Origin of the sequence: Micromonospora sp. NPDC049081 (genome assembly GCF_040648835.1) — a bacterium.
Taxonomy (GTDB): domain Bacteria; phylum Actinomycetota; class Actinomycetes; order Mycobacteriales; family Micromonosporaceae; genus Micromonospora; species Micromonospora antibiotica.
Window position 1 is genome coordinate 1 of the sequence record NZ_JBEZEK010000002.1, and the last position, 374,135, is coordinate 374,135.

Genomic DNA, 374,135 nt, shown 5'->3' on the forward strand with positions numbered 1-374,135 from the left:
CGCAACCAACGCGCCAAACCGAAAACGTCATTCGCCACCGGCTCCAAGATCCGCCACCCGGATTACCCGTTCAAGGCTGCGTGACGAGGCACTAGCCGCTTCTCGTGCGAGACGTCAGGTAGCCGGCGCAACGGCGGAACTCGCCGGATCACGCTCGCGGCGGACATCGACCGCCGCACGTGCCGCTCAGTCACGCCACGAAAGTTGGTCGCGAGTGCGACGCCGAGGAGGCACATGGCAGCGCTCATGGCGGCGCCCGCCAGGACTCGCCAGGTCTCCATCTGATCCCCTTCGATGAGGCTGGGACGATTATCGACCCGGTTCGGCGGGGGCGTGTCGCGCGGGGAACCGGGTGCAGGCGGCAAGTGTGGCATCGTCGTACGCCTTGGCGCGCGGCCACCGTCTGCCGTGCGGATCGCCGGCCTCCGCCGTCCGGACCCGCCGGATGATCCCGCTTGGCCCTTCCGCAGCGATGAGCGCGAGAACTGCCGGCCAATCTGCCAGGGCGAACTGGTCCACGATGCGGCTGGCCCCGTCACTGAGTAAGACAGCACCCCTGAGTCCCGAGACGGGCAGGCTCCCAGTCAGCGCTTCCGCCGCCACCCTCGGGTCGTCGGCAGCGACCCAGAAGCCGCCGGGCTGGTTGCGGTGGGCGCGGAGGGCTTCGATGTATTCGCGGAGCGCTTGGTCGTGTTCGGGGCTCCCGTTCGGGGTGGCGTCCATCGCGGCGCGGTAGCGGCTGCCGACGGCGTCCACCCGCCCGTCGGTGATCACCTCGGGAACGTCCCCGGCGTGGTCGAGGACCAGCACGGAGTCGGCGAGCGCGAGGTAATCGGCGCGGTCGTCGTCGGTCCGAAAGATGGTGACGGTCGCTGACGGACTGCTCGGGTCGCTGATGTGGCAGGTGTCCCGGTGCGCGTCGGCAACCTGTGCGATCGCCTGACCGAGGATGGCGGTGAGGTCCTGGCCGTCGTCGGCCGCCAGTTGGCCGAGCAGCGCCCCGCCGAGCCGGCGGGTGTACCAGGCGACACCGTGCAAACAGGTCGAGGTTGTGCCGGCCAGCCCGGCCCCGTCGAGCAGGACGACGGCATTCGGTACGGCACCGACGAAGTCCTCGTTCGGCTGGTCGGGCTTGACTGGGCTGGTTGCCATGGTGACCTGCATCGGCGTCCTCCGTGCGGTTCAGGGGGCGATGATCCGTGGCGTCGGTGACCGGCTCCGGGTCGGTGACCCATGAGACTGGGCAGGCCCATCCGGACCACCCGAGGTACGAGGATCGCCGGTCGATGTGACGTGCGGGTTATCCGATTTCGGTGGACTGTCGCCGGGTCAGGGTGACCCCGGCGAGCACCAGGGCGATACCGGCCACGATCGCGGTCGTGACGGCCTCGCGGAGGATCACCCAGCCGAGGATCACGGCGACGACGGGCAGCAGGTAGGTGACCACCGAGGCGGCGGTCGGCCCCTCGTCGTCGATGATGCGGTAGTTCAGGACATAGGCGGCCCCGGTGCCGAGTACCCCGAGGACGAGCAGGCTCGCCACCGCGTCGATCCGCCACACCGGCGACTCCAACCCGGCGAACGGCAGCGCCGGGACCAGAAGCACGGTGGCCGCGCCGAGCTGAGCGGCCGACAGCATGAGCGGCGGGATTCCGCGCCCGGTCAGGAAGCGGCCCATGTAGACGTAGCCAAGCCCGTAGCTGGCGGCTGCGGCGAGGCAGGCAAGGCCGCCCCAACTGGCGATCTCGCTCGCGGATTCCCACGGCGAGAAGATGACCACGACGCCGAGGAACCCGAGGGCGAAGCCGGCGGCCTTCTTGACGGTGACGGCCCGGTCGACGCCGACGAGGAATGCCAGCAGCAGCGTCCACAGCGGTGTGGTCGCGTTCAGCACCCCCGCCACGTTGGACCCGATCGTCTCCTCCGCGATGCTGAAAAGCAGGTACGGCACGGCGTTGGCGACCAGGGCCGCGACGAACAGGTGACCCCACAGCTGCCCCTGCCTCGGAAAGCGGAGTCCCCGGGACAGCGCGATCGGGGTCAGGACCAGGAAGCCGAGCAGGAGCCGGGCGAACACGATCTGTACCGGGTTGAAGCCGCGCAACGCGAGCTTGATCCAGAGGAAGCCGGAACCCCACAGCAGCGCGAGACCGGCCACCCGGGCGATACCTGCCCGGGTGACCCGCCGGTGGTCAGTCCTCAATGGGCTTCCCGTAACTCAGGCCGTTCACGTCGGCTGGGATGACGGGCCGCGTAATGAGGGCGTCCCCGAACTTGTGGTGCCGTGCAGAAGCCTCAAGCGGTAGCCGTGCGATCGAGGACCACTCGTACATCTGCCGGTCTCGGTGCATGTCGATGACGTCGACGTGGGTGATCCGGACGGCGGCGGGCCGGGGCTCGGTCGCCGTGACGGCCTGGACGTAGGGCGCGGCCGGACCATCGGTGGTCAGGTAGGCGACGCTGACGTGCGGGCGGTACCGGCGGGGATCTTCGGGGACGTTCTCGTCGCCGAGCACGTGACCGAGGGCAGCCCGGGTGGTGGCGCGAAGCTCCTGGACGGCTTCGGCGGGAGTTGCCGGCATGACGATGGCCTCGTCAGCGACGATGGCCGCACTGAACTCGACATCGACCGGACCCAGACGGACGAGCTGCTTCCTGGCCTCCTCGATGATCGCGGCCAGGGTGTCGTCGGCAACCTCGTCGGTGAAGCCGATGCCCTGCATGGTGAGGTGCAGCCACTGATCCGGAATGAGAGTCAGGGAAGGTGCCGCGCTCAGTGCCGACCGGTAACAGTCAGCCAGTCGGTACAGCTCGGGTTGATCCGTGAAGGTGACGTGGAAGGCGTAGAAGCGCCGGCCGACGCGCCAGCCGGGTCGCCACCACCAGTGGTCACGGACCCGATCGGCGTGCTGCCCGGGTGGAAGGTCGGTGAGCGCCACGGCCCACTCCTGTCAGAGCTGCTGGGACAACAGGTACGGCACGGCATTGGCGACCAGGGTCACCACGCACAGGTGAAAACCTCAGTAGCACGAGACCGGCATCCGGGCGATGCCCGGCTGATGAGCTGGCGGTCAGTCTTCGACGGGCATCTCGTAGTCCAGGCCGTTCACGTCGGCGCGCATGACGAACCGGGTCACCTCGAAGGCTCGTCCATCACCATCGAGACTCGTGTGCAGCAACTCGATCACGGGTACGCCCGGCGGGATCGAGAGCCCCTTCACCTCTTCCGGTGTCGGCATCCGGGCGCTCACCTCCTCCCGGATGCGCGCGATCGGGTAACCCAGATCCTCGAACCGCTGGTAGATGCTGCCTCGGCCGAGCTTCTTCTCGGTCGCCAGCGGTGATCCCTCGACCACCGTGGTCGGGATGTAGGTCACGCCGACCTGCATGGGCTCTTCGTCGGCGAAGTACCAGTTCTCCCGCCGGATGACCTCCTGGCCGGCGTCGAGCCCCAGCCGCTGGGCGACCTCGGCTGGCGGCTGCACGGTGGTCACCGACCGGCACTCCGTGTGCGGGGTCCGTCCCTGCCGCTCAACCTCGATGCGGAACGGCGAAAGTCCCGTCTCGTTCCGCGCCCGGCGGGAGTACCGGTCCCGACCCATCCTCATCAGCGGACGCCGCAGGCGTACGAACACGCCTCGGCCGTGCTGCGCCTGGGCAAGGCCCTCGGCCTGCAAGATGCCCAACGCCTCCCGGGCGGTGTTGCGGGCCGTGGCGTATCTGGCTGCCAGATCGCGTTCGGAAGGTAGTTGGTCGCCGTCGCCGAGGTCACCGCGCATGATCGCGGCCCGTAGTTCCTCGGCGATGCGGCGGCTCGGAGGCTGCCGCTCCTGCTGGTCACTCATCGGATCACCACTCCTCAAGGTGGTACCCAGGCTAGCGCAACTGGCTCAAGCCAGCTATTGACAGTCTGCCACCCTTCATCGAAGCTGGCTTAAGCCAGTTGCCGCCAATGTCGGTCCTGTCGTGAGCCGGTCTTGGACTCAGGTCGTTCGGAGGGCCAGGCCATGCCGCTGGCAGCCAAGCAACCCGGGGTCCTCGCCCCGTTGCCTGTGGAGGTGTGATGTCCGGCACTGATCGTCGATGTGGTTGGTTCTCGTCCTGGCGGTCTCGAAGGCGCTCACCGTCGCGCCCCGGCCGTCACAGCGCCCCGACGGGCCCGCCCAACGCCGCTGCCCTGCCCACGCCGTGGTGGTCGGTCGAGGTGACCCGCGAACTGCCCACCCTGCGGTGTGCCCCGCTGCTGACGGTGGGCCAGGCACGTCGGGGTAACGGTGGGCGGTGGCGGCGGTGACCCGTACCAGTAAGCCGACCACCACCCACCCGCCGTGGTGTACCCCCGAGCGCTGCGGTTTCCTGGTCCCGCCGGTGATGCCGCACATGGCCCGCCGGCACCCGGGGCCCGATGCTGCGGGTCGGTGAGAGTCGGGCGAGTGGCCTCGTCGTCACGTACCTCATCAGCGCGGAAGTCCCGGGTGCGCCGCTCGTCGGGGTGCACGCGACCTGCCGGGCCGGCAACGCCTGGGCCGAGTTGTCGCTGCCCCAGGCCGCCGAGCTTGCGGACCAGTTGCGCGACCTGCTGACCCAGGCCGCCGACCAGGACGACCCGGGCTGGGGTGACGGTGGCCCGCCGGGGGCCGGTCGGGTCGCCGGTCCGGGTGACGGCCGTCCGGGGGCCGGCGATGAGTGAGGGTGGTCGACCGGTCGTCTGTCCGGTGTGGTGCCGGGGGTGTGGGCCGAACGACCCGATGCACCGGGGGTTCCTCGCCACCGTGGGGCGGGAGCGGACCGGCTGGGTGAGCCTGCAACTGCTCGTCGACCGGTTCGTCCGGCGCGAGGCGGCGATCAAGCTCGACGCGACCCGGTACGGCGCCACCCAGGCCGTGTTGCTGTCGCTCGGGCAGGTCGACCGGCTCATCGAGGAGCTGACCCAGGCGCGTCGGCTGATGCGGGCACCGGGTGGCCGGGCGGGGGAGGGGCGGTGATCGTCGGCCCGCAGGGTCGGGCGCCGGCGGTGTCGGCGAGGATCGCGGGATGTCCGACGACCGCTTCATGCGCATCCACAGCCCCGAGTTCCAGGCGATGGCCGCGAGGGTGCTGCGGGCCACCGAGCTGACCTCCCGGCTGAACGTGCTGCCCTTCGCCGACGAGGCCGGCCGGGCGGAGCTGTTGGCGCAGCTCCTCGGCCGGCCGCTGCCGGCGCGGGTCACCATCTATCCGCCGTTCTACACCGATCACGGTCTCAATCTGGAGATCGCGGAGCGGGTGTTCATCAACCAGAACTGCACGTTCCTCGACTATGCCGGCATCCGGCTCGGCGAGGGCGTCATGGTCGGCCCGAAGGCCACCTTCATCACCCTCGGCCACCCGGTCGACCCCGTGCAGCGGCGGGAGTGGCTGACCGGTGCGCCCATCGACGTGGCGGAGAACGTCTGGATCGGGGCCGGCGCGACGATCCTCCCCGGCGTCCGCATCGGCCGGGACGCCGTGGTGGCGGCCGGCGCGGTGGTCGCCGACGACATCCCGCCCGCAACCCTGGTCACCGGTCCCAAAGCGACGGTACGCCGCCAGTGGTGACCCCCACCCGCCTTGCCGGTGGGCCGGGGTGACCTCACCCGCCTCGCCCGGGGGCCGGTGTGGCGGTATTCAGGCTGGCCGGATACCGCTACGTCGTCTCCCCCGAGTCGATCGTGCGTCCCGCTCCGCCCGGTGCCGTCGGTTCCGTCACGCAGCCCGTCGCGGCCGGGTCGGTCAGCGGCCGTCGCGGTCGGGCCGCGCCGACTCCGGCGTGGCCTCGTGGCCGGGCATGCCGTGGGTACGCCGCCGCTGCTTCATCTCCGCCTCGTAGAGGTGCCGCCGGCCGCCGGCCAGCGTGTCCCGGGCGTACCGTTCGATCTCCTGGAACGTGGCGTAGTAGCCGTCGTCGAACTCCTCCACGATCTGGAAGGTCCACCGGCCGGGCAGCAGGTTGCGCCCCAGCAGCTCGTGTTCGACCCGGTCGGCCACGTCGTCGTGCCCGGCCCCGCGCAGCAACTCCACCACCTGGTCCAGGGTGAGATCCGCGCCGCCGACGAGCTGGTGCGCGGAGTAGAGGTGCCCGCGCACCCGGTGGATCGTCTCCAGCGCCTCACTCAGCTTGCCCAACGCCTCGACCGTCGCGTCGTCGACTCCCGCCGGCCGCGCGTGCTCCTCGTCCATCGCACCGTTCTGACCTGCCATAACCCCCGACATACCCCCAAACCTCCCCAGGTATCCCCTGGTCCCGGTGCGAGTAGCACGGCCGGGTGGAGTCGCCGGCGGCCGGAACACCACGGACGTCGAGGCGGCAACTCGGCTGACGGCGGTGGCTCAGTCGTTCTCCGCTGTGCCGCCGATCAGCCGCTGCGCTTCGGCGACGACGTCCGCATCGACTCCCGCAGCCGCATCGTCCGGGTACGGCTGCCCGTCGTGGACGACGGCCTCGACGATCTCGTACGCGTACTCAAGGTCGATGAGCCCGGCCGCCAGCGGAGTCCCGTCCCGGGTGATGAACCCGTACGCCCAGGAGGTGAGGGCGCGGGCGGTGATCGTCCGGTCGAGCAACCGGCGGGCCATGATCCGGACGGCTTCGTCCTCACCCGCCCGGCTGCCCTGCGGGAAGAAGGTCAGCGAGAGTTCCGCCAGCGCATCGCCGAGCCACCGACGCAGTTCGTCGCTCTCGCTGCCCGGAGTGGGCGAAATGCCGGCCAGGATCCGGAGTGTCGGGGTGTCCACACCGGCCACCAGGCAGTCGCAGGCGGCCCCGATCACCCCGGCCGGCGTGCCCGACCCGACGCTCCACAGGACGGCGGCCTCCTGGAGGCGGGTCAACGCATCGTCGGGTCGCATCGGCACATGGTCCGCTGTCCGGCCGACGATGTCTCGGGGATAACGCCCACGACAACCCGTCGCACCGTTCGCGGTCGCGCGGTGGCGCGGCTTCCCGGCCGAGCGGTGACCCGGCCGAGCGGTGACCCGGCCGAGCGGTGACCCGGCCGAGCGGTGACCCGGCCGAGCGGTGACCCGGCCGGGCGGTGGTCCGGCCGAGCGGTGGCGCGGCCGGGCGGTGGTCCGGCCGTACCCTCAGTCCGCCAGTCGGAACGCCAGCTGCGTCTGCCACGTGCTCCGGTCCGGGTCGTCGTCCGGGCCGAGGTGGAAGATTTCCAGCCGGCAGCCCCAGCGCTCACCCGCTGCGGTGTCGCTGACGTCCCAGCGCAACCCGTTGCGCTCCGCCCACTCCAGGAACGCCCCGGTCACCGCGACCAGTTCGTCGGGGTCGCCGACGTGGGTGGTGGTGAGGTAGCGGCCGGCCGGCAGCACGCCGGTCCGCATGGGCGTCTCGACCGTGATCTGCGCGTCGGCCGGGACCGGTACGCCCGCCTCGACCTCAAGCTCCCGCGCCATGTCGATCACGTGGTAGCGCAGGAAGTCCGGGCCGGCCGGGGTGATCCCCTGCGCCGCCAGCCAGCCGAACAGGTCCGACAGGGCATCCGTGGCATCGCCGATGGTCCCCATCGTCACCGTGCGTCGGATCCCCACGTAGGGCTGGACCGCCCGTTCCTCGATCACCGGCGTCACCGGGGTCTGCGATGTCATGGATTCACGACACCATCGGGGTGCGACATCACGGGGTCCGACCGCCTCTGGCGGGTGTTTCGCCTGCTCGCGCCGGCTCGCCACCGTTAGCGCGTTTTGTCGTTGATCTGGTGCGGAGTCCGTCGACTCCCGACAGGCCGCTTCCGTACCTGACGAAATGAGCTATGGTGATCGATGTGACGGTTCCGGGAGCAGTCGTCGCGACCCTCGAATACGACGGTCGCCCTGCCGCCCGGGCAACGGCCCCGCGCCGTTAAAGATCGGGTTTGCGTCGATAGTGACATTGGGCGATTCGTGGAGGCTGTTACCCGTCCTGGTGCCGCTGATCTGGCACGGGGAGGTGACGGCGGTGGTCCGAACGGCGGAACCTCTCCGCTGCTCGGACCAGCGCCGCTCTCCCCGCTTTTCTGGGTACCCGAGGTGTGGCACGATCGTGGAACCTCCACCATCCCCCGTGAACACTCTCTCGACAGGAGCAATCATGTCTGGTCGAAGGCTGGGCCGGCTGTTTGGCTCGCTCCTCGTGCTCGCCACCATCCTCGGTGGACTCGCCGTAGCCGGCGTCCAGTCCATCGACGGCAGCGCGCAAATGGCGGACGTCGTCTGGACGATGGGCGGCGCGCGCTAAGCCCCCGCGTCGTCCCCGCTCCCGGTGTCCTGGGGGTGACGTCTCTCAGGGAGAGGGTGGCGCATGGCCAGCCGAGATCAGCGGCGTAAGTCCACCGAACGCGCCTGGTTCATCACCGCCCCCTTAGCCTTGCTGGCCATCGTCTTCAGCACCGCGATCGGTGTCCTGCTTCCCGAGTTCGGGGAGTGGGGCCTGGCGTTCGTGCTCTTCGTGGCGATGACGGGGATCAGCATCCCGGTTCTCAACGTGATCGTCCGACGGCAGTCGGTCGGGGTGACGTTGACCGAGGTGCCCCTCGTCGTCGCGCTCTTCTTCCTGCCACCGTTGACGGTGGTGCTGATCTACACGCTCTCCGTGCTGATCTGGAGCGCGTCGCACCGGTTCGCTCCGGCCAAGCTGTGGTTCAACGTCGCGAAAGCGGCGGCGGCCACCTCGCTGGCCGGGCTGCTCCTGCTGGCCCTGCCCCCGATCGAGGGGGTCGGGCCGGGCACCTGGGGCAGCCTGTTCCTGGCGGTCAACACCATCACCCTGGTCAGCCTGCTCTCGGTGGCCGGGGTGCACGTACTGCTCCAGGGCTGGCAGGCCGGCCGGGAGGCGCTGCGTACCGCGCCGTCGGTCTTCCTCACCACCTCCATCAACGCCTCGGTCGGCCTGCTCGTCCTGATCGCGTTGAAGACCACCTGGTGGTCGGCGCTGCTGCTGGCCGCGTTGTTCGCGGCATTGTTCCAGGTCTACCGCTCCTACTCGCAGTTCTTCCGGCAGCACCGCACCCTCACCGGCATGTACGACCTGACCCGGTTGCTCACCAACAGCGCCGAGGGGGCGATCGCCGACATCCTCCTGGACCGGGTACGGGGCCTGATGCAGGCCGAGTACGCCACCCTCTGGCTGCCCGCCCAGCGACGGCACCCCGAGGTGCTGCTGACCGCCCGGGTCGACACCCCGGGCCTGCTCGACGTCGCACCCACCCCGACGGTCTTCCGGGAACAGGCCCGTGAGCTGGGCAAGACGCTGTCCATCGGCCGGCTGCTCGGCGACGACACCGCACTGCGTCGTGAGGTGGGCGCCCAGCAGGTCAAGGACGCCATCGTGGTGCCGTTGCGGTCCGGCCAGGCGGTGATCGGCACCCTGGAGGTGACCAACCGGCTCAGCGACATCGGCCACTTCACCACGAGCGACATCCCCGTCTTCGAGACCGTCGCCGCGCACGCCGCCGTCGCCCTGGAGAATTCCCGGTTGGTCGACCGGCTGCGGCACGACGCCTACCACGACGCGCTGACCGGCCTGCCCAACCGGCGGCGGATCACCGCCGCGCTGGCCGAGGCGGTCAAGATCCGCGCGCCGGGCGAGGTGGTCGCCGTGCTGCTCTTCGACGTGGACGGGCTGCGGCAGGTCAACGAGTCGTTGGGGCACGCGGCGGGGGACAAGGTCCTCGTCGAGGTGGCCGAGCGCCTGCGCGCCTGCGCCCCGTCGTCGGCCCTGGTGGGTCGGGCCGGTGGCGACGAGTTCCTGGTGACGCTGCGGTTGGAGAACGCCGAGGCGGCCCTGGAGTTGGCCGGCCAGCTCCGCGAGCAGATCCGCGACGAGATGGTCTTCGACGCGCTCACCCTCGACGTGGACACCGCCGTCGGGGTGACCGTGCATCCGGATCACGGCAGTGACGCCGCCGTGCTGCTGCAACGGGTCGACCTGGCGGCCACCGCGGCCAAGGCGGTGCCGGGCAGCGTGCAGCTGTTCAACCCGGCGCTGGAGTCGCGGTCGCTGCGCCGGCTCGGGCTCGCCGGTGACCTGCGTCGCGCCCTCGACGAGGGGGAGCTGGAGGTCTACTTCCAGCCGAAGGTGACCCTGCGGGACCGTCGCCTGCTCGGGGTGGAGTGCCTGGCCCGCTGGGAGCACCCGGCGCACGGCACGGTCTCCCCGGAGGACTTCGTCGCGGTGGCCGAGCACACCGGCCAGCTGGGTCGGCTCACCGAGTTCGTCCTACGCGAGGGGCTGCGCCGCAGCCGGGACTGGAGCCACACCGGGCAGCCGCTGGCGGTGGCGGTCAACATCGCCGCCCGTTCGCTGACCGACCGGCACTTCCCGGACCGGGTGGGGGAGCTGCTGACCGAGTACGGCGTCCCGCCGCAGCTGCTGACCGTCGAGATCCCGGAGGCGGCGGTGCTGGACGGCACCGAGCGGCCCATCCCCACCCTGCGCCGGCTGCGGGACCTCGGCGTCCGGCTGGCGGTCGACGACTTCGGCACCGGCAACTCGTCGCTGGCCCAGCTGCGCCGGCTGCCGGTGCACGAGGTGAAGGTCGACCAGTCGTTCGTGCAGGGCATGGCGACCGACCCCGGGGACCTGGCGATCGTCAACGCGGTGGTGTCGCTGTCCCAGCAGTTCGGCCTGTCCGTGGTGGCCGAGGGGGTGGAGAGCGAGCTGACCCTCGAACTCCTCCAGGACATCGGCTGCGAGATCGGGCAGGGCTTCCTGTTCAGCCGGCCGCTGCCGTACGAGCGGTTGGAGGCCTGGTTCGGTGCCCAGGCGGACCAGGAGGCGACCGGCGCGGATGAGCTGCCGAGGCTCCGCGTAGTGCCCTGAGCTGTGCCGACGCGGTATCGGGGGATCCCATTTCACCCCCGGCGCGGTGCCGTGTAATGTATCCCCTGCGCGACGCCCTCCGGGGTGATCGGGTAGGCCCCCTTAGCTCAGTCGGCAGAGCGTCTCCATGGTAAGGAGAAGGTCTACGGTTCGATTCCGTAAGGGGGCTCAGAGGGTCCTTTGGGACCCGCCTCGGCGGTGTAGCTCAGATGGCAGAGCAAGCGGCTCATAATCGCTGTGTCGCCGGTTCAATTCCGGCCACCGCTACTCTCGTCCTCCGGGCTCATCCCGGTGGTGAGTGGGACGGGCGCCACAGGCGCCCGCTTTGCGTGTCCAGGCATCGTCCGCGTAGGCTGATGCGCTGTAGTTGATATCCGTAGCGAGGAAGGCACTCCGCCGTGGCGAAGGCGACCGATGTCCGGCCGAAGATCACTTTGGCGTGTGTGGAGTGCAAAGAGCGCAACTACATCACGCGTAAGAACCGCCGTAACGACCCGGACCGCATCGAGCTGAAGAAGTTCTGCCCCCGGGACGGCAAGCACACGGTCCACCGCGAGACCCGCTGACCCTCGGCCGGCCACCGGCCGGCCCGGTCCGCAAGCGATCACCCCGGACGCCGATCCGCACGGATGGCGCGGCCTTCACAGCCGCCTGCCCGTACGGGTCGGCGTTCGTGCGTCCCGTGTAGGTTCGGCGGCATGTCCCTGGACCCGTCCTTCGTCGGCCGGACGTATCCGCCGACCGCCCCCTACCAGGTGGGCCGAGAAAAGATCCGCGAGTTCGCCACCGCCATCGGAGCGACCGAGCCGGCCCACCACGACCCGGCGGCGGCCCGTGCCCTCGGCCACCCGGACGTGGTCGCCCCGCCCACCTTCCCGGTCCTGATCACCATGGCCGCCAGCCAGCAGATCGTCGATGATCCGGCGCTCGGGGTCGACTACAGCCGGGTGGTCCACGGCGACCAGCGCTTCGCGTACACCCGGCCGGTGGTGGCCGGGGACGAGCTGGTCTGCGTGAACACCATCGAGGAGATCAGCAACCGGGGTGGGCACGCCTTCCTGACCACCCGCACCGACGTGACCACCTCGGCCGGTGAGCCGGTGGTCGCCGTCTGGTCCAAGCTCGTCGTACGTGGGGAGTCCTGACGTGGAACTGTCGACCCGGACGTTCCGGGTGACCCGGGCGGACCTGGTCCGCTACGCGGGCGCCTCGGGCGACTTCAACCCGATCCACTGGAACGACCGGACCGCCACCAGGGTGGGTCTGCCCGGGGTGATCGCCCACGGCATGTTCACCATGGCGCTGGTCGGTCGGGCGGTCACCGAGTGGGCCGGCGCACCCGACGCGGTGGTCGAGTTCGGGGTGCGCTTCACCCGGCCGGTGGTCGTCCCGGACGACGACGAGGGCACCGAGATCACCGTGGACGCGGTGGTCAAGGAGGTCACCGAAGCCGGGCTGACCAGGCTCGATGTGACCGCCCGGTGCGGTGCGGAGAAGATCCTCTCGCAGGCGCGGGCGGTCGTGCGGACGGCCGGCTGACGGCCTGTCGAAACGTACCGGGCGGGACCGGTTGGGAAAGTCGGGGCGCTACCCGTACACTGGTCCGCCGTGGGGCAAGTGACCCCTGCCCGGCCGTGCAGGTCGGGTGGGGAGAGCGTTGCCGCACAGGGGTGTAGCTCAATTGGCAGAGCAGCGGTCTCCAAAACCGCAGGCTGCAGGTTCAAGTCCTGTCACCCCTGCGCCTCAGGCCTGACCGTTCCCGTGGGTCGCGCCGCCGCAAGGCGGCGTCCGGCCCGTGGTGGTGGCATCGGCGGGGTGGTTCCGGGGCGACCCGGGGCCCTTCGTCCGGTCCGCCGGCCGCGGCCCGTCGCGGGACGGTTGGTCCGGCCGGCGTGACCAGCGCCGCGTACGCCTCCCGGCGTACGAACCGACATCCCGCGACGGAGGGCGAAGTGGCCGAGAGCAAGCGGCGCGGCGAGGACGCCGGCGACGACGGTCTGCGCGACGAGCGCGACGAGGTCGTCGACGAGGTGACCGCCGACAACGACGCCCCCGACGACGACGCCACCGACGCGGACGAGCCGGTATCCCGGGGCGGCACCGCGACCCGGTCGCGGACCCGTGCGGGTGCTGCCGACAGCAAGCCGAAGACCCGGTCCGAGACCGACCGGGTGGGGCCGTTCGCCCGCATCGCGCGTTTCTTCCGCGAGGTCGTCGCCGAGCTGCGTAAGGTCATCTGGCCGACCCGCAAGGAACTGCTGACCTACACCGCCGTGGTGGTCACCTTCGTCGCGGTGATGCTGACGATCGTGGGCCTTCTCGACTTCGCCTTCGCGAAGGGCGTGCTGTGGGTCTTCGGCAGCCCCAGCTGACCGGCCGACTGAGCCGATAGTGACGGAAGTGAGCAAGCGTGCCTGAGTACGACGAGACCGCCGGGACCACGGACGACCAGTCCACGGTCGCGACGGCGGCGAGTGACGAGTCGGTCGAGGCCGCCAGCGAGCCGGAGTTCCCGACCACGGAGCCCGAGCCGGACGAGGACTACGACCCGGTCGCCGAGCTGCGCCAGAAGCTGCGCTACGCGCCCGGCGACTGGTACGTGGTGCACTCGTACGCCGGTTACGAGAACAAGGTCAAGACCAACCTCGAGACCCGGATCACCTCCCTCGACATGGAGGAGTTCATCTACCAGGTCGAGGTGCCGACCCGGGAAGAGGTCGAGGTCAAGAACGGCAAGCGTTCCCAGATCCAGGCCAAGGTCTTCCCCGGTTACATCCTGGTCCGGATGGAGCTGACCGCGGAGTCCTACTCGTGTGTGCGCAACACGCCGGGGGTCACCGGCTTCGTGGGGGCGACCGACCGGGCCGACCGGCCGGCACCGTTGAGCCTCGACGAGGTGCTCAAGTGGCTGGCTCCGGCGGTGGAGACCGAGCAGAAGAAGGCCAAGCCCGAGATCAGGGTCCTCGACTTCGAGGTGGGCGACTCGGTCACCGTCACCGACGGGGCGTTCGCCTCGCTGCCGGCGACGATCAGCGAGATCAACGCCGACCAGCAGAAGCTCAAGGTGCTGGTGTCGATCTTCGGCCGGGAGACCCCGGTCGAGCTGAACTTCAACCAGGTCGCCAAGATCTGACGACGTTCGTCGCCGGCGGTGGGGCAGCAGCCCGCCGCCGGCGACGTCGTTACCCCCCGGCGCGGACCTCGGCGCGGGGCGCTGTCGGGCGCTGCGCTACTCTTGAACGTCGCTGTGGTACCGCGCTGACCGTGCGCGCCCGTGGCCGGCACCTTTCCCAGTTCCAAGCCCCAGGAAGTGACATGCCTCCGAAGAAGAAGCTCGTCAAGACGTTCACGCTTCAGCTGAAGGCGGGCCAGGCGACTCCGGCTCCGCCGGTGGGCCCCGCGCTCGGTCAGCACGGCGTGAACATCATGGAGTTCTGCAAGTCCTACAACGCGCAGACCGAGGCCCAGCGGGGCGACATCGTCCCCGCCGAGATCAGCGTGTACGAGGACCGGTCCTTCACCTTCGTCCTGAAGACCCCGCCCGCCGCCCGGCTGCTGCTCAAGGCCGCCGGCGTCGACAAGGGTTCCGGTGTGCCGCAGAGCCAGAAGGTCGGCTCGGTGAGCCAGGCCCAGGTGCGCGAGATCGCCGAGAAGAAGATGGTCGACCTCAACGCCAACGACATCGACCAGGCTGCGAAGATCATCGCCGGCACCGCCCGGTCGATGGGCATCGTCGTCAACGACTGACCCCGGTCGGTCCCCAAGATCAGTTCGTGGGAGGGCGCGCGTCACCCGCGGCCCGCCAGAGACCACAGGAGTAACCCGAGATGCAGCGCAGCAAGACGTACCGCAAGGCCGCCGAGGCGGTCGACAAGTCGAAGCTCTACACCCCGGCCGAGGCGGTCAAGCTCGCCAAGGACACCACCAGCGCCAAGTTCGACGCCACGGTCGAGGTCGCCATGCGCCTCGGCGTCGACCCCCGCAAGGCGGACCAGATGGTCCGCGGCGTGGTCAACCTGCCGCACGGCACCGGTAAGACCGCCCGCGTGATCGTCTTCGCCGCCGGCGCGAAGGCCGAGGAGGCCGTCGCCGCCGGTGCCGACGAGGTGGGCACGGACGAGCTGGTCGCCCGGATCCAGGGCGGTTGGCTGGACTTCGACGCGGCGATCGCCACTCCGGACCAGATGGCCAAGATCGGCCGGATCGCGCGGATCCTGGGCCCGCGCGGCCTGATGCCGAACCCGAAGACCGGCACGGTGACCATGGACGTCACCAAGGCCGTCTCGGACATCAAGGGCGGCAAGATCACCTTCCGGGTGGACAAGCACTCCAACCTCCACCTGATCATCGGCAAGGCCTCGTTCTCCGAGACCCAGCTGATCGACAACTACGCGGCGGTGCTCGACGAGGTCCTGCGCGCCAAGCCGTCCGCGGCCAAGGGCAAGTACCTCAAGAAGGTCACCCTGGCCACCACCATGGGTCCGGGTGTCCCGGTCGACCCGAACGTGGTGAAGAACCTCCAGGAGACCGGCGCCGAGGGCTGAGCCCGGCTTCTCCCGCGAAGGGCCCCGCCACGGACAGTGGCGGGGCCCTTCCGCATGTCGCACTGTGGCAGGCTCCTCCCATGCGACTGGAGGACGTCCGGCTTCGATACGGCCGGAGCGGCCCGTGGGTGCTGCGCGGCGTCACGGCCCGGCTCGACCCGGGCGAGGTGGCGGTGGTGCTCGGCCGCAACGGGGCCGGCAAGTCGACCCTGCTGCAACTCTGCGCGGGGGTGCTGCGGCCGGCCCGGGGCCGGGTGGTCGACCGGCCCCGGCACGTCGGCTGGGTGCCCGAGCGGTTCCCCGCCGACCAGCCCTGCACGGTGACCCGCTATCTGACCGCCATGGGCCGGGTCGCCGGCCTCGGCCGGGCCGACACCGACCGGGCCGTCGACCGGTGGACCGACCGGTTGGGGCTGACCCCGTTCCGCGAGGTCCGCCTGCCCGACCTGTCCAAGGGCACCGCGCAGAAGGTGGGCCTGGCTCAGGCGATGCTGCGCACCCCGGGCCTGCTGGTGCTCGACGAGCCCTGGGAGGGGCTGGACTCGGCCGCCCGGGGCCTGGTCCCCGAGCTGATCGACGAGGTGCTGGCCGACGGGGGAGCGGTCCTGGTCAGTGACCACCGCGGCGAGACGGTCCGGCTCCCCGGCGCCCGGCACTGGACGGTGGCCGACGGACTGGTCACCGAGGAGGCGGCCACCGGCGATGCGGCCGTCGCCGTGGTCGAGGTCGCGGTGCCGGCCGCGCGGGTGGCCGGCACCGTCGCCCGGTTGCGCGCCGACGGCCACCACATCCTGCGGGTACGCGAATCCGCCACCCCGCCCACGCCGGTGCTCGTGCCGCCCACACCCGTCCCGTCCTCGTCGGTGGCTGACCCGTCTCCGGGGCGGCCCGGGGCCCCGGCCACCGGTGGGCCTGCGGGGGCGGCGGAGCCGTCGGTGGGCGTCCCGCCTCCTGACTCCGGGTCGACAGTCGACCCGGCGCGCAGTGGCCGGCCCGGGGAGGTGGCCCGGTGAGCGCGCTGGTCCGGATGCGGCTGGCCGGCTTCCTGCGTACCGGACGGGCGCTGGCACCGGTGCTGGCCGGCCTACTCGCCCTCGGCATCCTCTACGGCGGCGGCCGGGCCCGGCCGGCGGAGGCGTACGGCGTCAGCGCCGTCGTGCTCTTTCCGGTGCTGGCCTGGCAGGCCAAGATCCTGCTGGACGTCGAACCGGACGTGCAGCGCCGGCTGGCCATGGTGTCGGTGGGGCCGGCCCGTGAGTGGATCGCCGGGCTGCTCGCGGCCCTGGTCGCCGGGGTGGGCACGGTGCTGGTGGCGTTGGGATTCCCGTGGCTGGTCGGCGGGGTGACCACGCCGGGCCCGGGTGACCTGCCGGTGGTGGCGGCGCTGGCGCTCGGGCTCTGGGCCCACCTGCTCGCCCTGCTGCCGGCGGTGGCCCTGGGCGCGCTGGCGAGCCGGGCGCTGACCCGCACCGCCGGCTACGGCGTCGCGGTGCTCGCGGTGGGTGCGGTCGGCACCCTGGCACTGGGCCTGCGCGGCTCGGTGGCGCCCTGGCTGGTGCCGCCGGTGCTGACCATCGCCCGGGCGCTCGCCGGTTCCCTGCCGGCCGGCACCGCCCTGCTGCTCTCCGGCTGGGCGCTCGCCTGGGCCGGGGTGGCGCTGACCGGCTACGCCTGGTGGCGGCGGACCCGCCCCTGACCCGGACCTGGAGGCAGCGGTCCCCTGACCGTCCGCCGACCACCCACCCGTCGCGACCTGATGTGGCGGGGCCCGATCTGGTCCGATCCGGGCCGGCGTGGCATGGCTTCACTTGGTCTGTCGCGGCCTGACGTGGCGGGGCCGGATCTGGTCCGATCCGGCCCGGCGTGTCATGGCTCCGCCTGGTCCGACGCGGCCTGACGTGGCGGGGCCGGATCTGGTCCGATCTGGCCGGGCTGTGTCATGGCTCCGCCTGGTCCGATGCGACCTGATGGGGCGGGGCGGGGCCCGATCGGGTCCGGCGTGGCATGGCTTCACCTGGCCGACGCGACCTGACGTGGCTGGGGTCGGCGCGGCCCTGTCCCGATCCGGCTCGACGTGGCCTGACGTGGTTGGCTCGGCCCGGCCTTCTCCTGATCCGGCTCGGTCTGGTCGGGCCGTTGCTGCTCGACCTCGCACTGTTCCCGACCTCCGGCAACAGTCGTGGGCCGCCAAGATCGTGCTCGATCCTGGTTGTAGTGGCCTCAGCGCCGCGCGAGACCACTACAACCAGGAAGCTGCACGATCTTGGCGCTGGCGCTGGCGCTGGCGCTGGCGCTGGCGCTGGCGCTGGGGTGGGTGCCGGGCCGGCCGGGCTGGGGCTGAGGGCCGGGCTGGGGCGAGAGGGTGGGGCGAGAGGGCGGGTGGGGGCGATTTGGCGATGGGTGGACGTGTCGCGTAACCTGGGCCGGTAGTTCCACCCAGAGACCGCTGGTCACCGTGCTTTGGCACGGTCGAAGGCTCCGCGACGACGGGCGACCCGCGCAGGGCGGTAAGCGTAATACGGTTCCTCACCGTGGTCTGCCGACCATGGTGATCGGTCCGGTCCTCGCCCCGCGCGCCCTGCGCCGGGGCTTTTTCGTTGTCGTGACGCCTTCGGCGCCGTCGCAGGGCCTTGTGCTCCCCGACGGCGACCAGCTCCGAGTAACGAGAGAGGAGGGACATGGCGGACAAGCCGATCCGGGCCGACAAGGCCACGGCCGTCGCTGAGCTGACCGAGAGCTTCCGTACCTCGGGCGCTGCGGTGCTCACCGAGTACCGTGGTCTGACGGTTTCCCAGCTCACCCAGCTGCGGCGCTCGCTCGGCAAGGAGACCACCTACACGGTCGCGAAGAACACGCTGGCAAAGCGTGCCGCGACCGAGGCGGGCATCTCCGGCCTCGACGAGCTGTTCACCGGTCCTACCGCGCTGACTTTCGTTTCGGGCGACGTCGTCGAGGCGGCGAAGGGTCTTCGCGACTTCGCGAAGGCCAACCCGAAGCTCGTCATCAAGGGCGGTGTCTTCGAGGGCAAGGCCATTTCCGCGGCCGAGGTCACGAAGCTCGCCGACCTGGAGTCCCGTGAGGTGCTGCTGGCCAAGCTGGCCGGCGCGATGAAGGGCAACCTGAGCAAGGCCGCGGCCCTGTTCCAGGCACCGCTCTCCAAGGCCGCCCGTGCGGCGGCCGCCCTGGCGGACAAGAAGCGCGAGCAGGAGGGCGCCGAGGCGGCCTGAGGCCCTCCCGGCGCACCACGTTCTTAATTTTCATTGCGAGAAAGGACGCCAGACATGGCGAAGCTCAGCACCGACGAGCTGCTCGACGCGTTCAAGGAGATGACGCTGATCGAGCTCTCTGAGTTCGTGAAGCAGTTCGAGGAGACCTTCGAGGTCACCGCCGCCGCCCCGGTCGCGGTTGCCGCTGCCGGTGGTGCCGGTGGCGCCGCCGCCGCTCCGGTCGAGGAGGAGAAGGACGAGTTCGACGTCGTCCTCGAGGCCGACGGTGGCAAGAAGATCCAGGTCATCAAGGTCGTGCGTGAGCTGACCGGCCTGGGCCTCAAGGAGGCCAAGGACGCGGTTGAGGCCGCCCCGAAGGCGATCCTGGAGAAGGTCAACAAGGAGACCGCCGAGAAGGCCAAGGCCAAGCTCGAGGGCGAAGGCGCCAAGGTCACCCTCAAGTGACCTGAGGTCGGCCTCGGGTCGACCTCGGCGGGGGCCGGCTCACGTGAGCCGTGGCACACCGCAAACTGAACGGGCGGTGATCCGACAACGGATCACCGCCCGTCATGCTTGGTGACTCCGGGTATCAGTGGCGTGAGCAGGGTGTTCGCACCCGGTGCGTGATGCGGTGGCGGCGCTGGCGGGTAGCCCGTCCGTGGGAAACCCGCCGAGCAGCCGGAAGCAGGCTCTTGACGTGGCCCCGACCTGCCAGGCACGCTGACACCAGCAAGACCTTCCGCGCTTGCGACGGCCATCTCTTGGGTATTGGCTGCGGCAGTACCAGCAGCCGCTGCATCCGAGCGGCCCGACAGGAACTCGCGTTCCGAGCGGCCGGTGCGACCCCGGTTTTCCGGGGTGCCGAGGCACGTTCCGCGACGACCTGCGGGATGGGCTGGACAGCGGTTAGCCTCTCGGCTACACTGCTAGTTTGCGCTGCCTTCCGACTTGACCCCTGCTCGGAAATGTCCGGTTACGGATATTTCTGGTGGGGTCATTGGAGTGCACGCGTACCAGCCGTTCTGCAGCACCGGTCCTCGGAAGGACGCATCTTGGCAGCTTCCCGCCCTGCGAAGACCAGTCGTACGTCGAGCGCTTTCGCTCCCCGCCGAGTTTCTTTCGGCAGGATCACCGAACACCTCGAGGTCCCCAACCTCCTTGCCATCCAGAACGAGTCCTTCGACTGGCTCGTCGGCAACGAGGCTTGGCAGGGCCGGTCGGCGGACGACCCGCACGCACGCTCGGGTCTCGCGGAAATCCTCGACGAGATCAGTCCCATTGAGGACTTCTCCGGCACCATGTCGCTGTCCTTCTCGGCACCGCGCTTCGACGAGGTCAAGGCCTCGATCGAGGAGTGCAAGGAGAAGGACCTGACCTACTGCGCCCCGCTGTTCGTGACGGCGGAGTTCACCAACAACACCACCGGCGAGATCAAGAGCCAGACGGTGTTCATGGGTGACTTCCCGATGATGACGCCCAAGGGCACCTTCATCATCAACGGCACCGAGCGCGTCGTGGTCAGCCAGCTCGTCCGGTCTCCGGGCGTGTACTTCTCCAAGGAGCCGGACAAGACCTCCGACCGCGACCTCTCCAGCGTCAAGGTCATCCCCAGCCGGGGTGCCTGGCTGGAGTTCGACATCGACAAGCGCGACACGGTCGGCGTCCGCATCGACCGTAAGCGCCGGCAGGCCGTCACGGTCCTGCTCAAGGCCATCGGTTGGTCCGCCGAGCAGATCCGCGAGAAGTTCGGCTGGTCCGAGCTGATGATGACCACGCTCGAGAAGGACCACATCGCCGGCCAGGACGAGGCCCTGCTCGACATCTACCGCAAGCTCCGCCCTGGCGAGCCGCCGACCCGCGAGAACGCCCAGACCCTGCTCGACAACCTCTTCTTCAACCCGAAGCGGTACGACGTCGCCAAGGTCGGGCGCTACAAGTTCAACAAGAAGCTCGAGCTGAGCGTGCCGATCACCACGGGCACGCTCACCGAGGACGACGTCGTCGCCACCGTGGAGTACCTCTGCCGGCTGCACGCCGGTGAGGACGGCTACGAGGCCGACGACATCGACCACTTCGGCAACCGTCGCCTGCGTACCGTGGGCGAGCTGATCCAGAACCAGGTCCGGGTCGGTCTCTCCCGGATGGAGCGGGTCGTCCGCGAGCGGATGACCACCCAGGACGTCGAGGCGATCACGCCGCAGACCCTGATCAACATCCGCCCGGTGGTGGCGGCGATCAAGGAGTTCTTCGGTACGTCGCAGCTGTCCCAGTTCATGGACCAGACCAACCCGCTGGCGGGCCTGACCCACCGGCGGCGGCTGAGCGCGCTCGGCCCGGGTGGTCTGTCCCGGGAGCGGGCCGGCTTCGAGGTCCGTGACGTGCACCCGTCCCACTACGGCCGGATGTGCCCGATCGAGACGCCGGAAGGCCCGAACATCGGCCTGATCGGCGCGCTGTCCACCTTCGCCCGGGTCAACCCGTTCGGCTTCATCGAGACGCCGTACCGGAAGGTCGTCGAGGGTCGGGTCACCGACCAGATCGACTACCTGACCGCGGACGAGGAGGACCGGTTCGTCAAGGCGCAGGCCAACGCGCCGCTCAAGGCGGACGGCACGTTCGCCGAGGACCGGGTGCTGTGTCGCCGTAAGGGTGGCGAGACCGAGGACGTGGTCCCCGGTGCCGTCGACTACATGGACGTGTCGCCGCGGCAGATGACCTCGGTCGCGACCGCGATGATCCCGTTCCTGGAGCACGACGACGCCAACCGCGCGCTGATGGGCGCCAACATGCAGCGTCAGGCGGTGCCGCTGGTCAAGGCGGAGTCGCCGCTGGTGGGCACCGGCATGGAATACCGTGCCGCGGTCGACGCCGGTGACGTGGTGGTGGCCGAGGTCGGTGGCATGATCGAGGATCTCTGCGCCGACTACATCACCATCCACCAGGACGACGGCCACCGCCGGACGTACCTGCTGCACAAGTTCCGCCGCTCCAACGCCGGCTCCTGCGTCAACCAGAAGCCGGTCGTCTTCGAGGGCGACCGCGTCGAGGCCGGCCAGGTCATCGCCGACGGTCCGTGCACCGACGAGGGCGAGATGGCGCTCGGACGCAACCTGCTGGTGGCGTTCATGTGCTGGGAGGGCCACAACTACGAGGACGCGATCATCCTGTCGCAGCGCCTCGTGCAGCAGGACGTGCTCACCTCGATCCACATCGAGGAGCACGAGGTCGACGCCCGGGACACCAAGCTCGGCCCGGAGGAGATCACCCGGGACATCCCGAACGTCAGCGAGGAGATGCTCGCCGACCTCGACGAGCGCGGCATCATCCGGATCGGCGCGGAGGTCGTCCCCGGCGACATCCTGGTCGGCAAGGTCACGCCGAAGGGCGAGACCGAGTTGACCCCGGAGGAGCGGCTGCTCCGCGCGATCTTCGGTGAGAAGGCGCGTGAGGTCCGGGACACCTCGCTGAAGGTGCCGCACGGCGAGACCGGCACGGTCATCGGGGTGCGGACCTTCTCCCGCGAGGACGGCGACGAGTTGCCGCCGGGCGTCAACGAGCTGGTCCGGGTGTACGTCGCCCAGAAGCGCAAGATCCAGGACGGCGACAAGCTCGCCGGCCGGCACGGCAACAAGGGTGTCATCTCGAAGATCCTGCCGATCGAGGACATGCCGTTCCTGGAGGACGGCACCCCGGTCGACATCGTGCTGAACCCGCTGGGTGTGCCGTCCCGGATGAACATCGGCCAGGTCCTGGAGACCCACCTCGGGTGGGTGGCCAAGACGGGCTGGAGCGTGGACGGCGACGACACCGACTGGAAGCGTCAGCTCCGGTCGATCGAGGCGCACGAGTCCGAGCCGGACACCAACGTGGCCACGCCGGTCTTCGACGGTGCCCGCGAGGAGGAGATCTCCGGTCTGCTCTCGTCGACCCTGCCCAACCGGGACGGCAAGCAGCTGATCGGTTCCTCCGGCAAGGCGCAGCTGTTCGACGGTCGTTCCGGCGAGCCGCTGCCCGACCCGATCGCGGTCGGTTACATCTACATCCTGAAGCTCAACCACCTGGTCGACGACAAGATCCACGCGCGTTCGACCGGTCCGTACTCGATGATCACGCAGCAGCCGCTGGGTGGTAAGGCGCAGTTCGGTGGCCAGCGTTTCGGTGAGATGGAGTGCTGGGCCATGCAGGCGTACGGCGCCGCCTACGCCCTGCAGGAACTGCTGACCATCAAGTCCGACGACGTCCTGGGCCGGGTCAAGGTCTACGAGGCGATCGTCAAGGGCGAGAACATCCCCGAGCCGGGCATCCCGGAGTCGTTCAAGGTGTTGCTCAAGGAGCTCCAGTCGCTGTGCCTGAACGTCGAGGTGCTCAGCAGCGACGGGGTGGCCCTGGAGATGCGCGAGACCGACGACGAGGTGTTCCGGGCCGCGGAGGAGCTGGGCATCGACCTGTCCCGGCGCGAGCCGAGCTCGGTCGAAGAGGTGTAGGTGGTGGCGGTGGGGGTCGGCCGATTCGTTCGGGCGGTCAGGCGTGAGTCCGACGTGAGTCGGCCGGCCCCCACCCCCGCCCGTGATCTAGCTGTACAGACGACGACATAGGGGACATAGTGCTCGACGTCAACTTCTTCGACGAGCTGCGTATCGGCCTCGCGACCGCGGATGACATCCGCCAGTGGTCGCACGGTGAGGTCAAGAAGCCTGAGACGATCAACTACCGCACCCTCAAGCCGGAGAAGGACGGGCTCTTCTGCGAGAAGATCTTCGGCCCTCAGCGGGACTGGGAGTGCTACTGCGGTAAGTACAAGCGGGTCCGGTTCAAGGGCATCATCTGTGAGCGCTGTGGCGTCGAGGTGACCCGGTCCAAGGTCCGCCGTGAGCGGATGGGGCACATCGAGCTGGCCGCTCCGGTGACCCACATCTGGTACTTCAAGGGCGTCCCGAGCCGGCTGGGCTACCTGCTGGACCTCGCCCCCAAGGACCTCGAAAAGATCATCTACTTCGCCTCGTACGTCGTGACGAGCGTGGACGCCGAGGCGCGTCACCGCGACCTCTCGACGATCGAGAACGAGATCCTCGCCGAGAAGCGGCAGTCCGAGAACAGCCGCGACTCGGAGATCGAGAAGCGGGCCGCGAAGCTCGAGGCCGACCTGGCCGAGCTGGAGGCCGAGGGTGCCAAGGCGGACGTCCGGCGCAAGGTCAAGGAGGGCGGAGAGCGCGAGATGCGCCAGATCCGCGACCGGGCCCAGCGCGAGATCGACCGCCTCGACGAGGTCCTGGACACCTTCCGCAAGCTCGACTCGAAGCAGTTGGTCACCGACGAGCTGCTCTACCGCGAGCTGCGTGACCGGTTCGGCGAGTACTTCACCGGCGGCATGGGTGCCGAGGCCATCAAGGCGCTGGTCCAGAACATGGACCTCGACGCCGAGGCCGAGAGCCTGCGCGAGACCATCCGCTCCGGCAAGGGCCAGCGCAAGATCCGCGCGCTCAAGCGGCTGAAGGTCGTCGCGGCGTTCCTGAACACCCGCAACTCGCCGCTGGGCATGGTGCTGGACTGCGTCCCGGTCATCCCGCCGGACCTGCGCCCGATGGTGCAGCTCGACGGTGGCCGCTTCGCGACCTCCGACCTCAACGACCTGTACCGCCGTGTGATCAACCGGAACAACCGGCTCAAGCGGCTGATCGACCTCGGCGCCCCCGAGATCATCGTCAACAACGAGAAGCGGATGCTCCAGGAGGCCGTCGACGCGTTGTTCGACAACGGCCGTCGGGGCCGGCCGGTCACCGGTCCGGGTAACCGCCCGCTCAAGTCGCTGTCCGACATGCTCAAGGGCAAGCAGGGCCGGTTCCGGCAGAACCTGCTCGGCAAGCGCGTCGACTACTCCGGCCGTTCGGTCATCGTGGTCGGCCCCAAGCTGAAGCTGCACCAGTGCGGCCTGCCCAAGCAGATGGCGCTGGAGCTGTTCAAGCCGTTCGTGATGAAGCGGCTGGTCGACCTCAACCACGCGCAGAACATCAAGTCCGCCAAGCGGATGGTCGAGCGGCAGCGCCCGGTCGTGTGGGACGTGCTGGAAGAGGTCATCGGCGAGCACCCGGTGCTGCTCAACCGCGCGCCGACCCTGCACCGTCTGGGTATCCAGGCGTTCGAGCCGCAGCTGGTCGAGGGCAAAGCGATCCAGATCCACCCGCTGGTCTGCACCGCGTTCAACGCCGACTTCGACGGTGACCAGATGGCGGTGCACGTGCCGCTGTCGGCCGAGGCCCAGGCCGAGGCGCGGATCCTGATGCTGTCGTCGAACAACATCCTCAAGCCGGCCGACGGCAAGCCGGTCACCATGCCCACCCAGGACATGGTCATCGGTCTCTACCACCTCACCCACCTGACCCCGGGTGGCATCGGTGAGGGCCGGGCGTTCAGCTCGGACGCCGAGGCGCGGATGGCCTTCGACGCGGGTGAGCTGCACCTGCAGACCCCGGTCAAGATCCGGTTGCGGGACGTGATCGGTGTCGACAACGGCAACGGCGGCGAGCCCTGGGTCGCCCCCGAGGGCTGGGTCGAGGGTCAGCCGCTGACCGTGGAGACCACGCTGGGTCGGGTCCTGTTCAACGAGACGCTGCCGCAGGGCTACCGGTTCGTGAACTACGAGATCCGCAAGGGCCAGCTCTCCGCGATCGTCAACGACCTCGCCGAGCGCTTCCCGAAGGTGGCGCTGGCCGCCACCCTGGACGGGCTCAAGGAGGCCGGCTTCCACTGGGCCACCTGGTCCGGCGTCACCATCGGCATGGAGGACGTCATCGCGCCGCCGCGCAAGGCGGAGATCCTGGCGAAGTACGAGGCGGAAGCCGACCGGATCGACAAGCAGTACCAGCGTGGTCTGATGACCGCCGAGGAGCGTCGCGGCGAACTCATCGAGATCTGGACCAAGGCGACCAACGAGGTCGCCAAGGAGATGGACACCGCGCTGCCGCAGGAGAACCCGCTGTGGAAGATGATCAACTCGGGTGCCCGCGGTAACCTGCTCCAGCTCCGGCAGATCGCGGCGATCCGTGGTCTGGTGGCCAACCCGAAGGGCGAGATCATCCCGCGGCCGATCAAGGCCAGCTACCGGGAGGGTCTGTCCGTGCTGGAGTACTTCATCTCCACCCACGGTGCCCGTAAGGGTCTGGCCGACACCGCGCTGCGTACCGCCGACTCGGGTTACCTGACCCGTCGTCTGGTGGACGTCTCGCAGGACGTGATCATCCGCGAGGAGGACTGCGGCACCGACCGGGCGATCCCGATGCAGATCGGCGAGCGTCTGGAGGGTGGCCGGCTGGTCGTGCACGAGCACGCCGAGACCAGCGTGCACGCCCGTACCCTGGCCGACGACATCAAGGGGCCGGACGGCACCGTGGTGGCCCACCGGGGTCAGGACATCAACTCGATCGGGGTCGACAAGATCGTCGCCGCCGGGGTGGAGACGGTCCGGGTGCGCAGCGTGCTCACCTGCGAGTCGAAGCTGGGCGTCTGCGGTGCGTGCTACGGCCGCTCGCTGCCGACCGGCAAGACCGTGGACGTCGGCGAGGCGGTCGGCATCATCGCCGCCCAGTCGATCGGTGAGCCGGGTACCCAGCTGACGATGCGTACCTTCCACACCGGTGGCGTCGCGGGTGAGGACATCACCCAGGGTCTGCCGCGTGTGCAGGAGATCTTCGAGGCCCGGATCCCGAAGGGCAAGGCGCCCATCGCCGACACCCCGGGTCGGGTCCGGATCGAGGACGGCGAGCGGTCCCGCAAGATCATCGTGGTGCCCGACGACGGCAGCGAGGAGATCGTCTACGACAAGATCTCCAAGCGGGTCCGGCTGCGGACCCACGACGGGGACCACGTCGCGGTCGGCGAGAAGCTCACCGAGGGCACCATCGACCCGCACGAGCTGCTGCGGATCATGGGTCCGCGGGCGGTCCAGGTCCACCTGACCCAGGAGGTCCAGGAGGTCTACCGCTCGCAGGGTGTGCTCATCCACGACAAGCACATCGAGATCATCATCCGCCAGATGCTCAAGCGGGTGACGGTCATCGACTCCGGCTCGACCGAGTTCCTGCCGGGCGTGCTGGTCGACCGGGCGCTGTTCGAGTCGGAGAACCGCCGGCTCGTCGGCGAGGGTGGCGAGCCCGCCGCCGGTCGTCCGGTGCTGATGGGTATCACCAAGGCCTCGCTGGCCACCGACTCCTGGCTCTCGGCGGCCTCCTTCCAGGAGACCACCCGGGTGCTGACCGACGCGGCGATCAACTCGCGCAGCGACTCGCTGGTCGGCCTCAAGGAGAACGTGATCATCGGTAAGCTCATCCCGGCCGGTACCGGCATCAGCAAGTACCGCAACGTCCGGGTCGAGCCGACCGAGGAGGCGAAGGCCAAGGTCTACTCGATGACCGGCTACCCGGAGACCGACTACGGCTTCGGGCCGGCCAGCGGCCAGGCAGTTCCGCTGGACGACTTCGACTTCGGGTCGTACCGCTGAGCAAGCTCTGACGAAGGCCCCCGGCAGCACGCCGGGGGCCTTCGTCGTTTCCGGGGCCCGGCGGGACCCGCCATCGGGGCCGGGCCCGCCGGGGGAGTGCCCGGTACGACCGTCGGCCGGGCATGATGGTGGGCATGACGACCGCTGCGGGGCAGGTGCCGGTGGCGCACCAGCCGCCACGTCATCCACTCGACCCCGACCCGGTGCGCGCCACGAAGGCGCGGGCCGTCTTCGCGCTCGGGTTGATCGGGGCGTTGACCGGGCTCTTCGTCGGTGGGGTGGTGCCCGCCACGATCGCCCTCCAGTTGGCCCGGCAGGCCCGCCGGGAGGCGTACGCCTCGGGTGGTTTCCTCACCGGCGCGGCCTGGCTGCGGCGGGGGGAGCGGTTGGCCTGGGCGGGCCTGGTGCTGGTCGCGGTCGCGGTGGTGACACTGGTGGTGATCGGTGTGGTCCGGTTGGCCGGGTCCCCCTACGGGCAGGACTTCGCGCCGAACGTCGACTGACCCGTCGGGGTGATGATCCGGCAGGGGGCACCCGCGGTGCGCGGCGGCGGTAGCCTGGCCGGTGTCCGTCGCGTGACGGTGGACCCCACATCGCGACAGGAGGACCCCGTGACGGAACCGGCGCCGCCGTCGGGAGGCGACCCGGGCGGACCGCCCGCCGGCTCCCCGGGTCCCGGCAACGACTCCGGGGCACCCGACCGGCCCGATCCGTGGGCCGCCGGCCCCTGGGGGGCACCGTCGCTCCCCGGGCCCGTCCACGGCACCGGAATCCCGCCGGAGGCCGCTCCGATCGGGTACGCCCCTCCGCCGGCCCAGCCGGCCCCCTCCGCCGCCGGGCCGTTTCCGGCAGTTGACGGATCACTGCGGGGCCCGCTGCCTTACCCACCGCCGGGCGGGGCCTACCCGGGGCCGGGTGGGTCGTATCCCGGGGCGGGGTCGTCGGGGATGCCGCCCGGGTCGTACCCGGGACAGCCGGCCGGGGCGGGCTGGCCGGCGCCCTCGGGACACCGACCCGGGCCGCTGCCCCCACCACCACCGGACGCCCCGCGCCCCCCTAAGCGGGTCGAACCGGTCCCCGGCACACCCTTCGCGGTGGTCCACCTCGACGTTCCGGCGGTCACCTCCGGCCCGGCGGTGGGGTCGCTGATCGCCGGGGTGGTGTCGATCCTGGTGTCGTTCCTGGTGATCTGCTTCGGGGTCGGTGGGGCGCAGCTCGGCGGGGCCTGGGCGGCCGGCGCGTTCACCGTGCCCGGCGCGCTGGCCGGCGCGGCGGCGATCGTCGCCGGGTTGCTGGCCCGTCGGCAGATCCGTCGGGCCGCGCCACCGCCGGCGGTGCGGTTCACCGGTCGGGGCCTGGCCACGGCCGGGATCAGTTGTGGCGGGGTGGGGCTGGTGCTCAGCCTGCTGGGGTTGGGGCTGGCGTTGCTGGTGCAGCTGGCGTGACCCCCGTCGCCCGGGGGTGACGGGCTGCGGCACGCGGCAGCCGGTACACTGGAGGTCCTAGGGGCCCGCCACGGGCGAGCAGCCAGGGCGTACGGCGTGGCCGACGGGGATCTGAGACCCGGCGGACCAGCCCGTTTTGACCTGCGAGGCTGTGGTAGGTACTCTTTCCCCTTGCGCCCGGGCATGCCCGGGCAACTCGTGCGTGCGCGGGATCCGGATCGGTCCGGAGATCACGCGGCCGTACGACACAGCCCAGGACCCGGCGTGCGGACGACCACGCGCCGGTGACAGAAATCCGGTGCGCGCGCGAGCGACCGCGCTGGAACCGTGAATCGGGCGACACGCCCGACCGCGGGTGCCGGGACTTCCGTGAGGTGGTCCCGGTCGGAATGTAGGAGAGTCGGCCATCAGGTCGGCTAACGAGCAGACGGCGCGGTCGCGTGAGCGGCCGAAGGGAGCGGAGAAACCCGGTGCCCACCATTCAGCAGCTGGTCCGAAAGGGCCGCCAGGCCAAGACGACCAAGACCAAGACCCCGGCGCTGAAGGGATCCCCTCAGCGGCGCGGTGTGTGCACCCGCGTGTACACCACCACCCCCAAGAAGCCGAACTCGGCGCTCCGCAAGGTCGCTCGTGTCAAGCTCAGCAGCCAGATCGAGGTGACCGCCTACATCCCGGGCGTGGGTCACAACCTGCAGGAGCACTCGATCGTGCTCGTCCGCGGCGGCCGGGTGAAGGACCTCCCCGGCGTGCGTTACAAGATCGTCCGCGGTTCGCTGGACACCCAGGGTGTCCGCAACCGCAAGCAGGCGCGCAGCCGTTACGGCGCGAAGAAGGAGAAGAGCTGACATGCCGCGTAAGGGACCCGCTCCGCGGAAGCCGCTGGTCGCTGACCCGGTGTACAACTCGCCTCTGGTCACCCAGCTGGTCAACAAGATCCTGATGCGCGGTAAGCGTCAGCTCGCCGAGCGCATCGTGTACGCGGCCCTGGAGGGCTGCCGCGAGAAGAGCGGCACCGACCCGGTCGTCACCCTCAAGCGGGCGATGGACAACGTCAAGCCGACCCTGGAGGTGCGCAGCCGCCGGGTCGGTGGCGCCACCTACCAGGTGCCGGTCGAGGTCCGCCCGGCCCGCGCGACCACCCTCGGTCTGCGCTGGCTGGTGACCTACTCCAAGGCCCGCCGCGAAAAGACCATGATCGAGCGGCTGATGAACGAGCTGCTGGACGCGAGCAACGGTCTGGGTGCCGCCGTCAAGCGGCGCGAGGACACCCACAAGATGGCGGAGTCCAACAAGGCCTTCGCGCACTACCGCTGGTAACAGCCTGGTTCCGGCGCCGGACCGGCGCCGGAACCGCCATCGGTCGAGTCGAGACGACGATAAGTAGGGATTGAAGTGGCCGCCGCAGACGCGCTCGCCAACGTACGCAACATCGGCATCATGGCGCACATCGATGCCGGTAAGACCACGACCACCGAGCGGATCCTGTTCTACACCGGTATCACCTACAAGATCGGTGAGGTCCACGAGGGCGCTGCCGTCATGGACTGGATGGAGCAGGAGCAGGAGCGTGGCATCACGATCACCTCCGCTGCCACCAAGTGTGAGTGGAAGGGCCACACGATCCAGATCATCGACACGCCCGGTCACGTCGACTTCACGGTCGAGGTCGAGCGGTCGCTGCGGGTGCTGGATGGTGCGGTCGCGGTCTACGACGGCGTGGCCGGCGTGGAGCCGCAGACGGAGAACGTCTGGCGGCAGGCCGACAAGTACCACGTCCCGCGGATGTGCTTCGTCAACAAGCTCGACCGTACGGGCGCGGACTTCTTCCGCTGCGTGCAGATGATGATCGACCGGCTCAACGCCACCCCGCTGGTGCTCCAGATCCCGATCGGGCTCGAGGGCGACCACATCGGTGTCGTCGACCTGATCGGCATGCGCGCCCTCACCTGGCGCGGGGAGACCCAGAAGGGTGAGGACTACGCGATCGAGGAGATCCCGGCCGACCTGGCCGACTCCGCGGCCGAGTGGCGCGAGAAGCTGATGGAGACCCTGGCCGACGTCGACGACGCGGTGATGGAGAAGTACCTGGAGGGCGAGGAGATCTCCGTCGAGGAGATCAAGGCCGCCATCCGGCGGGCCACCATCGCCAGCAAGGCCAACCCGGTGCTGTGCGGCTCGGCGTTCAAGAACAAGGGCGTGCAGCCCATGCTCGACGCCGTGGTCGACTTCCTGCCGTCGCCGCTGGACGTCCCGGCGATCGAGGGTACGGCCACCGACGGCGAGACCCCGATGGTGCGTAAGCCGTCGAAGAACGAGCCGTTCTCCGGTCTGGCCTTCAAGATCCAGACGGACAAGCACCTCGGCAAGCTCACCTACGTCCGGGTCTACTCCGGCCTGCTCGAGTCCGGCTCCCAGGTGGTCAACTCCACCAAGGACCGCAAGGAGCGGATCGGCAAGATCTACCAGATGCACGCCAACAAGCGGGAAGAGCGTCCGTCGGCGCAGGCCGGCGACATCATCGCGGTGCAGGGTCTCAAGCAGACCACCACCGGCGACACGCTCTCCGACCCGGCGAACCCGGTGATCCTGGAGTCGATGACCTTCCCGGAGCCGGTCATCTCGGTGGCGATCGAGCCGAAGACCAAGTCCGACCAGGAGAAGCTCGGCACCGCGATCCAGCGGCTGGCCGAGGAGGACCCGACCTTCCGGGTCCGGCTCGACGAGGAGACCGGCCAGACGGTCATCTCCGGCATGGGCGAGCTGCACCTGGACATCCTGGTCGACCGGATGCGCCGCGAGTTCAACGTCGAGGCCAACGTCGGCAAGCCGCAGGTGGCGTACCGCGAGACCATCCGCCGCAAGGTGGAGAAGGTCGAGTACACGCACAAGAAGCAGACCGGTGGCTCCGGCCAGTACGCCCGCGTCATCGTGAGCATCGAGCCGCTGCCGCTGGACAACGAGTCGCCGACCTACGAGTTCGCCAACGCGGTCAGCGGTGGTCGTATCCCGCGGGAGTTCATCCCGTCGGTCGACGCCGGTGCGCAGGACGCCATGCAGTACGGCATCCTCGCTGGCTTCCCGCTGGTCGGCGTCAAGCTGACCCTGCTGGACGGCCAGTACCACGAGGTCGACTCGTCGGAAATGGCATTCAAGATCGCCGGCTCGATGGTGATGAAGGACGCGGCCCGCAAGGCCGACCCGGCATTGCTCGAGCCGATGATGGCCGTTGAGGTCACCACTCCCGAGGAGAACATGGGTGACGTCATCGGCGACCTCAACTCCCGCCGCGGCATCATCCAGGCGATGGAGGAGCGCAGTGGCGCCCGCATCGTGAGGGCCCTGGTGCCGTTGTCGGAGATGTTCGGCTACGTCGGCGACCTGCGGTCGAAGACCCAGGGCCGGGCTAGCTACAGCATGCAGTTCGACTCCTACGCCGAGGTTCCGCAGAGCGTGGCGAAGGAGATCATCGCCAAGGCGACGGGTGAGTGACGCTCATCCGCTGCTGATCCGGTGAGTCGGGGCAGGTCGCGGGCGGGAATCCCGTCCGCGACCACCTCGGTCGGGTTGGATGAATCCGGGCCTGTAGGCTTCATCGCCGCAGAACCCACCAAGCTCTCCGGCCGCAGGCCGGAAAGGCTGTCGACAGAGTCCTAAGCGCCGTCCGGCGCGCCGGGGCGCGAACCAAGAAGTCCACAGGAGGACACCAGTGGCGAAGGCTAAGTTCGAGCGGACTAAGCCGCACGTCAACATCGGCACCATTGGTCACATCGACCACGGTAAGACGACGCTGACGGCGGCCATCACCAAGGTCCTGCACGACCAGTACCCGGACCTCAACCCGTACACGCCGTTCGACGAGATCGACAAGGCGCCGGAGGAGAAGGCCCGCGGTATCACGATCTCGATCGCACACGTCGAGTACCAGACCGAGGCGCGGCACTACGCGCACGTCGACTGCCCCGGGCACGCCGACTACATCAAGAACATGATCACCGGTGCCGCGCAGATGGACGGCGCGATCCTGGTGGTCGCGGCGACCGACGGCCCGATGCCGCAGACCCGCGAGCACGTGCTGCTGGCCCGTCAGGTCGGTGTGCCGTACATCGTCGTGGCGCTCAACAAGAGCGACATGGTCGACGACGAGGAGCTCCTGGAGCTCGTCGAGCTTGAGGTCCGCGAGCTGCTGTCGGCGCAGGAGTACCCGGGTGACGACCTGCCGGTCGTCCGGGTCTCGGCGCTGAAGGCCCTCGAGGGTGACCCCGAGTGGACCGGTCGCCTGCTGGAGCTGATGAACGCGGTCGACACCGCGATCCCGCAGCCCGAGCGTGAGACCGAGAAGCCGTTCCTGATGCCGATCGAGGACGTCTTCACGATCACCGGTCGTGGCACGGTCGTCACCGGTCGCGCCGAGCGCGGCATCCTCAAGCCGAACGAGGAGGTGGAGATCGTCGGCATCCGCGAGAAGTCGCAGAAGACGGTCTGCACCGGCATCGAGATGTTCCGCAAGCTGCTCGACGAGGCCCGCGCGGGCGAGAACGTCGGTCTGCTGCTGCGTGGCATCAAGCGCGAGGACGTCGAGCGCGGCATGGTGGTCGTCAAGCCGGGCACCAGCACCCCGCACACGGAGTTCGAGGCGACGGTCTACATCCTCTCCAAGGAGGAGGGCGGCCGGCACACCCCGTTCTTCCAGAACTACCGTCCGCAGTTCTACTTCCGGACCACGGACGTCACCGGTGTCGTCACCCTCCCCGAGGGCACCGAGATGGTCATGCCGGGCGACAACACCACGATGGCCGTGAAGCTCATCCAGCCCATCGCGATGGAGGACAACCTCAAGTTCGCGATCCGCGAGGGTGGTCGTACGGTCGGCGCGGGTCGCGTCACCAAGATCATCAAGTGAACTAGGTAACCCCGATTAGCGTTGCCGCCGGTCGTGCGGCATACTGGTCAGGTTGCGTAACGACGGTTAGTCGCCCGTGTCCGGCGTAAGTTGGACCTCCGGGACACTGACAATCGCGCGTAGGGTGGTTGATCGCCCCTGGCGGTCAACCACCCTCGCACGGCGTCCAGATCGCTGTGATGCGATCGGCGTCCAGACCCACCGGGTGACCAGATAGCTGCTCCGGAGACCCGGGGCGGAGCCTGGTCCGAGGGCGCGACACGCCCGACCGCGGGGGTCGGCGAAGCGGTCCTGTGCCAGCCGGTACAGGCACCCGCAACACAGCGGCATCGAGAGAAGGAACAGAAGCCACCATGGCGGGACAGAAGATCCGCATCCGGCTCAAGGCCTATGACCACGAGGTCGTCGACTCCTCGGCGCGGAAGATCGTCGAGACGGTGACGCGCACCGGGGCGCAGGTCGCGGGCCCGGTGCCGCTGCCCACGGAGATCAACCGTTTCTGCGTCATCCGCTCGCCGCACAAGTACAAGGACTCGCGCGAGCACTTCGAGATGCGTACGCACAAGCGGCTGATCGACATCATCGACCCGACCCCGAAGACGGTCGACTCGCTCATGCGCCTCGACCTGCCGGCTGGCGTCGACATCGAGATCAAGCTGTAGGGACCGGACAAATGGACAGGCAAGTCAAGGGGATCCTGGGCGCCAAGCTCGGTATGACCCAGGTCTGGGACAACAACAAGGTTGTGCCCGTGACCGTGGTTCAGGCCGGCCCGTGCGTCGTCAGCCAGGTGCGTAGCGCCGAGAAGGACGGTTACTCCGCGGTCCAGCTCGCCTACGGCACGATCGACCCGCGTAAGGCCAAGAAGCCGCTCGCCGGGCACTACGCCAAGGCGGACGTGGCGCCGCGCCGGCACATCGTCGAGCTGCGCACCTCGAACGCCGCGGACTACTCGCTGGGCCAGGAGGTCACGGTCGAGGAGTTCCCGGTCGGCGTGACCATCGACGTCACCGGCAAGACCAAGGGCAAGGGCTACGCCGGCCCGATGAAGCGGCACGGCTTCCACGGCCTGCGCGCCAGCCACGGTGTCGAGCGTAAGCACCGCTCGCCGGGCTCCATCGGCGCCTGCGCGACCCCGGGTCGCGTCTTCAAGGGCACCCGGATGGCGGGCCGGATGGGTGGCGTGCGCTACACCGTCCAGAACCTGACCGTCCAGGCGGTCGACACCGAGAACAACCTCCTGCTCGTCCGTGGTGCCATCCCCGGCCCCAAGGGCGCGCTGGTCCTGGTCCGCACCGCGGCCAAGACGAAGGTGAAGAAGGGCGGTGTGGCCAAGTGACCACCGTTGACGTCCGCAACGCCGAAGGCACCACGAGCGGCTCCGTCGAGCTGCCCGCCGACATCTTCGACGTCCAGGCCAACATCGCGCTGATGCACCAGGTCGTGGTGGCTCAGCTCGCGGCGGCCCGGCAGGGCACCCACAAGGTCAAGACCCGCGGCGAGGTCGCCGGTGGCGGCAAGAAGCCGTACAAGCAGAAGGGCACCGGTCGGGCCCGGCAGGGCTCGATCCGCGCGCCGCAGTTCGCCGGCGGTGGCGTGGTCCACGGCCCGACGCCGCGCGACTACAGCCAGCGGACCCCGAAGAAGATGAAGGCCGCCGCCCTGCGTGGCGCCCTCTCCGACCGGGCCCGCGCCGGCCAGGTGCACGTCGTCGAGGCGTTCGTCTCGGGCGAGAAGCCGTCGACCAAGGCGGCCCTGGCGACGCTGGCCAAGCTGACCGAGGCCCGTCGGGTCCTGGTCGTGCTGAGCAGCACCGACGAGCTGAACTGGGTGTCGCTGCGCAACGAGCCGCGGGTGCACCTGATCGAGTCCGGCCAGCTCAACACGTACGACGTGCTGGTGGCCGACGACGTGGTCTTCACCAAGGACGCCCTGGACGAGTTCCTGGGCGTGCCCGCGGAGGACGGCCCTGCGGCCGAGTCCGCCGCCGAGACCACCGAGGAGGGTGGCAAGTGAGCACGATCGCCGACCCGCGGGACATCATCGTCGCGCCGGTCGTCTCGGAGAAGAGCTACAGCGAGCTGAACCGAAACTGGTACACCTTCCTGGTGCACCCGGACGCGAACAAGACCGAGATCAAGATCGCTATCCAGCAGATCTTCAACGTCCGCGTCCTGACGGTCAACACGCTCAACCGCCAGGGCAAGCGCAAGCGCACCAAGACCGGCTTCGGTCAGCGCAAGGCGACCAAGCGGGCGATCGTGAAGCTGGCTGACGGTGACCGTATCGAGGCCTTCGGCGGCCCGGTCAGCTGAGGGGTGTAGACAATGGCTATCCGTAAGTACAAGCCGACGACGCCGGGCCGACGCGGCTCCAGCGTCGCCGACTTCGCCGAGATCACCCGGTCCACGCCGGAGAAGTCCCTGCTGGCTCCGCTGCCCAAGAAGGGTGGCCGCAACGCCCACGGCCGGATCACCACCCGGCACCACGGCGGCGGTCACAAGCGGCAGTACCGCCTGATCGACTTCAAGCGGGTCGACAAGGACGGCGTGCCGGCGAAGGTCGCGCACATCGAGTACGACCCGAACCGCACCGCGCGCATCGCGCTGCTGCACTACGCCGACGGCGAGAAGCGCTACATCCTCGCGCCGAAGGACATGAAGCAGGGCGACCGGGTCGAGTCCGGTCCGGGCGCCGACATCAAGCCGGGCAACAACCTGCCGCTGCGCAACATCCCGGTCGGTACCACCATCCACAACGTGGAGCTGCGTCCGGGCGGCGGCGCCAAGCTGGCCCGTTCGGCCGGCGTCGGCATCCAGCTGCTCGGCCGGGAGGGCGTCTACGCGACCCTGCGGATGCCGTCCGGTGAGATCCGGCGGGTCGACGTGCGCTGCCGCGCCAGCATCGGCGAGATCGGCAACGCCGACCAGTCGAACATCAACTGGGGCAAGGCCGGCCGGATGCGCTGGAAGGGCAAGCGCCCGACCGTCCGTGGTGTCGCGATGAACCCGGTCGACCACCCGCACGGTGGTGGTGAGGGTAAGACCTCCGGTGGTCGTCACCCGGTGAACCCGCAGGGTAAGCCCGAGGGCCGCACCCGTCGTAAGGGCCAGCCGAGCGACCGGCTGATCGTCCGCCGCCGCTACGCCACGCGTAAGCGCGGCTGAGGGAGATAGAGCATGCCTCGCAGCCTGAAGAAGGGCCCGTTCATCGACGACCACCTGCTCAAGAAGGTGGAGACGCAGAACGACAAGGGCTCGAAGAACGTCATCAAGACCTGGTCGCGCCGCTCGACGATCATCCCCGAGATGCTCGGGCACACGATCGCCGTGCACGACGGACGCAAGCACGTCCCGGTGTTCGTGACCGAGGCCATGGTCGGGCACAAGCTCGGCGAGTTCGCGCTGACCCGCACGTTCAAGGGTCACGAGAAGGACGACCGGAAGAGCCGCCGGCGCTGACGCCGCGGGCATACGGATAGAGGAACAAGGGGTTACAGCGATGCCAGGAAAGGGCGACGCTCCGGTGCTTCCGGGCGCGCGGGCGGTTGCGCGACACGTGCGCATCTCGCCGATGAAGGCGCGCCGGGTGGTCAACCTCGTCCGCGGCCTGCCCGCGAAGGAGGCGCTCACGGTGCTGCAGTTCGCGCCGCAGGCGGCGAGTGAGCAGGTGTACAAGGTGCTCGCGAGCGCGATCGCCAACGCGGAGAACAACGAGCGGCTGGACCCCGACGCGCTGCTCGTCAGCGAGGCGTTCGTCGACGAGGGCCCGACGATGAAGCGGTTCCGGCCGCGGGCGCAGGGCCGGGCGTACCGGATCCGCAAGCGCACCTGCCACATCACCGTGGCGGTCGAGGCGGTCGCGCCGGCCGCGCCGAAGAAGTCCGCGGCGAAGAAGGCGGCACCGGCGCAGCAGGCCGAGCCCGCGGCGACCGAAAGTAAGACGGAGGGTGCCGAGTAATGGGTCAGAAGGTTCACCCCACTGGATTCCGGCTCGGCATCTCGACCGACTGGAAGTCCCGCTGGTTCGCGGACAAGCTCTACAAGGACTACATCGGCGAGGACGTCAAGATCCGCCGGATGATGTCCAAGGGGCTCGAGCGCGCCGGCATCTCCAAGGTCGACATCGAGCGCACCCGGGACCGCGTCCGGGTCGACATCCACACCGCCCGGCCGGGCATCGTCATCGGCCGTAAGGGTGCGGAGGCCGACCGGATCCGCGGCGAGCTGGAGAAGCTCACCGGCAAGCAGGTGCAGCTGAACATCATCGAGGTGAAGAACCCCGAGTCGGACGCGCAGCTGGTCGCCCAGGGTGTCGCCGAGCAGCTCTCCAGCCGGGTCAGCTTCCGTCGGGCCATGCGCAAGTCGATGCAGTCGGCGATGAAGAACCCCGTCTGCAAGGGCATCCGGGTGCAGGTCTCGGGCCGCCTCGGTGGCGCCGAGATGAGCCGCACGGAGTTCTACCGCGAGGGTCGGGTCCCGCTGCACACGCTGCGGGCCAACATCGAGTACGGCTTCTTCGAGGCCCGTACCACCTTCGGCCGGATCGGCGTGAAGGTCTGGATCTACAAGGGCGACGCCGTCCCGGGCCGGGAGGCCCCGGCCGAGGCCGGTCCGTCCCGCCCGCGTCGTGGTGAGCGTGGCGACCGGCCCGAGCGGCCGCGTCGTGGCCGGTCGGGTTCGTCCGGTACGACCGCCGGCGGTACCGAGGCCGGCCGGGCTGCCGCGACCACCATCGCGCAGCAGGCCGAGACGCCGAGTGGCGAGCCCGTCGACAGTTCCGCTGTCGCCGCGGCCGCCACCCAGCCGGCAGAAACGCAGCAGGAGGGCTGACAGATGCTGATGCCGCGCAAGCCCCCGAAGGGCTTCCGCAAGCCGCACCACCCGGACCGCCACGGCGCGTCCAAGGGCGGTAACCGGGTGGTGTTCGGCGAGTTCGGGATCCAGGCTCTCGAGCCGGCGTACGTGACGAACCGGCAGATCGAGTCGGCACGTATCGCCATGACCCGGCACATCAAGCGTGGTGGCAAGGTCTGGATCACGGTCTTCCCGGACCAGGCCCTCACCAAGAAGCCGGCCGAGACCCGGATGGGTTCCGGTAAGGGCTCGCCCGAGTGGTGGGTCGCGAACGTCAAGCCGGGGCGGGTGCTCTTCGAGATGTCCTTCCCCAACGAGCAGATCGCGCGAGAGGCGATGCGTCGCGCGATCCACAAGCTCCCGATGAAGTGCCGCATTGTTACGCGCGAAGTGGGTGAATCCTGATGGCAGCGGGCGTCAAGCCTTCCGAGCTGCGTGAGCTCTCCGAGGAGGAGCTGCTCACGAAGCTGCGCGAGGCCAAGGCGGAGCTGTTCAACCTCCGCGTGCAGGCCGCCACCGGTCAGCTGGACAACAACCGGCGGTTGCAGGTCATCCGTCGGGAGATCGCCCGGATCTACACGATCATGCGTGAGCGCGAGCTGGGTCTCTCGGCCGCGCCGACTGAGGTGACTGCATCATGAGCGAGACCGAGAACACCACCGCCGACGTGCGGGCCCGCCGTAAGGTTCGTGAGGGCCTGGTGGTCAGCGACAAGATGGACAAGACCGTCGTGGTCGAGGTCGAGGACCGCGTCAAGCACGCGTTGTACGGCAAGATCATGCGTCGTACCCGCAAGCTGAAGGTGCACGACGAGCCGAACGCCGCCGGCATCGGCGACCGGGTCCTGATCATGGAGACCCGGCCGCTGTCCGCCACCAAGCGTTGGCGCATCGTGGAGATCCTCGAGAAGGCCAAGTAGCGAAGGCTCGAGCTCGGCCGGTTTCGGTCGGGCGCAGGTTCCGCCAGGCTCCGGCCGCCCTCGACGGGCGGCCGGAGAACCGGCAGACATAGGAGATAGACGTGATTCAGCAGGAGTCGCGACTGCGCGTCGCCGACAACACGGGTGCCCGGGAGATCCTGTGCATCCGGGTTCTCGGTGGCTCCGGTCGGCGCTACGCGAGCATCGGCGACGTCATCGTGGCCACCGTCAAGGACGCGATCCCGGGTGCCGGTGTGAAGAAGGGCGACGTCGTCAAGGCCGTCGTCGTCCGCACCGCCAAGGAGAAGCGGCGGCCGGACGGCTCGTACATCCGTTTCGACGAGAACGCCGCCGTCATCATCAAGGACGGCGGGGACCCGCGCGGGACCCGCATCTTCGGCCCGGTGGGTCGTGAGCTGCGGGACAAGCGGTTCATGAAGATCATTTCCCTCGCGCCGGAGGTGTTGTGACCGTGAAGGTCAAGAAGGGCGACACGGTCATCGTCATCGCCGGCAAGGACAAGGGTGCCAAGGGTAAGGTCATCGCGGCCTACCCACGGCAGGACAAGGTCCTCGTCGAAGGCGTGAACCGGGTCAAGAAGCACACCCGTATCAGCACCACCCAGCGTGGCGCCAAGACCGGTGGCATCGTCACCCAGGAGGCCCCGATCCACGTCTCGAACGTGCAGGTCCTGGACTCCGACGGGAAGCCGACCCGGGTCGGTTACCGCTTCGACGACAACGGCCAGAAGGTCCGCATCGCGCGTAGCACCGGTAAGGACCTGTGATGACCACGGCTACCGAAACCAAGACCCTGCCGCGCCTCAAGGAGCGGTACCGCAACGAGATCGTGGCCAAGCTGCAGGAGCAGCACAACTTCGGCAACCCCATGCAGGTGCCGCGGTTGGTCAAGATCGTCGTCAACATGGGCGTCGGCGAGGCCGCCCGCGACGCCAAGCTGATCGACGGCGCCGTGCGCGACCTGGCCACGATCACCGGCCAGAAGCCGCAGGTGCGGCGGGCCACCAAGTCGATCGCGCAGTTCAAGCTGCGTGAGGGCATGCCGATCGGCGCGAAGGTGACCCTGCGCGGCGACCGGATGTGGGAGTTCCTGGACCGGCTGCTGTCGATCGCGCTGCCGCGTATCCGTGACTTCCGCGGCCTCGACGGACGCAAGCTGGACGGGCACGGCAACTACACGTTCGGCCTGACCGAGCAGTCGGTGTTCCACGAGATCGACCAGGACCGGATCGATCGCCAGCGGGGCATGGACATCACGGTGGTCACGACCGCCACGACCGACGACGAGGGCCGGGCGCTGCTCAAGCTCCTGGGCTTCCCGTTCAAGGAGAACTGAGATGGCCAAGAAGGCGCTGATCCTCAAGGCCGCCGCGAAGCCGAAGTTCTCGGTTCGCGCGTACACCCGCTGCCAGCGGTGCGGGCGTCCGAAGGCGGTCTACCGCAAGTTCGGTCTCTGCCGGGTGTGCATCCGGGAGATGGCCCACCGCGGTGAGCTGCCCGGCGTGTCCAAGGCTTCCTGGTAATAGCCCGGCGCGCTTCGCGCGTCAGCTGAACTGTCTCTTCGCCGTAGGCCCCGGGCCGTGCCCGGGGAACCCCGGCGAGAAAGGTTGACGAATTTCATGACGATGACCGACCCGATCGCAGACATGCTCACGCGTCTGCGTAACGCCAACCAGGCGTACCACGACCGGGTGACGATGCCCTACTCGAAGATCAAGGCGAACATCGCCGAGGTCCTCAAGGCCGAGGGTTACATCGCCACCTGGTTGGTCGAGGAGCCCGAAGAGGGTGCCGTCGGCAAGCGACTGGTCGTCGAGCTGAAGTACGGCCAGAACCGGGAGCGGAGCCTGGCCGGCATCAAGCGCGTGTCCAAGCCCGGTCTCCGGGTGTACGCCAAGTCGGACGGGCTCCCGCGGGTGCTCGGCGGGCTGGGCGTGGCGATCATTTCGACGTCCCAGGGGCTGCTCACCGACCGGCAGGCCCGCAAGCGGAGCGTTGGCGGGGAAGTCCTCGCCTTCGTCTGGTAACGGGAGACAGGTAGAAATGTCGCGTATTGGACGTAAGTCGATCCCGGTGCCTTCCGGCGTCGACATCACGATCGAGGGCCAGACCGTCAAGGTCAAGGGCCCCAAGGGCGAGCTGTCGCACACGCTCGCCGAGCCGATCAAGGCGGAGCGGGGCGAGGACGGCCAGTTGCACGTCAACCGGCCGAACGACGAGCGCAAGGCCAAGGAACTGCACGGCCTGAGCCGTACCCTGGTCGCCAACATGATCGTCGGCGTGACCGAGGGCTACCGCAAGAGCCTGGAGATCGCCGGCACCGGTTACCGGGTCACGGCCAAGGGCAAGGACCTCGAGTTCGCGCTCGGGTTCTCGCACCCGGTGCTGGTCCCCGCGCCGGACGGCATCACCTTCACGGTGGAGCGGCCGACCCTGTTCCACGTGGCCGGCATCGACAAGCAGCAGGTCGGTGAGGTCGCCGCCAACATCCGGAAGATCCGCCCGCCGGAGCCCTACAAGGGCAAGGGCGTCAAGTACCAGGGCGAGGTCATCCGCCGCAAGGCCGGAAAGGCAGGTAAGAAGTGAGCGCCACGCTGCTCAAGCGCCGCCGCGGCGTCGCCGCCAAGCGCGCCGTCGGCCGTGCGCGTCGACACTTCCGGGTCCGCAAGAACGTCAGCGGCACCGCCGAGCGTCCCCGCCTGGTGGTCACCCGCTCCCTGCGGCACATCGTCGCCCAGATCGTCGACGACACCAAGGGTCACACCCTGGCGTCGGCCTCGACCCTGGACGCGTCGCTGCGCGGTACGGACGGCGACAAGAGCGCCCTGGCCGGCAAGGTCGGCGGTCTGCTCGCCGAGCGGGCCAAGGCGGCCGGTGTGTCCAAGGTCGTCTTCGACCGCGGTGGCAACCGGTACGCGGGGCGGGTCGCCGCGCTTGCCGACGCCGCCCGCGAAGCCGGGCTCGAGTTCTAGAAACCCCGTCACGAGAGATAAGGAAGGCTGCTGATGCCAGGTCAACAGCGCCGTGGCGGCGGGTCCGGTGGCAACGAGGGTGGTCGCCGCGACAACCGCCGTGAGGGCGGCCGCGGAAACGCGCCCGTCGAGAAGACCCCGCACCTCGAGCGGGTCGTCGCGATCAACCGCGTCGCCAAGGTCGTGAAGGGTGGTCGTCGCTTCAGCTTCACCGCCCTGGTGATCGTGGGCGACGGCGACGGCACGGTCGGCGTGGGCTACGGGAAGGCCAAGGAGGTGCCCGCGGCGATCGCCAAGGGCGTCGAGGAGGCCAAGAAGCACTTCTTCAAGGTGCCGCGGATCGGTCAGTCGATCCCGCACCCGATCCAGGGTGAGGCCGCGGCCGGCGTCGTGCTGCTCAAGCCGGCGTCCGCCGGTACCGGTGTCATCGCCGGTGGCCCGGTGCGTGCCGTGCTGGAGTGCGCGGGCATCCACGACGTGCTCTCCAAGAGCCTCGGCTCGTCCAACCCCATCAACATCGTGCACGCCACGGTGGCGGCGCTGAAGGGGCTCGAGTCCCCGGAGGCCGTCGCGGCCCGTCGTGGCCTGCCGGTCGAGGACGTCGCGCCGGCCGCCATGCTGGCGTCGCGGGCGGGGGTGGCGTCCTGATGGCACGCCTGAAGGTCACCCAGCTCCGGTCCGCGATCGGGCGTAAGCAGAACCAGCGGCACTCGCTGCGTTCGCTCGGCCTGAAGCGGATCAACGACGTGGTGGTCAAGGAGGACCGTCCCGAGATTCGGGGCATGATCTTCGCGGTCAGCCACCTCGTGAAGGTCGAGGAGGTCGAGTAATGACGATCAAGGTTCACCACCTGCGTCCGGCCCCGGGCGCCAAGACCGCGAAGACCCGGGTGGGTCGCGGTGAGGGTTCCAAGGGCAAGACCGCCGGTCGCGGCACCAAGGGCTCCAAGGCCCGTAAGAACATCTCGGCGGCGTTCGAGGGTGGGCAGATGCCCATCCACATGCGCCTGCCGAAGATGAAGGGCTTCAAGAACAAGTTCAAGGTCGTCTTCCAGGTGGTCAACCTGGACCGGCTCGCCGAACTGTTCCCCAACGGCGGCCAGGTCGGCCCGCTGGAGCTGGTCGAGGCCGGCGCGGTCCGCAAGGGCCACCCGGTCAAGATCCTCGGCACCGGCGATCTCGGCGGGGTGACCCTCCAGGTGTCGGCGCAGGCGTTCAGCGCGTCGGCCAAGGAGAAGATCACCGCCGCCGGCGGCTCGGTCACCGAGCTGTAGGACAGGCAAACCAGGGCGCCCGCTCAGTTCTCCGTAACTGGGCGGGCGCCCTGGTCTCCCCGGAGCCTGTGCGCCGGGTAACATCGGATTCGGTTTATGTAGCCGGGCACACCTGCCCGGAGCGGGATCGGGCTGTTAGAGTCCCTTCCCAGCCATGGATATCGGGCACTCGCCCGGCACCCACCCCGACCCGCCAGGGACCACCACCGGGCGGCCCGCGCGCAGGAGGAAGAAGTTGCTGTCCGCCTTTCTCAGTGCGTTCCGTACGCCTGACCTGCGCAAGAAGCTGCTGTTCACAGTAGGCATCATCGCGGTCTACCGGCTCGGCGCCACTCTGCCCAGCCCCGGCGTCTCGTACGGCAACGTGCAGAAGTGTCTCGACAGTCTGCAGGGCCAGAACACGGGCGTGCTCAACCTGCTCGACCTGTTCTCCGGCGGCGCGCTGTTGCAGCTCTCGGTCTTCGCGCTGGGCATCATGCCCTACATCACCGCGTCGATCATCCTGCAACTGCTGACAGTGGTCATCCCCCGGCTGGAGCAGCTCCGCAAGGAGGGCCAGGCCGGCCAGGCGAAGATCACCCAGTACACCCGCTACCTGACCCTCGGCCTGGGCATCCTCCAGTCGTCGGCGTTCGTGGCGCTGGCCCGTTCCGGCCAGCTGTTCCAGAACCGCTGCGACCAGTTCCCGATCGTGCCCGAGGGCACCGGCATCCCGGACTGGCTGACCCTCAGCATCCTGGTCATGACGATGACCGCCGGCACCGGCATGGTGATGTGGCTCGGCGAGCTGATCACCGACCGGGGCGTCGGCAACGGCATGTCCGTCCTGATCTTCACCTCGATCGCGGCCCGGCTCCCCAGCGAGGGCTGGAAGATCAAGACCAACGAGGGCTGGGGCAAGTTCGCCCTGGTGCTCGCCCTGGTCCTGGTGGTCATCACCGCGGTCTGCTTCATCGAGCAGGCGCAGCGCCGCATCCCGGTGCAGTACGCCAAGCGGATGATCGGCCGGCGGATGTACGGCGGCACCTCCACCTACATCCCGCTCAAGGTGAACCAGGCCGGTGTCATCCCGGTCATCTTCGCCTCGTCGCTGCTCTACCTGCCGCAGCTGGCGCTCCAGTTCTTCGACCAGACCGACCCGGGGAAGACCCAGGCCTGGATCCAGAACAACATCGTGCAGGCCGACGCGCCGCTGCACATCGTGATCTACTTCCTGCTGATCATCTTCTTCACGTACTTCTACGTCTCGATCACGTTCAACCCGACCGAGGTCGCGGACAACATGAAGAAGTACGGCGGCTTCGTGCCGGGCATCCGCCCTGGCAAGCCGACCGCCGACTACCTCGACTTCATCCTCAGCCGGATCACCCTGCCGGGCGCGCTCTACCTGGGCATCGTGGCGGTCCTGCCGAACTTCTTCTTCATCTGGCTGAACAGCCAGCAGTTCCAGAACTTCCCGTTCGGCGGCACCGCTGTGCTCATCATGGTCGGCGTCGGTCTGGAGACCGTGAAGCAGATCGAGAGCCAACTCATGCAGCGGAACTACGAAGGGTTCCTGCGGTAGATGCGACTCGTTCTGGTTGGCCCGCCGGGCGCGGGCAAGGGCACACAGGCGGAGTTCATCGCCGCACACCTCTCGGTGCCGAAGATCTCCACCGGTGACATCTTCCGGGCCAACGTCTCCCAGGGGACGCCCCTGGGGGTCGAGGCGAAGCGGTACATGGACGCGGGCAAGCTGGTTCCGGACGAGGTGACCATCAACATGGTCCGGGACCGGCTCGCCGAGCCGGACGCCTCCGAGGGTTTCCTGCTCGACGGCTTCCCGCGCACCACGCCGCAGGCCGCCGCGCTGGACAAGCTCCTCGCCGACCTGGGCACCGCCCTGGATCTGGTGCTGGAGCTGGTGGTCGACGACGACGAGGTGATCCGGCGGCTTTCCGGCCGGCGCACCTGCCGGGGTTGCGGCAAGATCTGGCACGTCGAGTTCGACGCCACCACCAAGGACGGCATCTGCGACCGGTGCGGCGCCGAGCTGTTCCAGCGCGACGACGACAAGCCGGAGACCATCGCGGCCCGCCTGCGGGAGTACGCCGACAAGACCGCGCCGCTGGTCGACTACTACGGCGCCCAGAACAAGCTGGTCGGGATCGACGCCACCGGCCCGGTGGAGGACGTCACCGTCCGTGCCATCGACGCGCTGCGCTCGTACGGCGGCTGACCGCCCGCCGCAGCCCGGCGGATAGAGTGCGAACAGCGGGGTACGCCACGTGCCCCGCTGTTTCGCTGTGTAATCGGCAACGAAAGGTGACTGCTCCATGCGCCGTGCCCAGCTGGACATCCAGCTGAAGACCCCTGACCAGATCCAGAAGATGCGCGCCGCCGGCCTGGTGGTCGCCGAGGCCCTGCGTCGGATGAGCGCGGCAGTCGCCCCCGGGGTCAGTACGGCCGACCTCGACGCGATCGCCGAGGCGACCATCCGGGAGGCGGGCGCGGTCCCCTCGTTCAAGGGCTACCACGGCTTTCCCGCCTCGATCTGCTCGTCGGTCAACGAGCAGGTGGTGCACGCGATCCCGGCAGCGGACCAGGTGCTCCGGGAGGGCGACCTGATCTCGATCGACTGCGGCGCGGTGCTGGACGGCTGGCACGGCGACGCGGCGGTCACCGTCGGGGTGGGCGAGGTCGACCCGGCGCTGCTGAAGATGGCGTCGGTCGCTGAGGACGCCATGTGGGCCGGGATCGCCGCCGCCGCCCGGGGTGCCGCGAACGGCCGGGGCCGGCTCACCGACATCTCGCACGCCGTCGAGACCGCGGTCCGCCGGGGTGGCCGGTACGGCATCGTCGAGGGCTACGGCGGCCACGGCATCGGCACCGAGATGCACCAGGACCCGCACGTGCTCAACCACGGCCGCCCCGGCAAGGGTCCCCGGCTGGTGCCGGGCATGGCGTTGGCGATCGAGCCGATGATCACGATGGGTTCCCCACGTACCGTCGAGTTGTCCGACGGGTGGACGGTGGTCACCCGGGACCGGTCGATGGCGGTGCACGTCGAGCACTCGATGGCGCTGCTGGAGGACGGGGTCTGGGTGCTGACCGCGTTCGACGGCGGACGGGCGCGGCTCGGCGACCTGGTGACCGCCCGGCAGCCTGCCGATTCCCCGGCCACCTGACCGGTCATCACGCCTCTCCGCCCTGCGCCTCTCCGCCCTGCGGGCCCCTGAGTAAGGCCCGCTGAGGAGCGTCCGGGCCGGCCCCCTGCCGGGCGCTGTCAGCCTTGTCCGCGCCCCCTCGTCGCCGACCCGGTCGGGGCGAGTCCGGATGAGGGTGTCCGGACGGCGCGGTGCCGAGCTGTGCTCGTCTCGGCGGTTCACGCCGCCGTGGTCCGTCTGCGGAGGGCAGCTGCCGAACCAGGGGTCGCACCGCCGCCGTCCGCCGCTGCCGCCGTCCGCTGCCGCTGCCGCTGCCGCTGCCGCTGCCGCCGTCCGCTGCCGCTGCCGCTGCCGCCGTCCGCTGCCGCTGCCGCTGCCGCTGCCGCCGTCCGCTGCCGCTGCCGCTGCCGCTGCCGCCGTCCGCTGCCGCTGCCGCTGTCCGCTGCTGCCGCCATCCGCTGCCGCTGCGCGAAGCGTGGCCGGCTGTCGTACCGGGCCCGACGGGCCGGTGCCAGTTGACTACCCCGGGTCCTTTCGAGCTGATGGCGTTGACGACTCAACCGTCGGTAGGGGTAAGCACATGAATGTCGAGTGGCAGCCTGAGCAGGGGGAGGACCTCTCGGCGGCGGTCCCTTCCTGACCGAGCCCCTCCTGACCGAGGTGGGGGTGCTGGCTGAATCGCTGATGTCATCAGGTCGAAAGGGCCGAGAACAGATGCGGTGGGGGAGGGCGGTCACCGGTGGGCGGACGGGCAGCCCCTCGAGTCGAGAGTCGGGCGGCCCGTCGACCGCATGGGGTCGCTACCGGAGGAACCGCCCGGTAGCAGCGGTCGCGCTGGCCGGTGCCGGTGCGGGCGTCGTAGCCGGATGAGCGTCCAGCTGGCCGTGGCCGTGGTGGTGGCCGTGGCCGTGGCCGTCGTGGCTGTGGGTGTGGGTGTGGTGACGGTGGCGGGGCCGTGGTGGCGGGGCCGTGGTGGTGGTCTTGGCGGTGGTGATGGCCGTGGCGGTGGTGGCCGAGGTGGTGACTTTGGTGGTGGTGGCGGGGCGGTGGCGGTGCCCGAGGTGGTGGTCTTGGCGGCGGTCGCGGGGTGGTGGCGGTGTGGCCTCTGGTCCGGCAGCCGACCTGTGGCCCGGTGGGCGGTGACGGTTCGGCGGCGGTGGACCCGTGGTGTCATGCTTGCCGGCATGGAGAGGCGGGCCGGCATGCAGGAGCGGGACCGGATGCGGGCGGCGGACACCGACCGGGAGGCGACGGCGGAACGGCTCCGGGTCGCCCTGGAGGAGGGTCGGCTCGACCTGCACGAGTACGACGAACGCCTGCAACAGACGTACGGGGCGAAGACCTACGCGGAACTGGACACCGTCCTGGCTGATCTGCCGGCACCGGCGTCCGCGCAGCGCTCCGCACTGGCCCCGCTCGACCCGCTCAGCCCGCAGGCCCCGCTCGGCTCGCAGGCCCCGCCGGTGTCCGGTTCCGGGGCGTCGGTGCCCGACCGGGAGGTGACGCCGGAGCCGCCGGTGACCGGGGGCACCGCAGTAGGTGAGCCGGTACCTGTGGGTGTCGGCTCCCGCCGGTGGCCGGTCGAGGTGTGGGTGCCCTGGCTGCGGGTGGCGGCCCTGCTCACCGTGATCTGGGCGATCTCCTCGGTCGGCAGCCGGGAACTGCTGTTCTACTGGCCGGCATGGGCGCTCGGCCCGTGGGGGGTTCTGCTGCTCCTGCGTACCACTGGCGGGTTCGCCGGCGGTGCTCCCGCCCGGCGGGACCGCCGGCGGGTGGCGCGCGACACGCGGCGGCGCAAGCGCCGCGAGTAGCGCCGCAACGACCGCCGACCGCCGGGCGTTGCGTGGGAGGGTGTGCCCAGTTTCGTCCGGTTGGGTGACACCCCTGGTGGCCGGTTTGGCGACCACCAGTGGGCGGGCGTACACTTTCAGATCGGCGCACAGCGTCCACTCCGGCATGCCCACCCCGCGCTTCGGTGGGAGCCCGGAGCCGCGGCTGGCGCGGGCCCCCGATGACCATCGGGAGGTCCGTGTAAGGCGTTGTGGGCCGTCCGGAGCAACCGACGTCAGGACAGCGGAGTACATGCCGAAAAAAGACGGAGCCATCGAGATCGAGGGTCGGGTCATCGAGCCTCTGCCGAACGCAATGTTCCGGGTGGAGCTCGCGAACGGCCACAAGGTGCTGGCTCACATCAGCGGCAAGATGCGGCAGCACTACATCCGCATCCTGCCGGAGGACCGGGTCGTCGTCGAACTCTCGCCGTACGACCTGACCCGCGGGCGCATCGTCTACCGCTACAAGTAAGCCTGACGGCGGCCGGGAAGTCCCCGTGTCCGTCTTCGACGTCCGGAGTCGCGGTCATCGCGTCGCCGGGCCAGATGGGAAGTAAGGCAACCGTGAAGGTCAAGCCGAGCGTCAAGAGGATCTGCAACAAGTGCCGGGTTATCCGCCGGCACGGCCGGGTCATGGTGATCTGCACCGACCCGCGCCACAAGCAGCGTCAGGGCTGATCCGATTCCGCCGTCCGTGACGAACGGAGGGCGGCGGACCGGTCCGGGTCGCGCAGATCCGACGACAACACGTCACCAGCTCGTCCCAGCCGCGGAACGTACGCATGCGTACCTTCTCGTGGCCAACCCCCGGTCGGAGGCCGGGGCCCGCTCGGGCAGCGGCCGTTCGGTCGCCGGCGCACACCGCGTCGGAGTCGGACAGGTCGGTAGCGGGGTGGGACGGGTCCACACCTCCGCCACACATCACGAGGAGTACGCCCGCACATGGCACGTCTAGTCGGCGTGGATCTCCCCCGCGAAAAGCGGATGGAGATCGCGCTCACCTACATCTTCGGGGTCGGTCGCACCCGTGCCCAGGAGACGCTCGCTGCTACCGGCATCTCGCCGGACAAGCGCGCTCGGGACCTCACGGACGAGGAGCTGGTCCAGCTCCGCGACCACATCGAGTCGAACTACAAGGTTGAAGGCGACCTGCGCCGCGAGGTCGCCGCTGACATCCGCCGCAAGGTCGAGATCGGCTGCTACGCCGGCATCCGGCACCGCCGGGGCCTGCCCGTGCGTGGCCAGCGGACGCGGACCAACGCCCGCACCCGCAAGGGCCCGAAGCGGACCGTGGCCGGCAAGAAGAAGCCCGGCAAGAAGTAATTTCCCAGCCGGGATTCAGGCGAAGAGCCAGCAGTCGATCGAGAACCCATACAGGAGCGCAGAAGACTTATGCCACCTAAGGCTCGTGCCGGAGCCGCAGTCAAGAAGGTCCGGCGCAAGGAACGCAAGAACGTCGCCCACGGGCAGGCGCACATCAAGAGCACGTTCAACAACACCATCGTGTCCATCACGGACCCGACCGGTGCGGTCATCTCCTGGGCCTCCGCGGGCCAGGTTGGCTTCAAGGGCTCCCGCAAGTCGACCCCGTTCGCCGCGCAGCTGGCCGCCGAGGCCGCCGCGCGTCGGGCGATGGAGCACGGCATGCGCAAGGTCGACGTGTTCGTCAAGGGCCCCGGCTCCGGCCGGGAAACCGCCATCCGCTCGCTGCAGGCCGTCGGGCTGGAGGTCGGCCAGATCGCCGACGTCACCCCGCAGCCGCACAACGGGTGCCGTCCGCCGAAGCGTCGCCGGGTCTGAGAGGTTAGAGAGAGATGGCTCGTTACACCGGTGCTGACTGCCGCCGTTGCCGGCGGGAGAAGATGAAGCTGTTCCTCAAGGGCAGCAAGTGCGATGGCCCGAAGTGCCCGTTCGAGTCCCGGCCGTTCCCGCCCGGGCAGCACGGCCGTGGCCGCACGAAGGAGACGGAGTACCTGCTCCAGCTCCGTGAGAAGCAGAAGGCGCGTCGGGTCTACGGCGTGCTGGAGAAGCAGTTCCGCGGGTACTACGAGGAGGCCGTGGCCAAGCAGGCCAAGACCGGTGAGGTCCTCCTGCAGATCCTCGAGTCGCGCCTCGACAACGTGGTCTACCGGGCCGGTTACGCGCACTCGCGGGACATGGCCCGCCAGCTTGTCAAGCACGGTCACTTCACCGTGAACGGCAAGAAGGTCGACATCCCGTCGTACCGCGTCAAGGAGCACGACATCATCGAGGTCCGGGGCAAGAGCAAGGAGCTCACCCCGTTCATCGTGGCGCAGGCCCAGGCCGGCTCGAAGACCGTTCCGGCGTGGCTGGAGGCGATCCCGAGCCAGATGAAGGTCCTGGTGCACTCGCTCCCGGCCCGTCAGGTGATCGACACCCAGGTCCAGGAGCAGCTGATCGTCGAGCTCTACTCCAAGTAGGGCCCGTTGCGGTGGCCCGTCCTGCGGGGCGGGCCACCGGAACAGTTCGTGTCGTGGACGTCATATAGCGGGCGTCCCGGAAGAGAAGAGAAAAGATGCTCATCAGCCAGCGACCGTCTCTCTCCGAAGAGTCGATCAACGAGACCCGTTCCCGGTTCACCATCGAGCCGCTGGAGCCCGGCTTCGGCTACACCCTGGGTAACTCGCTGCGGCGTACGCTGCTGTCGTCCATCCCGGGTGCCGCGGTCACCTCGATCAAGATCGACGGTGTGCTGCACGAGTTCACCACGATCCCCGGGGTCAAGGAGGACGTGGTCGAGCTCGTCATGAACATCAAGGAGCTCTGCGTCAGCTCCGAGCACGACGAGCCGGTCAGCATGTACCTGCGCAAGCAGGGTCCGGGCGACGTCACCGCAGGCGACATCCAGCCCCCGGCCGGTGTCTCGGTGCACAACCCCGACCTCAAGCTCGCCACCCTCAACGGCAAGGGCCGGCTCGACATGGAGCTGACCGTCGAGCGGGGTCGCGGCTATGTGACGGCGGCGCAGAACAAGCAGGCCGGTGCCGAGATCGGCCGGATCCCGGTCGACTCGATCTACTCGCCGGTGCTCAAGGTGACGTACCGCGTCGAGGCGACCCGCGTCGAGCAGCGGACCGACTTCGACCGGCTGATCATCGACGTCGAGACCAAGCCGTCGATGGGTCCGCGTACCGCGCTGGCCTCCGCCGGTTCGACGCTGGTGGAGCTGTTCGGGTTGGCCCGGGAGCTGGACGAGACCGCCGAGGGCATCGACATCGGGCCGTCCCCGCAGGACGCCCAGCTGGCGGCGGACCTGGCCCTGCCGATCGAGGAGCTGGACCTCACGGTCCGTTCCTACAACTGCCTCAAGCGCGAGGGCATCAACTCCGTTGGTGAGCTGATCGGGCGTACCGAGGCCGACCTCCTCGACATCCGCAACTTCGGTCAGAAGTCGATCGACGAGGTCAAGATGAAGCTCGCCGGGATGGGTCTGGGGCTGAAGGACTCGGCCCCGAACTTCGACCCGGCACACGTCGTGGACGCCTTCGGCGAGGCCGACTACGACACCGACGACTATCGCGAGACCGAGCAGCTCTAGTCCGCGCTGCCGCCACACCTGAGGAGCACCAAGCATGCCCACGCCCACCAAGGGCCCCCGCCTCGGCGGCAGCCCCGCGCACGAGCGGCTGATGCTGGCCAACCTGGCCACCGCGCTGTTCCAGCACGGCAAGATCCAGACCACCGAGACGAAGGCCCGGCGGCTGCGTCCGCTGGCCGAGCAGCTCATCACCAAGGCCAAGCGGGGCGACCTCGCCTCGCGGCGGCGGGTGCTGGGCGTCGTCAAGGACAAGGACGTGGTCTACTCCCTGTTCGACCAGATCGCGCCCCGGTACGCCAACCGCAACGGTGGCTACACCCGGATCGTGAAGACCGGCCCGCGCAAGGGTGACGCCGCTCCCATGGCGATCATCGAGCTGGTGGAGGAGCTTCAGGTCGCCGAGCCCAAGGCGAACAAGAAGACCGCCGCCCGCAAGGCCGCCCAGCAGGACAAGGTCGAGGCGCTCGCCCCGGCCGAGGAGACCCCGGCGGCCCCGGCCGACCAGGACTCCGAGGCGCCGGTCTCGGCGTCCGGTGACACCGCCGCCGCCCGCGAGGACAGCGACGAGGCTACCGAGACCGAGGCCACCGAGAAGAAGGCCTGAGCAACGGCAGCACCGTCGGGCCCGGCATCCCTTCCTGGGGTGCCGGGCCCGACGTCGTGAACGGGAGGTACGAGGTGGACGAGCGGATCCGGCTGCGGCTGGACGTCTCGTACGACGGCACCGACTTCTCCGGCTGGGCGGTCCAACCGACCCGGCGCACCGTGGCCGGGGTGCTGGTGGAGACGCTGGACCTGGTGCTCGGGGCGGGTGCCGTCACCGGGTTGACGGTGGCCGGGCGGACCGACGCCGGGGTGCACGCCACCGGGCAGGTCTGCCACCTCGACGTGCCCGTCGTCGTCTGGGCGGAGCACCGGGGGCGGCTGTTGCGCCGGCTGGCCCGGCTGCTCCCCGGTGACGTGCGGGTCCGGGCGATGACCGAGGTGCCCGTCGAGTTCGACGCCCGCTTCTCGGCGACCTTCCGCCGGTACGAGTACCGGGTGACCGACGCACCGTGGGGTGTCGAGCCGTTGCGGCGTCGGGACACCCTCGCCTGGCCCCGACCGTTGGACCTGGGCGCCCTGAACGTCGCGGCGGCCGGGCTGGTGGGGGAGCACGACTTCGCGGCGTACTGCCGGCGCAAGGAGAACGCCACCACCCTGCGTGAGGTGACCCGGCTGGACTGGCGGCGGGACCCGGACGGCATCCTGGTCGCCACCGTGCAGGCCGACGCGTTCTGCCAGGCGATGGTGCGCAGCCTGGTGGGGGCGATGCTGACCGCCGGGGACGGTCGACGCCCGGTCGGGTGGCCGGCGGGGCTGCTGGCCCGGCGGGAACGCTCCAGCGAGGTGACGGTCGCGCCGGCGCACGGGTTGACCCTGGTGGCCGTCGGCTATCCACACGACCCGGCCGAGTACGCCGACCGCGCCGACCGTACCCGCCGGTTGCGGCTCCCCGTCCAGTCCTGAGGCCGGGGGACGGTCGGGTCCCGGGCGGCGGGATCCCCGTTTCCTCCGGGCCGGGTACGACGCAGGCCCGGCCGCGACGGCCGGGCCTGCGTCGGTGGTCGTCAGTCGCCGGGCAGTTCGTCGGTGTCCGGGTCGCCGGCGCGGGGGGTCGCGGTGGGGGTGGGGGTCTTCCGGTTCCCGGCGTGCGGGGTGGCCGAGGGGCTGGTGGCCTTGGCGGTGGGTTGGTCGACGCTGACGCCGGCTGCCCGGCGGTCCAGGACGCCCTTGTCGAGGTGCAGTTCGACCAGGTCGTAGATGATCTCGCGGACGGTCTGGTCGCCGGCCGGGACGGCACCGGCGTCGTCCCTGGTCACCAGGCAGTAGGCGACGTAGTGGCCGCGCACCTGCCAGGCGACGCGGGCGGCGGCGGTGGCGACCGACTCGGTGTCCTCCCCGGCGGGCATGCCCCGGAACCGGCCGCGCCGGTCGTCGAGCAGGGGGCGGATCCGGTCCCGGACGCGTTGCGCGGTGGCCAGGTCGGTCAGGTTGAGCAGGCCGACGGTGACCAGGTGGTCCTCGTCGGGGGAGCGCAGGGTGGCCCGGACCACCTGGCTGCACCCGAGGGTGACCAGCAGGTCGGCTATCTCGCCGGTGGCCGCGACGGCGCAGCTGGCGTTCGACTGGGTCTTGAGCACCTGGTATTCGTGCCGGTCGACGCCGATGACCAGCTTGCTGCCGGGGAAGACCTCCTTGGCGGTCAACGGCTGCCGGTCGACCTCCCGGGAGTCCAGTGGCCCGTCGGCCTGGTCGTCGGGGGTGGCGGTGCCCGGTGCCGTCGGCGCGGCCTGCCCGTTCGGCGACGTGTCGTCGGTCGGGGTGCGGTCGATGAGCAGGACGGCCCCGCCGAGCCCGCAGAGGCCGAGCAGCATCAGCACGGCGGCCCCGCCGACGACGATCTGCCAGCCGCGGCCACCCCGGCGGCCCCGGCCGTCGCCGGAGCGGCGGGACCTGGCGCGGTCCGGTGCGGACGTCGCGCCGGGCACCTGGACGGCGGACCGGATCGGGACGGGGTCGACCGTCGGCGGGGCCGGTTGGTTGACCCGGGGCAGCGACGGTGCCGGGAAGCGGGACGGGGAGGGCCCGGCCGCCGTGGTCGGCGGGGGCTGGAACAGCGGCAGGTCCGCGTCGGGCCGCGGGTTCTCCTCGAATGCGTCCTCAGCGGACTCGTACCGATATACCATGTCGCCCAGAGTAGGGTTCATTGCCCCTTTAGGGGGTAATAACCGGAAATACGGTCTGCGGCGCGTCGGGTGAGGACGCCGGCCGACGGCAGCCCCGCTCCGGACCGGTGGAACAATGCCCCGGTGACCGGCGACCACTACTTCACCGCGGAGCCCAGCGCCCCGGCCCACCCCCGCGAGGTGGAGTTCCACGTCGCCGGGCGCGACTACGCACTCGCCTCCGCCAGCGGGGTCTTCTCCGCCACCCGGCTCGACCCCGGCACCGCCGTCCTGCTGCGCAAGGCCGACCTGCCGACCGCCGCCACCGGTGGCCACCTGCTCGACATCGGCTCCGGGTTCGGCCCGATCAGCTGCGTGCTGGCCGACCTCGCGCCGACCGCCACCGTCTGGGCGGTCGACGTCAACGAACGGGCCCGCGCGCTGACCGCCGCGAACGCCGCCCGCATCGACGCCGCCGACCGGGTCCACGCGGTCACCCCCGACGAGGTGCCGGCCGACGTCACCTTCACCCAGGTCTGGTCCAACCCGCCGATCCACATCGGCAAACCCGAACTGCACGGACTGCTGCGCCGCTGGCTGCCCCGGCTCGCCCCGGACGGCGTCGGCTGGCTGGTCGTGGCCCGCCACCTGGGCGGCGACTCGCTGCACCGCTGGCTGCTCGACGAGGGCTTCGCGGTGACCCGGCACGCCAGCCAGAAGGGCTACCGGGTGCTGCGGGTCACCCGGTAATCCGGTGTCGTCCGGGCCCACGCCTCGGGCAGGATGCCCGCGTGGGATACGTGGACGTGGCAGCGGTCGGGCACATCCTCCCGGACGGTCGGGAACTCTTCGCCGACGTGTCGTTCCGGGTCGGTGAGGGGGCCAAGGTCGCCCTGGTCGGGCCGAACGGCGCCGGCAAGACGACGCTGCTGAGGATGGTCGCCGGGGACCTGCCGGTGCGCACCGGCGCGGTCGCCCGGGCCGGCGGGCTCGGCGTGATGCGGCAGTTCATCGGCATGATCGGTGACGACTCGACGCTGGCCGACCTGGCCCTGTCGCTGGCTCCGCCGGCGCTGCGCGACGCCGGCCGCCGGCTCGTCGACACCGAACAGGCCATGCGCGCCGCCGAGCTGCGCGGCAAGTACAGCACCGCAGCCGGCAAGGCCCAGCTGGCGTACGCGGACGCGCTGGCCGCCTGGGGCGAGGCCGGCGGGTACGACGCCGAGGTGCTCTTCGACACCGTCACCACCACCGTGCTCGACCTGCCCTGGGACGCGTCCCGGGACCGCCCGGTGCGGACCCTGTCCGGTGGCCAGCAGAAGCGCTTCGCCCTGGAGCTGCTGCTGCGGGGCACCGACGAGGTGCTGCTGCTCGACGAGCCGGACAACTTCCTCGACGTGCCCGGTAAACGTTGGCTGGAGCAACGGCTGCGCGAGTCCACCAAGTCGGTGCTGTACGTCTCGCACGACCGGGAGCTGCTGGCCCGTACCGCCGACCGGGTGGTCGCCGTCGAGGGGGGCAGCGCCTGGGTGCACCCGGGGAGCTTCGCCAGCTGGCACGAGGCCCGCACCGCCCGGCACGCCCGCCTCGACGAGTTGCGCCGCCGCTGGGACGAGGAGCACCAGAAGCTGCGTGAGCTGATGCTGATGTACAAGCAGAAAGCCGCGTACAACGACGGGCTCGCCTCCCGCTACCAGGCGGCGCAGACCCGGCTGCGCAAGTTCGAGGAGGCCGGGCCGCCACCCGTACCGCCGAAGGACCAGGACATCCGGATGCAGCTGGCCGGCGGGCGGACCGGCAAGCGCGCGGTGATCTGCGAGCAGCTGGAGCTGGACGGCCTGACCTACCCCTTCGACCTGGAGCTGTGGTACGGCGACCGGGTGGCGGTGCTCGGGGCCAACGGCACCGGCAAGTCGCACTTCCTGCGCCTGCTGGCCCGGGGCGGCACCGACCCCGACCCGGCCAACGGCCCGGTCGACGGGGCCGCCGCGCTGGCCCCGGTGGCACACGGCGGGGTGGTCCGGCTGGGTGCCCGGGTCCGCCCGGGGCACTTCTCGCAGACCCACGACCGGCCGGAGCTGATGGCCAAGACCCTGGTCGAGGCGCTGTGGCGGGGCGACGAGCACCGGGCCGGAATGGACCGGCACGCGGCGATGGCGGCGCTGAGCCGCTACGAGCTGGCCGGCCAGGGCGACCAGCGCTTCGGCACCCTGTCCGGCGGCCAGCAGGCCCGGTTCCTGGTGCTGCTGCTGGAGCTGTCCGGGGCGACCCTGCTGCTGCTCGACGAGCCGACCGACAACCTCGACCTGGCCTCGGCCGAGGCGTTGGAGGCGGGACTGGCCGCGTTCGCCGGGACGGTCGTCGCGGTCACCCACGACCGCTGGTTCACCCGCTCGTTCGACCGGTTCGTGCTGTTCCGGGGGGACGGTGAGGTGGTGGAGACCCCGGAGCCGGTCTGGGACGTGGGCTGAGTCACCCACGCGGACCGTGAGGTGCCGACCCCGGCCGGTCGTCGGGCGGGGTCGGGGCCGGTCCGGGCGGCATAGGGTGGATCTCGTGACTGAGATGACCTACCGCCGGTTGGGCGACTCCGGGCTCGTGGTGTCCGTGGTCGGCATCGGCTGCAACAACTTCGGCCGCAAGCTCGACATCGACGGCACCCGGGCGGTGGTCGACGCCGCGCTCGACGCCGGGATCACCTTCTTCGACACCGCCGACATCTACGGCGAGCCCCCGGGGGGTTCCGAGGAACTGCTCGGGCAGGCCCTCAAGGGCCGCCGGGACGACGTGGTGCTGGCCACCAAGTTCGGCATGTCGATGGGCGGGCGCAACGGCCGCGACTTCGGGGTACGCGGGTCCCGGCGGTACGTGGTGCGGGCTGTCGAGGCGTCGCTGCGCCGGCTCGGCACCGACCACATCGACCTGTACCAGCTGCACGAACCCGACCCGGACACCCCGATCGACGAGACGCTCGCCGCGCTGGACGACCTGGTCCGCGCCGGCAAGGTGCGCTACCTGGGCAACTCCAACTTCTCCGGTTGGCAGATCGCCGACGCCGACTGGACGGCGAAGACCCGGGGGCTGACCCGGTTCGTCAGTGCGCAGAACCACTACAACCTGCTCCACCGCGACGCCGAGGTCGAGATCATTCCGGCCTGCGAGCGGTTCGGCCTGGGCCTGCTGCCGTTCTTCCCGCTCGCCAACGGGCTGCTCACCGGCAAGTACCGGCGGGACACCGCCCCACCCGCCGGCAGCCGCCTCTCCGGCGGTGGCCGGTACGCCGAGCGGCTCGCCGCGGCCCGCTGGGACACCATCGAGGCGCTGGAGACGTTTGCGGCGCAGCGGGGGCTGACGCTGCTCCAGGTGGCCATCGGCGGGCTGGCCGCCCGACCGGCGGTGGCCTCCGTCATCGCCGGGGCCACCACCGCCGAGCAGGTCCGGGCGAACGCCGCCGCCGGCACCTGGCAGCCCACCGACGACGACCTCGACGCCCTGGACGCCCTGCTCTGACCGATCCGGGTCGGACGCGGTCGGGCCCGGACACCGGTGAGGTGTCCGGGCCCGATTCGGTCCTGCCCGGGGTGGGTGCCCGGCCGGCCGTCAGCCGCCCAGGCCGGCCGGGTGGTCCCCGGGTCCGGGGACGGCCCGACGGCGACGCCACCACAGCAGCGCCACCCCCGTGACGGCGACCACCGCCAGCCCGCCGACCAGCCACGACCACCGCCCGACGCCGGCCGTCTCCGGCCCGGCCGCCGGGCGCGCGGCGGCGACCGGCGACGGCGACTGGGCCGCCCGGGCCTGCACCTGCGCGGTCGCCGTGCTCTGGTAGGGGGCGGGGGCGCGGACCGTCACCCGCCAGTCGCCGGGGGAGAGCAACGGGCCGCTGCTGTAGAAGCCCTGCCCTTCCCCGGACGGCTCGATCTGCACCGGCCCGGCCGTCCGGCCACCCTCACCCTCGGCGGTCACGGTGAGCCGGACCGGCTGGTCCAGCCGGTGCCCGTCGGCGTACACGGCCATCACGGTCACCCCACCGGCGCCGTCACCGGCCACCGTCAGCTTGACCTTTCCGCCGTGCGCCGCCGCCGGACCCGCCGGCAGGGTCACCAGGGCCGCCACGACCAGCGCGGCGAGGGCTCTCAAGGTACGCATCGACGTCTCCCTTGCGATGTGGAGGGGCCGCCCCCACCGTCGGTGTCGACGGTGGGAGCGGCCCCGTGGTGCTCCTTACAGCGAACCGCCCTTGGCGATCCGGGTGGGGTCGGCACCGAGCCGGCCGGCCCCGTTGACCGACTTGTTGTCGTTCGCCTTGACGCCGGCCTTGGTGGCCGCGCCACCGAGCCGGACGATCATGGCGTCGGCGTCCCGGACCAGCACGTCCCGCACGTCGGTGTCGGTCACCACCGCGGGGTCGGTGGCCAACGCCTTGAAGGCGGTCAACTGCTGCACCGCCCGCTTGTCGTTGCCCGCCGCCTCGGACTCCCGTACCGCGTCCAGCTTGTTGGACAGCTGACGGTGCGCCTTGGTGGAGAGTCGTCCGGTCGCCTTGAACCGGTCCAGCAGGTTCTGCATGTCCCGGAACGAGGTGGTGACGAAGAACCGGACCGTCGAGGTGGTGGAGTTGCCCGCCTTGTCGGTCGCGGTCACCGTCAGCTCGTGCAGGCCGAGCGGCAGCTCGTACAGCGCCTGCAGGGTGCCGCTGGCGTACGCCCGGCCGTCCAGCACGCCGGAGGTCGTCTTGATGCCGGAGGTCGGGTCGACCGCCTGCCACGAGATCCGGACGTCCTGGCTGTCACCGTAGAGCTGGCCGTCGGCGATGCCGGAGACCAGCAGCGTCGGCTTGGCGCCGTCGATCTTGACGACCGCCGACTTCAGCGCCTCGACGTTGCCGGCGGCGTCGGTGGCCCGGTACAGCAGCTCGTGCGTGCCGTCCCCGGTCACCTCCACCGGCGTGGTGTACGCCGTCCAGGCGCCACCGTCGAGCGACCACTCCAGCTTCTTGACCCCGGAACCGGCGTCGGTGGAGGTGATGACCACCGGGACGGTGCCGTTGTGCCAGCCGTCGTCGTTGGCCGGGGCGAACGACGACGAGCTGACCGGCGCGGTGGCGTCGATCTTCACGGCGACCTTCTTCGTCGCCTCCACGTTGCCGGCCGCGTCGGTCGACCGGAACCGCACCTCGTGGGTGCCGTCCCCGCTGACCTGCACCGGCTCGGTGTACGCGGTCCACGTGGTGGCCCCGTCGAGCTGGTACTCGGTGCTCGCCACCCCGCTACCGCCGGCCTCGTCGGCCGCCGCCAGCGTCACGGTGACCGGGCCGGTGTGCCAACCCTCGGTCGGGGTGCCGGAGACGGTGGCCGTGGTCACCGGGGCGGTCGTGTCGGCCGCCCTGGTGGAGAGCCGGAAGTAGTCGAACGAGGCCGTCTTCGAGGTGACCGCGTTCGCACCGAGGGTGAACAGACCGATCTTCGGGGTGGCCCCGACGGCGGTGTTCGTCACCGTCTCGAACGTGGTCCACTCCTGCCCGTCCGCCGAGTACGACGCGGTGAAGGTGTCACCGGCGCGGGCGAGGCGCAGGTACCACACCCCCGAGGTCAGGTTGGAGACCTGGGGCTGCGGGTTCTGCGTCACCCCGGCGAGTTCGCCACGGAACTCGATCCGCCGGGAGACCGCCTGCCCGGCCTGGTTGTCCACGATGTAGTCCAACTTGACGTAGTTGTCGTCGTCGGCGTGGACGATCAGACCGGCCTGCTGGTACTGCTCGGCCAGGGCACTGCCGTCGACCTTCGTCTCCAGGGTCCAGTCACCGCTCGGCGCGGTCTGGAGGATGAAGTTCTTCGGCCCGGTGTTGCTGGTGCCGTAGATGTCACCGGACGGCACGTCGATCTTCAGCGCACCGTCGACCACCCGGTAACCGGCCGGGTCCTCACGGAGCACCGCGTTCCACCGGCACTTGTCGAGCGTGGTGCCGGTGAACTCGTCCGACGGGGTGACCGGGCCGGCCGGGGCGTCCGGCGAGACCAGGAACGAGTCGAACACCGCGTCCACCACCGGGGCGGTGGTGCCACCGTTGAGGGCGAGCAGGCCGATGCGCGGGTTGGTGATGCCGGCCAGCGCGGCGGACCGGCCGACCGGGGTGAACGTGACACCGTCGGTCGAGAACTGCGCGGTCAGGTTGGTGCCGTCGCTGATCAGCCGCAGCCAGATGGTGTCACCGGCCGGGGCGGCCACGGCGTCGGCCGCGTCGTTACGCGGAGTCCCGGCGGTCTCCCGGATGAACTCCACCTTGCGCGAACCGCCGTAGAGCAGGTCCACCTTGGCGTAGTTGTCGTCGTCGCCGTAGATCAGCAGGCCGGCCTGCTGGTAGTCGGCGGTGACGGGCACGGTGACCTTCGTGGTGGCCTGCCAGGCCCCGCTGGGTGCGGGCTGGAGCACCAGGTTGGTCGCGTCGTTACGGGAGCCGTACAGGTCACCCGAGGAGGTGGGCAGCCGCAGCGCCCCACCGGAGACCGAGTAGAGCTGGTTCTCCCGGACCACCGTCCAGCGGTCCTTGTCCAGGGTGTTGCCGGTGAACTCGTCCGACCGCGCGCCGAGGCAGGAGTTGGTCGGCGCGTCCACCTTGACCGGGACGGTCGCGTAGGACTTCGCACCCCGGTTGTCCGTCACCGTCAGGGTGGCGGTGAAGGTGCCCGGGGTGGTGTAGGTGTGGGTGGCGTTCAGGGTCGTCGCCGTCCCGCCGTCACCGAAGTCCCAGGCGTACGTCAGCGGGGTGTCACCCTCGGTGTCGGTGGCCGTGCCGGTGAAGGTCACGGTGACCGGCGCGGTGCCGGTCGCCGGGGTGGCGGTGGCCGTCACCTGCGGCGGCGCGTTGTCGGTGACGCCCCGGCCGATGAAGTCCATCCAGTTGACGTTGAACAGCGAACCCGCGCCACCGGCCGGGTCCTTGGCGACGAAGTACAGCGAGCCCTCCGCACCGGCCGTCACCGGCGCGGTCACGTCGACGAACTGCTGCCAGCCGCCCGTGCTCGGCACGGTGGCCGTGGCCACCACCGGTCCGTCGACGGCACCGGCGTGCACGTCGATCCGACCGCCCTGGACCTCGGAGGCCACCCGGAACCGGATCTGCTCGACCCCGGTCAGGTTGGCCGGTACGAGCGACCACCAGTCGCCGTCCTCGATGAAGCCGATGTTCTGGCCGCCACCGGCGGGGTCGGTGGTGGTCTCCTTCTGCACGCCCGGGTCACCGCCGCCGGTGCTGCCCGGGGCCCGCCCGGTGGCCGTGTAGTACTCGGCCTGCTTGCGCTTGGGCTGGAGGATCTCGATCGCCCGACCGGTCAGCGGGCCGGCGCCGCCGGTGCCGCCGTCGTCGGTGTAGGTGGCCTCGAAGACCGCGAAGACGTTGGCCTCCGCGCCGTGACCCGACGCCAGCGAGGTCTGCACGGTGCCGGTGCAGCCGGTGTGCTGCTCCAGCGGGTGGGCGTGCTCGTCGTGGCCGAGCAGCACCTGCAGCTGCACCCGGTCACAGTCGACGGTGCCGTCCTCCGGGTCGGTCACCTTGATCGTGTACTTGACCTGGTCGCCCCACTCGAAGAAACCGCCGCTGGGCGGGAACTCGATGGTCACCGTCGGGGCGGTGTTGCCGACCGTCACCGGCACGTTCGCCACGGCCGTACGGCCCTTGGGGTTGGTGACGGTGAGCTGCGCGGTGTAGTCGCCGGCCGCGGTGTAGGTGTGGGTGGGGTTCGCCTCGGTGGAGGTCTGCCCGTCACCGAACTTCCACGCGTAGGTCAGCGTGCCGCCGTCCGGGTCACGGGACCCGGCGCTGGAGAAGTTCACGGTCAGCGGCGCGGCCCCGGAGGTGGGGTCGGCGCTGGCCTCGGCGATGGGGGCGCGGTCACCGGCGGTGTAGTCGATCCGGTAGATCCCGGAGTCGTCGTTGTTGCCGCCGAAGCCGGTGCCCCACTCGATCATGTAGAGCGCGCCGTCCGGACCGAACTCGAAGTCCATCGGGCGGATCATCGGCATGCCGGTGAGCAGCTGGTTGATGTCGATCAGCGTCTTGCCGTCCGTGCTGACCTGCATCGTGTACATCTTCGACTGGTTCCACTCGCCGAGCAGCGCCTTGCCGTCGTAGTACGCCGGCCACTTGCGGCTCGACGTGCTGTCGGCGTCGTACCGGTAGACCGGGCCGCCCATCGGGGCGCCGCCGCCGCCGATCTCGGGGAAGCGCGGGTCGCCGGCGTAGCCGTAGTCCACCGTCGCCGCGATGGCCGGCGGCAGGTTGGTCAGGCCGGTGTTGTTGGGCGAGTCGTTGACCGGTGCGGCGCAGTCGAACTTCGCCCCGCTCGGCCCGGACGGGAAGGTGTAGTCGTTGTACGCCTTGTTGTTGCCGGTGCAGTACGGCCAGCCGTAGTTGCCGGCGGTGGCGACGATGTTCCACTCCACCAGGCCCTCGGGGCCCCGGTTCGGGTTGGCCGTCGAGGCGTCCGGCCCGTAGTCGGCGACGTAGAGGGTGTCGGTCTTCTGGTCGACGCCGATCCGGAACGGGTTACGGAAGCCCATGCCGAAGATCTCGGGACGGGTCTTCGCGGTGCCCGGGGCGAACAGGTTGCCCGCCGGGATCGTGTAGGTGCCGTCGTCCTCCGGGTGCACCCGGATCACCTTGCCGCGCAGGTCGTTGGTGTTGCCGGCGCTGCGCTGCGCGTCGTAGTCCTGCCGACCGGCCCGCTCGTCGATCGGGGTGAAGGCGCTCGACTCGAACGGGTTGGTGTTGTCGCCGGTGGCCAGGTAGAGGTTGCCCTGCGAGTCGAAGGTCATGCTGCCGCCGGCGTGGCAGCAGGTGTTGCGCTGCGTGTCGACCTGGAGGATGACCTTCTCGGTGGCCTTGTCGATGGTGTCACCGTTGACGGTGAACCGGGACAGGTAGTTGCGCGGGGCGCCACCGGCCGGTGCGTAGTACAGGTAGATCCACTTGTTGGTGGCGAAGTCCGGGTCGAGGCGCAGCCCGAGCAGGCCGTCCTCGTTGCCGGTGAAGACGTCCAGCCGGGTCGCGGTGACCGTGTTGCCGGTGTCCGGCTTCACGATCTGCACCCGGCCGTCGCGCTCGGCGTAGAACACCCGGCCGTCCGGAGCGATGTCCAGCTCCATCGGGTTGTTGGTGTTGCTGTCGAGGGTGACCTTCTCGAAGTTCGAGGTCTTGGAGGCGCCGCAGTCGGCGTTCTCGACGCCGGCCGCGGTGCGGATGCCGCCGAGCAGGTGGCTGAGGAACTCCGGCTCGGTGTACGACGCCTGGGTGTGGCCGCCGCCGGTGTACCAGGACCGACCGCCGTCGTAGTCCTGGCACCAGGCGGTGGGGTGGTCGGCGCCCATCGCGCCGGCACCCGGGCTGTAGGACTTCTCGTCCAGGCTGGCCAGCACGTGCACCTTGGAGCGCGGGTTGGTGCGGAAGTTGTACCACTCGTCGAACCGGGACCAGCGGTCCGGCAGGTCGGCGGTCGACGGGTGCGCGTGGTCCTCGACCTTGACGGTGGCCTGCTGGTTGGCGGGGTGGCCGGAGAAGTACGCGCCGACCAGGTTGCCGTACCAGGCCCAGTCGTACTCGGTGTCGGAGGCGGCGTGCACGCCGGCGTAGCCGCCGCCGGCCTTGATGTAGCGCTCGAACGCGGCCTGCTGGGTGGCGTCGAGGACGTCACCGGTGGTGGAGAGCCAGATCACCGCCTGGTATTTCGCCAGGTTGGTGTCGTTGAAGGCGGCTCCGTCCTCGGTGGTGTCGACGGTGAACCCGTTGTCGGTGCCGAGCTTCTGGATCGCGGCGATGCCGGCCGGGATGGCGTCGTGCCGGAAGCCGGCGGTCTTGGAGAAGACCAGGACCGAGAAGGGGTCGGCGGCGGCTGCCGCCGGTGCCGGTGCGGCCTGTGGCTGGGCCGCCGCGACGGGAGCGGCCTGGGCGGCGGTGCCGCCGATCAGGCCGCTGGCGAGTAGGGAGAGGGCCAGTAGACCGGCACCCAGTGGGCCGCGACGGGCGCGGCGATGGCGGGATGGAGACACTCCATGCTCCTTTTGTCCGTGCTGGACAGTGGTGGGGGCATGGGGACGACTCGCCGCAGACCGTCCCCGGTCGGATCGGTGTGGGCCCGCCGAGGTCCGCACCAGTGGCGATCAGGTGCGGGCCACGCCGAGGCTCCGCACCGGAATAATGTCGATCGGTTGAACAAATTAGCGCCGCTGGATTGGTTTCCGGCAAGGCATGAGCATGTAACGATTCGGTATCGGCGACTCGCTTTTCCGGCTTATGTGGATACAAGCCCACAGCCGTACGCATCGATGGTCCTGGATCAATCTAACACCCCTTGGCGGATCAGCGGATCTGTCGTACGGTCACAGGCACGTGACCCACGGGAGCCCGGTACACCGGGCTGAGAGGGGGGCTGAGAGCCCCCGACCGTCGAACCTGATCCGGGTAATGCCGGCGCAGGGAGGAGAGTTGCCGTGCCGTCCCTCGGCCGACTGCATCTGATCACCGACACCCGCCCCGGGTGCGACCCGCTCGCCGTCGTACGGGCCGCCCTCCCGGTGGCCCGCGCCGACCTCGTCGTCCAGGTCCGGGTGACCGACGACACCACCGACCGGCAGGCGTACGACCTGGCCCGACGGGTACGCGCGCTCTGCGTGCCGTACGAGGCGACCTGCCTGGTCAACGACCGGCTGCACGTCGCCCTCGCGGTGGACGCCCACGGCGGCCACGTCGGCGCGGACGACCTGCCCGTCGCGGCGGCCCGCCGGGTCCTCGGCCCAGCCGCCGTGCTCGGCGCGACCGCCCGGGAACCGGACGCCGCCGCCCGGGCCGTCGCCGCCGGGGCCAGCTACCTGGGCGTCGGCCCGTGCCACCCCACCGCCACCAAAACCGGCCTGCCCGACCCGATCGGCCCCGCCGGCATCCACGCCGTCGTCGCCGCCGTCGCCGTGCCGGTGATCGCCATCGGCGGGGTCACCGCCGCCACCGTGCCGGCGCTGCGCGCCGCCGGGGCGTACGGCGTGGCGGTGGTCGGGGCGCTGTCCACCGCCGCCGACCCGGGCCGGGCCACCGCCGAACTGATCGCGGCACTGACGTGCTGACCCGGCCCGACGTCGCCATCGTGGGCGCGGGGCCGGTCGGATTGGCGATCGCCTGGCGCTGCGCCACCCGGGGCCTGCGGGTGACCGTGCACGACCCGGCCCCCGGCTCCGGCGCGTCCCGGGTCGCCGCCGGGATGCTCGCTCCGGTCGCCGAGGCGTACTTCGGGGAACGGGAACTGACCGGGCTGCTCACCGCGTCCGCCGCCCGCTGGCCGGGTTTCGCCGCCGAACTGACCGAAGCCACCGGAACGGAGTTCGGCTACCGCACCGACGGCACCCTCGTCGTCGGGCTGACCGGGGACGACCTGGCCGAGGCACGCCGGCTCTGGTCGTACCAGCAGGGGTTGGGGCTGCCGATCAGCGCGCTGCGCCCGTCGCAGCTGCGGGACCGCGAACCGGCGCTGACCCCCCGGCTGCGCGGCGGCGCGGTCGCCCCCGGCGACCACCAGGTCGACCCGCGCCGGCTGGTCGACGCGCTACGGGTCGCCGCCGAGCGGGCCGGCGCGACCCTGCTGCCCGGCGCGGTGACCCGACTGGCCGAGGTGGACGCGCCCGTCGTCGTGGTCGCCGCCGGCTGCGGCGCCGCCGCGCTGACCGGGCTGCCGGTCCGCCCGGTCAAGGGCCAGGTGCTGCGGCTGCGCGCGCCCGACCACCGCCCGCCCGGCTTCCGGCACGTCATCCGGGGGTACGCCGATGGCGAGTCGGTCTACCTCGTCCCCCGCGACGACGGCGAGGTGGTGCTCGGGGCGACCGTCGAGGAACGCACCGACACCGAGGTGACCACCGGGGCGGTGCTGCGGCTGCTCCGCGCCGCCGTCGACCTCGTCCCCGAACTCGCCGAGTACGCGCTGACCGAGGCCACCGCCGGGCTGCGCCCCGGCACCCCGGACAACGCGCCGATCCTCGGCCCGCTGCCCGACCGGCCCGGCGTGCTCGCCGCCACCGGCCACCACCGGCACGGCATCGTGCTCACCCCGGTCACCGCCGACCTGATCACCGACCTGATCGTCACCGGTCAGCCGGACCCACTGCTCACCCCCTTCACCGCCGACCGGTTCCACTGAGGAGGAAGACGTGCGACTGATCGTCAACGGCGTCGGACGCGAGCTGACCGGCGGCACGACCGTCGCGGACCTGGTCGCCACGGTCACCGGGCAGCGGCGCGGAATCGCCGTCGCGGTCAACGGCGAGGTGGTCCCCCGGGGCGGCTGGCCCGCCACCGAGCTGCGCGACGGCGACCGGGTCGAGGTGCTCAGCGCCGCCCAGGGCGGGTGACCCGGATGCCCCTCACCATCGCCGGACAGACCTTCACCTCCCGGCTCATCCTCGGCACCGGCGGCGCGGCCAACCTGCACGTGCTGGAACAGGCGATCCGGGCCTCCGGCACCGAACTGGTCACCCTCGCCCTGCGCCGGGTCGACACCGCCCCCGGCACCGCCGGTGGCCTGCTCGACCTGCTCGACCGGTGCGCGGTGCGGCTGCTGCCCAACACCGCCGGCTGCTACACCGCCGCCGAGGCGGTCAAGGTCGCCCGGCTGGCCCGGGAGGCGTTCGACACCGACTGGGTCAAGCTGGAGGTGATCGGCGACGAACGCACCCTGCTCCCCGACGGGGTGGAGCTGCTGCGGGCCGCCGAGGAACTCGTCGCCGACGGCTTCGTCGTGCTGCCGTACACCTCCGACGACCCGGTGCTGGCCCGCCGGCTGGCCGACGTCGGCTGCGCGGCGGTGATGCCGGCCGGTGCGCCGATCGGTTCCGGACTGGGCATCACCAACCCGCACCACATCCGGCTCATCCGGCAGAGCGTCGACGTGCCGGTGATCCTCGACGCCGGGATCGGCACCGCCTCCGACGCGGCGCTCGCCATGGAACTGGGCTGCGACGGGGTGCTGCTGGCCAGCGCCGTCACCCGGGCCGCCGACCCGACGGCGATGGCCACCGCCATGCGGTACGGCGTACGGGCCGGACGGCTCGCGTACAACGCCGGGCGGATACCCCGCCGCTTCCACGCCCTCGCCTCCACCCCCGACGACGGAAGACCCGACCTGTGACCCGCCCGGCCGCCCCACCCCTCCTCCGGCCGGCCGGGGTGGTGCTGCTGACCGACCGGCTGGTGGCGCGCGGCGACCTCGTCGACGTGGTCGCGGGGGCGGTACGCGGTGGGGTGCGGTGGGTGGTGCTGCGGGAGAGGGACCTGCCCCGTGCCGAGCGGGCCGCCCTCGCCGTCGACCTGCGGGCCGTCCTGGCGCAGGCCGGCGGCACCCTGATCGTGGCCGGCCCCGACCCGCTCGACGACGGCTCCGACGGCTCCGACCCGCCCGGCCCGGACCCGGGTGGTGCCGGTGGGGCGGTGCATCTGGCAGCAGCCGGGCCGTACCCGCCGCCGGCCGTGCGGCTCGTCGGTCGGTCCTGTCACGACCCGGCCGAGCTGGCCCGGCTCAGCACCGAGCACTACGTGACGCTCTCGCCGGTCTGGACCACCCGCAGCAAACCCGGCTACGGCCCACCCCTGCACCCGGACGGGCTTCGCCGGTTGGTCCGGCTCAGTCCGGTGCCCGTCCTCGCCCTGGGCGGTATCGAGACGCCGCAGCAGGTGACGGCCTGTGTCGAGGCGGGTGCGGTCGGGGTGGCGGTGCTCGGCGCGATCATGCGGGCCGCCGACCCGACCGAGGTCGCCGCGACCCTCACCGGTGTCTTCGCCCCGCGCCCGACGGACCGCACCCCGATCAGCGACACGTGGCCCGAGGAGGGGACATGACACCGACGACAGTGCTCACCATCGCCGGTTCCGACTCCGGCGGCGGCGCCGGCATCCAGGCCGACCTGAAGGTCTTCGCCGCCCTCGGCGCGTACGGCACCAGCGTGCTGACCGCCGTCACCGCACAGAACACCCGGGGCGTGGACGCCGTGCTGCCGTTGCCCCCGCGCACCGTCACCGAACAGCTCGACAGCGTGCTCGGCGACTTCGCGGTCCGGGCGGTGAAGACCGGGATGCTCGGTACCCCGGCGGTCGCCGACGCGGTGGCCGAGGCGGCGAAGGCGGGCCGGCTGCCGCACCTCGTCGTCGACCCGGTGCTCGTCGCCACCAGCGGACACCGGCTCGGGGTGGTCGCGGCCGTCGAGCGGCTGCTGCCGTACGCCCGGGTGGCGACGCCGAACTGCGCGGAGGCCGCCGCCCTCACCGGACGCCCGGTGACCACGGTCGAGGAGATGGTCGCCGCGGCGCAGACCCTGGCGGCCGGCGGCCCCGAGTACGTGGTGGTCACCGGCGGCGACGTCGACGCGGCCGGCGAGTCGGTCGACGTGCTGGCCGGCGGCGGAACGACCACCCTGCTGCGCGCCCCCCGGGTGGACACCCGGCACAGCCACGGCACCGGCTGTTCGTTCTCGGCGGCGATCGCCGTCCGGCTGGCCGCCGGTGACCCGGTGCCCGTCGCGGTCGCCACCGCCAAGGAGTACGTCACCCGCGCGCTGACCGGCGCGCGGGGTTGGGAACTGGGCGCGGGACGCGGCCCGCTGGACCACTTCGGCTGGTCCCGATGACCAACAGGGAGGCTGTCATGCAGGCACGTCGCAAGGTCTACGTCGAGGGGTCCCGGCCGGACGTCCGGGTGCCGTTCGCCGAGGTGGAGCTGGCCGGGGACAACCCGCCGCTGCGCCTCTACGACACCTCCGGCCCCGGCTCGGACCCGGAGGTGGGGCTGCCGCCGCTGCGCGGACCATGGATCGCCGAGCGGGGCGACGTCGCGCCGGTTCGGGGCGCCGGCACCCCGCTGGCCGGCGTCGACGCCAGGCGACCCACCCAGCTCTGGTACGCCCGCGCCGGGGTGGTCACCCCGGAGATGGAGTTCGTGGCGATCCGGGAAGGGCTGCCGCCGGAGCTGGTGCGCGACGAGATCGCCGCCGGCCGGGCGGTGCTGCCACTCAACGTCAACCACCCCGAGTGCGAGCCGGCGATCATCGGCAAGGCGTTCCTGGTGAAGGTCAACGCCAACATCGGCACCTCGGCGGTGACCTCGTCGGTCGCCGAGGAGGTGGAGAAGCTGACCTGGGCCACCCGGTGGGGCGCGGACACCGTGATGGACCTGTCGACCGGCAAGCGGATCCACGAGACCCGGGAGGCGATCGTCCGCAACTCGCCGGTGCCGATCGGCACCGTGCCGATCTACCAGGCGCTGGAGAAGGTCGGTGGCGACCCGGTCAAGCTGAGCTGGGAGGTGTTCCGGGAGACCGTCATCGAGCAGGCCGAGCAGGGCGTCGACTACATGACGGTGCACGCGGGGGTGCTGCTGCCGTACGTGCCGCTGGCCGTCGACCGGGTCACCGGGATCGTCTCCCGGGGCGGCTCGATCATGGCGGCCTGGTGCCTGGCGCACCACGAGGAGAACTTCCTCTACACCAACTTCCGCGAGCTGTGCGCGATCCTCGCCCGCTACGACGTGACGTTCTCCCTCGGCGACGGCCTGCGCCCCGGCTCGATCGCCGACGCCAACGACGAGGCCCAGTTCGCCGAGCTGCGCACCCTGGGCGAGCTGACCCGGATCGCCTGGGAGTACGACGTGCAGGTGATGATCGAAGGCCCCGGCCACGTGCCGATGCACAAGATCAAGGAGAACGTGGACCTCCAGCAGGAGTGGTGCCACGAGGCCCCGTTCTACACCCTCGGCCCGCTGACCACCGACATCGCCCCCGCGTACGACCACATCACCTCGGCGATCGGGGCTGCGATGATCGGCATGTACGGCACCGCCATGCTGTGCTACGTCACCCCGAAGGAACACCTCGGCCTGCCCGACCGGGACGACGTGAAGGCCGGCGTGATCGCGTACAAGATCGCCGCACACGCGGCCGACCTGGCCAAGGGGCACCCCGGCGCGCAGGCCTGGGACGACGCGCTGTCCAAGGCGCGGTTCGAGTTCCGCTGGGAAGACCAGTTCAACCTGTCACTCGACCCGGAGACGGCCCGCTCCTACCACGACGCGACCCTCCCGGCGGAGCCGGCGAAGACAGCCCACTTCTGCTCCATGTGCGGCCCGAAGTTCTGCTCCATGAAGATCACCCAGGAGCTGAAGGAGTACGCCGCCCAGGGCATGCAGAACAAGTCAGCCGAATTCCGCTCCACCGGCAACCGCGTCTACCTCCCCCTCGCCTGACTCCCGCCCCCGCCCCCGCCCCCGCCCCCGCTCCGTCTCCGCCCCGCCCCGGCCCTCGCCCCCTGCCCCGTCCCCCCCGCCCCGACCCCGGGCCCGGTGATCAAGAAGTTTGCGTCACGGGACGGCCGGAACTTGACGTAAACCTCTTGATCACCGGGGCGGGGCGGGACGGGACGGGGGTGGGGGTGGGGCGAGGCGGCGGGGGTGGGATGAGGGGGGTTAGTCGTGGTGGTGGTGGCGGCCGCTGGTGCGTAGGGAGCGGCGGCCGCTCTCCCGTTCCGGTTCGTTGTCGGCGAGGGGCTTGCTCAGGCCGGCGACCCAGTCGACGTACTCGTCGTCGGCCGTCGCCGGCTCCGCGGGAGGATCGCCTGCCGACTCACCCTCGGGTGACCGGTTCCGTCGGAACAGTCCTCGTCTGCCCTTGGCCCGTCCGGCTGGCTGCTGACCGTCGCCGCCGCTCTGAGTTGGGCTGGCGGGAGCCGCACCGGGGGAGGTGTCGTCCACCGGCGCGGTGCTGCGGGAGCTGTCTCCTTCCCACCGGAGGCTGACCGGCCCCGGGGGCTCTGTGCGCTCGGTGGTGTCCGGTTCGGGAAACGGCAGGGAGGCCCGGGCTGGTTCCGGGCGGGGGGAGCCGGCCGCGCCACCCGTACCGCTGAGGTCTGGTAGTTGGTGGCGGGGGCGCGGCATGCTCTCGACACCGTCCGGTGGGACGTGCCGCGTTGCGCCCCTCGCCGGGCCCGCTTCGGCGGCCGTCGCATCGGGACGGACACCGCCCGGCCCGGCGACGCCCGGGCGGTCGGACGCGGTGCTGCCCGTCCCGCTGCGGCCCTGTCGGGTGGGCTGCGGCCCGGTGCTTTCCAGCCCACCGCTGGCGGGCCGGGTGTGGCGAGATTCGGTGACGGCCGGTCGGTCCGTCTCCGCGCTGCCGCTGCGGGTCGCTGGATCGGGCGCTTGCTGACCGGTCTCGGCCACCGGGACGACGGCGGGACGGGTCCGGCTGGTCCGCTTCGCCCGTGGCCTGGGCGCGGCTTCGGATTCGTCTCCCGTGGCCGGTCCGGTCGCCTTGCGCTGCTTCGCCGCGGTGGGTGCGGTCTGGCTGGTCTCGGCCCGCGTCGACCTGGCGGGGGCCGGTTCGACCCTGGGCGGTTCGATCCTGGCCGGTTCGATCCTGGCCGGTTCGATCCTGGCCGGTTCGATCCTGGCCGGTTCGACCCGGGGCGGCTCGGTCGGAGTCGGCCCGGTCTGTGTCAGCCGGCCCGGAGCCGCTCCGGCCCGAGTCGGCTCGCTCGACGTCTCCTCGGTCAGCGTCGGTTCGGTCCGAGCCGGCCCGGTCGGGGTCACCCTGCTCTGGGCGGGCCCGGTCGGGGTCGGCTCGGTCGGGATCGGCCTGGTCGGGGTCGAGCCGATCCGGGACGGTCCGCCCGGGGTCGGGGCGGGGCGGGTCGCCGGCCGGTCGGTGACGGTAGCGGCGGGATCCGGCCAGTCCCAGTGGGCGGGGGTGCGGCCGACGCCCGGCGGCTCGGGGTCGAAGGCCCGTGCGGCGGCGCTCAGCTCCACCGTGACCGCCTCGTCCGAGCCGGTTCCGGCCGCGCTGCCGATCCCGGTCGTGCTGCGTGTCCCGGTCGTGGTGCCGGTCCCGGTCGTGGTGCCGGTCCCGGTCGGGCCGGTTGCCGGGGAGACGGCCCCGGTCGGGTCGGGCCGGGGCGGGTCGGGGGCGGTGGGCAGGGGCGCGAGGATGTCGGTCGGCTCGATCGCCGCGTCGTCGCCCGCGTCGTCGGCGGTGCCGGCGGCCGGTCGGGCGGGCAGCAGCGGCCAACGCAGCAGCGTGGCGGCGACCGAGCCGAGCGCACCGGTGGCGACCGCGATCACCGCGGCGTAGTAGGGGGCGAGCTGGTAGCGGTCCACCGGGTCGCCCGGCCCGGCGGTGAGGTAGGCGAAGGCGAGCAGCACCGGGCCGGCCGCCCCGGCGGCCCCGCCGATGAGCGGGACGTGCCCCCGCCGCCGGGCCAGCCCACCGGTCACCGCGCCGGCCACGAGCGCGACCACGGGCAGCAGCAGCATCGCCAGCCACGGTGCCCGGTCCGGGCCGAGCCAGGCCGGCTCCAGTACCCCCAGGCGTACGGTGCGCAGCGGGTCGGTGGAGAGCACGCCCGGTGCGGCCGAGACGAGCGCGACCAACCAGACCGCCCCGCCCATCAGTGCGACGTTCCAGCCCAGCGGGGGGCGCAGCAGGACGGCCGAGGCGGCAGCCGCACCGACCACCGCCCCGGCGACCGCGCAGATACCGACCGCCCAGACCGGGTCGACGGCGCTCAGCTCGGCGGCCCGGGCGGGTTGCATGCACAGCGGGGCGACGACCAGCGCGCCGAGCGCGGCGGCCCCGGAGATCGCCAGCTGTACGGGGGTGTCCTGCGGCAGCCCTTCACGGCGGACGAGCCGGCCGGTGAGGACCGCGCCGACCACGGCGGCGGTCACCGCGAACCAGCCCACCCAGGCGAGCTGGGCCGGCCACCGGTTGACGTCGGTGAAGTCGCCGGTGAGTCGGACGATGCCGAAGCCGTACGCGATGCCGAGCTGGCCGGCCCCGGCCAACATGCTCACCCCGAGTGCGGTGAGCAGCAGTCTGCCCCACGTCCGAAAGGCCATGTCGCGCACGTTACGGCCCGGTGCGCCCGATCGCCACTGTGGCGCGGCGCGGCCGGGACCAGCTGTTACCCAAGCGCTACCAGCGACTACTTGAGTTCCACCAGGCGGGCCAGGTAGGTCGTGTCCCCGACATTGGTGAGCATGTGGACGGCACCAGGGTCCCGGTAGACCACCCCGCCGGTGGGCTCGTCGGCGTCGATCCGGGTCCCGTCGATCGTCTGCACCACGTTCTTCGCGCCCTCGATCGCCACCACCAGGTACGGGTGGTCGTGCCGGTGCAGCGGCTGCCGCTCACCCGGGGCGAGCCGGATGTGCCACACCCGGACCCGGTCGTTCTCGAAGACGATCTCCTGGCCGACCGGGCCGAGTTCGAGGTCGTGGGTCACGTCGGTCATCGGGTTCCGTCCAGTTGGGGGAGCACCTCGGCGGCGATGAGCTCCAGGTGGTCGAGGTCGTCGAGTTCGATCAACCGCAGGTGGACCCGGGTGGCCCCGATCGCGGCGAACTCGCCGATCCGGTCGACCAGTTGGGCGGGGGAGCCGACCACCGGGTCCTCCGGCGGCAGGGCGCTCTTGACGTGCAGCGGTGCGGCCCGGCGCTGGGCTTCGGCATCGGTACGCCCGATCGCCACCACGATCCCGGCGGAGAGCACCAGCGGTGCCCGTCCCGACCCGGTCCGGCCGGTCCGGTCGCACGCCTCCCGTACCCGGTCGTACGCCTCGGCGGTCTCCTCGACCGACTTGAACGGCATGTTGAACTCGTCGGCGTACCGGGCGGCGAGGTCGGGGGTGCGTTTCGGGCCCCGGCCGCCGATGATGATCGGCGGGCCGGGCTGCTGGACCGGCTTGGGTAGGGCGGGGGCGTCGACGAGCTGGTAGTGCTCGCCGGCCCAGCTGTAGGTCTCGCCGACGGGGGTGCGCCACAGCCCGGTGACGATCTCCAGCTGCTCGGCGAGCCGGTCGAAGCGTTCGCTGACCTTGGGGAAGGGGATGCCGTACGCGGTGTGTTCCCGTTCGTACCAGCCGGCGCCGATGCCCAGCTCGACCCGGCCGCCGCTCATCTGGTCGACCTGGGCGACCATCACGGCCAGCGGGCCGGGCAGCCGGAAGGTGGCCGAGGTGACCAGGGTGCCGAGCCGGATGCGGGAGGTTTCGCGGGCGAGTGCGGCCAGGGTCAGCCAGGCGTCGGTGGGGCCGGGCAGCCCGGGTTCGTCGCCCATCGCCCGGTAGTGGTCGGCCCGGAGGAACCCGTCGAAGCCGCCGGCCTCGCAGAGCTGGGCGAACCGGAGCTGGTCGTCGTAGCTGGCGCCCCGGTGCGGCTCGGTGAAGATCGCCACTCGCACGGTCATCGTCCCTCCACCCCGGCGGTCGCCGGTGTCTCCCGTTCCATCAGCAGTTCGTGCAGGTCGGCGCTGACCCGGGCGACGTCGGCCAGGTGGGCGTTGCGGCCGAGGGTGCGGGGCCGGGGGATGTCCACGTCGACGATCTTGCGGATCCGCCCGGGGCGGGGGCTGAGCACGACCACCCGGTCGGCGAGCAGCACCGCCTCGTCGATGGAGTGGGTGACGAAGACGACGGTCGCCCCGGTCTCCATGTGCACCCGTTGCAGTTCGCCGGAGAGTTCCTCCCGGGTGAGCGCGTCCAGGGCGGAGAAGGGCTCGTCCATCAGCATCACCCGGGGTTCGCCGATCAGCGACCGGCACAGCGACACCCGCTGCTGCATGCCACCGGAGAGTTCGTGCGGCAGCCGCTTCTCGAAGCCGGCCAGGCCGGAGAGTTCCAGCAGTTGGCGGGCGCGTTCGCGGTGCTTGGCGCGGCTCCAGCCGAAGATCTCGGCCGGCAGCAGCACGTTGTCGAGCACCGTGCGCCAGGGGAGCAGGGCGGGTTTCTGGAAGAGCATCGCGACGTCCCGGCGGGGCCGGGTGATCGGGCTGCCGGCGACGGTGATCTCGCCGCTGCTGACGGGCAGCAACCCGGCGATCATCCTGAGTAGAGTGGACTTGCCGCAACCGGAGCGGCCGAGCACGGCGACGAACTCGCCCTCGGCCACGTCGAGGTCGATCCCGCGCAGCGCCTCCACCCGCCCGGAACGGCCGTCGAAGGTACGCGACACATCGGACAGTCTGATCATCGCCGTCGGTCTCCCCTGAGTCGGCGGTCAGGAATCCGACAAGGATATCCCCAGCGTGCCGGCCGCTCACCGTCCGGGGTGGAGTCGAGTTGTTTCCGTTCCGCAACCCGATCCGCCTGGTGTGGTGACGGTAAGTGTCTCGTACGCTGTGCCAGCGAAGAGTCCCTTCACGACGGCTGCGTCGGCGCCCCCTCACGCCGTCCCGCCGGAACGACAACCCCCTCCGGGCACACCGCCCGGTCGGAAAGGACATGGTGCACAGATGACAAGGCTGACCCGCACGGTCGCCGCGGCCACCCTGGCCACCGCCCTCGCTCTGGTATCCGCCTGCAGTGGCGGGTCCGACTCGGCGGACGCAAAGACCGGCGACGGCAAGTCGCTGGAGAAGGTGACCTACCTCACCTCGTTCGGCAACTTCGGTCGCGACTCGTACGCCTGGGTGGCGAAGGACAAGGGCTTCTTCAAGGAGGCCGGCTTCGAGGTGGAGATCAAGCCCGGTCAGGGCACCGGCGCGGTCATCCAGACCATCGTCGGCGGCCAGGCCGACTTCGGTCCGATCGACCTGACCGGCGGCCTGCTCCAGGTCGGCAACGGGGTGGCCAAGGACTTCGTGGCGGTCGCCGCGATCCAGCAGCGCACCATGGCCGCCATCGTCTCGGTCGAGGGCAAGAACATCGCCACGCCGAAGGACCTGGAGGGCAAGAAGCTCGCCGACACCCCCGGCTCCGTCGTGCGCAACCTCTTCCCGACGTACGCCCGGATGGCCGGGGTGGACTACAACAAGGTCACCTGGGTCAACGGTGACGCGCAGACCCTGATGGGCACGCTGGCCTCCGGCCAGGTCGACGGCATCGGCCAGTTCGTCGTCGGTCAGCCGACCGTCGAGGCGGTCACCAAGAAGAAGCCCGTCGTGCTGCCGTACAGCAACGTGATGCAGGACCTCTACGGCAACGCGCTGATCACCTCCAGCAAGATCGCCAAGGAGAACCCGGAGAAGGTGAAGAAGTTCACCGCCGCGCTGCTCAAGGGCCTTGAGTACGCCCTGGCCCACCCGCAGGAGGCGGCCGACATCCTGAAGAAGAACGTGGACACCACCAACCCGGCCGCCGCCGCTGCCGAGTTGCAGCTGATGGCCGGCTACGTGCGTTCCAGCAACTCCGGCACGGCGATCGGCACGCTGGACAGCGACCGGGTCGCCAAGAGCATCGCGATCCTCCAGGGCGCCGGCGCGCTCAAGTCGAACATCACCCCGGACCAGATCATCGACTTCAACCTCGTCCCGAAGGCCTGATCGACGCCGAGGTGCCACGGGGGTGCGACCCAGCGGGACGACCGGTGGGCGCACCCCCGTTCGCGTGCCGGCCAGCGTGCCGGCAGGAGAGGAGGATCCTGTGACGGACTCGATCCGGACCCGTCCCGTACCCGGGTCGGCCGGACCGCCGACCCCCACGGCTCAGGCCGCGCCCCCACCGCGCGCCCGGTCACCCTGGTCCCGGGTACGCCCGGCGGCGGTCGGCCTGCCGCTGGCCGGCCTGGTGGTCACGGTGGCCGTCTGGTGGGTGGTCACCTCCGGGCTGCACCTGGTGCACCCGTCGTCCCTGCCGCCACCGCAGGCGGTCTGGACGTCCCTGACCGTATCGGCGGACGTGCTCTTCCCGGCGCTGGGCACGACGACCCTGATGACGGTCCTCGGTTTCCTGCTGTCGACGGTCGCCGGGGTGCTGATCGGGATGGCGCTGGCCGCCTCCCGGCGGGCCGAGCGGATGTTCGCCCCGCTGCTGGTGGCGATCAACGCGGTGCCCAAGATCGCGCTGGGGCCGCTGCTGGTGGTCTCGGTCGGCTGGGGTTCGAAGCCGATCCTGACCATGGTGTTCCTGCTCTGCTTCTTTCCGATCGTGCTCTCCACCGCCACCGGGCTGACCACCACCCCGGCGGACCTGGCCGAGCTGGCCCGGTCGCTGAACGCCTCCTGGTGGCAGTCGTTCCGCAAGGTGCGGTTCCCGGCCGCCCTGCCGCAGATCTTCGTCGGGCTGAAGGTGGCGATGCCGCTGGCCGCGATCGGCGCGGTGATCGGGGAGTTCTACTCCGACAAGCCGGGCCTGGGGTACCAGATCCTCCAGTACAACGGGGTCGGCGACACCGCCACGGCCTGGGCGGCGATCGTGCTGATCGCGGCGATGAGCATCCTGCTCTATTCGGCGTTGTCGCTGGTCGAGCGGCTGGCCCTGCCCTGGGTCCGGGCCACCACCTCGGCCCGCTGACCCCCGCAGCCACCCGACCCGAAGCACCGACGGGCCGACCCCACCCGGGGCCGGCCCGTCGGTCGGGGGCGGTCAGCTCGCCAGCCGCCACCGGCCGCCCCGGGCCACCAGCGTGGTCAGCGCCTGCGGCATCAGCCCGGAGTGGTTGTCCGGGGTCATCCGGATCGGCCCGGACAGGCCGTCCAACTGGGACGTCTCCAGCACGTCCCGCAGGCCGTCCCGGTTGACCCGGCCACTCGGGCCGCCGGCCCGTACCGCCGAGTCGGCGATCAGCTGGACGGCGTCGGCGGCGAACGACGAGAGGCCGTTGTAGCCGCCGAACCGGGCCGTGTAGTCCTGGAACCACTGCCGGCGGGCGGCCTTGGCCGGGGTGGTGGCGATGACGTCGTCGATCACCATGGTCTGGGTGAAGATCAGGGTGGCCCGCTCGGTGGCCCGGCCGGAGCCGCCCAGGAAGAGGTCACCGGCTGCGGCGGCGTCGAGGAAGAGCGACCCGGAGTAACCGGACTGGTCGGCGGCGGTGGCGGCGAGGGTGGCCTGCTCCGGCGGGGTCCAGATGACCAGCCCGGTGGGGTCCCGGTCGACCAGCCGGCGAACCGGTGCGGCGAGTTCGGTGTCGGTGGTGCGTACCGCCTCGGCGCGGACCCGCTTGATGCCGACCTTGCGGAACTCGCCCTCCAGCGCGGTCAGTCCCTCGCGGCCGTAGTCGTCGTCGCTGTGCAGGATGCCGACCTCGGTGATCCCGCGCCGCCGCAGTTCGGCGGTGAGCGCGGCGGCGCTGTCGCCCGCGTTCGGCGCGAGCTTGAACACGTACCGGCGTTCGGGGACGGGGCTGGCGACCGCGCCCGACGGCGCGAGTGCGATCGTCGGCACCTTCCGTTCGTTGATGGTGCGCGCGGCGCCGACGGCGCATTCGTTGCAGCCGCCCATGATGATGGCGTTGACCGTGGAGTCGTTGCTGAAGTCGCCGATGTTGCGCAGCGACTCGTTGGCGTCGGACCGGTTGTCCTTGACCACCAGTTTGATCTTCCGGGAGCCCAGGGCGCCGGAGGAGTTCAACTGCTCGACCTTCAGATCCAGGGCGCGCTGGTACGCCTTGCCGACCGGCGCGGCGACGCCGGAGAGTTCGAGATCGGCGGCGATCGTGATCGGGCTGTCGTCCTCCTCTGTCGCGCCGAACGAGCAGCCGGTGAGCGTGGTGGCCAGCACGGCCGATGCGAGCGCCACGATGGTCGCGGAGCGGATGGGGCTCAACTCAGTCCTCCAGGTGCGGCGCGGGACGGACCCGGTCACCGCCGCTAGTCCGTCCTCAGTGGAGAAACGGGATTGTGTGCCGTACGGTGTGCGCGAAAGCCTGCAAAACCTTGCCAATGCCGGGGCGTGCGGTCAAGCGCGGATGCTGTCGGCGGTTTCGGGACGCGAATCTCACATTGTGGGGACATCAGATATTTACCCATGCTCACTCATCAGAGGCGTACGAACACTCTGGAGTGACATGCCCTGTTCAGGGGTGGCCTGCTAAGCAGGGAAAACGGTGATCAGCATGCTGGTCGACCGATTCCTGTCCGAACGCGGCTTCCCAAACAGGATCTTCTCTGATGAAATCGCGGCCGTGCCGCGCGTGGCGCTGTCCGTCGCACCAGGCGCGGGTCGGCGGGTCAGGCGTGTGGAAGATACGACGGAGGCGATGTCGTGAGCACCGGACCGACGACCCTGCCCGAGCCAGGCGAAAGCGCCGGAACCGAACGGGAGCGCCGACTGCCCCGGCTTCGGGATGCGCGGATTCGTTCCAAACTCGCCCTCATTCTGGTCGTACCGGTCGCAGCGGTCATCGCACTGGCGACAATCCGACTCGTCTCCACTACCGAGGGTGCGGTCGACGCCACCCAGATCCGTTCGCTGACCGCGCTCTCCATCGACGTTTCGGCGCTCACGCAGGATCTGCACAAGGAGCGGATGGCCGCCGCCGGTTACCTGGCCAACCCGCAGCTGCTCCCGGACGACTACAACCTGCGGGTCCGGGCCACCGGTGAGCGGATCAACGCCTACCGGGCCGAGCGGGCCGACCTCGGTGAGGTCCCGGCCGCCGTGCGGGACCGGCTCAAGGTGATCGACGACCACCTGCGCACGCTCGACGCGACCCGGCAGGAGGTGCTCGACCGCCGGCAGATGCCCGTCGCCGAGGCCACCCTGCGGTACGGCGTGATCCTCACCGACCTGGTCTCGTACGGCGACACCCTGGCCCAGCTGGCCGGCCAGGAGAGTCTCGCGGACGCACGCCGCGCGGTGGCCGCGTTCAGCCGGGCCAAGTCCGCCGTCGCCGAGGAGGAGGCGGTCGCCTACACCGCGCTGGTCAGCGGACGCCTCGACGAGGAGCAGTTCTCCTCGTTCGTGGCGACCCTGACCAGTCAGCAGGAGGCACTGCTCGGCTTCTCCCTCGCCGCCGACCCCACCCAACGTGCGCTGGTCTTCAGCGCGGTCTCCGGTGACGCCGTCGGCCTCGCCGACCGGGTGGCCGCCGACATCACCCGCTCGGTCGGCCAGCGCAGCCCGATCAGCGCCGGTGACGCCAGCGCCGCGATCGGCGCGGTCAACGACCTGATGCGGTGGACCGAGATCCAGCTCCAGGAGACCCTCCTCGCCCGCTCCGAGCAGGCCCGCAGCGACGTCATCCAGCAGGCCGTCATCGAGACGGTGCTGGTGCTGCTCACCCTGATCGTCGCGATCACCCTCGCCGTGGTGCTGGCCCGCTCGCTCAACCACTCGCTGCGCCGGCTGCGGGAGGGCGCCCTCTCGGTGGCCAACCACGACCTGCCGGACGCGGTCAAGCGGTTGCAGAACATGGGCAGCGTCGGCGACGGCGGGGTCGAGGAGATCGTCCGCCAGGTGCGGGACCCGATCCGGTTGACCAACCGGGACGAGGTCGGCCAGGTGGCCCTGGCGTTCAACGTGGTCCACCGGGAGGCCGTCCGGGTCGCCGCCGAGCAGGCGGCGCTGCGGACCAGCGTCTCGGCGATGTTCCTCAACCTGGCCCGCCGCAGTCAGACCCTGGTCGATCGGATGATCGGCGAACTGGACGCGATCGAGCGCGGCGAGGAGGACCCGAAGCGGCTCGCCCAGCTCTTCGAGCTGGACCACCTCGCCACCCGGATGCGCCGCAACGACGAGAACCTGCTCGTGCTGGCCGGTGCCGACTCGGCCGTGCCGCGCCGCGACGACGCGCTGCTGGTCGACGTGCTGCGCGCCGCCCAGTCCGAGGTGGAGCTCTACAACCGGATCGAGTTCGGCACCGTCGACACCGACATCTCGGTCGCCGCCCACGCCGTCAACGACGTGGTACGCCTCGTCGCCGAGCTGCTGGACAACGCCACCCGCTTCTCGCCGCCGACCACCACCGTCGTCGCCGACGGCCGGCGGATCCGCGACTACGTGCTGATCCAGATCGAGGACCGGGGACTCGGCCTCACCGACGAGCAGCTCGACTCGCTCAACCGCCGCCTCGCCGCCCCGCCGACCGTGGACGTGGCCGCCTTCCGGCTGATGGGTCTGGCCGTGGTCAGCCGGCTGGCCAGCCGCTACGGCGTCCGGGTGGAGCTGCGCCGCAACGTCGAAGGCGGCACCGTCGCCCAGGTGACGCTGCCCAACGCCACCGTGGTCCTGCCCGCCCACCGGGGCCGCGACCAGGCGGTCAGCCGCCCGCGCCAGCCGCTCGCGGTCGAGCAGCCGTCGCCCGCGTCGTCCGGCATCGGCGGTGCCTTCAGCGGTGCCCGCAGCGCGGCGGCGACGCTGAACGACCAGTGGCGCACCGCCCCACCGGCGCCCGCGCCGTGGCAGCCGCCGGTGGACTCCCGGGAGACCGCCCCCGCCGTGCAGTTCGGCGGCCCGGTCTCCGCCCCACCGTTCGCGCCGGTCCCCGCCCCGTCGGCCGACTCCGGGTTCGGGGCCTTCTCGGCCGGCAGCCCGACGGTGGCGAACCCGACCATCGACCCGCTGCCCCGTCGGGCCGCGCCGGGCGAGTCCGCCCCGGTGCTCCCGGTCGGCCCGGTCGCCGGTGCCACGCCCGCCCCGACGGAGTCCTACGGTGCGCCGGCCATGCCGTTCGCCGGTGCCCCGGCGGCGGCTCCGTACGCCGGTGCCCCGGCGGCCGCCCCGTACGCCGGTGCGCCCGCCGCCACCCCGTACGCGGGTGCTCCGGCGGCCACCCCGTTCGCCCCGGCCGCCGCCGCGGCGGCGTTCGCCCCGGCGGCCCAGCCGGCCGCGTACGCCGCACCGGCCGCCCAGCCGTACACCGCACCGGCCGCGTCCTACACCCCGCCGGCACCGGCCGCACCGGTGGTCGCCCGCCCGGACCGGCCGGCCGACTCGCCGATCTTCCGGGAGATGGAGGCGGTGTGGTTCCGGTCGCACGGCGACGACGCCACCGCGATCTTCACCCGGCCCCGCTTCGACGAGGAACCGCCGGCCGCACCGCCACGGTCCAACGGCGCGAGCAAGCCGACCCGCCCGCCGCTGCCCACCCGGGTACCGACGGCACCCACCGCCGCCGGCACCCCGACCGTCACACCCGCCCCGGCTGCCCCGCAAGCGCCCGCCGCCACCGGACCCGTACCGCCGGCCCCCACCGCGGCGTCCACGTTCGGCACCACCGCGCCGGCCGCCCCCACCGCGGCGTCGACATTCGGCACCACCCCGCCGGCCGCGCCCGAGGCCCCGGCAGGCCCACCGGCCGCCGACGCCGACGCCTGGCGGACAGCGGCCGACGAGGGCTGGACCCGGGCCAGCCAGGCGGCCGAACCGGCCAACGCCGGCACCACCCGTTCCGGCCTGCCGAAGCGGGTGCCGCAGGCGCAGCTCGTCCCCGGCGGGATCGAGCCGAAGGAGGGCCGGGACCGCAGCCGCCGCACCCCCGACGAAGTACGCGGCCTGCTCTCGGCCTACCACCGCGGCGTGCAGCGCGGACGCACCGCAGGCGCGGACCTCAACAGCACCTCGACCAAGGAGACGAACCGATGAACAGGCCAGCTGCCATGCAGGACATGGGTTGGCTGCTCACCAACTTCGCCGACAGCGTGGCGGGCATCGCCCACGTGGTGGCGGTGTCCGCGGATGGGCTGCTGCTCGCCTCCTCGCGGGACCTGCCCACCGACCGGGCCGACCAGCTCGCCGCGATCACCTCCGGCGTGGTGAGTCTGACCGAGGGTGCCGCCCGGATGTTCAGCGCGGGCGGGGTGCTGCAGACAGTGATCGAGATGGACAGCGGTTACCTGTTCCTCATGTCGATCAGCGACGGTTCGTCGATGGCGGTGCTCGCCGCCCGCAGCTGTGACGTGGGTCAGGTCGGCTACGAGATGGCGTTGCTGGTCGAACGGGTGGGTGCGGCGTTGGTGCCGCTGCCCCGGGACGCCGTGCGTTCGTAGCACCGGTGAGGCCGGGCGCGACCGCGTCCGGCCGGAGGGACGACGCATCCGGGCCGGACCCGGGCGGAAGGAGGTGATCGCGGCATGGACCCCCGACGGGACCCGCGCGGGGCGTTGGTGCGTCCGTACGCGGTCACCCGGGGCCGCACCGAGCCGAGCCGGGACATCGCACTGGAGGCGGTGCTCACCTCCAGTGCGACCCAGGTGGCCGAGTCCCGCTTCGCCGGCCACGACAAGTACCGGATCGCCACCGTCTGCGAGGGCCGGGCGCAGTCGCTGGCGGAGATCGCCGCTTACACCCGGATGCCGTTGGGCGTCGCCCGGGTGCTGGTCGCCGACCTGGTCGCCGACGGTCTGCTCACGCTACACACTGCCGCTCCCGCCGAGGGGTTCGAGGAGCGAATGGAAATCCTTGGAAGGGTGCTAAGTGGACTTCGCAGGCTATGACCCCGTCGGGTCGCGCCAGAGCCGGGGAATCGTCTCCGCGAAGATCGTGGTCGCGGGCGGCTTCGGCGTGGGCAAGACGACCCTGGTCGGGGCGATCTCCGAGATCACTCCGCTGACCACAGAGGCGCTGATGACCGCCGCCGGCGTCGGCATCGACGATCCGTCGAAGGTGCCCGGCAAGGAGACCACCACGGTCGCCATGGACTTCGGCCGGATCACCATGGCGCAGGACCTGATCCTGTACCTGTTCGGCACCCCCGGGCAGACCCGCTTCTGGTTCATGTGGGACGAGATCATCCGGGGTGCGGTGGGTGCCGCCGTGCTGGTGGACACCCGGCGGATCACCGACGCCTTCGCCCCGTTGGACTACTTCGAGAACCGCAAACTCCCGTACGTGGTGGCGCTGAACCGGTTCGACGGCTCGGACCTGTACGAGCCGGACGAGGTCCGCGAGGCGTTGGCCATCTCGGCGGACGTGCCGCTGGTGATGTGCGACGCCCGGGACCGGGAGTCGGTCAAGCAGGTCCTGGTGACGGTGGTGGAGCACGCCATGCTCCGGCTCCAGGCCGAGCACGGCCGGGGCTTCCCGACGCCGGTGGGCTGAGCGCGGACGGTCACCGGTGGTGACGGCGCAGCCTCCGGGCCGGGGCGTCACCACCGGTGGTCCGCTGCCGGCTCACTCCACCCGGAGCCGGTAGCCGCGCTTGACCACGGTCTGCACCACCCGGGGTGCCCGCAGCCCCACCCGCAGCCGGGCCACCGCCATCTCCACCGCGTGCTCGTCGGCCCCCCGGGGCAGCGTGCGCAGCAGTTCGGTCCGGGACAGCACCCGACCGGGCTGGGCGGCGAGCGCCCGCAGCACCGCCATCGGCGCGGGTGCCAGGGGCCGCAGCTCCCCGTCGATGACGGCGGCGTGCCCACGCAGGGTCAGCAGGTGCCCGGCCGCCTTGACCGTGACGGTTCGGCGGGGCAGTTCGTCCACGATGGTACGGACCAGCGCGCCGAGCCGGGCCCGGGTCGGTGCGCTGACCGGCACGCCCCGCCGCACCAGCGGTTCGGCGGTGACCGCGCCGACGCAGCTGACCAGCACGTCGCCCCGCAACGCGGCCAGCACCGTCTCGGTACGGTCCCCGGCGGCGCGCAGCAGCGCCTCCGCCGCCGGGGCGGAGGTGAAGGTGACGGCGTCGACCAGCCGGCCGGCGACGAGGTCGATCAGCCGGTGCAGCGGGGCCGGGTCGGTCGGTGGGGCCCACCGGTAGACGGGCACCTCGATCACGGTGGCCCCGGCGGCCTCCAGGGCCTCGGTGCACTCCGGTTGCCGGTCGCCGTGCAGTTGCATGGCGATCACCTGCCCGGCCACCCCACGTCGGCACAGGTGCTCGACCACCTCCTCGCAGCTCTCCGAGGCTGGCGACCACTGGTCGTGCAGGCCGGCGGCCCGGATCGCGCCGCGTGCCTTGGGGCCCCGGGCCACCACGTAGGCCCGGGACAGCACGTTCTTGAGCGGCTCGGCCAGCCCCCAGCCCTCGGCCGCCTCCAACCAGCCGCGCATCCCGATGCCGGTGTTGGCCATCAGCACGTCCGGTGGCCGGTCCAGGCAGGCCCGGGTGGCGTCCCGCAGGTCGGTGTCGTCGGCCAGCGGCACGATCCGCAGGGCCGGGGCGAGCACCACCCGGGCACCGCGCCGTTCCAGCAACGCGGCCAACTCGTCGCGTCGCCGGTCGGCGGTCACCCCGATGGTGAAGCCGGCCAGTTCGTCCCGCATCACTCCTCCTGTCGCAGCCGCACCTCGACCAGGCCGTCCCGGCAGCGGACGTCGTACCGGGGCAGGGTCACCCCGGGCAGGTCCAGGCACAGCCCGGTTCGCAGGTCGTACACCTGCTTGTGCAGGGGGGAGGCGACGGTGGGCACCCCGCCCCGGCTGCCGACGATGCCCCGCGACATCACGTACGCGCCGCTGAGCGGGTCGAGGTTGTCGACCGCGAACAGCTCGTCGTCGGTACGGAAGATGGCCACCTGGACGCCGTCGACCAGGGCGGCGACGCCGCGCTCGGGTTCCAGCCTCTCCAGTGGGCAGACCGGGGCCCAGCCGATGGTGACGGTGTCGCTCATCGCCGCACCTCCGGCAGGCCGAGGACGACGGGCTGGCGACGCCGGGTGGGTGCCCCGGCGGGGGCGGCGGCCCCGTCCGGTGGTGCGGCCCCGGCGGCGACGGGACCGCGTGTCGGTACCGGCTGGCCGCGTTCCACGGCGAAGGTGATCGACGGGTCCGGCACCTCGGGGGCGTTGACGAAGGAGGTGAACCGGCGCAGCCGTTCCGGGTCGTCGAGCACGTCGCGCCACTCGTCGGAGTAGGACGTGACGTGCCGGGCCATCGCCGCGTCGAGTTCGGCGCAGAGCCCCAGCGAGTCGTCGACGATCACCGAGCGCAGGTGTTCGAGGCCGCCGTCCATCGCCTCGATCCAGGCGGAGGTGCGTTGCAGCCGGTCGGCGGTGCGAACGTAGAACATCAGGAACCTGTCGATCAGGGTGATCAGCTCGTCGGTGGTCAGGTCGGTGGCGAACAGGTCGGCGTGCCGGGGCCGGAAACCGCCGTTGCCGCCGAGGTAGAGGTTCCACCCGGTGTCGGTGGCGATGATGCCGAAGTCCTTGCTGCGGGCCTCGGCGCACTCCCGGGCGCAGCCGGAGACGGCGGACTTGAGCTTGTGCGGGGCCCGCAACCCCCGGTAACGCAGTTCCAGCGCGACGGCCAGGCCGACCGAGTCCTGCACCCCGTAGCGGCACCAGGTCTCGCCGACGCAGGACTTCACCGTGCGCAGCGCCTTGCCGTACGCGTGGCCGGACTCGAAGCCGGCGTCGACCAGCCGCCGCCAGATCTGCGGGAGCTGCTCGACCCGCGCGCCGAACAGGTCGATGCGCTGCCCGCCGGTGATCTTGGTGTAGAGCTGGAAGTCGCGGGCCACCTCACCGATCACGATCAGCTTGTCCGGGGTGATCTCGCCGCCCGGGATCCGGGGCACCACCGAGTAGCTGCCGTCGCGTTGCAGGTTGGCCAGGAAGTGGTCGTTGGTGTCCTGCAACGACGCCTGCTCGCCGTCGAGCACGTGCCCGGTGCCCAGCGACGCGAGGATCGAGGCCACCACCGGCTTGCAGACGTCGCAGCCCCGGCCCCGGCCGTGCTCGGCGACGAGCTGCGAGAACGTCCGGATGCCGCGCACCCGGACGATGTCGAACAACTCCTGCCGGCTGGCGTCGAAGTGCTCGCACAGCGCCGTGGACTGCTGCACCCCGGCCGCGTCGAGCAACTGCTTGAGCATCGGCACGCAGGAGCCGCAGCTCGTCCCGGCCCGGGTGCACGCCTTCAACGCCGGCACGTCGCACGCCCCGCCGGCGATCGCCGCGTCGATGTCGTCGCGGGTCACCGCGTTGCAGGAGCAGACCTGCGCCGCACCGGGCAGCGCGGTCACCCCGCCGCCGCCCTCGCCGGCCGGGGCCAGCAGCGTCAACGGGGGAGCGGGCAGCGGCCCGCCGACGCTGGCCCGCAACGTCGGGTAGGCGGTCGCGTCCCCGACCAGCACCCCGCCGAGCAGCGTCCGCGCGTCGTCGGAGAGGACCAGCTTCGCGTACGAGCGGGTGACCGGGTCGGTGAACGTGACGTCCAGGCAGCCGGGGGTGGTGCCGTGGGCGTCACCGAACGAGGCCACGTCGACGCCGAGCAGCTTGAGCTTGGTGGCGCTGTCCGCGCCGGGGAAGGTGGCCGCGCCGCCGAGCAGCCGGTCGGCCACCACCTCGGCCATCGCGTAGCCGGGGGCGACCAGGCCGTGGCAGGTGCCGTCGACGGCCGCGCACTCGCCGACCGCCCAGATCCGCTCGTCGTCGCTGCGGCAGCTCCCGTCGACCAGCACCCCGCCCCGGGGGCCGAGGCCCAGCCCGGCGGCGCGGGCCAGCTCGTCGCGGGGCCGGATGCCGGCGGCCACCACCACCAGGTCGGCGTCGACCGTGCCGCCGTCGGAGAGGTCCAACGCGGCGACCGTGCCCGTCGGGCCGGGCCGCAGCGCGGTGGTGCCCACCCCGAGGTGGGTGGTGACGCCCAGCTCCTCGACGTAACGCCGCAGCATCGCGCCGCCCGCCTCGTCGACCTGCACCGGCATCAGCCGGGGGGCGAACTCCACCACGTGGGTGCGCAGCCCCAGCAGCCGCAGCGCGTTGGCGGCCTCCAGACCGAGCAGGCCGCCGCCGATCACCGCCCCGGTCACCCGGCCCCGGGCGTGCTCCCGGATCGCCTCCAGGTCGTCCAGGGTGCGGTAGACGAAGACGCCCGGCAGGTCCGTGCCGGCCACCGGCGGGACGAACGGGTACGACCCGGTGGCCAGCACCAGCGCGTCGTACGGGTGCTCCCCGGTCGCGGTGGTCACCACCCGCCGGTCCCGGTCGATCCCGGTGACCGGCTCGCCGAGGTGCAGCCGCACCCCCTCGTCGGGGGTGTGCAGGTTGAGCTCCTCGGCGGACACCCCGTCGAAGAACGCCGACAGTCGCACCCGGTCGTACGCCGGGCGGGGTTCCTCGGCGAGCACCGTCACCTGCCAGCGCCGGTCGTGGTCGCGGGCGCGCAGCGCCTCGACGAACCGTTGGCCGACCATGCCGTTGCCGACGACGACCAATCGTCCACCGGTCATCGGGTCACCTCCTCGTGGTGTCATCACGGTCATCGGGTCGTCCCCACCGAGTCCACCTCGGACAGCCAGCCGACGATGCCCTCGACGGCCTGCCGGCAGCCTCCGCAGCCGGTCCCGGCCCGGGTCGCGGCGACCACCGCGTCGACGGTCCGGGCGCCGGAGCGCCAGCAGCGCACCAGGGTGCCCTTGTCGACGTCGTTGCACTGGCAGACGGTCACCGCGTCCGGCATCAGCGCCGGGGAGGCGGCGGGTGTCGCGGGGGCGCTGCCGAGCGACCGGCCGAGCAGCAGCGCCCGCCGGTCGGTGGGGACCGGGGCGCCCCGGTCGAAGAGCTGCACGACCGTGCCGACGGCCGGGTTGTCACCGAGCAGGATCGCCCCGGTCAGCCGGTCGTGGTGGATGCGCAGCCGGGCGTACGTTCCGCGGGCCGGGTCGGCGAAGGTCAACTCCTCGCCGGGGCCGCCCGTCGGGTCGCCCATCGCGGCCAGGTCGATCCCGGCGGCCTTGAGCCGGGTCACCACCGGGCGGGGCCGGTAGCGGGCCGCCGGGTCCTCGCCGGTGAGCAGCCGGGCCACCACCCGGGCCTGTGCCCAGGCGGGTGCGACGAGCCCGGTCGGGCCGCCGGTGCGGGCGCAGTCGCCGATCGCCGAGATCGACTCGTCGTCGGTGCGTAGCCGGTCGTCGACCAGCACCCCCCGGTCGACGGCCAGCCCGGCGGCGGTGGCGAGGTCGGTGTCGGGGCGCACCCCGCAGGAGAGCACCAGCAGGTCGGCGTGCAGGGTGGTGCCGTCGGCCAGGTCGAGGCGGACCCCGTCGTCGTCGGTGGCCAACCCGGTCGCCGGCACCCCCCGTCGGGTGGTGACGCCGAGCGTGGCGAGCGTGGCGGCGAGCACCTCCCCGGCGGCCGGGTCGAGCTGGCGTTCCATCAGGTGCGGGTGGGGGTGCACCACGGTCACCGCCAACCCCCGGGCGGCCAGGCCGCGCGCCGCTTCCAGGCCGAGCAGCCCACCGCCGAGCACCAGCGCGGTGCGGGCGGTGCGGGCGGTGGCGAGGATGCGGCGGCAGTCGGCCAGGGTGCGGAAGACGGCGACCCGGGGTGGTAGGGCGGCCGGGTCGAGGCCGGGCAGCGGGGGCACCACGGCCCGGCTGCCGGTGGCGAGGACCAGGTGGTCGTAGTCGATCCGGTCGCCGTCGGTGGTGTGCACCGTCCGGGTGGCCCGGTGGATCGCGGCGGCCACCACCCCGGTCCGCACGTCGGTGCCCTGCCCGGCGACCTCGGCCAGCTCGACGTCGGGCTCGTCGACCTTGCCGGCCAGCAGCGTGGAGAGCATGATCCGGTTGTACGCCCGGTGCGGTTCCGCCCCGAGCACGGTGACCTTCCGGTCGCCGTTGCGGGCGTGCAGCTCGGTGGCGAGCCGGGCGCCGGCCATCCCGTATCCGACGATCACGATCTGCCCGGTCATGCCCGCTCCACCCGGACCGCGCAGATCTTGAACTCGGGCATCCCGGAGACCGGGTCGAGGGCGTCGTTGGTGACCGAGTTGGCGCGCGCCGCCCCGGGCCAGTGGAACGGGGCGAAGACGGTGTCGGGTCGGATGGTCGGGCTGAGCCGGGCCGGTGCCCGCAGCTCACCCCGGCGGGAGGCGACCCGGACCTCGTCGCCCTCGGCCACCCCGAGCCGGTCGGCCAGGTCGGGGTGCAGCTCGACGAAGCCGTGCGGGGCGGCCCGGTGCAGCGCGGCCACCCGCCGGGTCTGCGCGCCGGACTGGTACTGGGCCAGCACCCGCCCGGTGGTGAAGTGCAGCGGGTAGTCGGCGCAGACCTCCTCGGCCGCCGGCCGGTGCTGCACGGCGTGGAACCGGGCCCGGCCGCTGGGGGTGGGGAAGGTGTCGGCGAAGAGCCGGGGGGAGTCCGGCCCGTCCGGGTCGGGGCACGGCCAGAAGACCCCGTCGGCGGATTCGATCCGGTCCCAGCTGACCCCGGCGTAGTCGGCGACGCCCCCGGCGGAGGCCCGCCGCAGCTCGGCGAAGACGACCCTCGGGTCGGTCGGGAACCGGTCCGGCGCGGTACGCGGGGCCGGGACGTGGTCCGGAGGGGTGCGCGGGGCCGGGACGGTGGGCCGGGTGGTCGTCGGGGTGGTCGGGGCCGGGCCGTCCGGCGTCGTCGCCGGGACCGGTGCGTCGTCGAGGCGGGCCGCGAGCTCGGCGAGGACGGTCAGGTCGGTGCGGACGCCGGGGGGCGGTGGGCGCAGCGCCCGGCGGCGCAGCACCCGACCCTCCAGGTTGGTCATCGTGCCGTCCTCCTCGGCCCACTGGGCCACCGGCAGCACCACGTCGGCCAGCTCGGCCGTCTCGGAGCGCAGGAAGTCGGCCACCACCAGCAGGTCCAGCCCGCGCAGCCGGGACTCGACCCGGGCCGCCCGGGGCGCGGAGACCACCGGGTTGGAGCCGAAGACCAGCAGTGCCCGGGGGCCGTCGGGGGTGCCGAGCGAGTCGAGCAGTTGGTAGGCCGGCACCCCGGGGCCGGGCAGTTCGGCGGGGTCGACTCCCCAGACCCCGGCGACGTGGGCGCGGGCCGCCGGGTCGTCGATCTTGCGGTAGCCGGGGAGCTGGTCGGACTTCTGGCCGTGCTCGCGTCCACCCTGGCCGTTGCCCTGACCGGTGAGGCAGCCGTAGCCGGAGTGGGGGCGGCCGGGCAGGCCGAGGGCGAGGGCGAGATTGACGTACGCGCTGACGGTGTCGACGCCCTTGGCGTGCTGTTCGGCGCCCCGGGCGGTGAGGATCATCGCCGAGTCGGCGGTGCCGAGCGCGCGGGCGGTCGCCTCCAGGTCGGCCACCGGCACCCCGGAGAGCCGTTCCACCTCGGCCGGCCAGTACCCCGCGACGGTACGGCGTACCGCGTCGAAGCCCTCGGTGCGGGTGGCGACGTACTCCCGGTCGATCAGCCCTTCGGTGAGCGCGATGTGCAGCAGCGCGTTGGCGACCGCGAGATCGGTGCCGGGCAGCGGTTGCAGGTGCAGGTCGGCCTGGCGGGCGGTGGCGGTGAGCCGGGGGTCGACCACGATCAGCCGGCCGCCCCGGGCCCGCTGGTCGGTCACGTGGCGCATCAGCGGCGGCATGGTCTCGGCCGGGTTCGCCCCGACCAGCAGCAGGGTTCCGGTGCGGCCCAGGTCGGTCAGCGGGAACGGCAGCCCCCGGTCGACGCCGAAGGCGCGCAGTCCGGCCGCCGCGGCGGAGGACATGCACCACCGGCCGTTGTAGTCGATGTGCCGGGTCCGCAGCGCCACCCGGGCGAACTTGCCGAGGGCGTACGCCTTCTCGTTGGTGAGCCCGCCGCCGCCGAAGACCGCGACCGCGTCCCGGCCGTGGGCCCGCTGGATGGTGCGCAGCCCGTCGGCGATCCGGTCCAGCGCGACGTCCCAGCTGGCCGGGCGCAGCGTGCCGGACGGGTCGCGGACCAGCGGGGTGGTCAACCGGTCGGGGTGGTCGAGCAGTTCGGCGGCGGTCCAGCCCTTCTGGCACAGCCCGCCGCGGTTGGTGGGGAACTCCCGGGGCCGGACCTCGATCCGGCCGTCGGTGTCCCGCAGGATCATGCCGCACTGGAGCGCGCAGTACGGGCAGTGCGTTTCCGTCTCCCGGGGCGGGGGCCCCGTTCGTGTCGCGGCGCGTGCACCGTCTGTCATGTCCGCAAAGCGTGCCGCCGGGCGGTTTCCGACCGGGGTCCCTTCTGTTTCGGTCCTGTCAAGAGCGGTTCACACCGCACGGGGGCAGGGGGCCGGTCGGTGGGGTCTATAATGTGAGACAAGTTTCTTAATATGTGAGAGGGGTGGATCGTGGACGTGACGGCGGCCTTCGATGCGGTGGCAGGTTCCTACGACGGGGCCCGCCGTCGGCTCGTCCCCTGCTTCGACGACTTCTACGGCACCGCCGTCGAGGTGGCCGCCCCACCGCTGCGGGCCGCGCTCGCCGCCGGGCGTACCCCCGAGGTGCTCGACCTGGGCGCCGGCACCGGACTGCTCTCCCTGCTGCTCACCGCGGCGCTGCCCGGGGTGCGGGTGACCCTGGTCGACGGGGCCGCGCGGATGCTCGCGGTGGCCGCCGACGGGCTGGCCGCCCGGGGGGTGGCGCACCGGACCGTCGTGGCCGACCTGGCCGACCCGCTCCCCGCCGGCCGCTACGACGCGGTGGTCTCCGCCCTGGCCGTGCACCACCTCGACGACGACGGCAAGCGCGCCCTCTACCGGCGGGCGGCCGACGCGCTCGTCCCCGGCGGGGTGTTCGTCAACGCCGAGCAGGTGGCCGGCCCCACCCCGACCCTGGACCGCCGCTACGACGACGTCTGGCTGGCCCAGATTGCCGCGCGCGGCTCGGACGCCGACGAGATCGCCGCCGCCCGGGAACGGATGCGGCACGACCGCCCGGCGTCGGTGACCGACCAGTGCCGGTGGCTGGTCGACGCCGGCCTGGTCGACGTGGACTGCTTCTACAAGGCGTGGCGGTTCGCGGTCTTCGGCGGTCGCCGTCCCGCCTGACCCGGACCCCTGCGGCGGGCGGGCCGGGCGATGGCACCCGGCGGTTTGTCGGGTTGGTCGAGGTGGGCGAACGGAACGACCGGCGGTCATACCAGGAGTAGGATCGCAGGCATGACTGCCAAGGTGACCCTCTCGTTCTCCGACGAGACGATCGAGGAGGCCCGCCGGTTCGCCAAGCGGGAAGGGCTCTCCCTCTCCGCCTGGATGGACCAGGCCGCCCGGGAGAAGGCGCTGCGGGAGGTCTTCACCGCCCACGCCGAGGCGGTCGGGCGGGCCGGGCTCGACCTGGAGTCCGCCGCCCTCGCCGACGCCCGCGAGGTGGGCATGGTCGCCGACGTGCTCTTCGGCGGTCGCCCGCGTGCTGCGTAGGGGAGAGGTCTGGCGCATCGAGGGCGCCCGGGAACGGCTCGGCCTGGTGATCAGCTCCGACGTCTACAACTCTACCGACGTGCCGATCGTGATCGTCGCCGAGGTGGTCGAGACCGCCCTGCTGCGCGACTCCCCGCTCGCCGTGCCGATGGGTGCCAACGTGGTGATGCCCGACCGGCTGTCGGCGCCGATGAAGAAGTGGTTCACCGAGTGCGTGGACGTCGCCGACACCGAGACCATGCAGCGGGTGGCCCGCGCACTGCGCATCCTCCAGGAGCTGTGACCCGCCCCGGCGGGAGCGGCGACCCAGCGCAACGGTGGGCCCCTCACCACCGGTTCCCGGTCGACGTGCGGTCTCCGTTTCCGGCCCGACCCACGTGGGGCACCGCCGGGAAACCGACCCTGCCTAGCGTCCTGCTCACATCGACGAGGAGGAGTCGCCGTGAGCACGCTCGCCAGCAGCAGTAACGCCGCCGCCGATCCACCGGCCGCCACCACCGACCCGCTGGCCGCCGCCACGGTCGGTCCGCCGGGCGACACCGACGTCCCGCCGACCGCCGACGCGGCTGCCACCGCCGCCGGACCCGACCGGCCCGCCGGGCGGCGGCACCGGATCGACGACTGGCGACCCGAGGACCCGACCTTCTGGCAGACGACCGGAGCGCCGATCGCCCGCCGCAACCTCTGGGTGTCGATCTTCGCCGAGCACGTCGGCTTCTCGGTGTGGAGCCTCTGGTCGGTCACCGTGCTCTTCCTCGGCCCGGCGTACGGCATCGACCCGGCGGGGAAGTTCCTGCTCACCGCCGTACCGGCCGCGCTGGGGGCGGTGCTGCGACTGCCGTACACCCTGGCGGTGGCGCGCTTCGGCGGGCGGAACTGGACCATCGTCAGCGCGCTGCTGCTGCTGGTGCCGGCGGTGCCGATGGCGCTGCTGCTGGAGCCGGGTGTGTCGTACACCACGCTGATGGTGCTGGCCTGCCTGACCGGGGTCGGCGGCGGCAACTTCGCCTCGTCGATGGCGAACATCAACCTGTTCTTCCCGGACCGGCTCAAGGGTCGCGCACTCGGGCTCAACGCCGGGGGCGGCAACCTCGGCGTGCCGGCGGTGCAACTGGTCGGGCTGGCGGTGCTGGCCACCGCCGGGGCCGCGTACCCCCGGCTGGTGCCGGCGGTGTACCTGCCGCTGATCGTGCTGGCCGCGCTCGCCGCCGCCCGCTGGCTGGACAACATCCCGGACGCCCACAACGAACCCGGCGCGTTGCGGGAGGCCGCCCGCGACCGGCACACCTGGGTGATGTCCCTGCTCTACATCGGCACCTTCGGCTCGTTCATCGGTTTCGGCTTCGCCTTCGGCCAGGTGCTCCAGCTCCAGTTCGCCGAGCGGTTCCCCACCCCGGTCGACGCGGCCTGGCTGACCTTCCTCGGGCCGCTGATCGGTTCGTTGATCCGACCGTTCGGCGGTCAGCTCGCCGACCGGCTGGGCGGGGCCCGGGTGACGTTCTGGAACTTCGTCGCGATGGCCGTCGGCGCCGGCCTGGTGCTCTACGCCGCCCGGGAGCAGTCGTTCCCGCTCTACCTCGTCGGGTTCCTGGCGTTGTTCGTCTTCTCCGGCATCGGCAACGGGTCGACCTACAAGATGATCCCGGCGATCTTCCGGGTCCGGGCGGCGGCCGAGGCGGAGCTGACCGGCGACCCGGTCGCGGCGCAGCGCCGGGCCCGGCGACGCTCCGGGGCGCTGATCGGCATCGCCGGGGCGGTCGGCGCCTCGGGCGGGGTGCTGGTGAACGTGGCCTTCCGGCAGTCGTTCCTCACCTCGGGCAACGCGGACGCCGCCTACCTGGCCTTCATCGGCTGGTACGCGCTCTGCTTCGTGGTGACCTGGGTGGTCTACCTGCGGCCCGGCCCGGGTAAGCTGATCGGCGTGTGACCCTGGTCATCCGCCGAAACCGCAGGCCACGCCGGCCGACCCCCCGTTTTGACCAGCAGACCGGGCGCCGGGTATCGTTGCCTGCTGTTGTACGACATCCAGAGGCGTGCCGCTCAGGTACGCTTGGTCGTTCGTGCGCGCTGGTCCGGCCGGGAAGCCTCTGGTCACCTCGGCGCGCGACCCCAGACCGACGACGAGACAAGGTAGACCTGTGCGTACGTACAGCCCGAAGCCGGGTGAGATCGAGCGTCAGTGGCACGTTATCGACGCCTCTGATGTCGTGCTGGGCCGCCTGGCCACCCACGCCGCCACGCTGCTGCGCGGCAAGCACAAGCCGACTTTCGCGCCGCACGTCGACACGGGCGACTTCGTCGTCATCGTGAACGCGGGCAAGGTGGCGCTGACCGGCAACAAGCGGCAGACCAAGGTCGCCTACCGGCACTCCGGTTACCCGGGCGGCCTCAAGCAGATCGGCTACGAGGAGCTGCTGACCAAGCGGCCCGAGCGGGCCATCGAGCTGGCCGTGAAGGGGATGCTCCCGCACAACAAGCTCGGCCGTCAGCTGATCAAGAAGCTGAAGGTCTACGCCGGTGCCGAGCACCCGCACCTGGCGCAGCAGCCGGTGCCGTTCGAGATCAAGCAGATCGCGCAGTGAGCGAGGGCGAAGGAAACAGCATGACCGACATCACCGAGACCGAGGTTGCCCCGGAAGCCCCTGAGGCCACCGAGGCGCCCGCGCCCGTCGCCCGCGCGCCTCGTGGTGACCGGCCGATCCAGACCGTGGGCCGCCGCAAGGAGGCCATCGTCCGGGTCCGTATCGTCCCCGGCACCGGCAAGATCACCTGCAACGGCCAGGAGCTCGAGTCGTACTTCCCGAGCAAGGTGCACCAGCAGCTCATCAAGGACCCGCTGGTCACCGCCGAGAAGCTGGAGCAGTTCGACGTCATCGCCAACCTGCGTGGCGGCGGCACCACCGGCCAGGCCGGGGCGCTGCGGCTGGGCATCGCCCGTGCGCTGATCGTCAACGAGCCGGACGACCGCCCGGCGCTGAAGAAGGCCGGCTTCCTGACCCGGGACGCCCGGGTCAAGGAGAGCAAGAAGTACGGTCTCAAGAAGGCCCGTAAGGCGCCTCAGTACTCGAAGCGCTGATCACCACCAGCGCGTTGTACTTCTGACGGACGGCCGGGTCCGCCTCCTCTCCACGGGGAGGTGGCCCGGCCGTTTCCGTTTCTCCACTCATCGCAGGTGCACCGGAGGTTCGCGGGTATGGGGCGGTTGTTCGGCACGGACGGCGTACGCGGGCGGGCGAACGTGGATCTCACCCCGGAGTTGGCGCTCGCGGTGGCGGTGGCCGCCGCGCACACGCTGGCCGAGTCGGACCGCAGCCACCCGCCCCTGGCGGTGGTCGGGCGGGACACCCGGGCCAGCGGCGAGATGCTGGAGGCCGCCGTGGTCGCCGGGCTCACCAGCGCCGGGGCCAGCGTGGTCCGGGTCGGCGTGCTGCCCACCCCGGCCGTGGCGTTCCTGACCGCCGAGGCCAAGGCCGACCTGGGCGTGATGCTGTCCGCCTCGCACAACCCGATGCCGGACAACGGGATCAAGCTGTTCGCCGCCGGTGGGCACAAGCTGCCCGACGAGATCGAGTTGCGGATCGAGGCGGCCGTCGAGGCGAACGCCACCACCGCCTGGGACCGTCCGGTCGGCGCGGGGGTCGGCCGGGTGCACGACCTGCTCGACGGTGCCGACCACTACGTGCAGCACCTCGTCGGTACCGTGCCGCACCCTCTCGACGGCATCAAGGTCGTGGTCGACTGCGCCAACGGCGCAGCCGCCGAGGTCGCCCCGGTGGCCTACCGGGAGGCCGGCGCCGAGGTCATCGCGATCCACGCCGAACCGGACGGCCTCAACATCAACGACGAGTGCGGCTCCAACCACCTCGACAGCCTGCGGGCCGCCGTGGTCGAGCACGGCGCACACCTGGGCCTCGCCCACGACGGCGACGCCGACCGCTGCGTGGCGGTCGACGCCACCGGCACGGAGGTCGACGGCGACGAACTGATGGCGATCCTCGCGCTGGCCCTGCGCGACGCCGGTGAGCTGACCCAGGACACCCTGGTCGCCACCGTGATGAGCAACCTCGGCCTGCGGCTGGCCATGTCCGCGCAGGGCATCCGGCTGGTCGAGACCAAGGTCGGCGACCGGTACGTGCTGGAGGAGCTGCGCGCCTCCGGCCTCGCCCTCGGCGGCGAGCAGAGCGGCCACCTCGTCATGCCCGCGCACGCCACCACCGGCGACGGGGTCCTCACCGGCCTGCACCTGATGGCCCGGATGGCCGCCACCGGCCGGTCCCTGGCCGAGTTGGCCTCGGTGGTCACCAAGCTGCCGCAGGTGCTGATCAACGTGCCGGTCGGCGACCGCACCGCCGGTGCCACCGCACCCACCGTCAAGGCCGAGGTCGAACGGGCCGAGGCGGAGTTGGGGGAGACCGGCCGGGTGCTGCTACGGCCGTCGGGCACCGAACCGTTGGTCCGGGTGATGGTCGAGGCCGGCACCGAGGAGACCGCCCGGTCGGTGGCCGAACGGATCGCCGCCCAGGTCAGCGCCGCCAGCCCCGCCAACTGACCGTCCCCGTTCCGGGCGGGTCCCGCCTGGTCCACCCCTCGTTGTGCTGCCGACGTCGCCGGTGGGCCCGGGGAGCGCCCCCGGTGGCTGCCCCACCGCGTGCCCACCGGTTGTGCCGGTGCCGGCTGACCCTGCTGGCGGGCGCGACGATGCCGGCCCGCGCGGGTGGTCAGCGGGCGTCGGACGCCTGTCCCGCGCGGGTGGTCAGCGGGGGTCGGACAGGGCGCGTAGCCGGGCGACCGCCTCGGTCAGCACCTCGGGACGCTTGCAGAAGGCGAACCGGACCAACCGCCGGCCGGCCTCCGCGTCGTCGTAGAAGACCTGGGTGGGCACCGCCACCACACCGCAGCGTTCCGGCAGGGACCGGCAGAACTCCAACCCGTCCCGACCGCCGAGGCCGGTGATGTCGGCGGTGACGAAGTACGTCCCCTCCGGGGTGAGCACCGCGAAACCGGCGTCGGTCAGGCCACCGATCAGCAGGTCCCGCTGCCGTTGGAGGCTGTCACGGAAACCGGTGTAGTAGTCGTCGGGCAGGGCCAGCGCCACGGCGACCGCCGGTTGCAGCGGTGCCGCGTTGACGAAGGTGAGGAACTGCTTGACCCGCAGCACCGCCGACACCAGCGGGGCGGGGCCACTGACCCAGCCCACCTTCCAGCCGGTGCAGGAGAACGTCTTGCCGGCCGACGAGATGCGCAGGGTGCGTTCCCACATCCCCGGCAGGGTGGCCAGCGGCAGGTGCGCGGCGGAGGCGTCGGTGAAGACGAGGTGCTCGTACACCTCGTCGGTGACCGCGTACACGTCGTGCTCCCGGCAGAGGTCGGCGAGCAGGGCCAGCTCCGGCGCGGTGAACACCTTCCCGGTCGGGTTGTGCGGGGAGTTCAGCAGCACCAGCCGGGTACGCGGCCCGAACGCAGCCCGCAGCTCGGCGGGGTCGAGGGCGTACCGGCCGTCGTCGCCGGGGCGCAGCGTCACCGGCCGTCGTACCGCCCCGGCGAGGGCGATCGACGCCGCGTACGAGTCGTAGTAGGGCTCGAAGCAGATCACCTCGTCGCCCGGCTCGCAGAGCGCGAGGATGCTCGCGGCGATCGCCTCGGTGGCCCCGGCGGTGACGATCACCTCGCCGTCCGGGTCGTAGTCCAGCGCCCAGAACCGCCGTTGGTGCGCGGCGACGGCAGCGCGCAGGGCGGGAATGCCGGGGCCCGGCGGGTACTGGTTGTGCCCGGAGCGCAGCGCCTCGGCGGCGGCGGCCAGCATCTCCGGCGGCCCGTCGGTGTCCGGGAAGCCCTGGCCCAGGTTGACCGCACCGGTCCGGACGGCGAGCGCGGACATCTCCGCGAACACCGTCGTCCCGAACGGACGCATCCGGGTCACCAGCGGGTCCACATCGGTCGACGTCGTCACGCCCGTCAGCCTACGGCCCCCGACCACCCCTGCCACCGGGTCCGGTCGCCGCCTTTCTTCCCCCGACGGGGTCTTTCCCTGGTCCGGCGGGTCAGCGGACCCGGTTGGCGTGGCACTGCACCTGCCAGTCGTCCGGGCCGGCCACGTCGGTGACCCGGGGTCGGGTGCCGACGGTGGTGGTGCACCGGAACCCGCCCGGGTTGCCGCCGGAGCGGGTGGCGCTGACCAGCACCCGGTTCGGATCGTCGACACGCAGCGTCATCCGCCAGGGCAGCCGCACCTTGTCCTGTCGGATGAAGTAGCCGTCCCCGTCATAGAACTGGAGGTCGACGGAGCCGGTCCCGGTCACCTCGTACGTCACCGGGTACCGGCCGGGGCCGTCGGCCGGCGCGGTGGCGGGCGCGGGCGGCTGGAGCGGCTGCGGCGGGCTCCAGCTCGGCTCGGGTTCGTCGTCGTAGTAACCGTTGTCGTAGGGCTCCGCGGTTGCCGCGTCCGGCCCGGAGCTGCCCAGCAGGCGACCTCCCCCGCAGAAGCAGGCGCAGACGACGAGGACGAGCACCACGACCACGGCGGCAACGATGCCCACCACCGCACCGGTGCCGGTGGAGCTCCGCCCGCCCGGCGACGGGTGGGCTGGATAGGCGAACGGCGGCGGATACCCCGGCGGTGGCCAGCCGGGACCGGGTGGCCCGCCCGGCATTCCCGGGGTCGTGCCGGGCCACCCGGTGGGCGGGCCGCCGGGCAGCCCGGGGGCCGCGCCGGGCCAACCGGTGGGTCCGGGGGCCGGACCGGGCCAGCCGGTGGGTCCCGGCGTCGGACCGGGCCAACCGGTGGGCGGGGGTGTGCCGGGCCAGCCGGGAGCGGGTGCGCCGGCAGGGTCGATCGGCGGGTCGGGAGGGACCGGCCCGGCGGGCGGGCTGCCGGCAGTCGGACCGCCGGGCCACGGGTCGGGGGCCGCCCAGGGCTGCGGGACCGCGAACGGGTCCGGTGGAGTCCAGGGGGAAGGGCCGGGCGACGGGTCGTTGGACGCCGCCGGGGGCGGGTCGCTGGGCGGGGGCGGGGGATCGCTGGGGGGTGGCGCGTCGGACATGGCGGCTCCGGGACGGAAGTGGAGGAAAGGGGCGAGCGGGCCGTCCCAGGGACGTTCCAGGGGTCGCCGAGAGACTCTCGTACCGCCGGGCCACTCGCAACCCCGTCCGGTCGGCCGGGTGCGCCGGTAGTCCGATTGCCGCCCGTCACCGACCGATCGCTCAAATTCGGTGATTGATTACCCGACTTCCGCGCACGCGAGGTGAGCAAAACTGGGTTAGGCTGCGAACCATGTGTGGAATCGTGGGTTACGCCGGCGCACGTCCGGCGCTCGGCATCGTGCTCGACGGATTGCGGCGGCTGGAATACCGGGGCTACGACTCGGCCGGGGTCGCGATCGTCTGCGACGACGAGCTGCTCACCGAGAAGAAGGCCGGCAAGCTGGCCAACCTGGAGAAGGTCCTGTCCGAGCGGGCCGCCACCAACCCGGACGACTGCGCCGCCAGCCCGGTCGGCATCGGCGACGGCACCACCGGCATCGGGCACACCCGGTGGGCCACCCACGGCGGCCCGACCGACCGTAACGCCCATCCGCACCTGGCCCCCGACGGCCGGGTCGCCGTGATCCACAACGGCATCATCGAGAACTTCGCCAAGCTCCGCGCCGAGCTGGAGGACGACGGCGTCCAGTTCACCAGCGACACCGACACCGAGTGTGCCGCCCATCTGCTCTCCCACGCGCTCGCCGAGTTGCGGGCGGCCGGCGGGACCGACAGCCCGCAACTGCTCGCCGCCGCGATGCGGGTGGTGTGCCGGCGGTTGGAGGGCGCGTTCACCCTGCTCGCCGTCGACGCCGCCATTCCGGGTGCGGTGGTCGGCGCCCGGCGCAACTCGCCGCTGGTGGTGGGCCGGGGCGAGGGGGAGAACTACCTGGCCAGTGACGTGGCGGCGTTCATCGAGCACACCCGCGAGGCGGTCGAGCTGGGGCAGGACCAACTCGTCCTGATCACCGCCGACGGCATCGAGATCACCGACTTCGACGGTCAGCCGGCCACCGGCAAGGACTTCCACATCGACTGGGACTCCTCGGCCGCCGAGAAGGGCGGCTACGACTGGTTCATGCTCAAGGAGATCGAGGAGCAGCCGCAGGCCATCGCGGACACCCTGCTCGGCCGGCTCACCGAGACCGGCGAGATCGCCCTCGACGAGGTGCGCCTCAGCGACCAGGACCTGCGCGACGTCGACAAGATCTTCATCGTCGCCTGCGGCACCGCCTACCACTCCGGCATGGTCGCCAAGTACGCCATCGAGCACTGGACCCGGATCCCCTGTGAGGTGGAGCTGGCCAGCGAGTTCCGCTACCGCGACCCGGTGCTCGACCGGTCCACCCTGATCGTGGTGATCTCGCAGTCCGGCGAGACGATGGACACCCTGATGGCGCTGCGGCACGCCAAGGAGCAGAAGGCCCGGGTGCTGGCCATCTGCAACACCAACGGCTCCACCATCCCGCGCGAGTCCGACGCGGTGCTCTACACCCACGGCGGCCCGGAGATCGCCGTCGCCTCCACCAAGGCGTTCCTCACCCAGCTGGTCGCCTGCTATCTGATCGGGCTGCACCTGGCCCAGGTACGCGGGATCAAGTTCGCCGACGAGGTCGGCGCGGTGGTGGCCCAGCTCCAGGAGATGCCGGGCAAGCTGCGGGAGCTGCTGGGCCGGATCGAGCCGGTGCGGGAGCTGGCCCGGGAACTGAAGTCCGAGCCGACGGTGCTGTTCATCGGTCGGCACGTCGGCTACCCGGTGGCCCTGGAGGGTGCGCTCAAGCTCAAGGAGCTGGCGTACATGCACGCCGAGGGGTTCGCCGCCGGTGAGCTGAAGCACGGGCCGATCGCCCTGATCGACCAGGGCACCCCGGTGATCTGCGTGGTGCCGTCCCCGGTCGGCCGGGGCATGCTGCACGACAAGATCGTCTCCAACATCCAGGAGGTCCGGGCCCGGGGTGCGCGGACCATCGTGATCGCCGAGGAGGGCGACGAGGCGGTGGTGCGTTACGCCGACCACCTGATCTATGTGCCGCGTACGCCGACCCTGCTCGCACCGCTGGTCACCACCGTGCCGTTGCAGGTGTTCGCGGCCGAGATCGCCGCTGCCCGGGGCCACGACGTCGACCAGCCGCGCAACCTGGCGAAGTCGGTCACCGTCGAGTAGGTGACCCCGCGCCACCGACGGTGGCCCGGTCACCGGCCGAGCACGATCCGGGCCATCCCGTCCAGAGCCGGGTTGCCGGGCTCCCAGTAGCCGGTGTGGCCGTACCGGCCGCTGGGGAAGGTCCGGCCACCGAAACCCGGATCGCTCGGGTCGTGCCCGAACCACAGTTGGTGGTCGTCGGGGCGTAGCAGGGAGGCGGTGCTGGCCAGCGGCGAGGCGGCCAGCACCGCCCGGCCGGCCAGCTCCCGGGGCGGCTCGACCAGCCTGATCACGTCGTCGCCGGCGGTGCTCGACCAGACCTGCTGCGGTGGCAGGCCGAGCGCCCCGGCCCGGTCCACCCCCACTCCGGGTGAGCCGACGAAGGCCAGCGCGTCGGCGGCCAGCCCGTGGTCCCGGGCGGCGCTGCCCACCACCAGTGAGCCGTAACTGTGCCCGAGCACAGTCTGCCGGGCCGGGGGCCCGTCGTGGGTGGCGCGCAACCCTTCCTGGAAACGGTGCAGCGCCGGACCGGCGTCCCGGGCCTGGGTCGACGAGGACGCCTCGGGCAGGAAGTCGGGGGCGTCGTAGTCCAGCCAGAGCACCGCCGCCGTCTCCGCACCGGGGGCGATGGCGGCGCACCTGGCCTGCACCCGGGCGGCCCGGCCCAGCTCACCGGGGACGTCGGCGAGGTCGCTGGTCATCCCCGGCACGTAGGTGAGCACCCGGCCGGCCCGGTCCGGATTGCCCAGCGCGACGATCGCCCGGCCGTCACCGCGCGGGTCGAGCCCGAGCAGGTAGGCCCGGGGCGGTGAGGTGGCGGCCAGCCGACCGGCGAGCCCGTCCAGGACGGCCAACGCCGCATCGATCCGCCGCCGACCGCGCCCGCCCGGCGTCGCCCGGCGGGCGGTCAGCAGCGCCTCCCGGTGGCCGGCCAGCAGCAGCCGGTTCGCCTGGTCCCGGGCCGAGGTCGGCACCCCGTCGCGCGGGCCGATCCGGGTCGGCTCGTGCAGCACCAGCCAGCGCCGCTGGGCCGGGGTGAGGGTGGCCCACCAGGCCCGGACCGTCGCCGCAGTGGCGTCGTCGGCCGGTCGGCCCGGTGGTGGCCGCTCGACCCAGCCGGTGCGGGCCGCTCCGGACAGCTCGGCCAGCCGGGAGGCCGCCTCCCGGTCGGCCGCGTCGGCCAGCGCGAGCGCCTCCCGCAGCGCCGCCGCCACCTGCCCCACCGCCACGGGCGAGCCCACCCCGCCACCCCCGCCGCCGCCTGCGCCCGCCGCCCCGTTGCCGCCCCCGGCACCCGCGCCGCCGCCGGCGGCGCTCCCACCGGCGCGGGGGTCCGGGGCCGGACCACGGGCCTGGCCCCCCGCGCCGACGCCACCGCCCGTCGGAGAAGGGCGGGCACCCACCCCGACCGGGAGCTCACCCGCCTCGGGGCCGCGCCAGAGCAGGGGTGCCGCCCGGACGCCGCCGTGCCGGTCCACCGCCACGCCGGTGCGGTCGGCCAGCGCCACCGCCTCGGCGAGCCGGGCCTTCGCCACCCGGAGCCGACCGGCGAACTCGGCGAGCACCTGGTCGACCTCGACCAGCGCCGGCAGGATGGTGGCCAGTTCCGACCGGAGCCCGTCGAGCCGCCCACCGGCCGCTGTCGCCGCCCCGCCGGACCAGCCCGCCCGCAACGCCGCGGCCCGGTCGGCCAGCCCGGCCCGTCGCCGCCCGACCGGTGCGTCCACCCCGCGCCAGGCCACCCCCGCCGCGTCCCAGTCACCCGGGGAGGCGGACCAGAGTTGGGCGTACCCGATCATCGGGGTCGGCCGACCAGTCGCCCGGCGGCCCGGTCGTCGGCCGCCGTGTACGCCTCGGCGGCGGCGCGCAGGGCCGCGCCGGCCTCCGCCACCCGGACGCCGAGCGCCCCGTGCCACGCGTGCACCGCCGACTCCAGCCCGGCCAGGGCGGAGCCGGCCCGCCACCCCGGTGCGGACAGCACCAGGCCGGGTCGGCCCGCCAACCCCTGGGCCAGCGCGTACGCCTCGTCGGCCAACCCACCGGCCGCCACCCGCAGCACCGACAGGTCGACCTCCACCGGCTCGTTCGTCACCCGCCCGCCTCCTCCACCCCCGTGGTCGGTCCCGCCGCCCGACTGCCGCACCGACGCTAGGTGGACGGGCAACCGGTGGACCTGCCCTGTGGACGACGGGCGGCGGTCGTACCCCCGGGTTGTCCACAGGTCTTGCCCGGGGCGTCACCGGTGGCTAATCTGCCGCCCGGCCGCCGGTAGGGTGATCTCGGCCACGACGGAGCCGGGACGTGGGTCGAACCGGCCGTCCCTCCGCGACGGGACACCGTGGCCGGGAAGACGGCCGGCGGCAGGGACGGGGACGGCATGAGACCGGTGTGGCGGGTGTCGGACGTACGTGCGGCGGAGGCCGGCCTGATGGCCACCCTCCCGCCCGGGACGCTGATGCAGCGGGCGGCGGCCGGGCTGGCCCGGCGTTGCGCCCTGCTGCTCGCCGGCCGGGGCGGGGTCTACGGCGCGCGGGTGCTGGTGCTGGCCGGTTCCGGCGACAACGGCGGCGACGCGCTGTACGCGGGCGAGCGGCTGGCCCGGCGCGGCGCGCAGGTCGCCGTGCTGGCCACCGCCCCCGGCCGGACGCACGCCGACGGGCTGGCGGCGCTGCGGGCCGCCGGTGGCCGGCTGGTCGACGCCCCACCGCCCACCGTCGACCTGGTGCTCGACGGGATCGTCGGGATCGGGGGCAGCGGTGGGCTGCGGCAGGCCGCTGACGACCTCGTCGCCGGCCTGCCCGCGCTGCGGGGACGCGACGGCGGCCGGGCCACGGTCGTCGCGGTGGACGTGCCCAGCGGGGTGGCGGTGGACACCGGGGACGTGCCGACGGACGGGTCCGGTCGGCCCCGCGCCGTCCGGGCCGACGTGACGGTGGCGTTCGGAGCGCTCAAACCCGCCCTGGTGGTCGGCCCGGCGGCCCCGCTCGCCGGTCAGGTCGAGCTGGTCGACATCGGGCTCGGGCCGTGGTTGCGCGGCACCCCCGCATCGTGGGTGACCGAATGGTCGGACGTGCGCGACTGGTGGCCCCGCACCGGGGCGTCCTCGGAGAAGTACAGCCGGGGCGTGGTCGGGGTGGCCACCGGGTCGCGGACCTACCCGGGGGCGGCGGTGCTCTCGGTGGGTGGCGCGCTGGCCGGCCCCACCGGGCTGGTCCGGTACGCCGGTGGCGCCCGGGGCGAGGTGGTCCGGCAGCACCCGTCGGTGATCGCCACCGACCGGGTCGCCGGGGCCGGCCGGGTGCAGACCTGGGTCTGCGGCTCCGGCCTGGGCACCGACGAGCAGGCCGGGGCGGAGCTGCGCGCGGTGCTGGCCGCGCCGGTGCCGGTGGTGCTCGACGCCGACGCGTTGACCCTGCTGGTGGACGGTTCGCTCGCCGGCCGGCTGCGTAACCGGGACGCCCCGATCGTGGTCACCCCGCACGACCGGGAGTTCCGCCGGCTCTCCGGGGAGGAGCCGGGGGCCGACCGGGTCGCCGCCGCGCTGCGGCTGGCCGCCTGGATGAACGCGACGGTGCTGCTCAAGGGGGACCGCACGGTCGTCGGCACGCCCGACGGCCGGGCGTACGTCAACCCGACCGGCAGCCCCGCGCTGGCCACCGGGGGCACCGGGGACGTGCTGGCCGGGTTGCTCGGTTCGCTGCTCGCCGCCGGGCTGGCCCCGGAACGGGCGGCGGTCGTCGCGGCGTACCTGCACGGGCTGGCCGGTCGGGAGGCGGCCCGGGGTGGCCCGGTGACCGCGCCGGACGTGGTGGCCGCGTTGCGCCCGGTGGTGGCCCCGCTGCTCTGACCGGCCCGGGTCGGCGTCCACCGGCCGGTGATCAGCGACGCCAGTAGGCTGGGCGCATGTGGCAGGCCGAGGTACGCGTCGATCTGGACGCGATCCGTGCAAACGTGACCCGACTCCGGTCGGGCACCAGCGCCGAGCTGATGGCGGTGGTGAAGGGCGACGGGTACGGCCACGGCATGGTCCCGTCGGCGCGGGCCGCGCTCGACGCGGGGGCGGACTGGCTGGGGGTGTGCACCCTCGACGAGGCGTTGACCCTGCGCCGGGCCGGGATCACCGTGCCGGTGCTGGCCTGGCTGCTCGACCCGGGGCTGCCCCTGCACGAGGGGGTGGCGGCCGGGGTGGACCTGGCCGCCGCGAGCCTGTCCCAGCTCGACGAGATGGTCGCGGCGGGCCGGGCCGCCGACCGGCCCGCCCGGCTGCACCTCAAGATCGATACCGGCCTGTCCCGGGGTGGCGCCACCGTCGCCGACTGGCCGACCCTGCTGGAGGCCGCCGCGAAGGCCCAGGCCGACGGCCTGGTCGAGGTCGTCGGCGTGTGGAGCCACTTCGTGTACGCGGACTCGCCCGGCCACCCCACCACCGACCGGCAGCTGGCGGTGTTCCACGAGGGGCTGGCCATGGTCGACCGGGCCGGCCTGCGCCCGCGTTACCGGCACCTGGCCAACTCGGCGGCCACCCTGACCCGACCCGACACCCACTTCGACCTGGTCCGGCCCGGGATCGCCGTGTACGGGCTGTCACCGATCGCCGGGCAGCAGTTCGGGTTGCGTCGGGCGATGACCGCGCGGGCCCGGGTGATGCTCACCAAACGGGTCCCCGCCGGCACCGGCGTGTCCTACGGGCACACCTACACCACCGAGGGGGAGGCGAACCTGGCGGTGGTGCCGCTCGGCTACGCCGACGGGGTGCCCCGGCACGCCTCCAACGTCGGCCCGGTGCAACTCGGCGGGAAACGACGCACCATCTCCGGCCGGGTCTGCATGGACCAGTTCGTGCTCGACTGCGGTGCCGACGAGGTGGCCGCCGGTGACGTGGCGACCCTGTTCGGCAGCGGCGACGACGGGATGCCCACCGCCGACGACTGGGCCGAGGCGGTCGGCACGATCAACTACGAGATCGTCACCCGGTTCGGCGGGGTCCGGGTGCCCCGGATCTACGACGGGGAGCGACCGTGAGCGCGGTCAGCCGGTTCCGGGTGCCCCGGCCGAGGACCGCCGCCGGGAAGGTGGCCGGCGTGGTCGGGGCCGCGGTCGGGGTGGCCGCCGCCGGGCTGGCCGCCGGGGTGGCCACCGAACGCGCCCTGGTCCGCCGGCTCAAGGCCGACCCCGCCGACCCGTACGCGGGGGAGGACTTCGGCGCGCAGCGCTACGACGAGGCGTACCGGCTGGAGTTGCCGGACGGCACCGACATCCACGTCGAGGTGGTCGAGCCGACCCGGCCGGTGCCGGGGCACCCGACGGTGGTGCTGGTGCACGGCTTCTGCCTGGACATGGGGACGTTCCACTTCCAACGTCAACTGCTCGCCGAGCGGGGCGACTACCGGGTCGTCGCGTACGACCAGCCGGGGCACGGCCGGTCGGGTCGGCTGGAGAGCGGCGAGTACGACCTCGCCGCGCTCGGGCACACCCTGCGCCGGGTGATCGACCGGACCGCCCCGGAGGGGCCGTTGGTGCTGGTCGGGCACTCGATGGGCGGGATGACCATCATGGCGTTCGCCGAGGCGTACCCGGAGTTCTTCGGTGACCGGGTGGTCGGCACGGTGCTGATGGCCACGTCGGGCGGGTTGCTCGCCGAGACGAAGCTGGTCGCGCCCGCGCTGCTCGGCCGGGTCGGCTCGCCGGTGCTGTTCATGATGAGCACCACCACCCGGTACGGCGGGCTCGTCATCGACCGGGCCCGGAAGTCCACCTCCAACGTGGCCTGGCTGCTGACCCGCCGGTACGGCTTCGGCACCCCGAAACCGAGCCCGGCCCTGGTGTCGTACGTGGAGCGGATGAACTCCCGCACGTCGGCCGACACGGTGACCCGCTACCTGCGGACCCTGGCCACCCACTCCCGGTTCCCGGCACTGGCCGCGCTGAGCGGCACACCGGTGCTGGTCGTGGTGGGCGACAAGGACATGATCACGCCGGTGGTCCACTCGGACGAGATCGTCCGTCGGCTGCCGCACGCCGAATACCTGAAGATCCGAGACAGCGGGCACGTGGTGATGCTGGAACACGCCGACGAGGTCAACGCCGCGCTGGAACGCTTCCTGGAGGCGCTGTGAACTGGCCCGTCGTCCCTGCGCCGGTCGCCGGCGGACCGGACCGACCCGGGGTGGCCCGGTGACCGTACGCGTCACGCTACCCACGGTCGACGACACGCACGCCTTCGGCCGGCGGCTCGCCGGGGTGCTGCGCGCCGGTGACCTGCTGCTGCTCACCGGCCCGTTGGGGGCCGGCAAGACCGCGCTCACCCAGGGCCTCGGAGCCGGCCTGGGGGTACGCGGCGACGTCACCTCGCCGACCTTCGTGATCGCCCGGGTGCACCGGCCCGACCCGGCACGCGGCGGCACGGTGGCCCTGGTGCACGCCGACGCGTACCGGTTGGGTGACGCGACCGACCCGCGCGCCGAGATCGACGACCTGGACCTCGACGCCTCGGTGGACGACTCGGTGACCGTGGTCGAGTGGGGCGAAGGGCTGGTCGAGCAGCTCGCCGACGCCCACCTGCGGGTCCGTATCGACCGGCGCGACGACGACACCCGGGTGGTCGAGTTGGAGCCGGTGGGCGGGGACTGGTCGCGACGGTTGACCGCGCTGGGCTGACCGGCTCGGGAAGGGCCGCCCTGCGCCGAGGGCTGTCGTACCCGCTGCCTAGAGTGCCGTGGACTTCGTTGTGAAAGGTTGCCGATGCCCGACGACACCCCCACCCTCGACCTGCTGTCGCTGCTGCCGCAGGAGTGGCGTGCCGTGCTCACCCCGCACCTGGACCCGGCCCGGACGGCGGCGCTGGCCGAGTTCGTCGCCCACGAGTACGCCACCCAGACCGTCTTTCCGCCGCTGGACGATCTCTTCTCGGCCTACCGGCTGTGCGGTCCGCAGCAGTGCCGGGTGCTGATCCTCGGCCAGGACCCCTACCACAAGGCGGGGCAGGCGCACGGGTTGAGCTTCAGCGTCCGCGAGGGGGTGTCCGTGCCGCCGTCGTTGCGCAACGTCTTCAAGGAGTTGAGCGAGGACCTCGGTGTGCCCAAGCCGCGCAGCGGCAACCTGGACGGCTGGGCGGCGCAGGGTGTGCTGCTGCTCAACGCGGTGCTCACCGTCCGGCAGGCCAGCCCCGGTTCGCACGCGAACAAGGGGTGGGAGGAGTTCACCGACGCGACGATCCGGGCCCTGGACGCCCGGGACGAGCCGGTGGTCTTCCTGCTCTGGGGCGGCTACGCCCGCAAGAAGGCCGCCCTGGTCACCAACTCCCGGCACGTCGTGCTGGAGGCCGGCCACCCGAGCCCGATGAACCCGCGCGGCTTCCTCGGCAGCCGCCCGTTCAGCGCCACCAACAAGGCCCTCGCCGACGCGGGTGCGCCTCCGATCGACTGGGAGCGCACGGCCGGCTGACCCACGCCGACACCGTCCCACCGCGCGCCGCCGGCTGACGTCGGCGGCGCGCGGTGGCGGCGTTCAGTGGCGGCGATGCGGTGGCCACGTGCGGTGGCTTCGTTTGGTGGCCGCGTGCGGTGGCGGCGTGTGGTGGGGCGGGTGCGGCGCTCGGCATCGTCGGCGCGGTGCTCACCGCCCGGTCCGAGCGGTCGGGCCGATGTCCGGGGTACGCCCGTCGACCGCACGTTGCCGGTGCCGGCGCAGCAACGCGGCGGCCCGCGGGTCGGTCAGCTCCACGGCGACCAGCGGGACCACCCGGTAGCTGCGCTCCCCGTGCCGCACCTCGATGGCCTCCGGGAACTCGTCGCACATCTGGGCGCGGATCTCGCCGTACCGGGTCATCCAGTGGTGCTCACCCGGCTCCTCCGGTTCCAGGTAGAGGCCACCGAACTCACCCCACCTGGCGTTCCAGCGCTGTCCGTAGGCGACGGTCAGCCAGGCGGTGAACCGGGCGGAGTCGCGCCACCGCACGGCGATCTCGACCGCGTCGACGGGTACGGGCGCGCCCTGGAGCAGCGCGGCGGTGCTGCCGGTCAGCAGGTGGGGTAGCTCGCCCAACCGGTCGAGCAGCCGGTCCAGCCCCAACTCGTCGAGCCGGTCGGCGGGTGACCGCCCGGCCAGTGCGTCCATCTCGGCGTCGAGGTGGCTGTCGAGCTGCTCGACGGTGACGGCGAGTTGCCGGCCGAGGGCGGCGAAGAGGCGCTCCACCAGCGGGATGGCCGGCACCCTTTCCCCGCGCTCGATGCGGGCCACCGCGCTCTGGCTCACCCCGGCCCGATCCGCCAGTTGCCGCTGGGTGAGCCGTTGGACATGGCGTTCCCGCCGCAGGATGGCGGCGATATCCGTGGCGAGGCGACTACTCTCAGGCATCTCCGCATGATGATGTGCCGACAGTGCGTGGTATGCCTGTGCGTCATGAATATGACGCACAGGCATACCACTGTGCCTCAGTTACAACACCCCGCTGCCGCGCCCCCGCCGGCCGCCGCTGCCCGCCGCGCCCCCGCCGGCCGCCCGCCGCCGCGCTGCCCGCCGCCCACTGCCTGCCGCCCCCGCTGGCGTGCCGCGTGCCGCTCGTCGGCCGGCTGGCCGGCCGCCCCGCTGCTCTTCGGCCGCGATTACGCAGCCGTCCGCCGCTCCTCGGCCCGCTGCCCTGCCGCCCCGCCCGCAAGACCGTCGGGTGGGACGGTCCGGCCGTGAACCTGGGCTGGGGGCGAGGGGCGGGGGCGAGTGGTGGGGCCGAGTGGTGGGGCCGAGGGGCGGGCGGGGTGTGGGCGGACGGCGCGGGCGGACGGCTAGGCTGGCTTACCGTGCTCGTACTGGTGGTGGACTCCTCGACCCCCGCGGTCACCGCGGCGCTGGTCGAGGTCACGGCGGACGGCGTCGCGCTGCGGGCGTACCGGTGCACGATCGACGCCCGGGCCCACGGTGAGCTACTCGCCCCGCAGGTCGAGGCGGTGCTCACCGACGTCGACGCGCGACCGGGTGACCTCGGCGCGATCGTCGCCGGGCTCGGCCCCGGTCCCTTCACCGGGCTGCGGGTCGGCCTGGTCACCGCCGCCACCATGGGCCAGGTGCTCGGCATCCCCACGTACGGCGTCTGCTCACTCGACGGCATCGCCCACCCCACCACCCCGACCACCACGGCGGATGCGTCGCCCGGCCACGCCGTGTCCGGTAAGGCCGAAGCCAGCAGCGCCACGGCCGGACAGGCCACAGCCGGCGACGCCACGGCCGGACAGGCCACAGCCGGCGACGCCACGGCCGGACAGGTCGGAGCCGGCGGGGCGACGGTCGGCGACGCGACGGCGGGGGAGCGGCGGGTGCTGGTCGCCGCCGACGCCCGGCGCAAGGAGGTCTACTGGGCGGTCTACGACGGCGACGGCCAGCGGATCGTCGGGCCGGAGGTGGACGCCCCGGCGGTCGCCGCCGCCCGGGCCCGGGAGTTGGCCGTGACCGTCGCGGCCGGCGACGGTGCCCACCGCTACGCCGACGTGCTCGGCCTGCCGCTGCGCGCCGAACCCCGCTACCCCGACGCCGTCGCGCTGGTGACCCTGGCCGCCGCACGGATCCGGGCGGGTGCCCCCGGCGAGACGCTCACCCCGTTGTATCTGCGCCGCCCGGACGCGGTCGCGGCGACCAGCCGCAAGTCGGTGCTGCCGTGACGGTACGCATCGACCGGTTCCGCTGGTGGCACGTCGCCGAGGTGCTGCCGATCGAGGAGGACCTGTTCGGTGCCGAGCAGTGGTCGCCGGCGATGTTCTGGAACGAGTTGGCCAGCGGCCACTACTACCGGGTCGCCCTGGACACCGACGGGTCGTTGCTGGGCTACGCGGGTCTGACCGTCGACCCGGACGGCGAGTCGTGGGTGCAGAACATCGCGGTCCGCCGGGACGCCCAGCGGCGCGGGATCGGCCGGGCGCTGCTGGTGGACCTGCTCGCCGAGGCGGCCCGGCGCGGGATCGACAGTGTCCTGCTGGAGGTGGCCGTCGACAACGCCCCCGCCCAGCGGCTCTACGCGACGTACGGGTTCGAACCGATCGGCGTACGGCGGGGCTACTACCAACCGAGCAACACCGACGCGCTGGTCATGCGGCGTGACGCGGAACCGGCCGCAGACGGGACGGACCATGGCTGACGAACCGCTGATCCTCGGCATCGAGACCTCGTGCGACGAGACCGGGGTGGGCATCGTGCGCGGGCACACCCTGCTCGCCGACGCGCTCGCCTCCAGTGTGGACGAACACGCCCGGTTCGGTGGGGTGGTGCCCGAGGTGGCCAGCCGGGCACACCTGGAGGCCATCGTGCCGACCATGGACCGGGCGCTGCGCGAGGCGGGGGTGACCATCGCCGACATCGACGCGATCGCGGTCACCTCCGGGCCCGGCCTGGCCGGTGCCCTGCTGGTCGGGGTGGCCGCTGCCAAGGGTTACGCGCTGGCCGCCGAGAAACCGGTGTACGGGGTGAACCACCTGGCCGCGCACGTCGCCGTGGACACCCTGGAGCACGGCCCGCTGCCCGCCCCGGCGATCGCGATGCTGGTCTCCGGTGGGCACTCCTCGCTGCTGCTCGTCGACGACCTGGCCCGGGGGGTGACCCCGCTGGGCGCGACCATCGACGACGCGGCCGGGGAGGCGTTCGACAAGGTGGCCCGGCTGCTCGGCCTGCCCTTCCCGGGTGGCCCGTACATCGACCGGGAGGCGCGGTCCGGCGACCCGGCGTCGATCGCCTTCCCGCGCGGCCTCACCGCCGCCAAGGATCTCGCCGCCCACCGGTACGACTTCTCCTTCTCGGGACTGAAGACGGCGGTGGCCCGCTGGGTGGAGGGTCGGCGGCGCTCCGGTGAGCCGGTGCCGGTGGCCGACGTGGCCGCGTCGTTCCAGGAGGCGGTCTGCGACGTGCTCACCGGCAAGGCCCTCGCCGCGTGCCGGGCACACGGGGTGGACACTTTGGTCATCGGCGGGGGAGTGGCGGCGAACTCACGGCTGCGGTCGATGGCCGAGCAGCGGGCGCAGCGGTACGGCATCCGGGTCCGGGTGCCCCGGCCGGGGTTGTGTACCGACAACGGGGCGATGGTCGCCGCACTCGGGTCGCACCTGGTGGCCGCCGGGGTACGCCCGAGCCGGCTGGACCTGCCCGCCGACTCGGCGTTGCCACTGACCACGGTCAGCGTGTGACGGGAGGGGCGACGTGATCGTACGGATGTGGGAGGCGCGGGCCGAGTCGTACGGCTTCGCCGACCTGATCACCTGGGTGTGCGAGACGGCGTTGCCGGAGTTCGAGCACGATCCGCTGCACCTGTCCAGTGAGGTCTTCTCGTCCACCGATCACCGGGTGGTGGTCATCTCGAAGTGGCGCAGCAACCCCCGCGCGTTGCCTGATCCGCCGGCCACCCTGGTCGCCCGTCCCCCGCACTCGTGGGATTTCACCCAGGTCGACCGCTGACCGACCGCCCCGAACCCGGTGCGCCCGGACAGCCGACCGCCGCGAACCCGGTGCGCCCGGAAATCGGCCGCCGCGGCCGGAAAATCGGCCGCCCCGGCCCGGACAGCCCGACGGCCCGCCGGCGGTGGTGCCGCCTGCGGGCCGTCGGGTCAGGTGCGTGGGGTCAACTGCGGCGGGTGATCCGCCAGGTGGCGTAGCCGCCCGCGCCGAGCGCGAGCAGGAAGACCGCCCAGACGACGGTGGTGCTGATCGCGACCGACGGGCCGGCGGCCCCGGCCTGGGCGGCGGCGACCAGCGAGTCCTGCTGCGCGGCCGGGATCGCGGCCGGCGGCATCTGCTGCCAGCGGACCAGGCCGGTGCTCTCCAGCATGGCCATGTGGTCGTTGACGAACTTGTTGGCCTCGTCGGCGAGCTTGCGGACGGTGTTGTCCCGGGTGCTGGCCCGGACCGCGCCGATCACCGGGAAGATCTTGCCGTGGGCCACCCGGAGCCGGGTCACGAAGATCTGGTCGAACTGAGCACCGGAGGCGTTCTGCATCTCGGTCAGCCACCCCTTCTGCTCGGTGGTGGGGTCGCTCGGCAGCGTCGCGCCCAGCTTGTTGGCGGCCTGCACCACCAGTTCGTCGAGAACGCCGTGCTGCCGGGCGATCTCCGCGCCGACCTCCCGTACCCGCGCGGACTGGCCCTTGTCGGCGGCCATCGTGCCGGCCGGCATCTCCCACAGGCCGGCCAGTCGAACGCCGTTGAGCAGCGCCACGTCGGCGGCGTTCATCTGGACGCCGGGAGCGGCGACGGCCATGCCGGGTAGCACGACCAGCCCGGCCAGGAAGGTGACGACCAACACCGCCACCCGGTGGGTCCGGTGCCCTCGCCGACGACGTACGGAATCCAGCGATGCCATGCTGCGGTGCCTCCTCGATCCGGGCCGACCTGTCCTGCCGGGCAGCGACCCGCCGGCTGCCCGTCCGTCCACTGGTACGGACTGTCGGGCCGATCAGTTCACCGGGTGGCGCACGAGTCGGGAGGTATCCGTTCAGGCGGCGTCGAGCGGGTCGGCGAGGAGCCGTTCGAAGGCCAGCTCGGCCGCGCCGATCAAGGCCGCGTCGTCACCGAGTTTGGGGGTACGCAGCCGGACGTGTTCCAGGCAGGCGGGCAGCCCGGTCTCGTTGAGCCGGCTGCGGACCTGGGCGGCGGCGGCGAGGTAGAGGTCCCGCATGGTGCCACCGAAGATGACCATCTCGGGGTTGAAGATGTTGACCAGGTTCGCCACGCCGAAGCCGAGCCAGTCACCGGCGTGCCGTACGGCGGTCTGGGCGCGGGCGTCACCCCGGTCGGCGGCGTCGAACACGGCCAGCAGCGCGTCGCGGCCCCGGGCCTCGGCGCGGCCGGCGGCCCGCAGCAGCCCGTACTCGCCGATCTGGGTCTCCCAGCAGCCCCGTGAGCCGCACTCGCAGGGGGTGCCGTCACGCACCACGACCATGTGACCGACCTCGCCGCCGTAGCCACCGTGGCCGGTCAGCCGGCGGCCTCCGGCGATGATGCCGGCACCGACGCCGACGTCCCCGTAGAGGTAGATGACGTTGTCGCAGCCGGCGGCGACGCCCCGGGCGTGTTCGGCGAAGGCGGCGACGTCGGCCACGTTGCCGACCGTGACCGGCAACTCCACGCCCACCTCGGCGGCGAGCGCCGCACCGATCGGCTCGTCCACCCACCCGGTGGTAGGGCCGAGCCGGACCAGCCCGTCGGCCTTGCGGACCATGCCGCAGACGGCGACCCCGGCGCCGACGCAGACCGACCCGGGTGCCACCCGTTCCCGCATCTGCTTGAGCGCGCCGGCCAGCATCGGGGCGGTCTCCGCGGCGTCCAGGTCACGCGGCCGGTCCAGCTCACGGCGGTCGAGCACCTCGCCGCCGAGACCGACCCGCGCGGCCCGCAGCCGGTCCACCTCGATCGAGTACGCGTACGCGTAGACCCGGGCCGACTCGGGCCGGACGACCAGTGAGGGTCGTCCGGCCCGGCCGGTCTCCTTGGGCGTGCCCTCGCTGACCAGCCCGGCGCCGGCCAGGTCGGAGGTGAGCGCGCCGATGGTGCTGCGGTTGAGGCCGAGGGCGGTGGTGAGTTCCGCGCGGGAGGTGGCGCCGTGCACGTGGACGTGCCGGAGCAGGGCCCCGAGGTTCTGCCGCCGGATCTCGTCCTGGCTCGGTCCTACCCGCATCGTTGGTGGCACCCCATGTCCCGCCGGTGGCGTACGCGGATCAGCGGGTGCCGGAGGCGGAGGCGCGGCGGCGCGACAGCGCGTCCACGCTGGCCGCGAGGAGCAGCACCACGCCGGTGACGACGTACTTCACCCCGGCGCTGTAGCCCATCAGGCCCATGCCGTTGTCGATGACGGCGACCACCGCGCCACCGAGCACGGCGTCGAGGACCCGGCCCTTGCCGCCGAAGAGGCTGGTGCCGCCGATCACCGCTGCGCCGACAGCGTAGAGCAGCACGTTGCTGCCGCCGGTGTTCGGGTCCACCGAGTTGGCCCGGCTGGCCGCGACGATGCCGCCGATGGCCGCCATGGACGAGCAGATCACGAAGACCGAGATGCGGATCTTGTCGACGTTGATGCCGGCCCGGCGGGCGGCCTCCTTGTTGCCGCCGACGGCGTAGACGTGCCGGCCGTAGCTGGTGCGCTGGAGCACGAAGGTCCAGACGATCAGCAGCACCGCGATGACCGGCACCACGATCGGCACGCCCTTGAGCGAGTTGATCAGGACGTTGCGGCTGCGTTCCTGGTTGAGGATGTAGACCGCGATGCCGAGGATCAGGGTCAGCCCGCCGATGCGGGCGAGCACCACCGCCATCGGGTCGGTGGTCAGGCCCCGGGACAGCCGCTTGCGGTGGCGCAGCAGTTGCACGGCCGCGTACCCGCCGATGGCGATGGCGGCCAGCGCCCAGCCGAGGGTGGGCGGCAGGTTGCGGTTGGCGATCGCCACCAGCACCTCGTCGTTGACCGAGATGTTGGCGCCCCCGCTGATCAGCATCAGCACGATGCCCTGGAAGGCGAGGAAGCCGGCCAGGGTGACCACGAAGGACGGGATGCCGATCTTGGCGACCAGGAAGCCGAGCACGGTGCCGATGACCACGCCGGTGAGGATCGCGGCGAGCACCGCCACGTACCAGGGGTAGCCGGCCTTGGTGGCGACGTTGGCCAGGACGGCCGCGCAGACCCCGCTGGCGAAGCCGGCCGAGAGGTCGATCTCGCCGAGCAGCAGGACGAAGACCAGCCCCATGGCGATCAGGGTGACCGCCGCGCCCTGGGTGAACAGGTTGGCGAAGTTGCCGGCGGTGAGGAACGACGGCCGCATGACCGAGAAGACCGTGCAGAGCACGATCAGCCCGAGTACGGCGGGCAGCGCGCCGATGTCGCCGCCGCGTACCCGGCCCCAGTAGCCGCGGAGGTGGCTGCCGACGGTAGGCGGTGGCGTGACCGCCGCCGGGCCTTCCTTGCGCACGGCGGTGGTGGTCATCGAACGCCTCCTGCAGTGGTGTCGGCGGGTCCTGCGCCGTTGCCGGCGGTGACCGGCTCGCCGGTCAGACCGAGATTGCCGGAACGACCGGCGGTGATCAACTCGACGACCTGTGAGTGGGTGATGTCGGTGGTCTTCACCTGGGCGACCATCTGGCCGAGGTAGAGCGCGGCGACCCGGTCGGACACGGCGAAGACGTCGTTCATGTTGTGGGAGATCAGCACCACGGCCAGCCCGTTGTCGGCCAGCCGGCGGACCAGTTCGAGCACCTGGGCGGTCTGGGCGACGCCCAGCGCGGCGGTCGGCTCGTCGAGAATGACCAGTTTGCTGTTCCAGAGCACCGCCTTGGCGATGGCGACGGTCTGCCGCTGCCCGCCGGAGAGGCTGGAGACGTGCTGGCGCAGCGACTTCACGGTCCGTACGGAGAGCCCGGCCAGGGTTTCCGCGGCCATCTGCTCCATGGTCGGCTCGTCGAGCACCAGCCCGCTGTGCTTCTCCCGGCCGAGGAACATGTTCTGCACGATGTCGAGGTTGTCGCAGAGCGCGAGGTCCTGGTAGACGACCTCGATGCCGAGTGTGGCGGCGTCGCGGGGGCTGTTGATGCTCACCGGTCGGCCGTCGAAGAGGAACTCACCGGCGTCGGCCGGGTAGATGCCGCTGATGCACTTGACCAGCGTGGACTTGCCGGCGCCGTTGTCGCCGACCAGTGCGGTCACCTCTCCGGCGTGGGCGGCGAGGGCGACGTCGCGCAGGACCTGGACGGGACCGAAGCTCTTGTCGATCCCGCGCAGTTCCAGCAGGGGGGTCGCGGACACGGGGGTCTCCTTCGTACGGAGGGAAGATCTCGGGACCCGTCCGGCGGCGAGCGCCGCCCGGCACGAGGTTCCGTGCCGGGCGGCGTCGCGTCGGCGGGGTACGACGCTCGTCGTACGGGTCAGCTGATGCCGTTGGCGGTGCAGAGCGCGGCGTACGCGCCGGTGCAGAGCTTGGCCTTGTCGACGTAGCCGTCGGCCACGACGTCCTTGACGGTCGACTTGTCGATCGCCTTCGGCTCCAGCAGCACGGACGGGACGTCCCGGCCGCTCTCCGGGTCCTTGACGGTCTGCCCGGTCTCCTTGCGCTCGCCCTTCGCCACGGCGATGGCCAGCTCGGCGGCCGCGTCGGCCTCCTTCTTGACGGCCTTGTAGACGGTCATGCACTGGTCACCGGCGAGGATGTTCTGCAGGCCGGTCACGTCGGCGTCCTGGCCGGTCACCGGGACCTTGCCGTTGAGCTTGTTCTTCTTGAGCACCGAGATGGCCGCGTTGCCGAGGCCGTCGTTGGCGGAGAGCACACCGTCGATCTTGCCGCCGGTCTGGGTGAGCATCTGCTCGAAGATGGTGGCACCCTGCGCCGGGTCCCAGTCCGGGACGGCCTGGTCGGGGCCCTTGGTGTATTCCTTCGACTCGAACTTCGGCTTGAGCACCGAGTCGTAGCCGTTCTTGAACAGGGTGGCGTTGTTGTCGGTCGGCGAGCCGTTGAGGTAGGCGACCGTCGGGTTCTTGACGCCCTTCTCGGTCAGGCACTTGGCCAGGCCCTCGCCCTGGAGCTTGCCGACGGCCTCGTTGTCGAAGCTGACGTAGTACTGCGCGGAGCCGCCCAGGGTGAGCCGGTCGTAGTCGATCGTCGCGACGCCCTGCGACTTCGCCTTGTCCAGCACGGCCTTGCCGGTGCCGGAGTCCAGGTTGACGATCATCAGGGTGGTGACGCCACCGGTGATCATCTGGTCGGCGATGGTCTGGAAGGCGTTCTTGTCGTTCTGCGCGTTCTGGATGTCCGACTCGACGCCGGCGGCGTCGAACGCCTCCTTGAGGAACCGGCGGTCGGCCGTCTCCCAGCGGGCGGAGGACTTGCTGTCCGGCAGGATCACGCCGATCTTCGGCTTCTTGGCGGCGCTGCCGCCGGTGTCGTTGCTGCTGGAGTCGTCGCCACAGGCGGCCATGCTGCCGGTGGCGAGCAGGCCGACGGCGGCGAAGGTGAGGAAGCCCTTGCGCATGTCTGCACGGGTCCTTTCGAGGGTGGGGGAAGGAGTGGTCGGTGTTTTGTTGTGTCCGGCAACGTATTCCCGCTCACATCTCGGGCGCAAGACTGCCGAGGTCAGAAGTTTGTTGGGGGCGGTAACAATTCAGCAACGCGGTTGTCACCCGCAGGACACCCGTCCCGCAATCACGCTGCGTGTCCGGTCTGCGACCGCCCAGTCGGGGCTGGTCAGCGGGTGGCGATCCGCGCGGTACCGGCCCCGGTGAGGGCGACCAGATCGGTCGGGGCGAGCTGGAGCTGCAACCCCCGGCGACCCGCCGAGACATAGACGGTCTCGTGGTCCAGCGCGGAGACGTCCACCACCGTCGGCAACCGTCGCCGCTGACCGAGCGGACTGATCCCGCCCCGCACGTACCCGGTGCTCCGTTCGGCGACGGCCCGGTCGGCCAACGCGGCCCGTTTGCCACCGACCGCCGCCGACAGCGCCTTGAGGTCCAGCTCGCTGGTGACCGGGACGACCGCCACCGTCAGCGCCCCGTCCACCTCGGCGACGAGGGTCTTGAACACCCGCTGCGGTGGCACCCCGAGCGCCGCCGCGACCAGCGCGCCGTAGTGGGGCGCATCCGGGGAGACGTCGTACGGATGGATGCTGTGGGTGATCTTCTGCCTGGTCAGCAGCGCCGTCGCCGCGGTGGACCGTCCCGCCATGCGGTCACGCTAGCCCGGCCCGGCCCCGTCCGCGACCGGTCGACCGACCAGCACCGTCGGTGCCCCGGCGACCCGGGTCAGCACCAGGCTGGCCGGGTTCTCCCCGCTCAGCCGCAGGTCCCGGCGCAGCTGTTCGGGCACCAGCGCCGAGCCCCGCTTGAGGATCTCGACCCGGCCGACCCGGCGCTCCCGCAGCAGTGCGCGCAGCCGCTTCAGCGAGAACGGCAACACGTCGACGATCTCCAGGCACCGGCCGAACGGGGTCGGCCGCGGGGCGTCGGCATAGAGGTAGGCGATGCTCGGATCGGCAAGCGTCGCGTCGAGCGTGCCGGCCAGCTCCGCGACCAGGTGCGCCCGGACCACCGCCGGGTCCGGGTCGTACAGGTAGCGCCGCACCGGTCCGACCGTGGCCTCGGCCGCACCGGTGCCGGTCAGCTGGTGGACGGCGACCGGATCGCGGTCGGCGGTACGGCAGGTGGGAGAACCGTCCGCCGGGCGGTGCCGGTCGGCGGTCCCCGCCCTCAGCACGGTCGCCCGGCGGGGCACCTCGGCGAGCGGGCCGCCCCAGAGGGCCGCCTCGACCAGGTCCCCGTCGACGCTGACCCACTCCGCCTCGGCCCCGGCCGGGATCAACGCGTGGTCGACGCCGGGGGCCACCTTCACCACCGTGTGCGGCACCCGGCCGGCCAGCCCGGTGACGAAGTCCCACGGCGGCGAGTAGGCGTTCGGGTCGAAGATCCGTCGTCCGGTGCCGGCCCGCCGCCGGGCCGGATCGCAGAAGACCGCGTCGACCCGGGTCACGTCGAACGCCGTCGCGTCGCCGCACTCGACGGTGAACCGCCCGGCCAGGCCGGCCGCCTCGGCGTTCGCGGCGGCCAGCGCGGCGGTGACCGGGTCGGCCTCCACCCCGTACACCCGGATGCCGGCGCGGGCGGCGGCGAGCGCGTCGGCGCCGAGGCCACAGCCCAGGTCGGCGAGGGTGCGCACCCCGGCGGCGGCGAGCCGCCCGGCCCGCCGGTCGGCGACGACCCGACGGGTGGCCTGCTCCAGGCCGGGGCGGGTGAGGAACATCCCGGCCGCCTCGGGGCCGAACTTGCCGACCGCCCGGCGACGCAGCTCGGCCTGGGTCAGCGCGGCGGCGGCCAGCCCGGGGGGCACCCCACGCGACCGCAGCGCCGCCGCCGCGACCAGCGGGTCGCCGCCGGCCACCTCGGTCGCCGCGGCGAGCACGACCGACCCCTCGGGGGTACGCAGCGCGGCGAACTGGTCGAGATCCACGCCCTCATTGTCCGGCCCGGCCGGCGGGCCGACTCGGTCGGGCCGGTGTCGCGGCCTCCGGGCGGTGTCGCGGCCTCCGGCCGGTGTCCGCACCGCCGGACCGCCGCCGTCGGGTCGGGCACCGCCCGGTCGACACGAAGGGCGGCGGATTGGCACTCTCCTTGACGGAGTGCTAGCCGAGGAATAACCTGCGATTAGCACTCTCACCCTGAGGGTGCCAGCGTCCGGACCACCTGGTCCGGGTGCTGAACGCCAGGCGGACCGGCACCCGCGACGACGGCCCCGCCCGGTGGCATGTGGCAGATTGACGCTGGTCGGACTCTCGGCCGGCAACGAAACCAAGTACCCCAGGAGGGTATGCCCGTGACTACCGCGACCAAGGTTGCGATCAAGCCGCTCGAGGACCGCATCGTGGTCCAGGCGAACGAGGCTGAGACCACCACGGCGTCGGGCATCGTGATCCCCGACACCGCCAAGGAGAAGCCGCAGGAGGGCACCGTCCTCGCCGTCGGCCCGGGCCGGATCGACGACAAGGGCAACCGCGTGCCGCTCGACGTCAAGGTCGGCGACACCGTTCTCTACTCGAAGTACGGCGGCACCGAGATCAAGTACGCCGGCGAGGAGTACCTGGTGCTCTCCGCCCGCGACGTTCTCGCGGTCATCGAGAAGTAACCAACCGATTCCAGTGTCGTCGCCCCGGTCCGGCTCGCCGGGCCGGGGCGACGACGCTTCGAAGGGACATTCATGGCGAAGATCCTGAGCTTCTCGGACGACGCCCGACACCTGCTGGAGCACGGTGTCAACGCCCTCGCGGACACGGTCAAGGTCACCCTCGGCCCGCGCGGGCGCAACGTCGTCCTGGACAAGAAATTCGGTGCGCCGACGATCACCAACGATGGTGTGACCATCGCCAAGGAGATCGAGCTCACCAACCCGTACGAGAACCTCGGCGCGCAGCTGGTCAAGGAGGTGGCGACGAAGACCAACGACGTCGCCGGCGACGGGACCACCACCGCGACCGTGCTGGCCCAGGCGATGGTGCGCGAGGGTCTGCGCAACGTGGCCGCCGGGGCCAACCCGACCGGCCTCAAGCGGGGTGTCGACGCGGCGGCCACCAAGGTCTCCGAGGCGCTGCTCGGCCGGGCCGTCGAGGTGGCCGACAAGGAGTCGATCGCGCACGTGGCGACGATCTCCGCGCAGGACGCCACCATCGGCGAGCTGATCGCCGAGGCGATGGAGCGGGTCGGCCGCGACGGTGTCATCACCGTCGAGGAGGGCTCCACCCTCACCACCGAGCTGGAGGTGACCGAGGGTCTCCAGTTCGACAAGGGCTTCATCTCGCCCAACTTCGTCACCGACTCCGAGTCGCAGGAGTCGGTGCTGGACGACCCGTACATCCTCATCACCACGCAGAAGATCTCGGCGATCGAGGAGCTGCTGCCGCTGCTGGAGAAGGTCCTCCAGAACAGCAAGCCGCTGCTGATCGTCGCCGAGGACGTCGACGGCCAGGCGCTGTCGACCCTGGTGGTCAACGCGATCCGCAAGACCATCAAGGTCTGCGCGGTCAAGGCCCCGGGCTTCGGCGACCGCCGCAAGGCGATGCTGCAGGACATGGCGATCCTGACCGGCGCCGAGCTGGTCGCCCCGGAGCTGGGCTACCGCCTCGACCAGGTCGGCCTGGAGGCGCTCGGCACCGCCCGGCGCGTCGTGGTCGACAAGGAGAACACCACCGTCATCGACGGCGGCGGCCAGTCCGCCGAGGTCGCCGACCGGGTCGCCCAGATCCGCAAGGAGATCGAGGCGTCCGACTCCGACTGGGACCGGGAGAAGCTGGCCGAGCGGCTGGCGAAGCTCTCCGGTGGCATCGCGGTCATCAAGGCGGGCGCGGCGACCGAGGTCGAGATGAAGGAGCGCAAGCACCGCATCGAGGACGCGATCGCCGCGACCAAGGCCGCGGTCGAGGAGGGTACGGTTCCCGGCGGCGGCGCCGCGCTGGCCCAGATCCGTTCGGTGCTCGACGACGACCTGGGCCTGACCGGTGACGAGAAGGTGGGTGTCTCGATCGTGCGCAAGTCGCTGGTCGAGCCGCTGCGCTGGATCGCCCAGAACGCCGGCCACGACGGTTACGTGGTGGTCGAGAAGGTCGCGGGCAAGGAGTGGGGCCACGGCCTCGACGCCGCCAAGGGCGAGTACGTCGACCTGGTCAAGTCCGGCATCATCGACCCGGTGAAGGTGACCCGTAACGCGGTCACCAACGCCGCCTCGATCGCCGGTCTGCTGCTGACCACCGAGAGCCTCGTGGTGGAGAAGCCGGAGCAGCCGGAGCCGGCCGCCGCCGGTGGGCACGGCCACGGCCACGGTCACGGCCACCAGCACGGCCCGGGTTTCTGACCCGGTAGTACGCCTGTTCAGGGCGCACCGTCGTACCTCGGCGGTGCGCCCTGACGCGTCCGGGGGCGGCTGCTTACGGATCGGTGACGTGGTTGGCGGCCGGCCCGGTCGATCGACGACACTGGCCGGATGAGCACCACCCCCCGCGGCTTCGCCGCACTGGCCGGGGTCACCGCCGCCGTGGTGGCCATCGGTGTCGCCGAGCCGGTCGCCGTCCTCACCGGCCCACGTTCCGCCCCGCTGATCGCGGTCGGCGGGGTGGTGGTCGACACGGTCCCCGAGCCGCTCAAGCAGTTCGCCATCGACGTCTTCGGCCGGTACGACAAGATCGCCCTGTTGGTGGGTACGGCGGTGCTGCTGGCGGCGTTCGCCGCCGGGATCGGTGTGCTCGCCGCCCGCCGGCTGGCCGTGGGGCTGTTGGGCATCACGGTGTTCGCCGGTCTCGGTGCCGCCGCCGCGCTCACCCGGGCCGGCGCGGACGCCGCCGACACCCTTCCGGCCCTGCTCGGCGGAGGGCTGGGTGCGCTGGTGCTCTGGGCGTTCGTGGCCGGCCCGTGGCAGCTCGACCCCTGGCCCTGGCAGCCACCCACCGCCCTGCCATCCGCCGCGCTGCCACCCACCGCGCTCCCGTCCACCCCGCCGGCCCACCCCGCGCCGGCTCCTTCCGGTGAGCCGGCTCCGTCCGGGCCGTCCCCGGCGGCGGAGGTGTCCCCGTCCCCGGCCGCAGGGGGGCCCGCAGCCGTCGGGTCGTCCGCCACGTCGATGGGTGAGCCGACCCCGGGGCCTGCGGTGGAGCGGTCCGTCGTGCCGGGCGATCCGGCCCCGGCCGCCGGGCCACCGGCCGGCTGGGAACCGTTGGAGTCGACCGACCCCGAGTCCCGGCGGCGGTTCCTGCGGGGGGCCGGCCTGCTGGCGGGCACGGCGACCGTGGTGGGGCTGGGCGGGCACTGGCTCGCCGGGCGGCGGGGGGTCTCGGCGGCCCGGGAGGCGGTCGCGTTGCCCACCCCGTCGGCGGCGGCGCCTACGGTGCCGGCCGGCGCGGACCTGTCGCTGGCCCAGCTCGCCCCCTACACCACGCCGAACGGTGGCTTCTACCGGATCGACACGGCGCTGGTGGTGCCGCAGGTCGATCCGGAGACCTGGCGGTTGCGCATCCACGGCCGGGTACGCAAGCCGATCGAGCTGACCTTCGCCGAGCTGCTCGCCCGCCCGATGGTGGAGCGCTACGTCACCCTCGCCTGCGTCTCCAACGAGGTGGGCGGGGACCTGATCGGCAACGCCCGCTGGCTGGGCGTCCCGATCAGGGAACTGCTCGACGAGGCGGAACCGGAGGAGGGGGCCGACCAGGTGGTCGGCCGCTCGGTCGACGGCTGGACCTGCGGTACCCCGACGGCGGTGCTGCGCGACGGCCGGGACGCCCTGCTGGCGGTGGGGATGAACGGCGAGCCGCTGCCCGTCGAGCACGGGTTCCCGGTGCGGATGGTGGTGCCGGGCCTCTACGGGTACGTGTCGGCCTGCAAGTGGGTCACCGAGTTGGAGTTGACCAGCTTCGCCGACTTCGACGCGTACTGGGTGCCACGTGGCTGGTCGGCGCAGGGGCCGGTGAAGACCCAGTCGAGGATCGACACCCCCCGCCCGCGCAACCGGCTGACCGCCGGTGAGGTGGTGGTGGCCGGGGTGGCCTGGGCGCAGCACCGGGGGATCGCCCGGGTCGAGGTACGGGTGGACGGCGGCGCGTGGCAGGAGGCGACCCTCGCCCCGGCGGTGTCGGTGGACACCTGGGTGCAGTGGTCGTGGCGGTGGCCGGCGACCCCGGGTGAGCACACCCTCCAGGTGCGGGCGACCGACCGGGACGGCGAGACCCAGACCCCGCTGGCCGCCCCGGTGGCCCCGGACGGCGCCACCGGTTGGCACAGTGTCACAGTCACCGTCCGCTGATTCCGTACCACCTCTCGGTCATCAGTCCTGATCGATATGTTGATTACCGGAAAATCCTCCGTGGTGTCGAGGGTTGAGGCTGTGGGAGCGCTCCCGTAACATCCCTGATGCGACTGTTAACGTTCACCTAACAACGACCACCACCAATGTGCACGTTCCGTCCTGTCAGGAGGGTGTTTTATGTCCAGATCCAGATCGGCCAATGTCGGCCTGATCTCGGCCGGTGTCGCGTTGCTGGCGTCGGCATCGATCGTCACCGCGTTGCCCGCAGGCGCGGCGGCGGCGGGATGCTCGGTGAACTACGCCGTCTCCTCGGAGTGGGGTGGCGGCTTCGGGGCCAACGTCGCCATCACCAACCTGGGTGACGCGCTGAGCAGTTGGACGCTGACCTGGTCCTTCGCCTCCGGGCAGTCGGTGACCCAGGCGTGGAACGCGACCGTGACGCAGAGCGGCTCGGCGGTGACCGCCAAGAACGTCAGCTACAACGGCGCGATCCCGACCAACGGCTCGGTGTCGTTCGGCTTCAACGGCGCGTGGACGTCCAGCAACCCCGTCCCGACGAGCTTCGCGCTCAACGGGGTGGCCTGCAACGGTGGCCCGAACCCGACCACCCCGCCGCCGACCACGCCGCCCCCCACGACCCCGCCGCCGACCACGCCGCCCCCCACGACCCCGCCGCCGACCACGCCTCCGCCGACCACCCCGCCGCCGGGCAACTGCTCCCTGCCGACGTCCTACCGCTGGTCGTCGACCGGTCCGCTGGCGCAGCCGAAGTCCGGCTGGGCGTCGCTCAAGGACTTCACCATCGCCCCCTACCAGGGCAAGCAGTTGGTGTACGCCACCACCCACAGCAGTAGCGCCACCGGTGGCTGGGGCTCGATGAACTTCGGCCTGGTCGACAACCTCAACCAGCTCGCCACGGCCCCCCAGAACACCATGAGCCAGAGCACCGTCGCGCCGTCGTTGTTCTACTTCGCGCCGAAGAACATCTGGATCCTCGCCCACCAGTGGGGCCCGACGTCGTTCTCGTACCGCACGTCGACCAACCCGGCCAACGCCAACGGCTGGTCGGCCGCGCAGACCCTGTCGACCGCGAAGATCACCGACTCCGGCACCGGCGTGATCGACCAGACGATCATCGGCGACGACCAGAACATGTACCTGTTCTTCGCCGGTGACAACGGCAAAATCTACCGCCAGATCATGCCGATCGGGAACTTCCCGGGCAGCTTCGGCTCCAGCTACACGACGATCATGAGTGACACCTCGGAGAACATCTTCGAGGCGCCGCAGGTCTACAAGGTCGCGGGCCGCAACCAGTACCTGATGATCATCGAGGCCAGGACCAGCGGCTGGGAGCGCTACTTCCGCTCGTTCACGGCGACCAGCCTGAGCGGCACCTGGACGCCGAACGCGACGACCTACAACAACCCGTTCGCGGGCAAGGCCAACAGCGGTGCCACCTGGACCAACGACATCAGTCACGGTGAGCTGCTGCGCACCAGCGCGGACCAGACGAACACGATCGACCCGTGCAACCTGCAGCTGCTGTACCAGGGCCGCGCCACGAACTCGGGCGGTGACTACGGCCTCCTGCCGTACCGGCCGGGTCTGCTGACCCTGCAGCGCTGACGGCGTGACGCAGGGGGGACCCCGCTGTTCCTGACTCCCGCGACCGGTGGCGTATGCCGCACCGGGTGAGCCGTAGGACGGCTCGGCAGTGGGATCGGGTGGAATGAGGGGCGGGTCCGGCGATGCCGGGCCCGCCCCGCTCTTCGTGCATGTCGGCCGGCCCGGCGTCGGGACCAGGGGCCGGGGAAACGACGAGGCCGCGCTCCGGAGATCGGAGTGCGGCCTCGTCGAGGTGTGGTGGGTCGGTCAGGCGATCTTGTGCTGGGCCGGTACGGCGGTCTTGTGCGGAGCGCCGAGGCGGGCCTCCATCCGGGCGATGTCCACCCGGGTCTGCCGGCGGTCGGCCAGGTCCTCCCAGCCGAGGGCGAGCAGCCGCAGCCGCTCCGACTCGCTGAGCCCACCCCAGACGCCGTACGGCTCGCGTACCGCGAGGGCGTGGGCGGCGCACTCGGCCCGCACCGGGCAGGCCTGGCAGACGGACTTGGCGCCGGACTCCCGGCGCAGCCGCGAAGAACCGCGCTCGCCGTCCGGGTGGAAGAACTGGGCGCTGTCGCGGCCCCGGCAGGCACCGAGACGCTGCCAGTCCCACAGGTCGACGATGGGTCCGGGCAGTCTGCGTACGTTCGACATCAGCACCCCTCCTCCCGCGCGGCACCGCGGAGATCCTCGTTGAACCGGTGTCCGGGCTGTGGTCCGCGCTGCGTACCGCCTTCCGGCCTGGAGCATCGGTACCCGAACCCGCGTCGACTCACACGTGATGAGATCGAAAACCCGAGCCGACTGCGGCCTATGACCCAAATGTCGGAAAAGTTCAGAGGATTGCCCGGAACCTCCTCCCCGGTGGACCCCGTCATGGTCTGCTCGTGTCCGGAGAGGAGACCACCGTGCGTACCGTTCTCGTATGCGTCCGGACACCGGCCGCCGCGCAGCAGTTGACCAATGCGGCGTCGCGACTCGGCCTGGCCGCGGTCGTCCGGACGGCCGTCTCCGATCCCGAGGTGATGCTGCGCCTCGCCGAACGCCCGGTCGACGTGGTGCTCGCCGACACGGCGCTCACCCGGCCGGACAGCGCCGGTTTCGTCCGCCGGGTGCTGGCCCGCGCACCGCAGGCCGCGGTGCTGCTGCTCGGCGTCGAGGAGTCGGAGGCCGCAGCGGCCACCATCAGCGCCGGGGCGCGCGGCCTGATCCAGGGTGCCGACCACGACCTGACCAGCGCGGTGGCCAAGGCACTGCTGCTGCTCTCCGCACCCGGCCGGCCCGCCCGGCACCGGGTCGCCGACCCCGCCCGGGACACCGCGGCGGTCGGTGCACCACCCCGACCCACCACCGGCCGTACGCCGACGGCAGGCTGGTCGCAGGCGGCGGCCGAGGGGCCGCCCGGAGCGCCGTCGGTGGTGCCCGTGCAGCGCGGTGACGACGAGGTCGACGAGGAACCGGAGACCGGCCCGGTCGAGGCGGGCCCGGCCGGTGGGGTATCCCGGCCGGCCCCCGGCGCGCGCGGCGGGCGGACCTCGGTCGGGCTGACCGAGCGTGAACTCCAGGTGCTGCTCGGCATGGCCGAGGGTAAGAGCAACGCGGAGATCGGCCGGGAGTTGTTCGTCTCGGAGGACACCGTCAAGACCCACGCCCGACGGCTGTTCCGCAAGCTCGGTGCCCGGGACCGGGCGCACGCGGTGGCCGCCGGCTTCCGCGCCGGCCTGGTCGCCTGAGCCGGCGCATCGGCCTGGTCGTCAGACCGTCGTGCCGCCTGGGCGTCGTGCCGGCCTGGTCGTCAGAGTGCCGGCCTGGGTGCCTGGGCGTCCGTCGTGCCGGTCAGTCGTCCGGGTCGGGGTCGTCGTCGCCGGTGGACTCGGTGAGCGTGTCGTGCACCCCGTCGGCGTAGCCACGGGCGTAGTCCCAGGTGACGTAGTGGTCCGGGTCGGGGTCGTAGGCCGGCTCGTGCACCCGGGGGCGACCCGAGCTGAGCAGGTGACGCAGGTTGCCCCGGAGCAGGTCCCAGTCGAAGTAGTGCGGCTCGCGGCAGTCCTCGCACTCGATGACCAACCCGCGTACCCCGATCGGGGCCAGCAGGGCCTGGTAGATCTCCAGGTCGGCGAGGTCTTCCAGCACGTCCTGCCGCTCGACCTCGGTCAGCGGGTCGAGCGGGGCGTCGTCGCCCGGATCGTCCAGCCCCGCAGCCGGATCGGCCGGGTCGCCGTTGAACGGGTCGATGGGCTCGTCGTGCACCCCCTCACCGTAGACCCAACCCCCGCCGCACGCGCCCCCCGGCGGTCGCTGTGGCCTCGCCGACGCCGGCCGGTCGCCGACGAGGGCCGCCCAGCTCAGTGGGTACGATGAGACGACTCGCCGTCACCCCGGCGTGCGCCGGTGCCGCGCGCGCCGCCTCGCTGAATCCCGTCCGAGCAGCTCAGGGGAGCAATCGTGGAGAATTCGCCCAGCACCGATCTTCCGGCCGGCGTCGACAGCGGCGAGTGGGGCGGCCACCTGCCGGAGCTGCCCGCCGGGTCGGCGCGGGTGGTGCCGCTCGGGCTGACCTTCGACGACGTGCTGCTCCAGCCGGGCGAGTCGGACGTGGTGCCCAGCCGGGTGAACACCCGCACCCGGCTCACCCGCAACGTCGAGTTGACCATCCCGCTGCTGTCCAGCGCGATGGACACCGTCACCGAGGCCCGGATGGCGATCGCCATGGCCCGGCAGGGCGGCATCGGCGTGCTGCACCGCAATCTGTCCCTGGAGGACCAGGCGCTCCAGGTCGACCTGGTCAAGCGCTCCGAGTCCGGCATGATCACCAACCCGGTGACGGCCAGCCCCGAGGACACCCTGCGCGAGGTCGACGAGCTGTGCGGTCGCTACCGCATCTCCGGCGTGCCGGTGGTCGACGGCGACGGTCAGCTGGTCGGCATCGTCACCAACCGGGACATGCGCTTCGTCTCCGACCCGGCCACCCCGGTCCACGCGATCATGACCCGGACGCCGCTGGTCACCGCCCCGGTCGGGGTGAGCAAGGACGACGCGCTGGCGCTGCTACGCCAGCACAAGGTCGAGAAGCTGCCGATCGTGGACGACTCGGGGCGGCTGCGCGGCCTGATCACCGTGAAGGACTTCACCAAGAGCGAGCAGTACCCGGAGGCCACCAAGGACGACGCCGGCCGGCTGCGGGTCGCCGCCGCCATCGGGGTCGGCGAGGACGCCTACAAGCGGGCCCGCACCCTGGTCGACGCGGGCGTCGACGTGCTGATCGTGGACACCGCGCACGGTCACCAGCGGGCCGTGCTGGACATGGTCCGCCGGCTCAAGGCCGACGTCACGATCGACATCGTGGGCGGCAACGTGGCCACGTACGCCGGGGCGAAGGCCCTGGTCGACGCCGGTGCCGACGGCGTCAAGGTGGGTGTCGGCCCGGGGGCCATCTGCACCACCCGGATCGTCGCCGGGGTCGGCGTGCCGCAGGTGACCGCGATCATGGAGGCGGCCCGCGCCGCCCGTCCGGCCGGCGTCCCGGTGATCGGCGACGGTGGCATCCAGTATTCCGGCGACATCGCCAAGGCCCTGGTGGCCGGTGCCGACTCGGTGATGCTCGGCAGCCTGCTGGCCGGTTGTGAGGAGAGCCCCGGCGAGCTGATCTTCGTCAACGGCAAGCAGTTCAAGGCGTACCGGGGGATGGGGTCGCTGGGCGCGATGCAGTCCCGGGGCCAGGCCAAGTCGTACAGCAAGGACCGCTACTTCCAGCAGGACGTGCTCAGCGACGACAAGCTGGTCCCGGAGGGCGTGGAGGGTCAGGTGCCCTACCGGGGGCCGCTGTCCCGGGTGGCCCACCAGTTGGTCGGTGGGCTGCGGCTGGCGATGGGGTACGCCGGTGCGGAGAACATCCCCGACCTGCACCACCGGGGCCAGCTCATCCGGATCACCGCGGCCGGGCTCAAGGAGAGCCACCCGCACGACATCCAGATGACCGTCGAAGCCCCCAACTACCACACCCGCTGACCCACCACCCCAACCACCTGGAGTCCCTCATGCGTGACGTGGTCGAGATCGGGCTGGGCAAGACCGCGCAGCGCGGTTACCACCTGGACGACATCGCCATCGTGCCCAGCCGCCGGACCAGGGACGTCGACGACGTCTCCACCGGCTGGCAGCTCGACGCCTACCAGTTCGACATCCCCTGTGTCGGCCACCCGTCGGACGCCACCATGAGCCCGGCCTCGGCGGTCCGGCTCGGTCAGCTCGGCGGCCTGGGCGTGCTCAACGTCGAGGGCCTGTGGACCCGGTACGAGAACCCGGCCAAGGTCCTGGAGGAGCTGGCCGGTCTGGGCGAGGACGCCCGGGCCACCAAGCGGCTCCAGGAGGTCTACGCCGAGCCGATCCGCCCCGACCTGATCGCCGAGCGGGTCCGTGAGCTGCGGGCCGGTGGCAGCACGGTGGCCGTCCGGGTCTCCCCGCAGCACACCCTGGCGTTGGCCCCGGTGATCCTGGACGCGGGCGTCGACATCCTGGTCATCCAGGGCACCATCGTCTCGGCCGAGCACGTCTCGACCACCGACGAACCGCTGAACCTCAAGGAGTTCATCGCCGACCTCGACCTTCCGGTGGTCGTCGGCGGTTGCACCGACTACAAGACGGCGCTGCACCTGATGCGTACCGGTGCGGCCGGGGTGATCGTCGGCATCGGCGGCGACGACTGGTCGACCAGCGAGTCGGTGCTCGGCATCCGGGTGCCGATGGCCACCGCGATCGCCGACGCCGCCGCGGCCCGCCGCGACTACCTCGACGAGACCGGTGGACGCTACGTGCACCTCATCGCCGACGGTGACATGCAGACCTCCGGCGACATCGCCAAGGCGCTCGGCTGCGGCGCGGACGCGGTGATGCTCGGTGAGCCGCTGTCGCTGTGCGAGGAGGCCCCGGCCGGCGGGGCGTGGTGGCACTCGGCGGCCAGCCACCCGTCGCTGCCGCGCGGTGCCTTCGAGGTGGCCGGTGAGCCGCTCGGCTCGATGGAGCGGCTGCTCTTCGGCCCGGCCGACGAGCCGGACGGCCAGCTCAACCTCTTCGGCGGGCTGCGTCGGGCGATGGCCAAGTGCGGCTACCGCGACCTCAAGGAGTTCCAGAAGGTCGGCCTGGTCCTCGACCGCTGACCCGCCAGGCACTACGGCCGGCCGGCCCCGGTGTGGGCCCGGCCGGCCGTCGCGGCCCGTCTCGCCGTCGGGTCCGGCGTGCGGCACTGCCGTCGGGTCCGCCGTTCGACCCGCCGGCCGGTCCTGCCCGGGTCTGCCGTTCGGCCCTGCCGTGGGGCCGCCGACCCGCCCTGCCGTCGGTCCGTCGTTCGGCGCGCACGGGGTCGACCCGCTCGGTAGGCTGCGCGCACGGCGGGGCGGCGAACGGGGGACGAAGGTGGCCATGAGCCGGAACCGGCGCGGCCTCGCGCTGCTGGTGACCGTGGCGCTCGCCCTGGCCGGCTGCACGGCCGACCCGAAGCCCCGGCAGTCCCGGTCCGCCCCGACCCCCGGTGCGACCCCGAGCGTGACCCCCGGCCCCGCCGGCGTCGGCGACCCCTACTTCCCGACCGCCGGCAACAGCGGTTACGACGTCGAGCGGTACACCCTCAAGGTCCGCTACGACCCCGCCGGCGACGAGTTGCGCGGCACCACCACCGTGCGGGCCAGGGCCACCGCCGACCTGCCCCTGTTCCACCTCGACCTGGCCGGCCTGACGGTCCGCCGGGTCACCGTGGACGGCACCCCGGCCCGGCACGCCCGCGAGGGAGCCGAGCTGGTGGTCACCCCGGGCACGCCGGTCCGGTCCGGGGCGGCGTTCACCGTCGAGGTCGGCTACGACGGGCAGCCGGTGCCGCTGCCCAACGAGACGATCGGTGAGGGGGGCTGGCTGCACACCGCCGACGGGGCGATCGCGCTCGGCCAGCCCGAGTCGGCGAGCAGCTGGTTCCCGGTGAACGACCACCCCTCCGACAAGGCCGCCTACGACTTCGAGATCACCGTGCCCAAGGGGCTGGTCGCGGTCGCCAACGGGGTGCCGCAGGGGCAACGCCCGGCGGCGGGTGGCTGGACCACCTGGCGCTGGTCCGAGGCGACCCCGATGGCGAGTTACCTGAGCACGGTGGTGATCGGGAAGTACCGCACCAGCACCGGCGAACACCGGGGCCGACCGGTGTTCAACGCGGTCGCCGCCAGCCTGCCCCGGGGTGCCGCCGACGAGTCGATCGCCGGCACCCTGGCGGTCGCCGACTACCTGGAGACCGTCTTCGGGCCGTACCCGTTCGGGGCGTACGGCGGGGTGGTGGTCGACGAGCCCCGGATCAGGTACGCGTTGGAGACGCAGAGCCGGCCGGTCTACTCGGCCAACTTCTTCCGCACCGGCGAGAACACCGGGGTGGTCGCCCACGAGATCGCCCACCAGTGGTTCGGCGACAGCGTCTCGGTGGCCCGCTGGGAGGACATCTGGCTCAACGAGGGGCTCGCCACGTACGCCGAGTGGCTCTGGGCCGAGCACCAGGGCCGGGAGACCGCGCAGGCCGCCTTCGAGCAGCAGTACGCCGCGTCCGACGACCAGGTCTGGCGGGTGCCGCCGGCCGCGCCCGGGGTGACCAACCTGTTCAGCGAGTCGGTCTACCAGCGGGGCGGGATGACCGTGCACGCGTTGCGGGTGACGATCGGCGACGAGGCGTTCTTCCGGCTGCTGAAGACCTGGGCGGCGGAGAAGCGCAACGGCAACGCCACCACCGCCGAGTTCGTGGCGACCGCCGAGCGGGTCAGCGGGCAGCAGCTCGACGACCTCTTCGCCACCTGGCTGTACGGCACCGAACGCCCCGCGACCCCCACCCGCCGCTGACCGGCTGCGGCCGGGTCCGCCCGCCCGACCCGCACCAGGTCAGTTCTTCACCCGCAGTTCGGGGTGGGCGTCGAGGTAGGTTTCGGCCTTGCCGGCCTTGAGCGCGGGCAAGAAGCCCTTGCCGACGCTGGTGAGCTGCTCACCCCGGTAGCTGCTGCCCTTGCCCACCCCGTCGCCGGGCAGCCCGACCAGGGTGATCCGGTCGGCGCTCATCCCACCCAGCGCGTACGCCAGGTCGACGATGCGCGGGCCGCCGGCATAGACCAGGGTGTCGCCGAGCGCCGCCACCACCTGGTCCACCCGGTCGGGTTCCCGGGCCAGGTTCTCGCTGAGGATCTTGGCGGCCAGCGCCCGGAGGAGTTGCTGCTGGTGCCGCTGTCGGGCGTAGTCGCCGCCGGTGATGTAGCGCTGCCGGGCGTAGTCCAGCGCCTGCCAGCCGTTGAGGTGCCGCTCGCCCTTCTCGTAGACCATCTGCGGGCCGGTGTAGCCGCCCCCACCGGGGGCCGGGTCGCGGTACTTGCCGTCCGGTCGGCGGTGCAGGGAGGGGACCCGCTGGTCGACGTAGAGGTCCACCCCGCCGAGGGTGTCGACCAGCCGGTCGAAGCCGTTGAAGGTGATCACCGCACCGGCGTCGAAGCGCAGCCCGGTGTACCCGGTGACGGTGCTGCGCAGCAGCTCGTACCCCTGGGCGGCGCTCGGGTTCTTGGGCTTGCCCGGCACCCGGCTGCCGTAGCTCATGGCGTGGGTGAGCTTGGTCCGGCCGCCCCGGTAGCCCGACTTGGGGAACGCCGGGATGTCGACCACCAGGTCGCGGGGGAGCGAGAAGAGGTACGCCCGGTCCAGCCCGGCCGGCACGTGCAGGATCAGCACCGAGTCGCCGTGCGGTTCCCAACCGGGCACGCTGACCCGGGTGTCCACCCCGACCAGCAGCAGGTTGAGCGGGCCGGTGATGGCCGCGCCGGGGGGCGGGGTCGGGCTGGGGGTGGGGCTCGGCGTGGGGCTGGCGGTCGTGGCGACCGGTCCGGCCGTACGCCGTGGCCCGTCGTCGCGGACCTGCCGGGTCACCACCAGGGCGACCACCGCCACCAGTACGACACCGACCAGGGCGGCCAGCCCCCACACCCATCGTGGGCGTCCCGTTCCGGTTTCCTGAGTCATCGCTCGCCACCCCCGTCTGCACAACGCGTCGACCGGCCCCCCGGGTTGCGGGCGTCGATCGGCGACGGTGAGCATGATCGCGCGAAATCCGGCACTGGCGCGATGGCTACCCGCCGGTAATGATGCGTTCATGCGGTACGACGTGCTCGTCATCGGCTCCGGCTTCGGCGGCAGCGTCACCGCGCTGCGGCTGGCCGAGAAGGGCTACACCGTCGGCGTGCTGGAGGCGGGTCGGCGGTTCGCCGACGACGAGTTCCCGCAGACCTCCTGGCGGCTGCGCCGGTTCCTCTGGGCACCCCGGCTCGGCTGCTACGGGCTGCAACGGCTCACCCTGCTCCGCCCGGCCGACCGGAAGCACGGCGGCGGTGTGCTGGTGCTCTCCGGCGCCGGGGTGGGCGGCGGCTCCCTGGTCTACGCGAACACCCTCTACCAGCCGCCGGACGCCTTCTACACCGATCCGCAGTGGCGCGACGTCACCGACTGGCGGGCCGAACTCGCCCCCCACTACGACCAGGCCGCCCGGATGCTCGGGGTCACCACGTACCCCCGGCACACCGGCGCGGACCGGGCGATGCGGGCGGTGGCCGAGCGGATGGGGGTGGGGCACACCTTCGGGCCCACCCCGGTGGGGGTGCACCTCGGCCACCCCGGTCGACGCGTGGCGGACCCGTACTTCGGCGGGGCGGGCCCGGAGCGTACCGGCTGCACGCACTGCGGTTCGTGCATGACCGGCTGCCGGCACGGTGCCAAGAACACCCTGGTCAAGAACTACCTGTGGCTGGCCGAACGGCTCGGCGCGCGGGTCCACCCGCTGACCACGGTCACCGCCGTCCAGCCGGCCGCCGACGGCGGCTACCGGGTGCACACCGTACGGACCGGCGCCTGGCTGCGGCGGCGACGCCAGGTGTTCCGGGCCGACCAGGTGGTCTTCGCGGCCGGTGCGCTCGGCACCCAACGGCTGCTGCACGAGATGAAGCAGACCGGTGCGCTGCCCCACCTGTCGGACCGCCTCGGCGAGCTGACCCGCACCAACTCGGAGGCGATCCTCGGCGCGTCGGTCGGCTGGCGGCAGGCCCGGCTGCGGGGGCTGGACTTCACCGACGGGGTGGCGATCACCAGCTCGTTCCACCCCGACCCGCAGACCCACGTCGAGCCGGTCCGCTACGGCCGGGGCGCCAACGCGATGGGGCTGCTCCAGTCGTTGCTGGTCGACGGTGGCCCGCACCGGCTCCGGCGTTGGCTGGTCGGCCTGGCCCGGCACCCGGGGCAGGCCGTCCGGATGCTCTCGGTGCGGCACTGGTCCGAGCGGACGGTCATCGCGTTGGTGATGCAGTCGGTCGACAACTCGCTGACCACCCGCTGGCGGCAGGGGTGGCTGGGCCGGCGGCGGCTGGTCTCCGGGCCGGGGCACGGCACCCCGAACCCGACCTGGATCCCGGCCGGCAACCGGGCCGCCCGACTGCTCGCCGAGGAGATCGGCGGCACCCCCGGCGGGGCGCTCACCGAACCGTTCGACATCCCGATGACCGCGCACATCCTCGGCGGTGCGGTGATCGGGGTCACCCCGGCCGACGGGGTGATCGACCCGTGGCACCGGGTGCACGGCCATCCGGGACTGCACGTGGTCGACGGGGCGGCGGTCTCGGCGAACCTCGGGGTGAACCCGTCGCTGACGATCACCGCGCAGGCGGAACGGGCCATGTCGTACTGGCCGAACAAGGGTGAACCGGACCCGCGGCCGCCGCTCGGGTCGGCGTACACCCGGGTGGGTGCGGTGGTGCCGCGGCACCCGGCGGTCCCGGCGGACGCCCCCGGCGCGCTGCGTCACGGGCCGCGCTGACCGGGTGCGGCACGCCCGGGGGCGGCCCGTGCCCGGGGCGGGTGTGACTGTCGGTAGGCTTTGCCCACATGAGCACGCCTCGCCCCGTCCTCGTGGTGGACTTCGGAGCCCAGTACGCCCAGCTCATCGCGCGCCGGGTGCGCGAGGCGAAGGTCTACTCGGAGATCGTCCCGCACTCCATGCCGGTCGCCGAGATGCTGGCGAAGGACCCGGCCGCGATCATCCTGTCCGGCGGCCCGTCCAGTGTCTACGCCCCGGACGCCCCGCAGATCGACGCCGGGCTGTTCGACGCGGGCGTGCCGGTCTTCGGCATCTGCTACGGCTTCCAGGCGATGGCCCAGGCGCTCGGCGGCACGGTCGCCCGGACCGGCAACCGGGAGTACGGCGGCACCCCGCTGCGTCCCCGGCTGCTCGACCCGGGTGTGCTGCTGCGGGACCTGCCGGCGGACCTGCCGGTCTGGATGAGCCACGGTGACGCGGTGACCGAGGCCCCCGCCGGGTTCACGGTGACCGCCGAGTCGGCGGGTGCCCCGGTCGCCGCCTTCGAGGACCTGGCCGGTCGGCGGGCCGGTGTGCAGTTCCACCCGGAGGTGGGGCACACCGCGCAGGGGCAGGAGATGCTCCGCCGCTTCCTCTACGACATCGCCGGCATCGCGCCAACCTGGACCCCGCAGAACATCATCGACGAGCAGGTGGCCCGGATCCGGGCCCAGGTCGGCGACAAGGAGGTCATCTGCGGCCTGTCCGGCGGGGTGGACTCGGCGGTCGCCGCCGCGCTGGTCCACGAGGCGGTGGGGGACCAGCTCACCTGCGTCTTCGTCGACCACGGCCTGCTGCGCGCCGGTGAGGCCGAGCAGGTGGAGAAGGACTACGTGGCGGCCACCGGCATCAAGCTGAAGGTGGTCGACGCGGCCGACCGGTTCCTCGGCGCGTTGGCCGGGGTGACCGACCCGGAGCAGAAGCGGAAGATCATCGGCCGGGAGTTCATCCGGGTCTTCGAGGCCGCCGCCCGGGAGATCGCCGCCCACGGCGACGTCGAGTTCCTGGTGCAGGGCACCCTCTACCCGGACGTGGTCGAGTCCGGTGGCGGCACCGGCACCGCCAACATCAAGAGCCACCACAACGTCGGCGGCCTGCCGGAGGATCTGAAGTTCGCCCTGGTCGAGCCGCTGCGCACGCTGTTCAAGGACGAGGTCCGGGCGCTCGGGCTCCAGTTGGGCCTGCCCGAGGCGATGGTGTGGCGGCACCCGTTCCCGGGGCCGGGCCTGGCCATCCGGATCATCGGCGCGGTCGACCGCGAGCGCCTCGACCTGCTGCGCCACGCCGACCTGATCGCCCGGGAGGAGCTGACGGCAGCCGGCCTGGACCGGGGTGTCTGGCAGTTCCCGGTGGTGCTCCTGGCCGACGTGCGCAGCGTCGGGGTGCAGGGTGACGGGCGCAGCTACGGGCATCCCGTGGTGCTGCGCCCGGTCTCCAGCGAGGACGCGATGACCGCCGACTGGTCCCGGCTGCCCTACGAGGTGGTGGCCCGGATCTCCACCCGGATCACCAACGAGGTCGCCGAGGTCAACCGGGTGGTCCTGGACGTGACCAGCAAGCCGCCGGGCACCATCGAGTGGGAGTGAGCCGGGCTCAGCCGGCCGTCGGCGGGGTCGTCGGCGGCTGCGGCCCGGTCGCCGGCCCGCCCGGCTGATACCCGACCGCCGGCCCGCCCGGCTGCGGCCCGGTGGTCGGACCGTCCCGCTGCGGCCAGGTGGTCGGCCCGCCCGGCTGGGGTCCGGTGGTCGGGGCCGTCGGCTGCGGCCAGGTGGTCGGAGCCGTCGTCGCCGGCTGCGCCGCCGGGTCGGTCGGGTGCGGCCAGGCCGGTGCGCCGGCCGGCTCCTCGGGCATCAGGAACCACATGATCGGGTACGCCAGCGCGGCCAGACCGCCGGTGACCAGGGTCGCGACCGCGAACAACACCCGGACCAGGGTGGGGTCGACGGCGAAGTAGCGGCCGAGACCGCTGGCGACGCCGGCCACCATCCGGTCGGTGGTCGGCCGGCGGAGCTGCTTGTACGGGGCGTGAGGGGTGCTCGTCGAAGTCATGTCTCCACGGTCCGCGCCGACCACCCCGACGACCTCGGTGACTGCCCCGATCCCTACCCTGATCGATCCCCGAGGGGCCAGCCCTGAGTCAGGAATCCGACTCTTTTCCGCACTGGTAACGCGACCCGGGGAGAATTTGGCCCCGTGACCACCTTGCTGGAGCCGCTCCGCAGGATCGCGGCATATGCAGTCTGTGCTGATTCAATCGGCCGAGTGTTACTGGTCCGCGCATCGGAGCGCTCCGGCACCCCCGGCGTATGGTCCCTGCCCGGCGGGGCGGTCGACCACGGCGAGGACCCGAACCACACCGTCGTCCGGGAGACCGCCGCCGAGACCGGCCTCTCGGTCGCCGTCGCCGGCCTGGCGGACGTGCTGGCCGACATGCGCGCGCTGCCCGAGCGCCGCATCACCATCCACACCGACCGCCTGATCTACCAGGTGTCGGTGCGCGGCGGCACCCTCACCGACCGGGTCGACCGCTCCACCGACCTGGCCCGCTGGTACACCCTCGACGAGGCACGGGAGCTGCCGCTGCGGGCCTTCACCGCCCGTGCCCTCGGGCTGCCGGCGTCCTCCGCCGACGTGGTCCCCGACGAGGCCCCCGAGTTCCCCTCCTTTTACGCCGTCCCCGGCCCGGACGGGCTGCACCGGGCGCAGCGCTTCGCCGCGTACGCGGTGGCCACCGACCCGGCGGGTCGGGTGCTGCTCACCCGGGTCTCCGACGGCTACCCGGGCGCGGGCTGCTGGCACCTGCCCGGCGGCGGCACCGACTACGGCGAGCAGCCGGGCGCGGCGCTGATCCGGGAACTGGTCGAGGAGACCGGGCAGACGGGGCGACTGGTCGAGCTGCTCGGGGTGGCCAGCCACCGCGACGCCGCCTCGCTCGGCCCGGAGGGCTACCCGATCGACTGGCACGGCGTACGGGCCTTCTACCGGGTGATGGTCGACCAGCCCGCCCCGCCCACCGTCACCGACGTGGGCGGCTCCACCTGCGAGGCCCGCTGGTTCGGCCGCGAGGAGTTGGGCGCCCTGCCCACCGACCGGCTCACCGAGGTCACCGCCGAGGCGGTCCAGGCCGCCCGCCTCACCGCCTGACCGGCTGCCCCCGTCGCACCGGCCGGACAGGCCGGCGCGACGGCACCCACCCCGCTCGGGCGACCGCTAGCCTCATGATCGACGGGGCGGACCGCGGGCGGGGGAGTACACGTGCAGGAGCGACGACGGATCGCGGCGTACGGCTGGTGTGCGGACGACACCGGCCGGGTGCTGCTGGTGCGCGGGGCCGCAGCTGATCCGGCACCGGGGCTCTGGCGGCTGCCCGGTGGGGGTGTGGCGCACGCGGAGCATCCGGCCGACACGGTGGTCCGCCGGTTCGCCGGGGAGACCGGGCTGGGCGTCGCCGTCGGCGGGTTGCGCGCCGCCGTCGCCGACCTGTCCACCCGCCGTCTCGGCGCGGTCGAGGTGTCGGTGCACACCGACCGGTTGGTGTTTCACGTCACGGTCCCCGATGGTCAGCCGTCGCACGGTGACCGGACGACCGCCGACGGTCCCGCCGAACTGGCCTGGTGCACCCCGCAGCAGGCCGCCACGCTGCCGCTGATGCCGTTCACCGCCGAACTGTTCGGCCTGCCCACCCGGCCCGTCGCCGGACCGCCTGGAGCGCCACCACCTCCGCCCGCTGCCGGACCACCGACCGGGCCGGCCCCGTCGGGTTCACCGGCCGGGTCGGGGTCGGCGGAAGAGGAGGGGTCGGCGGAAGGGGCGTCCGCCGGGGCTGACGCCACTGCTGACCGACGGCAGCGGTTCGCCGCGTACGGGCTGGTCACCGACCCCGACGGACGGGTGCTGCTCACGATGATCGCGCCCGGCTATCCGGGTGCCGGTCGGTGGCACCTGCCCGGTGGCGGCACCGATCACGGTGAGCAACCGGTTGACGGTCTGTTACGGGAGTTGGTGGAGGAGTCGGGTCAGCGGGGCCGGATCGACCGACTGATGCTGGCCGACAATCTGCACAATCCGGTCGCGTTGGGTCCGGAAGGGCGTCCCTTGGACTGGCACGGAGTGCGGGTGATCTATCGGGTGCTGGTCGACGAGCCCACCGATCCGGTGGTCACCGAGGCGGCCGGCGGATCGACGCAGGCCGCCGCCTGGTTCACGTCTGCCAAGCTCAGCGGCCTGATGATGACCGACGTCGCGGAGTTGGCCACCGGGCGGACGGTCGGATGACGGTCGCTCGCCGAGCCGACTGTGGGGTGCTCCGGTAAAGTCGGCACTGCGGTTGGCGAAGAAAACGGGCGATGAGGCCCGAGATGGGAATAAGCGAGCGGTTTGCGCGGTTAAGAGTAGTTACCAGTACCGCCGGCAGCTATCGCCAACCACCACGCCGCTGTGCAATGGTGTACTCCGCTCGAACGGCTGCCGGGCCAAGAGCGGTCCGGCACGAGACAGCCGGACACCCGCCCACACGGGCGGCCAGCCGATCCGGTGATGGAGGAAAACGTGCCGAGAGCCCCATGGCGCCGGCGTCGTACGACTGACAGTCCGCGCCCCGCAGGGCGTCGCTGGGCGGGCCGGTTGCGCCGCAGCAGCACATTCGCCCGCCAGGTGCTGCTGGTCCGGGTGGGTCGCCGGGATGGCGACCAGCTCAACGGCACCGACCTGGTTCTTCCCGAGCACCGCGTCGACCGGCAGCGTCGCCGTTACGGTTTCGACCGTCGCGGGGTCACCCTCGACCGTGCCGAGATCGCGGCGGTCGCCCCGGTCAGCCCGGCCCTCAGCCCCGCCGCGCCGGTCGACGAGTCGCCCGCGATGGCGATCCCGCTGCTCCCCGGCGCGCGTACCCCCGCCCGCCGGATGAAGTTCGCGCTGGTCAACGCCTGCACCCTGGCCAGCCTGGTGCTCGGCATCAACGCCATCTTCGTCGCCATGAACGGCCAGACCCGGATCGCAGCACTCCTGCTGATCGCCTGCGTCATCTTCGACGGCCTCGACGGCGCGCTCGCCCGCAAGTTCGGCGTGGCCAGCCCGTTCGGCGCCCAGATGGACTCGCTGGCCGACATGTGCTCGTTCGGCCTCGCCGCCCCGGTGGTGGTCTACGCCGCACTGGCCGGATCGGCCCCCACCGCCGCCGCGGCGGTCGCGGCCGCCCTCGTCGCGTCCTGCGCCGCGATCCGGCTCGCCCGGTTCAACGTCTCGCCCAAGGACGGCCGGTTCTTCTGCGGTGTGCCCACCACGATGGCGGCGGCGGTGCTCGCCCTCACCGTGGCCATCGGGCTGCCGCTGCCGGCGAGCGTGCAGATCGGCGGGGTGGCGCTGCTGGCCTTCGCGATGGTCTCCAGCTTCCCGTACGCCAAGCTGGCCCGGCTGGTGAAACTGCCGCCGTGGCTGTGGCTGGCCCCGGCCGTCGGCGCGCTTGTCGACATCCGGCTCACCTTCGCCCTCGTGGTGGTGGGCTACCTGGTCAGCGGTCCGCTGCTCTGGCTGCACCAGCGCCGCACCGCCTGACCCGTCCACAGTTACGCAACAGGGGCGCCGCGACCGCGGCGCCCCTGTTCGCGTTCGTGTCGACTCAGCTCCAGCGGGCGATGACCGAGGAACCGCCGACCACCTTGTCGCCGGGGCCGACCAGCGGGGTGGCGGCGTCGGCCGGCAGGTAGACGTCGGTGCGGGAGCCGAAACGGATCAGCCCGAACCGCTCCCCCCGGGCCAGCAGCGCCCCCACCGGTGCCCGCTGCACGATCCGGCGGGCGATCAGCCCGGTCCGCTGCGCCACCACCACCGTGCCGTGCGCGGTGTCCAGCACCGTGTAGGCGGCGACGTTGTGCTCGGCGTCCGGCTTCATGGCGTTGACGAAGCCGCCGTCGGCGACGAAGTAGTCGACCACCTTGCCCGCCACGGGGGAGCGGTTGACGTGCACGTCCAGCACCGACAGGAAGACCGCGATCCGCAGCCACTCACCGTCGCCGAACCGTTCGTCGTGCAGCCGCTGCACCGACAGCACCTGACCGTCGGCGGCGGCGACCACCGCGGACGGGTCCTCCGGCACGTCCCGCTGCGGGTCCCGGAAGAACGCGGCCACCGGGGCGGCAGCCAGCGCCGGCACCAGCCACAGCTTCGACTTCGGCCGGACGACCCGGGCGACGGCGGCCAGGCCGAGCGCGATGCCGGCCGCGGCGACCCCGTTCGAGTCGATGTGCATGCCCCGGGTCAGCGGCACGCTCGACGGCCGGTACGCCGGGGCCAGCTGGGCGGCCGAGGCGGCGGCGGCCGGGGTGAACCGCAGGTGGTGCACCCGTACCGGCGGGGAGTTACGCAGCACCAGGTCGGTGCGGACGCCGTGCAGCACCCCGATCCGGTCCAGTTCGGCGGCGGCCCCGTCGGTGCGGAACACCGGTGCGGCGACGCTGAGCACCGCGCCGTCGGTCAGGTACTTGGTGAGCCCGTCGACGACGTCGCGGGTCTCCTCGTCGGTGCCGGTGAACGGCTCGGCGGCGATGACCAGCTCGGCGGCGTCCGCCTCGGCGAGGGAGTCGACCACCCGGACCCGGTCGGCGACCCAGCGGCCCTGGGCCGTCACGTGCTCACGCAGCGTGGCGGCGTCGGTCGTCGCGGCCGGCACGACGGTCAACGTGTCGCCCGGCAGCAGCGCGTCGATCGCCGCGGCGAGGGCCGCGGCCCCGGGGGCCGCACCCACCAGCAGGGCTGCCTTCGGGTCGTTGCGTCGGGCGAGTTCGGCGACGAGGGTACGGGCGGCACGCTCGCCGATGCGGACCGGACCGGATGGACCGGAGGGGCGCACGGCGGGGAACTGGGTCATGTCGGGCGGGCTCCTGACGGGGTAGAGACGGACGTCGCGGCGGGACCGCCTCGGACGCCCGGACGAGGCGCATCCGGGCCGGTGCCGGGGCACCTGGTGCGCGGGCACCGGCGGAGCCCGACGACGTGGCGCGTGCCGGCGGAGGCGGGATCTCCCCGGCCAGCATACGAGCCGTCGGACGCCGCCCGCACCGGTGCGGTCAGCTGGACGCCCCGGGTGGGCCGGTGACCGGGGGGTCCACCAGGTCGCCGGACGGCCGCCGAGAAGTGTCCTGGTCGTCGGACCGGGCCGCCGGTTCGTGTTCGCGCCGGTGGTCCGAGCCGTGCTGTCGGCCCGGCTCGCGCGCCGGGTCGCCGAGGTGCAGCTCGGCGGTGTCCCGCCAGCCGGCGCGTTCGTCGTCCCCGCCCGCCGGGCCGGTCGGCGCGCTGCTCACCGAGCTGCCCGGGGTGCTGCTCACCGGGCCGGCCGGCGTGGCGCTCACCCGGCCGGCCGGCGTGAGGGCCGGCTCGCCGTCGGCCGGCGGGACCGGGCGGTCCGGGGTGCGGGCCGAGCGCACCGCCCCGACCAGCCCGAGCACTCCGATGAGCACCAGCGCGCCGGCCAGGAACCAGCCCACCGCGGGCAGGGCCAGCCCGAGGATCTGGGCGAGCAGCCACCAGAGGGAGAGCCCGACGAAGAGCAGCCCGAAGACGAACGACACCAGATCGGTGCGATGGCCCTTCACCGGATCACCTCCAGATTGCCCGCGTTGACGTGGACGGTGAGCCGCAGCGTGCCGCCGCCGGCCCCGTCCGGGCCCAGGTCGGTGACCTGGCGGCCCTGCCCCTCCAGCCCCGAGCTGCGCCGGCCGAAGACGGTGGCCTCCCCGGCCTTGACGTTCGTCACGGCCGTGACGTCCACGTTCGGCGGCACCACGATGGTGGCCTCCCCGAAGTTGACCACCACGGTCAGGTCGGTGTCCCGCTTGTCGAAGTCCACCGCACGCAGGTCCAGGGTCGCGTCACCGAAGCTGTTCTCGTAGCGGTCGGCCAGCTCCTGGTAACTGGTCGGGGCCCAGGTGACCGCCCCGTCGACACCCCGGACCCGGTCGTAGGACTCGGCGACCGTGGCGACACCGAGAGCGGCGGCGGCGACCAGGCCGAGGGCGATCAGCCAGCGGGCCCGGCCGAACCAGGTGCCGACGAGCAGCCCGAACCCGATGGTGGCGAGCACCGCCGCGAAGTAGCCGGCGGCGCCGATCGGGAAGACGTCCAGCAGGTCCAGGATGGCGACCACGCCGAGGGCCAGGAAGATCAGTGAGAAGGTCGCGGCACCCAGCGCCGACCGTTCCTTCGGTTTCTTCGGCGGTTTGACCCGGGGTGCGGGCGGCGGCGGTGGGGGAGGGCCCCCGGCGTACGGGCCGTGGGGCGCGAACGGCGGCCGGTAGCCCGTACCGGTGGGTGGGACGGTCACCGGCGCGGCGGCGGGCACACCGGTCAGCGGTGGCCGGGGCGGCCAGGCCGGTGCCTCCGCCCGGGTCGCCGCCAGCTCCATCGGCGCGGCCGGTGGCCAGGCCGGTAGCGGTGCGGTACGGGTCTGCGCCGGCCAGCCGGCCGGTTCGCCGGTGCGGGCCGCCGGCCACCCCGCGGGTTGCCCGCCACGATCCGACGGGAACGGGGGGGCCGGCGGGGCGGGTGCCACCGGGGCGAAGGGGGCCGGCCAGCCGACCGGGGGGACCGGTCCGGGCGGGGCGGCCGGGCCGGGCGGTGGACCGGCGGCAGCCGGCACGCCGGGGCGGCTCTCCCGGTTGAGCAGCAGCGCACCACCGATGAGGATGGCCGCGCCCAGCAGCACCGCCCGGAACGCGTCGGTGACGATGTAACCGAAGCCCACCGCGACCGTGATGGTCAACAGGATCACGGTGATCGGGGACATGCTCGACCGGCCCCGGCCCAGCATCGACTCCAGCGGCGAGGCGCTGTCCCCCTCGCCCGGGATGATCAGCCAGGCGGCCACGTAGACCAGGATGCCGACCCCGCCGAAGAACCCGAGCACCGCGAGGAGCACCCGCCACAGCACCGGGTCGGTGTTGGTGGCCCGGCCGATGGCCGCGCAGACCCCGGCCAGGTAGCGGCCGTCACGGGGCCGGACCAGGCCGTACCGTGAGGTGAAGCTGGCGCCTCCGGACGGTGGGGGATACCCCCCGGGCGGTTGCGGCGTGTCGTCGCCCCCCGTGGGCGACGGGGACGCCGGGGGTGGCCCGGCGGCGGAGCCGGGCGGCGGCATACCACCCGGTGCGGCCACCTGAGGGTACGGCGGCGGGGCAGGGTCCTCGGTCATGACTCGATCCTGCGGGGTCGCCGGGCCGAGTCGCCTCCGGAACCGACCCTGACCCCACCCTGAGATCCCGGTGGGCGGATGTCCGGGGCGTCCCCGTGGTCGGTGCCGTCGTCCCCGTGTGACGATCGGAGCGGCACCACACTCCGGGGTGTCCGTCCGCCACCCACCGTGACCAGGGAGCCTCCGATCAGCGTCGTGACCCCGCCGCCGCGCCTCTACCGGGCGCCCGAGCACCGGCTGGCCGCCGGTGTGGCCGCCGGCATCGCCGACCATCTCGGCATCTCGGTGCTGCGGGTACGCGTCGCCTTCATGGTGCTGCTCGGGCTCAGCGGACTGGGGCTGCTGCTGTACGCGGCGTTCTGGGCGGTGGTGCCGCTGCGGCCGGGTGACACCGCGACCCCGCCCCGGCGGGACCCCGGGCAGCTGCTGCCGTTCGTGGCGATCGGCCTCGGTGTGCTGCTGGTCCAGGTGCTGGTCTTCGACTCGGTCGGCGCGGCGGGCACCGCCGGTTGGCTGGTGGCGATCATCGCGGTCGGTGCCGGGGTGATCTGGCACCAGTCCGCGCCGGAGCGCCGCCGGCAGTGGAGCGGGTCGATGCCGGTGCCGTGGCTCGGCGCGGTGGTGGAGGAGAGCGACCGGCGGGCCTTCGTGCTCCGCTTCGCCGGGGGCGCGGTGCTGGTCGCCGTGGGCATCATCGGTGTGGCGGCGGTCTACTCGCCGGTGCAGAACCTCGACGCGGTGGTCAACGGGGTGATCTTCGCGTTGGTCGGGCTGGTCGGCGTCGGGGTGGTGGCCGCCCCGGTGCTGTGGCGCACGTGGAACCAGCTCCGCTCGGAGCGGGAGGGGCGCATCCGCGAGCAGGAGCGTGCCGAACTGGCCGCCATGGTGCACGACCAGGTGCTGCACACCCTGGCCCTGATCCAGCGCAACGCCAGCGACGTCAAGACGGTGCAGCGGCTCGCCCGGGGCCAGGAGCGGTCGTTGCGCAACTGGCTCTACAAGCCGACCGCCTCGCCGACCGAACGGTTCGCGGCAGCGCTCGAACAGGCCGCCGCCGAGGTGGAGGACACCTTCGCGATCACCGTCGAGGCGGTGGTGGTGGGTGACCGGGAGACCGACGAACGGGTCGGGGCGCTGGTCGCGGCGGCCCGGGAGGCGCTTGTCAACGCGGCCCGCCATGCCGGGGTGCAGACGGTGTCGCTCTACGCCGAGGTCGAGCCGGAGCAGGTGAGCGTCTTCGTCCGGGACCGGGGCAAGGGCTTCGACCCGGATACGGTGGAGGATCACCGGCACGGCGTCCGAGGGTCGATCATCGGGCGGATGAAGCGGCACGGTGGCCGGGCGGAGATCCGTTCCGAGCCCGGGGAGGGGACGGAGGTCCGGTTGATGCTGCCGATCACCGGCACCGGCTCCACGGCGGAAAGGGACAGCTGAGATGGCGGAGCAGTCGATGGAACCGGGTTCGGACGCCCCGACCCGGGTGGAGCGGTTGCGGGTCTTCCTGGTCGACGACCACGCCATGTTCCGGGCCGGGGTCCGGGCCGAGCTGGGCGCGCACGTCGAGGTGGTCGGGGAGGCGAGCACGGTGGCCGAGGCGGTCGCCCGGATCGCCGCGACCGGGCCGGAAGTGGTGCTGCTCGACGTGCACATGCCCGACGGTGGGGGTCGGGCGGTGCTGGAGGCGATGCGCCGTAGCCACCCGCAGGTGAAGTTCCTGGCGCTGAGCGTGTCCGACGCCGCCGAGGACGTGATCGGGCTGATCCGGGCGGGTGCCCGGGGCTACGTGACCAAGACCATCTCCCCGGACGAGCTGACCGACGCGATCCGCCGGGTGGCCGACGGGGACGCCGTGTTCAGCCCCCGGCTGGCCGGGTTCGTGCTGGACGCCTTCGCGGCCCGGCCGGACGCCCCGGTCGCCGACCCCGAGCTGGACCAGCTCACCAACCGCGAGCGCGAGGTGCTGCGCCTACTCGCCCGGGGGTACGCGTACAAGGAGATCGCCAAGGAGCTGTTCATCTCGATCAAGACGGTCGAGACGCACGTGTCGAACGTGCTGCGCAAGCTCCAGATGTCCAACCGGTACGAGTTGTCCCGCTGGGCGGCGGACCGACGACTCGTCTGAGACCTCCCATTCCGGGAGCATCGCCCCAGGGCTGACAAGAGATCAATTCGTGTCGCATAATGCCCCGTCGCCTTCGCGCGTGCGGGTGGTGTCACGACCCCGCCCGGGGGCGACGCACACCGGCCCGCCGGGAGCGGGCCCACCCCTGGGGAGAGGTGCACGGAACTGATGTTCGGACAACGAGGACGACGCTGGGCGGGTATCGCCACGGCGCTCGTCACCGGTGGCGCGCTGGTGCTCGTCGCAGCCGGTCCGGCCGCCGCCGAGCCGGCGACGAAGGGCGTGGCGCGGGCGGTGCCGGGTACCGGCGTCATGCTGAAGCTGGACGGTCGGGCGCAGAAGACCTCGGCGCTGGCCCTGGAGTTGAAGGACGGCACCGTGCCGGTCTTCTGCATCGACTTCCACACCCCGGTGGCCCGCGACGGCGAGTACGCCGAGGGCACCTGGGGCGAGTCGGAGGTGAAGAACCTCGGGCGGGTGCAGTGGGTGCTCACCCACGGCTACCCCAACGCCGACCGGGCGAAGCTGCTCGCCGCCGCCGGGGCCACCCTGCCCGCCGGGCTGCCCGACTCCCGGCGTGACACGCTGCTCTACTTCGGCACCCAGACGGCTGTCTGGCACTTCAGTGACGGCGTCACCCTGGGCGACTGGGAGCGGGGGCTGACCGCCGCCGCCGAGTACGACGTGATCCGCCGGGTGCACGACTACCTGGTGCGCAACGCCACCGACCAGCCGGAGCCGAAGGCCGAGCTGAGCCTGGACCCGGCGTCGGCCACCGCGACCACCGGCGGGCGTGCCGGGCCGTTCACGGTGCACGGGCCGGCGGGGGAGATCGCGCTGAAGGTCGAGGGTGGCCGTGCCGTCGACGCCGAGGGGCGTCCGGTCGGTACGACCACCAACGGTGGCCGGTTCTGGCTGACCGCAACCGCCGCCGGTCGGGTCACCGTGACGGTCTCCGCGCCGGACTCGGTCTCCTTCGGTCGGGTCTTCCTCTTCTCCGGCGGCAAGAACGCCAAGCAGAAGCTGATCCTGGGTGGCAGCACCGGCACCTCGGTGAACGCCGACGCGGCAGCGAGTTTCGCCGCCGCCCCCGCCTCGCCGTCGCCGTCGGCCACCCCGTCCGGGTCGCCGTCGCCGTCCCCCTCGGCCGCGTCGCCGTCGCCGTCGGCCACCCCGGTCGACTCCTCGTCGCCGGCCAGCCCGGCACCGTCGACCTCGCCCGCCAGCAACGGTGGCGGGCTGCCGTTGACCGGTTCGCCGGTCGCGCTGGCCGCCCTGGCGGGGCTGGCGTTGCTGGCCTTCGGCGCGGTGGCCGTGCTGCTGGTCCGTCGTCGCAAGGTCCACTTCACCGTCTGACGTACGGCTCCCTGCGGCCCCGGCACCCGACGGTGCCGGGGCCGGCTGTTTACCGGTCACCCCTGCGGGGGCCCCGAGACCCGGTGGCGTGGGGGCGGTGTGGCGGAGGGGCCGGTCGTCGGCGGGCGGCGGCCGGCAGTCACCTGCGGTGCAGGTGTGTCGACTGTCTTCGGCCGGCTGGCTGGGACTGTGCTCCGGCTGGCCGAAGCCGCCCTCAGCCGGACGGGCAGAAAGCGGTGACGCCCGGTGGAGGTCGGAGCACGCCAACCGGACGGCGGCAAAGCTCACACTGCTGACCCTGCGGTCACCACCCGGTCGAGCGGACTTGCTGTCTTACCTGCTCAGAGCGGTACGACCAGGGCATCTCATGATCTTTTCTCAAGTATCGGCAACACGGCAGGCAACTAACGGCTTGATAACGGCACCTTCACGTAATGGGCCGGTGGGTGTCACAGTGGCAGCACCTCACCCCCGATGTGAGGCACCCGTGTGTCCCGGCCGACCACGTCGCCGCTGCCTCCGGCACGGATCGTGGTCGTCGAGCCTGCCCGGGAGCCGAGTGCGGGGGTGTGGTGGCCCGGCGGATCGGTACCCCTGGGGTGTCCCGATTTCTCTGCGGTAACCGGTGATCTGTAACACATGATCGCCGTGCGGTGTCACCCCCCAACGTGCGTGAAACCCACGACGGAACCAGGTTAGAAAGAGGAGGCCCCTCGGAATGAGAGTCTCGAAGCGGGCGAGCGGCGCCATTGCGATGGGTGCGGCGTTCGCGCTCATCGCGTCCGGCTGCTCCAGCGGTAACGACGACGAAGGCAGCAGCGGCGCCAGCAGCTCGGACGGGGCCATCGTCGTCGACGGCACCGAGCCGGAGAACCCCCTGGTTCCGGCGAACACCACCGAGACCGGTGGCGGCAAGATCATCGACTGGCTCTGGACCGGTCTGGTCGAGTACCCCAACAACGGTGGTGCGCCGCAGAACGCGCTGGCCGAGTCGATCGAGACGACCGACTCCAAGGTCTACAAGATCAAGATCAAGCAGAACACGAAGTTCCACGACGGCACCGTCGTCAAGGCCAAGAACTTCGTGGACGCCTGGAACTGGGGCGCGTACTCGCCGAACGGCGCGCAGAACGCCAGCTTCTTCGCCGACATCGCCGGCTTCGAGGACGTCAACACCTCCGACCCGGACGGTGACGGCCCGAAGAAGGCGCCCGAGCCCAAGGCCAAGGAGATGTCCGGCCTCAAGGTCGTCGACGACTGGAACTTCGAGGTCACGCTCGCCGCGCCGACCGCCGTGTTCCCGACCAAGCTCGGCTACAGCACCTTCATGCCGCTGCCGGACGCCTTCTTCTCGCAGGGCGCCGAGGCCTTCGGCAAGAAGCCGATCGGCAACGGCCCGGTCAGCTTCGTCTCGTGGGAGAACAACGTCGCGATCAAGCTGACGCGGTTCGACGACTACAACCTGCGCGACAAGATGAAGATCAAGGACGTCAACGTCAAGATCTACCAGGACGACACGGCGGCCTACAACGACCTGGTCTCCAACAACCTGGACTTCCAGCAGCAGGTTCCGGTCTCCTCGCTGGCCGGCGACAAGTGGAAGGCCGACCTGGCCGACCGGGCGATCCCGTCGACCACGCCGTCCACCGGCATCATCGCGTTCCCGATCTACGACAAGCGCTTCCAGAACCCGAAGCTGCGCAAGGCGATCTCGCTGTCGATCAACCGGCAGGAGATCACCGACAAGATCTTCTTCGGTAACCGCAAGCCGGCCGACAGCTGGGCCAACCCGCTGACCCCGGGTGCCAAGCCGGGCAACTGCACCGCCTGCCAGTTCAAGCCGGACGAGGCCAAGGCCCTGCTGGCCGAGGCCGGTGGCTTCACCGGGCAGCTGAAGATGTACTACAACGCCGACGCCAGCCACAAGGACTGGATGGAGGCCGTCGCCGGGCAGGTCAAGAACACCCTGGGTATCGACGCGGTCGCCGTCGGTGTGCCGACCTTCGCGGTCTTCCGGCAGAACATCAACGCCCACAAGATGGACGGTGCCTACCGTGCCGGTTGGCAGCAGGACTACCCGGACGTGGAGAACTGGGTCAACCCGCTCTACGTGACCGGTGGCTCCTCGAACGACGGTCTCTACAGCAACCCCGAGGTGGACGCCCTGTCCAAGCAGGCCAGCTCCGCCCCGAGCCTGGAGGCCTCGCACGAGCTGTTCGCCAAGGCGGTCGAGAAGATCGACCAGGACGTTCCGTCGATGCCGATCTACTTCGGTGGCCAGCAGTCCGGTCACTCCGAGAAGATCAAGAAGATGGAGCTGACCAACGTCGGCGAGCTCGACATCACCTCCGTCGAGCTCTGATCCGTTCGGTCTGACCCCGGGTCGGGCTCGCCTACCGGTGAGCCCGACCCGGGGCCGTTCCGCGAGTGCGTGCACCCCACCCCTCGCCACGTTGTCGCCACCCGTGTCGGCCGCACCCCCGCCCCCGGCACACCCCTTGTCAGGAGGACCACCCCATGGGCCGTTATCTGGTGAGACGGCTGCTCCAACTCGTCCCGGTCTTCATCGGGACGACGCTGATGATCTACCTGCTGGTGTGGAAGGTCCCCGGGGACCCGTTCGCCGGCAAGTGCGGTGACCGTGGCTGTCCGGACAACTACCGGGCCATGATGACCGAGAAGTTCCAGCTGGATCAGCCCTGGTTCGTGCAGTACGCCACCTACATGAAGAACCTCCTGCAAGGCGACTTCGGGACCACCTGGTCGGGGCGCGACGTCGGCGAGATCATCGCCACCGCGTACCCGAACACCCTCAAGCTGGCCCTGGTGGCCCTGGTCATCGAGGGTGTCATCGGTCTCACCGCCGGTGTGCTCACCGGCCTGCGCCGCAACGGCTTCCTGGACAACCTGGTCCTCGTCTCCACGCTCTTCCTGATCGCGCTGCCGGTCTTCGTGGTCGGCTTCGTGCTCCAGTGGTTCTTCGGTGTGAAGCTCGGCATCGTCAAGCCGACCGTCTCCAACGAGATGCGGATCACCGAACTGCTCCTACCGGGCTTCGTGCTGGGTAGCGCGTCGATGGCGTACATCGCCCGGGTGTCACGCACCAGCATCGCGGAGAACCGCCGGGCCGACTACGTGCGTACCGCGATCGCCAAGGGGCTGCCGATGCGCCGGGTGGTCGGTATCCACCTGCTGCGCAACTCGCTGATCCCGGTGGTGACCCTGCTCGGCACCGACCTCGGCGCCCTGATGGGTGGCGCGATCATCACCGAGGGCATCTTCGGCATCAACGGCATCGGCCGCACCGTGCTGCGGGCGATCGTCACCAAGGAGAGCGCTACCGTTGTCTCCATCGTGGTCGTGCTGGTGCTCGTCTACCTGGTGATGAATCTGCTGGTGGACCTGCTCTACGCCGCACTGGACCCGAGGATCCGCTATGAGTGAGCGCAGCAGCGAACGAATCGTCATTGCAGTGTGCGCGGGCAACCAGGCCGGCGCCGAGCGCAGCGAGGTGCAGGCATGAGCGACCCGAGTGCCGCTTCGATCGTGAGCACGCCCCGTCCCGAGCAGTTGACCGAGGCAAGCTCCCCGGCCACCGTCGGCCCGACGGGCAAGAAGGAGAAGCCGCGCAGCCTGCTCGGCGACGCCTGGATCGACCTGCGCCGCAAGCCGCTGTTCTGGATCTCCGCCATCTTCATCGTGCTCTTCGTGGTGATGTCGGCCTTCCCGTCGCTGTTCACCTCCGGTGACCCGGACGCCACCGCGCTCTCCCGCAGCCGGCTCGAGCCCTCCGGCGACGCGTGGTTCGGCTACGACGTGCTCGGGCGGGACGTCTACGCCCGGGTGATCTACGGCGCCAACGCCTCGATCGTGGTCTCGCTGCTCTCCACGATCGGCACCCTGCTGATCGGCGGGGCGGTCGGCATCATCGCGGGCTACAAGGGCGGCTGGGTCGACGGCCTGCTCTCCCGGATCACCGACATCTTCTTCGGCCTGCCGTTCGTGCTCGGCGCGATCGTCATCCTCACCACGTTCAACGGTGCCGGCTCCAACAACGGCGAGTGGGAGATCAAGTTCCTGGTGATCGGCTCGCTGGTGCTGCTGAGCTGGCCGGTGGTGATGCGGCTGATGCGCTCCTCGGTGCTCGCCACCAAGGAGGCCGACTACATCGTGGCGGCCCGCGCGATGGGTGCCAGCACCGGCCGGATCATCTTCAAGCACCTGCTGCCGAACTGCCTGGCGCCGCTGCTGGTCTACGGGACGATCATGATCGGCTCCTTCATCGGCGCCGAGGCCACCCTGTCCTTCCTGGGTATCGGCCTGCAGAGCCCGGTGGTCTCCTGGGGCATCATGATCAATGAAGCGCAGAACTACCTCCGGGTCTCGCCCTTCCTGCTCTTCTTCCCCTCCGCGTTCCTCGTCACCGCCGTGCTGAGCTTCGTCATGCTCGGCGAGGCGGTCCGCGAGGCCCTCGACCCGAAGCTCCGATAGGGGAGACTGAGTTGTCCGACATTCTCGTGTCCGAGCAGTCCGCGCCCGGCGCCGACGGGTCCGGTCGCCCCTCCGGCCGGCTGCTCGAGGTCGACGACCTGCGGGTGGAGTTCCGCACCCGGGACGGCGTCGCCAAGGTCATCAACGGAGTGACGTACCACGTCGACGCGGGGGAGACCCTCGCCGTGCTCGGCGAGTCCGGCTCCGGTAAGAGCGTCACCGCGCAGACCATCATGGGCATCCTGGACATGCCGCCCGGCTTCGTCACCGGCGGTCAGGTCCGCTTCCACGGCAAGGACATGCTCACCATGTCCGCCGAGGAACGTCGCCGCATCCGTGGCGAGGGCATCGCGATGATCTTCCAGGACTCGCTCTCCGCCCTGAACCCGGTCTTCACCGTCGGGTTCCAGATCGCCGAGCAGTTCCGGGTCCGGCGCGGGATGAGCCGTTCCGACGCCAAGAAGCGCGCGATCGAGATGCTCGACCAGGTCAAGATCCCGAACGCCAAGGGCCGGTTCAGCAACTACCCGCACCAGTTCTCCGGCGGTATGCGGCAGCGCGCGATGATCGCGATGTCGCTGGCGCTCGACCCCGAGGTGCTGATCGCCGACGAGCCGACCACCGCGCTGGACGTGACCGTGCAGGCCCAGATCATGGACCTGCTCGGTGAACTCCAGCGGGAACGCCGGATGGGCATGATCCTGATCACCCACGATCTCGGCGTGGTCGCCGACGTCGCGGACCGGATCGCGGTCATGTACGCCGGCCGGATCGTCGAGGAAGCCGACGTCTACGACCTGTACGCCAAGCCGGCGCACCCGTACACGCTCGGCCTGCTCAACTCGATCCCCCGGCTGGACGAGAAGGGGCAGCAGCTCCGCACCATCAAGGGCCTCCCGCCGAACCTGATGAACATCCCGCCGGGCTGCCCGTTCAACCCGCGCTGCCCCATGGCGCAGCCGGTGTGCCGGGAGACCGTCCCCCCGCTGTTGCAGATCGGCACCGGTCGGGCCAGCGCCTGCCACTTCGCCGAGGAGCTGGTGAACCGTGACTGACAACATCATCGAAGTCCGTGACCTGGTCAAGCACTACCCGGTCACCCGGGGCATCGTGTTCAAGAAGACCATCGGCCAGGTCAAGGCCGTCGACGGCGTCTCGTTCGACCTCAAGGCCGGGGAGACGCTGGGCGTGGTCGGCGAGTCGGGCTGCGGCAAGTCGACGCTGAGCCGGGTCCTGATGAACCTGGAGAAGCCCACCGCAGGCACGGTGCACTACAAGGGCCAGGACATCGCCAAGCTCTCCGGTGGCGCGCTGCGGCGGCTGCGCCGGCAGATCCAGCTGGTGATGCAGGACCCGTACACCTCGCTGAACCCGCGGATGACCGTCGGTGACCTGATCGGTGAGCCGTTCGAGATCCACTCGGAGGTCGCGCCGCGGGGCAGCCGCCGGGACAAGGTCAAGGAACTGCTCGACCTGGTCGGCCTCAACCCGGAGCACATCAACCGGTACCCGCACCAGTTCTCCGGCGGTCAGCGGCAACGCATCGGCATCGCCCGGGCGCTCGCCCTGCGCCCCGAGGTGATCGTCTGCGACGAGCCGGTCTCCGCCCTGGACGTCTCGATCCAGGCCCAGGTGATGAACCTGCTGGAGAAGCTCCAGAACGAGCTGGGCCTGTCGTACGTGTTCATCGCGCACGACCTGTCGGTGGTCCGGCACCTGTCGGACCGGGTCGCGGTGATGTACCTCGGCAAGATCGTGGAGATCGGCACCGAGGACGAGATCTACGAGCGGCCGACCCACCCGTACACCCAGGCGCTGCTGTCGGCGGTGCCGGTGCCGGACCCGACGCTGCGGGAGAACAAGGCGATCATCCGGCTCACCGGTGACGTCCCGTCGCCGATCAGCCCGCCGTCGGGCTGCCGGTTCCGCACCCGGTGCTGGAAGGCGCAGGACCTCTGCGCCGAGCAGCCGCCGCTGCTGGAGATCCGCCCCGGCTCGGACCACCCGAGCGCCTGCCACTTCGCCGAGAAGCGGGAGATCGTCGCCACGCACGACGCGTGAGCCACACCCGGGCCGCCTGCCACCGTCACCCCGACGGCGGCAGGCGGTTCGTCGTTACCGGCCCGTGGTCCGGCAGCTCCACCCCCAACACCCGGGCGGTCCGCCCTTCCGCAACGCCTGGCGGTCCGCCCTTACAGCGGGCCGCGCCCCGCCCGCAGCAGCAACAGCGCGAGTTGGGTACCGTCGGCCCCCAACTCGGTGCGGAAGCGCTCCAGGATCTCGCGCTCCCGGGAGAGCACCAGCCGGGTGCCCCCGGAGGCCATCCGGGTCACCCCGACCTCCTGGGAGAGCGCCGCCCGTTCCTGCCAGAGCGCGATCAGCGTCCGGTCGATCTCGTCGATCCGTTCCCTGATCGCCACGATCCGCTCGGCCGCCGCCGTGTCACCGGTGCCGGTACGGGCGGCAGCGGCTCCGGTCGGGTCGGTCTCCGTGGGATCGGCCCCGGCCGGCTCGTCGTGCCGCGCGGGGCCACCGCTGGACTCCACCACGTCAGTCATCATCGTCGTACCCCTCGGGTCTCGGGCCCGGTGTTCGGATCCCGGGACGAAAAAGCCCCGGGCTCTCCGAGCCCGGGGCTTTCGTAGGTCCTGTCGATCAGGCGCGACCCACGGCTGCCGGACTCCCGGTGCCGTAGTAAAAGAAGAACCGCCGCTCGATCACGTCGTCGAGTATGCCGACCGGAAGCCGGTCCGCGCAAGCAGTCCCCGGCCACCGGGTGCGACCGTGTCCCCCGCCGACGGGATCGGGCCGGGCCCCCGTCGGCGCGCGGACGCGCCGACGGGAAGCCCGGCCCTCGGATCAGCCCAACCGGGTGATGCGGTCCGCCGCCGTGGGGGCGACCGGCTCCCCGGCACCCAGGTACGCCACCAGGGCGTCCACGTCGAAACCGGGCGCCGTGGTCCGGCCGGCGCCACCCGCCAGCTCGGTGAACCCGTCCCCGCCGTTGGCGAGGAAGTCGTTCGTGGTGACCCGGAAGCTGGCCGCCGGGTCGACCGGGGTGCCGTTCAGGGCCAGCGCGCTGACCCGCGAGCCGGCCGGGGCGGTGCTGTCGTACGAGTAGGTCAGCCCGGCCGACGGCTGGAGGATGCGCTGGGTGGTCTGCCCCTTGAAGCCGACGAACTGCTGCTCCAGCACGTCCTTGAGCTGCGCGCCGGTGAACGTCTGGGTGACCACCAGGTTGTTGAACGGCTGCACGGTGAACGCCTCGCCGTAGGTCACCTCGCCCGGCGCCTCACCACCGGCCGACGCCGCGTACGACAGGGAGGCCCGAACGCCACCCGGGTTCATCAGCGCGAGCTGCGCCCCGTCGCCCTTCGTGTACGCCAGCTGCGCGTCGGCGATCACGTCACCCATCGGGCTCTCCCCGTTGGGCCGGGCGTCCCGGACGATGTCCGCGCTGATCTTCCCGACCACCCGGTTGGCGATCGGGGCGACCGCCGTGCGGTACTTGTCGGCCAGCGTCTTCGCGCCCGCGTCGACCAGGGCCGGGTTCTTGGCGAACACCCCGCCGGTCTGCTGCCAGGTCCCGTCGGCGTTGCGCACGCCGTTCTCCACGATCACGTTCTTCGCGGTGATGCCGGTGAACCGGCCGGTCCGCCGGTCCAGCGAGTAGTCGATGTCGGTGACCAGTTGGCCGTTGTTGCCGGCGCTGGTGACCACGCTCGGCTTGCCCGAGGAGTTCGGCAGCGAGCAGGAGTAGAAGCGGTGGGTGTGCCCGGAGACCACCACGCCGAACTCCGGCCGCAGGCCCTTGACGATGTCGACGATCGGGCCGGAGAAGTTGGCGCAGTCGGAGACGCCCGGGGTGGCCGGCGGCGCGGACTGCGCGCCGCCCTCGTGCACCAGCAGCACCATCGCCTTGACACCGAAGAGCTTGAGCAGGCCGCCCCACTTGTTGGCGGTCTGCACCTCGTCGGTGAAGGTGACGTCCTTGATGCCGGCCGGGTTGACGATGCCCGGGGTGCCCTCCAGGGTGACCCCGACGAAGCCGACCGGCACGCCGCCGACGAACTTCACGTCGATCGGGGGCAGGATCGGCAGCTTGGTCTTCTTGTTGATGGTGTTGGCGGCGAGGTAGGTGAACTTCGCGCCGGCGAAGCCGTCGCCGTCCTGGCAGCCGTCGACCGGATGGCAGCCGCCCTTGTCGATCCGGAGCAGCTCCTTGACGCCCTCGTCGAACTCGTGGTTGCCGACCGAGCTGACGTCCAGGCCGATCTGGTTCATCAGCTCGATGGTGGGCTCGTCGTGGAAGGCGGCGCTGACCAGCGGGGTGGCCCCGATCAGGTCGCCGGCGCCGACGGTGGTGGTGACCCGGCCCTCGGCCTTCGCCTCGGCCCGCAGCTTCTTCAGCCAGGTGGCCAGGTATTCCACCCCGCCGGCCGGGGTGCCGTTGACGGTCGCGCCGCTGCCGCCGGGCGGGTCGATCGCGCCGTGGAAGTCGTTGTAGCTGAGGAACTGGCCCTTGACCTCACCACCCGTCGCGGTGGCGTACGAGACGGCGACCGGGGCGAGGCCGGCCCCGGGGGCGGCGTCGGCCGGCGGCGTGGTGGTGCGGCCGGTGCTGGGCAGGCTGGCCACGACGGCCAGGGCGAGGACCGGCGCGGCGAGGTGACGCAGCACGGCCCGACCGCGCGAGCGCGGTTGACTCATGGTTGTTCTCCCAAGTCGTCTACGGGGGAGCAGGCGGGGATTTCCCGGGTCATCGTCGCGCCTCGGGACCCAAGATGCCAGTGGGGCCACCGTGACAGGTTCGTCTCAGTCCGGTCGGGGCGGTCGCCGGGGCCACGGGGGAGCTGCGGCAGATGGACCGTGACGGTTGGCCGGCGGGGGTACGGCATCCGGTCGGGCGTGCGCGGGCGGGAAGTGTCCGGCCGACGGCATAGACTCGCCGTGCGATGCATCCTCTCTTCGACATCCCCGCGTCCCCGCCCGCGCCCGAGCCCGCGTCGGTCCCGCCGCGCCGGCCCGGCCCCGCCCGCCGCCTCGATCCGCAGGACCTGGTGGAGGGCCTGAACGGTCCCCAGCGGGACGCGGTCACCCACTCCGGTTCGCCGCTGCTGATCGTGGCCGGGGCCGGCTCCGGCAAGACCCGGGTGCTCACCCACCGGATCGCCTACCTGCTCGCCGCGCGGGACGTCCACCCCGGCGAGATCATCGCGATCACCTTCACCAACAAGGCCGCCGGTGAGATGAAGGAACGGGTGACCCACCTGGTCGGCCCGCGCGCCCGGCTGATGTGGGTGTCGACGTTCCACTCCGCCTGCGTGCGCATCCTGCGCGCCGAGCACGAGCACGCCGGTTTGAAGTCGACCTTCTCCATCTACGACGCCGACGACTCCCGCCGGCTGATGCAACTGGTCGCCCGGGAGCTGGATCTCGACCCGAAGCGCTACCCGGCCCGGGGGCTCGCCGCCCAGGTGTCCAACCTGAAGAACGAGCTGACCGACCCGGAGGAGTTCGCCGGCCGGGCCACGGGCCCCAACGAGCGGGCGCTCGCCGAGGCGTACACCCTCTACCAGCGGCGGCTGCGGGAGGCGCACGCGCTGGACTTCGACGACCTGATCATGACGTCGGTGCACCTGCTCCAGTCGCACCCGCACGTCGCGGAGAGCTACCGCCGCCGGTTCCGGCACGTCCTGGTCGACGAGTACCAGGACACCAACCACGCGCAGTACACCCTGATCAAGGAGCTGGTCGCCGGCACCGAGGGGATCGCGCCGGCCGAGCTGTGCGTGGTCGGCGACGCCGACCAGTCGATCTACGCGTTCCGGGGCGCGACGATCCGCAACATCCTGGAGTTCGAACGGGACTTCACCGACGCCCGGACGATCCTGCTGGAGCAGAACTACCGCTCCACCCAGACCATCCTCAACGCGGCCAACGCGGTGATCGACCGGAACACCTCCCGCAAGCCCAAGCGGCTGTGGAGCGACGCCGGGGCCGGTGAGCAGATCGTCGGCTACGTCGCCGACACCGAGCACGCCGAGGCCGACTGGGTGGGCCGGGAGGTCGACCGGCTGGTCGACGCGGGGGAGACCCGCCCCGGCGACGTGGCCGTCTTCTACCGCACCAACGCCCAGTCCCGGGTCTTCGAGGAGGTGTTCATCCGGGTCGGCCTGCCCTACAAGGTGGTCGGCGGGGTGCGCTTCTACGAACGCAAGGAGGTCCGCGACGCGCTGGCCTACCTGCGCGCGGTGGTCAACGACGACGACACGGTCAGCCTCCGCCGGGTGCTGAACACCCCACGTCGGGGCATCGGCGACCGGGCCGAGGCGTGCGTCGAGGCGCTCTCCAGCCGGGACCGGATCTCCTTCGGCGCGGCGCTGCGCCGGGCCCGGGAGGCACCGGGCATCTCCACCCGGGCCGCCAACTCCATCGCCGAGTTCGTCGCGCTCCTCGACGGTGCCCGCGAGCTGGCCGAGGAGGGCACCCCGGAGGAGGTGCTGGAGGCGCTGCTGACCCGGTCGGGCTACCTGACCGAGCTGGAGGAGAGCCTCGACCCGCAGGACGCCGGCCGGGTCGACAACCTCCAGGAACTGGTCAGCGTCGCCCGGGAGTACACCGAGCGGATCGAGGCGCTGGGCGAGGACGGTGAGCGGGCCACCCTCGCCGGTTTCCTGGAGCAGGTGGCGCTGGTCGCCGACGCCGACCAGATCCCCTCCGACGACCCCGACCACCAGGGGGTCGTCACCCTGATGACCCTGCACACCGCCAAGGGCCTGGAATTCCCGGTGGTGTTCCTGACCGGCCTGGAGGACGGCGTCTTCCCCCACCTGCGGTCACTGGGCGACACCCGGGAGTTGGAGGAGGAGCGGCGGCTGGCGTACGTGGGCATCACCCGGGCCCGGCAGCGGCTCTACCTGTCCCGGGCGGTCACCCGTTCGGCCTGGGGGCAGCCGTCGTACAACCCGCCGTCGCGCTTCCTGGAGGAGCTGCCGCCGGAGCTGGTCCGCTGGGAGCGCACCGAGGGGACGTACACCTCGTGGGCCGGTGGGGGCGGCGGCGTCGGGGGGCGTGCGGACCGCGTGCCCGGCGGGCGTGGCGGCTTCACCGGGGGCACGCCGAGGGCGACGGAGCTGGCGAAACGGCTCGGGGTCGACGCCAGTCGGCTGGCCACCGCCAGCGAGCTGCCGCAGGGGCCGAAGGTGTCGGCCGGTGACCGGGTCAACCACCAGCGCTACGGCCTGGGGCGGGTGCTCGCGGTCGAGGGCCACGGGCCGAGCGCCCGCGCGCAGATCGACTTCGGCGACCAGACCATGTGGCTGGTGCTGCGGCACGCCCCGCTCGACAAGCTCTGAGGCGACGGCGAAGGGCCCGGCCCGGCAGCACGCCGGGCCGGGCCCTTCGCCGTCGCGGCTCAGCAGGCCACGTCGATGCCCCGGGCGCGCAGGAACGGCGCCGGGTCGATCTGGTTCCACATCTGCCCCTGGTGCACCTCGAAGTGCAGGTGGGGGCCGGTGGAGTCACCGGTGGAGCCCTCGTAGCCGAGCACCTCGCCGACGCCGACCCGGTCGCCGACGGCGACCTTCACGCTGCTCTGGTGGGCGTAGTGGGTCAGGTAGCCGTTGCCGTGGTCGACGAAGACCGAGATGCCGTAGCCGTCGCCGACGTCGCCGGCCTTGACCACGGTGCCGGCCGCGGCGGCGTGGATCGGGGTACCGGCCGGCATGGCGAAGTCGATTCCGGCGTGCAGGGCGCCCCCGCGCTGCCCGTAGCAGGAGGTGATCCCGGCCCCCGCCATGGGGATCACCCAGGACGACTTCGGTTTGGGAGCGGTGGTCTTCCTGGCGACGGCCTTCGGCTTCGCGGTGACCTTCGGCTTGGCCTTCGGCTTCCGCGTCGGGGCGGCCGTCGGGGTGGGACTGGCGCTGGTGGGGGTCGGCACGGCGCTGGGGCTGGCCGGGGCGGTCGACTCCCGGGTGGACCGGTCGGCACGGTCGGCGGCGTCGGCACGGGCCTGTGCGTCGAGCGCGACGGCGGCCGGCTCGGGGGCGTCGTCCCGGTCGAGGGCGGCCGTGGCGGTCCCGGCCAGGCCGAGGCCGACCAGGGCGACCACGCCGACGGCGAGGGCGCGTGCGCCGCGTGGGTGACGCCGCCGGTGCCGGATCACGGCGGCGGAGATCCGCGCGTTGCGGGTGATGCTGGCAGTGCGGGTGGTGCTGTCGGTGGTGCTGTCGTTGTCTTCCTGCACGGCGGACCTTCACACACTCAGGGGATTCGGACCGGACCATCCTGGGTGTCGGAGCGCGCCGGGACGGGAACCGGTACCGGCGGGTAGCCCCGACCGTCCCGGAGGGCTGCCCGGCTATGTCCCGTCGGGGTGTCGTCTGCCCCGTTGACCGGGCCGGGTCGCCAGTGTCGTCGGTCACATCGCGGTGTGTGACGCAGCAGACTTACCCGCACGCGAAACCGCCCGGATCCGTAGATCCGGGCGGTCAACAGGCGTCACGCAGGGTCAGGAGGCGGCTTTCTCGGTGTAGTACGCCTCGACCTGTAGCTTGATGTCCACTCCGCGCTCCTGGAGCCACGGCACCGGGTCGAGGGGCTGGCCCTTGACGTGGACCTCCAGGTGCAGGTGCGCGCCGTACGAGTGGCCGGTGTTGCCGACCAGGCCGAGCTGGTCGCCCGCCTTGACCTGCTGGCCCTCGTGCACGCTCACCGCGGAGGAGTGACCGTAGATGGCCTCGCTGCCGTCGGCGTGCTGGACGATCACCGCGTAGCCGTAACCGCCGAACCAGCCGGCCTTGGTGACCGTGCCGGAGTGGATGGCCACGTACGGGGTGCCCTCCGGCGCGACCAGGTCGATGCCGGTGTGCAGCTTGCCCCACCGCATGCCGTACGGGGAGTTGAAGTCGTAGCCCTGCATGGGCAGCAGCCACGGGTCCTGCTCGTCGACGCCCGCCGCGGTGTCCCGGGCGTTGTCGCGGGTGGCCCGGTCGGCGGCGTCGGCCCGCGCGGCGGCGTCCTGGCTGGTGATCGAGGCCTGCCGGAGCTCGTCGAGAACCGACGGGCTGACGCTCTTGGCGTCCGGCATCGCCCCCGCGCCGAGCGCGACGATCCCGGCACCGACGAACGCGGTGGTGACGACCGCCGCGTAGCGGCTCCGTGGGGGGGTTGGTACACGGCGGCGGCCGCGATATCTATCGGGCTCAGACGACAGGCGCTGGCGCACGCACACCCTCCGTTGTCGGGGATCCGATGCAATCTCCGACCGTTCGGTGCAGCTGATCGAACGGTCGTAGATCGCGTCATCACCCGTCCGTGGACCTGATGACAACCGTGGACACGTTAGCCCTCCACCGCTCCGGTCACAAGCGTAGGCACCGAAGCGGCGATTCCTTCTGTCCCTTTCCGTCCCTCATTGTCATAGCTCCAGACGCCGGACGGCTGTCCCTCTTCCTGCCCGTTCGTCGCGCACCGTGACCGTTCGGCGGAGGCGTCCGGCTTCCGGGTCGCCGGTCGGCACGGTAGGGGTCCGGCCCGGGTTCTCCACCCCGGGTCGGTCGGGTTACCGTTCGTTCAGCTGGTAGCCGCGGAGCCGTGAAGGGTGTGCGCTGATGAACTCTCGTATCCGGGTAGTCGTCGCGAAGCCGGGCCTCGACGGCCACGACCGGGGCGCGAAGGTGGTGGCGCGTGCGCTGCGTGACGCGGGCATGGAGGTCATCTACACCGGCCTGCACCAGACCCCGGAGCAGATCGTCGAGACCGCCATCCAGGAGGACGCCGACGCGGTCGGCCTCTCGGTGCTCTCCGGTGCGCACATGACGCTCTTCCGCCGGGTGCTGGAGCTGCTCGCCGAGCGGGACGCGCGGGACATCGTCGTCTTCGGCGGCGGCATCATCCCCGACGCCGATCTCCCCGAGCTGGTGGAGCTGGGCGTCAAGAAGATCTTCACGCCGGGTGCGACCACCCAGTCGATCGTGGAGTGGGTACGGGCCAACGTGGCCCAGCCGGTGGGCTGACCACCCGGGTGCGCCGCACCCCTTCGTACGCCGACGGTGGTGTGCCGGTTTCCGGTCGCCGCCGTTTTCGTCGTGCCGTGACCCCGACGGCGGTGTGCTCCCCGCGGTGGTGTGATCCCGGCGGTGGTGTGATCCCCGGGGGCGGTGTGGCCCGGCCGGGGCGGCGGATCGGGAGTCATCCGAATCCGGGCAGGGTGAAGGGCCGGACGCACCCCTCACACGCCCGGCCCTTCTATGCACGATGCCCCGCCGCCACCCCTCGACCGACAGGGCATCGGCCGCTCCCGTCTTCGCGCTGACCAGCGCTCCGACATCAGACTCAACGACGCCCGTACGGTGGGGTTACGCGTTGCTTGGGACAACCTGTGGACCAATTTGTGTCACCGGCGAGTCGCCGGCGGCGCGCTGTGCATTACCGCACACCGCGCACCCGCTCGGTTGCCGCCGGTGCCCACCTCGCTAGGCTGCGGCCAATGGCCTGTTTCAACTGATGACAGGCGTCAACGGAGTTTCACAACGCTGGCGGCGGCGCGACGGCGCGCCGCGGAGACGGGACGGGACGCGCAATCGTGGACCTGTACGAGTACCAGGGGCGGGACCTGTTCGAGCGGCACGGCTTGCCCGTGCTCGCCGGCGGCGTCGCCACGACCCCGGAGGAGGCCCGCGCGATCGCCGAACGCCTCGGCGGTCGGGTGGTCGTCAAGGCGCAGGTGAAGGTCGGTGGCCGTGGCAAGGCCGGCGGCGTCAAGCTGGCCGAGGGCGCCGACGAGACGGTGGCCAGGGCCACCGACATCCTCGGCATGGACATCAAGGGTCACACCGTCCACAAGGTCATGATCACGGTGACCGCGGACGTGGCCGAGGAGTACTACTTCTCCTACCTGCTCGACCGGGCGAACCGCACCTTCCTCTGCATCGCCAGCGTGGCCGGCGGTATGGACATCGAGCAGGTCGCCGCCGAGACCCCCGACAAGGTGGTCAAGGCCCCGATCGACGCGGTCGAGGGCGTGGACGAGGCGAAGGCCCGGGAGATCGTCGCCGCGGCCGGGTTCCCGGCCGAGGTCGCCGACCAGGTCGTCGCGGTCGCGGTCGGGCTGTGGAAGGCGTTCGTCGCCGAGGACGCCACCCTGGTCGAGGTGAACCCGCTGGCCAAGACGGGCGACGGCACGATGCTGCTGCTCGACGCCAAGATCACGCTGGACGAGAACGCCGGTTTCCGGCACCCGGACCACGAGGCGCTGGTCGACCAGGCCGCGGTGGACCCGCTGGAGCAGGCCGCCAAGGAGAAGGACCTCAACTACGTCAAGCTCGACGGCGAGGTCGGCATCATCGGCAACGGCGCGGGTCTGGTCATGTCCACCCTCGACGTGGTGGCCTACGCGGGCGAGCGGCACGGCAACGTCAAGCCGGCCAACTTCCTCGACATCGGCGGCGGCGCGAGCGCCGCGGTGATGGCCAACGGTCTGGAGATCGTGCTGTCCGACCCGTCGGTTCGCAGCGTCTTCGTCAACGTCTTCGGCGGCATCACCGCCTGCGACGAGGTCGCCAACGGCATCATCCAGGCGCTGGCCCTGCTGGAGGAACGCGGCGAGAAGGTCACCAAGCCGCTCGTCGTCCGGCTTGACGGCAACAACGCGGAGGCCGGTCGGGCGATCCTCGACGGCGCCGGCAACCCGCTCGTGCAGCGGGTCGACACCATGGACGGCGCGGCCGAGCGGGCCGCCGAGCTGGCAGCTGCGGGGGTCTGACGATGGCGATCTGGCTGACCAAGGAGTCCAAGGTCATCGTGCAGGGGATGACCGGTTCCGAGGGTTCCAAGCACACCCGGCGGATGCTCGCCGCCGGCACCAACGTCGTCGGCGGGGTCAACCCGCGCAAGGCCGGCACCACCGTCGACTTCGACGGCACCGAGCTGCCGGTCTTCGCCTCCGTCGCGGACGCGATGCGGGAGACCGGGGCGGACGTCACGGTGATCTTCGTACCGCCGCAGTTCACCAAGGGCGCGGTGGTCGAGGCGATCGACGCGCAGATCCCGCTCGCCGTGGTGATCACCGAGGGCGTGCCGGTGCACGACACCGCCTCGTTCTGGGCGTACAACGTGGCCAAGGGGGAGCAGACCCGGATCATCGGGCCGAACTGCCCCGGCATCGCCTCGCCCGGCGCGTCCAACGCCGGCATCATCCCGGCCGACATCACCGGCTCCGGCCGGATCGGCCTGGTCAGCAAGAGCGGCACGCTGACCTACCAGATGATGTACGAGCTGCGCGACATCGGCTTTTCCACCTGCGTCGGCATCGGTGGCGACCCGATCATCGGGACCACCCACATCGACGCGCTCGCCGCGTTCGAGGCCGACCCGGAGACCGACGCGATCGTCATGATCGGCGAGATCGGCGGCGACGCCGAGGAGCGGGCCGCCGACTTCATCAAGGACAACGTCACCAAGCCGGTGGTCGGCTACATCGCCGGCTTCACCGCGCCCCCGGGCAAGACCATGGGGCACGCCGGCGCGATCATCTCCGGCTCGGCGGGCACCGCCGAGGCCAAGCAGCAGGCGCTGGAGGCGGTCGGGGTCAAGGTCGGCAAGACCCCGACCGAGACCGCCAAGCTGATGCGGGAGCTGATGTCCGGCCGCTGAGCCGTGGGCTGCACCAGCCCGAACGAGCGATGCACAGCTGAAGGGGGCGACCGGAGACGGTCGGCCCCTTCAGTTGTTCCAGAGCGGGTAGTTCCCGCTGGCCCGCCAGATCGCGGTGCCGATGATGTTGATCACGCCGAACGCGATGGCCAGGTAACCGAGCAGCGGCGACTGACCGTACCGCTTGGCGTCGCGGATCGACAGGTAACCGAAGACGATGCCCAGGATGCCGCAGCAGATCAGGCCGAGGACGATGCCGAGCACCCCCCAGAGCGTGGTGCGGTCCCGCCCGGCCGCAGCCGGTGGCGGTGGGTACGGAGCATTCACGGCTTCCTCCGGGCGATCGGTGCCGCGACTTCGGTCGCGTCCCTGCGCCGAGGCTAGACCGGATCGGGGGCCCATGGCGGTGGATCACGGAACTCGCCGGAGCCGGGCGGCCCCGGCGGGCAGCCACCACCGGCGCGGCGTGCCAGAGTAGACCCGATGTCCTCGATCACCCCTGATCAGCCCCGCCGTCCCAGCGGTGCCCGTGCCGGCGGCCGGCCGCCGGGCCGTGCCGGTGGTGCCCGGGTGCCCGCCCCCCGTCGGCCGGAGCAGCCCGGACGCTCCCGGGCGCCGTTGCCGGTCGCCGCCGGGGTGGCCGCCGCCGGTGCCGCCGTCACCTCCTATCTGCCGGTGGCGGTGGTGCTCGGGCTGGCCCAGTTCACCGAGGACGCCGGCTCGGTGGTCGGTGCGCTGCGGGCCGGGCTCGCCGGTTGGCTGCTCGGCCACGGGGTGCCGCTGGGGACCACCGCCGGCCCGATCGGCCTCGTCCCGCTGGCGCTCTCGGTGTTCGCGTGCTGGCGGCTGAGCCGGGCCGGGGTGCACGCCAGCCGGGCGGTCGGCGCGCGCGGCGGCCGGTCCCCCCGGCAGGCGGCCACCGTCGCCGTCGCGGTCGGCATCGGGTACGCCCTGTTCGGCGTCCTGGCCGCGCTGCTGGTCGACAGCACCGGCCTGCGGGTCTCCCCGGTCCGGTCCGGGCTGACCCTGCTGCTCTTCGGCACGGTGGCGGCCCTGGTCGGGGCGGCACGCACCACCGGCGTGGCCGGCCTGCTGGCCGAGCGTGCGCCGGCGGTGCTGCGCGACGGTGTCCGTACCGGCCTGGTCGCCGCTCTGCTGCTGCTCGGGGCGGGTGCCGTGGCGGCCGGCCTGGCGGTGGCGACCGGCGGGGGAGACGCCGCCGACCTGATCGGGGCCTACCGGACCGGGGTGGCCGGGCAGGCCGGCATCACCCTGGTCAGCCTGGCCTACGCACCGAACGCCACCGTCTGGTCCACCGCCTACCTGCTCGGCCCCGGGTTCGCCGTCGGCACCGGCACGGCGATCCGCCTCAGCGAGGTGTCCGTCGGATCGCTGCCGGCCGTACCGCTGCTCGCCGGCCTGCCCAGCGGCCCGGTCGACGGGCTCGGTGCGGCGCTGCTGGCGGTGCCGGTGCTGGCCGGCATGACGGCGGGTTGGCTGCTCGGCCGCCGGCTGCTCCGCCCGGACCCCGACGACCGGGCCGGGCCGGACTGGCCGGCGCTGCTCGGCCCGGCGGCGCTCGCCGGGCCGGTGGTCGGCCTGGTCGTCGGGCTCGCCGCGGTGGCCTCCGGCGGATCGCTCGGCGGCGGCCGGCTGGCCGAGATCGGCCCGGTGCCGTGGCAGGTGGCGGCAGTGGCCACCGCCGTGGTCGCGGTCGGCGCGCTGCTCGGGGCCGCTGCCGCCAAGGTGCTCGACCGTCCGTCGTCGGCCCGCCCACCCGCCCGGCCGCGGTCGCCCGTCACCCGCCCCCGGCCGGCTGCGGACCGGCCGGGCCCGGCCGAGGACCGGTCGCGTACGGGCCGGGACCGCCCCCGATCAGCCGCCGACCGGCCGCCCCGCCCGGTCGTCGACTGAGCATCCGCTCCTGCCGGCTGCACCGCGCCGCGCACCCTGCTGCCGGCCGCGCGGTCCGGCCGGCCTGGCCGGGTCGACCTCGCCGTCTCGTGCCGGCCCGGCGGTCTGGGCCGGCCGTCTCGTTCCGGCCCGGCGGTCTGGCCTGGCCGTCTCGTTCCGGCCCGCCGGTCTCGCGGTGCTGCCGGTGTACGGCGAGGGGCGCCCCGGACGGTGCCGGGACGCCCCTCGATGTCGCGCCCGGTCAGGGCGAGGTGGGCAGCGTGAAGCTGCCGATGAGGTTGAGCAGCAGCAGCAGGATGCCGAGCCCGACCGCGATCGCGCCGCAGATCAGGCCGGCCTTGGCCTGACCGGCGTTGCTGGCCAGACCCTGGTTGGCCTTCTGCATCCCCAGCCAACCGGTGATCACCGCGCCGATGCCGAGCGGGATGCCCAGGAAGAGGCAGCAGAGCAGCGGAAGCGACGCGATGCCGAGGATCAGCGACACCAGGCCGAGGGTGTTCTGCTGCCCCTGCGGCGCCGGATAGCCGGCCCCCGGATAGGAGGCCGCCGCGGCGTACGGCTGCTGCCCGTAGGGGTCCTTGTGGACGGGCTGGCCGTACGGGTCCGGCTGGAAGGGCTGCTCGTACGGCTGGCCCGAGGTGGGCTGGGGGCCGTACGGGTCGTGCGGGGGCTGCCCGTACTGCGGAGGCTGTCCGTACTGGGGCTGCTCGCCGTACGGTGCCGCCGGTTGCTGCCCGTACGGTGCCTGCGGCGCGGCGTACGGGTCCTGCGGCTGGCCCGAGACGGGCTGCTGCCCGTACGGATCGTGCGGGGGCTGCTGGCCGTACGGGTCGTGGCCGGGGTTTCCGGGCTGCATCTCGGCTGCTCCTCAGTCGTGGGCCGTCAGTAGCTGCTGGTGCTGCTGCCGTCGATCGCACCCATCACACCACCGAAGATGCAGCACAGCAGCACGATGACGAGCCACACACCACCGATGATGAAGGCCAGCTTCGACCACTTCTTGGACTCGCGGGCGGCGGCCTCGGCACCCGCGTAGTCGCCCTGCTGCAGGGCCGGGTTGACCTTGGATGCGTTGATGATGGCGGGGATCGCCAGCGGCCAGAAGAAGAAGATGGCCACGATCGACGGGGTCATGTTGTTGTTGATCGGCTGCTGCGGGTTGGGGTAGCCGGGCTGCATCTGTGGTACTCCTCGTTCACGTCGGTACGGCGTCCGTACCTGATCATTGGCTATGGGGTGCGGTGGCGGGCGCGGCCCGGCCACCGGGCGACCGGCAGCGTACCGTGTCCGGGCGACACGCGTGATCACCCGAAACGTCGCCGCCCGCAGGATGGGCGTGCCGACCTGCCCGCTAGGGTGGCCGGGTGACCGAGCCTGCGCCCGTCGCCCGCCTCGTCGTCCTCGTCTCCGGCTCCGGCAGCAACCTCCAGGCGCTGCTGGACGCCGCCGCCGACCCCGGCTACGGGGCCCGGGTGGTGGCCGTCGGTGCCGACCGGGACGGCATCGTCGGGCTGGACCGCGCCGCCGCCGCCGGGGTGCCGACCTTCGTCGACCGGGTGAAGGACCACCCCACCCGCGCCGACTGGGACAAGGCCCTCACCGCGCACGTCGCCGAGCACCGGCCCGACCTGGTGATCTCCGCCGGTTTCCTGAAGTTGGTCGGGCCGCAGTTCCTGGCGGCGTTCGGCGACCGCTACCTCAACACGCACAACACGCTGCTGCCGGCGTTCCCCGGCATCCACGGCCCCCGGGACGCGCTCGCCTACGGCGTCAAGGTCACCGGGGCCACCCTCTTCTTCGTCGACGCCGGGATGGACACCGGCCCGATCGTCGCGCAGGTCGCGGTGCCGGTCCTCGACGACGACGACGAGGAGACGCTCACCGAGCGCATCAAGCAAGCCGAGCGCCGCCAGCTCGTCGAGCAGGTCGGTCGCCTGGTCCGTGCAGGTTGGACGATCACCGGAAGAAAGGTCACCGTTCCGTGAGTGCCCCGCAGGACTCCCGCCGCCCGATCAGGCGGGCACTGGTCAGCGTCTACGACAAGAGTGGTCTGGTCGAGCTGGCCCGCGCGTTGCACGGGGCCGGGGTGGAGATCGTCTCGACCGGTTCCACCGCCTCGACGATCTCCGGCGCGGGCGTGCCGGTGACCCCGGTCGAGCAGGTGACCGGCTTCCCCGAGATCCTCGACGGCCGGGTCAAGACCCTGCATCCCAAGATCCACGGCGGTCTCCTGGCCGACCTGCGCAAGGACTCGCACGGCGCGCAGCTCGACGAGCACGGCATCGCCGGCATCGACGTCCTGGTCTCCAACCTCTACCCGTTCCAGGAGACCGTCGCCTCCGGCGCGTCGGCGGACGAGTGCGTCGAGCAGATCGACATCGGTGGGCCGGCGATGGTCCGGGCCGCCGCCAAGAACCACGCCTCGGTGGCCGTGGTGACCGACCCGGCCGCGTACCCGGCGCTGGTCGCCGCGCTGGCCGAGGGCGGTTTCACGCTGGCCCAGCGGCGGGCGCTCGCGGCCCGCGCGTTCGCCGACATCGCCGAGTACGACGTCGCGGTCGCCGACTGGTTCGCCGGCACCGCCGCCCCCGCCGAGGACGGCTGGCCGCACTTCGCCGGGCTGGCCCTGCGCCGGCAGGCGACGCTGCGCTACGGCGAGAACCCGCACCAGGGCGCCGCCGTCTACGCCGACCCGGGCAGCCCGCCGGGGCTGGCCCAGGCCGAGCAGTTGCACGGCAAGGAGATGTCCTACAACAACTACGTCGACGCGGACGCCGCCTGGCGGGCCGCGAACGACTTCCCCGACCAGCCGGCGGTGGCGGTCATCAAGCACGCCAACCCGTGCGGCATCGCCGTCGGCGCGGACGTCGCCGAGGCGCACCGCAAGGCCCACGCCTGCGACCCGGTCTCCGCGTTCGGCGGGGTGATCGCCGTCAACCGGCCGGTCTCGGTGGAGCTGGCCGGGCAGGTCGCGGAGATCTTCACCGAGGTGCTGGTGGCACCGGACTTCGAGCCCGGCGCGGTGGAGATCCTCCAGGGCAAGAAGAACATCCGGCTGCTGCGCGCCCCGGCCTTCGCCCCGCTGCCGGCCGAGTGGCGGCAGGTCACCGGTGGTGTCCTCGTGCAGCAGCGGGACCGGATCGACGCCGAGGGCGACGACCCGGCCAACTGGAAGCTGGCCACCGGCGAGGCCGCCGACGAGGCGACCCTGCGGGACCTGGTGCTGGCCTGGCGGGCGGTCCGCGCGGTGAAGAGCAACGCGATCCTGCTGGCCCGCGACGGCGCGTCGGTCGGGGTGGGGATGGGTCAGGTCAACCGGGTCGACTCGGCCCGGCTGGCGGTCAGCCGGGCCGGTGCGGAGCGGGCCCGGGGTTCCGTCGCCGCCTCGGACGCCTTCTTCCCGTTCGCCGACGGCGCGCAGATCCTGATCGACGCCGGGGTGAAGGCGATCGTCCAGCCCGGCGGGTCGATCCGCGACGAGGACACCATCGCCGCCTGCCAGCAGGCCGGCGTCACCATGTACCTCACCGCCACCCGGCACTTCTTCCACTGATCCACCCCGGCCGGGCGGGCCGCTGCTCCACCCCGGCCGGGCGGGCCGCCACCGGCCGGCCCGGCGTACCGCCTGCGTGATCACATACGGCCGAGCGGCACCCGGTGTGTGCTCGGCCGTAGGTGTCCGCACGGCGCGGTGACCGGTGGTCAGGCCCCGCCCGGCGGGTCGCGTAGGGCGGCGAAGTGGCAGGCGCTGGGGTGGGGGTCGGCGGGCCGGGGGACGGTCGGCGGGTCCTCCCGGGCGCAGATGTCCTCGGCTTTCCAGCAGCGGGTGCGGAAGTGGCAGCCGGACGGCGGGTCGGCCGGGCTGGGCACGTCGCCGGTCAGCCGGATGATGCCGGTGGCGTCGCGGGCAGCCGGGTCGGGCACCGGCACCGCGGACAGCAGCGCCTGGGTGTACGGGTGGGTGGCCCGTTCGTAGATCTCCTCCTCGGTGCCGATCTCGACGATCCGGCCCAGGTACATCACCGCCACCCGGTCGCAGATGTGCCGGACCACCGACAGGTCGTGCGCGATGAACACGTACGACAGGCCCAGCTCGTCCTGGAGTTGCCCCAACAGGTTGATGACCTGGGCCTGGATCGAGACGTCCAGGGCGGAGACCGGCTCGTCGCAGACGATCACCTCGGGGCGCAGGGCGAGCGCCCGGGCGATGCCGATGCGTTGCCGCTGACCGCCGGAGAACTGGTGCGGGTAGCGGTTGACGTGCTCGGGGTTCAGCCCGACCAGGTCCAGCAACTCCTGCACCCGGCCGCGTTTGCTGCCCTTGGGTGCGGCGTCGGGGTGGATGTCGAACGGCTCGCCGATGATGTCGCCCACCGTCATCCGGGGGTTCAGCGAGGTGTACGGGTCCTGCATCACCATCTGCATGTTGCGCCGCAGCCGGCGCAGTTCGCCCCCGGAGGCGGAGAGCAGGTCGCGGCCCTCCAGGGTGGCCCGGCCGGAGGTCGGCGTCTCCAGCCGCATCAGCAGCCGGGCGAGGGTCGACTTGCCGCAGCCGGACTCGCCGACGATGCCGAGTGTCTCGCCCCGGCGCAGCACGAAACTGACCCCGTCGACCGCCCGGACCGCGCCGACCTGCCGTTGGAAGAGCACGCCCCGGGTGATCGGGAAGTGTTTGACCAGGTCGTCGACGGCGAGGATGGTCTCGCCCCGGACCTTGGCCGGGCTAGCGGGCGCGGTCATCGTGGACCTCCTGCGCGAAGTGGCACGCGCTGGTCCGGCCGTCGGCGAGGACCAGGTCGTCCGGCACCACGTCCACGCAGACCTGCTGCACGTACGGGCATCGGGGGTGGAACGGGCAGCCGGTGGGGATCCGCATCAGGTTCGGTGGCAGTCCCCGGATCGTGGCCAGCTCCCGGCCGCGCACGTCCAGCCGGGGAATCGAGGCCAGCAACCCCTTGGTGTACGGGTGGGCCGGTGCCCGGTACAACGCGTGGACGTCGGCGTGCTCGACGATCCGGCCGGCGTACATGACGGCGATCCGGTCCGCGACGCCGGCCACCACCCCCAGGTCGTGGGTGATCAGGATCATCGCCATGTCGAGGTCGCGCCGCAGGTCGGCCAGCAGGTCCATGATCTGGGCCTGCACGGTGACGTCGAGGGCGGTGGTCGGTTCGTCGGCGATCAGCACCTTCGGGTCCAGCGCCAGCGCCATGGCGATCATGACGCGTTGCCGCATCCCGCCGGAGAACTGGTGCGGGTGGTCGCCGAGCCGCCCGGCCGCCCCGGGGATGCGTACGAGGTCCATCAGTTCGACGGTCCGCCGTCGGGCGTCGGCGCGGGACATCCCGTCCCGGTGCCGCAGCGTCTCGCCGATCTGCCAGCCGACCGGGAAGACCGGGTTCAACGCCGACAGGGCGTCCTGGAAGATCATCGCGATCTCCTTGCCGCGTACCTGCCGGCGTTGCTCCTCGGGCAGGGTGAGCAGATCGCGGCCCCGGTAGCGGATCTGCCCGGAACGGATCACCGCGGGTGGGGTGTCCAGGATGCCCATGACCGCCTGGGCGGTGACCGACTTGCCGGAGCCGGACTCACCGAGCACGGCCAGCGTCTCGCCCGGGTCCAGGTGGTAGGAGACCCCGTTGATCACCTTGGCCACCCCCTCGCCGGTGCGGAACTCGACGTGCAGGTCCCGTACCTCCAGCAGGTGACCGCCGGGCGGGGTGGGTGAGGCCGGCGTGGGCCGGACCGCGGACTCGGTCACCGGATCTGCCTCTCGCTCGCGACTGCGGGACCCGCTGCGGGCGTGCGGGGCGTGGGCGCCGGGCCCGTTGCGGGCGGGGGCGCTGTGGCCGGCACGGGCGTGCGGGGCGTGGGTGCCGGGCCCGTTGCGGGCGTGCGGGGTGGGGGCGCTGTGGCCGGCACGGTGCTCACCGCAGCTTCGGGTCGAAGGCGTCGCGGATCGCGTCGCCCAGCATGATGAAGGCCAGCACGGTCAGCGCGAGGAAGGCGGACGGGACGACCAGCGGGGTCGCCGACTCGCGCATGTGCACCCGGCCGGCGTCGATCTCGATGCCCCAGGAGATGGTGGGCGCCTTCAGTCCGATGCCCAGGAAGCTCAGGGTCGCCTCGGCGGCGATGAACGAACCGAGCGCGATGGTCAGCACCACGATCGCCGGGGCGAGCGCGTTGGGCAGGATGTGCCGCCACATGATCCGGCCGTCGCCCGCGCCGAGCATCCGGGCGGCGGCGACGTAGTCCTGCTCCTTGGCGGTGATCACCGAGGAGCGCACCACCCGGGCGGCGGTGGTCCAACCGAGCACCGCCAACACGAAGATCACCGCGAACAGCCGGACCGTGTCGCTGCTGGTGCTGACCCGCTTGAGCAGCACGATCGCGGCGAGCAGCAGCGGGATGCCGAGCACGATGTCGATCACCCGGGAGAGCACCGCGTCGACCCAGCGGCCGAAGTAGCCGGCCACCATCCCGACGACCAGCGCGATGATCCCGGTGAGCAGCGCGGAGAGCGCGCCCACCAGCAGCGAGGCGCGGGCCCCGTAGACCGCCCGGGCGTACGTGTCGCAGCCCTGGAAGTCGTACCCGAAGATGGCCCCGCCGGACGCCCCGGCGTGCTGGCGGGACAGCACGCAGTCGCGCGGGTCGTTGGCGGTGAACAGCGACGGCACGGCGGCCATCGCGGCGACCAGCACGACCAGCACCAGACTTATCCAGAAGACCGGCTTGCGGCGCAGCTCACGCCAGGCGTCCCCGGCCAGGCTGCGGGGTTTCTGCGGTACGCCGACCCGGTCGGGGGTGCCGGGCTCACCGGAGACCCCCCGGCGGGCGGACTGGTCCTCCGTCGCCGCCACCGTCTCGAAGTCGCTCATGCCCGTACCTCGTCGCGCTCACTCATAGCGGATCCTTGGATCGAGTACGGCGTACAGGACGTCCACCACCAGGTTGGCGACGAGGTAGACGACGACGAGCACGCTGACGATGCCCACCACCAGCGGGCCGTCCTCGGTGCGGATGCCCCGGAACAGGTTGAAGCCCACCCCCGGGATGTTGAACACGCCCTCGGTGATGATCGCGCCGCTCATCAGGTTGCCCAGCTCGACGCCGAGGAAGGTGATCACGGGGATGAGCGAGTTACGCAGTACGTGCACCCCGATGATCCGCCGCCGGACCAGCCCCTTCGACCGGGCGGTGCGGACGTAGTCGGCGCGCAGGTTCTCGGCGACCGAGGTCCGGGTCAGCCGCAGCGCGGTGGCCAGCGACAGCGAGCCGAGCACGATGCCGGGCAGCAGCAGGGCCCACAGGTCGGGGTCGGCGCCGGCGGTCGGGGGGAAGATCGGCCAGCGGACGCCGAGCAGGTACTGCGCGAGCGGGGCCAGCACGATGGTGGGGATGCCCAGCACCAGCAGGGTCAGCACCAGCGTGGCGTTGTCGAAGAGGCTGGCCCGACGGATGCCGGCGAGCACCCCGGCGGTGACCCCGAACAGGATCGTCACGGCCATCGCGATCACGGCCAGCTTGACGGTGACCGGCCAGGCGGCGGCGAGGATGTCCCCGATCGACCGGCCGGTCAGTGACTGGCCGAGGTCACCCTGGAGCAGGTTCTTGAGGTAGTCGAGGTAGCGGTAGAAGAAGCCGCCGATCCCGGTCCGGTCGAGGTGGAACTTCTCCGTGAGGTACGCCCGCTGGGCCGGGGTGACCGGCCGTTCGCCGGCCAGCGCCTGGATCGGGTCGCCCTGGCCGGCGAACATCAGGGCGTACACGATCAGCGTGGTCCCGAAGAAGGCGAGGACCATCTGGAGCAGACGCCGCAGAACGAAGCGGAACATACTGTGCAGTCTTGCTGATAAGGGGCGGGGACGGAGGCGGGTCGGGCCACCGTCCACCGATGACCCGACCCGTTGCTCCCGTCGGCGGCCCCGTTGCCGCCGACGTACCCTGCACGTGCCGGTCGGCCGTTCGCCGCCGCCGCGCCTTCATCTGCCGGCGGCCGTTCGCGGCCGACGCCCCTTCACCTGCCGGCGGCCGTTCGTGCCGCCCGGACTAGCTGACCGCCTCGATCTTCAGCAGGTCGATCCGGTCGAAGAGGTCCATCTGGACGTTCTTCACCTTGGTCGAGTGGCCGAAGTTGTTCTGGCCGTAGCGCAGCGGGATCACCGGCAGGTCCTTGGCCAGCAGGTCCTCCGCCGCCTGGTACTTCGCGATCGCGGCCTCCTCGTTCGGGGCCTTGGCGCCCTCGACGAGCAGCTTGTCGAACTCCGGGTTGCTGTAGCCGTAGTAGTTCGACGAACCGTTCGTGCTGTACAGCGGGCCGAGGTAGTTCTCCATCGACGGGTAGTCCATCACCCAGCCCATCCGGAACAGCCCCACCGGCTGCTTCGCCTTGACCTTGGTCAGCAGGTCGGCGAACTTGGGCTCGGCGGTGCCGACGCACTCCACGCCCAGGTTGGCCTTGAGCTGGTTGCAGGTCGCGTCGATCCAGTCCTTGTGCCCGCCGTCGCCGTTGTACGACAGCTCGATCTTCTTCGGGCCGCCGGCCGCCTCGTACGCCGACTTCGCCTTGGCCGGATCGAACTCGCCGGCCGCGCCGATGGTGTTCTCCCGGTAGCCCGCGACCACCGGCGAGACGAACGAGCGGGCCGGCTGCTGCGAGTCCTTGAAGATCGACTTGGTGATCTCGTCCCGGTCGATCGCCATCGAGATGGCCTTGCGCACCTCGGGCTTGCTGAACTCCTTCTGGAAGGTCGGGAAGGCCAGCACCTGCAACGACGACGCCGGGCTCTGCTGGAACCGGTCGCCCAGGTCGGTCGCGGCGGTCGACAGGTTCTCGGTCGGGATCGTCTTGATCACGTCGAGGTTGTCCGACAGCACGTCCGCGTACGCGGCGGTGGGCTGCTGGTAGATCCGGAACTCGACCCCACCCACCTTCGGCTGCTCGCCGGGGAAGGCGTCGTAGCGCTCCACCTCGACCTTGGCGTCGTGCTGCCAGGAGCCCTTCATCCGGAACGGGCCCTGCCCGATCGGGGCCTGCTCGTAGCCCTCCTTCAGCGTGCCGGGCCCCGAGAAGGCGGCCTTCGGCAGCGGGTAGAAGGCGGTGTACCCGAGCATCGTCTTGAACTCGCTGTACGGCTCGGTCAGCGTGACGGTGAAGGTCAGGTCGTCGACCTTCTTCAGCCCGGACAGCCGCTCGGCGGCCGGCTTGTCGCCCTGCAGGTCGGCGTACCCGGCGATCTTCTCGAAGAAGTAGCTGGAGTTCTGCCCGTTGGGGGCGTACGCGCCGTAGTTCCAGGCGTCGAGGTAGTTGTCGGCGGTGACCTTCTCGCCGTTGTGGAAGGTGTAGCCGTCCTTGAGCTTGACCGTCCAGACCCTGTTGTCCGACGAGGTGACCGACTCGGCCGCCACCTCGTAGGGCTTGTTGGCCTCGTCGTAGTCGACCAGCGGGCTGAACAGGGCGGCGAGCACCTGCGAACCGCTGGTCTCGTTGGTGTTGGTCGGCACCAGGTGCTGCGGCTCGGCGATCTCGATCCGCACGGCCGCGTTGGGGTCGGACTGACCGGTTCCGCTGCCGCCGCCCGAGCCGCAGGCCGCCAGGCCCAGGGTCACCGCGAGCGGGAGAGCGGTCCAGGCAGCAAGCCTGCGCACACGCATGGGGGTCTCCTCATCTCATTACGTAGCGCAGCCGGACCCGGCGCTGGGTGACTCTGCGCAACGTCCGGCAACGGTAGGCCGGGATCGGCCCGACGACAACGGAAGCGTTGCGAACGGATAACGGACCACCGGCAATGGCCTTGCGGTTGCTCTGCTCGCCTGATATCAGGGAGCAGCGATTTTAGCTGCTCAATATGGGCGTGGAGAGGGCGTCGGATGCCTGCGGATGGTCTAGCGGTCGCCGTGGGGGATTACGCGTCGCCTGTCCGGCCCGCAGTCGATGTGGGGTCTTCCGTCCGCCACGACGTCGTGGCCTGCCCCACTTTGGGTGACACAAAGTGACCATTGGCACGTAACTTAAAGTGACGGCTGCCCCGTCGCCGGCTCGCCGTCCGCCGGCCGTGAGACGATCTGGTCGTGACGGCGATCATCCTGGACGGCAAGGCGACCGCAGCCAAGATCAAGGACGAACTGCGGGTACGGGTCAAGGCGTTGGCCGAGCGAGGGGTCACCCCCGGCCTGGGCACCGTCCTGGTCGGCGCGGACCCCGGCTCGGAGGCGTACGTCAACGGCAAGCACCGCGACTGCGCCGAGGTGGGCATCGCCTCGATCCGCCGGGAGCTGCCCGCCGACGCCACCCAGCAGCAGCTCGACGACGTGCTCACCGAGCTGAACGCCGACCCGGGCTGCCACGGCTACATCGTCCAGCTGCCACTGCCGGCGCACCTCGACACCCAGCGGGCCCTGGAGCTGATCGACCCCGACAAGGACGCCGACGGCCTGCACCCGGTGAACCTGGGCCGGCTGGTGCTCGGCTACGACGGCCCACTGCCCTGCACCCCGCGCGGCATCGTCGAGCTGCTCCGCCGGTACGACGTGCCGCTGCGCGGTGCCAACGTCGCCCTGGTCGGCCGGGGCAACACCGTCGGCCGGCCGCTCGGCCTGCTGCTCAACCGGCGCAGCGAGAACGCGACCGTCACCCTGTGCCACACCGGCACCCTCGACCTCGCCGCCCACACCCGCGCCGCCGACATCGTCATCGTCGCCGCCGGGGTGCCCGGTCTGCTCACCGCCGACATGGTCACCCCGGGCACCACGGTGGTCGACGTCGGCATCACCCGGGTGATCGGCGACGACGGCAAGGGTCGCTACACCGGCGACGTGGACCCGGAGGTGGCCCAGGTCGCCGCCCGGCTCGCGCCGATGCCGGGAGGCGTCGGGCCGATGACCCGGGCCATGCTGCTCACCAACGTCGTCGAACGCGCCGAACGCGGCTGACCTCCCCTGCGGCGCTGTGGCTCCCCCGCTGCTGCCGGCTGGCCTCCTCTGCCGGCTGGCCGCGCCTGCCGGCTGACCTCCCCTGCTAGGGCACCATGGGGCAGGTCCGCAACCGGATGTGGACCGAGGCGCTCGCCGCTGGCCAGCTGTCCCGCTGGACAGCCAGCTTTCCCCGCTCGGCGGTTGACTCCCCGCTGCCGGCTGACCTCCTCTGCTCGGCCGCCGGTTGTCCCGCTGGTCGGCCGGTTGTCCCGCTGGGGTGGCCGGCCTTCCCCCGCTTGGCGGTTGACTCCCCAGCGCGGCGGCGGGTGTTCCCTGCTGGGCGGGGTGGTCTGCCCTGCGCGGCGGTGGCGCACGCCTGCGCTACCGGGACGCTCCGCCGCAGGTGCCGCCGCCCACCGCGTACCCCGTCGGGAACCGGGCGGTGGTGACGTTGGCCCCATCCCGGGGATGGTCGCCGCCCCTGGCCCGAACGGTGCCACGTTGACTGTTACGGTCGGGAAAACCGACTGGTAGCAGGGGAGTGGGACGACCATGGGTAAGAAGGTCACTGTCGTCGGGGCCGGGTTCTACGGCTCCACCACCGCACAGCGCCTGGCCGAGTACGACGTCTTCGACACCGTCGTGATCACCGACATCGTGGAGGGCAAGCCGGCGGGTCTCGCGCTGGACCTCAACCAGTCCCGCGCGATCGAGGGCTTCGAGACCAAGGTCGTCGGTGCCACCACCGGCCCCAACGGCGAGGGCTACGAGGCCATCGAGGGCTCGGACGTCGTGGTGATCACCGCGGGTCTGCCCCGTAAGCCGGGCATGAGCCGGATGGACCTGCTGGAGACCAACGCCAAGATCGTGCGGCAGGTCGCCGAGAACGTCGCCAAGTACGCCCCGAACGCCGTCGTCATCGTGGTGTCCAACCCGCTCGACGAGATGACCGCGCTCGCCCAGCTCGCCACCCAGTTCCCCAAGAACCGGGTGCTCGGCCAGGCCGGCATGCTCGACAGCGCCCGGTTCACCAACTTCGTCGCCGAGGCCCTCGACGTACCGGTGAAGTCGGTCAAGACGCTGACCCTCGGCTCGCACGGCGACACCATGGTCCCGGTGCCGTCGCAGAGCACCGTCAACGGCAAGCCGCTGCGCGACGCGATGCCCGCCGAGCAGATCGAGGAGCTGGTCGTCAAGACCCGCAACGGTGGCGCCGAGGTCGTCGCGCTGCTCAAGACCGGTTCGGCGTACTACGCCCCGTCCGCCGCCGCCGCCCGGATGGCACGGGCCGTGGCCGAGGACTCCGGCGCGGTCATGCCGGTCTGCGCCTGGGTCGACGGCGAGTACGGCATCTCCGGGGTCTACCTGGGCGTCGAGGCCGAGATCGGCGCGGAGGGCGTGAAGCGGGTCGTCGAGACCGACCTGGACGCCGACGAGCTGGCCAGCCTCAAGGAGGCCGCCGAGGCCGTCCGCGCCAAGCAGGCCGACGTGGCCAGCATGTGATCCGCTGAACCATCCGCCGCAGGGGCGGGACGGCTTCCGCCGTCCCGCCCCTGCGCCGTCCCCACCCCGCCCCGTCCCGCCGGTCCCCGCCCCGGTGATCAAGAGGTTTGGGTCAGGAAATCGCCCTGACGTGACCCAAACCTCTTGATCGCCGCCGACGGGTGCCCGGCTCCGGTGGTGATCAAGAGGTTTGGGTCAGGAAATCGCCCCGGCATGACCGAAACCTCTTGATCACCGGGGCGGGGCGAGGCGGGGCGGGCGGGAGGGGAGGGGTGCGGGGTGGGGGCGTGGGGCGGGGTGGCTCCGATCAGCGTCTGGGTGGCGTGGGGGCGGGCGGGGTGGGCGGGTGGGGGGTGAAGGGGGCGGTGAGGTGGGGGGTGGCCAGGAGGGTGGGGGTGGAGGTGGTGGCGAGCTGGTCGAGCAGGGTGGTGCGGGAGTCCCGGGCGGTGGTCGGGTCCGCCTCGTGGGCGTAGGCCAGCTCCGGGTTGATCAGCTGCACCACGTGCACCAGCAGGTCGCCGGTGAACAGGATCCGGTCGTCGCCGGTGTCGACCAGCACGCACTGGTGGCCGGGGGTGTGCCCGGGGGTGGGCAGCAGGCGTACCCCGGGGGTGAGGGTGGTGTCGCCGTCGACCACGCGGAGCTGGCCGGCGGCGCGCAACGGCGCGATCAGACCGGCCGGCAGTCCCGGGTTGATGCTCTCCACGGCGGCCAGTTCGGCCCGCTGGAGCAGGTAGGTCGCGTTGCGGAAGTAGGGCCGGCCCGGGGTGCCGGTCACCGCCCAGCCGATGTGGTCGCTGTGCAGGTGGGTGAGGATCACGGTGTGTACGTCGGCCGGGTCGATGCCGGCGGCGGCCAGTTCGGCCGGCAGTCGGCCGGGGACCGGTGCCCAGCTCGCGGCGGGCGAGTCGGCTGGTCCGATGCCGGCGTCGATCAGGGTCACCGGCCCGTCCCCGACGCGCAGCGCGAAGGCGCGGAACGGCAGCCACCAGCCGCCGTCGTCGGTGACCGAACCGGGTTCGCGCCGGTCCGCCTCGCGCCAGTGTGCGGCGGTGGCTCCGGGGAATGCCTGCGTCCGGGGCTGGAAGAACGGTCCCTCACCGTCGGTGAGGGCGGTGACCGTGATAGACCCGAGGGTGCGGCTCAGTGGCATCCGGTGATGGTGCCAGGGTCCGCCCCGGCCCACGCGGTGATTTTGGCCGTCCGGGGCCGCCGGGTCGAGGCCGGCTCGGTGCCGTGAACCGGTTTCCAGTACGCTCGTACTGCTTGAGCACGTGTCCCCCGAGAGGAGCGCCGGCCGATGGCGAAGATCAAGGTAAACAACCCGGTCGTAGAGCTCGACGGCGACGAGATGACCCGGATCATCTGGAAGCAGATCCGGGAGCAGCTGATCCTGCCCTACCTCGACGTCGACCTGCACTACTACGACCTGTCGATCCAGCACCGGGACGCCACCGACGACCAGGTGACCATCGACGCCGCGAACGCCATCAAGGAGCACGGCGTCGGCGTCAAGTGCGCCACCATCACCCCGGACGAGGCCCGGGTGGAGGAGTTCGGCCTCAAGAAGATGTGGCGGTCGCCGAACGGCACCATCCGTAACATCCTCGGCGGCGTGGTCTTCCGCGAGCCGATCATCATGTCGAACGTGCCCCGGCTGGTCCCCGGCTGGACCAAGCCGATCATCATCGGCCGGCACGCCCACGGCGACCAGTACAAGGCCACCGACTTCGTGGTCCCCGGCCCGGGCACGGTGACCATCACCTACACCCCGGCCGACGGCGGCACCCCGATGGAGATGGAGGTCGCCAACTTCCCCGGCGGCGGCATCGCCATGGGCATGTACAACTACGACGAGTCGATCCGGGACTTCGCCCGCGCCTCGTTCCGGTACGGCCTGGACCGGGGCTACCCGGTCTACCTGTCCACCAAGAACACCATCCTCAAGGCGTACGACGGCCGGTTCAAGGACCTCTTCGCCGAGGTGTTCGAGAACGAGTTCAAGGACGAGTTCGCCGCCGCCGGCATCACCTACGAGCACCGGCTCATCGACGACATGGTCGCCGCCGCGCTCAAGTGGGAGGGCGGCTACGTCTGGGCCTGCAAGAACTACGACGGTGACGTGCAGTCCGACACCGTCGCGCAGGGCTTCGGCTCGCTCGGCCTGATGACCTCCGTGCTGCTCTCCCCGGACGGTCGTACCGTCGAGGCGGAGGCCGCGCACGGCACGGTCACCCGGCACTACCGGCAGTACCAGAAGGGCGAGAAGACCTCGACCAACCCGATCGCCTCGATCTACGCCTGGACCCGGGGCCTGGCCCACCGGGGCAAGCTGGACGGCACCCCGGCGGTCACCGAGTTCGCCGACACCCTGGAGCAGGTCATCGTCGACACCGTCGAGTCCGGCCAGATGACCAAGGACCTCGCGCTGCTCATCTCGCGCGACGCCCCGTGGCAGAGCACCGACGAGTTCATGAACACCCTCGACGAGAACCTGGCGCGCAGGCTCAGCGCCTGACCCTCGCCCGTACCCACGGAACCCGTCGGCGGACCGCCGACGGGTTCCGTCGTCTGCGGCCAGGCGGCGCGCACCGCCGGCACCGGTGCGCCAGAAGGTCGGCAGCACCGGCAGCACAGCACCGGCCCCGGCGGTCGGCGGCCCCGGCGGCACCGGCACTGGCACCGGCCCCGGCAGCACCGGTCCCGGCGGCCTGCGGTCGGGGGCACCGGCGGTGCCACCCGTCCGGGTGACGGCGGCGTCACCGGTCGGGGAAGAGGTCGTTGAGCCGGGTGGACGTGGTGCCAGTCGCGTCCAGGGAGCACGTCGGTCACCGCACGGCACCAGTGCCGATCGACAAGCCTCCCGGGCTGTCGAGCACAGCCAGCCGTCCCTTCCCCGCGGGGGGCCCGTCCCGGGCCCCCCGCGTCCTGCTGTGCGGGGTCGGCCGGCGGGCAGGGGTGCGGGGTCAGCCGGCGCGCAGGAGCTCGGCGGCGCGCTCGGGGGCGATGTCGTTGATGAAGACCCCCATGCCCGACTCGGAGCCGGCCAGGTACTTCAGTTTGTCCTTCGCCCGGCGGATGGTGAACAGCTGCAGGTGCAGGTGGCCCAGCTCCCGGTCGATCCGCACCGGCGCCTGGTGCCAGGCCGCGATGTACGGCATGGGCAGGTCGAACAGCCCGTCGAAGCGGCGTAGCACGTCAAGATAGAGCGGGCCGAACGCGTCCCGTTCGGCGTCGTCGAGCGCCGGGATGTCCGGCACCGGCCGGTGCGGCGCGACGTGCACCTCGAACGGCCAGCGGGCCGCCGCCGGCACGTACGCCGTCCAGTGGTCGTTGGCCGCGACCACCCGGTCCCCGGCGGCGCGCTCGGTGGCGAGCACGTCGGCGTAGAGGTTGCCGCCGCCGGTGCGCTCCGCGTGCCGGCGGGCCGCCGCGAGCAGCGACCGGGTACGCGGTGTGACGAACGGGTACGCGTAGATCTGGCCGTGCGGGTGGTGCAGGGTGACGCCGATCTCCACCCCCCGGTTCTCGAAGCAGAACACCTGCTCCACCCCGGGCAGCGCGCCGACCGCCGTGGTCCGGTCGGCCAGCGCGTCCAGCACCAGCCGGACCCGGGCGGGGGAGAGGCTGGCGAAGGACGCCTGGTGGTCGTCGGTGAAGCAGACCACCTCGCAGCGTCCCTGGCCTGGGCGGACCGGGGTGAACCCGGTGATCTCGGCCGGCTCGTCGGCGATCCGTTGGCTCAGCGAGGGGAACCGGTTCTCGAAGACCGCCACGTCGTAGTCGGGGGCGGGGATCTCGCTGTGCCGGTCGCCCCGGGACGGGCACAGCGGGCACTGGTCGGCCGGGGGGAGGAAGGTCCGGGTCTGCCGGTGCACCGCCACCGCCACCCACTCGTCGGTGAGCGGGTCGTACCGTAGCTGGGAGGCTGGCGGAGGTGGGGGCAGCTCCCGCTGGTCCGGCTGGTCCCGGACGGCGTCGTCCCGCTCGTCGAAGTAGATCAGCTCGCGGCCGTCGGCCAGCTCGATCGCCGTACGCTTCACCGCGTCGTCTCCTGCCCGGTCGCCCGGCCCGTGCCTGTCACGATCACCAGCTCGCCCACCTTCTCGTCGATCACCCGGCGCGCTTCGGGGGCCAACCGGTCGTCGCTGACCAGCACGTCGGCGGCGCCCAGGCCGACGATGGAGGAGATGCCCACGGTGCCCCACTTGGTGTGGTCGGCGAGGACGACCAGCCGGTCGGCGGCCTCCACCAGGGCCCGGTCGGTCTCCGCCTCCATCAGGTTGGGGGTGGTGAAACCGGCCCGCTCGGTGATCCCGTGTACGCCGAGGAAGAGCAGGTCCAGGTGCAGCGACCGGATGGCCTCCACGGCCAGCGGGCCGACCAGCGCGTCGGACGGGGTGCGTACCCCGCCGGTCAGCACCACGGTCTGGTCGGGGCGGCCGGCGGTGTGCAGGATCTCGGCCACCGGCAGCGAGTTGGTCACCACGGTCAGCCCGGCGACGTCGACCAGGCGGCGGGCCAGCTCGGCGGTGGTGGTGCCGGCGGAGAGGGCGATCGCCGCACCGGGCCGGACCAGTTCGGCCGCGTGACCGGCGATGGCGGCCTTCTCGGCGGACTGCCGGACGGACTTGGCGTGGAAGCCCGGTTCGTCGGTCGAGCCGGGGCCGGTGGTGGTGGCCCCGCCGTGCACCTTGGCCAGCAGCCCCTGGTCGTGCAGGGTGTCCAGGTCGCGCCGGATGGTCATGTCGGAGACACCGAACTCGGCGGCCAGCTCGGTGACCCGTACGCCACCGGCGGTCCGGACCCGGTCGAGGATCGTCGCCTGTCGCTGCCGTGCCAGCATCCGCCGCACCTCCCCGCATACCTGCACGCGCTCAAACGTGTTCAAACAAGATTGAACACTAGCGCGCAGCAGGCAGCGGCGGAAGTGGAACCCCCGAGGTCAGGCGGACGGCAGGCGCGGCTCCACCCAGCCGGTCTCGGTGAGGTGGTTCATCACCGCCTGCACCGCCTCCTCGATGCTCTGGCCGGTGGTGTCGACCACCAGATCGGCATCGGTCGGCGTCTCGTACGGATCGTCGATGCCGGTCATCCCGGTGAGCAGGCCGGCCCGGGCCCGGGCGTACAGCCCCTTGCGGTCGCGCTGCTCACAGACCTCCAACGGGGTGGCCACGTGCACCAGCAGGAACCCCGCCCCGGCGGACCGGGCCATCTCCCGCACGGCGGCCCGCGCCTGGGCGTACGGGGCGATCGGGCAGCAGATGCCCACCCCCCGGTGCCTGGCGATCTCGGCCGCCACCCAGCCGATCCGCCGGACGTTGGCGTCCCGGTCGGCCCGGCTGAAGGTCAACCCGGCCGACAACTCCCGGCGCACCACGTCGCCGTCGAGCAGGGTGATCGTGCGCTCGCCCTGCTCACGGAGCAGATCGGCCAGCCCCCGGGCGATGGTGGACTTGCCGGAACCGGAGAGCCCGGTCAGGAAGACCACCAGCCCCCGGTGCCGGCGCGGCGGGCGGGCCCGGGCGAGCTCCTTGGCCACCGCCGGCGGGGTGTGCCACTCGGGCAGCGGGAACCCCCGGTCGAGCAGGTCGTCGATCTCCGCCTCGCTCAGCGCCAGCTTGCGGTTACGCGGGGGGATGTCGTCCCGCCAGCGCCACTGGCCGTCCCGGCTGTCGTAGGCCAGCTCGCGGGGGACCAGCACCCGCAGCCCCGCCCCGGAGAGCATGGCGCCGGTGGAGAGGAGGTGGGTCACCCCGTACGCGGCGGAGATCCTCGCCCGCAACAGGGCGTCGCTGATCTCGTCGGCGCGGCGGGGCAGCGGCACCGCGACCAGGGTCGCCGGGGGCATCCGGTCCCGGGCGGCGAAAACGCTGCGGACCAGGGCCTCGGTGGGCAGCCCACCCGCGCCGTCCTCGCCGACCGGGATCATCACCAGCAGGTGCGCGCCGAGGGTACGGGCGGCGTGCGCGATCTGCGCCAGCTGCGGCCGGTGCAGCGGCCGGTCGGCGATCACCCCGAGCACCCGTCCCGGGGGCAGCAGCGGCCGGATCTCCTCCGGACCCCGGCGCAGCCGCTGGAACGGGCCGTGCCCGCCGTCGCCGAGCCGGCGGACCGGGCCGCCCAGCCCGGCCACACCCTCGCGGACCGGCCAGACGTCGGTCACCTCAAGGGCCGCCACCGGGGCGCCCTCGCCGTCGGTGAGCACCAGCGTCCGCCGGCCCGGGTCGGCCTGGTCCAGCCCGTCGGCGACGGCGGTGGGCACCTGGAGGGTCACCGGGACCGGCCAGGAGGTGCCGTCGGCCAGCCGACCGCGACGCTGCAGCGAGGCCAGGTCGGCGCGGGTCATGAAGCCGGCCAGCGGGGTGTACGCCCCGCTCAGCAGCAACTCCAGATCGGCCAGCTCACCGGGGCGCGGCGCGTACGCGGGGGCATCCCGCAGCACGTCCTCGGGCAGCACTGAACCGTTGCTCATCCGTACCCCTCACTCGCTGGCCGGATCACAGTTTCTCAGTCGGCCGGCGATCGGTCGAGAGCGCCACTCCACTGCCGACCCGGAAGTGGATCAACGGGGGAGGGTGTCGACCGGTCGATGAGCGAGGTCAACCCACCGGAACCAGGGGTGCGGCACCGAACGAGACGGCGAATCTCTGACACCAGATCGCGACACTCGTCAGCCCGGCGGGGTCGGTGCCGGACGGGATGGCGTACGCCTGGTCGCCCTTGTTGCCCTTGAGTCGGCCCAGCTCCACCCGGCGGCCGTCGTCGAACACGCCCCAGCCGGCCCGGCCGGTGCGGACCGGCTGGTCGGTCAGCCAGACCTTCAGGTCGGGGCCGTTGGAGGTGTCCAACCCGACCAGTTCCAGCCGGTGCCCCCCGTCTGCGGTACGGACGATCCGGGCGGTGCCCGAGGTGTCGTGTTCATGACTGACGAACTCTCCCCGGCTGACCACCACCGGCCGGGTGCTGGTGGGGCTACCGGCGGGGGTGCCGGTGGCCGGGGTGGTCGGCGTGGTCCCGGCGGGGGTGGTCCCGGTGGGCGTGCCGCCGGGGGCGTCGGTCGGGGGGGTGCCGGCCGGGGCGGCGTCCACCTCGGAGAGCTGTTCGTCGACCTGGTTGTCGGTCACCACCTTCCAGGGTTGGAACCAGTACAGGCCGAAGGCGGCCCCGACGCCGAGAACGGCGACGGCGACCCAGGTCAGCGGGGCACGGAACAGACGACGGGACATGCTGCCCAGTCTCTCCGGACCACGGCGGCCCGGCACCGCCCAGCGCCGTTACGAAAGCCTTACCGCCCCGGCTGTGCGGACAGCGCCCCGGCCGTGCGGACAGCGCCTCGGCCGGCCGAGGCCGGGGCGCAGGTCGGGGCAGGGAATCAGGGGCGACCCCGGGCGATTCCGGATACCCGCCAGGGTGCCGCCTCCCTAGGCTGGCGGCGTGACACTGATCGCGACCGAGTCGCTGACCAAGACGTACGGGGGCCGGGTCACCGCGTTGACCGACCTCACCGTCGCGGTCGAGCCGGGGATCATCGGGCTGGTCGGCGCCAACGGCGCCGGCAAGTCGACCCTGATAAAGATCCTGCTGGGCCTGCTCCCGCCGACCAGCGGGCGGGTCTCCGTGCTCGACCTCGACCCCACCACCGACCCGGCGGCGGTCCGCGCCCGGGTCGGCTACATGCCGGAGCACGAGGCGCTCCCACCCGACCTGTCCGCCGCCGAACTCGTCACCCACCTCGGGCGGATGAGCGGCCTACCCCGGACGGTGGCCCGCGAGCGCGCCTCCGAGACGCTGCGGCACGTCGGCCTCTACGAGGAGCGGTACCGGCCGGTGGGCGGCTACTCCACCGGGATGAAGCAGCGGGTCAAGCTCGCCCAGGCCCTGGTGCACGACCCGGACCTGCTGCTGCTCGACGAGCCCACCAACGGCCTCGACCCGGCCGGCCGGGACGCCATGCTCGCCCTGGTCCACCGGATCGGCACCGAGTTCGGCATCTCCGTGCTGGTCTGCTCGCACCTGCTCGGCGAGGTGGAGCGGATCTGCGACACCCTGATCGCCATTGACGGTGGGCGGCTCCTGCGCGCCGACCGGATCGACGCGATGACCTCGGCCACCGACCTGCTCGCCGTCGAGGTCAGCGAGGGCACCGACCAGCTGGCCGGCCGGCTCGCCGCGCTCGACCTGCCGGTGACCCGCGACGGCCGGATGCTCCTCGTCCCGCTGGTCGACGAGCGCACGTACGACCTGATCCTCGGCGTGGTCGCCGAGCTGGACCTGCCGCTGCACCGGCTGGACCAGCGCCGGCACCGGGTGGCCGAACTCTTCGCCCCGAGGGAGCCCAGCAATGCCTGAGCCGACCGGCGTCATCCACGACATCGGCTACCAGCGGTACACCGGCCCGAGGCTGGGCCGCCGGCACGTCTTCGGCGCGCTCTACGGGCACGGCCTGCGGACCGTCTTCGGGTTGGGCCGCAGCGCCAAGGCGAAGATCTTCCCCTGGCTGGTCGTCGGCATCGTGACCGTGGTGGCCGCGGGCCTTACCGCCGTCCGTAGCCAGCTCGGCGAGGTGGTGATGACGTACGCCCAGTTCGCCGACGCGATGAGCTGGCTGGTCATCTTCTTCGTCGCGGTGGCCGCCCCCGAGCTGGTCTCCCGGGACCTGCGCAGCGGCGTGCTCCCGCTCTACTTCTCCCGCCCGCTGCCGCGCGACGACTACGCGCTGGCCAAGCTGCTCTCCCTGGTCAGCGCGATCTGGCTGCTGTTGGGCGGGCCGCAGCTGGTGATGTTCCTGGGGGCGGCGTTCACCACCCCCGACGGCCTGCGCGGGACCTGGAACGAGCTGCTGGACCTGCTGCCCGGGTTGCTCTACGCCGGGCTGTGGGCGGTGGTCTTCGCCTCGATCGGTCTGCTGGTCGCCTCGCTCACCGGCAAGCGGGCCTTCGCCGCCGGTGGGATCGTGGCGGTCTTCCTGATGACCACCCCGGTCGTCGGCGTGCTGTCGATCCTGCCGTCCCGCGCGGTCAACGAGCTGGCCCTCCTGGCCTCGCCGTCGACCCTGGTGCAGGGGGTCGGCTCGTGGGCGTTGCAGGACCTGCTCTACCCGGGCGCCGGCACCGGCCCGCCGATCGGCAGCTTCGGCCCGGTCTACGCGGTCGTCGCCGTACTGCTGGTCTCCGCCTGCACCGCCCTGCTGCTGCTGCGATACCGGAAGGTGGCCGCCCGATGACCACACTCGACACCGACGCCCGACCGGCGGTCACCACCAGCACCCTGGATCTCGTCGGGGTCTCCCGCTGGTACGGGAACGTGGTGGCGGTCAACGACGTCACCATGCGGCTGGGCCCCGGGGTGACCGGCCTGCTCGGCCCCAACGGCGCCGGCAAGACCACCCTGCTGCACATGATGGCCGGCTTCCTCGCCCCGTCCCGGGGCACGCTCACCCTCGACGGCGAGTCGACCTGGCGCAATCCCGGTGTCTACCGGCAGCTCGGGCTGGTCAGCGAGCGGGAGGCGGTGCACTCCTTCCTCACCGCCAAGGAGTTCGTGCTGGCCAGTGCGAAGCTGCACCGGCTGCCCGACCCGCAGGCCGCGGCCCGCCGGGCGATCGAGCTGGTCGAGATGACCGACGCTCAGGACCGCCGGATCGGCACGTACTCCAAGGGGATGCGGCAACGTACCCGGGTGGCCGCCGCGCTGGTGCACGACCCGCAGGTGCTGCTGCTCGACGAGCCGTTCAACGGGATGGACCCGCGCCAGCGGCTGCACATGATGGGTCTGCTGCACTCCCTCGGCGACGCCGGGCGGACGATCCTGTTCAGCTCGCACATCCTGGAGGAGGTCGAGCAGGTCTCCGGCACGGTGCAGGTGATGGTGGCCGGCCGGTTGGCCGCCTCGGGCGACTTCCGGACCATCCGCCGGCTGATGACCAACCGACCGCACGTCTTCGCGGTCCGCTCCACCGACGACCGGGCGCTGGCCGTGGCGCTGATGGCCGACCCGTCGGTCACCGGCGTCGAGCTGGACAAGACCGGCCTGACCGTACGGGCCGGCGACTACGGCGCGTTCACCCGGGCGCTGCCCAAGATCGCGCTCGCCCGGCAGATCCGGGTCCGGCAGTTGACCCCCGAGGACGAGTCCCTGGAGAGCGTCTTCTCCTACCTGGTGGAGGCCTGATGTCGACCGTTTCCTGGATCACCGCGCGTGGGCTCTTCGGCCGTCGCCGGTTCCTCATGCTGCTGCCGCTGCCGGCGGTGCTGGTGCTGCTCGCCGTGCTCTGCCGGTCGCTCGGGGTCGACCCGGGCGAGTGGGCGTCGCCGGTGCTGGTCGGCCTCGGTCTGGCCGTGGTGCTGCCGGTGGTGGCGCTCATCGTCGGCACCGGCGTGCTGGGTGCGGAGATCGACGACGGCACCGTGGTGCACATCCTGACCAAGCCGATGCCGCGCTGGCAGATCGTGCTGCCGAAACTCGCGGTGGCCGCCGGGGTCAGCGCGGTCACCGTCGCCGTGCCGCTCTACGTCGCGGGCGTGCTCGCCGACTCGGTACGCCTCGGCCTGGCCCTCGCCGCCGCTTCGGCGCTGGGTGCGCTGGCCTACTCGGCGCTGTTCCTGGCGCTCAGCCTGGTCACCCGGCGGCCGGTGCTGCTCGGCCTGGTGTACGTGCTGATCTGGGAGGGGCTGCTGGGCAACTTCGTCAGCGGCACCAGGGTGCTGTCGATCCAGCAGTGGGTGATCGCCCTGGCCGACCGGATGGCCCCCACGGCACTGCTGTCGACGACCGTCTCGGTGCCGGTGGCGGTCGTGTTGATCGCCCTGGTGAGCGTCGGCTTCACCGTCCTGGCGATCGACCGGCTCCGCTCCTTCAGCGTCGCCGGAGAAACCAGCTGACCCGGTCCGGCCGGACCGGACGATGACCGGTCGACACCGTTGCGCAGATGTGGCGGTACCCGGTTGCATGGGTACCGCCACATCGGCGATCCGGCACCGACCCGCCTCAGAAGGCGCTGGCGATGACGAGTTCGGGGGTGCGGTCGGGGAGCAGGTCGAGGGTGGTGATCCGGCCGGCGGCGCGCACGTCGTCGGCGATCAGGGTGAGCTGGTCGAGCAGGGCCGCCGGGCCCAACGCCTCGGCCAGCGGGATCTCCGCCCGCATCGACAGCTTGCGGTCGGACTTGGCCCGGCGGATCTGGGCCAGGGCGTCCCCGGCCAGCCGGAGCAGGGCCGGGTCACCGGTGCCGGTGATGGCCCGGTCCACCTCGTACGTGGTGGGCCAGGTCGCCCGGTGCACCGAGCCGTACCGCCACCACGACCAGACCTCCTCGGTCACGTACGGCAGCACCGGGGCGAAGAGCCGTAGCTGCACCGACAGGGCGGTGGCGAGTGCCGCCCGGGCCGAGTCGGCACCCGGCCCGGTGCCGTAGGCGCGTTCCTTCACCAACTCGATGTAGTCGTCGCAGAACCGCCAGAAGAACGCCTCGGTGGCCTGTAGGGCGGTCGTGTGGTCGTACCCGTCGAAGGCGGTCGTCGCGGTGGTGACCACGGCGGACAGTTCGGCGAGCATGGCGGTGTCCAGCGGGGTGGTCGCCGGGGCGCGCAGGGCGTCGCCGGCACCGAGGCCGAGCGCGAACTTCGACGCGTTGAGCAGTTTGGTGGCCAGTCGCCGCCCCACCTTGATCTGCGCCGGGTCGAAGGCCAGGTCCATCCCGGGGCGGCCGTTGGCCGCCCAGTAGCGGACCGCGTCCGACCCGTGCTGCTCCAGCAGCGCCATCGGGGTGACGACGTTCCCCTTGGACTTGGACATCTTCTTGCGGTCCGGGTCGAGGATCCAGCCGGACAACACCGCGTCCTGCCAGGGCAGCACCCCGTGTTCCAGGTGGGCGCGGACCACGGTGGCGAAGAGCCAGGTCCGGATGATCTCCTGCCCCTGCGGGCGCAGGTCCATCGGGAAGATCCGGTCGAACAACTCCGGGTCGGTCTCCCAGCCGCCGACGATCTGCGGGGTCAACGACGAGGTGGCCCAGGTGTCCAACACGTCCGGGTCGCCGACGAAACCGCCCGGCACACCGCGCTGCGATTCGTCGTAGCCGGGCGGCGGTTCGCTGGACGGGTCGATCGGCAACGACGCTTCGTCCGGTGTGAGAGGGTTGGCGTGGTCCGGCTCGCCAACGGCGTCGAGCCGGTACCACACCGGCACCGGCACCCCGAAGAAGCGCTGCCGGCTGACCAGCCAGTCACCGGTCAGCCCACCCACCCAGTGCGCGTAGCGGTGCCCCATGTGCTCCGGCGCCCAGCGCAGCTCGTCACCCCGGGCCAGCAGCTCCGCCCGCAGTCCGGCGTCCCGGCCGCCGTTGCGCAGATACCACTGCCGGGTCGAGACGATCTCCAACGGCCGGTCGCCGCGTTCGTAGAACTTCACCGGATGGGTGATCTCGCGCGGCTCGCCGACCAGGTCACCGGCCTCGCGCAGCAGCTCAACCAGGGCCCGGCGGGCGGCGTTGACCGGCTGCCCGGCCAACGCCGCGTAGGGGGCCGCCGGCACGTCGGCCGGTGGCTCGGCCAGCAGCCGACCGTCCCGGCCGATCACCACCCGGGTCCCCAGGTCGAGGTCCCGCCACCAGGTCACGTCGGTCAGGTCACCGAACGTGCACACCATCGCGACGCCGGTGCCCTTCGCCGGGTCCGCCAGCGGGTGCGCGCGCACCGGCACCTCCACCCCGAACACGGGGGTACGCACCGTTGCGCCCACCAGGTCGGCGTACCGCTCGTCGTCGGGGTGGCAGACCAGCGCCACACACGCCGGCAGCAGCTCCGGCCGGGTGGTGTCGATCAGCACCTCCCGCCCGCCCGGCCCGGTGAACCGCAGCCGGTGGTACGCCCCCGGGCGCTCCCGGTCCTCCAGCTCCGCCTGCGCCACGGCGGTGCCGAACCCGACGTCCCACAGCGTCGGCGCCTCCGCCTGGTACGCCTCATCCCGGGCCAGGTTGCGCAGGAACATCCGCTGCGAGGTGGCCCGCGCCGCCCGCCCGATCGTGGTGTACGTCAGCGACCAGTCCACGGACAGCCCGAGCCGCCGCCAGAGCGCCTCGAAGACCTGCTCGTCGTCGGCGGTCAACCGTTCGCACAGCTCGACGAAGTTGCGTCGGGAGATCGGCGTCGGCTCCCGGCGTCGGGCCTCGGTGACCGGGGCGTCGGGCGGCTGCCACGCCGGGTCGTACGGCAGGGACGGGTCGCAGCGCACCCCGTAGACGTTCTGCACCCGGCGTTCGGTGGGCAGGCCGTTGTCGTCCCACCCCATCGGGTAGAACACGTTGCGACCGCGCATCCGCTGGAACCGGGCCACCGTGTCGGTGTGCGTGTACGAGAAGACGTGCCCCATGTGCAGCTCGCCGGATACGGTCGGCGGCGGGGTGTCGATGGAGTACACGTCGTCGCCGCGACCGTGCCGACGCGGGGTTCCCGCCGGCCCGCGACCCGCTACGGTCGCCTTCTCCCGGTCGAATGCGTACGTGCCCTCCTCCTGCCAGCGGTGCGCCCAGTGCTCCTCGATGCCGTCCAGGGTGGGACGTTCGGGCACACCGGCGCGGGCCGTCCTCGCCGTATCAGTCATCGGTCGATCGTAGGCAGCCTGTGACCTCCCGCCCACCGGCTTTACCCGGCGTGCCGGCCGCCCTGCACCGGGTGGCCGGAACCCGTGTCAGGGCACCGTATCCGGTCGTGGCTGTCTCTCTCGGCGTCGGGCGATCTTGCTGGCGCTTCCGTGCTGAGGCGCGGGCGTCGGACGACGCCCGGTAGTGACGGTGCCGGGTTCGGGCGGCGGCCTGTCGAGCCGGCTGGTCAGACGAGTCCTCCTGAGGAGGCGCGCACAGCGACTTCCGCCGGCTCCGGAGTTCCGCTCCGGAGCCGGCGGAAGTTGTGCCGCTGACCTTCAGCGTCAGTTCAGGAACTGCCAGGTCTGATTCGTGGCGGGCGGGCTCGCACACGCGAACTGGGCGGCCAACGCGCCGTTAGCGGTACTTGCCCCCGAGATTCCCAGGCACAGTCCGCTTCCTCGGTTCTGAAGTCGGAACCACGTCTGCGTGCTGTCGGTCCACAGAACCTTCCAGTCCTGGTTGTAGCCGCTGCCCGGGGCCGCGATGATCGCCGCCGCTCCGGAGGCGGTGCTGGCACCGTCGATTCCCATGTTTCTGGTCGGGTTCGCGGAGTAATTCTGTAAGCTGATCCAGCTGCCATCGTTGATGATGTACCACCGCTGTACGCCGGTGCCCGCGTCGGACTGCTGAACGACCTTGGTCCCGGCGGTAAAGCTGCCATTTTGCGGCTGCAGCAGTTTGAGGGACTTCCTGTTCTGCAGCTTGAAAGGGTTGGCGGCGGCGGCGACGTCAACGTTCGCAGGTGTCACGCTGTCCGGTGAACCGGCACCGTCGGGTGCCGCGTGGGCGGTGACCGGCATGATTACGGTTGCGATTGCGGTTGCTGCGGTCATGGTGGCAGCAGCCACGGCCTTACTGACCCTGTCACGCATCGCTGTTCTCCCCTGTGTCGCGACTCGGTTCCTGTAAATGATCTGATCGAAGGGCTGCCAGACCGTCCATGCGCTACCGCGCCGAGGTAGGCAATTGACGCTCGGTCCGGCCGAACAGAGCCAGTCTGTTCGGCCGGACCGGACGAGCGGGCACAACTAGAAGGCGGTGAAGGACCACGTCTGGTTGATTGCGTTGGCGCAGGTGTAGATGGCGGCCCTCGCGCCGGCGGCGGTGCTGGCGCCGTCGATTCCTAGGCACATCGAGGTGTTCTTGCGGTTCCTGAGATAGAAGAACGTGTCGTCGATTTGCGACACGACCCAGTCTTGGTCGGTGCTGGAGGAGGGGTTGACGATGACCGCCGACGTGTCGGAGGCGGTGCTGGCGCCCGAGGTTCCCAGGTTCCGGACTACGCCGTAGTTCTGGAGGGTGACGTACCCGGAGTCGTCGATCAGGATCCAGCCCTGCAGAGAACTGCTGCTGCTGTTCTGCTGGCGGACGACGGCGTTGTTGGCGGTACTGCTGGCCTGCAGGAACTTGGAGGACTTCTTGTTTCTTACCCCGAACGGAACTGCGGCCAGCGACTGCGACGGGGACACGACCGACGAAATCGGTATCGCTGCCCTGTCGTCGGCCTTTGCCTGCGCGGCTGCCGGGCTGACCGCAATGGCCAGCGCTGCGGTCACAGCCGCTGAGACTGTTGCCCTGATTAATTTGTTACGCACGGTGACTCCTCCCCGTAGTCACTCGGCTGCCCCGAGTGATCCCTTGACAGCGAGAGTGCCAGACGAATCACTCTCATGCAATAGGAATCAACCAATGTTCCGGCGATGATCTCGAGATCGCTGGATGAGTTGTCAACTGGAACCAGCGGGTGGTGTCAGGGCATTCGTAAGGGTGAGATATGACCCGTCCAGTGTCTTGACCACGAACGTTCACGGTGTTGAATGACGTGCCGTGCGGCCAGGCGGCGTCGTGGGATTCAGGCTGTGGTGGTGGCAGATCCGGTACGCGTGTGACGGCTGAGTGATCGGGAAGATCGGCAGCTGCTCAGAATTAACCGAGGTGCCGGTTCACCAATCCGACTACGTCGGGTCACGGCCGTGCTCGCGTCGCGTTCAGGCAGAGCGATCCTCATGTCGAGGATACGCCCAACACAAATTCGTCAGGAGCTCTAAGCAGGTAGTCTCTTCCAGTGGAGAGGCATTGCGGTTAGGACCCTTCTGAACTGGACTGGTCAGGGGTCGTCAGGAAAGCGGCGGGCACGCCTGCGCTGATCAACCGGTGACGTGCCCGGTCCACCGAGGTGGGTGCCCAGTCCGGGTACGTAAGCAAATACAGTAACTGTTGCGCCGCGTCTCGGTTGACCCGAGCCGCAGCGATCGATGCTTCGACAGTGCCCGTTGCCATCTCCCAGTCCCCTTCGGCCGCGCTGAGGGCCGCGCTTGCGTGCGCCGGCCGCGTTGTAACCGCGAGGGCCAGCGCGATGATGGCGACCAGGCTGCCGGCGACGGAGAGGACGGGCAGCAGCCACATGGGCGCGGTAGGCCAGTAGGAGCCGGGCGTGAGGGCGCTGTGTACCGTGGCGATCGGGCCGCTGGTGTCGGCGTGTGAGCGCAGCACACGCCCGAGGTTGAGGTACAGAGCCACGGCAGGTGCCGCCAGAACAATCAGGGCAGTGGCGGTCAGCGCCGTCACTGTTGCTCGGTGCACGGAATTCGCTTGATGAATCCTGCGTGCCATCGTCGCAGCGGACAGCCATCCGGTGATCAGCCCGAGGACTGCGCCGGTGAGGGCAAGGGTAGGTACGGCCGGCGAGTTGGCGGCCCAGGCAGACAGCCTCACGATGCCGCCGTCGGCAACGAAACTGCCGCTGACCTCGAGCACCAGCCCTTGCGACTCGGCAGTGAAGCGGGAGTACCGACTCGGGAGGTGGGTGATGGTCTTGTCGCCCGGATAGAGCACGCTCGCCTGGTCATCGACGACAACGACCGGTGAGACTGACCAGCCCGCCACTGCGTAGCGCTGCTGCGCCTGAGCGGCATCCCAACCGGTGTCGATCCGCATGTCGGCAGCGACCACCGGTGCCGCGTGCGGCGACGTCTTACGCGACACGACCGGCGTCTCGTCGATGCCGGTAGCCCGTTGACTGAGCTCGGCCAGCCCTGCCGTGTCGGGAAGTTCGGCCAGGCTTCGGTTGCCCAGCCATGAGCCGGCTGCTGCACCGAAGGCCCCCAGCAGTACCGCGACGAGCACCACTGCCGCCACCGTGACGGCACGGCGATTCGGAAGCGCAAACCACCGGCGCGCCCGCCTCGCGAACAGACGCGCACCGCCAGCGGCGGTGGACCAGGAGGTGTTCATTCGTCAACTCCTACCGCACGCTCTGTCTTACCGGGCAGCCTGCCCGGCATGCCCCAAAGAGTACGTATGCCCAGACATTGCGTCCATGAGGCGCTGCTTGGGCGGCAGACAGATGCGCCACGGACTCATTCGCCAACCGGGCCGAGTCCTACGCCGGCCGCTGAGGTCAGGGGCCGGCGTAGGACCGCGATCGGCTGACCGCTCCAGCCGGTCAGACGTGGACTCAGTCTGTCGTCGGGGTGGTGGCGGTGTGGTTCTGGCGACAGACCCCGCAGTAAGACACCGAGTTCACCACGAAGGAGAAGGATCCCCGGTCCTGCCCCGGGCTGACCGCCGCCGCCGCTCCGCCCGGATTCTCGCAGCGGTTCTGGTTGGCGCTCAGGGTCAGGCTGGTGCCATTGCTCATGGACCGCGTTCCGGTCGGCATGTTGACGCACCAAACGGACGTGCCCGTGGGGGCGGTGTTCTGAATCAGGGATCCGGAGAAGTTCGTGCCGGTCCAGTTGCAGAACCGCCCCGAGCCGCATCGAGCCAGCGCAGAGCTTGCGTCGGCCTGGGCGGCTCCTGGAACAGCCAGCATGAGCGGGGTCGTGGCGGCGACCGCGAGCGCGGCAAACAGCATCCTGGTCTTGGTCATGTCTGTCCCTTCGACGGTGGGCCGAGGGGCACGACGGCCATGCAGGCAAGGCACCATCTTGGTGATCCTCAAAAACGCGCCCCCGCTTAGGATCACACCTGGTAGCTGAACGATAACTTTCAATGACGGTGAGGGGCAAGGATCGGGTGCGATAATTTTGCAACTTCCATCGAAGTCCGAACACCCGTCTCCTGCGCGGCTTGACCGCGACGGCTGGCCGTCGACCCGGATGGTCCTTCGATGATGTCGTAGCCGGCGGTGGTCCGCTGACGCACCACGCACAGCAGACCTTCGTGCACGACGTCAGCGCACCGCAGACCGGCGGGCCCCGGCGTACGCCGCGTTCAGGGTGACGACGCGTTGCTGCGGCTCTGCCGCAGCATAGGGCGAGCGGGGTCTATGCCTTCTCAAGCACGATCAAGTGGTACTCCAGCCAGCGTCGCGACAATCCGTGTTGCAACGCTGATCCGCCGATCATGTTGGCCCAGAACGGCCTCTCGACAAGACGGTTGCGAACCCGTGGAACCACGGAGGCCGCGCCCACGACCACATTGATCAACCGGTCGCGGGGACGACCGAGGCGCAGGTACGACGTGAGATCCAGGTCTTCCACCATGCGCAGGCCAGCGCTCTCCGACATGGCGGCCAGCTCGGCTACGGTGTGCAAACTGCCGATACGCCAACCGGCGCGGAACTGGTCCAGACAACGATCGCGCGCGGCAAGACCACGATCCTTGTCGGTCATCCAGTCGTCGCACAGGATAAGGCGACCGCCGGGACGCAGCCTGTCCACGAGAGACGGGATCAGATTTTCCAGAGAGGGCGAGTGTACGACCGCCTCAACGGCGACCATGGCGTCATAGTGTGGCTCTGCGGGTAGTTCCGCAAAGTCGGCGCAGATCACTTGACAGCGCTCGGTCAGCCCGGCACGAGCGAACCGCTTTTCAGCGATCTCGGCCTGTACCCGACTGATCGTCACTCCAGATACAGATCCGTCCAGTTCGCGGGCCAGGCCGACCATGGTCGCACCGACGCCACAGCCGAGGTCGAGCAACCTTGCGCCTTCGGCGGGCACGTACCCGCGCAAGCGCTCGGTCATCAAACGGTTGACGGTGTCTGCCGCCTCCGCCGCGCCCGCGACACCGGGCATCCACACCCCGCGGTGGATGGCGTCACTGCCCGGGCTCTCGGCAACCAGCAGGAAGCGACGGGTGTTGTCGTCGTAGTAGTCGGCAACGCGATCAACATGCCCAGCCGCAGCGTTCGTGGATGTCGAACTCATCGCGGCAAGTTAGCACGCTGACCCGACCACTCGGACGTGCCGCCGTGCCCGGGTCGGGCACGGTGACCCGCCGGCCTACCGGTTCGGGAAGGCCGGCCGGACCCGCCGCCTACCGGTTCGACGAGCCGGCGGGCGGGGCGAGCAGCGGTCCCTGGGTGGCGACCTGGAAGCCCAGCCCGGTGCGGTCGTTGACCCGGTCGAGGATCACCGAGACCGGCGCGTAGGTGTTCTGCTCGTCCGGGTTGGTGCAGGGACCCTCACCGGGGTCGCCGTTGTGCAGGATGCCCAGCGCCCGCCCGTTGGACTCGGTGAACAGCGGGCCGCCGCTGTCACCCGGCCGGGCGCACACCCGCACGTCGATGCCGCCACTGGCCTTGCCGATGACCTCGCCGCAGCGGGTGCCCGGCAGGTAACCGGCCCCGGCGCCCGAGTCGACGTACTGCTCGCCGGCCTTCGGGGTGTACGCCGAGCCGGTGGCGCAGACCACCCAGCCGGCCTGTACGGCGGAGTACGCGGTGACGCCGGTGATCGGCACGTCGTGGCTGCCCTTGCTGGCGCAGGCCGGGTTGTCGGCCACGCACCAGTAGTTGACCAGGCTCGGGGCGTTGCCCACGGTCCGCCTCGGGTACGCCCAGCGGGTGCTGGCCCCCTTGGCGTAGGGCAGGACCGCGTAGTCGTTGGGGAAATCGTTCTCGGCCAGCACCGGGTTGGTCGACTCCAGGCCCACCGGCACCTTCGGCCCGAGGAACTGGTGCCAGGTGTCGTCGACGCGCTGGTGCCGGCCGCCGACCACACAGTGCCCGGCGGTCAGCACGTAGTACCGCCCCGACTTCGCCCGGACGTTGAAGCCGGTGGTGCAGCCGCCGACGGTGCCGTCGTCGCGGGGCACGTCGAGCCGGATTCCGCCGCGCATCGGCGCCTGCGCGCAGTAGCGCGGGTCGCACGCCTTGGGGATCGTGCCCTCGTCGAACCGGGCCCGGGTCCGGGCCGGCACCCCGGCCGCGTCGAGCGCGCCGGCCAGCCGGGCGTCGTCGGCGGGCACCCCGTCGCCGGTGAGCACCAGCACCTCGTTGGCCCGCTCGTCGACCAGCACGTCCTGACCGGCGGTGACGCCCAGCGCCCCGGCCACCCGGGTCGCCGCCGCGTCCAGGTCGCGCCGCGAGTACCGGACCGGCACGACGGTGACGTGCCGGGCGTCCGGCAGACCGGCGACCGTCTCGGTGACCCGGACCGGGTCGGTGGCGGCGATGGTGAGCACCCCGCCGCCGGCCTGGTCCAGCCACATCCCGGCGTAGGAGTCGGGGAAACGGGCGGCGAGGGTGTCGGCCAGCGGCGCGGACAGTTCCTGGAGGGCCAGCCGGCGGGCGGCCTCGCCCGGGGCGACCCGGTAACGGTTGCTCAGGTAGCTCACCGAGGCGGGGGCGGCCTGCGCGACCTGGTCGGCCGGGCGGGTCACCACCGGCGCCGGGCGTGCTGCGGCCGGCGCCGCCGCCCGGCCGGCCGTGTCGGCGCGGGCCGACGTGCGGACCTCCCCGGCGACCGGAACCGTCCCCGCCGACCAGGTGCCCCCGGTCGCGCCGGTGGCCGCACCGGCATCCCGGTCCACGGCCAACGCCACGCCTGTCGTCCCCATCGTGCTCAGCGCCAATGCCGCTGCCAGCACCACTCGTCCACGGATCCGCACGCCGCAACCTCCCCGTATGCCGGCGATGTGATCGGCCCCGCCGCACCCGACCGGGCGGACCGGTGGAAACGGGGGCGAGGCCCATCGATGCGGGCAGAGTCTAGTCGTCCCACGGTCACCGGGCTGCCCCACCCGGCCGGGTCAGACCAGGGAATCACGCCACTGCCGGTGCAGCGCGGCGTACCGGCCACCGGTGGTGGCGAGGTGGGCCGGTGGGCCGTCCTCGACGATCCGTCCGCAGTCGATGACCAGCACCCGGTCGGCGGTCTCCACCGTGGAGAGCCGGTGCGCGATCACCAGCGCGGTGCGGTCGCGCAGCACGGTGGCCAGCGCCCGCTGCACCAACCGCTCGGTCGGCACGTCCAGCGACGACGTGGCCTCGTCGAGGATCAGCACCCGGGGGTCGGCCAGGAACGCGCGGGCGAACGCGACGAGCTGCCGCTGCCCGGCGGAGAGCCGGCCGCCGCGCCGGTGCACCTCGGTGGCGTACCCGTCGGGTAGGGCGGCGATGAAGTCGTGCGCACCGATCGCCCGCGCCGCCGCCTGTACCGCCGCGTCGGTGGCGTCCGGCCGCCCGAACCGGATGTTCTCCGCCACCGACCCGCCGAACAGGTGGTTCTCCTGGGTCACCAGCACCACCGCGCGCCGCAGCTCGGCGTCGGACAGGTCCCGCAGGTCGACGCCGTCCAGTTCGACCGTGCCGGCGTCCGGGTCGTGGAACCGGGCGAGCAGCTTCGCCACCGTCGACTTGCCGGCACCGGTCGGGCCGATCAGCGCGACCGTCTGCCCGGCCGGCACGACCAGGTCCAACCCGGTCAGGATCGGCGTCTGCGGCAGGTAGCCGAAGGACACCGCGTGGAACGTCACCGCACCCCGGCCCGGCCCGACCGGCAACGGCACCGGCGACGCCGGTTCGGGCACCCCGGGCTGCTCGTCCAGCACCCCGGCGAGCTTCTCCAGGGCGGCGGTCGCCGACTGGAGGGAGTTGTAGAACTGGCTCAGCTCCTGCATGGGCTCGAAGAACCGGCGCAGATAGAGCAGGAACGCGGCGAGTACCCCGACCTCGGTGGCACCGCCCAGTACCCGCCAACCGCCGTACCCGAGCACCAGCGCCACGGTCACGTTGCCGATCACCTTGATCCCCGGCGAGTAGGTGGCGATCAGCCGGAAGCCGTGCAGGCTGGTCCGCCGGTACTCGTCGTTGACCGTCACGAAGATCTGCTGGTTGCGCGGCTCACGCCGGAACGCCTGCACCGCACGGATGCCGCGCAGCGACTCCACGAAGTGGACGATCACCAGTGCCACCGCCTCCCGGCTGTGCCGGTAGGCCCGGGCCGAGGCCCGGGCGAACCAGCGGGACAGCCAGAACAGGAACGGGAACGCCAGCAGGGTCACCGCCGCCAGCGGCAGGTCCAGCCAGAGCAGGATGGCGGCGACCGACAGCACCGACAGCGCGGCGGCGACCAGGGTGTCGATCCCCCCGTCGACCAGTTCGGCGATGGAGTCCACGTCACTGGTGAGCCGGGACACCACCCGACCCGAGGTGTACCGCTCGTGGAACCCGACCGAGAGGGTCAGCAGGTGGCCGTACACCCGCTGGCGCAGGTCGAGCAGGACGGCCTGGCCGATCCGGGCGGAGCGGGTGAGGTAGCTGCGCCGGGCGACGTACTCGGTGACGGCCGCGACGGCGAACGCGCCCGCGACGGCCGCCAACGGGCCCGGGTCGCCGGCCCGCAGCGGCGGCACCGCCCGGTCGATACCGAGCATGACCAGGTACGGACCGGCCATCGCGGCGGCGTTCTGGGCCAGCAGCAGGGCCACCGCCACGCCCAACGGGCGGCGGTGCGGACGGAGCAGGTCCCGCAGCAGCGCCCGACTGCGACCCCGCAGCCGGACCACCGCCTCGGGGGAGTCGTCCTCGGCGCGGCTGCGGTCGGCGTCCGGGTCGGTGGCCCGGCCCCGCCAGTGCGACAACGCGGTGCCGGGCTGGCCGTCGTCACCGGCCGGGGGGTGCTGCCGCGGTGGTCGACGGCTCACGAACGCACCAGGCCCGGTGCCGGCGAGGGTTCGGCGGCGAGCACCGCACGGTACGCCGGCACCGTGGCCAGCAGTTCGGAGTGCCGGCCGACGGCGGTGATCCGCCCCCCGTCGAGCAGCGCCACCCGGTCGGCCAGCGCGACGGTCGACGGCCGGTGCACCACGAGCAGCGCGGTGGTGTCCCGCAGCACCCGGCGCAACGCCGCTTCGACCAGCGCCTCGGTCTGCACGTCCAGGGCGGAGAGCGGGTCGTCGAGGACCAGCAGCGCCGGCCGGCCGAGCACCGCGCGGGCCAGTGCCAACCGTTGCCGCTGCCCGCCGGAGAGCGACAGGCCCTGCTCGCCCACCCGGGTCGCCAACCCCCACGGCAGGTCGTACGCGAAGTCGGCCTGGGCCAGCGCCAACGCGGCCCGGACCTCGTCGCCGGTGGCGTCCGGGCAGCCCAGGGTGAGGTTCTCCCAGACCGACATGGAGAACAGGGTCGGCTCCTCGAAGGCCACCCCGACCAGCCGGCGCAGCGCGTCCAGGCGTACCCCCCGCAGGTCGTGCCCGTCCAGGGTGATCCGGCCGCCGGTCACGTCGTACAGCCGGGGGACCAGGGAGAGCAGGGTGCTCTTGCCGCAGCCGGTCGCCCCGACGAGGGCCAGCGTCTCGCCCGGCTCGACGGTCAGCTCGATCTCCCGCAGCACCGGTTCGGCGCTGCCCGGGTAGCGGAACGACACCCCCTCGAAGCGGAGCCGGCCGCGCACCGCCGGCCGGGTCAGCGCGACCGCGTCCGGGGCGTCCACGATCGACGGCGGGGTGTCCAGCACCTCGTGGATGCGGTCCGCGGCGGTCGCCGCCTCCTGCCCGTTGGCGATGATCCAGCCGAGCGACTGCACCGGCCAGATCAGCATGAGCTGGAGGCTGACGAACGCGACCAGTTCCCCGATGGTCAACGTGCCCCGGGCGACAAGCGTCGCGCCGCCGACCAGGGTCGCCCCCAGGGTCAGGTTGGGCACCAGGTCGAACAGGGCCGACGCGCGGGCCAGCAGGGCGCCCTTGCCGACGCCGGTGTCGTGCAGCGCGCGGGCCCGCCGGGCGAACCGGTCGGCCAGCTCCGGCCCCCGCCCGTACGCCTTCATGGTGCGCAGCCCCTGCGCGGTCTCCTCGACCAGGGTGGCCACGTCGCCCTGCTGGTCCTGCATCCGCCGCGACGCCGTGTGGTAGTGCCGGCCGAACCGGCGGCTGATCAGGAACAGCGGCACCGCGCTGGCGGCCACCAGCAGCCCCAGCGGCCCGTGCAGCCGGAGCAGAAGGACCACCACGGCGACGTAGGTGACCACGTTGAGCACCAGGAACAGCAGGCCGAAGGAGAGGAACCGGCGCAGCACCGACAGGTCGCTGATCGCCCGGGAGAGCAGCTGCCCGGACTGCCAGCGGTCGTGGAAGCCGGCCGGCAGGCGTTGCAGGTGGGCGTAGAGGTCGGCACGGATGGTCGCCTCCATGCCGACCGAGGACGACGACTGGCTCCACCGCCGGATGAAGATCAGCACCGCCTCGACCAGCCCGAGCAGCAGGGCCAGCCCGCCGAGGCGGAGCAGCCCCGCCGGGTCGTGCCGGGCGATCGGCCCGTCCACCACCCGCTGCGCCACCAGGGGTACGGCGAGACCCGCCCCCGTCGCGGCCAGCGCGGCCAGCAGCAACAGCACGTACGCGGCGGCGTACGGGCGCAGGTAGCGGCGCAGCCGCCAGAGGTTGCGCAGCGGAGGGACCCGGCCGTCCGCCCTCGGGATGGCCGGGTCGCCGTCGCGCTGCGCAGGCACTACCCGACGGTAGCGTCGATCCGCGTCGATGCCGCTGTCAGGTTGCCGTCAGCCGGCGCTCGTGCCCGAGCAACCACTTCTTCACCGGCAGCCCGTACCGGTAGCCGCCGAGGGTCCCGTCGGTGCGCAGCACCCGGTGACAGGGGACGAAGAGGGCGGCGGCGTTACGGGCACAGGCGGCGGCGGCCGCCCGGACCGCGGCGGGCCGGCCGGCCAGCGCGGCGTACCCGGTGTAGGTGATCGGCTCACCGGGCTTGACGTCGCGCAGCACGGTCCAGGCGTGGGTCTGGAACGCGCCGCCGCTCTGCTGCCGTACCGGCACCCCGTCGATCGCGGTCAGGTCCCCGTCGAGGTAGGCGCGGACGGCGGCGGTCACCGGCCCGAGGTCGGCGTACGGCTCCAGGGGGCCACGCAGGCTCGGGTGCACCAACGGCAGCAGGCTCTGCGGGTCGGTGGTGAACCCGGCGGCCCGGACCGCGCCGTCCGGGTCGACCAGCACGCTGAGCGGGCCGGCCGGGGTGTCCATGGTGGTGGTGCCGATGGTGGTGGTGCCGATGGTGGTCATGCCGCTCTCCAGAGTCTGATCGCCGCGTACGACCGCCAGGGCCGCCAACGGTCGGCGTACGCGTCCAGGGTGGTGGGGGTGTGGGGCAGGCCGAGGGCGGCGGCGCCCCGGCGTATCGCGAGGTCGGTGGGGAGCAGCACGTCGGGGTCGCCGAGAGCCCGCATGGCCAGGTAACCGGCCGTCCACGGGCCGATCCCGGGCAGTGCGGTCAACCGCCGTACCGTCTCGGCCCGGTCCCCGCCCGGTTCCAGGTCGATCTCCCCGGCGGCGACCGCCCGGGCCAGCGCCCGGATCGTCTCCCGTCGGGCGACCGGCATCCCGAACGCCGCATCCGGCAACCCCAGCACCTCCTCCGCCCCCGGAACCCCCCACACCCCCCACCCCCCACTGCCCGCCCCGCCCGCCCCGCCGCCCCCGCCCGCCCCGCCGTCCCCGCCCGTCTCGGCGGGGTGATCAAGAGGTTTGCGTCGCGGGGAAGCGCTCTCCGTGACGCAAACCTCTTGATCACCGGGGCCGGGACCGGGGCCGGGGGTGGGGCTGGGGGTGGGGTGGGTTAGGAGGCGGGTGAGGGTGGTGCGGGCGGCGGGGAGGGAGACCTGCTGGCCGACGATGGCGCGCAGGGCCAACTCGAAGCCGTCCACCGACCGGGGCACACGGACCCCGGGTTCGGCGGCGACGACCCCGGCCAGGGCCGGGTCGGCGGCCAGTGTCTGGTCGATCGCCTCCGGGTCGGCGTCCAGGTCGAACAGACGCCGGCACCGGGCCACCGCCGGGGCCAGGTCCCGCAGGTCGGCCAGCCGCAGCGTCGCCACGACGTGTCCGCGCGTCGGCGTCAACGCGACCTCCGCCGGGCCGTGCGGCAGCCGCAACCCCCTGCGGTACGTCCCGTCGCGCACCTCCTCCAGGCCGGGCAGCACCCGGGCGGCGAGGTACTCCAGCAGGGCAGCGGCGTGCAGCGGCGGCCGGTACGCCAACCGGAGCGTGATCGTGCCCGCCCCGCCCGGTGCCGGTTGGCTGCCCCGCCCGGTACGCAGTTGCGACGGCACCGTCCCGTACACCTCGCGGACGGTGTCGTTGAACTGCCGCACACTGCCGAAGCCGGCTGCGAACGCCACCTCCGCCAGGCCCAGTCCGGTGGTCTCGATCAGCGTCCGTGCGGTCTGTGCCCGTTGCGCCCGGGCCAGCGCCAACGGGCCGGCACCCAACTCCGCCCGGAGCATCCGGTGCAGGTGCCGCTCGGTGTAGCCCAGCCGGGCGGCCAGCCCCGGCACGCCGTCCCGGTCGACCACCCCGTCGGCGATCAGCCGCATGGCCCGACCCACCACGTCGGCGCGGACGTCCCACTGCGGGGAACCGGGCGCGGCGTCCGGCCGGCACCGGCGGCAGGCCCGTAGCCCGGCCCCCTGCGCGGCGGCGGCCGACGGGAAGAACCGGACGTTGCGCCGTTGCGGCGTCATCGCCGGACACGACGGCCGGCAGTAGATCCCGGTCGACGTGACGCCGGTGTAGAACCAGCCGTCGAACCGCTGGTCACGGCTGTCCACGGCCCGGTAGCACCGTTCAAAGTCCAACTCCACGCCACCGATCATGCCCGCAGCTCAGCGGCGGTGGCTCGCGGGAATCGGACCTGAGCGTGCCCGGCCCGGCGGTGGGCCGGTGGCGGCCACATTCGCGCCGACCGGGCTGAGGGGGCGTGCCGGGCCCGGCGGTGGGCCGGTGGCGGCCACATTCGCGCCGACCGGGCTGAGGGGGTGGCCCGACCGGGTTGAGGGGGCGGCCCGGCGCGAGGGCGGGCGACCCCGCCGGCCGACAGCAGTCAGTCGACGGCCGGCAGGGTCGCCGTGCGTCAGTTCCCCGTCGTCGGGCCGGCCGGCCGGCCGGCCCGTGGGCCCTCGTCGACGGGCGGTGCGGTGCGGGCGGGGACCGGTGCGGCGGGGACCCGGCCGGTCCGGGGCTGGTCGACGGGGGGTGCGGTGCGGGCCGGTGCGGGCATCCCGGGTGCTGCCGGTGCGGCGGTCCGGGCCGGTGCGGGCATCCCGGGTGCCGCCGGTGCGGCGGTGCGGGCCGGGACGGGTGCGCCCGGTTCGGCGGTCCGGCCGGTCAGCGGTGGCCGGTCGACGGGCGGTGCGGTCCGGTCCGGGGCGGGGACCGGCGCGGCCGGCCCCCTGCTCGGCGTCGAGGCCGGTACGGCGGGCGGGGCGTCCCCGCGACCGCTGGCGGCCATCGCGAGCGGGGCGGCGATCAGCACGGCGGCGACGGCACCCACGGCGCTCATCGTCACGGTGGCGCGGCGTCGGGTGCGGGCCCGGTGTTCCGCGCGGGTCAACTGGTCGTGCACTGTCGGTGCCTCCTCGGCAAGGTCGGTGAGGGTGGCGCGGATGAGGTCCTCGATGGGCGTGGTCACCGCCGTACCTCCAGCAGTTCGATGTCCGGCAGGAGTTGCCGCAACCGGGCCACGGCCCGGTGGGTGCGGCTGCGTACGGTGCCGACCGAGCAGCCGAGCGCGGCGGCCACCTGGGTCTCGGTCAGGTCCTCGTAGTAGCGCAGGACCACGACCGTGCGCTGGGCCGCCGGCAGCGCGCGCAGCGCGGCCCGCATCGCCAGGCGTACGTCGGTGCCGCCGAACGGGTCGGGACCGGCCCGTTCGGCGGCACCGGTGAGCAACGTCTCCCGGTACCGGCGCAGTCGCCGCCACCAGCTGACCTGCTCCCGGTACATGACCGCGCGCAGGTAACCCTCCGGGTCGGTGTGACGCAGGTCGCGCCACTTCGGAATGGTCCTGGCCAGCGCCGACTGGAACAGGTCCTCGGCGGTGTGCCGGTCCCCGGTGAGCAGGTACGCGACCCGCATCAGGGCCGGCGTCCGGCTGGCCACGAACTCGGCCAGCCGGGCCCGGTCGTCCTCGTCCACCCGCCCTCCCCGATGTTGGCTGTCACCGATACAGACGCCCCAGCCCGGCGCAGCTATCCCGGGATCCGCGGGGAGTTTCCCGCGGCAAAGTGTCGGTAGTGGTCGGTAGCGTCCCGGCACCAACTCCAGAAGGGTGCGGCGATGGCGAGCGTGACCGGGCGGGGCGACCCTCGGTCAGGGCGGGCGCGGCCGGACGAGGCCGCCGCGCAGGGCCTCTACGACCGGATGCGGGTGGTCGCGCCGGCCGCCTTCGGTGCGATCGAGCGGGACCGGGCCGACGACCCGGCGCGGCCGTTCGCCGACACCGCGTGCGGTCGGCTGGCCGGGTCCCTCGACGCGGCCGGCCTGCGGGCGCTGGGCATGTGGGCGCACCACTGGTGCATGCGGTTCTACGACGACGACACCCGGGTCGGCCGGCGGCTGGTCCGGGAGATCGCCGGTCGGCGGGGGCTGGGCTGGACGGCCGACGAGGTCCACTGGATGCTCGGTGAGTCCGAGCGGGCCGGCCCGACCGCGCGGGACCGGTTCACCCTGCCGCTCGCGGCGGCGGGTGAGTTGCCCGGGGTGACCGACGGCGGGGCGGGCTGGCGTCTCGCCGGGTGATCCGGGTCGGTGACCGCAGCGGCGGCGCGACCCGCCGGGCGGCGGTTGCCGGGGGTCGGGGTGGCCGGGGCCGGCGGTGGCGCAGGATGGGAGCGGGAGTCAGCCAGCGAGAGGACCAGGATGCCCGCCGTTCAACCGACGATCGTCGCCACCAGCATGGGTTTCACCAGCCGTAACCGGGGGCCCCTGGATGCCGTCCCCGGGCCGGTCTTCGACCTGATGGCCGAGTTGGCGCAGGTCGACGAGCCGAGGATCTGCTATCTCAACCAGGCCGTCGGCGACCAGCCCACCTCGTTGACGATCTTCCACGGCGCGTTCGCCGGTACCCGTTACCGCCCGTCGCACCTGGCGCTGTTTCCGATGCCCAACGTCGAAGCCGTCCGGGCCCACCTGCTCGGCCAGGACATCATCTGGGTCGGTGGCGGCAGCGTGGCCAACCTGTGCGCGGTGTGGCGGGTGCACGGCCTGCCGGAGATCCTGCGCGAGTGCTGGGAGGCCGGGGTGGTGCTCGGTGGGGTCTCCGCGGGCTCGATCTGCTGGCACGTCGGCGGGCCCACCGACAGCTTCGGGCGGCAGTTGCGCGCCTACACCGACGGCCTGGGCTGGTTGCCGTACGGCAACGGGGTGCACTACGACAGTGAGGCGCAGCGCCGGCCGCTGCTGCACCGGTTGGTCGCCGACGGCACCCTGCCGGCCAGCCACTGCACCGACGACGGGGTGGGGTTGGTCTACCGGGGCACCCGGCTGGCCGAGGCGGTCGCCGACCGGCCCGGCGTGGCCGCGTACGAGGTGGTGCCGGACGGTGCGGGTGGGGTGCGGGAGACCCGGATCGAGCCCCGGCTGCTGACCGCCTGAGCGTCTCCGACGGGCCTGCCTGCCGGGTACCGGGGGCCGACGGCGTAAGCTGGCCCGTCGTGAGTCTCACCATCGGCATCGTCGGCCTGCCCAACGTCGGCAAGAGCACCCTGTTCAACGCGCTGACCAAGAACGACGTGCTCGCGGCGAACTACCCGTTCGCCACCATCGAGCCCAACGTCGGGGTGGTGGGGCTGCCGGACGGGCGGCTCGACAAGCTCGCGGAGATCTTCTCGTCGCAGAAGGTGCTGCCCGCGCCGGTGTCGTTCGTCGACATCGCCGGTCTGGTCCGGGGGGCGTCGAAGGGGCAGGGCCGGGGCAACGCGTTCCTGGCGAACATCCGGGACGCCTCGGCCATCTGTCAGGTGGTGCGGGCCTTCTCCGACCCGAACGTGGTGCACGTCGACGGCAAGGTCTCGCCGGCCGACGACATCGAGACGATCAACACGGAGCTGATCCTCGCCGACCTGCAGACCCTGGAGAAGGCGCTGCCCCGGCTGGAGAAGGAGGCCAAGCTCCGCAAGGACCGGGCCGCCGCCGTGACCGCCGCGAAGCAGGCCGTCGAGGTGCTCGACGGCGGCACCACCCTGTACGCGGGGGCTGCCGCCGCCAAGATCGAGCTGGAGCACCTGCGGGAGTTGCACCTGCTCACCACCAAGCCGTTCCTCTACGTCTTCAACGTCGACGAGGCGGAGTTGGCCAACGCCGCCTTCCTCGACGAGTTGCGCGCGCTGGTGGCCCCCGCCGAGGCGGTGTTCATGGACGCCAAGATCGAATCCGAGCTGGTGGACCTGCCCGAGGAGGAGGCCCGCGAGCTGCTGGAGTCCATCGGGCAGTCCGAGCCGGGGCTGAACCAGCTCGTCCGGGTCGGCTTCCGCACGCTCGGGCTCCAGACGTACCTCACGGCGGGGCCGAAGGAGGCGCGGGCCTGGACGGTGCCCGTCGGCGCGACCGCCCCGGAGGCCGCCGGGGTGATCCACAGCGACTTCCAGCGCGGCTTCATCAAGGCCGAAGTGGTCTCCTACGGCGACCTGGTCGCGGCCGGTTCGATGGCGGCGGCGAAGGCCGCCGGCAAGGTCCGGATCGAGGGCAAGGAGTACGTCATGCAGGACGGCGACGTGGTGGAGTTCCGCTTCAACGTCTGATTCCGGTCCACCGTCTGCCGCATCGGATCGGTTCGCCCGGCGGTGGTAACACCGTGGTATGGTCGATCGATGGCGAGGACGAAGAAGGTCACGATCACGCTGCCGGCAGAGCTGCTGGAGAGCATGAAGACGCACACCGACAACGTCTCCGGCTACCTCACCGAGCTGGCCGAGCGGGCCGAGCGGCGCAGACTTCTCCGGGAGGAGTTGGATCGCTACCAAGGCGACCTCGGGGCGTTCACTGACGAGGAGATGGCCGCGGCTCGGGCGCTCCTGCACGGGACCGAGGAGACCGGGCGTGCGGCGTGAGCCTTGAGTCGCTGGTGCTCGACTCGCAGGGCTTCTCAGGGTGGATCGACCAGGATCGAAAGGTGATGCGCCTACTGGAGCAGGCGGAGCGGGACGGGGTCGATCTCGCCATGTCGGCGGCCACGATCATCGAGGTCTCCCACTCCGGTGTGGACATCGCGCGGCTGAACTGGCTGCTGTCCCGGATCCGGGTGGAGGCGGTGACGAAGGAGAGTGCCCGTCGCAGTGCTGCGCTGCTGAAGGCGGCAGGGCTGCACGGGCACAGGTACGCCATCGACGCCATGGTCGCCGAGGTGGCGCTACGGCTACCCGCACCGGTGGCGCTCCTGACATCCGATGTCGACGACATGGTCAAGCTGTGCGGGCGGCAGGTTCGGACCATAGCGCTGTAGGTGGGTCACGAAGGTCGCGACGGTGCGTCAAGTCGTTGACCGGCGACGCCGACCGGGGTGAGCCGCGCGTCACCCCGTTGCGGGCAGCGGGCCCGGGCGGTGCGGGCCTACCGTGACGGCGTGGCGTTGCGACTGGAACCGATGACCGACGAGCAGTACCTCCGCTACCGGGAACACGCCGAGGAGGACTACGCGCGCAACATCGCCGCCTCCGGGGCGATGCCGTTGCCGGAGGCGCGGGAGAAGGCCCGGCAGGACTTCCAGGGCCTGCTGCCCGACGGCCTGGCCACCGAGGGGCACCGGCTCTGGACGGCGTACGACGACGACGTCGAGGTCGGTCGGCTCTGGCTGCACCTGGAGCAGAGGTCCGACGGCCTGCACGCCTTCGGCTACGACTTCGCGGTGCGCGAGGAGTTGCGCCGCCGGGGCCACGGTCGGGCGATCATCGAGGCCGCCGAGCGGCTCTGCCGGGAGTTGGGGGTGGTCGCCATCGGGCTGAACGTCTTCGGCTTCAACACCGGCGCGCGGGCCCTCTACGAGCAGATGGGCTTCGAGGTCACCGCCATCCGCATGATCAAACGGCTCTGACACCCCGCCCCCGGGTCGCAGCGCCCGGCTGGGCGACACACCCGTCGGGCCGGTGCGCACGACGGGGGCCGGGGATTGGATTCGCCCGCCCCGGGGTCGGGACGGATGCCCCGACCCCGGCCGGTCCACCCCTCAGCGGCGGTAGACCGAGACGTGCGATCGGCTGTCGTCGCCGAACGGGTGCCGGTGCCAGTCGGCGTACCGGGCGACGAGCCGCAGTCCGGCCTGTTCGGCCAGCTCGTCGATCTGTTCCGGCCAGCGGTAGTGCATCGCGAACGGTTCCAGGTGCACCCCGTCGCGGTCGAAGGTGATCGTCTGCCGGATGAAGGTCTGTGCGGCCCGGTCGTACTGGTGCAGCCGGATGGTGGCGGAGTCCTCGGTCACCGCCCGCATCTGTACCTGCTCGTCCCGGTCGAAGTTGGCCGGGTCGGGCACGAACGCCTCGACGACGAACTCGCCACCGGGGGCCAGCACCCGGGCCACGTTGCGGAAGCAGTCCTGCTGCCGCTGCGCGCGCACCAGGTTGAACAGGGTGTTGAACACCAGGTAGACCAGCTGGTACGGACCCGTGACGGGCACGTCGGCCAGGTCGCCGACGGTGACCGGGATGCCGTCTCCGCCGGGCTTGGCACGCAGCTTCGCCACCATCTCCGGTGACGCCTCGACCCCGTCGACGGGTACGCCCCGGGCGGCGAGCGGCAACGCCACCCGGCCCGTCCCGATGGCGAGTTCCAGCACCCGTCCGCCGTCGGCCCGACCGGCGAGGAAGTCCACCGCCGGTGCCGGGTCGGGGTTGCCGGGGCTGTCGTACCTGTCGGCCCACATCCTGCCGAAGTGGCCCGGGTCGTCGAACACCGACATCAGCGGCCCCCTTCCCCGGGCCGGACCGCTCTGTCGTTACCGGCGCTGAGCCGTGCCGGCACTGCCGTGTCGCTGGTGGTCATGAAGCCTCGATTTCCGCTGTCGGAGGATGGTCGGCGCCTGGGTGGACCCCGTCACGTACGACATGTCGTCAGCTCCTTCCGGTCGGCTTCACGGCCAGCCAAGCAGCGGCCCGTCAGTGGGGCAACCCGGTTTCCGGCGGGCGGGCCAGGTCCAGCGTCCAGTGCCGGGTACGGATCACCTGCTCGTTGAACTCGACGTCCTCCTCGCCGCGCGGGGTGAATCCGAGTGCCCGGCAGATCCCGTTGGACGGGCCGTTGGTGACGGCCGGGAAGGCGTGCACGGTGTCCCACCGTCGCTCGGCCCGGGCCTGGTCGAGCAGCGCGCGGACGCCCCGCTTGGCCAGGCCCCGGCCCTGGAACTCGGGCAGCACCATCCAGCCGATCTCGGCGGCCGTCCCGTCGTCCGGCGCGGGCCGCCAGAGGGTGACGGTCCCGGCGACGGCGTCGTCCACCACGATCATCTTGATCAGGGCGGTGCCGTCGGCGGCCAACCGGGCGTCCCGGCGGACCTGCCGGGTCACGTGGGCCGGCGGCAGCGGCCCGCCGAGTTCGGCCATCATCACCGGGTCGCAGCGCATCCGCAGGTACGCCTCGACGTCGGTGGCCAGCACGTCACGCAGGAACACGCCGCACCTGCCCCCGCCGGCCACAGTGGAGAGTCGTCCGCATGGGCCGAGTATTCCAGGGACCGCCCGGTCCGGGGGTCGGGCGGAGCGGGGTGGGCACCCGTCGGCGGCGCGGCGGGCGGGGCGGGCCGGCGGGCGGGTCGGTGGCCGGCAGGGCGGGGGCGGTCAGGAGATGTAGTGCAGGATCACGTTGTGCACGTGGTGGCTCTTCTGCGCCCCCCGGAACTCCACCTCGTAGGTGTGGGTGCCGACGTGCACCGCGATCGAGCCGGTGGAGAAGAACTCCCCGCCCCACGACTTGTTGCTCACCACGCTCACGCTGGTGATCTTGGAGTACGGGATGCTGGTGATCGCGAACTTCTTCCCCACGAATGACCGGTCCTGGATGATCACCCGCCGGTCGGTCAGGCCGATGAACCCGGTGCCGGTGCCGACGGCGTCGTAGACGGCGATGATCTGTTCCCCGTCGAGCAGTCCACTGCGGATCTGGTTGAACTGCTCCTTGCGGTCGTACGTCGCATTTGCCATGGAATCCACGGTAGGAGGTGCCCGCCAGCGTCGGCGGTTGCCCGCCGGTTGGCCCCGTCGACTAGTCTCCCCATGCCTGGCCAGACGCGGGCGACGGGGGAGGGAAGCGGCGTGACCAGCGAGCATTCCGAGGCGCAACCCACCGACGAGGCCCGGCCGGAGCCCTCGGCGGCACCGACCGGTGGCGCGGACGCGGCTGCGCCCCGCCGGGCGGGCACCACCGACGTGCCCGACTGGGAGCCGTGGCCGCAGCGGCCGCCCACCCGGGGCCGGCTGAACCGGATGGCCGTCGTCACCCTCGTGTTCGGCCTGCTCGGCGGGGTGCTCGCGCCGGTCACCGCCGTGTTCGCGCTGCGACGGATCAGGCGCGAGGGCGAGCGGGGGAAGGCTCTGGTGACCGCCGGGCTGGTGCTTCTCGGCGGCTGGGTGCTGGCCGGCCTGGTGGCGTGGGGCGTCACGGCGACCGGCACCGACCCGGACACCGGGCTGCGGGGGCTGCGGGTGGGGGACTGCTTCCGGGTGCCCACCGGGGCCACCGCCAGCCGTACCGCACCCGAGCAGGTCACCCGGGTCGGCTGTGACGCGCCCCACAACGCCGAGTACGTCGACGACTTCCCGGCGTACGAACGCTCCGCCGACGAGCGTTACCCCGGCGCGGCGGTGCTCTCCCAGCGGGCGGAGACGCTCTGCCGGCAGCGCCAGCGCAGCTACGTGGTGGACCCGCTGGGGTTGCCCGCCGAGGTGCGGTTGAGCTGGTACCTGCCGACCCGGGTCGACTGGTCCACCGATCCCACCATCACCTGCTATCTGACCTCACCGACCCAGCTGTCCCGCCCGCTGCGGATGGACGGTACGGTGCTCGACCCGGCGCAGCTCGGCTACCTGCTGGCCAGCCGGGACTGGACCGAGGCGCGGGCCGCCCTGGTGGCCGGCGGGTCGACCAGCACCCCGGCGACGTTGCGTGACGCGGTCCGCCGGGCCGAGGCCACCCACACCGACATGTGGTTCCGGTTGCGCCGGGAACCCTGGCCGGAGGCGGTCCGACCGGCGATGGAGCGGCTGCTCACCGAGATGGAGCAGGACGAGCCGGCCTGGCGGGACGCCGACGGCGAGCCCGACCGGGGCAGGCTGCTCCAGATCGTGGCGCAGGCGGGGCAGCACCCGGACCCGGCCACCGAGCTCGCCGTACGCCAGGCCCTCCGGTTGCCCACCGCGCAGGGTGAACCGATGCGGTGACCGTCACCGAAGGTGTCGAGTTGACCACTCGGTGGGGGTGGGTCGGACGTTCCGGGGAGCTGGCCGGCCGCTGATCGGCCCTAGGCTGAGGCGGGTGGCGACGGTGCGGTGACGGACGGGGGCCGACGATGACGGGGGTGACCGGGGGCGTGCTGCCGTCGGACGGGTGCCCGCCGTCGCGGGGCGCTCAGTCCGCCGTCACCGCACGGTACGCGTCCTCGATGCGGGCGGCGAGCAGCACCTCACCGTCGGTGAGTGGCTCGCCGTCGCCGTGGCCGACCCGGATGCGCGTCTCGGTGTCCTGCCGGCTGATGTCCGGTCGCAACCGCAACGCGTCCGCGACGACCTTGACCCGCTCGGTCAGCTCCGCGTGCTGGGAGTCGTCTATCACCAGAGTGCGGCGGATCTGCTCACCGTCACGGGTCCACCCGTGCAGGAGCGTGAGGGCGTCACTGAGATAGTCGTGCTTGGTTCGGCTGGTGAACAGCGCGCGCATCACCGCACCTCCCAGGCGCCGTTGCCGGCTTGTGGCCAAATCGTCGCCGTCCCGTGTCCTCGTGGTGTTAACAGTCTGTCGACCTGACGGCGGTGTGTCCACGCCCACACTTCCGTCTCTTATTGGCCTACCGGTCGAGGACGGTACCCAAACCGACGATTGATCTGGCACGCTGGACGCCCGTGCAGACCGAACGGTGTAGCGGTGACGGGCAGACCGACCGGCGTGAGCCGCGGGTGGTCGTGGGTGCGGCGATCATCTCCGCGGGGCGGGTGCTCGCCTGTGCGCGCACCGCGCCCCCCGAGGTCGCCGGGCTGTTCGAGTTTCCCGGCGGCAAGGTCGAGCCGGGCGAGAGCGAGACGGCCGCGCTGATCCGCGAGTGCGCCGAGGAGTTGGCCGTCCGGGTGGCGATCGGCGACCGGATCGGCCGGGACGTCCGGATGGCCCACGGCCGGTCGGTTTTGAAGGTGTACGCGGCCCGCCTGTTGCACGGCGACCAGCCGCGCGCGCTGGAACACTCCGCGCTGCGCTGGCTCGCCGCCGGTGAGCTGGACAGCGTCACCTGGCTTCCCGCCGACGCGCCGATCGTCGCCGCCCTCCGCCCGCTGCTGGCCGCCGACTGACGGGTCGGCCACCCGGGTGCGGACGGCGACGGGGGCCGCGGCTTGCGCCGCGACCCCCGTCGTCTGTCGTGCCCGTTGCGGGCCCACCGGGTGGCGTCAGTGCCGGTCGCCCTCGCCTGCCGGCTTGTCGTCCTGGCTCGGGTGGGCGAAGTTGAGGTGCTCCGGCGGCAGCGGGAAGGTGACGTCGTCACCGAACGGCGACGGGGCCGCCGCCCGGTCGAAGGTCAGCTCCGTCAGCGGGAGCCTGCCCCGGTCGTCGACCGCCGGCATCGTCGGATGTGGGACCTCACGGTGCCAGTTCACACCCTGCTGCGCCTGGGCCTCCGCGGCCGGGTCGCCGGAACCGCCGGCGTGCGAGTGGACCCCGGTCTGACGAGCGCCGCTGTGCACCACGGACCCCTTTCCCGCGCTGTTCGCGGTGCTCTGGGGCGTCTCGCCCCGACGGAAGATCTTGCTACCGAGCCATACCAGGGGATCGTACCTGCGGTCGACGACCCGTTCCTTCATGGGGATGATCCCGTTATCGGTGATCTTGATGTGCTCGGGGCAGACCTCCGTGCAGCACTTGGTGATGTTGCAGAAGCCGAGCCCCTGCTCCTGCTGCGCGTACTGCTTGCGGTCGGTCTTCGCGTCCAACGGGTGCATGTCCAGCTCGGCGGCCCGGATGAAGAACCGGGGGCCGGAGAAGGCCGGCTTGTTCTCCTCGTGGTCGCGGATCACGTGGCACACGTTCTGGCACAGGAAGCACTCGATGCACTTGCGGAACTCCTGCGAGCGCTCCACGTCGACCTGCTGCATCCGGTACTCGCCCGGGGCCAGGTCGGCCGGCGGGGCGAAGGCCGGCGTCTCCCGCGCCTTTTCGTAGTTGAACGAGACGTCCGTGACCAGGTCCCGGATCACCGGGAAGGTCCGCAGCGGGGTGACCGTGACGGTCTCCGACTCCTCGAACGTCGACATCCGGGTCATGCAGCTCAGCCGGGGCTTGCCGTTGATCTCCATCGAGCAGGAGCCGCACTTGCCCGCCTTGCAGTTCCACCGGCAGGCCAGGTCCGGCGCCTCGGTGGCCTGGAGCCGGTGGATGACGTCGAGGACGACCTCGCCCTCGTTCACCTCGACCGAGTAGTCCTGGAGGTCACCGCCGGTCTCGTCGCCCCGCCAGATGCGGAACTCCCTCTTGCTTCCCATCAGTTCGCCTCCTCGGTGAGGGCGTCGAAGTCGGCCAGCTCCTCGTCGGTCAGATACTTGGCCAGCTCGGTCCGGTCGAAGAGACCGATCAACTCGGCCCGCATCTTCGGCAGCGGCTTGTGCTCCAGCCGGACCGTGTCGCCGTCCAGGGCGCAGACCAGGTTGACCCGACGCCAGCTCGGATCCATAGTCGGGAAGTCCTCGCGGGTGTGCCCGCCACGCGACTCCTGCCGCTCCAGCGCCGCCTTCGCGGTGCACTCCGAGACGACCAGCATGTTGCGCAGGTCCAACGCCAGGTGCCAGCCCGGGTTGTAGCGCCGGCCGCCGGCCGCGCTCACCTTCGCCACCCGCTCGCGCAGCTCGGTCAGCCTGTGCAGCGCGTCGACCAGCTCGCCCTCCCGGCGGATGATCCCGACCAGATCCCCCATCACCGCCTGGAGGTCCTGCTGCAGGGTGTACGGGTTCTCCCCGGTGTCCCGCTGCAACGGCGCCAGCGCCGCCTCCACGGCGGTCTCCACCGCACCCACCGGCACCTTCGGCCGCGAGGTCAGCTGATCGGTGTACGACGCCGCGTGCCCGCCCGCCCGCTTGCCGAAGACCAGCAGGTCGGACAGGGAGTTGCCACCCAACCGGTTGGAGCCGTGCATGCCACCGGACACCTCACCGGCGGCGAACAGCCCCTGCACGGTGCCGTACGCGGCCCCCGAGTCCGGGTCCACCTCGACGCCGCCCATCACGTAGTGGCAGGTCGGCCCGACCTCCATCGGCTCGGCCGTGATGTCGACGTCGGCCAGCTCCTTGAACTGGTGGTACATCGACGGCAGCCGGCGACGGATCTCGTCGGCCGAACGCCGGGAGGCGATGTCCAGGTAGACACCGCCGGCCGGCGTACCCCGACCGGCCTTGACCTCGCTGTTGATCGCGCGGGCGACCTCGTCGCGGGGGAGCAGCTCCGGCGGGCGTCGGTTGTTGTCCGGGTCGGTGTACCAGCGGTCCGCCTCCTCCTCGGTCTCCGCGTACTGCTTGCGGAAGACGTCGGGGACGTAGTCGAACATGAACCGCTTGCCGTCGGAGTTCTTCAGCACCCCGCCGTCACCACGCACCGACTCGGTGACCAGGATGCCCTTCACCGAGGGCGGCCAGACCATGCCGGTCGGGTGGAACTGGAGGAACTCCATGTTGATCAGCGTGGCCCCGGCGCGCAGGGCCAACGCGTGCCCGTCCCCGGTGTACTCCCAGGAGTTCGAGGTGACCTTGTAGGACCGGCCGACGCCACCGGTTGCCAGCACCACCGCCGGGGCCTCGAACAGGATGAACTCCCCGGACTCCCGGTAGTAGCCGAACGCCCCGGCCACCCGGTCCCCGTCGAGCAGCAGCTCGGTGATCGTGGTCTCGGAGAAGACCTTGATCCGGGCCTCGTAGTCGCCGAGGTCGCGCTTGTCCTCCTGCTGGAGGGAGACGATCTTCTGCTGGAGGGTACGGATCAGCTCCAGGCCGGTCCGGTCACCGACGTGCGCCAGCCGGGGGTACTCGTGCCCACCGAAGTTGCGCTGGGAGATCTTGCCGTCCTTGGTCCGGTCGAAGAGCGCCCCGTACGTCTCCAGCTCCCAGATCCGCTGCGGCGACTCCTTCGCGTGCAGCTCGGCCATCCGGAAGTTGTTGAGGAACTTGCCGCCGCGCATGGTGTCGCGGAAGTGCACCTGCCAGTTGTCCCGGCTGTTCACGTTCCCCATCGCTGCCGCCGCGCCGCCCTCGGCCATCACGGTGTGCGCCTTGCCGAAGAGCGACTTGGAGATGATCGCGGTCTTCTTGCCGGCGAGCCGGGCCTCGATCGCCGCGCGCAGGCCGGCGCCGCCGGCCCCGATCACGACGACGTCGTAGTGGTGTCGTTCGATGCGAGTGGTAGTGGTCATGTCGCCGCGCCCTCTAGTTGATGAACCGCAGGTCGGTGAACCAGCCGGCGGCGATGGCCATCACGTAGAAGTCGGTGAAGGCCAGCGTGCCGAGGGTGATCCAGGCGAGCTGCATGTGCCGGGTGTTCAGCTTGGACACGAACGTCCAGGCCCGGTACCGCACCGGGTGCGCGGAGAAGTGCTTCAACCGGCCGCCGATGATGTGCCGGCAGGAGTGGCAGGAGATCGTGTACGCCCACAGCATCACCACGTTGACCAGCAGGACGATATTGCCCAGCCCGAAGCCGAAGCCCTCTGGCGAATGGAAGGCCAGGACCGCGTCCCAGGTGTTGATCAGCGAGATGATCGCGGCGGCGTAGAAGAAGTAGCGGTGCAGGTTCTGCCCCAGCAGCGGGAACCGGGTCTCCCCGGAGTAGGACTTGTGCCCGTCCGGCACCGCGCAGGCCGGCGGCGACAACCAGAACGACCGGTAGTACGCCTTGCGGTAGTAGTAGCAGGTCAACCGGAACAGCAGCAGGAACGGCAGGGTCAGCGCCGCGTCCGGGATGATCCACCAGCCGGGCAGGAGAGTGCCGAAGTGCGAGGAACCCTCGACACACCGGTCGGTCACACAGGGGGAGTAGAACGGCGTCAGGTAGTGGTACTGGTCCACCCAGTACCACTTGTGCATGAACACCCGGACGGTCGCGTACGCCACCCAGGCGCTGAGCCCGACGACGGTGATCAGGGGGGCGAACCACCAGCGGTCGGTCCGCAACGTCTTCGCCGCGATGGCGGCGCGCGCCCGCGCACCCCGCGGCTTCGTTGCCGTTGATGTCATTCGAGTCGTCTTCCTGACGGGACGGGCCCTCGCGGGCGGGCGGTTCACGTTCCGTGCCGGTCAGTGGACCGGCCGGACCGTGTCCACTGCCGCGTCGTGCGCAAGCAGGCGACCACGCCGGGACATCGGCGCAGCTAAGTGACACACGTTACGCCGATCATCACGGTCGGGCCGCGCAACGCAGTGTCCCGTGTGTCCCGCACCTTGGAAAGACCCGGACCGTGATCAATCCTGACCGGTTGCGGCCAACCGGCCACACCCCCCGGCGGACCAGCGGGAACCGGTCAGCCCGAGGCGCCACCGGTGAAGTTCCACGAGGCCAGCCGCAGCGGTGGCCCCTCCCACCAGTCGCCGTCGGTGCGGTCCGGTTGGCGGACCGGCCGCCGGCCGAGGCCGAGCACCGTGCCCGGCCCCAACGCCCGGGGGTACGACTCGGTGAAGCGGAAGTTCCGCACCGCCCGCACCGGCACGCCGTCCTCCACCAGCCACACCCCGTTGCGGGTCAACCCGGTGATCACCAGGCTCAACGGGTCGAGCACCCGGGTGTACCAGAAGTCGCTGACCAGCAGCCCCCGGGTCATGGGGGCGACCAGCGCGGCGGTGTCCGCATCCACCACCGCCCCCGGCACCGGGCCGCCGGTCGGGTCGCCGTCTGTCGCCGGGTCCACCGCCCCGCCGGTCGGGCCGCCCTCGGGTGCCCCGAGTAACCGCAGGTTGCTGGGGACCGGGCCGAAGGTGGACCCGTCGGGCGTCCCGTGCCCGGTCGACGTCGTGCCCGCCGCGGCGGCGCTGCGCCGGTCGTGGGCAACCGCACGGGTGGTGCCCGCCTCGACCAGGGTGAGCGCCCGACGCGGGGTGCCCTCCAGGTCGAACGGCAGCGTGCCGGTCGGGTCGTCGACCAGGGTCACCGCCGGATCGAACTGGGCGGTGCCGGGGCGGGCGAACGACTGACGTTCGAGGTACCGCTTGCCGTTGAAACCGGACCAGGCGAGATTCTGCAACAGGTCGGCCACGGCGGCCGGTTCGAGGACCACCTCGTACCGGCCCGGGGGCAGCTCGACCGGGTCGGCGGCGGCCCGTGCCTTCGCCGCCGCCCGGACCCCCAGGAGCGTGCCGTCCACCTCGTCGAGGCGACCGGCGCAGAGCCGGGCCACCCCGTCCGCGCCGCCCGTGCGGGCGATGCCGTCCATCGCCGCCTCGGTGGTGCGCCCCTGCGCCGACTGGCCGGCCGAGTTGGCGAACGCCCCCGACCGGTAGGAGGTGCGGCAGTAGCCGGCCGCCTCCAGCCCGCCCACCGCGTCGACGAAGGCCCGGACCCGGTCGGCGCGGTCCGCCGGCTCGGCGTAGGCGGTCGCCTCGTCGAGCAGGCCGTTGGAGTGCACCGCCGACGGTGGGGTCAGCCCCGGCCAGGCCGGGTCGGGCGGGCAGAGCCGGGCCGCGGCGAGGGTCCGCCCGACCAGGGCGCGCAGCCCGTCCGGGTCGACCAGGCTGCCGCCACCGGTGGCCGTGCGGCCGTCGACGTGCACCCGCAGCCGCACCGTCACCTGAGACTCGGCGACGTTCTGGTGGATGAACGAGTTGGCGAACCGGGTCAGCGCCAGGTCGTGCCGGACGACGATGGCCTCGGCCTCGGCGGCCGGCCCGGCGAGCTGGTGGACCAGCTCCACCACCCGGGCGGCGACGTCCAGCTCGGTCGCCCCGGCGTCCCGCAGGCCGGTCATGCCCGCACCCCCACCCGGACGCCCCGGAACCGGGCCGGCGCGGCCGGATGGCCGGTGTGCCCGATCTGGCCGGGCTGGCCCTTGCCGCAGTTCGGGGTGCCCCACGGGACGATCTCGGAGGAGAGCATGTCCATCGACCGCCAGAACAGCGGCCCGATGCCGGTGTAGGTGGGGTTGCGCAGCATCCGGCCGCGCCGGCCGTTGCGCACCTCCCAGGCGATCTCGCAGCCGAACTGGAAGTTGAGCCGCCGGTCGTCGATCGACCAGGACCGGTTGACGTCCATCAGCACCCCGTCGTCGGTCGCCGCGATGATCTCGTCGAGGGTGTGCGGGCCGGGTTCCAGGCCCACGTTGGTCATCCGCACCATCGGCAGCCGGGCCCAGCCGTCGGCGCGTACGCTGCCGCCGTGGTCCAGGCCGGCGACGGCGGCCGAGTCCCGGCCGGCGAGCACCCCGACCCAGCGGCCCTCGCGTACCGCGTCGCGTTTGACCGCCGGGGAGCCCTCGTCGTCGAAGCCGAAGCTGCCCAGCGCGCCGGGGATCGTCGGGTCGATGGTGATGTTCATCAGCTCGGAGCCGTAGCGCAGCGAGCCGAGCTGGGCCAGGTCGAGCCAGGAGGTGCCGGCGAACGCCGCCTCCCAGCCGAGGATGCGGTCCAGCTCGATGGCGTGCCCGACCGACTCGTGGATCTGCAACGCGAGCTGCTCGTCGCCGAGGATCAGGTCGGTCTCGCCGGCCGGGCACTGCGGGGCGGTGAGCAGCGCCCGGGACTCGTCGGCGATCTGAGCGGCGTGCCCGGTCAGATCCAGTGACTCGACCAGCTCCCAGCCGGTGGTGCCGTACTGGCCCCGGTAGCTCGGCCAGGAGCGGCGCTGGGTCTCGTGCTCGCCGATCGAGGTGGCCGAGATGCCGCCGCCGCACTCGCGGATGTGCTGGTCGATGCGGTGCCCCTCGCTGGAGACGAACCACTTGCGGGTGTCCCAGACCTGGTAGAGCCCCTGGGCCAGGTCGGCACCCTGCCCACGGGCCGCCTCGGTGGCCCGGACCAGCAGGTCACCCTTGTCGGACAGGGCCACCCCGAGCGGGTCGACGGCGCAGTCGGAGGCCCAGCTCGCCACCACCGGCTCGGCCGGGGTCAGCGTGATCGGTGGGCCGGGCACCCGGGCGCTTGCGGCGGCGACCTGCGCGGCCCGCCGGCCGGCTTCGCGCGCCGCCGCGTCGGACAGCTCGGGTACGGCGTGGAAGCCCCACCCCGACCCGACCAGCGCGCGCACCCCCAGGCCGAGGCTCTCGTCCTGGGTCAGCTCCTCGATGTCGCCGTTGCGCGCGGACATCGACTCGTAGCGCAGGTGCATCACCCGGGCGTCGGCATACCGGGCACCCGCGTCGAGGGCGGCCTGCACGGCGGCGGCTGCGGCATCGAACTCGGTCATGGACCGACCCTAGGCCAGCCCACCGACATCCGTCAGGGCACCAGATGCTCGGGGCGGATCGTGGCCTGCACCGGCTCAAGCAGGCGCAGGGTTTCTCCGCGTTTGGTGGCGGAGTGTTCCGTGTAGTGGCGGCCCCGCCGACGGTAGAGGCGTAGCGCGCCGGTCTTCTGCTCCACCAGCAGGTACCACTCGATGCCGGCTGCCGCGTAGTAGTGCATCTTCAGGACCTTGTCGGTGGACGCGTTGCTCGGCGAGATGATCTCGCAGATGAGGTGCACTTCATCTGCCTCGATCATGAGCACGTCCAGATTCACCGGATCGGTGATGATGAGGTCGGGGATGGGGATGCGGCCGGGCCGGAGTCGAACGTTCACCGCCTCCAGCAGTTCCAGGCCGACCTTCTCGGCCGCCGGTTCGAGTATGTTGCCCAGTTTGCGCGAGATGCGCTGGTGGCGGGGGGTGGGGGCTGGGGTCACGTGGAGGCTCCCGTCGAAGAGTTCGACGCGTTGGGACGTCTCATCGAGGGAGAGGTACTCCTCTTCGGTCCACGGTCCGTCGTGGCCGAACATCGCTGCGGTCATGGTCGGTCACCTCCACCTCGTGTCGCCGGGCATCCTCCATCGGGCACCAGGGCCATGGTCGCACCCCGGGTGCGACCGGCGGGTGACGACACCGCACGGCGACGCGGAGCCGCGACGATGACGGCCGCGCTACTTCGGGCGGGGCGGGGGCGGCCGAGGGTGCGCGGTGGGGTCATCGGGTCGTTACGCTGTGGTCCGCTGTCAGCTCACGGTCCGTAGCTTATTTTCAGCCTTGGCTCTTTGTTGTAGGTTCCCTACAACCCGAGGGAGGCGGTCGTGGACAGTCCGCAAGCAGCGCCGGCCGGCCCGCCGGACGCCGGCCCGGCCGTGCCGGGGCAGCGCGGAGGACGTCGCCCGGTCGAGTCGGGGCAGCGCGTCGACGACGAGCCGTACCTGCGGGTGGACGACCTACGGGTGCGGTTCGACACCGCCGACGGTGTGGTGCGCGCGGTCGACGGGGTGTCCTTCACCGTCCGGCGCGGCCGGACGCTCGGCATCGTCGGCGAGTCGGGCTCCGGCAAGAGCGTCACCTCGCTGGCCGTCCTCGGCCTGCACGACCCCCGGCGCAGCACCGTCACCGGCAGGATCACCGTCGGCGGCCGGCAGCTCGTCGGCCTCCCCGAGGACCGGATACGCCGGCTGCGCGGCCGGGACGTGGCGATGATCTTCCAGGACCCGCTCTCCGCGCTGCACCCCTACTACACCGTGGGGCGGCAGATCGCCGAGGCGTACCGGGTGCACCACCCCCGGGCGGGGCGGCGGGCGGCACGGACCCGTGCCGTGGACATGCTCGACCGGGTGGGCATCCCTCAGCCGGCCCGCCGCTACGACCAGTACCCGCACGAGTTCTCCGGCGGCATGCGGCAGCGGGCGATGATCGCGATGGCGCTGGTCAACGACCCGGCGCTGATCATCGCCGACGAGCCGACCACCGCCCTGGACGTGACGGTGCAGGCGCAGATCCTCGACCTGCTCGCCGACCTCCAGGCCGAGTTCCACACCGCGATCGTCCTGATCACCCACGACCTGGGAGTGGTCGCCCAGGTCACCGACGACGTGCTGGTCATGTACGCCGGTCGGGTGGTCGAGCAGGGCAGCGCGACACAGGTGCTCCGCCGGGCGCAGCACCCGTACACCTGGGGATTGCTCTCCAGCGTGCCGTCGCTGCACGGCGACCCGGACGCGGACCTGGTGCCCATCCCCGGCAACCCGCCCTCCCTGATCCACCTGCCCCCCGGCTGCGCGTTCCACCCGCGCTGCCGGTACGCCGGCGACCGCTCCCGCGCCGAGGTGCCGCGCCTCGTCCCGACCGGCGCGGACGGCCATCTGGTCGCCTGCCACCTGCCCCCCGACGAGCGCACCCGCCTGGCGGCCGGGGCGTTGAGCGAGAGGCGGCTGCCATGAGCGCGAGGAACGTAGCGCAGCGGAGTCCCGCAGTCGCGGGCGAGAGGTGGCTGCCATGAGCGCGAGGAACGTAGCGCAGCGGAGTCCCGCAGTCGCGGGCGAGAGGTGGCTGCCATGAACGCGGCCGAGCCGTTGTTGCGGGTGCGGGGGTTGACCAAGCACTTCCCGGTACGCAGCGGCCTGCGGTCCCGGGGGCTGGTGCGGGCCGTCGACGGGCTCGACTTCGACGTGCGACCCGGCGAGACGTTGGGCCTGGTGGGGGAGTCCGGCTGCGGCAAGAGCACCACCGGCCGGCTGCTGGTCCGGCTGCTGGAGCCGACCGCCGGGACGATCGAGTTCGCCGGCCGGGACATCACCCACGCCCGTCGGCGTGAGCTGCGCCCGCTGCGGCAGGACCTCCAGATCATCTTCCAGGACCCGTACGCCTCGCTGAACCCCCGGCACACCGTCGGGCGGATCGTGGCGATGCCGTTGCAGGTTAACGGGATCGACCCACCCGGCGGGGTGAAGGCGCGGGTCCGGGAACTGCTGGAACTGGTCGGGCTCAATCCGGAGCACTACAACCGGTACCCGCACGAGTTCTCCGGTGGGCAGCGGCAACGGATCGGGATCGCCCGCGCGCTGGCCCTGCGACCCAGGCTGATCGTCGCCGACGAGCCGGTCTCCGCCCTCGACGTCTCGATCCAGGCACAGGTGGTGAACCTGCTGCGGGACCTGCAACGCGACCTCGGCCTGGCGTTCGTGTTCATCGCGCACGACCTGGCCGTGGTGCGGCACTTCTGCCAGCGGGTCGCGGTGATGTACCTGGGCCGGATCGTGGAGATCGGCGACCGGGACGACATCTACCAGCGACCCCGGCACCCGTACACCCGGGCGTTGCTGTCGGCGATCCCGGACGTGGGCGCGCTCGGGCCGGCCGGGCGGATCAGGTTGACCGGGGAGGTGCCGACGCCGCTGGACCCGCCGTCGGGGTGCCGGTTCCGTACCCGGTGCCCCCGGGCGCAGGAGGTGTGCGCCCGTGAGGAGCCGACGCTGGTGACCCGCGACGACGCCCGGCAGGCGGCCGCCTGCCACTTCCCGGAGGCCGGACCGCCGACCCCGCCCCACCCGGACGCGGCCGGGCCGGGCGGTGCCGTCGTGGACGCGACGCCTGCGGGCGGCGGTGCGGGCCGGCTGGACGGGAACGCCGGGGAGGTGGCGCGATGAGTGTGTCCCCGGTCGATCCGGCGGCGCTGGCCGAAGCCGAGACCGGGACGGGGCCGGGTGGCGACCGGTCCGGGTCCGGGTTCGTCGGACGCTCGCCCGGCCAGCTCGCCTGGGCCCGGCTGCGGCGCGACCGGACCGGGCTGGTCAGCGGTGCGATGCTGGTCTTCTTCGTGCTGGTGGCGCTCGCCGTCCCGCTGATCGAGTGGGCGTACGGGGTCGGCCCCCGGGAGCAGTTCCAGTCCCGGTTGGACGGGTTCGGGATGCCGCTCGGTTATGCCGGCGGGGTGACCGGGGAGCACTGGTTCGGGCTGGAGCCGGGGCTGGGCCGGGACATCTTCATCCGGCTGGTGCACGGGCTGCGTACCTCACTGTTCATCGCCGTGGCGGCGGCGGTGACCACGGCGGTGATCGGTGTCGTGCTGGGCACCGTCGCCGGCTACCTGGGCGGCTGGGTGGACGCGGTGGTCAACTGGGTCACCGACCTGACCCTGGCGATGCCGTTCCTGATCATCGCGTTGGCGTTGACGCCGACCCTCGCGCTGCGCTTCTACGGCCAGCGGGACGAGGTGCCGGCCGCGTTCCAGATCGGGGTGCTGATCGCCGTCTTCGCGTTGTTCGGCTGGACGAGCACCGCCCGGCTGGTGCGCGGGCAGGTGATCGCGCTGCGCGAGCGGGAGTTCGTGGAGGCGGCGCGGGCCAGCGGCGCGGGGCTGGGACACATGCTGTTCCGGCAACTGCTGCCCAACCTCTGGGCGCCGATCCTGGTGTCCTTCTCGCTGGCGGTGCCGGCGTACGTCACCGGCGAGGCGGCGTTGTCGTTCATCGGGGTCGGGCTGACCGACGCGACCCCGAGCTTCGGCCGGATGATCTACCGCAGCCTGGACTACCTCCAGACCGACCCGGCGTACGTCTTCTTCCCCGGCGTCACGATCTTCGCGCTCGTGTTCGCCTTCAACCTCTTCGGTGACGCGTTGCGCGACGCACTCGACCCGAAGTCGTCCCGGTAGGAGGGTGCGGCGGTGGCGCGGTTCCTGGTCAAGCGGCTCTTCTCGGCGACGTTGACGCTCTTCGCGGTCAGCGTGCTCAGCTTCCTGATGTTCTTCGCCCTGCCCCGGGACCCGGTCACCGGCATGTGCCCGAAGAACTGCAACCCGGAACGGTTGGAACGGGTCCGTCAGGAGTTGGGCCTGCGCGACCCGCTGATCAGCCAGTACGCCGGCTACATGAAGGGCATCGTCGCCGGCCGGGACCTCGGCAGCGCGCAGGGCGGCCGGTGCGACGCCCCCTGCCTGGGCTGGTCGTACGTGTCCAACGAGGCCGTCACCGACACCATCGCCCGGGTGCTGCCGGTGACGTTGAGCATCGTCGTCCCGGCGGCGGTCCTGTGGCTGCTGCTCGGGGTAGGCCTGGGTGTGGTGTCGGCGCTACGCCGAGGCACCTGGCTGGACCGGGCGGCGATCGGCTTCTCACTGGCCGGGGCGTCGTTGCAGCTGTACTTCGTGGGGGCGGTGCTGCTGCTGGTGTTCGTCTACACGCTGCGGTGGCTGCCGGTGCCCAGCTACACGCCGCTGCTGGACGACCCGGTCAGGTGGGCCAGTGGCCTGGTGCTGGCCTGGCTGGCGCTGGCGTTCCTCTTCTCCGCCATCTACGCCCGGCTGTCCCGGGCGCAGATGCTGGAGACGCTGTCCGAGGACTTCGTCCGCACCGCGCGGGCCAAGGGCCTGTCCCAACCCACGGTGTACGGCCGGCACGCGCTGCGCGCGGCGATCACCCCGGTGGTGACCATCGCCGGCCTGGACGTCGGCGGCGCGCTCGGCGGCACGGTGATCACCGAGACCACCTTCGGCCTCAACGGCATGGGGCGCACGGCGGTCGACGCGGTGCGCGCCGGTGACCTGCCCACCATCATGGCGACCGTGCTGATCGCGGCGGTCTTCGTGGTGCTGGCGAACGTGCTGGTGGACCTGCTGTACGCGGCGATCGACCCCCGGGTACGGCTGCGCTGAGCCGGCGGGCGGCCTGTCGGGTGCAGCGCACCCGGCCCGCCGGGCGACAAGAGTTGTCGACATCTGTTAGACAGTCCGAAGTTTTTCTTCTTGACGATCCTCGGGACGTCGGCGTTCACGCCCGACGGTGACGGGGTGGAGGAGGTAGGAATGCGACCACGCGCAGCAGCCGCCGCAGGCGGCGCGATCGCCCTGGTGGTGGCGTTGGGGGCCTGCTCGGAGAACACGGGCGAAGGCACCACCGTGGACACCGACCGGCAGCAGACCGGGGTTATCGCCACCGACCCGAAGGACTCGCAGGGCCCCGCCGCCGAGGTGGCCGGCGCGGCGAAGGGCGGCACCTTCACCGTCATCCGGGAGACGCCCATCTCCCACCTGGACCCGCAGCGGACGTACTCCTTCGCCGGGCTGATGGCCAACCCGCTCTTCGCCCGCTACCTGACCACCTGGAAGGACGACGGCAAGGGTGGCCTGGTCCTGGTCGGTGACCTGGCGCAGACCCCCGGCAACAACGTCAACAGCGACTGCCGGGTCTGGGAGTTCACCGTCAAGGACGGGGTCAAGTTCGAGGACGGCAGCCCGATCACGTCCAAGGAGATCGCGTACGGCATCGCCCGCTCCTTCGACCCCGACCTGACGGGCGGCCCCACCTACCTGCAGGAGTGGCTGGCCGACAGCCCGCAGTACGACACGAAGTGGGACTTCGCGAAGAACAAGACGTCGCTGCCGCCGGGCCTGACCACCCCGGACGCCAAGACGGTGCGGTTCGAGTTCGCCAAGCCCCGCTGCGACCTGCCGTTCGCGGTCTCGCTGCCAACGACCGCGCCACTGCGGCCGGACCGGGACACCGGGGTCAACCTGGACCAGAAGCCGTTCTCCTCCGGACCGTACAAGATCGCTAAGAACCAAGCCGGGGTGCAACTCACCCTGGACCGCAACCCGCACTGGGACGCCGCCACCGACCCGGTCCGCCACCAGTACCCGGACCAGTTCGTCTGGACCTTCGGGCCGACCCCCGACGCGGCCGTCAACCGGGTGATCGCCGACAACGGCACCGACCAGAGCGCGCTGGCCTGGAACTACGTGCCCGCCTCGCTGGTCGCCCGGGTCGCCCAGGACCAGGCCCTCAAGGCGCGGAGCATCCTGTCCCCGACGCCGAGCGCCAACCAGTTGGTGATCAACAACCAGCGGGTGACCGACCTCGCGGTCCGGCGGGCGCTCAACTACGCCATCGACCGGGACGGCCTGGTCAAGGCCCTCGGTGGGCAGACCGTCGCCCAGCCGATGACCACCCTGATGCCGCCGTCCACCATCGGCTACCAGGCGTACGACGCCTACCCGGCCGGCGCCAACGGCGACGTCGACAAGGCCAAGGAGTTGCTCGGCGGGAAAACCCCGGAGCTGGTCCTCGGTGTCGCCGACAGCGCCACCGAACAGCAGATCGGCACCCAGCTCAAGGGCAACCTGGAACGCGCCGGCTTCAAGATCACTGTGCGGAACATCCCGGACGACGCGAAGCTCGACGAGATCAAGAAGAAGAACAACCCGTGGGACCTCTACATCGGCAACTGGGCCGCCGACTGGCCCAGCGGCGCGTCGATCCTGCCGGTGCTCTACGACGGCCGCACCATCAAGGCCGAGGGCAACAGCAACCAGGCGTACTTCAACGACCCGGCGGTCAACGCCGAGATCGACCGCATCCAGGCGATGCCCCCGGCCGACCAGGGCCCCGAATGGGGCAAGCTCGACCGGCGGATCATGACGGAGTACGCCCCGGTGGTGCCGCTCTTCGTCGACGTGGCCTACACGGTCCACGGGTCCAAGGCGGGCGGGGTCTTCATCTCCAGCGTCTTCGGCTACCCCTCCTTCGTCAACGCCCACGTCAAGCAGTGACGTCACACTGAGCCGGGCGGGCGCCCTCCCGACCCTGGTCGGGGGTCGCCTCGCCCGGCTCAAGATCGTGCTGGAACCAGGATGTAGTGGCCTCGGAATCGCACGATCCCCCTACATCCTGGTTCCAGCACGATCTTGCGGGTTCCCGGGTTCCCGGGTTCCCCGGTTCCGCGGGGCGCCTTCGCTGACGTCGGCATGGTCGCCCGTACCGGCGCATCCACCGTGGCCGTCGGTGACGTAGGACGCCCTGTCGCCGAGCAGCACCGTGCCGGAGGCCACGAACGTCTCCCTCGGTAGTCGGCCCGCGCCGACAGCAGTACGAGCCCTGGTGCTGTTACCCACGATCACCCCCCACACCCCACCCCCACCCCACCCGACCCCGGTGATCAAGAGGTATGCGTCAGATTTCGGCCGTGGGATGACGCAAACCTCTTGATCAACGGGGTCGGGGGCCGCCGACGAGGCGGACAGCACCGCCGCCGGTACGGGGCGCTGATCCGGCAAGCGGTGCGGGGGAATTCGTGTCGGCTTTACCTCTCCGTGTTGAGGCGGTCGCCCTTGATGCGGTCGCCGGCCGGACTGGCCGGGCGATTTCAGGGAGGCTGAGAAGAACGTCGGGAAAGCCCTCACCGTCACCGTCGACCGGGTCGGCTCCGCCACCCGTGCCGACCGTCGGGCAGAGGCGCAAATCGATTGACCGTCGGTTGGTCGGTCGGGAGAGTGCAGGGCATGGACCCGACGTCGCGTGCCAACCGGACCGCCTGGGAACTGGCCCATCAGGAGCGGGTCTGGGCCAACGACCAGATGGCGGCCGAGGCGGCGGCCGGCGTCACGCTCATCGCCAGTGAACGCGCGCTGCTCCGGGACATCCTGGCGACCCGACCGCTGGTGGTCCATCCGCAGAGCGGCAACGGTCAGGACGACATCGCCCTGGTCGACGCCGGTGCCCGGATGGTGATCGGCGTCGACTACAGCGAGCACGCGATCCACGGCGCGCGGGGGCGCGCCGATCACCTCGGTGCCGCCTGTCACTACCTGCTCGGGACGGTCCCCGGCGTGCCGCTGCGTGACGGCAGCGTCGACCTCGTCTACACCGGCAAGGGCGCGCTGATCTGGATGCCCGACATCGACGCCTGGGCCGCGGAGATGGCCCGGCTGCTGCGCCCCGGCGGCCACCTGTTCGTCCACGACGGTCACCCGGCCACCGACCTGTGGACCTGGGACCTGGACGAGCCGCGCATCCGACCCGACCGCAGCTACTTCGGCCGCTCGTTCGTGTGCGCCGACGACAGTTTCCCGGCCCACGGGGCGGTGATGTGGCAGTGGACGCTCGGCCGGACCGTCACCGCCGTGGTCACCGCCGGCCTGGAGATCCGGCAGCTCGACGAGTACGCGGAGCCGTTCTGGCGGATGGGCGACGTCGACGCGGCGGCCTTCCGGGGCCGCCTGCCGAACGCGTTCGCCCTGCTGGCCCGCCGCCCCACCGCCCGCTGACCCGCCCGGCCGGCCGGCGACCCGCACCGCCCTACCGCCCGCTGACTCGCTGTCCGCTGACCCGCCCCGCTGCCCGCTGACCCGCCCTGCCGCCCGCTGACCCGCCCAGCCGGCGGCCCAGGCGACCCCGGCGCGATCCGGCGGGACGGTCCGGCGTCGGCTCAGGTCAGGTGGGTACGGAGGAAGTCGAGTTCCAGGCGGAGCAGGCGTTCGGACAGCCCACCGGCGGCCATGTGGGTGGCCCCGGTCAGCGGCAGCACCGCGTGCGGCCGGCCGGTCGACAGCAGTGCCGCCGACAGCCGCAGGGTGTGCGCGGCGACCACGTTGTCGTCGACCATCCCGTGCACCAGCAGCAGCGGGCGGGCCGGCTCGCCGGGATGCAGCGGCTCCGCCGCCAGCTCCACCAGCGAGTGGTGCCCGTACACGTCGATGCCGTCGTCGGGCAGGCCCAGGTAACGCTCGCTGTACGCGGTGTCGTACAGCGTCCAGTCGGTGACCGGGGCGCCGGCGATGCCGCACCGGAACAGCTCCGGGTGGCGTAGCACGGCCAACCCGGCCAGCCAGCCGCCGAACGACCAGCCCCGGATCGCCACCCGGTCGAGGTCCAGGTCGGGGTGCTTGCCGGCGAGCGCGGTCAACGCGTCCACCTGGTCGGTCAGGATCACGTCGGCCACCCGCCGGTGGATGGCCTTCTCGAACGACGGTGCCACGCCCGGCGTACCCCGGTTGTCGATGGTGACCACGGCGAACCCGCAGTCCGCCCACCACTGCCGTTCCAGCCACGCCGACCGGGCGGCCACCACCTCCTGGTGGCCGGGGCCGCCGTAGATGTCCAGCAGCACCGGCAGCCGGGTGCCCTTGACGTGCTCGGTCGGGTAGAGCACCGCCGACGGTAACCGGCGGTCGGTCACCCGGACCAGCATCGGCCGGGGCGCCGCCGACGGGGTCGCCGCCAGCGACCGTAGCCGGGCCACCTCCCGGTCGCCGCGCCACACCGACCAGCTCGTCCCGGCCTCGTCCAGCGAGGCGGTGCCGACCACCAGGGTGTCCCCGCCGACCGCCGCCGTGTGCCAGCCGGGGGTGCTGCTCATCCGGCGGGCGTCCACCCCACCACCGATCACGGTACGCACCCGGTAGAGGTGCCGTTGGCTCGGTTCGCCCTCGCTCGCCTCCACCAGCAGGTCGGCCGGCCCGGGACCGGTGGGCAGCCGGCCCACCACCCGTCGCACGTACAGCGAGGGCGGGGTGAGCAGGGTGCCGTCGGCGAACAGGCAGCGGGCGTCGTACCCGTCGTGGGCCAGCTCGCCGCCGACCAGCACCCGGCCGTCCGGCAGGTGCGCCGGGGTGCCCGGGATAGGCTCCACCCAGCGCGGGTCGGCCAGCTCCGCGTGCACCTGCGTCTCGCCGGTACGCGGGTCCACCGCCAGCACCAGGCCGTGCTGCTGCGACCGGCGCAGCACCGTGATCAGCGGGTTGCCGTCGGCCCAGTCGACCGACGCCAGGTACGGGTAGGTCTCCCGGTCCCAGTGCACGTCGACCCAGCCGTCGTCCAGGTCGAGCAGGTGCAGGCTGACCTCCGCGTTCGGCCCACCCGCCCGGGGGTACGCGACGGTGGTCGGCGGGGTCGCCGGGTCCGCCGGGTCGTGCAGGTGCCAGCGGGGCAGCCGGGACTCGTCGACCCGGGCGGCGAGCACCATCCGCCCGTCCGGGGCCCACCAGTAACCCCGGAACCGGCCGAACTCCTCCGCCGCCACGTGCTCGGCGAGCCCCCAGCTCACCCCACCGTCCTCGCCGGCCAGCAGGGAGTCGGTGCCGTCCGGGGCGACCACCCGCAGCTCGCCCCGGCGTACCCCGTCGGCGGTGTCGGTCACGTAGGCCACCCGCTGACCGGTCGGGTCGGGACGCGGGTCGATCACCGGGCCGACGGTGCTCACCTCGATCACGTCGCCGTGCACCAGATCGGCCCGGAACAGCCGGCCGGCCAGCGCGAACACCGCCACCCGGCCCGCCCCGTCCAGGGCGTACGAGCCGATGCCGGCGGTGCTGAGTCGGCGTCGTTCGCGCAACGCCCGCTCGCCGGGGGCCAGCGCCACCGGGTCGGCGTCGTCGCCGAGCAGCACGGCCGGGTCGGCGACCAGGCGTTCCTCGGCGGAGGCGGTCTCCAGCGCCCAGAGCGCGTCGGCCGGGTCCTCCGGGCCGCCCGAGCGGAGGAAGACCACCCGGGAACCGTCACCGGTCACGGACACGGCACGCGGCGCCCCGTGGCTGAACCGACGGGTACGGGCGGCCAGCTCGGGAAAGTCCACAACCCGGATCGTAGAGCGGTGCCGGGCGTGATGTGGCCGACCTGGGTGGACGCGTACGCCCCGGCGCGGACGGACCGCCGGTTAGAGTGACCGTCGTGACGACGCTGCCCGACCGACGCCTGCTGCTGGTCCACGCGCATCCCGACGACGAGTCCATCGGCACCGGGTCGACGATGGCGCACTACGCCGCCGACGGCGCCCACGTCACGCTGGTGACCTGCACTCTCGGCGAGGAAGGCGAGATCCACGTGCCGGAGCTGGCGCAGCTCGCCGCCGCCGAGGCCGACCAGCTCGGCGGCTTCCGGATCGGGGAGCTGGCCGCCGCCTGCGCCGCGCTCGGCGTCACCGACCACCGCTTCCTCGGCGGCGCGGGCCGCTACCGGGACTCGGGCATGATGGGGCTGGCCACCAACGAGCACCCCCGGGCGTTCTGGGCGGCCGACCTCGACGTGGCCGCCGGTCAGCTCCTGGACGTCATCCGGGAGATCCGCCCGCAGGTCATGGTCACCTACGACCCGAACGGCTTCTACGGGCACCCGGACCACATCCAGGCGCACCGGGTGACGATGCGGGCACACGAGCTGGCCGCCGCGGAGGGCATCGCCCCGGCCAAGGTCTACTGGACGGCGCTGCCCCGCAGCGTCCTGGAGGCCGGCATGAGCCACTTCACCGAGTCCTCGGACAACCCGTTCGCGGGCATCGACAGCGTCGACGAACTGCCCTTCGGCACCCCGGACGACCAGATCGCCGCCCGGATCGACGCCACCGACCAACACGCCGCCAAAGAGGCGGCGATGCGGGCGCACGGCACCCAGATCCCCGCCAACTCCTGGTTGTACGCGATCGCCGGCAACTTCGGCGCCGAGTTCATGGGCGTGGAGTTCTTCACCCTGGCGGTGGGGGAACCCGGCCCGGCCGGTGGACCGAACGGCTGGGAGAGTGACCTCTTCGCCGGGATCGACACGACCTCGTCGGGCTCGTCCGCCGGCCGGACCGACCCGGCTGCCGGTCAGCCGGTGGCGGCGGCACGTCGGCCGGAACAGGCGTCCCCGGTGGGGGGCGGGCCGGCCTCGGCGATGGCCGGACCCCGGTGACGCTGCCCGCCACGCCGATGCCGGTCGTCGAGGAGGAGACCGCCGCCGTCCCGCCGCCACCCGGCCCGACGGTACGCCTGTTCGACGTCGTGCTGCGGCTGGTCGGCGGGCTGGTCGCCGTGGTCGGCGGGGTGCTCACCGCCCTGATCGGCCTGCTGCTGTCCACCGTCCGGGTCGGCGGGCAGCTGATCGGGGTGTCGGTGGTGGTCACCATCCTGGGGGCGATCGCGGTGAGCTGGTTCGCGTACGCCACGGTCGGCCGCAAGTGGGCGGTGGCGTTGCCGGCCCTGCCGTGGTTCGTGCTGATGGCGGTGGCAGCGGTCCGTACCGCCGAGGGTGACCTGCTGGTCGCCGGGGACAACTGGGTCGGGCTGGCGATGATCACCACCGGGGCGATGACGTTCGCGGTGATGGCGTTCCGGCAGATCCTCAGCCCGCAGCCGCGCCGCCACGACGGGTGATGACGGCACACAGCCGACGGTGGTAGATATTCCTGCCAGGAGCCCCGTCGACGCGGCGGGCGGTGTGGCAGGAGGCGTGTGATGAGAGATCGGTGGCGGGCTGTCGGCGTACTCGCGGCGGCATTGTTCGCGGTCAACGTGGTGGCCCGGGTGATCATCAAGCTCGGCTTCGACGGGAACGACACTGCCGCCGACCGGGTCTCGCTGGGCATGTTCATCGTGGTCGGACTGGTGCTGGCCGGGGTGGTCTTCGTCTGGGGCCGGGTCGTGCCGGCGGCGCGTTGGGGGGCCGACGTGGCCGCCGCGGTGGCGGTGGCGCTGCTGCTGACCGTGCTCGTCGGCCCGCTGCTGGTCGGCAACGATCCGTTCGGTGGGGGAGCGGGGCTCTTCTTCGCCCAGATCTGGCTCTATCTCGCCGCCGCGGCGGCCGGCGTGGCGATCGGCTACCTGGTGCTCATCGCCCTCGGCCGCGACCACCGCTCCCGCCAGCTCCAGCGGTACGCCGAGCGTAACGTGGGCAAGCCCCGCCGGGTGGTCCGCCGCTGACCCACCCGCCCGGGGTGGGTCAGGTGGGAGGGGCGACGCGGGTGAGGTAGGTGTGGTGGGTGGTGAAGCCGAGCTTGCGGTAGAGCGAGACCGCCTCGATGTTGCGCTGTTCCACCTGGAGGAAGGCGTGGGTCGCGCCCTCGGCCGTGCCCCAGTCGGCCAGCGCCCGGATCACCCGGGCGGCCAGCCCCTGCCGGCGTGCCTGCGGGGCCACCTCGATCAGGCTGAGCCCCAGCCAGCGGCCCTGCCCGGTGACCGTGCCCCGGCCCGTCGCCAGCAGCGCGCCGTCGGCGTACACCTGGGCGAAGCGGACCTGGGCCACGGCGGTCAGGATGTGCCGGGCGGAGTCCGGCAGGCCGCCCTTGCGGCCGGCGGCGACCGCGAGCCACTCCTCGGACGGCACGCCGGTGAGGGCGACCGCCGCACCGCCGGCCGGGCCTTGCGGGGTGGGAGCGGGGGGCGGCTCCGCCGGCCGCAGCGTGGCCAGCGGGACGGTCTGCACCAGGGTCAGCGGCCGGGCGGTCCAGCCCCGGGCGTCCAGTTCGGCGCCGACCGGCACGGCCAGTGGCAACGGCGTGTTGACCATGGCGGGTTGGCCGTGTTCGGCGTACCAGCGTTCGATCGCGTCGATCGCCGCCGGCAGCGGGCGGTCCGGGTCGCCGACCGGCAGCGCCGAATTGGCCCGGCCGGTCCAGCCGTCGGCGGAGCGCAGCAGCCAGTCGCCGAGCCGGGCGCGTACCGGTGCCGGCCACGCCTCGTCGGCGGCGAGTTCCAGTTCGACGACGGCCGAGGCGGTGGGCCGGCGGGTGGGGGGCACCCGCTTGGCCCGGTGCACCTCGGCCACCGGCACCCGGAGCCGGCCCTGGGCGGTGGCGATGGTGAGATGAGTCTCGCTCAGCTCGACCAGCTCGCCGAGGGCGTCCGAAAAGAGGGGCCGGCCCTCGCGAATCCCCACAATGCGGCGAACCACGATCCGGTGTCCCACATCCTGCTGTCGGAGCACGATCGACCTCCTCCCCGGCGAGATACTAGGCTCTTAGCGTCGCGGGTGATCGCGACGAGTCTGCGGAGGAGAAGACCGGTGACCTACATCATCGCCGAGCCGTGCGTGGATGTGCTCGACAAGGCATGCATCGAGGAATGCCCGGTCGACTGCATTTACGAGGGCAACCGGATGCTCTACATCCACCCTGACGAATGCGTCGACTGTGGTGCCTGTGAGCCGGTCTGCCCGGTGGAGGCCATCTTCTACGAGGACGACGTCCCGGAGCAGTGGAAGGACTACACCGGGGCCAACTACGAGTTCTTCGAGGACCTGGGCTCGCCGGGCGGTGCGTCGAAGATCGGCAAGGTGGAGAAGGACGCGACGTTCGTCGCCGGCCAGCCGCCGCGCGGCGAGGGCCACTGAACCGGCCGGCAGCCGGGACACCGGGCCCGCCGGCTGCGGTGCCGGGCTCGCCGGCCGGGCCGGCAGCGGTGCCGGCCGGCCCCGGGTCGGTGGTGCCGGCCGGTGGCGTGTCGGGGTCGTCGGCCGGGTCCGCGTCGGGCCCGGCCCGGCCCGGTCCGGTGTCGGCGCGGTTGCCCGAGTTCACCTGGGACACGCTGGACGCCGCGGCCGCCCTGGCCGCGGCGCACCCGGACGGCCTGATCAACCTATCCATGGGCACGCCGGTCGACCCGGTGCCCCCGGTGATCCGGCAGGCGCTGGCGGACGCCGCCGACGCGCCGGGCTACCCGCTGACGGCGGGCACCCCGGCGCTACGCGACGCCATCGCCGGCTGGGTGGCGCGCGCCTGCGGTGCGGCTGCCGACGGGCTCGGGGTGCTGCCGACGATCGGGTCCAAGGAACTGGTCGCCTGGCTGCCCACCCTGCTCGGGATCGGCCCCGGCGACGTGGTCGTGGTGCCGTCGGTCGCCTATCCGACATATGAGGACGGGGCCCGGCTGGCCGGCGCCACCACCGTCCGCGCCGACTCGCTGACCGCGGTCGGCCCCACCTCCCGGGTACGCCTGGTCTGGGTCAACTCGCCCGGCAACCCGACCGGTCGGGTGCTGCCCGCCGCCCACCTGCGCAAGGTGGTCGACTGGGCCCGGGAGCGTGGTGCCGTGGTGGCCAGCGACGAGTGCTACCTGCCGCTGGGCTGGACGGCCGACGCCGCGCCGGTGTCGGTGCTCGCGCCGGAGGTCTGCGGCGGGTCGTACGACTCGGTGCTGGCGGTGCACTCGCTGTCCAAGCGGTCCAACCTGGCCGGCTACCGGGCCGGGTTCGTCGCCGGTGACCCGGCGCTCGTCGCCGAGCTGCTGAAGATTCGCAAGCACGCCGGTATGATCGTCCCGGCTCCGGTGCAGGCCGCGATGGTCGCCGCGCTGGCCGACCAGGCGCACGCCGACGAGCAGCGGGAACGCTACCGGGCCCGGCGGGAGACACTGCTCGCCGCGTTCACCGGGGCGGGCTTCCGGGTGGACCACTCCGAGGCGGGCCTCTACCTCTGGGTCACCCGCGACGAGGACTGCTGGGACACCGTCGACCGGCTGGCCCGACGGGGCATCCTGGTCGCCGCCGGGGCCTTCTACGGCCCGGCCGGGCAGCGGCACGTCCGGGTGGCGTTGACCGGGTCGGACGCGCACGTCGCGGCGGTCGCCCAGCGGCTCGCCCAGCCGTAGGGGCGGCTGCGGTGGGTGACGAGGTGGGCCGGCCCCGGGTCGCCGTGGTCGGCACCGGCCTGATCGGCGGTTCGATCCTGCTGCGGCTGCACGAGGCGGGTACGCCGGTGGCCGGCTGGGACCCGGACCCGGCGACCCGGGCCGAGGGCCGCCGTCGGGGCCTCACCTTCCCCGACGAACTGGCCGACGCGGTCCGGGACCGGGACGTGGTGTTCCTCGGTGGTCCCCTGCCGAGTCTGCCGCAGACCCTGCTCACCGTGGCCGGGCTGACCGACGACCGGTGTGTCGTCACCGACGTGGGCAGCACCAAGGCGGCCGTCGCCGGGTTCGCCGGGGCGCACGGGCTGACCGGCCGGTTCGTCCCCGGCCACCCGATGGCCGGCACCGAACGGGCCGGGCTGACGGCCGCGCTGGCGGGCCTCTTCGTCGACGCGGCCTGGGTGCTCTGCCCGAGCGTCGACGGGTTGGTGCCGTTCCGGACGCTGGTCGGGCTCATCGTCGACGTCTTCGCCGCGCACGTCGTACCGATGTCGCCGGGGGTGCACGACTCCGTGGTGGCGCTCTCCTCCCACGTACCGCACCTGCTGGCCGGCAGCCTGGCCGGGGCCGCCGCCGACTCGGCGGTGCGGGACGCGGTGGTCCGGCTCGCGGCAGGCAGCTTCCGTGACGGCACCCGGGTCGCGACGACCCCGGCCCGGCGTACCGCCGACATGCTGCTGGCCAACCGGGAGCAGGTGCTGCGGCAGTTGGCCGAGGTGCGGGCGGCGCTCGACGGGCTGACCGAGGCGGTCCGCGCCGACGACCTGCCCGCGCTGGTGGCGCACTACGAGCGGGCCCGGACGGTACGGCTGCCGCCGGGCGACGTGCGACCCGTCCACCGGCGGTTCGCCCTCGCCGGGGACCCGGCGCAGGAGTTGGCGTTCGTCCGGTCGGTGGGTGAGTCCGGCGGGCACCTCACCGGTTGCACGGTGGCGGGGGAGTCGGTGACATACACCGGTCTGCGGCCCGCCGAGGCCCCGGCCTGACCGCGCGGAAACCGGCGGCGGTCCGGTTGCGCCGTTAGGGTGGGTGCGTGGCGGACGGACCGGTGGTGGCGGTACGCGGTGAGGCGTACCGGGAGGTGGCACCCGAGCTGGCCCGGTTCGAGGTGACGGCGACGGCCCGGGAACGGGACCGTCAGGTCGCCCTGACCCGGCTCGCCGAGCGGGCCGCCGCCGTCCGGGTGCTGCTCGACGAGCACGAGCCGGCGGTGGACCGTCGGGAGGCCGGGGAGCTGCGGGTGCGACCCGAGACGAACCGGTCCGGTGAGCGGGTCGTCGGCTACCTGGGCAGCGTCTCCACCACGGTCACCGTCACCGACTTCGGCTCCCTGGCCGAGCTGATGCTGCGGCTGGCCGAGCTGGACCACGTCGAGGTGGCCGGCCCCTGGTGGTCGCTGCGGCCGGACAGCCCGGCCCACCGGGAGGCCCGGCACGAGGCGATCGCCGACGCGTTGCGCCGGGCCCGGGAGTACGCCGAGGCGCTCGGTGCCCGGGTGACCGCCCTGCTGGAGCTGGCCGACACCGACGAGGGGTTCGCCGGGGGTGGGGCGATGTACGCCCGCCAGGACCGGATGGCCGGCTCACCGGAGCTGGAACTCGACCCCCGCCCGCAGTCGGTGCACGCGGTGGTGCGGGCCCGGTTCACCATCAGCGAGCCGGTCCTGACCTGATGCCCGAGGCGCGTCCGTTCTCCCTCGACGACCTGGTGGCCCGGGCCCGGTCGCTGGCCGACGCCGGCCCCCGGCAGCTGCTGGGCGTCGCCGGTGCGCCCGGGGCGGGCAAGTCCACGCTGGCCGAGCGGATCGTCGCGGCGGTCGGCCCGACCGCCCGGCTGGTGCCGATGGACGGTTTCCACCTCGCCCAGGCGGAGCTGGTCCGGCTGGGCCGGGCCGACCGCAAGGGCGCGGTCGACACCTTCGACGCCAACGGGTACGTGTCGTTGCTGCGCCGGTTGCACCGGTTGGAGCCGACCGCCGTGTACGCGCCGCTGTTCCGCCGTGATCTGGAGGAGCCGGTGGCCGGGGCGGTGGAGGTGCCGCCCTCGGTCCGGCTGGTGGTGACCGAGGGCAACTATCTGCTGCTCGACGATCCCCCCTGGGACGAGGTGCGGTCGTTGCTGCACGAGGCGTGGTTCCTCGACCTGGACGCCGAGCTGCGGTTGCGTCGGTTGGTGGCGCGGCACGTGGCGTACGGGCGGTCGCCGGAGGCGGCGCACACCTGGGCGTACGGCAGCGACGAGGCGAACGCCGCCCTGGTGGCGGGCACCGCCGACCGGGCCGACCTGGTGATCCGGTCAACCGACCCGCGGTGACGGGACGGTACGCCGCAGCAGCCGGGCCACCAGGGTCCGTTCCCGGTGGAACTCCAACGCCTCCGGGTAGCCGCCGTGGTTGCGGATCGGCGGGTCGGCGACCTCGCCTCCGCTGGGGTGCAGGGCCTCCGGGTCGGTCACCGGGACGTCCCGTTCCCCGGCGCTGATCCGCCAGCCGAGCGGGTCGGTGTCGCGCCAGAAGTTGGTCCACGCGACGTGACCGGCGGGCCAGGTCAGGCTGTCGGCGAGGACCCGGAGCCGGGCCGGTCCGAAGTAGGCGGGGAAGATCCGTCCGTAGAGCCGGGTGAGCTGGCAGCCGTACGACAGGAACCAGATGCGTCGCCGCCACCGGGCCGGCAGTTGGAGCAGTGTCGCCGCGCAGATCACCGCGCCCTGGCTGTGCCCGGAGAGGATCACCCCGTCCATCCGACGGGGGTCGTGCTCGGTGAGCGCCAGGATGCCGGCGATCCGGGTCTGCAACTCGGGGACGGCCCGTTCCGCATAGCTGGGCGGGGCGAGCGGGTGCGCGGCGCGCGGCCAGAACGTGCCGATGTCCCAGAGCACCCCGACGCTGCGCCGGACGGTGTCGTTGCGGTAGACGAGCAGACCCAGGCCGGCGACGACCAGGGGGAGCCAGCCCAGCATGGTGTCGCCGAGGTCTGCGGCGGCTCGTACCAGGCCGGACCAGCCTGACGCGCCGGCCGGTGCGGGGCGGGTACGGGTGAGCGCGGCCACGCAGGACAGGGCCACCAGCACCGCCGCGACGGTGGCGTAGCAGCCGATCAGCCGTACCGCGTGTTCGCCGACGAGTCGGTGCAGCGCGCGGAACCTGCTGACGTCCCGGCAGCGGCGCAGGTCGTGCGCGGAGAGGTCCCGCCGGCGGGCGGTGAGCCGGGTGTACTCGGCGCGGCGTAGCCGGCGGAAGAGCATCCCGGCGTGGATCAGCGTGCCGAGCAGGGCGGCGGTTGCGACGGTGAAGGCCAGGCCGGCCCAGATCACCGGCAGCGGCGGCACGATCGGCGACAACCCGCTGGGTGAGGCGGGACCGTCGAGCCGGTCGGTGACCCAGTAGAGCAGGCCGGCGCAGTAGGCGATGGCCATCATCCAGCCGAAGCCGGCGATCACGGCGGCCCCCCGACCGCCCCAGGCCATGTCGGTGTGCGCGCCGAGCGGTTGCTGGTCGGCGTCGCTGCCGGTGCGGGGCAGCAGCAGACCGGTGGCGGCGACCGCGACGGCCGGTGCGGCGAGCATCCAGATCCGCAGGCCGTCGGGGGCGGTGGGGAGGCCGGACAGCCAACCGTCGCGCCAGGCCATCCCGAGGGGCAGCAGCACGCCGACGGTGCCGGGGACGAGCAGGGCGCGTCGTCCGGACCGGGCGACGGTGCCGATGGCCATCAGCAGCAGCACCTGGTAGGTGGCGAGCCAGGCGACGAGCCCGTCGTAGCCGGGCAGGGAGTGGTCGGTGAGGCAGCCGGCGAGGCTCGGGTCACTGGCGCATCCGGCCGGTGGGCGCCACTGCGCCAGCGGGCTGCCGGCGGGGCCGTCCGGCAGCAGCAGGAGGGTGAAGGTGCCGACCAGCGCGACGCCGGTGAGCACGCCGACGGCGATGCTCCACGCGCCGAGCGGGGTGGCCCCGCTGCGCCGGGTCAGCCAGGGTCGGCCCACCGCCACGACCGCGATCGCCACGACCGCGACCAGGGCGGCGACGGTCGGGGCGGCGACCACGGCCCGGACGCCCCGGGCCGGGTCCATCACCAGCACCGCGCCGACGGGTACCGCGGCGGCGAGCGCCGCGCCGACGCACAGGTGCAGGACGGCGGCGCGGCGCAGCTGGCCCTCCCCGCCCCAGAAGGTGGGGTCCTGCAACGGGTTGGCCAGGGCGGGCGGGGTGGGGTGTTCGCAGTGGTCCGCCAGCGGGGAGCGGGGTTCGGCGGGCATCTCGGCCTCGTACTGGTAGGTGCGCCAGGCGACGACGCCGAGCACCAGCAGCATGGCCAGCGGCACCAGCAGGCCGGCGGCGAGCGCGTGGGCGTCCGCGCGCCACCAGCCCCGACCGAGGAACTCCCACGAGCCGGGCAGTCGCCGCAGGCACTCGTGGTCGACGCACTGCCAGGCGATCAGGTCGACTCCGATGCCGGCGGCGGCGAGCACCAGGGTGCCGGTGAGGCTGAGGCAGAACAGCCGGATCAGCCAGGCGGTGATGCCGGAGCGGCTGCCCCAGCGTTCGGTGTCCGGGTCGGGTGGGATGCCGGGGCGGGCGTACAGGGCGACGTTGGCCAGGGTGAACGGCAGCAGCAGCGTCCACAGGGCCCGTTCGACGTCGCGTGCGGTCCGCGCCCCCGAGGTCAACTGCCCCCAGCTGTACGCCTCGACGACGACCGGGTCGTCCGGGGCGGAGTCGCTGGCGCGGTAGAAGCCCGTGACGTTACCGCCGGAGACGAGTCGGGGCGGCTGGCCGACACCGGTCGGGTCGGTGGGCAGACCGAGGATCTGGTCGGGCGGGGTGTTCGACACGCCGTGCACCCGGAGTTCGAGTACGCGCTCGGCCATCGGTGCTCCCTGGTGACGTCGTCACTACCCAGAGTGCATCGGATTTCCTGATTCGCCCACCGATCTGTCCGGTGTTTTCGCAGCTCAACCTGCTATTTCAGGGTACGGATCACGCGTGCTGGGTTACCCACGGCGACCACGTTGGCCGGTAGGTCGCGGGTGACCACCGCGCCGGCCCCGACCACCGTGTTCGCCCCGATGGTCACTCCGGCGAGGACGATCACCCCGCCGCCGAGCCAGACGTTGTCGCCGATGGTGATCGGCTGGGCGGACTCCCACTTGGCCCGGCGGGGCTCCGCCTCGACCGGGTGGGTGGCGGTGAGCAGCTGCACGTTGGGTCCGATCTGGACGTCCGCGCCGATGGTGATCCGGGCCACGTCGAGCAGGACCGCGTTGAAGTTGACGAAGCTGCGGGCCCCGAGGTGGGTCTGCCAGCCGTAGTCGCAGTGCAGCGGCGGACGTACCCAGGCGTCCTCGCCGACGCTGCCGAGCAGGTCGCGCAGGGCGGCGAGCCGGTCCTGCGGGTCGTCGGCGGCGCTGCGGTTGAAGCGTTCGGTGAGCCGCGCCGCGCGGTTCAGGTCGGCGATGATCTCGGGCTCGTTCGCGATGTACGGCTCGCCGGCGAGCATGCGTTCCCTCATGGACCTCACCAGGTCATGGTCACCGGTCGGTCGTCCCCGGGGCGGGAAGTGGGTCGGTCCTGTCGCAGCAATGTGTCCGGACGGTCATCATTCGGCCTTCTATTTGCATACCGAGTATGTAATTCTAGGCGTCGATGTGACTCCGGTCATGAAACGCTCCAGAAGGAGGATCCGTTGCACGGAAGCAGAAGAACCGCGGCCGGCGGGTTGGTGCTCGCCCTGGCTCTCGGTCTGCCGGCGACGGGCGCGAACGCCGCCCCGGCCGCCCCGCCCGCGCCCCGGCCCACCACGCCGGCCGCCGGCTCCACCACGGTCACCCTGATCACCGGGGACCAGGTCACCGTCACCCGCACCGGTGGCGCCGCCGTGCGCCCCGGCGACGGCCGCAAGCACCAGCAGTTCCTGGTCCGCCGCGAACACGGCCACCTCAACGTGGTGCCCCGCGACGCGCTGCCGCTGCTGCGCTCGGGCCAGGTCGACCGACGGCTGTTCGACGTCACCGCGCTGATCGCCGCCCGCTACGACGACGCCCACCGGGACAATCTGCCACTGCTGGTGTCGTACCGCTCGGAGCAGTCCCGGCGTGGCGCGACCGCGCTGCCCGGCACCCGGGTGACCCGCGAGCTCCCGGCGATCCAGGGCGCGGCCCTGACCGCCGGCAAGTCCTCAGCCGGCGCGGTCTGGTCCACGCTCACCGGTGCCGGCAGTGCCCGACTCGGCGCGGCAGGGGGCGTCGAGCGGATCTGGTTGGACGGTCGTCGCGCACTCTCCCTCGACCACAGCGTGCCCCAGATCGGTGCGCCGACCGCCTGGGCGGCCGGTTACACCGGCAAGGGGGTGACCGTCGCGGTGCTGGACACCGGCGTCGACGCCACCCACCCGGACCTGGCCGGCAAGGTGAGCGAGGCACGCAACTTCAGCGACACGCCGGACCAGAAGGACACCGTCGGGCACGGCACCCACGTCGCGTCCACCATCGCCGGCAGCGGTGCCGCCTCCGGTGGGAAGTACAAGGGCGTCGCGCCGGACGCGAAGCTCCTCGACGGCAAGGTCTGCGAGGAGTTCGGCTGCGCCGAGTCGTCGATCCTGGCCGGCATGCAGTGGGCCACTGTCGACAAGAAGGCCGCCGTGGTCAACCTCAGCCTCGGCGGCACGGACACCCCGGAGGTCGACCCGCTGGAGGAGGCCGTCCAGACGCTGACCGCCCAGACCGGCAGCCTCTTCGTCATCGCCGCCGGCAACGACGGCCGGGACGGCTCGGTCGGCTCACCGGGCACCGCGGACGCCGCGCTCACCGTCGGCGCGGTCGACCGGGACGACGAACTGGCCGACTTTTCCAGCCGGGGTCCCCGGGTCGGTGACGACGCGCTCAAGCCCGACATCACCGCACCCGGCGTCGACATCGTGGCCGCCCGCTCCGTCGACGGCCAGATCGGTGACCCGGTGGGGACGCAGTACGTCGCACTCTCCGGCACCTCGATGGCCACCCCGCACGTCGCCGGCTCGGTGGCGTTGCTGGCCCAGCAGCACCCCGGCTGGAAGGCCGGGCAGCTCAAGGCGACCCTGATGGCCGCCGCCAAGCCGCACCCCACGCAGACCGCGTACGAGCAGGGCGCGGGTCGGGTGGACCTGACCCGGGCGATCACCGAGCAGGTCACCACCGACCCGGTCAGCGTCTCGTTCGGCCGGGCCCTCTGGCCGCACGGCGACGACGCCCCGATCACCCGGACCGTCGCCTGGCACAACGCCGGGACGGCCCCGGTCACCCTCGACCTGACCCTTGAGGTACAGGGACCGGGCGGGAAGGCCGCGCCGGCCGGCATGTTCACCCTCGGCGTCAACCGGATCACCGTCCCGGCCGGCGGTCGGGCCGAGACCACCGTCACCGCCGACACCCGACTCGGTGTCGACGGCTACTGGACCGGTCGGGTGGTGGCCCGGTCGGGGTCCACCGTCGCGGTGACCCCACTGGCCGTGCACCGGGAGGTGGAGAGCTACACCGTCACGCTCACCCACCTCGACCGCAGCGGAAAGCCCGGCGGCGACTACTCGACCACCCTGGCCGACCTCACCAGGTACGACCTGGTGGACGTCACCGACTTCGACGGCGTCGCCGAGGTCCGGGTCCCCAAGGGCAGGTACGGGCTGAGCAGCGTCTTCTTCGAGCCGGGGCCGGACGAGCAGTCGGACGGGCTGGCCCTGCTCGCCCAGCCGGAGCTGGTGGTCGACGGCGACACGGCGGTCACCATCGACCTGCGCAAGGCCAAGCCGGTGCGGATGACCGTCCCGCAGGCCGACGCGAAGGTCGCCCTGGTCGACGTCAGCGCCAACTTCCTCACCCCCGACGGCGGCAGCTTCGGCTCCGGCATCGTCTCCTTCGACACCTTCGACGGACTGTCCACCGGGCAGCTCGGCAAGGCGGTGTCGGCCGACGAGTTCGTCGCCACCGTCAACAGCCAGTGGGCCGACCTCGAAGCCGAGCACAGCCCCTACCTGTACGCGCTGGCCGAGACCATCCCGGGCAGGCTGCCCAGCGGTTTCGTCCGCGACTACCGCAAGCGTGACCTGGCCACGGTGGTGCACAGGTTCCGTGACCCGTACCCGAAGATGGAAGCCGAGCGGCTGGTCTTCCCGGACAACGGCTACAACACCGGCGGCTGGGCCGTCGGGCTCGCCACCGACGTGCCCGGTCAGCGGGTCGAGCACTACAGCACCAAGGGTGTGCGCTGGGACTCCGAACTGGACTTCGGTACCCGGACCGAGGATGGCTGGCTGGACCTCCAGGCGATCCTCCTGAGCCGGTCCGCCGCCTACCAGGCTGGCCGCCGGGTCACCGAGACCTGGGGGGCCGCGCCGCTCGGGCCGTCCCTGCCCACCCCACGCTGGCCGGAGGAGAGCGTCACCCGGGTCGGGGACACCATCCTGGTGAGCGTGGCACTGCACAGTGACGCGGCCGGGCACATCGGGGTGTCGCTCAACGACACCGCCCGTACCGTCCTGTGGCGCAACGGCAAGCTGGTGGAGGAGCTCGACACCTCGGGGTACGGCGAGTTCACCGTGCCGAAGGGGGACGCCGACTACAAGCTGACCGTCGGGGCCAAGCGGAACCTCACCGACCTCAGCACCGAGGTGGAGGCGAGCTGGACCTTCCGCTCGGGGCACGTGGCGGGTGACACGCCGAAGCGGCTGCAGCTGTCGGAGATCCGGTTCACCCCGCGGCTGAACGCCGACAACACCGCCCCGGCCGGGCAGGTCTTCGCCGTGCCGGTCCAGGTGCGGCGGCAGGAGGGCGCCGGCACCGCCAAGCTGGCGAAGCTCAGCGTCGACGTGTCGTACGACGGCGGGAAGACCTGGCGGCGGGCGACCGTGGTGAAGGTGCCGGGCCAGGGCACGGTGGCGCTGGTCAAGCATCCGGCCGGTGCCGGGTACGCGTCCCTGCGGGCGACCGCCCGGGACACCGACGGCAACACCGCGAGCACCCGGATCATCCAGGCGTACCGCCTGAAGTGACCCGACGTCCGGGCCCGCGACGGTGACGTCGCGGGCCCGGACCCGTGCGCGCACCGACGGCGGCCCGCACGCCGCCGGGCGGCTCAGTCGTCGGCGTGCCGGGCCGCTCGGTTGTTGGGGTTTCGGGCGGCCCGGTCGTCGGCGTTTCGGGCGGCCCGGTCGTCGGCGTTTCGGGCGGTTCAGTCGTTGGCGTGCAGGGCGGCGTTCAGCTCGATGCCCCGACCCGTGCGCGGCTTCGCCTCCAACGCGCCGGTCACCGAGTTACGCCAGAACAGCAGCCCGTCGACGCCGGACAGCTCACGGGCCTTGACCACCCGGCCGTCCGGCAGGGTGATCTTGGAGGCGGCGGTGATGTAGCAGCCGGCCTCGACCACGCAGTCGTCGCCGAGCGAGATGCCGACCCCGGCGTTCGCGCCGACCAGGCTCCGCTCACCGATGCGGACCCGGTCGGTGCCGCCACCGGAGAGGGTCCCCATGATCGACGCGCCGCCGCCGATGTCGGAGCCGTCACCGACCACCACACCCTGCACGATCCGGCCCTCGACCATCGAGGTGCCCAGCGTGCCGGCGTTGAAGTTGACGAAGCCCTCCTGCATCACGGTGGTGCCGGCGGCCAGGTGCGCGCCGAGCCGGACCCGGTCCGCGTCCGCGATCCGCACCCCGGCGGGCACCACGTAGTCGGTCATCCGGGGGAACTTGTCCACCCCGTACACGGCCAGGTGGCGGCCGGCGGCCCGCTCGATCACCCGCAGCTCGTCGACCCGCTCCGGCGGGCACGGCCCGGCCGAGGTCCAGGCCACGTTGGCCAGTTTGCCGAAGATGCCGTCGAGGTTCAGCTCGTTGGGCCGCACCAGGCGGTGGGAGAGCAGGTGCAGCCGCAGGTACGCGTCGGCGGCGTCCTTGATCGGCTCGTCCAGCGCGCCGATCACGGTGACCACCTGCACCGTACGCAGACCCGGCAGGGCCCGCTCGCCGATCGCGCCGGGTGGCAGGTCGAGCACGTCGGCCTGGTCCTCGCCGGGGACCAGCGGCAGCTCACCCAGGCCCAGCTTGCCGGTCGGGTACCAGGTGTCGAGCACCTGCTCGGCGGCGGTCACGGTGGCCACGCCGATTCCCCAGGCGGATTGGGACGTCACTGTTCTACCCTCTCGTTCGCGGCTGCGGGGCCGGTGGGCTCACCCCTCGCGCCCACCGTTCAGGACGGTACCGTGCGAACCATGGAGAACCCGCTTACCCCCGAGGTCCTGGCCGATCCGGTGGCGCTGACCCGTGCCCTGGTCGACATCGAGTCCGTCTCCCTCGACGAGAAGGCGATCGCCGACTGCGTCGAGGAGGTGCTGCGCCGGGTGCCGCACCTGAGCACCTTCCGGCACGGCAACACGGTGATGGCGCGCACGGACCTCGGCCGGGACTCCCGGGTGGTGCTCGCCGGGCACCTGGACACGGTGCCCCTCAACGACAACTTCCCGTCGACCATGCGCGGCGACCTGATGTACGGCTGCGGCACCTCCGACATGAAGTCCGGGGTGGCCTTCGCGCTGCACCTGGCGGTGACCCTGCCCGACCCCCGCTACGACGTGACGTACCTGTTCTACGAGGCCGAGGAGATCGAGTCCCGGTACAACGGGCTCACCCTGGTCGGTGGGGCGCACCCGGAGTGGCTCCAGGCCGACTTCGCGGTGCTGCTGGAGCCGACGTACGGCATCGTCGAGGTCGGCTGTCAGGGCACCATGCGGGCGGTCGTCACCCTGCACGGCGAGCGGGCCCACGCGGCCCGGTCCTGGCGTGGGGTGAACGCCATCCACGGGGCGGGCGAGGTGCTGCGCCGGCTCTCGACGTACGAGGCGCGGCGGGTCACCATCGACGGCTGCGACTTCCGTGAGGGCCTGAACGCGGTGCGGATCGGTGGCGGGGTGGCCGGCAACGTCGTCCCCGACCGCTGCGAGATCGAGATCAACTACCGGTTCGCCCCGGACCGCGACCCGGCGGCAGCCGAGGCGCACCTGCGCGAAGTGCTCGCCGGCTACGAGTTGACGGTCACCGACGCGGCGGCCGGCGCACTCCCCGGCCTCAAGGCCCCGGTGGCCCAGGAGTTCCTGGCTGCGGTGGGTTCGGCCCCGAGGGGCAAGCTGGGCTGGACGGACGTCGCCCGGTTCGCGGCGATGGGCATCCCGGCACTGAACTTCGGCCCGGGCGACCCCAACCTGGCCCACCACAAGGACGAGCACGTCGAACTGACCAAGATCCGCGACGGCGCCGCCACCCTCCACCGCTGGCTGACCCCCGCCTAACCCACCCCACCCCACCCCAACCCCCCACCCCCACCCACCCCGCGCCCCGCCCACGCCCCGGCTCGGCCCGGTGATCAAGAGGTTTGCGTCACGGGGAGCGCTCTCCCGGCCCGCAAACTTCTTGATCACCAGCCGCAAACCTCTTGATCACCAATGCGGGGGAGGGGTGCGGGTGGGGTGTGGGCGGGCCCGGGGGTGGGGGATGCATGGTGAGGCCCCGGGGTCGGGGACCGCCGGGGCCGTGGTGGGGGCTGGGTGGGTGAGGCTCGGGGTGAGGCTGATTGGGTGGGGCTGGTGGGGTGAGGCTGGGTGGCTGGGGCTGGTGGGGTGTGAGGCTGATTGGGTGGGGCGCGGGGTGGGGCTGGTGGGTCGGGTGGTGGGTGTCAGACGGTGGTGAGGCGGGGATTGTCGGGTTCGGTGGGCTCGACGGGCTGGGCAGCGGGTTCCACCGGCACCTCCAGCTGTCGGGCGCGGCGGCGCTCGGCCACCACCTCGTTGATCCGTCGCTGCATCTGCCGACGGATACGCATCCGCTCGTTGTTGCTGATCACGCTTGCTCCTCCCCCGAAGGCGCGCGCCGGGCCATACCCGGTATGTGAATAGTAAGACGTACGGGCGACAGAATTAGTTGCCCATGATCGCGAACTTTTTCTCCGACCTGTCGGCCGGCACCGCCCTGACGTGCGCCTCCACTACGGTGGCTGTCATGAGTCAGACCAACGGGCGGCGGCCGGGCCGCGATCCGGAGCGGCACCGGGGAGCGGTCACGCTGCGCCGTGGCGCGATCCCCACCAGCACCGCTGACCAGCGGTTGTTGGACTCCCGGGGGCGCAGCGACTGGAAAACCAAGGACGCCTGGCGGGCGCTGCGGATCCTCGCCGAGTTCGTCGAGGGCTTCGACACGCTGGCCGACCTGCCGCCCGCGGTGAGTGTCTTCGGCTCCGCGCGTAGTAAACCCGACAGTCCGGAGTGCCGGCTGGCCGAGGAGTTGGGGGCCGGCCTCGCCCGGGCCGGTTACGCGGTGATCACCGGCGGTGGCCCCGGAGTGATGGAGGCGGCCAACCGGGGTGCCAGCGAAGCCGGGGGCCTCTCCGTCGGGCTGGGCATCGAACTTCCCTTCGAGCAGGGGCTCAACGACTGGGTCGACCTGGCCATCGACTTCCGCTACTTTTTCGCCCGCAAGACCATGTTCGTCAAGTACGCCCAGGCGTTCGTCGTGCTACCCGGCGGCTTCGGCACCATGGACGAGCTGTTCGAGGCGCTCACCCTGGTGCAGACCGGCAAGGTGACCCGCTTCCCGGTGGTGCTGATGGGCACCGACTACTGGCGGGGGCTGCTCGACTGGCTGCGGGACAGCATGGCCGCCGAGGGCAAGATCGGCCCGGTGGACCTGGAGCTGATCTGTCTCACCGACGACGTCGACGCGGCGGTACGGCACATCGTCGAGGCCGAGGCGGCCCTCGCCGTCGACCAGGAGGCGGTACGCGAGGAGGCGGTCGCCCGGACCGCCGCCGACCAACAGGCCGCCCGCCGGGCCGCCGCCGTCGCAGACGCCACCGACGCGAAGCCCGACACCCCCGCGTCGAGCAGTCCCGCGTCCGGCAGTCCCGCGTCGGGTAGCCACCCGTCAAGCAGTCCCGCGTCGGGCAGCCACCCGTCCGGCAGTCCGACGTCGAGCAGCCACCCGTCGGGCAGCCACGCGTCCGGCAGTCCGACGTCGAGCAGCGCCGATTCCGGTAGCCCGCCGCCAGGCAGCCCCGCGTCCGGTCAGGCCGGGCCGGGTGAGCCGGGATCCGGTGAGTCAGGGTCCGGTGGGTCGGGGTCCGGGGCGGGCCGGGGTGTCATCGACGGTCGGGAGGGCTGAGCCGGTGGCGGCGATCTGTGTCTTCTGTGCGTCCTCCCGTACCCTCGACCAGCGCTGGTTGGATCTGGCGGCCGAGACCGGCGCGGAGCTGGCCCGGCGCGGGCATACGCTGGTCAGTGGCGGCGGCTGCGTCGGCATGATGGGCGCCCTCGTCGACGGGGCGCGGGCGGCCGGTGGGCGCACCGTCGGGGTGATCCCGCAGGCGCTGGTGGACCTGGAGGTCGCCGACCTGGCCTCGGACGAACTGCTCGTCACCGACGGCATGGCCAGCCGCAAGACCGTCATGATCGAGAAGTCGGACGCGTTCCTCACCCTGCCCGGCGGACTGGGCACCCTGGACGAGCTGTTCGAGGTCTGGACCACCGCCACCCTGGCCATGCACACCAAGCCGATGGTGCTGGTCGACACCGACGGCTTCTACCGTCCGCTGCTCGACTGGCTGGGCACCATCACCGACCAGACCTTCCTCAAGCCGGCCGGCCTGGACCTGCTCACTGTCGCCCCCACCGTCTCGACCGCGCTGGACGCCCTGGAGTCCCGACTGCCCTGACCCCCACCCGTCGTCGGGGCCGGGCGGTGCGGGTCCGGACCGGGTGGCCGGCACCGACTTCCGACCGCCGGCCACCGGTCGGGCCCGGGCGGGGTGGTGCGGTGGGTGGTGTCGTACCCGCGTGGTGGGATGTGGGGGTGCAGGGGTACCGGCTGGTGCGCCGACCTGCCGGATCGGGCCCGGAAGGCGGCCGGTCCGCCGCGAGCGTCCGGGGGGACGGTCGGCACGGCGGGGCGACCGTGGGCCCGGATCGGGCCGGGTCAGGCGTCGAGGGGGAGCCGCGGCCCGGGGGGTCGGCGGGCGATGCCGCGTACCCACGGGGGGAGCTGCGGCCCCGGGCAACGGCGAGTGGGGCCACCCACCTGCCGGCGCGTCGGCCCGATCCGCTCCAGGCGGAGGTCGTGGCGCACACCGCCGGGCCGATGCTGGTCCTCGGCGGGCCGGGCACCGGCAAGACCGGCACCCTGGTCGAGGCGGTCGCCGCCCGGGTCACCGAGGGGGTCGACCCGGAGCGCCTGCTGGTGCTCACCTTCAGCCGTCGGCAGGCCACCGGGCTGCGGCACCGGATCGAGGCCCGGATCGCCGCCGACGGCCACCGGGTGCTGCGCGAGCCGCTGGTGCGCACCTTCCCGGCGTACGCCTTCGGCCTGCTGCGCCGGGCCGCCGCCGAACGCGGCGAGCCGTCCCCCCGGCTGCTCACCGGCCCCGAGCAGGATCTGATCATCCGGGAGCTGCTGGACGTCGTCGGCACCGAACCCGACGACGACCCGGTCGGTTGGCCGGACGACCTGCTCCCCGCCCTGCGTACCCGGGCGTTCGCCGGCCAGCTGCGTGACCTGCTGATGCGGGCCGCCGAACGCGGCGTCGGGCCGGTCGAGCTGGCCCGGCTGGGGGAGAAGCTGGGCCGCACCGACTGGCCGGCCGCCGCCCGGTTCCTCCGGGAGTACGTCGCCGTCCTCGCGCTGCGCGACGTCAGCAACCGGGGCTCCGTGGCGTACGACCCGGCCGAGCTGGTGCGGGCGGCCACCGGCATGCTCCTCGACGATCCGGAGCTGCTGGAGGCCGAGCGTCGCCGGCTGGCTCACGTCTACGTCGACGAACTGGCCGACACCGACCCGGCCCAGCAGGACCTGCTGGCCGTCCTGGCCGGTGGTGGCCGTTCCCTGGTGGCCTTCGCCGATCCGGACTCCTCCACGTACGCCTTCCGGGGTGCCGACCCGGCCGTGGTGACCGCCTTCCCGCACCGGTTCCGGACGGCCTCCGGGGCCCCGGCGGCGCAGGTCACCCTGACCACCTCCTACCGGGCGGGTGCGGTGCTGCTCGGGGCCACCGGTCGCCTGGCCCGGCGGTTGCGCGGGCCGGCCGGGCACCGGCGGCTGCGACCGCTGCCCGACGCGCCACCCGGCAGCGTGCAGGTGCGTACCTTCCGTTCGGCCACCAGCGAGGCCGCCTGGCTGGCCCACGCGCTGCGCTCCGCCCACCTGCTCGACGGGGTGCCCTGGTCGGCGATGGCGGTGCTGGTCCGCTCGACGCACCTGCACCTGCCGGCGCTGCGGCGGGCACTGCACGCCGCCGGGGTGCCCACCGTCGTGCACGGCGAGGACCTGCCGCTGCACCTGCAACCCGCGGTCGCCCCGCTGCTGCTCCTGCTGCGCTGCGCGCTCGAACCGGCCCGGCTGGACGAGGAGTCCGCGGTCGCCCTGCTGCACTCGCCGCTGGGCGGGGCCGACCCGCTGGCCGAGCGGCGGCTGCGGCAGGGGTTGCGGGCGCTCGCCCTGGCCCGGGGCGACCGGCGGCCCTCCGGCGAGCTGATCGTCGAGGCGCTGGCCGACCCGGCGGAGCTGGCCGGCATCGAACGCCGCTGGGTCGAGCCGGCCCGGACGGTGGCGGAGCTGCTCGCCACCGCGCGGACGGCGGCGGCGGTGCCCGGGGCCACCGCCGAGGACGTGCTCTGGGCGGTGTGGGACGCCACCGGGCTCGCCGAACGCTGGGCGGGGGCGATCAACCGGGGCCGGGAGGCCACCGGGGAGCACGAGACCGCCCAGCGTTGGCGGGCCGAGGCCGCCGACCGGGACCTCGACGCGGTGCTGGTGCTCTTCGACGCGGCGGCCCGGTTCGTCGACCGGCTGCCCGGCGCGCGTACCGAGGTCTTCCTCGACCACGTCCTCGGCCAGGACCTGCCGGCGGACACCCTGGCGGCCAGCGCCGACCGGGGTGAGGCGGTCCGCCTGCTCACCGCGCACGCCGCCAAGGGACTGGAGTGGGATCTGGTCGCGGTGGCCGGCGTGCAGGAGGGCGTCTGGCCCGACCTGCGGCTGCGCGGCAGCCTGCTCGGCTCCGAACGGCTGGTCGACGTGCTGGTCGGCCGGGCGGACGGCACCGGCACCCGGGCCGGCTTGGTCGGGCAGACCTCCGCCCTGCTCGACGAGGAACGCCGGCTGTTCCACGTGGCGGTGACCCGGGCCCGGCGTCGGCTGCTGGTCACCGCCGTCGCCTCGGCGGCCGTCGGTGGCGACGACCACGAGGAGCAGCCCAGCCGCTTCCTGCACGAACTCGGCGTCACCGGCCAGTACGGAGACGGCCCGGCGGGAGACGGCCCCACCGGAAACGGCCCGACCCCGATCTCCCCCGACGGCGGCCCCACCCCGCCCGGCCCCGCTACCCCGCCCGCCGCCGTCGGTGGCGGCCAGAGATCCTGGCGGGAAACGGCCCCCGGAGGGGCGCTCTCCCCTCAAGATCTGCTGGCTGCCCACAGCGGCGCGACCGGTGGGGGCGACGTGGGAGACGCGGCGGCCCAGCGGGAACCGGGTCAACCGGCCGACGGTGGGCCGGGTCGGTCATCCGACGGGGAGCCCGGGGAGGCGGGCGAGGACCTGCCCGGAAGCCCGGGTGAGAACCTGCCCGGCGGGCCGGATGAGGACCCGGCCGGGGAACCGGGGGAGGGACCGGCCCGGGAGCTGCCCGTCGGGCGGCCACCCCGGGCGCTCACCCTCTCCGCGCTGGTGGCTGAGCTGCGTACCGCAGTCGTCGATCCGGCGGCGTCGGTGGCCCGGCGGCGCGCGGCGGCGGCCGAACTGGCCCGGCTGGCCGCCGCCGGCATCCCCGGCGCGCACCCGGACGACTGGTGGGGGCTGCGCAGCCTCTCCGACGACCGGCCGCTGGCCGACGAGGGCGAACCGGTCCGGGTCACCCCGTCGGGGATGGAGAGCGCGCTGCGGTGCAGCCTGCGCTGGCTGCTCGAACGACACGGCGGCAGCGGGCCGGCCAGCGCCGCCCAGGGCGTCGGCAACCTGGTGCACGCCGCCGCGATGCTGGCCGAGGACGCCAGCGCCGACCGCACGGCCCTGCTGGAGTACGTGGCCGCCCGGTTCGACGCGATCGAGTTGGCGGCCCGGTGGATGGTCGGCCCGGAACGGGAACGCGCCGAGGCCATGGTGGACAAGCTGCTGCGCTGGCTGGCCGGCAACCCGCGCCGGCTGCTCGCCATCGAACACGAGTTCGCGGTCCGCCTCGACGACCCGACGCGTCCGATCGAGCTGACCGGCCGGGTCGACCGGCTGGAGGTCGACGCCGACGGCCGGCTCGTGGTGATCGACCTCAAGACCGGCAAGTCGACGATGGTCACCGAGCGGGAGGTGGCCGAGCATCCGCAGCTCGGGGCGTACCAGGCGGCGGTGGAGGCGGGCGGGTTCGCCGAGTTCGGCGACGAGGCCGGGGGCGCGGCGCTGGTGCAGCTCGGCACCGGGGCGAAGGACGCCCGCGAGCAGACCCAGGCCGCCGCCGGGCAGGGCCCCGAGGCCGGCTGGGCCACCGCCCTGGTCCGGCGCACCGCCGATACGATGGCCGCCTCGACCTTCGCCGCCGTCGCCAACGCGAAGTGCCGGGTCTGCCCGGTGCGGACCAGCTGCCCGGTCTCCGGTCAGGGCCGGCAGGTCGTCGAGCCGCCGGCCACCGGCGAGCACCGGGCGGGCGGGGAGTGAACGTGTCGGCCGCGCCACCGACGACCGGGCGGCCGGGGCCGTGGTGTGCGACGAGGGGAGAGCGGTGACCCAGCCGACCCTGTTCAGCGCCGCCGCCCCCGCGCCCCGCGCCGCCGACGCCGGGCCGCGCTACACGCCGGTGGAGCTGGCCCGGCTGCTCCGGCTGCCCGCCCCCACCGCCGAACAGGCCGCGATCATCGCGGCACCGGTCGCGCCGCTGCTGGTGGTGGCGGGTGCCGGTTCGGGCAAGACCGAGACGATGGCCGCCCGGGTGGTCTGGCTGGTCGCCAACTCCTACGTCCGCCCGGAGCAGATCCTCGGGCTGACCTTCACCCGCAAGGCGGCCGGTGAGTTGGCGCACCGGGTGCGGACCCGGCTCGACCAGTTGGTGCGGCGGCTCGGGCGGCGGGCCCGCAACCCGCTCGACGATCCGCTGGCCGGCGAGCCCACCGTCTCCACCTACCACTCGTACGCCGGGCGGATCGTCACCGAGCACGGGCTGCGGGCCGGCTACGAGCCGACCACCCGGCTGCTCACCGAGGCGTCCCGGTGGCAGCTCGTCGACCTGCTGGTGCGCAACTACGACGGCGACATGTCCGAGGTCGACCGGATGCCGAGCACCATCACCGACGCCGTGCTCGCGCTGGCCGGCGAGTTGGACGAGCACCTGGTCGACCCGGACACCCTGGCCGCCTGGACGGGCCGGTTCTTCGCCGAGGTGCAGTCCCACCCGGGCCGGGTCTACGCCGACGTCCGCAAGGCCCTCCAGCTGCAACGCACCCGGCTGAAGCTGCTGCCGCTGGTGCGGGCGTACGCCCGGCGCAAGGACGACTTCGAGGCGATGGACTTCGCCGACCAGCTCGCCCGTGCCGCCCGGGTGGCCCGGGACCACCCGGCGGTCGGCGCGGTCGAGCGGGACCGTTTCCGGGTGGTGCTGCTCGACGAGTACCAGGACACCAGCCACGCCCAGGTGGTGCTGCTCAACCACCTCTTCGGCGGCGGTCACCCGGTCACCGCCGTCGGCGACCCCTGCCAGTCGATCTACGGGTGGCGGGGGGCCAGCGCCGGCACGCTGGACCGGTTCCCCACCGACTTCGCCCGCGCCGACGGTGCCCCCGCCGAGGCGATGAGCCTCACCACCAGCTGGCGTAACCGGCCGGAGATCCTCGGCGTGGCCAACGCGCTGTCGGTGCCGCTGCGGGCCGCCGGCGCCCGGGTGCCGGAGCTGCACGCCGCGCTGAGCGTCCGCGACCCGATCCCGCACCGCAGCCCGCGCGGCCGGGCCGCCGGCACCGTGCACTGCGCGCTGCTGCCCACGTACGTCGACGAGGCGGACTGGATCGCCGACAGTGTGCTCGCCGCCTGGCGGGGGGCGGCCCGGATGCCCGGTGCGCTGCCCGAGCACATCCCGGTGCCGCAGCGCCCCGCCACCGCCGTGCTGGTCCGGCTGCGCAGCCAGATCCCGGCGATCGAGGCCGCCCTGCGGGCCCGGGGGCTGCCGGTCGAGGTGGTCGGCCTGGGCGGGCTGCTGGACACCCCTGAGGTACGGGACGTGGTCTGCACCCTGCGGGTGCTCGCCGACCCGACCGACGGTGCGGCGCTGCTGCGGCTGCTCACCGGGGCGCGCTGGCGGATCGGGCCGCGTGACCTGGTCGCCCTGCACCGGCGGGCGCGGGTCATCGCCCGGGCCCGCCGGGAGTTGACCGGCGACGACGGGCCGGAGATCGTCGTGGACACCCTCGACGAGGCGACCCTGGTGGAGGCGCTGGCCGACCTGGGGCCGGCGCAGACGTACTCGGCGGAGGGCTACGCGCGGCTGCGGTCGTACGGGATGGAGCTGGCCCTGCTGCGCTACCGGCTGGACCAGACGCTGCCGGAGCTGATCGCGGACGTGGAACGCACCATCGGGCTGGACGTCGAGGTGGCGGTCCGGGCCGGCCGGGACGGCACCGGCGACGCCGGACTGGCCCGGGGGCACCTGGACGCGCTCGGTGACGTGGCGGCCAGGTTCAGCGGCGAGACCCCGGCGGCGACGCTCGCCGGTTTCCTGGCCTACCTGGCCGCCGCCGAGGACGAGGAACGTGGGCTGTCCCCGGGCGAGGTGGAGGTGGTGGAGGGCGCGGTGCAGGTGCTCACCGCACACGCCGCCAAGGGCCTGGAGTGGGACGTCGTGGCGGTCGCCGGGCTGACCCGGGGCAGCTGGCCCGGGCAGGTCCGCAACTCCGACCACTGGCTGGGTGGGCTCGGGGTGCTGCCGTTCCCGTTGCGCGGCGACGCCGACGGGTTGCCCACGCTCGACCTGACCGAGGTGATAGACCAGCGCGGGGTGGCCCGGGCGGTGTCCGACTTCACCGACGCCTGGCGGGCCCACGACGAGCGTGAGGAACGCCGGCTGGCGTACGTGGCGGTGACCCGGCCTCGGCGGCTGCTGCTCTGCTCCGGCTACTGGTGGGGGGAGGGGACCAAACGGTTCCGGGGCCCGTCGGTGCTGCTCCGCGAGGTGTACGACGCCTGCCTGGCCGGTGGGGACGGCCTGCTGGTCGACGAGTGGACGCCCGAGCCGGCCGGTGACGCGGTCAACCCGACCAACGAGGTGGTGCTGCGGGCGGAGTGGCCGGCCGACCCGCTGGGCCCCCGCCGGCCGGCGTTGACCGAGGCGGCTGCCCTGGTCCGTCGGTTCCTCGCCGACCCCGACGCGGCCCGCCGCGATCCCGCGCCCGCCGTGGCGCCCGGCGACCCGCAGGCGGTGGCCCCGCAGGTGACGGCCCCCCAGGCGGTGTCTCCGCAGGTGACGGCCCCCCAGGTGGTGGTCCCGCCTCCCACGGGCACGCCGGCGGCGGGCAGGGGGGCGGCTGGTCCGGAGGCGGCGGGTCCGGAGCCCGATCCGGAGGTGGCGCGGTGGCGGCGGGAGGCGGATCTGCTCCTGGCCGAGCGGGCGGAGCTGCTGCGGCAGGCCGAGGCGGTGGAGGTGGTGCTACCCGGGCACCTGTCGGTCACCCAGTTGGTGGCGCTGCGCCGGGACCCGGCGCAGCTGGCCCGTACGCTGCGCCGGCCGATGCCGGCCCCGCCCAGCCCGTACGCCCGGCGGGGTACCGCCTTCCACGCGTGGCTGGAGGCCCGCTTCGGGGCCGACCGGCTGCTCGACGTGGACGAGTTGCCGGGTGCGGCCGACGCGGACGCCGCCCCCGACGCGGCGCTGGCCGAACTCCAGGAGCGCTTCCTGGCCAGCGAGTGGGCCGACCGGGTGCCGGTGGAGGTGGAGGTGCCGTTCGCCACGGTGCTGGCCGGCGTGGTGGTGCGGGGCCGGATGGACGCCGTGTTCACCCGCCCCGGCGGCCGGTACGACGTGGTCGACTGGAAGACCGGCCGGCAGCCGACCGGCGTTGAGGCCGAGGTGGTCGCGGTGCAGCTGGCCGTGTACCGGCTGGCCTGGGCGGAGCTGGCCGGGGTGCCGGTGGACCGGGTTGGGGCGGCCTTCCACTACGTCCGGGAGGGGGTGACGGTGCGGCCGGCGGACCTGCTGGACGCCGACGGGCTGACCACGATCATCGCCGGGTTGCCGGAAAATCCGGTGGGGGGTGGCGCTCCCGAAGATCCGTGGTAGGTTGTTCTTGTTGCAGTTTTGGTTTCCAGAGACTCTGTGTGCGCCTGGCGGATTGTGGCCCCAGGCGCTCTTTGTTGTGTCCGGAGCTCTCCGGGCGGGGCGACCAAAAACAACAGGCGATTCGCGCATCCCGCGCGGGGCGCTCCTCTTCGGGCCCGCAACAGGTGCGGGTTCGACGTTCCGTCAAGGAGACGAAACAGATGGCAATTGGCACCGTCAAGTGGTTCAACGCTGACAAGGGCTTCGGCTTCATCACCCCGGACGGCGGCGGCGCCGACGTCTTCGCCCACTTCTCGGCGATCCAGTCCTCCGGCTACCGGAGCCTGGACGAGAACCAGCGGGTCGAGTTCGAGGTGACCCAGGGCCAGAAGGGCCCGCAGGCGGAGAACATCCGCCCGCTCTGATCTTCGGATCGTCCGTAACACCCACCGGGTCCTCCGGACCCGGTGACGGACCGGTCCGCCGCGCCGCCCCCCGCTCCGGCGGGACGCGGCGTGCTGCGGCGGACCGGCCCGTACCCCATCGGTTCGTGCTTGTGAGTCTTCGACGGACTGCTCCGTCGGAGACCGCGCCGAGTCTCGGCGCCCTCCCTCGACACGTGCCGCGTCGAGGAAGGCATTCCGCATGACCATGACCATTCCCACCTTCGCCGCGACCGGCCTCGCGCCGGCGCTGCTCGCCGAGCTGACCAAGCAGGGCATCACCGAGCCGTTCCCGATCCAGACGGCCACCCTGCCGGACTCGCTGGCCGGCCGGGACGTGCTCGGCCGGGGCCGCACCGGCTCGGGCAAGACCCTCGCCTTCGGGCTCCCGCTGCTGCACCGCACCGCCGGTCACCGGGCCCGCCCGGGTCGCCCGCTCGCCCTGGTGCTGGTCCCCACCCGTGAGCTGGCCGCCCAGGTCACCACGGCACTCACCCCGTACGCCCGGGCGCTGGGGTTGCGCTGCGCCACCGTGGTCGGCGGGCTCTCCCTCCAGCGGCAGGCGGACGCCCTGCGCGCCGGTGCCGAGGTGCTGGTGGCCACCCCCGGCCGGCTGCACGACCTGATCAACCGGGGCGACGCCCGCCTCGACCAGGTCGCCATCACCGTGCTGGACGAGGCCGACCAGATGGCCGACATGGGCTTCCTGCCGCAGGTGACCAAGCTGCTGGAGCAGGTCGCCCCGAACGGGCAGCGGATGCTCTTCTCGGCCACCCTGGACGGCGGGGTGGACCGCCTCGTCCGCCGGTTCCTCAGCAACCCGGTGTCGCACTCGGTGGACCCGGGCACCGCCACGGTGACCGCGATGACCCACCACGTGCTGCACGTCGACGCGGTCGACAAGCCCACCGCGCTCACCCAGATCGCCGCCCGCGAGGGCCGCACCATCCTGTTCATGGCGACGAAGCACCGGGCCGACCGGATGGCCCGCCAGCTGCTAGCCAAGGGCGTCCGCGCTGCGGCGCTGCACGGCGGGAAGTCCCAGCCGCAGCGCACCCGGATCCTGGAGCAGTTCCGCACCGGCCAGGTGACCGCGCTGGTCGCCACCGACGTGGCGGCCCGGGGCATCCACGTCGACGGTCTGGACATGGTGGTCAACGTGGACCCGCCGACCGAGGCGAAGGACTACCTGCACCGGGGTGGTCGTACCGCCCGCGCCGGTGAGGCCGGTCAGGTGGTCACCCTGGTCCTGCCGGAGCAGCGTCGGGACGTCTCCCGGCTGATGAGCGTGGCCGGCATCAAGCCGCAGTCCACCCAGGTACGCCTCGGCGACGGAGCGCTGGCCCGGGTGACCGGGGCCCGTGAGCCGTCGGGTGTGCCGGTGACGATCGTCGCCCCGACGCCCACCCCGGCCGCCCGGCCGCGTGCCGCTGTCGGTGGCGGCACCGGTGGCGGTGGCGGTGGCGAGGGTGGTCGGTCGCACCGGGCGTCGGGCCGGTCCCGTCGACCGCGTCGCCCCCGTACCGCCTGACCGACCGGTCCCGCCCGACCCGGGCCGTCCGCCGGGCTTGGTCACGTTCGACTCAGCCGGGCCGTTGTTGCGGTGTCATCGTGTCGACGATGCCGCATATCGGCCCGGCTGAGTCGATCGTGCTTTCGGGCCGGGTGAGGGTCGGGTGCCGCCGACCGGTGGACGGTGCGGGGTCGGGCGGAGACCCTCGGTGATCATGGTGGCGGGTGGGTCGGTTTGCCGGCTCTATTGCGTCCGATCGGTGACTGTTCCACCGTGCCCGGCTGGTCGAAGCTTGCTCGCGGGGGAAGAACCGGCCGGCACGGTCGGGCACGGGAGGGGTGACCATGGGGGGCGACGTCGAGTCGGGAGCGGGACGCGAGCTGATGGTGGTGTTAGCCGTGGCCGGTGCCGGGCTCCTGCTCGCCATGGTCGCGGCGTTCGCGCCCTGGCACCCGAGGCCGGGGCGGACCGCCCCGGCCGGGCTGGTCGAGTTGCACAGCCCTGACGAAGGGCGCCCGCCGACGGTCGAGCTGACCGCCGGCTGAGTCGACCCTGCGGGGGCCGTGGGGCCCGCGGGGCCGGGTGCCCGTCCGACCGTCGGATCCTGGGGGGTCGACGGTCGGACGGACACCCCGGACCAGCGGTTCGCAGGCGGTCAGCGGGTCGGCTGCCGTGAGCGATCGAACGGCGCGGCTTGTCGGGTGTCTTCGCGGCCGAACGGTGCGGCTTGTCGGGTGTCTTCGCGGCCGAACGGTGCGGTCGGGTCGGGTGTCGTCAGCGGCCGAACGGCGCCGCGTCCGGACCCTGCCCGCAGGCGGGCCGGCCGGCATCACCGGTCGAACCGGTTCAGCGGCTGGGCGTCGGCAGTGGGGCCGGGGCATGCTCCTGGCGGACCAGCAGGTCGGTCAGGGTGGTCTGGTCGACCACCACGGCGATCGCGCCGTCCACGGCGAGCCAGACGTCGCGCAGGCCGGTCGCCACCCCGTGGTAGCCGGCGTCCTCGGCGGGCAGCCCGCGGACGGTGGTCAGTGATCCACCGACGGCACGCAGCACGTCCCCGACGCTGATCTGCGAGGCGGGTCGGGTCAGCGCGTAGCCGCCCTCGGTGCCCCGGTGACTGTGCAGCAGACCCGCGCGGCGCAGGTCGAGCAGGATGCCCTGAAGGAAGCTCAGCGGAATACCCTGCGCCTGCGCCAGGCACGCCGCCTTGACGAGTTCACCGCCACCGCCACGGCTCCCACCGCCGCCACCGGGGCTGCCACGGTCGCGGCCACCCCCGGACCGGTCGCCGCTGTCAGCCCGGTCGCCGCCCCCGGGCCGGCCGTCCCCGAACCGGTCGCCGCTGTCAGGCCGGCCGCTGCCGCCCTCGGGCCCGCCGCCGCCCTCGGGTCGGCCGGGTCCATCCGTGGAGTGGGTGGTCTCGCCGTCGCCGGACGCGGCGACGGCGAGCATGGCCCGGAGCGCATAGTCACTGCGCGCGGAGATGTACACGTCACTGACCAGCCTGGTCCAGTACGCCCCAGCGGCGGCGGATCGCCCGGTCGGCCGCCCCGAACGCGGCGTCGACCACCAGCCCGACGACCAGGATGACGATCATCGTGGCGAGCAGCCAGGGCGCGTCGGACAACTCCCGTGAGTAGGTGAGCTGGGCACCCAGGGACGTCTGTGAGATGCCGACCACCAGCAGCTCACCGGCCATCAGGCTGCGCCAGGAGAAGGCCCAGCCCTGTTTGAGCCCGGCGACGATGGCGGGCAGCGCGGCCGGCGCGATGACGTACCGGTAGAGGTTCAGCCCCCGGGCGCCGAGGTTGCGGCCGGCCCGGACCAGCAGCGGCGGCACGTAGTCGACGCCGCTGATCACCCCGTTGGCGATGGACGGCGCGGCGCCGAGCACCACCACGAAGAAGATCGCCTTCTCGCTCAGCTCGAACAGCAGGATGGCCAGCGGGAACCAGGCGATCGACGGCATCGTCTGCAACGCGGTGATCATCGAGCCGATCGCCGCCCGGAGCACCTTGGACCGGGCCACCGCCAGGCCGACCAGCAGGCCGACCGCGACCGAGAAGACATAGCCGAGCGCGGCCCGTTGCAGGGTGGTGGCGAGACCGTCCCAGAGTTGCCGCCCGCTGGCCTGCCGGGCCAGTTCCTCGGCGACGGTGACCGGGCCGGGCAGCGAGTACGGCGGCTTCCAGCCGCTCCACACCACCACCTGCCACAACCCGATGGCGATGGCGAGCGCGGCGAGCTTGGGCCAGGTGGACGCCCAGAGCCGGGCCCCCCGGGAGACCTCCTTGTCGCGACCGGCGATCTCCAGCGCGTCCAGCCCGGAGATCTCCGCGTCGGTGCGGGCCGAGCCGGTCAGGGTGTCACTTGCCATGGCGGCCCACCTCGGTACGGAGTCGGTCGGTGACCTCGGAGGCGATCGCGGCCACCTCGGGGGAGTCGATACGCCGGGGGCGGGACACGTTCACCTCCGTGGACCAGATGATCCGGCCGGGCCTGCTGCTGAGCAGGATGATCCGGTCGGCGAGCCGGGCCGCCTCCCGGACGTTGTGCGTCACGAACAGCACGGTGAGCTGCCGCTCGGCCCAGATCCGTTCCAGCTCGTCGTGCAGGATGTCCCGGGTCATCGCGTCGAGCGCGCCGAATGGCTCGTCCATCAGCAGGACCGGGGTGTCCAGGGCGAGGGTGCGGGCCAGGGCGACCCGCTGCCGCATGCCGCCGGACAGCTCGTGCGGCCGTTTGCGGCCGAAGTCGGACAGGTGGACGGTGCTCAGCAGCTCGGCCACCCGCTCCCGACGCTCGGCCCGGGGCAGCCCGCGCAGCTTCAACGGCACCTCGACGTTGGCCTCGACGGTCAGCCACGGGAAGAGCGCCGGCTCCTGGAACATCAGGCCGGGGTGGGCGTCGTCGGCCACCGTGATGGTGCCGCCCTGCGCGCGGTCCAGCCCGGCGACGAGGTTGAGCAGGGTGCTCTTGCCGCAGCCGGACGCGCCGACGAGGCAGACGAACTCGCCGGGACGGACGTCGAGGCTGACCCCGTCCAGGGCGAGGACGGCGTTCGTCCCGCGCCCGTACACCTTGGTCACGCCGGAGAGCGCGACCGCGGCGGTCGCGCTCTGCGGCGGTGTCGTGGTCGACGTCACGGCTGGGTGACCTCGGCCTGGCCCTGCGTCTTGAGCACCTCGTTGAGGTACTTCAGGTCGTAGAGTCCGTTCAGGTCGACCGGCTGGGTCAGCTCGACGGCGACGGCGTGGTCCAGCCCGGTCTTGAGCGAGGACGCGATCGGGTCGTTGGTGAACAGCAGGGTGGGCCACGCCTGCTTGATCAGCTTGAGGTCCAGCGGCTTGCCGGTGATCTTGCCGATGTGGTCGGAGATGGCCTGCTGGGCCTCGTCCGGCTTGGTGTTGACGAAGTCGTTCGCCGCGACCTGCCCCTCGACCAGCTTCTTCACCGCGTCGGGGTGGGCCTTGAGGAACTTGGTGGAGACGATCAGGTTGGTGATGACGAACTTCTTGTCCGGCCAGAGGTCCCGCTCGTCGACGAGGACCTTGCCGCCCGCGTTGACCAGCCGGGAGACGAACGGCTCGGGCACCCACGCGCCGTCGATCGAGCCGCTGGAGAAGGTCTCCACCGTCTGGGCGTTCTCCTGCGGGACGATCTTGACGTCGCCGCCGCCCTCCTTGGTGGTCTTGAGGCCCTTCTCCTTGAGCCAGTAGCGGATGGCGACGTCCTGGGTGTTGCCGAGCTGCGGGGTGGCGATCTTCTTGCCGCGCAGCTGGTCGACCGAGGTGATCCCGGGCTTGACCACCAGGGCGACCCCGCCGGAGGCGGCGCCGGAGATGACCCGGACGGCCTCGCCCTTGGACTTGGAGAACGCGTTCACCGTCGGGTTCGGGCCGATGTACGTGGCGTCGAGCGCGCCGGAGAAGATCGCCTCGATGGCGGCCGGGCCGGCGTTGAACGTCTTGGTCTCCAGCTTGACGTCGCCCAGCTTCTCCGCGAAGAGGCCCTTCTCGACGCCGACCACGGCCGGGGCGTGCGTGATGTTGGGGAAGTAGCCCAGCCGCAGCGTGACGGGGCCGGAGTCGCCGCCGGCGCTGTCGTCGTCGCCGCACGCGGCGGTGGTGCCCATCGCGGCCACGCCGACGGCGGCGAGGGTGGCGAGGGAGATCAGCCGACGGAAGGGGAGCCGTCTCATCATCTGTCCAATCCGCAGTATTCCTATTTAGTTGGTAGGAAGAGTGGGCCAGGGGTCCATCGACGTCAAGCACCGTCCACATCATGGGATGTCGGGTCTCAGATATTCCTGGTTTTCCTACCTTCTTGATAGGTTTAGCTGCCCCCGGCGAGGCAGACCGGGCGGGACACGGCGAGAGGGCGGCCGACATGACCTTCCACTGGTTCCTCCCCACCTCCGGCGACGGCGACCAGGTCGGTGCGGCCACCGTCACCGCCGGTGCGGCCCGGCACGCGCGGGCCGCCACCATCGGATATCTGACCGAGGTGGCCCGGGCCGCCGAGGCGGGCGGGTTCAGCGCACTGCTCACCCCCGTCGGCTCCGGCTGCCCCGACCCGTGGATCGTCTGCGCGGCGGTCACCCAGCACACCGAACGGATCGGGCTGCTGGTCGCCGTCCGCGCCGGCTTCGCCCTGCCGACCCTGGTCGCCCAGCAGGCCGAGGCGTTCCAGGCGGTCTCCGGGGGTCGGCTCGCGCTGAACGTCGTCACCGGCGGCGACCCCACCGAGCAGCGGGCGTACGGCGACTTCCTCGACCACGACGCGCGCTACGCCCGTACCGGGGAGTTCATCGAGGTGCTCCGCCGCTCCTGGCGCGGCGGCCCGTTCGACTTCGCCGGTGAGCACTACCGGATCGACGGCGGTGGGCTCGCCAGCCCGCTGGCCGACCCGCCCCCGGTCTACCTCGGCGGCGCGTCCCCGGCCGCCGAGGCGGTCGCCGCCCGGCAGGCCGACACGTACCTGATGTGGGGCGAGCCACCGGCGGCGATCGCCACCCGGGTGGCCCGGGTCCGCGCCCGCGCCGCCGAGCAGGGCCGCACCCTGCGTACGGGGCTGCGGCTGCACGTCATCGCCCGGCACACCACCGCCGAGGCGTGGGCCGAGGCCGACCGGCTGCGGGCCGGGATGAGCCCGGAGCGGATCGCCGCCGCCCAGGCCCGGTTCGGCCGGATGGACTCCGTCGGCCAGGCCCGGATGACCGCGCTGCACGGCGGCGGCAGCGGACGCCTCGCCGTCGCGACGAACCTGTGGGCCGGCATCGGCCTGGTCCGCGAGGGTGCGGGCACCGCCCTGGTCGGCAGCTACGCCGAGGTCGCCGCCCGGCTCGACGAGTACGCCCACAGCGGCGTCGACGAGTTCATCCTCTCCGGCTGGCCGCACCGGGAGGAGGCGGAACGGGTCGGCGCGGAGGTGCTGCCCCGGGTCACCGCCCTGCCCGTCGCGGTGTCGTACTGAGACGCGGGTCGCGGACGGCCGTGCCGCCGCTGGCGACACGCTAGGGTCGATCACGTGCCGACCCGGAGAGCGAGAATTCCAGCGACGAAATACCCGGTCGAGCGGTTCACCCTCGACAACGGCCTACGGGTGGTGCTCACCCCGGACCGCAGCGCCCCGGTGATCGGCGTGGCGGTCGTCTACGACGTCGGCATCCGCTCCGAGCCGCAGGGGCGTACCGGCTTCGCCCACCTCTTCGAGCACCTGATGTTCCAGGGCTCGGAGAACCTGGAGAAGCTTGCCCACTTCCGGCACGTGCAGGGTGCCGGCGGCACCTTCAACGGCTCCACCCACCTGGACTACACCGACTACTACGAGACGCTTCCCGGCAACGCCCTGGAACGGGCGCTGTTCCTGGAGGCCGACCGGATGCGCGGCCCCCGGCTGACCGAGGAGAACCTGCGCAACCAGGTCGACGTGGTCAAGGAGGAGATCCGGGTCAACGTGCTCAACCGGCCGTACGGCGGGTTCCCCTGGCTGACCCTGCCGCCGGTCATGTTCGACACCTTCCCCAACGCGCACGACGGTTACGGCTCCTTCGACGACCTGGAGTCCGCCACCGTCGCCGACGCCGCCGACTTCTTCCGCCGCTACTACGCCAGCGGCAACGCCGTCCTGGCGGTCAGCGGGGACATCGACGTCGCGGAGGCGACCACGCTCGTCGAACGGCACTTCGGTGACGTGCCGGCCCGACCCGCCCCGGAGCGTCCGGACTTCACCGAGCCGGACCTGACCGTCGAGCGGCGTACCTCGTACACCGATCAGCTGGCCCCGTTGCCGGCGGTGGCCTCGGCGTGGCGGGTGCCCGACCCGGTCGTCGACTTCGCCGGCTACCTGCCCTACGTGGTGCTCGCCGAGGTGCTCACCGACGGGGACGCGTCCCGGTTGGTGGAGCGGATGGTGCAGCGCGACCGCAGCGTCACCGGCCTCGGCGGCTACCTCGGCTTCATGGGTGACCCGTTCGACGTCCGCGACCCCACCGCACTGCTGCTCCAGGCGCACCTGCCGCCCGGCGGCGACGTGGACAAGGCGTTGCGCACGATCGACGAGGAACTGGACCGGCTGGCCACCGACGGGCTGACCGACGGCGAGCTGGCCCGTACCCAGGCGCGGATGGCCACCCACCTGCTGCGGGACACCGACGCGGTGCTCGGCCGGGCGCTGCGGATGGCGGTGCTGGAACAGCAGCGCGGCGAGCCGGGCCTGCTCAACGACCTGCCCCGGCTGGTCGGCGAGGTCACCGAGGACCAGGTCCGCGCCGCCGCCGCCACCCTGCGCCCGGAGCGCCGCGCCTCCATCGAGGTCATCCCAGGAGGTGCCAAATGACCAGCGTCTCCCGGGCGCTACCGGCGCTCGGTCCGACCCGGCGGCTCAAGCTGCCCAAGCAGGCCGAGCGCAGGCTTCCCAACGGGCTCACCGTGCTCGCGGTACGCCGGCCCGCCGTCCCCCTGGTCGAGTTGCGGCTGTGGATGCCGTTCGGCCGGACCCACCTGGCCCGGGGGGCGATGCTCGCCGAGACCGTGCTGGCCGGCACCGGCACCCTCACCGCCACCCAGATCGCCGCCGAGTTGCAGAAGGTCGGCGGTGGGCTGTCCGCCGGGGCCGACCCGGACCGGCTGATGCTCTCCGGTGCGGGTCTGGTCACCGGGTTGGACCGGATGCTGGAGATCCTGGCGGACGTGCTGACCGACGCCAGCTACCCGGCCGACTGGGTGCAGACCGAGCGGGACCGACTGGTGGACCGGATCCAGGTGGCGCAGAGCCAGCCGGCCCACCTGGCCCGCACCGCGCTGCTGCGGCGGATCTACGGCCGGCACCCGTACGCGGTGCAGACCCCGGAACCGGACCAGGTCCGCGCGGTCCGTCCGGCGGCGCTGCGCCGGCTGCACGCCGAGCGGGTGCACCCGGCCGAGGCGGTGCTGGTGCTGGTCGGCGACGTGCAGCCGGAACGCGCGTTGGACGCGGCGGAGAAGGCCCTGGCCGGCTGGACCGGGGACAGCCGGGGTGCCGCCCTGCCGCCGGCACCCCCGCTGGAACCCGGTCCGCTGCTGCTGGTGGACCGGCCCGGTTCGGTGCAGTCGTCGCTGCGGATCGCGCTGCCGGCGGTGCCCCGCACCCACCCGGACCACGCCGCGCTGCAACTGGCCAATCTGATCTTCGGCGGTTACTTCTCGTCCCGCTGGACGGAGAACATCCGGGAGGACAAGGGGTACACCTACGGCCCGCACTCGTCGGTCGAGCACTCGGTGGCCGGGTCGGTGCTGGTCGCCGGGGCCGAGGTGGCCACCGAGGTGACCGGCCCGGCCCTGCTGGAGACGACGTACGAGCTGGGCCGGCTGGCCTCGGTGCCGCCCGGGGTGGACGAGTTGGAGCAGGCCCGCCAGTACGCCCTGGGCACCCTCCAGCTCGGCATCTCCACCCAGGCCGGGCTGGCCGCGTTGACCAGCGCGTACGCGGGCAGCGGGCTGCGCCTGGACTTCCTCGCCGAGCACGCCGCCCGGCTGGCGAAGGCCACCGTCGAGGACGTCGCCGAGGCGGGTGCCCGGTATCTTGCCCCGGCGCGGGCGGTCGTGGTGGTGCTCGGTGACGCCGAGCGGGTCGCCGGACCACTGTCCGCCCTCACCCCGGTGCGGACGGAGTCGGCGTGAGCGGGGAGGCCGCGCCCCCGCTGGCCCGGTCCACGTTGGACCGGGCGGCGCACCGGCGTACCGACCCGCAGTGGTTGGCGCAGGCGTGGCAGCGGGCCCGGGTGCTGGTGTTGGACTCGACCCGGGACGGGCGGGCGCTGGTGCACACCGAGGCGAACCCGCCGGTGCTGGTGCTGCGGGAAGCCGCCGAGGTCGGCCCGCCGGGGGAGGCGTACCCGCTCTTCCTGGGGGTGGAGCCCGACGGGGTGCCGGTCTTCGCGGTGGACGCCCCGCTCCCCGACCTGCCAGGCACCCGGGCGGCCAACCTGCGGGAGATCGGCCACCTGCTCGACGACCGGGACGCGGGGATCTTCACCACGGCGCTCGCCCTGGTCAACTGGCACCTGGGGCACGGCTGGTCACCCCGGTCGGGGCACCGGACCGAGGTCGCCGAGGGCGGCTGGACCCGGGTGGGCACGGATGGCCAGCGGATGTGGCCGCGGACCGACCCGGCGATGATCGTCCTGGTGCACGACGGGGTGGGGGGACCTGACGGTCGCTGTCTGCTCGGCAACAACGCCACCTGGCCGCGTACCCCGGGGCAGCGGCGGTTCTCCTGTCTCGCCGGCTACGTGGAGCCGGGGGAGTCGGCGGAGGCGGCCGTGCTGCGCGAGGTCCGCGAGGAGGTCGGCGTCGGGGTCGAGCGGATCACGTACGCGGGCAGCCAGGCCTGGCCGTTTCCGGGCTCGCTGATGCTGGGCTACCTGGCCGAGGCGGACCCCCGGGAGCCGGTGCGGGTCGACCCGACGGAGATCGCGTACGCCCGGTGGTTCACCCGGCGGGACATCGGCGCGGTGCTGGCCGGTCGGGCGGTGGACGCCGGGGACGGCGACCGGGTGCTCCTGCCGCCGCCGTCGTCGATCGCCCTCTTCCTGATCCACCGCTGGCTCGACGGGCACTGCTGACCGGTCGGGTGCCGTGCCGACGCCGTGCGGGTCTGCCGACGGAGGTCGGTCAGCCGGGCGGGTGTCGCCTGCGGGAGCGTCGGCCCGGTTCGTCGAGCGGAAGCACCTTGACCCGCTGCCGGCCGGCGCGGACCGCGCCCACCGTGGACAGGGCGCGGGCCAGCAGCAGGGCAGCGTCCCGGTCCTCGGCGTGGACGGTCTGCCGGCGGAACTCCGGGGTGGTGGTTTCGTTGCGTAGGCAGCCCCCGCCGGCCCAGGCGGCGGCGAGGTCGATGTCGGCGGCGGTGCGGATGTCGGTACGAACGATCAGGAAACGCATGGCTGTCTCCGGACGGACCGCGGGTGGCCGGTACGTGGTGGAACTTCCACGTCACTGAATCGTCATGTTACGCCCGCGCGGGGTCCCAGCAAGTGAAACGCGGCGATCGACCGGGTCCCTGTCCGATCATCCGATGCCTGGTCAGACCGGTTGCCGTCGGGGGATGACGGGTTCGGGGACGCCGGACGACGGTGGGGCCGCCGGCAATCCTGCCGACGGCCCCACCCTGAGCGACCGGGATCAGTCCAGTGCGAACTGTCCGTTCTTGGTGCCAGCGAGGAAGCCGAGCCAGCCGGCCCTCGGGAACAGCAGCACCGGGCCGTTCGGGTCCTTGCTGTCCCGCAGCGCCACCTCGACCGTCGCGGTACGCAGGTGGGCGACCTCCACACAGTTGGAGGTCTGGCTGCGGGTGCTCTTGTGCCAGCGCGCGTCGGCGGGCACGGTCTGGATCTCGTTCATGGTTCTGCTCCTGCTTTCTGGAACTGCCTCGACGGAACGAGCGGCGGTCGCCCGGCCCCGGCGGATCGGTGTGGGTCACCGTTCCGTCAGGCGCCCCGGTTGCCGGCGGCGTTGGGCCGGCGCTGCTGTCGGTCCCGGAGCCACCACGGACGAGGCCGCCGTGTCGGTCAGCCGTCCCGTTGCCGCGAAGAGCCAGGTAAGGGTGTCCGATGCGGAGAGCGCCGCCGAGCAGAGCCACTCAAATGCCACTTTATAGCGATTTACCGTGGATACCTCGGTCGACATGACGTCGATGAAGCCTCCTTCGATCGCCAACGTCTCCGGATCCTGCGAATCGGCGAACCGGTAGAGCGAGAAGGCCGTCGGTGGCAGGTAGAACTCCCCGATCCGGGTGTCCCGCAGCAGCAGGTGCAGGGTCACGTTCGGCAGCATGGCCAGCTCGCAGAGGTGGGCGAGCTGCTCCCGCAGCACTTCCGGCGGGCAGGCCCGCCGGCCCAGCGCCGCCTCCTCCAACACCGCCGTGTACCGGGGTCCGTCCGCCCGGTCCAACAGGGACTGCCGGCCCAGCCGGGCCTTGACCTCGGTCTCCGGGTCGTCCCCGGGCGGCTCCGCCGACTCGGCGGCGGCGGCTTCGGCCGAGAGGATCCGCAGCCGGGCGTACCCCTCGGTCTGCAGGAGCCCCGGCACCAGGACCGGGTTGTACTCACGGATCTGGGCGCACCCCGCCTCCAGCTCCGCCCAGCCCAACTGCTGCTGCGTCATCACCGGGTACGACTTGCGCCAGGCACGCATGTCGCCGGCCTCGTCGGTGATGGCGAGCAGTTCGTGGCGCAGGTCGGCGGTGGCGCCGTAGAGGTCGAGCAGGACGCTGACGTCCTCCGGGTCGGGCCGGCTGCGGCCGTTCTCCAGCCGGGAGAGTTTCGACGCCGACGCCCAGCCGATCCGGTCGATCACCTGGTCACCGGTGAGTCCCGCCGCCTCGCGCAGGCGGCGCAGGTCATTGCCGAGCCTGCGTCGGCGCAGGATCGGACTCGGTACGGCTGGAGGCACGGTGTCCTCGATTCCGTCGACCGTCGCGAGGCGCGGCGGTAACTGTATGAAATTCGCCCCCCACGGTCAGTATGGACGTCGCGACCGGCGTCGGAGGTCCCGACGAGGGCGTGTCTTGCGTCAAAAAGAGGACTGTGGAACGTGCCGGCCGAGCCCGGGGACGACGTCGTCCCAGCTGGCGGCAGTTCCCCCGTACGCGTCCACCGGACGCCACCCCCCGCCGGAGGGAACCCCATGCGCACCGTCCTGCGCCGCCCCGACTTCCGACTGCTCTTCGTCGCCCTGCTGGCCAGCATGGCGGCCGAGTCGCTGCTGCTGCTCGCCCTCGCCATCTGGGTCAAGGATCTGACCGGCTCCGACGGGCTGGCCGGCGCGACCATCTTCGCGATCATCGCGCCGATGATCCTGGCCCCGCTGATCGGTTGGGTCGTCGACCGCTACCGTCGCCGACCGTTCTTCGTGATCGCCAACCTGGGCACGGCGCTGGTGCTCAGCCCGCTCTTCCTGGTCCGCGACCGGGCCGACGTCTGGATCATCTACGTGGTGGCCGCCTGCTACGGGTTGTCCTACCTGACGTTGCACGCGACCCTGAGCGGGCTGCTTCGCCAGATCGTGCCGAGCGAACTGCTGGCCGACGCGAACGGGGCGTTGCAGACCGTCCGGCAGGGCCTGCGCCTGGGCGGCCCGCTGGCCGGGGCGGCCCTGTACGCGGCGGTCGGCGGCTGGCTGCTGACCAGCCTGGCGATGACCGGCTTCGTGGTCGCCGCCGCCGTGGTGGGGCTGCTGCGGGTGACCGAGCACGCGCCCGCCACCGCCACCCTGCGGTGGCCGGCGGAGTTGGGCGCCGGGCTGCGCCACCTCACCCACGAGGCGGCCCTGCGCCGGGCCCTGCTCGGGTACGGGATGGGCTCACTCGTGATGGGCTTCACCGAATCACTGATCTTCGCGTACGTCGACCAGGGACTACGCCGGGACGCCGCCTTCGTCGGGGTGCTGATCACCGTGCAGGGGATCGGGGGCCTGGTGGGCGGCCTGCTCTCACCGACGGTCGTGCGTCGGGTCGGCGAACTGGGGGCGCTCGCCGCCGGGGTGACCCTGTTCGGTCCGGCCGCACTGGCCCTGGCCTGGCCGGACCTGCGCCTCGGGGTGCTGGCCCTGCTGCTCGCCGGGCTGTCTCTGCCACTGACCATGGTCGGGCTGACCACCCTGGTCCAGCGGCGTACCCCGCCGGGACTGCTCGGTCGGGTCACCGCGGCCTCCGAGGCGCTGGTCAGTGGGCCGCAGGCGGTCTCCATCGGGACGGGGGCGCTGCTGGTCGGCGTGTTCGACTACCGACTGCTCTTCGTCCTGGTCGGGGTGGTCACCACGGTCGCCGGCCTCTGGCTCTGGCAGGGTCGCCGACTCACCCCGCCACGGCTGCCCGCCCCGCCGACGCCGGTCCCGCCCGCCCCGGTCCCGTCCACACCGGTCCCGCCCACACCCCCGACGCCGGTCCCGCCCACACCGGCCGCCCACATCCCGGCACCCCGCCGGCCGCTGCCCGATCCCACCATCCACCGGCTCCCCGGTCGGTGACCCCGCAACTGCGGGGAGCGGCCGGCCCGGTGGGGCCGGCCGCTCCCCGCGGCGGGTCGACGGGGTCAGCCCGTGATCGTGGCCAGGTGCTGCTTGACCTGGGTGATGGAGGGGTTGGTCAGGGCACTGCCGTCGGCGAAGCGCAGCGTCGGGACGGTCTGGTTGCCACCGTTGACCTTCATCACGAAGTCGGCGGCCTTCGGGTCCTGCTCGATGTCGACCACCTCGTACCCGATGCCTTCCCGGTCCAGCTGCGACTTCAGCCGGTGGCAGTAGCCGCACCACGGGGTGGAATACATGGTCAACATCGTCGGATCCTCCACGGTTCGCCGCGCCCCGGCCCGGTCAGGCCAGGCTGACCGGTACAACACCGGCCGGAGCTGAGATGATTCCTCGCTGTGGTGGTTCACTCAGCGGAGTCGGTCCTCGCCGGGCTGGATCCGGAGCAGCGGTCGGCGGTGACCGCCCCGGCCGGCCCGGTCTGCATCCTGGCCGGGGCCGGCACCGGCAAGACCCGCGCGGTCACCTCCCGGATCGCCCACCGGGTGCTGACCGGGGAGATCGTCGGACGACACGTGCTGGCGGTCACCTTCACCGCACGGGCCGCCGCCGAGATGCGGGCCCGACTCACCGGGCTCGGGGTGCCCGGGGTGCAGGCGCGGACGTTCCACGCGGCGGCGCTGCGTCAGGTGCGCTACTTCGCGCCCCGGCTGCTGTCCGGCCGGGCCATGCCGGAACTGCTGGACAGCAAGGTCCGGGTGGTCACCCTGGCGGCCGCGAAGGTCGGCCTGCGGGCCGACCGGGCCGCCGCCCGGGACCTGTCCGGTGAGATCGAGTGGGCCAAGTCGTCGCTGGTCGAGCCGGGGGACTACGTGGTCGCCGCCGCCCGGGCGCTGCGCGAGACGCCGTACGAGCCGGCGACGGTGGCCGAGGTCTTCACCGCGTACGAACGGTTGAAGCGGTCCTCCGGAGTGATCGACTTCGAGGACATGCTGCGGGCCGCGGTGTGGGGCATCGAGGAGCACCCGGACGTCGCCGAGCAGGTACGCGGCCAGTACCGGCACTTCGTCGTCGACGAGTACCAGGACGTCAACCCGCTCCAGCAGCGGCTGCTCGACGCCTGGCTGGGCGGCCGGGACGACGTGACAGTGGTCGGGGACGCCAGCCAGACGATCTACTCGTTCACCGGGGCCACCTCGGCGTACCTGATCGACTTCCCGCGTCGGCACCGGGCGGCCACGGTGGTCCGGCTGGTGCGTGACTACCGGTCCACCCCGCAGGTCGTCGGGTTGGCCAACGCGGTGATCGGGCAGGCCCGGGGCACCGAGGCGCGGCTGCGGCTGGAGCTGCACGGCCAGCGCCCGCCCGGCCCCGAACCGGAGCTGCGGATCTTCACCGACGAGCCGGCCGAGGCGACCGCGGTGGCGGCCCGCTGCCGGACCCTGGTCGACGCGGGCACCCCGGCGAAGGAGATCGCCGTGCTGTTTCGCACCAACGCCCAGTCGGAGGCGTACGAGAAGGCGTTGACCGAGGTCGGCGTCCCGTACGTGGTGCAGGGGGCGGAGCGGTTCTTCGAGCGTGCCGAGGTACGCCAGGCGATGGTGGCGTTGCGGGCCGCCACCCGGTCGATCCCGGGCGACACCCCGCTGCCGATCGCCGTCCGGGAGGCGTTGACCGCGGTCGGCTGGGCCCCCGACGCCGCCCCGCCCGGTGGTGCCGCCCGGGAGCGCTGGGAGGCCCTCGCCGCCCTGGTCCAGCTCGCCGAGGAGTACGCGGCCAGCCCCGAGGTGCTGCCGATCGGCGAGGCGGCGACGGTGGAACGTCAGGCGACCCTGGCGGACTTCAACGACGAGTTGGCCCGGCGGGCCGCCCAGCAGCACGTGCCGACGGTGGACGGGGTGACCCTGGCCTCCCTGCACTCGGCCAAGGGGCTGGAGTGGGACGCGGTGTTCCTGGTCGGCCTCTCCGAAGGCACCCTGCCCACCTCGTACGCGCGTACCCCGGAGCAGGTCGAGGAGGAGCGGCGGCTGCTCTACGTCGGGATCACCCGGGCCCGGCAGTGGCTCTGGCTGTCGTACGCCTCGGCCCGCTCGCCCGGTGGTCGGGCCCGCCGGCCGTCGCGGTTCCTGCCCCAGCTGGACCGGACCGGTGGGGGCGAGCGGGCCGGTGCGGGCCGGTCGGGCGGGGTGGCCGGGGCGAAACGGGCGGTGGAACGTCGGCGGACCCAGGTGGTGTCCTGCCGGATCTGCGGCGCGACCCTGCTCGCCGGGGCGGACCGCAAACTGGGCCGCTGCCCGACCTGCCCGTCGGACATTGACGAGAATCTTTACGAGCGGTTGGGTGACTGGCGGGCCCGGGTGGCCGGGGCGCAGCGGGTCCCGGCGTACGTGGTCTTCACCGACGCCACCCTGGTCGCGCTGGCCGAACGGCGACCGGGCCGGATCGAGGAGCTGATCGCCATCGCCGGCATCGGCCCCCGCAAACTCGGCCTGTACGGCGAGGCGGTGCTGGCGTTGGTGGCGGGCGCGACGGTCGACGAGATCGGCCCGGAGAAAACTCTCGAAATCTCGTCGTAAATTCGTTTGCCCTCGCCCCGTGGCGAGGAATAGCCTCAGGACGCACCTCGGGAGCAGCGCCATTACGGCTGCTCACGGGGGCTGAGTCCGAATCGGTACGAGGAACGTGAGGGAGGTGGCAACCGTGGAGATCATCACTTATGAGCGTCCGGCGGCGATGCCAGCTGCCTTCGCTCCGCTGTCGGCTGTCCGGGTGGCCCTTGCTTCTCCGCGACCGTCGAACCCGCAGGTGCACCAGGTCTCGGTTCAGGCCGAGCTGAACCTGACTGTTGCACCCACTGCGGGAGCCGAGGGGACCAGTGGCTTCACGGGTCTGGGCATTGATGTCGCTAAGCAGCGCATGGATGTCCGCGGCGTTCCACCTCGAGGTAGACCGGTCTGACACTCAGACCACCGGCTCACCTCGAGGCCGCGGAACCCGCTCACCGGGATCCGCGGCCTCAGTTTTTTGCCCGTCGAAGTACGTCGGAATTGCGATCCACGAGATCGAAGTGAGAGAGAGGTGACCGGGAGATGAGTCTGGCGTTGGCCCCCCTCGACGTGAGCGTCGAGCTGGAGGCGAACCTGCCCTGCCGGAAGTTCGACCCCGACCTGTGGTTCTCCGACTCGCCCACCGACCTGGAGCTGGCCAAGTCGCTCTGCGGGGACTGCCCGCTGCGCGTCGAGTGCCTGGCCGGTGCGGTCGAGCGGGCCGAGCCCTGGGGCGTCTGGGGCGGCGAGATCTTCGAGCGTGGCGCGGTCGTCCCGCGTAAGCGGCCCCGGGGCCGTCCGCGCAAGGAGGACCTCGCCCGTGACGCGGCCCTTCAGGTCGAGGCCGAGGCGCGGATGGCGGCCAGTGGTGTGGCCACCTCGCGCAGTGCGGTCCGGCTGGCAGCCTGACCTACCCGATCCGTTCCACCCACCCGCCGATGACCATCGGCCGCGAGAAAGTTGACCACGATGCTGCACCTGCCGAACGGAACCGAGATGCAACTACTCCACGAAGCGTTGTCCCGGGCTCGAATGCGCCAGCCTCAGGCCGGTCGTACCACCACGAGCACTGAGGCGCACCGTTCTGCCCGTACCGTCGCGATGAGCAGCCGGAGCCAGTCGGCTCGCGACCTGGGCGTTCTCTAGGACCACCTGCGATACGCGGGGGCGGTGACCGGGTTCCGGTCACCGCCCCCGCGTCGTCCGTCGGCCGGGCCGGCCCGCCGCCGCGCGTCGGTCAGGCCACCGGGGCGAAACCGGGCAGCCAGCGCTCCAGGATGCCCCGGTAGGGCGCCTTCGCCTCCAACTGGCAGAGCACCCCGATCGAGCCCAGCGTCACCCGGTGGATGAGCAGGTACGACGGCGGCAGGTTGAGCTGCCGGCTGAGCTGGAAGGCGGGCGACTTCGGGCTGGCCAGCCGGGTCGCCTCGGCGCGGAGCCAGGCCCGGGTGAACCGGAACTCCTCCTGCGCCACCGGGTCCAGCATGGGCCGGATGTAGTCCAGCAGCGCCTGCGCGTCGATCGGCTCGGTCGCCTTGACGAAGCCTTCCTCGCGTAACCCGGCGACGACCGCGTCGGCGTCGCCACGCAGCGACAACCCGAGCAACCGGCCGATCGGCTCCGGGGTGCCCTCGGGCATCCGGGCCACCGCGCCGAAGTCGATCACACCGAGCCGGCCGTCGGGCAGCAACCGGAAGTTGCCCGGGTGCGGGTCGGCGTGCAGCAGCCCGGCCCGGGGCGGGGCGGACAGGTGCAGGGTCGCCATCAGCCGACCGGCGGAGTTGCGCTGCTCGTCGGTGCCCTCCCGGATGATGTCCGCGAGCGGTGTCCCCTCGATCCACTCGGTGACCAGGACCCGGGGCGAGGCGGAGAGCACCGCCGGGATGAAGATCTCCGGGTCGTCGGCGTACGCGGCGGCGAAGGCGCGCTGGGACTCGGCCTCCAGCTCGTAGTCCAACTCCTCGGTGATCCGCTCCCGCAGTTCGGCCAGGAGCGGCTTGACGTCCAGGCCGGGTTGGATGGCCCGGAACATCCCGCCCAGCCGGGAGAGCTGCTTGAGGTCGGCGAGCAGCGCGTCCCCCGCACCCGGGTACTGGATCTTGACGGCGGCGGACCGGGACACCCCGGTCTCCGGGTCCCGCCACACCGCCCGGTGCACCTGGCCGATGCTGGCCGCCGCGGCCGGGGTGTCGTCGAACTCCACGAACCGGTCCCGCCAGTCCGGCCCGAGCTGCTCCGCGAGCACCTTGTGCACGCTCGCCACCGGCAGCGGTGGGGCGGCCTCCTGGAGCTTGGTCAACGCCTGCCGGTAGGGCGCGGCGATCTCGTCAGGCAACGCCGCCTCGAACACCGACAACGCCTGGCCGAACTTCATCGCCCCGCCTTTGAGCTGCCCGAGGACGCTGAACAGCTGCTCGGCGGTGCGTTGTTGGATCTCGGCGGAGATGACGTCGGAGGCGATGCCGGTGACGCGCTTACCCATCCCGAGGACGGTCCGACCGGCGAAGCCGAGCGGCAGAGCGGCGAGCTTGGCGGTCCGGGACACGGCGCGGCGCGGGATGTCGGTCACCTGGCCATTGTTACCGACTTCCCGGCCCCGCTGCTGCTCCAAGCTGGGCTGGGTCGGCGCATACCCCATTCCGCGGGCCCGGTGGGACTCCCATCGCGCTCCCACCCGTCACTCCGGGCGGCCGGGGCCGGAGCAGGAACAGCCGGGGTGCGGGGCCCAGGCCCGACGTCGGAACCGGCCGGCCGACCCGATCTCCACCGCGCAGCCCACCGTCTCCGGGGTGCCCCCGTCGACCTGGGCCAGGGCCTCGGCGACCGCATAGCCGACGGCGCTGAGCAGGGTGGCCGTGCCGCAGGACCGGTCGGCCGGGCCGGTGGCGAGCTGCGCGGCCAGGCCCGGCCAGCCCGGGTCGCGATCGGTGCGGTGCAGATCCAGGCAGTGCAGGCAGGGGCCCACCGGTGGCCGGACCAGGGGACCGACCACCGGCACCCCCTCCCGGAGGGTGAGCAGCAGGTGCGGTTGGCGACGGCGGGCGTACCCGGTGGCGAGCAGGTCCGTCGGGCGGTCCGTGCCGAGGTGCACCACCAGGGCGACCGGGCGTCGGCCGGCCGGGTGGGTCCGGGTGCCCGGGGCGGTGCGGGCGACGGCGTCCCGGACCGCCTCGGTGAGCGGTCGCCCCACGTCGGTCGCGGCCAACCCGGACCCGACCAGGTCGACCGGGTCCACCGGGCCGGTCAGCTCGGCCGCCACGTGCCCGACACCGGCCTGGGCCAGGGCCACGGCGACCGGTGCGCCGAGTCGGCCGGCCCCGGCCACCACCACCCGGGCGGCGCGTCGTCGGCGGAGCACCTGGGCAGGGGTGCCGGGCAGGGCGGGCGCGGCCAGGGCGAGTGCTGCGGCCTCCGCGGCGAGCCGGAGCCGGTCCGGGCCGGTCAGCTCCCGGGGGAGCAGGGTGTGCGCCGGTACGACCAGCCCGGCCGCGTGCAGCGTGTCGATCAACCCGCGCGCCTGGCCGGGGTCGACCTGGGCGTGCACCGCGTCCGCGAGGACGCCGCGGACGCTCCGGGTGCCGTCGAGCAGGTCGAGTAGCCGGGTGACCCGCGAATCGGTCACTTCCAGCAGCACGGCCCGACCCGGGTTCAACCCCAGTTGCAGGGTGTGCCGGTCGCGCCAGAGCCGGGTCAGACCCGGCACCAGTACGGGGCGGAGCAGTGCAGCGTCGCTGGGTGCGGGAGGAGAGGGGGCCACGATGACGAATCGTGACCGAATCCCTGCGGTGAGTCGATCGTTGTCCACAGGTGCGCAGCGCCAGATCCAGCGTTGTCCACAGGAGTCGGCGGGTTATCCACAGCTCACCGCGCGTCATGTCGGGCAGCTGACAGATCGCCCGGCGGGTGAGCGGGCGGCGGCTGTGGGCCGGCCGTCCGGCGGGCGCCGCCCTCCGATCGGCGGGCGTCGTCGCGGATCGGTCGGCCGGCTCGTCTTCGTGGGCTGGCTGGACGTGCCGGAGGGGCGGCCGACCGGCCGCCCCTCCCGCGTCGTACCCGTACGGGTCAGACCTTGGCCTTGCCCAGGATGCGGTTCACTGTTGTGCCGCACACCGGACACTTGCCCTTGGCCATGTTCATCCCGGTCTTCGAGACCTCGACGTGCCCCTCGAAGTCCCGCTTCTCCTTGCACTTCACGCAGTAACCGTTGTAGGTCTGGGCCTGGTCGGCCACGGTAGCCTCCTCGTCTCGTCCGCCGGGCACGTCGGTCCGGCGGTTCTCCCGGCGGCGGGCCACGCGGGGCGCGGCGCCGGGTCCTTCTCCGCGGCCACCCACGTGACCGCCGGTTGGCGGACCCTACCCAGCTCTGGGCGGTTCCATGTCAGCTGTGCATCGACACTGTGAGCAAGTCGACGTCGAGAGTGTGCATCCCGAAATAGGCGGGATAAGTGAGTTTGCCGGGGACACGCCGTGTGGAGTGCCAGGGGAGGTCCCCCGGACGGGGGTGCGGCGACGCTACCGGAGCTGATCAACTACGGTGGAGGTCGCGCCCGGTGGGGGGTGGTCGGTCTCGCCACGAAGGGTGACGAGGGTCCAGTCTCATGGTCACCACCAGTTTTTTTCGGACTCCTTACTACTAACCCCCATTTTCTGGGCGCGTGTCGGGGTGTTGACCCTTGCGGACCCCTGGTCAGTACGCATTAGCTTTCCCTCGTGGCAGGAAACCACGGCTGCGCGGCCCACTGATGGCGGCGCGGAAGCCAGTCGTCGAGGTACGGCGCAGTCAGCGCCGGCGACGGACGGTGTCCGCCTACCGGGACGGCGAACGGGTCGTGGTGCTCATCCCGGACCAGTTCTCCCGCGCCGAGGAGAGCGAGTGGGTCGACCGGATGCTCGCCCGGCTCGCCGCCCGGGAGGGCCGGTTGGCCCGCAACGACAACGAGCTGCTCGACCGGGCCCTCCGCCTGATCAACCTGTACCTGTCCGACCAGGGCGGAGAGACCCTGCCGGCCAGCGTCCGGTGGGTCACCAACCAGAACGGCCGATGGGGGTCCTGCACCCCCGCCGACCGGACCATCCGGATCTCGCACCGGCTCCAGGACATGCCCGAGTGGGTGCTCGACTACGTGCTGCTGCACGAGTTGGCGCACCTCATCGTGCCGAGCCACAACGCCCGCTTCTGGGCCCTGGTCGGCCGGTACGCCAAGACCGAACGGGCCCGGGGCTACCTGGAGGGTGTGGCCGCCGCCTCGGCCGTCCCGGTGGCCGGCTGACCGCCACCCCCGTCGACCGTCCGGCCGTGGGTCGATCGACTCCTCCAGGTGCAGATCGACTCGTCCGGGTGCAGGTAGCGGGGTCCGCCGGGCGTCGACGCCACCACTTCGGCCCACAGGAGTCGATCACCCACAGGGTGCCCACTACAGTCGGGGAATGCTCCGACGGGTGGTGGTGGCGTTGCTCGCTCCGGTCGCCTGGTCGCCGCCCGGCGTCGAGCTGACGCGCTGGCGTACCGCGCTGGCCGAGGACGTGGTGGACCTGTTCGCCACCCTCGCCGAGGTGGAGACCGCGCTCGCGGTCACCCCGGCCGACCGCTGGCTGGCCGACGCGGTGCGCTGGCCCGACACCCCCGTGTACGAGGTGCCCGAGCCGACCGTCGACGCCGTGCTGGCCGCCCTCGACGGGTACGACCAGGCTGCCGTGGTCGCCGCCGACGCCCCCGACCTGCCGGGGCTCACCCTCGGCAAGCTGCTCCGACCGCTGACCAGTCGACCCGTCGCCGTCGCTCCGGTCGAGGGCGGCGGCCCCGGGCTGCTCGGCGTGGCGTGCCGGTTACCCGTACCCGGCTGGCTGCCGGCGCTGGACCTGGACGCCGACGGGCCGGCGGACCTGCGGCGCGCGGCGCCCGCCCCGACCGACGTGGCGGTCACCCCCGGCTGGCACCGGCTGCGCGGCCCGGCCGACCTGGCCGCCCTCGACCCGGCCGTCGAGGGCTGGGAGGCGACCCGCGCCCTGCTCTCCGGCCACCGCACCTGACCGGCCACCGCACCTGACCGGCCACCGCACCTGACGGCCAACGGCGACCGGCCGGGCCTGCCCGGGGAACGGGCGGGTCCGGCCGGTGTCGCGGCTGGTCCGCAGCGGTCAGGGCCGGTCGGTGTCGCCGTCGGTGTCGTCGGGGCGGGGACGGTTGCCCGGCGCCTGCTCCTCGGGGCCGCCGGGGGCGGTGAAGTCGAAGGTGGCCAGCTCGTCGTCGAGATCCGTCGAGGTGGTCGCGAAGGCCACCGGGTCGGCGAAGTCCGCGTCCGACGGGAGCAGGTCGGGGTGGCCCCAGACCGCGTCCCGGCCGGCGATGCCCCGGTGCTCGGTCAGCGCCGCCCAGAGCGCCGACGCCTCCCGCAGCCGGCGCGGCCGCAGCTCCAGGCCGACCAGCGCGGCGAAGGTCTGCTCGGCCGGCCCGCCGGCCGCCCGGCGGCGACGGAACGCCTCGCCGAGGCGGACCACGTTGGGCAGCCGGTCGGCCGCCGCGCTGTCCACCACGTGGCAGACCCAGCCCTCGACCAGCGCGAGCGCCGTCTCCAACCGGGCCAGGGACGCCTTCTGCGCCGGGGTGTCCTCCGGGGTGAAGATCCCCTCCAGGGCGATCGCCTGCATCGACTCCGGGTCGGTCGGGTCGACCCGGCCCATCGCCTCCTCGATCGCCTCCCGGTTGACCCGGATGCCCGACGCGTAGTTCTCCACCGCGGTCAGCACGTGCCCGCGCAGCCACGGGACGTGCTCGAAGAGCCGCTGGTGGGCCGCCTCGCGCAGGGCCACGTAGAGGCGTACCTCGTCCTCGGGCAGCTCCAGGCCCTCGCCGTACACCCGGATGTTGGCCGGGATCAGCGCGGCGGTGCCGGCCGGGCCGAGCGGCAGGCCGATGTCGCCGGCGGAGAGCACCTCGGCGGCGAGCTGCCCGAGGGCCTGACCGAGCTGGCCGCCGAAGAGCGCGCCACCCAGGGTGGCGACCATCGACTGCATCGGGCCGAGCTGGGCGCGGGCCTCCGGCGGGACCAGGTCACCCATCGCGCCGACCATCCGGCTGGCGACCGGGTCGCAGAGCTTGCGCCAGACGTCGAGCGTCTTGTAGATCCACTCGTTGCGGTTCCACGCCACGGAGAGGCGGATGCCGGTCGGCCAGGCCGACGCCGGCTCCAGCCAGAGGTCGGCCAGCCGCAGCGCCTCCTCCACCGCGTGCCGCTCGTAGGGTGAGGCCATCGGGTCACCCGTGGCCGCGAGCTGGCTGGCGGCCACCTGGCGGGCCAGGTCCCAGTTGACCGGCCCGCTGCCCGGCGCGGAGAGCAGGTGCTGCAACTGCGACATGAACTGCTGCATCTGCGCGGGATCGTTGGGGTCTGGTGGTTGCCCACCCGGGAGCGCGAAACCGAACGGAATATCAGGCACGACGTCTACGGTACGCGCGCCGCGCCCCTGGTAGCCGCCGTCGGCGTTGCGCTGAGGGCGAAGTCCGCCGTAGCCTGCCGGACCCGCCGCCCCCGGTCGGTACGCTCTGCCGCATGAGACGTCGTGGCGTGACCGTCCTCCTCGGTGCTCTGCTCACCACCCTGCTGAGCATCGGCGTGCTCGGCGCGCCCATCCCGTACGTGGTGCTCGGCCCCGGGCCGACGGTGAACACCCTCGGCACCTCCGACGGCCGGGAGGTCATCCAGGTCACCGGCCGGGAGACGTCCACCTCCGCCGGTCAGCTCCGGATGACCACGGTCGGCGTGCAGCCGACGGTGAAGTTGCGTGCCGCGATCGTCGGTTGGCTGTCGAAGGACGAGGCGGTGGTCCCCCGGGAACTGGTCTACCCGCCGGGCGAGTCGCAGGAGGAGGTCGAGAAGCGCAACGCCGAGGACTTCCAGAACTCGCAGAGCAGCGCCGAGACCGCCGCGCTGGTCAAGCTCGGCTACCCGGTCGAGGTGGTGGCGAAGGAGGTCGCCGCGGACGGGCCGGCGGCCGGCGCGCTCAAGGCCGGCGACGTGGTCACCACCGTCGACGGCGCGAAGGTCACCTCGGCGTCCCGGCTGGTCGAGCTGGTCCGGGGCAAGCCCGCCGGCACCGCGCTGACCATCGGGTACGTCCGCGACGGCGCCCCCGGCACCGCCACCGTGACCAGCCGGGAGTCCGACGGTCGACCCCGGATCGGGGTGGTCCCCGACCAGCGGCAGCCGCACCCGTTCACCCTGAAGATCGACCTGAAGGACATCGGTGGTCCGAGCGCCGGACTGATGTTCGCCCTCGGCATCATCGACAAGCTCAAGCCCGAGGACCTGACCGGTGGGAAGGTCATCGCCGGCACCGGCACCATCGACGACGAGGGTCGGGTCGGCCCGATCGGCGGCATCGCCCAGAAGCTGGTCGGGGCGAAGAAGGCCGGGGCCAAGGCGTTCCTGGTGCCCGCCGACAACTGTGCCGAGGCGGTCCGCAACCCGCAGCCCGGCCTGCCCATGCTCAAGGTCGGTTCGCTGGACGAGGCATTGACCGCGTTGGACGCCCTGCGCGCCGGTGCGGAGCCGGCCCGCTGCTGAGGGCGGGCACGCCGGACCGGCCGGGCACGACCTGACCCGTGACGTTCAGGAACACCCCGTACTCTGGGTGCCTGTCCGGAGCCGATCACATCGAGCGTGCGGAGCCAAACAGTGGCCATGCGTAGCAGCCCCCTGCCGAGGATGAGTCGGCGCGGACGCGTCACCATCGGCGTCCTGGTCGGGGTGTTCCTCCTGTTCACCCTTCTGGGCTGGGGGGTGCAGGCGTGGACCGACTGGCTCTGGTTCGACGAGGTCCGCTACACCCAGGTCTTCACCGGTGTGCTGCTGACCCGGACGCTGCTCTTCCTGACCGTCGGGCTGGGCCTGGCCGCGTTCGTCGGCGGCAACCTGTGGCTGGCGTACCGGCTGCGGCCGACGTTGCGCCCACACTCGCTGGAGCAGGCCACCCTCGAGCGGTACCGGATGCTGCTCGCCCCCCGGATCGGCACCTGGATCAGCCTGACCGCCGTGGTGCTCGGCCTGTTCGCCGGGCTCTCCGCGCAGGGCCGCTGGACCCAGTGGCTGCTGTTCCGCAACGGTGGCGACTTCGGCGTCAAGGACCCGGAGTTCGGCATCGACGTCGGCTTCTACGTCTTCCAGTTGCCGTTCTGGCGTTACCTGCTCGGGGTCGGCTTCACCGCCGTGGTGCTGGCCCTGATCGGCGCGCTGGCGGTGCACTACATCTTCGGCGGGGTGCGCCTGCAGGGCGTCGGCGACCGGATGACAGGCGCCGCGCGGGCCCACCTGAGCACGCTGGTCGCGGTCTTCGTCCTGCTCAAGGCCATCGCGTACGTGCTGGACCGGCGGGCCATGCTGCTGGAGTACAACGAGGGCGCCAAGCTGTACGGCGCGGGCTACGCCGACGTCAACGCGTTGCTGCCGGCGAAGGAGATCCTGGCGTACATCTCGGTGGTGGTGGCGATCGCCATCATCGTCTTCTCCAATGCGGTGATGCGGAACCTGGTCTGGCCGGGCATCTCGCTGGCCCTGCTCGGGGTCTCCGCCGTCGCGATCGGCGGCATCTACCCGTGGGCGGTGCAGACCTTCGAGGTCAAGCCGAGCGCCCGGGACAAGGAGGCCCCGTACATCCAGCGCAGTATCGACGCCACCCGGGCCGCGTTCGACATATCCGAGGTGCAGACCAAGGGGTACGCGGCCAGCAACCTGGTGCCCCCGCCCAGCCTCGCCACGGACACCTCGGTGGTGCCGAACGTCCGGCTGCTCGACCCGCAGCTGGTCTCCGAGACGTACACCCAGCTCCAGCAGGTCCGGGGGTTCTACGACTTCGGTCCCAAGCTGGACATCGACCGCTACTCGGTGGAGAACAAGACCTCCGACTACGTGGTCGGGGTCCGGGAGATCAACTACGGCGAGCTGACCGACCAGCAGAACAACTGGATCAACCGGCACACCGTCTACACCCACGGCTACGGCCTGGTCGCGGCCCCGGCCAACCAGGTGGTCTGCGGCGGGCAGCCGTACTTCGTCTCCGGCTTCCTCGGCGAGAAGGCCCAGGAGGCGTGCTCCTCGCAGGCCGAGCAGATCCCGGCCAGCCAGCCGCGGATCTACTACGGCGAGCGGATGCAGGCCGACGACTACGCCATCGTCGGGCAGACCGAGAAGGGCAAGAACGCAGAGTTCGACCGGCCCACCCCGACCACCGGCGGCGAGCAGTACTACACCTACACCGGTGAGGGCGGCGTCGAGATCGGCTCGTTCACCAGGCGGCTGCTCTACTCGATCAAGGAGCAGGAGACGAACTTCCTGCTCTCCGAGGCGGTCAACGACAACTCCAAGCTGCTGTACGTGCGTAACCCCCGGGACCGGGTGGAGAAGGTCGCCCCGTTCCTCACCCTGGACGGCGACCCGTACCCGGCGGTGGTGGGCGGCAAGGTCCAGTGGATCATCGACGGTTACACCACGGCGGCGACCTACCCGTACGCCGAGCGGATCAACCTCCAGCAGGAGACCACCGACGAGCTGACCAACCGGGGCACCTTCCAGCTGGCCCGGGAGAACGTCAACTACATGCGCAACTCGGTGAAGGCCACCGTCGACGCGTACGACGGCACGGTCCGCCTCTACGAGTTCGACGACGGCGACCCGGTGCTCAAGGCGTGGAACAAGGCGTTCGGTGGCGACCTGGTGCTGCCGAAGACCGAGATCCCGGCCGACCTGGCCGCGCACTTCCGCTACCCGGCCGACATGTTCAAGGTGCAGCGCAACCTGCTCACCAAGTTCCACGTCACCAACCCCGGCGACTTCTACTCCGGCCAGGACTTCTGGCAGGTGCCCAACGTGCCGGACGCGCCGGACAGCGGGCAGAAGCAGCCGCCGTACTACCTGTTCACCCAGTTCCCCAACCAGGACGCCCCCCGGTTCCAGCTGACCTCGGCGGTCACCCCGAACGGCCGGCAGAACCTCGCCGCGCTGATCTCCGGGTCGTACGTCGACGGGCAGCCGAAGCTGGAGGTGCTGGAGCTACCCGACCAGACCCGGATCTCCGGCCCGGTGCAGGTGCACCAGCAGATGACCAACAACGCGACCATCCGGACCGAGCTGAACCTGCTCTCCTCCAACCAGGCCCAGGTGCAGTACGGCAACCTGCTGTCGTTGCCGTTCGCCGACGGGATGCTCTACGTCGAGCCGGTCTACGTCAAGAGCAACCAGCAGGACGCGTACCCGCTGTTGCAGAAGGTGCTCCTGTCCTACGGCGACGGCGGCTCGTACGTGGTCCTGGCCAACAACGTCAGCGACGGCATCAAACAGCTCGTCGAACAGGGCAAACGGGCCGGGCAGGGGAGCACCCCGCCGCCGAGCGGCGAGACGCCACCCCCGCCGACCTCCCCTTCGGCGTCGCCGTCGGCCTCACCCTCGGCCGGGGCGGGCAGCCCACCGCCCAGCGGTGACCTGGCTGCCGCCGCCCAGCGGGTCCAGACGGCGATCGCCGAGGTCAAGGCCGCGCAGGCGTCCGGTGACTTCGAGCGGTACGGCCGGGCGTTGAAGGCGCTGGACGAGGCGATCACCGCTTTCCAGCAGGCTCAGCAGGGCAACCCGGCGGCTCCGTCCGGCGGCAACCCACCCGCCACGCCGGCACCGTCCTCCGGCGGCTGACCCACCCGCTCCCGCGTCGACGGGCCCCACGATCCGAGTCGGGATCGGGGGCCCGTCGTCGTTGCGGCCGGTCGCCCCGCCGCCGGCGACGCCGCTGCCCGTCCCCGGCGCAGGTGGTACGCGACGCGGAGGGCGACGGGCCGGTGTCGGTCGAGCTGCGCCGGGCCTGATCCGCAGGGCCCACGGTGACCCGTCCGGGGCCGTTTTGCGGGCCCGGGGGTCGGTGCGCTACGGTTAACCAGGCGACGCGGGGTGGAGCAGCTCGGTAGCTCGCTGGGCTCATAACCCAGAGGTCGCAGGTTCAAATCCTGTCCCCGCTACTGTTCGACAGGCCCCGGAGTTTCTTCTCCGGGGCCTGTCGTTTTCTCTATGCGGGTTCCCTCGTCGACCCACCGGTCTGTGGTTCTTCCACCGGTTCTGCTGGGCCGTTTCCGGCTTCCCTCGTTCGTTTGCGGGTTCCTCGTTCGTTTCCGGGTTCACGAAGTTGCCCCTCGGGGGTGGGCAGCCCGATCAGATTGCGTTTACGCGCATCCTCATCGGCATGTCGTCTCTCCAACGGCAATCTGATCCCGCTGCCCGGTGACCGTGCCCTGACAGCCCTGACAGCCCTGACAGCCCTGACAGCCCTGACAGCCGTGGAGCCGTGGTGCGGCGTGGTGGGCGGGGGTGAGCTGGGCGGATGGCGGATTGGGGGGCCGGCTGATCTCCGTCTGGCGGGTGGGTTAAGCTTATCTAGCCGACGCGGGGTGGAGCAGCTCGGTAGCTCGCTGGGCTCATAACCCAGAGGTCGCAGGTTCAAATCCTGTCCCCGCTACTGTTACGACAGGCCCCGGAGTTTACCCTCCGGGGCCTGTCGCCGTCTGTGGCCCGTCTCCGGCGACCCGCCCGTCGCCTCCGGCACCCCGGCCCAGCCCTCAGGCCCAGCTCAGCCCCGGGCGGAGCGGGCAGCGGCCGGTGGAGGTGGCAGCGGCGGGCGGAGCTCAGCCCCGGGCGGAGCGGGCAGCGGCCGGGTGGGCGGGTGCTTCGGGGTGCCGGACTTGCTCTCCTCGGTCAGGATGAGGGCATGTCTACTGGGATCAACAAGTCAACTGCCGTGACGTGGTGGGGCCGGCTGAGCGCGGTGTTCGGCGCGGTCGTCCTCTCGGTCTTCGTGCCGGTGGCCGCGTGGGCGTCCACAGGCACCGGCGAACTGGTGGTGGAGGCCGCCCGTCGCCGGTCGAGGGGCGGTGGATTCGGCGTCATCGGGCTGCTCTGCTGCCTGGTGGTGGTCGGCGGCATCGTCCTGCTGGTGGTCCTGCTGATGCGCAACCGCCGCAGCCGTCCGCCGCGCTGATCCGTCACCGGGCCAGGCGGCCCTGACCCGTCACCGGGCCAGGGCCGCCTGGGCCCGGGCCATGAACTGGGTCGTCGCCGCCCGCGCCCCGGAGCGCCCCGCGCGGATGCTCCGGGCCGCCTCGGTGAGCAGGTCACGCACCTCGCCGTGCCCCTTCGGCGGCGGTTCGGGTGCCGGGCCCACCTGCTGGCGCAGCGCCTCACCGAGGGCGGCGACCTGCTCGGCCAGCGGATCGTCGATGGTCTGGACCACCGCCTGCCGCACAGTCAGGCTGGCCGGCAGCCCCCGTTCCACGCCGAGTAGCCGGCCCACCTCCACGCTGCTGGTCAGGAAGTCGACCACGTCCGCCACCACCTGCGGATGACGGGTGCCCCGGAACCCGGCCCAGTACATCGACGCCCGGTCCCACTGGGCGGCCCGGGGGCCGGGGAAGCCGACCAGGGCCAACTCGTCGTCGCAGTAACGCTGAAGCTCGGGAAACTGGTGGGACCAGGCGAACGACGCGGCGGTGTGCCCGGTGACGACCAGTTGCCGGGCCGGCTCGCCGCCGTCGGCCCGGTCGACCAGCGCTGCCGCCGGAGTGGCCTGCTGGCTGCGGGCCCGTTCCCAGAACTCGAACCAGTCCAGCAGCGCCGCCGAGCCGAAACCCAACTGGCGTCCCTGGTAGAACTTGGTGCCCAGGCCACGCAGCCAGAGCCACAGTGCGCGGTGGTCGCCCGACGGGTCCATCGAGCCGGCGACCCGGCCGCCGCCGGCCCGGGTCACCCGGGCCGCCCAGCTCAGGTAGTCGGCCCAGGTCATCGCGGTGGTCGGCTCGGGCTCCCCGAGCCGGCGGAGCAGAGCGCGGTTGAACACCACGGCGGCGTGGGTCTGCGCGGCCGGCACGCCGTAGACCCGGTCGTCGATCTTCCCGTAGTCCACCAGGCCGGGCGGCAGGGTGTTCAGGTTGATCCGGCCGTCGTCGACGTAGCCGCCGAGGTCCAGGAGGATGCCGCGCTGGGCGTACTCGCCGAGCATCGAGTCGTCGATCTGGAACAGGTCGGGCACGTTACCGCCGCTGGCCTGGGTGGCGAGCCGGTCGTAGTAGCCGCCCTGCCCCTGCCAGGTCACCCGGAAGGTGACCAGCGGGTTGCGGGCCGAATAGAGCCGCAGGGCCCGTTCGGTGGCCTCCGCCCGCTTGGTGCCGCCGTACCAGAAGACGGACAGCTCCACCGGGCCGTCCTGCACCGGTGACTCCTCCTCGACGCCGCACCCGCTGAGTCCGCCGGTGGCCAGCACCGGCAGCCCGAGCAGTGCACCGAGCAGCCGCCGGCGGGCCGGGTCGATGCCGGGTCGGGGCAGCGGGGGACGCACAGCGGGCAACGGGTGCTCCTGGGAAGGGGGGCCGGTAGCCGGATCATTCACGCAGGTGGCGCAGGTGGGTGTCAACGGGGGGTCGGCCTGCCGGCCGCTCCGGCTCCGGGTGGGTGCACCGGCGGGCCGGGCACCCGTGGTGTACTAGGGCGCGTGGAACTTCTGCACTCGGGCAAGGTCCGGGACGTCTACACCGACGGCGACGACATGATCCTGGTCGCCTCCGACCGGATCTCCGTCTACGACGTGGTGCTACCCACCCCGATCCCGGACAAGGGTCGGCTGCTCACCGCCCTGTCGCTCTGGTGGTTCGAGCAACTCGCCGACCTGGTGCCGAACCACGTCATCTCCGCCACCGAGGTGCCCGCCGAGTTCGCCGGTCGGGCGATCCGCTGCCGCCGGCTGGACATGGTGCCCGTCGAGTGCGTCGCCCGCGGTTACCTGACCGGCGGTGGCCGCACGGAGTACGAGCGCACCGGCGCGGTCTCCGGCGTGCCGCTGCCGCGCGGCCTGGTCGAGGCGTCGATCCTGCCGGAGCCGATCTTCACCCCGTCGACCAAAGCGCCGGCCGGGGAGCACGACGAGCCGATCACCTTCGCCGAGGTGGTGGACAAGGTGGGTGCCGAGACCGCCGAGCGGCTGCGCCAGATCACCCTCGACGTCTACCGGCGGGGCGCGGAACTCGCCGCCGACCGGGGCATCCTGGTCGCCGACACCAAGATCGAACTGGGCTGGGCGGCGGACGGCACCCTGGTCCTCGGCGACGAGGTGCTCACCTCCGACTCGTCCCGCTACTGGCCGGCCGAGTCGTACCAGCCGGGTCGCACCCAGTTCTCCTACGACAAGCAGTACGTCCGGGACTGGGCGACCAGCAGCGGCTGGAACAAGCAGCCCCCCGCGCCCGAGGTCCCGGCCGACGTGGTCGAGGCGACCCGGGCCCGCTACGTCGACGTCTACGAGCGGCTCACCGGCGAACGCTGGTCCTGACCCACCGTTCCCGGCCGGCGCTGCACGGGCCGGCCGGGAACAGGGTCAGTTGCCGCCCAGGGCGGTCTTCGGCTCGGCCCGGTAGGAACGGTCCTCGGCCTGCTTGCCGAGCACACCGCCACCCGGGGTCTCCACGCTGAACGCCTGCTCGTCGGTGACGATCCCCGGGCCGTCGCGGCCCTCGTCCCGGTCGTCGTGCCGCGCGGCGGTGGCCCGCCGGGGAGCCAGCTCCGGCGGCACCGGCTGCCCGCCCCGTGCCGGTCGGGGTGCCGGCCCGGCCGACGGGCGACCCCGCAACGCGCCCGGCACCTCCTCCAGCCGGGACACCCGCCCGCCGGACGGTGGCGCGGCCGGCGCGTCCAGCACCGGTGCGGTCGCCTCCGACCGGCCGTCGGCCAGCCACTCGCCGCCCGAGGCCGCCGGACGTGCCACGTCGCCCCGGTCACGTCGCTTCGACCGGGGCGTCCCCGGCACCGCGACACTCCTGGCCGGGCTGCCCAGCACGGACGGGGTGGTGCCCGGCCGGGTCGCCGCAGCGGCGTCGCCGGCCCGTTCCCCGGTGGCGCGGCCACCGCCAGCCGCCCGTCGACCCTCCGGACGACGGCTGTGCAACACCGGTGCGGTGGTCTCACCGGCCGGCCGGCCGAACAGGTCGGCGTCGCCGGCACCCGGGCGGACTGACCCGCGTCGCGCCTCGTCCTCCCCCTGCTCGGTGCCGGGCCGGCGGGTGCCCGGCGAGTGCGGCGCCCCCGTCGTCGAAGGGCCGCCGGCACCCCGTACCCCCGGCGGTGGGGTCGCCGCCGACGGGGCACCGGGCCGGCGAAGCCCGCCCGGCGGCGCGGCCCGGCCGCCCGTCGGCGGCGGGGTGGCGTTCGCGCCGGGGGAACGCAACGACGCCTGGGGCGGCTCGGTGACTCCCGGCGCTCCGGCACCACCGCGCAGCACCCCGCTGCGCAACCCACCCCGCTCACCGGTGAGCCCGTCCAGACCCGGCGGCCGGGCCAGCCCGGCCCGGCCCACCCCGGCGGCGTTGGCATTGGCGTTCACGCCGCTCAACCCGGGTGAACCGGTGGGCAGGCCGGGTGGCGGCGCGACCAGCGGCGGTGCCACCACCGGCGGCGGCGTCACGGCGGGACCCGCCCGCCCGTCGGTGCCGGGCGTCGGGACCGGCGCCCCGGTCTCCGGCGGCGGCCTGAGGGTGTCCAGCACCTGCCGGGCCAACTGATCCGGATCGGTCGGGGTGGGCCGGGGCACCGCCCGCACCGGAGTCGGGGGCTGGTTCGTCCCGCCGGGCGGACGCACACCGGGCGGCCCCACCGGCGGCGGCACGCCGACCGGCCCGCGCCACGGCGGGTGACCGACCGGGTTGAGCACCGCGTCCATCGGGAAGAACGGCGGACCGTGCCCGCCGCTGACCTTGCTCAACGTCTCGACGTAGTCGTCGGCGGTACGTCGGGCCAACTCCTGCGCCCGGCGGTTGAACTCCTGCTGTTTCTCCTGCACCGCCTCGGCCTCGGCCGCCTGGATGCCCTTCTCGCCGTCGTACAGGCCCAGGGTGAAGCCCTGCTTGAAACCCTCGGAGAACTGCGTCCAGCCGTCGGAGTTCTTCGCGTCGTCGAGGGCCTCCCGGTATTGCGTCCAGAGCCGCTCCATCTCCGCCCGGGAGTCGCGGGCGATGCCGACCATCGCCCGCAGCGCGGTCACGTTGTGCTGGGCCGCGTCCATCCACTCGTCGAGGTACGCCAGCGTCTTGCCCGGCCCCGCCTTGAGGAACGCGTCACGGGCCTGCGGGGACTTCCAGTGCTCGTCGTGCAGGGTCCGGCTGGCCGACAACAACTGCTGGTGGATGCTCTGCAACAGGTTGTAGGCGTTCTGCCACTGGTCGGCCAGCGCCGAGATGTCCTCCGGGTGCTGCCCCAGCACCTGCTGGCGGACCGCCTCGATGGTGGCCCCGCCCTCGCCGCCCGGTGCCGGGGTGAACTTCAGGTCCGGGTTCTCCGGCGGCATGACGTACCGGGTGCCCTCGCCGCGCGGGCCACCGTGCGCGTACGTGGCCTGGGCACCCCAGTAGTCGGCCATGGTGTCCTCCCCGGGCTCAGATGCCGTAGTCGTGCTGCTTGATCTCGTCCAGCGCCCGCTTGGCGGGGGATTCGGTCAGCTCGGCCGGGTCCACGCCCTCGGTGTCCTGACCGATGTGCAGCTCCTGCGTGACGGTGCCCTTGCCGTCGGTCGTGGTGACCGTGTGCGTGCCGTCGGCGTGCTGCGCGTCTACCCGGGTGGCGGTCGGCTTGTCTGCGGCGTCGAGCTGCTCGCTGGTCACCGTGTGACCGCCGTCGACGCCGTACGACGTGGTCTCCCGACTGCCGCCGGTGCGCCGGCCCTCGGCGTCGGTGTTGGTGGTGGTGACCACCGTCGAGTTGCCGGTGACGACCGTGGTCGTCCGGCTGGTGCTGCTGTCGAGCACCTTGCCGGTGGCGTCGGCCGTGGTGGTGACCGTCTCGGTGCCCACGCCACCGGGCAACGACCGCTGCACGATGGTGCGCACCACGCCGCCGGGGCCGAGCGCGGTGAAGGTGATGCTGCCGTCCGGGGCGACCCGGGGCTGGCCCTGGTCGACGAACTGCTCGGGGGTCGGCGCGGCGTTGGCCTGACCGCTCGACACCGTTTCGAGGTACTGGTCCCACCAGGTCTTGCCGGAGACGAACGGCGGTAGCCCGGCCGGACGTGGCGCGTCGGCCTCGCCGAAGGCGAACCGGACCGCGTCCAGCGAGGCCGCCGACCAGCCGTCGGTGTTGGCGTAGGCGTCCGCCACCGTCTGCGCGGCCATGCCGATGTTGGTCAGCGCCGCACCCAGGTAGGTCAGGTACTGCTGGAACTCGGCGTAGTTCAGGGTGAGCTGGGTGCGGACGTAGACGCCCTCGGGTAGCGCGGCGCCCTCCCAGGCGCGGTGCGGCAACTGGCCGAGCTGGCTCAACCGGCCACCGTGGCTCTGCAGGTTCTCCTGGATGACGACCATGTTCTTGCCGTAGTCGACCAGCCCGTCCGGATCGACGTCGACGGGTTTCTGATCGCCCAGCCAGTCGGTGCGGGTGTTCTGTTCGGTCTCGTACCGGTACGGGTTGCTGCCGCCCGTGCCGTCGTCCTCGGCCACCGAACCTCCCCTGGTGCGGCGGGCCCCCGCCCGAGTGTCACCGGAAAACGCCCCGAGCGTAACCGCTGCCGACCACCGCCGGGACCCGGTATCGCCGCTGTCACCACCCCGACCAGCCACTCTGGACGTAGTGAGGTAGCCCGATTCGTTACGGGGCGCTACCGTCAGGGTCGGCCACGACGGCCACCACCATCAAGGGGACGCTTCCCTGACCGGGGGGCGCAAGCAGAGGAGCGGGTGAGTCCACCTTGACCGACACTCCTGGACTGGGTCAGGTTCACGCCACCCAGGATCAGCTGAACCAGATGGCGACGCGCTGCAACGACACCGGAGAGGGCCTCGCGCTGGGCATGGCACGGCTCATCGAGCGGGTGCAGGCCCTGGGCGGCAGCGGCATGCGCGGCTCGGCCAACAACGCGCTTCAGGACGTCTCCGTGCAGCTCAACGACGGCCTCAAGAAGATCATCTCGGCGCTCGACGAGTTGTCCGGCAAGATGACCAGCGCCGCCACCCAGTACGGCATGAACGACGAGGACGCCGCGACCGAGATCCGCCAGGCCGCCGCCGAGACCGGCGACGCCAGCGTGATGAGCATCCTGCGCGGCTGACGCCGCCGGTATCCGCCGCGGCCGTGTCGACCCTCCCGGGCGGCCCGTGCCGCTGTGACCAGCGAAAGGTGACCTTCCAGTGAGCAGTCCCATCACCTACAACTTCGCCCAGATCTCCGACGTGGCCACCGCCATCGGCACCTACCAGGGCCAGATGGACGGCAGCCTCCAGGACCTCTACACCCAGTTCACCCAGCTCTTCGCGCAGGACTGGCAGGGACCGGCGGGGCAGGCGTGCGACGAGGCCCGGCAGAAGTGGAACCAGGGCGCCACCGAGATCAAGGAGGCGCTGACCCGGGTCGGCGTGAAGCTCGGTGCGTCGGCCGAGCGGATGCAGCAGGTCGACCAGCAGATCGCCGCCGGCATGTGACCGTCCGGTCCGACGCCCTCCCGGCCGGAGGGCGTCGGACCGGCGGGGCGGCCGGGGCCGGGTCGGCCCGGTTAGGCTGCCCGGCGGAAGGGACCTCGGGGGAGGGACGATGGAGGAACGACCGAACTTCGGCGCGTTGACCGCCATGATCGGTGACCTCAAGAAGGCCTGGTCCGGAATGGACGACGTGCAGCGTCGGATGCTCCGGGTGACCGGCACGGCCTGGTCGGACGACCGCACCGTCAAGGCGGTCGTCGGCCCCCGGGGGCACCTGCTGGAGCTGGACATCGACCCCCGGGTGTTCCGCAACCCCAACTCCAAGGCGCTGGCCGCCACCATCGTGGCGACCGTCCGGCTCGCCGTGGAGGACGCCGCCGAGCAGTCCAAGGAGATCCTCGACGGCAGCATCGCCCCCGACCTGCGGCGGATGGCCCCCGGTGGGGCCCAGCTGGAGAAGCTGCTGCACAGCCACGACGCCGACGTGCGCCTGAAGGGGGACGACGATGAGTAGCTTCGTCGAGATCAGGACGAGCGTCGCCGACATCCTCGGCATCGCCAACCGGCTCCGGATCAACGGGCAGTCGATGTCCACCGCGATGGACGGCAAGCTCGGCGCGATCACCACGCTGGAGGCCGCGCCCGGGACGCTGCCGCGCGACGAGTTCACCGAGGAGTTCCTCAAGACGTACCACAAGTCGGTCGAGGTCTCCGGCGGTGGTGGGCAGCAGATGAACGAGGCGATCAAGGCCACCGTGCCCAAGCTCGGCGAGGCGATGGACAAGCTCGGCGCGTACGTGGCCGACGCCATGTGGAGCTACACCGGCACCGACGACGACAACGCCACCGACATCGACCGGGCCGGTGGCCGGCGCTGACCCGAGGCGGCCGGCCGGGGGACCCGACGGTGCCGGGGAGGACCCCGCGTGAGCGAGAGTGACCACGCCCTCGCCGAGATCCTGGAGTGGTTCTCCGACCTCGAAGCCGCCATCCCGGGCGTCCGCTCCACCGTCGGTGAGATCCTCATCGGCAAGATCCCCGAGTCGGACATCGACGCCGTCTATGAGCTTTCCGACGCCTGGGGTGCCGCGACGCAGGAACTCGCCGCCTTCTACGAGGAGGCGGTGCACGCCGCCGACGGCATCCTGACCAACTGGAGCGGCGACGGGGCCGCCGAGGTGTTCACCCGGGAATGGTTGTCCTACCTGGAGTCGCTCGCCGGCACGGTCGACACCCTCGCGTCCATGGAGGAGGCGGTACAGAGCTTCGGCCTCCAGGTCGAGCTGATGAAGTTCATGGCCCTGCTCGGCCTGATCATGCTCGCCGTCTCGCTGTTCATGCTGGTCGCCGCCGCCATCCCGTCGCTCGGCCTGTCCACCGCCGGCATCCCGGGGGCGTTCGCCGCCTGCCGCGCCGCGATCGGGGCCGCCGCCACCAACGCCGTACGGGCCATCGGCAGCATCTCCGTCCGCGCCGCCCTCGCCGAGGTGACCGCGCTGCTGACCCGTACCCTGCCGACGCTCGTGCGGACCCAGTTGCCGAACCTGGTCCGCACCCAGGTCCCCCGGCTGGTCACCACCCAGCTGCCGCGCTTCGCGCGGACCCAGGTCCCCGCCTTCGTCCGGCAGACCCTGCCGACGGTGATCCGGCAGGGTGCCGGCACCCTGGCCCGCAACACCCTGCCGCGCAACGTCATCGCCCGGTCGGTCGCCGACCGGATGGCCGGTCAGTGGCTGCGCGGCGTCACCAACCGGGAACTGCTGCGTCAACTCGGCCGGGAGGCCGGGCTGGAATCCCGACGGCTGGCCGGGCGGAGCCTGCTCGCCGCCCGCAACCAGCTCGCCCGGGAGATCGAGGAACAGTTGCTGCGCAAGTTCGGTGCCCGGGTCGGCACCGACCTCGCCACCCGTGGCGGCGTACGCCTGGCCGGCACCGAGGCGTTCGAGCAGCTCAGCCGGGCCACCCTGAGCCAGTACGCGACCCGTGAGATCGCCACCACCACCTTCGGCCGGGAGCTGACGAAGTACCTGGGTCAGCGGGTGGCGTTCGGGGCGGGATTCATGGGCGGCGGCAACCTGCTGGGCCAGATGTACCAGATCGCCGGGGGCGAACGGGCCAGCCTCGACCTCGGTCAGCTCGGCGTCTCCACCGTCCAGGGTGGGCTGTTCGGGGCGTCCATGTTCGGCGGTATCCCCGGCCACGTCATCGGCGGTGGGGTCACCGGCGCCCTGGTGACCGGTGCGACCGACGCCGCGCAGGGGAAGTTCGACCTGCAGAACATGTTGCACGGCGGCGCGGAGGGGGCCAAGGCCGGCGTCATCTTCGGCGCGCAGAACAAACTGGACACCGTCCGGGTCGGCGGGACGAACCTGCGGATCGGGCGCGACGTGATGGTGCTGCCCGAGGGAATGGCCGCCGTCGACCGGGCCGCCGGCCTGCGGGTCACCTACAGCGAGCGGGGCGCGGTCTGGGCCCACGTCGACGGCGACGGCCAACGGCTCGACGGCGGGGCGATCGCCGCCGACGGCACCGTGCTCGCCCGCGACGGCGTCCGGTCGCCCGACCCGACGGTGGTCGACGGCGACGGGCCCACCCCCGGCGGCCCGGGTGGCCCGCACCCGCCGCGACCCGAGCTGCCCCCGGCCGACCTGCCGCAACGCACCGACCTGGTGGGCGGCACCGGAGGCGGGGACGGCGGCGGCCCGCGCCAGCCCGCCCACCCGACTCCGGTACGCAGCCCGGAGGCGGGGGCCCGCCTCGCCGACCCGGCCCGCCCGTCTGTGGACCCGGCCCGGCCGTCTGCCGACGTGGTGCGGCCCGGGGCTGAGCGGACGCCTGGCGAGTGGTCCCGCCCGGGTGGCGACCGGGTGGTGGGGGAGTCGACCCCGCCGACCGGCGAGCGGGCGGCCGGTGAACCGGCGACCCGGTCGACGCTGCCCGACACCGCGCCGCCGCACGGTCCCGTCGACGGCGGTCCCACCCACCCCGACAGCCCGCCGCCCGGCCGCGACGTCGACCCCGGCGGCCGCGACCCCGCGTCGCCCGCCCGCGACGTCGAGCCGGTCCGCCGTGACGCCGACCCGGGACACCGCGACGCCGAGCCTGTCCGGGCCGACACCCGCCCGGACCACTCCCGCCCCGGGGACCGCCCGGCCACCGCCCGGCACCCGCAGGACCGGCCCCCCGAGGATCGTGGGGCGGAGAACCGGTGGCCCGAGGAGCAGGACGCGCAGACCGGGGCCTCGATCCGTCCCCGGGTCGCGCCCGGCCGGACCGGAGAGGACCTGGACAACTCGTGGCCGAGAAGAACCGGTGATGGCGATTCTGGTGGACTTCGAACTGGTCCGGAAGGACAGTCGGGAGGTCGAGTACAGCTTCGGCTACCCGGAGAAGGACCGTCGGCTGGTCATCCAGAAGGCGTCCCGGGAGGGGCAGGTGCTGGACGGGCCGGCGGACATGCAATACCGGAAGGCGTACGGCAAGATCCTGCGGATGCAGGCCGAGGCGGCGAGCTGGCCGCCGGGGGGCAGCTACGCGGCGTAGCGCAGGGACACGTCCCGGTCGAGCTGGTACCGGCCGGGTCGCACCCGATCGGGCCCTCGGTGCCGTTGCCCGAGGTGGTGCGGTCGACGTTCGACGGGCACGTCGGTCAGCTGCTGGCCGGCCGGGACGCCGGGCCGGTGGACCAGCCGCACCGGGCCAGCTGGGACGAGTCGTCCCGGCTGCTCACCGTCGAGTACCCGGACGGGTTGCGGGTCGGGGTGGTGCTCCAGGTCAACTCGGCGCTGCCACCCGGGCAACCGGTGGTGCTGCGGCCGGGAATGACGGTCGAGCACGGGCAGTGGGTGCAGCGGGACCCGGCCGGGGTCGTCCTGCCGGAGCACCTGCCGGCCGACCCGGCCGCACGGGCCGCCTTCGTCGACCGGCAACTCGGCGACGCCTGGCGCACCCTGCACCACGAGATCCACCAGGTGCTCGACCGCCCCGTCGATCCCGGCCGGTCCGGCGTACCGGCGGACGGCGTGGTGGCGGACGGCGTGCCGACGGACGGCGTACCGGACGGGGGACGGGACGGGGCGACGTCGCCGGACGGGCCGACGCGACCCGGACCGGTGCGGACGCCGCCGGAGCCGTCGCTCGCGGCGCTGGAGGCACCGGTGCGGCCCGACCCGCCGGTGCTGGACGCCGACGCGGTCGGTTTCCGGGACGCCGCCGCCCCCGCGCCGGCACCGCCGACGCCGCTGACCCCGGACACCGTGCGCGGCCTGCTCGCCGGCGACCCGGCGACCCCCGGGCAACTGCGGGACTGGGCCCGGGAACACCTCGCGGTGCGCCAGCAGGACGGCTCCTACCTGCCGCGCAGCCAGGCGGAGACCGACGCCGTGGTGGCCCGGCTGCGCGCGGAGACGACCGCGCTGGTCGCGCAGCGGACCCCGGCCGACCCGAACGCCACACCGCCCGCCGTCCCACCTCGGGTGGGCGACGAGTTGCCGATCAGCCAGGAACTCGCGCCGAGCGGCAACTTCCCCGCCCACCGCACCCGGACCGGCGCGGAGCTGCCCGAGCAGGTGCACGAGCTGGTGGGCAGGGCCAAGGAGCACCTGCTGGCCCGGTACCCGCAGGCGGCGGTCGCCGGCCGGCTCGCCGACCTCGACGCGGTGGCCGGGCAGGCCGACCGGTTGCAGGCGGCCGCCGACCGGGCCCGCGACGGCGGCCCGCTCGGTGACGTCGTCCGGGAGGTACGCGCGCTGAGCCGGGCGGTCGACGGGTACGCCGACCGCTACCGCGACTGGCGGGACTTCTCCCGGGGCGGGGAACACGCCGACCCTGGCTGGCGGGACCTGGACGGGGTGGATCCGCTCAACTCCGTCGAGATGGCGCACCGGGTGGTCAGCGTGGACCCGGTCACCCACCGGTTCCACGTCATCGACCAGGCGATCGCGGTGGCGAAGATCGGTGACGTGCTCGGGCCGGCGTTCGAGCGGCACGCGGCCGACACCTTCGACCGCGTCATCCCGAAGGCCCCCGACTCCGCCCGCGCCCTGGTGCCGGCCGAGGCGTACACGCCCGCCCTCGAACAGTGGATCGCGCAGGGCGCGCGGGGCGGTTTCGACTCCCGGCACGGACTGACCTTCGTCGCCGCCGAGGACGGCGGGCGACCGCGACCGATCAGCGCCCTCGCCGCGACCGTGCTGCACGAGGGCATGCACCGCCTCCAACCGAACCCGGACCACATCGGGGCGCACCTGCTCGAAGCGGTGGCCGAGGGCCGGCTTCCGCGTGCCGCGCGGGACGCCGCCCTGGTCGGCCTGCGCTTCGAGGGCGAGTTCCAGGCGTTCACCGTGCAGCAGCAGTTCCTGCGGGGACTCGCCGGATTCCGGTCGACCGACCATGCCTCGGACCCGCGCCTGCCGCGTTCCGACGGCTACCGGTCGCTGGCCGACCTCACCCCCCGGGAGCTCCAGGAGTACGTCGCCAGCCGCTACGTCGCGCCCTCCAGCCGGTCGGCGCTCTCGCCGGACATGCTCCGGCGGCTCGCCGAGCTGCCACCGGAGAGCTTCGTGGAACGGGCCCGGCATGCCATTGAGGAGGCCACCCACCCACTCGCGGAGCAGCGACGACAGGGCACCCTCCACGGCCCGATGAGCCGCGACGTCGCCGAACGGTACGGCCTCGACCTGGACACCCTGGGCAGGGAACAGGCGGGACGGGTGGAGCCGCCGCTCCGCGACCGGGGCGGCCCCGCCCCGACCGTCCCCCCGGATTCCGCCGGACCGCCGCCGCTCGCGGAGTGGGGTCCCGGGAGCCCGGCGGACCGTCCCGGGTTCCGACCGTCCGATCCGGTTCCCGAACGGCCCCGGGGTGGGCTGCGGCGCATGGTCGACCGGGTCGCCGGTGTGTTCCAGACGGCGGAGGCCCCGCAGGCGCGGCCCTGGGGCGACGATCCGCAGGACGCTCCGGTCGACCGGCAGCCTCCCGGTGACCCGCGACCCTGGGCGTCCGACGGACCCTGGTCGCCGGGGGAGGTCGGGCCTGCCCGGGGTGGGCCCCGGCCGCCCGTCCCGGCGGTGGACGCCGCCACCCTGCTGCGGGCCGAGGAACGGCGGTACGCGCTGGAGGAACTGCGCGCCGCGACGGACCCGATCGACCAGGCACGGCTCCGGGCGGAGCTGGACCGGTTCGACGCCGACCTCGCCCGGCGCGGTTACCCCGTCCACCAGCTGGAACCGGTCCCCGAGGCCGCCCGGCCGCAGGACGGGCCGTCCGTCGACGGACGCGACCACTCCCGTCACGACGAGCTCTGGACCGACCGCCGGTGGCGGCAGGAGGACCGCCGACCCTCGCTGGACGAACTGCTCCCCTCCTCCGACGAGGAGGTGGCGGCCTGGTCGGATGTCGTCCGCGCGGAGGTCGCCGCCCAGTTGGACGGGCGTGAGTTCGCCGGCCTGCGGCTCCGCCTCGACCTAGCCGACGAGTACAGCGTCAGTGTGCACCAGGACCAGGTGATCGTCCGGGCCGACATCGTCGATCCGGAACACGGCAGCGTCGGGCGGGTCGTGCGGGCGTTCCACCGCGACCACGACGGCAGTCTCTTCGTGGAGCACACCTCGCTGCGGCTCGCGGAGAGCGTGCAGGGCAGGGGCTTCGCCCGGGAATGGAACGCCTACCTGGAGGACTGGTACCGGGAATCGGGCGTGCAGCGGATCGAGGTGCACGCCGCCTCCACCGTCGGCGGGTACGCGTGGGCGCGCGACGGGTACGACTGGGCGCCGGACACCGGGCACCGGGCGAACGCCGTGCTGGACCGGCTCCGGGCCGAACTGCGCGAGGTGGACGCCGACATCGCGCTGGCCGGCCGCTCCACCGACGGCCCCGTCGACCCCGACCGGCTCCGGGCGCGGTACGGCACCACCGATGCGCAGCGGGTGCTCGCCGAGGCGTACCGGCAGCGGGAGGCGGGACGGGAGATCCTGGACCGGGCGGCCCGGCACCCCTTCGGCAGCAGCCGGTATCCGACCCCGTTCGAGATCAGCCAGGCCGGCTGGGGCGAGCACCACCGGGGGCGGGACGCCTCGTGGATCGGCAAGCGGGCCCTGCTCGGCGCGGACTGGAAGGGCGTCAAGCCGGTCAGCGACACCGGCCCGCTGCACCCCCGCTCGGCGTACACCGTCGGGTTGCCCCGGGTGCCCGACCCGTCGGCGATCCACGGCCTGCTCAGCGGCGGCCATCCGCCGGTCACCGCGGCCCGCGTCCCCGACGCGCAGTTCCACGGGTACGGCCGGGAAACCCCCGAGCCGGAGCTGGTGCGGCAGCTCGGCGACGACGCCCTGCGGCAGACCATGGGCCGGTTGCCGGCCGACAGCCCGCTGCGGGACGTACGGCTGGAGTTGACCGCCGTGCCGGCGGACGCGCTGCCCGACGGCGCGGTGGCCCGGTCGGTGCCGGTCGACGCGGCCGGCCGGGACCTGCCGCACGGCACCGTCCCGCCGGACGGGGGCGGGTGGCGGATCGAACTGTCCGACCGGGCGGCGGACGTCACCGTGGCGCGGGCCGTCGCCCACGAGGCCGCCGAGCTGACCGCGATCAGCGAGCGGGCGGCCGGTGGGCTGGACCCGTTCGCCCCGGACGCGTTGACCCCCGGGGCGCTGGCCGACGGCGTCGGCCTGAGCCCGCACGACCTGGGCCGGCTGGCCGAGGCGGAGGTGCTGGCCGACCTGCTGCACGACCCGGCGCAGGCGGCGTACGCCCGCACCGAACTGCGGGCCCTACGCGACCATCTCGGGCTGCACCCGGACGATCCGGGCCTGGCGGCCCGGCTGCGGTTGCTCGACGGGCGGCTGAGCGACGCCGGCCGGGAGGCGCTCGTCGGCGCCGACCCGCCGGCCCGGACTCCGACGCTGCGGATGCTCGGCTTCGCCGAGGGGGTCGCCCCCGGCGGGACGGTGCACCGGGTGGCCGAGGCCCTCGGTGGGCGCGGCGACGAGCTGAGGATCCGGGTGCCGGGGGCGCAGTCGTCCACGCCGGCCCCCGGGGTGCGGGTGTTCGGCGCGGATCCCGTCCCGGGCGTCACCGGGCCGCTGAGCCCGCTGCTGCGCCCGGACGGGCTGCCCGGCGACGTGGACGTGCTGGTCGGCCACGGGCAGACGGCGGGCATCGCGGACGTCCGGCGGGACGCCTACCCGGACGCCACTGTCGTGCAGCTCCTCGACCGGGTGCCGACCGACCCGGAACACCTGCGGGTGCTGTCCCGGGCGGACCTGGTGGTGGCCGTCGGCCCGGACGTGGCGGACGGGCTGCGGCAGGGACTGACCGGGCTGGGCGGGCGGATGCCGGAGATCCGCGAGGTGACGCCGGGGTTCGTGCCCCGCCCGGTGCCGCCCGCCGGTGACGGCCCCGGCGCAGGCCCGAGGCTCCTGGTGTACGACGGCGACTCGGCCGCCCACCGCCAGGCCGCCCGGGTGGTGGCCGAGTTGCGGTCCCGGGGTCTGGACGGTGCCCGGCTGGTGGTGACCAGTGTGGAGTCCGACCCCGGCGTGCGGCAGGTGCTGAGCCGGGAGCTGAGCACGCTCGCCGGCACGTTCGTGGAGGTCCGTGCGCTGCCGACGGAGGCGGAAGCGGTCACCGCGACGTTCCACGCGGCGGACGTCGTGCTGGCGTCGTCCCGGGGCGACGGCTACGACCCCGGGTTCGTCCTCGCCGCCGAACACGGCGTCCCCGTCCTGGTCGACGGCGCGACCGGTGCCGGCCGGCTGCTCACCGACCCCGACCGGGTCCCGGCCGGCCTGGGTCGGGACTCCGTGGTCGACGAACCCCGGTCCGCCCCCACCGCCTGGGCGGACCGCGTCCAGGGGCTGACCGACCACGCCGTCGCCGGCCGCGAGCGCGCGCTGGAGCTGCGGGGGCACCTCACCGGACGGTTCGGGCCGGAGGTGACCGCGCAGGTCGTGCACGACGGTCTGGCGGCGGCCGGGGTGCGGGCCGGCCGGGTCGCCGACGGCGACTGGTTCGGCGAACTCTCCCCGTACGAGGTGGTGCGTCGGAACCCGGCCCCGACCGGGGAGACCGCCGGGCGGCTGCGGGTGATGACCACCTGCACCGAGTGGCACTCGAAGCTCGGCGGGGTGCCGACGGCCAACCGGGAGCTGACCGAGGCGTTCGCGGCGGCCGGGGCGCAGGTGCACGCGCGGGTGTCCGCGGTCGACCCGGACCAGCCGGAACTGGTCCGGGAACGCGTCGCCGACAACCTGGAGGTGACGGGCGTACGGCCGGTGTGGGGGGTGCTGGACGCCAAGGGCCTGCCCGACACGAGGGCGCTGCTGATGCTCTTCGAGAACCTGCCGCCCGAGGTGGACGTCGTGGTCGGCCACTCGCGGTTCAGCGGTGGCGTGGCCCGGCTGCTGGTGGAGCAGCTCTACCCCGGGGCCCGCTACGTCCACGTGCTGCACACCGCGCCGGAGGTGCTCGACGGTCTGCGGGGCAACCCGGGTGAGGGCCTGGGACACGCCGAGACGGAACGTCGCCTGATGGCCGGTGCCGACCTGGTGACCGGGTTGGGTCCGCTGCTCGGTCAGGAGGCGGCCCGGCTGGCCGGGGAGGGGACGGCCCACCCGCCCCGTACCCACGAGATCGTCTCGGACATGCCCCGCCTGCCGGGCGAGCCGGCCGTCCGGCCGGCCGACAAGGTGGGCTTCGACCTGGTCGTCCAGGGTCGCGCCACCGACCCGATCAAGGGCATCGACTTCGCCGCGAAGCTGATCCGTCACCTGCGTGCCGAGGGGGTCGACGTCCGGCTCACCGTGCGCGGTGCGCCCCCCGCCGACGTGGCGGCGCAGACCGAACGGCTCGCCCACCTCGCCGGGACCGGGATCCGGGTGCTGCCGTTCGTGAAACCGGGCAGCCCGGAGCTGATGACCGACCTGTACACCGCCGACCTGGTGCTGATGCCGTCGATCCACGAGGGCTTCGGCCTGGTGGCCAGTGAGGCCGCCCGGGCCGGGGTGCCCGTGCTGGTCGGGGAGGGCACCGGCGCGGGACTGTTCTTCGGCGACCCGAGGTACGTGCCGGCCGCCCTGGGCGAGGCGGCCACGGTACGGGACGGGGTCACCGTCGCCGCGTGGCGGAGCGGACTCGCGGCGATCACCCGCCCGGACGGCACGGTGGACCCGGCGGACCAGCGGGCGCTGCTGGACCGGGTGGCCGACGAGCGGGTCCCGGTGTGGGCCGGGCACGTGCGGCGGCTCCTGGGCGAGCTGTCGACCCAGCGTGACCGGGCGCTCGACCTGCGCCGCTACCTCGACGCCAGGTATCCGCCGGGCAACGCGGCCCGGGAGCTGCTGGAGGTGTTGACACGCCCGACGGAAGCCGGGTCCCGCCCGGGGCCGGTGTCCCGCCCGGACGCCGGGTCCCGTCCGGATGCCGGGTCCGGCCCTGAGTCCGCCGGCACCGGGTCCGGGCACGACGGCGACGCCGACGCGCCGACGCCCGACGTGCCGTCTCCCGACGTCGACCGTCCGGCGTCGGGCCGCTAGCGTGGGACGGAGCCGACCGGCCGACCGTGCAGGTGTCGACGAGGGAGGGGCGCAGCCTGATGACCGACGCTGATCCGGACCGGGACACCGCCGTACACCTGCTCTGCCAGTACGACCACGGGCCGGCCGGCGACGGGCCCGGCGTACGGCGGCCCATCGGGCTGGCCGAGGCGGCCGACCTGTGGCGGCGGGCCCTGGAGTCCGGCCGGGCGGCCGAGTCGACGGTGGACGCGCCGGAGGAGGGCGACGACGTGATCGCCTTCTCGACCGCGCGGGCGCACGTGGTGGCGGCCCTGCTGGAGGAGTTCGCGGCCCGGGTCGAGCCCGGTAGGTCCACGCCGGCGGTGCGGGCCGACGATTCGCTGGCGGAGCTGGCGACCCAGCTCGCCCGGCACCTTGAGTCGGGCACCGGTCACTGAAGGGGACGTGGTGATGAGCGACGACGACCTGACCGTCCCGGTCCCACCGGCCGACCCCACCCGGGAGCTGCTGATCTGGCCCGACTACCAGCGGGACGCCGGCGGTCGTACGACGGCGCGAAGGGTCGGGCTCGACGAGCAGGCCGCCCGGTGGCGGGCGACTGTCGACGCGGGACGCCCGACCGAGGAACGGCTCGGTCGGGCCGCCCCCGGGCTGGTGTCGATGTCGAGCGCCCGTGGCTTGGTCGTCGCGGCGATGCTGCGGGAGTTGGCGGCCAGGGTCCGGCCCGGATTCAGCTGTGGCCCGGTCCGCTCCGACGGCTCGCTCAGCGCGCTGGCCCGCGAGCTGGCCGACGACCTGCGTCGCCGTACCGACCGATGACCCCGGCCGGTGACGGGCCCGACCGGTGGCGGACGGCGGAGCCGGTTCCCCGACCGGACGGGACCCCGTACGGCGAGGGGGGCGTGATCCTGCTGCCGGCGCCGCGTACCCGCGACGAGGCCGAGGTCTACCTCGACCTGCACCCCTGCCCGCGCTGCGGCTCGATGGAGACCGCCTGGCGGGACGGGCCCGTGACGGTCCGGTCGCGGCGGGCCCACCGGTACGCCGGCCCCTGCGCCGACTGCGGCGACAGCCGGGAGTTCCTGTTCGAGGTGTCCGGGGATGACGACGGACCGGCCGCGCCGGGGCCAGGCCCGAGGACCCGGTTCGGTGGGGACCGGCCCTCCCTGCTGCTCGATCCCGGCGAGTGGATGCTCGTCGCCGACTGGTGTGTCGAGGCGTGGTCGTCGTCGGACGCCGGGGGGGACGACACCGGGGCGGCGGACTCACTGTGGACCGCCGTGGCCGCGATCGAGGAGGTGCGCAAGTTCCTCCCGGCCGACGCCGACGCCGTGCCCGAGTCGGTGTTCTGGTCGGTGCGGGGCCGTACGGTCTACTACCGGGAACCCGGCCGGTTCCGGCGTCGCCGGTTGCAGGTCCTGTTGGACCTCTACCTCAACCGGATGCCCTGGGTGCCGTCGTGACCGGGGCGTCCGCCGCCGGGCGCACCGGCCTACCGATCGACCCCAGCCAGGTACGGAGGAGTGGATGGACACCCAACGGGTGATCGACATGCTCGAACGTGCCGTCTTCACCGCCGACGAACGGGTGAGGCGGACGTTCGGCGGGCCGGCCCTGCTGGGGGTGGAGACGGCCCAGATGGGCTACGAGGCGCGGCCGGCGGACTGGGCGGTGGCGCGGGAGAGCTGGGTCGACGAGGTGATCGAGGTGGTCGGCACGAACGGTGCCGTGACCACCACCGTCGGCCTGCTGTTCCCCCGTGCCGGTGCGGGTCTGGTGTTGAATTCGCCGGCCACGATGGCGGCGCTGGGCCGACGGGTAGGGGTGGACCTCGATCCGGTGGCGTACGCCGAACTGCTCGCCGTCCTCTACTCCGGCGCGACGCTCGACGGCCGGTTCGGGTACGCGTTCTCCGCGACCCCCGGGTTCCCGCCGGGCTGGTTGATCCGCGACCCGGACCACTTCCGCACCGCTTTTCCGGTGCCGTCGGCACCCCCGGTCGGGCCCCCGACGTTCGCCGGTCGGGCCGACGGAAGCTGGACGCTGCGCTTCTGGTCGCACGACTACCACCTGTTGGAGGCGCTGGCGGCGGCGGTCGACGTCCACGAGTGGGAGGTGACCGGTGGCCCGGCCGGACCGGCGTCCTGGTCACGCCGGACGGTCGGCACCCGACTGCCGCTCGCCTGAACGACGACGACGGCGGTGACACCGGTAGGACGCGGTGAACCCGGCAGGGCGCCGCGCGGGCCGACTCCTGGCGGGTCGGGTGGCAGAATGACGTGCGCCGACGGCCGGATGGGGAGGTTGCTGGTGGACACGGAGTGGACGACCGGGGCGCTCCAGCGGTACGTGCTGGCCTCCGACGAGGCCACCGGACAGGTGTGGGTGGGCCCCGAGTCGGTCACCGTGAAGACCGACCGGTTCCGTTACCGGGCCCGGCCGGCACAGTGGGCGGTCGTCGACGCGGACTGGCTGGCCGAGGCGGTCCGGGTGGTGGCGGCACGGCAACCCATGTTCGTCACCCATGGCCTGCTGCGCACCACGTCGGGCGGGACGCTGCACCTCAACCGGCCCGGGGTGATGGCCGAGCTGGGCCGCCGGGTGGGTGCCGGGCTGGAGCCGTCGGCGTACGCGGAGCTGCTGGGTGAGCTGTACTCGGCGTGGACGATCGACGGCTCGGTGGTGCGCCCCTTCTCGGTGACCGAGGGCACCCGCGCCGGCTGGCTGATCCGTGACCCCGACCATTTCACCCAGGTGCTCGCGGTGCCGGACGCACCGCCGGTGATGCCCCCGACCTTCGTGCCCGACCCGGACGGGGGCTGGACCTTGCGGTTCTTCTCACACAACCACTACCTGTTGGAGATCCGCTCCGCGGTGGACGTGTACCGGTGGACGGTGACGGGTGGACCGGACCGGGCGGCGACCTGGGTCCGGGAGACGGTCGCCGAGCGGGTGGAGCGTCCGCTGCCGTGACCGGTCGGAGCGCCGGCAGCGGCCGGCCGGCAGAGACCAGCCCCGGCCCGTCGGTCCGGGCGGGCGGTCCGCCCGGTGGCGGACGGCATCCGGAGGTGACCCGATGGCGATGACCGACGACCCGGAGCGGCAACGTCGGCTGCGCGCGCTGGCCGACCTGCACGCCCGGTGGCAGGCCACGCACCAGGTGGACGACGTCGACTTCACCCCCGAGGGCGCCGACTCGGCGCAGCGTCGGTCACCGTCGGCACAGGCGCAGCGCGAGTACATGCGCCAGGCCCGGGAGATCATGGGCCTCGACCCGGACACCGGCCACTACCGGGACACCGAGTGACACTGCTGCCCGCCGTCCGGACCCGGGACGAGGTCGACCTCTACCTGGAGCTGCACCCGTGCGGCCGGTGCGGGTCGATGGAGGCCGCCTGGACCGCGACGGCGACGACGCGGGAGTCCCGACCGGCGTACCGGTACTCCGGTCGGTGCGCCGAATGCCACGAGCAGCGCGAGTTCCTCTTCGCCCTGCCCGAGGGGCGGACGGCACCCGCCGACGCCGGTCCGCACCCCCGCAGCAGGTTCGGCGGCCCGCAGCCGTCCGCCCTACTCGACCCCGGTGAGTGGCTGCTCGTCGCCGACTGGTGCGGGGAGGCGGCGGAGGTGGCCGAGCGGCAGGGCGACGACGCCGAGGCGGCGGACCTGCGGTGGACCGCCGTGGCCGCCCTGGAGGAGGTCCGTAAGTTCCTGCCTGAGACCGGCGACGCGGTGCCGGAGGCGGCCTTCTGGTCGACCCGGGGGCGGACGGTCTACCAGCGGGAGCCGGGGCGGTTCCGTCGTCGCCGGATCGAGGTGGTCCGGGACTTCCACCTCGACCACATGCCGTGGAGCCCGGCGTGACGCCGCTGGCCGCGCGCTCCACCCACGAGGCCCACCTCTACATGGACCTGCAACCGTGCGGCTGCGGGCAGGGGCGCTTCCCGCGCGCCTCCACCGTGCTCACCCTGCCCGACGGCGACCTGGCCCGCCGCTACACCGGCGCGTGCCAGGGGTGCGGCGCGGCCCGCGAGTTCCTGTTCCGGCTGCCCGCCGGGCCCGTCGACGTCGAGGAGGGCTTCCGGTACGGCGGCCCGGAGCCGTCCCGGCTGATCGACGCCGGGGAGTGGCTGTGGGTGGCCGAGCAGCACGCCCGGGCGGTGCCGGCCGGGGCGCGGACCCTGCCGGAGGCGGACCGTCGGCGGTGCCGGTCCCGGCTGACCGCCGCCGTCGCCGCGCTCGACGAGGTGGTGAAGTTCGTGCCGCCCGGCGGGGCCCGGGTGCCGTTCACGGCGGTCTGGACGGCGCTGGGCCGCACCGTCTACCAGCGGGAACCGGGGCGCTTCCGGGCCGGTCGGCTGGCCGCGGTGCGGTCGGCGTACGTGGGGGCGCTGCGCCGCCTGGGCTGAGCCGTCGGGGTGGAGGCGGTCAGTCGGCGGTGCCGCCCGACGGCCGCGCGGGGGTGGGGGCGCTGCCAGCCGACAGGTTCGCCACGCACGTCGGGGAGATGCTGGTCTGGTCCTGCACGAGCCGGTCGCCGAGCAGGATCGTGCAGTGCAACGTCGGGATCCCGCCGGCGTACGCCAACCGCTCGTCGACCCCCGGGCGGACCTGCGGCGTCGCCGACACCCACACCCGTTCGACGTCGGGATAGCGCAGGGTCACCGCGTGGGACCAGGCCCAGGTCAGGCTGGTGGCGGACTGTGTCTTCAGCGCGCTGTGTCCCCAGGTGACCGCCATCCCGAACAGCCCACCCCGGCCGCCGACCACCTCGACGGTGAGCGTGACGACGTACTCCACCGGGGCCGGTGCGGGGGCGGGCGACGGGCCGGCGGAACAACCGGCCACAGTGGCGGCCACAGCGGCGACAGCGGCGACAGCGGCGACACGTCGCATGGAACCTCCTGCGCAACGGCGGCGGACGGCGACCGGCCCGTAGCCTAGCGTGCGCCCGCTGCGGGTCCCGCCCGCCGGTGGGACATCGCTAGGCTCAGGTCGGCACCGGGCAGGGAGGAGACCCGTCGTGGACGAGTCGTGGCAGCCGGCCAACGACACCGAACGGGCGTTGCTGCGCGCGGCGCGCGACGACGACCGCACCGGGTTCTTCCGCATCCTCACCCGGGCCGAGCTGTTCCTGCCGCAGTTGCGTGCCGACGACCCGGCCGACGGCGGTCAGCGGTTCGTCACGATGGACCTCTTCGGACAGCCGTTCCTGCCCGTGTTCACCTCGCTGGAGTCGATGGTGCCGCAGGTCGCCGGGGTCGCCGACGCGTACACGGTGACCGGGTACGACGAGCTGTGCGAGCGGTGGCCGGTGGCCGGGTGGCGGCTGGCGGTCAACCCGGGCACCCCGCTGGACGCGTACCTGCCGGTGGAGGCGGTCCGGGCGGCGGCGGACGGGGAGCTGGCGGTGCCCGCCGGGGCGGAGCTGCTCACCGAGCTGGCCGAGGCGGCGGCTGACGACGAGATCGCCGCCGCGACGGCCGACGGGTCGGACGATCCGGCTGCTGCCCCCGCCCCACCGGCACCCGCCCCGGGCCCGGCGGACGAGCCGGACACCGCCGCGCTGTTGCGGGACGCGGCCGAGCGGGGCGACTCCGTCGGTTACCTGGATGCGCTGCTCGACGCGCTGGTGGTGCTCCCCACCGGTGCCCCGGTGCCCGACCCGGCCCTACTGGTCGACCCGGACTTCCCGTGGCGTGCGGTCGACGCGGGGGAGACGCCGGTGATCGAGGTGTTCACCGCCCCGGAACGTTTCGCACGGGCCTACCCGGACGGCACGCCGAGCCTGCGGGCCACGATGGCCGCCCTGCTCACCGTCTGGCCGCCGGGGTACGCCCTGGCCGTCGACCCGGACTCCCCGGCCGGCATCACCGTCCCCGCCGACCAGGTGCCGTTCCTCCTGCTCTGGCCCACCCCCGACGGGACGGGCCCCGACGAGGTCACCCGCGCCGGGGCCGCCACCGACGACCCGGACTCCGCCGGGGCCGTCGCCGGGCGGCCGGCCGATGCCGGGTGGGGCCGGTGAGCGGGGCGACGCTGATCCCCGGTGCCCGGTACGCCTTCGGGGTGGTCCATCCGGTCGCGCCGATGCTGCGGGTCCGCTACCGGCAGGGGGTGCCGGTCGACCCGTACGGCTTTCCGGACTGGACGCCGTACGCGCGGGCGGTGGTCGAGCTGCCGCCACTGCCGCCGGGCATCGGGGTGGACGCGGCCCGGGTGTTGGACGTGCTCACCGCCAACCTGGCCGTACCCGACCCGGCCGACCCGGACGCGTCCGGGCGTACCCCGGCGGGGTGGGTCTGGGCGCATCTGGCACGCAGCCGGCGGGTGGCGCTGGTGCCGGCGGAGTTGCACGTGGCGCTGCGGCACCTGGGCGGGGTGGGCACCGGCGACGCCGACCCCCGGCGGCGCGGGCTGCCGGTGGAGACTGCCGAGCCGCCGCCGCTGCGGTTCGCCGAACGGCTCAGCCCACCGGCGGTGGCCCGCGTCGAGCAGCGGCTCGGCTGCGCCCTGCCGGCCGGCTACCGGGACTTCCTGGCCCGCACCAACGGTGGCTGGCCGGACTGGCCGGCGGTGCACCCCCGGTTCGGCTTCGTGGTCGACCAGCCGCTGTTCGGGGTGGCCCGCGCGGACCGGATGCAGGACCTGTGCCACGCCAACGCCTGGTTCACCGACCGGTTCACCGCCGACTGGCTGGCGGTCGGGCACGTGCAGGGTGGGCTGCTCGCCGTCCGGGTGGCCGGCGGCGACGAGGGGTCGTTCTGGTACTGGGACGACGACGACCCCCGGGCCCGCGACGACGACACCGCCGCCGACGTCGGCAACCGGCTGCTGCACCGCTGCGCCGACAGCTTCGGCGTCTTCTGGCACGCCCTGCGGGCGGTCCCGGGTCCGCTGCGTGACCTGGCCGTGGAGGCGGTGGCCGGGGGGCGGGTGACCCGGGTCGAGGACGAGCGGACCGGGTCGGCGTTGCCGCCGGCCCGCCGGCGGCCGGCGGCGTGAGGCCGGGACGGAGGAACACATGACGGGGTACGGACGGCGCGGGCGACAGCCGGACGCCCCGCAGGCACGGGGCCGGACGGTCATCGCCGACCCGCACCGGTCGGGTGGTCCGGCGACCGACGGCGTGACCCGGTCGGGTGGTCCGGTGGCCGGCAGGCCGGCGACGGGCGGCCCGGCCCGGGCGGGCCGGCGTCGGGTGGCGGGTGGGGTGGTCGTCGGGCTCGCCGCCGGACTGCTGGCCGGGCCGGTGCCGCCCGCCGCGGCGGCACCCGACTGTGCGCAGGCCGGTGGGCAGGTCGCCGCGCCGTCCTGGGCCCAGCAGGTGCTCGCCCCGGAACAGGTGTGGCCGTTCAGCCAGGGTGCCGGGGTCACCGTCGCGGTGCTCGGCTCCGGAGTGGACGGTGACCACCCGCAGTTGCGGGGTCGGGTCGAGCCCGGCTACGACGCGGTCCGGGGCAGCGGCCGGGCCGACACCGACTGCACCGGCCAGGGCACCCGGGTGGCCGGGCTGATCGTCGCCCGGCAGGCCGGCCCGTCGCCGTTCGCGGGGCTCGCGCCGAGCGCCCGGGTGCTGCCGGTACGGGTGGTCGACGACCGGGCGTTCGGTGCCGCCCCGGTCGACCCGGGGGTGCTGGCCCGGGGCATCGACTGGGCCGTCGACCGGGGTGCCCGGGTGGTCGCGGTGACCGTGGCCGCCGACCGGGACAGTGCGGCCCTGCGGACGTCGGTGCGGCGGGCCGTCGTCCGGGGTGTGCTGGTGGTGGGTGCCAGCGGCGACCGGGGCGGGGACGGTAACCCGGTGTCCTACCCGGCCGGCTACCCGGAGGTCCTCGCCGTCGGGGCGATCGGCCCGGACGGGCGGCGGTGGCCGAAATCGCAGTACGGGCCGTACCTGGACCTGGTCGCGCCGGGCGTCGCCGTCACCACCACCCAGCGCGGCAGCGGGCTGGTCGAGGCCGCCGACGGCACCGCGTTGGCGTGCGGGTTCGTGGCCGCTGCGGTCGCCCTCACCCTGGCCAAGCGGGGCGGTGCGCCGCGCAGCGAACTGGTCCGGCTGTTGACGGTGACGGCGGTCCCCGGCGCCGACCGCGCCGAGTACGGCCACGGCACGGTCAACCCGTACGGGGCGCTCAACGACCAACTGTTGCCGCAGGCCAGACCCGCCCCGCTGCCCCGGTTCCGGCCTGCCGTCGACCGGCCCGACCCGGCGCTGCGGGAGAGCCGGCGGATCGCGCTGGCCGGTGCCGTGCTCGCCCTCGGCACCGTCCTGGTGATCTGTGCGGTCGCACTGACCCTGCCCAGGGTGCGCCGCCGCCGGTGGCGGGCCGCCGTCGCGCCGGCACCCGCCCGGTCGGCGCAGCCCACCGAACCGGGCCCCCCGGTGCAGCTCTTCGACGACCCGGAACCCGGCCCCGGCCGATGAACACCGCCCGCAGTTCAGGGCCGTGCCCGGCCGGGGCGGGCCGCCCGGGACAGCGGTCGGGCGGGCCGGTACGCCCGGTGGGGTCGGTCAGCCCCCGACGGTGACCGGGGCGGGACGGACCGCGCCCCGTGGGTCCAGGGTCGGGCCGGTCGGGACCAGCATGGTCAGGCTCGGCGGCACCACCAACGCACCCTCCGCGGGGTAGCCGAGCAGGCGCAACGCCTCGGCCGACGGCACCGCGTACCGGATGCCCAGGTCGGTGACGATGCTGTAGGCCCCGGGGCTGCCGAGCAGCTTCAGCACGGTGACCCGGCCGGCGGGGGCGGCGATCCGGTCGGCGAGCGGGACGCCGTCCGGGGAGACGGATCCGGTCGGCGCGGCCCGGTCCGCGCCGGGCAGCGTGCCGCCCACGGTCAGCGCCGGCGGGGTGCCGGCGTCGGAGGTGGCGGCACAGAGCTGCTGGCCCTGCTCCGGGCCGAGCAGCTTCGGTGGGGTGGCGGGCGGCTGGCCCCGGTCCGCCGGGCGGGGTAGCTGCCCGCTCTTCGGCAGGGCCGTGACCGCGGAGACGGCGACCGGCGCCGGTTGCCGCCCCGACTGGCCGGTCTGGATGGCCTGCTGCACCGGGGTGATCGGGGCGACCCCGTCGGTGAGCACCAGGTAGTGCTGCGGGCCGGAAGCGGTCTGGGTGACCAGCACGTCACCGTTGCGGCGGCCGGGCACCTCCCGGGACGGGTCGTCCCGGTCGGCGACGGGCAGGGCGGCGAGGTCGACCCCGGCGGGCAGCGCGTTCAGCCAGGCGGTGCCGACGGGGGTCGGGGTGACCGCCCCGAACAGGGCGGGCACGACCACCCGGGAACCCTGCACCAGGTGCCGGCGGCCGTGCCAGACCAGGTAGTTCATGCCCAGCGTGGCGTCCTTGACGAGCAGCCCGTCGTCGCCGACGCCCCGCCCGTCGACCGGGCGGGCGGCCAGCGCCAGGGTCACCGTGTCGGTGGTGCGGCCGGTGTCGTCGGTCGCCGGGGCGGAGCAGACCGTCCACGGCAGACCCGCCTGCCGGTCCGCTGCCGGCAGCGAGGCCGGGGCGTTCGGGATGCCCATCGTCACACCCCGGGGGACCGCGCTGAGGGTGCTGCTGGAGACGCGTACCACGGGGGTGCCGGGGCGACCGGTGGCCAGCAACGCGGAGGCGTAGTTGAGCGTCGGGTGCAGCCGGCCGTCCAGATAGACGTAGGTGGCGCCGGTCTCCTTCTCGACCACCACCGAGCCGGGCTTGCGCCAACTGTCCCCGCCGACCTTGGTGAGCAACCCGTAGATGCCCACCCCGGCGGCGACCAGGACGGCCACCATCAGGCCGCCGAACAACGCGCCGATGCCCCGACGCAGCGGCGACTGCTGCGGGTCGGTCTCGCGCATCACGAACGCGGACATCACCCGCTGGGTCATGAACTGGTAGGACTGGAGCTGGTCGCGGCGGGTCGTCATCGTCGCCTCACCCGCCGATCGAGGCGAACATCCCCCGGATCGCCCCGAACAGGCCGATGACCGCGCAGGCCAGCGGAATCAACGCCATGATGGCGATCACGTCGGCGATGTCGGCGGCCCGGCCCAGATAGGGTGACGGCCGGCGACGGCTGTAGAGCAGGCCGACGACCAGGGTCACCGCCGCCACGGCGACCACACCGAGCCCGATCAGCATCCGGTCACCGCCCGACGTGGTGGCCAGCAGCGCGGCGACGGTCAGCGCCGACAGCCCCGACAGGCCACTGACCAGCAGCGGCACCCGCTGCGCGGCGGTCGGGAACAGCCGCCCGCGCAGCAGCAGCGCACCGGCACCGCAGAGCGCCAGCAACACGCCGGCCGGGGTGCGGTCCTCGGTCAGCAGGAACGCGATGGCGAGCGCGCCGCAGACCGACGCGGACAGCAGCATCCCGGTTAGCAGCTCGGTGGCCCGCGCCACCGTCACGAAGACCCTCGCCCGCTCGGGCACCGGCCGGTCCTTGAGGATCTCCTCCGGCCGGTCGGGCAGCTCCGGCACCGGCAGCCTGCCCAACCAACCGGCGATCAACGGGTAACCGGGCAGCAGACCGATCACGGTGGTCAACGTCGCCGCCGCCGCCCCGGCGGGGGAGACCCCGCCGTAGCAGAGCAGCGCGGCCAGCACGCCGGTCAGGCCGGCGGCAGCCCCGGCCATGAACAGCCGCTGCACCCCGCCCACCGCCGCGTACCCGGCGATGCCGAAGACCAGCAGGGCGGCGGAGCCGAGTAGCAGGCTCGGTGCGCCCAGGTCGACGATCCGCACCCCGTCCGGGGCGGCGAGCAACGCCCCGCCGAGCAGGGCGTAGGGCAGGCCGGCGGCGGCGACCACGGCACCGGCGGTCGCGTCGGGCACGGCCCGCGACAGCACCGGCCCGGCGACCGCCAGCAGCGCCGCGACCCCCAGCGCCAGCAGGCCCGGGGCCCGCCACGGCGAGCCGACCGCGAGCAGGGCGAACAGCCCGAATCCGAGCAGCGCGGCGGTCACCGTCAACCCGGCCCGCCGGGTGGCGTCGTTGCTCCACGACCGACCGGTCCGGCGCGCGCCGCTGGCGATCACCTCGACCACGTCGTCGTACGCCAGCTCGGGCCATTCGTCGCGGCCCGGCGTGAGGTGCAGCAGCTCGCCGTCGCGGACGCCCTGCACGGCGAGGTTGCGGGTGGCCTCCAACAGGGTGCCGGTGGCGCGTCGGAGCACCCAGCCGCCCTGCTGCTCACCGACGTCGCCGAGACCCTCCCCGGCATGCCGGAGCAGGTGCGGCAACAACTCCCCGACGAGCATGCCGTTGGGCAACGCCACGTCCATCCGCCGCTGGGGAGCGGCGATCGTCACCCTGGCCAGACTGAGACCGCCCGGGGCCGTCACGCTGGTCACCTCCCCGTGTGCCACGCGTCCGCGCGGTCGCCTCCTGGGCCCTCCGCGGCGGTCAAGGTAGCACGGCGGGGCCGCCCGTCGGGGGGTCCGGCCGACGGGCGGACGGCGGTCCCTGCCAGGGGCGACCGGTCGATAGAGTGGGCCGCCGGTGACCTATGTGGTGGGAGGTACGGGGGAGATGTCGTCGTTGGTGGTCGTCAAGCGTCCACCCCGCCGGCCGGCACCCCCGCTGCCGACCGGGGAGGTGCTGCTCGACCCGCCGCCGGAGGTGCCGGCAGCCGGCGGCCGGGGCTGGACCCGGATGCTGATGATCCTGCCGATGGCGGCCGGTGCCGCGGCGATGGGCCTGATGATGGGCATGCAGCGCGGTGGCGTGATGACCTATGTGGTCGGTGGCATGTACGGGGTCTCCATCCTCGGCATGATCGCGGTGATGGTGGTCAACCAGTCCGGGCCGGGCAAACGCGAGATGATCGAGGCACGCCGGCAGTACCTGCGCCGCCTCACCCAGCTGCGGGCCCAGGTCCGCAACACGGTCCGCCAGCAGCGGGAGGCCATCCACTACCGGCATCCCGACCCGGACTCGCTCTGGTCCACGGTGACCAGTGGCCGGCTGTGGGAGCGTCGGCGGGGCGACGCCGACTTCAGCGTGGTCCGCATCGGGCTCGGCCCGCAGGAGGTCGCCACCCCGCTGATCCCGCCGCAGACCCGCCCGGTGGACGAGTTGGAGCCGCTGTGTGCGGTGGCGCTGCGCCGGTTCGTCGCCACCTACTCGGTGGTGCCCGACCTGCCGGTGGCGATCGCCCTGCGCGACTTCTCCCACGTCCACCTGCGCGGGGCCGACGACGCCGTACGCGGGCTGGTCCGCGCGGTGGTGGCCCAGTTGACCACCTTCCACGCCCCCGACGACCTGCTGGTCGCGCTCTGCGTCGACCCCGACCGCCGGGCCGGGTGGGAGTGGGCGAAGTGGCTGCCGCACGCCCAGCACCCGACGAAACTCGACGCGGTCGGGCCGATCCGGCTCTTCGCCCCGACCGTGGTGGCGCTGGAGGCGATGCTCGTCGACGTGCTCGCCAACCGGCCGCGCTTCGACCCGTCGGCGACGGCGACCGTCGCGCCGTACGTGCTGGTGGTGATCGACGGCGGGCAGGTCGCCGGCTCCGACCACCTGATGACCGAGGGCGGGGTCGCCGGGGTGACCCTGCTGGACCTCACCGGTCACCCCCCGCGCCTGCTCGACGAGGCCTCCGTGGTGCTCGACGTCGCCGAGGACGGCACCATCTCGGGCACCACGATGGACGGCAGCACCCGGGTCGGCCGGGCCGACACCCTCGATCCGGCCCGGGCCGAGGTGCTGGCCCGGGAGTTGTCCCCGCTGCGGCTGTCCGCCGCGTCGTACGCCGACCAGCCGACCGTCGCCGCCGACCTGGGGTTGGCCGACCTGCTCGGCCTCGGTGACCCCTACGAGCTGGACCTGGCGACCGCCTGGGGCAGCCGGCCCAACCGCAGTCGGTTGCGGGTGCCGATCGGGGTCAACGAGAACGGCCGGCCGATCGAGCTGGATCTCAAGGAGTCCGCCCAGGAGGGGATGGGCCCGCACGGGCTGCTCGTCGGCGCGACCGGCTCGGGCAAGAGCGAGCTGCTGCGGACGCTGGTGCTGGCGCTGACCGTCACGCACAGCCCGGAGATCCTCAACCTGGTGCTTGTCGACTTCAAGGGCGGTGCGACCTTCGCCGCGCTGGACCGGTTGCCGCACACCAGTGCCGTGATCACCAACCTGGCCGACGAGTTGTTCCTGGTCGACCGGATGCTCGGGGCGATCCAGGGCGAGATCACCCGTCGGCAGGAGCTGCTGCGTCGGGCCGGCAACTACGCCTCGCAGCGCGACTACGAGCGGGCCCGCGCGGCCGGGGTGCCGCTCGCCCCGCTGCCCAGCCTGCTGATCGTGGTGGACGAGTTCAGTGAGCTGCTCAGCGCCCGCCCGGACTTCATCGACATGTTCGTGCAGATCGGCCGGGTGGGCCGGTCGCTGGGCATGCACCTGCTGCTGGCCTCGCAGCGGCTGGAGGAGGGGCGGCTGCGGGGCCTGGAGACGCACCTGTCGTACCGGCTGGGGTTGCGGACGTTCTCCTCGATGGAGTCCCGCGCGGTACTCGGGGTGGCCGACGCGTACGAGCTGCCCCGCTCACCGGGGCACGGCTACCTCAAGGCCGGCACCGAGGGGCTGATCCGGTTCAAGGCCGCGTACGTCTCGGGGGCGGTCCGGCAGCACGGCGGGGTGCCCACCGTCGGTGGCCGGCTGATCGATCCGGTGCGCGACTACACCACCGACTACGTCCCGCTCGCCACCGACGACGAGCCGGACGAGCCCACCCGGGACCCGGTCGACGAGCATGTCGGGGAGAGCCTGCTCGACGTGCTGGTGGCGCGGATGCAGGGGCACGGGCCGGCCGCCCACCAGGTCTGGTTGCCGCCGCTGGAGGAGCCGCCCACCCTCGACGCGCTGCTGCCACCGGTGCAGGTGTCCCCGGTGCGGGGCCTGACGATCGCCGCCGAGGACCGGCACGGCGCACTGCACGGTGTCGCCGGCATCGTCGACAAACCGTTGGAGCAGCGCCGCGACCCGCTCTGGCTGGACCTGGCCGGGGCGGCCGGCAACGTGATGGTGGTGGGCGCACCGCAGGCCGGCAAGAGCAACCTGCTGCGTACCCTGGTCACCAGCCTGGCCCTGGGCAACACCCCGCGCGAGGCGCAGTTCTACTGCCTCGACTTCGGCGGCGGCACCCTGGCCGCGCTGGCCGGCCTGCCGCACGTCGGCGGGGTGGCGAGCCGGCGTGAGGTGGACAAGGTCCGGCGGACCATCGCCGAGCTGCACGGGTTGATGCAGGCCCGGGACGCGTTGTTCACCACGCACGCGGTGGAGGGCGCGGCGGCCTACCGGCGGGCCCGCCGGGAGGGCCGTTTCCAGGAGGACCCGTTCGGTGACGTGTTCCTGGTGGTGGACGGCTGGGCGGCGCTGCGGGCCGAGTTCGAGGACCTGGAACCCCTGGTCACCGAGCTGGCGAATCGGGGGCTCGGCTACGGCATCCACATCCTGGCCGCCACGAACCGGTGGATGGACGTCCGCCCGGCGGTGCGCGACATGTTCGGTGCCAAGGTGGAGCTGCGTCTCGGCGAGCCGGCCGACTCGGTGATCAACCGGCGGGCCGCGGTGAACGTGCCGGAGCAGCACGGCCACGGGCTCACCCCCGACGGCCTGCACTTCCTCGCCGGCCTGCCCCGCCTCGACGGCCGGCCCGTGGTCGACGACCTGCCGGACGCGCTGGCCGACCTGGTCAGGCAGGTGCAGCAGCACTGGACGTCGGCGGGTGCCCCGGCGGTGCGGCTGCTCCCCGCCGAACTGCCTTTCGAGGCGTTGCCCGCCGCGCAGGGCGGCCTGATCCCGATCGGCATCGCCGAGACCGACCTCCAGCCGGTACGCCTCGACTTCACCGCCGAGCCGCACCTGCTGCTCTTCGGGGACGTCGAGTGCGGCAAGAGCACCTTCCTGCGGGGGCTGGCCCGCAGCATCGTCGAGGGCAACGACCCGGCGCAGGCCCGGATCATCCTGGTCGACTTCCGGCGTAGCCTGCTCGGCGCGGTGGACTCCGAGCACCTGATCGGCTACGGCACCTCCCCGCAGGTCACCGCCGACCTGGTCAAGCAGGTGTCCACGGTGATGGGGGAGCGGTTGCCGGGGCGGGACGTCACCGCCGAGCAGCTGCGCGACCGCAGCTGGTGGAAGGGTCCGGAGCTCTACCTGCTGGTCGACGACTACGACCTGGTGGCCGGGGCGGCGGTCAACCCGCTCGCGCCGCTGCTGGAGTACCTGCCGCAGGCCCGCGACATCGGCCTGCACCTGGTGCTGACCCGACGGATCGGCGGTGCCGGACGGGCCATGTTCGACCCGATGATCGGGCGGATCAGGGAACTGGCCTCCCCGGGCATCATGATGTCCGGGCCGCGGGAGGAGGGCGCGCTGTTCGGCACCGTCAGGCCGCAGCGGCTGCCCGCCGGCCGGGGTTGGCTGTTCACCCGTCGCCACGGTGCCCAACTCGTCCAGCTCCCCCTGGTGCCGCCCCAGGTCAGCTGACCTGGGGCGGCCCACCTTCCCGGGGCGCGACGGGACGCACGAGGACGCGTTGCCGCTCCTCGTGACGCACGGGCCGGCCGGGGCGGCCAGGCGACCCGCCGTGGTCGTCACCCGGGTTACGCTGCGGTGGTGAGCCGGCGCGAGCGGTACCGGGTCGAGTTGCGGGTGTCCGACCCCGCGCGGTGGCCGGCATATCTGCGGGAGCATTCGGGGCTGCCCGGGCCACGGGCCAACCTTGAGCTCGCCCAGGCCGTCGCCGACGAGGGCGGGCCCGCCTCGTTCGACCACCTGATCGGCACCGACGACGAGTATCTGGTGTTCTGCGGGGTGCTCGGTCTGGGTCGTCTGCTGGCGGCCGACGGGCGGGCCCCCAGACGCATCGAGGCACGCCTGCACGACCACGCCACCGACCCCCGCTGGCGGGTACGCGAGGCGGTGGCCCTGGCGTTGCAGCGGCTCGGCGACGCCGACCTGCCGCGCCTGCTCGACCTCGGCACGGCGTGGGTCGGGGACCCGCACCCGCTGGTCCGGCGGGCGGCCGTCGCGGCCGTCTGCGAACCGCGGCTGCTGACCCACCCGGAGGCCGCCGCCCGCGCCGTCGCCCTGTGCGACCGGGCGACGGCGGGGCTGGCCGCGCTGCCGTCCGGCCGTCGCCGCGACGACGACGTCCGGGCCCTGCGTCAGGCGTTGGGTTACTGCTGGAGTGTCGCGGTGGCTGCCGATCCGGCTGTCGGCCTGCCGCTGTTCCGGGCGCTGGCCGGCGTCGACGACGGCGACGTGGCCTGGATCGTCCGGGAGAACAGCCGGAAGAAGCGCCTGGCCGGGCTGCTCGTCAGCGGCGGGGTGCGCCCAGCAGGTGCTGCTCGACCGACGTCTGGCTGATCCACAGGTGCCGGTCCGTGCCGCCACCGACCAGGGTGAGCATGTCGTCGGCCATCACCTGGAGGAACCGGCCGCTGTCCGGGGGCAGCCGCAGCGCCCGCTGCGCCGTCGCCGACTCGTCGGCGGAGAGCCGTTGCAGCACGCAGAGATCGCTGTCGTGCAGGGCGGGCGCGGTGCCGGCATCGAGCCGCCGCAACACGGTCAGCTCGGCCTGCCACACCCCGGGGGACGCCGTCCCGGACGCGGTCGGGTCGGGGGACGTCGACCCGGGTGTGGTCGGGGCGGTCGCGCCGGGCGGTAGGTCGCGGACGATCAGGACGGGCTGCTGGGCGGTGCCGGCGGTGGGCAGCGGGCGGCCGTCGGCGTGTATCTCGACCCGGTCGGCGGTCCGGCCGAGCGCCGCCGTGCCGAATCCGGCCCAGCCGGCCGGGTCGGCGGTGAGCACGACGACCCGGGCCCCCAGGGCCAGCGCCCGGAAGGCGACGAGCTGCCCCGCCCACACCCCGCCGACCAGGGTCACCCGGGTCGGTTCCGGGCGGAACAGCCGGATCGTGACCGCTGCCCGGCGGCGGTCCGCCCCGAGCACCAGACCGGCCGGCAGCGGGGTGGGGCTGAGCCGGGCGAGGGCCGCCGGGGAGACCGCGTGGGTGCCGATCCGCAGCCGGGGCAGCCGCCCGGACGGCCCGCCACGGCCGGGGACGTCCTCGGCCCCGAGGCCGCGGGCCGGCGGTGGCCCCGGTGGAGCGGGTGGATGGCTTTCCGGGGCGGCCAGCGGACTGGCGAGGGCCCGGGTCAGCGGGTCGGCGGTGGCCAGCGCGGTGGCGGTGGCGGTGCCGGCCGCGTCGGCGTCGCCACCGGTCCGGGCGCCTGAGGCACCCAGCACCGGTGCGTCCGCAGCGACCGGCGGTGCGGTGACCTGCGGTGCGGTGACCGGAGTTGGTGCGGCGGCAGCGGCGACCGGTCCGCCCGGGTACGCCCCGGCAGCCGCCGGCCCCGGGCGGTACGCCCCACCGGCCTGACCCGGGGAGCGAGGTCCACCGGTCGAATCCCGCGGATACGACCCCTCGGCCGGGCCCTGCGGGTACGGCTCACCGGCCGGCTCCGCCGGGTACGGCTCACCGGCCGGCTCCCGGTACGGCCCGGCCGGCCGGACCGGGGACGCGCCGAAGGTGGCCGGCACCGTCGTGCGTCGTTCGTCATCCGGTCCGGTCATCCCGCGCCACCCCCCGTCGGTGCCGACGCGTACACCGCCGGGCCGTGTTCGCCGTCGAGGGGGAAGAGTTCCCCGCCCGCCTGCCGTACCCCGTCGACGGCCGGCCCGCACAGCTGCGGCAGCAGCTCCGTCGGCCCGGTGACGCGGACCAGCCCCCGCAGGTCGAGATCCTCCCCCGGCCCGTTGGAGGCGGCCGTCAACGACACCGTCACCAGCGAGGCGGGCAGGGTCTCCAGCCAGCCGAGCATGGCCGCCGCCCGGTCGACGGGTGGCCAGCGGCGGATCCAGAACGAGCGGTGCGCGAGCGGGCCGCAGTGCCACGCCGACCACTCCTCGCGGACCGGGGTCGCGCCGAGCGGGACGCCCGGGGTGAACCCACAGGACCGGCCGACGGCGGCGAGCAGGCCGTGGGCGTCCAGCAAACGGTGTTCGACCCCGCACCGGCGCAGTGACCTGCCGACCTGGCGGGCCAGCGCGGCCACCACCGACGGGGCGATCCCCAGGTCGACCGCGTAGTCGCCGATCGCCTCGGCCAGCGCGCGGGCGTCCAGCCGGACCGCCACCCAGGTCGCCCGCGCCCCCGGGACCGGACCGCCGTCGAGGCCGGCCAGCAACTGCCGGTAGGACTCCCGGGCCGGGGCGGTCGGGTCGTCATCCGGCCCGCCGGCCGGGACGGTGCTGGTCACCACCTGGAGCACGGCGCCCGGCTGCCCGGACTCGGCCAGTGCGGTGGCCAGCACGTCCAGCGGCAGGCCGCCCGGCGGGTCACCGGTCGGCCCGGACCGGTCGACGGCGGCCACCGCGAACCAGCCGGCGTCGTCGCGGGCCACCCCGATCCGGGTCCCGTCGGCCAGCGCCACGGTGCCCACCGACAGGCCGGGGGCGAGTCGTTGCAGGGCGTCCAACCCCGGGTCGGCGGCCACCGGCACCGCCGCGGCGGCCCGCCGCCGGTGGTGCCGGGCCAGCGACCGCTGCTCCAGCCACCAGCGGCCCCGCGAGCGCAGGAACACCACGGTCAGCAGGAGTACGCCGCAGAGCGCGGCGACGACCAGCACCGGCATGCCGAACAGTCCACTGGCGAGGACGCCGATCAGCACCGCCTCCACCAGGAGCAGTTGCAGGACGTGCAGCTCACCGATCCGGCCGGGACGGCGACGGGGGGCCAGGTGCAGGCGGGCGTCGGAGTGTTCCGGCCGGAGGGTGGTGTGTCCCGGTCGTGGTGCTCCGGTCATCTCCGGCTGCCCCCCAGACGCCTCGACCCGTGTGGCCCACCCACGGTGGGCCGCCCTCATCATAGGAACCCGCCGCCGCCACCCGGGGCCCGTGGGGTCGGCGGCCGGGCACCCGCCGCCGGGCCGCCGAGGCGGCCGGTCCGTTGCGGGTCGACTCGTCCGCGGGCCGGCTCGTGGCGGGCCCGGTCCGATCCGGTCCACAGTCGACCACGGGGTCGAGGGCGGAGTCTTCCAGGGCCGGGAATTGGGCGGCCTGTCAGTTCACCCGGAAACCGATCCGGGGGTCGGCGGTCACCCCGGCCCGGTACGCGGCCACCGCCGGCCGGTCCGAGTCGATGACCCAGTCGCCGGAGCCCTTCTGGTTGAAGTAGACGAACCCCAGCAGGTCGGGTCGTTTCCGCATCGCGGTGAAGAGTTCGTCGACCGCGCGGCGGCGCATCGTGCCCGGCTCGGCCCCGGTCTCCACGATCAGCAGTGGTCGGGCGGTGAACTTGCGGACCTGCCTGATGGTGGGTGCGAAGAGGTCGTCGAAGGTCTGCTCGCCGCGTCGGGTGAAGTAGCCGTCGACGCCGACCCAGTCCACGTACGCGTCGCCGGGGTAGAGCGGGGCGAGCTTCACCGAGGGGACCGGGTTGATCACGTTCGGGGTCCAGGTCCAGATGACGTTCGTGGCGTCGGCGCGGGCGAAGACGGCGTGGATGTGCCGCCAGGCGGCGACGAAGTCCTTGGCCGTGTTGTCGTGCGCGCCCCAGGAGTACCAGTGGCCGTTCATCTCGTGTGCGATGGTGAGCGCCACCGGCAGGTTGAGCCGGCGTACCGCGACGGCGAACTCCACCAGGTACGGGTCGTGCCGCCCGGCCGCGATGTCCTTGAGTTTCGCCTTGAAGGGTTCCCAGCGGACGATCGGCAGTGCGCCGTACTGGTGGACGCGGCGGACCTCGGCGGCGGCGAACTCGTCGTCGAAGCTCTCGTAGATGGTGATGATGTTGGGCTTGCTGCCGACCAGGTCGGCGAACCGGTCGACCCGGCTCATGTCCTGCGGCGCCCCGCTCAGCGCCACCCCCAGGTAGCGGCCCTGCGGTTGCACCAGCGGCCGGACGTCGTACGCCGGGGGCGGGCCGGTGGGGGAGGGCGACGCGCTGGGTCCGGTGGCGAACCGGGCCGGGCGGCTGGCCGGGGCGGGCGCGAGCGCGGCGTAGCCGAAGACCCCGATCACGAACATCGTCACGATGGTGAACAGTTGGCGGGAGGTCACCGGGAACGCTCCGGCCGGATGTCCCGCGCCGGCTTCACCAGCAGCGCCTGCAACGCGACGGCCAGGTAGAACGCTCCCCCGAGGAAGGCCGGCGCGAAGGTCCACAGCTGGTCGGTGATCATCCGGTGGGCTGCCAGGCCGGTCCACAGTGCGCCACTGCCCGCCGTGCAGACGGCCATTCCCCACCACAGTCGACCCGTCCTGTTCTTCCGTCCCGTGCCGCCGGTGGGCTGCCAGCCCATGCTCTGCCCGCGCAGCAGGTCCCAGATCGCGAAGGCGTGCGACCAGCCGTAGACCATCTTGACGGTCCACGCCTCCACCCGGTAGGCGCACCGGTGCCAGAGCGGGAACACCACCAGGTTGTAGATCAGGCTGGGCACGATCCACAGGTAGTTGGCCGGGGCCACCGACTGCGGGAACCAGGCCAGCAGCACGATCGGCACCAGCGGCCCGACGAAGGTGAACAGCGCCGTGTGCAGGTAGTAGCAGAACCCGGAGAGGTACGACAGCCGGGTGCGCAGCCGCATCCGGGTGTTCCAGAACTTCGTCGACCCGAGCAGGCTCATCGACCCGGCGCACCAGCGGTACTGCTGGGTGAAGAACGAGTTGACGTCGGCCGGGCACAACCCGGTGGCGAGCGGCACCGGCAGGTAGCGCAGCCGCCAGCCACGCCGCCGCATGTCGAACCCGGTGTGGACGTCCTCGGAGTGCTCGATCAGCGTGGAACCGCCGATCGCGTCGAGCGCCTCCCGACGGTAGAGCGCGCAGCTGCCGACGCAGATCGCCGCCTCGTGGTGCTGCCGGGACACCTGCACCATCCGGTAGAACAGCTCCTGCACCGCCCCGGCCCCGCGTTCCAGCCAGCCCTGGCCGGCGTGCACCCGGAAGTACTGCGGGGACTGCACGATCCCGAGATCCGGCTCGGCGGCCAGGTAGGGCACCATCTCGTCGAGCATGTCGTGCCGGGGGGTGAAGTCGGCGTCGAGCACCAGGATGTGCTCGCCCAGCGTGCGCTGGTACGCGTACCGCATGTTGCCGGCCTTCTTGTACCAGCCCCGGTTGGGGCGGCGCTGGTAGACGAAGCCGAAGGCGAGCGCCATCGCCTCCCGCTCGTCGGTGGCCGAGTCGTCGAGCACGTAGACGTGCACCCGGCCCGGGTAGTGGTCGACCATCCGGCTGACGTGCTCCCAGGTGTTGCGCAGCACCTCGGTCGCCTCGCCGCACACCGGCAGGAACACGTCGACCGACGGGTGGACGGCCGGCCGGAAGTCGCGGACCAGCCGTCGGTGCCGGTCCAGGTCGAAGCCGGGCGTGCCGATGTTCACCGTCGCGGAGATCAGGTAGTAGAGGACGGTGAAGCCGAACAGCGGCAGCAGCGCCAGCAGCCAGGGTGCCATCCGGACGAAGAGCAACTGGCTGGTGAGCAGCCCGGTGAAGCTGACGAACGAGGCGATCATCAGCACCGGTAGCCGGCGGTGCCGGTAGGCGGCCTTCTCGTCGTCGTCCGGCGGCAACGGCAGCGCCGGGTCGACGGTCGTCGGGCGGCCCAGCGCCGCCGGTGCCACCACCTGCCGCGCCGTCGGCGCCCGTGGCGTCGGCACCGCCGCCGGTTCGCGGCCGGCCGGCACCACCGCCGGTGTCCGGGCCGCCGGTATCCGGCCACCCGGCACCGCCGTCGGTTCGCGGGGCGTCGGCACCGCCGCCGGCCGACCCGGCTCGCCCGCCCGTCCCGGCCACGCCGGGGGCACCGGCCCCCGCTGCGGAACCGCCGGCCGCTGCGGGGGCACCGCCGACCCCTGTCGGGCGGCTGCCGGGCCGACCGGTGTGGCGTCGGGCTGCGCTGCCGGGCCGCGCCGGGTCGTGGGGCGGCGCTGCGGTGCCGGCGGGCCGTGCTGCGGTGCCGGCGGGCCGGCCTGTGGTGCCGGGCCGCGCTGTGGTGCCGGCGGGCCGGGGCGGGCCGGCGGCACCGGGCGGTGGAACTCCGTCGTCTCGTCGGTGCGGCCCCCGCCGGCCCGGGTGCTCACTTCGTCACCTCGGGTTTGCGCACCAGCAGCCCGATGCTGAAGCCCCGGACCCGCCAGGTGCGCTCGACGGCGTACGGCTTGAGCGCGGCCTCCTTCGCCGCCCCGATCCGCTGCACCGGGTTGTCGAACGCCCCCTTACGGACGATCCACACCCGCTCCGGGCGACCCAGGCACACCGGGACGTCCCGGTCGGCGCACTCCCGCGCGCCCAGCGTGCCCTGCCGGCGGGCCGGTACGGTCATCAGCACGTCCCGGGGTCGCCAGCTCTCGTCGACGTACCGGTTCACCGCGTCCCGGCTGGTGCGCTGGTCACCGGCGTCGAACGGGCCGTACACCAGGATGTCGCCGGGGCGTGCGTGCGCCCGCAACACGGCGGCGATGTCCTTGGTGCCCTGGCTGTGGCCGGTGACCCCACGGATCTCCACCTGCGCCGGGATGCCGAGCAACCCGACCGCCAGCATCGCGGCGGTGCCACGCAGCAGCGAGCTGCGGCGCAGGGCCAACGAAGCGACCAGCGCCCAGGCCGGCACCGTGAACAGCAGGTAGCGGGGCAGCCAGAGCGGGGTGAGCTGGGCGGCGACCAGCAGGCCCAGGGCGGGCAGCACCAGCCAGGTGGTGGCCACCGCCGACCGCTCCCGCATCGACATGCCGAGGAAGGCCAGGGCGAGCACCGCACCGGCGAGCAGCGGCCCGCCGAACAGCGCCTCCGGGGTGTCGACCAGGCGGTCCAGGGTGACCGGCGGAATCCAGTTGATCTGGGTGCCGGTCTGTTGGCGGCCGAACCAGAGCACCGGCAGGACCGGCAGCACGCCGGCCGCCGCCGCGCCGAGCCAGCCGACGAGGGAACGCCGTCGCTGCGCGCCCCGCCAGGCCACCACCGCGTGCGCGGCGAGCAGCAGCAACCCGACCAGGTGCAGCAGCCCCAGCAACGCCACCACGGCGGAATATCCCAGGTAGCGCAGGAACCGGGGGCGCTCCAGCAGCCGGATCAGCAGCAGGGTGGCCAGCGCGGCGGCGCACACCGCGAACGCGTACGGCCGGGCCTCCTGGGCGTACCGGGAGGTGGTCGGCAGCACCGCGAACAGCAGGCCGGCGACCAGCCCGACCCGTAGCCCGCCGATCCGCAGGCCGATCGCGGCGACCAGGCCGGCCGCCGCCGTCATGGCCAGCAGCGACGGCACCCGCAGCGCGACGTCGGAGCTGCCGGCCAGCGCCACCCACCCGCGCAGCAGCAGGTAGTACGGGCCGATGGAGGCGTCGACGTTACGCAGCACCGCGACGAAGTCGTCGAACCCGACGGTCACCATGCCCCAGGTGGCCAGCTCGTCCTCCCACAGGCCGGGCCGGTTCAACCCGATCCCGCCGAGGACGGCGACGACGGCCATCGGCAACAGCCGGGCCAGGTGACGCAGCCAGGGCGCGTCCAGCGGCTCCGGCGGGGCCGGCTGGTCGGCCTCGGTGGGCCGCCACGGGGCGGCCGGCTCGGGTGGCGCGTCGCGGACCCGGACGATCAGGGCGGTCGGCGCGTCGCTGCGGGCACCGGTGCCCCCGGTGGGCGACATCCCGGTCACCGGGTGGCGGCGAGCAGGTCGTCCAGGACGAGGGTGCGCAGGTCGTCCCGGCTCGGCATCCGGCCCAGCGCACGCAGCCGACCGGACTGCGCCTTGCGCATCCCCTCCAGCAGCTTGCGGGCCTCCCGGGCGTTGCCGAAGTTCTGGTCCCGTTCGATCTGGCCGAACCATTCCAGCAGGCCGTCGGCCAGCCCGTCGGCGAGCAGGTACTCGTCGTTGCGGGCGATCCGCCCGACGATGTCGACCAACTGGACCGGGCTGTAGTTCTCGAACTCCAACGTCTTGGCGAACCGGGAGGCCAGCCCGGAGTTGGCGTCCAGGAAGGCGGCCATCTCGGTGGTGTAACCGGCGACGATCACCGCCACCTGCTCGCGGTGGTCCTCCATCAGCTTGACCAGGGTGTCGATGGCCTCCTGGCCGAAGTCGCCGCCGGCACCACCGGCCCGGGACAGGGTGTACGCCTCGTCGATGAACAGCACCCCGCCCAGCGCCTCGGTGAACACCGACGAGGTCTTCTCGGCGGTGTGCCCGATGTACTGGCCGACCAGGTCCCGCCGGGACACCTCCCGGAACTGGCCGTTGGGCAGCACCCCGAGCGCCTTGAGCAGCTGCCCGTAGACCCGGGCCACTGTCGTCTTGCCGGTGCCCGGGGCGCCCGTGAAGATCAGGTGGTGGCTCACCGCGCCCACCGGCAGGCCGGCGTTGCGCCGCCACTCGTTGACCTGGATCTCGTCGATCAGCGAGCGCACCTCGGCCTTCACCCCGGCCAGGCCGATCATCGAGTCCAGCTCGGCGAGCAGCTCCTCGACCTTGTGCTCGTCCTGCCCGACCGGGCCGCCGCCCGCGCTCACCCCGGCCAACGGTCGCCCGCCCGCCTCGGCCGCCCGGAACACGGTGGTCGACCCCTCGGCGAGCCGGACGCCCGGAGCGGCGGTCCGCTCGGTGTGGCTGCCCTCGATCGTCCCACCGCAGCCCCGGCCGACGTCGATGCCGACTCCCCGGGTGTCGTGCACCCAGCAGTCCACGATGGTGGGGCTGCTCTGCAACGCCACCACGATCCCGGCGTCGCCGGTGCCGGAGACGTCGCAACGCTCGATGGTGGGCCGGGCCGCCTGGTAGACGTACACACCCCGGAAGCCGGTGTTGCCGACGGTGCAGTTGCGGATGGTCGGGTCGGCACCGAGGCGCACGATGATCCCGTCGTCGGTGACGTCCCGGATCTCGCACTGCTCGACCGTGCCGCCCGCGTCGGAGACGACCAGCCCGTGCTGTCCACCGGTGACGGTCATCTCCACGGCCTCGATCCGGGCCCCGTCGCGGACCGACACGGCTGCGGCGTAGCCCGCGTTGGCCTGGCACTTCTCCATCCGGAGCCGACCGCCGACGGCGTCCACGGCCGGGTGGTCGGCGGCCTGGATGACCAGCCCCTGCAACAGCACCTCACCACCGTCGCAGGCCACCGTCGGTCGACCGGTGGCCCGACCGTCCACGGTGACCGAACCGGCCTCACCGGCGGCCACCAGGCGGACCCGTCGGCCGGTCAACCGGAGCGCCTCGGGGTAGACGCCGGGCTCGATCGAGACGACCGCGTCGTCCGGCGCGATCTCCAGCGCGTCCGTGATGGTCGGACAGGCACCGGGTCGGTCAGGGGAGACAGTCAGCATGCGCACCATGGTCCCGCTCGGTCGTGGAAGGACGGACCGGTTCGTCGTCGACGTCCGGTCGAAGGGTACCGGTCGAGTGGGGGTGGTCTCGCCCCCGCGTCAGATGGTGAAGGTGGCCTCGCGCACCGAGGCGGCCACCTTGCGTACCTCGTCCGCACGGTCCAGGGGGGCGGTCATCCGCAGCACCAGCTGCCTGTCGATCGCGTCCTCCGGCACGCTGCGCCAGTAGGAGAGGTAGACCAGGCCGTAGCGGGACGCGCCGTCCACCCGGGCGGTCTCGGCCCAGGTGGTGAACTCGCCACTGCGTACCCACTGCAACCCCCATGCCTCCTCCTGCCGGCGCAGCGCGGTGCGGCGCTCGTCGGTGCAGAGCCGGGGGCACTGCCGGACGACCAGGTCGCCACCGATGATCGACCCGTCGGCGGCCGGGACGCCGCACCGGTAGTGCGCCGAACCGCTGGTGCGACCGGCCTCGGTGCAGCTCCACCCGGTGGGCACCCGGAAGCTGAAGTCGACCCCGGCCAGGCCAGTGATCTCCCGGGTCGGGTCGGTGGCGGCGAAGGTCGGCGCCCCGGTCGGCCAACCGCCGCCGACCGGTGGTTCCACGCCCGGCTGACGCGGCGGTGTGCCCGGTAGCCCCAGGTCGACGCTCGGGGTCGGTGCCGCCGTGGCGGCGACGGTCGTCGGGTCGTCGGCGGACCACCTCGCGACGCCGAACCCGCCGGCCGCGCCGATCGCCGTCGCGCCCACCGCCACCAGCGCCAACCACCAGCCGGTACGCCCCCGGCCGCGGGCCGCGCCCGACGGGTAGGCCCCCGGGTACCCGGCCGGCGCGGGTCGGGGCGCGACCGGTGGCTGCGGGTAGGGCACCAGGGCTGCCCGCTGCCCGGCCGGCACCCCCTGCTGCGGCGTCGTCCGGGGCTGGGCCGGCGGTTGCGGGGCCGGCCGGGCGGCGGGCGAGGTCGGCCCCGACGACCGGGGTACGCCGGCCGGGGTCGCGGTGCCGTCGGTGACCGGCTCGGCGGAGGCGGCCACAGCCGTCGCCGGGCGTGACCCGTCCACCGGGGAACCGGTCGCACCACCGTCGGCACGCCCGGCCGGCGGGCCGGTCACCGGTGCCGCGCCGGCCGCCGGGCTCACCGGGGCGGTCGCACCGGGCGGGCCGGGCCGCTGCGGCCCGACCCCGGCCGGGTGCTCCCCGGCCGGGACGAGGCGCTGGCCGAGGGCGAGGAAGACGTGCGCGGCCCCCGCGCCCTGCTCGGCGGCGCAGGCCACCCAGGGGACCGGTCCGGTGTGGTTGGCCCCGGTGATCGGCAGGCCGTCGGACCGGGCCAGCGTGTTGGCCGCAGCGGCGAACGCCTCCCGCCAGCCGCCCTCGGCGGCGGCCGGCGCGAGCACGGCCACGGTGAACGGCCGCTCGGCGGTGTCCCGCGCGGCCCACACCTCGCCCAGCTCGCACGAACTGAGCTTGCGGTGCAGCGCGTACGGACCGACTGTCTGCATGTGGCATCCCCCCGGCCGATCGTATCGGTCGGGGCGTCGGGAACCGATCGACCGGCGGGTCGCCGCGGGGGTCAGTCGACCCAGTCGAGCGTGCGGGCGACCGCCTTGCGCCACCGGCCCAGTTCGCGCTGCCGGTCCGCCGGGTCCATCCGGGACTCCCACTGCGCGTCGGAACGCCACTGGGCGCGCAGGGTGGCCAGATCCGGCCAGTAGCCGACCGCCAGGCCGGCCGCGTACGCCGCGCCGAGGCAGGTGGTCTCGGTGATCCGGGAGCGGACCACCGGCACCGCCAGCACGTCGGCGAGGAACTGCATCAGCAGCCCGTTGGCGGTCATCCCACCGTCCACCCGCAACCGGCGCAACGCCACGTCGGAGTCGGCGTTCATCGCGTCGACCACCTCGCGGGTCTGCCAGGCCGACGCCTCCAGCGCCGCCCGGGCCAGGTGCCCCTTGGTGATGTAACCGGTCAGCCCGGCGATCACCCCCCGGGCGTCGGGACGCCAGTGCGGCGCGAACAACCCGGAGAAGGCGGGCACCACGTAACAGCCGCCATTGTCGTCCACGCTGGCGGCCAGCTCCTCGATCTCGGCCGCCGACGAGATCAACCCGAGGTTGTCCCGCAACCACTGCACCAGCGAACCGGTCACCGCGATCGCCCCCTCCAGGGCGTACGCGGCCGGCTGGCCGTCGATCCGGTAGGCCACCGTGGTCAGCAGGCCGTGGGTGGACGGCACCGGGCTGGCCCCGGTGTTGAGCAGCAGGAAGCTGCCGGTGCCGTAGGTGCACTTCGCCTCGCCGGGCTGGAAACAGGTCTGCCCGAACAGGGCGGCCTGCTGGTCGCCGAGCGCACTGGCCACCGGCACCCCGGCGAGCACCCCGTGGGCCGTCCCGTAGACCTCCGCCGAGCTGCGGATCTGCGGCAGCACCCCGGCCGGTACGCCCAGCGCGTCGAGCAGCTCCGGGTCCCAGTCGAGGGTCTCCAGGTCCATCAGCATGGTCCGGCTGGCGTTGGTCACGTCGGTGACGTGCCGGCCGGTCAGCTTCCAGATCAACCAGCTGTCCATGGTGCCGAAGAGCACCTCGCCCCGCTCGGCACGCCCGCGCAGCCCGTCGACGTTGTCCAGCAGCCAGCGCAGCTTCGGGCCGGCGAAGTAGGTGGCCAGGGTGAGGCCGGTCCGGGCCCGCAGCTTCTCCTCGCCGTACGACCCGGCCAGGTCGCGCAGCTGCGGGCCGGTGCGGGTGTCCTGCCAGACGACGGCGTTGGCGACCGGCCGGCCGGTCGCCCGGTCCCAGACGACGGTGGTCTCCCGCTGGTTGGTGATGCCGACGGCGGCCAACCCGTCGGGGCCGGTGCCGGCGGCGGCCAGCGCGTCACGGACCACCTGTTCGACGTTGGCCCAGATCTCCTCGGCGTCGTGCTCCACCCAGCCGGGCCGGGGGAAGATCTGCCGGTGCTCGCGTTGGGCGACGGCGACGATCCCACCGGCCCGGTCGAAGACGATGCAGCGCGACGAGGTGGTGCCCTGGTCGATGGCGGCGACGTACTCTCCGGTCATTTCGGCACCGTACCGGCCGGGTGCGCTCCGGAGAACCACGGTGGCTCCGTACGATCTCCAGACGTGCGCGACATCGCCGTGTTCAGTGGAACCGCCCATCCCGACCTCGCCGCCGAGATCTGTGCCCACCTGGGGGTGCCGCTGCACCCGGTGCGGGTGTCCCGGTTCGCCAACGACTGCCTTGAGGTGCAGTTGCAGGCGAACTGCCGGGAGCGGGACGTCTTCCTGATCCAGCCCCTGGTGCCGCCCGTCCAGGAGAACCTGGTCGAGCTGCTGCTCATGATCGACGCGGCCCGGGGGGCGTCGGCCGGTCGGATCACCGTGGTGCTGCCGCACTACGCGTACGCCCGGTCGGACAAGAAGGACGCCCCGCGCATCTCGATCGGGGCCCGGCTGGTGGCCGACCTGCTCACCTCGGCCGGCGCCCAGCGGGTGCTGGCGATGACCCTGCACTCGCCGCAGGTGCACGGTTTCTTCAGCGTCCCGGTCGACCACCTGCACGCCCTGCGGGAGCTGGCCGCCCACTTCCGGGGGGACGACCTGGGCAACACGGTGGTGGTCTCGCCGGACCTGGGTAACGCGAAGGAGGCTGCGGCGTTCGCCCGGATGCTCGGCACCCCCGTCGCGGCGGGGGCCAAGCAGCGGTTCAGCGACGACCGGGTCACCATCAGCACGGTGATCGGTGAGGTGACCGACCGGGACGTGATCGTGCTGGACGACGAGATCGCCAAGGGCAGCACGGTGATCGAGCTGATCGCCCACCTGCGGGAGCGCAACGTCCGGTCGATCCGGCTGGCCTGCACCCACGGCCTGTTCTCCAGCGGCGCGTTGGAGCGGCTCAGCGCCACCGAGGGGGTGCGCGAGATCGTCTGCACCAACACGGTGCCGATCCCGCCGGAGAAGCGGGTGCCGGAGTTGACGGTGCTCTCGGTGGCCCCGGCGCTGGCCGAGGCGATGCGGCGGATCCACAACGGCGAGTCGGTCAGCGCCCTGTTCGGCTGACCGGCCCGGCGGCCGGCCCCGGGTGTGGCTCTGCGCGTCCGGCCCAGCTCAGCCCGGGCGGAGGGCCGCCCGGTGGGGTCAGTTGGCGGCGGCGCTGATCCGGACCGTGGTGCCGGCCGCGCCGCTCTCGACCTCCATCGCGTCGCTGAGCTCCCGGGCCAGCCACAGCCCCCAGCCGCCGGCGGTGTCCGGGGCCGGCCGGCTGCGGTCGTCGAGCTGTTGTTCACTCATGCCGTTGCCGTGGTCGGCGACCTCGCAGACCAGCTCGCCGGGGCGTCGCCAGAGCCGCAGCCAGCCCTGACCGCCGCCGTGGCGGACGGCATTGGTGATCAGCTCGTTGACCGCCAGCACGAAGTCGTCGAGGCGTTGGCCGGACAGCCCGGCGGCGTGCGCGCAGGAGCTGACCGAGTGTCTCAGCTCGGTCACCTGCGCCTGGTCGAACGCCTCGGCGATGAGAAGGGAAGGTTCGATGGGCACCACCGTACGCGGTGTGGGAAGTTCTGCGTTCGTCATGGGCCCTGTCCCGGCAGCGATCTCGGAGTCTTTCGCGCTGTTTCTACCGTACGTCAGGGTTGTCCGTGCCGCACCGGCCGGCCCGGCGGGTCACCGGGGTGGCTGTGGCATGGTGACGCCCATGCCGTCGTCTCCGCCGGGTGGTTTCGAGGTCCCGCTCTGGCGCTCCGTCGCGGTCTTCCGCTTCGCCTCGCTGGCGTACGTCGGGCTGCTGGTCCTGCGCGACGCCGACCGGTACGCCCACCCGGTCGCCGCCGGTGGCGTACTCCTGGTGATGCTGGCCTGGTCCGGGGTGACCGCGGTCGGCTACGCCCGGCCGGCCAACCGGGGCTGGCCGCTGCTCCTGGCCGACCTCGGTGTGGTCCTGTCGATCCTGGCCGTCACGCCGTGGGTGGTGGGCCGTCCGGCGCTGGCGTCGGGGGTGCCGGCCCTGGCCGTGGCCTGGCTGGCCGGGCCGGTGCTGGCCTGGGCGGTGTCCGGCGGACGGCGGCGCGGCACGGTGGCCGCCCTGCTGGTCGGCGGCACGGACCTGGCCACCCGGGGCCGGGTCGGCCCGTCCTCGCTGACCGGGGTGACCCTGCTGCTGCTCGCCGGGGTGGTGGTGGGGCACGTGGCCCGGTTGGCGGTGACCGCCGAGCAGCGGTTGCAGCGGGCGGTGGAGCTGGAGGCGGCGACCCGGGAACGGGAGCGGCTGGCCCGCGACATCCACGACTCGGTGCTCCAGGTGCTGGCGTTGGTCCAGCGGCGCGGGGCACACCTGGACGGGGAGGCCGGTGAGCTGGCCCGGCTCGCCGGTCAGCAGGAGGTGGCGCTGCGCGCGTTGATCTCCGGTGCGCCGCCGACCTCCCCCGCCGACCCGGTGGGCGAGGTGGACCTGCGCTCCCTGCTGGCCGGGTACGCCTCGGCGGCGGTGCAGGTCTCCGCCCCGGCCACCCCCGTGCCGCTGCCCGCCCCGGTGGCCCTGGAGGTGGCCGCCGCGACGGCGGCGGCGCTGGACAACGTGCGGCGGCACGCCGACGGGCGGGCCTGGGTGCTGGTCGAGGACGAGGGGGAGACGGTGACCGTGTCGGTCCGCGACGCCGGTCCGGGCATCCCGCAGGGGCGGCTGGCCGAGGCGGCCAGGCAGGGGCGGCTGGGGGTGGCCCAGGCCATCCGTGGTCGGATAGCCGATCTCGGGGGCGAGACGCGGATCGTCTCGACGCCGGGGGAGGGCACCGAACTCGAACTGATGGTGCCGAGGAGGAACCGATGACCGGGACCCGGGTGATGGTGGTCGACGACCACCCGATGTGGCGGGAGGGGGTGGCCCGGGACCTCACCGAGGCCGGCCACCTGGTGGTGGCGACCAGCGGCGAGGGCCGCCAGGCGGTCCGGGTGGCCGCCGCCGCCCGACCCGACCTGGTGGTGCTCGACCTCCAGTTGCCGGACATCTCCGGGGTGGAGGTGATCCAGGGGCTGCGCGCCGCGCTGCCCCGGGTGCGGGTGCTGATGTTGTCGGCCAGCGGCGAGCAGCAGGGCGTCCTGGACGCGGTGAAGGCCGGGGCCACCGGTTACCTGCTGAAGTCGGCGGGTCCGGCGGAGTTCCTGGACGCGGTGCGCCGCACGGCGGCCGGTGAGCCGGTCTTCACCCCCGGACTGGCCGGCCTGGTGCTGGGTGAGTACCGGCGGCTCGCCGCCGACCCGCCGTCGGCCGGCGGTTCGGCCGACGGCGGACACGACGCGGCACCCCGGCTCACCGAACGGGAGACCGAGGTGCTGCGGCTGGTGGCGAAGGGGCTGTCCTACAAGCAGATCGCCGGGCGGCTCGGGTTGTCGCACCGCACCGTGCAGAACCACGTGCAGAACACGCTGGGCAAGCTCCAACTGCACAACCGGGTGGAGCTGACCCGCTACGCGATCGAGCGGGGCCTGGACGACTGATCAGTGCGGTCCTGGGCGACTGAGCAGTGCGGGGCCTGAACGGTCGGGGCAGTGCGGGGTTGGGCGACTGAGCAGTGCGGGCCGGGACGGCCGGGGTCAGTGCGCCTCGGGCGGCCGGGTCTCGTGGATGGCCAGTTCCTCGGCGCTCGCGCCGCCGCCGGCCGCACCCGCGTCGTACGCGATGCTGTCGGTCTCCTGGTCGGTGCGGGCGCCCTCGTCCGGTTCGACCAGGCGGCCCACCTGGGCGTCGGCGACCGTGCCGAGCTGACCGTGGTCATAGAGCGAGACCGGGGAGTTCGGGTCCGAGGTGGGGCCCGGGTTCAGCACGTCGGCGTCGAGTTGGGCCTGCGCGGCGGCCTCCTCGTTCTCCGCCTCGGCGGCGATGTCCGGGTCGACCGGGCCGGCGAGCGGGTCGTCGGCCCGCCGTTCGTACTGCTCGCGGGCGAGCTTGTAGTCCAACGACTCGCCGTCGAGCTGCTCGTCGGCGGTGGTGCCGAAGTGGTCGACCGCGACCGGGGTCCGGTCGCCGGGCAGCTGGGCCGGGTCCGGGCCGTCGGCCTCCCGGCCGGTCAGCACGTCGTCGTTGGCGGTCGAGTCGTCGTCGGCGGTGTCGGGCAGGCCGAGCGCCTCGGGGTCGGACACGGGGGTCGGGAACTCGTCGTCGCGCATGGCTGAGCACTACCCACTGGCGGGGGCCGGGTAACCGGGTCCCGCTCCCCGGATCGGGACGAAAATGCAGAAATCAGTCGTGATGCCAGGATGACTCGTCCTCGGTGTGCAACACGCACCAGATCACCTTGCCGTCCGGGAGCAGGGTGCTGCCCCAGCGGCGGGCCACCGTGTCGATGAGCAGCAGGCCCCGGCCGCCGGCCGAGGTGAGCGGGGCCAACCCCGCATACCTCGGCTGCTGCCGGGAGTGGTCCCGGACGGCCACGTGCAGGGTGCCGCCCTCCGGGGCCAACCGCAGCGTCATCGGGGTCGCCGCGTGCGCCACCACGTTGTTGACCAGCTCGGTGACCGCGATGCAGGCCGGTTCGGCCAGCTCCGGCACGCCCCACCGGGCGCAGCCGTCGGTCACCAGTTCCCGGGCCCGCCGGGCCGCACCGACCGCCGGGGCCAACTCCTCGGTCAGCACCGCCGCCATCGGCGTGCGGGCCAGTGCGGCCGTCGCCCCGTCGCGGGTGGCGTGGACCGCCAGCTCCCCGCTGACCGTCCCGGCCGGGTCGACCACCAGCAGGTCGGCCGCCGGCCAGTCGCGCACCGTCCGTCGTACCTCAGCCAGCAGGCGGTCGACGGTGGGCCCGGCGGACCGCAGCCCCGACACGTCGACCACGATCGGGCCGGGCCGGTCACCGAGCCGGGCGAGCAGGGCGTCGCGGACCCGGTCGTGGTCGGCCGGTTCGAGCACCCCGCTGAGCCACACCACCGCCGACGAGTCGTCGACGGCCACCCGGCACCCCACCGCTGGTGGAGGGGCCGTCCCGGGGGGACCGGCCCCCGGGCGACGGGTCGGCGGCAGGTCGGAGCGGCTCATCGTCGTCCCGCCCGGTCGGGCCCGGCGGCGACGCCCGGCGTGCCCACGGCGACGTCGTGTCGGGGGACGGGGTACGCCGGGCTGGCGTCGATCCCGCCCGGAGCGTCGGGGACCAGCATGGTGGCCTCGACGGGGATGCGGGTCAGCGGCATCTCTGGTCGGTACCCCCGGGGCGGCCGGGTCATGCCGGGGGACGTCGACTGATCGTGCGGCGCCACCCGTCGGGCCGGCCGACGGGTGGCGGTGCCGCCCACAACCGCCCACCAGCCGCTGACCGCTTCCGATCTGCGAGGTTTCGGCTCGTGGGACCCCGGTTAATGGGACGCTCTGACCGGAGACCACCCTCGCAGATCGCATGGAGGTGCACCATGCGCGTCGGCCTCGTCTGCGCGCACGCCGGGCCGTCCCGGTCCGCAGCAGAACCACCCGTCGGTACCCACGAGCACGTCGCCCGGGTCGCCGGCGAACTGGCCGCACGCGGCCACGACGTCCGGGTGTACGAGCGCCGCGACGATCCCGCCCTGCCGGCGAGCGTCGAGGTCGACGGCTACCGGGTGCAACGGGTGCCCGTCGGCCCGGCGCAGCCCACCGCCACCGCCGACCTGGTCCCGTACGTCCCCGAGTTGGGCCGCTGGCTGGCCGAGCACTGGGCCGGGGAGTGGGCACCCGAGGTGGTGCACGGGCACTACTGGATCGGTGGCCTGGCCGCCGCGCACGCCGTCCGCGAAACGGACATCCCGGTGGTGCAGACCTTCCATTCGCTCGGCGTCGAACAACGCCGTCACCTCGGCCACCAGTACGACGGCCCGGATGAGCGGATCCCCCTGGAGCGGGCCCTCACCCGGGCGGTGGACGTCGCCGTGGCCCAGTGCAACGCCGAGGTCGACGAGCTGACCCGGATGGGGCTGCAACGGACCTCGGTGGCGATGGTGCCGACCGGCGTGGACGTCGAGCGGTTCCACCCCGACGGCGAGGCCGCCCCCCGCGAGCAGCGGGCCCGGATCCTCTCCGTCGGCGGGCTCTCCCCCGGGCACGGGCAGGACGACCTGATCCGGGCGATGCGGCTGGTCGGCGACGCGGAGCTGGTGATCGCCGGGGGGCCGCCGGCCGACCAGTTGGCCACCCACGCGGAGGCCCGTCGACTGCGGGAACTGGCCGAGCGCACCGGGGTCGCCGACCAGGTCACGCTGGTCGGCGCGGTGCCGCACGACCAGTTGGCGACCTGGTACCGCTCCGCCGACGTGGTGGCCTGCACCCCGCACTACTCCTGTGCGGGGCGGGTGTCGCTGGAGGCGATGGCCTGCGGGGTGCCGGTGGTCGGCTACGCCGTGGGCGGGATCGCCGACGCGGTGGTCGACGAGGTCACCGGCCGGCTGGTGCCCCCCGGCGACGTCCGCACGCTGGGCATGACGCTGCGCCGCCTGCTCGCCGACAACCCGGGCCGGTTCGCGTACGGGCACGCCGCGGTGGACCGGGTGCGGTGCAGCTACACCTGGGAACGGACGGCCGGCGCGCTGGAGCGGCTCTACGAGCGGGTGGTGGGCCGGCGTACCCCGGTCGAGGTGCCCGACGTGGTGCCGGTCGGGGGTGACGTCGACCCGTTGGTCGAGGAGGGTGCCGCGACGGTGGCCGAGGCCGACACGGACGCCCCGGTCAAGGGCGCGACCGCCGGCCCGGTCGGCGTCTGACCGGGCCGGGCGATCCGGACGGTCATGACTTCGGGCCGTCGTGGTTTCCGGACGGTCGTGACTTCGGGGCCGTCTTGGTTTCCGGGCCGTGGTGGTTTCGGGGCCGTCGTGGTCCCCGGGCGGTCGTGGTCCGGTCGTGGTTTCCGGGCCGTCCGGTCAGACGCGGGGGACCGCGCCGACCATGGCGCGTTCCCGGGGGCGGGTCACCGTGTGGTGGTGCTGCGGTGCGGCGTACCGGGTGAGCCCGATCACCGAGGCGAGGGTGATCAGGAAGCCGACGGCGGCCAGCCACTCCCGGCCCGGCCAGATCTTGTCGTTGAGCAGCAGCAGACCGACGATCGCGGCGGGCACCGCACCGGCGGCGTCCATCGCGGCGACGGCGGCCGTCGTGGAGCCCCGCTGCATCGCCAGCCCGAGCAGCAGTTGACCCACCAGTGAGTGGGCGATCAGCAGGTAGAGCAGCGGGTCACGGACGAACTCCTCGGCCGACGGGGCGGAGGCCAACGGGCGGGCGGCCACCGCGGCGGCGGAGAACGCCAGCCCGGCCAGGGAACCGAGCGCCACCGAACCGGGCGCCCCGTGCAGGCGTACCGCGAAGAAGCCGAGCAGCCCGATCCCGCCGAGCGCCACCGCCAGGGCGACCAGGCCGGCGGTGCCGAGCCCCTTGGAGGGGGCCGGCTGGGCGGAGAGCACCAGCGCGGTGATCCCGGCGAAGAGCAGCACCAGCAGCGCCACCTCGGCGGCGGGCAGCCGCCACTTGAGCACCACCACCCCCAGCAGGGCGGTCACCCCCAGCCCCGCCGCCACGCTCGCCTGGACCAGGAACAACGGCAGGTCGCGGCGGGCCAGGAAGGCCAGCACGAAGCCGGTCACCTGGCAGAGCAACCCGATCAGGTACGTCCGGTGCCCGGCCAGCCGCAGCAGCAGCCCCGGGTCGAAGGTGTGGTGCACGGTCGTCCGGGCGGCGGCCACCGACTGGAGCATGTTGGCGAAGCCGTACGCGACGATCATCGCCGCGAGGAAGCACCAGCCGGAGGACACCACCAGGCGAGAATAGAGGGCTGTTGGCCTCAGCGCTCGGTCGGCCGACCCAGCCGGGACAGGACGTCGGCGTGCAGCGGACCGTTGGTGGCGATCGCACTGATCTCACCGGACACGCTTCCACCAGGGGCGGGAGTGCCGTCCAGGGTGGTGATGGTGCCCCCGGCGGCGGTCACGATCGGCACCAGCGCGGCAATGTCCCAGAGCGACAATTCCGGCTCCACCATCACGTCCAGTGCCCCCTCGGCCAGCAACATGTAGCCGTAGAAGTCGCCGTAGGCGCGGCTGCGCCAGGTGTCGCGCATCAACTGGAGCACCGCGTCCAGCCGGCCGGCCGCCTCCCACCCCGTGAGCGACGAGTAGCAGAAGCTGGCGTCGGCGAGGTCGCGTACCCCGGAGACCCGGATCGGCTCGCCGGAGGCGGCGTCCGGTCCGGCGTACGCGCCCAGGCCGGGGGCACCCCACCAGCGTCGGCCCAGCGCCGGGGCGGAGACCAGCCCGACCACCGGCCGGTCCCCCTCCAGCAGGGCGATCAGGGTGGCCCAGACCGGCACACCCCGGACGAAGTTCTTGGTGCCGTCGATCGGGTCGATCACCCACCGCCGGTCGTGCGGGCCGGTGGCCGGCTGCTCGCCGTACTCCTCGCCGAGCAGCCCGTCGTCCGGCCGCTGGTCGGCCAGCAGCGCCCGGATCTCCCGCTCCACCGAGGTGTCCGCGTCGGAGACGGGAGTCAGGTCCGGCTTCGCCGTCACCCGCAGATCGAGCGCCCGGAACCGGCTCATCGAGATGGCGTCGGCAGCATCCGCGAGCCGATGAGCAAGATCAACATCCCCCACATACCCCGTCACCCCAAAACCCTAACCCCCTCCCCGCCCCCTCCCACTCCCACCTCCCCTCCCACTCCCACCCCTCCCGCCCCGGTGATCAAGAGGTTTGCGTCATGGGAGGGCTCCGGGATGACGTAAACCTCTTGATCACCTGACGCAAACCTCTTGATCACCGGGGTGGGGGAGGGGGCCGGGCAGCGAGGCGAGACGGTGGGGCGGGGCGGGAGAGGAGTCCCGGGCGGCGAGGCCGGGGCGGGGTGGGGTGGTGTGGGCGGTGAGGCGGTGAGGCGGTGAGGCCGGGGGCGGTGAGGGGGAGGGGGCGGTGAGAGGGCTGGGTGGGGAGGGGTGGGGTGGCTGTGGTCGGGGAGGGGTGGGGTGGGGTGGCTGTGGTCGGGGAGGGGTCAGACGGGGGTGATCGCGAGGTCGGTGACCTGGTCGTCCTTGAGGCCGAACACGAACGCGAAGGACAGGGGCCCGCCGGGGAACTCCCCGTCCCCGGAGGCCACCAGCCGGTCGTCGACGAACGAGGTCGGCGTGATCACGATCTTCGGGTTGATCAGGTGCACCTGGATCCACTCGCGGATCGCGGACTCGCCGGTGTAGGCCGTCCCGTCGTCGTGCACGGTGGCCCCGTCGGCGAAGACCGCGGCCAGCGCGTTCGGGTCGTGGGCGTTGGTGGCGGCGACGAAGTTCTCGACGGCCTGGGGAAGGGCGACGGTGTCCATCTCTGCTCTCCGGTCTTCTCGGGTTGCCGGGGCGCGGGTGCGTCCGGCGTGTTCCTGTGGCGGGTCGGCGGCACGGTGATGCTGCGGGTGCCGTCCCGCCACGGGCCGTGCGGCACGGTGATGCTGCGGGTGTCGTCCCGCCGCAGGCCGTGCGGCATGGTGATCAGTCCAGGTGCGGGGTGACGGTCGGCGAGGGCCCCGTCGGTTCGGTGTGTGTGGTGACCCGGTCCGCCCCGGCGCGGCTCCGCGCGTTCGCGGCAAGGCCGACTTCCGACGGTTGCCGACGCGGCCCTGTCAGCAGGCTCCGCGCGGCTCCTGTCGGCAGGCTCCTCCGACGCGGCCCTGTGGGCAGGCTCCGACGCGGTCTCAGTCGGCAGGCTCAGAAGTCCGCCGAGCGCGAGAGCTTCTCGTTCGCGCGCAGTTCCGTGAGGGCGTTCTCGTGCATCGCGACGACGGCGTCGTAGCCGGAGTTGCCGAGCACGATCCGGTGCGGCGGGACGGGCGCGGCCATCGCGTCGATCACGGCCTGGACGCCGCGTGCGGGGTCGCCCTCCTGCCTGCCGTTGTGGTCAACGAATGCCGCCTTGACGCCCTCGACCAGCGGCACGTAGGCGTCGACGGTCTCGTTGACGGGTTCGTCCTGGAAGCCGGCGAAGGCGTTGGTGCGGAATGCTCCAGGTTCTACGAGGAGCACGCGTACCCCGAACTGTTCGACTTCGTGGCGCAGCGTCTCCGACAGTCCTTCGAGGGCGAACTTCGCCGCGGAGTAGTAGCCGAATCCTGGTGCGCTGACGAGGCCCGCCACCGACGACATGTTCACGATCCAGCCGTCGCCGCGTGCCCGCATGCCGGGCAGGGCCGCGCGGATCACCTCGACCACGGCGAACAGGTTGAGGTCGAACGTGCGGCGGATCGTCGTGTCGGGGGTGCCCTCGACCGAGCCGAACCAGCCGCGACCCGCGTTGTTGACCAGCACGTCGATCCCGCCGAACCGCTCCTCCGTCGTGCGGACCGCCGCCCGCACCTGCTCGGCATCGGTGACGTCGAGCGGGAGTACGAGCACCCGGGCACCGTACGGTTCGGCCCATTCTCGCAGTTCGGAGGGGCGGCGGGAGGTCACCGCCACCTGGTCGCCCTGCTTCAGTGCGGCCTCGGCATAGAACAGGCCGAACCCTCCTGGCGTGCCACCGGTGATGAACCACGTTCTCATGGACTTCTCCTTTCGCTACAGGGGCCAATGTAGCGCTACATGCGCTAATGTAGCAACCATGCAGAACGCACGGGATCGACTCCTGCTCGCCACGGCGGAGTTGCTGGAGAGCGGCGGCACGGTGTCCACGAGGGCGGTGTGCGAACGCGCCGGGGTGCAGGCCCCGACGCTCTACCACCACTTCGGCAGCAAGCAGGGCCTGATCGACGCCGTGGTCAACCACGGCTTCACCCAGTACACGGCGGTCGAGAGCTCCGGCGACCCGCTGGGCGACCTGCGGGAGGGCTGGGACCGCCACGTACGGTTCGGGCTGGAGCACCCGTCGTTCTACGGGCTGCTCTACGGCCGGGCCGAACCGGGAAGGCCCTGCGCCGTCACCGCTCCCGCGCACGCCGCGCTGCGCGAGCGGCTCACCGGCGCCGCCGCCCAGGGCATGCTCAAGGTGCCGGCGGCCGACGCCGCCGAACAGGTGCTCGCCGCCAACGTCGGCATCACGCTCACCTTGATCAGCCAGCCGGAGCCGGACTTCGGGCTGTCCGAACGCGTCCGCGAGGCCGCGCTGGCCGGGGTCCTGCACACCCCCTCCGCCGATGCCCCCGCCACCCGGGCGAGCGCCGCACTGACGTTGCGCGCACTGGTCGGCGACGACCCGGGCGACCTCACCCCTGGCGAACGGGCGCTGCTCGGCGAGCTGCTGGACCGCCTGGCCCGCTAGGTCAGGAGCCGGCCAGCGGATCGCCGGGGTTGCGCTCCACCTCGCGGGGGTCGCCCTCGCCGGCCCGGGAGGCCAGCAGGCGACGGTACGAGGCCAGTCGGCGCTGGTCGGCCTTGCCGGCGGTGACCCAGGCGTCCAGGGCGCAGTCCGCCTCGTCCGGGGTGTGCGGGCAGTTGGGCGGGCAGTCCACCGTTCCCTCGACCAGGTCGGGGAAGCCGTGCAGCAGGCTCTCGGCCGAGACGTGGGCCAGCCCGAAGCTGCGGATGCCCGGGGTGTCCACGATCCAGCCCGGGTCCCCGTCGCCGCCGGGGGTCCGGGGCAGCCGCAGCGCCACTGCGCTGGTGGAGGTGTGCCGGCCCCGGCCGATCGCGCTGACCACGCCGACCGCCCGCAGCGCGTCCGGCACCAGCCGGTTGACCAGCGTCGACTTGCCCACCCCGGAGTGCCCCACCAGCACCGACACCCGGCCGGCGAGCAGGGCGCGCAGTGCGTCGAGGTCGGAGTCGGGCCGGACCAGCACGTACGGCAGTTCCAGCTCGGTGTAGTAGCCGACCACCTGTTCGGGGCCGGCCAGGTCGGCTTTGGTCAGGCAGAGCAGCGGCTCGATGTCGGCGTCGTACGCGGCGACGAGGCACCGGTCGATGAACCCGGTGCGGGGTGGCGGGTCGGCCAGCGCGCTGACGATCACCAGCTGGTCGGCATTGGCGACCACCACCCGTTCCAGCCGCCCCTCGGCGGTGTTCTCGTCGTCGTCGGCGGTGCGCCGCAGCACCGAGCGCCGTTCGGTGATCCGGACGATCCGGGCCAGCGCCCCGTCGGTACCGGAGACGTCGCCGACCAGGCTCACCCGGTCACCGACCACCACCGACTTGCGGCCCAGTTCGCGGGCCCGCATGGCGGTGATCGCGGCACCGTCGGGGGCGTCGGGGAGTACGCAGGTGTACCGGCCCCGGTCGACGGCGATGACGAACCCGTCGACCGCGTCGTCGTGTCGGGGGCGGGTACGGGTACGGGGACGTGAGGACCGGCCGGGCCGGACCCGTACGTCGTCCTCGTCGTACTCCCGTCGTTTGGTCGTCAGGACCTGCCCCCTCCGCCGTCAGCTCTTGCCGGTCACCATCGCCGACCATAGTGCCGGGAATTCCGGCATGGTCTTGGAGGTGCATGCCACGTCGTCGACCTCGATGCCTGCGACGGCGAGCCCGGCCACCGCGGCGGCGTGCGCCATCCGGTGGTCGGCGTAGGTGCGGAAGGCTCCCCCGTGCAGTGGCCGGGGTCGGATCTCCAGCCCGTCGGCGGTTTCGGTCAGGTCGGCGCCGAGCCCGGTGAACTCCCGGGCCAGGGCGGCGAGCCGGTCGGTCTCGTGCCCCCGGATGTGCCCGATGCCGGTGAAGGTCGACGGCGAGTCGGCCAGCATGGCCAGTGCGGTCAGCGCCGGGGTCAGCTCGCTGACGTCGGACAGGTCGGCGGTCAGCCCGTGCACGGTGCCGGTGCCGCGGACGGTCAGCCCGGCGGTGGTCAGGGTGACCTCGCCGCCCATCCGGTGCAGCAGCGAGCGGAGCTGTTCGACCGGCTGGACGCTGTTGTGCGGCCAGCCCTGCAACGTGACCTCACCGCCGGTGACCAGGGCGGCGGCGAAGAAGGGGACCGCGCCGGAGAGGTCGGGCTCGATCTCCCAGCTCCGGCCGGCGAGCGGCCCCGGCTCGACCACCCAGACGTCGGGGACGCTGTCGTCGACGGCTGCCCCGGCGGCCCGCAGCATCTGCACCGTCATCCGCAGGTGCGGCGCGGACGGCACCGGTGGGCCCTGGTGCCGGACCACCACGCCCCGGTCGAAACGTGCCCCGGCGAGCAGCAGGCCGGAGACGAGCTGGCTGGAGGCGGAGGCGTCGATCACCACTTCGCCACCGGCGACCCCACCGGTGCCCTGCACCACCAGGGGGAGGCTGCCGGTCTCGGGCGCGTCGATCCGGACGCCGAGGGAGCGCAGCGCGCCGATCAGCGGGCCGAGCGGCCGGACCCGGGCCTGCGGGTCGCCGTCGAAGGTGACCTGCCCTTCGGCGAGGCCGGCGACCGGTGGGACGAACCGCATCACCGTGCCGGCGAGGCCGACGTCGACGTGGGCCGGGCCGACGAGCCGGTGCGGCCGGACCAGCCAGCGGTCGTCGTCGGAGACGGAGACGTGCGCGCCCATCGCGCGCAGCCCGCCCGCCATGAGTTCGGTGTCGCGGGCCCGTAGCGGCCCGTGCAGCGTCGACGGGCCGCCGGCCAGCGCGCTGAGCACCAGGGCGCGGGCGGTCATCGACTTGGAGCCGGGTAGGCGCAGCGTCGCGGTGACCGGGTCACTGGCGGTCGGCGCGGCCCAGGGTTGTTGCGGACGGGTGGCGGTCAGGTTTCCCACGGTCACATTCTGCCAACCCGGCGACGATTTCGAGCCGACCGTCCGGCTGACTCCCGGTTGGCGGGACAACCCACGACGGGGCGGGGCGTTAGCGTATGCGGCATGTGCGGCAGGTATGCGACGACCCGCAGCGCCGGGGACCTGAGCGCCGTCTTCGAGTCGTACGACGACACCGAGGGTCGGCTCGGGCCGGACCACAACGTCGCGCCGACCGATTCGGTGCCGGTGGTCCGGGTCGACGCCGAGCAGGGGCGGGTGCTGTCGGTCGGCCGCTGGGGCCTGGTGCCGCACTGGGCGAAGTCGGCCGCCGGCGCGGCCCGCATGATCAACGCGCGGGCCGAGACGGTCGCCACCAGCCGGGCGTACGCCGTGCCGTTCGCCCGTCGGCGCTGTCTGGTCCCGGCCGACGGCTGGTACGAGTGGGTGCGCCGGTCCGGTGGCGGCAAGCAGCCCTACTTCATGACCCCGCGCGACGGTTCGGTGCTGGCGTTGGCCGGCATCTGGTCCCGCTGGGAGGAGTCGCTCACGTTCAGCGTGCTGACCACGGCGGCGGTGGGCGAGTTGGCCGAGGTGCACGACCGGATGCCGCTGTTGTTGCCGCCGGACCGGTGGGTGGACTGGCTCGCCCCGGCCGACGATCCGGCGGCGCTGCTGGTCCCGCCGCCGGCGGGGTGGCTCGCCGGGTTGGAGATCCGTCCGGTCGGGACGGCGGTGGGCAACGTGCGCAACAACGGCCCGGAGTTGACCGCCCGGGTGCCGGTGGACCGGGAACGCTCCCACGGGGAGACTGCGCTGTTCTGAACGCGATTGGCGACATTGTCGCGTACGAATTGCCAGAGTTCCGGGCGAAACGTCGCTCGGACCTTTAGCCATCTTTCCGGCAGACCCCTTGTCCCCGTAGCCAACAGTGCGATAGAACACAGCGCTGGCACTGGGAGCGTCTTCGCGCAGTGTGAACGACGCCCGTCGATCTTGCCGGTCCCACGGGGGAGGTGGGTGTGATGACCCGGGCGCGTATGCCCCGACCGCACGAGGTGGCCGCCGCACGACGGGATCCGCGACTGCTGCGCGCGTTGCGGGACCGCCGTTCCGACGATGCCTGGCGGACCAGAGGAACCTGTCAGAGTGTGGATCCGGAGACGTTCTTTCCGGCACCCAACGAACCAGCCGACTCGGCGGTGGCGCTCTGCCGCAGCTGTGACGTCCAGGGATCCTGCCTGGCCTGGGCGTTGGAGGTGGGCGACACCCACGGGGTGTGGGGTGGCACCACCCCGCGTGAGCGCCGGGCCATGCTGGTCGCCTGGCGTGGCGAGGTCGGATCCGATCCCGCCGCGGCCGACGACGCCGGCCCACCGGTGCGGGACCGGCTGCTCACCCTGGTTCCGCTGAGCTGACCCGTCGGGGCGGCGCAGAATGGCCGGGTGCCGCACCCCACGCAACTCGACACCCCCCGGGGCCCGGCCCGGGTCGACACCGACCTGCCGGCCGCCGCGCCGACGTCGCTGCTCGTGCTCGGCCACGGCGCCGGTGGTGCGGTGGACGCGCCGGACCTGCTCGCCCTGCGCGACGCCGCCCGCGACGCCGGGGTGGTGGTGGCCCGGGTGACCCAGCCCTACCGGGTGGCCGGTCGTCGGGCCCCGGCCCCGGCCGGGCACCTGGACGAGGCGTGGACGGCGGTGCTGGCCACGCTGCGCCACCGGCACCCCGAGCTGCCCCTGCTGGTCGGTGGGCGGTCCAGCGGTGCCCGGGTGGCCTGTCGGACGGCCCGCGCGGTGGGTGCGGCCGGGGTGGTCGCGTTGGCCTTTCCGCTGCACCCGCCGGGGCGGCCGGAGCGCTCCCGGGCCGACGAACTGGTCACCGGGCTGCCGACGCTGGTGGTCAACGGCGACCGGGACCCGTTCGGGACGCCCGCCGCCGCCGGCCCGGTCGAGGTGGTGGTACGCGGTGGCGAACGTCACGACCTGCGCCGGGATCCGACCGGCACGGCCGGGGTGGTGCTCACCTGGCTGCGCGCACACGGCTGGGCCCGCTGATCGGCCCGGACCGGGTCGTCCCGCGCCGCGTCGACCGATCGCCCCGGCGACGGACCGAGGCGGTGACCACCCGTTTCCGCCCCGCCGGAGCCGTCGTTGCATCCGATGGTGTCGACCTTCCGGTTCGGGTGGTCGGGACCGTCCCTCCCAGGCCCTTCCTGGTCCCAGCCCGCCGGTAGCCGACCGGTGGGTCGGGACCAGGAGCGGGGGCCGGCGGAATGCCCGGCCCGCGGTCGGGTGTTACGCCTCCCGGACGAGGAATCTGGCGAGGGGGGTGACCGGTGCCGACCGAGACACGGAACCGGGAGCGGGACGAGCAGGGCGCACGGCAGCTCAGACAGCTGCTGGACGGCCCGGACTGGCCGGCGGTGGGGACCGGTCACGAGGTGGTGAGCACCAGCACACCCGGCGGAACCGAAGCTGTGGGCCGGTTCGGCCGCGTATCCTCGGCGGGACAGCATCCGACGCGAGGGGATGTGCGGTTGACCACCGAGAAGACGGACGAGCGTAAGGCCCGCTTCGAGCGGGACGCGATGCCCTTCGTCGATCAGCTCTACGCCGCCGGGCTGCGGATGACCCGCAACCCGGCCGATGCCGAGGATCTGGTCCAGGAGACGTACCTGAAGGCGTACGCCGCCTTCCACCAGTTCGAGCAGGGCACCAACCTGAAGGCCTGGCTCTACCGGATCCTGACCAACACCTACATCAACTCCTACCGCAAGCGGCAGCGCCAGCCCATCCAGGCGCCCACCGAGGAGATCACCGACTGGCAGCTCGCCGAGGCCGAGTCGCACACCTCCAGCGGGTTGCGGTCGGCCGAGACCGAGGCGTTGGACCGGCTGCCCGACAGCGACGTCAAGGAGGCCCTGCAGCAGTTGCCGGAGGAGTTCCGGTTGGCGGTGTATCTGACCGATGTCGAGGGCTTCTCGTACAAGGAGGTCGCCGACATCATGGGCACGCCGATCGGCACCGTGATGTCCCGGTTGCACCGCGGGCGTCGCAATCTGCGCAAGCTGCTTGAGCGGTACGCCGCGGAGCGTGGCTTCAGCGCCGCGCAGCCCGCGAAGGGCTCGACCACCGCCACTGCCAGTCGGGAGGTGTGACATGAGCTGCGGAAAGCCGCACGAGACGGACTGCCGGGAAGTGCTCGCCGAGGTCTACCTCTACCTGGACCTGGAGTGCGCCGAGGAACGCCGTTCGCTGATCCGCTACCACCTGGACGAGTGCGGACCCTGCCTGCGTGAGTACGGCATCGAGCAGGAGGTGCGGGCGCTGGTGGCCCGCTGCTGCGGCAACGAGACCGCCCCCGACCAGCTGCGCGAGCGGCTGCGGGTACGCCTCACCGAGCTGGTGGTCTTCGAGGCCAGCGAGTCCCGCGAACTCGCCGAGTGACGCTGCGGCGGCCGGGTGACCCCGCAGCCGCCCGACGCGCCGGTGCCCGCACCCCACCCGGCGTCGAATGAAATCCGGCCCGCACCGGCCGGCTGACGGCACATACACCGGTGGCCCGGGTCGACGTCGACCCGGGCCACCGGTGTGTCCGGCTCCGGCCGGCCCTGGCGTCGCGGCGGCGGACCGCCGGGACGACTCAGGAGTTGGGGCGCTTGCCGTGGTTCGCGCCGCTCTTCTTACGGGCCTTCTTCTTACGGGCCTTCTTCGCCATGCTGACCTCCTCGTGATGGGTCCGACCCCTGCTGCGGCGACCCTGGACGTCGGGGCACGCCGCCGGTCCTCCCGGCGTCGGGGTCCGACCTGATGATGCTAGTGCGGCCGGCACCCGCCGTCGTGCGCCGGGGCGGCAGCGGTACGTCGGTGGGTGTGGCCTGGCCGGTGTCGGCGCTCGTCGCCCGCGCGGGGGCGGCACGTGATTGGATACCGACGCAGACACACCCGGTGGAGAGGGAGGGCCGTGATGGCCGAGGAGATCCGCGCCGAGATGGTGGCCAACGTGTGGAAGGTCGTCGCGACGGCCGGGGACACCGTGTCCGAGGGGGACACGTTGGTGATCCTGGAGTCGATGAAGATGGAGATCCCGGTCGTCGCCGAGTCCGACGGGGTGGTCGAGCAGCTCGCGGTCAACGAGGGCGACGTGGTGCAGGACGGTGACCTGATCGCGGTGATCGCGTGATTCCCGGCGGCCGGTCGACCGGGCTGCTGGTCCGCCGGGCCGTACCGGCCGAGTTTCCGGCGGTGGCCCGGCTGACCGTCGCCGCCTACGAGGCCGACGGCCAGCTCAAGGGCGAGAACGGCTACGGCGATGTGCTGGCCGACGTGGCCGGCCGGGCGGAGCACGGCGAGATCCTGGTCGCCGTGGACGAGCCGACCGGCGCGGTGCTCGGCTCGGTCACCTTCGTGCTGCCCGGCAGCCCGTACGCGGAGCTGTCCGGGCCGGGTGAGGCGGAGTTCCGGATGTTGGCGGTGGACCCGGCCGCGCAGGGGCGGGGGGTGGGCGTGACACTGGTCCGGGCCTGCCTGTCCCGGGCCGTGGACCAGGGCTGCTCGGCGATGGTCATCTGCGTCCGCAGCGGACTCGCCGACGCCGCCCACCGGCTGTACGCGGGGCTCGGTTTCGTGCGTACCCCGGAGCGGGACTGGTCTCCGCTGCCCGGCGTCGACCTGCTCGCCCTGCGCATGGCCCTGCCCGCCGGCCCGGTCTGACCGCGCCGCATCGACCTGCCCGCCTGGTGGGTAGGCCGGCTTGGGTGGGATGGCGGGTCTGCGCTTCTTGCCGGTCACCGTCAGAATGACATGTGGCCTTCATGTCGGCGCGGCGACGACTCCGCCAGATCGTGTTGCTGTTCTCCTCGGTCGCAGTCGTTGTCCCGTTGGTGTACTTCCTGGTGAAGCAAGGGCTGGACCGGGCTGAGAAGATCACCAGCATCGCTTTCGGGCTCCTCGGAGCGATAGGGCTGATGGCCAGCTGGCGCGCGGCGCGACCAGGCAAAAAACCCGGTACGGCCAGCCCGACTGAGTCCGTGCCCCTCGGGTGCCTGCTCCATCTTCGCGACGACGGACGGCCGCCGTTGGTGGAGCAGGTCGACCCGCTGGACCTGGGCGTCAAACCCGCCATCGACACCACCGATCGCCATGACCAGGACCTTCCTCCCTACGTTCCCCGCACCGGTGACGATGATCTGGAATGGGCCATCGCCGAAGGCGGAATCGTGCTGCTGCACGGCAAGGCAGCCGCCGGCAAGAGCCGCAGCGCGTTCGAGGCCATCCACCGGCTTCGCCCGCACCACCAGCTACTCACCCCGGCGTACGCAGGGGCGCTGAAAGATGTGGTCGAGGCCGGCTACCCGATCAGCGACGCGGTCGTGTGGCTCGACGACCTGGAGCGCTTCCTCACACCCGGAGGCATCGACCAGGCGCTGCTTCAACGTCTGTGCCCCTCCGGGCGGGCCGACGTGGTGGTGGTGGCCACCATCCGCGACGAGGAACTATCCCGCCTCGACCACGCCGCCACCCGAGGCGGCCAAGGCCAAGAACTCATCACGGCCGGGCTGGACGAGGCCGCGGCGAAACTGGTGGCCCAGATCCGCGGCCGACGGCGCATCCCGGTCGGTCAGCACCTCACCGACACCGAGCGCACCGACGCCGAGGCGAGCGGTGACGACCGGATCGCGGCTGCGCTGACCGCCGGGGTCGGGTTCGCCGAATACCTCGCCGCCGGCCCGGCCATGATGCGCCGCTGGTCGGTCGGCGACGGCCCCTCGTTCGAGGTCGGACACGCACTCATCAGCGCCGCAGTGGACTGCCGCCGCGCCGGCTACACCGCCCCCGTCCCCCGCGACATCCTCGCGAAGCTCTACCGCCCCTACCTGTCCCCCGCCTGGAGACACCGCGCCGACCTACCCACCATCACTCAAGGACTCCAATGGGCGTGCGAACGAGTCCTCGGCGCCAGCTCCTGCCTCCTGCCCCACGAAAACGACACCTACACCGCCTCCGACTACCTCCTCGACCGCACCACCACCGGCCAAGGCCCCCTCGCCACCACCCCAGTCCCCGACCAGGTCTGGAACACCCTGCTCACCATCGCCACCACCCCCCAAGCCGCCACCATCGGCACTCATGCCTATTTCACCCAACGGCTAGCCATCGCCGAACAGGCGTGGCGCACCGCAGCCGACAACGGCCACACCGGCGCGATGTTCAACCTGGGCGTTCTGCTTGAACAGCGCGGTGATCGCCAAGAGGAGGCGGAACAGTGGTACCGGCGCGCAGCCGACAACGGCCACACCGGCGCGATGTTCAACCTAGGGACTCTGCTTGCCCGGCTCGGTGATCGCCAAGAGGAGGCGGAACAGTGGTACCGGCGCGCAGCCGACACCGGCCACACCGGCGCGATGAGCAACCTGGGCGTTCTGCTTGAACAGCGCGGTGATCGCCAAGAGGAGGCGGAACAGTGGTACCGGCGCGCAGCCGACAACGGCCACACCGGCGCGATGTTCAACCTGGGGATCCTGCTTGCCCAGCGCGGTGATCGCCAAGAGGAGGCGGAACAGTGGTACCGGCGCGCAGCCGACACCGGCCGCACCGACGCGATGAGCAACTTGGGCGTTCTGCTTGCCCAGCGTGGCAGCCAAGAGGAGGCGGAACAGTGGTTTCGGCGCGCAGCCGACACCGGCCACACCGACGCGATGAGCAACCTGGGGCTTCTGCTTGAACAGCGCGGCGACGGTGAGCAGTCCGAGGGGTAAACACCCGGGCTGCCGTCGCGACGGGCCTGCACGAGGTGGGGACGCTGCGATCGTGCCATCCTCGCTGCCTAACTACCTGTGCCCCGTCAGCGGTAACGCCGCAGAGACGGACGGTCACCTGGGACCAGACCCTGCCCTCTGCCGGGTGCTGCCGCTGCTGACTACCCGGCCAGGTCCGGTGGTCACTCAGATGCGGCACGAACCGACGGCGGCCGTTCGATGCCGAGTCGGAAGCGCGCAAAGCAGTGGGACGCGGGCGCAGGCGACAGGGCGATTTACGCCTGGCTGAGGTCGAGAATGCTCCAGCCGGCGGGCAACACGGCGGCGGCCGGCTTGGGGTCGGTGGTAGCCAGGTGGGCTTGGTGGGCGATGGCAGCGCGGGCTGCGTGCCCGAGGGCGATGTCGCCGCCTGCGGCGCGGGCGAGGACGCCAGCTTGGCGGGCGTCGTCGACGCCGGGCTCGGCACCGAGGGGCAACACGGTAATGGCGGGTGTGGTGGTCAGGAGGGTGAGTAGGGCGGTGCCGACGTCGCTGCTGGTGGCGGCGTAGGCGGCGGCGAGGCAGGCCGCCGGCACGCCCACCGTGCGGTCCTCGTCCGCGACCTCGGCGATCAGTTCGCCGACGGCGAGCTGCCCGTCGACGTACGCGGCGAGGGCGGTGGCGTCCAGGACCACGGCGACCTGGTCGCCGCTCACGCGGCCTCGTCGAGCATCCGCTGCCCCTCGGCGAGGGCATCGTCGGGGATCGGGGCGGCGAGGCGGTCACGCCAGCGGGCCTTGCCGGCCTCGGTGACCTCGATGCCGGCGCGGCGCAGCACCTCGTCGACCTGGGTGCCGGCCATCTGGGCGCGGACGGCGGCGGTGATGGCGGCGCTGACGTTGGGCTGGCCGTCAAGCCACTGGGCGACGTCGTCGGGGACGCTGATGGAGCGTTTCGCGGTCATGGTGGCAGCGTACCCCGGCTGGTAGCACCGGTGGTGCTACCAGCCGCTCCTGGCGGGTAACAACCTGCAGTAACCTCAGGTCAGGCTGCGGCGTCGTGGATGACGTTGTCGATCGCGCGGCGTAGGTCGGCGGCTCGGACGGTGACGGTGGTGTCGTCGGTGACCGGGGCGAGTCCCGCGTCGACCAGTTCGTAGATCAGGGCGCTCGGGGTGATCCCGCGTCGGTGGGCTTCGGCCTCCAGGCGGGTGGACACCTCGGGGGGCAGCCGGGTCGAGTGGAGCCACGCCGGGGTCGCTGGGTCACGGTGGCCCCGGACAGCAGGCGGCCCCCGGCCGCCGTCCGGCCGGGGGCCGCACCGCCTTGTCTAGCGGGATGCCTTCGCGAAGGTCACGAACCCACGCCATGCGCCGGGAGTGAACGTCAGGGTTCCGCCGTCGCGGTCCTTGGTGTCCCGTACGAGGACGACGCCGGGCAGGTTGTCGGCCACCTCGACACACGCCCCGCCGTTGCTGCCGCTCTTGGTGCTCTTGTGCCACTGCGCGCCGGTCATGTCCATGTCGCTGCCACTTCCCTGATGAGTTTGAGCGATAGCATCCGAGGTAGAGCCTCGCCCACTATGCGCGCCCACCTGCTCTCCAGGGTAGCAATTTCCGCCGCATCTTCCGTGATGTGAGCCCGGACCTGACCGTCCTCGTGTGCGACACGGGCCCCGTCCGGAAGCTCGGCCATGATGAACGGCCCGCCCATCCCGAGATACATAGGAGTATCGAGGGGAACCACGTGCACCTGCACGGAGGGCATATCGGCGCACGCGGCGATGTGCTCGCACTGCTCGCGCATGATTGCGCGGTCGCGGCCGACGCGTCTCCGGAGGGCAGTCTCGTCTATGACCGTGATGAGGTGCGGCGGGCGGTTTCGCTGCAAGATCGCCTGGCGTGCCATGCGCGCAGCGGTCAACTCGTCGATCTGCTCGGGTGACAGCGCCTCCATCGACAGCGTCGCGCGCGCGTACGCCTCGGTCTGAAGTAGACCCGGCACCCACGCCAGCTCGAACCACCGCAGCTCGACCGCCTCGCGCTCGATGTCCGCCCACCGCCGGAACCACGCCGGTTCGCGGCGCTTCAACGCGTCCGGCCAGAGGTCGAGCACGTCCCGCCCGAGGATCGAAGCGACCCGCACCCGGTGCCGGGCGCGCGGGATGCGTCCGTGACTCACCCACCGCGCCGCTGTCTTGGGGTCGACGCCCACCTGAAATGCCAGGCTTTCGGCGGTCTCGCCTGCGTCGAGCATCGCGATCTTCACCGCGTGATTCATCCGCGTTACCCCTCTGTAGCGCACATGGGACGTCCCAGCGGTCCCGTTGGACTGATCTTACGCTGTGTACCCGTCCCGCAACTGCCTGCGAGAGTCGTGTGCAGAGCGACGCCGCCGGCCGGAGAGGACACCGCCGGTCGTGTCTGCTGCGGGGGCCGTCTCCTTCGGAGGGGTGGGAGGCGGCCCCCTTCCAACGCCACGACGTCAGGGGAGCACCGTGCCCGACAAGCCGAAGCCCGCCGATCCTCCACCAGCGCCGGACCCGAAGCCGGCCACCGACCCGCCACCCGCGCGCCCCTACCTGCCGGGTCCGATCGGCCCGGTCATCCCGCCGTGGCGGGGGCCCGGCCGCCTGGCGAACGTCACTCCCGGGCACCGTTGGCGGGAGCGGAGGCCCGCGCGGTGACGCCGCCGCTGGTTCGCTCCGGCGACGTGCTGCGGCTGTCCCGCGCCGCCAGCGTGCAGTTCGTCCGGCCGATCACGGTCCGGGTCATCCGGGTGCTGACCGACTGGCACACGTACGACGGGTGGGTGTGGATCGACGCGTACGTGCTCGACGCCGCCGGTGACGCGGTCTCCCGGCGGACCCTGTTCCTCCAGCCTGCCGGCGCCGGGCACCTGAAGGCCCCGGTTCCCGGGCCGGCGACCCGCACACCAGCAGCCCGCAGGCCGGTCTCGCGAAAGGTGGCGACCTCGTGGCCGGTGTGATCCCGGGCCGGCACACGCCCCTGCCTCCGACCTGGCTGTGCCGGGTGGACGCGCACCCGTGGCCCTGCGGGGAGGCGAAACTCGCACTGCTCGCGAAGTACGCCGACGACCGGCCCCGGCTGCTGACGCTGCTCGCGGGCTGGAAAGCGGAAGCGGAAGACCACCTCGCGTCTCTCGACAGCGGTCGCCCGGTCGACGTGACCGACCGCTTCCTCGCCTGGGCCCGCCGGACCACCGGCTGACCTTCTCTTTCCCGGGCCCGCTGCGGCGTCGCTCCCCCCGGCCCCGCGCGGTGTCGCTTCACCCGGGCGGTCGGGGTGTCGCTGGCCTGTTCGTGAGCCCGGGTCCGGCCTGACCGGTCAGCTCTCCTCGATGCCGTTCAGCAGCTCGTCGGCCACCTCAAGGGCGATCTTCTTGCGTTCGTCGTCGCTGATGTCCGGTGTCCGCACGGCGAACCAACTGCTGTGCACGGCGAACAGGACGAGCGTGGCCCGCAGTTGGGCCCGGGGTGAGTCGTCGCCCTGGCAGATCGCGTCGGCCAGGCGGAACATCCGCTCGCGCATCTGCTGGCCGGCGACGAGGCTCTTGAGCACGGTCTGGTTCTGTTCGAAGAAGCGCATCACCACGGACTGCCCGGGGGCGAACATCGTGTCGGCGTACTGGCTGACCAGGGCGTGCCGGGTGGCCCGGGTGGCCGGCTGGTCGCGGGCCCAGTCGATCAGCTCGTCCATCCGGTGCAACCGGTCCTCGACGTAGCTGTTGACGATCTCCTCCTTGCTCTTGAAGTGGTAGTAGAGGGCGGCCTTGGTCACCCCGAGGCGCTCGGCGATCTCGCGGAGCGAGGTCTTCTCGTACCCCTGCTCGGTGAAGAGCTCCAGGGCGACAGCCTGAATGCGCTCCCGCGTGCCACCTGTGCTCTGACTCACCAATACCACCCAATTCGCTTGACGGGGTCCGGCTGTCCAACTTACCGTGCGGCTAGTAAGGTGACTAGCCGGGCGGCAAGTAAGTGCGACATATCTCGGGGGAGCTTACCCATGACTCAGGAAACCCAGGCGACGGCGAAACCCAACATCCGGGTGGTGCTGTTCGGTCTGATGATCGCGATGATGCTCGCGATGCTCGACAACATGATCGTCAGCACGGCGCTGCCGCGGATCGTCAGCGAGTTCGGTGGCGTCAACCACTTCACCTGGGTGGTCACCGCGTACGTGCTCGGTACCACCGTCTCCACCCCGATCTGGGGCAAGCTCGGCGACCTGTACGGCCGCAAGGCGATCTTCCTGACCTCGGTGGTCATCTTCCTGATCGGGTCGGCGCTCTGCGGGATGTCCGGTTCGGCGCTGCTCGGCGGCACCGGCAACGGGATGGTCGAGCTGATCGCCTTCCGGGCCGTGCAGGGGCTCGGTGCCGGTGGCCTGATGGTCGGCGTGATGGCGATCATCGGTGACCTGGTGCCGCCCCGGGAGCGGGGCCGTTACCAGGGCATGATCGCCGGCATCATGGCGATCGCCATGGTCGCCGGCCCGCTGGTCGGCGGCTTCATCACCGACAACCTCTCCTGGCGCTGGGCGTTCTACGTCAACCTGCCGCTCGGTGGGCTCGCGCTGCTGATCCTGGCCACCACGATGCACCTGCCGAAGTACCGCACCGAGCACCGGATCGACTGGCTGGGCGCGGGACTGCTGTCCGTCGGCATCACCGCGATCGTCCTGGTCACCACCTGGGGCGGGAACGAATACGACTGGGCGTCCCCGCAGATCTTCGGTCTCGCCGCGCTGGCGCTGGTGAGCCTGGTGGCCTTCGCTTTCGTCGAGCGTCGGGTCGCCGAGCCGATCCTGCCGCTGGGCCTCTTCGCCAACCGCAACTTCGCGCTGATCTCGATGATCGGCTTCCTGCTCGGCTTCGCGATGTTCGGCGCGATGAACTTCCTGCCGCTCTACCAGCAGACCGTGCAGGGCGCCTCCGCCACCAACAGCGGTCTGCTGCTGCTCCCGCTGATGTTCGGCATGCTGGTGGTGTCGCTGGTGGTCGGCCGGGCCATCACCCGGACCGGGCGCTACCGGGTGTTCCCGATCGTCGGTGGGGTGGTGATGGCCGTCGGCATGGCGTTGCTGTCCCTGCTGGAGGTCGACACCGGCAAGGTCGAGTCGTCGCTCTACATGCTGGTCCTCGGTGCCGGCATGGGCTTCCTGATGCAGACCTCCATGCTCATCGCGCAGAACAGCGTGGAGCAGAAGGACCTCGGTGCGGCCAGCGGCGCGGCCACCTTCTTCCGCTCCATCGGCGGTTCGTTCGGCATCTCGCTGTTCGGTGCGATCTTCGCCAGCCGGCTCGCCGACTCGCCGGCCGGCAGCGCGTTCGCCGGTGGCACCGGTGAGGGCCGGGGGATGGACCTGACCAAGCTCAAGGAGTTGCCGGCGCAGGCACGTGAGGTGGTCCTCGGCGGCCTCTCCGACGCCATCTCGCACGTCTTCTTCTGGGCCATGATCATCACGATCGCGGTGCCGGTGCTCGCCTGGTTCATCCGGGAGATCCCGCTGCGCACGGCGAACGCCGTCCCGCCGCCGGAGGCCACCGGCGAGGAGCAGGCCGAGGTCGCCCTCGGCAAGGCCCCGGTCTCCTGACCCGGTCCCGTCCCGTCCGTCGCGGCCGGTCCGTCCCCTCCCGGGGTACGGGCCGGCCGCGCGGCGTCAGGGGTGGCGGCGGACCAGGGCGGTGAGGCGACGCCAGGCGCGGGCCAGGCGGCTGGTCCGGCGAGGGCGGGCCGGGGTGGCGAGCAGCCGGTGGGCCAGCGCGGTGGTGTCCGGGTCCACCGTCGGGGTGGCCAGCGCCAGGTGGGCCAGGGAGATGGCGATCGGCACCGGCCGGCCCTTGGCGACGGTCGCCACGTCGGCGAGGCGCTCGGCCACCAGCCCGGCCACGTCGGGGCGCACCGCCGGGTCCACCCAGGCGGCGGTGACCAGGGCGAACAGTGCCGCCTCGGTGATCCAGTCCTCGACGCCCCAGATCAGTTCCACCAGCACCCGACGGCGGGTCGAGGTGGCCCAGGGTTCGTCGGTGCGGTGGTGCAGCAGGCCCAGGCAGGCCCAGACCTGGACGCACCGTACCCACAGTGACGGGTCCTGGCCGGTGAGCACCCGGCCCAGCGCGGTCGGCGGTGCCTCGGGCGGGTGCACCAGCAGGCCCAGCAGGTCGGCCAACTCCAGGGTGGCCAACCCGACCGCCGCGTCGTAGGCGGCCGGTGGGTGCGGCCAGGCCGGGTGGGCGAGTTGGCGTACCCGGTCGGCGGCGACGGTGGACGGGGCCGGCAGGGTGGGCGCGGCGGTGGTGCCGTCGTAGCGCCAGAGCCGGCACTCGGTGGCCCGGCGTGGCTCGCGTGGGTCCGGCTCGGCGACCCCGGTGACCTCGACGTGCAGGCCGGGCACGGCGGCGGTGACGGTACGCATCGCGCTCGGCGGTTCGACCGAGTCGAGGCGGACCGCCGCGTCGGGGAAGCCGTCGGCGGCGAGCGCCCGGCGCAACGCGTCGACCATCGCGCCCGTCGCCGGGGTGACCTGCCCCAGCCAGGGGCGTCCCCGGCAGGACTCGGCGAGGTCGGTGTGCTCGTGGGTGTCGTCGGGGTGGTCGCGGGTGAAGTCGGCGAGGGCGACCAGGTGCCCGACGTCGCCGTCGCGCAGGAACCGCAGCCGGTGCGCGGTGTGCACCGCGCAGTCGAAGCTCGGGTCCCGGGCCAGCGCCCGGTCGATCCAGCCGAGGGCCTGGTCGAGCTGGCCGTGGTCGGCCAGGGTGCCGGCGATGTCGGCATAGACGGCGAGGTCGTCGGGGTCGTGCGCGACGGCCCGTTCCAGGGCGGCCAGGGCCTCCCGGGTGCGGCCGGCGCTGCGGTAGGCGTACCCGAGCCAGACCTCGCCGAGCTTCGACGGCGCCTCGCGTACCCCGCGGCTGGCCCAGGTGACCGCGAGGGTGACCTCGCCGAGCCGTCGGGCCAGCGCGGACGCCGCCCCGAGCAGCAGGGCGTGCCGGGGGTGCGCGGCGACCGCGTGCCGGGCCAGGGCGAGGTACGGCTGCAGGGGTGCCCGGCCGGTCCGGGGCACCGGGTCGGGCACGGCGGCGCAGACCTGCATGAGGATCCGGGCGCAGCGGTCCGGGTCGAGCCGTTGCGCCAGCTCGGGGTCGGTCACCCAGGGCACCCCGGCCCAGTCGACGCCGGGGGCGTGACCGGTGGCGGCGACCAGCAGGTCCAGCCCTTCGGCGGGCCGGCCGGCGGCGGCGAGCAGGTGGGCGCGGGCGACCACGGCCCCGACGTGTGCGCGGTGGCCGAGCGGGAAGAGATCGAGGTCACCGCCGGCCGCGGTGGCGATCCGGGTGAGCGTCTCGTGGGTGTCGGGCAGGGTCGGTGCCAGCACCAGCGCGGCGGCGAGGTGGTCGGCGGCGTGGGCCAGGTCGCCCTCGTCGAGCGCGATCCGGGCGAGGGCGAGTTCCTCCGCCGCGGTCAGCGCGGGTGGCTCCTCCGACACGTCGGCCTCTCGCTCGCAGGGGGGTTGCCAGGGCTGGGCAAGCGTAGGGGATGCCGGCAACAAGTGTGGATCTCCTGCGCGTTAGTGCTCGCAGCAATGGTGAGAATGGCTCGTTCGTGCAAGACTGAACATGAAACGCGCGGCAAATGCGCAAGGAGGGGGAGTCTCCGTGACACATCCAGGGGCCGGGATGGCCGCCGACATCGCCGAGCAGCCGGCCGGTTACGCGCGGCTGCTCTCCGCCGAGCACGCCGGGGCGATCGCCCGGGTCGCGGCGGCCGTCGCGCGACGCCGCCCCCGACACGTCGTCTTCACCGCCCGGGGGACCTCCGACCACGCCGCGCTCTACGGGGCGTACCTCACCGAGATCCGGCTCGGGCTGCCCGCCGGGCTCGCCTCGCCCAGTGCGGTCACCGTCTACGGGGCCCGCCCCGACCTCTCCGACGCGCTCGTCGTCGGGGTCAGCCAGAGCGGCGGCTCACCCGACCTGACCGAGGTGCTGCGTACCGCCCGCGAGGCCGGCGCGCTCACCCTGGCGGTCACCAACGACCCCGACTCGCCGTTGGCGCAGACCGCCGAGCTGGGCGTCGACATCGCCGCCGGGCACGAGCGGGCGGTCGCCGCGACGAAGACCTACACCGCCGAACTGCTCGCCCTGCTGCTGCTGGTGGAGGGCATCCGGGCCGGCGACGGGGTGCTGCCGGCCGACCAGCGGGCCGCCCTGGAACGCCTCCCCGAGCTGGCCGAACACACCCTCGCCGACCCCACCCCGGCCCAGCTCGCCCCCCGCTACCGGTTCGCCGGCCAGCTCGTCACCACCGGCCGGGGCTACGCGTACCCGACCGCCCGGGAGGCGGCGCTCAAGCTGATGGAGACCTCCTACCTGCCGGCGCTGGCCTTCTCCGGCGCGGACCTGCTGCACGGCCCGCTCGCGATGACCGACCCGGACGTGCCGGTGCTGGCCGTGGTCGGCTCCGGCCCCGGCGGCCGGTCCATGGGTGAGGTGCTGCCCCGCCTCGGCGAACGCCGCGCCGACGTGGTGGTGGTCGGCTCGGCCCAGGTCGAGGGGGTCACCCGGATGGCCGTGCCCGAGGTCGACGAGCGGTACGCCCCGCTGCTGGACATCCTGCCGTTGCAGCGCCTCGCGCTCGCCCTGGCGCTGGCCCGGGGTGAGGACCCGGACGCCCCACGCGGGCTGAAGAAGGTCACCGCGACGATGTGAGCCGGGCCGGCCAGCGGGACGGGGTCGGGGTGGGCGTGGCACGCTGTGTCTCGTGTCCACGCTGCGCGACCTCGCCGAGGAGCACACCCAGCTCCGCCCGGCCGACATCGACCACCTGCACCGCATCGCCGGGGACTGGCAGTTGCTGTCCGACCTGTCCTTCGCCGACCTGTTGCTGTGGGTGCCGGTGGACGACGACGGCACGTTCCTCTGCGTCGCCCAGGTCCGCCCGACGACCGCCCCGACCGCCTACCTGGACGACCAGGTGGGGCGGATCGTGGGCGGGCCGGAGGTGGCCCACCTGGAGGTGGCGTACCGGCAGGGCCGGATCTGGCGGGAGGGTGACCCGGTCTGGTACGGCGACGTGCCCGCCCGGCACGAGGCGATCCCGGTGCGGCTGCGCACCGCCGACGGGGAGGCCGGCGAGGTGATCGCGGTGGTCGGCCGGGACACCAACCTGTCCACCGCCCGCACCCCCAGCCAGCTGGAGCTGAACTACCTCACCACCGCCGACGACCTGGCCCAGATGATCGCCGACGGCACCTTCCCGCCGCCCCGGCACCCGGGCGAGACCACCTCCGCGCCCCGGGTGGGCGACGGGCTGGTCCGCCTCGACGCGGGCGGCAAGGTCACCTACGCCAGCCCGAACGCGCAGTCGGCGTACCGCCGGTTGGGTTACGCCTCCCACCTGGTGGGCGAGGACCTGGCCAAGCTGCACCGCCGGCTGGCCAGCGACCCGCTCGACGGCACCGAGGCGGCCAACGGCATCCTCGCCGCGCTGCGCGGCGAGGGCCCGCCCCGGCGGGAGATCGACGCCCGGGGGGCGACGATGCTCACCCGGGCCCTGCCGCTGATGCCCGCCGGGGTGCCGATCGGCGCGCTGGTCCTGGTCCGCGACATCACCGAGGTACGCCGCCGCGACCGGGCCCTGATCACCAAGGACGCCACCATCCGGGAGATCCACCACCGGGTGAAGAACAACCTCCAGACCGTCGCCGCGCTGCTGCGCCTACAGGCCCGGCGGGTGTCGATGCCGGAGGCCCGGGTCGCCCTGGAGGAGTCGGTACGCCGGGTCGCCTCCATCGCCCTGGTGCACGAGACGCTCTCCATGTCCAGCGACGAGGCGGTCGAGTTCGACGGGATCGTCGACCGGGTGGCGAGCGCGGCGACCGAGGTGGCCGCGACCGAGGTGAGCGTCGGGATGCGCCGGACCGGCAGCTTCGGGGTGCTGCCCGCCGAGATCGCCACCTCGCTGGTGATGGTACTCAACGAGCTGCTGCTCAACGCCGTCGAGCACGGCTTCCCACCGGCCGAGGAGGGGGTCGACGTCCCGGAGCCGGAGGCCCGCCCGGAGGTGGTCGTCACGGCGCACCGGCAGCGTAAGCAGCTGCACGTCTCGGTGGCGGACAACGGGCGCGGCCTGCCGGCCGAGTTCGACGCCGCCAAGGGTGGGCGGCTCGGTCTGCAGATCGTCCGGGCGCTGGTGACCGGGGAGCTGCGGGGCAGCATCGAGCTGCGTCCCGGCCCGACCGGCGGCACCGAGGCGGTGCTGGTGCTCCCGCTGGCCAAGGCCTGAACCGGCCGCCCGGCGGCCCGGTTGCCCGGTGGTGACGCCGGGATGAATGTGAGTAGAGCGACGTACGATCTGCGGCCCGGTGAGGCTTTCGGTCGATTGGCGGGCATTGACACCTTGCAGCCGACTGAATAGTTTTCTAGCTTCACCACCAAGCAGACACGGCCAGCTCACCGTGCCCGGCTTCCTGGACGCGTCCGGCGACATCCCGCTCGCCCTGTCGGGGAGCGCGTGCGCCCGGTGGGCGGGGGAGACGAAGCGATGACCTCACCGCCTGCGGTCGATCCGGCTGCGGTGCTGTCGCCGACCGCCGAGTTCCGGGTGCCGCGTCAGACGTCGAAGTGGACCCCCCGCAAGCCCGCCGACGAGGCGCACCGGCCCGCGTACGCCCCGGTGCCGTTGCCGCCGACGGACGCCGAGCTGTTCTCCTACCGCAAGCGGCGACTGGCCGCCCTGATGGTGCCGTCGCTGGTCAGCTTCGGCTGCCTGATCACCAGCCAACTGCTCTTCGTCCGGCTCACCCCGTGGCTGTGGCTGCTCGCCCCGCTGCTGTTCTTCACCGTCGTCTACTACCTCATCTCGCTGGCGGTGAACCTCTTCACCCCGGGCTTCGACCTGGCCCGCCACCAGGAACTGGTGCGCACCTGGCGGCCGGCCCGCTACCCGAGCGTCGACGTGTTCCTGCCGGTCTGCGGCGAGCCCGCGCACGTGCTGCGCAACACCTGGGAGCACGTGCGGGCGATGGGCCGCCACTACCGGGGCGAGGTCACCGTCTACGTGCTCGACGACTCGCCCAACGAGGCGATGGAACGGATGGCGCTCGCCTTCGGCTTCGTCTACCAGCGGCGACCCAACCGGGGCTGGTTCAAGAAGGCCGGCAACATGCGGTACGCCTTCGAACGCACCATGAGCGACTTCATCCTGGTGCTGGACGCCGACTTCGTCCCGCGTAAGGACATGCTCGACCAGATGCTGCCCTGGTTCGACGCCGAGCCGAACGCGGGCATCGTGCAGTCGCCGCAGTTCTTCCGGGTGCACCTGGGGCAGACCTGGGTGGAGCGGGGAGCCGGGGCGGTGCAGGAGCTGTTCTACCGGTCGGTGCAGGTGTCCCGGCAGGCCCACGACTCGGCGATCTGCGTGGGCAGTTGTGCCGTCTACCGCCGCGACGCGCTGTTCTCCATCGGCGGGTCCACCCTGATCGAGCACTCCGAGGACGTGCACACCGGCTTCGACCTGCGGATGAAGGGGTGGAACCTGCGGTACATCCCGGTCGTGCTGGCCGCCGGGCTCTGCCCGTCGGACGTGGACTCGTTCTTCACCCAGCAGTACCGCTGGTGCGCCGGCTCGATGAGCCTGCTCGGGTCGAGGAAGTTCTGGTCGACGAAGCTGCGGCTGCGGGCCCGGCTGAGCTACATCTCCGGCTTCTGTTACTACCTGCACACGGGGCTGTTCACCTTCGTCGCGCCGGTCATCCCGGTGTTGATGCTCACCGCGTTCGCGCACCAGATCGCGCTCGCCAACTACCTGCTGATCCTGCCCAGCGTGGTCTACAACATGATCATCTTTCCGTTCTGGCACCGCAGCCGCTACGGCCTGGAGAGCTGGACGGTCAAGATGCTCTACGGCTGGGCGCACGCCTTCGCCATCATCGACATCGTCCGGGGCCGGCGGATGGGCTGGCAGCCCACCGGCGGCACCGCCAAGAAGAGCAAGACCCGACGGCTGTGGACCGCCATGAAGGTCTGGACCGCCGGCACCGGCCTGGTCTGGGCCGGTGTCGCCGGCTGGCGGATGCTCGTCGAACCCGAACCGTGGATCTTCGTACCGGCCCTGCTCAGCGCGGTCTTCTACCTGGCCGTCGTCGGGCAGGCACTGCTGGTCGACCCGGAACGCGACGTCGAGGTCGTCCGGTGAGGACGAAATACCTCGTCACCTTCCTGCTGGTGGTCGCGCTGGCGTTCACCGAGTTCGCCGTGCTGCGCCGGGTCGACATCAAGGTCGCCGGGTCCGCCGGCGGGCCGGGCGGGGCCGCCGCTGCCGAGGAACAGATTCCGGCGTACGACGTCACCGCGCTGAAGTCACCCCAGGGCAAGTACCTCGGCGTCACCGTGACCGGCGGTGCCGAGATGGGCCGGGTCCGCGCCTTCGCCGAGGAAACCGGCAAGACCCCCAACCTGGTGGCGATCTTCGAGAGCTTCGACGACAGGTTCGCCGCCAGCGAGGTCCGCGAGCTGCACAACTACGGCGCGCTGGCGGTGATCCGCTGGGAGCCGTACGACGTGCCGCTGCGGGACATCGCCGCCGGCAAGCACGACGCGTACGTCAAGGAGTTCGCCGCCGCCGTGCGCACCCTCAACCTGCCGATCGCCCTCACCTTCGCCCACGAGATGAACGGGCACTGGTACTCCTGGGGGACGAAGCAGACCAAGGCCAGCGAGTACGTCGCCGCCTGGCGGCACCTGCACGACATCTTCACCCAGCAGGGCGCCACCAACGTGATCTGGACGTGGACCCCGAACGTCGTCAACTACCTGCGCAAGGTCAGCATCAGGGCGCTCTACCCCGGGGACGCCTACGTCGACTGGGTCGGCATGGACGGGTACTACACCAACCGTGGCCTCAAGACGTTCCAGGACCTCTTCGTCCCCACCATCACCCAGATCCGCACCTTCACCAGGCGTCCGCTGCTGATCGTGGAGACCGGGGCCGAACCGAGCAGCCGACGACCGGCCCAGATCACCGACCTGCTCACCAACGTGACCAGGCGCAAGGACCTCCTCGGGGTGGCGTACTTCAACATCAACGGCTCCGGGAAGTGGAACATCGACCGGGACGACGCCGCGCTGCGCGCGTTCCGCCGGTCCGCCGCCAAGGACACCTTCGGCTTCGACATCCGGACCGTGAAGTGACCGCGCCGGCGATCCAGTGGACCGGGCAGGCCGACCCGGCGGACGTCACCGGCCACGCCGTACCCCGGCGGGCGGCGGGCCGGGGCGGCGGCTGGTGGGCGCTGCTGCCGACCGTCGTCGCGCTCGGCCTCGGCTGGTGGCGGCTGGACGCCCGGGACCTGTGGAACGACGAACTGGTCACCTGGCACGTCACGTCCCTGTCGGTCGAGCAGTTCCGGATGCTGGTCGGCAACATCGACCTGGTGCACGCCGGCTACTACGTGATCATGTCGGTGCTGACCACGCTGACCGGGGACTCGACGACCGCCCTGCGGCTGCCGTCGGTGCTCGCGGTCGGGCTCACCGCCGGGCTGGTCACCCTGATCGGGCGGCGACTCTTCGACACCCCGGTCGGGGTGCTGGCCGGCCTGGTCTTCGCCCTGCTGCCCACCGTCTCCCGGTACGCCCAGGAAGCCCGGTCGTACGCCCTGGTCACCCTGGCGGCGGTGGCGGCCACCTGGCTCTTCCTGCGCGCGGTGGACCGGCCGACCCGGGGCCGCTGGTGGGCGTACGGCGTGCTGCTGGTGCTGGTCGGCTGGCTGCACTTCGTCGCGCTGCTGGTGGTGGTCGCGCACCTGTTCCACCTGTGGCGGTCGGTGCCCGGCGAGGAGCCCCGGTGGCGGTGGGCGGCGTCCACCGGCATCGCCGGCCTGTTCATCCTCCCGGTGCTGATCCTCGGCAGCCGGCAGTCCGGGCAGATCTCCTGGGTGGAGAACGACGGCGACGCCGTGCTGCGCTTCCTGGCGAACCTGACCGGCACGACGGCCGCGTTGGCGCTGGTCGCGGCGCTCTCCGTCCTCGCGGTGGTGGTGGCCGGCCGGCAGTGGCGGAACACCGTGCTGATGCTGCTGATCTGGGCCGTGCTGCCCCCGGTCGCCGGTTACCTGACGTTCAGCGTGGTGCACCTGTTCCTGGCCCGGTACTTCCTGTTCACCGTGCCGGCGTGGGCGTTGCTCGCCGCGTTCGCGGTCTGCCGCGCCGCCCGGCTGGCGACCCGGGGGCGGGTGCCGGCGGCCTGGCTGGCCGGGGCGCTGGTGCTGCTGCCGGTGCTGGCCTGGCAGACCCTGCCGGCGCAGGAGCGGGTCCGCTCCAACGAGGCCGACGGGCAGCCCCGCTACCTCGACGCGGTCCGTTACCTGGGCAAGCAGGTCAAGCCGGGCGACGGGGTCGCCTACAACGACGGGTTCGGTGGCTCCAGCGACGTGGCCCGCAAGGCCACCGACTACGGGCTGCGTGACCAGCTGCACCCCCGGGACGTCTTCGTGGCCGTACCGGCCCGGCAGACCGGCTGGCTGACCGCCCGCGAGTGCCGGGAGCCGTTGCCCTGCCTCGGCGACACCAGGCGGATCTGGCTGGTGGAGACGGGCCACCTCAACGACCCGTTGGCCGGGCTGCCACCGGCCCGTGAGGCCCTGCTACGGCAGCGTTTCCTCATCCGGCACGTCGAGCGGTTCGACCGGGTCCGGGTGGTCCTGCTGGAACGCAAACCGGCCTGACGGGGGAGCTGCGCCGGGCACCCGTCCGGCGTCCGCCGGGTCGGGCGGGTGTGGTCAACGCCGACGGACGAGCAGCGCCACCGTCACCCCCGGCCGGGGGCGGACCTGCTCGACGGTGAACCCGGCCCGCAGCGCGTCGCCCTTGCCGCCCGGCACCGCCGCGAGCGGATCGTCGTGCCGCCCGGCCACCACCAGCCAGACCCGGTCCACGCCAGCCAGGCACTCGGTGGGTCGGGGGCACTCGTCGACCCACAGATCGGCTCGGTCCCGCCGCCCCCTGGTGACCAGCACGTCCCGGGGTCGCGCCCCGGCGGCGGCCCCGGCTGTCCGGTCCCCGGCTGTCCGGGCCAGGTGGTAGTCGATGCCGAGGTCGAGGAAGAGCCAACCGTCGCGGGGCGAGTAGACCACCGCGTCACCGGGCCGCTGCCCGGCGGCGATCACCGCCGCCGCCCCCCGGTAGTCGACGGTCGCGCTGCGCGGCCAGCCGTGACTGTGCCGTACCGCCGCCTGGTCCGGTAGCCCGAGCAGCGCGGCCAGCACCACCACCGCCACCGTTCCCGTCCGGGCCGTGGGCGGCGGCGCGGCCAGGGCGGCACCGGCGAGCAGGCAGGCGAAGGGCACCGTGAAGAACAGGTAACGCGGCACCCACAGGGGTACGGCCAGCGCGGCGACGAAGAGCAGCAGGACCGGCAGCACCACGCAGGCGTCGGGGAGCAGACCGCGCCGCCCCGAGCGGGCGGCCCCGAGGGCGGCGAGCCCGACCAGCAGCCCGCCCACCACGCCGCTCTGCGCCAGCCCGCCCGGCAACGCCGCCAGGTCGGCCAGCCGGGCCGGGGCGACCCAGTCGAGCTGGTGGGACCGCTGCCCCTGCGCGGTGACCAGTAGCGGTGACAGCACCACCCCGGCGACCAGCACGGCCACCGCCCACCACCCCAACCGCCGGTCCCACCGCCCGCTGTTGCCCGGTCCGCCTTCGCCTGGTCGGCTGTCGCCTGGTCGGCTGTCGCCTGGTCGGCTGTCGCCCGGTCGGCTGTTGCTGTTGGCGGTCGGACCGGTGGGGTCGGCGGTCGGACGGCCGTGGACCCGGGCGGTCAGCACCACCACGGCGTGCGCGGCGAGCAGGCACAGGGCGAGCAGATGGGCCAGACCGAGCCCGGCGACGGCTGCGGCGTAGCAGGACCAGCGCTGCCACCCCGGGCCGTCCAACGCGCGGACCAGCAGCACGGTGGCCAGCACCGCGAAAAAGGTCACCAGCGCGTAGGGCCGGGCCTCCTGGGCATACCGGGAGGTACCCGGCAGGACCGCGAAGAGCAGGCCGGCGGTCAGCCCGGCAGGTGCCCCGAACAACCGCCGCCCGAGTACGGCCGTGAAGCCCGCCGCCCCCGCCATCGCCAGCACCGAGGGTAGCCGCAGCGCCGCCACCGAGTCGCCGAACACCCCGGTCCAGCCGTGCACCAGCAGGTAGTACGCCCCGGTCGCCGCATCGACGGTTCGGGTGAGCCGGAACACGTCCCCGACACCTCGGGTGGCCGCGCTCCAGGTGGCCAACTCGTCGCGCCAGGGCTGGGCCTGGCTGATCCCGTAGCAGCCGGCGGCGAGGGTGACCACCAGCGGAACCACCCAGACCAGCGCACCCGTCCACGAACCCGCTGCCGATCCTGCCGCCAACCACCAATGCCGCTTTCCGGACATTGTGCCCACCGGTCGAGGGTCCCACATCCGTCCCGACGATGCCGCCGGAGCCGAATCCCACCGTGTCCGCCGTCGAGCGGTGATGGTGCCGCCCTCGGGGCCTGGACCGGCCGGCGTCCAACGGGACGGCATCCTCCTGGCGGGCAGGGTGGTAGTGGTTCGCGTCCTTTAGAGCTGATGTCGTAAACGATTCACGGTCGCCGACCCGCCGACCCGCCGACCCGCCGACCCGCCGACCCGCCGACCCGCCGACCCGCCGACCCGCCGACCCGCCGACCCGCCGACCCGCCGACCCGCCGACC

At 72.6% G+C, this 374,135-nt stretch carries 334 protein-coding genes, 5 tRNA genes, 8 pseudogenes and 1 riboswitch; of the genes and pseudogenes, 216 read left to right on the forward strand and 131 right to left on the reverse strand.

Features of this window, described 5'->3' with window-relative positions; genetic code table 11:
- Window positions 1–84 (forward strand): annotated as a pseudogene (locus AB0B63_RS03790) (transposase); the annotation flags it as partial.
- Window positions 85–309: 225 nt separating this feature from the next.
- Here the strand turns inward: AB0B63_RS03790 and AB0B63_RS03795 are convergent.
- The 4 genes from AB0B63_RS03795 to AB0B63_RS03810 form a co-directional block, all read right to left on the reverse strand.
- The gene (locus tag AB0B63_RS03795) at window positions 310–1,164 is read right to left on the reverse strand and encodes a hypothetical protein (protein WP_357014430.1); all 855 of its coding nucleotides are present in this window, start codon (window positions 1,162–1,164) and stop codon (window positions 310–312) included.
- A 136-nt stretch (window positions 1,165–1,300) separates the two neighbouring features.
- The gene (locus AB0B63_RS03800; RefSeq protein WP_357014432.1) at window positions 1,301–2,158 is read right to left on the reverse strand and encodes a DMT family transporter; all 858 of its coding nucleotides are present in this window, start codon (window positions 2,156–2,158) and stop codon (window positions 1,301–1,303) included.
- A gap of 34 nt (window positions 2,159–2,192) precedes the next feature.
- A complete protein-coding gene (locus tag AB0B63_RS03805; protein ID WP_357014434.1) occupies window positions 2,193–2,939 on the reverse strand; it encodes a 2'-5' RNA ligase family protein in 747 nt (248 codons plus the stop codon).
- A gap of 132 nt (window positions 2,940–3,071) precedes the next feature.
- On the reverse strand, window positions 3,072–3,845 hold the full coding sequence (locus AB0B63_RS03810; protein ID WP_357014437.1) for a GntR family transcriptional regulator: 774 nt from the start codon (window positions 3,843–3,845) through the stop codon (window positions 3,072–3,074).
- A 560-nt stretch (window positions 3,846–4,405) separates the two neighbouring features.
- Here AB0B63_RS03810 and AB0B63_RS03815 point away from each other — a divergent pair.
- Genes AB0B63_RS03815 through AB0B63_RS03825 form a run of 3 tightly spaced genes read left to right on the forward strand, consistent with a single transcriptional unit; the run spans window position 4,406 to window position 5,577 of the window.
- On the forward strand, window positions 4,406–4,690 hold the full coding sequence (locus AB0B63_RS03815) for a hypothetical protein (RefSeq protein ID WP_357014439.1): 285 nt from the start codon (window positions 4,406–4,408) through the stop codon (window positions 4,688–4,690).
- Between the two features lie 58 nt (window positions 4,691–4,748).
- Window positions 4,749–4,985, forward strand: a complete 237-nt coding sequence (locus AB0B63_RS03820; RefSeq protein ID WP_208568225.1) for a precorrin-4 C11-methyltransferase — start codon at window positions 4,749–4,751, stop codon at window positions 4,983–4,985.
- A 49-nt stretch (window positions 4,986–5,034) separates the two neighbouring features.
- Window positions 5,035–5,577 (forward strand): DapH/DapD/GlmU-related protein, encoded by a 543-nt coding sequence (locus AB0B63_RS03825; RefSeq protein WP_208568224.1) that lies wholly within the window; start codon window positions 5,035–5,037, stop codon window positions 5,575–5,577.
- A gap of 174 nt (window positions 5,578–5,751) precedes the next feature.
- Here the strand turns inward: AB0B63_RS03825 and AB0B63_RS03830 are convergent, their stop codons facing one another.
- From AB0B63_RS03830 to AB0B63_RS03840, 3 genes are all read right to left on the reverse strand, one after another.
- Entirely contained in the window at window positions 5,752–6,198 is a 447-nt protein-coding gene (locus AB0B63_RS03830) for a hypothetical protein (RefSeq protein ID WP_357014442.1), read from the reverse strand.
- Between the two features lie 150 nt (window positions 6,199–6,348).
- Window positions 6,349–6,867: a hypothetical protein gene (locus tag AB0B63_RS03835; protein WP_357014443.1), complete on the reverse strand. Its 519-nt coding sequence runs from the start codon at window positions 6,865–6,867 to the stop codon at window positions 6,349–6,351.
- 234 nt (window positions 6,868–7,101) lie between these two features.
- Complete coding sequence (locus AB0B63_RS03840) at window positions 7,102–7,614, reverse strand: GyrI-like domain-containing protein (RefSeq protein WP_357014445.1); 513 nt, start codon at window positions 7,612–7,614, stop codon at window positions 7,102–7,104.
- 481 nt (window positions 7,615–8,095) lie between these two features.
- Here AB0B63_RS03840 and AB0B63_RS03845 point away from each other — a divergent pair, with 481 nt between their 5' ends.
- The 48 genes from AB0B63_RS03845 to map all read left to right on the forward strand — a co-directional run bounded on the left by AB0B63_RS03845 (window position 8,096) and on the right by map (window position 46,621).
- Window positions 8,096–8,242, forward strand: a complete 147-nt coding sequence (locus AB0B63_RS03845) for a hypothetical protein (protein WP_169733070.1) — start codon at window positions 8,096–8,098, stop codon at window positions 8,240–8,242.
- Between the two features lie 63 nt (window positions 8,243–8,305).
- Window positions 8,306–10,825: a bifunctional diguanylate cyclase/phosphodiesterase gene (locus AB0B63_RS03850; RefSeq protein WP_208568220.1), complete on the forward strand. Its 2,520-nt coding sequence runs from the start codon at window positions 8,306–8,308 to the stop codon at window positions 10,823–10,825.
- A 96-nt stretch (window positions 10,826–10,921) separates the two neighbouring features.
- Window positions 10,922–10,994 (forward strand) — tRNA-Thr (locus tag AB0B63_RS03855).
- 25 nt (window positions 10,995–11,019) lie between these two features.
- Window positions 11,020–11,092, forward strand: a tRNA-Met gene (locus AB0B63_RS03860).
- Between the two features lie 131 nt (window positions 11,093–11,223).
- Entirely contained in the window at window positions 11,224–11,391 is a 168-nt protein-coding gene (gene rpmG, locus AB0B63_RS03865) for a 50S ribosomal protein L33 (RefSeq protein WP_013288652.1), read from the forward strand.
- A gap of 132 nt (window positions 11,392–11,523) precedes the next feature.
- Complete coding sequence (locus tag AB0B63_RS03870) at window positions 11,524–11,970, forward strand: MaoC family dehydratase N-terminal domain-containing protein (protein ID WP_219464755.1); 447 nt, start codon at window positions 11,524–11,526, stop codon at window positions 11,968–11,970.
- Window position 11,971: 1 nt separating this feature from the next.
- On the forward strand, window positions 11,972–12,364 hold the full coding sequence (locus AB0B63_RS03875; RefSeq protein WP_208568218.1) for a MaoC/PaaZ C-terminal domain-containing protein: 393 nt from the start codon (window positions 11,972–11,974) through the stop codon (window positions 12,362–12,364).
- Between the two features lie 127 nt (window positions 12,365–12,491).
- Window positions 12,492–12,564: transfer RNA gene (locus AB0B63_RS03880), tRNA-Trp, on the forward strand.
- A 213-nt stretch (window positions 12,565–12,777) separates the two neighbouring features.
- On the forward strand, window positions 12,778–13,197 hold the full coding sequence (gene secE, locus AB0B63_RS03885) for a preprotein translocase subunit SecE (protein WP_219464751.1): 420 nt from the start codon (window positions 12,778–12,780) through the stop codon (window positions 13,195–13,197).
- Between the two features lie 38 nt (window positions 13,198–13,235).
- On the forward strand, window positions 13,236–13,958 hold the full coding sequence (gene nusG, locus AB0B63_RS03890; protein WP_219464749.1) for a transcription termination/antitermination protein NusG: 723 nt from the start codon (window positions 13,236–13,238) through the stop codon (window positions 13,956–13,958).
- Between the two features lie 182 nt (window positions 13,959–14,140).
- On the forward strand, window positions 14,141–14,572 hold the full coding sequence (gene rplK, locus AB0B63_RS03895) for a 50S ribosomal protein L11 (protein ID WP_208568215.1): 432 nt from the start codon (window positions 14,141–14,143) through the stop codon (window positions 14,570–14,572).
- An 80-nt stretch (window positions 14,573–14,652) separates the two neighbouring features.
- Entirely contained in the window at window positions 14,653–15,369 is a 717-nt protein-coding gene (rplA, locus tag AB0B63_RS03900) for a 50S ribosomal protein L1 (RefSeq protein ID WP_208568214.1), read from the forward strand.
- Window positions 15,370–15,449: 80 nt separating this feature from the next.
- Complete coding sequence (locus tag AB0B63_RS03905) at window positions 15,450–16,382, forward strand: ABC transporter ATP-binding protein (protein WP_357014451.1); 933 nt, start codon at window positions 15,450–15,452, stop codon at window positions 16,380–16,382.
- On the forward strand, window positions 16,379–17,065 hold the full coding sequence (locus AB0B63_RS03910; protein WP_357014453.1) for a hypothetical protein: 687 nt from the start codon (window positions 16,379–16,381) through the stop codon (window positions 17,063–17,065). The genes AB0B63_RS03905 and AB0B63_RS03910 overlap by 4 nt, the downstream gene beginning before the upstream one ends.
- Window positions 17,066–18,047: 982 nt before the next feature.
- On the forward strand, window positions 18,048–18,596 hold the full coding sequence (rplJ, locus tag AB0B63_RS03915) for a 50S ribosomal protein L10 (protein ID WP_088644793.1): 549 nt from the start codon (window positions 18,048–18,050) through the stop codon (window positions 18,594–18,596).
- A 54-nt stretch (window positions 18,597–18,650) separates the two neighbouring features.
- Complete coding sequence (gene rplL / locus AB0B63_RS03920; protein ID WP_091276487.1) at window positions 18,651–19,040, forward strand: 50S ribosomal protein L7/L12; 390 nt, start codon at window positions 18,651–18,653, stop codon at window positions 19,038–19,040.
- Between the two features lie 587 nt (window positions 19,041–19,627).
- The gene (locus tag AB0B63_RS03925) at window positions 19,628–23,059 is read left to right on the forward strand and encodes a DNA-directed RNA polymerase subunit beta (protein WP_208568211.1); all 3,432 of its coding nucleotides are present in this window, start codon (window positions 19,628–19,630) and stop codon (window positions 23,057–23,059) included.
- 119 nt (window positions 23,060–23,178) lie between these two features.
- On the forward strand, window positions 23,179–27,069 hold the full coding sequence (locus AB0B63_RS03930) for a DNA-directed RNA polymerase subunit beta' (protein WP_208568210.1): 3,891 nt from the start codon (window positions 23,179–23,181) through the stop codon (window positions 27,067–27,069).
- A gap of 134 nt (window positions 27,070–27,203) precedes the next feature.
- A complete protein-coding gene (locus AB0B63_RS03935; protein WP_208568209.1) occupies window positions 27,204–27,572 on the forward strand; it encodes a hypothetical protein in 369 nt (122 codons plus the stop codon).
- A 519-nt stretch (window positions 27,573–28,091) separates the two neighbouring features.
- Window positions 28,092–28,514, forward strand: coding sequence for a hypothetical protein (locus AB0B63_RS03940; protein ID WP_208568321.1), 423 nt, complete (start codon window positions 28,092–28,094; stop codon window positions 28,512–28,514).
- A 470-nt stretch (window positions 28,515–28,984) separates the two neighbouring features.
- Window positions 28,985–29,359, forward strand: a complete 375-nt coding sequence (gene rpsL, locus AB0B63_RS03945; protein ID WP_007465318.1) for a 30S ribosomal protein S12 — start codon at window positions 28,985–28,987, stop codon at window positions 29,357–29,359.
- Between the two features lies 1 nt (window position 29,360).
- Window positions 29,361–29,831 (forward strand): 30S ribosomal protein S7, encoded by a 471-nt coding sequence (gene rpsG / locus AB0B63_RS03950; RefSeq protein WP_091242043.1) that lies wholly within the window; start codon window positions 29,361–29,363, stop codon window positions 29,829–29,831.
- A 75-nt stretch (window positions 29,832–29,906) separates the two neighbouring features.
- Window positions 29,907–32,003: an elongation factor G gene (gene fusA / locus AB0B63_RS03955; RefSeq protein WP_208568208.1), complete on the forward strand. Its 2,097-nt coding sequence runs from the start codon at window positions 29,907–29,909 to the stop codon at window positions 32,001–32,003.
- Between the two features lie 217 nt (window positions 32,004–32,220).
- Window positions 32,221–33,414 (forward strand): elongation factor Tu, encoded by a 1,194-nt coding sequence (gene tuf / locus AB0B63_RS03960; protein ID WP_204924855.1) that lies wholly within the window; start codon window positions 32,221–32,223, stop codon window positions 33,412–33,414.
- Window positions 33,415–33,767: 353 nt separating this feature from the next.
- Entirely contained in the window at window positions 33,768–34,076 is a 309-nt protein-coding gene (gene rpsJ / locus AB0B63_RS03965) for a 30S ribosomal protein S10 (RefSeq protein WP_007073037.1), read from the forward strand.
- Window positions 34,077–34,087: 11 nt separating this feature from the next.
- A complete protein-coding gene (gene rplC / locus AB0B63_RS03970) occupies window positions 34,088–34,753 on the forward strand; it encodes a 50S ribosomal protein L3 (RefSeq protein ID WP_208568207.1) in 666 nt (221 codons plus the stop codon).
- Window positions 34,750–35,430: a 50S ribosomal protein L4 gene (gene rplD / locus AB0B63_RS03975; protein ID WP_357014459.1), complete on the forward strand. Its 681-nt coding sequence runs from the start codon at window positions 34,750–34,752 to the stop codon at window positions 35,428–35,430. Before rplC ends, rplD begins: the two co-directional genes overlap by 4 nt.
- Window positions 35,427–35,729, forward strand: coding sequence for a 50S ribosomal protein L23 (rplW, locus tag AB0B63_RS03980; RefSeq protein WP_007465304.1), 303 nt, complete (start codon window positions 35,427–35,429; stop codon window positions 35,727–35,729). Before rplD ends, rplW begins: the two co-directional genes overlap by 4 nt.
- A gap of 12 nt (window positions 35,730–35,741) precedes the next feature.
- A complete protein-coding gene (gene rplB / locus AB0B63_RS03985; RefSeq protein WP_091242024.1) occupies window positions 35,742–36,581 on the forward strand; it encodes a 50S ribosomal protein L2 in 840 nt (279 codons plus the stop codon).
- 12 nt (window positions 36,582–36,593) lie between these two features.
- Window positions 36,594–36,875 (forward strand): 30S ribosomal protein S19, encoded by a 282-nt coding sequence (gene rpsS, locus AB0B63_RS03990; protein WP_088647003.1) that lies wholly within the window; start codon window positions 36,594–36,596, stop codon window positions 36,873–36,875.
- A gap of 40 nt (window positions 36,876–36,915) precedes the next feature.
- Window positions 36,916–37,374: a 50S ribosomal protein L22 gene (rplV, locus tag AB0B63_RS03995; RefSeq protein ID WP_088647002.1), complete on the forward strand. Its 459-nt coding sequence runs from the start codon at window positions 36,916–36,918 to the stop codon at window positions 37,372–37,374.
- Window positions 37,374–38,246: a 30S ribosomal protein S3 gene (gene rpsC / locus AB0B63_RS04000; RefSeq protein WP_088647001.1), complete on the forward strand. Its 873-nt coding sequence runs from the start codon at window positions 37,374–37,376 to the stop codon at window positions 38,244–38,246. Before rplV ends, rpsC begins: the two co-directional genes overlap by 1 nt.
- Window positions 38,247–38,249: 3 nt before the next feature.
- On the forward strand, window positions 38,250–38,675 hold the full coding sequence (gene rplP / locus AB0B63_RS04005) for a 50S ribosomal protein L16 (RefSeq protein WP_088647000.1): 426 nt from the start codon (window positions 38,250–38,252) through the stop codon (window positions 38,673–38,675).
- On the forward strand, window positions 38,675–38,911 hold the full coding sequence (gene rpmC / locus AB0B63_RS04010) for a 50S ribosomal protein L29 (protein ID WP_357014463.1): 237 nt from the start codon (window positions 38,675–38,677) through the stop codon (window positions 38,909–38,911). Before rplP ends, rpmC begins: the two co-directional genes overlap by 1 nt.
- Entirely contained in the window at window positions 38,908–39,189 is a 282-nt protein-coding gene (gene rpsQ, locus AB0B63_RS04015) for a 30S ribosomal protein S17 (protein WP_208568205.1), read from the forward strand. The genes rpmC and rpsQ overlap by 4 nt, the downstream gene beginning before the upstream one ends.
- Before the next feature lie 101 nt (window positions 39,190–39,290).
- Window positions 39,291–39,659 (forward strand): 50S ribosomal protein L14, encoded by a 369-nt coding sequence (gene rplN, locus AB0B63_RS04020; protein ID WP_007073026.1) that lies wholly within the window; start codon window positions 39,291–39,293, stop codon window positions 39,657–39,659.
- Window positions 39,656–39,976: a 50S ribosomal protein L24 gene (gene rplX / locus AB0B63_RS04025; protein WP_208568204.1), complete on the forward strand. Its 321-nt coding sequence runs from the start codon at window positions 39,656–39,658 to the stop codon at window positions 39,974–39,976. Before rplN ends, rplX begins: the two co-directional genes overlap by 4 nt.
- Complete coding sequence (gene rplE / locus AB0B63_RS04030) at window positions 39,976–40,545, forward strand: 50S ribosomal protein L5 (RefSeq protein WP_204957695.1); 570 nt, start codon at window positions 39,976–39,978, stop codon at window positions 40,543–40,545. Before rplX ends, rplE begins: the two co-directional genes overlap by 1 nt.
- Before the next feature lies 1 nt (window position 40,546).
- Window positions 40,547–40,732: a type Z 30S ribosomal protein S14 gene (locus AB0B63_RS04035; RefSeq protein WP_007073023.1), complete on the forward strand. Its 186-nt coding sequence runs from the start codon at window positions 40,547–40,549 to the stop codon at window positions 40,730–40,732.
- Window positions 40,733–40,828: 96 nt separating this feature from the next.
- The gene (gene rpsH / locus AB0B63_RS04040; RefSeq protein WP_067301438.1) at window positions 40,829–41,236 is read left to right on the forward strand and encodes a 30S ribosomal protein S8; all 408 of its coding nucleotides are present in this window, start codon (window positions 40,829–40,831) and stop codon (window positions 41,234–41,236) included.
- 16 nt (window positions 41,237–41,252) lie between these two features.
- Window positions 41,253–41,795, forward strand: coding sequence for a 50S ribosomal protein L6 (gene rplF, locus AB0B63_RS04045; RefSeq protein ID WP_208568203.1), 543 nt, complete (start codon window positions 41,253–41,255; stop codon window positions 41,793–41,795).
- Entirely contained in the window at window positions 41,792–42,181 is a 390-nt protein-coding gene (gene rplR / locus AB0B63_RS04050) for a 50S ribosomal protein L18 (RefSeq protein ID WP_208568202.1), read from the forward strand. Before rplF ends, rplR begins: the two co-directional genes overlap by 4 nt.
- A gap of 33 nt (window positions 42,182–42,214) precedes the next feature.
- Window positions 42,215–42,829: a 30S ribosomal protein S5 gene (rpsE, locus tag AB0B63_RS04055; protein ID WP_088646996.1), complete on the forward strand. Its 615-nt coding sequence runs from the start codon at window positions 42,215–42,217 to the stop codon at window positions 42,827–42,829.
- The gene (rpmD, locus tag AB0B63_RS04060; RefSeq protein WP_067301451.1) at window positions 42,829–43,011 is read left to right on the forward strand and encodes a 50S ribosomal protein L30; all 183 of its coding nucleotides are present in this window, start codon (window positions 42,829–42,831) and stop codon (window positions 43,009–43,011) included. Before rpsE ends, rpmD begins: the two co-directional genes overlap by 1 nt.
- Window positions 43,011–43,454 carry a 50S ribosomal protein L15 gene (gene rplO / locus AB0B63_RS04065; RefSeq protein ID WP_088646994.1) on the forward strand — a complete coding sequence of 148 codons (444 nt, stop codon included), beginning with the start codon at window positions 43,011–43,013 and terminating at the stop codon, window positions 43,452–43,454. Before rpmD ends, rplO begins: the two co-directional genes overlap by 1 nt.
- Window positions 43,455–43,689: 235 nt before the next feature.
- On the forward strand, window positions 43,690–45,018 hold the full coding sequence (secY, locus tag AB0B63_RS04070) for a preprotein translocase subunit SecY (protein WP_208568320.1): 1,329 nt from the start codon (window positions 43,690–43,692) through the stop codon (window positions 45,016–45,018).
- Window positions 45,019–45,672 carry an adenylate kinase gene (locus AB0B63_RS04075; protein ID WP_091241987.1) on the forward strand — a complete coding sequence of 218 codons (654 nt, stop codon included), beginning with the start codon at window positions 45,019–45,021 and terminating at the stop codon, window positions 45,670–45,672.
- Window positions 45,673–45,769: 97 nt separating this feature from the next.
- Window positions 45,770–46,621 (forward strand): type I methionyl aminopeptidase, encoded by an 852-nt coding sequence (gene map / locus AB0B63_RS04080; protein ID WP_219464743.1) that lies wholly within the window; start codon window positions 45,770–45,772, stop codon window positions 46,619–46,621.
- A 197-nt stretch (window positions 46,622–46,818) separates the two neighbouring features.
- On the opposite strand, the gene AB0B63_RS04085 is transcribed toward map, so the two are convergent.
- Entirely contained in the window at window positions 46,819–47,055 is a 237-nt protein-coding gene (locus tag AB0B63_RS04085; RefSeq protein ID WP_357014471.1) for a hypothetical protein, read from the reverse strand.
- Between the two features lie 729 nt (window positions 47,056–47,784).
- Here AB0B63_RS04085 and AB0B63_RS04090 point away from each other — a divergent pair.
- The 9 genes from AB0B63_RS04090 (at window position 47,785) to truA (ending at window position 53,500) form a co-directional block, all read left to right on the forward strand.
- Entirely contained in the window at window positions 47,785–48,411 is a 627-nt protein-coding gene (locus AB0B63_RS04090) for a DUF1707 domain-containing protein (protein ID WP_357014473.1), read from the forward strand.
- 271 nt (window positions 48,412–48,682) lie between these two features.
- Window positions 48,683–48,904, forward strand: coding sequence for a translation initiation factor IF-1 (gene infA, locus AB0B63_RS04095; RefSeq protein ID WP_007073013.1), 222 nt, complete (start codon window positions 48,683–48,685; stop codon window positions 48,902–48,904).
- A 92-nt stretch (window positions 48,905–48,996) separates the two neighbouring features.
- A complete protein-coding gene (rpmJ, locus tag AB0B63_RS04100) occupies window positions 48,997–49,110 on the forward strand; it encodes a 50S ribosomal protein L36 (protein WP_012184307.1) in 114 nt (37 codons plus the stop codon).
- A 264-nt stretch (window positions 49,111–49,374) separates the two neighbouring features.
- Window positions 49,375–49,755, forward strand: coding sequence for a 30S ribosomal protein S13 (gene rpsM / locus AB0B63_RS04105; RefSeq protein WP_091241981.1), 381 nt, complete (start codon window positions 49,375–49,377; stop codon window positions 49,753–49,755).
- 69 nt (window positions 49,756–49,824) lie between these two features.
- Window positions 49,825–50,232 (forward strand): 30S ribosomal protein S11, encoded by a 408-nt coding sequence (gene rpsK, locus AB0B63_RS04110; protein ID WP_030329919.1) that lies wholly within the window; start codon window positions 49,825–49,827, stop codon window positions 50,230–50,232.
- 14 nt (window positions 50,233–50,246) lie between these two features.
- Window positions 50,247–50,873 (forward strand): 30S ribosomal protein S4, encoded by a 627-nt coding sequence (rpsD, locus tag AB0B63_RS04115; RefSeq protein ID WP_067301470.1) that lies wholly within the window; start codon window positions 50,247–50,249, stop codon window positions 50,871–50,873.
- 95 nt (window positions 50,874–50,968) lie between these two features.
- On the forward strand, window positions 50,969–51,991 hold the full coding sequence (locus AB0B63_RS04120) for a DNA-directed RNA polymerase subunit alpha (RefSeq protein ID WP_007073009.1): 1,023 nt from the start codon (window positions 50,969–50,971) through the stop codon (window positions 51,989–51,991).
- Window positions 51,992–52,025: 34 nt separating this feature from the next.
- Window positions 52,026–52,595 (forward strand): 50S ribosomal protein L17, encoded by a 570-nt coding sequence (gene rplQ, locus AB0B63_RS04125; RefSeq protein ID WP_208568198.1) that lies wholly within the window; start codon window positions 52,026–52,028, stop codon window positions 52,593–52,595.
- Window positions 52,596–52,669: 74 nt separating this feature from the next.
- Window positions 52,670–53,500 carry a tRNA pseudouridine(38-40) synthase TruA gene (truA, locus tag AB0B63_RS04130; protein WP_357014477.1) on the forward strand — a complete coding sequence of 277 codons (831 nt, stop codon included), beginning with the start codon at window positions 52,670–52,672 and terminating at the stop codon, window positions 53,498–53,500.
- Between the two features lie 101 nt (window positions 53,501–53,601).
- Here truA and AB0B63_RS04135 read toward each other — a convergent pair whose 3' ends face one another.
- Window positions 53,602–54,720 (reverse strand): hypothetical protein, encoded by a 1,119-nt coding sequence (locus tag AB0B63_RS04135; protein WP_357014479.1) that lies wholly within the window; start codon window positions 54,718–54,720, stop codon window positions 53,602–53,604.
- Between the two features lie 123 nt (window positions 54,721–54,843).
- Between AB0B63_RS04135 and AB0B63_RS04140 the strand changes: the two genes are divergently transcribed.
- The 3 genes from AB0B63_RS04140 (at window position 54,844) to AB0B63_RS04150 (ending at window position 58,209) form a co-directional block, all read left to right on the forward strand.
- Complete coding sequence (locus tag AB0B63_RS04140) at window positions 54,844–55,449, forward strand: methyltransferase (protein ID WP_208568195.1); 606 nt, start codon at window positions 54,844–54,846, stop codon at window positions 55,447–55,449.
- A gap of 41 nt (window positions 55,450–55,490) precedes the next feature.
- Window positions 55,491–57,170 carry an ATP-binding cassette domain-containing protein gene (locus AB0B63_RS04145; RefSeq protein WP_208568194.1) on the forward strand — a complete coding sequence of 560 codons (1,680 nt, stop codon included), beginning with the start codon at window positions 55,491–55,493 and terminating at the stop codon, window positions 57,168–57,170.
- 76 nt (window positions 57,171–57,246) lie between these two features.
- Window positions 57,247–58,209 (forward strand): aldo/keto reductase, encoded by a 963-nt coding sequence (locus AB0B63_RS04150; protein WP_208568193.1) that lies wholly within the window; start codon window positions 57,247–57,249, stop codon window positions 58,207–58,209.
- Window positions 58,210–58,299: 90 nt separating this feature from the next.
- On the opposite strand, the gene AB0B63_RS04155 is transcribed toward AB0B63_RS04150, so the two are convergent.
- Both AB0B63_RS04155 and AB0B63_RS04160 read right to left on the reverse strand, forming a co-directional pair.
- Entirely contained in the window at window positions 58,300–58,848 is a 549-nt protein-coding gene (locus AB0B63_RS04155; RefSeq protein ID WP_208568192.1) for a hypothetical protein, read from the reverse strand.
- A gap of 75 nt (window positions 58,849–58,923) precedes the next feature.
- Complete coding sequence (locus AB0B63_RS04160) at window positions 58,924–64,743, reverse strand: ThuA domain-containing protein (RefSeq protein WP_357014483.1); 5,820 nt, start codon at window positions 64,741–64,743, stop codon at window positions 58,924–58,926.
- 338 nt (window positions 64,744–65,081) lie between these two features.
- Window positions 65,082–65,190, forward strand: a riboswitch (TPP riboswitch).
- Between AB0B63_RS04160 and thiE the strand changes: the two genes are divergently transcribed.
- The 7 genes from thiE to thiC all read left to right on the forward strand — a co-directional run bounded on the left by thiE (window position 65,185) and on the right by thiC (window position 70,964).
- The gene (gene thiE / locus AB0B63_RS04165; protein ID WP_208568190.1) at window positions 65,185–65,811 is read left to right on the forward strand and encodes a thiamine phosphate synthase; all 627 of its coding nucleotides are present in this window, start codon (window positions 65,185–65,187) and stop codon (window positions 65,809–65,811) included. It overlaps the preceding riboswitch by 6 nt.
- Window positions 65,805–66,875 carry a glycine oxidase ThiO gene (thiO, locus tag AB0B63_RS04170; RefSeq protein WP_357014486.1) on the forward strand — a complete coding sequence of 357 codons (1,071 nt, stop codon included), beginning with the start codon at window positions 65,805–65,807 and terminating at the stop codon, window positions 66,873–66,875. Before thiE ends, thiO begins: the two co-directional genes overlap by 7 nt.
- Window positions 66,876–66,885: 10 nt before the next feature.
- The gene (gene thiS / locus AB0B63_RS04175) at window positions 66,886–67,086 is read left to right on the forward strand and encodes a sulfur carrier protein ThiS (RefSeq protein WP_208568188.1); all 201 of its coding nucleotides are present in this window, start codon (window positions 66,886–66,888) and stop codon (window positions 67,084–67,086) included.
- A gap of 5 nt (window positions 67,087–67,091) precedes the next feature.
- Window positions 67,092–67,862, forward strand: a complete 771-nt coding sequence (locus tag AB0B63_RS04180; protein WP_357014489.1) for a thiazole synthase — start codon at window positions 67,092–67,094, stop codon at window positions 67,860–67,862.
- Window positions 67,859–68,569: a thiamine phosphate synthase gene (locus tag AB0B63_RS04185; RefSeq protein ID WP_357014491.1), complete on the forward strand. Its 711-nt coding sequence runs from the start codon at window positions 67,859–67,861 to the stop codon at window positions 68,567–68,569. Before AB0B63_RS04180 ends, AB0B63_RS04185 begins: the two co-directional genes overlap by 4 nt.
- On the forward strand, window positions 68,566–69,354 hold the full coding sequence (thiD, locus tag AB0B63_RS04190) for a bifunctional hydroxymethylpyrimidine kinase/phosphomethylpyrimidine kinase (RefSeq protein ID WP_208568186.1): 789 nt from the start codon (window positions 68,566–68,568) through the stop codon (window positions 69,352–69,354). Before AB0B63_RS04185 ends, thiD begins: the two co-directional genes overlap by 4 nt.
- 17 nt (window positions 69,355–69,371) lie before the next feature.
- Window positions 69,372–70,964: a phosphomethylpyrimidine synthase ThiC gene (gene thiC, locus AB0B63_RS04195; RefSeq protein ID WP_357014494.1), complete on the forward strand. Its 1,593-nt coding sequence runs from the start codon at window positions 69,372–69,374 to the stop codon at window positions 70,962–70,964.
- Between the two features lie 219 nt (window positions 70,965–71,183).
- On the opposite strand, the gene AB0B63_RS04200 is transcribed toward thiC, so the two are convergent.
- The 4 genes from AB0B63_RS04200 to AB0B63_RS04215 form a co-directional block, all read right to left on the reverse strand.
- Window positions 71,184–73,610, reverse strand: a complete 2,427-nt coding sequence (locus tag AB0B63_RS04200; RefSeq protein WP_357014496.1) for a hypothetical protein — start codon at window positions 73,608–73,610, stop codon at window positions 71,184–71,186.
- A gap of 86 nt (window positions 73,611–73,696) precedes the next feature.
- A complete protein-coding gene (locus AB0B63_RS04205) occupies window positions 73,697–74,005 on the reverse strand; it encodes a cupin (protein ID WP_145921730.1) in 309 nt (102 codons plus the stop codon).
- Window positions 74,002–74,952: an LLM class F420-dependent oxidoreductase gene (locus AB0B63_RS04210; RefSeq protein WP_357015129.1), complete on the reverse strand. Its 951-nt coding sequence runs from the start codon at window positions 74,950–74,952 to the stop codon at window positions 74,002–74,004. The genes AB0B63_RS04205 and AB0B63_RS04210 overlap by 4 nt, the downstream gene beginning before the upstream one ends.
- A gap of 2 nt (window positions 74,953–74,954) precedes the next feature.
- Window positions 74,955–75,740, reverse strand: a complete 786-nt coding sequence (locus AB0B63_RS04215; RefSeq protein WP_208568183.1) for an ABC transporter ATP-binding protein — start codon at window positions 75,738–75,740, stop codon at window positions 74,955–74,957.
- Window positions 75,741–76,002: 262 nt separating this feature from the next.
- Between AB0B63_RS04215 and AB0B63_RS04220 the strand changes: the two genes are divergently transcribed.
- Together AB0B63_RS04220 and AB0B63_RS04225 are read left to right on the forward strand one after the other, a co-directional pair.
- Window positions 76,003–77,031: an ABC transporter substrate-binding protein gene (locus tag AB0B63_RS04220; RefSeq protein ID WP_357014499.1), complete on the forward strand. Its 1,029-nt coding sequence runs from the start codon at window positions 76,003–76,005 to the stop codon at window positions 77,029–77,031.
- Window positions 77,032–77,131: 100 nt separating this feature from the next.
- Entirely contained in the window at window positions 77,132–78,001 is an 870-nt protein-coding gene (locus tag AB0B63_RS04225) for an ABC transporter permease (RefSeq protein WP_357014501.1), read from the forward strand.
- 72 nt (window positions 78,002–78,073) lie between these two features.
- Here the strand turns inward: AB0B63_RS04225 and AB0B63_RS04230 are convergent, their stop codons facing one another.
- Window positions 78,074–79,255: an ABC transporter substrate-binding protein gene (locus AB0B63_RS04230; RefSeq protein ID WP_357014503.1), complete on the reverse strand. Its 1,182-nt coding sequence runs from the start codon at window positions 79,253–79,255 to the stop codon at window positions 78,074–78,076.
- A gap of 280 nt (window positions 79,256–79,535) precedes the next feature.
- Here AB0B63_RS04230 and AB0B63_RS04235 point away from each other — a divergent pair, with 280 nt between their 5' ends.
- The 5 genes from AB0B63_RS04235 to AB0B63_RS04255 all read left to right on the forward strand — a co-directional run bounded on the left by AB0B63_RS04235 (window position 79,536) and on the right by AB0B63_RS04255 (window position 84,469).
- Window positions 79,536–79,697, forward strand: coding sequence for a hypothetical protein (locus tag AB0B63_RS04235; RefSeq protein WP_208568179.1), 162 nt, complete (start codon window positions 79,536–79,538; stop codon window positions 79,695–79,697).
- Entirely contained in the window at window positions 79,694–83,014 is a 3,321-nt protein-coding gene (locus AB0B63_RS04240; RefSeq protein WP_357014506.1) for a sensor histidine kinase, read from the forward strand. The genes AB0B63_RS04235 and AB0B63_RS04240 overlap by 4 nt, the downstream gene beginning before the upstream one ends.
- On the forward strand, window positions 83,011–83,418 hold the full coding sequence (locus tag AB0B63_RS04245; RefSeq protein ID WP_067313320.1) for a roadblock/LC7 domain-containing protein: 408 nt from the start codon (window positions 83,011–83,013) through the stop codon (window positions 83,416–83,418). The genes AB0B63_RS04240 and AB0B63_RS04245 overlap by 4 nt, the downstream gene beginning before the upstream one ends.
- Before the next feature lie 84 nt (window positions 83,419–83,502).
- A complete protein-coding gene (locus tag AB0B63_RS04250) occupies window positions 83,503–83,865 on the forward strand; it encodes a DUF742 domain-containing protein (protein WP_067313317.1) in 363 nt (120 codons plus the stop codon).
- The gene (locus tag AB0B63_RS04255) at window positions 83,846–84,469 is read left to right on the forward strand and encodes an ATP/GTP-binding protein (protein ID WP_208568177.1); all 624 of its coding nucleotides are present in this window, start codon (window positions 83,846–83,848) and stop codon (window positions 84,467–84,469) included. Before AB0B63_RS04250 ends, AB0B63_RS04255 begins: the two co-directional genes overlap by 20 nt.
- 72 nt (window positions 84,470–84,541) lie before the next feature.
- Here the strand turns inward: AB0B63_RS04255 and AB0B63_RS04260 are convergent, their stop codons facing one another.
- Genes AB0B63_RS04260 through AB0B63_RS04280 form a run of 5 tightly spaced genes read right to left on the reverse strand, consistent with a single transcriptional unit; the run spans window position 84,542 to window position 92,223 of the window.
- The gene (locus tag AB0B63_RS04260; RefSeq protein ID WP_208568176.1) at window positions 84,542–85,630 is read right to left on the reverse strand and encodes a uroporphyrinogen-III synthase; all 1,089 of its coding nucleotides are present in this window, start codon (window positions 85,628–85,630) and stop codon (window positions 84,542–84,544) included.
- A complete protein-coding gene (gene nirD, locus AB0B63_RS04265) occupies window positions 85,630–85,977 on the reverse strand; it encodes a nitrite reductase small subunit NirD (RefSeq protein ID WP_208568175.1) in 348 nt (115 codons plus the stop codon). Before nirD ends, AB0B63_RS04260 begins: the two co-directional genes overlap by 1 nt.
- Entirely contained in the window at window positions 85,974–88,541 is a 2,568-nt protein-coding gene (nirB, locus tag AB0B63_RS04270) for a nitrite reductase large subunit NirB (RefSeq protein ID WP_357014510.1), read from the reverse strand. The genes nirD and nirB overlap by 4 nt, the downstream gene beginning before the upstream one ends.
- A 29-nt stretch (window positions 88,542–88,570) precedes the next feature.
- Window positions 88,571–90,004, reverse strand: a complete 1,434-nt coding sequence (locus AB0B63_RS04275; protein WP_357014512.1) for an FAD-dependent oxidoreductase — start codon at window positions 90,002–90,004, stop codon at window positions 88,571–88,573.
- A complete protein-coding gene (locus AB0B63_RS04280) occupies window positions 90,001–92,223 on the reverse strand; it encodes a molybdopterin oxidoreductase family protein (protein ID WP_357014514.1) in 2,223 nt (740 codons plus the stop codon). Before AB0B63_RS04280 ends, AB0B63_RS04275 begins: the two co-directional genes overlap by 4 nt.
- 150 nt (window positions 92,224–92,373) lie before the next feature.
- On the opposite strand from AB0B63_RS04280, the gene AB0B63_RS04285 reads away from it, so the two are divergent.
- The 7 genes from AB0B63_RS04285 to glmM all read left to right on the forward strand — a co-directional run bounded on the left by AB0B63_RS04285 (window position 92,374) and on the right by glmM (window position 97,990).
- Window positions 92,374–93,072, forward strand: coding sequence for a class I SAM-dependent methyltransferase (locus tag AB0B63_RS04285; RefSeq protein ID WP_357014516.1), 699 nt, complete (start codon window positions 92,374–92,376; stop codon window positions 93,070–93,072).
- 111 nt (window positions 93,073–93,183) lie between these two features.
- Entirely contained in the window at window positions 93,184–93,441 is a 258-nt protein-coding gene (locus AB0B63_RS04290; RefSeq protein WP_091241872.1) for a DUF6364 family protein, read from the forward strand.
- Complete coding sequence (locus tag AB0B63_RS04295) at window positions 93,431–93,724, forward strand: type II toxin-antitoxin system PemK/MazF family toxin (RefSeq protein WP_208568170.1); 294 nt, start codon at window positions 93,431–93,433, stop codon at window positions 93,722–93,724. Before AB0B63_RS04290 ends, AB0B63_RS04295 begins: the two co-directional genes overlap by 11 nt.
- Window positions 93,725–94,054: 330 nt before the next feature.
- Window positions 94,055–95,368, forward strand: coding sequence for a nitrate/nitrite transporter (locus AB0B63_RS04300; RefSeq protein ID WP_208568316.1), 1,314 nt, complete (start codon window positions 94,055–94,057; stop codon window positions 95,366–95,368).
- A gap of 211 nt (window positions 95,369–95,579) precedes the next feature.
- On the forward strand, window positions 95,580–96,023 hold the full coding sequence (gene rplM / locus AB0B63_RS04305; RefSeq protein ID WP_030489638.1) for a 50S ribosomal protein L13: 444 nt from the start codon (window positions 95,580–95,582) through the stop codon (window positions 96,021–96,023).
- 20 nt (window positions 96,024–96,043) lie between these two features.
- Window positions 96,044–96,517: a 30S ribosomal protein S9 gene (gene rpsI / locus AB0B63_RS04310; protein ID WP_091241865.1), complete on the forward strand. Its 474-nt coding sequence runs from the start codon at window positions 96,044–96,046 to the stop codon at window positions 96,515–96,517.
- A 117-nt stretch (window positions 96,518–96,634) separates the two neighbouring features.
- Window positions 96,635–97,990, forward strand: coding sequence for a phosphoglucosamine mutase (gene glmM, locus AB0B63_RS04315; RefSeq protein ID WP_357014520.1), 1,356 nt, complete (start codon window positions 96,635–96,637; stop codon window positions 97,988–97,990).
- Between the two features lie 204 nt (window positions 97,991–98,194).
- On the opposite strand, the gene AB0B63_RS04320 is transcribed toward glmM, so the two are convergent.
- A complete protein-coding gene (locus AB0B63_RS04320) occupies window positions 98,195–99,391 on the reverse strand; it encodes a pyridoxal phosphate-dependent aminotransferase (RefSeq protein WP_357014522.1) in 1,197 nt (398 codons plus the stop codon).
- A gap of 91 nt (window positions 99,392–99,482) precedes the next feature.
- Window positions 99,483–99,977 carry a hypothetical protein gene (locus AB0B63_RS04325; RefSeq protein ID WP_357014524.1) on the reverse strand — a complete coding sequence of 165 codons (495 nt, stop codon included), beginning with the start codon at window positions 99,975–99,977 and terminating at the stop codon, window positions 99,483–99,485.
- 734 nt (window positions 99,978–100,711) lie between these two features.
- Here AB0B63_RS04325 and glmS point away from each other — a divergent pair.
- On the forward strand, window positions 100,712–102,625 hold the full coding sequence (gene glmS, locus AB0B63_RS04330; protein ID WP_357014526.1) for a glutamine--fructose-6-phosphate transaminase (isomerizing): 1,914 nt from the start codon (window positions 100,712–100,714) through the stop codon (window positions 102,623–102,625).
- A gap of 29 nt (window positions 102,626–102,654) precedes the next feature.
- On the opposite strand, the gene AB0B63_RS04335 is transcribed toward glmS, so the two are convergent.
- Complete coding sequence (locus tag AB0B63_RS04335; RefSeq protein ID WP_357014529.1) at window positions 102,655–104,403, reverse strand: alpha/beta hydrolase; 1,749 nt, start codon at window positions 104,401–104,403, stop codon at window positions 102,655–102,657.
- Window positions 104,400–104,696, reverse strand: a complete 297-nt coding sequence (locus tag AB0B63_RS04340; protein WP_357014531.1) for a hypothetical protein — start codon at window positions 104,694–104,696, stop codon at window positions 104,400–104,402. The genes AB0B63_RS04335 and AB0B63_RS04340 overlap by 4 nt, the downstream gene beginning before the upstream one ends.
- 285 nt (window positions 104,697–104,981) lie before the next feature.
- Here AB0B63_RS04340 and AB0B63_RS04345 point away from each other — a divergent pair, with 285 nt between their 5' ends.
- The 5 genes from AB0B63_RS04345 (at window position 104,982) to ung (ending at window position 110,047) form a co-directional block, all read left to right on the forward strand.
- Window positions 104,982–106,451: an NAD(P)H-hydrate dehydratase gene (locus AB0B63_RS04345; protein WP_357014533.1), complete on the forward strand. Its 1,470-nt coding sequence runs from the start codon at window positions 104,982–104,984 to the stop codon at window positions 106,449–106,451.
- A gap of 56 nt (window positions 106,452–106,507) precedes the next feature.
- A complete protein-coding gene (gene alr, locus AB0B63_RS04350) occupies window positions 106,508–107,626 on the forward strand; it encodes an alanine racemase (RefSeq protein ID WP_208568162.1) in 1,119 nt (372 codons plus the stop codon).
- Window positions 107,623–108,720 carry an alpha/beta hydrolase gene (locus AB0B63_RS04355; RefSeq protein WP_208568161.1) on the forward strand — a complete coding sequence of 366 codons (1,098 nt, stop codon included), beginning with the start codon at window positions 107,623–107,625 and terminating at the stop codon, window positions 108,718–108,720. Before alr ends, AB0B63_RS04355 begins: the two co-directional genes overlap by 4 nt.
- Before the next feature lie 58 nt (window positions 108,721–108,778).
- Window positions 108,779–109,261, forward strand: coding sequence for a tRNA (adenosine(37)-N6)-threonylcarbamoyltransferase complex ATPase subunit type 1 TsaE (tsaE, locus tag AB0B63_RS04360; RefSeq protein ID WP_208568160.1), 483 nt, complete (start codon window positions 108,779–108,781; stop codon window positions 109,259–109,261).
- 84 nt (window positions 109,262–109,345) lie between these two features.
- Window positions 109,346–110,047 carry a uracil-DNA glycosylase gene (ung, locus tag AB0B63_RS04365; protein WP_208568159.1) on the forward strand — a complete coding sequence of 234 codons (702 nt, stop codon included), beginning with the start codon at window positions 109,346–109,348 and terminating at the stop codon, window positions 110,045–110,047.
- Between the two features lie 171 nt (window positions 110,048–110,218).
- Here the strand turns inward: ung and AB0B63_RS04370 are convergent, their stop codons facing one another.
- Window positions 110,219–110,959: a helix-turn-helix transcriptional regulator gene (locus tag AB0B63_RS04370; protein WP_357014536.1), complete on the reverse strand. Its 741-nt coding sequence runs from the start codon at window positions 110,957–110,959 to the stop codon at window positions 110,219–110,221.
- Between the two features lie 440 nt (window positions 110,960–111,399).
- Between AB0B63_RS04370 and tsaB the strand changes: the two genes are divergently transcribed.
- The 4 genes from tsaB to AB0B63_RS04390 are packed head-to-tail and all read left to right on the forward strand — an operon-like array spanning window position 111,400 to window position 114,034.
- Complete coding sequence (gene tsaB / locus AB0B63_RS04375; RefSeq protein ID WP_357014538.1) at window positions 111,400–112,254, forward strand: tRNA (adenosine(37)-N6)-threonylcarbamoyltransferase complex dimerization subunit type 1 TsaB; 855 nt, start codon at window positions 111,400–111,402, stop codon at window positions 112,252–112,254.
- The gene (gene rimI, locus AB0B63_RS04380) at window positions 112,251–112,727 is read left to right on the forward strand and encodes a ribosomal protein S18-alanine N-acetyltransferase (RefSeq protein WP_357014540.1); all 477 of its coding nucleotides are present in this window, start codon (window positions 112,251–112,253) and stop codon (window positions 112,725–112,727) included. Before tsaB ends, rimI begins: the two co-directional genes overlap by 4 nt.
- Complete coding sequence (gene tsaD, locus AB0B63_RS04385) at window positions 112,720–113,766, forward strand: tRNA (adenosine(37)-N6)-threonylcarbamoyltransferase complex transferase subunit TsaD (RefSeq protein ID WP_208567944.1); 1,047 nt, start codon at window positions 112,720–112,722, stop codon at window positions 113,764–113,766. The genes rimI and tsaD overlap by 8 nt, the downstream gene beginning before the upstream one ends.
- 13 nt (window positions 113,767–113,779) lie before the next feature.
- Window positions 113,780–114,034 (forward strand): hypothetical protein, encoded by a 255-nt coding sequence (locus tag AB0B63_RS04390; protein WP_208567945.1) that lies wholly within the window; start codon window positions 113,780–113,782, stop codon window positions 114,032–114,034.
- A 163-nt stretch (window positions 114,035–114,197) separates the two neighbouring features.
- On the opposite strand, the gene AB0B63_RS04395 is transcribed toward AB0B63_RS04390, so the two are convergent.
- From AB0B63_RS04395 to AB0B63_RS04425, 7 genes are all read right to left on the reverse strand, one after another.
- A complete protein-coding gene (locus AB0B63_RS04395) occupies window positions 114,198–114,935 on the reverse strand; it encodes a DUF4142 domain-containing protein (RefSeq protein ID WP_219464697.1) in 738 nt (245 codons plus the stop codon).
- A gap of 132 nt (window positions 114,936–115,067) precedes the next feature.
- A complete protein-coding gene (locus tag AB0B63_RS04400; protein ID WP_208567947.1) occupies window positions 115,068–116,249 on the reverse strand; it encodes an ROK family protein in 1,182 nt (393 codons plus the stop codon).
- Between the two features lie 40 nt (window positions 116,250–116,289).
- On the reverse strand, window positions 116,290–117,549 hold the full coding sequence (locus tag AB0B63_RS04405) for an ABC transporter permease (RefSeq protein ID WP_208567948.1): 1,260 nt from the start codon (window positions 117,547–117,549) through the stop codon (window positions 116,290–116,292).
- Window positions 117,546–118,364, reverse strand: a complete 819-nt coding sequence (locus AB0B63_RS04410) for an ATP-binding cassette domain-containing protein (RefSeq protein WP_208567949.1) — start codon at window positions 118,362–118,364, stop codon at window positions 117,546–117,548. The genes AB0B63_RS04405 and AB0B63_RS04410 overlap by 4 nt, the downstream gene beginning before the upstream one ends.
- 119 nt (window positions 118,365–118,483) lie before the next feature.
- Window positions 118,484–119,584: a substrate-binding domain-containing protein gene (locus AB0B63_RS04415; RefSeq protein ID WP_208567950.1), complete on the reverse strand. Its 1,101-nt coding sequence runs from the start codon at window positions 119,582–119,584 to the stop codon at window positions 118,484–118,486.
- Between the two features lie 212 nt (window positions 119,585–119,796).
- Window positions 119,797–120,276 carry a Cys-tRNA(Pro) deacylase gene (gene ybaK / locus AB0B63_RS04420; protein WP_357014545.1) on the reverse strand — a complete coding sequence of 160 codons (480 nt, stop codon included), beginning with the start codon at window positions 120,274–120,276 and terminating at the stop codon, window positions 119,797–119,799.
- Between the two features lie 9 nt (window positions 120,277–120,285).
- Window positions 120,286–121,554 (reverse strand): methyltransferase domain-containing protein, encoded by a 1,269-nt coding sequence (locus AB0B63_RS04425; protein WP_357014547.1) that lies wholly within the window; start codon window positions 121,552–121,554, stop codon window positions 120,286–120,288.
- 357 nt (window positions 121,555–121,911) lie between these two features.
- On the opposite strand from AB0B63_RS04425, the gene groES reads away from it, so the two are divergent.
- The 4 genes from groES to AB0B63_RS04445 all read left to right on the forward strand — a co-directional run bounded on the left by groES (window position 121,912) and on the right by AB0B63_RS04445 (window position 127,515).
- Window positions 121,912–122,226 (forward strand): co-chaperone GroES, encoded by a 315-nt coding sequence (groES, locus tag AB0B63_RS04430; RefSeq protein WP_084261531.1) that lies wholly within the window; start codon window positions 121,912–121,914, stop codon window positions 122,224–122,226.
- 72 nt (window positions 122,227–122,298) lie between these two features.
- Window positions 122,299–123,945 carry a chaperonin GroEL gene (gene groL, locus AB0B63_RS04435; RefSeq protein ID WP_357014550.1) on the forward strand — a complete coding sequence of 549 codons (1,647 nt, stop codon included), beginning with the start codon at window positions 122,299–122,301 and terminating at the stop codon, window positions 123,943–123,945.
- 129 nt (window positions 123,946–124,074) lie between these two features.
- Window positions 124,075–125,883, forward strand: a complete 1,809-nt coding sequence (locus AB0B63_RS04440; protein WP_357014552.1) for a molybdopterin-dependent oxidoreductase — start codon at window positions 124,075–124,077, stop codon at window positions 125,881–125,883.
- A gap of 180 nt (window positions 125,884–126,063) precedes the next feature.
- Entirely contained in the window at window positions 126,064–127,515 is a 1,452-nt protein-coding gene (locus AB0B63_RS04445) for a non-reducing end alpha-L-arabinofuranosidase family hydrolase (RefSeq protein ID WP_357014554.1), read from the forward strand.
- Between the two features lie 246 nt (window positions 127,516–127,761).
- On the opposite strand, the gene AB0B63_RS04450 is transcribed toward AB0B63_RS04445, so the two are convergent.
- The gene (locus AB0B63_RS04450) at window positions 127,762–128,145 is read right to left on the reverse strand and encodes a WhiB family transcriptional regulator (protein ID WP_208567956.1); all 384 of its coding nucleotides are present in this window, start codon (window positions 128,143–128,145) and stop codon (window positions 127,762–127,764) included.
- Between the two features lie 254 nt (window positions 128,146–128,399).
- Here AB0B63_RS04450 and AB0B63_RS04455 point away from each other — a divergent pair, with 254 nt between their 5' ends.
- Entirely contained in the window at window positions 128,400–129,224 is an 825-nt protein-coding gene (locus tag AB0B63_RS04455; RefSeq protein WP_208567957.1) for a helix-turn-helix transcriptional regulator, read from the forward strand.
- Window positions 129,225–129,327: 103 nt separating this feature from the next.
- Here AB0B63_RS04455 and AB0B63_RS04460 read toward each other — a convergent pair whose 3' ends face one another.
- Window positions 129,328–129,741 (reverse strand): DUF5319 domain-containing protein, encoded by a 414-nt coding sequence (locus tag AB0B63_RS04460; RefSeq protein ID WP_208567958.1) that lies wholly within the window; start codon window positions 129,739–129,741, stop codon window positions 129,328–129,330.
- A gap of 195 nt (window positions 129,742–129,936) precedes the next feature.
- On the opposite strand from AB0B63_RS04460, the gene guaB reads away from it, so the two are divergent.
- The 3 genes from guaB (at window position 129,937) to AB0B63_RS04475 (ending at window position 134,358) form a co-directional block, all read left to right on the forward strand.
- The gene (gene guaB, locus AB0B63_RS04465; RefSeq protein WP_357014557.1) at window positions 129,937–131,499 is read left to right on the forward strand and encodes an IMP dehydrogenase; all 1,563 of its coding nucleotides are present in this window, start codon (window positions 129,937–129,939) and stop codon (window positions 131,497–131,499) included.
- 29 nt (window positions 131,500–131,528) lie between these two features.
- Entirely contained in the window at window positions 131,529–132,647 is a 1,119-nt protein-coding gene (locus AB0B63_RS04470) for a GuaB3 family IMP dehydrogenase-related protein (protein ID WP_208567960.1), read from the forward strand.
- 262 nt (window positions 132,648–132,909) lie between these two features.
- Window positions 132,910–134,358, forward strand: coding sequence for a M1 family metallopeptidase (locus tag AB0B63_RS04475; RefSeq protein ID WP_357014559.1), 1,449 nt, complete (start codon window positions 132,910–132,912; stop codon window positions 134,356–134,358).
- 39 nt (window positions 134,359–134,397) lie between these two features.
- Here the strand turns inward: AB0B63_RS04475 and AB0B63_RS04480 are convergent, their stop codons facing one another.
- The gene (locus AB0B63_RS04480) at window positions 134,398–135,516 is read right to left on the reverse strand and encodes an LCP family protein (protein WP_208567962.1); all 1,119 of its coding nucleotides are present in this window, start codon (window positions 135,514–135,516) and stop codon (window positions 134,398–134,400) included.
- Window positions 135,517–135,646: 130 nt separating this feature from the next.
- Here AB0B63_RS04480 and AB0B63_RS04485 point away from each other — a divergent pair, with 130 nt between their 5' ends.
- Both AB0B63_RS04485 and guaA read left to right on the forward strand, forming a co-directional pair.
- A complete protein-coding gene (locus tag AB0B63_RS04485; protein ID WP_357014562.1) occupies window positions 135,647–137,356 on the forward strand; it encodes a GMC family oxidoreductase in 1,710 nt (569 codons plus the stop codon).
- A 68-nt stretch (window positions 137,357–137,424) separates the two neighbouring features.
- Entirely contained in the window at window positions 137,425–138,981 is a 1,557-nt protein-coding gene (guaA, locus tag AB0B63_RS04490; protein ID WP_208567964.1) for a glutamine-hydrolyzing GMP synthase, read from the forward strand.
- A 223-nt stretch (window positions 138,982–139,204) separates the two neighbouring features.
- On the opposite strand, the pseudogene AB0B63_RS04495 reads toward guaA, so the two are convergent.
- Window positions 139,205–139,444, reverse strand: a pseudogene (locus AB0B63_RS04495) (PspC domain-containing protein); the annotation flags it as partial.
- Window positions 139,445–139,588: 144 nt separating this feature from the next.
- Here AB0B63_RS04495 and AB0B63_RS04500 point away from each other — a divergent pair.
- From AB0B63_RS04500 to AB0B63_RS04510, 3 genes are all read left to right on the forward strand, one after another.
- Complete coding sequence (locus AB0B63_RS04500; RefSeq protein WP_208567966.1) at window positions 139,589–140,539, forward strand: NUDIX hydrolase; 951 nt, start codon at window positions 139,589–139,591, stop codon at window positions 140,537–140,539.
- A gap of 111 nt (window positions 140,540–140,650) precedes the next feature.
- The gene (locus tag AB0B63_RS04505) at window positions 140,651–141,670 is read left to right on the forward strand and encodes an NUDIX hydrolase (RefSeq protein ID WP_357014565.1); all 1,020 of its coding nucleotides are present in this window, start codon (window positions 140,651–140,653) and stop codon (window positions 141,668–141,670) included.
- 348 nt (window positions 141,671–142,018) lie between these two features.
- Window positions 142,019–142,948: a CDP-alcohol phosphatidyltransferase family protein gene (locus AB0B63_RS04510; RefSeq protein ID WP_208567968.1), complete on the forward strand. Its 930-nt coding sequence runs from the start codon at window positions 142,019–142,021 to the stop codon at window positions 142,946–142,948.
- A 64-nt stretch (window positions 142,949–143,012) separates the two neighbouring features.
- Here the strand turns inward: AB0B63_RS04510 and AB0B63_RS04515 are convergent, their stop codons facing one another.
- The 3 genes and pseudogenes from AB0B63_RS04515 to AB0B63_RS04525 all read right to left on the reverse strand — a co-directional run bounded on the left by AB0B63_RS04515 (window position 143,013) and on the right by AB0B63_RS04525 (window position 146,579).
- Window positions 143,013–144,260, reverse strand: a complete 1,248-nt coding sequence (locus AB0B63_RS04515; RefSeq protein WP_357014567.1) for a phosphatidylserine decarboxylase — start codon at window positions 144,258–144,260, stop codon at window positions 143,013–143,015.
- Between the two features lie 388 nt (window positions 144,261–144,648).
- Window positions 144,649–144,984: pseudogene (locus tag AB0B63_RS04520) on the reverse strand (hypothetical protein); the annotation flags it as partial.
- A complete protein-coding gene (locus AB0B63_RS04525; RefSeq protein WP_357014569.1) occupies window positions 144,981–146,579 on the reverse strand; it encodes a PspC domain-containing protein in 1,599 nt (532 codons plus the stop codon). The pseudogene AB0B63_RS04520 and the gene AB0B63_RS04525, both read right to left, overlap by 4 nt.
- 168 nt (window positions 146,580–146,747) lie before the next feature.
- Here AB0B63_RS04525 and AB0B63_RS04530 point away from each other — a divergent pair, with 168 nt between their 5' ends.
- The 8 genes from AB0B63_RS04530 to AB0B63_RS04565 all read left to right on the forward strand — a co-directional run bounded on the left by AB0B63_RS04530 (window position 146,748) and on the right by AB0B63_RS04565 (window position 156,609).
- Window positions 146,748–148,013 carry an ATP-binding protein gene (locus tag AB0B63_RS04530; protein ID WP_208567971.1) on the forward strand — a complete coding sequence of 422 codons (1,266 nt, stop codon included), beginning with the start codon at window positions 146,748–146,750 and terminating at the stop codon, window positions 148,011–148,013.
- 1 nt (window position 148,014) lies between these two features.
- A complete protein-coding gene (locus tag AB0B63_RS04535) occupies window positions 148,015–148,701 on the forward strand; it encodes a response regulator transcription factor (protein WP_208567972.1) in 687 nt (228 codons plus the stop codon).
- A 168-nt stretch (window positions 148,702–148,869) separates the two neighbouring features.
- Entirely contained in the window at window positions 148,870–150,057 is a 1,188-nt protein-coding gene (locus AB0B63_RS04540) for a thioester domain-containing protein (RefSeq protein WP_357014572.1), read from the forward strand.
- Window positions 150,058–150,775: 718 nt separating this feature from the next.
- Window positions 150,776–152,419 (forward strand): ABC transporter substrate-binding protein, encoded by a 1,644-nt coding sequence (locus tag AB0B63_RS04545; RefSeq protein ID WP_357014574.1) that lies wholly within the window; start codon window positions 150,776–150,778, stop codon window positions 152,417–152,419.
- Between the two features lie 155 nt (window positions 152,420–152,574).
- A complete protein-coding gene (locus tag AB0B63_RS04550) occupies window positions 152,575–153,501 on the forward strand; it encodes an ABC transporter permease (RefSeq protein ID WP_357014576.1) in 927 nt (308 codons plus the stop codon).
- Window positions 153,502–153,576: 75 nt separating this feature from the next.
- Window positions 153,577–154,548, forward strand: a complete 972-nt coding sequence (locus AB0B63_RS04555; RefSeq protein WP_208567975.1) for an ABC transporter permease — start codon at window positions 153,577–153,579, stop codon at window positions 154,546–154,548.
- Window positions 154,549–154,574: 26 nt separating this feature from the next.
- Complete coding sequence (locus AB0B63_RS04560; RefSeq protein ID WP_208568134.1) at window positions 154,575–155,603, forward strand: ABC transporter ATP-binding protein; 1,029 nt, start codon at window positions 154,575–154,577, stop codon at window positions 155,601–155,603.
- Window positions 155,596–156,609, forward strand: a complete 1,014-nt coding sequence (locus tag AB0B63_RS04565; RefSeq protein ID WP_208567976.1) for a dipeptide ABC transporter ATP-binding protein — start codon at window positions 155,596–155,598, stop codon at window positions 156,607–156,609. The genes AB0B63_RS04560 and AB0B63_RS04565 overlap by 8 nt, the downstream gene beginning before the upstream one ends.
- A gap of 131 nt (window positions 156,610–156,740) precedes the next feature.
- Here the strand turns inward: AB0B63_RS04565 and AB0B63_RS04570 are convergent, their stop codons facing one another.
- Both AB0B63_RS04570 and AB0B63_RS04575 read right to left on the reverse strand, forming a co-directional pair.
- Complete coding sequence (locus tag AB0B63_RS04570) at window positions 156,741–157,109, reverse strand: chorismate mutase (RefSeq protein ID WP_208567977.1); 369 nt, start codon at window positions 157,107–157,109, stop codon at window positions 156,741–156,743.
- Between the two features lie 298 nt (window positions 157,110–157,407).
- Window positions 157,408–159,258, reverse strand: a complete 1,851-nt coding sequence (locus AB0B63_RS04575) for a bifunctional metallophosphatase/5'-nucleotidase (RefSeq protein WP_357014579.1) — start codon at window positions 159,256–159,258, stop codon at window positions 157,408–157,410.
- 245 nt (window positions 159,259–159,503) lie between these two features.
- Between AB0B63_RS04575 and pcrA the strand changes: the two genes are divergently transcribed.
- A complete protein-coding gene (gene pcrA, locus AB0B63_RS04580; protein ID WP_357014581.1) occupies window positions 159,504–161,906 on the forward strand; it encodes a DNA helicase PcrA in 2,403 nt (800 codons plus the stop codon).
- 59 nt (window positions 161,907–161,965) lie between these two features.
- Here pcrA and AB0B63_RS04585 read toward each other — a convergent pair whose 3' ends face one another.
- Both AB0B63_RS04585 and AB0B63_RS04590 read right to left on the reverse strand, forming a co-directional pair.
- Window positions 161,966–162,718, reverse strand: coding sequence for a peptidoglycan DD-metalloendopeptidase family protein (locus AB0B63_RS04585; RefSeq protein ID WP_357015132.1), 753 nt, complete (start codon window positions 162,716–162,718; stop codon window positions 161,966–161,968).
- Window positions 162,719–163,063: 345 nt separating this feature from the next.
- Window positions 163,064–163,780, reverse strand: a complete 717-nt coding sequence (locus AB0B63_RS04590) for a M23 family metallopeptidase (protein ID WP_208567980.1) — start codon at window positions 163,778–163,780, stop codon at window positions 163,064–163,066.
- A gap of 385 nt (window positions 163,781–164,165) precedes the next feature.
- On the opposite strand from AB0B63_RS04590, the gene AB0B63_RS04595 reads away from it, so the two are divergent.
- The 3 genes from AB0B63_RS04595 (at window position 164,166) to sucD (ending at window position 167,208) form a co-directional block, all read left to right on the forward strand.
- A complete protein-coding gene (locus tag AB0B63_RS04595; protein ID WP_208567981.1) occupies window positions 164,166–164,570 on the forward strand; it encodes a cobalamin B12-binding domain-containing protein in 405 nt (134 codons plus the stop codon).
- Between the two features lie 569 nt (window positions 164,571–165,139).
- Window positions 165,140–166,318 (forward strand): ADP-forming succinate--CoA ligase subunit beta, encoded by a 1,179-nt coding sequence (sucC, locus tag AB0B63_RS04600; protein WP_208567982.1) that lies wholly within the window; start codon window positions 165,140–165,142, stop codon window positions 166,316–166,318.
- 2 nt (window positions 166,319–166,320) lie between these two features.
- Window positions 166,321–167,208 (forward strand): succinate--CoA ligase subunit alpha, encoded by an 888-nt coding sequence (gene sucD / locus AB0B63_RS04605; RefSeq protein WP_208567983.1) that lies wholly within the window; start codon window positions 166,321–166,323, stop codon window positions 167,206–167,208.
- 69 nt (window positions 167,209–167,277) lie between these two features.
- Here sucD and AB0B63_RS04610 read toward each other — a convergent pair whose 3' ends face one another.
- Window positions 167,278–167,535 (reverse strand): hypothetical protein, encoded by a 258-nt coding sequence (locus tag AB0B63_RS04610; protein WP_208567984.1) that lies wholly within the window; start codon window positions 167,533–167,535, stop codon window positions 167,278–167,280.
- A 156-nt stretch (window positions 167,536–167,691) separates the two neighbouring features.
- Here AB0B63_RS04610 and AB0B63_RS04615 point away from each other — a divergent pair.
- Window positions 167,692–168,966 (forward strand): annotated as a pseudogene (locus tag AB0B63_RS04615) (DUF6350 family protein); the annotation flags it as partial.
- A gap of 397 nt (window positions 168,967–169,363) precedes the next feature.
- Here the strand turns inward: AB0B63_RS04615 and AB0B63_RS04620 are convergent.
- On the reverse strand, window positions 169,364–169,978 hold the full coding sequence (locus tag AB0B63_RS04620; RefSeq protein ID WP_208567985.1) for a DUF4190 domain-containing protein: 615 nt from the start codon (window positions 169,976–169,978) through the stop codon (window positions 169,364–169,366).
- 26 nt (window positions 169,979–170,004) lie between these two features.
- Window positions 170,005–170,301, reverse strand: coding sequence for a CD225/dispanin family protein (locus AB0B63_RS04625; RefSeq protein WP_208567986.1), 297 nt, complete (start codon window positions 170,299–170,301; stop codon window positions 170,005–170,007).
- Between the two features lie 185 nt (window positions 170,302–170,486).
- On the opposite strand from AB0B63_RS04625, the gene purN reads away from it, so the two are divergent.
- Window positions 170,487–171,107: a phosphoribosylglycinamide formyltransferase gene (purN, locus tag AB0B63_RS04630; RefSeq protein ID WP_357014586.1), complete on the forward strand. Its 621-nt coding sequence runs from the start codon at window positions 170,487–170,489 to the stop codon at window positions 171,105–171,107.
- Complete coding sequence (purH, locus tag AB0B63_RS04635) at window positions 171,104–172,675, forward strand: bifunctional phosphoribosylaminoimidazolecarboxamide formyltransferase/IMP cyclohydrolase (protein WP_208567988.1); 1,572 nt, start codon at window positions 171,104–171,106, stop codon at window positions 172,673–172,675. Before purN ends, purH begins: the two co-directional genes overlap by 4 nt.
- A 149-nt stretch (window positions 172,676–172,824) precedes the next feature.
- Here purH and AB0B63_RS04640 read toward each other — a convergent pair whose 3' ends face one another.
- The 5 genes from AB0B63_RS04640 to AB0B63_RS04660 form a co-directional block, all read right to left on the reverse strand.
- Entirely contained in the window at window positions 172,825–173,862 is a 1,038-nt protein-coding gene (locus AB0B63_RS04640; protein WP_208567989.1) for a dipeptide ABC transporter ATP-binding protein, read from the reverse strand.
- Window positions 173,846–174,883, reverse strand: coding sequence for an ABC transporter ATP-binding protein (locus AB0B63_RS04645; RefSeq protein ID WP_357014589.1), 1,038 nt, complete (start codon window positions 174,881–174,883; stop codon window positions 173,846–173,848). The genes AB0B63_RS04640 and AB0B63_RS04645 overlap by 17 nt, the downstream gene beginning before the upstream one ends.
- A gap of 166 nt (window positions 174,884–175,049) precedes the next feature.
- Window positions 175,050–176,006 (reverse strand): ABC transporter permease, encoded by a 957-nt coding sequence (locus tag AB0B63_RS04650; RefSeq protein ID WP_357014591.1) that lies wholly within the window; start codon window positions 176,004–176,006, stop codon window positions 175,050–175,052.
- Window positions 176,007–176,024: 18 nt separating this feature from the next.
- Window positions 176,025–176,963 carry an ABC transporter permease gene (locus AB0B63_RS04655; protein WP_208567992.1) on the reverse strand — a complete coding sequence of 313 codons (939 nt, stop codon included), beginning with the start codon at window positions 176,961–176,963 and terminating at the stop codon, window positions 176,025–176,027.
- A 214-nt stretch (window positions 176,964–177,177) separates the two neighbouring features.
- Entirely contained in the window at window positions 177,178–178,782 is a 1,605-nt protein-coding gene (locus AB0B63_RS04660) for an ABC transporter substrate-binding protein (RefSeq protein ID WP_208567993.1), read from the reverse strand.
- Window positions 178,783–179,199: 417 nt separating this feature from the next.
- Between AB0B63_RS04660 and AB0B63_RS04665 the strand changes: the two genes are divergently transcribed.
- Window positions 179,200–180,060, forward strand: coding sequence for a bifunctional methylenetetrahydrofolate dehydrogenase/methenyltetrahydrofolate cyclohydrolase (locus AB0B63_RS04665; RefSeq protein ID WP_208567994.1), 861 nt, complete (start codon window positions 179,200–179,202; stop codon window positions 180,058–180,060).
- A 534-nt stretch (window positions 180,061–180,594) separates the two neighbouring features.
- Window positions 180,595–181,545, forward strand: a complete 951-nt coding sequence (mdh, locus tag AB0B63_RS04670; RefSeq protein ID WP_219464661.1) for a malate dehydrogenase — start codon at window positions 180,595–180,597, stop codon at window positions 181,543–181,545.
- A gap of 307 nt (window positions 181,546–181,852) precedes the next feature.
- On the opposite strand, the gene AB0B63_RS04675 is transcribed toward mdh, so the two are convergent.
- A complete protein-coding gene (locus tag AB0B63_RS04675) occupies window positions 181,853–182,698 on the reverse strand; it encodes an MBL fold metallo-hydrolase (RefSeq protein WP_357014595.1) in 846 nt (281 codons plus the stop codon).
- Window positions 182,699–182,845: 147 nt separating this feature from the next.
- On the opposite strand from AB0B63_RS04675, the gene AB0B63_RS04680 reads away from it, so the two are divergent.
- On the forward strand, window positions 182,846–184,063 hold the full coding sequence (locus tag AB0B63_RS04680) for an NADP-dependent isocitrate dehydrogenase (RefSeq protein WP_208567997.1): 1,218 nt from the start codon (window positions 182,846–182,848) through the stop codon (window positions 184,061–184,063).
- Between the two features lie 448 nt (window positions 184,064–184,511).
- Here AB0B63_RS04680 and galT read toward each other — a convergent pair whose 3' ends face one another.
- From galT to AB0B63_RS04700, 4 genes are all read right to left on the reverse strand, one after another.
- Complete coding sequence (gene galT / locus AB0B63_RS04685; protein WP_208567998.1) at window positions 184,512–185,588, reverse strand: galactose-1-phosphate uridylyltransferase; 1,077 nt, start codon at window positions 185,586–185,588, stop codon at window positions 184,512–184,514.
- On the reverse strand, window positions 185,585–186,391 hold the full coding sequence (locus AB0B63_RS04690) for a DeoR/GlpR family DNA-binding transcription regulator (protein WP_208567999.1): 807 nt from the start codon (window positions 186,389–186,391) through the stop codon (window positions 185,585–185,587). Before AB0B63_RS04690 ends, galT begins: the two co-directional genes overlap by 4 nt.
- A 99-nt stretch (window positions 186,392–186,490) precedes the next feature.
- Window positions 186,491–188,020, reverse strand: coding sequence for an adenylyl-sulfate kinase (gene cysC / locus AB0B63_RS04695; protein WP_219464656.1), 1,530 nt, complete (start codon window positions 188,018–188,020; stop codon window positions 186,491–186,493).
- A gap of 127 nt (window positions 188,021–188,147) precedes the next feature.
- Window positions 188,148–188,774 carry a DM13 domain-containing protein gene (locus AB0B63_RS04700; RefSeq protein ID WP_357014599.1) on the reverse strand — a complete coding sequence of 209 codons (627 nt, stop codon included), beginning with the start codon at window positions 188,772–188,774 and terminating at the stop codon, window positions 188,148–188,150.
- Between the two features lie 208 nt (window positions 188,775–188,982).
- On the opposite strand from AB0B63_RS04700, the gene AB0B63_RS04705 reads away from it, so the two are divergent.
- Genes AB0B63_RS04705 through AB0B63_RS04720 form a run of 4 tightly spaced genes read left to right on the forward strand, consistent with a single transcriptional unit; the run spans window position 188,983 to window position 192,428 of the window.
- Window positions 188,983–189,897, forward strand: coding sequence for an ABC transporter ATP-binding protein (locus tag AB0B63_RS04705; RefSeq protein ID WP_208568002.1), 915 nt, complete (start codon window positions 188,983–188,985; stop codon window positions 189,895–189,897).
- On the forward strand, window positions 189,890–190,771 hold the full coding sequence (locus AB0B63_RS04710; RefSeq protein ID WP_357014601.1) for an ABC transporter permease subunit: 882 nt from the start codon (window positions 189,890–189,892) through the stop codon (window positions 190,769–190,771). Before AB0B63_RS04705 ends, AB0B63_RS04710 begins: the two co-directional genes overlap by 8 nt.
- On the forward strand, window positions 190,768–191,718 hold the full coding sequence (locus tag AB0B63_RS04715; RefSeq protein ID WP_219464650.1) for an ABC transporter ATP-binding protein: 951 nt from the start codon (window positions 190,768–190,770) through the stop codon (window positions 191,716–191,718). The genes AB0B63_RS04710 and AB0B63_RS04715 overlap by 4 nt, the downstream gene beginning before the upstream one ends.
- Window positions 191,718–192,428 (forward strand): ABC transporter permease, encoded by a 711-nt coding sequence (locus tag AB0B63_RS04720; protein WP_357014603.1) that lies wholly within the window; start codon window positions 191,718–191,720, stop codon window positions 192,426–192,428. The genes AB0B63_RS04715 and AB0B63_RS04720 overlap by 1 nt, the downstream gene beginning before the upstream one ends.
- A 106-nt stretch (window positions 192,429–192,534) precedes the next feature.
- Here the strand turns inward: AB0B63_RS04720 and valS are convergent, their stop codons facing one another.
- The 14 genes and pseudogenes from valS to AB0B63_RS04790 form a co-directional block, all read right to left on the reverse strand.
- On the reverse strand, window positions 192,535–195,147 hold the full coding sequence (valS, locus tag AB0B63_RS04725) for a valine--tRNA ligase (protein ID WP_357014605.1): 2,613 nt from the start codon (window positions 195,145–195,147) through the stop codon (window positions 192,535–192,537).
- Between the two features lie 324 nt (window positions 195,148–195,471).
- Complete coding sequence (locus AB0B63_RS04730; RefSeq protein WP_208568007.1) at window positions 195,472–196,062, reverse strand: RICIN domain-containing protein; 591 nt, start codon at window positions 196,060–196,062, stop codon at window positions 195,472–195,474.
- Between the two features lie 156 nt (window positions 196,063–196,218).
- Window positions 196,219–196,746 (reverse strand): RICIN domain-containing protein, encoded by a 528-nt coding sequence (locus AB0B63_RS04735; RefSeq protein WP_208568008.1) that lies wholly within the window; start codon window positions 196,744–196,746, stop codon window positions 196,219–196,221.
- Between the two features lie 526 nt (window positions 196,747–197,272).
- Window positions 197,273–198,424 carry a hypothetical protein gene (locus AB0B63_RS04740; RefSeq protein WP_357014608.1) on the reverse strand — a complete coding sequence of 384 codons (1,152 nt, stop codon included), beginning with the start codon at window positions 198,422–198,424 and terminating at the stop codon, window positions 197,273–197,275.
- 223 nt (window positions 198,425–198,647) lie between these two features.
- A complete protein-coding gene (locus AB0B63_RS04745) occupies window positions 198,648–199,061 on the reverse strand; it encodes a peptidase inhibitor family I36 protein (RefSeq protein ID WP_357014610.1) in 414 nt (137 codons plus the stop codon).
- Between the two features lie 397 nt (window positions 199,062–199,458).
- Window positions 199,459–200,343 carry a class I SAM-dependent methyltransferase gene (locus AB0B63_RS04750; protein ID WP_357014612.1) on the reverse strand — a complete coding sequence of 295 codons (885 nt, stop codon included), beginning with the start codon at window positions 200,341–200,343 and terminating at the stop codon, window positions 199,459–199,461.
- 109 nt (window positions 200,344–200,452) lie between these two features.
- Window positions 200,453–202,027, reverse strand: a complete 1,575-nt coding sequence (locus AB0B63_RS04755) for a trypsin-like serine protease (RefSeq protein ID WP_357014614.1) — start codon at window positions 202,025–202,027, stop codon at window positions 200,453–200,455.
- Window positions 202,028–202,168: 141 nt separating this feature from the next.
- Window positions 202,169–204,001, reverse strand: a complete 1,833-nt coding sequence (locus tag AB0B63_RS04760; protein WP_357015134.1) for an ABC transporter ATP-binding protein — start codon at window positions 203,999–204,001, stop codon at window positions 202,169–202,171.
- 59 nt (window positions 204,002–204,060) lie between these two features.
- Window positions 204,061–205,869, reverse strand: coding sequence for an ABC transporter ATP-binding protein (locus AB0B63_RS04765; protein ID WP_357014616.1), 1,809 nt, complete (start codon window positions 205,867–205,869; stop codon window positions 204,061–204,063).
- Between the two features lie 37 nt (window positions 205,870–205,906).
- Window positions 205,907–206,434, reverse strand: a complete 528-nt coding sequence (locus AB0B63_RS04770; RefSeq protein WP_357014618.1) for a methylated-DNA--[protein]-cysteine S-methyltransferase — start codon at window positions 206,432–206,434, stop codon at window positions 205,907–205,909.
- Window positions 206,431–206,796: pseudogene (locus tag AB0B63_RS04775) on the reverse strand (DNA-3-methyladenine glycosylase 2 family protein); the annotation flags it as partial. The pseudogene AB0B63_RS04775 and the gene AB0B63_RS04770, both read right to left, overlap by 4 nt.
- Window positions 206,797–206,988: 192 nt before the next feature.
- Window positions 206,989–208,011, reverse strand: a pseudogene (locus AB0B63_RS04780) (DNA-3-methyladenine glycosylase 2 family protein); the annotation flags it as partial.
- A 269-nt stretch (window positions 208,012–208,280) separates the two neighbouring features.
- Window positions 208,281–208,838, reverse strand: coding sequence for a hypothetical protein (locus tag AB0B63_RS04785; protein ID WP_357014620.1), 558 nt, complete (start codon window positions 208,836–208,838; stop codon window positions 208,281–208,283).
- Window positions 208,835–209,344, reverse strand: coding sequence for a SigE family RNA polymerase sigma factor (locus tag AB0B63_RS04790; protein WP_357014622.1), 510 nt, complete (start codon window positions 209,342–209,344; stop codon window positions 208,835–208,837). The genes AB0B63_RS04785 and AB0B63_RS04790 overlap by 4 nt, the downstream gene beginning before the upstream one ends.
- A gap of 225 nt (window positions 209,345–209,569) precedes the next feature.
- Here AB0B63_RS04790 and AB0B63_RS04795 point away from each other — a divergent pair, with 225 nt between their 5' ends.
- The 6 genes from AB0B63_RS04795 (at window position 209,570) to AB0B63_RS04820 (ending at window position 213,236) form a co-directional block, all read left to right on the forward strand.
- Window positions 209,570–209,947, forward strand: a complete 378-nt coding sequence (locus AB0B63_RS04795; protein WP_244252604.1) for a hypothetical protein — start codon at window positions 209,570–209,572, stop codon at window positions 209,945–209,947.
- 120 nt (window positions 209,948–210,067) lie between these two features.
- Window positions 210,068–210,802 carry a peptidase E gene (locus tag AB0B63_RS04800; protein ID WP_357014624.1) on the forward strand — a complete coding sequence of 245 codons (735 nt, stop codon included), beginning with the start codon at window positions 210,068–210,070 and terminating at the stop codon, window positions 210,800–210,802.
- A gap of 59 nt (window positions 210,803–210,861) precedes the next feature.
- Window positions 210,862–211,947: a redox-regulated ATPase YchF gene (gene ychF / locus AB0B63_RS04805; RefSeq protein WP_208568020.1), complete on the forward strand. Its 1,086-nt coding sequence runs from the start codon at window positions 210,862–210,864 to the stop codon at window positions 211,945–211,947.
- 69 nt (window positions 211,948–212,016) lie between these two features.
- Window positions 212,017–212,256: a hypothetical protein gene (locus AB0B63_RS04810; RefSeq protein WP_208568021.1), complete on the forward strand. Its 240-nt coding sequence runs from the start codon at window positions 212,017–212,019 to the stop codon at window positions 212,254–212,256.
- Window positions 212,253–212,648 carry a PIN domain-containing protein gene (locus AB0B63_RS04815; protein WP_208568022.1) on the forward strand — a complete coding sequence of 132 codons (396 nt, stop codon included), beginning with the start codon at window positions 212,253–212,255 and terminating at the stop codon, window positions 212,646–212,648. Before AB0B63_RS04810 ends, AB0B63_RS04815 begins: the two co-directional genes overlap by 4 nt.
- A gap of 120 nt (window positions 212,649–212,768) precedes the next feature.
- Window positions 212,769–213,236 (forward strand): GNAT family N-acetyltransferase, encoded by a 468-nt coding sequence (locus AB0B63_RS04820; protein ID WP_357014627.1) that lies wholly within the window; start codon window positions 212,769–212,771, stop codon window positions 213,234–213,236.
- Between the two features lie 132 nt (window positions 213,237–213,368).
- Here AB0B63_RS04820 and AB0B63_RS04825 read toward each other — a convergent pair whose 3' ends face one another.
- The 3 genes from AB0B63_RS04825 to AB0B63_RS04835 all read right to left on the reverse strand — a co-directional run bounded on the left by AB0B63_RS04825 (window position 213,369) and on the right by AB0B63_RS04835 (window position 215,334).
- Window positions 213,369–214,097, reverse strand: a complete 729-nt coding sequence (locus AB0B63_RS04825; RefSeq protein ID WP_357014629.1) for a class I SAM-dependent methyltransferase — start codon at window positions 214,095–214,097, stop codon at window positions 213,369–213,371.
- 196 nt (window positions 214,098–214,293) lie between these two features.
- Entirely contained in the window at window positions 214,294–214,806 is a 513-nt protein-coding gene (locus tag AB0B63_RS04830) for a GNAT family N-acetyltransferase (RefSeq protein WP_219464633.1), read from the reverse strand.
- Window positions 214,807–214,971: 165 nt separating this feature from the next.
- Window positions 214,972–215,334 carry a PH domain-containing protein gene (locus AB0B63_RS04835; protein WP_208568026.1) on the reverse strand — a complete coding sequence of 121 codons (363 nt, stop codon included), beginning with the start codon at window positions 215,332–215,334 and terminating at the stop codon, window positions 214,972–214,974.
- 111 nt (window positions 215,335–215,445) lie between these two features.
- On the opposite strand from AB0B63_RS04835, the gene AB0B63_RS04840 reads away from it, so the two are divergent.
- Window positions 215,446–216,570, forward strand: coding sequence for a septum formation family protein (locus tag AB0B63_RS04840; RefSeq protein ID WP_357014632.1), 1,125 nt, complete (start codon window positions 215,446–215,448; stop codon window positions 216,568–216,570).
- Between the two features lie 187 nt (window positions 216,571–216,757).
- On the opposite strand, the gene AB0B63_RS04845 is transcribed toward AB0B63_RS04840, so the two are convergent.
- Window positions 216,758–217,066, reverse strand: coding sequence for a 4a-hydroxytetrahydrobiopterin dehydratase (locus tag AB0B63_RS04845; RefSeq protein ID WP_208568028.1), 309 nt, complete (start codon window positions 217,064–217,066; stop codon window positions 216,758–216,760).
- Between the two features lie 182 nt (window positions 217,067–217,248).
- Between AB0B63_RS04845 and AB0B63_RS04850 the strand changes: the two genes are divergently transcribed.
- Window positions 217,249–217,689: a (deoxy)nucleoside triphosphate pyrophosphohydrolase gene (locus AB0B63_RS04850; RefSeq protein ID WP_357014635.1), complete on the forward strand. Its 441-nt coding sequence runs from the start codon at window positions 217,249–217,251 to the stop codon at window positions 217,687–217,689.
- A 96-nt stretch (window positions 217,690–217,785) separates the two neighbouring features.
- Here AB0B63_RS04850 and AB0B63_RS04855 read toward each other — a convergent pair whose 3' ends face one another.
- The 6 genes from AB0B63_RS04855 to AB0B63_RS04880 all read right to left on the reverse strand — a co-directional run bounded on the left by AB0B63_RS04855 (window position 217,786) and on the right by AB0B63_RS04880 (window position 225,342).
- Window positions 217,786–218,874 (reverse strand): succinate dehydrogenase/fumarate reductase iron-sulfur subunit, encoded by a 1,089-nt coding sequence (locus AB0B63_RS04855; protein WP_208568030.1) that lies wholly within the window; start codon window positions 218,872–218,874, stop codon window positions 217,786–217,788.
- Window positions 218,874–220,787, reverse strand: a complete 1,914-nt coding sequence (locus AB0B63_RS04860; protein ID WP_208568031.1) for a fumarate reductase/succinate dehydrogenase flavoprotein subunit — start codon at window positions 220,785–220,787, stop codon at window positions 218,874–218,876. Before AB0B63_RS04860 ends, AB0B63_RS04855 begins: the two co-directional genes overlap by 1 nt.
- Before the next feature lie 13 nt (window positions 220,788–220,800).
- Window positions 220,801–221,607, reverse strand: a complete 807-nt coding sequence (locus AB0B63_RS04865; protein ID WP_204957815.1) for a hypothetical protein — start codon at window positions 221,605–221,607, stop codon at window positions 220,801–220,803.
- Window positions 221,608–221,891: 284 nt separating this feature from the next.
- Window positions 221,892–223,328 carry a metallopeptidase TldD-related protein gene (locus AB0B63_RS04870; protein ID WP_357014638.1) on the reverse strand — a complete coding sequence of 479 codons (1,437 nt, stop codon included), beginning with the start codon at window positions 223,326–223,328 and terminating at the stop codon, window positions 221,892–221,894.
- Window positions 223,325–224,761 (reverse strand): TldD/PmbA family protein, encoded by a 1,437-nt coding sequence (locus AB0B63_RS04875; RefSeq protein WP_357014640.1) that lies wholly within the window; start codon window positions 224,759–224,761, stop codon window positions 223,325–223,327. Before AB0B63_RS04875 ends, AB0B63_RS04870 begins: the two co-directional genes overlap by 4 nt.
- A gap of 32 nt (window positions 224,762–224,793) precedes the next feature.
- A complete protein-coding gene (locus AB0B63_RS04880) occupies window positions 224,794–225,342 on the reverse strand; it encodes a Uma2 family endonuclease (RefSeq protein ID WP_357014642.1) in 549 nt (182 codons plus the stop codon).
- Window positions 225,343–225,618: 276 nt separating this feature from the next.
- On the opposite strand from AB0B63_RS04880, the gene AB0B63_RS04885 reads away from it, so the two are divergent.
- The 6 genes from AB0B63_RS04885 (at window position 225,619) to AB0B63_RS04910 (ending at window position 233,345) form a co-directional block, all read left to right on the forward strand.
- Complete coding sequence (locus tag AB0B63_RS04885) at window positions 225,619–226,746, forward strand: ABC transporter ATP-binding protein (RefSeq protein WP_357014644.1); 1,128 nt, start codon at window positions 225,619–225,621, stop codon at window positions 226,744–226,746.
- 114 nt (window positions 226,747–226,860) lie between these two features.
- The gene (locus AB0B63_RS04890) at window positions 226,861–227,952 is read left to right on the forward strand and encodes a dipeptide ABC transporter ATP-binding protein (protein WP_357014646.1); all 1,092 of its coding nucleotides are present in this window, start codon (window positions 226,861–226,863) and stop codon (window positions 227,950–227,952) included.
- Window positions 227,949–228,959: an ABC transporter permease gene (locus tag AB0B63_RS04895; RefSeq protein WP_357014648.1), complete on the forward strand. Its 1,011-nt coding sequence runs from the start codon at window positions 227,949–227,951 to the stop codon at window positions 228,957–228,959. The genes AB0B63_RS04890 and AB0B63_RS04895 overlap by 4 nt, the downstream gene beginning before the upstream one ends.
- A 12-nt stretch (window positions 228,960–228,971) precedes the next feature.
- A complete protein-coding gene (locus tag AB0B63_RS04900; protein ID WP_357014650.1) occupies window positions 228,972–229,958 on the forward strand; it encodes an ABC transporter permease in 987 nt (328 codons plus the stop codon).
- Window positions 229,959–230,108: 150 nt separating this feature from the next.
- Window positions 230,109–231,851: an ABC transporter substrate-binding protein gene (locus AB0B63_RS04905; RefSeq protein WP_357014652.1), complete on the forward strand. Its 1,743-nt coding sequence runs from the start codon at window positions 230,109–230,111 to the stop codon at window positions 231,849–231,851.
- Between the two features lie 729 nt (window positions 231,852–232,580).
- Window positions 232,581–233,345 (forward strand): class I SAM-dependent methyltransferase, encoded by a 765-nt coding sequence (locus AB0B63_RS04910; protein WP_357014654.1) that lies wholly within the window; start codon window positions 232,581–232,583, stop codon window positions 233,343–233,345.
- A gap of 161 nt (window positions 233,346–233,506) precedes the next feature.
- Here AB0B63_RS04910 and AB0B63_RS04915 read toward each other — a convergent pair whose 3' ends face one another.
- The gene (locus AB0B63_RS04915) at window positions 233,507–235,651 is read right to left on the reverse strand and encodes a prolyl oligopeptidase family serine peptidase (protein WP_357014656.1); all 2,145 of its coding nucleotides are present in this window, start codon (window positions 235,649–235,651) and stop codon (window positions 233,507–233,509) included.
- Between the two features lie 86 nt (window positions 235,652–235,737).
- Between AB0B63_RS04915 and mshB the strand changes: the two genes are divergently transcribed.
- The 3 genes from mshB to AB0B63_RS04930 all read left to right on the forward strand — a co-directional run bounded on the left by mshB (window position 235,738) and on the right by AB0B63_RS04930 (window position 237,752).
- On the forward strand, window positions 235,738–236,745 hold the full coding sequence (gene mshB, locus AB0B63_RS04920; RefSeq protein ID WP_357014658.1) for an N-acetyl-1-D-myo-inositol-2-amino-2-deoxy-alpha-D-glucopyranoside deacetylase: 1,008 nt from the start codon (window positions 235,738–235,740) through the stop codon (window positions 236,743–236,745).
- A 17-nt stretch (window positions 236,746–236,762) separates the two neighbouring features.
- Window positions 236,763–237,206 (forward strand): hypothetical protein, encoded by a 444-nt coding sequence (locus AB0B63_RS04925; protein WP_208568138.1) that lies wholly within the window; start codon window positions 236,763–236,765, stop codon window positions 237,204–237,206.
- Window positions 237,207–237,287: 81 nt separating this feature from the next.
- The gene (locus AB0B63_RS04930; protein ID WP_357014660.1) at window positions 237,288–237,752 is read left to right on the forward strand and encodes a hypothetical protein; all 465 of its coding nucleotides are present in this window, start codon (window positions 237,288–237,290) and stop codon (window positions 237,750–237,752) included.
- Window positions 237,753–237,771: 19 nt separating this feature from the next.
- Here the strand turns inward: AB0B63_RS04930 and AB0B63_RS04935 are convergent, their stop codons facing one another.
- A complete protein-coding gene (locus AB0B63_RS04935) occupies window positions 237,772–238,755 on the reverse strand; it encodes a GNAT family N-acetyltransferase (protein WP_357014662.1) in 984 nt (327 codons plus the stop codon).
- A gap of 78 nt (window positions 238,756–238,833) precedes the next feature.
- Between AB0B63_RS04935 and fdxA the strand changes: the two genes are divergently transcribed.
- From fdxA to AB0B63_RS04960, 5 genes are all read left to right on the forward strand, one after another.
- The gene (fdxA, locus tag AB0B63_RS04940; protein WP_007072862.1) at window positions 238,834–239,160 is read left to right on the forward strand and encodes a ferredoxin; all 327 of its coding nucleotides are present in this window, start codon (window positions 238,834–238,836) and stop codon (window positions 239,158–239,160) included.
- A gap of 107 nt (window positions 239,161–239,267) precedes the next feature.
- Complete coding sequence (dapC, locus tag AB0B63_RS04945; RefSeq protein WP_357014665.1) at window positions 239,268–240,416, forward strand: succinyldiaminopimelate transaminase; 1,149 nt, start codon at window positions 239,268–239,270, stop codon at window positions 240,414–240,416.
- Window positions 240,417–240,427: 11 nt separating this feature from the next.
- Window positions 240,428–241,441 (forward strand): prephenate dehydrogenase/arogenate dehydrogenase family protein, encoded by a 1,014-nt coding sequence (locus AB0B63_RS04950; protein WP_357014667.1) that lies wholly within the window; start codon window positions 240,428–240,430, stop codon window positions 241,439–241,441.
- A gap of 47 nt (window positions 241,442–241,488) precedes the next feature.
- The gene (locus tag AB0B63_RS04955; protein ID WP_208568046.1) at window positions 241,489–242,127 is read left to right on the forward strand and encodes an SIMPL domain-containing protein; all 639 of its coding nucleotides are present in this window, start codon (window positions 241,489–241,491) and stop codon (window positions 242,125–242,127) included.
- On the forward strand, window positions 242,127–242,768 hold the full coding sequence (locus AB0B63_RS04960; protein WP_357014670.1) for a nucleoside/nucleotide kinase family protein: 642 nt from the start codon (window positions 242,127–242,129) through the stop codon (window positions 242,766–242,768). Before AB0B63_RS04955 ends, AB0B63_RS04960 begins: the two co-directional genes overlap by 1 nt.
- Here AB0B63_RS04960 and AB0B63_RS04965 read toward each other — a convergent pair.
- Together AB0B63_RS04965 and AB0B63_RS04970 are read right to left on the reverse strand one after the other, a co-directional pair.
- Window positions 242,751–245,318 (reverse strand): hypothetical protein, encoded by a 2,568-nt coding sequence (locus tag AB0B63_RS04965; protein WP_357014672.1) that lies wholly within the window; start codon window positions 245,316–245,318, stop codon window positions 242,751–242,753. The two genes, AB0B63_RS04960 and AB0B63_RS04965, sit on opposite strands and share 18 nt — an antisense overlap.
- Before the next feature lie 92 nt (window positions 245,319–245,410).
- On the reverse strand, window positions 245,411–245,968 hold the full coding sequence (locus tag AB0B63_RS04970; protein ID WP_357014674.1) for a sugar O-acetyltransferase: 558 nt from the start codon (window positions 245,966–245,968) through the stop codon (window positions 245,411–245,413).
- A gap of 201 nt (window positions 245,969–246,169) precedes the next feature.
- Here AB0B63_RS04970 and AB0B63_RS04975 point away from each other — a divergent pair, with 201 nt between their 5' ends.
- Complete coding sequence (locus AB0B63_RS04975) at window positions 246,170–249,469, forward strand: S8 family serine peptidase (protein WP_357015137.1); 3,300 nt, start codon at window positions 246,170–246,172, stop codon at window positions 249,467–249,469.
- Between the two features lie 179 nt (window positions 249,470–249,648).
- Here AB0B63_RS04975 and dapD read toward each other — a convergent pair whose 3' ends face one another.
- Window positions 249,649–250,605 (reverse strand): 2,3,4,5-tetrahydropyridine-2,6-dicarboxylate N-succinyltransferase, encoded by a 957-nt coding sequence (gene dapD, locus AB0B63_RS04980; protein ID WP_208568049.1) that lies wholly within the window; start codon window positions 250,603–250,605, stop codon window positions 249,649–249,651.
- An 81-nt stretch (window positions 250,606–250,686) separates the two neighbouring features.
- On the opposite strand from dapD, the gene dapE reads away from it, so the two are divergent.
- On the forward strand, window positions 250,687–251,760 hold the full coding sequence (gene dapE / locus AB0B63_RS04985) for a succinyl-diaminopimelate desuccinylase (RefSeq protein ID WP_208568050.1): 1,074 nt from the start codon (window positions 250,687–250,689) through the stop codon (window positions 251,758–251,760).
- Between the two features lie 383 nt (window positions 251,761–252,143).
- Here dapE and AB0B63_RS04990 read toward each other — a convergent pair whose 3' ends face one another.
- Complete coding sequence (locus AB0B63_RS04990) at window positions 252,144–252,311, reverse strand: hypothetical protein (RefSeq protein ID WP_208568156.1); 168 nt, start codon at window positions 252,309–252,311, stop codon at window positions 252,144–252,146.
- A 155-nt stretch (window positions 252,312–252,466) separates the two neighbouring features.
- Here AB0B63_RS04990 and AB0B63_RS04995 point away from each other — a divergent pair.
- From AB0B63_RS04995 to AB0B63_RS05025, 7 genes and pseudogenes are all read left to right on the forward strand, one after another.
- Window positions 252,467–253,288, forward strand: a pseudogene (locus tag AB0B63_RS04995) (TIGR00730 family Rossman fold protein); the annotation flags it as partial.
- Window positions 253,289–253,628: 340 nt separating this feature from the next.
- Window positions 253,629–254,174: a TIGR00730 family Rossman fold protein gene (locus AB0B63_RS05000; protein WP_208568051.1), complete on the forward strand. Its 546-nt coding sequence runs from the start codon at window positions 253,629–253,631 to the stop codon at window positions 254,172–254,174.
- 422 nt (window positions 254,175–254,596) lie between these two features.
- The gene (locus tag AB0B63_RS05005; RefSeq protein ID WP_357015139.1) at window positions 254,597–258,154 is read left to right on the forward strand and encodes a PD-(D/E)XK nuclease family protein; all 3,558 of its coding nucleotides are present in this window, start codon (window positions 254,597–254,599) and stop codon (window positions 258,152–258,154) included.
- Window positions 258,155–258,218: 64 nt separating this feature from the next.
- Window positions 258,219–261,758: a UvrD-helicase domain-containing protein gene (locus tag AB0B63_RS05010; RefSeq protein ID WP_357014678.1), complete on the forward strand. Its 3,540-nt coding sequence runs from the start codon at window positions 258,219–258,221 to the stop codon at window positions 261,756–261,758.
- Window positions 261,759–261,958: 200 nt separating this feature from the next.
- Window positions 261,959–262,162 carry a cold-shock protein gene (locus tag AB0B63_RS05015; RefSeq protein ID WP_007464836.1) on the forward strand — a complete coding sequence of 68 codons (204 nt, stop codon included), beginning with the start codon at window positions 261,959–261,961 and terminating at the stop codon, window positions 262,160–262,162.
- A gap of 220 nt (window positions 262,163–262,382) precedes the next feature.
- Window positions 262,383–263,711, forward strand: a complete 1,329-nt coding sequence (locus AB0B63_RS05020; protein WP_357014681.1) for a DEAD/DEAH box helicase — start codon at window positions 262,383–262,385, stop codon at window positions 263,709–263,711.
- Between the two features lie 326 nt (window positions 263,712–264,037).
- On the forward strand, window positions 264,038–264,238 hold the full coding sequence (locus AB0B63_RS05025) for a hypothetical protein (RefSeq protein ID WP_208568054.1): 201 nt from the start codon (window positions 264,038–264,040) through the stop codon (window positions 264,236–264,238).
- Window positions 264,239–264,539: 301 nt separating this feature from the next.
- On the opposite strand, the pseudogene AB0B63_RS05030 reads toward AB0B63_RS05025, so the two are convergent.
- The 4 genes and pseudogenes from AB0B63_RS05030 to AB0B63_RS05045 form a co-directional block, all read right to left on the reverse strand.
- Window positions 264,540–264,917: pseudogene (locus tag AB0B63_RS05030) on the reverse strand (Rrf2 family transcriptional regulator); the annotation flags it as partial.
- 268 nt (window positions 264,918–265,185) lie between these two features.
- Window positions 265,186–266,070 carry an ABC transporter permease gene (locus tag AB0B63_RS05035; RefSeq protein ID WP_357014684.1) on the reverse strand — a complete coding sequence of 295 codons (885 nt, stop codon included), beginning with the start codon at window positions 266,068–266,070 and terminating at the stop codon, window positions 265,186–265,188.
- A complete protein-coding gene (locus tag AB0B63_RS05040) occupies window positions 266,060–266,839 on the reverse strand; it encodes an ABC transporter ATP-binding protein (RefSeq protein WP_208568056.1) in 780 nt (259 codons plus the stop codon). The genes AB0B63_RS05035 and AB0B63_RS05040 overlap by 11 nt, the downstream gene beginning before the upstream one ends.
- The gene (locus AB0B63_RS05045) at window positions 266,836–267,894 is read right to left on the reverse strand and encodes an ABC transporter substrate-binding protein (RefSeq protein WP_357014686.1); all 1,059 of its coding nucleotides are present in this window, start codon (window positions 267,892–267,894) and stop codon (window positions 266,836–266,838) included. The genes AB0B63_RS05040 and AB0B63_RS05045 overlap by 4 nt, the downstream gene beginning before the upstream one ends.
- 188 nt (window positions 267,895–268,082) lie before the next feature.
- Between AB0B63_RS05045 and AB0B63_RS05050 the strand changes: the two genes are divergently transcribed.
- From AB0B63_RS05050 to nudC, 4 genes are read left to right on the forward strand one after another with little or no spacing between them, the layout of a single operon-like run.
- The gene (locus AB0B63_RS05050; RefSeq protein ID WP_357014688.1) at window positions 268,083–269,168 is read left to right on the forward strand and encodes an LLM class flavin-dependent oxidoreductase; all 1,086 of its coding nucleotides are present in this window, start codon (window positions 268,083–268,085) and stop codon (window positions 269,166–269,168) included.
- A gap of 54 nt (window positions 269,169–269,222) precedes the next feature.
- Entirely contained in the window at window positions 269,223–270,533 is a 1,311-nt protein-coding gene (locus tag AB0B63_RS05055) for a pitrilysin family protein (RefSeq protein ID WP_219464594.1), read from the forward strand.
- Window positions 270,530–271,855, forward strand: coding sequence for a pitrilysin family protein (locus AB0B63_RS05060; RefSeq protein ID WP_357014691.1), 1,326 nt, complete (start codon window positions 270,530–270,532; stop codon window positions 271,853–271,855). The genes AB0B63_RS05055 and AB0B63_RS05060 overlap by 4 nt, the downstream gene beginning before the upstream one ends.
- The gene (gene nudC, locus AB0B63_RS05065; RefSeq protein ID WP_357014693.1) at window positions 271,852–272,799 is read left to right on the forward strand and encodes an NAD(+) diphosphatase; all 948 of its coding nucleotides are present in this window, start codon (window positions 271,852–271,854) and stop codon (window positions 272,797–272,799) included. The genes AB0B63_RS05060 and nudC overlap by 4 nt, the downstream gene beginning before the upstream one ends.
- A gap of 49 nt (window positions 272,800–272,848) precedes the next feature.
- On the opposite strand, the gene AB0B63_RS05070 is transcribed toward nudC, so the two are convergent.
- The 3 genes from AB0B63_RS05070 to AB0B63_RS05080 all read right to left on the reverse strand — a co-directional run bounded on the left by AB0B63_RS05070 (window position 272,849) and on the right by AB0B63_RS05080 (window position 274,627).
- Window positions 272,849–273,118 carry a hypothetical protein gene (locus tag AB0B63_RS05070; RefSeq protein WP_357014695.1) on the reverse strand — a complete coding sequence of 90 codons (270 nt, stop codon included), beginning with the start codon at window positions 273,116–273,118 and terminating at the stop codon, window positions 272,849–272,851.
- A 240-nt stretch (window positions 273,119–273,358) separates the two neighbouring features.
- Window positions 273,359–273,577 (reverse strand): DUF397 domain-containing protein, encoded by a 219-nt coding sequence (locus tag AB0B63_RS05075; protein WP_208568064.1) that lies wholly within the window; start codon window positions 273,575–273,577, stop codon window positions 273,359–273,361.
- Window positions 273,578–273,652: 75 nt separating this feature from the next.
- On the reverse strand, window positions 273,653–274,627 hold the full coding sequence (locus tag AB0B63_RS05080; RefSeq protein WP_208568065.1) for a helix-turn-helix transcriptional regulator: 975 nt from the start codon (window positions 274,625–274,627) through the stop codon (window positions 273,653–273,655).
- 234 nt (window positions 274,628–274,861) lie between these two features.
- On the opposite strand from AB0B63_RS05080, the gene AB0B63_RS05085 reads away from it, so the two are divergent.
- A complete protein-coding gene (locus AB0B63_RS05085) occupies window positions 274,862–276,202 on the forward strand; it encodes an MFS transporter (RefSeq protein WP_357014697.1) in 1,341 nt (446 codons plus the stop codon).
- Between the two features lie 65 nt (window positions 276,203–276,267).
- Here the strand turns inward: AB0B63_RS05085 and AB0B63_RS05090 are convergent, their stop codons facing one another.
- The gene (locus AB0B63_RS05090) at window positions 276,268–276,510 is read right to left on the reverse strand and encodes a mycoredoxin (protein ID WP_219464589.1); all 243 of its coding nucleotides are present in this window, start codon (window positions 276,508–276,510) and stop codon (window positions 276,268–276,270) included.
- Between the two features lie 90 nt (window positions 276,511–276,600).
- Here AB0B63_RS05090 and AB0B63_RS05095 point away from each other — a divergent pair, with 90 nt between their 5' ends.
- The 3 genes from AB0B63_RS05095 to AB0B63_RS05105 all read left to right on the forward strand — a co-directional run bounded on the left by AB0B63_RS05095 (window position 276,601) and on the right by AB0B63_RS05105 (window position 279,657).
- Complete coding sequence (locus tag AB0B63_RS05095) at window positions 276,601–278,778, forward strand: ATP-dependent DNA helicase UvrD2 (RefSeq protein ID WP_357014700.1); 2,178 nt, start codon at window positions 276,601–276,603, stop codon at window positions 278,776–278,778.
- A 124-nt stretch (window positions 278,779–278,902) separates the two neighbouring features.
- Complete coding sequence (locus tag AB0B63_RS05100; RefSeq protein WP_208568069.1) at window positions 278,903–279,160, forward strand: hypothetical protein; 258 nt, start codon at window positions 278,903–278,905, stop codon at window positions 279,158–279,160.
- Window positions 279,161–279,291: 131 nt separating this feature from the next.
- Window positions 279,292–279,657 (forward strand): WhiB family transcriptional regulator, encoded by a 366-nt coding sequence (locus tag AB0B63_RS05105; RefSeq protein WP_208568070.1) that lies wholly within the window; start codon window positions 279,292–279,294, stop codon window positions 279,655–279,657.
- A gap of 328 nt (window positions 279,658–279,985) precedes the next feature.
- Here the strand turns inward: AB0B63_RS05105 and AB0B63_RS05110 are convergent, their stop codons facing one another.
- From AB0B63_RS05110 to AB0B63_RS05120, 3 genes are all read right to left on the reverse strand, one after another.
- Window positions 279,986–281,317: an AarF/ABC1/UbiB kinase family protein gene (locus AB0B63_RS05110; RefSeq protein ID WP_208568071.1), complete on the reverse strand. Its 1,332-nt coding sequence runs from the start codon at window positions 281,315–281,317 to the stop codon at window positions 279,986–279,988.
- A gap of 108 nt (window positions 281,318–281,425) precedes the next feature.
- Entirely contained in the window at window positions 281,426–282,505 is a 1,080-nt protein-coding gene (locus AB0B63_RS05115) for a ThiF family adenylyltransferase (protein ID WP_357014704.1), read from the reverse strand.
- Between the two features lie 305 nt (window positions 282,506–282,810).
- Window positions 282,811–282,978 carry a DUF5679 domain-containing protein gene (locus AB0B63_RS05120; protein ID WP_007464795.1) on the reverse strand — a complete coding sequence of 56 codons (168 nt, stop codon included), beginning with the start codon at window positions 282,976–282,978 and terminating at the stop codon, window positions 282,811–282,813.
- Between the two features lie 509 nt (window positions 282,979–283,487).
- On the opposite strand from AB0B63_RS05120, the gene AB0B63_RS05125 reads away from it, so the two are divergent.
- Together AB0B63_RS05125 and AB0B63_RS05130 are read left to right on the forward strand one after the other, a co-directional pair.
- Complete coding sequence (locus AB0B63_RS05125; protein WP_208568143.1) at window positions 283,488–284,018, forward strand: M48 family metallopeptidase; 531 nt, start codon at window positions 283,488–283,490, stop codon at window positions 284,016–284,018.
- A gap of 157 nt (window positions 284,019–284,175) precedes the next feature.
- Window positions 284,176–284,778: a hypothetical protein gene (locus tag AB0B63_RS05130; protein ID WP_357014706.1), complete on the forward strand. Its 603-nt coding sequence runs from the start codon at window positions 284,176–284,178 to the stop codon at window positions 284,776–284,778.
- Window positions 284,779–284,886: 108 nt separating this feature from the next.
- On the opposite strand, the gene AB0B63_RS05135 is transcribed toward AB0B63_RS05130, so the two are convergent.
- The gene (locus AB0B63_RS05135; protein ID WP_357014708.1) at window positions 284,887–286,185 is read right to left on the reverse strand and encodes a zinc-dependent metalloprotease; all 1,299 of its coding nucleotides are present in this window, start codon (window positions 286,183–286,185) and stop codon (window positions 284,887–284,889) included.
- Between the two features lie 113 nt (window positions 286,186–286,298).
- On the opposite strand from AB0B63_RS05135, the gene AB0B63_RS05140 reads away from it, so the two are divergent.
- The 5 genes from AB0B63_RS05140 to AB0B63_RS05160 all read left to right on the forward strand — a co-directional run bounded on the left by AB0B63_RS05140 (window position 286,299) and on the right by AB0B63_RS05160 (window position 291,759).
- Window positions 286,299–287,312, forward strand: coding sequence for a PDZ domain-containing protein (locus AB0B63_RS05140; RefSeq protein WP_208568075.1), 1,014 nt, complete (start codon window positions 286,299–286,301; stop codon window positions 287,310–287,312).
- Between the two features lie 117 nt (window positions 287,313–287,429).
- Window positions 287,430–290,426: a UPF0182 family protein gene (locus AB0B63_RS05145; RefSeq protein WP_357014711.1), complete on the forward strand. Its 2,997-nt coding sequence runs from the start codon at window positions 287,430–287,432 to the stop codon at window positions 290,424–290,426.
- 246 nt (window positions 290,427–290,672) lie between these two features.
- Window positions 290,673–290,746 (forward strand) — tRNA-Met (locus AB0B63_RS05150).
- A 420-nt stretch (window positions 290,747–291,166) separates the two neighbouring features.
- Window positions 291,167–291,240 (forward strand) — tRNA-Met (locus AB0B63_RS05155).
- 249 nt (window positions 291,241–291,489) lie between these two features.
- The gene (locus AB0B63_RS05160) at window positions 291,490–291,759 is read left to right on the forward strand and encodes a hypothetical protein (protein WP_208568077.1); all 270 of its coding nucleotides are present in this window, start codon (window positions 291,490–291,492) and stop codon (window positions 291,757–291,759) included.
- A gap of 30 nt (window positions 291,760–291,789) precedes the next feature.
- On the opposite strand, the gene AB0B63_RS05165 is transcribed toward AB0B63_RS05160, so the two are convergent.
- Window positions 291,790–293,112 (reverse strand): extracellular solute-binding protein, encoded by a 1,323-nt coding sequence (locus AB0B63_RS05165; protein ID WP_357015142.1) that lies wholly within the window; start codon window positions 293,110–293,112, stop codon window positions 291,790–291,792.
- A gap of 153 nt (window positions 293,113–293,265) precedes the next feature.
- Here AB0B63_RS05165 and AB0B63_RS05170 point away from each other — a divergent pair, with 153 nt between their 5' ends.
- Window positions 293,266–294,099, forward strand: coding sequence for a phosphoribosylaminoimidazolesuccinocarboxamide synthase (locus tag AB0B63_RS05170; RefSeq protein WP_357014713.1), 834 nt, complete (start codon window positions 293,266–293,268; stop codon window positions 294,097–294,099).
- Between the two features lie 45 nt (window positions 294,100–294,144).
- On the opposite strand, the gene AB0B63_RS05175 is transcribed toward AB0B63_RS05170, so the two are convergent.
- Together AB0B63_RS05175 and AB0B63_RS05180 are read right to left on the reverse strand one after the other, a co-directional pair.
- Window positions 294,145–296,178 (reverse strand): hypothetical protein, encoded by a 2,034-nt coding sequence (locus tag AB0B63_RS05175; protein ID WP_357014716.1) that lies wholly within the window; start codon window positions 296,176–296,178, stop codon window positions 294,145–294,147.
- A gap of 16 nt (window positions 296,179–296,194) precedes the next feature.
- The gene (locus tag AB0B63_RS05180; RefSeq protein ID WP_357014717.1) at window positions 296,195–297,250 is read right to left on the reverse strand and encodes a hypothetical protein; all 1,056 of its coding nucleotides are present in this window, start codon (window positions 297,248–297,250) and stop codon (window positions 296,195–296,197) included.
- Window positions 297,251–297,498: 248 nt separating this feature from the next.
- On the opposite strand from AB0B63_RS05180, the gene AB0B63_RS05185 reads away from it, so the two are divergent.
- The 13 genes from AB0B63_RS05185 (at window position 297,499) to AB0B63_RS05245 (ending at window position 313,145) form a co-directional block, all read left to right on the forward strand.
- On the forward strand, window positions 297,499–297,858 hold the full coding sequence (locus tag AB0B63_RS05185) for a WXG100 family type VII secretion target (protein WP_244252578.1): 360 nt from the start codon (window positions 297,499–297,501) through the stop codon (window positions 297,856–297,858).
- Between the two features lie 79 nt (window positions 297,859–297,937).
- Window positions 297,938–298,228: a WXG100 family type VII secretion target gene (locus tag AB0B63_RS05190; RefSeq protein ID WP_088644222.1), complete on the forward strand. Its 291-nt coding sequence runs from the start codon at window positions 297,938–297,940 to the stop codon at window positions 298,226–298,228.
- Between the two features lie 109 nt (window positions 298,229–298,337).
- Window positions 298,338–298,739, forward strand: a complete 402-nt coding sequence (locus AB0B63_RS05195) for a YbaB/EbfC family nucleoid-associated protein (protein ID WP_208568081.1) — start codon at window positions 298,338–298,340, stop codon at window positions 298,737–298,739.
- Window positions 298,732–299,103 carry a hypothetical protein gene (locus tag AB0B63_RS05200; protein ID WP_208568082.1) on the forward strand — a complete coding sequence of 124 codons (372 nt, stop codon included), beginning with the start codon at window positions 298,732–298,734 and terminating at the stop codon, window positions 299,101–299,103. Before AB0B63_RS05195 ends, AB0B63_RS05200 begins: the two co-directional genes overlap by 8 nt.
- A gap of 48 nt (window positions 299,104–299,151) precedes the next feature.
- Complete coding sequence (locus AB0B63_RS05205; RefSeq protein ID WP_357014721.1) at window positions 299,152–308,754, forward strand: glycosyltransferase; 9,603 nt, start codon at window positions 299,152–299,154, stop codon at window positions 308,752–308,754.
- Between the two features lie 59 nt (window positions 308,755–308,813).
- Window positions 308,814–309,173, forward strand: coding sequence for a hypothetical protein (locus tag AB0B63_RS05210; protein ID WP_357014723.1), 360 nt, complete (start codon window positions 308,814–308,816; stop codon window positions 309,171–309,173).
- 13 nt (window positions 309,174–309,186) lie between these two features.
- Entirely contained in the window at window positions 309,187–309,555 is a 369-nt protein-coding gene (locus AB0B63_RS05215) for a hypothetical protein (RefSeq protein WP_357014725.1), read from the forward strand.
- Between the two features lie 83 nt (window positions 309,556–309,638).
- A complete protein-coding gene (locus AB0B63_RS05220) occupies window positions 309,639–310,199 on the forward strand; it encodes a hypothetical protein (RefSeq protein ID WP_357014727.1) in 561 nt (186 codons plus the stop codon).
- A gap of 64 nt (window positions 310,200–310,263) precedes the next feature.
- Window positions 310,264–310,923, forward strand: coding sequence for a hypothetical protein (locus tag AB0B63_RS05225; RefSeq protein ID WP_208568086.1), 660 nt, complete (start codon window positions 310,264–310,266; stop codon window positions 310,921–310,923).
- Between the two features lie 87 nt (window positions 310,924–311,010).
- Window positions 311,011–311,709, forward strand: a complete 699-nt coding sequence (locus AB0B63_RS05230) for a hypothetical protein (protein WP_357014729.1) — start codon at window positions 311,011–311,013, stop codon at window positions 311,707–311,709.
- A 103-nt stretch (window positions 311,710–311,812) separates the two neighbouring features.
- On the forward strand, window positions 311,813–312,043 hold the full coding sequence (locus tag AB0B63_RS05235; protein ID WP_357014731.1) for a hypothetical protein: 231 nt from the start codon (window positions 311,813–311,815) through the stop codon (window positions 312,041–312,043).
- The gene (locus AB0B63_RS05240) at window positions 312,040–312,600 is read left to right on the forward strand and encodes a hypothetical protein (protein WP_357014733.1); all 561 of its coding nucleotides are present in this window, start codon (window positions 312,040–312,042) and stop codon (window positions 312,598–312,600) included. The genes AB0B63_RS05235 and AB0B63_RS05240 overlap by 4 nt, the downstream gene beginning before the upstream one ends.
- Window positions 312,597–313,145: a hypothetical protein gene (locus tag AB0B63_RS05245; RefSeq protein WP_357014735.1), complete on the forward strand. Its 549-nt coding sequence runs from the start codon at window positions 312,597–312,599 to the stop codon at window positions 313,143–313,145. The genes AB0B63_RS05240 and AB0B63_RS05245 overlap by 4 nt, the downstream gene beginning before the upstream one ends.
- A 19-nt stretch (window positions 313,146–313,164) precedes the next feature.
- Here AB0B63_RS05245 and AB0B63_RS05250 read toward each other — a convergent pair whose 3' ends face one another.
- Window positions 313,165–313,632, reverse strand: a complete 468-nt coding sequence (locus tag AB0B63_RS05250; RefSeq protein ID WP_357014737.1) for a hypothetical protein — start codon at window positions 313,630–313,632, stop codon at window positions 313,165–313,167.
- A 127-nt stretch (window positions 313,633–313,759) separates the two neighbouring features.
- Here AB0B63_RS05250 and AB0B63_RS05255 point away from each other — a divergent pair, with 127 nt between their 5' ends.
- From AB0B63_RS05255 to AB0B63_RS05265, 3 genes are read left to right on the forward strand one after another with little or no spacing between them, the layout of a single operon-like run.
- On the forward strand, window positions 313,760–314,764 hold the full coding sequence (locus AB0B63_RS05255) for an SseB family protein (protein WP_357014739.1): 1,005 nt from the start codon (window positions 313,760–313,762) through the stop codon (window positions 314,762–314,764).
- On the forward strand, window positions 314,761–315,741 hold the full coding sequence (locus AB0B63_RS05260; protein ID WP_357014741.1) for an SMI1/KNR4 family protein: 981 nt from the start codon (window positions 314,761–314,763) through the stop codon (window positions 315,739–315,741). The genes AB0B63_RS05255 and AB0B63_RS05260 overlap by 4 nt, the downstream gene beginning before the upstream one ends.
- A gap of 19 nt (window positions 315,742–315,760) precedes the next feature.
- The gene (locus AB0B63_RS05265; RefSeq protein ID WP_357014743.1) at window positions 315,761–317,164 is read left to right on the forward strand and encodes a S8 family serine peptidase; all 1,404 of its coding nucleotides are present in this window, start codon (window positions 315,761–315,763) and stop codon (window positions 317,162–317,164) included.
- Window positions 317,165–317,251: 87 nt separating this feature from the next.
- Here AB0B63_RS05265 and eccB read toward each other — a convergent pair whose 3' ends face one another.
- Both eccB and eccD read right to left on the reverse strand, forming a co-directional pair.
- Window positions 317,252–318,646, reverse strand: a complete 1,395-nt coding sequence (gene eccB, locus AB0B63_RS05270; RefSeq protein WP_357014745.1) for a type VII secretion protein EccB — start codon at window positions 318,644–318,646, stop codon at window positions 317,252–317,254.
- Window positions 318,647–318,653: 7 nt separating this feature from the next.
- The gene (gene eccD / locus AB0B63_RS05275; protein WP_357014747.1) at window positions 318,654–320,030 is read right to left on the reverse strand and encodes a type VII secretion integral membrane protein EccD; all 1,377 of its coding nucleotides are present in this window, start codon (window positions 320,028–320,030) and stop codon (window positions 318,654–318,656) included.
- A gap of 220 nt (window positions 320,031–320,250) precedes the next feature.
- Here eccD and eccCa point away from each other — a divergent pair, with 220 nt between their 5' ends.
- Both eccCa and AB0B63_RS05285 read left to right on the forward strand, forming a co-directional pair.
- Window positions 320,251–324,204, forward strand: coding sequence for a type VII secretion protein EccCa (gene eccCa, locus AB0B63_RS05280; protein WP_357015144.1), 3,954 nt, complete (start codon window positions 320,251–320,253; stop codon window positions 324,202–324,204).
- 129 nt (window positions 324,205–324,333) lie between these two features.
- A complete protein-coding gene (locus AB0B63_RS05285) occupies window positions 324,334–325,086 on the forward strand; it encodes a hypothetical protein (protein WP_357014749.1) in 753 nt (250 codons plus the stop codon).
- Here the strand turns inward: AB0B63_RS05285 and AB0B63_RS05290 are convergent.
- The 8 genes from AB0B63_RS05290 to glpK form a co-directional block, all read right to left on the reverse strand.
- Window positions 325,037–326,299, reverse strand: a complete 1,263-nt coding sequence (locus AB0B63_RS05290) for a hypothetical protein (RefSeq protein ID WP_357014751.1) — start codon at window positions 326,297–326,299, stop codon at window positions 325,037–325,039. The two genes, AB0B63_RS05285 and AB0B63_RS05290, sit on opposite strands and share 50 nt — an antisense overlap.
- The gene (locus AB0B63_RS05295; protein WP_357014753.1) at window positions 326,296–327,531 is read right to left on the reverse strand and encodes a type VII secretion protein EccE; all 1,236 of its coding nucleotides are present in this window, start codon (window positions 327,529–327,531) and stop codon (window positions 326,296–326,298) included. Before AB0B63_RS05295 ends, AB0B63_RS05290 begins: the two co-directional genes overlap by 4 nt.
- Window positions 327,532–327,787: 256 nt before the next feature.
- Window positions 327,788–328,786, reverse strand: coding sequence for a glycosyl hydrolase (locus tag AB0B63_RS05300; RefSeq protein ID WP_208568099.1), 999 nt, complete (start codon window positions 328,784–328,786; stop codon window positions 327,788–327,790).
- Window positions 328,783–330,810, reverse strand: a complete 2,028-nt coding sequence (locus AB0B63_RS05305) for a glycosyltransferase family 2 protein (protein WP_357014755.1) — start codon at window positions 330,808–330,810, stop codon at window positions 328,783–328,785. Before AB0B63_RS05305 ends, AB0B63_RS05300 begins: the two co-directional genes overlap by 4 nt.
- Window positions 330,807–332,372: a glycosyltransferase family 39 protein gene (locus AB0B63_RS05310; protein WP_357014757.1), complete on the reverse strand. Its 1,566-nt coding sequence runs from the start codon at window positions 332,370–332,372 to the stop codon at window positions 330,807–330,809. Before AB0B63_RS05310 ends, AB0B63_RS05305 begins: the two co-directional genes overlap by 4 nt.
- Before the next feature lie 5 nt (window positions 332,373–332,377).
- Window positions 332,378–334,054, reverse strand: coding sequence for a right-handed parallel beta-helix repeat-containing protein (locus AB0B63_RS05315; protein ID WP_357014759.1), 1,677 nt, complete (start codon window positions 334,052–334,054; stop codon window positions 332,378–332,380).
- 90 nt (window positions 334,055–334,144) lie between these two features.
- Window positions 334,145–335,548: a hypothetical protein gene (locus AB0B63_RS05320; protein ID WP_357014761.1), complete on the reverse strand. Its 1,404-nt coding sequence runs from the start codon at window positions 335,546–335,548 to the stop codon at window positions 334,145–334,147.
- Between the two features lie 71 nt (window positions 335,549–335,619).
- Window positions 335,620–337,104, reverse strand: a complete 1,485-nt coding sequence (gene glpK / locus AB0B63_RS05325) for a glycerol kinase GlpK (protein WP_357014763.1) — start codon at window positions 337,102–337,104, stop codon at window positions 335,620–335,622.
- 63 nt (window positions 337,105–337,167) lie between these two features.
- Here glpK and AB0B63_RS05330 point away from each other — a divergent pair, with 63 nt between their 5' ends.
- Window positions 337,168–338,106: a ribose-phosphate pyrophosphokinase gene (locus tag AB0B63_RS05330; RefSeq protein WP_208568105.1), complete on the forward strand. Its 939-nt coding sequence runs from the start codon at window positions 337,168–337,170 to the stop codon at window positions 338,104–338,106.
- Between the two features lie 78 nt (window positions 338,107–338,184).
- On the opposite strand, the gene AB0B63_RS05335 is transcribed toward AB0B63_RS05330, so the two are convergent.
- Complete coding sequence (locus AB0B63_RS05335; RefSeq protein WP_208568106.1) at window positions 338,185–338,619, reverse strand: ATP-binding protein; 435 nt, start codon at window positions 338,617–338,619, stop codon at window positions 338,185–338,187.
- A gap of 121 nt (window positions 338,620–338,740) precedes the next feature.
- On the opposite strand from AB0B63_RS05335, the gene AB0B63_RS05340 reads away from it, so the two are divergent.
- Both AB0B63_RS05340 and AB0B63_RS05345 read left to right on the forward strand, forming a co-directional pair.
- On the forward strand, window positions 338,741–339,871 hold the full coding sequence (locus tag AB0B63_RS05340; RefSeq protein ID WP_208568107.1) for a DUF5931 domain-containing protein: 1,131 nt from the start codon (window positions 338,741–338,743) through the stop codon (window positions 339,869–339,871).
- Window positions 339,868–340,539: a response regulator transcription factor gene (locus tag AB0B63_RS05345; RefSeq protein ID WP_208568108.1), complete on the forward strand. Its 672-nt coding sequence runs from the start codon at window positions 339,868–339,870 to the stop codon at window positions 340,537–340,539. The genes AB0B63_RS05340 and AB0B63_RS05345 overlap by 4 nt, the downstream gene beginning before the upstream one ends.
- 96 nt (window positions 340,540–340,635) lie before the next feature.
- On the opposite strand, the gene AB0B63_RS05350 is transcribed toward AB0B63_RS05345, so the two are convergent.
- The 3 genes from AB0B63_RS05350 to AB0B63_RS05360 all read right to left on the reverse strand — a co-directional run bounded on the left by AB0B63_RS05350 (window position 340,636) and on the right by AB0B63_RS05360 (window position 342,225).
- Window positions 340,636–341,208, reverse strand: coding sequence for a DUF5709 domain-containing protein (locus tag AB0B63_RS05350; protein ID WP_208568109.1), 573 nt, complete (start codon window positions 341,206–341,208; stop codon window positions 340,636–340,638).
- A gap of 73 nt (window positions 341,209–341,281) precedes the next feature.
- A complete protein-coding gene (locus tag AB0B63_RS05355; protein ID WP_308290906.1) occupies window positions 341,282–341,989 on the reverse strand; it encodes an ATP-binding protein in 708 nt (235 codons plus the stop codon).
- 80 nt (window positions 341,990–342,069) lie between these two features.
- A complete protein-coding gene (locus AB0B63_RS05360) occupies window positions 342,070–342,225 on the reverse strand; it encodes a hypothetical protein (protein ID WP_357014767.1) in 156 nt (51 codons plus the stop codon).
- 216 nt (window positions 342,226–342,441) lie between these two features.
- Between AB0B63_RS05360 and AB0B63_RS05365 the strand changes: the two genes are divergently transcribed.
- Window positions 342,442–343,761, forward strand: coding sequence for a glycosyltransferase (locus AB0B63_RS05365; RefSeq protein ID WP_357014770.1), 1,320 nt, complete (start codon window positions 342,442–342,444; stop codon window positions 343,759–343,761).
- Window positions 343,762–343,917: 156 nt separating this feature from the next.
- Here the strand turns inward: AB0B63_RS05365 and AB0B63_RS05370 are convergent, their stop codons facing one another.
- From AB0B63_RS05370 to AB0B63_RS05385, 4 genes are all read right to left on the reverse strand, one after another.
- Complete coding sequence (locus tag AB0B63_RS05370) at window positions 343,918–344,772, reverse strand: hypothetical protein (RefSeq protein WP_244252636.1); 855 nt, start codon at window positions 344,770–344,772, stop codon at window positions 343,918–343,920.
- Between the two features lie 59 nt (window positions 344,773–344,831).
- The gene (gene hisN, locus AB0B63_RS05375) at window positions 344,832–345,650 is read right to left on the reverse strand and encodes a histidinol-phosphatase (RefSeq protein WP_357014772.1); all 819 of its coding nucleotides are present in this window, start codon (window positions 345,648–345,650) and stop codon (window positions 344,832–344,834) included.
- A gap of 380 nt (window positions 345,651–346,030) precedes the next feature.
- A complete protein-coding gene (locus tag AB0B63_RS05380; RefSeq protein ID WP_357014774.1) occupies window positions 346,031–346,354 on the reverse strand; it encodes a nuclear transport factor 2 family protein in 324 nt (107 codons plus the stop codon).
- 379 nt (window positions 346,355–346,733) lie between these two features.
- Window positions 346,734–347,564, reverse strand: a complete 831-nt coding sequence (locus AB0B63_RS05385; RefSeq protein ID WP_357014776.1) for an SDR family NAD(P)-dependent oxidoreductase — start codon at window positions 347,562–347,564, stop codon at window positions 346,734–346,736.
- A gap of 58 nt (window positions 347,565–347,622) precedes the next feature.
- Between AB0B63_RS05385 and AB0B63_RS05390 the strand changes: the two genes are divergently transcribed.
- Window positions 347,623–348,279, forward strand: coding sequence for a TetR/AcrR family transcriptional regulator (locus tag AB0B63_RS05390; RefSeq protein WP_357014778.1), 657 nt, complete (start codon window positions 347,623–347,625; stop codon window positions 348,277–348,279).
- A gap of 1 nt (window position 348,280) precedes the next feature.
- Here AB0B63_RS05390 and rsgA read toward each other — a convergent pair whose 3' ends face one another.
- Window positions 348,281–349,174 (reverse strand): ribosome small subunit-dependent GTPase A, encoded by an 894-nt coding sequence (rsgA, locus tag AB0B63_RS05395; protein WP_357014780.1) that lies wholly within the window; start codon window positions 349,172–349,174, stop codon window positions 348,281–348,283.
- Between the two features lie 204 nt (window positions 349,175–349,378).
- Window positions 349,379–350,680, reverse strand: coding sequence for a 3-phosphoshikimate 1-carboxyvinyltransferase (gene aroA, locus AB0B63_RS05400; protein ID WP_208568118.1), 1,302 nt, complete (start codon window positions 350,678–350,680; stop codon window positions 349,379–349,381).
- Window positions 350,681–350,782: 102 nt separating this feature from the next.
- Here aroA and AB0B63_RS05405 point away from each other — a divergent pair, with 102 nt between their 5' ends.
- The 8 genes from AB0B63_RS05405 to AB0B63_RS05440 all read left to right on the forward strand — a co-directional run bounded on the left by AB0B63_RS05405 (window position 350,783) and on the right by AB0B63_RS05440 (window position 357,416).
- Window positions 350,783–351,481 carry an SOS response-associated peptidase gene (locus AB0B63_RS05405; RefSeq protein WP_357014783.1) on the forward strand — a complete coding sequence of 233 codons (699 nt, stop codon included), beginning with the start codon at window positions 350,783–350,785 and terminating at the stop codon, window positions 351,479–351,481.
- Window positions 351,482–351,681: 200 nt separating this feature from the next.
- Window positions 351,682–352,074, forward strand: coding sequence for a WhiB family transcriptional regulator (locus tag AB0B63_RS05410; RefSeq protein ID WP_208568120.1), 393 nt, complete (start codon window positions 351,682–351,684; stop codon window positions 352,072–352,074).
- Between the two features lie 27 nt (window positions 352,075–352,101).
- On the forward strand, window positions 352,102–352,713 hold the full coding sequence (locus AB0B63_RS05415; protein WP_357014785.1) for an alpha/beta family hydrolase: 612 nt from the start codon (window positions 352,102–352,104) through the stop codon (window positions 352,711–352,713).
- Window positions 352,714–352,994: 281 nt separating this feature from the next.
- A complete protein-coding gene (locus AB0B63_RS05420) occupies window positions 352,995–353,816 on the forward strand; it encodes a sigma-70 family RNA polymerase sigma factor (protein ID WP_208568122.1) in 822 nt (273 codons plus the stop codon).
- A gap of 1 nt (window position 353,817) precedes the next feature.
- On the forward strand, window positions 353,818–354,105 hold the full coding sequence (rsrA, locus tag AB0B63_RS05425) for a mycothiol system anti-sigma-R factor (RefSeq protein WP_067312082.1): 288 nt from the start codon (window positions 353,818–353,820) through the stop codon (window positions 354,103–354,105).
- Window positions 354,106–354,625: 520 nt separating this feature from the next.
- Window positions 354,626–354,841 carry a biotin/lipoyl-binding carrier protein gene (locus AB0B63_RS05430; protein ID WP_357014788.1) on the forward strand — a complete coding sequence of 72 codons (216 nt, stop codon included), beginning with the start codon at window positions 354,626–354,628 and terminating at the stop codon, window positions 354,839–354,841.
- Window positions 354,841–355,371 (forward strand): GNAT family N-acetyltransferase, encoded by a 531-nt coding sequence (locus tag AB0B63_RS05435; RefSeq protein WP_357015146.1) that lies wholly within the window; start codon window positions 354,841–354,843, stop codon window positions 355,369–355,371. The genes AB0B63_RS05430 and AB0B63_RS05435 overlap by 1 nt, the downstream gene beginning before the upstream one ends.
- Window positions 355,372–355,472: 101 nt before the next feature.
- A complete protein-coding gene (locus tag AB0B63_RS05440) occupies window positions 355,473–357,416 on the forward strand; it encodes a tetratricopeptide repeat protein (protein WP_357015148.1) in 1,944 nt (647 codons plus the stop codon).
- Between the two features lie 275 nt (window positions 357,417–357,691).
- On the opposite strand, the gene AB0B63_RS05445 is transcribed toward AB0B63_RS05440, so the two are convergent.
- From AB0B63_RS05445 to AB0B63_RS05465, 5 genes are all read right to left on the reverse strand, one after another.
- Window positions 357,692–358,111: a hypothetical protein gene (locus AB0B63_RS05445; protein WP_357014790.1), complete on the reverse strand. Its 420-nt coding sequence runs from the start codon at window positions 358,109–358,111 to the stop codon at window positions 357,692–357,694.
- A complete protein-coding gene (locus AB0B63_RS05450) occupies window positions 358,108–358,359 on the reverse strand; it encodes a hypothetical protein (RefSeq protein ID WP_219459930.1) in 252 nt (83 codons plus the stop codon). Before AB0B63_RS05450 ends, AB0B63_RS05445 begins: the two co-directional genes overlap by 4 nt.
- Before the next feature lie 80 nt (window positions 358,360–358,439).
- Window positions 358,440–358,613 carry a hypothetical protein gene (locus AB0B63_RS05455; protein WP_357014792.1) on the reverse strand — a complete coding sequence of 58 codons (174 nt, stop codon included), beginning with the start codon at window positions 358,611–358,613 and terminating at the stop codon, window positions 358,440–358,442.
- A gap of 111 nt (window positions 358,614–358,724) precedes the next feature.
- Complete coding sequence (locus tag AB0B63_RS05460) at window positions 358,725–358,910, reverse strand: DUF397 domain-containing protein (protein WP_357015150.1); 186 nt, start codon at window positions 358,908–358,910, stop codon at window positions 358,725–358,727.
- Window positions 358,907–359,674: a DUF5753 domain-containing protein gene (locus tag AB0B63_RS05465; RefSeq protein ID WP_357014794.1), complete on the reverse strand. Its 768-nt coding sequence runs from the start codon at window positions 359,672–359,674 to the stop codon at window positions 358,907–358,909. Before AB0B63_RS05465 ends, AB0B63_RS05460 begins: the two co-directional genes overlap by 4 nt.
- A gap of 402 nt (window positions 359,675–360,076) precedes the next feature.
- Here AB0B63_RS05465 and AB0B63_RS05470 point away from each other — a divergent pair, with 402 nt between their 5' ends.
- Window positions 360,077–360,382 (forward strand): hypothetical protein, encoded by a 306-nt coding sequence (locus AB0B63_RS05470; RefSeq protein ID WP_357014796.1) that lies wholly within the window; start codon window positions 360,077–360,079, stop codon window positions 360,380–360,382.
- The gene (locus AB0B63_RS05475; protein WP_357014798.1) at window positions 360,370–360,624 is read left to right on the forward strand and encodes a flavin reductase; all 255 of its coding nucleotides are present in this window, start codon (window positions 360,370–360,372) and stop codon (window positions 360,622–360,624) included. The genes AB0B63_RS05470 and AB0B63_RS05475 overlap by 13 nt, the downstream gene beginning before the upstream one ends.
- 117 nt (window positions 360,625–360,741) lie before the next feature.
- On the opposite strand, the gene AB0B63_RS05480 is transcribed toward AB0B63_RS05475, so the two are convergent.
- A complete protein-coding gene (locus tag AB0B63_RS05480; protein WP_357014800.1) occupies window positions 360,742–361,308 on the reverse strand; it encodes a TetR/AcrR family transcriptional regulator in 567 nt (188 codons plus the stop codon).
- Between the two features lie 111 nt (window positions 361,309–361,419).
- Between AB0B63_RS05480 and AB0B63_RS05485 the strand changes: the two genes are divergently transcribed.
- Window positions 361,420–363,009, forward strand: coding sequence for an MDR family MFS transporter (locus AB0B63_RS05485; RefSeq protein ID WP_357014802.1), 1,590 nt, complete (start codon window positions 361,420–361,422; stop codon window positions 363,007–363,009).
- A 66-nt stretch (window positions 363,010–363,075) separates the two neighbouring features.
- On the opposite strand, the gene AB0B63_RS05490 is transcribed toward AB0B63_RS05485, so the two are convergent.
- Window positions 363,076–364,902 (reverse strand): tetratricopeptide repeat protein, encoded by a 1,827-nt coding sequence (locus AB0B63_RS05490; protein ID WP_357014804.1) that lies wholly within the window; start codon window positions 364,900–364,902, stop codon window positions 363,076–363,078.
- A gap of 190 nt (window positions 364,903–365,092) precedes the next feature.
- Here AB0B63_RS05490 and AB0B63_RS05495 point away from each other — a divergent pair, with 190 nt between their 5' ends.
- The 5 genes from AB0B63_RS05495 to AB0B63_RS05515 all read left to right on the forward strand — a co-directional run bounded on the left by AB0B63_RS05495 (window position 365,093) and on the right by AB0B63_RS05515 (window position 372,141).
- Window positions 365,093–366,124, forward strand: a complete 1,032-nt coding sequence (locus AB0B63_RS05495) for an SIS domain-containing protein (protein WP_357015152.1) — start codon at window positions 365,093–365,095, stop codon at window positions 366,122–366,124.
- Window positions 366,125–366,176: 52 nt separating this feature from the next.
- Window positions 366,177–367,700, forward strand: coding sequence for a PAS domain-containing sensor histidine kinase (locus tag AB0B63_RS05500; RefSeq protein ID WP_208568129.1), 1,524 nt, complete (start codon window positions 366,177–366,179; stop codon window positions 367,698–367,700).
- Window positions 367,701–367,958: 258 nt separating this feature from the next.
- Window positions 367,959–369,611 (forward strand): cellulose synthase catalytic subunit, encoded by a 1,653-nt coding sequence (locus tag AB0B63_RS05505; RefSeq protein ID WP_208568130.1) that lies wholly within the window; start codon window positions 367,959–367,961, stop codon window positions 369,609–369,611.
- Window positions 369,608–370,606: a glycosyl hydrolase gene (locus AB0B63_RS05510; protein WP_357014807.1), complete on the forward strand. Its 999-nt coding sequence runs from the start codon at window positions 369,608–369,610 to the stop codon at window positions 370,604–370,606. The genes AB0B63_RS05505 and AB0B63_RS05510 overlap by 4 nt, the downstream gene beginning before the upstream one ends.
- Window positions 370,603–372,141, forward strand: a complete 1,539-nt coding sequence (locus AB0B63_RS05515; protein ID WP_357014809.1) for a glycosyltransferase family 39 protein — start codon at window positions 370,603–370,605, stop codon at window positions 372,139–372,141. Before AB0B63_RS05510 ends, AB0B63_RS05515 begins: the two co-directional genes overlap by 4 nt.
- A 54-nt stretch (window positions 372,142–372,195) precedes the next feature.
- On the opposite strand, the gene AB0B63_RS05520 is transcribed toward AB0B63_RS05515, so the two are convergent.
- On the reverse strand, window positions 372,196–373,833 hold the full coding sequence (locus tag AB0B63_RS05520; protein ID WP_357015154.1) for a glycosyltransferase family 39 protein: 1,638 nt from the start codon (window positions 373,831–373,833) through the stop codon (window positions 372,196–372,198).
- Window positions 373,834–374,135: the final 302 nt, after the last annotated feature.

Excerpts from the sequence above, each read along its gene's own strand:
- AB0B63_RS04335 (WP_357014529.1), bottom strand. The coding sequence starts at position 104,403 with ATGATCGGGTACGCCCAACTCTGGTCCGCCTCCCCGGGTGACTGGGAC.
- AB0B63_RS04260 (WP_208568176.1), bottom strand. The coding sequence starts at position 85,630 with ATGCGGGACGAACTGGCCGGCTTCACCATCGGGGTGACCGCCGACCGG.
- alr (WP_208568162.1), top strand. The coding sequence starts at position 106,508 with ATGTGGCAGGCCGAGGTACGCGTCGATCTGGACGCGATCCGTGCAAAC.
- AB0B63_RS05195 (WP_208568081.1), top strand. The coding sequence starts at position 298,338 with ATGGAGGAACGACCGAACTTCGGCGCGTTGACCGCCATGATCGGTGAC.
- AB0B63_RS04450 (WP_208567956.1), bottom strand. The coding sequence starts at position 128,145 with ATGTCGAACGTACGCAGACTGCCCGGACCCATCGTCGACCTGTGGGAC.
- AB0B63_RS04800 (WP_357014624.1), top strand. The coding sequence starts at position 210,068 with ATGCCCGCCGTTCAACCGACGATCGTCGCCACCAGCATGGGTTTCACC.
- AB0B63_RS03815 (WP_357014439.1), top strand. The coding sequence starts at position 4,406 with ATGCTGCGGGTCGGTGAGAGTCGGGCGAGTGGCCTCGTCGTCACGTAC.
- rpsS (WP_088647003.1), top strand. The coding sequence starts at position 36,594 with ATGCCTCGCAGCCTGAAGAAGGGCCCGTTCATCGACGACCACCTGCTC.
- map (WP_219464743.1), top strand. The coding sequence starts at position 45,770 with ATGCGCCGTGCCCAGCTGGACATCCAGCTGAAGACCCCTGACCAGATC.
- guaA (WP_208567964.1), top strand. The coding sequence starts at position 137,425 with ATGAGCACGCCTCGCCCCGTCCTCGTGGTGGACTTCGGAGCCCAGTAC.
- AB0B63_RS04275 (WP_357014512.1), bottom strand. The coding sequence starts at position 90,004 with ATGACCGGGCAGATCGTGATCGTCGGATACGGGATGGCCGGCGCCCGG.
- AB0B63_RS04960 (WP_357014670.1), top strand. The coding sequence starts at position 242,127 with ATGCCCGAGGCGCGTCCGTTCTCCCTCGACGACCTGGTGGCCCGGGCC.
- AB0B63_RS04135 (WP_357014479.1), bottom strand. The coding sequence starts at position 54,720 with ATGGTATATCGGTACGAGTCCGCTGAGGACGCATTCGAGGAGAACCCG.
- rsgA (WP_357014780.1), bottom strand. The coding sequence starts at position 349,174 with ATGCGGGCCCGCGAACTGGGCCGCAAGTCGGTGGTGGTCGGTGACCGG.
- AB0B63_RS04930 (WP_357014660.1), top strand. The coding sequence starts at position 237,288 with ATGAGAGATCGGTGGCGGGCTGTCGGCGTACTCGCGGCGGCATTGTTC.
- rplA (WP_208568214.1), top strand. The coding sequence starts at position 14,653 with ATGCAGCGCAGCAAGACGTACCGCAAGGCCGCCGAGGCGGTCGACAAG.
- glpK (WP_357014763.1), bottom strand. The coding sequence starts at position 337,104 with ATGACCGGAGAGTACGTCGCCGCCATCGACCAGGGCACCACCTCGTCG.
- AB0B63_RS05085 (WP_357014697.1), top strand. The coding sequence starts at position 274,862 with ATGCGCACCGTCCTGCGCCGCCCCGACTTCCGACTGCTCTTCGTCGCC.
- pcrA (WP_357014581.1), top strand. The coding sequence starts at position 159,504 with ATGCATCCTCTCTTCGACATCCCCGCGTCCCCGCCCGCGCCCGAGCCC.
- AB0B63_RS04875 (WP_357014640.1), bottom strand. The coding sequence starts at position 224,761 with ATGACCGAGTTCGATGCCGCAGCCGCCGCCGTGCAGGCCGCCCTCGAC.
- groES (WP_084261531.1), top strand. The coding sequence starts at position 121,912 with ATGCCCGTGACTACCGCGACCAAGGTTGCGATCAAGCCGCTCGAGGAC.
- rplL (WP_091276487.1), top strand. The coding sequence starts at position 18,651 with ATGGCGAAGCTCAGCACCGACGAGCTGCTCGACGCGTTCAAGGAGATG.
- rpsG (WP_091242043.1), top strand. The coding sequence starts at position 29,361 with ATGCCGCGTAAGGGACCCGCTCCGCGGAAGCCGCTGGTCGCTGACCCG.
- AB0B63_RS04675 (WP_357014595.1), bottom strand. The coding sequence starts at position 182,698 with ATGCCACTGAGCCGCACCCTCGGGTCTATCACGGTCACCGCCCTCACC.
- AB0B63_RS04180 (WP_357014489.1), top strand. The coding sequence starts at position 67,092 with ATGCCCCTCACCATCGCCGGACAGACCTTCACCTCCCGGCTCATCCTC.
- AB0B63_RS05020 (WP_357014681.1), top strand. The coding sequence starts at position 262,383 with ATGACCATGACCATTCCCACCTTCGCCGCGACCGGCCTCGCGCCGGCG.
- nirB (WP_357014510.1), bottom strand. The coding sequence starts at position 88,541 with ATGACCGGTGGACGATTGGTCGTCGTCGGCAACGGCATGGTCGGCCAA.
- AB0B63_RS05130 (WP_357014706.1), top strand. The coding sequence starts at position 284,176 with ATGCTCCGACGGGTGGTGGTGGCGTTGCTCGCTCCGGTCGCCTGGTCG.
- AB0B63_RS04515 (WP_357014567.1), bottom strand. The coding sequence starts at position 144,260 with ATGACCCAGTTCCCCGCCGTGCGCCCCTCCGGTCCATCCGGTCCGGTC.
- AB0B63_RS05350 (WP_208568109.1), bottom strand. The coding sequence starts at position 341,208 with ATGCGCGACGACGAGTTCCCGACCCCCGTGTCCGACCCCGAGGCGCTC.
- AB0B63_RS05440 (WP_357015148.1), top strand. The coding sequence starts at position 355,473 with ATGTCGGCGCGGCGACGACTCCGCCAGATCGTGTTGCTGTTCTCCTCG.
- AB0B63_RS04535 (WP_208567972.1), top strand. The coding sequence starts at position 148,015 with ATGGCGGAGCAGTCGATGGAACCGGGTTCGGACGCCCCGACCCGGGTG.
- AB0B63_RS04620 (WP_208567985.1), bottom strand. The coding sequence starts at position 169,978 with ATGCAGCCCGGAAACCCCGGCCACGACCCGTACGGCCAGCAGCCCCCG.
- rpmD (WP_067301451.1), top strand. The coding sequence starts at position 42,829 with ATGGCACGCCTGAAGGTCACCCAGCTCCGGTCCGCGATCGGGCGTAAG.
- AB0B63_RS05160 (WP_208568077.1), top strand. The coding sequence starts at position 291,490 with ATGTCTACTGGGATCAACAAGTCAACTGCCGTGACGTGGTGGGGCCGG.
- AB0B63_RS05230 (WP_357014729.1), top strand. The coding sequence starts at position 311,011 with ATGACGTGCGCCGACGGCCGGATGGGGAGGTTGCTGGTGGACACGGAG.
- AB0B63_RS04545 (WP_357014574.1), top strand. The coding sequence starts at position 150,776 with ATGAGAGTCTCGAAGCGGGCGAGCGGCGCCATTGCGATGGGTGCGGCG.
- dapE (WP_208568050.1), top strand. The coding sequence starts at position 250,687 with ATGGAGAACCCGCTTACCCCCGAGGTCCTGGCCGATCCGGTGGCGCTG.
- AB0B63_RS04700 (WP_357014599.1), bottom strand. The coding sequence starts at position 188,774 with ATGTCCCGTCGTCTGTTCCGTGCCCCGCTGACCTGGGTCGCCGTCGCC.
- AB0B63_RS04890 (WP_357014646.1), top strand. The coding sequence starts at position 226,861 with ATGAACGCGGCCGAGCCGTTGTTGCGGGTGCGGGGGTTGACCAAGCAC.
- AB0B63_RS04035 (WP_007073023.1), top strand. The coding sequence starts at position 40,547 with ATGGCCAAGAAGGCGCTGATCCTCAAGGCCGCCGCGAAGCCGAAGTTC.
- AB0B63_RS04345 (WP_357014533.1), top strand. The coding sequence starts at position 104,982 with ATGAGACCGGTGTGGCGGGTGTCGGACGTACGTGCGGCGGAGGCCGGC.
- AB0B63_RS05340 (WP_208568107.1), top strand. The coding sequence starts at position 338,741 with ATGCCGTCGTCTCCGCCGGGTGGTTTCGAGGTCCCGCTCTGGCGCTCC.
- AB0B63_RS04245 (WP_067313320.1), top strand. The coding sequence starts at position 83,011 with ATGAACAGGCCAGCTGCCATGCAGGACATGGGTTGGCTGCTCACCAAC.
- AB0B63_RS05140 (WP_208568075.1), top strand. The coding sequence starts at position 286,299 with ATGAGACGTCGTGGCGTGACCGTCCTCCTCGGTGCTCTGCTCACCACC.
- AB0B63_RS05075 (WP_208568064.1), bottom strand. The coding sequence starts at position 273,577 with ATGAACGAGATCCAGACCGTGCCCGCCGACGCGCGCTGGCACAAGAGC.
- AB0B63_RS05310 (WP_357014757.1), bottom strand. The coding sequence starts at position 332,372 with ATGTCGCCCACCGGGGGCACCGGTGCCCGCAGCGACGCGCCGACCGCC.
- AB0B63_RS05265 (WP_357014743.1), top strand. The coding sequence starts at position 315,761 with ATGACGGGGTACGGACGGCGCGGGCGACAGCCGGACGCCCCGCAGGCA.
- AB0B63_RS05345 (WP_208568108.1), top strand. The coding sequence starts at position 339,868 with ATGACCGGGACCCGGGTGATGGTGGTCGACGACCACCCGATGTGGCGG.
- AB0B63_RS04200 (WP_357014496.1), bottom strand. The coding sequence starts at position 73,610 with ATGGCCTTTCGGACGTGGGGCAGACTGCTGCTCACCGCACTCGGGGTG.
- rpsJ (WP_007073037.1), top strand. The coding sequence starts at position 33,768 with ATGGCGGGACAGAAGATCCGCATCCGGCTCAAGGCCTATGACCACGAG.
- AB0B63_RS03835 (WP_357014443.1), bottom strand. The coding sequence starts at position 6,867 with ATGCGACCCGACGATGCGTTGACCCGCCTCCAGGAGGCCGCCGTCCTG.
- AB0B63_RS04445 (WP_357014554.1), top strand. The coding sequence starts at position 126,064 with ATGTCCAGATCCAGATCGGCCAATGTCGGCCTGATCTCGGCCGGTGTC.
- AB0B63_RS05335 (WP_208568106.1), bottom strand. The coding sequence starts at position 338,619 with ATGACGAACGCAGAACTTCCCACACCGCGTACGGTGGTGCCCATCGAA.
- AB0B63_RS04405 (WP_208567948.1), bottom strand. The coding sequence starts at position 117,549 with ATGACCACCACCGCCGTGCGCAAGGAAGGCCCGGCGGCGGTCACGCCA.
- AB0B63_RS05460 (WP_357015150.1), bottom strand. The coding sequence starts at position 358,910 with ATGACCGGCGCGCAGTGGCACAAGAGCACCAAGAGCGGCAGCAACGGC.
- AB0B63_RS04570 (WP_208567977.1), bottom strand. The coding sequence starts at position 157,109 with ATGATGACTGACGTGGTGGAGTCCAGCGGTGGCCCCGCGCGGCACGAC.
- AB0B63_RS04480 (WP_208567962.1), bottom strand. The coding sequence starts at position 135,516 with ATGACTCAGGAAACCGGAACGGGACGCCCACGATGGGTGTGGGGGCTG.
- AB0B63_RS05505 (WP_208568130.1), top strand. The coding sequence starts at position 367,959 with ATGACCTCACCGCCTGCGGTCGATCCGGCTGCGGTGCTGTCGCCGACC.
- AB0B63_RS05485 (WP_357014802.1), top strand. The coding sequence starts at position 361,420 with ATGACTCAGGAAACCCAGGCGACGGCGAAACCCAACATCCGGGTGGTG.
- AB0B63_RS04540 (WP_357014572.1), top strand. The coding sequence starts at position 148,870 with ATGTTCGGACAACGAGGACGACGCTGGGCGGGTATCGCCACGGCGCTC.
- AB0B63_RS05200 (WP_208568082.1), top strand. The coding sequence starts at position 298,732 with ATGAGTAGCTTCGTCGAGATCAGGACGAGCGTCGCCGACATCCTCGGC.
- AB0B63_RS04595 (WP_208567981.1), top strand. The coding sequence starts at position 164,166 with ATGAACTCTCGTATCCGGGTAGTCGTCGCGAAGCCGGGCCTCGACGGC.
- AB0B63_RS04750 (WP_357014612.1), bottom strand. The coding sequence starts at position 200,343 with ATGAGTTCGACATCCACGAACGCTGCGGCTGGGCATGTTGATCGCGTT.
- rpsK (WP_030329919.1), top strand. The coding sequence starts at position 49,825 with ATGCCACCTAAGGCTCGTGCCGGAGCCGCAGTCAAGAAGGTCCGGCGC.
- AB0B63_RS05390 (WP_357014778.1), top strand. The coding sequence starts at position 347,623 with ATGCAGAACGCACGGGATCGACTCCTGCTCGCCACGGCGGAGTTGCTG.
- rpsC (WP_088647001.1), top strand. The coding sequence starts at position 37,374 with ATGGGTCAGAAGGTTCACCCCACTGGATTCCGGCTCGGCATCTCGACC.
- rplB (WP_091242024.1), top strand. The coding sequence starts at position 35,742 with ATGGCTATCCGTAAGTACAAGCCGACGACGCCGGGCCGACGCGGCTCC.
- AB0B63_RS04655 (WP_208567992.1), bottom strand. The coding sequence starts at position 176,963 with ATGTTCCGCTTCGTTCTGCGGCGTCTGCTCCAGATGGTCCTCGCCTTC.
- AB0B63_RS03840 (WP_357014445.1), bottom strand. The coding sequence starts at position 7,614 with ATGACATCGCAGACCCCGGTGACGCCGGTGATCGAGGAACGGGCGGTC.
- AB0B63_RS05015 (WP_007464836.1), top strand. The coding sequence starts at position 261,959 with ATGGCAATTGGCACCGTCAAGTGGTTCAACGCTGACAAGGGCTTCGGC.
- rplQ (WP_208568198.1), top strand. The coding sequence starts at position 52,026 with ATGCCCACGCCCACCAAGGGCCCCCGCCTCGGCGGCAGCCCCGCGCAC.
- AB0B63_RS05290 (WP_357014751.1), bottom strand. The coding sequence starts at position 326,299 with ATGACCGGACCGGATGACGAACGACGCACGACGGTGCCGGCCACCTTC.
- AB0B63_RS04825 (WP_357014629.1), bottom strand. The coding sequence starts at position 214,097 with ATGTCGGTGTTCGACGACCCGGGCCACTTCGGCAGGATGTGGGCCGAC.
- rplO (WP_088646994.1), top strand. The coding sequence starts at position 43,011 with ATGACGATCAAGGTTCACCACCTGCGTCCGGCCCCGGGCGCCAAGACC.
- AB0B63_RS05215 (WP_357014725.1), top strand. The coding sequence starts at position 309,187 with ATGAGCGACGACGACCTGACCGTCCCGGTCCCACCGGCCGACCCCACC.
- AB0B63_RS03810 (WP_357014437.1), bottom strand. The coding sequence starts at position 3,845 with ATGAGTGACCAGCAGGAGCGGCAGCCTCCGAGCCGCCGCATCGCCGAG.
- AB0B63_RS04690 (WP_208567999.1), bottom strand. The coding sequence starts at position 186,391 with ATGCTGGCACGGCAGCGACAGGCGACGATCCTCGACCGGGTCCGGACC.
- AB0B63_RS03795 (WP_357014430.1), bottom strand. The coding sequence starts at position 1,164 with ATGCAGGTCACCATGGCAACCAGCCCAGTCAAGCCCGACCAGCCGAAC.
- rpmC (WP_357014463.1), top strand. The coding sequence starts at position 38,675 with ATGGCAGCGGGCGTCAAGCCTTCCGAGCTGCGTGAGCTCTCCGAGGAG.
- AB0B63_RS05105 (WP_208568070.1), top strand. The coding sequence starts at position 279,292 with ATGAGTCTGGCGTTGGCCCCCCTCGACGTGAGCGTCGAGCTGGAGGCG.
- rpsQ (WP_208568205.1), top strand. The coding sequence starts at position 38,908 with ATGAGCGAGACCGAGAACACCACCGCCGACGTGCGGGCCCGCCGTAAG.
- glmS (WP_357014526.1), top strand. The coding sequence starts at position 100,712 with ATGTGTGGAATCGTGGGTTACGCCGGCGCACGTCCGGCGCTCGGCATC.
- rpsH (WP_067301438.1), top strand. The coding sequence starts at position 40,829 with ATGACGATGACCGACCCGATCGCAGACATGCTCACGCGTCTGCGTAAC.
- AB0B63_RS04400 (WP_208567947.1), bottom strand. The coding sequence starts at position 116,249 with ATGCGGGTAGGACCGAGCCAGGACGAGATCCGGCGGCAGAACCTCGGG.
- AB0B63_RS04770 (WP_357014618.1), bottom strand. The coding sequence starts at position 206,434 with ATGACCACCATCGGCACCACCACCATCGGCACCACCACCATGGACACC.
- AB0B63_RS05090 (WP_219464589.1), bottom strand. The coding sequence starts at position 276,510 with ATGTTGACCATGTATTCCACCCCGTGGTGCGGCTACTGCCACCGGCTG.
- AB0B63_RS04895 (WP_357014648.1), top strand. The coding sequence starts at position 227,949 with ATGAGTGTGTCCCCGGTCGATCCGGCGGCGCTGGCCGAAGCCGAGACC.
- AB0B63_RS05450 (WP_219459930.1), bottom strand. The coding sequence starts at position 358,359 with ATGACCGCGAAACGCTCCATCAGCGTCCCCGACGACGTCGCCCAGTGG.
- rsrA (WP_067312082.1), top strand. The coding sequence starts at position 353,818 with ATGAGCTGCGGAAAGCCGCACGAGACGGACTGCCGGGAAGTGCTCGCC.
- AB0B63_RS05520 (WP_357015154.1), bottom strand. The coding sequence starts at position 373,833 with ATGTCCGGAAAGCGGCATTGGTGGTTGGCGGCAGGATCGGCAGCGGGT.
- AB0B63_RS03870 (WP_219464755.1), top strand. The coding sequence starts at position 11,524 with ATGTCCCTGGACCCGTCCTTCGTCGGCCGGACGTATCCGCCGACCGCC.
- ung (WP_208568159.1), top strand. The coding sequence starts at position 109,346 with ATGCCCGACGACACCCCCACCCTCGACCTGCTGTCGCTGCTGCCGCAG.
- groL (WP_357014550.1), top strand. The coding sequence starts at position 122,299 with ATGGCGAAGATCCTGAGCTTCTCGGACGACGCCCGACACCTGCTGGAG.
- AB0B63_RS04250 (WP_067313317.1), top strand. The coding sequence starts at position 83,503 with ATGGACCCCCGACGGGACCCGCGCGGGGCGTTGGTGCGTCCGTACGCG.
- AB0B63_RS05360 (WP_357014767.1), bottom strand. The coding sequence starts at position 342,225 with ATGCCGCTGACCCGCATCCCCGTCGAGGCCACCATGCTGGTCCCCGAC.
- AB0B63_RS04710 (WP_357014601.1), top strand. The coding sequence starts at position 189,890 with ATGCCTGAGCCGACCGGCGTCATCCACGACATCGGCTACCAGCGGTAC.
- AB0B63_RS04625 (WP_208567986.1), bottom strand. The coding sequence starts at position 170,301 with ATGCAGCCCGGCTACCCCAACCCGCAGCAGCCGATCAACAACAACATG.
- AB0B63_RS04075 (WP_091241987.1), top strand. The coding sequence starts at position 45,019 with ATGCGACTCGTTCTGGTTGGCCCGCCGGGCGCGGGCAAGGGCACACAG.
- AB0B63_RS05235 (WP_357014731.1), top strand. The coding sequence starts at position 311,813 with ATGGCGATGACCGACGACCCGGAGCGGCAACGTCGGCTGCGCGCGCTG.
- AB0B63_RS04215 (WP_208568183.1), bottom strand. The coding sequence starts at position 75,740 with ATGATCAGACTGTCCGATGTGTCGCGTACCTTCGACGGCCGTTCCGGG.
- AB0B63_RS05050 (WP_357014688.1), top strand. The coding sequence starts at position 268,083 with ATGACCTTCCACTGGTTCCTCCCCACCTCCGGCGACGGCGACCAGGTC.
- rplV (WP_088647002.1), top strand. The coding sequence starts at position 36,916 with ATGCCAGGAAAGGGCGACGCTCCGGTGCTTCCGGGCGCGCGGGCGGTT.
- AB0B63_RS04740 (WP_357014608.1), bottom strand. The coding sequence starts at position 198,424 with ATGAACACCTCCTGGTCCACCGCCGCTGGCGGTGCGCGTCTGTTCGCG.
- AB0B63_RS05465 (WP_357014794.1), bottom strand. The coding sequence starts at position 359,674 with ATGAATCACGCGGTGAAGATCGCGATGCTCGACGCAGGCGAGACCGCC.
- sucD (WP_208567983.1), top strand. The coding sequence starts at position 166,321 with ATGGCGATCTGGCTGACCAAGGAGTCCAAGGTCATCGTGCAGGGGATG.
- AB0B63_RS04280 (WP_357014514.1), bottom strand. The coding sequence starts at position 92,223 with ATGACAGACGGTGCACGCGCCGCGACACGAACGGGGCCCCCGCCCCGG.
- AB0B63_RS04085 (WP_357014471.1), bottom strand. The coding sequence starts at position 47,055 with ATGGCGGCAGCAGCGGACAGCGGCAGCGGCAGCGGACGGCGGCAGCGG.
- AB0B63_RS05365 (WP_357014770.1), top strand. The coding sequence starts at position 342,442 with ATGCGCGTCGGCCTCGTCTGCGCGCACGCCGGGCCGTCCCGGTCCGCA.
- AB0B63_RS04120 (WP_007073009.1), top strand. The coding sequence starts at position 50,969 with ATGCTCATCAGCCAGCGACCGTCTCTCTCCGAAGAGTCGATCAACGAG.
- ybaK (WP_357014545.1), bottom strand. The coding sequence starts at position 120,276 with ATGGCGGGACGGTCCACCGCGGCGACGGCGCTGCTGACCAGGCAGAAG.
- valS (WP_357014605.1), bottom strand. The coding sequence starts at position 195,147 with ATGACTGATACGGCGAGGACGGCCCGCGCCGGTGTGCCCGAACGTCCC.
- AB0B63_RS03905 (WP_357014451.1), top strand. The coding sequence starts at position 15,450 with ATGCGACTGGAGGACGTCCGGCTTCGATACGGCCGGAGCGGCCCGTGG.
- AB0B63_RS05070 (WP_357014695.1), bottom strand. The coding sequence starts at position 273,118 with ATGCGTTTCCTGATCGTTCGTACCGACATCCGCACCGCCGCCGACATC.
- AB0B63_RS04090 (WP_357014473.1), top strand. The coding sequence starts at position 47,785 with ATGGAGAGGCGGGCCGGCATGCAGGAGCGGGACCGGATGCGGGCGGCG.
- rplE (WP_204957695.1), top strand. The coding sequence starts at position 39,976 with ATGACCACGGCTACCGAAACCAAGACCCTGCCGCGCCTCAAGGAGCGG.
- AB0B63_RS05035 (WP_357014684.1), bottom strand. The coding sequence starts at position 266,070 with ATGGCAAGTGACACCCTGACCGGCTCGGCCCGCACCGACGCGGAGATC.
- rplK (WP_208568215.1), top strand. The coding sequence starts at position 14,141 with ATGCCTCCGAAGAAGAAGCTCGTCAAGACGTTCACGCTTCAGCTGAAG.
- AB0B63_RS04745 (WP_357014610.1), bottom strand. The coding sequence starts at position 199,061 with ATGACCAAGACCAGGATGCTGTTTGCCGCGCTCGCGGTCGCCGCCACG.
- AB0B63_RS05385 (WP_357014776.1), bottom strand. The coding sequence starts at position 347,564 with ATGAGAACGTGGTTCATCACCGGTGGCACGCCAGGAGGGTTCGGCCTG.
- AB0B63_RS05320 (WP_357014761.1), bottom strand. The coding sequence starts at position 335,548 with ATGCAGACAGTCGGTCCGTACGCGCTGCACCGCAAGCTCAGTTCGTGC.
- AB0B63_RS05045 (WP_357014686.1), bottom strand. The coding sequence starts at position 267,894 with ATGAGACGGCTCCCCTTCCGTCGGCTGATCTCCCTCGCCACCCTCGCC.
- glmM (WP_357014520.1), top strand. The coding sequence starts at position 96,635 with ATGGGGCGGTTGTTCGGCACGGACGGCGTACGCGGGCGGGCGAACGTG.
- AB0B63_RS04855 (WP_208568030.1), bottom strand. The coding sequence starts at position 218,874 with ATGGGAAGCAAGAGGGAGTTCCGCATCTGGCGGGGCGACGAGACCGGC.
- AB0B63_RS03850 (WP_208568220.1), top strand. The coding sequence starts at position 8,306 with ATGGCCAGCCGAGATCAGCGGCGTAAGTCCACCGAACGCGCCTGGTTC.
- AB0B63_RS05175 (WP_357014716.1), bottom strand. The coding sequence starts at position 296,178 with ATGGCCGACTACTGGGGTGCCCAGGCCACGTACGCGCACGGTGGCCCG.
- AB0B63_RS04415 (WP_208567950.1), bottom strand. The coding sequence starts at position 119,584 with ATGCGCAAGGGCTTCCTCACCTTCGCCGCCGTCGGCCTGCTCGCCACC.
- AB0B63_RS04720 (WP_357014603.1), top strand. The coding sequence starts at position 191,718 with ATGTCGACCGTTTCCTGGATCACCGCGCGTGGGCTCTTCGGCCGTCGC.
- AB0B63_RS04440 (WP_357014552.1), top strand. The coding sequence starts at position 124,075 with ATGAGCACCACCCCCCGCGGCTTCGCCGCACTGGCCGGGGTCACCGCC.
- AB0B63_RS05430 (WP_357014788.1), top strand. The coding sequence starts at position 354,626 with ATGGCCGAGGAGATCCGCGCCGAGATGGTGGCCAACGTGTGGAAGGTC.
- AB0B63_RS03935 (WP_208568209.1), top strand. The coding sequence starts at position 27,204 with ATGACGACCGCTGCGGGGCAGGTGCCGGTGGCGCACCAGCCGCCACGT.
- infA (WP_007073013.1), top strand. The coding sequence starts at position 48,683 with ATGCCGAAAAAAGACGGAGCCATCGAGATCGAGGGTCGGGTCATCGAG.
- AB0B63_RS04910 (WP_357014654.1), top strand. The coding sequence starts at position 232,581 with ATGGACCCGACGTCGCGTGCCAACCGGACCGCCTGGGAACTGGCCCAT.
- AB0B63_RS04680 (WP_208567997.1), top strand. The coding sequence starts at position 182,846 with ATGGCGAAGATCAAGGTAAACAACCCGGTCGTAGAGCTCGACGGCGAC.
- AB0B63_RS05250 (WP_357014737.1), bottom strand. The coding sequence starts at position 313,632 with ATGCGACGTGTCGCCGCTGTCGCCGCTGTCGCCGCTGTGGCCGCCACT.
- AB0B63_RS05380 (WP_357014774.1), bottom strand. The coding sequence starts at position 346,354 with ATGGACACCGTCGCCCTTCCCCAGGCCGTCGAGAACTTCGTCGCCGCC.
- AB0B63_RS04860 (WP_208568031.1), bottom strand. The coding sequence starts at position 220,787 with ATGACCACTACCACTCGCATCGAACGACACCACTACGACGTCGTCGTG.
- AB0B63_RS05295 (WP_357014753.1), bottom strand. The coding sequence starts at position 327,531 with ATGACCGGAGCACCACGACCGGGACACACCACCCTCCGGCCGGAACAC.
- AB0B63_RS04155 (WP_208568192.1), bottom strand. The coding sequence starts at position 58,848 with ATGCGTACCTTGAGAGCCCTCGCCGCGCTGGTCGTGGCGGCCCTGGTG.
- AB0B63_RS04525 (WP_357014569.1), bottom strand. The coding sequence starts at position 146,579 with ATGACCGAGGACCCTGCCCCGCCGCCGTACCCTCAGGTGGCCGCACCG.
- rplP (WP_088647000.1), top strand. The coding sequence starts at position 38,250 with ATGCTGATGCCGCGCAAGCCCCCGAAGGGCTTCCGCAAGCCGCACCAC.
- rplJ (WP_088644793.1), top strand. The coding sequence starts at position 18,048 with ATGGCGGACAAGCCGATCCGGGCCGACAAGGCCACGGCCGTCGCTGAG.
- AB0B63_RS04730 (WP_208568007.1), bottom strand. The coding sequence starts at position 196,062 with ATGCGTGACAGGGTCAGTAAGGCCGTGGCTGCTGCCACCATGACCGCA.
- AB0B63_RS04485 (WP_357014562.1), top strand. The coding sequence starts at position 135,647 with ATGCGGTACGACGTGCTCGTCATCGGCTCCGGCTTCGGCGGCAGCGTC.
- AB0B63_RS05225 (WP_208568086.1), top strand. The coding sequence starts at position 310,264 with ATGGACACCCAACGGGTGATCGACATGCTCGAACGTGCCGTCTTCACC.
- AB0B63_RS05210 (WP_357014723.1), top strand. The coding sequence starts at position 308,814 with ATGACCGACGCTGATCCGGACCGGGACACCGCCGTACACCTGCTCTGC.
- rpsM (WP_091241981.1), top strand. The coding sequence starts at position 49,375 with ATGGCACGTCTAGTCGGCGTGGATCTCCCCCGCGAAAAGCGGATGGAG.
- mdh (WP_219464661.1), top strand. The coding sequence starts at position 180,595 with ATGGGTAAGAAGGTCACTGTCGTCGGGGCCGGGTTCTACGGCTCCACC.
- cysC (WP_219464656.1), bottom strand. The coding sequence starts at position 188,020 with ATGAGCAACGGTTCAGTGCTGCCCGAGGACGTGCTGCGGGATGCCCCC.
- AB0B63_RS03825 (WP_208568224.1), top strand. The coding sequence starts at position 5,035 with ATGTCCGACGACCGCTTCATGCGCATCCACAGCCCCGAGTTCCAGGCG.
- AB0B63_RS05405 (WP_357014783.1), top strand. The coding sequence starts at position 350,783 with ATGTGCGGCAGGTATGCGACGACCCGCAGCGCCGGGGACCTGAGCGCC.
- AB0B63_RS03820 (WP_208568225.1), top strand. The coding sequence starts at position 4,749 with ATGCACCGGGGGTTCCTCGCCACCGTGGGGCGGGAGCGGACCGGCTGG.
- AB0B63_RS04475 (WP_357014559.1), top strand. The coding sequence starts at position 132,910 with ATGAGCCGGAACCGGCGCGGCCTCGCGCTGCTGGTGACCGTGGCGCTC.
- AB0B63_RS04795 (WP_244252604.1), top strand. The coding sequence starts at position 209,570 with ATGCGGGTGGTCGCGCCGGCCGCCTTCGGTGCGATCGAGCGGGACCGG.
- AB0B63_RS05005 (WP_357015139.1), top strand. The coding sequence starts at position 254,597 with ATGCTGGTCCTCGGCGGGCCGGGCACCGGCAAGACCGGCACCCTGGTC.
- AB0B63_RS05145 (WP_357014711.1), top strand. The coding sequence starts at position 287,430 with ATGCGTAGCAGCCCCCTGCCGAGGATGAGTCGGCGCGGACGCGTCACC.
- AB0B63_RS04965 (WP_357014672.1), bottom strand. The coding sequence starts at position 245,318 with ATGGCCGAGCGCGTACTCGAACTCCGGGTGCACGGCGTGTCGAACACC.
- AB0B63_RS05410 (WP_208568120.1), top strand. The coding sequence starts at position 351,682 with ATGACCCGGGCGCGTATGCCCCGACCGCACGAGGTGGCCGCCGCACGA.
- AB0B63_RS04205 (WP_145921730.1), bottom strand. The coding sequence starts at position 74,005 with ATGACCGACGTGACCCACGACCTCGAACTCGGCCCGGTCGGCCAGGAG.
- rplF (WP_208568203.1), top strand. The coding sequence starts at position 41,253 with ATGTCGCGTATTGGACGTAAGTCGATCCCGGTGCCTTCCGGCGTCGAC.
- tsaD (WP_208567944.1), top strand. The coding sequence starts at position 112,720 with ATGGCTGACGAACCGCTGATCCTCGGCATCGAGACCTCGTGCGACGAG.
- AB0B63_RS04640 (WP_208567989.1), bottom strand. The coding sequence starts at position 173,862 with ATGACCGCGCCCGCTAGCCCGGCCAAGGTCCGGGGCGAGACCATCCTC.
- AB0B63_RS04290 (WP_091241872.1), top strand. The coding sequence starts at position 93,184 with ATGACTGCCAAGGTGACCCTCTCGTTCTCCGACGAGACGATCGAGGAG.
- AB0B63_RS04905 (WP_357014652.1), top strand. The coding sequence starts at position 230,109 with ATGCGACCACGCGCAGCAGCCGCCGCAGGCGGCGCGATCGCCCTGGTG.
- rpsI (WP_091241865.1), top strand. The coding sequence starts at position 96,044 with ATGACCGACATCACCGAGACCGAGGTTGCCCCGGAAGCCCCTGAGGCC.
- AB0B63_RS04835 (WP_208568026.1), bottom strand. The coding sequence starts at position 215,334 with ATGGCAAATGCGACGTACGACCGCAAGGAGCAGTTCAACCAGATCCGC.
- nirD (WP_208568175.1), bottom strand. The coding sequence starts at position 85,977 with ATGAGCGACACCGTCACCATCGGCTGGGCCCCGGTCTGCCCACTGGAG.
- AB0B63_RS04660 (WP_208567993.1), bottom strand. The coding sequence starts at position 178,782 with ATGCGTGTGCGCAGGCTTGCTGCCTGGACCGCTCTCCCGCTCGCGGTG.
- thiC (WP_357014494.1), top strand. The coding sequence starts at position 69,372 with ATGCAGGCACGTCGCAAGGTCTACGTCGAGGGGTCCCGGCCGGACGTC.
- AB0B63_RS04555 (WP_208567975.1), top strand. The coding sequence starts at position 153,577 with ATGAGCGACCCGAGTGCCGCTTCGATCGTGAGCACGCCCCGTCCCGAG.
- rpsD (WP_067301470.1), top strand. The coding sequence starts at position 50,247 with ATGGCTCGTTACACCGGTGCTGACTGCCGCCGTTGCCGGCGGGAGAAG.
- AB0B63_RS05370 (WP_244252636.1), bottom strand. The coding sequence starts at position 344,772 with ATGATCGTCGCGTACGGCTTCGCCAACATGCTCCAGTCGGTGGCCGCC.
- rpsE (WP_088646996.1), top strand. The coding sequence starts at position 42,215 with ATGCCAGGTCAACAGCGCCGTGGCGGCGGGTCCGGTGGCAACGAGGGT.
- AB0B63_RS05495 (WP_357015152.1), top strand. The coding sequence starts at position 365,093 with ATGGCCGCCGACATCGCCGAGCAGCCGGCCGGTTACGCGCGGCTGCTC.
- AB0B63_RS04370 (WP_357014536.1), bottom strand. The coding sequence starts at position 110,959 with ATGCCTGAGAGTAGTCGCCTCGCCACGGATATCGCCGCCATCCTGCGG.
- AB0B63_RS04575 (WP_357014579.1), bottom strand. The coding sequence starts at position 159,258 with ATGAGTCAACCGCGCTCGCGCGGTCGGGCCGTGCTGCGTCACCTCGCC.
- AB0B63_RS04925 (WP_208568138.1), top strand. The coding sequence starts at position 236,763 with ATGCCGGTCGTCGAGGAGGAGACCGCCGCCGTCCCGCCGCCACCCGGC.
- AB0B63_RS03830 (WP_357014442.1), bottom strand. The coding sequence starts at position 6,198 with ATGGACGAGGAGCACGCGCGGCCGGCGGGAGTCGACGACGCGACGGTC.
- AB0B63_RS04865 (WP_204957815.1), bottom strand. The coding sequence starts at position 221,607 with ATGACATCAACGGCAACGAAGCCGCGGGGTGCGCGGGCGCGCGCCGCC.
- AB0B63_RS04220 (WP_357014499.1), top strand. The coding sequence starts at position 76,003 with ATGACAAGGCTGACCCGCACGGTCGCCGCGGCCACCCTGGCCACCGCC.
- eccB (WP_357014745.1), bottom strand. The coding sequence starts at position 318,646 with ATGACGACCCGCCGCGACCAGCTCCAGTCCTACCAGTTCATGACCCAG.
- rplC (WP_208568207.1), top strand. The coding sequence starts at position 34,088 with ATGGACAGGCAAGTCAAGGGGATCCTGGGCGCCAAGCTCGGTATGACC.
- thiD (WP_208568186.1), top strand. The coding sequence starts at position 68,566 with ATGACACCGACGACAGTGCTCACCATCGCCGGTTCCGACTCCGGCGGC.
- AB0B63_RS05315 (WP_357014759.1), bottom strand. The coding sequence starts at position 334,054 with ATGGTGCGCATGCTGACTGTCTCCCCTGACCGACCCGGTGCCTGTCCG.
- AB0B63_RS04550 (WP_357014576.1), top strand. The coding sequence starts at position 152,575 with ATGGGCCGTTATCTGGTGAGACGGCTGCTCCAACTCGTCCCGGTCTTC.
- AB0B63_RS04845 (WP_208568028.1), bottom strand. The coding sequence starts at position 217,066 with ATGCGCGCGCTGTTCACCAGCCGAACCAAGCACGACTATCTCAGTGAC.
- AB0B63_RS04880 (WP_357014642.1), bottom strand. The coding sequence starts at position 225,342 with ATGACCGCAGCGATGTTCGGCCACGACGGACCGTGGACCGAAGAGGAG.
- eccCa (WP_357015144.1), top strand. The coding sequence starts at position 320,251 with ATGTCGTCGTTGGTGGTCGTCAAGCGTCCACCCCGCCGGCCGGCACCC.
- AB0B63_RS04715 (WP_219464650.1), top strand. The coding sequence starts at position 190,768 with ATGACCACACTCGACACCGACGCCCGACCGGCGGTCACCACCAGCACC.
- AB0B63_RS04470 (WP_208567960.1), top strand. The coding sequence starts at position 131,529 with ATGCGTGACGTGGTCGAGATCGGGCTGGGCAAGACCGCGCAGCGCGGT.
- AB0B63_RS05060 (WP_357014691.1), top strand. The coding sequence starts at position 270,530 with ATGACCAGCGTCTCCCGGGCGCTACCGGCGCTCGGTCCGACCCGGCGG.
- AB0B63_RS04870 (WP_357014638.1), bottom strand. The coding sequence starts at position 223,328 with ATGACCGGCCTGCGGGACGCCGGGGCGACCGAGCTGGACGTCGCCGCC.
- AB0B63_RS03845 (WP_169733070.1), top strand. The coding sequence starts at position 8,096 with ATGTCTGGTCGAAGGCTGGGCCGGCTGTTTGGCTCGCTCCTCGTGCTC.
- AB0B63_RS04650 (WP_357014591.1), bottom strand. The coding sequence starts at position 176,006 with ATGAGCGACTTCGAGACGGTGGCGGCGACGGAGGACCAGTCCGCCCGC.
- AB0B63_RS04810 (WP_208568021.1), top strand. The coding sequence starts at position 212,017 with ATGGCGAGGACGAAGAAGGTCACGATCACGCTGCCGGCAGAGCTGCTG.
- AB0B63_RS05025 (WP_208568054.1), top strand. The coding sequence starts at position 264,038 with ATGGGGGGCGACGTCGAGTCGGGAGCGGGACGCGAGCTGATGGTGGTG.
- AB0B63_RS04395 (WP_219464697.1), bottom strand. The coding sequence starts at position 114,935 with ATGGCATCGCTGGATTCCGTACGTCGTCGGCGAGGGCACCGGACCCAC.